Below are 459,767 nucleotides of genomic sequence, written 5' to 3' on the forward strand. Positions count from 1 at the left end.
GCGCTGCCGGTGCTGGGCGGCCGGCGCCGCTCCCTCGCCGACCGGGTCGCCGGGACCTCGGTGGCGTCCGTGGAGCTCAGCAGCTTCGCCGCCACACGTCGAGTGAGTACCTCTTGAGCAGCGAACTCAGCTTCAGGCGGCGGGAGTCGGCGCAGAAGCGGGAGACGGGCAGCTCGTACTCGACGTGGAAGACGGCCTTGCCCGCCTCGACGAACGGGGTGAGTTCCTCGCACTCCCCGTACTGGGCGCACTGTTCGTTGACCGCGAAGTCGAAGTCGCCGACCAGTTCCGGGATCTGGTCCAGGTCGTTCTTCAGGCCGACGGCCATGCCGCGCTCGTGCGCGAGCCGGGCGATCAGCCGGTTGTAGCGGAGCTGGTCGGCGGCGGTCAGCGGGAAGCCGGTGCGGTTGCGGTAGCCGTCCATGTTGTCCGGCTCCACCGCGTCGAAGCCCTTGTCCCGGCACATGTCGAGGCGTTCGGCCATCAGCGGCTCCAGGACGTCGGTGCGGCGGATGTCCAGCCAGCGCTCGCCCTCCCAGCCGTTGCCCCGGCCGATGACGGACCTCGGGAAGTCGTCCGCGTCGGGGCGGAAGTCCTCCCAGGCCCCGGTGGACAGGTAGCAGACGACCTTGCGGCCGTCACGGTGCAGCGCGTCGACGGTCTCCTTCGAGTGGTGGAAGCCGTCGATGTCGTACACGGGGACGTCGACGGAGGTGTCCAGGCGGCCGGTGAGCTGCCACTGCCAGTCAAGACCCGGCCGGGGCCGCCACCACTCCCCCGACGGCTGCGCCTCCGCACCGCCGGAACGTCCGGAACACCCCGTCAGCACCAGGGCCAGCAGGGCCATCACCACACACGTTCTTCTCACCGGACGCTCCCCCACCTCACGGCCGCCGCACCCCGCGGCACGCCAACACCTCCATGATCGCGCGGGTGTCCCCGGCGCGTCACGGGGCACCCGCCGCGCCAGGGCATGCGTGCACCGCCCATGAGTGCGGGCGCACACGCGCGTAGGCTCGGGGCCGGAGTGTTCGCCGCACCGGGGGAGGCCCCGACGGGATCGCACCCGGACGTCACGATTAGGGTCGGCTGCCGGGCCCGGTCGACCCACACCCTTCGGCCACTGAAACTTCACATCGGAAGCGAGAATTCACCACCGTGACTGCTCTGACTCTCAGCACCGCCGCGGTCGCCGGCCTGCGCGCCGACGCGATCGTGATCGGTGTCGCCAAGGGCTCCGCGTCCAAGCCCGGAGGACCCGTCGTCGCACCGGGCGCCGAGGCCGTGGACCAGGCGTACGACGGCAACCTGGCCGGTGTCCTGGAGACCCTCGGCGCGTCCGGTGCCGAGGGCGAGGTGACCAAGCTCCCCGCGCCGGCCGGCTTCAAGGCCCCGCTCGTCGTGGCGGTGGGCCTCGGCGCCCAGCCCCAGGAGGACTCCGGTTACGACGCCGAGGCGCTGCGCAAGGCGGCCGGCGCCGCCGCCCGCGCCCTCGCCGGCACGAAGAAGGCCGCGTTCGCGCTGCCCCTGGCGGACGCCGCCGACGCCGGCGCGGTCGCCGAGGGCGTGCTGCTCGGCGCGTACTCCTTCGACGCCTACAAGGACCAGGGCGACGCGAAGAACGGCAAGAACGGCAAGGCCCCGCTCGCCGAGGCCGCGCTGCTCGGCGGCAAGCCCCGCGACAAGGCGTACAAGGCGGCCGTCGAGCGCGCCGTCGCCGTGTCCGAGGAGCTCAACCGGGCCCGCGACCTGATCAACACCCCGCCGAACGACCTCAACCCCGAGGCGTTCGCGGCGGTCGCGCAGGCGGCGGCGAAGGAGCACGGCATCAAGGTGCAGGTGCTCGACGAGAAGGCCCTCGTCAAGGGCGGCTACGGCGGCATCCTCGGCGTCGGCGCCGGCTCCGCGTCCGGTCCGCGCCTGGTGAAGCTGTCGTACACCTCGTCCAAGGCGAAGAAGCACCTCGCGCTGGTCGGCAAGGGCATCACCTACGACTCGGGCGGCATCTCGCTGAAGCCGGCCGGTCACAACGAGACGATGAAGTGCGACATGAGCGGCGCCGCCGCCGTGTTCGCCGCGGTCGTCGCCGCCGCGCGTCTCGGCCTGGAGGTCAACGTCACCGGCTGGCTGGCGCTGGCCGAGAACATGCCCTCCGGCTCGGCGACCCGCCCGGGCGACGTGCTGCGCATGTACAGCGGCAAGACCGTCGAGGTGCTCAACACCGACGCCGAGGGCCGTCTGGTCCTGGCGGACGCGCTGTGGGCGGCCTCGGAGGAGAAGCCGGACGCCATCGTCGACGTCGCGACCCTCACCGGCGCGATGATGCTGGCGCTGGGCAGCCGCACCTTCGGCATCATGGCCAACGACGACGGCTTCCGCGCCGCCGTGCACGAGGCCGCCGAGGAGGCGGGCGAGCCGGCCTGGCCGATGCCGCTGCCGGACCACCTGCGCAAGGGCATGGAGTCCTCGACCGCCGACATCGCCAACATGGGCGAGCGGATGGGCGGCGGCCTGGTCGCGGGACTGTTCCTGCGCGAGTTCGTCGGCGAGGGCATCACCTGGGCACACCTCGACATCGCGGGCCCCGCCTTCAACGAGGGCGGCCCCTTCGGCTACACCCCCAAGGGCGGCACCGGTTCCGCGGTGCGCACCCTGGTCCGGCTCGCGGAGCGGGCCGCCGCGGGCGAGCTGGGCTGACACGTCCTCGGGTGACGGGCCTCGTACGCGGGTGCGACGGGGCCCCGTCACCGGGGAGTGGGACGTCTCACACCACGGCCCGGCGTCTCGTACGGCCCCGACAAGTGCGAGGATAGGGCTCGGCAGGACAGGGCCCCACTCAAGGGCCGAGAACATAGAGCGGCCGGACACCAGCCGCCGACCGGTCACTGGAGACCGGCGTGGCGCACATGCATGGAGGACGTGACGTGGCGAACGACGCCAGCACCGTTTTCGACCTAGTGATCCTCGGCGGTGGCAGCGGTGGGTACGCCGCGGCCCTGCGCGGGGCACAGCTGGGCCTGGACGTCGCCCTGATCGAGAAGGGCAAGGTCGGCGGTACCTGCCTGCACAACGGATGCATCCCCACCAAGGCCCTGCTGCACGCGGGTGAGATCGCCGACCAGGCCCGCGAGAGCGAGCAGTTCGGTGTGAAGGCCACCTTCGAGGGCATCGACATCGCGGCCGTCCACAAGTACAAGGACGACGTGATCGCCGGCCTGTACAAGGGTCTTCAGGGGCTGATCGCCTCCCGCAAGATCACCTACATCGAGGGTGAGGGCCGGCTGTCCTCCCCCACCTCCGTCGACGTGAACGGCCAGCGTGTCCAGGGCCGCCACGTCCTGCTGGCGACCGGCTCCGTGCCGAAGTCGCTGCCGGGCCTGGAGATCGACGGCGACCGGATCATCTCCTCCGACCACGCCCTGGTCCTGGACCGCGTGCCCAAGTCCGCGATCGTCCTGGGCGGCGGCGTCATCGGGGTCGAGTTCGCGTCCGCGTGGAAGTCGTTCGGCACCGACGTCACGGTCATCGAGGGCATGAAGCACCTCGTCCCGGTCGAGGACGAGAACAGCTCCAAGCTGCTCGAGCGCGCGTTCCGCAAGCGCGGCATCAAGTTCAACCTGGGCACGTTCTTCGAGAAGGCCGAGTACACCCAGGACGGCGTCAAGGTCACCCTGGCGGACGGCAAGACGTTCGAGGCCGAGGTCCTGCTCGTCGCCGTCGGCCGCGGCCCGGTCTCGCAGGGCCTGGGCTACGAGGAGGCCGGGGTCGCCATGGACCGCGGCTACGTCCTGGTCGACGAGTACATGCGCACCAACGTGCCCACCATCTCCGCCGTCGGCGACCTCGTCCCGACGCTCCAGCTCGCGCACGTCGGCTTCGCCGAGGGCATCCTGGTGGCGGAGCGCCTGGCCGGTCTCAAGACCGTCCCGATCGACTACGACGGCGTGCCGCGGGTGACGTACTGCCACCCCGAGGTCGCCTCCGTCGGCATCACCGAGGCCAAGGCCAAGGAGATCTACGGCGCGGACAAGGTCGTCGCTCTGAAGTACAACCTCGCGGGCAACGGCAAGAGCAAGATCCTGAAGACCGCGGGCGAGATCAAGCTCGTCCAGGTCAAGGACGGTGCGGTGGTCGGCGTCCACATGGTCGGCGACCGTATGGGCGAGCAGGTCGGCGAGGCGCAGCTGATCTACAACTGGGAGGCCCTGCCGGCCGAGGTGGCCCAGCTGGTCCACGCCCACCCGACGCAGAACGAGGCGCTCGGCGAGGCCCACCTGGCCCTGGCCGGCAAGCCCCTCCACTCCCACGACTGAGCCATCGGTCACCGGGCGCGACGACACAGACTTCCGCACTTTTAAAGGAGCAACCGAAACCATGGCGGTTTCCGTAACCCTTCCGGCGCTCGGCGAGAGCGTCACCGAGGGCACTGTCACCCGCTGGCTGAAGGCCGAGGGCGAGCGCGTCGAGGCCGACGAGCCGCTGCTCGAGGTGTCGACCGACAAGGTCGACACCGAGATCCCGGCCCCCGCCTCCGGCGTGCTGTCCTCCATCAAGGTCGCCGAGGACGAGACGGTCGAGGTCGGCGCCGAGCTGGCCCTGATCGACGACGGCAGCGGCGCCCCCGCGGCCACCGAGGCCCCGGCCGCCGAGCAGGCGGCCCCGCCGGCCCCCCGGAGCCGCAGGCCAGCCGTCCACCGAGCAGGCCGCCGGCCCCCGCCCCCACCGCCGAGGCGCGGCGCGGCGGCGGTTCCGCGCAGGGCACCGACGTGGTCCTGCCGGCGCTCGGCGAGTCCGTCACGAGGGCACCGTCACCCGTGGCTGAAGTCGGTGGCCACACCGTCGAGGCCGACGAGCCGCTGCTCGGAGGTGTCCACCGACAAGGTCGACACCGAGATCCCCGCCCCGCGTCCGGCACCCTGCTGGAGATCGGGTCGGCGAGGACGAGACCGCCGAGGTCGGCGCGAAGCTCGCCGTCATCGGGAGGCCGGCGCCGCTCCGGCCGCCGCCCCGCCCAGGAAGCCCGCGGCCCGGCGCAGCCGAGCCGCCCCGGCCCGGAGCCCGCCCGGCCCGGGCCCGCCCCGGCCCCGGCCGCTCGGCTCCGGCTCCGCAGCAGGCCGCCCCGGCGCCCGCTCCCGCCCCGGCTCCGGCCGCTCCGGCTCCGCAGGCTCCCGCGGCTCCGGCCCCGGCCGCCGCGCAGGCCACGGACGACGGCGCCTACGTGACCCCGCTGGTGCGCAAGCTCGCCGCCGAGAACGGCGTCGACCTGTCCACCGTCAAGGGCACCGGCGTCGGCGGCCGTATCCGCAAGCAGGACGTCATCGCCGCCGCCGAGGCCGCGAAGGCCGCCGCCGCTGCCCCGGCCCCGGCCGCCGCTCCGACGGCCGCCAAGAAGGCCCCGGTGCTCGAGGCGTCCCCGCTGCGCGGCCAGACCGTGAAGATGCCGCGGATCCGCAAGGTCATCGGCGACAACATGGTCAAGGCCCTGCACGAGCAGGCCCAGCTGTCCTCGGTCGTCGAGGTCGACGTCACCCGTCTGATGAAGCTGCGCGCCCGCGCGAAGGACGCGTTCGCGGCCCGTGAGGGCGTCAAGCTCTCCCCGATGCCGTTCTTCGTCAAGGCCGCCGCCCAGGCGCTGAAGGCCCACCCGGTCATCAACGCCAAGATCAACGAGGCCGAGGGGACCATCACCTACTTCGACACCGAGAACATCGGTATCGCGGTGGACTCCGAGAAGGGCCTGATGACCCCGGTCATCAAGAACGCCGGCGGTCTGAACCTCGCCGGTATCGCCAAGGCCACGGCGGAGCTGGCGGGCAAGGTCCGCGGCAACAAGATCACCCCGGACGAGCTGTCCGGCGCGACCTTCACCATCTCCAACACGGGTTCGCGCGGTGCGCTCTTCGACACGATCATCGTGCCGCCGGGCCAGGTCGCGATCCTCGGCATCGGCGCCACGGTCAAGCGCCCGGCCGTCGTGGAGACCGAGGACGGTCCCGTCATCGGCATCCGCGACATGACGTACCTGACCCTCTCCTACGACCACCGTCTGGTGGACGGCGCCGACGCCGCCCGTTACCTGACGGCGGTCAAGGCGATCCTGGAGGCGGGCGAGTTCGAGGTCGAGCTCGGTCTGTGAACCGCACGGTGACCCCGGGCCGCTGATCCGGTCCCTCGGTGCCCCCGTCCGGAAGCCGTCACGGCTTCCGGACGGGGGCACCGTCACATGGGGCGTGTAAGTCTCGTCTCACCTGGGCGAAAGCGCCCCCGCGCGCCCCACCCCGGCGGTCTCCCGGCCGTATTGTCTATTCGTCAAAGCCCCCCGGGGGCCCGCGGGCCCCGCTAAGGAGCCCGTCATGACCGCGCCCGTCGTCCACTCGCTGCGCGAGCAGATCCGCGAGCACATCCTGGAAGGGATCATCAGCGGGCGCTGGAAGCCGGGCGAGCGGATCGTGGAGCGGCGCATCGCGACCGAGCTGGAGGTCAGCCAGACGCCCGTGCGGGAGGCGCTGCGCGAGCTGGAGTCGCTGCGGCTGATCGAGTCGGCGCCGAACAAGGGCGTGCGGGTGCGGAACCTGACGGCGGCCGACCTGGAGGAGAGCTACCCGGTCCGGGCCGGTCTGGAGGCGATCGCGGCGGAGCTGGCGGCGGCGCGGCTGGCGGAGGACTGCTCGGCGCTGGAGCCGCATGTCGCGGCGCTGTACGAGGCGGACCGCGTCGCGGACGGGACGGCGCAGGTGCGGCACACGGTGGGGTTCCACCGGGAGCTGGTGCGGGCGGCGGGGAATTCCGTGCTGCTGCACACGTGGGAGGGGCTGGGGATCGAGGTGTTCACGGCGCTGTCGATACGGTGGCTGGGGACCGTGCAGCAGTCCTACGCGGAGGAGCACGAGGAACTGGTCGCGGCCTTCCGCCGCCGGGATCCGCGGATCGCGGAGCTGGTGAAGTCGCATGTGCTGGGGTGTGCGCCGCGGGCCTAGGGAGTCTCGCCCCCGCCGCCCCTTCCCGTCCCCACCCTGGGGGCTCCGCCCCCAGACCCCCTTTTCGCGCAGTTCCCCGCGCCCCTGAAGGGCGCGGGGAACTGCGCGACCAGCCCCACCGGACCGCGGGTGCACGTCCGCGCGGCACCGCCCTCACCTGCGCAAACGCCCCCAAAACCCGTCACCGCGTGCCACCACCGAAGGCACCCCGTGCCGACTTTCTCCGGATCAAGCGATTTTGCCCCTCAACCCTTTGATCGATCATCGATCACGGAGTTATTGTCACCTGCGGACTTCCACCGAAGTCCGCAGCCCTGTCCTGCCAAAGACAAAGGGCACCCCCGAACCCTTCTGAGGGCACCCCCTTCGACTGAGGAAGGCGGCGACATGACCGACCCCAACGCCATCCAGCCGAGCGAGCTGGACCAGCTCCCGGACCGCGACCCGGAGGAGACCGCCGAGTGGCAGGCCTCCCTGGACGCCGTGACCGCGGCGGCCGGGCCGCACCGTGCCGCGTACCTGATGCGGCGCACGCTGGAGCGTGCCGAGGGCGCCGGCGTCGCGCTGCCCAAGCTGCTCGAGACCGACTACGTCAACACCATCCCCACCGCGGCCGAGCCCGCCGTGGACGGCGACGAGGCGCTGGAGCAGCGCATCACCGCCTGGAACCGGTGGAACGCGGCGGCGATGGTGACCCGCGGCAGCAAGTACGGCGTGGGCGGCCACATCGCCACCTTCGCCTCGGCCGCGTGGCTCTACGAGACCGGCTTCAACCACTTCTTCCGCGGCAAGGAGGGGGACGGCTCCGGCGACCAGCTCTACATCCAGGGCCACGCCTCCCCCGGCATCTACGCCCGCGCGTTCCTCGACGGCCGGATCGGCGAGGAGCAGCTGGACAACTTCCGCCGTGAGGCGGGCGGCAACGGCCTGCCGTCCTACCCGCACCCGCGGCGCCTGCCCTGGCTGTGGGAGTTCCCCACCGTGTCGATGGGCCTCGGCCCGATCTCCGCGATCTACCAGGCGCGCTTCAACCGCTATCTGACCAGCCGCGGCATCAAGGACGTCTCCGACTCCCACGTGTGGGCGTTCCTCGGCGACGGCGAGATGGACGAGCCCGAGTCGACGACCGCGCTCACCCTCGCCGCCCGCGAGCAGCTGGACAACCTGACCTTCGTCGTCAACTGCAACCTGCAGCGCCTCGACGGCCCGGTCCGCGCCAACTTCAAGATCGTGCAGGAGCTGGAGGCCCAGTTCCGCGGCGCCGGCTGGAACGTCATCAAGACCCTGTGGGGCACCGCCTGGGACGAGCTGTTCCAGCTGGACACCACGGGCGCCCTGGTCCGCCGGCTGCGCGAGGTGCCGGACGCGCAGGTGCAGACGTACCAGACGCGTGACGCCGCCTACATCCGCGAGGACTTCTTCGGCAAGGACCCGGCGCTCGCCGAGATGGCGAAGCTGCTGAGCGACGACAAGATCCTCGAGTGCTTCCACCTCTCGCGCGGCGGCCACGAGTCCCGCAAGGTCTACGCCGCGTACAAGGCCGCGCTCTCCCACAAGGGCGCGCCGACCGTGATCCTGGCGCAGACCGTCAAGGGCCACACCCTCGGTGAGGGCTTCGCGTCGAAGAACGCCAACCACCAGATGAAGAAGCTGACGGTGGACGAGTTCAAGGCGATGCGCGACCGCCTGGAGCTGCCGATCGCGGACTCGCAGTTCGTCGACGGCGTGGTGCCCTACGCGCACCCGGGCGCCGACTCCCCCGAGGTCCGCTACCTCCAGGAGCGCCGCGCCGCCCTCGGCGGTCCCGCCCCGGCCCGCCGCGTGCACCCGGTCGCGCCGCTGCCGCAGCCGGCCGAGAAGGCCTTCACCGCCTTCGACAAGGGCTCAGGCTCGCAGAACGTGGCCACCACGATGGCGTTCGTCCGCCTGGTCAAGGACCTGGTCCGCGACAAGGAGACGGGCAGGCGCTGGGTGCCGATCGTCCCCGACGAGGCGCGCACCTTCGGCATGGAGAGCCTCTTCCCGTCCCTCGGCATCTACTCGCCGATGGGCCAGACGTACGAGCCGGTCGACCGCGACCAGCTGATGTACTACAAGGAAGCCAAGAACGGCCAGATCTTCAACGAGGGGATCACCGAGGCCGGCGCCATGGCCGAGTTCATCGCCGCGTCGACGTCGTACTCGACGCACGGCGAGACGATGATCCCGTTCTACATCTACTACTCGATGTTCGGCTGGCAGCGCACCGGCGACCAGATGTGGCAGCTCGGCGACCAGCTGGGCCGCGGCTTCCTGGTCGGCGCCACCGCGGGCCGCACCACGCTGACCGGTGAGGGCCTCCAGCACGCCGACGGCCACTCCCCCGTCATCGCGGCGACCAACCCGGCCGCCCTGACGTACGACCCGGCGTTCGCGTACGAGGTCGCGGTCATCGTCAAGGAGGGTCTGCGCCGGATGTTCGGCGAGGCCAAGCCGGACGAGGACCAGAACGTCTTCTACTACCTGACGGTCTACAACGAGCCGCTGCCGCAGCCCGCGAAGCCGCAGGCGGCCGGTGTCGACGAGGGCATCGTCAAGGGCCTGTACCGCTTCAACACGGCGGAGTCCGCGGGTCTGTCCCCCGCCGCCAACGCCCCGCGCATCCAGCTGCTGGGCTCCGGCACGGCGATCCACTGGGCTCTGAAGGCGCAGCGGCTGCTCGCCGAGGAGTGGGGCGTGTCCGCCGACGTGTGGTCCGCCACCTCGTGGACCGAGCTGCGGCGCGACGCGATGGAGGCCGACGAGGCCCTGCTGCGCGGCGAGGAGCGGACGCCGTACGTCCGGCAGGCGCTCCAGGGCGCCGAGGGCCCGGTGCTGGCGGTCTCGGACTACATGCGCCAGGTCCCGGACCAGATCGCGCAGTGGGTCGAGCAGGACTACACCTCGCTGGGCGCCGACGGCTTCGGTCTGTCGGACACCCGTGAGGCGGCCCGCCGCCACTTCGGCGTGGACGCCGAGTCCATCGTCGTCGCCGCCCTGGCCCAGCTCGCCCGCCGCGGCGAGGTGAAGGCCACCGCGGTGAAGGAAGCCCGGGAGAAGTACGGGCTGTAGGACGGAAGTTCGTGAGGAGGCCCCCGTCGTCACGCGTGAGCGCGTGGCGGCGGGGGCCTCTCGCGTGACGGGCATGATGGGCGCATGCGTGCTGCCCGGTTGATCAAGATGGTGCTGCTGCTGCAGTCCCGGCCCTCCATGACCGCCGCCGAGCTGGCCCGGGAGCTGGAGGTGTCGGAGCGTACGGTCACCCGTGACGCGCAGGCGCTGTCCGAGGCGGGCGTGCCGGTGTACGCGGACCGGGGGCGCATCGGCGGCTACCGGCTGGTCGGCGGGTACCGGACACGGCTGACGGGGCTGGCCCGAGGCGAGGCGGAGGCGCTGTTCCTGTCGGGGGTGCCGGGCGCGCTGCGCGAGATGGGTCTGGAGGACGCGGCCTCGGCGGCCCGGCTGAAGGTGTCGGCGGCGCTGCTGCCGTCGCTGCGGGACGCCTCGCGGACGGCGGCGCAGCGGTTCCACCTGGACGCGCCGAACTGGTTCCGGGAGCCCGAGACGCCGGCGCTGCTGCCGGCCGTGGCGGACGCGGTGTGGGACGACCGGCGGATCACCGCCCGCTACCGGCGCGGGTCCGGGGAGCGGCGGCACGAGGTGGAGCGGGAGCTGGAGCCGTACGGGCTCGTGCTGAAGGCGGGCGTCTGGTACCTGTGCGCGCGGGTCGCGGGGCGGGACTCCTTCCGGGTGTACCGGATCGACCGGTTCACGGCGGTGGAGCGGGGCGAGGAGCGGTTCGAGCGGACGGAGGACTTCGATCTGCCGGCGTTCTGGGAGGAGCGGGCGGAGCAGTTCGCGCGGTCGATCCTGCGGGCGGAGGTGGTGGTGCGGCTGTCTGCGGAGGGGGTGCGGCGACTGCCGTACGCGGTGGACTCCGGCGTGGCGCGGGAGGTGCTGGAAGGGGTGGCTGCGCCCGGGGACGGGGAGTGGGTGACGGTGACGCTGCCCGTCGAGTCCGAGGAGGTGGCGCGGACGCAGTTGGCTTCTCTGGGGGCGGAGGCGGAGGTTGTGGAGCCGGACTCGTTGCGGGAGTTCTTCGCCTCCGAGGCGGAGAGGGTGGTGCGGTTGTACCGGGGGTGAGAGCAGGGTTTTTCGCCCCCTCCGCCCCTTCCCTTCCCGGCCCTGGGGGCTTCGCCCCCAGACCCCCTTTTGCGCAGTTCCCCGCGCCCCTGAGGGGGCGCGGGTTGATGCTTGTCGTGTGATGGACGAGACGGAGTTCTGGGCGTTGGTGGACGGGGCTCGGGAGGATGCCGAGGGGGATCCCGAGGAGCAGGCCGATCTGCTCGTGGAGCGGCTGGTGCGGCTGGACCCCGAGGCCGTGCTGGACTTCGCCCGTCACTTCGAGGCGCGCTACCAGCGTGCGTACCGCTGGGACCTGTGGGGCGCCGCGTGGGTGCTGCTGGACGGGTGCAGCGACGACGCCTTCGACTTCTTCCGGTGCTGGCTCATCGGCCAGGGCCGTGAGGTGTTCGAGGGCGCGCTGCACGACCCGGACGCGCTCGCCGACCTGCTCGACGACTTCGACGAGGAGATCGACGGCGACGGGGAGGACCTGGGCTATGCGGCCGACGAGGCGTACGAGCAGCTCACCGGTCTGGTGATGCCCGACCTCGGCCTCCCTCCGGCCCCCGCGGAGCCGGAGGGCACGCCGATCGACTTCGAGAACGAGGCACTGCTCGCCGCGCGCTACCCACGGCTGTGGGAGAGGTTCCGCGGGGACTGAGCCGCGGGGCGCGGGCGCCGGGCGCCGGTCACAGGCGCCGGTGCGGGCTCTGCGCGTGGCGCAGGGGGGCCGCGTTGGCCTGCATGAGGGCGGAGGCCGTGGAGGCGGCGGGGCCGAGGACGACGGCCGCCGCGGCGACCAGGGCGGTCCAGGGGCGGCGCAGGGCGTCCGCCCAGGTGGTACTTCGGTCAGGGGTGTCGCTCATGGGCTCAGCTCTTCGTTCCGTGCGCGTCGTCTTCCACGGTGACGCGCTGTGTGTCGGTGCCGGTGTCCCGGCCGGGGCCGGTTCCGGCGTCGCGGCCCTGGAGGCGGGCCGCGAGGTCCCTGATCTCCGGGAGCCGCGCGTGCAGGGCGGCGCCCGGGCAGTCGGTCATGTAGCCGTCGCTGTGGCCCGCGACGGCGGGCAGGACGGCGATGGTGCCGGCGGCGTAGCGGCTGCCGCCGTTGCTGGAGACCAGCCGCACGTCGGAGCGCGGGTCGGTGCCGGAGGGACCGAGCTTCCAGGCGGTCACGGCGGCGATCGAGTGCAGCATCGCGTCGGGCACCTCGACGCCCTCGGTGAAGGTGCCGAGGGCGGCGATACCCGCGGTGCGGTGGTTGAAGCCCTGGGTGTGGGCGCCGGTGACGGGCCGGTCGGCGCCGCCGGCGCGGCCCTCGTAGACGGTGCCGCAGCGGTCGACGACGAAGTTGTAGCCGAGGTCGTCCCAGTCGCGGCCCTGGGTCTGCCCCTCGTACAGCGCCCGGAGGATGCCGGGGGCGTCGGCGCAGTCGTACCCGTTGGGCGAGTCGGTGTGGTGGATGAACACGGCGACGACCTGGTCGTCGTAGCGCGGCGGGGGCTGGTCGCGGGCCGCGTCGCCGATCCATGCCGCGCGCGGCACGATGTCCGGCCGGGGGGCGTGGAAGGCGGGCGCGGGGCGGGCGGCGGCCTGGGCGTCGGAGGCCTCGGCGGCCCGTTCGACGCCGTAGGCGCACAGCACCAGCGCGACGACGGCGGCGGCGCCCGGCACGAAGCCGAGGGGCACGGTGACCGTCCTCGGCAGCCGCGTGGAGCCGCGCCGGCCGGGTATCCGGGCCGGGCGGGGCTTCCGCGCGCCGCGCGGTCTCCTGGGGACACGCATGGTCCCACTGTGGGACGGGCCGCGGCGGCGCGCGACGTCTGCTCCGCCAGTCGGTGGACGGCCGGCGGAACCATCGTGCCGGTGCGTGACGTTTTCCCCAGTGCACGCGCGCCCTCGTGGGCGGTTGTCCCGTGTCCGGCGGGCGCGTGGCTGATCACGTGGCCCCCGGGCCCCGTACTGAGGGTCGTGGTCCCGAGAGAAAGGCGGCGTGCGTGGATCTGCTCGACATCCTGCTGATGCTGGTCGTCCTGGCCTATGCGGCGTCCGGTTACCGGCGCGGACTGGTCGCCGGCTGTGTGTCCCTGGCCGGGTTCGTGGGCGGCGCGGTCGTCGGCGTGTGGATCCTGCCGTGGGTGATGGACCTGGTGACGCCGGGGACCACGCGGGCGACGGTGACGGCGGTGTTCACGGTGCTGCTGCCGGCCGTGGTGGGGCACGAGCTGGCGGGGCGGCTGGGGCTGCGGCTGCGCCGGGAGCTGGACCGTGGCCCGCTGCGGGTGGCGGACGGGGTCGGCGGGGCCGCGGCGAACGCGGTGGCGGTGCTGATCGTGGCGTGGGTGGCGGCGAGCGTGCTGGGCGCGTCCTCGTCGCCGCTGGTGACGTCGGCGATCCGGGACTCGCGGCTGCTGGGCGCGGTGCAGGACGCCATGCCGGACACCACGCCGGCCTGGTTCTCGCGGGCGACGTCGGCGCTGACCGAGGCTGGTTTCCCGCAGGTGTTCAACCCGTTCGAGAACGAGTCGACCGCGGAGGTGGCCGCGCCGACCGGGGACAGCGTGACGCCGGCCGCCACGCGCGCGGCGCAGCGCAGCACGGTGAAGGTCGAGGGCGTGGCCGGCACGCAGGGGCGTGAGGGCAGCGGGTTCGTGTACGCGCGGGAGCACGTGATGACCAACGCGCACGTGGTGGCGGGCATCGACGAGCCGACCGTGCGGGTGGGCGGCGTCGGGCGGACGTACGAGGCACGGGTGGTGCTGTTCGACGCGCAGACCGACGTGGCCGTGCTGTACGTGCCGGACCTGGTGGCGCCGGTGCTGGCCTTCGACGACGACGCGGAACGGGGCGCGGCGGCGGTGGTGGCGGGCTATCCGCAGGACGGCGACCTGAACCTGCAGGCGGCGACGGTCGCGGGGCGGGTGCAGGCGCGCGGGCAGAACATCTACAACGACGCGCCGGTCACCCGGGAGATCTACTCGATCCGCTCCACGGTCCGCCCGGGCAACTCGGGCGGACCGCTGCTGACCACCGACGGGCGGGTGTTCGGCGTGGTGTTCGCGCGCTCCACGTCGGACGCGGAGACGGGGTACGTGCTGACGGCGGACGAGGTGGCCGACGAGGCCGCGCGGGCGGCGACGGCCACCGCGCCGGTGGACACGGGGCAGCCGGTGCTCTCGTAGGGCGGACCGAGGGTGCTCTCGTAGGGCGGTCCGAGAGTGCTCTCGTAGGGCGGTCCGAGGGTGCTCTCGTGGGGCGGGCCGAGGGTGCTCTCGTAGGGCGGGCCCGCGTCAGACGAGGTTCTGTCCCATCAGGACGTCGTCGACGTAGCGCCCGCCGACGTGGAACTCGCCGGGCAGCACGCCCTCCACCACGAAACCCTCGGACTCGTAGAGCGTGCGGGCGGCGGTGTTGGGGCCGAGGACGCGCAGGGTGATGCGGCGGGCTCCACGGCGGCGGGCCTCCTCGACGGCGGCCCGCACCAGGGCGCGGCCGGTGCCCTTGCCGCGGGCCTCCTCGGCGACGGCGAGGCCGCGGATCTGCCGGACGTGCGCGTTGGTCGGCATCGGGGTGGGGTGGCCGAGGCGGACGTAGCCCACGACCCGTCCGTCGTGCTCGGCGACGAGGTGGGCGTCCGGGCCGCACGTCGGGTGGAAGAAGGGCTCGTCGGGTGCGGGCGGCTCGGGCCGGACCTCGTGCAGCGGCGACCAGGTGTCGCGGTCCAGGCGGGCCAGTGCGGGCTCGTCGTCGGTGCGGGCGGGACGTATGAGGGGCTGCGGCATGCGCGTCACTCTAGGACTCCGCCTGCCGTGCTCACCGTGATTTCTTCCACGGCCGGGGCAGGATGGACGCCATGGAACATGCGCGGATCGCGGTGGCCGGGGCGTCCGGACTGATCGGCTCCGCCCTGGTGCGGTCGCTCACGGCGGACGGGCACACGGTGCTGCGGCTGGTGCGCCGGGAGCCCCGGTCGGCGGACGAGATCCGCTGGGACCCCGACCGCGGGACGGTGGACGCGGCGGGGCTCGCCGGGTGCGACGCGGTGGTGAACCTGGCGGGCGCCGGGGTGGGCGACCGGCGCTGGACGGACGCGTACAAGGAGCTGATCCGCACCAGCCGGGTGCGGGGCACGACCGCGCTCGCCGAGGCGGTCGCCGCTCTGCCCGAGGACGACCGGCCGAGGGTGTTCCTCAACGGCAGCGCGATCGGCTACTACGGCGAGACCGGCGACCGCGCGGTGGACGAGAGCGCGCCTCCGGGCGAGGGGTTCCTGCCGGGGGTCTGCGTGAAGTGGGAGGCCGCGGCGGCTCCGGCCCGGGAGGCGGGCGTGCGGACGGTGTTCGCGCGGACGGGGCTCGTGGTGGCGCCCGGGGGCGGGGCGTGGGGGCGGCTGTTCCCGCTGTTCCGGGCCGGTCTGGGCGGGCGGCTCGGGAACGGGCGGCAGTACTGGTCGTACATCGCGCTGCACGACGAGGTGGCGGCGCTGCGGCATCTCCTGGACACCGAGGGGCTGTCGGGACCGTTCAACCTGACGGCGCCCGAACCGCTGACGAACCGTGAGATCACCGCGGCGATGGCACACGTGCTGCGTCGTCCCGCCGTGTTCGCGGTGCCGGCGCCGGTGCTGCGGGCGGTGCTCGGGGAGATGGCGGGGGACGTGCTGGGCAGCGCGCGGGTGCTGCCGACGCGGCTGCTGGAGTCGGGCTTCCGGTTCGCCTTCCCCCGGATCGAGGGGGCGATCAGGGCGGCGCTGCAGGGGGCGGCGAACCACGAGTCGGGCGACCTCCTCTGATCCCTCTGCGACCGCGTCGTGCCCGCCGGGGGCGCGTATGCGACCGTCGTGCGCCCGTGCACTGTGCGTGCGCGCCTGACCCGGCACCGGAGTGCGGACCTAACCTCGAGCCGAACTCGGGTATCCCTGGGGCCTGTTGAGGGCATGACGTCTCCAGCGCCCGCGCAACCTCGAGGAGGGGCACGTGCCAGAGCCCACGTACCAGGCGGACGTCGTCGTCGTGGGAGCCGGGGTGGCCGGACTCTCCGCGGCACGTCGGCTGACCAGCGCAGGAGTCTCCACCGTGGTCCTGGAGGCCGCCCATGAGGTGGGGGGCCGCACGGCGACCGAGAAGGTCGACGGCTTCCGCCTCGACAGAGTCGGCCGGCTGCTGTCCACGGCCAGCGCCGAACTGCACGTCACCCCAGGGCTGGAGGACCTGGTGCTGCGGCCCTTCGCGCCCGGCGTCCTGCTGCACAGCGACGGACGGCATCATCGCGCCGGCGTGCAGCCGGGCACCCGGCGCGCACGTGGCGCACGGAGCGCGAGGGGCGCACTTCACGCGGTGCGCGCCCTGGCGGGCGCTCCCCTGCCGGGGCCGCGCAGGCCGGCGCGGTGCCCGGACGGCAGGTGTCCGTGCCCCGTCACCGGGCCGGCGCTCCGCTGGGCACGGCGCTGGACCAGGCGCGGCTGGGCGCCGCGCTGAACCGGCTGGCGGGCACGTCGGTGGAGCGGCTGCTGGCCCGGCCGGAGACGACCGCCGCCGAGGCGCTGCACGGCCGGGGGCTGCCCGCCCGCACGGTCGACGGCTTCCTGCGCCCGCTGCTCGCCGCCCTGTTGTGCGACCCGGAGCTCACCACGTCCAGCAGGCCGGCGGACCTCGCGCTGCGGGACTTCGCGAGCGGGCGGCTGTGTCTGCCGGAGGGCGGGGCGGAGGCGCTGCCGCAGCTGCTGGCGCGGTCGCTGCCGCCGGGCACGGTGCACACCGGTGTGCGGGTCACCTCGGTCTCGACGACCTCGGTGACCACCGCGGAGCACGGGGAGTTCCGGTGCGTGGCCGTGCTGGTCGCGACCGGCGCGCGGGACGCGGCCCAGCTGCTGCCGGGGCTGCGGGTGCCGGACTTCCACCCGGTGACGGTGGTGCACCACACCACCGACGAACCTCCGGGCACGGACGCCTCGCTGCTGCTGGACGCGGACCGGGGCGGGCCTGTGGCGCACACGGCGGTCGTCAGCGCGGTCGACCCGTCCCGCGCCCCGGCCGGCCGCACCCTGGTGACCTCCACGGTGCTCGGCCCGGCCACGGCGGACACCGACACGGCCGTGCGGACGCACCTTGCGAGGCTGTACGGGGTGCCGACGACGCGCTGGGAGACGCTGGCGGTACGGCACACCCCGGACGCGGTCCCGGCGATGCGCCCGCCGCACGATCTGCACCGTCCGGTGCGGCTCCTGGCCGGCCTGTACGTCTGCGGCGACCACCGCGACAGCGGGGCGGTGGCAGGCGCCCTCCGCTCCGCGGACCGCGCGGCGACGGCGCTGCTGACCGACCTGGGTGTGGCCCGCCCGATGCACACGGCGGACCCGCTCCCCGCGGCTCGAGCAGCCTGACCTCCCTCAGACCGGCACCCGCCGACGGTGAACACACCCTCGGCGGGTGCCTTCCAACGCCCCCGCCGGGTGCGGGCCGTCCGTGGCTTCTCGCGCGGTTCCCCGCGCCCCTTTCGGGGCGCCGCCGGCTGCGGGCAGTCGTGCCTCCCCCAGCGCCTCAAGGGCCTGGGAGGTACCCCCAGGGCGGCACCGGCGGGCGCAGGCGGCACCCCGCCAACGCCGGCTGCGGGACGTCCGTGGCTGGTCGCGGTTCCCCGCGGCCCCTGAGGGGCGCTACCGGCGCAACACCCCCCTCACGCGAACGTAGTCGCCACCTTGTCCCGGTACGTTCGCACAGGCCCCGCGTCCCGGTACGGCTCCAACCGCCGCTCGAAGTCCCGTACGTACTCCACCGCCCGCACCGACCGCATCTCCGCCGCCTGCGCGGCAGCCTCCGCCGCCAGCTGGCACGCCTGGTCCAGCTCCCCCAGCCCCAGCCGCGCCGTCGCGAGAACGACCCGGCAGAACAGCCGGCTCCGCGCATACCCCGGCGCCCGCAACTGCAGCGACCGCTCCGCGTGCTGAGCCGCCGCCCGGAACTGCTGGAGATCCCGGTGGCAGTGCCCGAACTCGTCGGCCAGCTGCGCCTCGTCGAAGAACCGTGCCCAGTGCGGCACCTCGTCCCCCGGCCGCGCCGCGTCCAGCGCTCGCTCCGCCCGCACCAGCGCGGCCGTGCAGGCCCGCACCTCCCCCAGCACTCCGTGCCCGCGCGCCTCGGCGGCGTGCAGCAGCGCCTGGACGGCGGGCGGCGCGGAGCTGCCCACGCCCTGCTGGGCGACCCGGGCGAGCTGCACGGCCTCCCGCCCGTGGCCGAGGTAGACGGCCTGGCGGCTCATCGTCACCAGCACGTACGCCCCGTACGCCCGGTCCCCCGCCGCCTGCGCCAGCCGCAGCGCCTGCACGAAGTACCGCTGGGCGAGCCCGTGCGCGGCGATGTCGTACGAGGTCCAGCCGGCCAGCCGGGTCAGGTCGGCCGCGGCGGCGAAGAGCCGGCGGCCCGTCTGCTCGCCGTAGGTGCCGCGCAGCATCGGCTCCAGCTCGTGCTCCAGGTAGCGCACGAGGGCCTGGCGGGCGTGCCCGCCGCCGTACGCGTCGTCGAGGGTGCGGAACAGCTCGCCGACGGAGCGCAGCGCGGCGATGTCACCGCCGGTGACGCGGTGGCCGGGCGCGCGGTCGGCCGCCCCGCGCCGGCGGGCGGCGAGCTCGGCGGGCGTCACGGGCCGCACCGGGGGCCGGCCCTGCGCGGGCACCCGCACCGGCTCGGCGCGGGCGACCTTCTCGTCGGGCCGGCCGATCAGCCAGTCCCGGCTGGGCACCACGAGCCCCGCCGAGGTGAACGCGATCTTCCGCAGCTCGGCGTGGCTGCCGGAGTCCTTGCGCCACAGCCCGCCGACGATGTCGACGGCCTCCTCGGGGGTGGCCGCGAACTCCAGGCCGGCGTAGACCGGCGCGCAGGCGTCCAGGCCGAGGTCCTGGGCGGTGAGCCGGCGGCCGAGGCGCCGGGTGAAGACCTCGGCGATCAGCGCCGGGGTCGTCCCGCGCGGCTGCTGTCCGCGCAGCCAGCGGGTGACGGAGGTCTTGTCGTATCTCAGGTCGAGCCCGTGTTCGAGACCGAGCTGGTCCACGCGACGGGCGAGTCCCGCGTTGGAGAACCCCGCTTCTGCGATGAGCGCGGCGAGCTGTCGGTTGGGGGTGCGCTGCGCGGGTCGTTCCGTCATCTGCGGTGCGGTCTCCTGCCTTCCGGCTGCTGTCTGTCCGGATTGCCTGTGAGCAGCCCTTATGGCCTCGTGGTCGGCGCGAATGTAGCGGAGAGTGAGCGCCCGATCGCAGAGATTAACGGGCATTCATCCGATCGTGTGAGGATTGGTCCGAAGCTGACGACTGAGGGCGGGCAGCCCTGGTGACTGCCGACAGCGGGCGGTCCGTCGAACGGTCGTACAGTGGCGTGGGCGTGTTTCGCGCCTGACGACCTTCGAGGGAGGCGTTTGCCGTGGGTGAGTTGCGGTTCGTCCGGATGGGCTTCGGCGACGAGGCGGTCGACTACCAGGTGGCCTGGGACGAGCAGCGCCGCGTGCACGCAGCGCGGTTCGCCGACGAGGTGCCCGACACCGTGATCCTGCTGGAGCACCCGCCCGTCTACACCGCCGGGCGGCGCACCGAGGAGAGCGAGCGGCCCCTCGACGGCACGCCCGTCATCGACGTGGACCGCGGCGGCAAGATCACCTGGCACGGACCGGGCCAGCTGGTCGGCTACCCGATCCAGAAGCTGCCCCGCCCGGTTGACGTGGTGGCCCACGTACGGCGCCTGGAGGAGGCCCTGATCCGCACCTGCGCGGAGTTCGGCCTGGAGACCACCCGGGTCGAGGGCCGCAGCGGGGTCTGGGTCCTCGGCGACCCGGTCGAGCAGCGCCCCTCCCTCGGCGGCCTCTCCCTGGACTTCGACCCCCGGCTGCACGACGAGGAGTTCGACCCCCGGCTCAACGGCCCGGAGTACGCGCCCTCCAACGCCGGCCAGCGCCGCGAGGACCGCAAGATCGCCGCGATCGGCATCCGGGTCGCCAAGGGCGTCACCATGCACGGCTTCGCGCTGAACGTGAACCCCGACAACAAGTGGTTCGACAAGATCATCCCGTGCGGCATCCGGGACGCGGGCGTCGCCTCCCTGGCGAACGAGCTGGGCCGCGACGTCACGATCGAGGAGGTGCTGCCCGTCGTGGAGCGCCACCTGAAGGACGTCCTGGAGAACGCCGACCTGAAGCCCCGCGTGGTCGAGAAGACCCCGGCGGCCGTCACCACGTCCGGCGTCTGAGGGCCGTCCGGGCTTTCACATCCACGGGCGTACGCTTGACGACGCCGAAGAATCAATCGCTAGGAGCCGGTCGTGTCCGCAGTCGCACCCGACGGACGCAAGATGCTGCGCCTGGAGGTCCGCAACAGCCAGACCCCCATCGAGCGCAAGCCCGAGTGGATCAAGACCCGGGCGAAAATGGGCCCCGAGTACTCGAAGATGCAGAACCTGGTCAAGAGCGAGGGTCTGCACACCGTCTGCCAGGAAGCCGGCTGCCCCAACATCTACGAGTGCTGGGAGGACCGCGAGGCGACCTTCCTCATCGGCGGCGACCAGTGCACCCGGCGCTGCGACTTCTGCCAGATCGACACCGGCAAGCCCGAGGCCCTGGACCGGGACGAGCCGCGCCGCGTCGGCGAGTCGGTCGTCACGATGGACCTGAACTACGCCACGATCACCGGCGTCGCCCGCGACGACCTGGAGGACGGCGGCGCCTGGCTCTACGCGGAGACCGTGCGCCAGATCCACGCGCAGACGGCCGACCGCGCCGAGGGGCGCACCAAGGTCGAGCTGCTGGCCCCCGACTTCAACGCCGTCCCCGAGCAGCTCGCGGAGGTCTTCTCCTCCCGCCCCGAGGTGTTCGCGCACAACGTGGAGACGGTCCCCCGCATCTTCAAGCGGATCCGCCCCGGCTTCCGCTACGAGCGCTCGCTGAAGGTCATCACCGAGGCCCGCGACTTCGGCCTGGTCACCAAGTCCAACCTGATCCTCGGCATGGGCGAGACCCGCGAGGAGGTCAGCGAGGCGCTGAAGCAGTTGCACGACGCGGGCTGCGAGCTGGTCACCATCACCCAGTACCTGCGCCCCTCCGTGCGTCACCACCCCGTGGAGCGCTGGGTGAAGCCGCAGGAGTTCGTGGAGCTGAAGGAGGAGGCCGAGCAGATCGGCTTCTCCGGGGTGATGTCCGGACCGCTGGTCCGCTCCTCGTACCGCGCCGGACGGCTCTACCAGATGGCGATCGAGAAGCGCGGCGCGTTCGTCGCCTCCCAGGCGGTCTGAGCGCAGACCACCGCGCACGGCGCGGGGCCTGCCCCGCTTCCCCGCCGCCATGCTGTGAATTCACGCACAAGGCCCTACCTGCGGGTAGTGGCCGAGAGAACGCGGTCCCGGCCGTCCTCCCAGTTGAGGGCACAGGCCGGGGCCGCGTCGGCGTCCCGGGCCCGACGCGAAGGCTTCATGCCTGTTTGACCGGTCGGTCACGCCCTGGTAACACCAGGCAGTGACCCTGGTATCACCGCACGCCACCATTGCCCGCCCGGCATCGAGGGAGACCGTCACCATGCAGGCCGCGCCCGTCCGCGCCACCGCCATCCCGTCCCTCACCACCGCTCTGCGCGCCGTCGAGTCCCTGCTGATGAGCAGTGGCCAGCGCACCGCACGCCGCAACGCCTGGACGTCCGTGCTGGAGGACCGCCGCCGCGCCAAGGACCGGGTCGAGGCCCAGCGCGTCCTCGACCAGAGCCTCGTCACCCGCCCCTGAGGCAGTGCCGGCCCCGGCCGCTGCGGACCGACCCCGGCACTGCCGTCGAACGCGGTCCGGGGGACACGTAGACTTCATGCCATGGCGAGGAAGGAAACCGCAGCGGACGCTGCGAACCCCGGGCGACTGAAGCAGATCGCCCTGACCTACAAGATGACCCGCAAGGCCGACAAGAAGATCGGTCTTGTACTCGCGGCTGTCGGAATCGTCACCTTCGGTGTCTTCCTCGCGATCGGTTTCTTGATCGGGCACCCCATCTATCTCGGCCTTCTGGGCTTCCTGCTCGCCTTCCTCGCGACGGCGATCGTGTTCGGCCGCCGTGCCGAACGGGCTGCCTTCGGACAGATGGAGGGGCAGCCGGGCGCGGCCGCGGCCGTGCTCGACAACATCGGCCGGGGCTGGACGACGACCCCGGCGGTCGCGATGAACCGCAACCAGGACGTGGTGCACCGCGCGGTCGGCAAGGCCGGCATCGTGCTGGTCGCCGAGGGCAACCCGAACCGGGTGAAGAGCCTGCTGGCCGCGGAGAAGAAGCGGATGAACCGCATCGTCGCGGACGTGCCCGTGCACGACCTGATCGTGGGCACCGGCGAGGGCCAGGTGGAGCTGAAGAAGCTCCGCACCACCATGCTGAAGCTGCCGCGGGTCCTCACCGGCCCGCAGGTCACCGCGACCAACGACCGGCTGCGCGCGCTGGGCGACCTGATGAGCAACATGCCGCTGCCCAAGGGGCCGATGCCGAAGGGCATGAAGCTGCCGAAGGGCGGCGGTCAGCGGGGCCGCTGAGCCTCGCGGGACACGACGCATGAGGAAGGGCGCCGGGAATCTGGGATTCCCGGCGCCCTTCCTCATGACGTGTGCGCGTCCGTCTCAGACGCGGACCTCGACCGTGCGGGCCAGCCGGTCGTGCAGGCCGCGGCCGTCGCGGTCCCAGACGAGCGCGGGGATCGCGAGGCACAGCAGCACCGAGCGGAGCAGACCGCGCAGCGGCTGCACCGTGCCGGTGTCGAGCGCGACCACGCGCAGCCCGAAGAGCCGCTTGCCGGGCGTGAAGCCGAGGGTGCCGACGGTGAGCACGCTCAGCACCAGGAACACCAGCAGCGCCCAGTTGCCGGTGCGGGCGTCGTAGCCGTCGGTGAACAGACCGTATGCGATCAGGAGGCACAGGCCCCAGTCCACGGCGAGGGCGCCGATCCTGCGGCCGGGGCGTGCGATCGAGCCCGGTCCCTGTTCCGGCAGTCCCAGCTGCTCACCCCGGTAACCGAAGTCGGCACCGGCCTCCTCCATGGCCGCGCGCGGGCCGGACAGCCATGATCCGATTGCTTGCCTGTTGTCCACCCGTCCACGGTACTGCGGCCGGATATGACCGGGAGACGGCGGGGTGTGCCGGAGCTACCGTGGAAGACGCGCTGGTTAACTTGTGCGAAACAAACGGGTCACGCCCGAGAAATGACCCGTCCCTAGGGTCGAGTGCAGCGTGTGCCCCCCGCACTGGCCGCACGAACGATCTACCACCCCGGCGGGACGGTCGGGAGTAGGAGGAGCTGGATGTTCCAGAACGCCGACGAGGCCAAGAAGTACATCGCGGACGAGGACGTCAAGTTCATCGACGTCCGCTTCTGCGACCTGCCGGGAGTGATGCAGCACTTCACGATCCCGGCGTCGGCCTTCGACCCGGCCGAGGAGCTGGCCTTCGACGGCTCCTCGATCCGCGGCTTCCAGGCCATCCACGAGTCCGACATGGCGCTGCTGCCCGACCTGTCCACCGCGCGGGTCGACCCGTTCCGCCGTGACAAGACGGTCAACATCAACTTCTTCATCCACGACCCGATCACGGGCGAGCAGTACTCCCGTGACCCGCGCAACGTGGCGAAGAAGGCCGAGGCGTACCTGGCCTCCACGGGCATCGCCGACACCGCGTTCTTCGGCCCCGAGGCCGAGTTCTACGTGTTCGACAGCGTGCGCTTCAAGACCTCGGAGAACGAGTCCTTCTACCACATCGACTCCGAGGCGGGCGCCTGGAACACCGGTGCGCTGGAGGACAACCGCGGTTACAAGGTCCGCTACAAGGGCGGTTATTTCCCGGTCCCGCCGGTCGACCACTTCGCCGACCTGCGCGCCGAGATCTCCCTGGAGCTCGAGCGGGCCGGCCTGCAGGTCGAGCGCCAGCACCACGAGGTGGGCACCGCCGGCCAGGCCGAGATCAACTACAAGTTCAACACGCTGCTCGCGGCCGCCGACGACCTGCAGCTCTTCAAGTACATCGTGAAGAACGTCGCCTGGCGCAACGGCAAGACGGCGACCTTCATGCCGAAGCCGATCTTCGGTGACAACGGCTCCGGCATGCACGTCCACCAGTCGCTGTGGGCCGGCGGCGAGCCGCTCTTCTACGACGAGCAGGGCTACGCCGGCCTGTCGGACACGGCCCGCTACTACATCGGCGGCATCCTCAAGCACGCGCCGTCGCTGCTGGCCTTCACCAACCCGACGGTGAACTCGTACCACCGTCTGGTGCCGGGCTTCGAGGCGCCGATCAACCTGGTGTACTCGCAGCGCAACCGCTCCGCGGCCATGCGTATCCCGATCACCGGCTCGAACCCGAAGGCCAAGCGCGTCGAGTTCCGCGCGCCCGACTCCTCCGGCAACCCGTACCTGGCCTTCTCGGCGCTGCTGCTGGCCGGCCTGGACGGCATCAAGAACAAGATCGAGCCGGCCGAGCCGATCGACAAGGACCTCTACGAGCTGGCTCCCGAGGAGCACGCGAACGTGGCCCAGGTCCCGACCTCCCTCGGCGCGGTGCTGGACCGCCTCGAGGCCGACCACGAGTTCCTCCTCCAGGGCGACGTCTTCACGCCGGACCTGATCGAGACGTGGATCGACTACAAGCGCCAGAACGAGATCGCCCCGCTCCAGCTGCGTCCGCACCCGCACGAGTTCGAGCTGTACTTCGACGTGTGACAGCGCCCCAGTCCGGAGCGGGCAACCGCTCCGGACTGGGCCGTCTGTGGGCCGTCGGCCTGCCCTCCACCGAGTCGGGGGCAGGCCGACGGCCCACTTGTGCTGCGGGATGCTCAGATGCTCCTTGCAAGCGTCCCACCTGCTGGTGGGCTACGGCTGGGACCGTCACATCTCAAGTTCGTGCCGGTCCACGCACACCAGGTTCTGGCCGCGGAGTTCCCACTTGATGCACGCACTGGCCCGGATGACCTGGGGCCCGGTCTCCCGGTCGTGGAACTCGGTGATGATCCGTCCGTCCTCGATCCTCGACACGGCGTGCCGCTGGGCATAGTCGATGCCCAGTTGCTTCTCAAGGGCGAGGCTCGCCAGGGCGTACTTCTCGGCGGCCTCGGGATGTTTCCTGAACACCTCGGTGATGTCGCGGAAGAACGCGGTGTCCGTCGAAGTGCCGTACTCGGTGGCAGTCACGGCCATCTCCTACATGGCTGTCGGTGACATCCCCTGTCTCCAGGCTGCTACCGGCCACACCTGTACGCCAGTCGGGGAGGCGAACCACTGCCGACGCCGCCGCCTCGGACGTGTGGTCGTCGGGACGATCCCCACAGCGGGCAAGACAATGATGGCCGTACACCGCCCCCGTCCCTGGTTCGTCCAGGGGCGGAGGCGGGTGTGTTGGCCGGAACGCTTCCTTCCGAGTGCGGGGGGAGGGATCCTGGGAGTGACACGGTTGTTCGAGAGAAGGTCACGGGGATGTCCGAGCGGGACGACGAGGGGCGCGAGTTCGATCTGAAGTGGGCGGAGGGGGCGGCGCACAAGGAGCCCTCGGCCCGTGCGCGGATGCTCGCCGCCCGCTGGAAGGAGAACCCTCCCGGACCGGTGCCGTTCCGTGCCGAGCCCGAGCACCGGGGGTCGGCGGGTCATCACCGCCCGTGGGTGTCGACGGTCCTGGTGCTCGGCTGTGTCGTCGCGGTAATCCTTCTGCTCGGGTACGCCGACTTCGGCCCCTACTGACCCGGGTCAGTCGCCCCGGGCGACGGCGACCGTCGGCGGGGTGCGGGAGGCGCGCAGGGCGGGGACCGTGCCCGCCGCCGCGGTTACCAGGACGAGGGCGGCGACGACCGCCGCGAGCTGCCCCGCCGGCACCGTGAACGGGGCACTCACCTCGGCGGCCCGCACCGTCAGGTACGAGTACGGCAGCCCCAGTGCCAGACCGAGGATCCCGCCGAGCACGCCGTAGAGGGCGCACTCCAGGGTGACCATGCGGTGCACGGCCGCCCCGCCGAGGCCCAGGGCGCGCAGCAGTCCGAACTCGCGCCGGCGCTCGACCACGGTGAGGCTCGCCGTCGTGGCGACGCCCGCGACCGCGACCAGGACGGTCAGGCAGAGGAGCAGCACCACGGTGGTGGCCATGGTGCGCAGGTCGTCGTCCGCCCCGGTGCGGGTGGCCGCGTCCTCGGCGACGACCCGGCCGTCCCCGCGTTCCGGTCCGGTGAGGATCTGGGTGACGGCCCGGTGGGCGCGGGCGCGGCCCTCGGCGCCGTCCGTCGCGGCGTCGGCGGTGATCAGGGTGGGCGCGGGGCCCGCCCCCAGGCGTGTGAGGTCGGCCGGGGTCACGAAGAAGTTCACGCCGTGGGGTCCGGCGCCGGGCAGCGTGGCCGCCACGGTGAGCCGTACGGGACGGTCCCCGGACGTCAGCGTCACGCGGTCGCCCGCCTCCACGCCCAGGCGGTGCGCGTGCTCGGCGTCCACGACGACCCGCGCGGGGCCGAGTTCGCCGAGGGCGCCGGTGCGGGCGGTCAGGCCGGTCCCGGAGCGGACGGTGGTGAGGTCCAGGTCGGACACCGTCGCGCTGCGGCCGTCCTCGGTCACCTCCGCCGTACGGAACGCGGTCACGTCGGCCAGTTCGGGGCGGGCGGCCAGGTCGGCGGCGATCGTACGGTCCAGCGTGCCGCCCTCCCCCGCGTACAGGCGGAAGTCCGCGGGCGCCTCCAGCGTCCGCTTGTACCGCTCGTACGAGTCCAGGCTCGCGAGGCAGGTCAGGGTCGAGCCGACCAGGCAGACACCGAGCGCCACCACGACCGAGACGGAAGCGGCCCGGCCCGGCGCTCCCCCGACACCCGCGACGGCCAGCCGCCCGGCCGCGCCCGTACGGCGCAGCGGCACCGCGAGGGCGGACAGCACCGGCCGCACCAGCAGGGGGCCGAGGGCGATCAGGGCGAGGAAGGCGAGTCCGCCGGAGACCACCACGAGGGTCAGCACCGCGAACCGGTCGTACGCCGTGTCACCCGGCTCGGGCAGTCCCGCGTACTGCTGCCGGGCGAGGAGCACGGCGCCCGCCGCGCACAGCACGCCCAGCACGGTCCGCCCGGTGCCGCTGACCGTGCTCTTCTCCGACGTGGCGGTGCGCAGGGCCTGCAGCGGGGAGACGCGGGAGGCGGTGAGGGACGGGGCGAGGACCGCCAGGACGGCGAGGAGTCCGGTGCCGAGCACGGTGAGGGCGGCCTGCGGCAGCGGGAACCCGGCGGGGGCGGACAGGCCGTGCCCGAGCCGTCCGGCGACGGGCGGGACGAGCCGGGCGCAACTCCAGGCCGCCAGTACACCGGCCGCGCCGGCCAGCAGACCGACCACCGCGCCCTCGGCGACGAGGGCCGCCGCGAGCCGCCTGGACGTGGCGCCGACGGCGCGCAGCAGCGCCAACTGCCGTACGCGGCGGGCGAAGACGATGCGGAAGGTGGAGGTGGCGACGAGCACGGCCGCGCCGACCGCGACGGCGAGGAAGACGCCGGCCAGTTCCAGGGTGTCGCTCGCGTCGGCGACGGCCGCGCGGGCCTCCTCGTCGCGCACCTCGTCCCCGGACCGTACGACCGCGCCGGGCACCGCCCGCCGGATCCGCTCCGCCGCCCCGGTGGCCGCGGCGGGGGTCTCCGTGCGGACGTCGACGCGGGAGTAGCCGGGCAGTCCGAGCAGCCGCAGCAGGCCGGGACCGGGCGCGTACCCGGTGGGTTCCCCGGTGCCGGTGGCGGCGGGGCGGACGACGCCGGTGATCTCGACCGGGACGCGCCGGGTGCTCTCGCCGTCCGGCGTGGGGAGCAGCAGGGTGAGCGACGAGCCGGGGCCGAGTCCGTACGCCTCGGCGGCGCGGGTGTCGACAGCCAGCTGGCGCGGGCCGGAGGGGTACGCGCCCTCGACCGTCCGTACCCGGGCGAGAGGGCCGGTGCCGGGGTCCGCGGCGAGGGCGAGGTAGCGGTCGGCGGCGCTCCCGCCGACCGGGGCGCCGCCGTCGACCCGGCCGACGGCCTCGGCGACCCCGGGCGCCGACCGGATCGCGTCCGGACCGGCCCCGCCGATGTCCGCCGCGTCCTTCCCCGTGACGACCAGCGTCACCGCGTCGGGGGTGCCGCGGAACCGGTCGACGACGGTCGCGGCGACGATCTGCTGGGCCATGACGGCCCCGAACACCACGAACGCGGCGATCAGCAGCGACACCCCGGTGGCCGCGAACCGGCCCGGCCTACGCAGGAGTTCGGCCACCTGGGAGCCCAGGACGGTCGCACGCCAGGGGCCCCTCATCGCCGCCTCCGGAGGGTGTCGTCGGGGGTGGTGTGCTCGTCGCCCACCACGCGTCCGTCGGCGAGGGTCAGCACGCGGTCCGCGTACCGGGTGGCGGCCGGGTCGTGGGTGACCGTCACGACGGTCTGGCCGAGTTCGTCGACGGCCCGGCGCAGCATGGTGAGCACCTCGGCGCCCGCCTTGGAGTCGAGGTTGCCGGTGGGTTCGTCGGCGAACACCACGGCGGGGCGGGCGACCAGCGCGCGGGCGACGGCGACCCGCTGCTGCTGACCGCCGGACAGTTCGGCGGGACGGTGGGACAGCCGGTGGGCGATGCCGAGGACCTCGCACAGATGGTCCACCCGCTCGCGGTCGGGGCGGCGGCCGGACATGGTGACGGGCAGCACGATGTTCTCGTAGGCGGTCAGCTGCGGCAGCAGGTTGAACGACTGGAAGACGAACCCGATGCGCTTGCGGCGCACCCGGGTCAGCTGCCGGTCGGTCAGCCCGGTGAGCTCCGTGCCGTCGAGGACGACGCTGCCGGAGGTGACGGTGTCGAGTCCGGCGACGCAGTGCATCAGGGTCGACTTGCCGGACCCGGAGGGCCCGACGACGGCGGTGAACCGGGCGCGGCGGACGGCGACGGACACCCCGTCGAGGGCGCGGACCTCGTCGGTGCCCTGGCGGTAGGTCTTCACCAGGGCGGTGGTGGTGACGACGTCGTCGGGTGCGGAGCCGCGCGCGGCGGTGTGGGCGGTCATGGCGGCGTGTTCCCCCGTGCCGGTCAGGAGCCGAGCGGGGGCAGGGCGAGGGTGACGCCGGAGTCCACGCAGTGGCCCTGCGCGTCCTCCTGGAGGTTCTTCACGTCCTTCGCGGACGGCGCCCCGCCGGGGTTCTTCGCGGTCTCCAGCGCCCAGCCCTCGTAGCGGGAGATCTTCGCCCCGAGGTAGCCGTCCTCCATCGTGGCGCGGCGCTCGTCGCCGGTCTCCTTCCACCACTGCTCCGCCTCCGGCGCCGGCCCGGCGGCGATCCGCGCGCCCTCGGTGACGATGCGCTGCGCCAGCCGGCAGTCCTCGGCGGACGCCTGGCTGAGCTCCTGGCGGTCCTGCCACCAGTACGCGCCCCCGGCGGCCAGGGCGGCGACGGCCGCTCCGGCGACGGCGCCGAGGATCAGCCGGTTGCGTGTGCGGTTCGGCTTCGTCGTGGGCGTGCTCGTGATGGTGGCCATAGGGTCCCTCCCAGGTCTTCTCGGCCGCGTTCTGCGGCACTGAGAAGTCTGGGATTCCGGGGCCTTCGGCGGATCGGCCACGGATCCGAGATCGAGGGGGCTCATCCGGTACGCCGGGCGGGGCGGGCTCTGCGCCTGAGGGGGCAGAGGCCCGAGGGCGGGTCTGCCCCGTCAGGGGGAGGAGGGGCGCACCAGCCCTGACTCGTAGGCGAAGACGACGGCCTGGGCGCGGTCCCGCAGATGCAGCTTGGCCATGAGGTTGCCCAGGTGCGTCTTCACCGTGGCCTCCGCGACGTAGAGTTCGGCGGCGATCTCGGCGTTGGACAGGCCGCGGGCGACCAGGCCGAGCACGTCCCGTTCGCGGCCGGTGAGCAGATCGAGGCGCTCCGACTGGCCGTTGGCCGGGGCGAGCCGGTCCGAGACGCGGTCGAGGAGCAGCCGGGTGATGCGCGGGGCGACCACGGACTCGCCGGCGGCCAGGACGCGGATGGCGTGGACGACCTGGTCGGCGGGGGCGTTCTTCAGCAGGAAGCCGCCGGCCCCGGCGCGCAGGGCGGCGAAGGCGTCCTCGTCGTCGTCGAAGGTGGTGAGGACCAGCACGCCGGGCGGGTTCTCGCGGCGCATCAGCCGCTCGGTGGCCTGGATGCCGTCCATGACCGGCATGCGGACGTCCATGATGACGACGTCCGCGTCCACCGTGTCGAGCAGGTCGAGGGCCTGCTGTCCGTTCTCCGCCTCGCCGACGACCTCGATGTCGTCCTGTCCGGCCAGCACCATGGAGAAGCCCGCCCGGATGAGCGGCTGGTCGTCCACCACGGCCACCCGGATCGGCCTGTCGTTCCCCGTCATCGCTCCGTCCCCACCGGACCCTTCACCGCGTTCTTCGTCCGTACGGGCATCGACGCCCGTACGTGCCAGCCGCTGTCGAGCCGGGGGCCGGCCTCGAAGGCGCCCCCGACGAGTTCCACCCGCTCGCGCATGCCCACCAGGCCGTTGCCCCCGGACTCCCCGACGGGGGCGCGGCCCGCGAGGGCGCCGGCGCCGTCGTCGGTCACGTCGATCAGCAGGGTGCCGTCCTCCTCGCGGACGCGGATGCCGACGCGCGCCCCGGAACCGGCGTGCCGGAGGGTGTTGGTGAGGCACTCCTGGACGATACGGAACGCCGTCATCTCCTCCGCCGGCGACAGCCGTCCCTCGCCCACGTCGACGGAGAGGTCCACGGTGAGCCCGGCGGTCCGCGCGCGGTCCGCGACGACGTCGATCTCGTCGAGGGTGACCAGCCGCCGCTCCTCCCCCGCGCCCGGGGTCTCGGGCCGGCCCTCGCGCAGCACGCGCACGATGCGGTGCATGTCGTCGATGGCGTCCCGTCCGGTCGCGGCGATGGTCTTCAGCGCGGACTCCGCCAGGTCGGGCGACGTGCGCAGCACGGCCCCGGCGCCGTCGGCCTGGAGGATCATCACGGCCAGGCTGTGCGCCACCACGTCGTGCAACTCGCGTGCGATCTCGGCGCGTTCGCGGGCTGCGGCGAGCCGGGCGCGCTGCTCCTGCTCCCGCTCGGCGTGCCGGGCGCGGGCGGCCTGGCTCTCGGCGTAGAGGCGGCGGGTGTGCAGGCCGAAGGCGGTGAGCCAGACCGTCAGCGCCAGACCCCAGAAGATCAGCAGGGACTGGCCGTCGCCGAATCCGTCGAGCCCGAGGAACGGCACGCCGAGCGAGGCCACCGCGGTCGCCAGCAGCACCGCGCCGCCCGCCGCGTACGGCATCCGTGGGGTCCGGGAGTGGTGGACGACCGACATCATGGCGAACAGCACGGCCATGTCGTACGCGGCCGGCGCGTACGCCGGCGGAGGGCTGAGGTTCGGGTCGTGCAGCAGGAACTGCACCAGGGCCAGCGCCATGACGACCGCCATCACCGTGCCGGGACGCGTCCTGCGGGCCAGCAGCGCCAGGGCCATCAGGGCGCCCAGCAGCAGGTCGTAGTCGCCGGCGTAGCCGTACGCCGCGAACAGGACCGCCAGGGCGAGCGCGACGTCGACCGCGCGGCCGAGGACGCGTGCGTACCGGCCGGACGGGGTGATCCACGGAACCGGGACCGTGCTCTCCTCGGTCAACCGTCCTGCCTCTCTGCTCCACCGGGCACGGCGGGCAAGTGCCGTGCGGGCGGCACGACTTCACCGTGGCGCCACTCCGCCGCCCATACTGCCTCAGCCCGCGCCCGGGCCGGACACGACGGTGCCGGGCGCCCCCGCCTCAAGGGGTGCCCGGCACCGGGATGTGCACTCAGCGGCTGTAACGCATCAGCGCCCGCACCATGTGGCACGTGGTGTCCGACGGCGGGTGCACGCCGATCAGCTCGGCGGCGCCGCGGATCGTGTCGTTGCGCGCCTGGCCCGGGTGGTACACGCCCGAGTCGAGCAGGGCGATGGCGAGGCGCATCGCCTTCAGGCGGCGGTTGTGGGTGATGTACCACTCGCGCGGGCGGCCCGGCGGCAGCGGACTCTTCTCCACCGGGGCGCAGGGCAGTTCGAGCAGGACGGGTCGCTTCGCGGTGGACTGGACGGGCAGGGGCTTCGGCTTGAGTGCGGCAGCGGGCACGGGCATCCTCCTGTCGCGGTCGGGGCCGTCGTCCGGGGTCCACGGCGACCTCGGCGATTCCCTCGAACACTGCTTCCATTCTACGGGCCGCCACTGACAATCGGCAGACCTGCTTCGGCCATCAAATGCGCAGGTGAGCTTGGGTTCTGAGGGGGAGGTACGGGTGGTGCGGGAGGGACACGCGGACGGCCCCGCAATTCGAACAAGCAGGGGTGCGGCGTACCGTGTGCCCCATGGAGATCTGGATCAACCCCGCCTGTTCCAAGTGCCGCAGGGCGATCAGCGTGCTGGACGCCGAAGGGGCGGACTACACCGTCCGCCGCTACCTGGAGGACGTGCCGACCGAGGACGAGATCCGCCAGGTGCTGGAGCGGCTCGGTCTGGAGCCGTGGGACATCACCCGGACGCAGGAGGCGGCGGCCAAGGAGCTGGGGCTCAAGGAGTGGCCGCGGGACGCCGGGGCGCGGGACCGCTGGATCGCGGCGCTGGCCGCGCACCCGAAGCTGATCCAGCGGCCCATCATCACGGCGGACGACGGCTCGGCGGTGGTGGCCCGTACGGAGGACGCGGTACGGGACGCACTGTCCCGCTGACGCCCTCCGTTTCGCCGGCACCCGCTGTCCCGCCGAGACCCCTGCTCAACACCCCTGTGACGCAGGCCACTTGCGCGACTTGGCCGGCCGTTGAGCGAGGGCGTTCGGTATCTCGTACATAGCGGCGTACGCTCCCCCGATCCATTGGAGGCGCGCATGTCGCGCAGGAGAAGTCTCGGCCCGAAGAAGAAGCTCGCTCTGCTGCTGAGCGCGGCCACGGTCGCGGGCGGCGGCGCCTTCGTCATGGCGACCACGTCCAACGCCAGCCCGCCGGCCGCCACCACCAAGTCGGCGGCGAACTCGACGGTCTGCCAGGGGCTGGCCACCGCGCTCGGCAACAACGAGCGGTTCATCGCGGGCCAGCGGGCCAACCCGGACGCCCAGTCCGAGGCGCGGATCGCCAACCGCGAGGCCGTCATCGCGCAGATCAAGGTGCAGCAGGAGGCGTCCGGGTGCACGGTGGGGGAGTCGGCTCAGGGCTCCCAGCCGGCGCAGCCGGAACAGCCCGCCCCGTCGCAGCCCGCCGCGGGCGGCCAGGAAGGACAAGCCGGGCAGGACGAGCAGGCGGGCCAGGGCGGGCAGGCGGGCGGCGGCGCCGCGGCCGGTGAGCAGGTGTGCAACGGCTCGACCGTCACCCTGTCCGGCGAGGCCGGCGCCCCGGCCGCGTCCAGCAACCAGTTCCCGGCCGGCACCAAGCTGAAGGTCACCAACCTGGACAACAACAAGTCCACGACGGTGGAGGTCACCTCGGTGTCCGGCAGCTGTGTGCTGCTGAACAACGCCGCCTTCGAGCAGGTCCGCGAGCCGGGCAAGTTCCTGATCCGCCGGGCCGTGATCGAGAAGGTGGGGTGACGTCCGGACGCGCGTGAGGTGCCGGGGGCCCGCCGCTCAGGAAGGGAGCGGCGGGCCTTCACACGCCTTCACACGCCGTCACACCTTCACGTCCCATCGCATACACCCGGCCCCCCTCCCCCGCGCCCTCACGGAGTGGCGCCGGGCACACGGGCGTCCGGTAACACGGGGTTCACACCTGGGCAATGGACGGGAAATCGCCTGTTGACAAGCTGCGGGGCATCGACGGCGGCGCCCCAGTGCCGCAGCGCCGCAGGCATCCGCACCAAGCGCCCAGACCCACCCCGAAGGATGTGGACCGTGAGCTTCAAGGCCGAGTACATCTGGATCGACGGCACCGAGCCGACCGCCAAGCTGCGTTCCAAGACGAAGATCCTGGGCGACGACGCGAAGGGCGCCGAGCTGCCGATCTGGGGCTTCGACGGGTCCTCCACCAACCAGGCCAAGGGTCACGCCTCCGACTGCGTGCTCAAGCCGGTCTTCGTCTGTCCGGACCCGATCCGCGGCGGTGACGACGTCCTGGTGCTGTGCGAGGTCCTGAACACGGACATGACGCCGCACGAGTCCAACACCCGCGCCGCCCTGGCCGAGGTCGCCGAGAAGTTCGCCGCGCAGGAGCCGGTCTTCGGCATCGAGCAGGAGTACACCTTCTTCAAGGACGCCTACCCGCTGGGCTTCCCCAAGGGCGGCTTCCCGGCCCCGCAGGGCGGCTACTACTGCGGCGTCGGCTCCGACGAGATCTTCGGCCGTGACGTCGTCGAGGCGCACCTGGAGAACTGCCTGAAGGCGGGCCTGGGCATCTCCGGCATCAACGCCGAGGTCATGCCCGGCCAGTGGGAGTTCCAGGTCGGCCCGCTGTCCCCGCTGGAGGTCTCCGACCAGCTGTGGGTGGCCCGCTGGCTGCTCTACCGCACCGCCGAGGACTTCGGCGTCGCCGCCACCCTCGACCCCAAGCCGGTCAAGGGCGACTGGAACGGCGCCGGCGCGCACACCAACTTCTCCACCAAGGCGATGCGCGAGTCCTACGACGCGATCATCACCGCGTGCGAGTCCCTCGGTGAGGGCTCCAAGCCGCTGGACCACGTCAAGAACTACGGCGCCGGCATCGACGACCGCCTCACCGGCCTGCACGAGACCGCCCCGTGGAACGAGTACTCCTACGGCGTCTCCGACCGCGGCGCCTCGGTCCGCATCCCGTGGCAGGTCGAGAAGGACGGCAAGGGCTACATCGAGGACCGCCGCCCCAACGCCAACGTCGACCCGTACGTGGTGACCCGTCTGCTGGTCGACACCTGCTGCACCGCGCTGGAGAAGGCCGGCCAGGTCTGATCCGCACCGCACGACTCCCGAGGGGCGCCCGCCGGACGGTGGGCGCCCCTCGCGCCGTCTGCTTCAATGGACCCATGGCCGGCTTCCGCACCCACCACGCGACGGGTCGACGTGACCTGGAGCCGTTCTGGCCTTCCCGTCAGCACCACGACTTCGACCGGGAGTGTTGTCGCGCGACGAACGCGCCGGCCCTGTAACGCCCGGAGAATCTCCCGGCCTTCGGCCGCCGCGCACCGTGTACGTCCCTCGACGAACCCTTCGCGCGAAAGAGCTGACGTCCCATGGCGACCACCCCTTCCCTCTCCTTTCCCGTTCCCTCCGCCGGTGCCCAGCTGCGTGCCGTCGACCGGGACGACGTGGCGGCCGTCGCACAACTCCTCCCGCCCGGCGCGACCTTGCTGCCCGCCCCGCCGGACGCCGTGCCCGTGCTGCCCGGCCGCCCGCCGATGGTGGGCTACCTGGTGCTGGTCCCCGCCGACCGGCAGCCGCCCTTCCCGCAGGCCGCGCCCGCGCCGGCCGGCGCGGCCGAGGATGCCGGCACGCTGATCCGCGTCGACCCGGTGCGTCGCACCGCCGAGGCCGACAGCCGCCAGCTGGACCTGACGTACCTGGAGTTCGAGCTGCTCGCGCATCTCGTGGCGCACCCGGACCGGGTCCACACCCGGGACCGTCTGGTGTCCACGGTGTGGGGCTACGGCCACGTCGGCGACGGCCGCACCGTCGACGTCCACATCGCCCGGCTGCGCCGCAAGCTCGGCCCGGAGTTCCGCGACGCCATCCGCACCGTGCGCCGCGTCGGCTACAAGTACGTGCCGCCCGTGCGGCGCTGAACGCGGCCCGGTCTGCCGACAGCAGAGCGCCCTTCCCCCGTGCCGCCCGGCGCGGCAGAGTCCCCGTATGAGACTTCTGGTGCTGGGTGGTACGGAGTTCGCGGGCCGGGCGGTCGTCGAGGCGGCCCTCGCGCGGGGCTGGGAGGTGACCGTCTTCCACCGGGGACGGCACGCGGCGCCGGACGGCGTGCGCCGGCTGCTGGGCGACCGCACCGCGGTGGACGGGCTCGCGGCGCTCGACGACGACCCGGGCGCCTGGGACGTCGTCGTCGACACCTGGTCGTCCGCCCCGCGCGCGGTGCGGGACACGGCGCGGCTGCTGCGGGACCGCGCCGGGCGGTACGTGTACGTGTCGACCCGCTCGGTGTACGCGTGGGCGCCGCCCGCCGGGTACGGCGAGGACGCGCCCGTGGTGGAGGGCGCCTCCCCCGACGCGGGGCCGACGGACTACGCGCGAGACAAGCGGGGCGGGGAGCTGGCCGTGGAGGAGGCGTTCGGCGCGGACCGTTCGCTGCTGGTGCGGTCCGGGCTGCTGCTCGGGCCGTACGAGAACGTGGGCCGGCTGCCCTGGTGGCTGAACCGCACGGCGCGCGGCGGCCCGGTGCTCGCCCCCGGCCCGCGGGACCTGCCCCTGCAGTACGTCGACGTCCGCGACCAGGCGGAGTGGATCCTCGACGCGGCCGAGCAGGGTCTCGGCGGGCCGTACAACCTCACCTCGCCGTCGGGCCACGCCACCATGGGCGAGCTCCTCGAGGCCTGCGTGCGGGTGACCGGGGGTCCGGCCGAGCTGCGGTGGACGGCGCCCGAGGTGATCCTCGACACCGGGGTGGAGCCGTGGACCGAACTCCCGGTGTGGGTGCCGCCGCACACCGACCTGCACGACACCCTGCACACGGCGGACGTCTCCCGGGCGGTCGCCACCGGGCTGCGCTGCCGTCCGGTCGCGGAGACCGTCGCCGACACCTGGGCGTGGCTGCGGGAGATCGGCGGCACGGCCCCGCAGCGCCCGGACCGCACGTCCAAGGGGCTGGACCCGGAGACCGAGGCGAAGGTGCTGGCCGCGGCCCAGGGGGTGTAGGTGGCCCCACCCCCGGGCCGGGGGCCGGGCCCAGTGTGCGGGCGGCCGGTGACGGCGAGACTGGGCCCATGACGACCGGGACGGACGGACACGGCGGGGCGGGCGCGGCGCGGGGCTTCCCGCTCGCGGCGGTACGAGGCCTCGCGCTGGCGCTGGTGTCGCTGCCGGGCGCGGTGGTGTGCTTCGTGACGGCCGTGGTGTCGATCGGCCTGATCCCCGTCGGCGTCGGCGTCGTCACCACCCCGTACGTGCTGAGGGGCGTGCGGGCGTTCGCGGATCTGCGGAGGGTGCTGGCGGCCGAGTGGGCCGGGGTACGCATCCCGCGCGCGTACAGGCCGCTGCCGAAGGACGCGAACCCGTGGGGGCGGACGTTCGGGATGCTGGGCGATCCGGCGACCTGGCGGGACCTGCTGTGGCTGCTCGTCGACATGACGGCCGGGTTCGTCACCGCGGTGCTGACGGCCGCCCTGCTCGCCTACCCGCTGGAGGGGCTCGCGGTGGCGGCCGGGCTGTGGCGGGTGCTGCCGGACCCGTGGTGGTACGGCTTCGTGCCGGTGTCCGGGCAGCTGACCGCGCTGGCCGCCGGAGCACTCGCCCTCGCGCTGCTCGTGGCCGGCCACTTCACCGCCGTACGGGTGCTGCGCGCGCACTTCCTGCTCGCCCGGGCCGTGCTGGCGCCGGGCGGGAGCGAGCTGGCCGAACGGGTGCGGGTGCTGACCGAGACCCGGCGGGACGCGGTGGACGCGTCCGCCGCCGAACTGCGCCGCATCGAACGGGACCTGCACGACGGGGCGCAGGCGCGTCTGGTCGCCGTCGGCATGGACCTGGGGACGGTCGAGGCGCTCATCGAGCGGGACCCGGAGCGGGCGCGGGAGCTGCTGGCGCGGGCCCGGCGGTCCTCCGCGGAGGCGCTGACCGAGCTGCGGGAGCTGGTGCGGGGCATCCATCCGCCGGTGCTGGCCGAGCGGGGGCTCGGGGACGCGGTGCGGGCGCTGGCGCTGCGGCTGCCGGTGGCCACGGAGGTGAACGTGTCGCTGCCCGGGCGGGCCGACGCGCCCGTGGAGTCGGCCGCGTACTTCGCCGTGAGCGAGGTGCTCGCCAACGCGGTGAAACACTCCGGCGCGGACCGGATCTGGGTGGACGCGCACCACGCGGAGGGCCGGCTGCGGGTCACCGTCACGGACAACGGGCGGGGCGGCGCGGTGGTCGGGGCCGGTTCGGGTCTGGCCGGTGTGGAGCGCAGGCTCGGTACATTCGACGGGGTCCTGGCCGTCAGCAGTCCCACGGGCGGCCCCACCCTGGTCACCGTGGAGATCCCGTGCGCGTTGTCCTAGCCGAAGACCTCTTCCTGCTGCGCGACGGACTCGTCCGGCTGCTCGAGGCGCACGGCTTCGAGATCGCGGCGGCGGTGGCGTCCGGGCCGGAGCTGAGCCGGGCGCTGGCCGAGGAGGAGCCGGACGTGGCGGTGGTCGACGTGCGGCTGCCGCCGACGCAGACCGACGAAGGGCTGCAGTGCGCGCTGGAGGCCCGGCGCCGGCGGCCCGGGCTGCCGGTGCTGGTCCTGTCCCAGCACGTGGAGCAGCTGTACGCGCGGGAGCTGCTGGCGGACGGGGCCGGCGGGGTGGGCTATCTGCTGAAGGACCGGGTGTTCGACGCGGAGCAGTTCACGGACGCGGTGCGGCGGGTGGCGGCGGGCGGCACGGCGATGGACCCGCAGGTGATCCAGCAGCTGCTGGCGCGGCGGTCGGCCGAGGACCGGCCGCTGGAGCGGCTCACGCCCCGGGAGCGGGAGGTGCTGGAGCTGATGGCGCAGGGGCGGACGAACGCGGCCATCGCGAGCCGGCTGGTGGTGACGGAACGGGCCGTCGCCAAGCACACCGCGAACATCTTCGCGAAACTGGGCCTGGAGGTGTCGGACGACGACAACCGCCGCGTGCTGGCGGTTCTCGCGTATCTCGACCACGGCCGGTGAAACCGGACGCCGGGATGCACGCCGGGTGGGGGATCGACAACTCCCGGTATCTGCAAGTCTGTTGAAACCTGCGGAACGGCACTGCCTTCGTACCGATTCCTGTGACGGGTGAACACCCGTGGGGCGGAGCGCGTACTCATGGGCGCCGCTTCCCCTCACGGGCGCCTCGATGCCCCGCAAGGGATGCCCCGCAAGGAAGTCAGAGGAGTTCCATGGGACGCAACACGAGAAAACGCCGTACACCGCTGGCCACCAAGGTGATAGCCGGGGCGGCGGCCCTGGCGATCGGTGGGGGCGGTCTGGTCTGGGCCAACTTCTACGCCTCGGCGCACGAGAAGAACGGCGGGCACAACACCACCAGGTCGGGGCAGGTCCGGGTCGCCACGATCAACTGTCCTGACGTCGGCCAGAAGCTGAACAGGGTGCCCCGCAAGGCCCGCTGGGGCGTCGCGCGGGAACTGGCGAACCTCGACCGCCAGATCACCGAGGCGTACGCGCGCCTCGCCGAGACGCGCCAGGCGCAGGAGGGCGACGCGAACTACGTCGACAACGCCATCCTCGGCCCGCTGAAGGACAAGCGCGCGGCCACCCTGGACCGCATCAACGTCAGCATCAAGCGGGCCGGCGGCCAGGGGCGTGACTTCGGCCGGTTCGCCCGCTGCCAGGGCGTGCCCGCGGAGCAGCCGCCCGGCAACGGTGACGGCGGTCAGGGCGACGGCCAGGACGGCGGCGGTCAGGACGGCGGCGGCCAGAACGACGGCGGCGGTCAGGACGGCGGCCAGGGCAACGGGCAGCCGCCCGCCGACAACGGCAACGGCGCCGCGGGCCCGTTCGCCGAGGACTTCGTCGACATCAACGACGTCCAGCCGAACAGCCGCGACCTGCAGAACGGCCTCGCCGCGAACGGAGACACCGGCTCCACCGGATCGTTCACCACCAAGTGCGGTGTGAACGAGAACAACCTGTTCAACAGCGACAACATCATCGTCGCCCCCGGTGTCGACAACGGCGCCCACCACACGCACGACTACGTGGGCAACCAGAGCAACACGGCCTTCGCCAGCGACGACGACCTGAACAACGCCGACACGACCTGCCAGAACCAGGGCGACAAGTCCACCTACTACTGGCCCGTGCTCCGGCTCCAGGACGGCACGCAGGAGTTCGACGCCAACGACCTGGGCGGCGGCGCCGAGGGCAACGTCGGCAAGATCCTCAAGGCGCAGCAGGCGGAGATCAAGTTCGTCGGCAACCGGACGAGCGAGGTCGTCGCGATGCCGAAGTTCCTGCGCATCATCACCGGTGACGCCAAGGCGTTCACCAACGGCCTGGCCAACGCCAACACGTCGTTCAGCTGCACCGGGTTCGAGGACCGCCAGGTCACGGACAAGTACGTGATCTGCCCCGAGGGCAGCCAGGTGGTGCGCACGTCCAACTTCCAGAGCTGCTGGGACGGACAGAACATCGACAGCGCCAACCACCGCGACCACGTGGCCTTCGTCCAGCAGGACGGCAGCTGCCCGGAGGGCTTCCAGGCCATCCCGCAGCTCCAGGTCCGCCTGGTCTACGACGTTCCCGCGCCGACCGTCGAGAACGGTCAGGTGAAGAACCCGTACGCCGTGGACGGTTTCCCGGAGCAGCTGCACAAGCCGATCACGGACCACAACGACTTCATCAACGTCATGGACGAGGACCTGATGAACCAGGTGGTGCAGTGCGTCAACAGCGGCCAGGACTGCGAGTGACGGCGGTCGACGCCGGTTGAGAACGGTCCACGCCCACGGGAAGGGGCCGGAGGCGGGAACCCCCGCCTCCGGCCCCTTCCGTGTGCGGTGCGGCCGGAGGTCAGCCGGAGTGGCCGTGACCGCCGCCGTCGTGGGAGGCCCCGCCGTGCTGGGTGCCCTCCTCCAGGTCCCCGCCGAGGGTGCCGCGCAGTTCCTGGACCGTCTCGGCCCCGCCTACGGCCACCCACTTGCGGCCCACCAGGTAGTGGCCGCCGTAGTCCTTGGCCGTGTCGAGCCACTCGGCCTGGCCCCGGTCGGTGGAGAAGGTGGCGAGGACGAACTTCTCGCCGCCTTTCTTGCACAGCGCCTGCCGGATGGTGTCGGCGTCGGTCTGCATGTCGGGGTCGCACTTCACCTCGGCCGCCAGCTTCTCCAGGCTGCCGGTGGCGGTGGGCGGCACCTCGTGCCCCCCGTGCCCCTCGTGGCCGCCGGACCCGCAGCCCGCGAGCGCCAGGGCCGCCACCGCGCAGGTCAGCGCGAGCTTCGGTCGGGTCACCCTCATGTGTTCCTCCGGTTCTGACGGCGACATCGTGGGGCGGCGACATGCCGCGCGGAGCCCCGGCGCGGGGCCCTCGCCCTTCGATACGGCTGCGGCGCGCCCGGCGCTCAATCGCCGCACAGCGTCCGCGCTCCCGGTGGCCGGAAGGGCGCGGGTGCCAGGTGACCAACGGCGGATTCGCTCGTTCTGCTGGACGTGCAGTCACAGGATGCCGCCGCCCAGTCCCCCGCGCCCTCCTCCACGGCCGGTCCGGCCGTGGACGTCGAACAGGCCGAGGCCGCGCTCGTCGAGCACTATCCGCGGCTCGTGCGGCTCGCCTATGTGGTGCTGCCGTCCCGTATGAGCCGCACCCGGCGGGTGCTCACCGCGCACGCGCTGGTCCAGCGGGCACTGCCCCGGGGCCGGGCCGACGCGCCGCTGATCCCCGCGCAGAGCGCCGGCCGGGACGGCGACCCCGGGTACGCGCTGGTGCGGCTGCACGTGGTGCGGTCGGCGCTGGAGGCGGGTCTGCCGCTGCGCCGCCGGGGCCTGCCGAAGCGGGCCCAGCTGCCGCCGCTGCTGCCGCAGGTGTGGGGCCTGCAGGTGTTCCCACGGCCGGGCGGCGCCGAGGAACTGGCGCTGGACCAGCGGCTGTCGGCGCTGTCCGGTCCCGCGCGTGCCGCGCACGCGCTGCGCGGTCTTGAGCTGCTGCCGGACGCCGACGTGCGCCGGGTGCTGGACGACGCGGGCGTCGCCGACCCGGACGCCGCGCTGGCGGAGGCCGACTCCGTCCCGGATCCGTACCGGCTGCTGGAGTCGCCCGAGTTCGACCCCTGTGCGCTGCAGGCCCGGCCGACGGACCTGCTGCGCCGCCGCCGGCATCTGAAGGCCACGCTGGTCGGGGCGGCGGCGCTGGCGGTGTGCGGGGCGCTGCTGTCGCTGCCCGGGGACGGCTGGGGCGCCGACGGCCCGGCCGCTCCCCCGTACGCGCGCAATGCGGCCGCGCAGGCCGCGCTGGACCCGGCGAAGCTGACGCGGGCGCCGGCGTCGGCGTGGCAGACGTCGGCTCGTACGGACTTCTCGGTGTGGCCGGCGCGGGGGACGCTCACCGGCGACCGGGCGCTGCTGCGCCGCGCGCTCGCCGTGTGGGCGCGGCCGGGTGAGGGCGTCACGGCGTCGGCGACCCCGGGCACCCCCTCGGGCGGGCCCGCCGGACCGCCCCAGCTGCTGTACGCGGGCACGGTGGACGCCGCACGCGTGGTGATCCTGTACGACGGCTGGCGTCTCGCCCGGTACGCCGAGCCGGAGCAGGGGGAACGGGGCGCGGTCCTGGACCTGGCGCGGGTCGACGGCGCCGGGCGGGCCGGTGCGAGCGCGGTGGTGCTGAGCCGCTCGGACGGCAACGTCCGCTTCTTGCTGGCCCCGTGGGTGCGCGAGGCGGGCGAGCGGGATCTGCGCGATCCGGACGAGGGTGCGAAGGAGCTGCCCCTGCAGGACGGGGTGACCGGGCCGTTCCTCTCCGGGCAGGGGCGGGAGCCGTGCACGGCGTGGAACGCGCTGGAGCTGACCGACGGCACGGACACCCGGCTCTTCACCGACCTGGGCGAGCTGGTCCCGGCGCGGCTGACCACCGGCCGTCCGGGCGAGGTGAAGGACGTGTCCGGTGCGAAGGCACGGCACCTCTGGGAGCCGTACGCCTGCTCGCTCGCGGTGATGCGGTCGGCGGGCGTGCGCAGCGTGAACGCCTGGGCGTACGCGGAGCAGCCGCTGCCCGGCACCGACGAAGAGGCCGAGTGGCTGTGCACGCGCGGGGAGACCTGGCGGGGCACCGGGGCGCGGGTGCTGGCGCAGTTCCGTTCGCCGGGCGCGCGGTACGGGGCGGTGGCGGCGCGCGCGGAGAACGTGCCCGCCTGCGGGAAACGGCAACCGGACGTGCTGGCGGGCGTGTTGTGGAAGTCCGCCGACGGCACCTGGCACCTGCTCGCGGCCGGCAGCGACGGGGTGACGTCCGTGGAGGCGACCGGCGACGTCGAGGGCAAGGCGAAGGACCGGATGCTGTCGGTACGCGCGGAAAAGGGTGCGCGGGCCGACCTCAAGGGCACACTTGAGGACGGGGGGTCGGTCGGCGGGCTGCGGTGATCCGGGGGAACACCGGTGCCGGCTCCGGCCCGTGGGAGGCCGGAATCGATCGGTAAGGTGTTCGTATGAGTACCGGGGTACGCCGGAGGATGGGAGTCGAGGAGCGCCGGCAGCAGTTGATCGGCGTGGCTCTCGAACTGTTCAGCAAGCATTCCCCGGACGAGGTCTCGATCGACGAGATAGCGTCCCGCGCGGGCATCTCGCGCCCGCTCGTCTACCACTACTTCCCCGGCAAACTGAGCCTGTACGAGGCCGCGTTGAGGCGGGCGGCGGAGGACCTGTCGTCCCGGTTCGCCGAGCCGCACGAGGGCCCGCTGGGGTCGCGGCTGCGGCGGGTGATGGCGCGCTTCTTCGACTTCGTGGAGGAACACGGCCCCGGCTTCTCCGCCCTGATGCGCGGCGGCCCCGCCGTGGGCTCCTCCACCACCAACGCGCTGGTGGACTCGGTGCGTCAGGCCGCGTACGAGCAGATGCTGGCGCACATGGGCGTGGTGGGCCCGGCGCCCGTCCGGCTCGAACTGGTGGTGCGCTCGTGGATCTCGCTGGTGGAGTCGACGGCGCTGATCTGGCTGGACGGGCGGCGGGTGCCGCGCGAGGAGCTGGAGACCAAGCTGGTCCAGGACTTCGCGGCCCTGGCCGCGGTCGCCGCGGCACGCGACGAGGAACTCGCCACGCTGCTGCGCGGCCTGCTGAAACAGGAACCGGGCGACGGCCCGTTCACCGACCTCGCCGCGCGGATGATCTCGCTGGCGCAGGAGTGAGCGCGGTGACCACGTGGGGCCTGGTCGTGGAGACGACCGTGGGCACCGGGGAGCGCAAGCACACGGAGGCCACGGTGGTGGCGCACGTGGAGGGGAGCCGGGAGGAGGCGCTCGCGGAGCTGGAGCGGCGGGCGCGGGCGTACGTGCCCGCCCACCCCTTCAACCACGACCGGCGCCGCCTGCTCAGGGACAACGACGGCTTCCTGCTCGTCGTCGACGGGGCGTGGCGCTCGTTCCTCACCCGGTTCACGGTGGCGGAGCTGCTGGAGGACTCGGCCGCGCCGTGCGAGCCGGAGCCCGTCGTCGAGGAGTCGGCGCCCGCCCCGGAGCCGGCCGAGGAGGGGCCGCCCCCGCCACCTCGCCCGACCCCGGAGCAGCTGGCTCAGCGGGACGAGGACGGCGTGCCGGTGGTGCCGGCGTGGCTGGGCCGCCCCGACCTGTCCTGAGGGGCTACTCCCCCTCGAACTTCCGGTAGGACGGGTCGAGGTCGCGGATCTCGGCCGAGGCGTGCAGCAGCTGGCCGTCGGCCGGCTTCACGTACTGCCGCAGCAGGTCGAGGACCGTCTCCGTGAGGCGTGACTTGGTTTCGTCGGTGCGGCCGGGCAGCAGGGCGATGTGGACGTGGACCAGGGCGTGGCCCTCGGTGTCGGGGCCGACCACCGGGTCCTCGGTGCGCCGGAAGCGGGTCTTGCAGGCGGGCGGTTTCGCCGCCGCGATCTCCACCACGGCGGAGTGCAGGTCCCGCGCGAAGGCGGGCCGGTCGAAACCGTCCGCGAGGTTGTCCGAGTAGTCGACGGTGATCTGCGGCATGGGCCCTCCTGGTCCAGGTCAGGAGGGCCCACACTAGCCGCGGCCACGGTCGGCCGGTCATCCGGTCAGCCGGCGGTGAACACCGCCACCGTGCGGGCCGGCACGGTGAACGTGCCGGTCGCCTTCGCGTAGGACGAGGTCTTCACGACCGGGTCCCCGCCCGCCGCCTGCACCGGGTGCAGCCGGTGGTCCGTCCCGGCGAGCGCGGAGACGCGCTGCTGCTGCCGCTCGGGCGTGGCGTTGAAGACCACGACCAGGTCGCCCAGCTTCATGGTGATGACGCCGGGCGTCTCGTCCTTCCCGGACAGCGGGAACGACAGCCGGGACTGCACCTGCTCGGCCGTGCCGAGGGAGAACGCCTTCTCCGTCGTACGGATCTTCAGCAGGTCCCGGTAGGCGGCCGAGGCGCCCTCGATCTGCGGGCAGCCCACCGTGACGGAGCCGAGCAGCGGCTTGGCGTACGGCCACTTGTCCTTGTTGTCGGCGGCCGGCGGCAGACCCCGGCCCATGCCGTTGCCGTCCGCGCAGTTCCAGTGGATGGCGTTGAACCAGTCGCCGCTGTCGAAGGAGTTGCGGTCCAGGGACTTGGAGCGCAGCAGGTCGGTGCCCGCCTGGGAGAGCGCCGGGCCCTGGGAGAGGGCGGCGGTCGCCATGGCGAGGACCTGCATGCGCGCGCGGTCCGCGGCCGGGGTGTCCTTCGGCAGCTTGAAGGCGAGCGCGTCGAACAGCGACTCGTTGTCGTGCGCGTCCGCGTAGGCGAGGGCGTCGCCGGGGGCGGCCGCGTATCCGGCCGGGGCGCCGTTGTAGTCGACCTGGGAGCCCTTGACCTGCTTGCCGCTGGTGTCGGTGAACGTGTAGTCGGCGAGGTTGCCGCTCAGGCCCACCTTGATGAGGTCCTGGTAGTGCAGCAGCCGTGCCTTCTGCTCGGCCGGGGTGCCGTTGGCGGCCGAGGAGTTGGGGTCGGTGTAGAGGCCGGAGGCGAAGCCCTGCACGCCGGGGTCCTCGTCGAAGGGGCCGCCGCCGCGCACGGCGTCACGGGCCCGGTCGGAGAAGGTGGCGATGCCGGTGCCGGCCATGTTCTTCTGCGTGGCCTGCACGAAGCGGGCGTCGTCGGCGATCTCGCCGAAGTTCCAGCCCTCGCCGTACAGGATGATCTTCTTGCCGTCGACGCCGTCCTTCTTCGGCGTGAGGGCGTCGAGGGCCTTGCGGACGGCGAGGATGTTCTCCTTCGGGTGGTGGCCCATGAGGTCGAAGCGGAACCCGTCGACCTTGTACTCCTTGGCCCAGGTGACGACCGAGTCGACGACCAGCTTGCCCATCATGGCGTTCTCGGGCGCCGTGTTGGAGCAGCAGGTGCTGTTGGCGACGGAGCCGTCGGCGAGCAGCCGCTGGTAGTAGCCGGGGACGATCCGGTCGAGGACGGAGGTCTTCGCCTGGCCGTGGGCGGCGGTGTGGTTGTAGACCACGTCCATCACCACGCGCAGGCCGTCCTCGTTGAGCGCCTTGACCATCTTCCGGAACTCGACCGTGCGGGCCGTGCCGTCCGGGTCGGTGGCGTAGGAGCCCTCGGGGACCGTGTAGTGGTACGGGTCGTAGCCCCAGTTGTAGGCGTCCTTGGCCGCCACCTTGGCGACGCACTCCTGCTGCTTGTCGGAGCCGGCCGGGTAGGAGGCGAGGTCGCAGTCGACGGTCGCCTGCTCGGACTTCTTCTCCGGGATGGTGGCGATGTCGAACGCGGGCAGCAGGTGCACGTACGAGGTGCCGGCCTGCGCCAGCTTCCGCAGGTGCCTGCTGCCGTCGCTGTCCTTGTCGGTGAACGCCAGGTAGGTGCCCGGGTGCTCGGCCGTGCGGTCCTCGACGGAGAAGTCGCGGATGTGCAGCTCCTGGATCTGCGCGTCCTTCAGCGGCACCGCCTTGGGCTTGGTGTAGCTGTCCCAGCCGCGCGGCCGGAGGGACCGGTCGGCCAGGTCGACGACGAGGCTGCGCTCGGAGTCGGTGGTCAGGGCGGTCGCGTACGGGTCGGTGACCTTGTTGGTGACGACCTCGCCGGCGGCGGGCGCCCACACGGTCACCGCGTACCGGTACTCCTTGCCCTTCCAGGAGGCGGGGCCGGTGACGGACCAGACGCCGGTGGCGTCGTCGCGGCGCATGGCGACCGTACGGCCGCCGATCTCCAGGGCGGCCTTCCGGGCGGTCGGCGCCCACACGGACAGGGTGGGCCGGTTGTTGTGGAACACCGGGCCGAGCCGCGCCTTCGTGGCGCCGGAGGCGTACAGGTCGTCGAGGACGCCGGCGATCTGCACGCCGGTGGCGGCGAGCACCGCGCCGTTGGCCGCGCGCTGGGTGGCGACGACCTGGCCGCGCAGGGCCTCACGCACCTGGTCACGGTCACGCGGGTCGACGGTCCAGGCGGTGCCCTTGGCGAGGTGGGGGAACTGCGCCTTCTGCGCGTCGGTGAGCGCCGACTTCGTCAGGCGGATCCAGCGGGCGTCGCCGGTGTCCAGCTTCCCGTCCTTCACCGCGACCGAGCCGGTGCGGGAGGCGAGGAGCTGGGTGGAGGCGGCCGCGGCGGAGCCGTCCCAGACGAGGGTGGAGCGGTCGATCCAGACCGCCTTGGAGGTGGTCAGGTCGAGGGCGGCCGCGGACCCGGCGGGCTGCGGCAGCAGGTACTTCTCCTGCCCGCTCACCAGCCACACCTCGTGACCGTTGGCCTTGAGGTCAAGCGACTGGTCGGTCGGGAGGTCCTTCTCGTCGCCCTTGTGGAGGATGTAGCTGAGGCTGGTCGCACCCTCGGCGAGCGGCACCTCGAACACAGCGCCATACGCGTCAGTCTTCACCGGCTCCAGCGGCTTCGACCAGTCGGTGGGGTTCGCGGCGCCGGTCCAGGTGTGCAGGCCCCAGCCGTCGTACTTCCCTCCCCCAGAGCCGAAAGCCTGGGAGGTACCCCCAGCGCGGTGGTAGTGCAGGACGGCCTTGGTGGTGTCCTGCGCCGGGTACTCGGGCCGCTCGGTGGTGACGGTCTCGTCGCCCTGCTTGATCCAGATCTCGCCGGTGCGGGTGACGTCGATGGTGCGGTCGGTCGCGACGTCCTTGTTGCCGTCCTTGTCGACGACGAGGAAGCCGACGTCGGAGGCGCCCGGCTTCAGCTTGACCCAGGCGAAGGCGCCGTAGGCGTCACGGCCGGTGAAGGCGTGGCCCGTCGGCCACTCGGTGGCCTCGCCGTCCGCCAGGTCGCCCCAGGCGTACAGGCTCCAGTCCGCGTAGTCGCCGTCGGGGCGCTGGTAGTGGACGATCGCGTAGTCACGGGAGGCGGCGGCGGGCTCCTCCTCGGCGGGCGGGGTGCCGGTCGTGGAGGCGGCCAGGGCGCTCGCGGTGCGGCCGGCCGAGTCGATCACGACGGCCTTGTAGCGCAGGGCGGTGCCGGCGGGCACGTCCTCGCCGATGGTGTGGGTGACCTTGTAGGGGGCGTGGTCGGCGGAGCCGAGCGTCCGCCAGGTGCCGTTGCCGGTCTGGGCGGCGAAGACGACCCGGTTGAGCCGGCCGCCCTGGACGTCGGCGGTGACCTCGACGGTGCCGGTGGCGCCCGCCTCGGGGGCCCTCAGGGTGAGCGTGGGCTTCGCCTCGGGCTCGGCGAGCGGGGCGGCGGCCTTCAGGACGATCGCGGAGCGGGCCGGGACGGAGACGGTGATCTTCTTGTCGGCGTCGCTGCGCACGGTCGCGTCGGTGCCGTGGATGCCCTTGAAGGTCATCCCCGCGGAGCCGGTCGCGAAGGTGGCCCGCTTGGTCTCCGGGGCGTTGTTGAAGGCGACGACGTACTCGGTGGTGTCCTTGCCGGTCGCGGTGCGCGAGAAGGCGTAGACGCCGGGGCCGTCGTCGGCGTACCGCTCCTGCTGGACGCCGTCGGTCAGCGCCGGGTGGGCCTTGCGGAGCTCGGCGAGGGCGCTGATCTGCCGGTAGAGCGGGGAGCGGGTGTCGTAGGTGTCCTCGGCGTGGGTGCGGTCGGTGCCGATCAGGTCGTCGTCGAGGTAGTCGGCGGTTCGGGACGCGAAGAGGGTCTGGCGGGAATCCTTGTCGCCGCCGGCGCCGGTGAAGCCCTGCTCGTCGCCGTAGTAGACGACCGGGTTGCCGCGGCTGAGGAACATCAGCTCGTTGGCGAGCATGTCCCGCCGCAGCAGCTCCGCGTCGGACGCCTCGGGGTTGTCCTGCTTCAGGAACGTCCCGATGCGGCCCATGTCGTGGTTGCCGAGGAAGGTGACCTGCTCGTACGCGTTGGCCTTGTCGGTCGTGTACTTGAAGTCGTCGCCGAAGACCGAGGCGAGCTTTTTCGCGCTGCCGCTCTGGGAGGCGTAGGCGCGGGCCGCCTCCTGGAAGGGGAAGTCGAGGGTGGCGTCGAGCCGGCCCTGCGTGACGTAGGGCGCGGTGACGTTCGTGTCGGAGGAGAACACCTCGCCGAACATGAAGAAGTCGTCCCGGCCGTGCTTCGCCGCGTAGGCGTCGAGCGCGGTGGCCCACTGGGTCCAGAACTCCATGTTGACGTGCTTCACGGTGTCGATCCGGAAGCCGTCGATGTCGAAGTCCCGCACCCACCGCTGGTAGATCTTCTCCATGCCGTCGACGACCTCGGGACGCTCGGTCCACAGGTCGTCGAGGCCGGAGAAGTCGCCGTACTCGGCCGACTCGCCGGCGAAGGTGGAGTCGCCGCGGTTGTGGTACATCGACGTGTCGTTGAGCCAGGACGGCACCTTGAGGCGCTTCTTCGCCGCGGGCACCACGGGGGTGCGCGGGAAGGTTCCGGCGTCCACGCGCGGGAACGCCTTCTTCCCGTCGGCGTAGTCGGAGTCGTCGAAGGGCACGCCGTCCTGCGTCAGGTACGGGAAGGCGCCCTTGGAGAGGTAGTCGTAGGACTTCTCCTCGTAGTCGACGACGTCGGCGGTGTGGTTGGTGATGACGTCGAAGAAGACCTTCATGCCCTTGGCGTGGGCCTTGTCGACGAGGGTCTCGAGGTCCTGGTTGGTGCCGAAGTGCGGGTCGACCTGGGTGAAGTCGGTGATCCAGTACCCGTGGTAGCCGGCCGAGGCGTCCTTGCCGGTGCCCTGCACGGGCTGGTTCTTGAAGATCGGCGCCAGCCAGATCGCGGTGGTGCCGAGCCCCTTGATGTAGTCGAGCTTCTGGGTGAGGCCCTTGAGGTCGCCGCCCTGGTAGAAGCCCTTGTCGGTGGGGTCGTACCCGTGGGTGAGGCGCGAACCGGTCAGTCCGCCGCGGTCGTTCTTGGCGTCCCCGTTGGCGAAACGGTCCGGCAGGACGAAGTAGAACTGCTCCCGCGTCAGGTCGTGGCGCGCCGGGGAGGAGGCGAGCTTCGCGTCCGAGGGGGGCGCGGGCGGGGTGGCGGCTCGGGCGGCGACCGGCTGCACGAGTGCCGCGGCGAGCGCGGCCACCGTGACGGCGGCGACGCGGCGGCCCCGCGCGGTGCGGCGCCCCGGGGGCGCGGGCCATCTGGGTATCAAGGCGTGAACTCCTTGTGCTTACGGCTCATTGGGTCCGACCCCACGCCCCGGCGGACTGTTTCGGCCACATCACCGGAGCGTCGGCGTGACCGTACCGTCGTTGAAAGCCTTACAGCAATAGTCGTGAAAGCGTCGGCAAGAACTTCCAGCGGGAGTTTTCCGGCAGGGGCGGACGAGTCAGGCGGGCAAGGAGGGGAAAAGCGGCGCGCCGCCGGCCTCCTGTCGCGGAGACCGGCGGCGCGGGGTGCACGCGGGGCGGACCGCCCGTCAGGCGGCCGCGGTGGCGCAGATGTAGTCGTACGGACGGCCGATCGCGATCGTCAGCTTCAGCGGGTCCGTGGTGCCCGAGGGGCACTCGGCCTCCGTCTTGGTCAGGCCGAGGAGCTTGTAGTCGGCGGACCCGGCCTGGGCGCAGGCGATCTCCTGGGCGCTCGAGTCGATGCAGTCGCCCTTCACCAGCTGGCCGCCGCCGGCGCCCGCGTCACCGGGGTGGTCGGCGGACAGGTTGCGTCCGCAGACGGTGCTGTTCGGGATGCCGCCGTCGGAGGAGCCGAAGGTGAGGGACACCTGGATGATGATGTCGGTGCCGGCCGGGCACTGGATGGAGTCCGGCAGGATGGCCGCGTCCATGATCTCCAGTGCCTTGAAGGTGGCGCCGGGGTCGTCGCAGTCGAACGCCTGGTAACTGTCGCCGGATCCCTCGGGGTCCGGGCCGCCGCAGTCGCCGGTCTTCCACTCGCCGGACTTCTCGTCCGGCGCCGTGGAGGACGACGAGGACGACGGCAGCGGCGAGGAGGCGGACGAGGAGTCGTCGTCCCTGGAGACGTTGTAGCCGACGATCGCGCCGATCAGGATCAGCGGGACCAGCAGCGCCTTCAGGCGCGCCGCACCGCGCCCGGGCGGGCGTCCGGCGGTGTTGTTGTTGTAAGCCATGCGGATGGCTCCCCCTGCGGCGCGGAAGACGGACGCGTGGAAGGGATCGCGCCGCCTCTCCTCACCCGGCAGGGGCCGGTGCGGACCCCGTGATCACGCTAACGTCCGGCGGCCGCGGAACCGGCCGCCGGACGTCACAGTTGTGCTTCAGCAGGAGCTCTTGCCCGCGTACACGGCGAGGGCGGTGTTGCTGCCGAGGGTCGCGGTGAGCTGACCCGAACTGTTCACCGTCACTGCCTTGTTGCTCTGCACGTCGCAGTACGTGCCCGCCGGGAGGGAGGTCTGGTAGGTGCGGGTCAGGGAGCCGGACTCGTGGTTGACGGCCACGAAGCCCTTGCTGCCCCGGCCGAAGGCGATGGCGTCGCCGCCGTTGTCCCACCAGTTGGTGACGGCCTGGCCGCGGGTGGCGTTGCGGAAGCCGACCATCGACTTGATCTCCGGCCAGTTGTGCTGGCACTTCCAGCCGCTCTGCCAGCAGGCGTCCACGCGGCCGCCGTTGGGCGGTCCGGCGTCGTTGTTGGAGAACTCGTAGCCGGAGTTGATGTCCGGGGCGCCGTAGGGCCAGGCCAGCATGAAGACGTTGGCCAGGGTGTAGGTGGCGTTGTCCTTGTAGCTGAGCGTGGAGCCGTTGCGCTCGGTGTCGTGGTTGTCGACGAAGACGCCGGCGGAGCCGCTGTTCAGATAGCCCCAGCCCTCGCCGTAGTTCTTCAGGTAGGCGAGGTTCTCGTTGTTGAAGACCCGCTTGAGGTCGTAGGCGTAGCGGAACTCCTGGACGTCGCCGGTGCCGGTGTACTCGGTGGGCTGGACGGCCTCGCCGGCGCCGTAGATGACCTCCTGCTTCCAGTACGCGGAGGGGTTGTTCAGGCGGGACTTGATGTTGGCGAGGTCGGCGGCGGCGATGTGCTTGGCCGCGTCGATGCGGAAGCCGTCCACGCCGAGGGAGAGCAGGTCGTTCATGTACCCGGCGATGGCCCCGCGGACGTAGTCCTCACCGGTGTCGAGGTCGGCCAGGCCGACCAGTTCGCAGTTCTGGACGTTCCAGCGGTCGCCGTAGTTGGTGATCTCCGACGTGCAGTTGTCGAAATCGTAGGAGGAGTACAGGCCCGGGTAGTTGTACTTCGTGTACGACGAGCCGCCGGTGCCCGTGCCGCTGCCGGCGGACATGTGGTTGATCACGGTGTCGACGACGACCTTCACGCCGGCCGCGTGACACGTGTCCACCATGTTCTTGAAGGCGGAGCGGTCGCCGAGCCGTCCGGCGATCTTGTAACTGACGGGCTGGTACGAGGTCCACCACTGCGAGCCCTGTATGTGCTCGGCGGGCGGGGAGACCTGCACGTAGCCGTAGCCCGCGGGGCCGAGGGTGGTGGTGCACTCGCGGGCGACCGAGGCGAAGTTCCACTCGAAGAGGACGGCCGTGACGTCCTTCGAGCCGGGCGGGGAGGCCTCTGCCACTGTCGGGGTCATGACAGCCGAGGCGGCCACGAGGGCGGCCATCCCGGCGAGGGTTCTGCGTGCCATGTGAGGTCCTTCTTCATCGAAGGGTGTGGGGAGTACCGGCACAGGTTGGTTGAATCCTCTTGCAGAAAGGTTCAGCAACCTTGCGGCAACGCAGATGTTAGAGGCCCGCAACCCGAAAGGGCAGCGGGCCGTACCAACTTGAAGGAAAAAAGTTGCGAGGCGTACGACCGTCAGGCCGTCGTCCACCACACGGTGGTGTCGGCCGCGACCACGGCCTCGCCGCCCGTCTCCTCCACCTCGCCGCTGGTGATCAGCACCCGGCCGTAGGCGGGTACCGTCACCGGGGCGCCCGTGGTGTTGGCGACGCACACGAAGTCGCCGCGGCGGAAGGCCAGCACGCCCTCGGGCGCGGTCAGCCACTCGACCGCGTCGCCCGCGCCCAGGTCCGCCTGCTCACGGCGCACGGCGAGCGCCGAGCGGTACAGCTCCAGCGTGGAGCCGGGCACGCCGGTCTGCGCCTCGACGCTCAGCTCGCCCCAGCCCTCGGGCTGCGGCAGCCAGCTGCCGCCGTCGCCGAAGCCGTAGCTGGAGCCCTCACGGGTCCACGGGATCGGCACGCGGCAGCCGTCGCGGAAGCCGTCCTGGCCCGCGCCGCGGAAGTACGCCGGGTCCTGGCGCACCTCGTCCGGCAGGTCCACGACGTCCGGAAGGCCCAGCTCCTCGCCCTGGTAGACGTAGGCCGAGCCGGGCAGCGCCAGCATCAGCAGGGTCGCCGCGCGGGCCCGGCGCAGGCCCAGCTCACGGTCGCCGGCCTCGCGGATCTGGGTGCCGAGGCCCGCGGGGTTGGCGAAGCGGGTGGCGTGCCGGGTGACGTCGTGGTTGGACAGCACCCAGGTGGCCGGGGCGCCCACCGGGCGCATCGAGTCCAGGGTGCGGTCGACGACCTCGCGCAGCTCGGCCGCGTCCCAGTGCGACGCCAGGTACTGGAAGTTGAACGCCTGGTGCAGCTCGTCCGGGCGGACGTAGTTGGCGGTCCGCTCGACGGTGGGGGTCCATGCCTCCGCCACGAAAATACGCTCGCCGGAGTACTCGTCGAGGATCAGACGCCACTGCCGGTAGATGTCGTGCACGCCGTCCTGGTCGAAGAACGGGGTGACATCGTTGCCCAGCAGCCGCATCTCGTCGTGCGAGCCCAGGTCCGGCAGGCCCTCGGCCTTCACCATGCCGTGGGCCACGTCGATGCGGAAGCCGTCCACGCCCATGTCCAGCCAGAACCGCAGGATGGAGCGGAACTCGTCGCCGACCGCCGGGTGCTCCCAGTTGAAGTCGGGCTGCTCGGGCGCGAAGAGGTGCAGGTACCACTCGCCGGGGGTGCCGTCGGGCTCGGTGACCCGGGTCCACGCCGGGCCGCCGAAGATCGACTCCCAGTCGTTGGGCGGCAGTTCGCCGTTCTCGCCCTTGCCGGGCCGGAAGTGGTAGCGCTCGCGCAGCGGCGAGCCGGGGCCCTCGGCGAGGGCGCGCTTGAACCACTCGTGCTGGTCGGACGAGTGGTTGGGCACCAGGTCGACGATGATCCGCAGACCCAGCGCGTGCGCGTCACGGATCAGCGCGTCCGCGTCGAGCAGGGTGCCGAACATCGGGTCGACGGCGCGGTAGTCGGCGACGTCGTACCCGGCGTCGGCCTGCGGGGAGGCGTAGAAGGGGCTCAGCCACACGGCGTCCACCCCGAGGTCACGCAGGTACGGCAGCCGGGAGCGGATGCCTTCCAGGTCGCCCATGCCGTCGCCGTTGCTGTCGGCGAAACTGCGCGGGTACACCTGGTAGATCACCGCGTCCCGCCACCAGTCACGGCGCCGCGCGACGGTGGCGACGGCCGAGTCGGTCGTGGGGGTCGGGGCCGGGGCGGCGGAGTGCTGCTGACTCATGACGTCCTTGATACGGGGTTCGGGCAGGGAAGCTAAGTGGAGGCGGCCGCGATGACAGCGGGGTCGGATGGCCAACGCGGCCGCCTCGGACCCAGGGGAAGGGCAACGCCCTTCAGGGGCGCGGGACTGTGCTGATGTGCGGCTCCGCCGCGTGGGCGCGACCAGCCGCGACGAACCCGCAGCCGGCCGACGGCAGTCACCCCGAACGGCGTTATCCCTTGGTGCCACCGGCCGTAAGGCCGGCAACGAGGTTCTTCTGCACGAGATAGAAGAACGCGGACACAGGTATCGCGATCAGCACAGCCGTCGCGGCCATCAGATTCCGCTGAGCGTCGTGCTCACTCACGAAACTCTGCAGACCGACCGCCAGCGTGTACTTCTTGTCGTCCAGCATGAACGTCGTGGCGAACGCGACCTCGCCGAACGCGGTGATGAAGCTGTAGAACGCGGCGACCGCGAGTCCCGGCTTGGCGAGCGGCAGGATCAGCCGTGCGAACGTGCCGATCGGGGTCAGTCCGTCGACGCGTCCCGCCTCGTCGATCTCGAACGGGATGGTGTCGAAATAGCCCTTCATCAGCCAGGCGCAGTACGGCACCGCCGTGGTGCAGTACACGAGGATCAGGCCGAGGTAGCTGTCGATGAGCTGGAGGTCCGACAGGATCTGGTACATCGGGACCATCAGCACGGCCACCGGGAACATCTGGGTGACCAGCAGCACCCACATGAACTTCTTGTAGCCCGGGAAGCGCATGCGGGAGACCGCGTAGCCGGTGGTGGCCGCCACCAGGACGCCGATGACCGTGGTGCCGAGCGACACGATCAGCGAGCTCTTCAGCCAGTCGAAGAAGTTCGTGTTCTGCAGCACGAACGAGTAGTTGTCCAGTGTCATTTTGCCCCAGATCCCGCCGGGACGCAGATAGTCGTCCTTGTCGGGGCCGAGGGACAGGAACACCAGCCAGGCGACCGGGAACAGCGCGATCAGGCTGGCCACGATGAGGATGCCGTGAGAGGTGAGGCGGCCCAGGGGGCTGACCTCACCGCGCCGGCGGCCCTTGCGGGGCGCGGCGGTCCGCTCGCCGGCGGGCCGGCCGGCCTCGGCGGCGGTGGGGAGGGTCGAGGTGCTCATGAAGACTCCCGCCTCAGATCGCGAGCTGCTGGTCGTTGCGGTTCAGCCAGCGGCGGTAGAAGGACGTGAAGACGATCAGGACGGCCAGCAGCAGCATGCCGTAGGCCGCGGACTCGGCGAACTCGCGCGGCTGCTGTCCGAAGCCGAGCTGGTAGGCCCAGGTCACGAGGATCTGCGCGTCCGGCGCGGTGTTGCCGAACAGCAGGAAGATGATCGCGAACTGGTTGAACGTCCAGATGATGCCGAGCAGGACCACGGTGGAGCTGACCGAGCGCAGGCCGGGCAGAGTGACATGGCGGAACCGCTGCCAGGCGCTGGCGCCGTCCATCTCGGCGGCCTCGTAGAGGCTGCTGTCGATGGACTGCAGTCCGCCGAGCAGCGACACCATCATGAACGGCACACCGCACCAGGTGTTGACCATGATGGCGGCGAACCGCTGCCAGAAGGAGTCCTCCAGCCAGGCCGGGGAGGGCAGGCCGAGGAAGTCGAGGGCGGAGTTGATGATGCCGGCGTCGGCGAGCATGAAGCGCCAGCCGAAGACGGTGACGAAGGTCGGCACGGCCCACGGCAGGATGAGGATCAGCCGGTAGAAGGTGCGGCCGCGCAGCTTCTGGTTGAGCAGCAGCGCGAGGCCCAGGCCGATGCCGTAGTGCAGGGCGACGCAGGCGGCCGTCCACACGATCGTCCAGATGAAGTGCGACCAGAACCGGTCGTAGGAGGTCTCGCCCCACAGGATCTCGGCGTAGTTGTCGATGCCGACGAACTTGTAGGTGGCCTCGATCTCGTTGACGCCGATGGTGCGCGCCGAGTTCAGGCTGTCCGCGTCGGTGAGCGTGAGGTAGAAGCCGTAGACCAGGGGGTACAGCACGATGACGCCGAGCACCAGGACGACCGGCGCGATCATGGCGTAGGCGTACCAGTGCTTCTGGTAGGAGCGCTTCAGGCGCTGCCCCGGCCCGGGGCGGGGCGCGCGGTCACCGCGGCGCTTGCCGGTCGCGCGGTCGATGGCGACTGTCATGGTTCGGCACCTTCTGGATGATCAAGGAGTACGGCACACAGGCCGGCGGCCGCCGGACCCTCCCCTCCGGGAAGCGGGTCCGGCGGCCACGCGGGCATTACTTGGAGAAGTCCGGCACCAGCTTGGTGAACGCGGCCTCCGCGTCGCTCAGGCCCTTGTCCAGGGACTCCTTGCCGCCGGCGATCTGCGGCAGCTCGTCGTCCATCGGGCCCCACAGGGAGCTGTACTCGGGCAGCGCCGGGCGCGGCTGGGCGGCCGAGAGGACCGTCTGGTAGCCGGCGATGCCCGGGTCGGCCTTGACCTGCGCGGTGTAGGCGTCGTCACGCGTCGGGAGCGTGGAGTTCTTCAGCGCGATGGTCTCCTGCGCCTTCGCCGAGGTCATGAACTTCACGAACTTCAGCGCGGCCTCCTGCTTCTCCTTGCTGGAGCCGGCGTAGACGGAGAGGTTGTGACCGCCGGTGGGGGCGCCCGCCTTGCCCGCGGAGCCGGCCGGGACGGTGGCGATGCCGAGGTTGTTCTTGTCCTTGAACGCGGAGCCCTTGTAGAAGTTGGTGATCTCCCACGGGCCCTGGATGATCGAGGCGACCTTGCCGTTGACGAACGCGTCCTGGATGTGGGCGTAGGCGTCGGCGGTCACGTCGGCCTTGTGCAGGCCCTTGCCCTGGAAGAGGCTCAGCCAGGTGCCGTAGCCCTTCTTGGCCTCGGCGGACTTGATCGTGATCTTCTTGGCCTCGGCGTCGACCATGTCGGTGCCCTCGCCGTAGAGGAACGGCTGGGCGTAGTAGCCGGCCGTGGAGCCCCAGTAGCCGTCGACGCCGGTCTTCGCCTTGATCGTGGCGGCGGCCTTCTTCAGGTCGTCCCAGGTCTTGGGGGCCTCGACGCCGGCCTTCGCGAAGAGCGCCTTGTTGTAGACGAACGCGAGGGTGTCCGTGGTGAAGGGGACGCCGTAGGTCTTGCCCTCGTACTTCGCCTGCTCGAGCAGGTTGGGCTTGAACTTGTCCTGCTCGGCGAGGGCCTCGGTGCCGTCGAGGGGCAGGAAGAAGCCCTTCTTGGCGAACGCGGGGGTCCAGCCGACCTCGGAGCGCAGCACGTCGGGGGCGCCCTTGGAGCCGGCGGCGGTGTCGAACTTGTTCTGCGCCTGGTCGAACGGGACGTTGACGAAGTTGACCTTGATGTTCTTGTTGGCGGCCTCGAACTCCTTGACCAGGGCCTGGTAGGTCGGCGCCTCGTTGGTCGCGTTGGAGGTGTCCCACCAGGTGATGGTGACCGGGCCGCCGGCCTTGCCTTCGCTGTCGCTGTCGCCGCCGCAGGCCGTCGCCGCGAGGGCGAGGGACGCCACCAGCGCGGTGGCCGCTATGCCACGCCGCATGAGGTTCTCCTTGAGGGTTAAGCCCGTGAGGCGGGAACGGCCCCGTCTGCCGTCCCGCGAGGTGCCGACTGCGCCGTTGCGGCGGCCGGGCGACGTGAACGTAACAGCGCCGGAACGTTTCCGAAAGACCTTGCAGAAAAGTTTTGCAAGAGCCCGCGAGAGTTATGCCGCCGTGACCCGTTCTCGACCGTCGCGCAACCCTGGTTTCCGCCCGTACGCCGGGGGTTCGGACTGTTGTGCAAGACTCTGCAAGCACTTGCCATCCGTTGCCGCCGGGGGAATCATCCCTTGCGGAGCGGACGCCGACCACGACTTGAGGGATCGCGATGAGCCAGCAGCCCACCACGGGCCGTCCCACGGCGCGCACCAGGCGTCCGGTCGGTGTGCAAGGCGACAACCGGCAGATACAGTCCGGTCCTGTGACCACACGGCTTGCTGATATCGCTGCTCAGGCGGGGGTGAGCGAGGCGACCGTCAGCCGGGTCCTGAACGGGAAGCCGGGCGTCGCCGCCACCACCCGCCAGTCCGTCCTCGCCGCCCTGGACGTGCTGGGTTACGAGCGCCCGGTGCGGCTGAGGCAGCGCAGCGAGGGTCTCGTCGGGCTCATCACGCCCGAGCTGGAGAACCCGATCTTCCCGGCGCTTGCCCAGGTGATCGGGCAGGCGCTGACGCGGCAGGGCTACACCCCCGTGCTCGCCACCCAGACCCCCGGCGGCTCCACCGAGGACGAGCTGACCGAGATGCTCGTGGACCGCGGCGTCGCCGGCATCATCTACGTCTCCGGACTGCACGCCGACACCACCGCCGACATGCAGCGCTACGAGCGGCTGCGGGCGCAGGGCGTGCCGTTCGTGCTCGTGGACGGTTTCTCGCCGAAGGTGCAGGCGCCGTTCATCTCCCCCGACGACCGGGCCGCGATGGCGCTGGCCGTCACCCACCTCGCGTCCCTCGGGCACAACCGGATCGGCCTGGCGCTCGGTCCCAAGCGGTTCGTGCCGGTGCAGCGCAAGATAGAGGGCTTCGTCCGGGCTGTGCAGGAGCAGTTGGGGCTGAGCGCGGAGACGGTGGAGACGGAGCTGATCCAGCACTCGCTGTACACGCTGGAGGGCGGCCAGGCCGCGGCCAGCGCGCTGATGGACCGGGGCTGCACGGCCGTGGTGTGCGCGAGCGACATGATGGCGCTGGGTGCGATCCGCGCGGCCCGGCAGCGGGGTCTCGAGGTGCCGGACGACATCTCGGTGGTCGGCTTCGACGACTCGCCGCTGATCGCCTTCACCGACCCGCCGCTGACCACGGTCCGCAAGCCCGTCCCGGCGATGGGCCAGGCCGCGGTGCGCACGCTGCTGGAGGAGATCGGCGGAACGCCCGCCCCGCACAGCGAGTTCGTGTTCATGCCCGAGTTGGTGGTACGCGGTTCGACGGCGTCGGCGCCCGGGGACCGCAATCGTCCGTGAGACGGAGAGCGCGCGCCGTTGCGCCCTGCCCGGGGAGGAGACGCAGGGCCTGTTCCCGGGGCAGAACATGCGGGTGGGACCCGCCCGGGGGATGATCTGACCGAGAGGTCTTTTCTGGCAGACTCTGTGCCCATGGGTGACTCGACCGTGACCACGCTGGAAGGCCGCGAGCCGGCCTCGGCGAGCCCCGTCGAGGAGGCGGCGGCCATGGGTCGCCTGCGCCGTCTTCGCGCCCCCCGCCGGCCCCGGCTGTGGTTCGAGATCCTGCTGATCGCGGTGAGTTACGCGACGTACTCGCTCGTGCGCAACGCGGTGCCCGAACAGCGGGCGGAGGCGCTGCGCAACGCCGACCTGATCTGGCGCTTCGAGGGCCAACTCGGCGCGGCCTTCGAGGAGTCCGTGAACCACGCGGTGAACTCGGTGACTTGGCTCGTCGTCGGGATGAACTACTACTACGCCACCCTGCACTTCGTGGTCACGCTGGGTGTGCTGGTGTGGCTGTACCGCAGACACCCCGGCCGGTACGCGGCGACCCGCCTGGTCCTGTTCGTCACCACGGGTTTCGCCCTGGCCGGCTTCTACCTCTTCCCGCTCGCCCCGCCGCGGCTGATGAACGGCCAGGACTTCGTCGACACGGTCGTGGTCCACCAGACGTGGGGCTCGATGGCGTCCGGCGACCTGAAGACCGTCTCCAACCAGTACGCGGCGATGCCGTCCATGCACATCGGCTGGTCGCTGTGGTGCGGCCTCACGCTCTTCGCGCTGTCCAGGGTGCCGTGGGCGCGGGTGCTGGGGCTGCTGTACCCGGTGGCCACGCTGGTGGTCATCGTCGCCACCGCCAACCACTTCTGGCTGGACGCGGTCGGCGGCGTCCTGTGCCTCGCCGTCGGCTACGGCGTCGCCCACGCCTGGTACGGCCGCCGCCCCTCCGCCCTCCCCCGGGAGGTCCCGGTCACGCCCCCGGGACGACGGAAGCGGGCCGCCCCGGAAGGCGTGCCCCTGCAGAAGCAGGTCTGACACCGAAGTGTCCGTGCGGCGGCTACTGCCCGCCGTAGAACAGCTCCTCCACCACGCCCCGCGCCCTGCGGGCCGTGCGGCGGTAGTCGTCGAGCATCTCGCCGGCGTGACCGGGGCCGTAGCCCAGGTAGCGGCCGACGGCGGCCAGTTCGCGCGGCACCGTGGGGAAGGTGTCCCCCGCCCGGCCGCGGACCAGCATCACCGCGTTGCGGACGCGGGTGGCCAGCACCCACGCCTCGTCGAGGATCTCCGCGTCCTCCTCCGGCACCAGCCCCGCCTCACGCGCGGCGGCCAGCGCCTCACGGGTGCGGGTCGTCCGCAGCCCCGGCACCTCCGCGGCGTGCCGCAGCTGCAGAAGCTGCACGGTCCACTCCACGTCGGACAGCCCGCCCGGGCCCAGCTTGGCGTGCAGCTTGGGGTCGGCGCCGCGCGGCAGCCGCTCGGACTCCATGCGGGCCTTGAGCCGGCGGATCTCCCGGACCGCGTCCTCGTCCAGCCCTCCGGACGGGTACCGCAGCGGGTCTATCAGCTCCACGAAGCGGCGGCCCAGCTCCTCGTCCCCGGCCACGGGCTCGGCGCGCAGCAGGGCGTGCCGCTCCCACACCAGCGCCCAGCGCCGGTAGTACGCCTCGTACGAGCCGAGGGTGCGCACCAGCGGGCCCGACTTGCCCTCCGGACGCAGGTCGGCGTCGATCAGCAGCGGCGGGTCGGCGCTGGGCACCTGGAGCAGCCTGCGCATCTCGGCGACCACCTTGTTCGCGGCCTCGGACGCCTCCCGCTCGCTCACGCCCTCGCGCGGCTCGTGCACGAACAGGACGTCCGCGTCGGAGCCGTAGCCCAGCTCGTGCCCGCCGAAGCGGCCCATGCCGATGACGGCGAACCGGGTGGGGAGGGTGTCCCCCCAGCCCTCGCGGACCACCGCGCGGAGCGTGCCGGCGAGGGTGGCGGCGGTCAGGTCGGACACCGCGCCCCCGACCAGGTCCACCAGGGCGCCCTGGTCGGCCTCGGCGGGCTGCGACTCGGTGCCGTAGGAGCCGACGATGTCGGCGGCGGCCGTGCGGAACAGCTCGCGGCGGCGCACCCCTCGGGCGGCGGTGACACCCTGGACGGCGTTGTCGGCGCGGCGGACGGCGGCGAGGATCTCCTGCTCCAGGGACGCGCGGGAGCGCGGGGTGAGGCCGCCGCCGTCCCCGTCGCCGAGCAGGGCGACCGCCTCGGGGGCGCGCATCAGCAGGTCGGGGGCGAGCCGCCCGGCGGACAGGACGCGGGCGAGGTTCTCCGCGGCGGCGCCCTCGTCGCGCAGCAGCCGCAGGTACCAGGGCGTCTTGCCGAGGGCGTCGGACACCTTGCGGAAGTTCAGCAGACCGGCGTCCGGGTCGGCGGAGTCCGCGAACCAGCCGAGCAGCACCGGCAGCAGGGTGCGCTGGATGGCGGCCTTGCGGGTGACGCCGGAGGCGAGGGCCTCCAGGTGGCGCAGCGCGGCGGCGGGGTCGGCGTAGCCGAGGGCGACCAGGCGTTCGCGGGCGGCCTCCGCGCTGAGCCGGGCCTCGCCGGGGGCGAGCGCGGCGACGGCGTCGAGCAGCGGCCGGTAGAACAGCTTCTCGTGCAGCCGCCGCACCACGCTGGTATGACGCCGCCACTCGCGGGTCAGTTCGGCGACCGGGTCGGTGCGCAGGCCCAGCGAGCGGCCGAGGCGCCGCAGGTCGGCCTCGTGCTCGGGGACCAGATGGGTGCGGCGCAGCCGGTGCAGCTGGATGCGGTGCTCCAGGGTGCGCAGGAAGCGGTACGCCTCGTCGAGCTGGGCGGCGTCAGCACGGCCGACGTACCCGCCGGCGGCGAGCGCCTTGAGCGCGTCGAGGGTCGTGCCGCTGCGCAGGGAGGCGTCGGCGCGGCCGTGCACCAGCTGGAGCAGCTGCACGGCGAACTCGACGTCCCTGAGGCCGCCGGGGCCGAGCTTGAGCTGGCGGTCGACCTCGGCGGCGGGGATGTTCGCCACGACCCGGCGGCGCATCTCCTGCACGTCGGCGACGAAGTTCTCCCGCTCGGCCGCCTTCCACACCAGCGGCCGCAGCGCACCTGTGTACTCCTCGCCGAGCGCTAGGTCCCCGGCGACCGGGCGGGCCTTGAGCAGCGCCTGGAACTCCCAGGTCTTGGCCCACCGCTGGTAGTAGGCGAGGTGGGAGGCGAGGGTGCGGACCAGCGGGCCGTTGCGGCCCTCGGGGCGGAGGTTGGCGTCCACGGGCCAGATGGAGCCCTCGACGGTGGTCTCCGAGCAGATCCGCATCATGTGCGAGGCGAGCCGGGTCGCGGCGCGCAGCGCCTGGCCCTCGTCGGCGTCGCCGGCCGCCTCGCCGACGAAGATGACGTCGACGTCGGAGACGTAGTTCAGCTCGTGGCCGCCGCACTTGCCCATCGCGATCACCGCGAGCCGGCACAGGGCGGCGTCCTCGGGCGCGTCCGCCTCGGCGAGGGCGAGGGCCCTGCGCAGGGTGGCGGTGGCGAGGTCGGCGAGCTCGGCGGCGGTCTCGGAGACGTCGACGGTGCCGCAGACGTCGCGGGCGGCGATGGACAGCAGGCAGCGGCGGTAGGAGACGCGCAGGGCGACCGGGTCGGCGGCGTCGGCGAGGCCGCGTTCGAACTCCTCCACGCCGGGGTGCAGGTCGCGCGGCTCGTAGGTGACGAGGGCCTGCCAGTCGTGGGGGTGGCGGGCCAGGTGCTCGGCGAGCGCCTCGGACGCCCCGAGCACCCCGAGGAGGCGGTCGCGCAGCGGCTTGGCCGCTATCACCGTGTCCAGCAGTTCCTGCCGGTCGGTGGCGCCGTCCTGCGCCTCCAGCATCCGCACCAGGCCGTGCAGGGCGAGGTCCGGGTCGGCGGTGCCGCCGAGGGCGTCGAGGAGGACGGGGTCGTTGCGGACGGTCGCCAGCTCGGGGCTGTCGAGGAGGCGTTCGGCGGCGGACGGATCGGTGAAGCCGTGCCGCAGCAGCCGCGTGAAGGTACTGCTCCTGCGCCCCGGCGCCGACGTCATCCCCGGCCTCCCTCGTGCCTCGGTTCAGGGTCGTACGGCCCTGAGCCTAGCCGGAGGACGCGATCACGGCCCCGGGGCGGCCCGCGGTGAATTCCCGGGCCGGGCGGGGTCTGATGAGGAGACCGCGATTCCCGCGGCCGCGTCCCTCCGACCGTCGAGGAGTTCCCATGTCCGACGTTCCCGACACTCCCGCCGCGCCCGAAGGCCGTGTCGACCCCCGCTACAGCGACCCTCAGGCCGGTGCGCCGCCCTGGCGGGAGGTGGAGCGGCTGATCGCGGAGGCGGAGCTGTTCTGGATCTCCACGGTCCGCCCCGACGGCCGCCCGCACGTCACCCCGCTCCCGGCGGTCTGGTCGTCCGGCGCCCTGCACTTCTGCACCGGGCCGGAGGAACGCAAGGCCCGCAACCTCGCCGAGAACCCGCACGTCGTGCTGACCACCGGCGTCAACTCCTGGGCGGAGGGCTACGACGTGACCGTGGAGGGCCGCGCGGAACGCGTCACGGACGACGCGCGTCTGCGCGGTCTGGCCGCGCTGTGGGAGGAGAAGTACGGCGACTTCTGGCGCTTCGAGGTACGGGAGGGCCATTTCCACCACGGGCCGGGCCGGGCCGTGGTGTTCTCGGTGGCGCCGCACACCGTTTTCGGTTTCGGTAAGGGAGAGCCGTTCAGCCAGACCCGGTGGCGGTTCGCCTGACGCGGTACCCGACGAACCCGACGAAGGAGCCGGAGGCTCTCATGGACATGACCCTCGAAGTGATCCCCCTGCCGGTCAGCGACATCGACCGGGCGCGGGACTTCTACCGGGACAAGGTCGGCTTCCACGTCGACATCGACCAGGAGGTCATGCCGGGCATGCGCATCGTCCAGCTGACCCCGCCCGGCTCCGGCTGCTCGATCGCCCTCGGTGAGAGCATCTGGGAGATGACCCCGGGCCCCACCCCGGCCCCCGGCGCCTACCAGGGCCTCCAGCTCTGCGTCGCCGACATCGGCAAGGCCCACGCGGAGTTCGTCGCCCGCGGCCTGGACATCTCCGAGCCGGTCCGCTATGCCGACTCCGACGGCGCCACGTTCATGCACTTCACCGACCCGGACGGCAACGGGTGGGCGGTCCAGGAGTACCGGCGGCGGGCGACGGAGCCGCTGCACAAGGTCCTGGCGGAGCAGGCCGAGTCCTAGACGCGGCGCGTCGGAAGGTCAGAGGTCGTCGGGCAGGACCAGTACCGGCGTTTCGCCCGCCAGCACATGGCATGTGTGCTGGGCGTCCCCTGTTCACCTGCGTCTTCGCAGGTCAACGCCGATCCATGGGTCCGCGCGAATCCGCTGACGTCCGGCTCTGGCGGGTCCGGTTGCGGTCAGTGTTGCCGTCAGACGGCATCTACTGCCGGGAGAGTCCAGCCGGATCGATTGCGATCGGATACGGGGCGTCCAGGTGGGTGGTCGCGCCCGCGAGTGCCGTGGTCCGCTCTACGTAGCGACCGCCCTGCAGTTCATGGATGACGAGCATGGGGGCGGGGTCGAACTCCAGGCGCCAGAAGTGCGGGACGGCGGCCTCGGCGTACAGCATGGGCTTGACCTTGCGGTCCATGGTGCTGTTGCCGGGGGAGACGAGTTCGACGACAAGCTGGACCGCGTCGATGTCGACGGTGACAGGGTCGTCGGCGGTCGCGCCGGCGTCGGCCACGACCAGGTCGGGCACGACGAGCCCGGACGGCAGGACGACGTTGACGCCTTCCAGGATCTCCACCGGCGCGCCGACGGCTCGGGCAGCCGCGTCCAGGGCGACGTGGAGGCGGAACGAGGCCCGCTGGTGGCGGACGCCGGGGGCGGGGGACATGACGAGGGACTCCCCCAGCAGTTCGTAGCGGGTGGTGCGGTCTTCGGGCAGGGCCAGGACGTCGGCGACGGTCCACGGCCCGGTGTGGTCCATGGCAACGCTCATTCCCTTTCACCTCCTCGTCCGACCGGCAGTCTCGGTGTGACCTGGACACGCGGTACACGGCCAGCATACGGGCGCTCCCACCTGCTGACATGAGGTTTCGCCGCCGTGAGCGAGACCTCGAACGAGTGTGCCGCTCAGGCGCCCACCCCAGGGGCGTCGGCATGGCTCGTCCATGTCTGGTCCGGTCCCGCCGAGTGCTGGTGGTGAGCAGGACGCCCCGGCACTGCCGTGGTTCCGGAGCAGCTACAGCAGCAGCGGGGACGGAAACGACTGCGTGGAGGTCGCGATAGCCCCCGGTTCCGTCCACGTCCGTGACTCCAAGGCACCCGACGGCCCCCGCCTCACCGTCAGGTCCGCCGCGTGGCGCCGCTTCGTGTCGCACAGCTCGCACAGCGCCCGGAGGCCAGGACCGCAGGGCCGACGCCACCCACTCCTCGCCGACAGGTGAGAGGGACACCGCTCGCCCCCTCGCCCCGAAAATTCACTCACCCCAGATTCAACCGTGGAAACTCTTGAGGATTGCCGTATGCGAGAACACGCTGCAGCCCTGCCCGGAACCCCCCTCGAGTTCGAGGCCTTCCGTCACCTTGGACCGCTCGCCGTCAGCGTCCCAGGCGGAGAGCGGATCGCGTCACTCGTTGGCATGCAGCGAGCGCCGTTCTCGCCCCTGGCCCTCGCCGGCCCGCCTACCGTCGGGCACGTCGCGATACGACGCGTACGGCAAAGGGGTGCGGATGTCGGTGGACGGTGAGGCGGTGCGCCTCGCGGACGAGGTTCAGGCGGACGAACCTGGCTGGGAGGTCGACCCGGACGACGAATGGGGGGTGGCCGTCGTCGCCACGGTGGGGCGGCAGTTGAAGCTGCGCCGGGAGGCCGCGGGGATGCGCGCCCCCGATTTCGCGGCGGCGGTGAAGTACGGGGAGGACCTCGTCTACAAGGTCGAGAGCGGGAAGCGGATTCCCCGGCCCGAGTACCTGGAGAAGGCGGACGAGGTCCTGGGGGCGGGCGGGCTGATCGCCGCGATGAAGGAGGACGTGGCGAAGGTCCGGTATCCCAAGAAGGTGCGGGATCTGGCCAAGCTCGAAGGCCAAGCCGTGGAGCTTCTTTCGTACGGCAGCCACAACCTGCACGGGCTCCTGCAGACCGAGGAGTACGCCCGGGCGCTGCTGAGTACCCGGCGGCCGGCCCTGTCGGAGGACGAGCTGGAGAGGGCGGTCGCCGCTCGGGTGGCCCGAAGCAGCATCTTCGCGCGGCGCCCCGCGCCGGAGTTGAGCTTCGTACAGGAAGAGGTGACCCTCAGACGCCCCGTCGGAGGCAGGGAGGTCTTGCGCACGCAGCTCGAACACCTCCTGGAGCTGGCCCGGTTGCGGCACGTCGAGATCCAGGTGATGCCGACATCCCATGGGGATCACCCCGGAACCGGAGGGCGAATCCAAGTACTCAAGTTCCACGACGGCACAGCGGTGGGCCGGGCGGACGACGAGTTCGGGAGCCGCCCTGTCACTGATCCTCGTCACCTGCGCATCCTTGAGCTGCGCTATGGCATCATCCGAGCCGAAGCGCTGAGCGCGCGGGAGTCACTGGCCTTCATCGAACAAGTTCTGGGGGATACATGAACCGCACGGGCTCAGGCGGAGTCGACGATCTGACGTGGTTCAAGAGCAGCTACAGCGACAGCAGCAACCCCAACGACTGCGTGGAGGTCGCCATAGCCCCCGATGCCGTCCACGTCCGTGACTCCAAAGCACCCGACGGCCCACGCCTCACCGTCACGTCCGCCGCGTGGCGCCGCTTCGTGTCGCACAGCTCGCACAGCGCCCGCTGAGGCCGGGGGCCGCCGCGAGGACGGCCCCCGCATTGTTCAGCTCGCGTACGTCTCGAACTCCGCGATGCGCGGGGTGCCCGAGGCGTTGGTGATCTCGAGGGTGATCTTCTTCAGGGAGGCCGGGGAGAAGCCGACCGTGCCCGCTCCGCTGCCGGAGGCCAGGACCGCACCCGTGTCGTGGTTCAGGAGGCGGTAGGCGCCGATGGTGCCGGAGCCGGAGGCCAGGCGGATGTTGACCTTGGACACGGTGGTGGCGGAGCCCCACTTCACCGAGACCGAGCCGGTCGTGCCGGACGGCGACCAGTAGGTGCTCGTGTTGCCGTCCACGACGTTGCCGTAGCTGGTGCCGGACGCCTTGGAGGAGCCGTCCGCGCCCGCGCCGAGGCTCAGGTTGGTGCCGGCGGGCGGGTCGGTGGGACCGGGGTCGGTCGGCTCACCCGGGTCCGTCGGCCCGGGGTCGGTCGGGTCCGGGCTCTGCGGGGTGCAGCTGCCGTCCGACACCTTCAGGCCCTTGCCCGCGCCCGCCGTCTGCGCCACCACGCTCGGCACGCAGTTCGCCCCGTCCAGGGTGAAGCCGTACGGGATGCTCACGGACGTGTTCGACGTGGGGTTCGGGCCCGCCGGGTTGTGGTCGTCGTCGCGCGAGCCCCAGGTGACGTTGTCGAAGATGTTGCCGCTGACCTGCCAGTAGCCGGCCTCGCTGGTGTAGAAGGTGCCGAGGACGTCCTTGGAGTCCTCGAAGTAGTTGTTGTCCACCTTCGCGCGGGCGCCGGCGCGGGAGTTGATGCCGGACTCGTTCAGCTGCCTGTAGTGGTTGTTGTACATGTGCGCGATGCCGCCGCGCAGCAGGGGCGTACGGGAGTCGATGTTCTCGTACAGGTTGTGATGGAACGTCACGTACCCGTTGGAGCGGTCGCTCTCGCTGGAGCCGATGAGGCCGCCGCGCCCGGAGTTGCGCAGGATGCTGTACGACAGCGTCACGTACTGGGTGTTGTCCTTCATGTCGAACAGGCCGTCGTAGCCCTCGGACTCACCGCCGGACGCCTCCAGCGTGACATGGTCCACCCAGACGTTCCTGACATCGCTTTCCATGCCGATGGCGTCGCCGCCGTTCGACGTGGGCGAGCCGGACTTCTTGACGTTCTTGACCGTCACGTTCTGGATGACGATGTTGCTCGCCTCGCGGATGTGGATGCCCAGCTGGTCGAAGACCGCGCCGTTGCCGACGCCGACGATGGTGACGTTGCTGATCTGCTTGAGCTCGATCACCCCGGCCGCGGTGTTGCAGCTGCTGCCGGACACCTTGGCGGTGTTGCCGTGGTTGATCGTGCCCTCGACCTGGATGGTGATCGGGGTCGAGCTGCTGGCCCGGCTGCAAAGAGCCTGGTGGATCGCGGTGCCGGTGGTGGCGCGGACCGTCTGCCCGCCCGCCCCGCCGGTGGTCCCGCCGTTCTGGGTCGCGTAGCCGGTGACGCCTCCGGCGGCGGCGGACGCGGAGGTCGTGGACAGCGCCACGCCGGTGGCGGCCGTCAGGGCCCCGGCGGCCAGTAACGCGGAGAGCCGTACGGCGATTGCTCGTCTCATGGTCGTTTCGCCTTTCGTCGTTCACTGTCATGAAACCTGTCAGGGGCATGTCAGGGTGGCCGATGAGGGTGGGCGGGGGTGAGCCTGACCCATCGACCGAGAAAGCGCTTTCTGTCCGTGTGGACGCGACCGTAAGGGAGCGGCCGCGGACTGGCAAGGTTCCGCGCGCGAGCGGAGCGGGGGCTTCCGAATGACCTCCCGGCGGACTGCCCCAGTAGGACGGAATCCGACCTACATCACTCCTAGCGTGTCTCTCGTCGCGCCGGACGCGTACGGCACGCAGCGCACGAGATCACCGAACTGACCGACGAAGGCGGAGACCATGACCGTGAACCAGCTGACCACCGACCAGTCCGCCGAGGCCCCCGCCGTTACGGACGAGCGCGCCGACCTGCTGGTGGTGCTCGCCCGGCACCGGGAGTTCCTGCGGCTCACCACCCGCGACCTGACCGACGAGCAGGCGGGCCTGCGGACGACGGTGAGCGAGCTGTGCCTGGGCGGCCTGATCAAGCACGTCGCCGCGGCCGAGCGGAGCTGGGTGGACTTCATCCTGGAGGGACCGTCGTCCAGGCCCGACTTCCACGACATGACGCCGGAGGACTGGGCGCGCCGGGCCGACGAGTTCAAGATGCTGCCCGGCGAGACGCTGGCCGGCGTCCTGGACGCGTACGCGGAGGTGGCCCGCCGCACGGAGGAGGTCGTCGCGGGCCTCCCCGACCTGAACACGTCGTGGCCGCTGCCGAAGGCACCGTGGTTCGAGGGCCAGCCGGAGTGGAGCGTGCGCCGGGTGCTGCTGCACATCCTCGCGGAGACGGCGCAGCACGCGGGTCACGCGGACATCATCCGTGAGGCGCTGGACGGGGCGAAGACGATGGGGTGACGACCCGGGTCGCCGGACACGGCGGACGGGGCCGGCGGTCGTCGACCGCCGGCCCCGTCCGCCGTGTCAGTGGAATTCAGGCTCAGCGCCTACAGCACCGGCAGGTTCTTCCTCAGCTCGAACGCCGTGACCTCCGAGCGGTACTCCTCCCACTCCTGCTTCTTGTTCCGCAGGAAGAAGTCGAAGACGTGCTCGCCGAGGGTCTCGGCGGCCAGGTCGCTGCGTTCCATCAGGGCGAGCGCCTCGCCCAGGTTCTGCGGGAGGGGCTCGATGCCCAGCGCGCGGCGTTCCGCGTCGGAGAGGGCCCAGACGTCGTCCTCGGCGCCCGGCGGGAGCTCGTAGCCCTCCTCGATGCCCTTGAGGCCGGCCGCGAGGAGCAGGGCGTAGGCCAGGTACGGGTTGGCGCCGGAGTCGAGGGAGCGGACCTCCACGCGCGCCGAGCCGGTCTTGCCGGGCTTGTACATGGGCACGCGGACCAGGGCCGAGCGGTTGTTGTGGCCCCAGCAGATGTACGAGGGGGCCTCGCCGCCCGCGCCGGCCGGGCGCTCGGTGCCGCCCCAGATGCGCTTGTAGGAGTTGACCCACTGGTTGGTGACCGCGGAGATCTCCGCAGCGTGCCGCAGCAGGCCCGCGATGAAGGAGCGGCCCACCTTGGAGAGCTGGTACTCCGCGCCGGACTCGTAGAAGGCGTTGCGGTCGCCCTCGAAGAGGGAGAGGTGGGTGTGCATGCCCGAGCCGGGATACTCGGAGAACGGCTTCGGCATGAACGTCGCCTGCACGCCCTGCTCCAGCGCCACCTGCTTCATGACCAGGCGGAACGTCATGATGTTGTCCGCCGTGGACAGCGCGTCCGCGTAGCGCAGGTCGATCTCCTGCTGGCCGGGGGCGCCCTCGTGGTGGGAGAACTCCACCGAGATGCCCATCGACTCCAGCATCGTAATCGCCTGGCGGCGGAAGTCCATGCCGACGTTCTGCGGGGTGTGGTCGAAGTAGCCGGAGTTGTCCGCCGGGGTCGGGCGGCTGCCGTCGACCGGCTTGTCCTTCAGCAGGAAGAACTCGATCTCCGGGTGGGTGTAGAAGGTGAAGCCCAGGTCAGAGGTGCGGGCGAGGGCGCGCTTGAGGACGTAGCGCGGGTCCGCGAAGGACGGGGAGCCGTCCGGCATGAGGATGTCGCAGAACATCCGGGCCGTGCCGGGCGCCTCGGCGCGCCAGGGCAGGATCTGGAAGGTCGACGGGTCCGGCTTGGCGATCATGTCGGACTCGTGCACGCGGGCGAAGCCCTCGATGGCGGAGCCGTCGAAGCCGATGCCCTCGTCGAAGGCCTGCTCGAGCTCGGCCGGGGCGACGGCCACGGACTTGAGGAAGCCCAGGACGTCGGTGAACCACAGGCGTACGAACCGGATGTCGCGCTCCTCCAACGTCCGGAGCACGAACTCCTGCTGCTTGTCCATCTTCCGCTTCCCCATTCCTGCCGGTCAGGCCGCCCGTTCCTCCCGGTCACCAGGAGGCGGTCCGGCACTCGTGCATCCCACCACACCAGCGTTTCATACGCGTTGCCGGGCCCGGTCGGGCGACCGGCCGCGGCCTGAACCGCCGGGGCCGTCGGAGGCACGGCTCCTCCGCTCATCTTGCCCGGTCACAGCCGTCGCCACGACAGCGGGAGGAGCGGTACGGGACCCCCGCTTAAATTGGAGTTTTGGATGCAAGTTTTAATGAGGGCGCAGGCATCCGAGCCACGAGGAGACCCGATGCTGTCCGAGCAGTCCGCCGCCACCGTCCGCGCCACCCTGCCCGCCGTGGGCGCCGCCCTCGGCGAGATCACCGAGCGCTTCTACGCCGGGATGTTCGCCGCCCGTCCCGAGCTGCTGCGCGACCTGTTCAACCGCGGCAACCAGGCCGCCGGCACCCAGCGCCAGGCCCTCGCGGGGTCCATCGCGGCGTTCGCCGCCCACCTGCTGGACCACCCCGACGACCGGCCCGACGCGATGCTGTCGCGCATCGCCCACAAGCACGCCTCCCTGGGCGTGACCCCCGACCAGTACGCGATCGTCCACGAGCACCTGTTCGCCGCGATCGCCGAGGTGCTGGGCGACGCGGCCACGCCCGAGGTCGCCGCCGCCTGGGACGAGGTCTACTGGCTGATGGCGAACGCCCTGACCGCCGTCGAGAAGCGGCTGTACGAGGAGCGCGGCGGGGCCGCCTGGCGGCCCTGGGAGGTCGTCGAGCGGATCGCCGAGACCGCCGACGTGGTGACCTTCCGGCTGCGTCCGGCCGACGGCGGCCCGGTGCGCGACTTCCGCCCGGGCCAGTACGTGTCCGTGCGGGTGCCGCTCGCGGACGGCGCCCGTCAGATACGGCAGTACAGCCTCTCCGGCGCGCCCGGCGCCGGCCTGCGGCAGTTCAGCGTGAAGCGGGTGCACGACGGCACGGCGCCCGACGGCGAGGTGTCCTCCCACCTCCACGCGCGCGTCCGCGTCGGCGACGTCCTGGAGCTGTCGGAGGCGTACGGGGACCTGGTGCTGGACGCCGACGACGACACCCCGCTGCTGCTGGCGTCCGCCGGGATCGGCGTGACCCCGCTCGTCGCGATGCTCGCGCACCTCGCCGGCTCGGGGCACCGCGCCCCGGTCACCGTCGTGCACGGCGACCGCTCCCCCGCCGACCACGCCCTGCGCACGGACCACGAGGCCTACGCGGCGAAGCTGCCCGACGCCACCGTGCGGTTCTGGTACGAGCAGGACGCCCCCGCGGGCGCGGGCACCGGGTACGTCGACCTCACGGACGTGCCGGTCGCGCCCGGCACGCGCGCGTACCTGTGCGGTCCGCTGCCGTTCATGCGCACGGTCCGCCGGCAGCTGATCGCCAAGGGCGTGGCCCCGGCGGACGTGCACTACGAGGTGTTCGGGCCCGACCTGTGGCTCGCGCGGTGAGGGTGGGAACCGCTAGCGGACGCCGGGGATGCCCAGCAGCAGCGGTCCTGTCGGGTCCGCGGTGAGGTCCGTGACCGTCAGCGGGTCCAGCGAGGCGTAGAAGGCCTCCTGGGCCCGCCGCAGCGCGCCGCGCAGCCGGCAGTCGGAGCGCAGGGGGCAGGGCGCGGTACTCGCGGCGCCGTCGCAGTCGACGACGTCCCCCTCCCCCTCGAAGGCGCGGACCAGGCCGCCGACGGAGGCCGCGCGGCCCTTCTCGGTGAGGGACAGTCCGCCGCCCCGGCCGCGCCTGGCGGTGAGCAGTCCCATGTGCTGGAGCTCGGCGACGACCTTCGCGGCGTGGGTGTACGGCACGTCCATGGCCGCCGCGACGTCCCGCGTCGTGGGACTGGTGTCGCCGGCCACGGCGAGGCGCATGAGGACCCGCAGGGCGAGGTCGGTGGAGCGCAGCAGCCGCATACCGGCAGCGTAGTAATCGGAATCCTGGGCTCAAAATTTACGGCCGGACCTTCACCGGATCCGCCCGGGGCCGTCCGTCGCCGCCGCCCCCTACGACTCTCCCGTCTCCCCCATTACGATCAGCTGACCCGATCACCCCTCCGGCCCCACCTCCTCCGACCCGAAGGACACCTACATGGGCTCCGCCAACAAGAGCAGCGCGTCACGCACGGCGCGCATAGAGGAGATGCGGCGCGCCGAGCAGGCCCGCGAGCGCCGCAACCGGATCCTCGTCGTCGCCGCCTCCGTGCTGGTCGTCGCCGGCCTGGTCGCCGGCGGGGTGGTGCTGGTCAGGGCGCAGTCGGACGACGGCACAAGCAGCAGCGCGGCGGACGACGCGAAGAGCGCAGGGAAGTTCGTCACCGGCGCGGACGGCGTGCGCACCTGGAAGGGCGAGCTGGGCCGCGAACACGTCACCAGGTCCGTCGACTACCCGGTGACGCCTCCCGTGGGCGGCGACCACAACCCCGTGTGGATGAACTGCGACGGGGACGTCTACGAGGACGAGGTGAATGCGACCAACGCGGTCCACTCGCTCGAGCACGGCGCGGTGTGGGTGACGTACAACGGCGACGCGCCGAAGGCCGACGTGGAGGCGCTGGCGGCGAAGGTGAAGAAGACGCCGTACACGCTGATGAGCCCGGTCGACGGGCAGAAGGACCCGATGGTGCTGACCGCGTGGGGCCACCAGCGCACGGTGAAGGGGGCCGCCGACCCGGCCGTGGACGCGTTCCTGGAGAAGTTCGTGCAGGGGCAGCAGACGCCCGAGCCGGGCGCGGCCTGCACGGGCGGGCTGGCGAAGTGAGGCGGCCCGCCCTGGCCGCCGGCGCGGTGGCGGCGGTGCTCGTCGTCGGCGCGGCGGCCGGGTGGGCGGTCACCTCGGCGGCCGACGGGGAGGAGCCCGTGCTGCCCGTCCCGGCGGCGGACTCCGCGGACGCCGGGTTCGCCCGGGACATGGCGGTGCACCACCAGCAGGCCGTGGAGATGTCGTACGTCGTGCGCGACCGCACCGACGACGAGGAGGTGCGGCGGCTCGCCTACGACATCGCGCAGACGCAGGCCAACCAGCGGGGCATGCTGCTGGGCTGGCTCGACCTGTGGGAGCTGCCGAAGGTGTCCGCCGACCCGCCCATGACCTGGATGGGAATGCGCGCCATGACCGCCGGCGAGGACGGCGCGCTGATGCCGGGCATGGCGACGGACGCGGAGATGGAGCGGCTGGGCCGGCTGAACGGCAGGCAGGCCGAGGTGTTCTACCTCCAGCTGATGACGGCCCATCACCGGGGCGGTGTGCACATGGCCGAGGGCTGTGTGCGCGCCTGCGAGGTGGAGGCGGGCAAGCGGCTGGCGCAGGGGATGGTCGAGGGCCAGGAGTCGGAGATCCGGCTGATGGCGGGGATGCTGAGGGCGCGGGGAGCGGCCGCGCGGCCGTGACGGCGCGGCAGGCCCGCAGTGCCGCAACCCCACATCGCGTCGCTCTGACGATTACACTGGCCGGGTGCCTCAACTACGACTCGCCCTGAACCAGATCGACTCGACCGTCGGCGATCTCGCCGGCAACGCGGAAACGATTGTCCGCCGGACCCGTGAGTCCGCCGGGCAGGGGGCGCATCTCGTGGCGTTCCCGGAGATGGCGCTGACCGGGTATCCCGTCGAGGACCTCGCCCTGCGGTCGTCCTTCGTGGAGGCCTCCCGGGCGTCCCTGCGCGCGCTGGCCGCGCGCCTCGCCGACGAGGGCCTCGGCGACCTGCCGGTGGTCGTCGGCTACCTGGACCGCAGCGCCGCCGCCCAGCCGAAGTACGGCCAGCCCGCGGGCGCCCCGCGCAACGCGGCCGCCGTGCTGCACCGGGGCGAGGTGGCGCTGAGCTTCGCCAAGCACCACCTGCCGAACTACGGCGTCTTCGACGAGTTCCGCTACTTCGTGCCCGGCGACACCCTGCCCGTGGTGCGGGTGCACGGCGTGGACGTCGCCCTCGCCATCTGCGAGGACCTGTGGCAGGACGGCGGCCGGGTGCCGGCGGCGCGTTCGGCGCGGGCCGGGCTGCTGCTGTCGGTGAACGCCTCGCCGTACGAGCGGGACAAGGACGACACGCGGCTGGAGCTGGTGCGCAAGCGGGCGCAGGAGGCCGGCTGCACCACCGCGTACCTGGCGATGATGGGCGGCCAGGACGACCTGGTCTTCGACGGCGACTCGATCGTCGTCGGCGCGGACGGCGAGGTGATCGCGCGCGCCCCGCAGTTCTCCGAGACGTGTCTGCTGGTCGACCTGGACCTGCCGGCCGCGGCGGCCGACGCGCCCGACGGCGTGGTGGACGACGGACTGCGCATCGAGCGGGTCGTGCTGTCGGAGGACCCGCTCCCCGCGTACGAGCCGGAGCACACCGGCGGGTACGCGGAGCGTCTCGACGACGACGCGGAGGTGTACTCGGCGCTGGTCGTGGGCCTGCGGGCGTATGTGCAGAAGAACGGCTTCCGTTCGGTGCTGATCGGGCTGTCCGGCGGTATCGACTCGGCGCTGGTCGCCGCGATCGCCTGCGACGCGGTCGGCCCGGAGAACGTGTACGGCGTCTCCATGCCGTCGAAGTACTCCTCCGACCACTCGAAGGGTGACGCGGCGGAGCTGGCGCGGCGCACCGGGCTGAACTTCCGCACGGTCTCGATCGAGCCGATGTTCGACGCGTACATGGGGTCGCTGGAGCTGACCGGCCTGGCGGAGGAGAACCTCCAGTCGCGGCTGCGCGGCACGATGCTGATGGCCCTCTCCAACCAGGAGGGTCACATCGTCCTCGCCCCGGGCAACAAGTCCGAGCTGGCGGTGGGCTACTCGACGCTGTACGGCGACTCGGTCGGCGCGTACGGGCCCATCAAGGACGTGTACAAGACGCTGGTGTTCCGGCTGGCGCGGTGGCGCAACCGCGCGGCCGAGGAGCGGGGCGAGACGCCGCCGATCCCGGAGAACTCCATCTCCAAGCCGCCGAGCGCGGAGCTGCGCCCCGGCCAGGTGGACACGGACTCGCTGCCGGACTACCCGGTGCTGGACGCGATCCTGGCGCTGTACGTGGACCAGGACAAGGGCGCGGACGACATCGTCGAGGCCGGCCACGACCGCGAGCTGGTCGAGAAGACGCTGCGGATGGTGGACCGGGCGGAGTACAAGCGGCGCCAGTACCCGCCGGGCACCAAGATCTCCCCGAAGGGCTTCGGCAAGGACCGCCGGCTGCCCATCACCAACGGCTGGCGCGAGGGTCTGCCGCCCGAGGTGTGAGGTCCGGGTACGACGACGGCGGGCGGGGTGCGGTGTTCCGCGCCCCGCCCGCCGTCGTGCGTCCGGGCCGTTGCAGCTATTCCGCGGTGTCGGCGACCCGTACCCGTGCCGCTATCGGCAGGTGGTCGCTCGCCGTCTGCGGGAGCGTCCAGGAGCTCTCCGGCTCGGCGCCCCTGACGAGGATCTGGTCGATGCGCGCCATCGGGAACGACGCCGGCCAGCTGAAGCCGAAGCCGCTGCCCACCGCGCCCTGCGTGGAGCGCATCTGGGAGGTGACCGCCTTCAGGGAGCGGTCGTTCATCGTGCCGTTGAGGTCGCCGAGCAGCACCACGTTGTCCAGCGGCTCCTCCGCGATGGCCTCGCCCAGCGCGTCGGCGCTCTTGTCGCGCTGACGGGCCGTGAACCCGGCCTCCAGCTTCACCCGCACCGACGGCAGGTGCGCGACGTACACCGCGACCCGGCCGGCCGGCGCGTCCACGGTGGCGCGCATCGCCCGCTGCCAGCCCAGCCGGATGTCCACCGACCTGACGTCGCTGAGCGGGTACTTGGACCACAGGCCGACCGTGCCGACCACCGCGTGGTAGTCGTACGTGTCGGACAGCGCGGCCCGGTAGGCGGGCACCTCGGAGGCCTTCAGCTCCTCCAGCGCCAGCACGTCCGCTCCCGCGGCGGCCACCTCACGGGCGGTGCCGGACGGGTCCGGGTTCTCGGCGTTGACGTTGTGCGTGGCCACCGTCAGATCGCCGCCGGAGACGTTCTTGTCGCTGAGCAGACCGCCGAACAGGTTGAGCCACACGACCACCGGGAGCACCGTCGCGATCAGCGCGGTCGCCGAGCGGCGGACGAGCGCCAGCACCAGCAGCACCGGTACGAACAGGCCCAGCCACGGCAGGAACGTCTCCAGCAGGCTGCCCAGGTTGCCGACGGCGTTGGGGACGTGCGCGTGGGCCAGCATCACCAGCGCCAGCAGGAGCGCGCAGACGGCAACCGCCCAGCCCCTGCGCCAGATTCCGCGGTCCCCGCGCAGGGCGCCCAGCCGCCGGAGCAGGCGCCGCAACCGGGAGGCCGGGGTCCGGGGGCCCTGGCGCCCGTCGTCCGTCTCCGTCATGTACGCCTGCTGCGCCATACCGCCGCCTCACAACCTGCCGTGCACACCGTCGCCCCCCGTCGTCCGTAAGACCCTAGGGGATGTCCGGTTCCTTTCCCGCCGCCGCCCGGGCGGCCGTACGGAAGCGAGGACGTGCGGGGCCGCGCGGGCAGTTCCTGATGTGCGTGACGGGGGTGGCGTCTGTGACGAAACCCGCACATCGCGGCCACGTCATGCGGGGCGCAGCCCCTGGAGCAGGGTGTCGACGACACGCTCGGCGAGGTCGGCGGGCAGCTCCGCGTCGGGCCGCAGCACGGTGCGGACCAGGACCGGGCCCACCACCATGTCGTTGAGGAGTTCCAGGTCGACGTCGGCGCGCAGTTCGCCGTTGTCACGGCCCCGGCGCAGCACCTCCAGGCCGACGCGGCGGCGCGGCTGGATGACGGTGTCGTGGTAGGCGGCCCACAGGTGAGGGCTGGACTTCATCTGGGCGCGGACGTTGTGCAGGATCGCGGAGGTGCGGCCGGCCAGTCCGCGCAGCCGCAGCGACTCCAGCAGGACCACCAGGTCGTCGCGCATGGAGGTGCCGGGCAGGTCGGGGTCGGGGGGCTCCGCGGCGCGCATGACGTCGACGAAGAGCTGCTCCTTGCCGGTCCAGCGCCGGTAGATGGCGGCCTTGCCGACGCCTGCGGTGCGGGCGATGCGCTCGATGGAGAGTTCCGCGAGCGGGACGCCGTCCTCCAGGAGCTTCATCACCCCCTCGATGATGGCGCGTTCGACCGCCTCGCTGCGGGGGCGTCCCCGTGCGGGGCCGTCCTGTCGGGGGCCGCTGCCGGCCAGGCTCACGTCGTCGGTCCTTTCGGTGGTCCGGGGACGACGATTCTCCCCGGTGGGCGCGGGGGCGCCGCCCGGGTTCAGCCGTCGGCGGACTCCGCGGCGGACACCAGCTTCCCGTCCGCCTCCGCGCCGCCGGGGCCCGGGGTGCGCCCGGGCAGGAACACGGCGACGACGACCGCGCCCAGCACGGCCACCCCGGCGCCCCACAGCGCCGTGACGTGCATGGCGTGCAGGAAGGCGTCGTCGGCCGCGGCGGCCAGGGCGTCGGCGCGCGGGCCGAGCCGCTCCGCGACGGCCAGGGTGGCCTCGATGGACTCGCCGGCCGCGTGCCGGGCGCCGGGCGGCAGCACGGCCAGCTCGTCGCGGACCGAGCCGCGGTAGGCGGTGGAGAGCACCGAGCCGAGGACGGCGATGCCGAGGGCGCCGCCGACCTGCCTGAAGGTGTTGCTGAGCGCGGACGCGGAGCCGGCCTTCTCGCGGGGCAGCGCCTGCATGATGACCACGCTGACCGGGGTCATCACGTGCGCCATGCCCGCGCCCATCAGGAAGAAGATCACTTCCAGGATCCAGATGGGGGTGTCCTTGTCCAGCGCGGCGAACGCGGCCAGCATCCCGGCGAGGACCAGCAGTCCCGCGGTGGTGGTGGCCTTGTTGCCGAAGCGGTCCACCAGCAGCCGGGCGCGCGGGGCGAACACCATCTGGGCGGCGGCGAGCGGAATCATCAGCAGACCGGTCTCCAGCGGCGAGTAGCCGCGCACGCTCTGGGTGTAGAAGACCGCGAAGAAGGTCACGCCCATCAGGGCGAAGAAGACCAGGGCGATGGCGGCGATCGCCGCGGAGAACACCTTGTTGCGGAAGTAGTCCATGTCGATGGACGGGTGGTCGCTGCGCTTCTCGGCGATCACGAACACGGTGAGGACGGCGAGACCGGCGCCGATGGCGCCCAGCACCACGGGGTCGCCGAAGTCGGCGAGCTGGCCGCCCTTGATGATGCCGTAGACCAGCAGCACCAGGCCCGCCACGGACAGCACCACGCCCAGCGGGTCGATCCGGCCGGGGTCCGGGTCCCGGGAGTCCGGCACCAGCCACAGCATCAGGCCGATGCCGAGGACCACGATGGGCACGTTGACCAGGAAGACCGAGCCCCACCAGAAGTGCTCCAGGAGCAGTCCGCCGGTGATCGGGCCGATGGCGATGGCGAGGCCCACGCCGCCCGCCCAGATGCCGATGGCCTTGGGCTGCTCGTCCCGCTCGAAGACGTTCATCAGCACGGCCAGGGTGGCCGGCATGACGAACGCGGCGCCCAGGCCCATCACCGCGCGAAAGCCGATCAGCTCGGCCGGGGTGCCGGAGAACGCGGCGAGCGCCGAGCCGATGCCGAACACCGCCATGCCGCCGAGCAGCACCTTCTTGCGGCCCAGCCGGTCACCGAGGAGCCCGGCGGAGAACAGCAGGCCCGCGAAGACGAGGGTGTAGGCGTTGATCGCCCACTCCAGCTCGCTCTGTGTGGCGCCGAGGCCGGTGGGCGCGGGCGTGGAGATCGTCTTGATGGCGACGTTCAGGATCGAGTTGTCCAGGACGACGATCAGCAGGCTCAGCATCAGCACGCCGAGGATCGCCCAGCGGCGGCGGTGGACGGCCTCCGGGACCCGGCGGGCGGGGGCGGCGGGAGAAGTCATGCGGACCAGCCTAAGGACTTCCGATACGGAACCGTCTCGTATCGGAAAGGCTTTGCCGTAAACATGCCCCGACATTGCACCGCGCTGGGCCATCCGGAGCAGCGCGGCACGGCGGGGCGGAGCTCACAGGGGTGCCTCTGGCCCTCGTCCGGCGGAGGTGCCACCATGGACGTGGTCCGGGGACGCCGTCAGGGCGCCTCGAGATGACGTGTTGGGAGACGGATCCATGACGCAGCTTTCGGCTGCCCAGACCGGGACGCCCGGTTCCTCCTCCGGCGGCAAGACGCTGTACGGGGGCAAGGGCTCGCGCCGCATCACTGTCCGGGACATCGCCCTCGCCAAGGAGCGCGGCGAGAAGTGGCCCATGCTCACCGCGTACGACGCGATGACCGCGTCCGTGTTCGACGAGGCCGGCATCCCGGTGATGCTGGTCGGCGACTCCGCGGGCAACTGCCACCTCGGGTACGACACCACCGTGCCCGTCACCCTCGACGAGATGACCATGCTGGCCGCCGCCGTCGTCCGGGGCACCTCGCGCGCCCTGATCGTCGGGGACCTGCCGTTCGGCTCCTACCAGGAGGGTCCGGTGCAGGCGCTGCGCTCGGCGACCCGGCTGGTGAAGGAGGCCGGGGTCGGCGCCGTGAAGCTGGAGGGCGGGGAGCGCTCGCACCGGCAGATCGAGCTGCTGGTGGAGTCCGGCATCCCCGTGATGGCCCACATCGGGCTGACCCCGCAGTCGGTGAACGCCATGGGCTACCGGGTGCAGGGACGCGGTGAGGAGGCCGCCCAGCAGCTGCTGCGGGACGCGAAGGCCGTGCAGGACGCGGGCGCGTTCGCGGTGGTCCTGGAGCTGGTGCCGGCCGAGCTGGCCGCCGAGGTGACCCGCACGCTGCACATCCCGACGGTCGGGATCGGCGCGGGCCCCGAGACCGACGCCCAGGTGCTGGTGTGGACCGACATGCTCGGGCTGACCGGCGGCCGGGTGCCGAAGTTCGTCAAGCAGTACGCGGACCTGCGGGGCGTGATGGCCGGGGCGGCGAAGGCGTTCGCCGAGGACGTGGTCGCCGGGTCCTTCCCGGCCGAGGAGCACTCCGTGCACTGACCCGCGCCCGGGTGGGGCGAGCCACCGCGCACGCCCCTGTGAGCCACTGTCGCACCACCACGACGGCCCGCCGATCTTCCCCCGTCGGCGGGCCGTCGCCCTTTTCGCCGGCACCTCTCCGACACCCCGCCGACACGGTGCGCGGACGCCTGTCGGCGGGTGTCGGCGGTCTGTCGGGGCTTTGTCGGCGGGCGCTGCGATCGTCGGGGACATGACGCGATACGACGAACGAACGGGGGGCGCGGGAAGCGCCGTGACCGTCCGGGGGCTGGTCAAGCACTACGGGGAGACCAAGGCCCTCGACGGGGTCGATCTGGACGTGGCCGAGGGCACCGTGATGGGGGTGCTCGGGCCGAACGGGGCCGGCAAGACCACGCTGGTCCGCATTCTGTCCACACTGCTCGCCCCGACCTCGGGGCACGCCACCGTCGCCGGGTACGACGTGGTCCGCCGGCCCCGGCAGCTGCGCCGGGTGATCGGGCTGACCGGGCAGTACGCCTCGGTGGACGAGAAGCTCCCGGGCTGGGAGAACCTCTACATGATCGGGCGGCTGCTGGACCTGCCGCGCAAGGAGGCGCGGCGCCGCGCCGACGAGCTGCTGGAGCGGTTCTCGCTCACGGACGCGGCCAAGCGGCCCGCGAGCACCTACTCCGGCGGTATGCGGCGCCGGCTCGACCTGGCGGCCTCCATGATCGGCCGGCCCGAGGTCCTCTTCCTCGACGAGCCGACCACCGGGCTCGACCCGCGCACCCGCAACGAGGTGTGGGACGAGGTCACGAGGATGGTCGGCGAGGGCGTGACCGTCCTGCTGACCACCCAGTACATGGAGGAGGCCGAGCGGCTCGCCTCCGAGCTGACCGTGGTGGACCGCGGCAAGGTCATCGCGACCGGCGGCATCGAGCAGCTGAAGGCGAAGGTCGGCGGGCGGACGCTCCGGGTGCGCCCGGCCGACCCGGGGCAGCTGCGGCCGCTGGCCGCCGCACTCGACGGCCTCGGCGTCACCGGGCTGGCGACCACCACCGTCGACGCCGAGGGCGGCGCGGTGCTCGTGCCGGTCCTGAGCGACGAGCAGCTGACCGCCGTGGTCGGCGCGGTCACCGCGCGCGGGATCACCCTCAACGCCCTCACCACCGAACTGCCCAGCCTGGACGAGGTGTTCCTGTCCCTCACCGGCCACCGTGCCGGTGTTCCGGAGGACGCCCCGTCCGCCGGCACCCGTGACGACCGTGAGGAGGTCGCCGTATGAGCGCCGCCACCACCACCGCGGACGACGCCCGTATCCCGCTGCGCGGCCACCTGCGCCACACCGGGGCCCTGGTCCGCCGCAACCTGCTGTGGATCAAGCAGGACCCTGAGTCGATGTTCGACGCGCTGCTGATGCCCGTCGTCTTCACCCTGCTGTTCGTGTACGTCTTCGGCGGCTCGATCGGGCAGGCGCTGGGCGGCGGCCAGGACGGCTACGTCCAGTACGTCATCCCCGGCATGATCGCGATGATGAGCATGACGCTCTCGCAGGGCGTCGGCACCGGCTTCAGCCAGGACTTCAACTCCGGTGTCATGGACCGCTTCCGGTCCCTGCCGATCGGGCGCGGCTCGGTGCTCTTCGCGAAGATCGGCGTGGAGCTGGTGCGGATGCTGTTCGCCACCACCGTGCTGATGGTCGTCGCCGTGCTGGTCGGCTTCGAGATCCACCACTGGGCCGGGCTGTTCGCGGCCGTCGGCCTGTCCGCGGTGTTCGCCTCGTCGATCATGTGGGTGTTCCTCACCCTGGGCGTGGTGCTGAAGAACGCCCAGTCGGTGCAGGCGATGGGCTTCCTGGTGCTGTTCCCGCTGCAGTTCGGCTCGTCGATCTTCGCACCGACGAACTCGATGCCGGGCTGGCTGCAGGCCTTCACCGACTACAACCCGCTCTCCACGCTCGCCGACGCGGCGCGCGGGCTGATGCTGGGCGGCCCGGTCGCCCACGACCTGTGGGTGACGCTGGCCTGGTCGGTGGGGATCACCGCGCTGGCCGCTCCGTACGCCATCCACAAGTTCCGCACCAAGAGCTGACGTTCACCTCTCGCGCAGCATCAGGGCGGTGGCCTCCTCGACGCCGAGGCCGCCGCCCTCGGCGTACGCGGCCTCGAAGGCCGCCTCGTCCAGCACCCGGCGGATCCGCTCCTCGGCACGGGCGCGGGTCGTGCGTTCCATGAGGTTCGCGCGGTGTCCCTCGGGCAGCCAGGAGTCGGCGGCGCCCAGGCAGCGGGCCGCGTCCCGGGCGTGCCGGCCGCCGTCCAGTCCGGCGAGGGCCGCGGCGGCCAGGACGACGTACGAGGCGCGCAGGTGCGGGGCCATGGCGAGGACAAGCGAGTCGCCCGCCTGCCGGATCGCCTCCCGGACGGTGTCGAGTCCCCGCGCGTCGTCGCCGTCGGCCACCTCGATCCAGGCCTCGGCGCCGAGGATGAACACGTCGAAGACCACGTAGTGGGCGAGGCGGAACTCCTCGCGCAGCGCCCGCAGATGCTCACGGGCCTCCGAGGTACGCCCGCTCACGCACAGCCAGCCGATGAGGAACAGCCGGGCGGCGGGCAGCGCCTCGACCTGCCGGCCGCGGGTGGAGTCGATGACCTCGCGCAGCAGCCGCTCGCCCTGCTCGGTGTCGCCCGCCTCGATCAGCGCGTCGCCGAGCCGGGCGGTGAGCACGGCCGTGTGGGAGCGGGCGCCGAGGCGTTCGGCGTGCTCGATGGCCGCCCGGTAGTCGGCGGCGGCCTCCCGGTAGGCGCCCGCGCGTTCCTGGGCCTCGCCGCGCGCGGAGAGCGCCTCGGCGATGCCCCAGGTGTCGCCGAGGCGCCGGTGGATCTCCAGGGCCTCGTCGGCGTCGCGGCGGGCGTCGCCGGCCCAGTCGCTCCGGTTGGCGAGGAAGTTGGCGCGCAGCTGGAGGTTGCAGGCCAGCTCCCACTCGAAGCCGGGGTTCTCCCGGCAGGTGCGGATCGCCGCGTCCACCACGTCGCGCAGCCGCTCCATGTCTCCGGTGAGCATCACGGCGAACGTCCACAGCAGCCCCGGCGGACGGCAGACCTGCGGCAGTCCCGGCTCGTACGTCGCGGACACCAGGCGCAGCCGGTGCTGGGCCCGCGGGGTCTGCCAGTCGTCCAGCTCGGTGTCCATCTGGGCGAGATGGGCCAGGTGCGCCCCGCGGCGGGCCTCGGCGAGGACCTCACCCGTCATCGGGGGCGGTCGGTCGGTGCAGCGCTGCCACAGCGGTGCGGCCGGACGCACGGGTTCGGTGAACGGGTCGGGGGCGAGCGCCATGACCTCCCTGCACCAGGTGCGGGCCTCGATACGCAGGTCGCGCATCTGCCAGTACCAGACCAGGGACAGGACGATGCAGAGCGCCTCCTGCTCGTCGCGCCGGGCGACGGCGTGCCGCAGGGCGGTGCGCACGTTCTCGTACTCGCGCTCCAGCCGGGCGACGGCCTCCACCTGGCGCGGGCCGCGCAGCAACGGCTCGGTGGTGCGGGCGAGTTCACGGTAGTACGTCAGATGGGCGCGTTCGGCGTCGTCGCGTGCGCCGGTCTCGTCGAGGCGTTCGCCCGCGTACTCGGCGACGGTCTCCAGCAGCCGGTAGCGCATGCCGCCGTCGCCCGACGGGGCGGCCACCACCAGGGACTTGTCGACGAGGGAGCCCAGCGCGTCCAGGGCGGCGGGGCCGCACACGGCCTCGGCGGCGGTGAGGTCGCAGCCGCCGGCGAAGACGGACAGGCGGCCCAGCACGTCGCGTTCGCCGGCGTCGAGCAGTTCCCAGGACCAGTCGACGACGGCCCGCAGGGTCTGCTGGCGGGGCAGGACGGTGCGGCTGCCGGAGGTGAGAAGGCGGAAGCGGTCGTCGAGCCGGTCGGCGATCTGGCGCGGGGTGAGCATCCGCAGCCGGGCGGCGGCGAGTTCGATGGCGAGGGGCAGGCCGTCGAGGCGGCGGCAGATCTCGGCGCACGCCTCCGGGTCGTCGTCGGTGCGGAAGCCGGGGCGGGCGGCGGCCCCGCGCTCGGCGAGCAGGCGCAGCGCGACCGGTTCGGGCAGCGGCTCCACGGGGCGCAGCGACTCGCCGCGCACGCCCAGGGGTTCACGGCTGGTGGCGAGGACGGTGAGGCCGGGACAGCGTTCGAGAAGGGTCTCCACCAGGCGGGCGGCGGCCTCGACGACGTGCTCGCAGTTGTCGAGGATCAGCAGCATCCGGCGGGGCCCGCAGTGCTCGGCGAGCCGGTCCACGGGGGCGCTGTGCCGGTCGGTCACGGCCCGCATGCCCTCCGCGCCGGCGCCGTACAGCACGGTCTGGCGGGCGCCGACGGCGGTGAGGACCGCCGCCGGCACGGCGTCGGGGTCGTCCACGGGCGCGAGTTCGGCGAGCCACACGCCGTCCGGGTGCGCGGCCCGTACGGTCTCGGCGGCCTCCTGCGACAGCCGGGTCTTGCCCGCCCCGCCCGGGCCGAGGAGCGTCACCAGGCGGGCGGCTGACAGGTCGGCGCGGATCGCCTCGATGTCCGCCTCGCGGCCGACGAAGGAGGTCAGGCGGGCACGGAGGTTGCCGGGGGCGGCGGCGCGCGCGGGCGGTTCAGGCTTCTGCGGCGTCTCGGCGTGGAGCAACTCGGCGTGCAGGGCGCGCAGTTCCGCGCCGGGGTCGGAGCCGAGGCGGTCGGCGAGCAGCCGGCGCACCTCCTCGTAGGCGGCGAGCGCCTCGGCGGTGCGGCCGGTGTCGCGCAGGGCGCGCAGCCGCAGCGCCTGGAGCGGCTCGTCCAGGGGGTGGCTGTCGCAGAGGGCGGTCAGCTCGGGGAGGGACTGCTCGGCCTCCCCGAGGGCCAGGGCGGCGGTGTGGCGGGCGCGCAGCACGTCCAGGTGGCGGGTCTCCACGCGGGCCGCCTCGGCGGTGCGGTCGGGCAGCCCGGGCAGCGCGGTGCCGCCGCGCCACAGGGCGAGGGCGTCGTCGAGCACGGCGGCGCCTTGGCGGGGTCGCCGTCGGCCACGGCGCGCAGGCCTCGCCGCCAGCCGCTCGAAGCGGTGCAGGTCGACGTCGTCGGGGGCGGCGGTGAGGCGGTAGCGCCGTCGGCGGAGGCGACCGCGTCCGCGCCCAGCGCCCGGCGCAGCCGTCCCACCAGGGCCTGCACCGCGCCGGTGGCGTCGGCGGGCGGGTCGCCGTCCCAGACCTCGTCGACCAGCAGGCCGACCGGCACGGTGCGGCCGGCCCGCAGGGCGAGCACGGTCAGCAGGGCGCGCAGCCGTGCGCCGCCCACGGGGACGACGGCGCCGTCGGGGCGGACTGCCTGGGTGGTGCCGAGGATGCGGTAGCGCACGGGGTCCATTCTCTCCGGTGCCGGCCGCGGGGGGACGCGCGGGCCGGGGACAGGGGCGCCCTCACCTTGCACGGAACCGGGCGGCCGTGCGAAGCGTTTTCCGGGCGTGGCGGGTCCCGGGTACGGTCGGGCAGGCCCGCGCGCCCTTCTTCTCTCCGCAGGGAGTCCCATGAGCACCGCCGTCACCCGTCCCGGCGACCGGAGGGTCAGTCCCGTCTTCCTGGGCATCCTGGCCGTCTCGGCCGTCACCGGCTGGGCCACCTGGACGGGGTTCGCCGCCGTGCCGGGGCTCGCGGTGTTCCTGTTCGTGACGTCCGCGTGGGTCGTCTCCCTGTGCCTGCACGAATACGCGCACGCGCGGACCGCCCTGCACGGCGGGGACATCTCGGTCGGCGCGAAGGGGTATCTCACGCTGAACCCGATGAAGTACACGCACGCGCTGCTGAGCATCGTGCTGCCCGTGGTCTTCGTGATCATGGGCGGGATCGGGCTGCCGGGCGGGGCGGTGTTCATCGAGCGCGGGCGGATCCGGGGGCGGTGGCGGCACAGCCTGATCTCCGCGGCGGGGCCGCTGACGAACGTGCTGTTCGCGGTGGTGTGCACGGCGCCGTTCTGGCTGGGCGCCCTGGACGGCGTGCCGCCGGCGTTCCGGTACGCGCTGGCGTTCCTCGCGCTGCTGCAGGTGACGGCGGCGATCCTGAACTTCCTGCCGGTGCCGGGGCTGGACGGCTACGGGGTGATCGAGCCGTGGCTCTCGCACGGGGTGCGGCGCCAGGTCGAGCCGTTCGCCCCGTTCGGGCTGCTGTTCGTGTTCGCGCTGCTGTGGGTGCCGTCCGTCAACGGCGTCTTCTTCGACATGGTCAACGGGTTGCTGCGCGCCTTGTGCATCGAGGAGCTGGACACGGACTGCGGCTTCAATCTGTTCCGCTTCTGGCAGGGCGCGGACGGTTTCTGCGGGGTCTGAGGGGCGGCACCCCTCTGACTCCCTGTGGGGCGGCCCCCCTCCCTGCGGGTGATCGCGCCGGGGGCAGCCCCACCGCCCCCGCTACGGGCAGCCGCACCCGGGGCAGACCCCACCCCGCCCCGCCCCCGCCGCTGCGGGCAGTCGTGCCGCTGGGGCGGCACGGGTGGGCGCAGCGGCACCCACCACCCGGGGCAAGGTGACCGACCGTGCGCGAGTGCAGCCGGCGGTGCCGTACAGGTGCCCCGGGCCCGACTCCCTGCCGGGTGGGGACGCCAGGCCCGCCCGCGAGGCAAGGCGTCCCGCCGGGACGCGGAGGGGTGTCGGCCCGCCGGGTCAGTTGGCCGCCGGGGTGTCCTCCCGGGACGCCCGGTCCCGGCGGAGGTAGTACCACGTCATGTTCGACGACAGGCCCGCCAGGAGGATCCACACGACGCCGATCAGCACGCTGCCCTGCACGAAGGACACGACGGCCGCCGCGACGGCGAGGAGGCACACGGCGAGGGCGTAGACGGCGAGGCGGGGCATGGTGGGAGGCTCCTGTCGGGGGACACTGCTTCCGCTCCAGTGTCCCCCATCGCCTCATACGTCCGTGACGCGGAGCCCCGCGTGCGCCTTGTAGCGGCGGTTGACGGAGATCAGGTTGGCGACCAGCGACTCCACCTGATGGGCGTTGCGCAGCCGCCCGGCGAAGATGCCCCGCATGCCGGGGATGCGCCCGGCCAGCGCCTGCACGATCTCCACGTCGGCGCGGACCTCGCCCAGCACCATGACGTCGGTGTCGATCTCGTCGATCTCCGGGTCCTGCAGCAGCACCGCCGACAGGTGGTGGAAGGCCGCCGTGACCCGTGAGTCCGGCAACAGCGCGGCGGCCTGCTGCGCGGCGCTGCCCTCCTCCGGCTTCAGCGCGTACGCGCCCTGCTTGTCGAAGCCGAGCGGGTTGACGCAGTCGACGACGAGCTTGCCGGCCAGCTCCTCGCGGAGGGATTCGAGGGTCTTGCCGTGCCCGTCCCAGGGGACGGCGACGATGACGACGTCGCTGCGCCGCGCGGTCTCGGCGTTGTCGGCGCCCTCGATGCCGTGCCCGAGCTCCTCGGCCGCGGCCTGGGCCCGCTCGGCCGCGCGGGAGCCGATGATCACCTTCTGGCCGGCCTTGGCGAGCCGGTAGGCGAGGCCCTTGCCCTGCGGTCCGGTGCCGCCGAGCACGCCGACGACGAGGCCGGAGACGTCGGGCAGGTCCCAGGGGTCCTTGGCGGGGGCCTTCTTCGGGGGCTGCTGTGCGCTGTCGGTAGAGGTCATGGCCCGACTCTACGGCCGTGGACACCCCCGCACCGGCCGGGCGTGAGGCCCGTCACGCGACGCCCCGCCGGTGTCGCGCCCGTGTCCCCGGGTCGGGCGAACCCTTCCCGAACACCGGGACGCGGACGTGCCGTTGGGGGCAGGATGCGGCGGCATGGATGCCGTACGGGTGGCGCTGCTGAGGGAAGTGCTCGCGGGGACGGAGTGGCTGGGGGCGACCCGGCACTTCGCGGGGACGCTGCGCGGGTCGGTGGTGTCGCACGGCGGCGGGCTGCTGCTGGTGGGCACGCCGGAGTACGAGCCGTGGCACCTGGCGGCGCACCTGGTGGACGAGGCGGCGTGGTCGGGCACCCCGGAGCTGGCGCCGACGCTGGTGCGGCACGACGCGCGTGCCACGGACCCGGCACACCTGGCGGTGGGCCTGGGGAGGCTGGAGGCGGCGCGGCGGGGCGAGACGCTGCTGGTGGTGGCGCCCGGCGAGCCGCCCGCGGCGCTGCTGGAGCGGGTGTCGGACGCCCGCCGCGCCGGGGCGACGCTGCTGTCGCTGGGTCCGGAGGCGGGCGAGCTGCCGGCGCTGGCGCACGAGGTGCTGCCCGTCCCGGACGGCTCCGAGCTGGACCTGGACACCGTGCAGCACCTGGTGAGCGCGGCGGCCGGGGAGAACGCGCTGCCCGCCCGCCGGGGCCGCCGCCGCTTCCGGGACCGGCTGTCCCGGCTGGCCGACCTGCTCACCGCCCCGCCGCCGACCCGCTGGTGAGGCGGGCGCTCAGTCCTCGTCGCCGCCCTTCGGCGCGTCGTGCCACGCGGGGTCGTTCTCCCACTGGAGGTTGCGCTCGCGGGCCTTCTCCATCGCGTGTTCCGCCTCGGCGCGGGTCGCGTACGGGCCGAAGCGGTCCTTGGCCGGGCACTCGGGCCCTTCCTCGACCTTCTTGTGCTCCAGGCAGTAGTACCACTCGCCGGGTTTGCCGGCCGTGCGCTTCTTGAACAGGGGCATGACGGCTCCTCTCGCCACGGAAGATGGTCCCCCATCGCCGCTGAATTAGACTCACGGCATGTCTGGCCAGTCACTCCTCGTACCGGGGAAGCTCTCCCCCACCCGCTCCGTGCCCGGGAACATCCGCCGTCCCGAGTACGTCGGCAAGCCCGCGCCCACCCCGTACACCGGGCCGGAGGTGCAGACGCCCGAGACGATCGAGGCGATGCGGCGCGCCGGCCGGATCGCGGCCCGCGCGATGGAGGAGGCCGCGAAGCTCATCGCGCCCGGCGTGACGACGGACGAGCTGGACAAGGTGGCGCACGAATACATGTGCGACCACGGCGCCTACCCGTCGACGCTCGGCTACCGCGGTTTCCCCAAGTCGCTGTGCACGTCGGTCAACGAGGTCATCTGCCACGGCATCCCGGACTCGACGGTGCTGCGCGACGGCGACATCGTCAACCTGGACGTGACCGCGTACATCGGCGGGGTGCACGGCGACAACAACGCCACGTACCTGGTCGGTGACGTGGACGAGGAGAGCCGCCTGCTGGTGGAGCGCACCCGCGAGGCGCTGAACCGGGCGATCAAGGCGGTGAAGCCGGGCCGCCAGATCAACATCATCGGCCGGGTGATCGAGTCGTACGCCAAGCGGTTCGGCTACGGGGTGGTGCGCGACTTCACCGGTCACGGCATCAACTCGTCGTTCCACTCGGGCCTGATCATCCCGCACTACGACAGCCCGCACGCGACGACCGTGATGCAGCCGGGGATGACCTTCACCATCGAGCCGATGCTGACGCTGGGCACCCACGAGTACGACATGTGGGACGACGGCTGGACGGTCGTGACGAAGGACCGCAAGCGCACGGCGCAGTTCGAGCACACGCTGGTGGTCACGGACACCGGGGCGGACATCCTGACCCTGCCGTGACGCCCGGCGCGTCCGCACCGACACCTTCGAGGGCCCGCCTCCTCCGGGAGCGCGGGCCCTCCGCTTTTCTCGTTCCTCACGCCGTTTGCCCAGGCTGTTTGCCTGGCACACGGACGGGGGAAGTTCCCGACACATCGTCGGCAAGGCATTGACTTAGGCAAGCCTAACCATAAAAGATCGGCAGATGGACTCCTTCTCGACCCTGATCCGCACCGCCTCCCACGAGCAGCACATGGAGGCGGAGACCTCGACCTTCATGACCGATCTGCTGGGCGGACGGCTGGGCGTGGACGCCTACGCGCGCTACACCGAGCAGTTGTGGTTCATGTACGAGGCGCTGGAGTCCGGCGCGCAGGGCCTGGCGTCGGACCGGGTGGCGGGCCCGTTCGTCCGCCCGGAGCTGTTCCGGCTCGCCGCCCTGGAGCGGGACCTGGAGCATCTGCGCGGCCCGGACTGGCGCGCGACCCTGACCGCCCTGCCCGCGACACGCGTCTACGCCGACCGGGTGGCCACGGTGGCCCGCGAGTGGCCGGCGGGGTACATCGCGCACCACTACACCCGTTACCTGGGCGATCTCTCGGGCGGTCAGATCATCCGCGACAAGGCGGAGCGCACCTGGGGATTCGCGAGGAAGGGCGACGGAGTCCGCTTCTACGTCTTCGAGGGGATCTCCAACCCGGCCGCGTTCAAGCGGGAGTACCGGGCGCTGCTGGACGCGGTGGCGGTGGACGACCTGGAGAAGCAGCGGATCGTGGCCGAGTGCAAGCGGGCGTTCTCGCTGAACTCGGACGTGTTCCGCGCGCTGGGCGAGGAGTTCCCGCTGTCGGCGTGAGCCGGCCTTCCGCACGCACGGGCGGCACCCGGACGGTGCCGCCCGTTCGCCGTGCCGGTCAGCGCTCCAGGCAGACCCGGCCGCCGACCTCGGTCCAGCCCTCCGGCTGGGGTGCGGTGAGGATCTGCGAGCCGGTGCCCTGGGTGATGTTCAGGGCGCGGCCCAGCCGGTCGGTGAGCAGCAGGGCCGCGGCGCCCGTGGCCTCGTCCTCGTCGATGCCCCCGGCGCAGGCGCCGGCTCCACCGGAGCGGCTGTCGCCGCGCCCATCCGTGCGGCCGGGAAAGGCGCGGGCGCGGATCCGCCCGGCGGGCTCGTCCAGCCAGGCCCAGGCGTAGATCCACTCGCCCTTCGGAGGCACGGGCAGCTCGTCCACCTCGGCGGCGGTGGCGTACTGCCGCAGAGTGCGCGGCGGCACCCACTCCGCGCGCGCCTCGATCCAGCAGAACTCCCCGTCCTGCCGGGCGCCCACGACCCCTGCGGGCGTGACGAGTTCGGGCACGTCGAGCAGCCAGGCGGCGCCGACGCAGGGGTGGCCCGCGAAGGGCAGACGGGTGGTGGGGGTGTAGATGTCGATCACCCCGCGCTCGGGGTCGTCGACGAACACGGTCTCGCTGAAGCCGAGTTCGGCGGCGAACTCCTGGCGCTCGTCCGGTCCCGGCAGGACCGAGCCGTCCCGGACGACGCCCAGCTCGTTGCCGTATCCGCCGCGTGGGCCGCAGAAGACACGCAGCACGTCGTAAGCAGTCACGGGGGCATTCAAGCACCGTTCGCGGCCACCGGAAGCCCGCGGTCCGGTCGCCCGTCCGTCTCGGGGTCGTATCCCGGGGAAGTCCCCTACAGAACACGCGAGTTGATAAGGGGAGCGCCAGGGGCGGGCCTCGTCACCGCGTACGATCCGGCCGCCTCGCTCGATCACCAGGATGGTTCCCGTCCGCAGCACCCACCGCCGCGATCGGAGCCCTTCCATGACCTCAGGCACCACCGCCCGTGCCCGCGCCACGGCCGTGTCCGCCCTGCTGGCCTCCTCCCTGCTGCTCGTCCCCCTCGCCGGGACGGCCGCCGCCCAGCCCGCGCGGGTCTCCCCCGCCGTCTTTGCGCCTCGGGCCGACGGCTTCGACGCGACCGCGCTGGAGCGGGCGCTCGCCGAAGTCCCCGACGGGGACGTCTCCGCGGCGCTGATCCGGGTCGGCGGGAAGGGCAGCTGGACGGGGAACGCCGGCATCCGGGACGTGCGCACGGGCGCGCCCGCACTGCAGAACGCCCGCTTCCGGGCCGGGTCCACGACCAAGGTGGTGACCGCGGCGGTCGTGCTCCAGCTCGTCGCGGAGAAGCGCGTCGACCTGGACGCGCCCGTCAGCCGCTATCTCCCGGACCTGCTCCCGCCGTCCTTCACCGAGCCCCCGACCGTCCGCCACCTGCTCACCTACACCAGCGGGCTACGGCCCGGCGCGAGCCTCGGCTCGACGACCGAGGAGATGTACGCGCACCGCTTCGAGACGCTCACCCCCGAGGAGGTGGTGGCCGCGTCCGTCGCGCAGGGCCCGGCGCACACCCCGGGCGAGCGGCAGGTGTACGGGAACATCCACTACACGGTGCTCGGCATGCTGATCGAGGCGGTGACCGGCGACAGCTACGAACACCAGGCCGCCGTACGGGTCTTCCGCCCCCTCGGCATGCGGCACACCGGCTTCCCCGGCGGCCCCGACCCCCGTATCCACGGCCCGCACAACCGCGCGTACGCCGACATCGACGGCCGGACCACCGACGTCACCGAGTGGAACATGTCCGACCGCTGGGCCGCGGGGGACATGATCTCCACCACCGCCGACCTGGAGCGCCTGGTGTTCGGCCTGTTCGGCGGGAAGGTCGTGCCCCGACCGCTGCTGGACCGCATGCTCACCGTGCCGGACGTCGACGGCGCCACCTACGGGATGGCGCTCCAGCGGTTCGTGATCGACGGCCGGGAGGTCTGGGGCAAGACCGGCTCCCGGCCCGGCTACCACACGGTGCTGGGCGCCACCCGGGACCTGTCCCGCACGGTCGTCTACTCGGTGAACGCCAAGAGCGCCCGCGACGACGCCTTCCCGCTGGTGCAGCGTTTCGCCCTGCCGGCCTTCGCGAGCCGGCCGTAACCCCGCACACCGGGCCGAGTACGCGGAGAGGGCGCCCCCCGGGGGTGAGGGGCGCCCTTCCGTCGCGTGGCGACGCGTCAGGTGGGGGACGGTGTGCGTCCCCGAGGCTCACTCGGCCATCGGGCGCCTCCGGCGCAGGGCGAGGACGACGCCCGCTCCTGCGGCCACGGCCGCGCCGGCCGCCGCGCCGAGGGCGCCGACCGGGACGTCGGAGCCGGTGCTGGCGAGGCTGCCGGCCAGGTCGCCGCCGACGGTCGAGCCGACACCGCCGGTGGTGGAGCCGGAGGCGTCCGAGCCGCCGTCCGTGTCGGTGCCGCTGCCGCCGGCGCCGTTGTCGCCGCCGTCCGAGCCGCCCGTGCCGACGGGGAGTTCCGCACCTTCGGTGAGGGCCACGGCCAGACTCACCGGGTCGAGTTCGGCGCCGGCGGCGTAGAACCCGCCGAAGGCCTCCGCGCCGGCCTCGGTGAGGGTGGCGGTCACGCCGTCGAGCGTGATGACGTCGTCCTGCGCGGTGAGCGCGGCCGACGGGGCGGACAGATCGGCGAGGACCACGTCCTGGGTGGTCGTGCCGAGGTCGTCGACGTCGGCGGACAGGGTGCCCCTGCCTTGGGTGAGGTTCACCCGCAGGTCGCTGAAGGTGAGGTCGAGGCTGTAGGCGCCGTCGTGCTCGTGGCCCTTGAAGGTGACCGCGCCCTTGAAGGCGGCCTTCAGCGTGCCGGCCTCGGTGTCGTAGGCGCCGGTGGCGTCGGAGAAGGTGAACGCGCCGTTGCCGGAGGCCTGGGTGGCACCGTCCGAGGCGGTGATCGTGCCCTTGGCGACGGGACCGGTGACGTAGCTGCGGAAGGACTGCTTCACGCCCCAGTCGAGGATGCCGCCGGCTATCTCGCCCTGGGTGGCGGGCGCGGTGGACTGCGAGGCGGTGGCGCTCGGGGCGGTCGTCGGGGCCAGCGTGGTGGGCGAGGTGCTCGGGGTGACCGTAACGGTGGGCTCGGGCTCGGCGGTCGGGGTCGCGGGCGGGGTGGTGGCGGGCCCGGTGGTGGACGGCTCGGGCTCCGGTTCCGGGTCGGTCTTCTTCACCACGGTCAGCGGGTCGCCCGCCGCGCCCGCGTACTTGTCGCTGCCGAAGACCTCTCCGGCCTCCTCGGTGAGGGTCGTGGCCATGTCCGTCATCGCGCGGGTGACCGTGACGGTGGCGAGCGGGACGTCGTCCTCGGTGGTGCCGTTCCGCCGGACGTCGGCGGTGATCTCGCCCTTGCCGCTGTCGAACTTCAGGTCGGACAGCGTGAGTTCGAACCGGTGTGCCGTCGACTTGATGTTCAGCTCGCCCTGGAAGCCGAGCGACATCACGTGCGTCGTGGAGTCGTAGGCGCCCGTGCCGCCGGTGAAGGTGAACGCGCCGTTGTTCTCGGCCTGGCTCGCGCCCGCGGCGGGCGTGAAGGCGCCCTGCGCGTAGGTGGCGACGTAGGTACGGTACGACTCCTTGATGCCCCAGGTGAGTTCGTAGCCGGAGAGGGGGACCTCGGCGGCGGAGGCGGAGGGGGCGGCGGCGGCGCCGAGCGCGGCGGCCGTGGCGACCGCGGCGGCGAGGGCGAGGGAGCGGCGTCGTCTTGCGGACATGGGGGGGTGTCTCCTCGGAGGTGGAAGGGATCAGTGGTTCTGCGGGGTGTCCGCGGCGTCCTGGCCTGCGCGGCGCCTGCGGACGAGGAGTGCGGCGGCGCCGGCGAGCACCAGCAGGGATCCGGCCGCGAGGGAGAGAGGAAGTGCGGGGGACGCGCCGTCGTCGTCCGCCCCGGTGGCCTGCGCGACCGGCTCCGGCGAGGCGGCCGAGGGGGACGGGGACGCCGTCGGGGTGGCGGTGGGTTCGCTGCCCAGGTCGGGCAGGGCGGGGAGTCCGGCGGTGCCGGTGAGGGCGACGGCCAGGGTGACCGGGTCCATCGCGGTGCCCGCCGGGTACATCCCGCCGAAGGCCTCGGCGCCCCGGGCGGTGAGTTTCGCGGGGGCCTCGGTGACGGTGACGAGGCCGTTCCTCGCCTTGAGGTGCTTCGCGGTGAAGGTGACCAGCGGGACCTTGCGGCCGGTGTGGTCCGGTGACGCGACGTCGGCGTAGAGGGTGCCCTTGCCGTCGTCGACGGTGACGCGGACGCCGGTGAGCCGCAGGTCGAGGCCGTGGTCGCCGGTGAAGCGGACGGCTCCGCGGAAGGCGGCGGTGAGGTCGCCGTCCTCGAACGTGCCCTGCCCGCCCGGGAAGCGGAAGAGGGCGCCGCCGTCGAGGGCGCCGGAGGTCAGGGTCCAGCCGCCGCGGGCGATGTCGCCGGTGACGTACTCGCGGAAGGTGCGGCGCACACCCCAGTCGACGGCTCCGTCGACGAGCGAAGTGCTCTTCGCGGTCTTCTCCGCCTTCTCCGTCTTCGTGGGCTGCGGGCTCTTCGTGACGGGGCTCGTGGTCGCCGTGCTCCGCGCCTGCTGGACGTCGGCGGAGAGGCTGACCGGGTCCAGGGCGGTGCCGGCCGTGTAGTAGCCGGCGAAGGAGGCGGCGCCCTGGGCGGTGAGGGTGGCGGGCAGGTTGTTCAGGACCACGGAGGTGCCGCCGCCGCGCATGTCGATGCCGCCGAGGGAGAGGGAGGCGAAGGGCACCTGACGGGACGTCGTGACCGCCCCGGTGTCCTTCGCCTTGCTGGTGACGTCCACGTAGAGGGTGCCGGAGCCGCCGGATATCGACACGGTGGGATGGGCGAGGGTCATGTCGAGCTGGTAGGCGCCGCTGTCGGTGCGGTGCCCCACGAAGTGCACCCCGCCAAAGAAGGCGGCGCGGAAGGCGCCCGTGTCGCTGTCGTACGTCCCGGTCGCCGAATGGAAGCGGAAGCCGCTGCCGCCGACCGTGGCCGCACCGCCGGTGAGGGCGTAACTCCCGTTCGCGACGGGGCCGGTGATGTAGCGCTGGAATGACGTCTTGACGCCCCAGTCGAGCCTGCCGCCCTGGACCGTACGGCCCTCGGCGTGCGCCGTCGTGGCCGGGACGAACGCACCCAGGACGGCCGCGCAGAGCACGGCGGCCAAGGCGCGAAGACGCGTGGGCATGGGAAGTCCTCCGGGGGCGGGGCCGTAGCGAACGAAGGTAAGGCTAACCTAAGCTGCACCTCGGTCAACATCCACCCACAGCCGGAAGGAACGGACGGAACCGTGCGACGCTTGCGCACAAACCTGGCGGGAGCACTGCTGTCCGTGCTCGCCCTCGCCCTCACCACGACCGCGTGCTCGGGCTCCTCCGACGCGGCCTCCTCCACCCCCGCGGCCGCCTCCGCCGCGACGGCCGACCGCGTCGAGCCCCTCGACGACACCCCGGAGCCGAAGCTCCCGGTGAGCGTCCGTTCCGCCGACGGCCGGGAGGTGACGGTCCAGCGGGCGGAGCGGGTCGTCCCGCTGTCCGGCAGCCTCAGCGAGATCGTGTTCACCCTCGGCCTCGGGGAACGGGTCGTCGCCCGCGACGTGACCGCCACCTTCGAGCAGGCGGCCGGCCTTCCGGTCGTCACCCGGGGCCACGACGTCTCCGCCGAGAGCGTGCTGTCCCTGCGCCCCGACCTGGTGATCGCCGAGTCCGGCACCGGCCCCGCCGAGGCCGTGGACCAGATCCGTGCGGCCGGTGTGCCCGTCCTCGTCGTCGAGGCCGCCACCGGGCTCGACGACGTCGGCCCGCGCATCCAGGCCGTCGCCGAGGCACTCGGCGTGCGGTCGGCGGGCGAGGAGCTGACCCGGCGTACGGAGGAACGCGTCGCCGCCGTCGCGGAGTCGGCGCCGGCGGAGGAGGACAAGCCGCGGGTCGCCTTCCTGTACCTGCGCGGCTCCGCCTCCGTGTACCTCATCGGCGGCAAGGGCTCCGGCGCCACCTCGCTGATCGAGGCGGCCGGGGCGGTGGACGCGGGCGCCGAGTCGGGCCTGGAGAAGGACTTCACCGCCATCACCAGCGAGGCGCTGGCCGAGGCGGCGCCGGACGCGCTGCTCGTGATGTCGAAAGGGCTGGAGTCGGTCGGCGGTGTCGACGGGCTGGTGAAGATCCCCGGCATCGCGCAGACCCCGGCCGGGATGGACCGGCGGATCGTCTCCGTCGAGGACGGTGTGCTGCTCAACTACGGCCCGCGCACCGCCCAGGTGCTCGCGTCCGTCGTGGAGCAGCTGTACGGCGAGGGCGGTGCGCGGTGAGCGTGCTGACCAAGACGCCTTCCCATACGTCCCCACAGCGGGAGACCGCCCCGCCCGCCCGGCGGCGCGGTGTTCCGTGGCTGCTGACGGCCGGGCTGGTCGCCGCGCTCGTCGTGCTGGTGCCCGTGGCCGCCCACACCGGCGCCTATCCCGTGCCCGTCGGGGACGTGATCGCCTCCGTGCAGCACCGGTTGGGCCTCGGCGGCACGGAACTGGACCGGGTCGCCGAATCCGTGCTGTGGAACGTGCGTTTCCCGCGGATCGTGCTCGCCCTGCTGGTCGGGGCGTCGCTGGGGTGCGCGGGCGCGCTGATGCAGGGCGTGTTCGGCAACCCGCTCGCCGAGCCCGGCGTCATCGGTGTCTCCTCCGGCGCGGCGGTCGGCGCGGTGGGGGCCATCGCGCTGGGGCTGAACTTCGCGGGCAACTGGACGGTCTCGCTGCTCGCGTTCGCCGCCGGACTCGTCACCGTGCTGCTCGTGTACGCGATGTCCCGCTCGGGCGGGCGCACCGAGGTGGTGACGCTGATCCTCACCGGTATCGCGGTGAACGCCTTCGCGGGCGCGCTCATCGGGCTGTTCCTGTTCTTCGCGGACGCCGCCGCCGTCAACCAGATCACCTTCTGGCAGCTCGGCTCGCTGTCCCAGGCGACCTGGCCGAAGGTGCTGGCGGTGCTGCCGTGCGCGGTGCTGGGGCTGGGCGTCGCGCCGCTGTACGCGCCTCGGCTGGATCTGCTGGCGCTGGGCGAGCGGCCCGCCCGTCACCTGGGGGTGGACGTGGAGCGGCTGCGGATCGTGCTGGTGCTGGTGATCGCGCTGCTGACCGCGGCGGCGGTGAGCGTGTCCGGCATCATCGGCTTCGTCGGTCTGGTCGTCCCGCACCTGCTGCGGATGGCCGCCGGGCCGGGGCACCGGTTCCTGCTGCCGGGCAGTGCGTTGCTGGGTGCGCTGGTGCTGCTGGCGGCGGACCTGGCGGCCCGTACGGTCGCCTCGCCGGCGGAGCTGCCGTTGGGGGTGCTGACTGCGCTGCTGGGCAGCCCCTTCTTCTTCTGGCTGCTTCGGAGGACGAGGCGTCGGCATGGGGGGTGGGCGTAGAGGTCGTGTGTCGTCCGCGGCGCCGGGCGCGCAGTTCCCCGCACCCCTGGGGCGTGCGTCTGCCTCGCCGGTCGCCCAACGTCCCCCCGGCCCGTGTCCTGTGCCGAGTTCGTCCGCGGCGCCGTGGGGTCCCCGCGCCCCTGCGGGTGTCCGTTCCCTCTCCTCCTGTTCCGGAAGGCCCGTCCATGCGACTGCTTCGCCCCCGTCCCGCTCCCCCACCTCCCGCCTCCCCCGGCGACACCCTCGCCGCGGCCGAGGGTCTTCACGTCCGGCTCGGTGCGCGGGACGTTCTCCAGGGCGTGGACGTCGCCGTCCGGGCGGGTGAAGTGCTCGCGCTGGTCGGGCCCAACGGGGCCGGGAAGTCCACCCTGCTCGGCGCCCTGGCCGCCGACATCGCGCCCGCGGCCGGTGTCGTACGGATCCACGGGCGTCCCGCGTCGGACTGGTCCGCCCCCGAACTTGCTCTGCGTCGTGCGGTGTTGCCGCAGTCGTCCGCGCTGAGCTTTCCCTTCTCGGTGGAGGAGGTCGTACGGATGGGACGGGCGCCCTGGGCCGCGCTCGGCCCGGAGGACGACGAGGCCGCCGTCGCCGAGGCGATGCGGCGGACCGAGGTGACCGCGTTCGCGGCGCGCCCGTACTCCGCGCTGAGCGGCGGCGAACGCGCCCGGGTGGCGCTGGCCCGGGTGCTCGCCCAGCGCGCGCCGCTGCTGATGCTCGACGAGCCGACGGCCGCGCTCGACCTGCGCCACCAGGAGCTGGTGCTGGGGCTGTGCCGGGAGCGGGCACGGGCCGGCGACGCGGTGGTGGTGGTCCTCCACGACCTCGGCCTCGCCGCGGCCTACGCCCACCGGGTGGCGGTCCTGCGCGCCGGCCGGGTCGCGGCGGACGGCCCCCCGGAGGAGATCTTCACGGAGTCCCTCCTGTCGGAGGTCTACGACCTGCCCGTGGAAGTGCGTCCGCATCCGGGGGCGGGTGCGATTCTCGTCACTCCCCGCCGGAGTCTTTGACTCTCCTGTGGACTGCCCATGACCGTGCCTTGACCGGATCAAGACACTGCCTTTGAGTCACGGCGAGTACCTTAGGTAAGCCTCACTTTACTTGAGAGTAATCGTTCCGTCACTCACAGGAGCACTCATGCGCCCCGCCAGACTCTCCGCCGTCGCCGCCGTCGTCGCGGCGGCCGCCCTCACCGCCGTGACGGGATGCACCGAGAAGGGCGACGACGGCGAAGGGGTCGTCCAGGTCACCGCGACCGACGACACGTGCGAGGTCTCCGCGAAGGAGTTCCCGGCCGGGCACGTCGAGCTCGCGATCGAGAACAAGGGCTCCAAGGTCACCGAGGTCTACCTCCTCTTCCCCGACGACCGGGTCGTCACCGAGCGGGAGAACATAGGCCCCGGCACCACGCAGCGCGTCACCGCCGAGGTGAAGCCCGGCGACTACCGGATCGCCTGCAAGCCCGGCATGAAGGGCGCCGGCATCCGCCAGGACGTGAAGGCCACCGGCAAGGGCGCCGCCGAGCGCGACCCGCGCCTGGACAAGGCCGTCGCCGCCTACCGCACGTACGTGCAGGCGCAGGCCGACGAGACCCTGCCGCTCGCCGAGACCTTCGCCAAGGCCGTCAAGGCCGGCGACCTGGAGGCCGCGAAGAAGGCGTACGCGCCCTCCCGCGTCGGCTGGGAGCGCACCGAGCCGGTCGCCGAGTCCTTCGGCGACATCGACCCGAAGGTCGACGTCCGCGAGGACGGCCTGGAGGACGGCCAGAAGTGGACCGGCTGGCACCGGCTGGAGAAGTCCCTCTGGCACGACAAGAAGATCACCGACGAGGACAAGAAGCTCGCCGACCAGCTCGTCACCGACCTGAAGGACTGGCAGAACCGGGTCGGCACGGCGGACATCACCCCGACCTCCATGGCCAACGGCGCCAAGGAGCTCCTCGACGAGGTCGCCACCGGCAAGGTCACCGGCGAGGAGGAGCGCTACTCGCACACCGACCTGGTCGACTTCAAGGCCAACGTCGAGGGCGCCGAGAAGTCCTATGCGCTGCTGAAGCCGGTGGCCCAGGAGAACGACGCGGCCCTGGTCACCGAACTGGACAAGGAGTTCGCGGCCCTGGACGCGCTCCTCGACAAGTACCGCGCGGACAAGGACTCCTACGTGTTCACCTCCTACGACACGGTGGGCGCCGCCGGCCGCAAGGAGCTGTCGGACGCGGTCAACGCGCTCGCCGAGCCGCTCTCCAAGCTCGCCGCCGCCGTCGTGACCAAGTAGGGGCACCTCATGACCTCCGCATCCCCCTCCCGCCGCGCCCTGCTCGGCTGGGGCGGCGCCGGGCTCGCTCTCGGCGCCGCCGCGGCCGGCGGTGCCGTCGCCGTGGCCCGCACCGGCGAGGACACCCCCGCCGCGGGCGGCGCCGTACCCTTCCACGGCGTCCACCAGGCGGGCATCGCGACCCCCGTGCAGGACCGGCTGCACTTCGCCTCGTTCGACGTGCGGACCGAGGACCGGGCCGAGTTCGTGCGGATGCTGAAGGACTGGACGGCCGCCGCCCGCCGGATGACCGCCGGGAAGGCGGTCGGCGAGGGCGGGTTCGGCGGGCTGCCCGAGGCGCCGCCGGACGACACCGGCGAGGCGCTGGGCCTGAAGCCCTCGCGGCTGACGCTGACGATCGGCTTCGGCCCGTCCCTGTTCGAGAAGTTCGGCCTGGCCGACGCCCGCCCGGAGGCCCTGGTCGACCTGCCGAAGTTCGCGGGCGACAACCTCGACCGCGATCGCAGCGGCGGCGACCTGTGCGTCCAGGCGTGCGCGGACGACCCTCAGGTCGCGGTGCACGCCATCCGCAACCTGGCCCGCATCGGCTTCGGCAAGGTCGTCATCCGCTGGTCGCAGCTCGGCTTCGGCAAGACCTCCTCCACCACCCCGGAGGAACAGACTCCGCGCAACCTCTTGGGGTTCAAGGACGGCACCCGCAACATCGCGGGCACCGAGACGGACCGGCTGGAGAAGTTCGTCTGGGTCGGCGAGAAGGACGGCCCCGACTGGATGGCCGGCGGTTCCTACCTGGTGGCCCGCCGCATCCGCATGCACATCGAGACCTGGGACCGCACCTCGCTGCAGGAGCAGGAGGACGTCTTCGGCCGCGACAAGGGCGAGGGCGCCCCGGTCGGCAAGGCCAAGGAGCGCGACGAGCCGTTCCTGAAGGCGATGAAGCCCGACGCGCACGTCCGGCTCGCGCACCCCGACTCCAACGGCGGCGCGACGATCCTGCGCCGCGGCTACTCCTTCACCGACGGCACCGACGGCCTGGGCCGCCTGGACGCGGGCCTGTTCTTCCTCGCGTACCAGCGGGACGTGCGCCGGGGCTTCATCCCCATCCAGCGCAACCTCGCCACGGACGCGCTCAACGAGTACATCCAGCACGTGGGTTCGGCGGTCTTCGCCATCCCGCCCGGCGTCCGCGACGAGGACGACTGGTGGGGCCGGACGCTGTTCGAGGGAAAGGCGTAGAACCGTGTTCGCGAACTATCTGATCGGCCTGCGCGAGGGCCTGGAGGCCAGCCTCGTCGTCTGCATCCTCGTCGCCTACCTGGTGAAGACCGGCCGCAGGGACGCGCTGAAGCCGGTGTGGACCGGCATCGCCATCGCGGTGGCGCTCGCCCTGGGCTTCGGCTGCGCCCTCGAATTCGGCTCCCAGGAGCTGACGTTCGAGGCACAGGAGGCGCTCGGCGGCACCCTGTCGATCCTGGCGGTCGGCCTGGTGACGTGGATGGTGTTCTGGATGCGCCGCACCGCCCGGCATCTCAAGGCCGAGCTGCACGGCAAGCTGGACGCCGCCCTGGAGATCGGCACCGCCGCGCTGGTCGCCACGGCGTTCCTGGCGGTCGGCCGGGAGGGCCTGGAGACCGCGCTGTTCGTGTGGACGTCGGTGCGCGCGGCCGGGGAGGGCTCCTCGGACCCGGTGACCGGGGCGCTGCTCGGCCTGGCCACCGCGGTGCTGATGGGCTGGCTGTTCTACCGGGGCGCGCTGCGGATCAACCTGGCGAGGTTCTTCACCTGGACCGGCGGGATGCTGGTCGTGGTCGCGGCGGGCGTGCTGGCGTACGGCTTCCACGATCTGCAGGAGGCCGACTGGCTGCCGGGGCTGACGGACAGGGCCTTCGACGTCAGCGGGACGATCCCGCCGGACAGCTGGTACGGCACGCTGCTGAAGGGCGTGTTCAACTTCCAGCCCGATCCGACCCTTCTCCAGGTCACGGTGTGGCTGCTGTACCTGGTCCCGACGCTCGCGCTGTTCCTCGCCCCGGTAGGGTTCGCCTCCGGGAAGGGGAAGGTGAAGCAACCGGATGAGCAGGGATCTCGGTCTTCGTAGGCTCCACGGACTCCGCGTGACCCGCGGGCCTCGCCGTACCGCGCTGGTCGCGGCCTCCGTGACCGCGCTGTCGCTGACGGCCAGCGGCTGCGTGGTGGTGCACGGCGAGCGCGAGGTGCTCCCGGCGGCCACCCGCGCCGAAGCCGCCGAGGCGCTGAAGGAGTTCACGGCCGCGTACAACGCCGCCGACAAGGCGTACGACTCCTCCCTGGACGCCGACCGCACCACCGGCGCGCTCGCCGACATCGACGGGGCGCGGCTCAAGGCGGGCAAGGTCAACCACCCGGACGGCAACCCGAGCCACGCGCCGCTGGAGCTGACGGACGCGAAGTTCACCATCCCCGCCAAGGCGGGCTGGCCGCGCTGGTTCCTCGCCGAAACGGCCGCCAACAAGGGCGGTGACGTCCGCTGGCTGCTGGTGTTCACCCGCGACGCGCTGGACGACCCGTGGGAGGTGGCGTACCTGACGCTGGTCTCCCCGGACGACGTACCGGAGTTCAAGAAGGACAAGGACGGCTGGGCGGAGGCCGTGCCCGCGAACTCCGCCGATGTCGCGGTCGCGCCGGGCGAGTTGAGCCAGAAGTACACCGCGTACCTGAAGGACGGCGGGGACGGTTTCGCGGAGGGCCCGCACACCAGCGGGTGGCGGGACACCCGGAAGCAGAAGTCGGTGCGGCCGGGGCTGGCGACGCAGTACATCGACGAGCCGCTGGTGAACGGCGACTACGCGCCGCTGGCGCTGCGCACGGCGGACGGCGGGGCGCTGGTGTTCTTCACGACGCGGCACTTCGAGAAGCAGACGGCGGCGGCCGGTGCGTCGGTGCCGACGCCGAACGAGGACGTGCTGGCGCTGACCAGCGGGGAGATAGGTCAGTCGCTGACGATGCAGTTCGTGTCGAACGAGGTGGCGCTGGACCCGGCGGACGGTCCGGTGGACGTGCTGGGGCGGATCCAGGGGCTGACGTCCGCGAAGGGCGAGTAGGAGCCGCGGTCCGCGTCGGTCAGTGGCGGAGGGGCCAGGCGGCGCCGGTGGGGTCGGGGCGGCCGTCCGCGTACCGGGCGCAGGCGTCCGTGAGGTACTCCAGCAGGCTCAGCGGGTCGGGCAGCGCGTGCTCGGGGCCGCGTACCCAGCGGACCGACGGGTCGTCGTCGCCGGGGAGGCGGGCCGGGGGGACGAGGACGTAGGAGCCCCGGCAGTGCCAGCGCAGGCCCGGGTGCTCGTCCATGGTCTCCGGATGGCAGTCCAGCTCGCAGGGCCACCACTCGTCCTCGTCCTCGGGGGTGCCCCGGGTGAGGGTGAAGAACAGCATGCGGCCGTCGTCGCTCTCGGCGACCGGGCCGACCTCGACCCCGTCGCTCCGCAGGCGCTCCAGGGCCTCGCGGCCCGCGTCGAGGGGGACGTCGAGGACGTCGTGCACCATGCCGGTGGCGGTGATGAAGTTGGCCTGCGGCTGGTGGCGGGCCCAGCGCTCGATCTGCGCGCGGTCGGTGGTCGACTGGGTCTGCCAGGCGAAGGAGACCGGGTGCCGGGCGGGGGTGGGACAGCCGACGCGGTCGCAGGAACAGCGGTAGCCGGCGGGGTGCGCGGCGGGCGCGAGCGGCAGTCCCGCTTCGGCGGCGGCGAGCAGCAGGGCCTCACGGCCGTCGTCACCGGCGGCCTGCTTCGGGCGGCGTCCGCGCAGCCACTGGGAGAGTTTGCCCTGCCGGCCGCTCCGGCCGCCGAAGTCCGCGCTCATCTATCCCCTCGCCTCGCCATCGTGCGCTCCAGCATGCCCTATGGTCCCACGATCGTGCGCATCGGGGGCCCGGAGCACGTAATCACCGCAGGTGGGACGAGGGTGACGGCACCGGGCGCAAGCTGACCGGTGGGGCGAAGAGGACATCCTCCGGGCGGCTGCGGACCGGGTGTCGGTGCACGGTTCGCCCTGGTGGGCCCGCCTACCGTGGCGCCATGGTCACGTGGATCGCGTCGTCGGCGCCGGCCGCCCTGGTGTCCGTGGTGTCCCTGGCCGCGCTGACGCTCACCGGGCACGGCGGCTCGCACCCGCTGGAGTGGGGCGACGGGCCGCTGACGGTGGACTCGCTGCCCCGGGTGACGTACGTGGCGCACCGCGGCGGGGCGCGCGAGGTGCCGGAGAACAGCATGTCGGGGCTGATGGCGGCGTACCGGCGCGGTACGGCGCAGGTGCTGGACTTCGACACCCGGGTGCTGCGGGACGGCACTCCGGTGGTCTTCCACGACGCGACCCTGAACCGTACGACCTTCCTGGGCGGGCTCGTGCGGAAGCTGGACGCGGAGGAGTGGAAGGGGGTGCGGCTGCGTCCGCGGGACCGGCTGCCGGGGAGCTGGCGGTCGGAGCGGCCGCCGACGGTCGGGGAGGTGCTGGACCGGCTGGGCGGGCGGATCCTGCTGATGCTGGAGCTGAAGGACCCGGCCGGTCTGGAGCGGGTGGCGGGGATGATCCGGGCGCGGGGGCTGGCCCGGTCGGTGTTCGTCAACACCAACGACCCCTGGGTGGCGGAGCGGGTGCACCGGCTGGGGCTGCTGACCCAGCTGTGGCGCTCGGACGAGCAGATGCGGACCGACCGGCCTGAGCGGTGGCGTTCCTTCGTCGACCTGCTGGACGTCGACATCCGCGCGCGGGACGCGGATGTGAAGCGGGCGGTGCGGTCGGGGATCCCGCGGGTGTGGGCGCACACCGTCGTCACCCCGGCCCAGCGCGACCGCGCCCTGGCGCTCGGCTGCGACGGCGTCCTCACCGACGCGCCGGGGCGGCTGGCGCGGTACCGGACGCGGGTGCCGGGGCCGGTCAGCTCGGTGACGGGGCGGTGAGGGCGGGTCTCAGCGGGGGGCGAGGCCGTGCAGGGCGTAGTCGACGAGGGTGTCGGTGTACTCGTAGGTGATCGGGCCGGTGTGCTGCAGCCAGCGCTGGGCGAGCGGGGAGACGAAGAGTTCCAGGGCGATGCGCGGGTCGATGCCGGGGCGGACCTCGCCGGCCTCCTGCGCGGCGCGCAGCCGGTCGACGTAGAGCTGGAGCTGCGGCTCGAGGAGCTGGGCGACGAAGCGGCGGCCGAGCTCCTCGTTGACGAGGCCCTCGGCGGCCAGGGCGCGGGAGGGCGCCTCGAAGGCGGGGTCGCTCAGCTCGTCGACCGTGGCGCGCAGGACGTACTTGAGGTCGGCGGCGAGGTCCCCGGTGTCCGGGATGCTGTACGGCACCTGTCCGGCGGCCTCGGCGGCCTGGTTGCTCAGGTCCAGGAACGCCTCGAGCAGCACGTCCGCCTTCGACGGCCACCAGCGGTAGATCGTCTGCTTGCCTACGCCGGCGCGGGAGGCGATCCCCTCGATGGTCGTCTTCGGATACCCCACCTCGGCGACGAGGGCGAGGGCGGCGTCGTAGATGGCGCGACGGGACCGCGCGCTGCGGCGCGAGGTGTCGGGGGCGGACGACTGGTTCTGGGCCATGGCCCGAATGTACCAGGCTGACAAGACGGTGCGTCTCGCCGGACGCGGGCTGATGCTCAGGCGGTCAGTCCTGCGCGGACGGCGGCGGCCAGGGGTCGCCCCAGTCCGTGTCGCGGGCGGCGCGGTAGAGGGCGCCGTGGCGCTTGGTGACCGTGGTGCGGTCCAGGGCGGGGTCCTTCTCGCAGAGGTCGAGGAGGACCTGGCCCTTGCGGATCTGGGGCTTGCGGACGACGCGGGCGGGTGCCGGGGCGACCGGCAGCCGGGTCGCGGCGACGTAGCTGAACTTCTCGTCCTCGTAGGGGAGGGTGCCGCCCTTGATCTGGCGGTGCAGCGAGGAGCGGCTGACCCGCGCGGAGAAGTGGCACCAGTCGGTGCCGGGCACGATCGGGCAGGCCGCGCTGTGCGGGCAGGGCGCGGCCACGTGGAAGCCGGCGGCGATCAGCCGGTCACGGGCCTCGATCATGCGGGCGTAGCCGTCGGGGGTTCCGGGCTCCACGATCACCACGGCCTGCGCGGCCCCGGCGGCCGCGTCGACGAGGGCGGCGCGGTCGGGGGCGGTGAGCTCGTTGAGCACGTACGAGACGGTGACGAGGCCGGCCGGCTCCAGGGTGAGCGCGGACCCGATCCGGGCGCGCTCCCAGCGGGCGCCGCGCAGAGCGGGGTGACCGGCGGCCAGCTCCCGGCCGAGGTCGAGCGCGGGCGCGGCCCAGTCCAGCACGGTCACCGGACGCTCCCCGTCCCAGGTCGCGCTCACGGCCCACGCCGCCGCGCCGGTCCCGCCGCCCACGTCGAGATGACTCCCGGGCGCCCACCCGGGCACGGCCTCGGCGAAGGCCCGCAGCGCGGAGTGCACCGCCTCGAAGGTGGCGGGCATCCGGTACGCGGCATACGCGGCCACGTCGGCGCGGTCGCGCAGGATGGGGGTGTCGGTGGGGGTGGCGCCCCGGTAGTGCGCGATCAGCCGCTCGACAGCCGAGGCGGCCTGCCGCGAGGGCACCCCGTCCAGCAGCCCGTCGAGGGCGGCACGCAGGGAGTCGGCGGCGGGGAGGGGGGCGGGGGCGTTCACCCGGAGATTCTACGAGGACCGGCGAGGGCGGAACGCCCGGCTCCGCCCCGGCGCCCCGCCCCCACGCGGGCGCCGGGCGTCCTCATTCCGCCGTGGTCCGTTCCAGGGCGAGGAGCAGGTGTCCCAGGTCGTGCGGCATCACGGCGATCTCGACGGCGCCCACGGAGGAGTCGCACACGACGATCGTGCACCGGTGGTTCACCCTCAGCCCGTCGCGCCACGAGGGCCCACGCGTGCCGGCCTCCCGCAACGCGGTCGGCGCGGGCGGCTTCGCGCCGGCCCGCGTGCGCGGCTTCCAGGCGACCGTGGACGGTCCCACCGCCATCCGCCCCCGCAGCCACCGCCCCTCCCGGGCGGGGTACCGCAGCATGCACGGCACCTTGATCGTCTCGCCCCGTGCGGCCCGCTCGTCGCGGCGCCCTACCGTCCGGCGCAGCAGCCATGCCGTCAGCGCGCCGGCCGCGACGGCGCACACGCTTGTGATCACCGCGGCATTCAAGCAGTCCGCGGCGGTGGCGCCCAGCCGTTGGCCCGAGCGGGCTGTCTCAATGGCGAGCGTTTCATCTCCCCCGCACCGCCCGCGCCACCCGCGTGGCCGCCTCCGCGCGTGGAGTGCTGTCCGGTGGGGTGGGGCGGTGGGGGTGGACCGTGTTGGCGAGGAGGACGGTGAAGGTGTCCGTGGCTCTGTCGAGGACCACGGACGTGCCGGTGAAGCCGGTATGGCCTGCCGCGCCATGGCCCGCCAAGGCGCCCATGAAGTAGGGCTGGTCGACGGCGAAGCCCAGGCCCGGGGGGCGGAGCATCAGGTCGACGTGGTCCGGGCCGAGGACGCGGGCCGGGCCGTAGGAGCCGCCCGCCAGCAGGGTGCGGCAGAAGACCGCCAGGTCGCCCGCCGTGGAGAAGAGGCCGGCGTGGCCGGCGATCCCGCCCAGCGCCCAGGCGTTCTCGTCGTGCACCTCGCCCCGCAGCATGCCCCGGTCCGCCTTGGCCCACGGCCGCCGCTGGTCCTCGGTGGCCGCCGCCGTCGGGCACGGCCCGAACCCGGTCGCGTCCATGCCGAGCGGCCGGGTGATGCCGTCGCGCACCAGGACGTCGAGGCGGCGGCCGGTGAGCCGTTCCAGGACGTGCTGGAGCAGCAGCATGTTGAGGTCGGAGTAGCGGTACGTGCCGGGCGCGGCGACCGGGCGTTCCGCACGCAGCATCGCCAGGCGTTCCGCGTCGTCGGCGCAGTCGTACAGGGGCAGTTCGGGGCGCAGCCCGGAGGTGTGGGTGAGCAGGTGGCGCACGGTGATGCCGTGCCGTACAACCGCCGTGAAGTCCGGCAGGTACGTGCCGACGCGCGCGTCCAGGCCCAGCGTGCCCCGCTCGATCTGCTGCACGGCGGCCACCGCCGTGAACAGCTTGGTGACGGAGGCCAGGTCGAACGGGGTGTCCACGGTCATCGGCACCCGCTGCTCCGGCGGCAGTTCGACGGGCGCGTCCTCCTGCTCGTCCCAGCCCGCGTACCGCACCGCCCAGCCCGCCGCCTCCTCGACGGCGATCACCGGACCGCGCCCGACGACCACCACCGCGCCCGCCGCCCAGGGCCGTGGCCCCTCGGTGCGGGCGCGGACCTCCTCGGCCAGGCGCCGCAGTTCACCGGCGTCCAGCCCGGCGCGTTCCGGCGTGCCCCGGCGCAGTCGCGGGGTGCTCAGACGCCCCCGCCCTTCGTGCTCGTCCCGCTCTTCCACGGGCGGCACATTCCCAGGAAGCAGGCCGTCGCCACCAGGGCGGAGGCCAGCTGGACGACGGCCATCGGGACGGCGGTGTCCTCGCCGGCGATGCCGACCAGCGGGGTGACGACGGCGGCCACGAGGAAGGACGTGGTGCCGAGCAGGGCGGACGCGGAGCCCGCGGAGTGCTTGGTGCGCAGCAGGGCGAGCGTCTGGGTGTTGGGCAGGGTGATGCCCATCGCGGACATCAGCACGAACAGCGCGACGGCCACCGGCAGCAGCCCCGTCTCGCCGAACACGCCCACCGACAGCAGCAGCAGCGTCGCCGCCGCGACGAGCACGACGGCCAGTCCCGCGCCGAGCACGCGGTCCAGCCGGACCCGTCCGACCAGGATCTTGCCGTTGACCTGCCCCGCCACCATCAGCCCGACGGAGTTGAGCCCGAACAGGAGGCTGAACGTCTGCGGGGAGGCGCCGTAGATCTCCTGGATGACGAACGGGGACGCCGACACATAGGCGAAGAGGGAGGCGAAGGCGAAGCCGCCGGCGAGGGTGTAGCCGGTGAAGGCCCGGTCGGCGAGCAGCCGGCGCATCGAGCCGAGGGTCTCGCCCACTCCCCCGTCGTGCCGGTCGGCCGGCGCCAGCGTCTCCGGCAGCTTCACCCACACCACGGCGGCCAGCAGCACCCCGATGACGGCCAGGACGACGAACACGCCCCGCCAGTCCGTCACCCGCAGGATCTGCCCGCCGACGACCGGTGCGAGGATCGGCGCGAGCCCGGAGATCAGCATGAGGGTGGAGAAGAAGCGGGCCATGGCCACGCCGTCGTACAGGTCGCGGGCGACCGCGCGGGCGATGACGATGGCGGCCGCGCCCGCGAGGCCCTGGGCCAGCCGGAAGGCGACGAGGAGCTCCACGGTGGGGGCGACCGCGCACAGCACGGTGGCGACGACGTACACCGCGAGGCCGGCCAGGAGCGGCCGGCGGCGGCCCCAGCGGTCGCTCATCGGGCCGACGAGCAGCTGCCCGAACGCCATGCCGGCCAGGCAGGCGGTGAGGGTGAGCTGGACGGTCGCGGCGGGCGCGTGCAGGGACCGGGTGACCTCGGGGAGCGCCGGGAGGTACATGTCCATCGCCAGCGGCGGCGTCGCGGTCAGCCCGCCGAGGAGCAGCGTGACCAGCAGACTCGTCCGCCGGCCGGGGACCGCGGCTCGAGGGGTCGCGCCTCGGACGTCCGGGCCCCGCCCCCCTTGTGCCGTACGGTCCGGTGTCGTCCGCGGCTGCCCGCCGCGTCCCGTGTCCGGGGTCCCCTCCGGTGCCCCCGTGCCGGCCGGTCCGGCCGGCGGCTTCGATATGGACGCCCCACCCTCGGGCATGTGCCCCTCCCTTTTCATGCCATCGGCTCCCTATGCTCTCAGCTCGTACGGAGTGCTCGGCGTCGACGGCGATGTCATGGGAGCGCTTCCATCGACCCTCGCCGACCATACGGCGAACGAACGATCAGGGTGGGACGGATGACAGAGCAGAAGGTGCGCTGGGGGATCCTGGCGACCGGCGGCATGGCCGCGACGTTCACGGCGGACCTGGTGGACATGCCCGACGCCGAGGTCGTCGCCGTGGCGTCCCGCTCGGTGGAGTCGGCCAAGACCTTCGCCGACCGGTTCGGCATACCGCGCGCCTACGGCGACTGGGAGGCGCTCGCGGCGGACGACGGCCTCGACGTCGTGTACGTCGCGACCCCGCACTCGGCGCACCGCGCGGCCGCCGGGATGATGCTGGAGGCCGGGCAGCACGTGCTGTGCGAGAAGCCGTTCACGCTGAACGTGCGCGAGGCGGCCGAACTGGTCACGCTGGCGCGGGACGGCGGGCGCTTCCTGATGGAGGCCATGTGGATGTACTGCCACCCCATGGTGCGCCGCCTCAAGGCGCTGGTCGCCGACGGCGCGATCGGCGAAGTACGGCACGTCCAGGCGGACTTCGGGCTCTCGGGCCCGTTCCCGGCCACGCACCGGCTGCGCGACCCCGCGCTCGGCGGCGGCGCGCTGCTGGACCTCGGGGTGTACCCGGTGTCGTTCGCGCACCTGCTGCTCGGCGAGCCGTCGGACGTCGTGGCGCGCGCGACGCTGTCCGAGGAGGGCGTGGACCTGCAGACGGGGGCGCTGCTCTCCTGGGAGAACGGCGCCCTCGCCTCGGTGCACTGCTCCATCGTGGGCGGCACGGCCACCTCCGCTTCGGTCACCGGGTCGGAGGGCCGGATCGACATCCCGGACGGCTTCTTCTTCCCGGAGCGGTTCGTGCTGCACCGGGACGGGCGGGACGCCGAGGAGTTCGCCGCCGACCCGGCCCATGGCCCGCGGGCGAGCCTCAGGCACGAGGCGGCGGAGGTGATGCGGGCGCTGCGGGCCGGGGAGACGGAGTCGCCGGTGGTCCCGCTGGACGGCACCCTCGCCGTGATGCGGACGCTCGACGCGATCCGGGACCGCGTCGGCGTCCGCTACCCGGGTGAGGAGGCGGGCGGCCCGGCGGTCACGCCGGCTTGAGCCCCGGGTCCCCCGCCTCGGTGACGAAGGAGGCGGCGGTGGTGAGCGGCGCGCCCTGCGTGGTGACGTGGGAGACCGTCTTGAAGTCGGCGCGCGCCCGCTCCCGGCCGAGGGTGACGGTGGTGTAGCCGCGCAGGCCGCTGTAGAACCGCAGGTGCGGGTTGGCGGAGGTGAGGTTGTCGTAGTTGGCCGGCTTCTCCGAGCCGTTGCCGCCGCTGGTGACGGACGTGGTGACAATCTCGGTGCCGACGGTTTTCGAGCCGGGGTCGGCGAAGTCCCGCTTGATGTCGAAGCCGTGGTGGACGTGCACGTCGCCGGTGAGGACCATCAGGTTCTCGACGCCGGCGGCCCGCGCGCCGGCCAGGACGCGCTCGCGGGAGGCCGGGTAGCCGTCCCAGGAGTCCATGGAGACCTTGGCGGGCGGGGTGGGGGTGTCGAGCCGCTGGGAGAAGGTGACCTGCTGCGGCACGACGTTCCACACGGCGTCGGAGCGGCGCCAGCCGTCGAGCAGCCAGCGCTCCTGGGCGGCGCCGGTGAGGGTGCGCGAGGGGTCCTCGGAGTCCGGTCCCGGGTACTGCCAGCCGTCGCCGTAGGCCTGGTCGGAGCGGTACTGGCGGGTGTCGAGCACGTCGAACTGGGCGAGCCGGCCCCAGTGCAGCCGGCGGTACAGCTTCAGGTCGGGGCCCTCGGGGAGCTGGGGCCGGCGCAGCGGCATGTTCTCCCAGTAGGCGCGGTAGGCGGCGGCCCGGCGCAGCAGGAACTCCTCCGGCGGGACGCTGTTCTCGGGGGTGTCGTCGGCGTAGTTGTTCTCGGTCTCGTGGTCGTCCCAGGTGACGACGAAGGGGTGCGCGGCGTGCGCGGCCCTGAGGTCGGGGTCGGACTTGTAGAGGGCGTACCGCAGCCGGTAGTCCTCCAGCGTGACGGTCTCGTGGTTGAACAGCCCCGACGGCAGGGTGCCCGCGGGGTAGGCGCGGGCGCCGGCGGCGTCGTTGACGGCGTACTCGTAGAGGTAGTCGCCGAGGTGGAGGACGACGTCGAGGTCCTCGTCGGCGAGGTGCCGGTACGCGGTGTAGTAGCCCTGGTCGTAGCGCTGGCAGGAGACGACGCCGAAGGTGAGGTCGGCGGCACGGCTGCGGGCGGCGGGGGCGGTGCGGGTGCGGCCGGCGGGGCTGACGAAGCGGCCGGCGCGGAAGCGGTAGTGGTGGACGCGGCCGGGGGCGAGCCCGCCCACCTCGACGTGCACGGTGTGGTGGAACTCCGGGTGGGCGGCGGCCTTCCCGCGTCTGACGACGCTGCGGAAGCGGGCGTCGAGGGCGACCTCCCACTCGACGGTGACGCGGCGGGCGGGCAGCCCGCCGTCGGCCTGGTACGGGACGGGCGCGAGCCGGGTCCACAGCAGCACCGAGTCGGGGTGCGGGTCGCCGGAGGCGACGCCGAGGGTGAAGGGGTCGGCGGGGAGCCGGGCGGTGTCCAGTTCGGCGGCGGCCGCGGTGCCGGCGCCGGGCAGGCCGACGGCGAAGGCGAGCGCGGCGGCGGCGCCGGTGGCGGTCAGGAAGCGGCGGCGGCCGATGTGGCGGGCGGCGGCGCGGAGTTCGGGGTGGTGGGACGGGCGGGGGTGGCGTGTTGTGAGGTCCTGCGTCATGGGTCCTCCCCTGGCGAGCCTGTGGGTCCGGGAGGAATTGCAGTGGCCGGGGACGACATCGCGTTGACGCGTACACGGCATCCGGGTGACGGTCGTATGAGGTCCGCATGGCGAGCCCTCCCGTACGCTGCGGGCCCATGAACGCCAAGGAAACGGACGGACGGGACGGGCGGGCCGGGGTCGCGGTGGTCACCGGGGCGGGCTCCGGCATCGGACGCGCGGTGACCCGTGAACTGCTGCGCGGGGGCTGGTCGGTGGTGCTGGCGGGCCGCAGCGCCCAGACGCTGGAGGAGACGGCGGAGGCGGCCGGCGGGGAGACCTTGATCGCGCCGACGGACGTGTCACAACCGGCGGACGTGGAGGCGCTGTTCGCGGCGGCCGTCGGGCGCTTCGGGCGGGTGGACCTGCTGTTCAACAACGCGGGTACGTCGGGCCCGGGCGGGGTGCCGGTGGAGGAACTGCCGTACGAGGTGTGGCGGCACGTGGTGGACACCAACCTCAACGGGGCGTTCCTGTGCGCGCAGGCGGCGTACCGGCAGATGAAGGGGCAGACCCCGCAGGGCGGCCGGATCATCAACAACGGCTCGGTGTCGGCGCACGTGCCGCGCCCGCGGTCGGTCGCCTACACGGCCACGAAGCACGCGCTGACCGGCCTGACCAAGTCGCTGGCGCTGGACGGGCGTCCGTACCGGATCGCGGTGGGCCAGATCGACATCGGCAACGCGGCGACGGAGATGACGGAGCGCATGCAGAAGGGGGTGCTGCAGGCGAACGGGGAGATCGCGCCGGAGCCGGTGATGGACGTCGCGGACGTGGCGCGCACGGTGCGGCACATGGCGGAGCTGCCGCTGGAGGCGAACGTGCAGTTCGCGACGGTGCTGGCGACGGGGATGCCGTACGTGGGGCGGGGCTGAGGCGATCCGCGCCGCGGGGCCGGGTGATCCACACAACCGGAATTAACACATCCGCACCATTGCGGCCGGTGGAGAATCTATGCTCAACTTCTCTGCACCAAAGCTTCACAGTTGAGGCAGCGGCCTTCCGTCGAGCCACATCCAGGGGGGAGGCGGCAGCCGTTCCACACCGCCGGCTGGGGGTGGGCCCGCGCGGGACCGCGGGTGCACACCGGCGGGTGGAACGGCTGCCGCACGTCTTACGCGGCCCCTGCCGCTTGCCGCTGCCGTTGGAGGATGTACTCGACCCCACCGTCCGGCGCTCGCTCAAGCCCCCTCAGCGCAACGGCGGTTTGCGCCGCGGCGACCGGCCGCCACGGCCCGTCGGCTGCGCGCAGAGCGTGAACTGACCCTCTCGGAGGTCGTCGCCCCGCCCCACACGTCAGTCAGCTTGTCCGCGTGCAGAAACCTCGCAAGCTGCCGCACCCGCTCCGGGTCCCAGGGCGTCGAGTCCTTGTCCAGGTCGAGAACATGCCAATCACTCGGCCGCTGAACCCGCCATCCCGCGACCCCCGTCACGCGCACATCGCCAACACCCCTACGCACACGCGAACTTACCGGGAACCCTCGTTCGACAGTTAGGTGCTCCTCGGACGTGGCGGAGCCCGGGAGTCGTATCCAGCTCCCGGGCCCCTGGGGATGCCACCCAATTGCGCACGCCGGCGGCTCAGGAGGACGGATCAGTCGTCAGGCCGTCGTGTTCTTCCTTTGAACTACCGCGCCGTGAAGAGAGGCGCAGGCGAGAGTCGAACTCGCATCCGACGGCGTTCGTCCGTCCCCGTTCGGTCCGGCGATCGGCGGCGATGCTGAGACTGGAGCGAGAGTCTGAGATTGACCGCGGCCGTCTCTGCGACGGACCGCTCTTCAGGCTGAACTTCAGTGTCAGCTTGCGCTCCTGGCACGGACCGGTCCTCACCCGTCCCGCGCCCGTGGCGCACCCCCGCGCTCGCACGCGGGGGCGATCGTGGTGGCCACCTGTGGCCGCGCCGCGCGTCAGCCGAACAGGTAGCCGAACACCGCGTCGCCGACCCGCTGGTCGGTGACCTCGGTGCCGTTGGCCTCCTCTCGGGCGAACTTCACGGCCTGCTGGAGCTTCTCCACCCGCTCCAGCAGCTCGTTCACCCGCCGCGCCGGAAGGGCGCCGGAGAACTTCACGGTGGTCCAGTAACCGATCGGCACGTCCTCGTAGTACACCTCAACCTGCGCCGGGTGCTTCTCCGTGGCCTCCGCCTTGACGTGGTTGCGCGGCACCTTCTTGGTGCGGATCGTGCGCACCGGGTCCGTCTTCCACCAGTCCGTGGACGGGTCGAGGGACCAGGACTCCGCGGCGTCGAGCGTCGGCAGCTTCTTGACGAAGCCGTGCAGTTCGGCGAGCTGCTTCTCGAGGAAGAGCAGGTAGCTGACGGGGACGTCGGCGACCAGCGTCCGCCCGTCGACCGTGACGTCCGCGCGGGCCAGGCAGTTGGCCCAGTCCTTCGTCGCGGTGACGTCGAACAGCCGCGTCAGCGAGGCGGACACCTCGCGCAGCACGTCCTCGGCCTGCGCCTGCACCCGTGTGGACTCGGGCGGCAGCTGCTCGCCCTCCTCGTCCTTCGGCTGGTACGTGCGCGAGATGCCGGCCAGCAGCGCCGGCTTCTGCACCTTGGCGTGCGCGGCGTTGATGTCCTGGAGCGACTTGCTCTTGACACCCTTCTCGACCGCGATGATCTGGTTCAGCTTGGTCACGGGCTCCCCCTTCGAACAGCGGGAACCTACCGCGGGACCCGGGGGCACGTCGCCGCATTTTCCTCGTACGACTCCCGGGCGGGTGACGTCGGACCTGAGGCCGCGGCGGACCCGGGGGCGGGCTCGGCGGGCGCGAACGTCGTCGTCAGGTACCTAGTTCGCGGGACGGCACGTCAGGGAACCTGACGGTGGACGTCCCGGCGATTGTCGAGAACCAGGACCCACACGATCAGCCGACCGTCCTCCACGGTGTACACGACGCGGTAGTCACCGACCCTGAGCCGCCACCGGGCGCTGTGGCCCTGTATGGCCCTGATGTCGAAGGCCGCTGTGTCGCCGGCGTCCATCGCCTTCTGCAACTCGGTGAGCCGATACAGGATCCGCAGGGCGTCCGGGCGCGGGATCTTGAGCATGTCCCGCTGCGCATGCGGCGTGAAGCGCGTGACGTATCCCATGCGGTCAGTCCCGGTCGGTGCGGAGCATGGCGGCCATCTCCTCGAGCGAGACCGCCCCCTCCATGCCTTCGGACTCGGCTGCGTCGGCCAGCCGGTTGAGCCAGGATTCCTCGGCGTCCTCGGCGAGCCGGCGCAGCCGCTGGTACTCCTCGATGTCGATCACGACGGCCTCCTGCTTTCCGCGCCGGGTGATGATCGTCGGGGTCTCCTCCCGCCGGGCACGGTCGATGACGTCGGCGAGGTGGCCTCGGACCTCGGCCATGGATTCGATCACCGGTTCACTCATGCCACGAATGCAGCAGATGTACATCTGATTGGGTCGCGGTCTCGTACTCCGCCCAGACCGTCTTGCCCGGGCCGTCCGGCCGTGGGTGCCAGTCCCAGCGGGCGGCGAGCGCGGCGACCAGGAGGAGGCCCCGGCCGATTTCGTCGACGGCGGGGACCTCCGGCCGGGATACGCATGGCCGCGGCGGGACCTGCTCCCCCCGGGAGTCGGTGACCTCGACGCGAACGGCGACGGAACGGGGCCCGATGGGCAGGAGCGCGAGACGGAGGTGGAAGTCCCGGCCCGGGACGTTGCCGTGCAGCACGGCGTTCGCCGTCAGCTCGGCGACGATCAGCACGATCGCGTCGTGGTCGTCGGTGCCGTACGGAAGGCCCCAGGCGTCCAGGCGGACGGCGGTGAGGTGGCGGGCGAGACGGGCTCCGCGCGGGGTGGAGGTGAAGCGCATCGCGAAGGTGCGGGACACCGGAATGAGGCCCGGTGATGCGGTGCCCAAGTGAGCGGCGGGGGTGGCGAGTCGGCCGGGGCCGGTGGGACCGGCGGGGTTGTTCGTCATGCCGTCCACGGTCACGCCGGTCGCCCAGCGTGACCAGGGGTGACGCACTGACGCGGGCCGCTGTACGCGACGTGTCGGTGAGCGTACGAGGCGTGCGGCGTGACGGCGTCCCCGGCGGGCGCGTTGAGCCCGAGGAGGCGGTGGTCGATGTCGAAGCGTACGGGCGCGGACGCCCTGGCGGGCGGCGAGGACGGCGGAACGGTCGTGAGTGTCGGGGACGGATGGGAGATCGACGACGGCGAGGGCGGCGCGCGTCGGCCCGAGGACGGGGCGGGGAAGGGCGTGGTTGCCGCGTTCGGGCAGACCCTGAAGACGCTGCAGCTGCGGGGAGGGCTGGACCGGGCGGAGTTCGGGAGCCGGATCGGGTACTCGGCGGCCACGGTCGCGTCGTTCGAACAGGGGCGGAGGATTCCGTCACCCCGGACCATCGAACGGGCGGACGAGGTGCTGGGTGCGGACGGGCTGCTGTGCGTGTGGAAGGAGGAGGTGGAGCGGGCTCAGTACCCGGTGTTCTTCCAGGGGATGGCGACGCTGGAGAAGGAGGCCGTTGAACTCGTCTCCTACAGCATGCCCGTCCTCAACGGACTGCTCCAGACCGAGGAGTACATGAGAGGACTGCTCGGTATGAGGCGTCCTCCTCTGGACGAAGAGACCACAGAACAGCGCGTGGCGGCACGATTGGCCCGACAGGACATCTTCGACCGCCGGCCGGCACCCTTCCTCAGCTTCGTGCTCGACGAGTCGCTTCTACGACGCCCCTACGGAGGTATGGCCGCGTTGCGGGGACAACTGGAGCACCTGCTGCTGATCGGACAGAAGCGCAACGTCGAGATCCAGGTCATGCCGCTCGACCGCGAGGACAACGCGGGCGTGAACGGTCCGTTCACGGTCGTCACGCGCAAGGACGGCAAGAAGTTCGTGTATGCCGAGGCGCGAGGCATCGGATCCTTGGAGACCGACCCGGAACAAGGGGTTCTGGCCGCGGCGCTCTATGGGATCATCCGATCACAGGCTCTCAGTCCGCGAGAGTCAACGGAGTTCATCGAAAGGTTGCTGGGATCGCCATGAAGAGCGCTGAGTCCTCGACCGTCGCCTCCGGCCTCGCCTGGTTCAAGAGCAGCTACAGCGGTACCGAGGGCGGCGAATGCGTAGAGGTCGCGAACGGTACAGCAGGTGTGCACATCCGCGACTCCAAGGCCGCCTCCGGGCCCGTCCTCACGGTCTCGCGTGACGCGTGGGCGGGGTTCGTCGGGCTGGCCTCCTCGGAGCGGTGCGTCTGACACTCGTACGGTAAGGAGAGCCCTGCCGGTCCTTTTCGGACGGCAGGGCTCTCGTGTGCGGGGGCGCCGTGGCGGGAGGCCGCCGCGAGGGCGCCGCAGGGGCGATTTTCGGCCTGTTCATCGTTCAAGCGAATCTGGTCATCAGGCGGTCTGTCGCGGCTGACAGATGATCAATAACCTTGTGCAGTACATGAATCACGATCGCAGGGAGCCCCATGTCCACCGCCCAGCAGGTGCCCGACATCCTCTCGCCCGAGTTCGCCGCCGACCCCTATCCTGCCTACCGCGTGATGCGGGAGACCGCGCCCCTCATCTGGCACGAGGCGACCAAGAGTTACATCGTCTCGCGCTACGAGGACGTCGAGCGCGTCTTCAAGGACAAGGCCGGCGAGTTCACCACCGACAACTACGCCTGGCAGCTCGAGCCGGTGCACGGCAGGACGATCCTCCAGCTCAGCGGGCGCGAGCACGCCGTCCGCCGCGCCCTGGTCGCGCCGGCCTTCCGCGGCAGCGACCTGGAGCAGAAGTTCCTGCCGGTCATCGAGCGCAACTCCCGTGAACTGATCGACGCCTTCCGCCACAAGGGCTCGGCCGACCTGGTCGACGACTACGCGACCCGTTTCCCGGTCAACGTCATCGCCGACATGCTGGGCCTCGACAAGGCCGACCACCCCCGCTTCCACCGCTGGTACACCGCCGTCATCGCCTTCCTCGGCAACCTGGCCGGCGACCCCGAGGTGACGGCGGCCGGCGAGCGGACCCGCGCGGAGTTCGCCGAGTACATGCTGCCGATCATCCGCGAGCGCCGCGAGAACCCGGGCGACGACCTGCTGTCCGTGCTGTGCAGCGCCGAGGTCGACGGCGTGCGGATGAGCGACGAGGACATCAAGGCGTTCTGCAGCCTGCTGCTGGCCGCCGGCGGCGAGACCACCGACAAGGCCATCGCCGGCATCTTCGCAAACCTGCTCGCGCACCCCGACCAGCTCGAAGCCGTCCGCGCCGACCGCTCGCTGATACCGCGCGCCTTCGCCGAGACCCTGCGCTACACCCCGCCGGTCCACATGATCATGCGGCAGTCCTCGACGGAGGTCACCCTCAGCAGCGGCACCATCCCCGCCGGCGCGACCGTCACCTGCCTGATCGGCGCCGCCAACCGCGACGAGCGCCGTTACGCGAACCCCGACCAGTTCGACATCTTCCGCGAGGACCTGGCCACCACCAAGGCCTTCTCCGCCGCCGCCGACCACCTGGCCTTCGCGCTCGGCCGGCACTTCTGCGTCGGCGCGCTGCTGGCCAAGGCCGAGGTGGAGACCGGCATCAGCCAGCTCCTCGACGCCATGCCGGACGTCCGCCTCGCCGACGGGTTCCAGCCGGCCGAGCAGGGTGTGTTCACCCGCGGCGTGCAGAGCCTCCCGGTCCGGTTCACGCCGGTCCAGGGCTGATCCCGGTCAGCGGTACGCGACCCCTGTCACACGCGCCGCCCCCGCCCGGCCGGGTTCCGCACCGGCCGGTCCACCGCGGGGGCAGCGCCCGTCGCCGTACCGACCGCGGCCTGCCGCGAACCGCCTCTGCCAACTGCCGACTGCCGCCCGGTGAGGGCTACTGCACCACCGGCGTGAACTGCACCGGCAGTTCCATCAGGCCCCGCATCCAGATCGACGGACGCCAGACCAGCTCCTCCGGCTCCACGGACAGCACCAGGTCCGGCAGCCGCTCCAGCAGCGTCTCCACCGCCGTACGGGCCATCACGTCCGCGAGCAGCGGGGCCGGGTACGGGCAGCGGTGCTCGCCGTTGCTGAAGGACAGGTGCGCCGCGTTCTCCGCGCCGACGTGCCCCTCGGGCCAGATCTGCGGGTCGGTGTTGGCCGCGGCCAGGCCCAGGACCAGGCAGTCGCCCGCCCTTATCTGCCGGCCGCCGAGCTGCACGTCCCGTACCGCCCAGCGCCCGATGAAGTTCTGCGTCGGCGTGTCCAGCCACAGCACCTCGTTGAGCGCCTCGCCGACGCTGAGCCGGCCGCCCGAGACGTTCACGGCGAAGCGTTCGTCGGTGAGCAGCAGACGCAGCGCGTTGCAGACCCAGTTGGACGTCGGCTGCTCGCCCGCCGAGATCACGGAGATGAGGTCCTGGACGATCTCCTCGTCCGAGAGCCCCGCCGGGTGCATCACCATGCGCGAGGTGACGTCCGGGCCGGGCACCATGCGCTTCTCCTTGACCAGCTGACGCAGCCGCTCGCCCACCCGGTTGTACCCGGCGACCGGGTCCTCGCCCTCCGCCGCGTCCAGGGAGATGCGCAGGTCGTCGACGAGCTGGCGGGTGTCCTCACCGGTCGCCGGCATCCCGCACATCTGCACGACGGCGCGCATCAGCAGGGGGTGCACGTAGTCGGACATCAGCTCGACCTGGCCGCTGCCGGCGAACCCGCGGATGAGGTCGTCGGCGATCAGGCCGCACTCGTTGGCCAGCTCGAACTGGTCGACGCCCTCCAGCGCGTCGGTGATCACACCGGCCCGCCGCCGGTGCTCCTCGCCCTCGGCGAACAGCACCGACGGCTGGTAGCCCACGTACGGCAGCAGCGGCCAGTCCGGCGGGATGTTCTCCCACTGGTTCCAGCGCCGGGAGTCCCGCGCGAACAGCTCGTCGTGGTTGGTGACATAGGTGAGCTCGGTGTAGCCGAGCACCAGCCAGGCCGGGATGCCGCCGTCGAGCAGCACCGGCGCCACGGGGCCGTGCTCGCGGCGCATCGTGCGGTACAGCTCGGACGGCGTCTGCTGGAAGTCCAGCCCGGTGAGGCCCACCGCCCCGGCGTGCGCGGGGCACCCCGGGGGCGGTGGGTTTCCGGCCTGCTGCGCGAAGGGATCGGCCTGATCGGTCACAGTGTCGCCTCCTTGGCGGTGGCCAGGTCGTGGAGGTGGTTCACGAGGGTGATCAGCACGTCCTTGCCGGAGGCCCGGACCCGGGCGTCGCAGTCGACCATCGGCACGTGCTCGGGAAGGGCGAGCGCCTGGCGTATCTCGTCCAGGGAGTGCCGGACGCCGTCGTCGTCGAACCGGTTGACGGCGACGACGAACGGCGTCCGGTGGTGCTCCAGCCGGTCGATGGCGTACCAGGAGTCGTCCATCCGGCGCGTGTCGACGAGGACGACGGCGCCGAGGGTGCCGGAGAACAGCCGGTCCCACAGGAACCAGAACCGCTCCTGCCCGGGCGCGCCGAACAGGTACAGCACCATGCGGTCGTTGAGGCTGATCCGCCCGAAGTCGAAGGCGACCGTGGTGGTGGTCTTCGCCGACACCCCCTCGGTCTCGTCGACGCCCACGCCGGCCTGCGTCATCACCTCCTCGGTGTTCAGCGGCCGGATCTCGCTCACCGAGCGGACCAGGGTCGTCTTGCCCACGCCGAACCCGCCCACGACGACGATCTTCAGCCCCGTCTCCGCGGTGTCGCGGAGCGGTGTGCGGTGGGTGGGCAGCTCAGAGGTTGCGGAGTCCATGGAGCACCTCTTGGAGTAGGGCGGAATCGGGCAGGGAGGCGACGGACGCCGCCGCGCGCGGGTGGCGCGCGGTGATGCGCCCGGTGTCCAGCAGGTCACCGAGCAGGATGCGTACGACCGTGACCGGCAGCCCGAGTTCCGCGGCGATCTCGACCACGGCGACGGGGTGTTCGCACAGCTCGAGGATCCGGGCGTGCTCCGACTGCATCCCCGGCGTCGGCGCGCTCTCGCTGACGATCAGGGTGACCAGGTCGAAGGACTCGTCGGCGCGGCTGCGCCCGCCGGTGACGGTGTAGAGCCGGTCCGGGTCACCCGTGTCGACGGGTTTGCGGGGGGTCACGAGGTGCCGCTCCCCGCGGCCTCGGTTCGCGGTTCGGCGCGCAGGTGGTCGCCGATCTGCTCGACCAGCTCCATCATCTGGTGCCCGACCACGCCGGGGTCGGCGTCCTCCCCGGCGACGACGGCGAGGTGCGCGCCCTGGCCGGCCTCCACGATGAACAGCAGACCGCCGTGGAACTCGGTCATCGACTGCCGTACGCCGCCGGTGCCGTCGCCGAACTCCATGGAGGCGCCCTGGGCGAGGGCCTGGATGCCGGAGCAGATGGCCGAGAGCTGGTCGGCGAGGTCGAGGGTCAGGTGCTCGCTCCAGCAGAGCTTGAGGCCGTCCCGGGACAGGACCAGGGCGTGGCGTGCGCCGGGAGTCCGCTCCAGAAGACCCTGCAGGAGCCAGTTGAGGCTGTTGTCGGTGGTCGTGGTCTGCATGGTGGGTGTTGGGACGGTGGTGTCCGGCCTGGCCGGTCACCGGCCCGTTCCTCCTATCTCACGTGCTCGAGCGGGAAGGGGCGCCGTCGCCCCGGGCGCCGTACGGGGCCGGGCCTCGGCGCCGTACGGGAGGGGTGGGACTAGGGAGCCGCGGGGGGCAGGGAGTCGGCGCCGGTTCCCGCGGAGGTGCCGTCGCCCGGCGCGTCGGCGGCGCCGGTGGCGGCGTTGTCCGAGGCGCCGGTGGTGCCGTTGCCGGACTGGCGGGCGCCTCGGTGGAAGGCGCCGAACCGTGAGCCGGCGTCGCGCGCCCCGCGCCGGCCGGACCCGGTGTCTCCGGAGCGGGCGGCGGCGGACTGGCGCTGTTCGCGCTCGCGTTCCGCCTCGGCCATGGTGCGGCCGGGAGCGCGGACCGGGAGGCCGTTCGGGGTGGTGCTGTCCGGCTTACGGTGCCGTGACTGGCCGGGCACCGTGGGCAGGGCGGACAGCCGCTCGGTGATGGAGCCCGTGCGCTCCGTCCACGGGGCCGGGGACTCCGGGGTGTCGGACGGCCAGGCCGCCGCGGGGCGGGCGTCGGCAGCGTTGTCACGGTCGCCGCGGGAGCCGTTCGCGCCGGGGAGGGGCAGGGCGTCGACGTCGTGGGAGCCCCGGACGGGCAGCGCGTCGGCGTCGCTCCGGGTGCGGGCGGAGGAGCCGCCGGAGGGCAGGGCGTCCGCGTCCCGGGCGGGGAGCGCGGGCGCGCGGGACGCCGACGGGGACTCCATGGGCACGCCCCGGGCCGCGGCGCCGCGCCCGGCCAGGGACTCGCCCCGCCCGGACGTCTCGTGCGGGGCGGGCTCGCGGTGCTGGGCGAGCAGGTGGAGGGGCAGCAGGACGACCACGCCGGTGCCGCCGCGGGAGGACGGACGGTAGTTGACGCCGATGTCGTACTTCGAGGCGAGCCGGCCGACGACGGCCAGGCCGAGGCGGGTGCCCTGGAGGGAGGCGAGGTCGGTGACGCGGCCGGTGACGGCCTCCTCGGCGCGCCGCATGGCCGCGTCGGCCATCTTCAGGCCGCTGTCCTCGATGGTGACGACGATGCCGGCGCTGCGGTCCTCGACGTAGACGTGCACCTCGTCGATGGGCGGGGAGAAGTTCGCCGCGTTGTCCATCAGTTCGGCGAGGAGGTGCATGACGCCTTCGGCGGCGAACCCGGCCACCGCGGTACGGGTGGAGCAGTGCAGGCGCACCCGCTGGTAGGCGGCGATACGGCCGGCGGCGCCGCGGAGGATGCTCTCCATCTTGATCGGCTTGTTCCAGGCGCGGCTGGATCGGCCGCCCATGAGCAGCGCCAGCCGGTCGGTCATCAGGCCGAGCTGGGAGGTGCTGTGGTCGAGCTTGAGCAGGTCGCCGAAGACCTCCTCGCCGTGCCGCTCCTGCATCTCGCGCAGGTCGGCGAGCATCTGGACGGCCTTGGCCTGGACGCGGCTCAGCGCCTTGGCGGAGGCGGCCTGGGCGGCGGCGGCGCGCCGCTCGCTGCGGGCGAGTTCACGGATGAACGATTCGGCCGAACCGCGCAGGGCGGGGTGGTGCGGCAGCTCGGTCTCGGCGAGCACGGTGTCGGCGGAGCGGCCCTCGCGGAGCCGGCTGATCGCGGCCGGCATCGTCTCCCGTACGAACCGGTCGTGTTCGGTCGCGGCCTGCTCGAGTTCGTCCCGGATCGCGCGGTACTCGTCCTCGAGGGTCATCACGCGCCGCACGTCCTCCTCGACGGTGACGGCGAAGGCGTGGGTGACGCGGGAGAGCTGCGGGTCGGAGGGCGGGGGCACGGCGGCCAGCACGTCGGCGGCGCTCGTGCCCTCGCGGAGCCGTTCGGCCACGGCGGGCAGGGTGGCGCCGGCGAGGTGGGAGATCTCGGCGGAGCGGCGGGCGGATTCGGCGCGCAGGCGGCTTGTCTCGGACTCGCGCTCGGCGGCGGTGGAGCGGGCCTTGCGGACGAGGCGGTGGTCGACGAGGACGGTGACGGCCACGCACGCCCATCCGGCCAGTACCACGGCCAGGGTCCACGAGGTGGCGCCGGACGGCGCCAGGGCGAGCGCCGCGCCACCGGCGGCGGCGGTCACCACCAGCACGGCCGCCCGTGCGGCGAACGAGGTGCGCGGCGCCCCCGCCGGTGGGTGCTGGCTGGGAGAAGCAGGCACTGGCATGGAGCGGTCCCTCGGTCGGTGAGAGCAGGGGAAGGGGGCGGCCGTACGACGACGGCCGCGGGCCGGGGACGGGATCTGCCGACAGAAGGCGATCTTCCGACCACGTACGGCTCATGCTAATCACCCCGCTGCGCGCGGAAGCCCCGCTTACTGAACAGCTCGTCAGTGAAATGAGTTCGTCGTGAACCCATCGCTCGCACGTTCCGCTGTGGTAGTCGCGACGAGCCCGGACGAGCCGGGCCGGAGTGCGACAACGCGCCCTCCGTTCCATCTGACGGGCCGTCACATCTGCTTCACAGCACCCCTGTCGGCGCCCCCCTCACTCACGCGAGGGGTAGATTTTCGGCCAACTGCGTTTATGCCAGAGGCGCTTCACACCTCACTACGGTAACGAGGAGGACATGAAGGTGAAGGATTCCCGCCACTCGTGAAGAACCGGTGACGACGGGTCGCGCCGGTTCGCGTGAGCGGGGGCACACGGGGCGTCGGCGCAGGAGAAGGAGGTCTCTCCCGGTGGGCGTCGGGAGTGCTCCCGGAGCTCCCGGGGAGGAGGGGGGCGGCAGACGAGTCGGGCTGTACGCCGGGTTCTGTTCCGGCGGGTCCTCGCGGTCCCGCCGGCGACGGCCATCCATCTAGGGCCGGTGTTGCCACCGGCCTCGTGCGGTCTACCCGCGGACTCGGGCGGGCAGCCCTCGAACGTCCGCGCAGAGCGCTTTTCACGGCGCTCCTCTTGACCTTGCTCCGGGTGGGGTTTACCTAGCCGCCTGAGTCACCCCAGGCGCTGGTGGTCTCTTACACCACCGTTTCACCCTTACCCGGCGCCGAAGCGCCGGGCGGTCTGTTTTCTGTGGCACTGTCCCGCGGGTCACCCCGGGTGGCCGTTAGCCACCACCCTGCCCTGTGGAGCCCGGACGTTCCTCGGGGAGCCCCTCAAGGGGACTCCACGCGGCCGTCCGCCCGGCTCGTCTGCCGTACCGACCATGGTACCCGCCGGCCGGCCGGTTTCCGTTCCCGCGCGTTGGCCAGCACCGATCCGGTGAGGATCAGGAGGAAGGCGGCCACCACCGTCGCGGTCAGGGCCTCGTCCAGGAAGAACGCGCCGGCCGCCACCGCGATCGCCGGATTGACGTACGTGATCACCGAAGCCCGGATCGGGCCCGCCTCCTTGATCAGCTCCAGGAAGGCGGCGAACGCCACCGCCGTGCAGACGACACCGAGGGCGGCCAGCGCGGCCAGGGTCTCCGGGGTGGGGAGGGCCGCGGGACGCGAGGCGATCGCGGCGGGGGCGTAGACCAGGGCGGCCAGGGCCAGGCACGGCGTGATCAGGTGCAGCGTGGGGACGTCCTTGAGGTGGCGGTCGGCGATCAGCGGGGCCGTCGCGTAGCCGACGACCGTGACCAGGACCTCCGCGAGGGAGAGGGCGTCGCCGCCGGTCAGATGGGGCAGCGTGAGGACGGCCACACCGCCGAGACCGAGGGCGAGGCCCGCGATCCTGCGGGGGCCGAGGGACTCCGCCCGCCCGAAGGCGCGGGACAGCAGGACGCCGACGATCGGGACGCCCGCGATCAGCAGGCCGGCGGTGGAGCTGGAGAGGTGGCGTTCGGCGTCGGTCAGCGTGTACCAGGGGCCGACGATCTCGATGACCGCGAACGCCAGCATCGGTTTCCAGTGCGCCCGCAGGTTCCGGGCGAGGCCCGCCTGGCGCAGGGCGAAGGGGAGCAGGAGCAGCGCGCCGACGGCGCAGCGGGCGAAGACCACGCCCGACGGGGACACCTCGTCCACCGCCACTTTGATCATCAGGTAGGGGATGCCCCAGACCACTCCCATCAGGGAGAACAGGAACCAGCCGCGTGCAGTCATACGAGGAGTGTCCGCCCGCTCAGCGCCCCGCGTCTTGAACGCTGTTGCGGTACGCCGCCGGGGTCACGCCGAGCACGCGGCGGAACCACCGGGTGAGGTGCGCCTGGTCGGCGAAGCCGACGAGGGCGGCCGCCTCGGCCGGCCGCACCCCGGAGTCCAGCAGGGCGCGCGCCCGGGCCACCCGGTACTGGGCGAGCCACGCGTACGGCGGGACGCCCATCGTCGTACGGAACGCGCGCAGCAGCTGGTACCGGGAGAGGCCGAGGTCGGCGGCGAGGTCTGCCAGGGACGGCGGGGCGAGGAGCTCGTCGGCGAGCCGGTCGCGGACGGTGAGCGCGACGGAGCGGGCGCCGGGGAGGGCGCCGTCGTCGGCGCGGGACGTGGAGTGGCGGCGGGCCAGCGCGGCGAGCAGCCAGGGCAGGCGCGACTCGGCCTCCAGCGGGTCGGGGTGGGCGCTGAGGTCGGTGTGCGTACGGCACAGGGCGGCGGCCAGCTCCGGGTCGTGCAGGACGGGGTCGGGGAAGTACGGCAGCGCGGCGCCGAGGGTGCCGTCGCCGAGCAGGGCGGGGGCGGCGTAGAGGGCGCGGTAGGCGTACCCCTCGGAGGCGGCGGGGCCGCCGGTGTGCATCTCGCCGGGCTCGAGGACGACGATCGAGCCGGGCCCCGACACGATGCGTCCGCCGCGGTACGCGATCACCTCGAGGCCGCCGACGGTGACCCCGACCGTGTACTCGTCGTGCGCGTGCGGCGCGTACTCGTGCCGGGCGAACCGCGCGGTGAGCAGATCCAGCGCCGGCCCGCACCGCCCCAGCCGCGCCCTGGTCCACCTGGCCTGTTCCCGCCCGTCCCCCATGCCGCCACACCCCCGCCTTTCAGGGGATCAGAGGAAGTCGGCGGTGTCCAGGTCGAAGGCGAAGGGTTCGGGGAGAGTGAGGGGCTTGCCCAGGGGGCGGGTGCGGTGCTCCCGGTACTCGTCGCCCTCCGGGTCGCCGAACAGCGTGATCGAGGAGGTCTCGCGGTCGACGAGGAGGTACAGGGGGATGCCGCCCCGCGCGTAGCACCGGCGCTTGGTCTCGCGGTCCGCCTGCGGCGTGGTGGAGGTCACCTCCACCACCATCGCCACGCCGTCGCAGGGCATCCACGAGTCGGCGCCACGGTAGAGACGCAACTCGGTGGGCGCGAAAGTGCCGTCCGGGATGACGTGGTTCTTCGGGCAGGCGCCGCTGCTCTTCAGCTTCAGTCCCTTGTTGCCGCTGAACTGCATGTCGGTACGGGACTGTCTGATCACCTGCGTGACGATCAGCCCGATGTAGTCCTCGTGGTCCCCGTCCGGCGGCGGCGTCACGACGATCTCACCCTCGATCAACTCCGCCCGGAAGCCCTCCGGGGTGTCCAGGGCGAGGAACCCCTCCAGCAGGACGTCCGCCTGCGAGATCGGTTCGTGGGCCATTGCCGTCACGTCGCGCCCCTCCTTCGGTCGCTCGCCGGACTGGACCATCGGGTGATCACCTGACCGTGGAATCGGGAACCGTTCCCTCGATCGTGGCACACGATCACGGCCCCCGTCGGGCGCCACAGCGTTCCCTTGACCCTGCCGCGACGTCAACGTTTCTACTGAGGGCATGCGGATCGGAGAGCTGGCCGCGGTGGTCGGGGTGACCACGCGGGCCGTGCGGCACTATCACCATCTCGGGCTGTTGCCGGAGCCGGAGCGGCTCGGGAACGGGTACCGGGACTACACCCTGCGGCACGCCGTCGTGCTGGCGCGGATCCGGCGGCTGACCGAGCTGGGGCTCGGGCTCGCCGAGGTGCGGGACGTACTCGCGGACGACGCGGGCAAGGATCTCGCCGAGGTGCTGGCGGAACTGGACGAGGACCTGGCCCGGCAGGAGGAGGCGATCCGGGAGCGGCGGGCGCGGCTGCGGACGCTGCTGGAGTCGGAGGGCGGGACGGCCGCCGAGGGGCCGGTCTCGCCGGAGCTGGCCGCGCTGTTCCGGGACACCGCCCACCTGACCGACTCCCCCATGGCCGCGAAGGACCGCGAGATCCTCGCCTTGTTCGAGACCTCCGCGCCGCCGGAGGAGCGGAAGCGGCTGATGGGGTTGATGAGCGGGGTCGTCGACGCGCCGGGCGGGGCGGAGCGGGCCATGGCCGTGTACCGGCTGCTCGACGAACTCGAAGGCGCCGGTACCGACGATCCGCGGGTCGACGAGGCCGCCCGTGCGCTCGCGGAGTGCGTACCGGCCGAGTTGCTGCCCGAGGACGCCGTCCTCGACGAGAGCAACAGCTTCCTGGCCGCCCTGTACGCGGACTTCGCCCCCGCCCAGGCGGAGGCCTTCCGGCGGGCGCTGCGGATCGTCGCGGAGGGGCGGGCATGAGCCGGCGGACGGAGGGAGAGGGCGCGGTGGGGGCGGCGGTGCGCGTGGGGTGGGCGCTGGTGCGGCACGAGGCGCGGCTGATGGCGAGCCTCGCGCTGTGGCTGGCGCGGCGGACGCACGGGACGGGCGGAGGCAGGGCGTTCGGGTACGCGCGCGGGGAGGCGGCCATGATGTTCGGCTTCGCGTTCGTGTGCGTCGTGGAGACGGTCGCGATGTCCGCGCTGCTGGCCGGCTGGCCGACGGTGCACGCGGTCGTGCTGTTCCTGGACGTCTACACCGTCGTCCTCGTCGTCGCCCTGTACGCCGCCTCCGTCGTACGCCCGCACGTCGTCACCCCCGACGGGCTGCGGGTGCGGCGGGCCGTCCACGTGGATCTGCGGATACCGCGGGAGCGGATCGCGTCCGTCCGGCGTGAGCTGCGGATGACGCACACCGAGGCGGACGGCGAGCTGAACCTCGCCGTCGGTTCGCGGACGACCGTGACGGTGGAGCTCGCCGAGCCGGTCGGGCACCGGTCGTTCTTCGGACGCGAACGGCACGTGCGCGTGGTCCGGTTCCACGCCGACGACGCCGACGGGCTGGTACGGGCGCTCACCTCCGCCCCTCAGGGGCCCGCGGGTCACGCCGTACCCTGACAGGCGAGCTCGAACGAAGGAGTACCTGTGCTTGTCCTGCTGCCGCCGTCCGAAGGCAAGGCCGCTTCCGGCCGCGGTGCCCCGCTGCGGACGGAGTCCCTGTCGCTGCCGGGACTGAACGCCGCGCGGGAGGAGGTCCTCACCGAGCTGGTCGACCTCTGCGGCGGTGACGAGGACAAGGCGCGAGACGTGCTCGGGCTGAGCGAGGGCCTGCGGGGCGAGATCGCGAAGAACCGTGAGCTGCGCACCGCCGGGGCCCGTCCGGCCGGGGAGATCTACACCGGCGTGCTGTACGACGCCCTCGACCTGGCCTCGCTCGACGCGGCGGCGAAGCGGCGGGCGGCGAAATCGCTGCTGGTGTTCTCCGGGCTGTGGGGCGCGGTCCGGGTGACCGACCCTATTCCCTCGTACCGCTGCTCGATGGGGGTCAAGCTGCCCGGTCTGGGCGCGCTGGGCGCGTACTGGCGGGCGCCGATGGCGGACGTGCTGCCGGAGGCGGCGGGGTCGGGGCTGGTCCTCGACCTGCGCTCGGCGGCGTACGCGACGGCGTGGAAGCCGAAGGGCGAGGTGGCCGGGCGGACGGCGACGGTCCGTGTGCTGCACGCGCCGACCCGGAAGGTGGTCAGCCACTTCAACAAGGCGACCAAGGGCCGGATCGTACGGAGCCTGCTGACGGCCGGCGCCGCGCCGAAGGACCCGGCGGAGCTGGTGGAGGCGCTGCGGGACCTCGGGTACGTGGTGGAGGCGGCGGCGCCGGCCCGCGCGGGGGCGGCCTGGGCGCTGGACGTACTCGTGGACGAGGTGCACTGACCTCGCGTTGCACTGTCTGCAACGACCTTTGCGCAGGATGCGCGTCGACGGCAGGATGAGCGCCATGAACGCTCCTCTGCCGTCGTCCGGCGTGCCCGCTGCCCCCTTCTCGGTGCTCGAACTCGCTCCCGTGGTGCCCGTGGTCGTGGTCGAGGACGCCGCCGACGCCGTGCCGCTGGCGCGGGCGCTGGTGGCGGGCGGGCTGCCCGCGATCGAGGTGACGCTGCGGACCCCGGCCGCAGCGGACGCGATCCGGGCGATCGCCGCGGAGGTGCCGGGCGCCGTGGTCGGCGCGGGGACGGTCCTGACGCCGGAGCAGGTGACCAACGCGGTGGCGGCCGGGGCGCGGTTCCTGGTCAGTCCGGGGTGCACGGACGCGCTGCTGACGGCGGCGCGGGCGGCCGGGGTGCCGTTCCTGCCGGGGGTGTCCACGGCGTCGGAGGTGATGGCGCTGCTGGAGCGCGGGGTGCGGGAGATGAAGTTCTTCCCGGCGCGGGCGGCCGGCGGCACGGCGTATCTGAAGTCCCTGGCGGGACCGCTTCCGCAGGCCCGCTTCTGCCCCACCGGGGGGATCGGCCCGGAGACCGCCCCGGAGTATCTGGCACTGCCCAACGTGGGCTGTGTCGGCGGGAGTTGGATGCTGCCGGAGGACGCGGTGGCCGCCCGCGACTGGGACCGCGTGGAGCGCCTGGCGCGGGAGGCGGCGGCGCTGTAGTCCCGTCCGGGGCCTTGCGTCGGATCACCCCGGCATCGCGGGCCCGGCGCGTACTCGCCCACTGCCCTGCACGGTGTGGGCGGCGCAGGAGCGGCGTACCGTCGCTGTCGCTGTCGCTGTGCCCGCGAGGAACCCGCTCGGGTCGGCCGGAGACGGACCGCGTCACGTCCCGCAGCCGGCGGGTCGCGGACGACAGGCGGCCCTACCGCAGGTGCGACGTGTCGTTGAACAGCCGCACGCTCGCGTTGCCGTCGGCGTAGTACGCCACGGCGGACAGCGAGGCGGCGGAGAGTTCCATGCGGAACAGCGCCTCGGGCGGGGCGCCCAGGGCGAGCCGGATCAGGGTCTTGACCGGGGTCACGTGCGTGACCAGCAGGACCGTGCGGCCCCGGTACTCCGCGACCAGCTTGTCGCGGGCCTCCGCGACCCGGGCCGCGGTCGCCGCGAAGCTCTCGCCGCCCCCGGTGGGTTCGGCGTCCGGCGACGCCAGCCAGGCGTCCAGGTCCTCGGGGTACCGCTCGCGCACCTCGCCGAAGGTGAGGCCTTCCCAGGCGCCGAAGTCGGTCTCCCGCAGCCCGTCCTCGACGGCCACGTCGAGCCCGAGCCGGGCGGCGACGATGCGCGCGGTCTCGCGGGTGCGGGCGAGGGGTGAGGCGACGACCGCCTGCACGGTGCCGCGCCGGGCGAGCGCGGCGGCCACCTTCTCGGCCTGCTCGCGCCCGATGTCGGAGAGGGAGGGATCGCTGCCCCCGCTGCCGGAGAACCGCTTCTGCGGGGTGAGCGGCGTCTCGCCGTGCCGCAGCAGCACGAAGGTGGCCGGCGCGCCCATGTCGGCGGGCCCCCACCCGGAGGAAGGGGTGGCCATGGCCTGTGCGGCCCGCCGGTCGGCGTCGGCAGACGCTTCCTCACCGGCTCCGGTGCCGTCGTCCCGCGTGGGGGCACCCCTGGTCGCGGCTTCGTCCTCCGCCACGGCGCCCCCGGCGGACGCCGGCGCCTCCCGCACCCGCGCCGTCCCGGCCGCCGCGTCCCCGGGCGGACCCTCAGGCACCGGTACGACCGGGGCAGCCGGCGGGGTGTCCAGGTCGGCAAGGCTGTCCGCAGGCGACCAGGCCTCCCCCCGGGCGCCCGCGTCCATCGCCTCGTTCGCCAAGCGGTCGGCGTGGGCGTTGCGTTCGCGCGGGATCCACTCGTAGGTGACCCGGTCCGGCGGGAAGACCGTCGCGGCTTCCGCCGCCAGCGGCTTCATCGCCGGGTGCTTGATCTTCCAGCGGCCCGACATCTGCTCGATGACGAGCTTGGAGTCCATGCGGACGTGGACCCGGGCGTCCGGGTCCAGTTCGCGGGCGGCGCGCAGGCCGGCCAGCAGGCCCCGGTACTCGGCGACGTTGTTGGTGGTGACGCCGATGTACTCGGCGGCCTCCGCCAGGGTCTCCCCCGTCGCCGCGTCGCTCACCACGGCCCCGTACCCGGCGGGTCCGGGATTGCCCCGTGACCCGCCGTCCGCCTCGACGACGAACTCCCGCATCGGACTCGATCCCCTGCCGTAGGTCCTACAGTCCCGACTCCGCCGTACGGACCAGGATGCGGCGGCAGTTCTCGCAGCGCACCACGGTGTCCGGGGCGGCGGCGCGGACCTCGTTCAGCTCGGTGATGGCGAGCTCCTGACGGCAGCCCTGGCAGGTGCGGGCGTACAGCTTGGCCGCGCCGATGCCGCCCTGCTGCTCGCGCAGCTTGTCGTACAGGCTGAGCAGCGCGGCCGGCACGGAGGCGGCGACGACCTCGCGCTCCTTCGTCACCGACGCGGTCTCGCCGTCGATCTGCTCCAGCGCCGCGTCCCGGCGGGCGGTCGCGTCGTCGATCCGGCCCTGGACGGAAGCGACGCGCTCGGTCAGTTCGGCGACCCGCTCCTGGGCGGACTCGCGGCGCTCCATGACCTCGAGGACGACGTCCTCCAGGTCGCCCTGGCGCTTGGCGAGGGAGGCGAGCTCGCGCTGGAGGTTCTCCAGGTCCTTGGGCGAGGAGACGGCGCCGGAGTCGAGGCGCTTCTGGTCGCGGGCGGCGCGCTGGCGCACCTGGTCGACGTCCTGCTCGGCCTTGGTCTGCTCGCGCGCGCAGTCGCTCTCCTCGGTCTGCGCGGCGACGAGCAGGTCGCGCAGCTGGGCGAGATCCCGGTTCAGGGACTCGATCTCGGCGTGCTCCGGGAGCGACTTCCGCTTGTGCGCGAGCTGCTGGAGGCGGACGTCGAGGTCCTGGACGTCGAGAAGTCGGATCTGGTCGGCGGGCTCGGCGTTCAGTTGGGGGCTCCAGATGATTCGGTGGTGGCTCGGGACGACGCCGCGTGGGCGGTCCAGGGGTCGGTGACCGTGCGCGAGACATGGACCCTGAGGTCCCAGCCATGACGGTCGGAGATCTCGTCGAGCTGGGCGGCGGCCAGCTCGCACCAGGGCCACTCGGTGGCCCAGTGCGCCGCGTCGAGCAGCGCGAGAGGACTGTGGGCGCGGGCTTCCGACGCCGGGTGGTGGCGCAGGTCCGCGGTGAGGAAGGCGTCCACGCCGGCCGCCCGGACGTGGTCGAAGAGGCTGTCGCCGGAGCCGCCGCTGACGGCGACCGTCCGCACCGGCGCCTCGGGGTCGCCGGCGACACGGATGCCCTGCGCGGTGGCCGGAAGCCGCTCGGCGGCGCGGGCCGCGAACTCACGCACGGTGAGCGGCGCGTCCAACTCGCACACGCGGCCCAGTCCCCGCCGCCCCTCGGGGTCGGAGGGGTCCGGTACCAGCGGCCGTACGACCCTGAGGCCGAGCGCGCCGGCGAGGGCGTCGGAGACTCCCGGGTCGGCGGTGTCGGCGTTGGTGTGGGCGACGTGCAGGGCGATGTCGTTCTTGATGAGTGTGTGCACCACGCGGCCCTTGAAGGTGGAGGCCGCGACGGTGGTCGTGCCGCGCAGGTAGAGCGGGTGGTGCGTGACCAGCAGACCGGCGCCGAGCTTCACGGCCTCGTCGACGATCTCCTGGACCGGGTCGACGGCGAACAGGACGCGCGTGACCTCCTGGTCCGGGTCGCCCACGACGGTGCCGACCGCGTCCCAGGACTCGGCCCGCTCGGCGGGCCACAGGTTGTCCAGCGCGGCGATGACTTCTGACAGACGGGGCACGCCGCCAAGGCTACCTGCCCCTTTCGCACGGCAGTACCGGATACGGGTACCGCCGCGACGCCCGCCGGGGAGAGCGCCGCACCCGCGGAGCACAGTCCCCGCCCTTCCTCAGCAGAATCGTTCCTGGAGCACCCTTACGTGTGAAGCGTGCCCCTCCGCTCCGCCGCCTCCGTCCGCGAAAACTACCGTTCGTCACCGGAGGTGACCGAAAGATGACGGTCTGCGCCATCGAACCTGCGGCGGCACACGAGAACGGAGCGGGACGGGCGGGCTGCACCATCACCGCGGACGGCTGCTACGCCGCCCGCCTGGCCCTCGCCGGCGACTCCCCGTTCCCGGAGCGCTGGACCCTGGACGGCCCCGAGCCGTACGCGGTGCCGCTCCCCGGCAACCAGCCCGAGGAGCCCGGCACCGAGGTGCAGCCCCTCGCCGACGGCCGGGTCCTCATCCACCGGCTGGTGGACGGGCGGCACGCCTTCTCCCTGCTGTACCCGACCGGCCCGGGCACCGGCGAGCTGCCGCTCGGCACGGTCGACCGCCCCGGCGACGGAACCCGGCTGCGGCTGCTGCCCCCGGCCCCGGACGGCCGCCGCGCGTACGCCCTCGCCGCGGGCCGGCACGGCGCGACGGTGTGGCTGGTGGCGGGCGGCGCGTCCGGGCCCGAGCGGGTCGCGGAGATCCCCGGCGGCTGCTCGGGCGGGGCGTGGCTGGACCGCGAGGGGCGGATGCTCGCCCTGGACCGGGAGTCGGGCGGACGCACCAAGTCGGTGGTGGTGGACCTCGGACGCGGCGGCGAGGTGTCGCCACTGCTGCAGATCGCCCCCGGCAGCGACGACCGGGTGCTGCTCGCCGACCCGGACAGCGGCCTGCTGCTGATCCGCTCGGACGCGCCCTCCCCGGGGGAGCCGCGGCTGGGCTGGGGCGTGCTGGGCAGCACGCTGCCCGTGCGGTTCCCCGAGTGCCTGCGGCTGCCGGACCGCACGGTGACGCCGTTCGCGGTGCAGCCGGGGCAGATGCTGACCCCGGAGGGGTGCGCGGTGGCGCTGCACGTGGAAGGGGCGGACGGCGCCGGCTGGATCGGGCTGTGGCGTCCCGCCGAGCGGCGCGTCCACCACGTCCCGGCCCCGGCGGGCTGGCTGACCGGCACGGGACTGTGGACGGCGGACGGGGTGCTGCGGCTTCCGTACTCCACCGGCGCGGTGCCGTGCGGGGTGGCGGCGCTGACGATGCCGGACGAGGAACGGCGGCAGGAGGACGGCTCCCGGGACGCCGCCGCGGCGGCCGCGGAACCGCCGTCCCCGCACGACGAGCCCGGCAAGCAATACGACAGTCAACTACCCACCAGTAAAACGGAGATGACGGTTCATCATCTGAACTCCCTGGCAGACGTGCCGCGTCCCGTGCCGCTTCAGCAAGCGCCCCTCGGACGGCTTGTAACGAACTAGTGGCGGTTGGCGTGGCCGCCTGGATCCGGGGTGCGGTGGGCCGGTTAGACTCGCCCGGCTGTAGGAAAGATCATGTTTACGGGGTGAATTCCTTCCGATGAGCGACGTCATCACGCACGAGCCGCGGCCCGTCGAGCACGAGCAGGCCGCCGCGGGTCACGGCAGGCACCGGGGACCGGTCTCCACGCAGGAGACGGAGACGTCCCCGCGCGGCCGGCACCGCAAGCCGGCCCAGGAGAACGACCGCGGGGAGTAGACCGCCGCCGGCCCCGGCCGGCCGGTCCCGCCCTCCGCGGGTGGACGGAACGCACGGCCCCGACCGTCGTACGACGGTCGGGGCCGTCGCCGTCTCCCCCCCCCGTCCTCAGCCGGCGGTGAACTCCCCCGTCGGTCCTCCCCCGTCGGTGAACTCCCCGGTCGGTCCTCACCCGTCGGTGAACTCCACCGTCGCGCCCGCCAGTACGGGCGCGTCCCCGCGTTCCACCGCGCCCACGGCCACCCGCACGGCGCCGTCCCCGCGCCACATCCGGATCCGCAGCGTCTCCCCCGGGTACGTCACTCCGGCGAACCGCGCGGTCCAGGAGCGGACGCGGGTGACGTCGCCGTCGAGGAGCGTGTCGACGACCGCCTTGAGGGTCATGCCGTAGGTGCACAGTCCGTGCAGCAGGGGGCGGTCGAAACCGGCGCGGCGCGCGAACTCCGGGTCGGCGTGAAGGGGGTTGAGGTCGCCGGTGAGGCGGTAGAGCAGCGCCTGGTCCTCCCGTACGGGACGCTCGACCGTGAGGTCGGGGGCGCCCCGCTCCTCCGGCGCGCCCGCCGAGGGCCCGCGCTCGCCGCCCCAGCCTCCCTCGCCGCGTACGTACACCTGCGCCTCGGCCGTCCACAGCGGGCCGTCCGCGTCGACGGCGTCGCTGCGCAGGACCAGCACCGCCGCCTTGCCCTTGTCGTGCACGGCGGTGATGCGGTCGGTGCGGGTGGCGGCGGCCCGCACGGGCAGGGGGCGGTGCACGCGGAGCGACTGGCCGCCGTGCAGCACGCGCGCGAGGTCCACGTCGACGCCGGGCATGGACAGGGCCGCGATCACCCCGGGCGGCCCGCCGCCCGCGACGGTGGCGAAGCTCGGCAGGACGTGGAGGCGGGACTCGAGGGTGTAGCGCAGTTCGCGGGGGTCCGTGGCGGGGACGCCGGCGCCGATGCCGAGGTGGTAGAGCTGGACGTCCTCGGGGGTCCAGGAGATCTCGGTGGTGCGGGGCGCGGCGGCGAGCGCGCGGGCGGTGTCGACGGGCATGTCGCTCCTGATCGCGGGGGTGGTCCGGACCCTGTATAGCCCGGCGCGCGGCGTCGGGTCAGCTGCCGGACCCGGGACATCCGTACCGGTGCGGAGCGTACGGACGGCTCTGTCGGCGGGTGCCGGGCCGGGCCTACCGTCGACAGGGACGCACCCGGCCGGGTGCGGCACACCGGACGGACGACGGCAGCCGGGCCTGTGACGGTCGCCGGCCGTACCGACGACACGGGGGCATCGACATGACGACCACCTGCGAGACGTCCACGGAGACCCGCCGCGGGCGCGGACCGGGCCTCGGCCATCCGCGGCTGCTGCCCTGGCTGCTGCTCGCGATGGGCGCGTTCTCCAACCTCTTCCAGGGGACCACGCCGAACCCGTGGGTCGGGGGCGCGGGACTGCTGGCGTTCAACTCCGTGTACGTCTTCCTGGCGTTCACCACGCACCCGTGCGGCGGCCGGGACGCGGTGACCCGGCGGGTGGCGCTCGGTCTGCTGGCCGCGGTGACCTGCGCGCTCGCCGTCGCCTACGGCGGGGACTGGCTGCTGTACTTCCCGCTGCTGGGGCTGGCGACGGGCGTGGTGCTGCGCGGGCGGCCGCTGCTGGCCGTGGGCGCCGTGGTGACGGCGGTCGGGGGCGGGGTGGCCTGGTACCACGACGGCTGGGCCGGCCTCGACATCCTCTACGCGACCGCCGTCTCCGCGCTGGTGACGGCGACGATCGTGCGACTGGCGGACACCGTGCGGGAGTTGCGGGAGGCGCGGCGGGAGCTGGCGCGGCGGGCGGTGGAGGAGGAGCGGCTGCGTTTCTCGCGCGACCTGCACGATCTGCTGGGGCACACCATGTCGGTGATCGTGGTCAAGTCGGAGGCGGCCAGGCGGCTGGTGCCGCTCGACACCGAGGCCGCGCTGGCGCAGGTCACGGACATCGAGGCGGTCGGCCGGCAGGCGCTCACGGAGATCCGGGAGGCCGTGACGGGCTACCGGGAGGGCAGCCTGGACACCGAACTGGACCGCGCCCGCTCGGCCCTCGCCGCGGCCGGCGTCGTCCCCGTGGTGCGCCGCTCGGGCCCGGCCCCGGGGCCGCGTACGGAGGTGCTGCTGGGCTGGGTGGTCCGTGAGGCGGTCACCAACGTCGTACGGCACAGCGGGGCGCGGCGCTGCGAGATCGTGATCGAGGCGGACGGGGAGCGGGCCCGGCTGACCGTCACGGACGACGGTGACGGCACCCGGGCGGACGGGGGCGCGGACGGCACGGGCCTGCGCGGGCTGGCCGAGCGGCTCGCGGCGGCGGACGGGACGCTGGGGACGGGCCGGGGTGACGGCGGGGGGTTCGAGGTCGTGGCGGAGCTGCCGGTGCGGGAGCCGGCGGCGGCAGCGGTCTGAGCGGGCGTGCGGGTCGTCACCGCGCGGGTGCGTACGCTGCCGACGTGAACGAGAAACCGGTCCGTGTGCTGCTCGCGGAGGACCAGGGGATGATGCGCGGCGCACTCGCGCTGCTGCTCGGGATGGAACCCGACATCGAGGTCGTGGCGCAGGTCGGCACCGGGGACGCGATCGTGGACGCGGTCCTCACGCACCGTCCGGACGTGGCCCTCCTCGACATCGAACTGCCGGGCCTGAGCGGTCTGGACGCGGCGGCGGAGCTGCGCGAGCGGGCGCCGGGGTGCCGGGTGCTGATCCTGACGACGTTCGGCCGGCCCGGCTATCTGCGGCGGGCGATGGACGCGGGAGCGGCGGGCTTCCTCGTCAAGGACGGCCCGGTGGAGGAACTGGCCACGGCGGTGCGCCGGGTGCTCGCCGGGGAGACGGTGGTCGACCCGGGCCTGGCCGCGGCGGCGCTCAGCGCGGGCCCGAGCCCGCTGACGGCCCGCGAACGGGACGTGCTGCGGGAGTCGGCGGGCGGCGCGACGGTCGCCGACATCGCCGCCCGCTCCACCTCTCCGAGTCGACGGTCCGCAATCACCTGTCGTCGCGATCGGCAAGACGTCCACCGCAACCGCACGGAGGCCCTGCACGAGGCGCGGCAGCGGGGATGGCTGTGACGCGGGGGCGGCGCCGCCTGGCGGCGCCCACCCGGCGCACGGCCCGGTCTGCCGCGCGACGCCCACGGGGCGATGGCGGCGCGCGGCCGGCCCGCCGGTCGGTCCCGCCGTGCGGCCGAGCAACCGCCCTCGCTGCCCCCGTCACCACGCCGCCGACAGCCGTGCGAGCCGGCCCGGGGCAGAGCCCGCCGAACCGGTGCGGCGCGGCGCGCGCCGCCGGGGTGGCGGCAAGGCGCCGGACGGCCCGCCCACCGGCCCGGCGTCACAACCCGCCCGGCTTCGGCACGACGCCCGCGAGGGCGCGTCGGCCGAGCGCGGCGCGCACGGCACGGTGGCGTGGGAACGCCGGCGTGGTCACAAGCGGCGCGACGCCGAGGGCTGGGCACGGCTCCGCCGCGTCGGCGGCCGCGCACCGCCCCCGGTCCGAACCGCGGGTTCACCCCGTCTGCACCGCCCGTCCCGAACCGCGGTTTCACCCCCGTCTGCACCGCCCGTCCCGAACCGCGGGTTCACCCCGTCTGCCCCGCCCTGCCGTGTCCGCGGCAGCCACGCCCACATGAGCAGCGCTCCCGCCGCCAGGACGACGGCCCCGTGGTGAAGACCAGGGCGTAGCCCTCGGTCAGCGCCTGGGTTGTCCACCCCGTTCGTGCGGGCGCCGCGATCGTGGCCATGACGGCCAGGCCGAGGGAGCGCCCATCGTGCGGGAGTGTTGACCAGGCCGGCGACCAGGCCGGCCTCCTCGGGGCCGCGCCCGACGTGGCGAGGGAGGCCAGCGGGTGCCGGCGGAGGCCCGCGCCGAGCATCATCAGGACGCCCGGGATCATGATCGCGGTGAGGTAGCCGCCGTCCGCGGTCATCGTGGACTGCCAGGCGAAGCCGCCGTCGCGACGAGCGTGCCGAGCACGGCCACCGCGCGCGGTTCCGTCGCCGCATCAGCCGGGGGCGACCTTGGAGCCGACGATCACGGCGACCGAGCTGGGCACCAGGGCGAGTCCGGCGTGCAGCGGGGGTAGCCGAGGACGTTCTGCGCGTACAGGGTCATGAAGAACCACATGCAGAACATCGCGGAGCCGCTGAGGAACATGGCGACGTTGGCGGAGGCCACCGACGGATCCTCAGCAGGCCGAGCGGCATCAGGGCCTTGGCGCGGGCCTCGGCGAGCAGGAACAGGCGACGAGGGCGAGCCCGCGCACAGCGGCACCACGGTGGACGCGCCGTCCAGCGGCGCCTCCGTCTGGGAGACCCCGTACGCCAGGGTCGCGAGGCCCGCCGTGACGAGGAGCGCGCGGGCAGGTCGAGCGGCGGCCCGTCCCCGGCGCGGCTCTCGGTGATCCAGCGGGCGCCGCGGCCAGCACGACCGCGCCGACCGGCACGTTGATCAGCAGCACCCAGCGCCAGGACAGCGCCTCGACGAGCAGCCCGCCGACCCGCCCGCCGCGCCGCCGCCCGCGCCGACGGCGGTCCAGGTGGCGATGGCGCGGGCGCGCGCCGCGCCCTCGGGGACCGCCGAGGTGACGAGGGTGAGCGTGGAGGGCGCGAGGACGGCCGCCCCGAGCCCCTGCACGGCCCGCGCGACCAGCAGGTGCCAGCCCTCCTGGGCGAGCCCGCCGGCCAGCGAGGCCAGGGTGAACAGCCCGAGCCCGACGAGGAACATGCGCTTGCGCCCGTAGAGGTCGCCGGCCCGGCCGCCGAGCAGCATGAAGCCCGCGAACGCGATGGAGTACGCGTTGACCACCCACTGCAGGCCCTGCTCGTCCAGCCCGAGGCCGCCGCGTACGGACGGCAGCGCCACGTTGACCACGGAGATGTCGAGGACGACGAGAAACTGGCCGGCGCAGGCGAGCGCCACCACCAGCCAGACGGGCGGTGCGGTGCGGACGGGGGCGCGGGTGGTGTCGGGGGCTTCGAGCATGAAGGTCATGCTCTCAACCGCCGTGCGCGGGCCGCATCGGCATTTCGTCCGATCTTCGTCTCCTCCCTCGGACCGGCCCCCGGACGAGGGGCACCCGCTTCGCGGCCGGACGGCCGGTCTGCGGAGGCCCAAGGAAAGGTCAAGAAATCGTTAGAGGTCCAAAACAACGGAATAGTTGCCTCGGCGCACGGGGTTCAGGGTCCACGTACCTTGCCGTTCGGCCCCCTGGAGGACCCTTCATGACACAGACGACGCCCGTCCGTCCCTCCGGCAGAGCGGGCGCGGCGGTGGTCCCCGTCCTCGCCTTCGCGGGCATCGTCGTCGCGGTGATGCAGACCCTGCTGGTCCCGGTGATCAAGGACCTGCCGCAACTGCTGGACACCGCGCCCGCCGACGCCACCTGGGTCCTGACCTCGACCCTGCTGTCGGGCGCCGTGGCCACCCCGATCATGGGACGGCTCGGCGACCTCTTCGGCAAGCGGCGGATGCTGGTCGTCAGCCTCGCCGTGATGGTGGTGGGCGCGCTGGTCAGCGCGGCCACCAGCGATCTGCTGGTGATGATCGCCGGCCGTACGCTCCAGGGCTTCGCGATGGGCGCGATACCGCTGGGCATCGGCCTGATGCGGGACATGCTGCCGCGCGAGCGCCTGGGCTCCGCGATGGCGCTGATGAGTTCGTCCATCGGCGTCGGCGGCGGTCTGGCGCTGCCCGCCGCCGCGCTGGTCGCCCAGCACACCGACTGGCACGCCCTCTACCTGGGCGCGGCCGGACTCGGCCTGATCGCCATCGCCCTCACCCTGGCCGTCGTGCCCGAGTCGCCGCTGCGCGCCAAGGGCTCCTTCGACCTGCCCGGCGCGCTGGGGCTGACCGCCGGGCTGCTGCTGTTCCTGCTGCCCGTCTCCAAGGGCAGCGACTGGGGCTGGACGTCCGGCACCACGCTGGGCCTGTTCGGCGCGGCGGCCGTGGTGCTGCTGCTGTGGGGTCTGATGGAGCTGCGGGTGAGCGCCCCGCTGGTGGACCTGCGCACCACGGCCCGCCGTGAGGTGCTGCTCACCAACCTCGCCTCGATCATGGTCGGCGTCTCCTTCTTCGTCGTCTCCCTGGTCCTCCCCCAGCTGCTCCAGCTGCCCACCGCGTCGGACGGGCTCGGGCAGTCGATGGTCGTCGCGGGTCTGTGCGTGGCCCCGCTGGGCCTGACGATGATGTTCACGGCGCCGGTGTACGCGCGGCTGTCCTCCCGGTACGGCCCGAAGACCACGCTGATCATCGGCCTGCTGGTGATCGCGGCCGGGTACGGCGGCGGGCTCGGGCTGATGAGCGCCGCCTGGCAGACCGTGGTCACCTCGGTGGTGCTCGGCGCGGGCATCGGACTCGCGTACTCCTCGCTGCCCGCGCTGATCGTCGGCGCGGTCCCGGCCTCGGAGACCGGCGCGGCGAACGGCCTCAACACGCTGATGCGCTCCATCGGCACGTCGGTGTCCAGCGCCGTGATCGGCATGGTGCTGGCGAACACCGCGAACGTGGTGGGCGGGGCCGCGGTGCCGACGCTGCACGGGTTCCGCGTGTCGTTCGGGATCGCCACGGCGGCGGTGGTCGTCGGCCTGGTGCTGGCCCTGTTCCTGCCCGGCCGGCGTCCGTCGGTCCGTCCGCAGCTGCGGGCGAGCAGCGAGGAGGAGGCGAACCTGGAGCGTGCGCGGGAGGCGCTGCGCGGCTTCCGGGGCCGGGTGCTGGACGCGTCCGGCGCGCCGGTGGCCCGCGCCCGGGTCACCCTCATCGACCGGCACGGCCGCCGCGCGGGCGCCACGGTCTCCGCGGCCGACGGCACCTACGCCGTCGCGGTCCCGGCCCACGGCCCGTACGTCCTGGCCGCCCGCGCCCCGGGCCACGGCCCCCTCGCCGCCCCGGCGACCCACTCGGGCGGCACGTACAGCGTCGACGTGGATCTGTCCCTGCCGTCGGAGACGGTCACGGCGTGACGGACCGGGGGTGCCGCCCGTGACGCACCACGGGCGGCACCCTCCTGCAGCTCCCGGCACCCCCCTGCGCCGCCCCCGCCGCGACTACGGCAGCATGGCCCCCGTGGAGACATCTGTGACCTGCGGAGAGGCGGCCCCCATGGTGAAGGCGCCGGAGCCCGCGATGCTGGACGCGTTCGAGGCGGCGAAGGGGTTCATGCCGCTCGACGAAGGGCTCGCCCTGTACGCCGCCGCCGTCGAGGCCGGACGGCTGGGGCTGCCGCTGCTGGAGATCGGGACGTACTGCGGCCGCTCCACGATCCTGCTCGCGGACGCGGCCCGCGCGGCCGGGGTGACCGCGCTCACCGTGGACCACCACCGGGGCAGCGAGGAGCAGCAGCCGGGCTGGGAGTACCACGACCCGGAGACGGTCGACCCGGAGCTGGGGGTGATGGACACCCTGCCCACCTTCCGGCGGACCCTGCACCGGGCCGGTCTGGAGGAGCACGTGGTGGCGCTGGTGGGCCGGTCCCCGCAGATCGCCGCCCTGTGGGCGCGCCCGCTGGGCCTGGTGTTCGTCGACGGCGGCCACACCGACGAGCACGCGGGCGCCGACTACGAGGGCTGGGCCCCGCACGTCGCCGAGGGCGGGCTGCTCGTCATCCACGACGTCTTCCCCGACCCGGTGGACGAGTTCACCGGACAGGCCCCGTACCGGGTGCACCAGCGCGCACTGGCGTCCGGGGAGTTCACGGAGGTCTCCGCCACGGGGTCGCTGCGCGTCCTGCGCCGTACGGGTGCGGCCGCCGCGCACCGTTAGGGTGGCTGCGTGGTGTACACAGGTCCCGACTTCGATCCGCCCCCGCAGCGGCGCTCCCGCCGTGGTCCGCTGACCGTGGCGCTCGCCGCGCTCGTCTGCGGCGGGCTGCTCGGCTGGGGCGTGTACGCGGCCACGGGCTCCACGGACGACAAGGGCGCGGAGGCCGGGGGTTCCCCGTCGGCCGCGCCCCGCACGCCGTCGCCCGCCGCCTCCTCCCCCACCGGCGGGAGCGCCTCCCCGTCCGCGGGGGACGAGGAGTCGTCCCCCGCCCCGCGGACGCCCTCCGCGTCCGCGCCCGCCGCGGCCGGCCCGCTCAAGGGCAAGGTCGTCGTCATCGACCCGGGGCACAACCCGACGAACGTCAAGCACACGGCGGAGATCAACCGTCAGGTGGACGTCGGCACGCACCGCAAGGAGTGCGACACCACCGGCACCTCCACCAACGACGGTTACGCGGAGGCCGAGTTCACCCTGGACGTCGCCCACCGGATGCGCGCGATCCTGCGGAAGCAGGGCGCGACGGTGAAGCTGACGCAGGACCGCGACCGCCCGTTCGGGCCGTGCGTGGACGAGCGGGCCCGGATCGGCAACGCGGCGAAGGCCGACGCGGTCGTCTCGATCCACGCCGACGGCTCCGGCGCCGGCAACCGCGGCTTCCATGTGATCCTGCCCGGTCCGGTGAACGCCGGAGAGGCGGACACCCGCGCCGTCGTGGAGCCTTCGCGCGAGCTCGGGGAGCGCATCGCGGGCAACTTCGTGCGTGTGACCGGCACCGCGCCGTCCAACTACATCGGCGACGGCACCGGACTCGTCACGCGGAAGGACCTGGGCGGTCTCAATCTGTCAACGGTTCCGAAGGTGTTCATCGAGTGCGGGAACATGCGCGATAGCAAGGACGCGGCGCTGCTGACCAGCGGCGCCTGGCGGCAGAAAGCGGCGCAAGGGATTTCCGAGGGAATCGTGAGCTTCCTGCGCGGGTAGGGATCAGCCCACTGATCCGGGCGGACAGCCCGATCCGGCGGACGATAGTGTCGTCCGTACGATCAGGGGCCACCCCCGCGCTTCGCACCGGACCCTACGGGGGCCATCCGGTGACAGCGACGCCTCTTCCGACGACGAGACGACCTACGAAGGACCTGAAGTGAATATCCGCTCCCTCACTCGAGGCGACGGCGTGGTGATCGGAGCAGCCGTACTGCTGTTCATCGCGTCGTTCCTCGATCTGTACTCGGTCGAAGGCGCCCCGGACAGCGTGGACTTCCCCAGCCTGTGGGCGAGCGGTCCGGTGCTCCTGAGCGTGGTGCTGGCGGGCCTCATCGCCGCGGCCCTGATCGTCGTCGCCCGGGGTCTGCCGCAGGCGCCGAAGGTCGCGGGTCTGGACCTGGCTCCGTTCGGTGTGGCCCTCGCGGTGTTCGCCGCCTGGAGCGCGCTGGGCAACGTCTTCGACCCGGCCGGCGGCATCGACAACTTCGAGGGCGGCGGCGACGGCCCCGACGCGGGCCTCGGCCTGATCCTCGCGCTCGTCGCCACGCTGGTCATGGCGGCCGCCGCCGTGGCCACGCCGCTGGTGCCGGCGCTCAAGGGCGCGCTGCTCCCGGCCGCCCGTCCCGCCGCCCCGCAGCAGCCGTACGGCGCGCAGCCGCCCGGCGGTTACGGCTACCCGGGCGCCCAGCCGGCGTCCTTCGGCGGCGGCCAGCCGGGCCAGCCGTACGGCGGTCAGCCGCAGCAGGGCCAGCCGGCCGCGCCGCCCGCCGCGGACTTCTCGCCGTTCTGGTTCGCCGTGCCGGTGCCGCGTCCGCTGTTCCCCGAGGACGGCTCGCCCACCCCGATCGCCGAACTCGCCCCGGGCACCTGGTACCTGGCGGTGGAGCAGCGCGGCCAGGCGCTGGTCGCGCAGACGCAGGACGGCCGTCGCGGCGTCCTTCAGGACACGTCGGGCATCCAGCGCGGCTGAGCCCCCGCCCCGTCGTCGACGGCCTCTCGCCCTGCCGGGCGGGGGGCCGTTCGCGTGCGGCCGGCGAACGGGGCCGGTTTCAAGCGGGCGTTCGGGGCCAGACGGAGTTCATGTCCCCTCGATATCGCTCTGGTTCCACCTCCGCGGGGACGGTCATCGCGGTGATCGCGGACGTCATGGCCGTCATCCTCGGACTGTGGATTCTGATGTACCTGCTGGACGCCAACCGCGCCAACGACCTGGTGCGGTTCGTCCATGACGCGGCCGACTGGCTGGCAGCCTGGTCGCGTGACCTGTTCACGTTCGACGAGGAGTGGGCGCGGGTCGTCTTCGGCTACGGACTCGCCGCCGTGGTCTACCTGTTCGTCGGCCACGCGATCGCCGGCCGGCTGCGCCGCCACTGACGCGTACGAGCCCTGCGGTTCAGGCGTCCGGGCAGCAGTCCGGGTCCATGCCCTTCGGCAGCTGTTCCCCGCCGAAGACCGCGCAGGTCGGCTCGTGTCCGCCGAGGGCGGCGACGGCCAGCAGCAGCGAACCGGCCGTCCAGGTGGTCAGCTCGCGCGGCCATATGGCGTCGTCCTCGAAGACGTAACCCGTCCAGTACAGGCCGCTCTCCGGATCGCGCAGGTGCTGGATCGACTGGAGCACCTCCAGCGCGCGGTCGGACTCGCCCGTCGCCCAGAGCGCCAGGGCGAGTTCTGCCGACTCGCCGCCCGTCACCCACGGGTTGGGCACCACGCAGCGCACCCCGAGGCCGGGCACGACGAACCGCTCCCAGCCCTCGTCGATGCGCTCCCGCGCCTCGGCGCCGGTCAGCGCGCCGCCGAGCACCGGGTAGTACCAGTCCATCGAGTAGCGGTCCTTGTCCAGGAACCGCTCCGGGTGGCGCCGGATGGCGTGCCGCAGCGCGCCGACGGCCAGCTCCCAGTCGGGCTGGGGCTCCTCGCGCTGCTCGGCGATCGCCAGGGCGCAGCGCAGGGCGTGGTGCACGGAGGAGGAGCCGGTGAGCAGCGCGTCCGAGGCGGGTGTGCCGTCGTCGTCGCGCCGCCAGCCGATCTGCCCGCCGGGCTGCTGGAGCCGCAGCACGAACTCCACGGCCGCGGACACGGTGGGCCACATGCGGTCCAGGAAGGTGTCGTCGCCGGTGGCGAGGTAGTGGTGCCACACGCCGACCGCGATGTAGGCGACGAAGTTGGTCTCCCGGCCCCGGTCGGTGACGTCGTCCGGGTCGCCGTCGGCGTAGGCCGCGTACCAGGAGCCGTCGTCCAGCTGGTGCCGGGCCAGCCACAGGTAGGCCCGTTCGGCCGCTTCGTGCTCGTCCGCCGTGTCCAGCGCCATCGCGGCCTCGACGTGGTCCCACGGGTCGAGGTGGTGACCGCGGAACCACGGGATCGCGCCGTCCTCCCGCTGCACCGCGAGGATGCCGGCGACGGTCTGCGCCGCCTCCTCGGGCGTCAGCACGCCCGTGAGGACGAGGTGTTCGGAGCTGGGCGTGCGGGGGTCGCCGGCCGACCGGGAGGTCGTCACGTGGCGTCCGCCTCGGCGCGCGGCAGGTGCGGCTTGGTCGCGTAGGCGACGAAGCTCTTGCCGATCACCGGGTTGAGCGCCCGCTCGGCGACCCGGGTGGCCAGCGGCTTCTTCATGATGTCCCAGACGAGCAGCTTGTGGTATGCGCGCACCGGCAGCGCCTTGTCGTTGTCGACGCCGAACGCGCACTTCAGCCACCAGTACGGCGAGTGCAGGGCGTGGGCGTGGTGGGTGCCGTAGGGGCGCAGGCCGGCCTCGCGGATCTTGGCGAGGAGTTCGTCCGCCTTGTAGATGCGGATGTGGCCGCCCTCGACCTCGTGGTAGGCGTCGGACAGGGTCCAGCAGACCTTCTCCGGGCCGTAGCGCGGGACGGTGATCGCGATGCGGCCGCCCGGCTTGAGCACGCGCACCATCTCGGCGAGCACGCCCTTGTCGTCGGGGATGTGCTCCATCACCTCGGAGATGATGACGACGTCGAAGGACTCGTCGGGGAAGGGCAGGGCGAGGGCGTCGCCCTCCATGGCGGTGGCGGTGGCCCCCGCGGGCGCCTCACCGGCCTCCTTCATCGCCGCGAACCACTTGGCGACCTCGCGGATCTCCTCGCCGTTCTGGTCCAGCGCGACGACCCGCGCGCCGCGCCGGTAGCACTCGAAGGCGTGCCGTCCGGCGCCGCAGCCGAGGTCCAGGACGCGGTCGCCCGGGGCGAGCGGGAACCGGGAGAAGTCGACGGTCAGCACGTGGCCCTGCTTTCACGGTCGGAGGTGTCGGCCGCGGTCACGGGTACGCCGCCCGTGTCCGCGAGAGCGTCGGGGACGAGGTCGAGGTCCACGGGCGCGGGGGCCTGCGGGACGGGGGCCTTCGGGGCGGGGGCCTTCGGGGCGGGGGCCTTCGCTCGCACGGGGGCGCCCCGGCGGGCGCGGGCGGTCTCGATGGCCTCGCGGTAGCGGGCCACGGTGCCCTCGGCGGCGCGCGCCCAGGTGAAGTTGGCCAGCACACGGTCGCGTCCGGCGGCGCCGAGACGGGCGCGCAGTTCGACGTCGCCGAGGAGGCGGGTGAGCGCGGCGGCCAGGGCGCCGGCGTCGCCGGGCGGCACGGCCAGGCAGGTCTCCCCGTCGCGTCCGGCGACCTCGGGGATGGCGCCGCCGGTGGTGGCGACGAGCGGGGTGCCGGTGGCCATGGCCTCGGCGGCCGGGAGGGAGAAGCCCTCGTAGAGCGACGGCACGCAGGCGACCTGCGCGGAGCGCACCAGGTCGACGAGCTCCGCGTCGGAGATGCCCTTGACGAACTCGACGGCGCCTTCGAGGCCGTAGCGCTCGATCGCCTGGGCGACGGGGCCCTCGGCGGGGCGCTTGCCGACCACGACGAGGTGGGCGTCGGGCTGTTCGGCGCGCACCTTGGCGAGCGCCTCGGCGAGGAAGACGAGGCCCTTCAGCGGCACGTCGGCGCTGGAGGTGGTGACGATCCGGCCGGGGACGACCGCGACGGACGGGTCCGGGGAGAACAGGTCGGTGTCGGCGCCGATATGGACGACGTGGATGCGGTCGGGCCGTACGGCGAGGTCCTCGACGATCTCCGCGCGGGAGGAGCCGGAGACGGTGAGCACGGACGGCAGCCGGCGCGCGACGCGCTTCTGCATGCGGGTGAACGCGTACCAACGGCGCACCGACGCGCGGCGCTTCCAGTCCTCGGCGGCGTCCAGTTCGAGGCGGCGGTCCACCGTGATGGGGTGGTGGATGGTCGTCACCAGGGGGGCGCCGAGGTCGCCGAGCAGGCCGTAGCCGAGGGTCTGGTTGTCGTGGACGACGTCGAAGTCGCCGCGGCGGGCGCGCAGATGGCGGCGGGCGCGCAGCGAGAACGTCAGCGGCTCGGGGAAGCCGCCGGTCCACATGGTGCCGACCTCGAGGGCGTCGATCCAGTCGCGGTACTCGTCGCGTTTCGGGGTGCGGAAGGGGTCCGGCTGCCGGTAGAGGTCGAGGCTGGGCAGCTCGGTCAGGCTCAGCCCGTCGTACCCCTCGTCGAGCACCGGGTAGGGCTGGGCGCCGATGACCTCGACGCGGTGCCCCAGCCGGGCCAGTTCGCGGGAGAGGTGGCGCACGTAGACGCCCTGGCCGCCGCAGAACGGGTTTCCCTTGTACGTGAGGAGCGCGATGCGGAGCGGTCGCGAGCCGTCGGATGCGGGGCCTGCCGAGGGCCCGGCCTGACTGGCCTCAGCGGTCACTCTGGGACCCCCTTCTCCCTGCACTGTCCCGCGACAGTACGACGGGACACCGATCTAGAACAAGTTTCAGAGTTGATCGTTCGGAGGAACTGAATCTACCGGCAGGTAAGAACGTCGGCAGCGGTGGATCAGGTGATTCACGCCACGGCCGGCGCCGTGCCATGCTGTCCGATCATCGATCCTCACCGACTGTCACGGACGGGACCCATGCCCGCGGATGCCCACAGGACCAAGGCGGCGCCGGACGCCGGGCGCGCCGGGCCGGCCTCCCCGCTCACTCAGCGGCAGGAGGCGCGGCGGCGGCGCATCCTCGAGGCGTGCGCGCGGCTGGCCTCGCGGGGCGGTTTCGACGCGGTGCAGATGCGTGAGGTCGCGGAGTCCTCGCAGGTGGCGCTGGGCACGCTGTACCGGTACTTCCCGTCGAAGATCCATCTGCTGGTCGCGACGATGCAGGACCAGCTGGAGCATCTGCACGCGACGCTGCGGAAGAAGCCGCCGGCCGGCGAGACGGCGGCGGAGCGGGTCGCCGGGACGCTGATGCGGGCGTTCCGCGCGCTGCAGCGTGACCCGCTGCTGGCGGACGCGATGGTGCGGGCGCTGACGTTCGCGGACCGCAGCGTGAGCGCGGAGGTGGAGCAGGTCTTCCGGCGGACGACGGCGATCATCCTGGACGCGACGGACCTGGCCGACCCGACGCCCGAGCAGCTGTCGGCGGTGCGGGTGATCGGGCACACCTGGCACTCGACGCTGATCACCTGGCTGTCGGGGCGGGCCTCCATCGAGCAGGTGGGCGTGGACATCGAAACGGTGTGCCGGCTGATCGACCTGACGGCTCCGCCGCGTCCCGAGCACCCCTGACGACATTTTCGAAAGCGCTTCGTCCACGGTCGCCCAACCCTCCCACCGGCCACTCTTCGGTCAAGCCGGCATGGGGGGTGCGCAGATCGGCGCCTGCACGGCTTCCTGATCCCCCTTCCCCTCCCCCCGGCCCGCGCCCGTCCCCGGGTGCGGGCCGACCCACGGGCGCCGTGACCCCCGTCACCTCACGCCTGTGTGCCTCTCCTCGCGCACACGGCCGCCCCGGACGCCCGTTCTACGGGCGGGTAGAGTGGCCGCGTCGTATCACAGCCGTACGGGGGGAAGCCGGTGCGAATCCGGCGCTGACCCGCAACCGTGAGCCGTCGTGGAGACGGTGAGCCGGAATGCCCCGCGCGGATCGTGACCGGCTCACGTGCCCGGCATCCGCCGGCGCACGGGCACCGTCGAGGTATACGGAGCCGAGCCGCCGGGGTGTCCCGCGCTGCCCGGCCCTCTTCAGGGAGAGGCACCCGCCCGTCATGAACGTCCGCCGCAGCGCAGCGGTGCTCGCCGCCGTCGCCGTCCTCGGCGCCGCCGCACCGGCCGCAGCCGACTCGTCCCCGTCGCCTTCCCCGCAGCCGCTGCCGTCCGCGCTGTACGGGGACACCGACCCGCAGTACGACGGGGTGTGGCGCCAGTCGCTCGCCCTGCTCGCCCAGCACGCCGCCGGCGCCGAGCCGCCGAAGGCCGCCGTCGGCTGGCTGACCGGCCAGCAGTGCGCCGACGGCTCCTTCGCGCCGTTCCGCGCCGACCCGTCCGCCGCGTGCGACGCGAAGACGATGGTCGACACCAACCAGACCGCCGCCGCCGTGCAGGCGCTCGCCGCGCTCGGCGGCCACGACGCCGTCACGGACAAGGCCGTCGGCTGGCTGAAGTCCGTGCAGAACGAGGACGGCGGCTGGGGCTACACCGCGGGCTCCCCCAGCGACACCAACTCCACCTCCGTCGTCGTCGGCGCGCTCGCCGCCGCGGGCGAGAAGCCGGGCGAGGTGAAGAAGGGCGGCAAGTCCCCCTACGACGCGCTGCTCGGCCTCGAACTGCCCTGCACCGGCAAGGGCGCGGGCGCGTTCGCGTACCAGCCGGAGAAGGACGGCTCGCTGACCGCCAACGCCGACGCGACGGCGGCGGGCGTGCTCGCAGCGCTCGGCAAGGGCCTGCTGGCCGAACCCGGCAAGGGCGACGGATCCGCCGCCAAGTGCGTGAAGGCGGCCACCCCGGAGCAGGCCGCCGCGAACGGCGCCGCCCACCTGGCCGGCGAACTCGCCGCCCAGGGCTACCTCCTCGCCGCGACGCCGGGCGCCGAGGACCAGCCCGACGTAGGCAACACCGCCGACGCGGTGGTCGCGCTCGCCGCGCGGGGCGACACGGCGCAGGCGGAGAAGTCGTACGCCTGGCTGGAGAAGAACGCCGCCGGCTGGGCCGCGCAGAGCGGGCCCGCCGCCTACGCCCAGCTGATCCTCGCCGCCCACGCGACCGGCGCGGACCCGCGCGACTTCGGCGGCACGGACCTGGTGAAGCAGCTCCAGGCCGCCGGCCCCGCCGCCCCGGAGAAGACCGCGAAGGCCACGGAGAAGGCCGAGGACGAGAAGGACTCGGACTCCCCGTTCGGCGTGTGGTGGTTCGTCGGCGTCTGCCTGGTCGCCGGCATCGGCATCGGCTTCCTGATCAGCAACCGCACCAAGAGGCAGCAGCCGTGATCCGCCGCTTCACCGTGCTGTTCCTGGCCGCGCTCCTGCCCCTCCTGGCGGGCGCCGGCCAGGCCCAGGCCGCCGGGTACCGCTACTGGTCCTTCTGGGACCGGGACGGCTCGGCGTGGACGTACGCCACCGTGGGCCCGTCGCTGGCGCGCCCCGCCGACGGCGACGTGCAGGGCTTCCGCTTCTCGGTCAGCGAGGACTCCGGCGACGCGGCCAAGCCGCGCGGCACCGCGGACTTCGACACGATATGCGCGAAGACCCCCGCGAAGGACGGCACCAAGCGGGTCGCGCTGGTCATCGACTTCGGCACGCCCGCCGACGCCCCGTCCGGGGAGCAGCCGCCGGCCGACCGCACGGCCTGCGCGCAGGTGGCCGGGGACGCCACGACGGCGGAGGCGCTGGCCTCGGTCGCGAAGCCGCTGCGCTACGACAGCAACGCCCTGCTGTGCGCGATCGCCGGCTACCCCACGAAGGGCTGCGGCGAGCAGATCTCCGTGGAGGGGAAGGACTCCGCCTCCACCGGGGCCGCCGACGAGGCGTCCGCGCAGGACGACGGCGGCTTGGGGCCGTCGGTGGGGCTGATCGCGGGCGCGGCGGCGGTGTTCGTGCTGGGCGCGGCGGCCGTGTGGCAGGTCCGTCGCCGTGCGTGAGGCACACGGCTCCGGGCGTCCGGGCCTCGCCCGGCCGCGCCCGGAGCGGGGGACGCCGCCCGCCGGCGTCCCCGCCCCGCGCTCCCGCCGCGCCCAGCTGCACCCCGGCGCGTGGTGGCTGTGGGCGCTCGCCCTGGGCACCGCGGCCACCCGCACCACCAACCCGCTGCTGCTCGCCCTGCTGATCACCGTCTCCGGATATGTCGTGGCCGTCCGCCGCCCGCACACTCCGTGGGCCCGCTCCTACGGCGCCTTCGTGAAGCTCGCCGCCGCCGTGCTGCTGCTGCGGCTGGCGTTCGCGGTCGTCCTCGGCTCGCCGATCCCCGGCACCCACACCCTGTTCACGCTGCCCGAGGTGCCGCTGCCCGACTGGGCGCAGGGCATCCGCCTGGGCGGCCGGGTCACCGCGGAGGGCCTCACCTTCGCCCTGTACGACGCTTTGCGGCTGGCCGCGCTGCTGATCTGCGTGGGCGCCGCGAACGCCCTGGCCAGCCCGTCCCGGCTGCTGAAGTCGCTGCCCGGCGCCCTGTACGAGCTGGGCGTGGCCGTGGTGGTGGCGCTGACCTTCGCGCCGAACCTGATCGCCGACGTACGGCGGCTGCGTGCCGCGCGCCGGCTGCGGGGGCGTCCCGACAAGGGCGTGCGCGGTCTGGTGCAGGTGGGGCTTCCGGTCCTGGAGGGCGCCCTGGAGCGCTCGGTGTCCCTGGCCGCCGCGATGGACGCGCGCGGCTACGGCCGTACCGCCGAGGTGCCGGACGCCGTGCGGCGCACCACCGCCGCCCTCACGCTCGGCGGTCTGCTGGGCGTGTGCGCGGGGACGTACGGGCTGCTCACCGCGGCGGGCGGCGGTTACGGGCTGCCCGTGCTGCTGGCCGGTCTGGCGTCGGCGCTGGCGGGCCTGTGGCTCGGCGGGCGGCGCACCCTGCGCACCCGTTACCGCCCCGACCCGTGGGACGTGCGCGCCTGGCTGGTCTCCGCGTCCGGCGCGGCCGTGGCGGCCCTCCTGGTCCTGGCCGGCTCGCTGGACCCCGGGGCGCTGAACCCCGGTGTGGTCCCGCTGGAGCCGCCCGCCCTGCCCCTGTGGCCTGCGGCGGCCGTGCTGCTCGGTCTGCTGCCCGCCTTCGTCACCCCCGCCCCCGAGGCGGCCCGCGACCCCCGCAAGGAGCCGACGACGTGATCCGCTTCGAGAACGTGTCGGTGACCTACGACGGCGCGGCGCGGCCCGCCGTGCGGGACGTCGACCTGGAGGTCCCCGAGGGCGAACTGGTGCTGCTGGTGGGCCCGTCCGGCGTCGGCAAGTCGACGGTGCTGGGCGCGGTCAGCGGCCTGGTGCCGCATTTCACCGGCGGCACGCTGCACGGGCGCGTGACGGTCGCGGGCCGCGACACCCGCACCCACAAGCCGCGTGAACTCGCCGACGTGGTGGGCACGGTGGGCCAGGACCCGCTCTCCCACTTCGTGACGGACACGGTGGAGGACGAACTCGCCTACGGCATGGAGTCGCTGGGCCTGCCGCCGGACGTGATGCGCCGCCGGGTCGAGGAGACCCTGGACCTGCTGGGCCTGGCCGATCTGCGGGACCGGCACATCTCCACGCTGTCCGGCGGCCAGCAGCAGCGGGTGGCCATCGGCTCGGTCCTCACCCCGCACCCGAAGGTGCTGGTCCTGGACGAGCCGACGTCCGCCCTGGACCCCGCGGCCGCCGAGGAGGTCCTCGCCGTGCTGCAGCGCCTGGTGCACGACCTGGGCACCACGGTCCTGATGGCCGAGCACCGCCTGGAACGGGTCGTGCAGTACGCCGACCAGGTCGTGCTGCTGCCGGGCCCCGGCGAGCGGCCCCGGATGGGCGCCCCGGCGGAGGTCATGGCGGAGTCCCCGGTCTGCCCGCCGGTGGTCGAGCTGGGCCGCCTGGCCGGCTGGTCCCCGCTGCCGCTGACGGTCCGCGACGCCCGCCGCAGGGCGGCCCCGCTGCGGGAACGCCTGGAGGGGAGGCAGCCCGGGCAGGACACCGCGGCCCCCCGCACGGCTCCCCCGGCGAAGCGTCTCTTCGGACGCGCGAGGAAGCAGGACGACGGCACTCCCGAGCCGGTGGCCGAGGTGCGGTCCCTCGCCGTGCGCCGTGACCGGGTGCGGGCGCTGACCCGGGTGGACCTCACGGTGTCGCCCGGCGAGACGGTCGCGCTCATGGGCCGCAACGGCGCCGGCAAGTCCACGCTGCTCGGCGCGCTGGTCGGGCTGGTCGCCCCGTCGTCCGGGTCGGTCCGCACCGGCGGCGCGGTCCCGCACCGCAGCCGCCCCCGGGATCTGGTCCGCAAGGCCGGCCTGGTCCCGCAGGAGCCCCGCGACCTGCTGTACGCGGACACGGTCGCGGCGGAGTGCGCCGCCGCCGACAAGGACGCCGAGGCGGAGCCCGGCACGTGCCGCGCGCTGCTCGGTGAACTGCTGCCGTCGATCGCGGACGACGCCCACCCCCGCGACCTGTCCGAGGGCCAGCGGCTCACACTCGCCCTCGCGGTGGTCCTCACCGCGCGGCCTCCCCTGCTGCTGCTCGACGAGCCGACCCGCGGTCTGGACTACGCGGCGAAGGGCCGGCTGACGGCGATCCTGCGCCGGCTGGCCGCCGAGGGCCACGCCATCGTCATGGCCACGCACGACGTGGAACTGGCGGCGGAACTGGCGCACCGGGTGGTGCTGCTCGCCGAGGGCGAGGTGATCGCGGACGGTCCCTCGGCGGAGGTGGTCGTGGCGTCCCCGGCGTTCGCCCCGCAGGTGGCGAAGATCCTGGCGCCGCAGCCCTGGCTCACGGTCGCCCAGGTGAAGGAGGCGCTGGAGTCATGAGCGCCCCGGCCACCCCCGCACGGCCCGTGGACCGCCAGGCCCGCGCCCTGCGCCTCGGTCCCCGCACCTGGCTGGCGCTGGCCCTGGTGAGCGCGGTGGGCGTGGCCGGCTTCGGCTGGCCGTTCCTCGCCCCGCCCGAGTCGGCGGTGAACGCCCACCAGGGCGACGCGCCGTGGCTGTTCGCCGGGCTGCTCGTGCTGCTGGTGGCCGTGGTGGCGGCGGCCCTGTCGGAGTCCGACCTGGGCGCGAAGGCGGTGGCGATGCTCGGCGTCCTCGCGGCGGCGGGCGCGGCCCTGCGCCCCGTCGGCGCGGGCACGGCGGGGCTCGAGCCCATGTTCTTCCTGATGGTGCTCAGCGGCCGGGTCCTCGGCCCGGGCTTCGGCTTCGCCCTGGGCTCGGTCACGATGTTCGCCTCCGCCCTGCTCACCGGCGGGGTGGGGCCCTGGCTGCCGTTCCAGATGCTGGCGATGGGCTGGTTCACCATGGGTGCCGGCTTCCTGCCCGGCCCGGACCGGCTGCGGGGCCGCCCGGAGGTGTGGATGCTCGCCGTCTACGGCTTCCTGGCCGCCTTCGCCTACGGCACGGTGATGAACCTGGCGGGCTGGACCTTCATGAGCTCGCTCGCCTCGGACATCGCCTTCGACGGCGACGACCCGGTGACCGTCAACCTGGCCCGCTTCGTCGCGTACTGCCTGGCCACCTCGCTCGGCTGGGACCTGGGGCGGGCCGTGATCACGGTGGTGCTGACGCTGACGGCCGGCGCGACGGTGCTGCGGGCGCTGCGCCGTGCCACACGCAGGGCCGCCTTCGAGGCGCCGGTCACATTCGACGACGCCCCTCGGTAGGGGCGCGTGCGCGCCCTGTAGGTGCGCTGGTGAAGCACCCCACATGACCGGCGTCACATACGAAGAAGGGCCGTAGACGAGCCGTGCGACCACTTACGGGCATCGCACCTCAAAACGGACACCACGGACAACAGGGAACGAACACCTCCGACCATCGGTAGTAAAAGGGACCTTTGCGGGCGATCCGGGGATTTGCTTCTGTGGAGCAGTCGCCAGGCGCCGACGCACCCCACGGGTCGCGGCGCCGACATATGCCCCCGCCGGACGGCGGGGCCGCGACTCCCCTGCTTCCGACCGAAAGGCCGCCTGTGTCCGCCGCTTCCCTCCTCCGCTCCGTCGCCACTCCGAAGAAGGCCGTTGTCGGCGCCGCCCTGACCGCCGCCACGTGCGGCACGCTGATCGCCGCCGCCCCCGCGCAGGCCGCGACCACGGCAGCCCCCACCTCCGCCGCCTCGGCCCAGGCGACCGCGAAGAAGATGATCGGCAACTCGGCCGAGTTCCAGTGCTTCTCGAAGATCGTGTCGCACGAGAGCGGCTGGAACCCGCAGGCCACCAACGCCTCCAGCGGCGCCTACGGCCTGGTCCAGGCGCTCCCGGCCTCGAAGATGGCCTCGGCCGGCTCGGACTGGAAGACCAACCCGGCCACCCAGATCAAGTGGGGCTTGGACTACATGAAGGACCGCTACGGCAGCGCCTGTGACGCCTGGTCCTTCTGGCAGGCCAACAACTGGTACTGACGAGCGAGCGTCACCCCTGATACCGAAGGCGGCGGCCCCCTGATCCCCGGGGCCGCCGCCTTCGCCTGTCTCAGCCCAGGACCAACGGCAGCCGCGCGGCGAGACCGCCCAGCGCGGCGGCCTCGCCGGCGGTGGGCGTACGGCGGCCCGTGCCGGTCAACAGCGCGTCCGTGTCGGACAGTTCCGCCGGGAACGGGGTGCCCGCGATCCGCTCCAGCGCGGTGCGTGCCACCGCCAGCGTCTGCGCCGGGGGCCGCGGGGCGGACGGCAGACGGGCGACGAGGTCCAGGTGGTGCAGCGTCCACTCCAGCACGTACGCACTGAGGTAGTCGCCGGCGGTCAGCACCTTGTCCTTGGTGCTCACCAGCGCGGCGGGGTCGGCCAGTCCGGCCGCCCGCCCGGCCGCGGAGCCCACGTCGTCCAGATGGAACTTCAGCAGCGCGGGATCTCCGTACGCGGCGGCCAGACGCGGGATCAGCGCGTCCAGCGGGTCGTCGCCGGTGGGCGGCTCCACCAGGTCCCAGTACGTCGTCGCGTCCGCCGTCGGCCCGGTGCCGGCCGGGGTGACGAGCGTGATGAGCACGTCCTGCGCGTCGATGACGAGATGGCAGACGAGGTCCCGCACCAGCCAGCCCCGGCAGCCGGACGGCTGGTCGAAGTCCTCGTCGGCGACCCCCGCGACGGCAGCGAGCAGGGCGCTCCAGCTGCGGGAGAAGTCACCGGTCACCGTGTCGTCGTGCGCCATGCTCCGGAGGGTAGGCGCTTCAGACCTCCCCCACCGCCTGCAGCCACGCCTTGAAGTCCACGATCAGCTCGGGCGGGTTGGCGGCCTCGGTGGCGTGCGCCTCCCAGCCGGGGCGGGCCATGTCGAAGACGACGACCGGCAGCGGGCGGCCCAGGACACGCTCGATCACCCCGTCGGCGTGCAGATGGCGGGCCAGGTCGATCACGGCGTCGCAGAGAGGAAGGTCTCCGGTCGGTCGGTCATCGCAGGAGCATCCCATCCGTCAACGACAGTGGACGGCAACCCCCCTTGAGGAGTGAACGCGGGGACCGAGTATGACGTCCTCATGATCGTGCCCTCTGCCGACCTCGCTCTGCTCCGGCGGCCGGACCCGGCCATGGAGCGGAGCCAGCCCTTCCGTTCCTTCTGCCGGCGTTGTCGTACACCGCTCCTGGCCACCCTGGCCGTGCTGCCGCTGTACGCGCTGTGGTGGGCGGTGCTGGCGACCGGCGGCGGTGATCTCGCCGCCCAGGACGCGTGGGCGGGGTTCGCGGGGCAGCACGGCTCTTCGGCGTACAACCTGTTCTGGTACGGCGGCATGCACACCGCCAACTACAGCCTCATATCACCGTACTTGATGGCGGCCGTCGGGGTGCGGGCGCTCACCGTGGCCTCGGGGCTGGCCGCCACCTGGATCGCGGCGGTGCTGGTGGAGCGGGTGGAGCCGCGGCGGCCGCTCGCGCCCGCGCTGCTCGCCGCGCTCGGCCTGTGGGGCAACGTGGCCTCGGGGCGCACCACGTTCGCCCTCGGGGTCGCCTTCGGACTCGCCGCGTGCCTGTACCTCACCGGCCACGCGGGCCGGCGGAAACGTCTTCTCCTCACCGGCGCCTACGCCGCGCTCGCCACCATGGCGTCCCCGGTCGCGGGGCTGTTCCTCGCCGTCGTCGGGGCGGGCCTCGTCCTGGTGCGGCGGCCGGGACCCGCCGTCGCCCTGTTGCTGCCGCCCGCGCTGGTGGTGGGCGCGACCAGCCTGCTCTTCCCGTTCCAGGGCGAGCAGTTGATGCCCGCGGGCCGCATAGGGATACCCGCCTCCCTCGGCCTCGCGGTCGCGGTGCTGTCGCCTCCGTCCTGGCGGGCGGCACGGTGGAGCGGCGCGGTCTACGCGGCCGGGACCGTGCTGGTGTATCTGATCCCCTCCCCCGTCGGCACGAACCTGGAGCGGTTCGCCGAGTACGCCGCGCCGGTCGCGCTGATGGTGGCCCTGCTCGCGCAGCCGCGGCTGCGGCCGGTGCGCCGCGCCCTGCTGGTGGCGGCGCTGGTGTTCTCCTCCGGGTGGACCGTCAAGAAGACCGTCGACGACCTGAAGGTGTCCACGGACGTCCCCGCCTGGGCGGCGCAGACCGACGGCGTCGTGCGGGCGTTGGAGTCGCTGGGCGCCGACCGGACGCGGGTCGAGGCGGTGCCCGCGCGCAACCACCGGGAGGCGGTGGCGCTCGCCCCGCACGTGCATCTCGCGCGGGGCTGGAACCGGCAGCTCGACATGGAGCGGGCCCGGCTGTTCTACGACGGCTCGTTCTCCGCCGCCGCCTACCGGGCGTGGCTGGACCGGTGGGCGGTCGGGTTCGTGGTGCTGCACGACGGCAGGCCCGACGGGTACGCCGAGGAGGAGGCGCGGCTGGTGCGGGAGCGGCGGCCCGACTGGCTGGTGCCGGTCTGGCGCGACGCGCACTGGGAGGTGTTCCGGGTCGAGGGTGCGGTGCCGCTGGTGTCCGCGCCGGGGTCGGTGGTGCGGACCTCCGGCGCGGAACTGGTGCTGCGGGTGGCGCGGCCGGGCGCGGTGACCGTGCGGATCGCGTACTCGCCGTGGCTGCGGGTGGACGGCGGCGGATGCCTGTCCCGGGCGGGCGAGTTCACCCGGCTCACCGTGTCCGCGGCGGGCGAGTACCGGATCAGCTCGGAGTACGGTCCCTCTCCGGCACCGGCGGCCCGCTGCTGACCTCCTTCGTCGCGGTCTCCTCGGCCACCGCCGTGACCGTGCGGGCCCGGGGCCCCTGGAACAGGTAGGTCAGGCCGAAGCCGCCGACGACGACGACCGCGCCGCCGGCCGCGTCCAGGATCCAGTGGTTGCCGGTCGCGACGATCGCGGCGGCGGTGAACAGCGGGTGCAGCAGGCCGAGGGCCTTCATCCACACCTTGGGCGCGATGACCGCGATCACCAGGCCGCACCACAGCGACCAGCCGAAGTGCAGCGAGGGCATCGCCGCGTACTGGTTGGTGAGCGCGGTGAGCGTGCCGTAGTCGGGCTTGGAGAAGTCCTGCACGCCGTGGACCGTGTCGATGATGCCGAGGCCCGGCATCAGGCGCGGCGGGGCCAGCGGGTAGAGCCAGAAGCCGGCCAGGGCGAGCAGGGTGGCGAAGCCGAGGGCGGAGCGCGCCCAGCGGTAGTGGACGGGGCGGCGCCAGTAGAGCAGGCCGAGCACCGTCAGCGGCACCACGAAGTGGAACGACGTGTAGTAGAAGTCGAAGAACTGCCGAAGCCAGCCGATCTTCACCACGGCGTGGTTGACCGCGTGCTCGATGTCCAGGTGGAGCACGCGCTCCAGGTCGAGGATCTGCTGTCCGTGCTCCTCGGCGCGGGCGCGGCCCGCCTCGTTGCTGCCGCCGGTCGCGGCGAGGCGCACCCTGGCGTACCCGGCGTAGGTGACGCGGATGAGCAGCAGCTCCAGCAGCAGGTTCGGCCGGATCAGCACCCTCCGCAGGAACGGCAGCAGCGGCACGAATCCGAACCGGGCCGGCACGGGCGGGGCGTACTGCGTGGGCACCGGGTCGCGGAAGTACGGGGACGTGCGGCTGAGGAACGGCACGGCGGTGGCGGCGGCCAGCGCGGCGAGCAGCACCACGTTGTCCCGCAGCGGGTGCAGGAACGCCATGTTCGGCAGCATCATCTTGGCCGGCAGCGTCATCACCAGGACGACGGCGACGGGCCACACGAGCCGGTCGCGGGCGCGCGTGCCGACCCGGCCGACGACGGTGAGCAGCACCCACAGCAGCTGGTGCTGCCACGCCGTCGGGGACACCGCTATGGCGGCGCACCCGGTGACGCCGACGGCGAGGAGCAGCTGGCCGTCGCGGGCGTAGTGGACGGCGCGCCGCAGACCGAGCGTGACGACGACGGCGCCGAGCAGCAGGAACAGGCCGATCTCCAGCGGGCCCTCGAGGCCGAGGCGGAGCAGCGCGCCGTGCAGGGACTGGTTGGCGAGGGCGTCGGCGGGGCCGCCGAGCCCGGCCCCCGACAGGTGGTGTCCCCAGTAGGCGGCGGAGTCCTGCGGCATGGCGGCCCAGGCGAGCGCGGTGGCCGAGGCGAAGGTGACGGCGGTCACGGTGGCGGCCTGGCGGCGGCCGGTGAGCCACAGCAGCGGCGCGAAGAGCAGCAGGGTCGGCTGGAGGGCCGCCGCGACGCCGACGAGGACGCCGCCGGCCCGCTGGCCGTGGGCGACGAAGCAGCCGAGCAGGACGAGCAGCACCGGGATGATGCTGGTCTGGCCGAGCCACAGGGTGTTGCGCACCGGCAGGGACACCATGAACAGGCTGACCGCGACCGGCGCGGCGAGCAGCGCGGTGCGCCGCCCGACCGGCTGCGGGAGCGCGCGGGCGGCGATCAGCGCGAGCGCCACCACCAGCAGCAGGGTGCCGAAGGTCCAGCCCCAGCCGAGGGTCTCCTCGGCCGATCTGGTCAGGGGCTTGAGGACCAGCCCGCCGAACGGTGTGCCGGTGAACTCGGTGGAGTCGTAGAGGGAGCCGCTGACGTGCAGCACGCCCTCGGGGCCTACCCAGGTCTCCAGGTCGGTCAGGCGTTCACCGCTCGGGGTGGTGAGGACGAGGGCGACCTGGCGCACCGCGAGGACGGCGGCGAGCAGCCACAGTCCCAGGCGCGCCGCCCGCATCCGTGCCCCGGCGCCGCCCACGGCCGTCGCGCCGAACGCCTCGGCCGTCCGCCCACTGTGTTCCGCATTCGCCACGCCTCGTCGGCCTCCCGCCCCGTTGTCGCCCCGCGCGTCCCGTGCGGGGGTCGTGCCGTGCGCGGCCCGCAGGGCGCGCACCCCTCGACAAGGACGCCGGACACCGCCGCTTCACCTGACGGCCCTCTCTCTTTTGTCCGGATGACGATAGTCCGCGCGGGATGCGGTTGCCTCGGGGCGACGCGAGAAGCATCACAACCGGCCACCCCCGGCGGAGATCGTCCGGACCGCGGAGTGCCTGCTTACGGCGCATTTCCGTGCAGTATGCCTCTACTCTCGTACCGTACGTAACGGGGGAAACGCCGCCTATCGTCGCTGGCTTGGCCCGCCCGACAGTGCCGCCGCGCGGACCCGTCCCTGTTCCCGACGAAAGGCAGGCGAGCGAAGTCTTGTCGACTGCTCAGGTCGCCCATCACTCCGTCGCCCCCGGTCCCGCAGGCTCCCCCAGGACCGGTGCGGCACAGGCATCCGATCCCTCCCTCGGCCCCCCGACGGTCACCGACCCGGCGCTGGTCAAGCGCGCCGTGAAGGCGGCCGCGCTCGGCAACGCCATGGAATGGTTCGACTTCGGCGTCTACAGCTACATCGCCGTCACCCTGGGCAAGGTCTTCTTCCCCTCGGGCAACGCCACCGCGCAGCTGCTGTCCACGTTCGGCGCGTTCGCCGCGGCCTTCCTGGTCCGCCCGCTCGGCGGCATGGTCTTCGGTCCGCTCGGCGACCGCGTGGGCCGGCAGAAGGTCCTCGCCGTCACGATGATCATGATGGCGGCGGGCACCTTCGCCATCGGGCTGATCCCCTCCTACGCCGCGATCGGCGTGGCCGCCCCGATCCTGCTGCTGGCGGCCCGCCTGGTGCAGGGCTTCTCCACCGGCGGCGAGTACGCCGGCGCCTCCACCTTCATCGCCGAGTACGCCCCCGACAAGCGGCGCGGCTTCCTCGGCAGCTGGCTGGAGTTCGGCACGCTCGCCGGGTACATCGGCGGCGCGGGTCTGGTGACCCTGATGACGGCGCTGCTGTCCACGGACGACCTGCTCTCCTGGGGCTGGCGCGTCCCGTTCCTGATCGCGGGCCCGATGGGCATCATCGGCCTCTATCTGCGGATGCGGCTGGAGGAGACCCCCGCCTTCGCCGCCGAGGTCGCCAAGGCCGAGACCGAGCGGCCCAAGGTGCCGCTGCGCGAGATGGTCGCCGGCCAGTGGCGCGCGCTGCTGCTGTGCGTCGGCCTGGTGCTGGTCTTCAACGTCACCGACTACATGCTGCTGTCGTACATGCCGAGCTACCTCACCAGCGAGCTGGGCTACGACGCCACGCACGGCCTGGTCGTCGTCCTCGGCGTGATGGTGCTGATGATGATCGTGCAGCCGTTCGCCGGGGCGCTGACCGACAAGGTGGGCCGCCGCCCGGTGATGGCGGCCGGCTGCGCGGGCTTCCTCGCGCTGTCCGTGCCCGCGCTGCTGCTGATCCGCGACGGCGGGCTGCTCGCGGTCGCCGCCGGCATGGGCGCGCTCGGCCTGCTGCTGGTCTGCTTCACCGCCGCGATGCCGTCCGCGCTGCCCGCGCTGTTCCCCACCCGGGTCCGCTACGGCTCGCTGTCGATCGGCTTCAACGTCTCGGTGTCCCTGTTCGGCGGCACCACCCCGCTGGTGGTCACCGCGCTGATCGGCGCGACCGGCGACGTGATGATGCCCGCCTACTACATGATGGCGGCCGCCGTGATCGGCGGGTTCGCGGTGTGGCGCATGGCCGAGTCGGCCGGCCGCCCGCTGCCCGGCTCGCCGGCGTCGCTGGAGCCCGGGACACACCTGGAAAAGGTCCAGAAGGTCTGACAGCCCAGGGCCGCGCCCCGTATCTTCGACAGCCGATCCGGCCGGGCAGGTCCGGCCGGCCCGACGGAAGGCACCCTGCATGAGCGAGGCGCGGCTCTGGAACGCGGTGGACGACTACTTCACCGATCAGCTGCTCGGCGGGGACCCGGACGACGCCCTGGAGGCGGCGCTGCGCGAGAGCGACGCCGCCGGCCTCCCGCCCATCGCCGTCTCTCCCCTCCAGGGCAAGCTGCTCCAGCTCCTCGCCCGGCTCCAGGGCGCGCGGCGCGTCCTGGAGATCGGCACGCTCGGCGGCTACAGCACCATCTGGCTGGGCCGCGCGCTGCCCGCCGACGGGCGCCTGGTCACCCTGGAGTACGACCCCCGGCACGCCGAGGTCGCCGTCCGCAACATCGCCCGCGCCGGTCTCGCCGAGCAGGTAGAGGTGCGGGTCGGCCCGGCGCTGGAGTCGCTGCCGAAGCTCGCGGACGAGCAGCCGCCGCCGTTCGACCTGGTGTTCATCGACGCCGACAAGGCGAACAACCCGCACTACGTCGAGTGGGCGCTGCGCCTCACGGCCGCGGGCAGCCTGATCGTCCTCGACAACGTGGTGCGCGGCGGCCGCGTCGCCGACCCGGACAACAGCGACGCGGACGTGCTGGGCACCCGCGCCGCCCTGGAGATGTTCGGCACCCACCCGCGGCTCGACGCCACGGCGGTCCAGACGGTCGGCGTCAAGGACCACGACGGGTTCGCGCTGGCACGCGTGGTGTCCTGAGCGGACGCGCCGCAGAGCCCGGCGGGCTCAGATCTCGTGGTAGAAGCCCACGTTGACGCTGCGCGGGGCGGTGCGGTCCAGGATCACGACCTCACCGCTGCCGCCCCGGGGCAGCGGCACGGTCCCGCCGTACGCGACGGGCTGGACGTGGTCCCCGACGGTCAGCCGCACCTCCGACGACGGCTCGGGCAGCGAGCCGCGCAGCCAGGTCAGCTGCCAGCTGCCGTCCTGCGCGCACTGGAACTCCAGGTGCACCCGCGACACGAACAGCCAGTCGTCCGGCGTCGCCAGGCGGCACAGGGACGTGTCCCGCCCCACCCGCAGCACGGTGCCCGGCTCGCTGGGCGCGTCGGCCATCAGCATCCCGGCCGTGGCGCCCGATTCCGCCGCCGACACCGCGGCCATGGTGAGTTCGAGCACGAGCGCTCCTCCTGAGAGGTCCTGGGGGCCGGGACGGCCGGATCGGCCGCCCGCCGCCAGATGATAAAACGCCCGGCCGTACCGCGTCCGGCACAATGGGGTCATGACCGAGCGGAAGCCACCGGGAGTCTCCTTCGAGAGCTGGGTCGACAAACAGATCCGCGACGCCCGGGCGCGCGGGGAGTTCGAACGGCTCGAAGGCGCCGGCCGTCCGCTGCCGCCCGAGATCGAGAGCACCTACGACGAACTGTGGTGGGTCAAGCGGAAGATGGCCCGCGAGGGCATGTCGGTGCTGCCGCCGACGCTGGCCCTGCGCAAGGAGGCCGAGGACGCGCTGGAGGCGGCCCTCGCGGCCCCCTCGGAGCGGATCGTGCGGAAGATCCTCGCGGACATCAACGCGAAGATCAGCGACATGATGTTCAAGCCGCCGCCCGGCCCCCCGCTGGGCAAGAAGCCGTACGACGTCGAGGACGTCGTACGCCGGTGGCGGGAGCGCCGGGCGGCGTCGGAAGGGCAGGGCGGCTCAGACGTGTAGCAGGCGCTCCGCCAGCTCGCGGTAGTCCCGCAGCGCGAGCCGCAGTTGCTCGGTGTCGGCGGCCGTGGCGGCATCGCCCTTCTCCGGGTCGCCGGACGCGGGCGTCTTCCAGTGCTGCGTGAGGGTGCGGCGGCGCTCGGTGAGGGCGTCGGTGAGCCGCTCGGTGATCTCGTGCAGCACGAGGTCGGCCTCCTCGACGGCGTCCCGCGGCCGGTCCACGAACCCGGCGACGGCCTGCCGCAGCTGCGCGGAGAGACGGTCACAGGTGTCGTCGGCGAGGAGCCGGGAGTCGGGGCCGTGGTGGCCTGCGTGGTCGCCGGTGCCGGCGCGGGTGCCCTCCGGACGGGGCGCGCGCGTTCCGGTGCCGTCCGGGCCCGGGGTGTGGGTGCCGGTGCCGTCCGGGCCCGGGGTGTGGGTGCCGGTACCGTCCGGGCCCGGGGTGTGGGTGCCGGTGCCGTCCGGGCCCGGCGTGTGCGTGCCCGTGCCGTCCGGGCCGGGTACGGAGGGGCGGTCGGTCGTGCCGGGGGTGCCGGACGTGACGGCGGTGGTGCGGTCGGTGGTCTGCGGGTGGGCCGCGACCAGGGGGCTCTCGGTGCCGGCGGTACCGGTCCCGGAGCCGCGCGCCGCGTCCGTCTCGCCGAAGCCGGCCGTGGAGTCCGCGCCCCCGCGGGTCGGGGACGGTTCCGTCCTGCGGCCCGCCTCCGTCTTGTGGTCGAGCGTGGCCGCCTCGTGGCCGGGGTCCGCGGAGGCGGGGCCGGGCGCCGGGGCGTCCTGGCCGTTGGGGATCCAGGTGTCCTGGGTGGTGCGACGGGGTGCCTCGGGCATGACGATCAGCTCTCCTTCGCCTGACGGCGGTGCAGCAGCGACGGGGTGCGGTGACCGTCGCGACGGGCGGCGGGGGCGGCCGTGCGTTCGTCGGCGGCACGGTGTCCGCCGTCGTGGCGCGACGGCCGGACCAGTTCCTCGAACAGCGCCCGCGCCTCGACCATCGCCTCGCGCATGTCCTCCGTGCCGGCGGCACCGTCGTGCGCGCCGTCCGGGTGGGCCCGCGCGACGCGGTGGACGCGGCGGTAGCCCTCGACATGGTGGGCGTGGTGCACGGACAGCGCCGCGACCTGCTCCTCGTACTGCTCGCCGGCGGGGAAGCCCCGCGTGCCGGCGAGTTCGGCGATCAGGCGGTCCGCCTCGGCGACCGCCTCACGCGGCGCGTCGACGAACCGCTCCTGGGCGGCCGTCCAGCGCGCCTCGTAGCGCTCGCGCTCGGCCGGCTCCAGCGGGCGTACCCGCAGGGAGCCGTGGCGCTCCACGCGCTCGGACAGCTCCCGCTCGGCGGCCTTGGTGTCCCCGTCGTGCCGGGTGACGGCACGCTCGTACTCGGGACCGAAGCGCCGCTTGAGGCTCGCGCCGTGTCGCGGGCCGCGTGCGCGCAGGGTCAGGACGGCCGCGACGGCGACAACGACCGCGACAATCACGATCAACGCAATGATCAGGCCAGTGGACATGAATGCCTTCCGGGGGTTCTCGTCCCAACCGGCACTCCTCGCGAGCCGGTTCGCACCAACGGGTTGCCCGTTGCACCGCGCACAAACTGCACGGCACAGACGCCCGGCCGGACGCGCGCGCCGTCCTGCGCCCAATTCGCTTGCGTCCAGGGCCGGTCGGGGGCGCAGAATGCGGCCATGACCTGGACCGTCGCCCCGGAACCCCCCGACTCGCCCGTCGCCCTCGCGCTCTGGCGGGCGTACTACACGGAGGTCAGCGACCGCTGGTACCTGCTGCACGAGGGGCGCCGGACCGACCCTGACGAGCTGGAGCGGGAGATCGCCGCGCGGCCGGGCGCCGACCGCGCCCCGCCGCGCGGGCTGCTGCTGGTCGCGCGGTACGGGGGCGCGCCGGCGGGCAGCGCCGGGATCCGCCTGTCACCGGACGGCACGGCCGCCGAGCTGACGCGGGTGTTCCTGTACGAGGCGATGCGCGGCCGGGGCGGGGCGGCGCTGCTGGTGCGGGCCGCGGAGGAGGCGGCGCGGGAGCGCGGCGCGCGGCGGATGATCCTGGACACCCGCACCGACCTGGTCGAGGCGCGCGCCCTGTACGCCCGCCTCGGGTACGCCGAGACAGCGCCGCACAACGACGACCCGTACGCGGAGCACTGGTTCGCCAAGCCGCTCGCCCCCGCCTGAGGCCGGGTCGTGCCCGTGCGTCGGCTCGCTGCGGCGGCCGCCGGTCTCAGCGCGCCGGGGCGGCCGCGTGGGCGCCCTGGGGGCGTTCGTCGCGGGAGCCGCACAGCTCGTCGTTGAGTTCGTGCACGAGCTGCACCAGGTCGGTCGGGCGGTCCGGCCCCCACCAGTCGCCCAGCAGCTCGGCCAGGGACTCCTCGCGCGCCCGTGCCAGCCGTTCGGCGACCTCGCGGCCCTCGTCGGTGAGCACCATGTCGACGCCCCGGCGCACGGCGAGGTGCCGGCTCTCGACCTGCCGGGTGGCCTCCAGGACGACGTCCAGCGGGACGGGGTTGCGCTCGGCGAGCCGGGCGGGTTCCACCGAGCCGTGGCGGCGGATCCGCAGCAGCAGCCAGCTGGACGCGGGCAGCAGGTCGTAGCCCGCGCGGTCGGTGATCTTCCGGTAGATCTCCCGGCGCCCCTCGCGGGTGCCGAGCACCGACAGGGCGCGGCACACCTCGTCGTGCGAGGAGCGCTCCACCGGGTTGGGGGCGAGCGTCTCGGAGGCGTCGGGCGCGGTGACGGAGGCGCGCAGCGGGTCCTCCCTGAGGAACCAGGCCAGCACGAAGCCCAGCAGCGCCACCGGCACGGCGTACAGGAAGACGTCGGTGATGGCGGTCGAGTAGGCGTCGAGCGCGGCGGGACGCAGGGGAGGCGGCAGGGCGCCGATGCCGCGCGGGTCGGCCTCCAGCGTCCCGGGCGAGACACCGGGCGGCAGGTCCACGCCGCGGAAGGCGGCGCTGAGCTGGTCGCCGAGCCGGCCGGCGAAGATCGCGCCGAACACGGCGACGCCGAACGAGGCGCCGATGGAGCGGAAGAAGGTCGCCCCGGAGGTGGCGACGCCGAGGTCCTCGTAGGGGACGGCGTTCTGCACGATCAGCACCAGGACCTGCATGACCAGGCCGAGCCCCAGCCCGAAGACGAAGAAGAAGGCGCTCATCACCGCGTCGGAGCTCTGCCTGTCGAGCTGGTGCAGCAGCAGCAGTCCGACGGCGGTGACGGCGGTGCCCGCGATCGGGAACACCTTCCAGCGGCCGGTGCGGCTGACGATCTGCCCGGAGCCGGTGGACGCCAGCAGCATGCCGGCCACCATCGGCAGCATGTGCACGCCGGACAGGGTCGGGCTGATCCCGTGCACCACCTGCAGGAAGGTCGGCAGATAGGTCAGCGCGCCGAACATCGCGAAGCCGACGATGAAGCTGATCACGGCGGACAGGGTAAAGGTCCGCACGCGGAACAGCTTCAGCGGCAGCACCGGTTCGGCGGCCCGGCGCTCCACCGCGACGAACGCGACGATCAGCACGGCGCCCAGCACCGCGAGGCCGATGATCTGCCACGAGGCCCAGGGCCAGGTGTTGCCGCCGAGGGAGGCGACCAGCACCAGGCAGGTGGCGACGGAGGCGATGAGCAGGGTGCCCAGGTAGTCGATGACGTGCTTGGTCGACCGGCGGGGGATGTGCAGCACGGTGGCGATGACGAGGAGAGCGACGATCCCCACGGGCACGTTGACGTAGAACACCCAGCGCCAGCTGAGGTGTTGGGTGAAGAGCCCGCCGAGCAGCGGCCCGAGCACGCTCGTCGCGCCGAACACCGCCCCGAACAGGCCTTGGTAGCGGCCGCGTTCACGGGGCGGCACCAGGTCGCCGACGATCGCCATCGACAGCACGATCAGTCCGCCGCCGCCGAGTCCCTGGAGGGCGCGGAAGCCGATCAGCTGGGGCATGTCCTGAGCGGCCCCGCACAGGGCGGAGCCGACGAGGAAGATGACGATGGCGGTCTGGAAGAGGCGTTTGCGCCCGTACTGGTCGCCGAGCTTGCCCCACAGCGGGGTCGCGGCCGTGGACGCCAGCAGATACGCGGTGACCACCCAGGACAGGTGCTCCAGGCCGCCCAGGTCGCTGACGATGGTCGGCAGGGCGGTGGAGACGATGGTCTGGTCGAGCGCGGCCAGCAGCAGGCCGAGCAGCAGCGCGCCGATCGACAGCCACACGCCGCCCGACACCTGGTCCGCGCCGGAACCGCCGGCGGCCGCCGTACCGTCCGGGGGCGCGGGCCGCGTACGTCCCGTTTCCGGCGCCGAACGGTGCGCGTCCCCGGCCATGCGGACCTCCAGAGGTTCTCGTATCACCCTCCATCGTGATCGGTGTGCCCCGTTATGGCCTGTCGAGTCCGGGCGGAACTTCGCGTTCCGGGGGCGCGCGGACGGGACTGTGAAGAAGATCTGCATAATCTCTGGAGTTCGCGAGGGGAGGGACGACACGTGGACCAGCCGAACGGGCACCCGTGCCCGGAATGCGGTGCGCCCAGGCACGCCGACCACACACCGACGTGCGCCTGCGCCCGCCGCGCCGCCGACGCCCTCCGCGACACCCGCACCGCCGAGGCGGCGGCCGCGGAGGACTTCGATCCCCTGCGGATACGTCCGTACGTCGACCTGCCCGGCAGCAGCCCGGACGCCACTACTCCGGACGGGTCGCCCCGGGCAACGAAGGGGACACCCTCGGCGTCCGGGACGCCTCGGGCGACGGCACAGGGGGGCGCGGCGGCGGACGCGGCCGCGGGCCCGGGGCCGCACCCCGCCGCAGGCCCTGGGGCGCACCCCGAAGCCGCGCACCCCTCCGCGCACGGCGGACCCACCGACTCCGGCGCGGGGACGCCTCGGGCGACAGCTCAAGGCGGTGCGCCGACGGACGCGGCCGCGGCCCCCGGGGCACACCCCGAAGCCGCGCACCCCTCCGCGCACGGCGGACCCACCACCTCCAACGCGACGCCCGCCCACACGACGCGACCGACGCAAGGCCCGGCGGCCCACAAGGGGACGCCCGCGCCCGAGGATTGGCGGACGACGGCGGCTCAGGTCGGGAACGAGGGGCCGGGGGCATCCGACGCCACGATGACCTTGAAGGCCCTCGGCCCGGACGCCGCGACGCCGGGCACGGCGGCACGCGACTCGGCGGCAGCCGCGGGCGCCGGGGCGGCAGCCCACGCGCGGCCGCGCACACCCGCACCCCTGGCGGCACCGGGAACCGCGCCTCCGCGCCCGGCGGACAGCAAGCCCGGCGGCAACCGCAGGTGCCGCGCACCGAGGCGGCACCCCGCGCAGGCGCACACCCGCACCCTGGCGGCACCGGAACCGCGCCTCCGCGCCCGGCGAGCAGCGGACCCCGGCGGACGCCGTCGGCTCGACGGCGGCCCGGGCGGAGCCACCGCCAGGCCGCAGGCCGAGCCGGAACCGCCGCGCCCGACGCCACCATGACCCTGCGCGCCGTCCGCCCCGACGGCGCGGCGGACCCGCATCCGACGACGACCGGACGTCCGTCCTCCCCACCCCCCTCGCCCCCGGCACCGCACAGCCCAACGCCGACGATCTCGGCCTCTTCGACGACGCCACGCGCCCCCTCCGCGCGGTGTCCGCAGGGGCGCCCGCCCCGCGCCCCGGGACCGACGCACACCGGGACCGCGGCAACCGGCGCAGGCGCGGCGCGCTCATCGCCGCGTCCGGTGCCGTCGTGGCCGTACTGGGCGCGGCGGGCTGGGCGAGCGGGCTGTTCTCGTACGAGACGCCGTCGCGGGACACGGCCGCGCCGGACGACGTCAGGGCGAGCGTGCCGGACGCGTCGTCCCGGGCGCCCTCGGCGGAGCCGTCCTCCGAGGCCCCGTCAGTCTCCGCCGGCGCGTCCGCGTCGGAGTCACCGACCGCGAGCGGGTCCGGGTCGCCGTCACCCTCGGCGTCGGCCTCCGCGCCGAGTGCGTCCGCGACCGCGTCCACGGCCGTCGAGCCCTCGGCGACCCCGTCGCCCGACGGGGCGGCGTCGTCCGCACCCGCCGTGGCGCCGGAACCGTCCGAGCCGGCCGACACGGCGCCCGTGCTGCGGCGCGGCGACCGGGGCCCGGAGGTCGTCGAACTCCAGCAGCGCCTGCGCCAGGTGTGGCTGTACCAGGGCGACGCGGACGGCCGGTACAGCCACCGGGTGGAGGAGGCCGTGCGCCGCTACCAGTGGCAGTGGGGCATCAACGAGGAACTGGGCGTCTACGGCCCCCGGACCCGCGCCCGCCTGGAGTCGGAGACCCGCACGCCCTGACGGACGAGGGCGCCCGGACGTGCCTGGGCGCCCGAAGCGCCGTCAGGCGGAGACGTGCAGCAGGATCGTCCCGTCGGGCGCCCGCTCCACCCGTACCTGCGTGAGGTCGCGGACGACGACGTCCGGCTGGTGGAAGCCCGCGCGCGGGCCGATGCCGACCACCCGCATCCCGGCGGCGCGCCCCGCGGTGATCCCCGCGCCGGAGTCCTCGAAGACGACGCAGTCGGCCGGGTCGACGCCCAGTTCCGCCGCGCCCTTCAAAAAGCCCTCCGGGTCGGGCTTGCTCGCGCCGACCGACTCCGCGGTGATCCGCACCGCGGGCTGTTCGAGCCCGGCGGCGGCCATCCGCGCCGTGGACAGGGCGACGTCCGCCGAGGTGACGAGCGCGTGCGGCAGCCCCTCGAGTGAGGCGAGGAACTCCCGGGCGCCCGGTATCGCGACGACGCCCTCGGTGTCCGCGGTCTCCTCCGCGAGCAGCCGGGCGTTCTCGGCGTAGTTCTGCTCCATGGGCCGGTCCGGCAGCAGCAGGGCCATGGAGGCGTAGCCCTGCCGGCCGTGCACCACCTTCATGACCTCGTCGCCGTCCAGCCCGTGGCGTTCGGCCCAGCGGCGCCAGATGCGCTCGACCGAGGCGTCGGAGTTGACGAGGGTGCCGTCCATGTCGAGCAGGAGGGCGCGGGCGGGGAGTACGGCGGTGGTGGTGGCCGTCATCGGCTGCTCCAAGGCGGGGGTGCGGGACCGTGGAGGCGGATCCCGGGCGGGACAGAGCGGCCCCGCCCGCCGGTCAGGGGAGACGGGCGGGAGCCACTTTGTTCAACCACGGTACAAAACGAACCCGGCATCCCGCCACCGCCTCCACGGGGTGTTCACCGGCGGGACCGGCGCACGTCACCCGGCGACCGCCTCCCACAGGCTCCACACGCCCAGGCCCAGCATGAGCAGCGCGGCGATCCGCGTGATCAGCTTCAGCGGCACCCGCTTCATCAGCGCCTTGCCGCCGACGATGCCGAGACCGGCCACCGCCCACAGCGCCAGCACCGCGCCCAGGCCGACGGAGAGCGGGTCGTCGTAGCGGGCGGCGAGGTTGGCCGTCATGATCTGCGTCAGGTCGCCGAACTCGGCGACCAGGATGAGCATGAACCCGGCCCCGGCGACCTTCCAGAAGGACTGGTCCTCCGGCTTGCGGATCTCCTCCTCGTCCTCGTCCTTCTTGAGCAGCAGCATCGCCGCGCCCGCGAGGAAGAGGACGCCCGTGAGGGCGTGCACGAGCTGCTGCGGCAGCAGGGTCAGCACACTGCCCGCCGCCACGGCCAGCGCGACGTGCACCGCGAAGGCGGCGGCGACGCCGGCGAAGACGTACGAGGCGCGGTAGCGGGTGCCGAGGACGAGACCGGCGAGCGCGGTCTTGTCGGGCAGTTCGGCCAGGAAGACGACGCCGAAGACGACGGCCGTCACGGTCAGGCTGATCAACGGTTCCTCAATCGGTCGGGCTGCCCCGCCGAGAGTGATGGGCTTTCGCGCAAGACGCCTCGGCACGGCAGCACACTCGGCGCCCGCACCGTGCGGCGCGGGCGTGCACTGCTTGCCGAAGGTCTCGCCGGCAGGACCCCTCACGGGTCTGCCTCCGGGCGCCGGCTCAGGCGGGCTGAGCAGTATGTCGACGGTCCGGCACAGGGCTACTCCCCTTCTGCGCCGTCCATCGTACGGGAGGTCCCGCCGAACCCCGGAAACGGCCGGCGAGCCTGACCGCCCGCACCGTCGTGCGCGGAAACTTCACACCTGAACCATAGACGTGTCATGGGCGCGTCATTAACTTCTTACCGGACCCTCGCCTCCCGGCAACACGGCGTCGCGAGCATTCCCCTGCACGCACGCCAACGCCCGCACCCCACAAGGGAGTTCGCATGTCGAAGTTCTACGCGCGTCGACGGCTCAGCATAGCCGCGGCACTCACCGGACTCATAGCCTCCGCCGGGCTGTTCAACGCCCCGGCCGCCTCCGCCGCCCTCCCCACCCCGGTGAGCGCCGCCACAGCGCGCAGCTACCTCGCCAGCCTCCCGGTGCGCACCGAGAGCCGCACCGGCTACAGCCGCGACAAGTTCCCGCACTGGATCACCATCAGCGGCAGCTGCAACACCCGCGAGACGATCCTCAAGCGCGACGGCACCAACGTCGTCACCGACTCCGCCTGCGCCGCCACCAGCGGCAGCTGGTACTCCCCGTACGACGGCGCCACCTGGTCCGCCGCCTCCGACGTGGACATCGACCACATGGTGCCGCTCGCCGAGGCCTGGGACTCCGGCGCGAGCTCCTGGACCACCGCCCAGCGCCAGGCCTTCGCCAACGACCTGACCCGGCCGCAGCTCCTCGCCGTCACCGACAACGTCAACCAGTCCAAGGGCGACCAGGACCCCGCCACCTGGATGCCGTCCCGCACGGCCTACCGCTGCACCTACGTCCGCGCCTGGGTGCAGGTGAAGTACTACTACGACCTGGCGGTCGACTCGGCCGAGAAGTCCGCGCTGCAGGGGTACCTCAACAACTGCTGACGCGGCACGGCCCGAACCGCCGGGTGCGCCGATCTCCCCGGCGGCCTCCGTCGCTGCGTACCGTACGGGGCGACGGAGGAAGGGGTCACCATGGCCGGACTGCGGCTCGGACCGCTGCTGAGGTACGTCGACGGGTCGTCCGCGACCGTCTGGGCGGAGACGGACGGCCCGGGCACCGTGGAGGTGCGCTGCCCGGACGGCGCCGGGGGCGCCTCCGGCACCTTCCAGGTGTGCGGCCACCACTACGCGCTGGTCCGGGTCACCGGCCTCACCCCGGGCACGGCCACCCCGTACGAGGTCCATGTGGACGGCGAACGCGTATGGCCGCTCGCCCGGGAGCCGTTCCCGTCGTTCCCGCCCTCGGTGATCCGCACCCCGGCCGGGGACGACCGGGCGCGCATCTCCTTCGGCTCCTGCCGCTGGGCCTCCCCGCCCGCCGGCGAGCCCGACCCGGTGGGCCCGGACGCCCTGGACGCCCTCGCCAAGCGCATCGCCGCCGCCCCCGAGGGCGAGCGCCCCGACGTCCTGCTGCTCCTCGGCGACCAGGTGTACGCGGACGAGACCTCCGATCCCACGAAGGAGTGGCTGGCCGCCCGCCGCGACCTGAGCGAGCCGCCGGGCAGCCAGGTGGCGGACTACGAGGAGTACACCCACCTCTATTACGAGTCCTGGCTCGACCCGCAGGTCCGCTGGCTGCTGTCCACCGTTCCCACCTGCATGATCTTCGACGACCACGACGTCATCGACGACTGGAACACCTCCGCCTCCTGGGTCGAGGACATGCGCGCCACCTCCTGGTGGCACGAGCGGGTGGTCAGCGGGCTGATGTCGTACTGGGTGTACCAGCACCTGGGCAACCTCTCCCCCGCCGACGTCGAGGCCGACCCCCTCTACGCGGCCGTACGCGAGACCCCCGACGGCACCGGCGCGCTGCGGGACTTCGCCGCCCGGGCCGAGTCCGACGCGACGGCCGTGCGCTGGAGCTACCGGCGCGACTTCGGCCGGGTGCGGCTGGTCATGGTGGACAGCCGCGCGGCCCGGGTGCTGGAGGAGGGGCGGCGCTCGATGCTCGACCGGGACGAGGCCGACTGGCTGCGCGCCCAGGTGTCCGAGGACCGCGGCTCCTACGACCATCTGCTCGTCGGCACGTCCCTGCCCTGGCTGCTCCCCCATCTCATTCACGACGTCGAGGAGTGGGACTCCGTGCTGTGCCGGGGCGACAAGGGCCCTCGCTGGGCGCGGCTCGGCGAGAAGCTGCGGCGCGCGGCGGACCTGGAGCACTGGTCGGCGTTCCCGGACTCGTTCGCCGAGCTGGCGGAGCTGCTCGCCGACGCGGGCAGCGGCCCGGACGCGCCCGCCACGGTGTGCGTGCTGTCCGGGGACGTCCATCACGCCTACGTCGCCGAGCCGAGCTGGCCGGGACGGGCACAACCCGAGGCTCGGGTGGTGCAGTTGACCTGCTCCCCGGTGCACAACTCCATCCCGGCGTCGATGCGGGCGGGCTTCCGGTTCGGCTGGAGCGCGGCCGCCCGCTCGCTGGGCCGGGTGTTCCGGCGTCACGGCGGTCTCGGCCGGCCGCCGGTCAGCTGGCGGAGGACGGGCGGGCCGTGGTTCGGCAACCAGCTCATGACGCTGGCCACCCGCGGCCGTTCGGCGGTGCTGCGGCTGGAGCACGCCCAGGAGGAGCGGGGCGGGGTACGGCTGCGGCGGGTGATGGAGCGGCAGCTGAGCCGCTGAGGCTCGCGGGCGCCTGTGAGTCCGCTGTGCGGCAGGGGGCGGTTCCGGTCATCCGGGTGATCAAGAGGCCGTTCCGGGGTGCGCGATGACGTGCGGCTCGAGCACTCAGGCGCCCTCGGTACGGGGCCAAAAGGGACCCGAGCCATGGCCAAATGTTGAACTTGCAAGCAAGTTTTAGGCAGACCTAACGTGGTTCTCCGACTCGGTTCCGCCCCCCTGGACCGGCCTCATCCGGGGGCCGGCCCGACCGAAGGAGACCCCCCCATGAACGGACGCCTCACCAGCGCCCAGCCCTATGCCCTGGGCCTGTTCCGCATGGTCGTCGGCCTGCTCTTCGCCTGTCACGGCGCCGTGTCCCTGCTCGGCCTCCTCGGCGGCACGGACGGCAACGGCTCCACCGTCGAGACCGGCGCCTGGCCGGGCTGGTACGCCGCGGTCATCGAACTCGTCGGCGGCTCGCTCGTCCTGCTCGGCCTCGGCACCCGCGCCGCCGCGTTCATATCCTCCGGCGCGATGGCGTACGCGTACTTCAAGGTGCACCAGCCCGAGGCCCTGTGGCCCATCGAGAACCACGGCGAGAACGCGGCCATGTACTGCTGGGCCATGTTCCTGCTGGTCTTCACCGGCTCCGGGGCCTTCGGACTCGACCGCCTGCTCGCCCGTCGCGCCTCCACGCGGGACGGACGGCACGCGGAACGCACGCCCGTGACCGCCTGACCGCACAGCCCCACCGCACACACCCCGCACCACCGCCGACGCCTCCCCACGGCACCTGCCTCCCCGACGGCACCGAGTCGCACCGGGCGCCCCCCGCTTGCATGCGGGGGGCGCCTTCGTCCTCGGCGGCGCACGAACCCCCCGTGACCCTTCTGTCACTTACCGGGCGTACGCTCTATGGCTGTCATCGGCCTCTCCTGCCACTTCTGCCGCCTCCACCGCGACAGCGCGGCAGGCACGGGCCCACGGGGGCGTACGGGGAGTGCGAGTGGAGAGTGTCGGGTCGCTGGTCGGCAGCCCGTGGATCTACGCGGTGGTGGCCCTGTCGGTCCTGCTCGACGTGTTCCTCCCGGTGCTGCCCAGCGGGGTGCTGGTGATCACCGCGGCCACCGCGGCCGCCGCGAGCACCGCCGCCTACGTGCCCGACATCCTGGTGCTGACGCTCTGCGCCGCGACCGCCTCCGTCCTCGGCGACCTGGTCGCCTACCGTCTCGCCTGGCGTGGCGGCGCCCGTCTGGACCGGGCCCTCGCCCGCTCCCGCCGGCTGCGGGCCGCGCAGGAACGTCTCGGCGCGGCGCTGGCCCGGGGCGGCGGCGGCCTCGGCGGCCTCGTCGTCCTCGCCCGGTTCGCGCCGGCGGGCCGCTCGGTGGTCTCCCTCGGCGCCGGGGCCGCCCGCCACCGCGCCCGCGACTTCCTCCCCTGGTCCGCCCTGGCGGGCTTCACCTGGGCCGGCTACAGCGTGGCCCTCGGCTACTTCGGCGGCCAGTGGCTCGGCGCGACGTGGCTGGCGGCGGCGGTCTCGGTGGGAGCGCTGCTCGCGGCGGGCGCGGGGGCGGGGTACCTGATGCGCAAGCCGGAGGCTTCCGAGGCGCGGTAGGGGCCGCGAGAGGGCGTGCCGAGGACTGAGGGCGTCGTTCAGCTCGCCCGCTGTCGCGCCGGGGCGCCCCGGACCTCCAGGTTCTCCAGGAGGTCCGCCGTGGCCGCGGCGATCGCGTCGACCGCGTGGTCGAACACCTCGCGGTTGTGGGCGGCAGGCGCCCGGAAGCCGGACACCTTCCGTACGTACTGAAGGGCGGCGGCCCGGATGTCGTCCTCCGTGGCCTCCTCGGGGAGCGCGGGCGGTCGCAGGGTCTTGATACTCCGGCACATGACCCCAGTCTCGCGCCTCGGGCCACCTGGGGCCACGAACGAGTGAATACCGCCCCGGAGACCCTGGAACACCTCGCCACCCAAATTCGAACAGGCGTATCATTGGGCCGTGGCTGCGACCTATGACTTTCCGAGTGACCTCCTTGCCGGTCAGGAGGAACTGCATCAGGTCCGGGCCGAGCTGTCGGCCCTGCTGAAGCGGCTCCCCTGGTCGGTCGAACCCCTCGACGGGTTCAGCGACGACAACGGCTGGCGCAAGGTCGAGCGCCCCGCCTCGCCCGGCTGGACCGAGGACGAGCAGGCCGAGGTGGAAAAGCTCCGGCGCCGCGAGCACGAGCTCGCGGTGTTCGTCAGCACCCACCGCTACTGGTCCGAACTCACCGGCTCCGACCGCGTGCACGCGCGCTCCGCGCTGAAGCACGCCCACGAGACCGCGGACGAGGAGCAGTCGCCGTAGCACCCGACGGCACAGGGCCCCCGGAGCATGCTCCGGGGGCCCTGTCGTGTGTGGGCGCGGACGGTTTCGAACCGCCGACATCCTGCTTGTAAGGCAGGCGCTCTACCCCTGAGCTACGCACCCGTGACCCGCGCTCGCGCCCGGGTCGAGTGGACAGACTACATGGCCGGGGTCACGGTCCCGCAAACCCCCGTACGCCCCGGCACGGGGGATATCCCCACCTCTGATCCGCCGGTCGGCCGGATCCCCTCCGGACCCCCTCCTCCGTACGGTCGAAGACGTCCGACGCCGCCGCACCGAGCGGCCGTCCGCCCGTCAGCCGTACGTCCAGGGGGAGCCCGTCATGACCGTCACCGCCCGCACCACCGGACCCGCCCGCACCTCCCGTCCCGTACGGGCGCGCGCCCTCGCCCTCGCCGGTGCCGCCGTGGTGCTCGGCGCGGCGCTGAGCGCGTGCGGGGCCTCGGCGGCCGACGACGACGAGCCCGAGCACCGCGCCTTCGACCTGCCCGGCGCGAGCCTCACCGTAGACTCCGACGACTCCGCCCTGGAGATCGTCGCCTCCGACGAGCAGCCGGAGGGCGAGATCGCGGTCACCCGCTGGTTCCAGGGCAGCGTCGCCATCGGCTCGGACCCGAAGGTCACCTGGTCCATGGACGGCGACCGGCTGGTGCTGCGCGAACACTGCTCGGGAATCGTCGCCGACTGCTCCGCCAAGCATCGCATCGTGGTGCCGCGCGGCATCGCCGTCACCGTGGAGAACGTCGACGGCAGCGTCCGGGCCGAGGGCTTCCGTGACGCGCTGACCGTCCGCACCAAGGACGGCTCGGTGCGCATCACGGACACCAGCGGCCCGCTGGAACTGCGCAGCGGCGACGGCTCGGTGCGCGCCGAGGTCTCCTCCCGCACCGTGCGCGCCCACAGCGGCGACGGCTCCGTGCACCTCGTGCTCACCGCCGTGCCGGACCTGGTGGAGTCCCGCAGCGGCGACGGTTCGACCACCATCGACCTGCCCCGCGGCGCCTACCGGGTGGACACCTCCACCGGCGACGGATCCGAGGACGTGACCGTCCCGCGCGACGACTCCAGCTCCCATGTGGTGACCGCCCGCACCGGCGACGGCAAACTCACCGTCCGCACGGCGAACTGACGGGCCCGTGTGTTCGTCCTGTACCGGTGGGAGAATGACATCGGGCCGGGCGAACGACAGTACGGGAGAGGGATGTGACGGCGACACCAGCACAGCCGTACTCGCCGTCGGAGCCGCGGGTGCCTCGCCCGCGCCGCACCCTGTCCCCCGTACCGGCGGGACGGCGCGCCCGCCGTGCTCCCGGGCCGCTGTGTGACGCGCTCGCCCTGGCGGCCCTGCCGCTGGTCGCGGCGCTGGTGCTGCCGGCCGCGTTCGCCGGGGGCGGCACCCGGCGCTGGTTCGGCGGGCGCGCGGAGAACCAGCGCGCCGAGGCGCAGGCCGCCAAGGACGCCGCGGCCGCCGCCTTCTACGAACTCGACACCGCCCAGCGCGACCTGCGGATCTCCATCGAGACGATCACCGCCGTCGACGACTCCCCCGCGGCCCGCCGCGCCGTGAACGACTTCGCGGAGCTGGGCCGCCGCATCGACGAGGCCAGCCACCGCTACATCAGCGCCGTCGACGCCCACGACCTCGACCGCGACGACCTGGACGCCTCGACGGCCTCCCGGGCCCGCGCCGACCTGACCGCCGCCAAGGACGAACTGGGGCGGGTCAAGCAGGACCTGGACCGGTTCGCCGACGGCCTCGGCCCGCTGCTCGACAAGGCCGAGACCCAGCTGGCCCGGCTCGCGCCCGCCGTCGAACGCGCCCGGCAGGCGCTGCTCGCCGCCTCCCAGGCCCTCGACTCCGCCCGCGGCTCCGGGCTGAAGGCCGACGACCTCGCCGCCCGGCTGGCCGCCCTCTCCCCCGAGCTGACCAAGCTGAACCAGGGCGCCGGGCAGCACGGCGTGCCCGCCACCCTGGACCGGGCCTCCCGCGTCACCCGCGAGGCCGAGGCGATCCGCGTGGAGGCCGAGCGGCTGCCGGAGCGGGCCGCCGAGATCGACCACCGGCTGGTCTCCCTGCGCACCCGGGCCCAGGCCCTCACCACCCGCTCCGAGCAGGTCGAACCCATCCTGAGCGAACTGCGCCGGCGCTTCACGGCCGCCTGCTGGCAGGACCTCCAGGGCGTGCCCGAACTCGCCGAGCGCAACGTCCGGCAGGCGGAGGACCGCCTCGCCGAGGCCCGGGCGGCCCGCGACGAACAGCGCTGGGCCGACGCCACCTCCCTGCTCTCCACCGCGCGCGCCCTGCTGAACACCACCGACGAGGCCGTCTCCGCCGCCGGCGACCGCCTGCGCCGGCTGAACGCCGTGCAGAAGGACCCGGAGCAGGAGATCGAACGCACCCGGTTCGCCATCCGGGACGCCCAGCGGCTCGCCATGTCCGGCCGCAACACCCCCGACCCGCGCCACGCCCGCCCCCTCGACGACTCCGTGGCCCGGCTGGAACGCGCGATCGCCGGCCTGCAGGGCCGCCACCCCGACTACTGGCACTTCCTCACCGAGACGGAGGCGGTCCGGGAGACCGTGAGCCGCGTGGTGACGCAGATCCGCGAGGAGCGCGGCGCCGGCGCCAACTGACCCGGCCCCTCCCGCCGGTCCGGTTAACCTGTGCCCATGCCTCGCTACGAATACCGCTGCCGCACCTGCGGCGACACGTTCGAACTGAGCCGTCCGATGGCGGAGTCCTCCGCCCCCGCGGCCTGCCCGGCGGGTCACGACGACACGGTCAAGCTCCTCTCCACGGTCGCGGTCGGCGGCACCGCCTCCGCGACGGCCCCGGCGCCCCGCGCGGGCGGCGGCGGAGGCGGCGGTTGCTGCGGCGGGGGCTGCTGCGGCTGACACGGCGCGGCGCCGCCCGGCTCGGCGGGTCGGCGAGCTTGTCGGAGATCGCACTGTCGTCCCCCTGCCGTCTCGGCCGGCACCAGCACTTCCGCGCACCGCACCACACCGCACCGCACCGCGCGCCACGCCATGAGCCCCATGATCAGGCGACTGGCCAGGCCGGTCGGGGGCACACGCTGCGAGGAGCCGCACGGCCCCTGAGGAGAACCGCAGGGGATCGCACGAAGAGCCGCACCCTGTCGTGCGGCCTTCCTCAGCGGCGCTTCAGCTCCTTTTTCCTAGCGTGGACGACATGACAGCCATCGCAGCGCAGACGATCCTGGCGGCCACGGGGGCGGACGCCGGACCTCAGTGGGTCAGCGACCTCATGGACGCCCTCGGCGCGCCCGGGGCCGGTCTCGCCATCGCGCTGGAGAACCTCTTCCCGCCCATACCGAGCGAGGTGATCCTGCCGCTGGCGGGCTTCGCCGCGAGCAACGGGCGGATGGGGCTGATCGCCGTGCTGCTGTGGGCCACCGCCGGATCGGTGATCGGCGCGCTCGCCCTGTACGGGGTGGGGGCGCTGCTGGGCCGGGAGCGGACGCTGGGCCTGGCGAGGCGCATTCCGCTGGTGAAGGTCGCGGACGTGGAGAAGACGGAGGCGTGGTTCCTGCGGCACGGGTCGAAGGCGGTGTTCTTCGGGCGGATGATTCCGCTGTTCCGCAGCCTCGTGTCCGTACCGGCCGGGGTCGAGCGGATGCCGCTTCCGCTGTTCCTGGGGCTGACCACGCTGGGCAGCGCGATATGGAACACGGCGTTCGTGCTCGCGGGCTACGCGCTCGGGGACAACTGGACGCAGGTGACGTCCATCGTGTCGGCCTACTCGAAGGCGGTGCTCGCGGCTGCCGCCCTGGCCCTTGCGGCCTTCGTCGTCATACGCCTGTTCCGGTCGGGCGGCGGCAGACGTCGGGCCGGAAAGGGGGCGGCGGACAGCGGCTCTCATGACGCAGGCGCACGTGCCGGTGCCGACGCCCATGCCGGCGAGGCCGGGACGGCCGGTGCCCCGTCCGGCCAGGGCGGCCCGGCGCGGCACTCGGCCACCGAGACCCTGAGCCCGCGCCGCCCCGACTGATCCCGCTGCCGGTCCCCGGCGGGGACCGGCCTCAGCGGATCGCCGGTCAGCGGGAGCGGACCGTGCGCAGGAACTCGCGGAGGACGCGTTCGCCCGCCAGGACGCCCCGCTCGGGCAGGGCACGGACCCCGGGGGCCGTCCAGGAGGCTTCGGCGAGTTCCCCGTGGCCCGGGCGCCAGCCCAGGTCGGCGGCGAGGAGCAGGTCCGCGTCGAGCAGGGAGTCGCCGGCGGCGAGGGTCAGGTCGGCGCCGGAGCGCCGGGCCACCTCCCGCATGGCCGCGCTCTTGGTGAGCGGCTTGGGGACGGCGTAGATCTTGCGGCCCTGGAGGGACACCGTCCAGCCGCGGTTCTCCGCCCACTCCCCCAGTTCCTTCACCCACTCCTCGCGCAGCAGCTCGCGCTCCACGACGAGGTAGGCGAAGAGGTCCTCGGCGGTGCGGTGCTTGCGCACCCACACCGGGTCGGCGGTGCGCAGCAGGTGGTCCTGGATCTCGGAGAGCGGGGCGCACTCGTCGGCCAGCCGGGCCTGGACCCGCGCGTGCCAGTCCCGGTCGGAGACTCCGTCGACGAGCAGATGGCCGCCGTTGGCGCAGATCGCGTAGGTCGGAGGAGGACCGGGGAGGTTGATGCGCTGGTACTGCTTGCGGGTCCGGGTGGTGGTGGGGACGAAGAGGGCCTCGTCGCCCAGCTCGGTGAGGAGCTGGGCCGCGGTCTCCGTCAGGTAGGACAGGGGCCGGCTCTCGTGGACCTCCACGCACAGCAGCCTGGGCGCCCGCGCGTCGGGCATGGTCAGGGCGAGCGCGGCGGCCGAGTAGATGAGGGTGCGGTCGAGGTCGCTGGCGACGATGACGGGCATCAGCGGGTCACCGCCGTGCCGTCGGCGCCGGTGGCGCCCCGGGTGTAGCGGGGGTGGATCAGACCGACGCAGGTGTAGGGCAGGTCGGCGACCTCCTCCACGGGGACGCCCCGCTGCTCGGCGAGGAGCCGGACGTGGTCGAGGTCGCTGCCGGCCCCGGCGCGGGCCAGCACCTTCCAGGGCACGCGGCGCAGCAGCACGCGGGTGGTCTCGCCGACGCCGGGCTTGACGAGGTTGACGTCGTGGATGCCGTACTCCTCGCTGATGCGCTCCACGGCGGCCCAGCCCTCCCAGGTGGGCGTACGGTCGGCGGCGAGGAGGTCCTTGGCCTCGGCGCAGGCGGCCTCGGTGACCTCCTCGAAGCGGGCGGAGACGGCGTCCAGGAAGGCCACGGACAGGTCGGCGTCCGCGAGTTCGCGGTAGTACTTGGCGCCGTGGTAGTCGTCGGGGCCGACCAGGTCGGCGCGGAGCACGGTGCGTGAAATGAGGCCGGAGACCGTGGAGTTGAGGCAGGCGGAGGGGATCAGATAGTCCTCGCGGGTGCCGTAGGTGCGGACGCAGGAGCCGGGGTCGGCGAGGACGGCGATCTCCGGGTCGAAGCCGGAGACTCCGTGGGTCTTCTCGAACTCCTCGACAGCCTGGGCGAGTTCGCGGGTGATGGCGCCCTTGCCGGTCCAGCCGTCGACGAACACCACGTCGCGCGGGTCGTGGTGGGCGGCCAGCCGGCGCAGGGCGTTGGCGTCGATGCCGCGGCCGCGGACGATGGAGACGGCGTAGTGCGGCAGGTCGAGGCCGTGGCGGTGCTGCGCCCAGCGGCGCATCAGGATGCCGACGGGGGTGCCCGCGCGGGCCAGCGACACCAGCACCGGGCGGGGCGACCGTTCGGCGAGGACGGTCTCGGTGACCACGCCGACGGCGTGCGCCAGCCGGGCGGCCGAGGCGTCCAGGGCGTTGTGGAAGAGCTGCTGGTACTGCTCGCTGGGCTGGTACTCCACGGGCAGCGACTCGGCGTAGTGGGCGCCGCCGCTCTGGATGGCTTCCTCGCGCTCCTCGGTGGGCGCCTCCAGCGTCACGTCCGAGAGGTCCTGGAGCAGCCAGCCGACCTCCTCGGGCGCGTACGAGGAGAAGGCGGGGCCGCGAAGGGGCTCGGGCAGCATGGTGGCGGGCCTTTCGGGGGCGTCCTGGGCGGCGCCGGCGGGTACGGCCGGCACGTACGACGGTACGACCGCCAGGAGGACGTGCGGGGTGTGTTCGGCGAGCCGGGCGAGCAGGCCGTCGGGGGCGTGCAGCGCGGGGGTGTCGGCGACGGAGTCGACGACGGCGACCACGGCGTCGAAGCCGGCGCCGGCGACGTTGTAGGCGTAGCGCTCGCCGGGGCCGTCGGCGGGGTCGTCGTGGGCCGGGAAGGCGAGGCGGGTGCGGATGGCGTAGCCGGGGTCGTCGACCGCGAGGACGGGTGAGCGGGTGGTGGTGCTGTAGCGCACCTCGGCGTCGGTGGTGCGTTCCAGTTCCGCGGCCAGCCGCAGGGGGGCGTACATGAGTTCCTCGAAGCCGAGGACCAGGACGCGGTGCGCGGTGTCGGGAAGGGCGGTGGCTATTCGGTCCGCCATGGCGGGGAGGGCGTTCTCGAGTGCGGTGCGGTGGGCCGGGGTGAAGCCGTGTCGGCCTCCGTCGGGGAGGTTCGCCGGCCAGCGCAGGTTCACCCGGGTGATGCGGTCCGAGGGCGCCGCAGCCGCCCCCTCACCACCGGTGGCACCCTCGAACTCCGCCACCAGCGCCTGCCCCTTCTCCAGGACGCCGTCGGGCAACCGCACCGTCCCCGACGCGACCGTCACCAGGTCGATCCGCGCCCCGATCTCCCAGGCGAACTCCTCGAGCCGCCCGGCGTCGGCCGCCGACCGCATGTCGACCAGGGCGACGACGACGTACCGCTCCCGCGGATACCGCGCATGAAGATCGCGCACGGTGTTCAGCACCGTGTTCCCCGTCGAGAACTCGTCGTCGACCAGCACCAGCGGCCCGTCCCCGGCCAGCAGGGACGGGTCCTCCGGCAGCAGCAGGTGGGAGGTGGCGTGCGAGTGGGACTCCTCGAAACCGCCGGCGGTGGCGACACCGGCGACCGGCCGGCGGGTGGAGTGCAGGTAGGGCGCGGCGCCCAGGCCGTCGGCGACGGAGTGGCCGAGGCCGGTCGCGGTCTCGGCGTACCCGAGCACGACGGCCCGGGCGGCCTCCGCGTCGCCCAGCAGTTCCCGGACGCGGCGGCCGAGTCCGACGCCGTGCCCGTACACCACGGACGGCGCCTGGGGCACGTGCTTGCCGAGGACGTTCGACACGAGCAGGTGGGCGCGCTTGGGGTTGCGCCGCAGCGCCAGCCCCAGCATCCCGCGCAGCCGTTCGCCGCCGGCCAGCTCGACGCCGAGCCGCTCGGCGACCCAGGTGCCGGACCAGGTGTTCACTCTTCTCTCCCTCTCGCTCACTCGGCCAGGCCGGCCGCGAGCAGTTCGACGAAGCCGACGTCCTCGTTGGCGACGCCGAAGACCTCGGCGCGCAGCAGGGTCCGCTCCGCCCAGGCGCGGTGCGGCTTCACCTCGTTCATCTTGTTCGTGTACGCGGACCGCAGTACACCCCCGCCGTCGCGTTCCGGCCGCAGGATGTCCTGGGCGTCGCTGAACTCCTCGTGGGTGACCACGGACAGCGCGTGGACGGGCAGGACGTGGGAGGGGTGGATGCAGGTCTTGCCGAGGAGGCCGTTGGCGCGGTCCAGGGAGATCTCGCGGAGCAGGCCGTCCATGGCGTGCTCGATGAGCTTCTGGCGCAGCGCGGTGGCCTCCACCTCCAGGAAGGGGCTCTGCCGCAGCTGCGGCTTGAACATGCGCTCCTGGACGCGGAAGTACTCCCAGACGGGCCCGGTCACGGTGAACCCGGTGCCGTCGGCGCGGCCGAGCATGTTCACCACGTCGGAGATGACGGAGGCGACGACCTGGATGTCGTACGCGGTCATGTCGGGGCCGCGGCGCAGCCCGTAGGAGGAGCAGAAGTCGGTGACGCCCAGGCGCAGGGCGAGCACGCGGTCGCGGTACTTGTCGACGGCGCGGAAGATGCCCTCGAGGGTCTCGACACGGCTCTCGCGGTAGAGCAGCTCGGGCGACTCCAGCACCGGCATGGCGAAAAGCCGGTGGCCGGAGGCGGACTCGGCGGCGGTGAGCGCCTCGAGGAACGGCAGGCCCCGCTCGGCGGTGAACTTGGGCAGCACGAATCCGGACAGCACCGCGGCGGCGGGGCCGAGGCGGCGGACCAGGTCGCCGATCTGCTCCGGCACGCGGACCCGGACGAACAGCAGCGGCAGGTCCGCCCCGGGCCGTCCGGCGAGTTCGGTGAGCTGGCGGACCAGGTTCTCCTCGCCGGCGACGACCTCGGCGTCGCTGATGGAGTCCTCGAGGCACAGCACCATGGAGACCACGCCGCGGGCGCCCTGCTTGAGGACGTCGTCGGCGAGCCGGGGCCGTGTGGCGGGGCTGTAGAGCGTGGCGCCGAGCGCCGCGGACAGCACCCGGGCCGGGGAGCCGGCGGTGAACTCGCAGGGCTCCCGGTAGAAAAGACGTTCCCGCACCTCAGGGGCGATGTGCCCGAAATGACGCATTGAACTCCCCCGTGGCAACAGTGGACTCTGTGACGGCCGGAAGGTGGCCGGTAATAGTACGTAGAAGTCCGTGTCGGCGGTTCCCGCCGGGCATGAACTTCAGGTAACCCCGCGATGACGGAGCCAACCCCCCGCATTGTCGTGACCAGGACCGAGAAGGCAGGATGACGGCATGACGCACGCGATGCTGAAGGGGTCGAACGTTCCTCTCGAGGCCACCACGGTACGCGCCGTGCTGCGCTGGTCGCCCGGGCAGGGGGTGCCGGACGTGGACGCCTCCGCGCTGCTCCTCGGTCTCGACGGCCGTGTGCGCTCCGACGAGGACTTCGTCTTCTACAACCAGCCCCGGCACCCGTCCGGGAAGGTGTGGCGGCTCGGCAAGAAACGCGTCGCCGAGGGCCTGACCGACACGATCCAGACGGATCTCGCCGGTGTCGAGACCGGTGTCGGCCGGATTCTGCTCGTCGCGTCGGCGGACGGGGTGACCTTCGACCGCGTACAGGCGCTGCGCATCCTGCTGTACGACGCGCAGAACCCGGACGGGGAGGCGCTGGCGTACTTCGACGTGAAGCCGGAGACGGGCCAGGAGACCGCGCTGATCTGCGGCGAGCTGTACCGGCGCGGGGAGGGCTGGAAGTTCCGGGCGCTCGGCGAGGGCTACTCGAACGGTCTGAAGGGCCTGGCGACCGACTTCGGCATCTCGGTGGACGAGTCGGAGGCCTCCGAGAAGCCGGACGCGTCCGCCTCCGCCCCGGGGACGCCCGAGCCGCCCGCGCAGACGCCCCCGCAGCAGCCCGACCCCGCCTCGCCCGACGCGGTGACGCAGGCGCACGCCCCGGCGGCGCCCCCGGCGCCGGAGGTGTCCGTCCCGCTGCCGCCCGAGCAGCCGCCCTCGGCGTGCCCGCGCAGCCGGCGTACGGCTACCCGCCGCAGCAGCCCGCGGCGGCCGCGCAGCCCGCCTACGGCTACCCGCACCCGACGAGCGCGCCCGCGTACGGCTACCCGGCGCCCGCGCCCGCCACGGCGGCGGCCCAGGCGCCGCAGGACCGGTACGGCTTCCCGCCGCCGGCCACGGGTGCGCCCGACCCGGACTTCCGGCTGCCGCCGCAGGGGCCGCAGTTCATCGGGCGCTAGGACTCGGGGGACGCCCGGACGTCCGCGAGGGACGGGCCCGCCAAGGATCGGCGGTCACGAACCGCCCGTCTCAGTCCAGGTCGGGCAGGCGGCCCGACTCCAGGGCCTGGATGGCCCGGGACGCGTTGAACGGCAGGATCGTCACCGCCACGTGCGGCAGTCGCTCCAAGGCCCTCGCCATCTTCTCGCCGGTGCCGCGGTGGAGGAGCTTGCCGAGGGCGTGACTGTACATACGGCGGGGCACGAGCACGGTCAGGAAGGTCTCCGCGTCCTCGGTGGCCCGGACGGCCAGTTCCTGCATGGCGTGGCGCAGCCTCCGGTCGGGGCACGCCACGAGTTCCAGGGCGACGGAGGTCGCGGACGTCGACGCCCAGCGTGCGGACAGCCGCTGCGCGTGGGTCTCGTCGATGACGAAGTGCACCGCCCGGACGGTGTCGAGCCGCAGCTCGTGGGCGTACCGAAGCGCCTTCAGCGTGGCCAGGTCCAAGGTCTCGACCAGGACGAACACCAGGTGACGGCGGGTGCGCGGCCGGTCCGCGCCCGCGGGAAGCCGTTCCAGCGCGGCCGTCTCCCGTCGGTACTCGCGGTTGATTCCGATCAGTGCCCAGACCCCGAGCGGGAAGACGACGACGACCAGCCAGGCGCCCTCGGTGAACTTGGTGACGGCGAAGATCAGCACGACGGTGGCGGAGACGACCGCCGCGAGCGCGGAGACCGTGCTCTTCAGCCGGCGTCGTGGCTCCCGCCTGCGCAGATGGTGGACCGTGAGGCCGGCTCCGGTCATGGTGAAGGCGGTGAACACGCCGATCGCGTAGAGGGCGACCAGCCTGTCCACATTGGCCTCCGCGACGAGGAGGAGGGCCAGTGAGAGGGCGGCGAGCGTGATGATCCCGTTGGAGAAGGCCAGCCGGTGCCCGCGCCGTGTGAGCACCCGCGGCAGGAAACGGTCCTGCGCGACGAAGCTGGCCAGGAACGGGAACCCGGTGAAGGACGTGTTGGCGCCGGTGTAGAGGATCAGCGCCGTCGTCAGCTGGACGAAGACCAGCCCGGCCGTTCCGAGCGTTCCGTTCCCGAAGGCGAAGTGCGCCTCCTGCGCGATGACGGTCGGGGTCCCGTCGCTGTAAGGAACGGCGTGGGTCACGTGGGCGAGCACGGAGACGCCCCCGACCAGCATGGCGAGCACACAGCTCATGGCGACCAGGGTCCTCCGGGCGTTGCGCCCCTGTGGTTCCCGGAACACCGAGACGCCGTTCGAGATCGCTTCGAGCCCGGTGAGGGACGAGCCGCCGTTGGCGAAGGAGCGCAGCACGATGAAGAGCGACGCGCCCTGGAGCAGGCCGTCGCCCGGAGACCCCACCGGCACCACCCCGGGAGCGTTCAGGTCGGCGTGCGGCAGGTCGCCCGCCACTGCGCGTACCGCCGCGACGAGGAAGACCAGGCCCATGGCGGTGATGAACAGATAGGCGGGCAGTGCGAACATCCGGCCGGCCTCACGGACGCCGCGCACATTGCCGTACGCCAGCAGGACGATCACCGCCGCGGAGACGGGCACCTGCAGATGGTCCAGGCCCGTCCAGCCGCCGCCGGCCAGGTGGGCGAGCGAGATCAGAGCGTTGGTGCCGGCCGACACCTGGACGGCGACGGTGACGATGTAGTCCACCAGCAGGGCGACGGCGGCCACCTGGGCCACGTCCGGCCCCAGATTGTCCCGGGCCACCACGTAGGAGCCGCCGGCCCGGGTGTAGATCGTGACGACGTCGCTGTAGCAGAGCGTCAGGAGCAGCAGGACGAGCAGGATCGCGCCGGTCACGGGGAGGACCAGGGTGAAGGCGGCCGCTCCGACCACGGGCACCAGGACCCGGAGCATCTCCTCGGAGCCGTAGGCCGACGAACTGATGCAGTCGGAGGCGAGCACTCCGAGTGCCGTCCGGTTGCCGAGTTTCTCCTCACGGACGCGTTCGGTGGTGAGCGGCCTGCCGAGCAGCCGCGTCTTGGCGTCGTACATCAGCCGGTCGAACGTCATGCGCCCATCGAAGCGGGCACCGGCCGCGGAACCGGGCAGACACCACGGCCGGTCACCCCCGGACGGTCACCTGTACGCTCCGGCGCCCGAGCGGCTCAGCGGTCGGCCTTCGTCTTGAAGCCCCGGCCCCACTGCAGCCCCCAGCCGTACAGCCGGTCCAGCTCGGCCTGGAAGCCGTAGACGAACCGCACCTCGCGGCGCACGAGGATCTCGTTCTTCACGTTCTCGATCAGCACCACCGCGCAGGAGCGGGCCTGGGGCTGGCGTTCGTCGAGGGAGATCTCGATGCGCGGGCCGTTGCTCGGGTAGAGCGTGACGACGGCCTTGGTGCGGTCGAAGGCGGGCGTCTGGTCGTAGATGTAGGCGAAGACCAGCAGGCGTCTGATGTTCTCCCGCTGGTCGAGGTTGACGTAGATCGTCTCGCCGGAGGCGGAGCCGAACCGGTCGTCGCCGCTGAGCTTCACGTACGGCGGGCCGTTGACGTCGCCGAGGTAGCCGCCGAGGGGCTGCACGACGCCCTTGGTGCCGTCCTGCAGCTCGTACAGGCAGCCCAGGTCGAGGTCGACGTTGACCATGGACTGGCTGTGTCCGACGACCTCCGGCGGCCTGAGCGCCTTGAACGGGTGGCGCAGCAGGGACTCCCGCTGCGGGCCGCCCAGGTCGGAGGTGCGCATCTGCCAGCTCAGGTTGATCCGCAGATGGCCCGTGGCCGCGCCCTGCTTGGTCAGCGACACCTGGGCGTGCCGCCTGGTCAGCTCGATGGCGTTGGTGGCCGCGTTGCCGGAGTCGAAGTCGTTGTTCCGGCCGCGCCACAGTCCGTCCAGTAAACCCATTCCCGCCCCAAGTCCACTCGTCGAACCCCCGCCGGTGGCCGCGGGGCGCCCGGTGCGCCGCACGGCCGACGGGGCGGCCTGCGAGGACTGCTCCTCGTGGCCGCCCCGTCGAGAGCGTTCCTCACCCGGAGGGCTGTCACACCCCGGACGAGACCTCGGTCTTCTCGCCCGCCTGTGCCTCGGCCTCCGCGATGCGCTTGTTGCGGCGCACGGAGGACCAGAAGGAGGCGCCGATCAGGACGACGCCGACGAGACCGGTGATGATCTCGTTGATCTGGTACTGGATGGTGACGAGCAGGATCAGCGCCAGGGCGCCGATCGCGTAGTGCGCGCCGTGCTCCAGGTAGACGTAGTCGTCCAGGGTGCCCTGACGGACCAGGTAGACCGTGAGCGACCGGACGTACATGGCGCCGATGCCCAGGCCGAGCGCCATGAGGACGATGTCGTTGGTGATGGCGAAGGCGCCGATGACGCCGTCGAAGGAGAAGGACGCGTCCAGGACCTCGAGGTAGAGGAACATGAAGAACGCGGCCTTGCCGGCCAGGGCGACGGCCGACCTGGGCTTGCCCTCGCGGGCGGCCTTCTCCTCCTCCTCGTGTTCCTGCTCCTCCTCCTCTTCGAGCTTGTCCTCGAAGTAGCCGGAGAGCCCGCCCACGATCATGTAGGTGATCAGACCCGCGATACCGGCCAGCAGGACGGTCTCCGCCTTGTCCACGTGCGTCCCGCCGTGCTGGTGGGCGTGGGTGGCGAAGGTCATGGCGGAGATCAGCAGGACGATCAGCGCGATGCAGACCGACAGCATGTCGACCTTGCCGAGCTTGGCCAGCGGCCGCTCGAGCCAGGCCAGCCACTTGATGTCCCGGTCCTCGAAGATGAAGTCCAGGAAGATCATGAGCAGGAACATGCCGCCGAAGGCCGCGATGGCCGGGTGGGCGTCGGTGACGAGCTCCTGGTAACGGTCCTTGTCGCTGAGCGCGAGGTCGACCGCCTCGATCGGACCGAGCTGTGCGCTGATCGCGACGATGACGACGGGGAAGACCAGCCGCATGCCGAAGACGGCGATCAGGATGCCGACGGTGAGGAAGATCTTCTGCCAGAAGGCATTCATCTTCTTCAGGATTCCGGCGTTGACCACCGCGTTGTCGAAGGACAGCGAGATCTCGAGGATCGAGAGGATCGCCACGATTCCGAAGGCGGTCCACCCCCCGAAGAGGATCGCTGCGACCAGGCCGAGCGCGGTGACCGCGAACGACCAGCCGAAGGTTTTCAGAACCACTGGCTACCCCATGTGTGTGTACGGGTCTCCCCCGCCGCGTGGCGGCTTTACGAAACGTTGACCCCGAAGTCTAGAGCGATGCCCCGCAGACCCGACGCGTACCCCTGCCCTACTGCACGGAACTTCCACTCGCCCTGGTAGCGGTAGAGCTCGCCGAAGATCATCGCCGTCTCCGTGGAGGCGTCCTCGCTGAGGTCGTAGCGGGCGAGCTCCTGGCCGTCGGCCTGGTTCACCACGCGGATGAAGGCGTTGCTGACCTGGCCGAAGGTCTGGCCGCGCTCGTCCGCCATGTGGATGGATACCGGGAAGACGATCTTGTCGCACTGCGGCGGCACCTTGGAGAGGTCCACCAGCAGGGACTCGTCGTCGCCGTCGCCCTCACCGGTGAGGTTGTCGCCGGTGTGCTCCACGGAGCCGTCGGGGCTCTTGAGCTGGTTGTAGAAGACGAACCACTCGTCCCCCATGACCCGGCCGCCGCTGCACAGCAGCGCACTGGCGTCGAGGTCGAAGTCGGCGCCCGTGGTGGAGCGCGCGTCCCAGCCGAGCCCGACCATCACCTGTGTGAGGTTGGGTGCGGCCTTGGACAGGGAGACGTTTCCCCCTTTGGCGAGCGTGACGCCCATGATGCTGGTCCCCCTCCGGGTGGTGTTTCCAGATGGTCCTGCACTCCCCCGCGAGGGGGCGTCCCCGGGCGCCGCACGCGGCAGGCGCGCGGCGCCCGGGCGGTGGCCGTACGGGACGGCCGCCCGGGTCCGTACCCGGGACGAGCCCGGCTCAGACGTTCACGCCGAAGTCCTGCGCGATGCCGCGCAGGCCCGAGGCGTAGCCCTGGCCGATGGCGCGGAACTTCCACTCCGCGCCGTGGCGGTACAGCTCGCCGAAGACCATGGCGGTCTCGGTCGAGGCGTCCTCCGACAGGTCGTAACGGGCGATCTCGGCGCCGCCGGCCTGGTTGACGACGCGGATGAACGCGTTGCGCACCTGGCCGAAGGACTGCTGGCGGTTCTCGGCGTCGTAGATGGAGACCGGGAAGACGATCTTCTCCACGTCGGCCGGGACGGCGGCCAGGTTGACCTTGATCTGCTCGTCGTCGCCCTCGCCCTCACCGGTGAGGTTGTCGCCGGTGTGCTCGACGGAGCCGTCGGGGCTCTTGAGGTTGTTGAAGAAGACGAAGTGCTGGTCGCTGGCGACCTTGCCCGAGCTGTTCAGCAGGAGGGCGCTGGCGTCCAGGTCGAAGTCGGTGCCGGTCGTGGTGCGCACGTCCCACCCCAGTCCGACGATGACCGCGGTCAGTCCCGGCGCCTCCTTGCTCAGCGATACGTTGCCGCCCTTGCTGAGGCTGACTCCCACGAGTCCTCCCTTGGTGTCCCGGGGGCGGGATGCCCCGTTGTGCATGGATGTCGGATCAACGAGTCGATCCTAGTGACGGGTTCCCCGGACCCGCAGGCCCTGGGGACGGACGCTCACAGAGTGTCGAGCGCCGCGAGGTACTCGCCGGGGTCACGGGCGTCCGCCAGTGCGCTGCTCACGGTGGCGCGCACGACGCCCTGCCGGTCGATGACGAAGGTGCCCCGCACGGCGCAGCCCTTGTCCTCGTCGAAGACGCCGTAGGCGCGCGAGACGTCGCCGTGCGGCCAGAAGTCGCTGAGCAGCGGGAAGGGAAGATCCTCCTGCTCGCCGAAGACGCGCAGGGTGTGGATGGAGTCGTTGGAGACGGCGAGCACCTCGGCGTCGCGCTCGGAGAACTGCTCCAGCCGGTCGCGGATCTCGCCCAGCTCGCCGGTGCAGACACCGGTGAAGGCGAACGGGTAGAAGAGCAGCACGACGTTCTTCCGCCCGCGGAAGTCGGACAGGCGCACCGGGGCGCCGTGGTTGTCCTTGAGTTCGAAGTCGGGGGCCTGCGCTCCGACCGGGATCGTCATCGTCGTCCTCGTCCCTCCGGGGTGGTGCCGTACGGCCACCCTACGCAGGCAGGACGAGGGTCCCGCGAACGGGCCGACGCGTGCGGCGCACGCCGCCGCCGGCCCGTCCGGGGGTGTGTCACCGCTTCGACTTGGCGGCCTTCGGGGTCGCCAGCCGGCTGCCGCTCCAGTCCTTGCCCACGCTGACGCTCTTGGACGCCGTCAGGCCGGCCGTGGTGGCGGCCTCCGAGATCTCGCTCGGCTCGACGTAACCGTCCCGGCCGGTCTTCGGCGTGAGCAGCAGGATCGCGCCGCCCTCTTCGATGTACGTGGTGGCATCCACCAGCGCATCCGTCAGGTCGCCGTCGTCGTCACGGAACCACAGCACAACGGCGTCGGCCACGTCGTCGTAGTCCTCGTCGACAAGGTCGCTCTCGATGACGCCCTCGATGGCCTCGCGGAGCTCCTGGTCGACGTCGTCGTCGTAGCCGATCTCCTGGACCACCTGCCCGGGCTGGAACCCCAGCCTGGCGGCAGGGTTCGTCCGCTCCTCCGCGTGGTCCGCGGTCGCGCTCACGGGTTGCCTCCTGATCATGTCTTGGGAAATATCTCAGCCACGCGCGTGCGCGAAGCATTGGCCGTAGTCCACACGGGCGGGACGGATCGCGCAAGTACCCGGCCGTGCGGACCGCCGAAACGGTGACGATCCTGGCCGGGTCACCGCAACTCCAGGCACCCCGTCTCCGTCAGCAGTGATGGACACCACACCTTTGTGCCCCGTTTGGGCGTTTGGGAACCGCTTGTGGGTACGAGACTCGCATGTACTCGCCCCTTGCGTCACCGTACCGGCCGCGCCGAGGGATTACCTCTCGGTAGAGATGACGTCCGCGGTCGCGGGGTGGAGCATGGGAGCGGCGCACACCGGGCCGTGGCGCGCGAGACGACGGCCCGTCCACGGCCCTCCGACAGGTAAGGAACAGCGTGGCTTCCGCATCCGATCGCAGCCCGATCATCATTGGCGGCCTTCCGAGTCAGGTTCCTGACTTCGACCCCGAGGAAACCCAGGAGTGGCTCGACTCCCTCGACGCCGCGGTCGACGAGCGCGGCCGGGAGCGGGCCCGTTATCTGATGCTGCGGCTGATCGAGCGGGCCCGCGCCCGGCGCGTGGCCGTGCCCGAGATGCGCAGCACGGACTACGTCAACACGATCCCCACCCGGGCGGAGCCGTTCTTCCCGGGCAACGAGGAGATCGAGCGCAAGATCCTGAACGCGACCCGCTGGAACGCCGCCGTGATGGTCTCGCGCGCCCAGCGCCCGGGCATCGGGGTGGGCGGCCACATCGCGACGTTCGCGTCCTCCGCCTCGCTGTACGACGTGGGCTTCAACCACTTCTTCCGCGGCAAGGACGAGGGCGACGGCGGCGACCAGGTCTTCTTCCAGGGGCACGCCTCCCCGGGCATCTACGCCCGCGCGTACCTGCTGGACCGGCTGAGCGAGCAGCACCTGGACGGGTTCCGCCAGGAGAAGTCGAAGGCGCCGTACGCGCTGTCGTCGTACCCGCATCCGCGGTCCATGCCGGACTTCTGGGAGTTCCCGACGGTGTCGATGGGCCTCGGCCCGATCGGCGCGATCTACCAGGCGCGGATGAACCGCTACATGCACGCGCGGGGCATCGCGGACACCTCGAAGTCGCACGTGTGGGCGTTCCTGGGCGACGGCGAGATGGACGAGCCGGAGTCGCTGGGCCAGCTGAGCATCGCGGCGCGCGAGGGCCTGGACAACCTGACCTTCGTCGTCAACTGCAACCTGCAGCGGCTGGACGGCCCGGTGCGCGGCAACGGCAAGATCATCCAGGAGCTGGAGTCGATCTTCCGGGGCGCCGACTGGAACGTGATCAAGCTGATCTGGGACCGCAGCTGGGACCCGCTGCTGGCCCAGGACCGCGACGGCGTGCTGGTGAACAAGATGAACACCACGCCGGACGGCCAGTTCCAGACGTACGCCACGGAGTCCGGGGCGTACATCCGCAAGCACTTCTTCGGCGACGACCACCGGCTGCGCGCGATGGTCGAGAACATGACCGACGACCAGATCCTGCACCTGGGGCGCGGCGGTCACGACCACCGCAAGATCTTCGCGGCGTACAAGGCGGCGGTGGAGCACAAGGGCCAGCCGACGGTCATCCTGGCGAAGACGGTCAAGGGCTGGACGCTGGGCCCGAACTTCGAGGGCCGCAACGCCACGCACCAGATGAAGAAGCTGACGGTCGACGACCTGAAGCACTTCCGGGACCGGCTGCACCTGCCGATCCCGGACAAGGACCTGGAGTCGGGTCTGCCGCCCTACTACCACCCGGGGCCGGACTCGGAGGAGATGCAGTACATGCACGACCGCCGCCGGTCCCTCGGCGGGTACGTGCCGACCCGGGTGGTGCGCGGCAAGCCGCTGGCGCTGCCCGAGGACAAGACGTACGCGAGTGTGAAGAAGGGCTCGGGCCAGCAGTCCATCGCGACGACCATGGCCTTCGTACGGCTCCTCAAAGACCTCATGCGGGACAAGGAGATCGGCCGCCGGTTCGTGCTGATCGCGCCGGACGAGTACCGCACGTTCGGCATGGACTCGTTCTTCCCGAGCGCGAAGATCTACAACCCGCTCGGCCAGCAGTACGAGGCGGTGGACCGGGATCTGCTGCTCGCCTACAAGGAGTCGCCGCAGGGCCAGATGCTGCACGACGGCATCTCCGAGGCGGGCTGCACGGCCTCGCTGATCGCGGCGGGCTCGGCGTACGCCACGCACGGCGAGCCGCTCATCCCGGTGTACGTCTTCTACTCGATGTTCGGTTTCCAGCGCACGGGCGACCAGTTCTGGCAGATGGCCGACCAGCTGGCGCGCGGTTTCGTGCTCGGCGCGACCGCCGGCCGCACCACGCTGACCGGTGAGGGTCTCCAGCACGCCGACGGACACTCGCAGCTGCTCGCCTCGACCAACCCGGCGTGCGTCGCGTACGACCCGGCGTTCGGCTTCGAGATCGCGCACATCGTGAAGGACGGGCTGCGCCGGATGTACGGCTCGTCGGAGGAACACCCGCACGGCGAGGACGTCTTCTACTACCTGACCGTCTACAACGAGCCCATCCAGCACCCGGCCGAGCCGGAGAACGTGGACGTCGAGGGCATCCTCAAGGGCCTGTACCGCTTCAGCGAGGGCACCTCGGGCTCCCTCCCGGCGCAGATCCTGGCGTCCGGGGTGGCGCTGCCGTGGGCGATCGAGGCGCAGAAGATCCTCGCCGAGGAGTGGAACGTCAAGGCGGACGTCTGGTCGGCGACCTCCTGGAACGAGCTGCGGCGCGAGGCGGTGGCGTGCGAGGAGCACAACCTGCTGCACCCGGAGGAGGAGCAGCGGACCCCGTACGTGACGCGCAAGCTGGCGTCGGCACAGGGGCCGGTGGTGGCGGTGTCCGACTGGATGCGGTCGGTGCCGGACCAGATCGCGCGCTGGGTGCCGGGGACGTACCAGTCGCTGGGCGCGGACGGGTTCGGTTTCGCGGACACCCGCGGGGCGGCGCGGCGCTTCTTCCACATCGACGCGCAGTCGGTGGTGCTGGCGGTGCTGACGGAGCTGGCGCGTGAGGGGCACCTGGACCGCTCGGTGCTGAAGCAGGCCATCGACCGCTACCAGCTGCTGGACGTGTCGGCGGCGGACCCGGGCGCGGCGGGCGGCGACGCGTAGCGCCTCCGGCGGGGCGCGGGGGATGCCACCTGGGGTGGTGGGGCGGCCGCGGGTGCGTTCGGGCCGTTCGCGCAGTTCCCCGCGCCCCTGGGGGCTGTTCCACCGCCGCCCCCTGAGGCGCGGGGAACATCGTCGCCTGCCCCGTGGGGCGGAGCCGCGACAGTGAGGGGGGGCCTCCGGCTGACCAGCCGGAGGCCCCCCTCGATGCCGCTGTCGACCGGGTCAGAACATGCCGGTCCCCATGGCGCCCGCACCGGCCAGCCAGATGACGGCCAGGAGCGTGTCGATGGCGCCGAGGACCAGGGCGATCAGGGCCGGCACCGAGCGGGACCCCGCCCAGCTGCGGCCCATGGCCAGCCAGCCGCACACCATCGCCACCGGGCCGAGCACGATGCCCAGGACGAAGAAACCGGCGACGGCGCAGATGGCTCCGACGATCCCCAGCGTCGCGCGATCCGGCCCGGACCGTGACCACGTCCGGCCACGTGTGCGGGGGTGCCTGCGCGTTCCTTGACCGAAGCTCGCCATCATCAACTCCCTGAAGGGTTGGTTGACATGGCGGGTACCCCCGCTTGCGTCCTGAATTCCCCCGGCGTGTACGGGGGATGACCGTCGCCGGCGCGCCGCACCCCTCCGGCGGCGCGCCGGCGACGGCCCTCACGGGGCGTCAGATGTGGCCGACGCCCGCTCCCGCCTCCGCGTTCTCGCCGCGCTTGGTGAGCAGCGCGACCAGGACCGCGACGGCGGCGACCCCGGCGGCGACCAGCGACGCCAGGCTCATGCCGGAGATGAAGGTGTCGTGGGCGACGTCGGTGATCTTCGCGGCGATCGCCTCGGGGGTGCCCTTCGGCACCGGCGGCACACCGACCTGGACCGCCTCGGAGGCCTGGCCGGCCTGCTCCGGGGTCAGCGGCGGAAGGCCCGCCTTCTCCCAGTTGCCCGGCAGGTCGCCGTCCACCTTGGAGGCCATCACGGCGCCGAGCACGGCCGTGCCGAGGCTGCCGCCGACCTGCATCGCGGACTGCTGGAGGCCGCCGGCCACACCGGACAGCTCCAGCGGCGCGTTGCCCACGATGACCTCGGTGGCGCCGACCATGACGGGGGCGAGACCGAGGCCGAGCAGCGCGAACCAGATGGACATGGTGAGGCTGCCGGTGCTCTTCTCCAGCGTGGAGATGCCGTACATGGCGAGCGCGGTGCAGGCCATGCCGCCCGCGAGCGGGATGCGCGGGCCGACCTTGGTGATCATCACGCCCGCGAGCGGGGAGCCGACGATCATCATGCCGGTGAGGGGCAGCAGGTGCAGACCGGCGTCGACCGGGCTGAGGCCGTGCACGTTCTGCAGGTAGAAGGTGACGAAGAACAGGCCGCCCATGAAGGCGATGGCCATCAGGACCATCAGCACCACACCCGCGGACAGCGGGACGGAGCGGAAGAGGGCCAGCGGGATCAGAGGCTCCCTCACCTTCGTCTCCCAGAAGGCGAAGACGGCGAAGCCGACCACCGAGGCGGCGATGAACGCCCAGGTCCTGCCGTCGCCCCAGCCCCACTCGGGCGCCTTGATCAGCGCCCACACCAGGCAGAACATCGCGCCGGACAACAGGGCGATGCCGGGGATGTCGAAGGAGCGCGGCGCGTTCTCCGCGCGGTGGTCGAGCAGGATCCACACGCCGAGCGCGACGGCGAGGACGCCGACCGGCACGTTGATGAAGAACACCGACTGCCAGCTGACGTGCTCGACGAGGACGCCGCCGAGGATCGGGCCGCCGGCGGTGGAGGCGCCGATGACCATGCCCCAGATGCCGATGGCCATGTTGAGCTTCTCGGCGGGGAACGTGGCCCGCAGCAGGCCGAGCGCGGCCGGCATCAGCAGCGCGCCGAACAGGCCCTGGAGCACACGGAAGACGATGACCAGGGTGATGCTGTCGGACAGGCCGATGGCCCCGGACGCGGCGGCGAAGCCGACCACGCCGATGAGGAAGGTCTGCCGGTGGCCGAAGCGGTCACCGAGCTTGCCCGCGGTGATCAGGGAGACCGCGAGGGCGAGGAAGTACGCGTTGGTGATCCACTGGACGTCGGCGAGCGTGGCGCCCAGGTCGCTGGCGATGGCCGGGTTGGCGATGGCCACGATGGTGCCGTCCAGGGCCACCATCATGACGCCCACGGCGACGGTGAACAGCGTGAACCAGGGGTGTCCGCGCAGCCCCTTGCCGGGCGTCGCCTCCGACGGGCCGGCCGAAGGGCCGTCCCCCTGCCCCGCCTTGTCGAGGGTGGTCTGACTAGTCATACGTTCGAGGCTAGTGTCAGTTACTGACACTTGACAATTCATTTCACCAGTCAGTAACTGACAGGACATGCGCCCCTCGCCCGGTCCGGGCGAACGGTTCAAGGAGGAGCCATGGACACGGTCGGGACCGTCGCGGGCTCCCCGCCACGGCCGGGGCTGCGCGAGCGCAAGAAGCAGCGCACCCGGGACGCACTGGTCCGGGCCGCCCTGGAGCTCATCGCCACGCGCGGCTACGACGGCACGACGGTCGACGACATCGCCGCGGCCGTGGACGTCTCCCAGCGCACCTTCTTCCGCTACTTCGCCAGCAAGGAGGAGGTGGCGCTGTTCGTGCCGCGCCTGGCGGAGCAGCGGATCGCCGAGGCCGTACGGGCCCGCCCGCGCGACGAGGCGCCGCTGGAGGCGCTGCGCCGGGCCGTGCTGGACAGCTGGGACGCCATCGACGAGGCCGTGGGACAGCTCGTCCCGCTGGAACTGCACCTGCGCGTCTACCGGGTCATCGAGTCCACCCCGGCGCTGCTCGCCGCGCATCTGCGCCGGGCGGCGGAGCTGGAGGAGGAGCTGGCGGGCATCGTCGCCGAGCGCGAGGGGCTGGACGTCGACACCGACCCACGGCCGCGCATCCTGGTGGCCGCGTTCGGCGGGGTGATCCGGGTGGCCGAGCGCCGGTGGACCGAGGGGGGCGACCTGAGCACGGAGGCGCTCCGCGAGCTGATGCGGACGTGCCTGGACCATGTCGGACCGGCCCTCGCCACGAACTGGCGTACGACTGCGTCCCTGAATCGGCACAACGAAACGTGATCCCGGTCACTGGATTCCCGCGAGACACTCTCGTTCTCCTAGTGTGTCCTCCCAGTGACTTCCTTCGACACCTCCCCCCAGCTGAACGTGTGGCGGGCGCTGCTGGCGCTCGCCGTGGTCTTCGTGATGCTGGCGACCACCGGCTGGACGGCACTGCGTCACCAGCGCCACCCCGCTCCCCTGCAGGCGTCGCTCTCCGCGTGGGAGGACGGACGGGTGGCCGGGAAGCCGCTGCCCGACCCGCAGTCGGCGCCGACGCGCCTCGCCCGGTTCTTCGCCTCCCTCTCCGACGCGCAGCGGCTCCGGCTCGCCGAGCGCTACCCGCTGGCCGTCGGCAACATGAACGGCGCGCCGGTCGAACTGCGCTACCGGGCCAACCGCATCGCACTGGCCGAGGCCCGCGAGACCGAGCTGGGCCGGGTGCACGACACCCGGCTCACGCCCGAGGGGCAGGAGCAGGCCGCCCGCAGGATGGACCGCATCGATGCGCTCATGCGTCCGGGCCGGCACATCCTCGCCTTCAACCCGGCGGGCGCCGGGCGGGTCGCCGAGGTCTTCGGTGACCTGCGCCACGCCGAGCGGGTGTCGGTGGTCGTCCCCGGCGTCGACACCGACCTGCTGACCTTCCAGCGTTCCGAGCGCCGGCACTCCGCTCCCGTGGGCATGGCCAAGTCGCTGTACAAGGCCGAGCGGCAGGCCGGTCCCTCGACCCGCACGGCCGTCATCGCCTGGGCCGACTACACCGCGCCCAGCGGTCTCGGCATGGACGCGGCCACGGCGATGCGCGCGGAGGACGGCGCGGACCGGCTCAACGCGATGGTGCGGGGACTGCCCGGGCTCACTCCGGTCTCGCTGTTCTGCCACAGCTACGGCTCGGTGGTCTGCGGAGTGGCGGCGCGGGACCTGCCGGAGCGGGTGTCCGACATCGCCGTGGCCGGCAGCCCGGGGATGCGGGTGGAGCACGCGTCCCAGCTGCGCACCACCGCGCGGGTGTGGGCGATGCGGGACGCCGACGACTGGATCCAGGACGTGCCCCACCTGGAGCTCGGCGGACTGGGCCACGGGGCCGACCCGGTGGCGGACGGGTTCGGCGCACGCGTGCTGTCGGCCCGGGACGCCAGGGGGCACGCCGGGTACTTCGTGCCCGGCACGGACAGCCTGCGGAACTTCGCGACGATCGGGGTTGGCGCATACACGGCGGTGTCGTGTGCGCACCGGAACGACGCCTGCCTGGCGGGTTTGTCCGGTACGACCCCTACCGGACGCGCGTAGAAGCGGAGATACTGCGGTATGCGTGGGGAGGGGACGGAGAAGCTCGTGCCGCATACGATGAGCCGCATGGGTGACGTACTGGCCGGATTTCATGCCGCCTGGGAGTTCGAGTCCGACTCCGTGCTCATCCGTTACGTACGAGGGATTCGGACACCCAAGCTGTTCCAGGCGCTCGGGGAACGGCGCGTGCCTCTGGAGGCGATCGAGGGCGTGACCCTCTCGCCCGGCAAGCGCGGGACCGTCGTACTGCGTCTGGAGCCCCGGCCGGGAGCCGACCCGCTGATGGAGGCGGCCGCCGGGCAGTTGAAGGAGAGCAGCGACCCCTACCGGCTGGTGCTGCCCGCCGAGCGGGAGACGCTCGCCGAGTACTACGCCGACGAACTGCGCGCCCAGCTCACCGAGTCGGGCCCCGCCGAACGCCACCTGGTGGCCGCGCCCGAGGCGCCGCTGCAGTTCAAGGCGTACGACGGCAAGGCGACGTTCGACGGCACGTCGGTGGCGTTCCGCTGGTTCTGGACCGGGGCGTCCTCGGCGAAGTGGAAGGCCGGCGACCAGCGTTTCCCCGTCTCCGAGCTGAGCGGGGTGGAGTGGCGTTCGCCCGAGGTGTTCGAGGGTCATCTGCGGCTGCTGCGCCGGGACACGGCGGTGCCGGCCCCGGCGCAGGCCGACCAGGACCCCGCCGCGGTGGTGTTCGGGCTCGGGTACGGGCCCGTGCACGAGTCGCTGCCGTTCGCGGCGGCGGTGCTGGCCGCGGTGCGGAGCTGCTCGGCGGTGCCGGCCATATCCTCGCCCGCCGCGGGCGCGGGGGGTGTGTCGTCCGCTCGGCGCGATCCCGCGGACATCGCCGAGCGGATCCGGCATCTCGGGGAGTTGCATCAGGCGGGGCTGGTGACGGACGAGGAGTTTTCCTCCAAGAAGGCGGAGTTGCTCGCGGAGCTGTGAGTCGTCCGCCGGGTGCGGGTGCGTGGGGCTTGGCGCGCGGTTCCCCGCGCCCCTTCGGGGGCGCCCCTCGTGAGGCGCCTTCTACTCCCTGCCCGCTGAGGTGAACGACATGTCCGCGTAGCGGGTGCCTGTGACCTTTTCCGCGATCGGGTTCAGGGCTGCCAGGTCCGCTTCCGTCAGGGTGATGCTCGTGGCCGCCGTGTTCTCGTCGACGCGGGACGGGCTGCGGGTGCCGGGGATGGGGACGACCGGGAGGCCGTGGACGTTCGCCTGCTGATGGACCCAGGCCAGGGCGATCTGCGCGGGGGTCGCTCCGTGGGACTCGGCGACCGCGCGGACCGGCTCCAGGAGGGCCGCGTTGGCCGCCGCGTTCTCGCCCGTGAAACGGGGCATCGTGCGGCGGAAGTCGTCCTGCGTGAGGTCCTTCGTGGCGTCCTGGAAGGCGCCGGTGAGGAAGCCGCGGCCGAGCGGCGAGTACGGGACGAGGGTGACGCCCAGTTCGCGCGCGGCCGGCACCACGGCGGCCTCGATGTCCCGGCTGAACAGCGACCACTCCGACTGCACGGCGGCGATCGGGTGCACGGCGTGCGCGGCGCGCAGCTCACCGGCCGTCACCTCGCTCAGGCCCAACTGCTTCACCTTGCCCTCGCGGACCAGCTCGGCCATGACGCCGACGGTCTCCTCGATCGGCACGTTCACGTCGCGCCGGTGCATGTAGTAGAGGTCGATGACGTCGACGTCCAGGCGGCGCAGGCTCGCCTCGACGGCCTGGCGGATGTACGGCGGGTCGTTGCGGATGATGCGGCGGTTCGGGTCGTCCGGCGGGATCGACAGGGCGAACTTGGTGGCGATCAGCACCTCGTCGCGGTGCGCCGCGAGGAACGGGGCGAGGAAGCGCTCGTTGTCGCCCGCGCCGTACGCGTCGGCGGTGTCGTAGAGGGTGACGCCCCGCTCCAGGGCGCGTTCCAGGGTCGCCCGGGAGGCGTCCGCGTCGGCGGGGCCGTAGGCGAAGCTCATGCCCATGCAGCCGAGGCCCTGCACTCCCACCTCGGGACCGCCGGCACCCAGCGTCGTCGTGGGGATCGTGTGCTCGGTCATCATGCCCTTTCCGAGGCCAGGGCGCGCCCGGCGTCCGCGTAGAAGCTGATCTTGCGGTCCAGGACGGCGAGGGTGCCCTGGAGTTCGGCGATCCGGGACAGCACGTCCTCGCGGGTCGCCTTGAGCAGGTCGAACCGCTCGGCGTACGTGTGGTCGCCGGCCCGGACCAGTTCGGCGTAGCGCACCATGTCGGCGACCGGCATGCCGGTCAGGCGGAGCTTGCCGACCAGGGCGAGCCAGTCGAGGTCGCGGTTGGTGTAGCGGCGCTGCCCGGTGTGGGAGCGGTCGATGTGCGGCATGAGGCCGATCCGCTCGTACCAGCGCAGGGTGTGCGCGGTCAGCCCGGTGAGGGCGGCCACCTCGCTGATCGTGTACTTGTCCTTGCCGTCCGGCCGCCGGTCGCCTTGCGGGGGTCCGGCGCAGGTGTCGGTCCTGGTGTCCGTGGTCTCCGTCACCGTCATGCGTCCACGCTAGATCCTTGGAGTGCGCTCCAGGCAAGCGGCGCCGGTGAGAAACGGGCGGACGTGTCGGGACGCTCCGACTACCGTGCGGGCATGAGCCTTGTACGCCGGGCGACGCCCGAGGACGCGCAGGAAGTGCTGCGTCTGCGCCAGGTGATGATCGACTCGATGGCCCGCTCCGACCCGTCCACCGCGTGGCACGCGGCGTCCCTGCCGGTGCTGCGCGAGCGGCTCGCCAAGGACGACTCCTTCGCCGCGTTCGTCGTGGACCACCCGGAGCGGCCCGGCGCCCTCGCGGCGCTGGTGGCCGGGACGCTGGACTACCGGATCGGCGGGGCGCGGAACCCGCGCGGGACCGACGGCCACGTCTTCAGCGTCGCCACCGACCCGGACGCCCGCCGCCGTGGCTACGCGCGCGCCTGCGTGGAGGCGCTGCTGGAGTGGTTCCGCGAGCGGGGCGCCGGGCGGGTGCGGCTGACCGCGAGCGCGGAGGCGGAGCCGCTGTACCGGTCGCTGGGGTTCACGCCCAAGCCGGACCCTTTGCTGGAGCTCATGCTGTGAGCGCTTAGGCTCGTCGGCATGTCGCTGAAGAGCCTCGCGTCGATCGAGAACTGGCCGGTTCCCACCGCTGCGGCGGGGGTGGTACGGGCCGACGGCGCCGTCCTGGGCACGCACGGACCGTCCGGGCACCGCTTCCCGCTGGCCTCGGTCACCAAGCCGCTGGCCGCGTACGCGGTGCTCGTGGCGTACGAGGAGGGCGCGGTCGAGCTGGACGAGCCGGCGGGCCCCGAGGGCTCGACGGTGCGGCATCTGCTCGCGCACACCTCGGGTCTGGCGTTCGACGAGCGCCGGGTGACCTCCGCGCCCGGCGAGCGGCGGCTGTACTCCAACGCCGGGTTCGAGCAGCTCGGCGACCATGTGGAGAAGGCGACGGAGATCCCGTTCGCCGAGTATCTGCGGCAGGCGGTGCTCGAGCCGCTGGGGATGACGTCCACCTCGCTGGAGGGCTCCCCCGCCAAGGACGGCGTGTCCACGGTGGAGGACCTGCTGCGGTTCGCCGCCGAGGTGCAGGCGCCGCGGCTGCTGGACCCGCGGACGGTGGCCGCCGCGATGACCGTGCAGTACCCGGGCACGAAGGGCGTGCTGCCGGGCTACGGCCACCAGAACCCCAACGACTGGGGGCTCGGCTTCGAGATCCGGGACGCCAAGGCGCCGCACTGGACGGGCGCCTCGTCCTCGCCGCGCACCTTCGGGCACTTCGGCCAGTCGGGCACGTTCCTGTGGATCGACCCGGACGCGGGCGCGGCCTGCGTGGCGCTCACCGACCGGGCGTTCGGACCCTGGGCCGTCGAGGCGTGGCCGCCGTTCACCGACGCGGTGCTGGCGGAACTGCGCGGCTGATCGCCGCCGTTCGCCGCCGGCGGTCCCGCCCCGCCCCTCCCGTCTCGGTATACGGAACGCCTCACCGTCGCCCGTCCCACGCCGTGACTGTGATGGTGATCATGTTTACGCAGCGTATGTGTGCCAGTTGATGACCTTGTGTCACCACGGCTTTGTGGCACCGACGTTAACGAGCGGCTGAACCCCTTGTGCAATCCGCGTAGACAGATCAATCTTTCGCCTGGCGACAGGACATGCGGAGCGCGGCCACAGCGTCCGTGTTTGGCATGTTCCTGACATTCGTGTGTCCCGGTGATCCGGTACGGACGTACGCCGTGCGGCGCCTCACCCCCAAGAGGCGTCACCCCCACACTCCCCACCTGTCGAGGAGAAACCTCAGATGGCAGTGAAGCGAAACGCCAAGCACAGATCGATCGTCGGCGTCGGCGCGGTCGCCGCGGCGGCTCTCACGGGCGGTCTGTTCACCGCCCCCGCCGCGTACTCCGCGGAATCCCCCAAGGGGACGATCGCCTACGCGGACGCGCCGAACGCGGTCGAGGGCAGCTACATCGTCACCCTGAAGTCCGGCACCAAGGCCACCACCGCCCAGGGCAAGGGCGTGGCCAAGAAGCACGGCGCGGACGTCGAGCACATCTTCCGCGAGGCCGTCAACGGCTACACCGTGGAGGCCACCGAGGCGGAGGCCGCCGAGCTGGCCGCCGACCCCTCGGTCGCGCTCGTCGAGCAGAACCGCACCTTCACCATCCAGGCCACGCAGACCAACCCGCCGTCCTGGGGCCTGGACCGCATCGACCAGACCGCGCTGCCGCTGAGCGGGTCGTACACCTACGACGACACCGCCGGCCAGGGCGTCACCGCGTACATCATCGACACCGGTGTGCGCATCTCCCACAGCGACTTCGGCGGCCGCGCCCGCAACGGCTACGACGCGGTCGACGGCGACAACGTCGCCCAGGACGGCAACGGCCACGGCACCCACGTCGCCGGCACCGTCGCGGGCACCTCGTACGGCGTCGCCAAGAAGGCGAGCATCGTCGGCGTGCGCGTGCTGGACAACAACGGCTCCGGCACCACCGCCGGCGTGATCGAGGGCGTCGACTGGGTCGCCGCCAACGCGGTCCTCCCGGCCGTCGCCAACATGTCGCTCGGCGGCGGCGCCAGCACCACGCTGGACAACGCGGTGCGCAACGCCATCGCGGCCGGCGTCACCTTCGCCGTGGCCGCGGGCAACGAGTCGACGACCGCGACCGGTTCGCCGGCCCGGGTGGCCGAGGCGATCACCGTCGGCGCGACCACGTCGACCGACGCCCGCGCCAGCTACTCGAACTACGGCTCGAACCTGGACATCTTCGCGCCGGGCTCGTCCATCACGTCGGCCTGGAACACCAGCGACAGCGCCACCAACACCATCTCCGGCACCTCGATGGCCACCCCGCACGTCGCCGGCGCCGCCGCGCTGTACCTCGCGGACCACCCGTCGGCCACCCCGTCGCAGGTCGCCTCCGCGCTGATAGCCAACTCGGTCTCCGGCGCCGTCACCAGCCCCGGCACCGGCTCCCCGAACCGTCTGCTCCACGTCGGCGGCAACGGCGGCACCACCCCGCCCGCCGGCAAGACGTTCACCAGCTCGACGCGGTACACGATCAGCGACTACACGACGGTCGAGTCCCCCATCACCGTCACCGGCGTCTCGGGCAACGCCCCGTCGGCCCTCCAGGTCCCGGTGAACATCGTCCACACCTACATCGGTGACCTGACGGTCTCCCTGGTGGCCCCCGACGGCTCGGTCTACACCCTGAAGTCCTCCGGCACCGGCGGCTCCACGGACAACATCAACACCACGTACACCGTGAACGCCTCCTCGGAGACGGCCAACGGCACGTGGAAGCTCCGCGTCACCGACAGCTACGGCGGCGACACGGGCTACATCAGCAGCTGGGGCCTGACCTTCTGAGGCGCCCCTGAGCTCCGCCGAACCTCCTCCGCCCCGGCACGGATCCACCGCGCCGGGGCGGAGCGCCGCACCGACCCGGCGGGCCGCCTCCAGGACGCGGCCCGCCACAAGCTCAACGACCCGGACCTGCGCCCGAGGGAAGCGGCGTGGCTGCGCCGGGTCGTCGACGGTCAGGGCTGGTTCCGGCCGAGATGCCGGCGGAAGAAGCTCACGGTGCTGTCCAGTTCGAAGGCCGGGAGCTCGCCGTGTCTGCCGGGGTTGGCGTGGAGGGTCTTCTCCGGTGAGGCCAGGGCGTCGTACAGGGCCAGGCTCTGTTCCCTGGGCACCCGTTCGTCGTCCCACTGGACCAGGAACCGCACCGGGACGGTGATCCGGGCGGCGGCCTCCGCCGTGGCCTGCGCGCCGCCCAGGCCCAACACCGCCGCGCCCACACGGGGTTCGGCGGCGACGAACGGAACGCCGAGACCACAGCCCAGCGAGACGCCCCAGTAGCCCACCGGACCGGCGCCCACGTGGCCGAGCTCCTGCACCGCGTCCAGCACCGCCCGCCACTCCGGCACGGTCCGGCGGGCCACCAGTGCCTGGAACCCGGCGATCAGCGGCGCCAGTTCCTCGCCCGCCTCCACGCGGGCCTGGTTCTCGGCGGCGAGGCGGTCGTACTCCTCGACCTTCGGCCGGTCGCCGTGGGCGGGGACGTCCACGCACACGGCGGCGTGGCCGCACTCGGTCACCAGGCGGTGGGCGAGCGTCGAGACCTCGGGGTCCTTCTTGTGCCGGCCGCCGCCGTGGCCCAGGAGGACGAGGGGACGGGGCGTGGTGCCGGCGTCGGCCGGTGTCCACAGGACGCCGGGGATCTCGCCGAGGGTGAAGAGCTGTTCGCGGACGCCGTCGGACGACGTGTCGGAGAGGAAACGCATGGGGATGCGGCCTTTCGCAGAGCCTCTGCGGGCGCTCCCTAGGCCATGCGAGGGAGGGAGGCCCGACCTGTCGAAGCGTTGATCGGTCTCACCTCCTCGGATCGCAGTGCTGCACGGCGGCTGGAACGTACCACGGTGCGCGGCTCAGAACCCCGACATCTCCCACATGAGGACCTCCGCCTCCTCCTCCGCCACCGCCTCCGCGTCCTTCTCGTCCGTGAGGCGGGCCGCGTCGCCGGGCTTCAGTCGCTCGCCGTCGAGGCGGATCGTGCCGCGGGTGACATGGACGTAGACGTAGGGCGCCGCGGGGACCGCCGTGCGTCCGCCGGGGGACAGGCGGCGGACGTGGAGCATCGCGCCGGCCTCCGGGAGGGCGTAGGGGGTGGAGTCGGCTATGCCGCGGACGACCTCGTAGCGGGGTTCGCCGCCCGGCTTGAGGGGGGCCAGCCACATCTGGAGGAAGGTCAGCGGGACGCGGGCCGCGTTGCGCTCGACGTGGCGGACGCCCGACGCCGCGCTGAGGCGCTGGACGTCGCCGGGGCGGATCACCGTCTCGTTGCCCTTCGAGTCGCGGTGGGTCAGCTCACCGGAGATCACCCACGTGACGATCTCGGTGTGGCTGTGCGGGTGCTCGTCGAAGCCTGCGCCCGGGCCCAGACGCTCCTCGTTGCAGGCGATCACCGCGCCGAAGCGCAGGTTGTCCGGGTCGTAGTGGGGGCCGAAGGACAGGGCGTGCCACGACTCGATGCCCGCCGCCGGGTCTCCGCCCCTGTAGCGCTCGCTCGCTCGCCTGACGTCCATCACGCCCTCCACGGTAGGCCCTCAGGGAGGGGGCGGGGACGGCGCACGGCGGGGGCACCGGAGCCCGGACACGGGGCACAGGACCGGGGACGGGCGCGACCCGGGGCACGGCCCGCCGCCCGGATAAGGCAGTCTTGTCCCGTGCCCGAACCCGAAACCAGTACCCCCGGACCCGCCGCACGCCCCGCCCATCCGCACTCCGCGACGCTGAAGCGGCTGGAGCAGTCGTCCGGCTCGCTCGCCGCCCAGGCCATCGCGCGGATGGACGAGACGCTGCCCTGGTACCGGGCCATGCCGCCGGAGAACCGTTCCTGGATCGGCCTGGTCGCCCAGGCGGGCATCGCCGCCTTCACCGAGTGGTTCCGGCACCCCGACACCCCGCAGGCGATCTCCACCGACGTCTTCGGCACCGCGCCGCGCGAGCTGACCCGGGCCATCACGCTGCGGCAGACCGTGGAGATGGTGCGGACCACGATCGAGGTGATGGAGACCGCCATCGACGAGGTGGCGGCCCCCGGCGACGAGAGCGTGCTGCGCGAGGCGCTCCTCGTCTACGCGCGGGAGATCGCCTTCGCCACCGCCCAGGTGTACGCCCAGGCCGCCGAGGCACGCGGCGCCTGGGACGCGCGCCTGGAGTCGCTGGTGGTGAACGCCGTGCTCAGCGGCGAGGCCGACGAGGGCGCCGTCTCACGGGCCGCCGCGCTCGGCTGGAACTCCCCCGAGCATGTGTGCGTGGTGCTGGGCACCGCCCCCGACGGGGACTCCGAGCTGACCGTGGAGGCGATCCGGCGGGCCGCCCGGCACGCCAAGCTCCAGGTGCTCACCGGCGTCCTCGGCGACCGTCTCGTCGTCATCGCGGGCGGCAGCGACAACCCGCTGGCCGTCGCGAAGTCCCTGATCGGCCCGTACGCGGCCGGCCCCGTCGTCGCCGGACCCGTGGTGCCGGACCTGCTGGCCGCGACCCGGTCCGCGCAGGCCGCCGCCGCGGGACTCAAGGCGTGTTCCGCCTGGCAGGACGCCCCGCGCCCGGTGCTGGCGGACGATCTGCTGCCGGAGCGCGCGATCGCCGGCGACCCCTCGGCGCGCGAGCAGTTGGTGGAGGAGATCTACAGACCGCTCGAGGAGGCCGGCGCGGCGCTGCTCGAGACGCTCAGCGTGTATCTCGAGCAGGCGAGCAGCCTCGAAGGCGCGGCGCGGATGTTGTTCGTTCACCCCAACACCGTTCGTTACCGGCTTCGACGTGTGACAGACGTCACCGGCTGGTCACCCTCCGATGTACGCTCTGCGTTCACCCTGCGGATCGCGCTGATCCTGGGGCGTCTGGCCGATGGTGATCTCCAGACCTAGTCTTTTGTCGGGGGTCGACAAAACCCCCTCCGGTTCTTCGTCCTTGTCCCCACGGGCGGCCGCGCCCGTACGCAAGAGAGAGTGTGAGAGTGCTCGTACTCGTCGCTCCCGGCCAGGGCTCCCAGACGCCCGGCTTCCTGACCGAATGGCTCGAACTCCCCGGTGCCGCCGACCGCGTCGCCGCGTGGTCGGACGCCATCGGACTCGACCTCGCCCACTACGGCACCAAGGCCGACGCGGAGGAGATCCGCGACACGGCCGTCGCGCAGCCGCTGCTGGTCGCGGCCGGGCTGCTGTCCGCCTCGGCACTGGGTGACATCAACCCCGGCGCGGTCGCCGGCCACAGCGTCGGCGAGATCACCGCCGCCGCCCTCTCCGGCGTCCTCGACGACGCCGCCGCCCTCTCCCTGGTCCGCAAGCGGGGTCTGGCCATGGCCGACGCCGCCGCGATCACCGAGACCGGCATGGCGGCGCTGCTCGGCGGCGACCCGGAGGTGACCGTCCCGCACCTGGAGAAGCTGGGCCTCACCCCGGCGAACATCAACGGCGGCGGCCAGATCGTCGCCGCCGGCACCATGGAGCAGCTCGCCGCGCTGGAGGCCGACAAGCCCGAGGGCGTCCGCCGGGTCGTCCCGCTCAAGGTCGCCGGCGCCTTCCACACCCACCACATGGGCCCCGCGGTCGACACGCTGGCGGAGGCCGCCAAGGCCCTCGCCCCGGCCGACCCGAAGGTCGCCTACGTGTCCAACAAGGACGGCAAGGCGGTCGCGTCCGGCGCCGAGGTGCTGGAGCGCCTGGTGGGCCAGGTCGCCAACCCGGTCCGCTGGGACCTGTGCATGGAGACCTTCAAGGAGCTCGGCGTCACGGCCCTCCTGGAGCTGTGCCCCGGTGGCACCCTGACCGGCCTGGCCAAGCGTGCCCTCCCCGGCGTCAAGACGCTGGCCCTGAAGACCCCCGCCGACCTCGACGCGGCCCGCGAGCTCGTCGCCGAGCACACCGCCTGACGCCCTTAAGGAGCCGACCCGCATGGCGAAGATCAAGCCCAGCAAGGGCGCCCCGTACGCGCGCATCCTCGGCGTGGGCGGCTACCGTCCCACCCGGGTCGTGCCGAACGAGGTGATCCTCGAGACGATCGACTCGTCCGACGAGTGGATCCGCTCGCGCTCCGGGATCGAGACCCGGCACTGGGCCTCCCCGGAGGAGACCGTCGCCGCGATGTCGGTCGAGGCGTCCGGCAAGGCGATCGCTGACGCCGGCATCGACGCCTCGCAGATCGGCGCCGTCGTCGTGTCGACCGTGTCGCACTTCGCGCAGACCCCGGCCATCGCGACCGAGATCGCCGACAAGCTCGGCACGGCCAAGGCCGCCGCCTTCGACATCTCCGCCGGCTGCGCGGGCTTCGGCTACGGCCTGACCCTCGCCAAGGGCATGATCGTCGAGGGATCCGCCGAGTACGTCCTGGTCATCGGCGTGGAGCGGCTGAGCGACCTCACCGACCTGGAGGACCGCGCGACGGCCTTCCTGTTCGGCGACGGCGCGGGCGCCGTGGTCGTCGGCCCCTCGCAGGAGCCGGCCATCGGCCCGACCGTGTGGGGCTCCGAGGGCGACAAGGCCGAAACGATCAAGCAGACCTACTCGTGGGACCGTTTCGGCGGCGACCTCGCGGAACTTCCCCGCGACGGCAAGGGCGACCTGAAGCTCCCCGCGATCACCCAGGAAGGCCAGGCGGTGTTCCGCTGGGCCGTGTTCGAGATGGCGAAGGTCGCCCAGCAGGCGCTGGACGCGGCCGGGATCAGCGCGGACGACCTGGACGTCTTCATCCCGCACCAGGCCAACGTGCGGATCATCGACTCGATGGTGAAGACCCTCAAACTGCCGGAGCACGTCACGGTCGCCCGTGACATCCGCACCACCGGCAACACCTCGGCCGCCTCGATCCCGCTCGCGATGGAGCGGCTCCTGGCGACCGGCGAGGCGAAGAGCGGCGACACCGCGCTCGTCATCGGCTTCGGGGCGGGTCTCGTGTACGCCGCGACTGTCGTTACCCTCCCCTAGGCACTCCGTGCCGGATCATGCATTCGGTACAGGAGGAAACACCGCCACACCCTCTGGAATCACAACGAAGGAGCGCCACCATGGCCGCCACTCAGGAAGAGATCGTCGCCGGTCTCGCGGAGATCGTGAACGAGATCGCCGGCATCCCGGTTGAGGACGTCCAGCTGGACAAGTCCTTCACCGACGACCTGGACGTCGACTCGCTGTCCATGGTCGAGGTCGTCGTCGCCGCCGAAGAGCGCTTCGACGTCAAGATCCCGGACGACGACGTCAAGAACCTCAAGACCGTCGGCGACGCGACCGACTACATCCTCAAGCACCAGGCCTGAGCACGCGCGGGGCGTGAGCCCCGCCAGGGCCGGGAGCATCCCGGCCCCGCCACCCGGCGGTGGCGCCGTACGCATCCTCGTCAATCGTTGGAGAAAGAATTCCGATGAGCTCGACCAATCGCACCGTGGTCGTCACCGGTATCGGCGCAACCACACCGCTGGGTGGCGACGCGGCCTCTACTTGGGAGGGCCTCGTCGCCGGACGTTCCGGCGTGAAGCCCCTGGAGCAGGAGTGGGCCGCCGACCAGGCGGTCCGTATCGCGGCCTCGGCGGCCGTGGAGCCCACCGAGGTCATCCCCCGGCCGCAGGCCCGCCGCCTGGACCGCTCGGCGCAGTTCGCGCTGATCGCGGCCAAGGAGGCGTGGGCCGACGCCGGGTTCGAGGCCAAGGCCGGCGAGGACCCGAACGTCGACCCCGACCGTCTTGGCGCCGTCATCGCCTCCGGCATCGGCGGCGTGACGACCCTGCTGGACCAGTACGACGTGCTGAAGGAGAAGGGCGTCCGCCGCGTCTCCCCGCACACCGTCCCCATGCTGATGCCGAACGGCCCGTCCGCGAACGTCGGACTGGCCGTGGGCGCCCGCGCGGGCGTGCACACCCCGGTGTCCGCGTGCGCCTCGGGCGCGGAGGCCATCGGCTACGCCATCGAGATGATCCGCACCGGGCGCGCCGACGTGGTCGTCGCAGGCGGTACGGAGGCGGCGATCCACCCGCTGCCGATCGCCGCGTTCGGCAACATGATGGCGATGTCCAAGAACAACGACGACCCGCAGGGCGCCTCGCGCCCCTACGACGTCGCCCGGGACGGCTTCGTCATGGGCGAGGGCGCGGGCGTGATCGTCCTGGAGTCCGCCGAGCACGCCGCCGCGCGCGGCGCCCGCGTCTACGCGGAGGCGGTCGGCCAGGGCATCTCGGCCGACTCGCACGACATCGTGCAGCCGGAGCCGGAGGGGCGGGGCATCTCGCACGCCCTGCAGAACCTGATGGACCGCACGGACCTGGACCCGGCGGAGATCGTGCACGTCAACGCGCACGCGACGTCGACGCCCGCCGGTGACATCGCCGAACTCAAGGCGCTGCGGAAGGTGTTCGGGGACGACGCGGACCACATGGCGGTGTCCGCGACGAAGTCGATGACCGGTCATCTGCTGGGCGGCGCGGGCGGCGTGGAGTCGGTCGCCACCGTGCTGGCGCTGTACCACCGGGTGGCTCCGCCGACGATCAACGTGGAGAACCTGGACCCCGAGGCCGAGGCGAACGCGGACGTCGTCCGTGGTGAGGCGCGGAAGCTGCCCGTGGACGGGCGGATCGCCGCGTTGAACGACTCGTTCGGGTTCGGGGGGCACAACGTGGTGCTGGCGTTCCGGACTGTCTGATCCGCCCTCGGGCGGTTCTTGGAAGGGGTTCACCTCTGGGAGGTGGGCCCCTTTCCCGTCGTGGGGGCTTGTCGCGCAGTTCCCCGCGCCCCTGAGAGGTGCGTGCCCGGCTGCGGGTTCGTGGGAGTTGAGCGCGCTGTTCCCCGCCCCCCTTTGGGCGCGTCCCTGCGAGGCGTCCCTAGACGACCTGGTGGAGCCAGCGGACCGGGGCGCCCTCTCCGGCGTAGCGGAAGGGTTCCAGCTCGTCGTCCCAGGGCTTGCCGAGGAGCTTGGCGATCTCCGACTCCAGGTCGGTGTCCTCCGTGCGGGAGCGGACCAGCGCGGCGCGCAGGCGGTCCTCCGGGATGAGGATGTCGCCGTGGATGCCGGTGACGGCGTGGAAGATGCCGAGGTCGGGGGTGCAGCTGTAGCGCTCGCCCTCGGCGGTGGGGCACGGCTCGGAGGTGACCTCGAAGCGCAGCATCTGCCAGCCGCGCAGCGCGGAGGCGAGCTTGGAGGCGGTGCCGGCCTGGCCCTGCCAGGAGAACTCGGAGCGCCAGGTGCCGGGGGCGGCCGGCTGGCGGATCCAGTCCAGGCTGACACGCGTGCCGAGCACCCCGGCGACGGCCCACTCGACGTGCGGGCACAGCGCGCGCGGCGCGGAGTGCACGTACAGAACTCCACGAGTCGTCACCGGAACCTCCGGGCTGAGCGGGTCGTCTTCGATCGGGCGGTGCGGTCACGGCCCGGCGGGCCGCGTTGAGGGCGAGGCTACCGTGCGACGGGGCAAGGAGTGTGACGTACCGTCCGTCCCGGTGACGGGAAAGTCGTGCCTTTCACCCGGCAGGACGTCTGTGCGGGCGCCGGAGTTCATTCCGGACGGGCCCCTCGGAGAAGCGGGAACTCCCGTGCGTTGTTATGGGTTGGGGGACGGCACGGACGGGACGGGACGCTCGGGGAGGCGGCGGATGGCACAGGCGACGCGGAGGCGGGGACGCCGTGCGCGGGCCGTGCTCGCCGCGGTGGCGGCCCTCGCGTTCGGCGTGGCGGGCTGCGACGCGGGCGGCGGGGAGAAGCCCGGTGCGGCCGTCTCGACGTCGCCTTCTCCCAGGCCGACGCCGCTGTGGGACACCCGCCCGGACTCGGTGGCCGCGGTGGGCGACTCCATCACCCGGGGGTTCGACGCGTGCGCGGTGCTGACGGACTGTCCGGAGGTGTCGTGGGCGACGGGTGACAGCGAGCAGGTCGGCAGTCTGGCGGTACGGCTGCTGGGGCGGGCCGGGGCGGCCGGGCGGAGCTGGAACTACGCGGCGACCGGCGCCCGGATGGAGGACCTGCCGGGGCAGATGGCGCGCGCGGTGAAGCGGAAGCCGGAGCTGGTGGCGGTGATGGTGGGGGCGAACGACGCCTGCCGGGAGAGCGTGGCCGCGATGACGCCGGTGGAGGAGTTCCGCGCCGACTTCGAGGCGGCGATGCGCACTCTGCGCGAGACGCTGCCGAAGACACAGGTGTACGTGGCGAGCGTGCCGGACCTGAAGCGGCTGTGGTCGCAGGGGCGGACCAGCGCGCTGGGCAAGCAGATCTGGAAGCTGGGGATCTGCCCGTCGATGCTGGGCGACGCGGACGCGACGGACACGGCGGCGACCGAGCGGCGGGCGGCGGTCCAGCAGCGGGTGGAGGACTACAACGAGGTACTGGGCGAGGTGTGCGCGAAGGACCGCCGCTGCCGCACCGACGGCGGCGAGGTGTACGCGTACCGGTTCGGCACCGCGCAGCTGAGCCGCTGGGACTGGTTCCACCCGAGCGTGGAGGGGCAGGCCGAGCTGGCCGAGATCGCGTACCGGGCGGTCACGGCGCCGGGGCCGTGACCTATTGTTTCGCACATGAACGAACTCATCGGCACACTTTCCGACGGCACGCCGGTGCACCGCTGGACCCTGGAGCGGGCGGGCGTACGGGTACGGATCCTGTCGTACGGCGGGATCGTGCAGGACGTCGAGGTGCCGGACCGGGACGGGCGGGCCGGGAACGTGGTGCTGGGGTTCGACGGCCTGGACGGCTATCTCGCGCACCCGGAGCCCTTCCTGGGCGCCCTGATCGGCCGGTACGCCAACCGGATCGGGGGCGCCCGCTTCACCCTGGACGGTGTGGAACACGTCCTCACGGCGAGCGAGGGGCCGCATTCGCTGCACGGCGGTGAGCGGGGCTTCGACAAGCGCGTCTGGGACGTCACCGAGGTGGCGGACGGCCTGCGGCTGTCGCTGGTCGCCGAGGACGGCGAGGAGGGCTTCCCGGGCCGGCTGGAGGTCACGGTGACCTACACGCTGGACGAGCGGGGCGCGCTGCACATCGCGTACGAGGCGGTGACGGACGCCGCGACGCATGTGAACCTGACGAACCACACGTACTGGAACCTGGCCGGTTCGGGCCCCGCGGGCGGGCACGAGCTGCGGGTGGCCGCGTCCCGGTGGACGACGTCCGATGCGGATCTGATCCCGGACGGCGGGCTCGCGGACGTCTCCGGCACCCGCTACGACTTCCGTGAGGCGCGCAAGGCGGGCGGCGGCTACGACGACAACTTCGTGCTGGACAAGGGGGTGACGGCGACGCCCGAGGAGGTGGCGGAGCTGTACGACCCCGCGTCGGGCCGGGTGCTGACGGTGGCCACCACGGAGCCGGGCATCCAGGTGTACACGGCGGACCACATCGGGGAGCCGTTCGAGCCGGGCGCGGGCATCGCGCTGGAGACGCAGCACTTCCCGGACTCGCCGAACCGTCCGGAGTTCCCGAGCACGGTGCTGCGGCCGGGCGAGGTGTTCCGGTCGGAGACGGTGTACGGCTTCTCGGTGCGGTAGCGGGTTCTCGGCGGCAGCGGGCGGGACCGGGGCCCCGGACTCCACGGCCCCGGACACACATGAGCCCCGGTCCGGGGTCAGGGTCCCGGGCCGGGGCTGTACATGGGGTACCCCGCCGGACCCCGACGTTAACCGCTCACCTGCCCGGGCGGCCGGGGATCCGGGTCACGGGAGGAATCCCGTACGAACCCTTCACATTCGGCCACGGGGTGGTCCCGCGCCGGTCGGACGGTGTCCTTCGCACCGTGGTGTGATCCACCCCGGTCACGCGATACTGCGGGCTTCCGGCATCCATCCGTACCCCACGACGACGGAAGGCCCCTCTGTGATCTCACCCCGTGTGCGCATCGGTGTGCTCGGTCTGGCCCTGCTGACCGCCCTGTCCTCCCCCGCCACCGCCACCGCCGCGGAACCGGCGGCCCCCGGTTCCGCGGCCCCGCCCACCGTCGAGGAGCTGCGCCTCGACAAGGCCGCGCCGCAGGAGATACTCCGGCGCTCCGGCTTCGACACGGCCGCGCCCGCCTTCGCCCGCGCCCTGGACCGCGCCCGCTCCTACGCGGAGGCGAAGCGGGTCGTGGAGCGGGAGGGTTCCGCGCTGTGGCGCAGAGCCGTGGACCGTGTGCAGGGCCGGGGCCCGGCGGGCGGCGACCTGAGCCGGGACGACGACCGGCCGCTGTACTGGGCGCGGCTCGGCATGACGCGTGAACTGCGCGGCTGGGAGCCCCGGTTCGGGCTCGACACGGAACGGCGGGCGCGGCTGATCGACGCGCTGGAGCAGACCTCGCGCGGGCAGACCACGATCCGGTATCCGCACGGCAAGGGCCTGAAGCGGGTGCTGGTGACCGGCTTCGACCCGTTCACGCTGGACCGGGACATCCGCATCTCCAACCCGTCGGGCGCGGTCGCGCTGGCCCTGGACGGCACGGTGATCGAGACGGCGAGCGGCCCGGCGCGGGTCGAGACGGCCGTGTTCCCGGTGCGCTGGCGGGACTTCACCGACGGCGCGGTGGAGCGGGCGCTGCGGCCGCACCTGCCCGAGGTCGACCTGTTCACCACGGTGAGCCAGGGCCGGGTGGGCCGTATCGACGTCGAGCGCACCAACGGCGCGTGGCGGGGCGGCTTCGGGGACAACGAGAACACCGGACGGCCGGAGATCGCCCCGGTGTCCGACCCGGCCTCGCAGCCGCAGTGGACGTCGACGACGCTGCCGTACGCGGCGGTCACGGCGGCGGACACCGGGCGGTTCCCGGTGTACGACAACACGAGCGTGACGGAGATCCCGGCGGGCGGCACGGAGCCCGTCGTACGGCCGGAGGGGCCGACGCCGGGCTCGACGGCGCGTGCCGGGGGCGGCGGCGACTACCTGTCCAACGAGATCGCCTACCGGGCGACGCTGCTGCGGGACCGGCTGGGGCTGCACGACACGCTGCCGGGCGGGCATGTGCACACGCCGGTGCTGGAGTTCGGGGCGGGCAACACGACGGAGGTGACCGACCCGCAGTTCGTGCGGAATCGGCTGGACATCGTCGCGCAGATGCGGGCGATCGTGGGTGTGGCGGTGGGGGCGGGCGACTGACGTCGGCCGGCTTTTTCGGGGGCTTCGCCCCCGGACCCCCTTCGCGCAGTTTCCCGCGCCCCTAAAGGGCGTTTGCGTCCTGCTGGTCCTTGGCGGCGCCGTCCTGCGTCTCCTCGCCCATCAGGTCGCGGGCCATGAGGGTGGCGCCCGCCACCGCGCCGGGCATCAGGAAGACCGCGACGAACGGCACGAGGAACGCCAGCGCGAGGGGGGTGCCGAAGCCCCAGACGAGGGTCTTGCGGGAGCGGAGCAGCGTCAGCCGCTCCCGCACCTCGACGCCGCGCCGCTGGAGGGCGACGGCGGTCAGCTCCTCGGTGAGGAAGAAGCCGGTGACGAAGAAGCCGATCACCGGCACCACGGTCTGTCCGGCGACCGGGATGAACCCGAGCGCGAACAGCAGCACCGCCCACACGGTGGCCCGCGCGAGGATGCGCAGGCTGTCGCGGGCGGAGATCCACAGCTCCCGCCACAGCGGCAGGTCCGACTCGGGCGCGGTGCCGTCGGGCGAGACGTCCCGGTCGACCCTCTCGGAGAGGCTCTCGTAGAAGGGCTGCCCGACGAGCAGGGTCGTCGCGGTGAAGGTGAGCACGCACAGCAGCAGCGCGAGCGCGAACAGCACGGCGGTGAGAAAGCCGCGGAAGAGGCCCGCCCAGGGGTCGGCCCAGTCGTCGGCGAACGGCGTCGCCCAGCCGATCAGGTCGGAGCCCCACAGGGCGAGGGCGACCAGGGCGGCCGCGTACAGCACCAGGGTGATCAGGCCGGGCAGCAGTCCGAAGCCGTACTGTCTGCCGTGCCGGCCGACCCACCGCTGGCCCTTCAGCAAGTACCGGAAACCCACCCCGAGATCGCGCATGGGAGGACTGTAGCGGGACTCCCGGCGGGGGCACGGGCGAGGGCCGCACCCCACGTCCAAGGGTGCGGCCCTCGGGTACGCAACGACACGGACGGGCGGGCGTCACGGCTCGAGCGGCCCCGTGTCCGCCGGGTCCGTGACAGCCGCCGCGTCGGTGCGTCGGCCGTCGTCAGAGCTTGACGATCATCTTTCCGGTGTTGTCGCCGCGCAGGACGCCGAGGAAGGCGTCCAGGTTGTTCTCGATGCCCTCGACGACGGTCTCGCGGTACTTCAGCTCGCCGGAGCGGATCCAGGCGCCGACCTCCTCCACGAACTGCGGCTGCAGGTCGTAGTGGTCGCCGACGAGGAAGCCCTCGATGCGGCCGCGGGTCTGGATGAGGCGGGCGAGGTTCTTCGGGCCGGGCGCGGGCTCGGTGTTGTTGTAGACGGAGATCGCGCCGCAGATGGCGATGCGGCCGTGCAGGTTGAGGGAGCCGATGGCCGCCTCCAGGTGGTCGCCGCCCACGTTGTCGAAGTACACGTCGACGCCGTCGGGGGCGGCGGCGCGCAGCTGCTCGCCGACGGGGCCGTTCTTGTAGTTGAACGCGGCGTCGAAGCCGTACTCCTCGGTGAGGAGCTTGACCTTCTCGTCGGAGCCGGCGGAGCCGATCACCCGGGAGGCGCCCTTGAGCCTGGCGATCTGGCCGACCTGGCTGCCGACGGCGCCGGCCGCGCCGGACACGAAGACGGAGTCGCCCTCCTTGAAGGCGGCGGTGCGCAGCAGGCCCGCGTAGGCGGTGAGGCCGGGCATGCCGAGGACGCCCAGGTACGCCGACAGGGGCGCGGCCTGCGGGTCCACCTTGACAGCGGTCTTCGCGTCCACGACGGCGTACTCACGCCAGCCGTGGAAGTGCAGCACGTGGTCGCCGACGGAGATCCCCTCGGCGTTGGACGCGACGACCTCGCCGACGGCGCCGCCCTGCATGGCCTTGCCCAGCTCGTACGGGGCGACGTAGGACTTGGCGGCGCTCATGCGGCCGCGCATGTACGGGTCGACGGAGAGGTACTCGTTGCGCACCAGCACCTGACCCTCGCCCGGGGTGCGGACCTCCGCCTCGACCAGCGCGAAGTTCTCCGGCTCGGGCCAGCCGACGGGGCGGCTCACCAGGTGCCACTCGCGGGCGGTGGCGGGGGGCGTGGGGGTGTCGGTCATGTGGAGCACCTTTCCTCAAATACTTCAGCACCTGAAACAACCATGCGGCTGAATATTTCAGGATGTCAAGCACACGGGTACCCTGGTGGGCATGGCCACACCCCGTTCCGCGCCCAGCCGACCCGACGATCTCACCCTGGAGGTCGTCGAGCTGATCGGCGCGGTCGTGGCGCGCTACCACGAGGAGTACGAGGAGGCCGCCGCCGAGCACGCGCTGACCGGCGCGCAGGCGCGGCTGCTGAGCCTGCTCAGCCTGGAGCCGCTGCCGATGCGGAGGCTGGCGCAGCGGCTGAAGTGCGAGCCGTCGAACGTCACGGGCATCGTGGACCGGCTGGAGGCCCGCGGCCTGGTGGAGCGCCGCCCGGACCCGGCGGACCGGCGCGTGAAGCTGGCGGCGGCGACGGACCAGGGGCGACGGGTGGCGCGCGGCCTCCAGGAGTCCCTGCGGTTCGCCCGCGAGCCGCTGGCAGGACTGTCCGACCCGGAGCGGGTCGCTCTGCGGGACGCGTTGCGGAGGATGCTGGGGGTGGAGGGCGGCTAGGTCCCGTCCCGTGCTCCTCTGCGGCGCTGTCGGTGCCGCGTACCAGCGATCCCGGTCACGGCCGTCGCGGGGACGGCTGACCGGATTTCAGGAGCTGCTGACGCCATGGGGCGCCTGCGGGTGGGTCGTGGTTAGTCGCGCAGTTCCCCGCGCCCCTGTCGGGCGCTGCCGTTCGTTGTCCGGTGCGGGTGGGTGGGGGTTGCTCGCGCAGTTCCCCGCGCCCCTTAAGGGGCGCTGCCGTTCCTTGTCCGGTGCGGGTGCGTGGGGGTTGCTCGCGCAGTTCCCCGCGCCCCTTAAGGGGCGCTGACCGTTCCTTGTCCGGTGCGGGTGCGTGGGGGTTGCTCGCGCCGTTCCTCGCGCCCCTGGCGGGGCGCGTTCGCCGCGGCGTCCTCAGGGGCGCGGGGAACTGCGCGAGCGGCCACCGGCGGCCCGCAGGCGCCGAGACCTGACCTGCCGCCCCGTACCGGGCGCGCCGCTTCCGGCGAGCGGGCGTGGCCCAGAACTCACGTGCACCACCACAAGAACCGCTTGCACGTCTTCGTCGGTTCCGGCTCCGGCTCCGGGTCCTCCGTCGTCGGGTCCGGGTCCGGGGCGTCCGTCTCCGGGGGGTTCTCCGGAGGCTGTTCCTGGGTCGGGTCGCCGGCCGTGGGGGCGTCGGCGGGGGCCGACGACGACGTCGCCGACGCCGACTCCTCGTCCGCCTTCTCCGACTCCTCGTCCTCCGGGGAGGACGCGGAGGCCGAGACGGAGCCCGACGCGCCGGGGCGGGGAGACTCCCCCGGCTTCCCCGGCCCGCCCGGGTTCGACGCGCTTCCGCTCGCCGACTCGCCGGGCTCGACCGCGTCCGAGCCCCCGTCGACCGACTCGTCGCCCGCGACGGCGGGACGCGTATCGGAGCCGGGCGCGTCCAGGCCCAGTTCCGCGAGGCTCAGTCCGCCGGTCGCGAGGACGAAACCGGCGACGATCAGCAGGGTGCGGTTGCGCCGGCGACGGTGGGCGGCCGCCTTGCGGTCCCGGCGGCTCTGTCCGGCGCCGGCGTCCTCGTCACTCTCCGCGCGCCTGCCCCGGCGCCGGTCCGCGCGCCGGCCGCGGGGCGGGGCGTCCGCCGGCTCCTCGTCGGGGTCGGGGTCCTCGTCGGCCCCCCGGTGGGCACCGGTGTCGTACCCGTCACCCCCGTCCGCCCCCACGGGCGCGCTCCCCTCGGGCGCGGCGGCCTGCTGGGCGCGCAGCGTCTCGACGGGCGTGCCGCAACCAGGGCAGGCCAGGGCGCCGTTGAGGTGCCGTCGGCACGGGTGGCAAAAGTCCATGACGCGGGAAGGTTAGGTTCCGGTCCGGTGCGGTTCCTAGACCTTCCTGTGAAGGTTTGGTGCGAACCCTCACGCAATGGTTTCGAAACCGGAGAAACCCTTATGTGCGCGACCCATTGACACCCCCGCCGCGCCCTCCTTACTGTCTCGCCAGCATTTCGAACGTGTGACGAAATATCGAACGTGTCGAACCGCCGCATCCGATGCCAGTCCACCACCGCAGCGAGGGGTCAACTGCCGTGCGCATCACCGGAATCAGCACACACGTGGTCGGGACGCCGTGGCGCAACCTGACGTACGTCCAGGTGCACACCGACGAGGGGATCACCGGGGTCGGGGAGACCAGGATGCTCGGCCACACCGACGCCCTCCTGGGCTACCTGAAGGAGGCCGAGGCCAACCACATTCTCGGCTCCGACCCGTTCGCCGTCGAGGACCTGGTCCGCAGGATGAAGTACGGCGACTACGGCCGCGCGGGCGAGATCGTGATGTCCGGCATCGCGGTCGTGGAGATGGCCTGCTGGGACATCAAGGGCAAGGCCCTCGGGGTTCCGGTGTGGCAGCTGCTCGGCGGCAAGGTCACCGACAAGGTGAAGGCGTACGCCAACGGCTGGTACACCACCGAGCGCACCCCGGAGGCGTACCACAAGGCGGCGCAGGCGGTGATGGAGCGCGGATACCGGGCGCTGAAGATCGACCCGTTCGGCACGGGTCACTTCGAACTCGACCACAAGGAGACCCTGTACGCCGTCTCCCTGATCGAGGCGGTGCGGGACGCGATCGGTCCCGAGGCGGAGCTGATGCTGGAGATGCACGGCCGCTTCTCCCCCGCGACCGCCGTCCGTCTCGCGCACGAGCTGGCGCCGTTCCGGCCGGCGTGGCTGGAGGAGCCGGTGCCGCCGGAGAATCTGAAGGCGCTGGAGAAGGTCGCCGCGAAGGTGGACGTTCCGGTGGCGACCGGTGAGCGCATCCACGACCGCATCGAGTTCCGCGAGCTGTTCGAGAGCCAGGCGGCCGACATCATCCAGCCCGACGTCGGCCACATCGGCGGCATCTGGGAGACCCGCAAGCTCGCGGCGACCGCCGAGACCCACTACACGCTGGTCGCCCCGCACAACGTCGGCGGCCCGGTGCTCACCGCCGCGTCCCTCCAGGTCGGCTTCACCACCCCGAACTTCAAGGTCCTGGAGCACTTCAACGACTTCGCGGACGCGGAGATCAAGAAGGTGGTCAAGGGCGCGCCCGTGGTGGACCCGGAGGACGGCTGCTTCCACCTCTCCCACGCGCCCGGTCTCGGCGTCGAGCTGGACGTGGACGCGGCCGCCGAATTCCCGCAGCAGCAGGCCCGGTTCGACCTGTGGGCCGAGGGCTGGGAGCAGCGCAAGCCGAAGGGGACGGGACAGTGAGCAGCGCCGTCGTCGTCGAGGCGCCCGGCGTCCACCGTCTGGATCCGCACGAGCCTCACGAGCCCGGCCCCGGGGAGGCGCTGGTGCGCGTCCACGCGGCCGGCATCTGCGGCAGCGACCGCGAGGTCTACCAGGGCAACAGGCCCGAGGGATACGTCCGTTACCCGCTCATCCCGGGCCACGAGTGGTCCGGCACCGTCGCCGCCGTGGGGGACGGGGCGCCCGCGGGCCTGGTCGGGCGCAAGGTGGTCGGCGAGGGCTTCCGCAACTGCCAGGTGTGCGACCGCTGTCACGCGGGCGAGACCACGCTGTGCACGGCGGGCTACGAGGAGACCGGCTTCACCCGGCCCGGCGCGATGGCGCCCACGCTGACCCTGCCCGCCCGGCTGCTGCACCCCCTGCCGGACGACGCCGACCTCACCGCCGCCGCCCTGCTGGAGCCGGCCGCGTGCATCGCCGCCGCCGCGCTGAAGGCGCGCGCGGTGCCCGGCGAGCGGGTCGCGGTGGTCGGGACCGGCACGCTGGGGATGTTCGCGGTGCAGTTCCTGAAGGCCGCCTCGCCCGCCGAGCTGCTGGTGGTGGGCACCCGGGACGACCGGGAGGCGCTGTCGCGGCGGTTCGGGGCCACGGACTTCCGTACCAAGGACCGGCCGCTCCCGGACGACGTGGACGTGGTGATCGAGACGGCGGGGTCCGCCGACGCGGCCCGTACCGCGGCCGGACTGCTCCGGCGCGGCGGCCGCCTGGTGCTCACCGGCATCCCGGCGCCGGGCGCGGACGGGCTGGACCCGACCGACCTGGTGGTGCGGCAGCTGGAGGTGCACACCGTGTTCGGCGCACCGCCGGACGCCTGGGCGCACACGGTGCGGATGTTCGGCGCCGGGCTGCTCGACCCGCTGCCGCTGGTCACCCATGAACTGCCGCTCGCCGCGTTCCCGGACGCCATCGAGCTGGTGGGGTCCGGCGACCCCAAGGTGGGCAAGGTCCTGCTGCGTCCCTGACCCGCCGCGTCCCCGAGTCCGCGCCGGTACGAGGACGAGCCGACGGCCCTCGTACCGGCGCGCCCCACCTGAACAGCGCACCCCCTGAACGGCCACCCCCGCTGAACGGCACCCCCGCTCCGACAACCCGTACCGCCCCGGACCCGGCCGGCCCCTGCCGCGGACCGCGAACCTCGTCCGATATATCGAACACCGAAGGACACCCCGTGACCGACGCTTCCGCCACGGCGCCCCGCAGGCCCGGTGAGCAGGCGCTCACCGCGCTCGGACTGGGCGCGCCCGCCCTCGACCCCGCCGACGCCTCGCCGCACTCCTTCCCCGGCGGCGGCCGCTGGCGCACCGAGGTCCCCTCGTGCGAGGGGCCCGAGGCGCTGGCCGTGGTGCTGAAGGAGGCCTCCCGCCTCGACGTGCCGGTGCACCGGATCAGCCAGGGCAGCGGCGTGTGGATGCTGACCGACGCCGAGATCACCGAGATGGTCGAGGCGACCGCCGAACGGGACATCGAGCTGTGCCTGTTCACCGGCCCGCGCGGCACCTGGGACATCGGCGGCTCCACCCGTACCGACTCGCACGGCGCGGGCCTGCGCGCCCGGGGTCACGACGCGGTGGCCGGCTGCGTCGAGGACGCGGTGCGCGCCACCGAACTGGGCGTGAAGTGCCTGCTGGTGGCAGACGAGGGCGTGCTGTGGACGCTGCACCGGGCGCGGGCGGCGGGCATCCTCCCGGCGGACACCACGCTGAAGGTGTCGGCGCTCGTGGGGCCGGTCAACCCGGCCTCGTTCGCGGTGCACGAGCAGCTCGGCGCGGACTCCATCAACGTGCCCAGCGATCTGACGCTCGCCCATCTCACGGAGATCCGGCGGGTGTCGGCCGCCCCGATGGACATGTACATCGAGGCCCCCGACGACCTGGGCGGTTATGTGCGGATGTACGAGGTGGCCGAGCTGATCCGGCGCGGCGCCCCGGTGTACCTGAAGTTCGGTCTGGCCAAGGCTCCCGGCATCTACCCGTACGGCCACCACCTGCGGGAGGTCGCGCTGTCCACGGCGAAGGAGCGCGTGCGGCGCGGCCGGCTGGCGCTGGACCTGCTGGCGCGGCACGGCGCAGACGGCGGTATGGCGCCGCTCGGTTCACGTCTGCCGGGCGACCTGCGCAGGTTCGACATCCCGTCATAACGTTCCGGAAACTCAGCTTCACACAACTGGACACAGCCGCGCACAATCCCACACACCCGCTGCCGGGCCCCGGGAGCGACGTCCCCCCGGCCGCACAGCCCGTCACCACTTCGCACACGGCACCACCGACTCGCCCGAGTCGTCCGCCCGCTCAACTCGCCCGACGATCAAGGAAGATCATCATGCGTAACCGCAGAGCCGCATTCGCCGCCACGGCCACCGCCGTCGCCCTCGCCCTCTCCCTGACCGCCTGCGGCCAGAACAGCGAGGGCGGCAGCGAGGAGAAGAAGGGAGGCCCCGAGGGGGCCACCATCGGCATCGCGATGCCGACCAAGTCCTCCGAGCGCTGGATCGCCGACGGCGACAATGTCGTCAAGAACCTGAAGGCCAAGGGCTACAAGACCAAGCTGGTGTTCGGCGAGGACGAGCCGGACCAGCAGGTCTCCCAGATCGAGAACATGATCACCCAGGGCGTGGACGCCCTGATCGTGGCGGCCATCGACAACAAGTCGCTGAACAACGTGCTCCAGCAGGCCGCCGACGCCGACATCCCGGTGATCTCCTACGACCGTCTGATCCTCGGCACCGAGAACGTCGACTACTACGCCTCCTTCGACAACGAGAAGGTCGGCGAGCTGCAGGGCACCTACATCGCCGAGCAGCTCGGCCTCGCGGACGGCAGTGAGAAGGGGCCGTTCAACATCGAGCTGTTCGCCGGCTCCAACGACGACAACAACACCCGCTACTTCTTCCAGGGCGCGATGAACGTGCTGCAGCCCTACATCGACAAGAAGCAGCTCGTCGTGCGGTCCGGCCAGACGGAGCTGACCCAGGTCACCACGCTGCGCTGGGACGGCGCCACCGCGCAGCGCCGCATGGACGACATCCTCACCAAGTCGTACAAGAGCGAGACCGTCGACGCGGTGCTGTCGCCCTACGACGGCATCTCCATCGGCATCCTGTCCGCGCTGAAGTCGGACGGCTACGGCACCAAGAGCAAGCCGCTGCCCGTCATCACCGGCCAGGACGCCGAGGTCGCCTCGGTGAAGTCGATCATCGCGGGCGAGCAGTCGATGACCGTCTACAAGGACCTCAGGAAGCTGGCGAAGGTGGCCTCCGACATGGTGGACGCCCTGCTCAACGACAAGAAGCCCGAGGTCAACGACACCAAGACGTACGACAACGGCTCGAAGGTGGTGCCGGCGTACCTGCTGGAGCCGGTCGCCGTGAACAAGGACAACTACAAGAAGGCCCTCGTCGACTCCGGCTACTACAAGGAAAGCGACCTCAAGTAACCGCCGGACCACACGGATTGGAAGGCACGACCATGGCGGGACCCGTCCTGGAAATGCGCTCGATCGTCAAGACCTTTCCCGGCGTCAAGGCGCTGTCGGACGTCAACCTGACCGTCCGTCAGGGCGAGGTCCACGCTGTCTGCGGGGAGAACGGCGCCGGCAAGTCGACCCTGATGAAGGTGCTGTCCGGCGTCCATCCGCACGGCACCTACGAGGGCGAGATCCTCTTCGAGGGGGAGGTCTGCCGCTTCAAGGACATCCGGGCGAGCGAGCAGCGCGGCATCGTCATCATCCACCAGGAGCTGGCGCTGGTGCCGTTCCTGTCCCTCGCGGAGAACATCTTCCTCGGCAACGAGCACGCGCGGCGCGGCTTCATCGACTGGAACGAGACCCTGCGGCACGCCACCGAGGTGCTGCGCCGGGTGGGGCTCGACGACCACCCGGAGACCCGGGTCGCCGACATCGGCGTCGGCAAGCAGCAGCTGGTGGAGATCGCCAAGGCGCTGTCGAAGAAGGTGAAGCTGCTGATCCTCGACGAGCCGACCGCGGCGCTGAACGACGAGGACAGCGGCAAGCTCCTGGACCTGATCCTGGAGCTGAAGAAGCAGGGCATCACCTCGATCGTCATCTCGCACAAGCTCAACGAGATCCGCCGGGTCGCCGACAAGGTGACCATCCTGCGCGACGGGCGGACCATCGAGACGCTCGACGTGAAGGCGCCGGAGACCACCGAGGACCGGATCATCAGCGGCATGGTCGGCCGGGACCTGGAGCACCGCTTCCCGGAGCGCACCCCGCACGAGCCGGAGGAGGGCACCGCGCCCGCCCTGGAGATCCGCGGCTGGACCGTGCACCACCCCATCGACCAGTACCGCAAGGTGGTCGACGACGTGTCGCTGCACGTGCGGCGCGGGGAGATCGTCGGCATCGCCGGGCTGATGGGAGCCGGCCGCACGGAGCTGGCGATGAGCGTCTTCGGCCGCTCCTACGGCCGGTACACGGGCGGCACGGTCCTCAAGGACGGCGCGGAGATCCGTACGAAGTCGGTCGCCGAGGCGGTGCGGCACGGCATCGCGTACGTCACCGAGGACCGCAAGCACTACGGGCTCAACCTCATCGACACCATCAACCGGAACATCTCGCTGAGCGCGCTCGGCAAGGTGGCGCGGGCCGGTGTGGTCGACGAGCACGAGGAGCGGAGGGTCGCCGAGTCGTTCCGCACCTCGATGAACATCAAGGCGCCGACCGTGTTCGAGCCGGTGGGCAAGCTGTCGGGCGGCAACCAGCAGAAGGTCGTCCTCAGCAAGTGGATCTTCACGGGCCCGGACGTGCTGATCCTGGACGAGCCCACCCGCGGCATCGACGTGGGCGCCAAGTACGAGATCTACACGGTCATCGACCGGCTGGCCGCCGAGGGCAAGGCGGTGGTCTTCATCTCCTCCGAGCTGCCGGAGCTGCTCGGCATGTGCGACCGCATCTACACCATGGCCGCCGGACGGCTGACCGGGGAGTTCTCGCGGTCCGAGGCCTCGCAGGAATCGCTGATGCGCCAGATGACGAAGGACAAAGAGGTAACCCGATGAGCACGGATGTGACCGCCAAGACGCCGGCCCCGGCGCCGTCCGGGAAGGGAGGCGGGGCCACGGACGGCGGGCTGTGGGGGCTGGTCGTGCAGGGCATGCGCCGCAACATGCGGCAGTACGGCATGCTGATCGCCCTGGGCCTGATCGTGGCGCTGTTCGCGGTGTGGACCGACGGCGACCTGCTGCTGCCGCGCAACGTCTCCAACCTGGTGCTGCAGAACAGCCACATCCTGATCCTCGCGATCGGCATGATGCTGGTCATCATCGCCGGCCACATCGACCTGTCGGTGGGGTCGCTGACCGCGTTCGTCGGCTCGCTGGCCGCCGTGCTCATGGTCAAGAACGACATGCCCTGGCCGCTGGCCGTGGTGCTGTGCCTGGCGATCGGCGCGGTCGCCGGCGCCGTGCAGGGGTTCTTCATCGCGTACGGCGGCATACCGTCGTTCATCGTGACCCTGGCGGGCATGCTGATCTTCCGCGGGCTCACGGAGATCTTCCTGGAGGGGCAGACCCTCGGCCCGTTCCCCAAGGGGGAGCAGAAGATCGGCAACGGCTTCCTGCCGGAGGTCGGCCCGGACACCAACTACCACAACCTCACGCTGCTGCTGGGCCTCGTGCTGGTCGCCGCCGTGCTGCTCCAGGAGGTGCGGGACCGCAAGCGGCAGAAGTCGTTCTCGCTGGACGTGCTGCCGCGCAACCTGTTCCTGCTGAAGCTGGTCGCGGTGACCGCGGCCATCCTCACGGTCACCCTGCTGCTCGCCAGCTACAAGGGCACCCCGGTCGTGCTGCTGATCCTGGGCGTGCTGGTGGTCGGCTACAGCTACGTGATGCGCAACACCGTCTTCGGCCGCCACATCTACGCCATCGGCGGCAACCTGCCGGCGGCCAAGCTGTCCGGTGTGAAGGACAAGAAGGTCACCTTCTCCGTCTTCCTCAACATGGGCATGCTCGCGGCCCTGGCCGGTCTGGTGGTCGCCGCCCGGCTGAACGCGGCCTCGCCGAAGGCGGGCCTCAACTTCGAACTCGAGGCGATCGCCTCGGCGTTCATCGGCGGGGCGTCCATGAGCGGCGGTGTCGGCACCGTCCTCGGCGCCATCATCGGCGGCCTGGTCCTCGGCGTGCTGAACAACGGCATGAACCTCCTCAGCGTCGGCACCGACTGGCAGCAGGTCATCAAGGGCCTCGCCCTGCTGGCCGCGGTCGGCTTCGACGTGTGGAACAAGCGCAAGGTCGGTTCGTAAGTCAGCCCGGGCCCCGCCGCGCGGCGGGGCCCCTTCCCCTCAGGGAGCCGCACTGATGGAACTGAACAGACGCACGGTCATCGCGGGAGCCGCCGCGGCGGGAGTGGCCGCCACCGCCTTCGGCGGCACGGCGCACGCATCGTCCAAGGGCCGGGGCAGGCCGGTGCGGGAGCCGTTCGGCCGGCTCGCCGACGGCACCCGGGTGGACCGCTGGTCGCTGGAGAACGGCGGCACCCGGATGGAGGTCCTCTCCTACGGCGGCATCGTCCACTCCCTCGAGGTCCCCGACCGGCGCGGCCGGTACGCCAACGTCTCCCTCGGTCTGCGCACCCTGGAAGAGTACGTCGCCTCCAGCCCGTACTTCGGGGCGCTGATCGGCCGGTACGGCAACCGCATCGACAAGGGGACCTTCACGCTCGACGGCACCCGGTACCAGCTCTCCGTCAACGACGGCGAGAACAGCCTGCACGGCGGCGCGCAGGGTTTCGACAAGCGCGTCTGGGACGTCGAGCCCTTCACCCGCGGCTCCGACGTCGGCCTGCACCTGTACTACACGGCCGTCGACGGGGAGATGGGCTACCCGGGCACCCTGCGCACCAAGGTGACGTACACGCTCACCCGGGACGGCGACTGGCGTGTCGACTACGAGGCCGTCACCGACCGGCCCACGGTCGTCAACCTCACCAGCCACGTCTACTGGAACCTGGCCGGCGAGGGCAGCGGCAGCGTCCTGGACCACGAGCTGTCGGTCCCCGCCTCCCGCTACACCCCCGTCAACGCGGGTCTGATCCCCACCGGTGAGCTGGCGAAGGTCGCCGGCACCCCGTTCGACTTCCGGCGGGCCAAGACGATCGGCCGGGACATCCGCACCGCCCACCAGCAGCTCCTGTACGGGCAGGGCTTCGACCACAACTGGGTGCTGGACAAGGGCATCACGGCCCGGCCCGAGCACGCGGCGACCCTGCGCGACCCGGCCTCGGGCCGCTCCCTGCGCATCGCGACGAACGAGCCGGGCCTGCAGTTCTACTCCGGCAACTTCCTCGACGGCACCCTCACCGGCACCGGCGGCCGCATCTACCGGCAGGGCGACGGGCTGTGCCTGGAGACCCAGCACTTCCCCGACTCGCCGAACCAGCCGTCGTTCCCCTCGACCGTGCTGCGGCCGGGCGAGACGTACCGGACGACGACCGTGCACAGCTTCGGGACGTGAGCCGCGCGCCCGTGTGAGCGGTCCGGTACGGGTCGCGGCGTGTGAGCGGTTTCGGTGTGAGCACGATCACGAAGCGTCCTCACATTTTCCTCACACGTGCTGAACGGCGCCCCGTTCCGCTCCGTACTCCTGGGTGGCCCGTGCTCCCCCGCGCGGGCCACCCAGGCATGACGGGCCCGCACGTCCCCGGCGGGTCCGCCGCACTCGGAGGTTCCCTTGGCCGACAACGTCACCTCGTTGTTCCGCAGCACCGCGGCGCACAGCCCGTCGATGGCGGCGCTGACGAGGGAGAGCGACGGGGCCGGCCCGGTGGACTTCTGCATTCCGTGCAACCCGTACTTCCCCACCCCCGCGATGTTCGACGAGATGGCGTCCCGGCTGCGCGACATCATCACGTACTACCCGAGCAGCGCGGACACCATCACCGCCGAGCTGTGCAGCCTGCTCCGACTGCCGCCGCAGTGCGTGGCGATGGGCAACGGCTCGACGGAACTCATCACCTGGATCGACCATCTGCTGGTGCGCGAGTCGCTCGCCGTGCCCGTGCCGACGTTCGGCCGGTGGACCGACCAGCCGATGGAGACCGGCAAGCGGGTCGACATGTTCCCGCTCCAGGAGTCCAGCGGCTTCGCCCTGGACCTCGCGCAGTACGCCGAGTTCATCCGCGCCCGCGGCACCAGGGTCGCCGTCGTCTGCAACCCGAACAACCCCGACGGCGGCTTCCTGCACAGGCACGCGGTCGTGCAGTTCATGGACGCCATGGCCGACCTGGACCTGGTGGTGATCGACGAGTCGTTCCTGGAGTTCGCCGACGCCGAGAACGAGCCGAGCGTGGTGCAGGAGGCGATGCTGCGCCCCAACGTCATCGTGCTGCGCAGCCTCGGCAAGAACTTCGGCCTGCACGGCATCCGCTTCGGCTATATGGTCGCCAACCCGGCGCTCGCCGGGCGGGTGCGCTCCATGCTGCCCAAGTGGAACCTCAACTCCTTCGCCGAGCACGTGGTGTTCATGCTGAAGGAGCACGGCGCCGAGTACGCGCAGAGCCTGCACCAGGTGCGCCGCGACCGGATGGACATGTCCGGCCAGCTCTCCTCGCTGCCCGGCCTCACGGTCTATCCGTCGCAGGGCAACTTCCTCTTCGTGCGCCTGCCCGTCGGCGCCGAGGGGACCGTGGTGCGCGACCGGCTGCTCACCGAGCACCGGATCCTGGTGCGTGAGTGCGGCAACAAGATCGGCTCCTCCAGCCGCTTCCTGCGTCTCGTGGTGCGCCCCCAGGTCGACGTCCGTCGCCTGGTGACCGGCCTGGAACAGGTGCTCTACGGGACGTCCAGGAGGGGAGCCGCCGTGCCCGAGCAGGCCACAGGGACCGCCTACAGCTCGGGCACGGCGGCGGTGGACCGTCTGGTGAGCCAGACCAACGGGGCCGGGACGCGCGGCCTCGCACAGGCCTCCGGCGCCGGCATGCCGCTCCCCGCCGCGCCCGCCCGCCGCCGCGGTGGCCCGGCGGCGGATGCCGTGCGGCCGCGGCGGGGCTGCCGCAGCCGGAGCCCGGCCGTGCCGCAGGAGGCCGCCGCGGCGCAGCCGTGCCGCAGCCGTTCCCGTGCCCAGCCCAGCCGGTTCCCTGCCCCAGCCGCAGCACCAGCAGTTCCCGCAGCCGGCGGCCTACCGGAGCGCCTCGCAGCCCCTCGCCCGGGGCCGCGTTCGCGGCGCCGCACCCGCACCGACGCCCGTGCCCGGCGATGCAGGTCCGCCGCCACCGGCCGACCCCGCCCGGCGTCCCGGCGCGCGGCGGGCTGACGGCCGCCCAGGTGCGGGGCACGGACGGGCTGTCCATGGCCCCGGCGACGGGCTGGCCGGGGGCGCAGAGCTGGCCCGACGCGGCGGGGATGGGACAGGCGGCGGGCTGAGACACCCGGCCGGGCACCCGCGTCGGCTTCCCTCACTGCCCTGCCGGGGTCTCGGTCGGGGTCGGGCAGGGGTCGCCGGTGCCGGACGGTGAGGCCGTCGGCCCCGGTTCGGGAGCGGTCGGCTCCGGGGAACAGGGGGCCGAGGGGGTCGGGTCCGGTGAGGGCTCGGCGCTCCCGGTCGGGGACTCGTCGGGCGGTTCCGTGGGCTCCTGGCTCGTCGGGGGGTCCGTCGGCGAGGGGGCCGGGGACGTGCTGGGCCCGGGGGACGGCGACGTGGGGTCCGGGCTGCCCGGGACGGACGGGGAAGGACGCGGGGACGGCCCCGTGCCACCGGAGGGGCTGGGCTGGGGCCCGACGACCACGCCTCCGCCACCGCCGCCCCCGCCGCCTCCGTCGACCGGTTCGGTCGCCGGGGTGTCGCCGCCCGCGCCGGGGCTGCGGGGGACGACGCCCTTCCCGTCGGGCACAGCGTGCACCCCGCGGCTGTAGAACGCCAGCCAGTACCGGACCAGGCGCAGGTAGGAGCGGGAGTGGTTGTAGCTCAGGACCGCCCGGTCCAGGTCCGCCGGGCGGCGCAGGTCCCGGTCGCCGAAGCACAGGTAGTGGCCGGCCGCCAGCGCCGCGTCGAAGATGTTGTTCGGGTCGGCGCGGCCGTCGCCGTTGCCGTCCGTGCCCCAGCGGGCCCAGGTGGACGGCAGGAACTGCATCGGGCCCACCGCACGGTCGTAGACGGTGTCGCCGTCGTGGGCGCCCCCGTCCGTGTCCCGGATCAGCGCGAAACCCCGTCCGTCGAGGGGCGGTCCGGTGATGCGGCCGAGCGTCGTGCCGTTCGCGTCGACCGCGCCGCCGCGCGCCTGCCCGGACTCGACCTTGCCGATGGCGGCCAGCAGCTCCCACGGCAGCCGACAGCCGGGGTCCGTCCTGGCGACCGAGGACTCGGCGGCACGGTAGGCGCGCAGTACGGTGGCCGGAATGCCCGACTCGGCGCGGACCTGCCGGTGCAGCACGGGCGAGGCGGGCGCGGGCTTCGCGGTGCGCAGGGGCGGAAGCTCGGTGTGGTACGAGCCGTCACCCGGCGGGGCGAGCTCCGCGTACGGATCGCCCACGGGCGCCGGCCTTCCGCCGTCGCCCGCCGGTTCGGCCCGGGCCTTCATGCCGTCCCGGACGAGGCCGGGCCCCTGCGAAGCGGTCAGGGCCGCCATGGCCGCCACGGCGAGCGCACTCGCACGCAGTCCCCTGCGGGCCCGGCCGGAGTACCGGCGACGGGGTCGTCGTACGGACATGGGCGTCACTCCTGTCGGATCCGGATGCGGTGCGGGGCCCCTGCCGGGGCGGGCGTGCGGGGTGGTGCAGTGCCCCTTCGGGGGCGGCATGCGGGGTGGTGCAGTGACCCTGCCAGGGCCGACGAGCGGGTGCCGGGTCGTGCAGTGCCCCTGCCGGGGCGGGCGCGCGGGGTGGTGCAGTGACCCTGCGGGGGCCGACGAGCAGGTGCCGGGTGGTGCTACGCCCCTGCCGGGGCTGACACGCGGGGTGCCAGGCGGTGCAGCGCTCCTGCCGGGGCAGGCATGCGGGGTGGTGCAGTGACCCTGCCAGGGCCGACGAGCAGGTGCCGGGTGGTGCTACGCCCCTGCCGGGGCGGGCCTGCGGGGCGCCAGGCGGTGCGGGCGCCCTGCGGGGCCGGCACGTCGGGTGCCGGGTGGTGCGGGCGCCGGGGGCGCGTGGTGCGGTCGAGCGCATGGCCCACACGTGCCGAGTCCCCGATGGTGCGGCAGGGCGGGCGGTGCGGGTGCCGGTCACACCGGGGAGGTGCGGCGCCCGAGGTGCGTGGCGGCGGGAGCGGTCCGGTGCCGGTGAAGCGCCTGGGGTGGCGTCGTCCGCCGCGCCCTGCCGCCGCGCCCTGCGGCTACGTGCGGTCGAAGGTGTCCAGGGCCGTGATGAGCCAGCGGCCGTCGCGGTGGACCGTGTCCACCGCGAGCATCGCCGCCGCGTACACGCCGTCGTCCTGTTTCGCGTCCGCCTTCCCTCCGGCGGTGGCCACGCTGCTCTGGTCGGCGTAGAGGAGGACCCGCGCCCGGTCGCCGTCGATCCGTTCGACCGCGGTCTCGGTGACCGCCGTGGTGATCACCGCCTTCCGCGCGTCGGCCCGCTCACGGACGTCGGCGAACAGGTCCCGGTGCTGGGCGACGGCCTTCCCGGTCAGGAGATCCTTCGCGGCCCGGTCGAAGGCCGCGGGATCGGCGTGGTCGTAGGAGAACAGCCGGTCGACGGCCGCGGCCACCTGCCCCTTGACCTCGCTGGTACGGGCTACGTCGGTCAACGCGGTGTTGCTCAGGGCGGGTTCGGCGCGCAGCGACTCGGCCTCCGCGTGGGCCCAGCCCGCGAAGCCGCCGAGGAGCACGGTCAGCGCGCAGAGCGCCGCCAGGCCCCAGGGGCGGCGCGGGCGGGACCGGGCGGGACCGCCCGGTCCCTCCGCGGCCGCTTCGGTCCTACGGGGCGGCCCCGCCGCACGGCGCGGGCCGAGCCGGACCTCCACGACCTGCGGACGAGCGGCGCGGGCCTGGCGGAGTCGCTGGCGGTTGATGTGGTGACGGGTCGTCGACATGGTGGGATGTCCTCCTCGCTGCGGCCGGCCGGTGCGGTACGGGCCGGTCAGCCGGCCGGTGCGCCGCCGACGGGCGCCTGGCCGAGAGCGCTCAGCTTCCAGCGGCCGTCGGTCCGGGTGAGTTCGCCGAGCATGCGGCTGTCCTTGTCGGTCCGGGTCCCGTCGGCCGCCCGGACGGTGACGCGCAGGGCGACCAGCACGCGGGCGCGCCCGGCCCGGTCGTCGAGTTCGGTGACCGCTCCCGACAGCACCCGGGCCGTGCTGACCGTCTCCGCCTCCTTCACCTGATCCGCGAAGTCATCGCGTCCCGAGGCGAGTTGCTCGTGCAGCTCGCCCGTCGTCGAGGCCTCCCAGAGATCGAGCCCCCGGTCCAGGTCGCGGTGGTCGAGGGTGTTGAGGTTCTGCACGGCCTGCTCCCCCGCCGCGAGCGCCCGGTCCCGCTGCACGGCGTAGGCGGCCCGGTCGTCGTGGGCCGCGTCGTACCAGTCCTGGCCCGCCCACGCGGCGAAACCGCCGGCGACGAGGGCGAGCACGAGGGCCGGCGCGTACGGCGTCCGGAGGCGGCGCGGCACGCGGCGCCGGGCCGGTCGTTCCATGAGGTGCTCCTGTCTCCCGCGCATGTCAGCGGGCCTTCATGTCGACGATCCGCCACCGGTCGTCCTCGAGCCGTGCCGTGACCGTGAGCTGCGCCGCCGCGGTGGTCGCCGCGTCCTCGCCGCGGCGGGAGGTCTGGTCGAGGAAGACCAGCAGGCGGGCCCGGTCGCCGTCGAGTTCCACCACGCCGGTGCGGACGGCGCGGGTGCTCAGGGTGACGCGCTGCGCGGTGAGGTCCTGGCGGACGCGGTCGAAGAGGGCGGTGTACTGGCGGGCGGCCTTCCCGTCGAGGGCGGTGTGTGCGGAGCGCTCGGCGGCGGCGGTGCCGTCGGGCGTGTAGGAGAAGATCCGGGCGAGGGCGCTGCCGACGTCCCCGGCGACCCGGCTGGTGGCCTCGGTGTCGGTGAGCGCCCGGTTGCGGGCGGACTCGTCCGACCGCAGCTCGTGGGCCTCGTGGAGGAAGCCGCAGCCGCCGAGGACCAGGACCGCGGCGGCCCCCGCCGCGACGGCCCGCCGCGGCCGCGAGCCCCGCGAGCGGGCGTCCCGGGGAGGGGAGTCACCTGTGCGGTGGCCGGGATCGCCCTCGGGAGCGTCCCCGGACGCCTCCCCACCGGACCCGCCGTCAGGGGCGTCCCAGGAGCGCGGCTCAGCGCAAGTGGCCTGCGAGGTCCCGTGCCCCGGCACGTCGCCACGGCGCCGTCCCGGCCCCCTCGTCCCCATGTCCCCGGCGGCGGTGTCCCGTCCCGTACCGGGCTCGTGCGTACCTGGCTCCCGCCTGCGGGACAGCCACATCCGTGTCATCGGTCCCCCTCCTCCCTCTCCCCCTGGACCGGGACGGCGCTGAGCGCCTTCACCTTCCAGACGTCCTCACCGGTTCGGGCCAGGACCGCCTCCACGCGCTTGCGGTCGACGGCCGGCTTCCCCGCCCCGGCGGGGGTGGTCTCGACGCGGACGGTGGCGATGAGCTTCGCCGTGCCGGAGCGGGTGTCGAGCGCCGTGACGGCGGCCTCGGTGACGGTGCCGCGCGCCGAGGCGCCCGCCCCGGCCGCGGTGGCGCCGAGCTCCTCGCGCAGCGGCCCGGTGGAGACGCCGCGCCAGTCCCGGACGCTGCCCTCCGCACGCTGCCGTGTGGTGGCGTCGATCGTGGTGAGCACGGCGAGGGCCCGGCGCCCGTCGGCGAGTGCCGCGTCCCGTTCCCTCCCGTACGCGAGATCGTCGTCGGCGCGTGCCTGGGCGTACGTCCAGGCGCTTGTGCCGCAGAAGCCGAGGGCCAGGACGAGTCCCGTCCCGGCGAGGATCCGGGCCCGCCTCATCGGGTGCCTCCCGGTGCGGGCGCGAGGACGTGCGCCAGGTCGCGCGGCGCCTCGCCGTTCTGTCCGGGCAGGGCGAGCGCGCCGGGCGGCGCCGCGCTGTCGGGCTGCCGCGCCGTGCGGTCGCCGCCGCTGCCGGAGGGCAGGGAGCCGGGGCGGGCCGGTTCGGGCACCGCGCCGCCCTTGGGGGCGTTGGCCGCGCCACGCACGTTCTTGCCCGTGGACGGCGGGGCGGTGCAGCCCGCACCGGTGTTCAGGGGCGGGGCGGTGCCGAGGTCGAGGCCGTTGCGGTAGCGGGTGGCGCCGTACCCCGCGGTGCAGGGCAGGGGGTCGAAGAAGGTGACGGCCATGCCGAGGTTCAGCTTCCCTCCGTCGACGGCGGTGGAGCCGGCGGAGACGGCCGCCGGGTAGGTGACGAGCAGTTCCTCGATGCCCCGCTGCCGGGTGACGGCCACCTCGGCGGTGGTGAGCAGGTTGGCGAGCACGACGCCGAGGCTCGGGTCGAGGTCCCGCAGCACGCCGCTGATCTGGCCGGCGGCCTCGGGGGTGACCGCGAGGAGACGGCGCAGGTCGGCGTCGGACCCCTTGAGGGCGCGGGCCAGTTCCTCCGCGCCCCGGGCGAATCCGCGGATCGCCGCGCCCTCCTGGGCCTGGGTGCGCAGCACGGTCTCGCCGTCGTCGATGAGCAGGACGGTGGACGGCAGGGCGCGGTCGGCGGCCTCGACGAAGTCGCTGCCGCTGTCGAGCAGCACCTGGAGGTCGTCGCCGTGTCCTTCGAAGGCCTCCCCCAACTCGTCGACGACCGTGCGCAGATCGTCCTGCGGCACCGACCGCACCAGGCCGTCCACACTGGCGAGGACGTCGGTGACGGGGGCCGGCACCTGGGTGTCCCGCTGGTCGATGCGGGCGCCGTCCGTCAGGTAGGGGGAGCCCTCGCTCTCGGGCCGCAGGTCGATGTACTGCTCGCCCACGGCGGAGAGCGCGGCGACCACGGCCTTGGTGTCGGCGGGGATGCGGGGCGCCGACTTCTTGATCCGCAGCTCGGCGACGACCCCGTCGTCGGTGAGGCGGAGGGGGCCGACACGGCCCACCGAGACGCCTCGGTAGGTGACGTCGGCATGGGTGAACAGGCCGCCTGTGCGGGGAAGTTGCACGTCCACGGTGTAGTGGTCGGCGACGCCGATGTACCGCCCGAGGTCGGCGTAGCGGATGCCGAGGTAGGACAGGGCGAGCACGGCGACGAGGAGGAAGGCGAGGTTTTTCAGCCGTACGGCGAGGGTGATCACGAGCCGTCACCCGCCTCCGGGGACGCCGGTGCGGTGGTCGCGGTCGCGGAGGGCAGCGGGAGCGGGTCGTCGATCGGGGGGATCACCTGGGTGCCGGGGAGGGCGACGACGCTCAGGTAGGCGTTGAGGTAGTCGCCCTTCACGCCGTTCAGCACCTCGTCGGTGAACGGGTAGGTCACCAGCACCTGGAGCGCGTCGGGCAGGTCCGCGCCGGCGTCGGCGAGCTCCTTCAGCGTGGGCGCCAGGGCCCTGAGGTCGGCGATCATGTCGTCCTTGCTCGCGTCGACGGTGGACACGGCGACGCCGGAGAGCGCGTCGAGGGAGCGCAGCATGGTGAGCAGGGAGCCGCGCTGTCGCTCCAGCGTCTTCAGTCCGGGTGAGAGGCCGGTGAGGACGGTTCCGACGTCGTCCTTGCGGTGGGCGAGGGTGGAGGAGAGCCGGTTGACGGCGTCGAGCGCGTCGGTGATGTCCTTGCGGTGGTCGTCGAGGTCGGTGACCAGGGTGTTGACGCGCCGGAGCATGGAGCGGACCTCGGGTTCCCGGCCGCCGAGCGCCGCGTTGAGTTCCCGGGTGATGGTGCGGAGCTGGTTGACGCCGCCGCCGTTGAGCAGCAGGGACAGCGCGCCGAACACCTCCTCCACCTCGGTGCTGCGGCTGGTGCGGGACAGCGGGATGACGTTCCCGTCGGAGAGCCGGCCGGTGCCGCCGCCGGCCGGGGCGGCGAGCTGCACGTACTTCTCGCCCAGGAGGCTGGACTGTCCCAGGCGCGCGGTGGCGTCGGCGGGCAGCCGCACGTCGCCGTTGATCTGCATGGTGACGCGGGCCGTCCAGTCGTCGCCGAGTTCGATGCGGCTGATCCGGCCGACGGCGACGTCGTTGACGCGTACCGCGGAGTGCGGGACGAGGCTGAGGACGTCGTCGAGTTCGGCGGTGACGGTGTAGGGGCGGTCGCCGAGGTCGGCGCCGCCGGGCAGCGGCAGGTCCTCCACGCCCTGGAAGCCTTGGGGCAGGACGGTGACACCGCCGACCGCGAGGGTGAAGCCGAGACCGAGGGCGATCAGCCCGCCCACGGTCAGGCCCGCCACCCGGCCGGTGGTGAGCGCGCCGCGTCCGAGCGCCGAGGCGGCCCGTTCGCGGGTGGGTGTGCCGCTTCTCATCTGTCCCCCTTCCGCTCGGTCGCGGGGGCGTCGCCGCTGACGGCCGCGCCGGTGGCGGGCAGCGGCAGCAGGGGGCCGCCCATGCTGATCTCGTTGAGGTTCGTGCGGCCGTCGAGGGTGCGGGTGTCGGGGTTGTAGGCGTTCACGACGTTGCCTGCGACGAGCGGCGCCACGTCCAGCGCCTCGGCCAGCGAGACCCGTTGCTCGACGAGGGTGCGGGTGATGGGCACGAGCCGGTCGACGTTCTTCTTCAGCTCGCCGCGGTTGTCCTCGATGAAGGTCTTGACCTGGCCGAGCGCCTTGCCGAGTTCCTCGAGCGCGCCGGTGAGGTCGTCCTTGTTGTCGGCGAAGAAGCCGACGACCTCGTCGAGGCGTTCCTGCGCGGTGCGCACGTCGGTGTCCTTGTCCTTGAGCATGGTGGTGAACGTTTGGAGGCTGCGGAGCGTGCGGAACAGGTCGCCGCTGCTGCCGTCCAGGGTCTTGGCCGCCTTGCCGAACTCCTCGACGCTGTCGCCGATGGCCTTGCCGTTGCCGTCGAGGTTGGCGGCGCCGGTCCGCAGCAGTCCGGACAGGGCGCCCTCGGCGTTGGCGCCGTCCGGGCCGAGCGCGTCGGCGAGATCGGTGATCGAGTCGTAGATCTGGTCGATCTCGACGGGTACGCGGTTGCGGGAGGCGGGCAGCACGGCGCCGTCGGCGAGGGCGGGGCCGGTGCTGTGGGCGGGGGTGAGCTGCACGTAGCGGTCGGCGACGACGCTGGGGGCGACGACGACGGCCCGGGCGTTCTCGGGGACCTTGATCCCGTCGTCGAGGCGCAGGTCCACGCGGACGGTGGTGCCTTGTGGCCGCACCGACTCCACCTCGCCGACCCGCACGCCGAGGATGCGCAGGTCGGATCCGGCGTGGACGCCGACGACGCGGTCGAAGTAGGCGGTGATGCGCAGGCCGTCGGGGGCGAGGGCCGAGGCGGCGGTGAGGCCGCCGGCGGCCAGCACGACCAGGGCGAGCAGTCCGCCGAGGATCTTTCCGCGTCGGCTCATCGCTCACCGCTCCCCTGGGCCTCGGCCGGCTGTTTCGGCGGCAGGCATCCGCTCTCGGGCCGGGACGTCTCCGGCAGGTAGTCGCGGGGCACGACGCCGCACAGGTAGCTGTCGAACCAGCGCCCGTTGCCCAGGGTGTTGCCGACCAGCCGGTAGTAGGGGCCGATCAGGGCGAGTGTCCTGCCGAGCTGGTCGTTGTTCTTCTCCAGGACGCCGGTCACCCGGCCGAGTGCCTTGAGGGTGGGGCCGAGCTGTTTCTCGTTGTCCTTGACCAGGCCGCGCAGTTCGGAGCCGAGGTCGCGGCTGCCCTTGAGCAGGGCGCTGATGGCGGCCCGCCGTTTCCTCAGTTCGCCGAGCAGGGAGCCGCCGTCCTCGATGAGGGTCTCGAAGCTGGACTTCTTGTTCTCCAGCGTCTTGCTGAAGCGGGCGCTGCCCTGGAGGAGCCGGGAGAGTTCCGCGTCCCGCCTGGAGACGGAGCGGGACAGGTCGGACAGGCCGGTGGCGGCCTTGCTGACGTGGGGTGGTGAGTCCTTGAAGGTGTCGGAGACGGCCTCGAAGCTCTCCGCGAGCCGGCGGGTGTCGATGGCGTCGACGGTGCCGCTGAGGTCCTGGAAGGCCTGGGTGACGTCGTAGGGGGACGTGGTGCGGGTGGACGGGATGCGGCTGCCGGGGTCCTGCGGCCGGGAGCCGAGCGGGTCGACGGCCAGGTACTTGTCGCCGAGGACGGTCTTGACGGCGATGGCGGCGGTGCTGCGGTCGCCGATCCAGGCGTCCTCCACCTCGAAGGACACCTTCACCTTGGCCCCGTCCAGCGCGACGCCGGTGACCCGGCCGACCTTCACGCCGGCGATGCGCACCTCGTCGCCCTCGTCGAGGCCCGCCGCCTCGGTGAAGTCGGCGCTGTAGCCGGTGCCGCCGGTGAACGGGAGCCGGTCCGCGCCGTAGGCGAGGCCGCCGAGCAGGGTGAGGGCGAGCAGTCCTGCGATGCCGACGGCGACGGGGTTGCGGTCCTTGACCGGTTTCATGCGCGGGCGTCTCATCCGCGGCACCTCGATTCGGTGACGGCGATGCCGGTCGGGGGTTCGGAACCGTCGGAGGTGGTCACGCCGCTCACCCGTGCCTCGCAGAGGTAGAGGTTGAACCACGATCCGTAGGAGGACAGCCGGGCCAGGGCGGTCATCTTGGCGGGGGTGCGCTCGAGGAAGTTCTCGATCTGCGGGGTGTGGTCGCCGAGGTTGCGCGAGAGGCGGCCCAGTTCGCGGATGTCCCGCTTCAGGGGCGCGCGCCCGTCGTCGAGGAGGTCGGCGGTCACGGTGGTCAGGTCGCCCATGGCCGCGACGGCCCGGCCGAGGGGCTTGCGGTCCTCGTCGAAGCCGGAGACGAGTGCGCGCAGGGTGACGACGAGGTCGTCGAAGCTGTCCTCGCGGTCGTTGAGGGTGTCCAGGACGGTGGTGAGGTTCTTCACGACCGCGCCGATCACCTCGTCCTTGGCGGCGACGGTGGTGCTGAGCGAGCCGATGCGGCGGATCAGGCTGTCGACGGTGGCGCCCTCGCCCTGGAGGACCTGCACGATCGATCCGGCGAGTTCGTTGACGTCCTTCGGGGAGAGCCCTTCGAACAGCGGCTTGAAGCCGTTGAAGAGGAGGGTCAGGTCGAGCGCGGGGGTGGTGCGGTCCAGCGGCACCGTGGCGCCCTCCTCCAAGGTGCCGCCGAGGTCGCCGCTGCCGCGTCCGAGGGACACGTAGCGCTGGCCGACCATGTTGAGGTACTTCACCGCCGCGGTGGTGGAGCGGGGCAGCCGGCGGTCCTCGCGGACGGTGAACGTGACCTGCGCGAGGCGCCGTTGGACGACGCGCACGTCGGTCACCTCACCGACCGTGACGCCGGAGACGCGCACGCTGTCCCCTTCCCTGAGCCCGGTGACGTCGGTGAAGAGGGCCTGGTAGACCCGGCCGCCGCCGCCCGCGCCGGAGCCGGCGACGCCGAGCCCGAGCACGGTGGTGGCGACGGCGGTGACCACCACGAAGACGAGGGACTTCAGCAGGGGGCCGGTCAGCGAGCGGCGCCGGGTGTGCCCGAGGTCGGCGCTGGTCATCCGAGTGTCACCTCCGTACCGCGGTAGACGGGGCCGACGAGGAGGGTGCTCCAGTCGGGCAGGTCGCCGGGGGCCGCGCCGGCTGCGGGCGCGAGCAGTTCGTTCACGAGGTCGTTCTCCGCCGGGGAGTTGACGGGCCCGAGGTCCTCGGCGGTCGCGGCGGTCGCGGCCTGCGCCGTGGGCCGGGGCAGCGCCCCGACGTAGGGCACGGAGGGGCAGCGCGGGCCGCCGCCCGCGTCGTACACCGGGGTGTCGCGGCCGAGGCGGTAGGCGCCGCGCGCGGCGACGGAGGTGACGTCGACGTGGACGCCGGGCCGGCCGGTGCCCTTGCCGAGCGCCCGGTCCATGGCCGGGACGAACTCGGCGAGGGTGCGCAGGGTGCACGGGAAGGAGGAGGAGTACTCCGCGAGCAGTTCGAGGGTGGGCCGGCCGGCGGCGGAGAGGCGGATGAGGTTGCGCCGGTTCTCGCGCAGGAAGGCCGTCATGTCCTCGGCCGTCCGGGTGGTGGCGCCGAGGGCGGAGGCGAGTTCGGCCTCCTTCTCGGCGAGGGTGCCGCTGGTGGTGGTGAAGTCGGTGAGCGCCGTGAGGATGTCGGGCGCGGCGTCCGCGTAGACATGACTGACCTTCACGAGTTCCCTGAGGTCGCGGTTGAGGGCGGGCAGGTGCGGGTTGAACTCGGCCAGGTGCCGCTCCAGCCGGCCGAGCGTCCGGCCGAGCTGGTCGCCGCGTCCTTCCAGGGCCTGGGAGACGGCGGAGAGGGTCGCGGCGAGCTTCTGCGGCTGGACGGCGGTGAGCATCGGCAGGACGTCGTCGAGCACCTGCTGGAGTTCGACGGCGTTGGCGGAGCGGTCCTGGGGGATGACGGCTCCGGCGGCCAGCGGCTCGGGCGAGGGGTTCTCGGGCGGCACCAGGGCCACGAACCGCTCGCCGAACAGCGTGGTCGGCAGCATCTGGGCGCGGACGTCGGAGGGGACGGCGTCCAGCGTGCCGGGCTTCATGGCGAGGGTGAGGCGGGCGCCGTCGCCGGTGGCGTCGACGGCGCGGACCTCGCCGACGACGACGCCGCGCAGCTTCACCTCGGCGCCCGGGTGCATCTGGTTGCCGACGCTGCCGGTCTCGACGACCACCGGGTCGGACGAGGTGAACTTCTTGTCGTAGACGGCGACGGCCAGCCAGATCAGCAGGGCGGGCACCAGTACGAACACCACTCCGGCGAGCCGGCGGCGCAGCGTGTGTCCTCGGGCTTCCCGGGATCCGCTCATCTCACCCCGCCACCTTCACGGTCGTGGTCGCGCCCCACAGGGCGAGCGACAGGAAGAAGTCGGTGACGCTGATCAGGACGATGGCGTTGCGCACGGACCGTCCGACGGCGACGCCGACGCCGGCGGGGCCGCCCGAGGCGCGGAAGCCGTAGTAGCAGTGGGCGAGGATCACCATCACGCTGAAGATCAGCACTTTCAGCACGGAGAGCAGCACGTCCGTCGGGGAGAGGAAGAGGTTGAAGTAGTGGTCGTACGTGCCGCGTGACTGGCCGTTGAACAGCACGGTCACGGTGCGGGAGGCGACGTAGGAGGAGAGCAGCCCGATCGCGTAGAGCGGGACGATGGCGACGACGCCGGCGATGATGCGGGTGGTGACCAGGTACGGCATGGAGCGGATGCCCATGCCCTCCAGGGCGTCGACCTCCTCGTTGATGCGCATGGCGCCGAGCTGGGCGGTGAAGCCCGCGCCGACGGTCGCGGAGAGGGCGAGGCCGGCCACCAGGGGGGCGATCTCCCGGGTGTTGAAGTAGGCGGAGACGAAGCCGGTGAAGGCGGCCGTGCCGATCTGGTCGAGGGCCGCGTGCCCCTGGAGTCCGACGACGGTGCCGGTGAAGAGCGTCATGGCGATCATCACGCCGACGGTGCCGCCGACGACGCCGAGGCCGCCGGAGCCGAAGGCCACCTCGGCCAGCAGGCGCTGCACCTCCTTGAGGTAGCGGCGCAGCGTCCGCGGGATCCACAACAGGGCCCGCAGGTAGAACAGCAGGTGGTCGCCGGAGCGGTCGAGCAGGGCGAGCGGGGAGGCCATCGGACCTCAGCCTCCCTTCGGCGGGACGATCTGGAGGTAGACGGCCGTCATCACCATGTTGACGAAGAAGAGCAGGAGGAAGGTGATGACGACGGACTGGTTGACGGCGTCGCCGACGCCCTTGGGGCCGCCGCGCGGGTTGAGGCCCCGGTAGGCGGCGACGATGCCGGCGATGAACCCGAAGACCAGCGCCTTGAGTTCGCTGACGTACAGGTCGGGGAGCTGGGCGAGGGCGGAGAAGCTGGAGAGGTAGGCGCCGGGGGTGCCGCCCTGCATGACGACGTTGAAGAAGTAGCCGCCGAGGATGCCGACGACGGAGACCAGGCCGTTGAGCAGGACCGCGACGCCCATGGCGGCCAGGACCCGGGGCACGACCAGCCGCTGCACCGGGGAGACGCCCATGACCTCCATGGCGTCGAGTTCCTCGCGGATGGTGCGGGAGCCGAGGTCGGCGCAGATGGCCGAGCCGCCGGCGCCGGCGATGAGGAGGGCGACGATGAGCGGGCCGGCCTGCTGGACGACGGCGAGGACGCTGGCGCCGCCGGTGAAGGACTGGGCGCCCAGCTGCTGGGTGAGGGAGCCGACCTGGAGGGCGATGACGGCGCCGAAGGGGATCGAGACGAGGGCGGCGGGCAGGATCGTCACGCTGGCGACGAACCAGAACTGCTCGGTGAACTCGCGGAACTGGAAGGGTCTTCGGAAGACGGCGCGGCTGACCTCGGCGGCGAGCGCGAAGAGCCGGCCGGTCTCGCGCAGCGCGCCGGTGATCATGCGCCGCTCCCGGCGACGGGCGCCGTCACGGTGGCCGTCGCCGCGTCCCGCTCGTAGGTCTCCCGGATGGCGGAGCGCGCGGCCGGCGGCAAGGTGTCGATCATGCCCATGACACGCGCACGGCGGCGTGCGACGGCACGGCGCGGCGGAAGGCCGGGCGACGGCTCGAGCTGCGGCACGATCACCCGGGGCGCGGCGGGCGTCGCCCGGTCCGCCTCGGCGGCGAGGGTGGCCGCGTCCTTCTCCTCGGACATCCCGATGGGGCCCTCGCGCCGGCCGCCGAGGAACTGGGAGACGACCGGCTCGTCGCTGGTGAGCAGCACCTCGCGCGGGCCGAAGGTGACCAGCTCGCGCCGGAAGAGCATCCCCATGTTGTCGGGCACGGTGGCGGCGATGTCGAGGTTGTGGGTGACGATCAGCATCGTCGCGTCGATCTGCGCGTTCAGGTCGATCAGCAGCTGCGAGAGGTAGGCGGTGCGGACCGGGTCGAGCCCGGAGTCCGGCTCGTCGCACAGGATGATCTGCGGGTCGAGGACGAGCGCGCGGGCCAGCCCGGCCCGCTTGCGCATGCCTCCGCTGATCTCTCCCGGGAGCTTGCCCTCGGCGCCCAGCAGTCCGACGACCTCGATCCGCTCCATGACGATGCGGCGGATCTCGGACTCCTTCTTGCGGGTGTGCTCCCGCAGCGGGAAGGCGATGTTGTCGAAAAGGGACAGGGACCCGAAAAGGGCTCCGTCCTGGAACATGAGACCGAACATTTTACGGGTCTCGTAGATGTCTTTCTCGGGACTGTTCACCATGTCCACCCCATTGATGAGGACACGGCCCTTCTCGGGTTTGAGGAGCCCGATGAGCGACTTCAGGAAAACGGTTTTCCCGGTGCCGGAAGGCCCCAGCATCACACTGACTTCGCCGGCCGGAAGGGTGAGTGACACGTCCCGCCAGATGTTCTGTTTGCCGAAGGACTTGGTCAGCCCTTCGACGACTACTTCGATTCCCATATCACCTCCAGCGGACGTCCGTCGAATATGCGCTGCGGGCGCACGTTAAGTCGGTGCGGAGCCCGTCGACAACAGGCGGGGCACCCGATGCGCATCGACTCCCGGGAACTTGTCACAGCACTGACAACACCGCGGCCCGGCACCTGTCTCCAGGGAGACAGTCAGGGCCTCACCGCCCCGGGGGGTGTGGAGGCGCGCGAGACCCTGCCGACAGACACCCGAGCCCGGGGGGGGAGGGCCGGAAGCGTCCGTCGCGGCTCCGGCCGGCAGGGGCCGCCGACCTGGAGCCGAGCACCGCACCGGCACGTTACGGCCGAGTAACCTCGGCAGGCAACACCGTGATCCGACTTTCCCGGGATACCCGCTCCGGCCATCCGGAATATGTCAGCGAGAGCACAACGAACCAACTGAATATTGTCATCCGGTGAGCATGGAACGCGACACAGAAGATCTCCGGGTAATGACGGGCAACTGCCGCGCACGCCTTCCTTCATTGACATCACCTGAGCAAGGTGCACCGCGGACCACTCACCACGGAAACATCTTGTTCCACTTTTGAAAGAATCATGGACCGCCGCATTGTTCAGCTAAGTTTACCGCCAGTAACGTCATGGCTCACGGACAGGCCACGTCCGGCCGCGGGCCGTATACGCGCTCCGTCATCCCACGTCGGCCACGGCCCGTCTCCGCCGGTCAACCCTCAAGGAGATTCCCGAGCCATGCAGAAGACCTTCAGAAAGACCGCTGTCGTGGCGGGTGCGGCTGCTGCCGCCTTAGGCCTCACCCTCTCCCCCGCCTCGGCGGCGCCGTCCACGACGTGGACCGTCACCCCGAGCGGCAGCTACACGGCGACGAACGCCGGCAACATCGTGCTGACCGCCACCATCCCGATGACGTGCACCACCTCGGGCGCCTCGGGCACCATGGCGAGCGCCACCGGCAACCCCGCCCAGGTCGCCGCCATCAACGCCATCAACTTCGGCACCGCCTCCACCCCGTGCACCAGCGTCCTGGGCACCGTCACCACCGTGGCGGTCACCCCCTGGACCGTCGTCGCGCAGGACTACACCGCCGGCGTCACCAAGGGCTACATCGGCAACGTCACGGCCAACGTGACCGCCGGCGTCTGCAAGTTCACGGTGACGGGCAAGGCCTCGGCCACCTACACCAACTCCACCGGTGTCCTGGCCGTCAACAGCGTCGCCGGGGAACTGAGCGTCACCAACCCGGTCAACTGCGGCACGGTGATCACCACTGCCACCAAGCCGCTCTTCAAGGGCAACTACGCCATCAAGGCGTCGAACGGCGCCATCCCGACCATCATCGGCACCAACCCGTAGGACACCCGCCCGCGAACGCCCGGCCGGCACACGCGGCCGGGCGTTCGCGGGCCGCCCCGCCGGCGCCGGCCCTCGCACGTCGCAGCCGGACACCCCCGGACAACCTGAGCGGAGCAGCTTTGACAGGCAACCGTAGCGCCGCGTCGCGGCCCTCCCGTGTCCGCGCCAGAAGCGCGGCGATCGCGGCGTTCGTCGTCCTGGCCGCCATGGTCCCGGCCGCGGCCTCCGCCGCGGGCCCGCAGAAGATCGACGCCGAACTGCCCTACGTCTGCGCCTTCCCCTCGGGAGAGCGGGCGTCGACGGTGCGGATCTCGGCCGAGTTCCCGGACCGGGCGGAACGGGGTGAGGCGATCGCACCCACCGGCGTCACCACCACCCTGGAGCTGCCTGCCGAGGCGGTCGCGGACCTCACCGCGCCCCAGGCTGCCACCGTGCGGGCCGCGACCCGTCTCACCGTGGGCGTCGCCCAGGAGGAGGCCACGGCCGAGGCGGTCTGGCACGGCATCGCGCAGCCGGTCGCCCTTCCCGCGTCCGGGCCTCTGACGCTGACCGCGACGGGTGAGGTCCCGACGGTGACCGGACGGGGTGACGGCGCACTGCGGTTCACCGCCGGGGACCTCGCCGTCGATCTCACGCCCGGGGCGGCGGACGGGACCGACGTCGGCGCCCCGTCGCTGACCGTCTCGTGCTCGCCCGCGCAGACGCCGGAGGGCGGACTGCTGGCCACCGTGCCGGTCGGCGCGGACGCCGCGGAGCCGAGCGGCTCGCCGTCTCCGCCCGGCACCTCCCCCGGGGCACCGGAGCCGGCCCCCGGAACACCGCGGGACCGGCAGGGCGACCGGGCGCCGGCGACGGCGGAGAACCCGGCCGGCTCCGCGGCGGGCCGGAACGCGCCGCCCTGCGCGTACACCGAGGAGAACCCGTTCGGGCCTGGGTCGATGAACGCGTACATCACCGGCTACAACAACGTGAGGAAGCAGAAGGGCGCTTCGCTCCTGCCGGTGTCCTGCGTGCTGCTCGAGACGAAGGAGATGCTCGCCGAACCGGACGAGAACGGCAATTACGTCGTGACGATCAAGGCCGCGGGCGAGCTGCACCACGAGGGGCGCAAGCAGTCGCCGCCCTTCCGGAGCACTTTCCTCACCTTCGGTTTCGTCCCGACCACGGCCACCATGGTGCTGGAACAGACCGGCCCGATGACCGTCGACTTCGCCACCACCTATGTGGGGGCGGACATCGTGGCGGAGACCTTCATCCGCGTCCCGCTGCGGCTGCGGGTGACCGACCTCGAGGTCAACGGCGTTTCCCTGGACGTCGGTTCGGGCTGCCGGACGGAGCAACCGCTGCGCTCCACCGACCCGGACCCCGCGAACCACCCCGGCGACCATCTGGTCCTGTACGGAAAGGGCGAGCAGAAGTACGGCGAGGACGCCACCGGCTACATGCTCCTCACGGGCGGCCCGCTGGCCGGTGAGGCGACCATACCCGCCTTCACCGGCTGCGGCAGCGGCCGCGAGAACCTCGACCGGCTCCTCACCGCCTCCGTCTCCGGACCCGGCAATCACATCAAGCAGATACAGGGTCAGACGTGCACGCCGAGCGTTCCGGTGTTCGGCGACGAGAACTCCGCCGCCCAGTGCACGGAGGACCTCCAGCCCTACGTGATCCCCGCCGCCGAGCGCTGAGCCGCCCCCTCTCTCCCGTTTCCCTCCCCTCACCACGGAAGGCCACCCCCATGTCACCCCTGTCCTCCCGCACCCGCCTCGCCACCGTCTCCGCGCTGACCGCGCTCGGGGCGTTCGCCTCCCTGGGCACCGCGACCGCCGCCGAGCCCGCGCTGAACGGCGAGTGGGCTCCCTTCACCCGCTGCCCGGTGGACGCGCCGGCGATGCTGGCCGCCGACGGCCTCGCACGGACCCCGCAGTGCGTGGTCTCCACCTCCACCAGCGGCACCATCAAGCTGGGCAACACGACCGTGGTCACGGGCAAGACGAACCTGCAGATCGGCATCGTGCAGAACGCGGACGGCACCAGCAGCGTGGTGGCCCCGCCCGGCGGCGCGCTGATCGCCGAACCCGCCACCGTGCCCGGCGGACTGTTCGGTCTGATGTGCCCGAGCGCCATACCCGTCATCACGGGCATCTGCGAGTCGCTGGAGAACTCCAGCCTCAACAAGATCACCGCGACCATGGAGTCGGTCGGCGCGCCCTACGACTTCAACCAGACCGCGGGCATCCTGACGGACATGCCGATCGTCGCCCTGCCGGTCCGTATCCACCTGGAGAACCCGCTCCTCGGCAGCAAGTGCTACATCGGCACTGCCGCGAACCCGATCGTGCTGCGCCCGGAGAACCGCGACTACCCGGCGTTCGACATGTCCTTCTTCCAGGGGAACGGCACCGTCGACCCGGCCGGCGAGATGAGCCGGATCAACCTCACCGGCTCCACCCAGAACGACAGCACCTTCGCGGTTCCCGGCGCCACCGGCTGCGGGCTGAACGTCGGTCTGATCAATTTGGCGGTGAACGCCAAGACCGGACTGCCCTCCGCCTCCGGGAAGAACAGCGTCACCCTCGACAACACGCAGACGTACCTCACCGGCCTCAACGCGCCCGGCACGGCCGCTCCGCGGGCCGGCGAGGTCCTGGCGCAGCACTGGCACTCCGCCACCAGGTGAGGCTTCTGTGAAGCGTTCCTGCTCAAGAGGTGTACAAGACATGTAAGTTGACTTACCGTCAGCTTTTCAGACCGGTGCACGTGGCGGCCCGGCCGGGCGTCGTCCCTCGGGACATGACCCGGCCGGGCCGCCTTGCCGGACAGGCCGGAGAGCAAGGGATCAGTCATGCCCTCAATCACACGTCCTTCGGTGCTCGGCGAGCCGCTCGACCCCCTGCCACGGCAGTTCGCCGCCTTCATGCGGCCCATGCTGCCGGGACTGCTGAACGAGATACGGACCGAGGTCACCCGCGCCTACCCGGTGTACGGCCGGCTGCTCAACGGGCCCGACGGGCACGCCATCCGCCAGGGTGTCGAGCAGGCGCTCACCGCGTTCGTGGACCGGGTGGCCGACCCCGGCACCAGCTCGGAGCTGCGGGACGACCTGCTGCGCCGGTTCGGCCGCGTCGAGGCCTACGAGGGCCGTGACCTGGAGGTGCTCCAGGGCGCCTACCGGCTGGGCGCGCGCATCGCGCTGCGCCGGGCCAAGACGCTGGGACGGCAGCACAGCCTCTCGCCCGCCCTGGTCCTCGCCTTCGCCGACGCCCTGTTCGCGTACGTCGAGGAGCTGGAGGCCGTCACCCGGGAGGGGTACACGGAGGTGCGGGAGAGGGCCGCGTCCGAGGTGTCCGCGTTACGAAGACAGCTGTTACACCTCCTCCTGGCCTCCTCCCCGCTCCCCAGGACCACGGTGTCCGAGCTGTGCGCGTCCGCCGCCTGGGAACTGCCGCGGACGTGTTTTCTCGTCGCCCTGCGCCCTGCCGTCCCCGAACACATCCAGGCGGGGCTCGACAGCGACGTCCTCGCCGACTTCGACATCCCGCAGCCGCATCTGCTCGTCCCCGGCGAACTCGGCGCCGAGCGGCTCGAGATGCTCCGCACGGCCCTGTCCGGCACCCGTGCCGCGGTGGGCCTGACCGTGCCGGTGGCCCAGGCCGCGGACTCCCTCCGCTGGGCACGCCGCGTACTGCAGCTCGTCGACGACGGTGTCGTGCCGGACGCCCCGCTGGTCCGTTGCGAGGACCATCTGACGACGCTGTGGCTGCTGTCCGACCCCGCCCTGGTCGACCATCTCGCCGCCCGCGAGCTGGCGCCGCTCGACGGGCTGACCGCCAAGCGGCGCGACCGGCTCATCGAGACCCTGCGGGTGCACGTCTCGACCCGCGCCCCCGCCGAGCAGGTCGGCGAGATGCTGGGGGTGCACGCCCAGACCGTCCGCTACCGGCTGCGGACGCTGGACGCCCATCTGGGCGACCGGCTCGCCGACCCCGACCGCCGGTTCGCCCTCGAAGTGGCCCTGCGCTCGCGCCATCTGCGGGGCCGGGACGGTGCGCGAGGCAAGGGGGACCTGCCCCGCCCCGGTCAGTAGGCGACCGGCCGCCCGCCGCTCCGGTCCGGCACGCCGACGCCCGGCCCGGGTGGGCCGTCGTCGTCGCCGTCGCAGCACCGGCCGACGATCGGGTCCCCGTCGACGTCCTCCATGACCGACCGGTCGCCGGGGCCGATGACGCTGCCGTGCGGCTCCGGCACGGGCGTGCCGCCGTGGTGCGTCATCGCCACGCCGTCGCGGGCCGCGACAGGGGCGGGTGACGCTCCGGAGGAGTTCGAGGAGCGCACGACGCCCCGGTCGTGCCGGCCGCCGGGCTGCCCGGTGCGGGCGCCGCCGGCCCGGCCGGGGACGGGGCACACCGGGGAGGCGGACGGCACGGGGGCGGGCGGACGCCCGCCCCCGCCGTCACGTCACTTCTCCGGGCACTCCTTCCAGGCCAGGTGGTACACCGTGCTGATGTCCCCGTCGGTGGAGTCCATCGTCATGAAGCTGACCTTGGACGGGTCGCTCCCGGCGGTGACTCTCAGCTCCGTGTTGATGTTGAAGTTGCGCTGGACGCCGCAGGGCGCGTAGACGAGCTGCGCCCAGTCGGTCTCGTCGGTGGCCTGCCAGTTGTCGTCGTACGGGCCCCCGAAGGGGTGCGTGCGGTACTCGGTGTTGGGCGACCCCTGGAAGTAGTACGAGGCCCGCTGGGTGCCCCGGGCGCCGGGCTGGAGCGAGGCGAAGCCGCGGTAGTCCGCGCTGGCGATGGCGTAGGTGAAGCCCTGCGGGACGTGGACGAGCAGGCTGAGCTGGCAGTTCTTGCGGGCGGCCGTGGGCTCGGAGTTCCCGCCGGCCTGGGCGAGGTAGTCGCTGTAGGTCACGGTGAACGCGGTGTTGTCGGCCGAGACGGCGACGGCCGCGGTCCCGGCGGGACATCCCGACCCGTTCACCGTGGCGACCTTGATGACGATCTTGTCCGGCGGCGGGTCCTCGAACGACGACCCCGGGTTGTGCGCGGGCAGCGCGGCGCCGAGCAGCGTGGCCGCCGCGACGCCGAGGAGCAGGCCTCCAGCCATGGTTCTCCATCCTTGGGGTGGGGGGTTGGTGCGGTGCGTTGGTTGAAGCGTCATGCACATGCCAAAAACGCGGGCGCATGCGCCCCCGGCTTCGTGAAGGAGGCATGAAGGTGCGGTGAAGGCCGGGAGCGCTCGCATCGTATGGAGCGCCGTGACGGCCGGACAGGGCGAACTCCGGCCATTCACTCCCGGTCCGTATACCGCCGGTGAACGCCCCGGGACACCGCCGGAGGACGCCACGGGCGCGCCGGGACTCCCGTGGGGAAGAGGGCCGTTCCGCTTCGGGGACAATGACGCACCAGCACCGCTAGTGGAACGGACCAGGAGGCGCTCCCTTGGAGCTCAGCAGGCGCACCTTCACCGCCCTGGCCGGCACGGCCGCGCTCGGCCTCGCGCTGGCCGGCAGCGGCGGGGCGGCGACCGGCCCGCAGGGGCCGCGCGTCGTGCCGACCGGACCGCCGCCCCCGCTGCCGGAGGCCGACGGCCGGCGCCATCGCGTCACGTACGACCGGCACTCCCTGCTGGTCGACGGCAGGCGGCTGGTGCTGTGGTCCGCCGAGGTCCACCCGTTCCGGCTGCCCAGCCCGTCGCTGTGGCGGGACGTGCTGCAGAAGCTGCGCGCGCACGGCTTCACCGCGGTCGACGTGCCCGTGCCGTGGAACGTCCACTCCCCCGCGCCCGGCGTCCACGACTTCACCGGGGTGCGGGACCTGAACCGCTTTCTCACGGTCGCCGCCGAGGAACGGCTGTACGTGGTGCTGCGGCCCGGCCCCTGCCTGGGCGCGGACCTGGACGCCGGGGGCCTGCCCGGCTGGCTGACGGCCGCCCCGGGCTCCGCCCGCACCGACGACCCCGAGTACCTGCGGCACGCCGAGGCGTGGCTCGCCGCCGTCGACGCCATCGCCGTACGGCATCTGTACACCGCGGGCGGCGGCACGGTGCTGCTGTACCGGCTCGAGGACGGGCGTCCGGTGCCGGCCGGGGACCCGGCGGCGCGCGCCCACCGGGCCCGGCTGCAGGCGAAGGCGCTCGCCGACCGCATCGACGTGCCCCTGCTCGACGGGGAGCGGTGGACCGGCGGCGACGGGCCGCCCACGGCCGGTCTCACCGCCGTGGCGGGCGGGGCGGCCGACGCCTGGGGCGGTCCGCTGTCCGGCGGCGAGGGCTATGCGCGGGTGCGGGAGACCCACGACGCCACGCACGAGCGGCGGCGCCATCTCGCCGCCCTCGCCGACGGGGTCACCGTGCACCACACCGGCATGGGGTTCGGCGGGACGTCGTGGGGCTGGCTGCCGGGACCGGGCGTCTACACCTCGTACGACTACGGGGCGGTCCTCGACGAGGGACGGCAGCCCGCGCCGAACATGGCCGCCGCCCAGCAGCTCGGCCATCTCGTGCGCACCGTGCCCGACCTGGCCCGGCTGGAGCCGGACGGGGACGGGGAGGAACGCGCCGCGGACGGCCGGCTGACGGTGCGCCGGCTGGCCAACCCCGACACCGGCGCGCGGTTCTTCGTGGTGCGCAACGACACCGACGAGGAGGTGCGCGCCCTGCTGCCGGACACCGGTATCGAGGTGCCGGTCACCGTGGCCGCGGGCGACACCAAGCTGGTCGCCTCGGGTCTGCGTCTGGGCCACCGCACGCTGGCGTTCACCACCGCCCAGCCGATGCTCTGCGTCTCCACCGGGCGGCAGGACGTGGCGGTGTTCGTCGGCCGCAACGGGGAGACCGCCCATGTGGCCCTGGACTGCGAGAAGCAGCCCGGCGCCGACCGCGCCGACACCGAACCCGCCTGGGCCTACGACCACGACCGGGGCCGGCTGAACGTCGTCTCCCCGCTCGGCGTGGGCGGCCTGAGCCGGGTGCTGGTCAAGGACGGCGACTCCGAGACACCCCTCGTGCTGCTGTTCGCCGACGACGAGACCGCGCTGCGCCTGTGGACGTACGAGACCCCGGCCGGGCCGCTCGTCGTCTACGGCCCCGCGCTGCTGCGCTCGGCCGAACTGCGCGGCTCCACGCTCCATCTGACGGGTGATGTCACCGTCGAGACCGGTGTGGAGGTGTGGGGGCCGCGGGGCGTCGCAGAGGTCACCTGGAACGGCGCGCACGTGCCCACCTATGTCGGGCGCGCCCGCAGCCGTGTGATGGAGGGGCTGATGCCCGCCGTGCGCGCGGTGGCGCTGCCCGCGCTGGACGGCTGGCGGTGCCGCACGGAGAACCCGGAGTCCGACCCGGACTTCGACGACTCGGCCTGGACGGTCGCCGACCGCACCACCTCGCACAGCACCACGCCGGTGCCCGAGGGCGGGCCCGTGCTGTTCGCGGACGACTACGGCTGCCACCACGGCGACGTCTGGTACCGGGGACGGCTGAAGGACCTGAGCGGCATCCGGTCGGTGGCGCTGTCCTACAGCACCGGCACCCAGGGGCTGCTGATGGCGTGGCTGGACGGCCGGCCGCTCGGCGCCCACCGCATGCCGGCGCCCGACGAGGACACCGCCGCGCGCGGCACCTGGACGGCCACGGCCCGGTTCGACGTCCCCGGGGCGGTGCGGAGCCCCGGCGAGCATGTGCTGTCGGTGCTGGTGCGGCCCATGCAGCACGCCGGCACGGAGCCCGGGGAGGACGCCCACAAGGCCGCGCGCGGGCTGGTCGCCGTGGAGTTCGCGGGCGGCGACCGCAGCGTGGAGTGGCGGGTGCGGGGCGCCACCGACCCGGAGCGGGTGACCGGCCCGTTCAACAACGGCGGCCTGTACGGGGAACGGCGCGGCTGGCATCTGCCGGACCACGACGACCGCGGCTGGCGGGTGGTGGAGTTCCCGCGCGCGCGGCGGCGGCAGGGCGTCACCTGGTACCGCACCCAGTTCCGGCTGGGCTTCGAACCCGAGCTGGACGCGTCCGTCGGGCTCACCCTGGAGGACGACCCGGAGCGCGCCTACCGGGTGCAGATCTTCCTCAACGGCTGGAACCTGGGCCAGTACGTCAACGACGTGGGCCCGCAGCACACCTTCGCCCTGCCGAACGGCATCCTGCGCACCCGCGGCGCCAACACCCTGGCGCTCGCGGTGCTGTCCGACGGGACCACCCCGGCCGGGCCGGGGAAGGTCACGCTGACGCTGCTGGGCGCGGCGCGCGGCGGCGTCCCGGTCGAGCCGGTGGACCCACCGGGCAGGTGAGCCCGCCGGCGCGCCGGAGACCGGGCGCCGGGTCACGCCGCGCGCGCGTCACGCCAGCCGGATCACGTTCCAGGACAGCGGCTCCAGCACGGCCGTGAGGCGGCCGCCGTCCAGGGTGGTGCCCTCGCCCGCGTGCGGCACCACCCGCTCGGGTTCGGCGAGGGTGTTGCGGGCGTCGGGGTCGGCGTCCGCGAGCACGCTGTGCCCGGTGACGGACGTCAGGCCGAGCCCGTTCAGCGCGACGTCCAGCGGCAGCGGCTCGGTGCGGGAGCGGTTGACGGCGAACACGGTGACCGTGCCGTCCTCGCCCCGCACCGCGGTCGCGTGCAGCAGGTCCGCCTCCCCGTACTTCTCCGTCGCGTACGTCGGGGAGTCCACGCGCACGTCGAGGACCTCGCCGCGGCCGTACTTCGAGGCCTGGGCGAACGGGAAGAACGTCGTCTGCCGCCAGGCCGGGCCGCCCGGTTCGGTCATGATCGGGGCGATGACGTTGACCAGCTGGGCCAGGCAGGCGACGGCGACCCGGTCCGCGTGCCGCAGCAGCGCGATCAGCAGCGAGCCGAAGACGACCGCGTCCAGGACGCTGTAGCTGTCCTCCAGCAATCGCGGCGCCTCGGGCCAGTCGAGGGCGCTCACCTGCTCGTCGGTGCGGGACATGTACCAGACGTTCCACTCGTCGAACGAGAGGTTGATCTTCTTCCGGGACTTCAGCCGGGCCCCGACGTGGTCGCAGGTGGCGACCACGTCCTCGATGAAGCTCTCCATGTCGACTGCGGAGGCGAGGAAGGAGTCCACGTCGCCGTCGAGCGGCTCGTAGTAGGCGTGCAGGGAGATGTAGTCGACCAGGTCGTACGTCTCCTGCAGGACGGTGGCCTCCCACTCGGCGAAGGTCGGCATGGAGCGGCCCGAGGAGCCGCAGGCCACCAGCTGCACGCCGGGGTCGAGCTGGCGCATGGCGCGGGCGGTCTCGGCGGCGGTCCTGCCGTACTCGGCGGCGGTCTTGTGGCCCGTCTGCCAGGGGCCGTCCATCTCGTTGCCCAGGCACCACAGCCGGATGCCGAACGGGTCCTTGTCGCCGTGCTCGGCGCGCAGGTCGGACAGGGCGGTGCCGCCGGGGTGGTTGGCGTACTCCTGGAGCTGGAGCGCCTCGGCGACGCCCCGGGTGCCGAGGTTGAGGGCCATCATCGGCTCGGCCTGCGGCCCGATCTTCCGCAGGAAGGAGATGTACTCGGACAGGCCGAAGCGGTTGGTCTCGGTGGACCGCCAGGCCAGGTCCAGGCGGCGCGGGCGCTCCTCGACGGGCCCGACGGAGTCCTCCCAGCGGTAGCCGGAGACGAAGTTGCCGCCGGGGTAGCGGACGGCGGTGACCCCGAGTTCGCGGACCAGGTCCAGGACGTCGCCGCGGATGCCGTCGGCGTCGGCGGTGGGGTGGCCCGGTTCGAAGACGCCGGTGTAGACGCACCGGCCGAGGTGCTCGACGAAGGAGCCGAACAGCCGGGGGTCGACCGTGCCGACGGTGAAGGCGGGGTCCAGGGTGAAGCGGGCGGTGCGCATCGTGTCCTTTCGACGGGTCGGGTCCTGCTGAGGGAGCGTCACTGGCCGGCGAGTTGGGTGTGGGCGACGCCCGCCACGATCTGGCGCTGCCTCTGCCCATCATGTGCACGAACCCTGCATGTTCGATATCTCGGATGACGCCCGTAACTTCGAACGGACCGTACGGTCGGCGACCCCGCGCGTCAATGCCCCGGCATGAACTCGCCCGGCCTTCAGCCGTGGACGGCGGGCGGGCGCGGACGGCCGGAACAGGGCGCATCCGTCACCGGGATGGCATGACGCGGACACGTCTATCCGCGTAGGCTCGAACAGGCTTCAACCGGCCGCAGAGGGAAGCGAGGGGTCGCGATGGGGTTCGCGGACGCGGCCATGGGCCCGGCCACGTTCCTCGGCGAGTTCTACCCGTCCTTCTGGTGGATCCCGGCCGGCGTCCTGGCCGCCGCCCTGGCCATCAAGGTGCCCACGATCATCCGGCTGTGGAGCGACCCGCTGCTGCGCGCCGTCGGCGGGCTGCTGCTGCTCGCCTGCGCGGTGTTCGTGTTCGTCGCCCCCTCCACCATCGGCTGGGTCAACCAGGTCACCGGCGTGCCCAACATCTCCGCGCCCTGGGTGTACTCCCTGCTCACCGCGTTCTGCGGGTCCTGCCTGGTGCTGATCATCGCCTGGCGCGACGGCCTGTCCGAGCGGACCGCCGCGACCCGCCGCGCCACCCGCCTGGTGGTCACCGCGTACGGGGGCGTGATCGTGGCGCTGTGGGTGCTGTTCGCCCTCGCGGACGTGCCCGTGGAGCGCACCCGGGACCTGGACACCTACTACGCCACCACGCCGTTCATGCGCGAGGAGATCCTGCTCTACCTCCTCGCGCACACCACCGCCGCGCTCATCACCTCGAAGCTGATCTGGAACTGGATCCGCACCGACGGACTCGACGCGCTGCTGCGCTGGGGACTGAAGTTCCTCGGCCTCGGCTACGCCCTCAACCTCGGCTTCGACGCGGCCAAGCTCACCGCCGTGGGCGCCCGCTGGACCGGCAACGACCTGGACTGGCTGAACCTGCACGTGGCCCCGGCGCTCGCCTGTCTGTCCGCCGTGTCCATCGCCGTCGGCTTCATCCTCCCGCACGCCGGCCAGTACCTGCACGACCGCTGGCGGATCCGGCTCGCCCACCAGCGGCTGCGCCCGCTGTACCTGCTGATGCGGCAGGTGCACGGCTCCGGGCTGCCCGTCGCCTGGCGTGCCAGCGCCGAACTGCGGCTCACCCGGCGGGAGACGTTCATCCGCGACGTGCTGCTGCCGCTCGCCCGCCGCACCGACGAACGGCTGCGCGAGCGTTCCTACGCCGCCGCCCTGGACCTGGGCTGCCCGCCGGAGCGGGCGCGCGCCGTGGCGGCGGCCGTGGTGATCCTGGACGCCGTCGAGGCGCCGCCCGGTGCGGAGAGCGACCACGGCGCCGACACCACGGAACTGCTCCGCGAGATCGGGGCCGTCTCCCGCACCCTGCGCCACCCGGAGCTGATCCGGGAGGTCCGCGCCCGCGCCGCGGCGCCCGGCGACACCGTGGCGGTCACCGAGTGATCCGGCGGGCCACGGAACTGGCCGAAACGGCATGCGACTTGGCATATTGCACAGGTGACCGAGCGACGCCCAGGGGAACAGGGAGACAGCGGTGCGTACCAGGAAGGAGATGCGTCGCCTCGCTGACGCCCTCATCGACCCCATCCGGGTGCGGGTCCCCGCGGACCCCGAGGTCCTGTTCGAGGCGCTGGTCGCGTCGGTGAGCGCCTGGCGGGGGCGCGAGGTGCACGTGCACCGGGCCGCCTTTCCCCCGCACACCGCGAGCGGTCTGTGGCTGGAGCGCGACACCCACGACGACGTCGTGGTGGACGAACGGGCCGCCGTGTGGCACCAGATCGTCATCCTCTGCCACGAGGTGTGGCACATGAACCGCCGCCCCGCCGACGAGCCCGCGCCCGCGGGGCAGCCGCGTCCGGTCGCCGCGCGCACCGACTTCAGCCTCGCCGAGGAGCAGGAGGCGGACCGCTTCGGGATGCTGATGGGCCGCCGGCTGCGGTCCTGGCTGGACACCTCGGCCGGCACCGCGCACGCCGCCGAGCCGGGCGACCCGCAGGACCTGGCCGGCCGGATCGGCGCCGCGCTCAACTACCGCGGGACCAAGAGATGACGGGCGGCCTGCTCAACTACGTGAGCTGCGGGGTGCTGTGGCTCGGGCTGCTGATCAAGGCGCCCGACCTGCTGCGGCACCGGCGCGACCCGTATCTGCGGGCCATCTGCGCGGTGCTCGGCCTGGCCGGGCTGTGCTTCTTCCTGGGCGCGCCGCCGACCGTCGGCGCCGTCAACCGGATCGGCGGGGTGCCCAACCTCGCCGCGCCTCTCACCTATGCGGCGATCACCGGGTACTGCGCCGCCTCGCAGGTGCTCGTCGTGCACTGGCGGGGCGGGCCCCGGGTGCGGCGCACCGCCCGCCGCTGGATCGTCGCGTACGCCGTCGTCGTGGCCGGCGTCGCCGCCACGTTCGCCCTCGGTGAGGCGCCCGTGGAGCGCCGTACGGATCTGGACACCTACTACGCGACGACCCCGTACATCGCACAGATGATCGTGCTGTACCTGCTGGCGCACCTCACCGCGGCCACGGTCACCGCGGTGTCCTCGCTGCGCTGGGCGCGCCGGGTGCGCGGCGGGCTGCGGGCCGGGCTGCTGCTGCTCGGCGCGGGCGCGGCCTGCGGCGCCGGGTACAGCTCGACCAAGCTGGTCGCGGTGGCCGCCCGCTGGACCGGGCGGGACTGGACCACGCTCGTCACCACCGTCTCCCCGGCCGCCGCCGGACTCGGGGCGCTGCTCACGGTCGTCGGAGTGCTGGTGCCGCTGACCCTGCCGCGGGCGGCCGAGGCGCGGCGGGCCCGGCGGACGTACGCCCGGCTGGAGCCGCTGGAGCGGACGCTGGACGACCTGCTGACCCGCAGGACGCTGCGGCTGCCCCGGCCCCGCTTCGCCTCCGCGGCGACCCGGCTGATGTGGCGTCAGACCAGCATCCTCAACGCGCTCGGCCATCTGGACGCCTATCTCGACCGGGAGCTGTTCGACCGCACCCGGGCCGGCACGCTGGCCTCCACGGGCGACCCGGCGCGCGCCGAGGCCGCCGCCTGGGCCGCCGTGATCACCGCGGCGGTACGCCGGGAGGCCGACCCGGGGCTGCGCGTGCCGCCGTCCCGCTCCGGCGCGCGCCCGCTCGCGCCGGTGCCGGAGCCGGAGTCGCTGGTCCGCATCGCCGACGCGCTCGCCGTTCCCGCGCCCGCGCTCCCGGTGCCCGTCGTGCCCACCGGCACCCCGACGGCGGGCACCGCGTGAGCCGGGGCACAGGGGTGAGGAGGCGGCCCGCATGAGTCTCGTCGTGTATCTGGCGGCCTTCGTGTTCGGGATGACGTCGGTGCTGCTGGTGCGCCGTCCGCGCCGCGCGCTGCGCAACCCGCTGGCCGTCTCCACCTGCGTGTCGATCCTGCTCGGCGCGCTGGTCTTCGTGTGCGCGGCCCCGGCCACCCTGGCCCGGGTCAACGCCCTCACCGGCGTCCCCAACTTCGGCGCCCCGCTGACCTACGGCATGATCTGCGCGTACAGCTGCGCGGTGCTGGTGCTGCTGATCAACTGGCGGGGCGGTCCGCGCCCGCTGGTACGCCGCCTGGTGCTGCGCTGCGTGGCCGTCTACGGGGTACTGGTGGCCGCCGTGGTGGTGCTGTTCGCACTGGCGGACGCGCGCACCGAGCGCCTCACCGACCTGGACACCTACTACGCGGGCACCCCCTTCATGCGGGAGATGATCCTGCTCTACCTGCTGGGGCACGCCGCCTCGATGCTGGTGATGTGCGCGGTCTGCGTGAAGTGGGCGCGGGAGGTGTCGGGGCCGCTGCGCACCGGGCTGCGGCTGATCATGGCGGGCGCGCTGATCGACGCGGTGGGCTTCGTGGCGGCCAAGTGCGTCGCCGTGGCGGCCCGTTGGGCCGGTCACGACCTGGACTTCCTGTCCACCACGGTGGCCCCGCCGCTGGCGTCGCTGGCCGCGCTGCTGTGCTCCGCCGGGTATCTGCTGCCGTCCGCGGTCGCCCAGTGGCGGGCGTGGGCCGACCACCGGCGGCTCGCGCCGCTGTGGGACCTGGTGCGGTCGGTGTCCACCGCTCCCAAGCCGCCGACCGGCTGGTGGCAGCTGCCACAGGCACGGCTGCAGTGGCGCGAGGTGTCCATCCACGACGCGCTGCTGGTCCTCGCCCCCTACTTCGACCACCGCGTCCGGCAACGGGTCCGCGACTCCGCCCTGCGCGCGGGACACCCCCCGCACCAGGCGCGGCTCGCGGCGGAGGCGGCGATGCTCACCGACGCGGCGCGCCGGGCCGCCGCCCGCGAGGAGCCGCCCGAGAGCGCGGGCAGCTACCGGCTGCACGCCACCGAGGTGTCCGGCACCGGCGGGCTCGTGGAGCTGGCCCAGGCGCTGCACCGGCCGCCCTCCCGCACGTCCGCGCATGACGGCGCGGCACCGTCCTCCCTTTCCGGATCCCTGAGCGAACCCGAGGAGCCCCATGTCGCGTAGAGCTGTCGTCATCGGTGCCGGACTGTCCGGCATGCTGGCCGCGGCCGTCCTGTCCGCAGCGGGGGCGGACGAGGTGGTCGTGGTGGACCGGGACGAGCTGCCCGACGGTCCGGCGCACCGCCGGGGGCTGCCCCAGGGGCGGCACGCGCATCTGCTGATGGAGGGCGGACTCCGGGCGATGGAGGAGCTGCTGGAGGGCGCGGAGCTGCGCAAACGCCTGCTGGCGGCCGGGGCGCACGAGATACCCCTGAACTCGGGCATGCTGGCGCTCACCCCCGAGGGCTGGCTGCGGCGCTGGCGGCGCACCGGCCCGTCCATGCTGACCTGCACGCGGGCGCTGCTGGACTGGGTGGTGCGGGAGGCGGTGCTGGAGCGGGCGCCGGTCACGGTCCGCAAGGGGGCCGTGGTGGGGCTGACCGGCTCGGCGGAGCAGGTGCGCGGGGTGCGGCTGGCGGAGCCGGGCGGGGACGTCGACCTGGACGCGGACCTGGTCGTCGACGCGAGCGGCCGCGGCACCCGGGTGGTGAGCTGGCTGGACGGGCTCGGGGTGAGCGGGGTGCGGGAACGGGCCGTGGACTCGGGTCTGGTGAACGCCACCCGGCTCTACCGGGTGCCGGAGGGCGCGGAGGACTTCCCGCTGACGATCGTGCAGCCCAACCCGTATCTGGGCCGCCCGGCGCGCAGCGCGATGATCATGCCGGTGGAGGGCGGGCGCTGGCTGGTGAGCTGCGGCGGGTCGCGCGGCGGGGAGCCGCCGTCCGACCCGGAGGGGTTGCTGCGGTACACGCTGGCGCTGCCCGACCCGATCGTGGGGCGGCTGATCTCGGGCGCGGAACCGCTGGGCGACGTACATCTGAGCCGCTCGACCAGCAACGTGCGGCGCTATCTGGAGAAGCTGCCGCGGTGGCCGGAGCGGTTCGTGGTGCTGGGCGACGCGCTGGCCACGTTCAACCCGGCGTACGGGCACGGGATGTCGGTGGCCGCGTTCGGGGCGCGGGTGCTGAGCCGGGAGCTGACCCGGGGCGGCATGACGGCGCCCGGTCTGGCGCGGCGGGTGGTGCGGGGCGCGGCGCGGGCGGCGGAGCCGGCCTGGACCATGGCCGTCAGCCAGGACGTGCTCTACCCGGACGTGCGCGGCGGCGGCCGCCCGTCCCCGGCGGACCGGCTGGTGACGGCGTACACCCGCCGCATGATGCGCGCGGCGACCGGCTCGTTCACGGCGGCGTCGGTGATCTGGGACCTGACGAGTCTGCTCACACCCCCGACCCGCATGTTCCGCCCGACCGCTGCTCTGGCCGCCCTTGCGGGGTCCCCGCTGCCGCCGCTGACCGAAGCGCCGATGACGACGCCGGAGCGGGAACTGGTACGGAGGCTGGACCGCACGGGGTTGTGAGGGCGCGGGAGTTGAACCCCCGCGCCGTCCCGTCCGCTTGAGCCGGCCTCAGCCCGCGAAGGCGGGCTGGGCGACGCCCTTGCCCGCTCCCGGGACCACCAGCAGGGAACCGGCGAGCGGGTGCGGGGCGATGAGGCCCACGCGGGCCGTGGTGATGTAGAGGTCGGTCAGGCCGGGGCCGCCGAAGGCGCAGCACGTGACGCGCGGGACGGGCAGTTCGATCACCCGGTCCAGTTCGCCGGACGGCGTGTAGCGGCGCACCGCTCCCCCGTCCCACAGGGCCACCCACACACAGCCGTCGGCGTCGACGGTGAGGCCGTCGGGGAAGCCTGCGCCCTCCTCGATCTCCGCGAGGGGGCGCCGGCTGGAAATCGTGCCGTCCTCGCGGTGGTCGAACACGTCGACGCGGCGGGTGGGCGTGTCGATGTAGTACATCAGCCGGCCGTCGGGGCTCCAGCCGGTGCCGTTGCTCACCGTCACGTCGTCCAGGAGGACGGTGACCGCGCCGTCGCCCGTCACCCGGGACAGCGTGCCGCCGCCGGGCGCCTCGTCGTAGCGCATGGTGCCCGCGAGGAGGCTGCCGTCGGGGGCGACGGCCGCGTCGTTGCCGCGGCGGCCCGGGACCGGCTCGCGGTGCAGCCAGCGGAAGGTGTCGTCGGGATCGAGCAGGCCGACCCCGTCCCGCAGGTTCAGCACCAGACCCCCGCCCACGCGCGGCTTGGCGGCGCCCACGTGCTGCTCGGTACGGCGCACGGTGCGGCGGCCGGTGGCCGGATCGTAGGTGTGCACGCGGGAGTTGAGGATGTCGATCCACAGCAGCCGCCCGGTGGCCGGGTCCCAGGTGGCTCCCTCGCCCAGTTCCGCCTCCGCGCGGACCGCGACGTCGAACGCGAGTGTCATGCCATGCTCCTGTGGCCCAGGCGCTCGGAGAGGTCGGCGGCGCCCTTCACGGCGAGCTGCTCCAGCTCGGCCAGGCGCTCGTCGCTCCAGCGGATCATCGGTACGGAAATGGACAGCGCGGCGACGACCTGCCCCGTGCGGTCGCGCACCGGGGCGGCGACGCAGGACACGTCCGGGTTGGACTCGCGGCTCTCCACCGCGACCCCCCGCGTGCGGATCTCGGCGAGGGTCTCGCGCAGGACGGCCGGGTCGGTGATGCTGTTCGGGGTCATCGCGGTCAGCTCCGCGCCGTCGGGGAAACGCGCGGCCAGTTCCTGCTCGGGAAGGGAGGCCAGCAGCATCTTGCCGACGGAGGTGCAGTGCGCGGGGAGGCGGCGGCCGGCCGCCGACACCATCCGCACCGCGTGGGTGGAGTCCACCTTGGCGATGTAGATGACGTCGGTGTCCTCCAGGATCGCCACGTGCACGGTCTCGTCGCAGGTCTCGGCGACGGACCGGGCGACCTGCTGGCCCTCGGCGGCCAGGTCCAGGTGCTCGGCGTACCGGGCGCCCAGCTGGTACGGCCGGACACCCAGCCGGTAGCGGCCGGGCTGGCCGGCGACCGGGACGATGTACTTGCGGGCGGCGAGCGTGGTGACCAGCTCATGGACGGTGGTGCGCGGCAGCTGCAGCCTGCGCACGATGTCGGGGGCGGACAGCGTGCCGTCCCCGTCCAGGAAGAGCTCGAGTATGTCGAGAGCCCGGGTCACGGCTGGCACAAGTCGTCCCACGACCGGCCCCTCCTAGCGTTCGATATACCAACAAACGATCGGCATGACGAACACAGGCTAGCCACACCCCGACCCACGGGGCAACGCCCCAAAAGGGGCGTGGGTGACTGCGCGACCAGCCACGACGGAACGGCCGCCGCCGGGAGGGCCTCCGGTGGGCGACGATGGTCCCGTGCCCACCGGACGACGCCCCTCCGAACCGTTCACCCCGTTCCACTTCCAGCTGGTGCTGCTGCGCCGCATGGCCGACCACAACCCCGGCCTGGTGGAGGACGCCCGGCGCGCGCTGGGCGCCTCCCTCGCCGACATGCGGGAGGCCAACCGGCGCTGGCAGGCGATGGTCCGCTCACCGCGCTCCCGCCCCGCGCTGTCGCGCTACCGGTCGGTGCTGGGCGAGCCGGAGTCGCGGACCCCGCGCCGGGTCGGCGACCTGGACTGCGAGGCGTGGCAGTGGCCGCTGCCGCTCTGGCCGGACCTGCGCTTCGAGGTGCTGACCCCGGCGGGCGGGGGCGCGGTGTGGAACGAGTGGCTGGTCCGCGCGCCCGGCGCGCCCGCGCCCGAGCTGCGCACGCTGGAGGACCTCACGCCCTGGTCGTGCACGGTGGACGAGGCGGCTCGCGCCTTCGCCCCGGCCCGCCCGCTGGAGGGCTCGGCGCCCACCCGGTGGGGGCTCGCGTTCACCGCCCCGGACGCGGAGGGCCGTCCTCACGAGGTGGTGGCGGAGTTCACCTGGGGGCTGCTCCAGCGCACGGCCGTCAGCCCGCCGCCTGGATGATCCGCTCCACGACCACGGGCAGCGACTCGGGGTGCAGCCACAGGAACAGGTTCGGCTCGACCAGCTCCAGCTCCATCATGCGGGGCCGCCCGTCGTCGCCGGTCACCAGGTCCGCCCGCGCGTACAGCAGCTCGGGTGCGCCGGGCACGGCGGCCAACGCGGCCTCGGCGACGGAGAGTTCGTCCGCCGTGGGGCTCCAGCCGGTCAGCCCGGGGTGGGCGGTCTTGCGCTGGTCGTAGGGGGTGCCGGGTGCGAGCACCGGCCCCTTCCTGCTGGCGTGCAGCAGCTTCCCGCCGAAGAACTGCAGCGCCCGCTCCCCGCCGCTGTCGATCGCCCGCACGTACGGCTGCACCATCGCCGTGAACCCCTCGTCGTGCAGGCGCCGCACATGCCGTACGGCGGTGTCGTGCTCGTCGGGGGTGTAGCGGGCCGCGAACCGGGCGCCGGCGCCGGAGGCGGGCTTGACCACGAACTCGTGGCCGTCCGGGAGTTCCACGGCGTCCCCGGGTTCCAGGTACCGCGTCTCCACGACGGGCACCCCGGCCGCGGCGAGGTCCGCGAGGTAGCGCTTGTCGGTGTTCCAGCGCACCACGTCCGCCGGATTCGCCAGCCGGGTCAGCGCCCCGCACCGCTCGGCCCACGCGGTGAACTCGGCCGCCCGCCAGCTGTAGTCCCAGGTGGAGCGGATCACGGCGAGGTCGAACCGGGCCCAGTCGACGCGGGAGTCGTCCCACACCTCGGCGGACGCCTCCGCCCCGGCCTCGTTCAACGCCCGCACCAGCACCGGGAGATCCCGGTCCTCGGCCACGTCGGGCCCGTCCGCACAGGTCACCAGCGCGACACGCACCACGCCACCTCACCCCTCCCACGACCGTTCCGGCTCCGCGAGGAGGCTAACAACCGTGGACAGGCGCCCACGCCTACCGGTCGTCCTCCGGGTCCCAGTCCAGCAGCCGCACCTTGGCGACCGTGCGGACGTGGCGGCGCATCGCGGCCGCGGCCTGGCGGGGGCGGCCCTCGGCGATCGCGTCCAGGATCGCCTGGTGCTGCGCGAGGGAGCGGTTCGGACGGCCGGGCTGGCGCAGCGACTCGGTGCGGCTCTCCGCGATCTGCTCCGCGATGGAGCGCATGAACTCCGCGAGCAGGGCGCTGTGCGCGGCCGCCGTCACCGCCGCGTGGAACCGGCGGTCGCCCTCCACGCCCGCGCCGCCCGCCTCGATCTCCTCGGCCATGTGCGCGAGCGCGGACCGCAACGCGGCCAGGTCGTCGTCCGTGCGGCGCTCGGCCGCCAGTTCGGCGAGCTTGGTCTCCAGGGCCTCCCGCGCCTCCAGCACGTCGGGCAGCCGCCGGCGCCGCTCCACCATCCGTTCGACCGGCTCGACGTCGAGGCTGTCGCGGACCAGGTAGGTGCCGCCGCCGTGCCGGGCCTCCACCAGCCCCTGCACCTCCAGCACGACGATCGCCTGCTTCACGGAGGCGCGGCTCACGCCGAGCCGCTGGGCCAGGTCCCGCTCGGGCGGCAGACGGTCCCCGGCGCGCAGGCCGCCCTCGGCGACATACTGGCGCAGCCGGTCCAGCACCTGTTCGTACAGGCGCTGTTTCGCCATCGGGCGCAAGGCGTCGGTCACGGCGGTCCCCCTCTCGCCGGGAGATTAGCACCGGGTCCTCACAAGTGGCCGAGTGGCTGAGCCAATTCGTGCGCGACCCCTTGACGCGTCCCCGCGCGGGCCGCACGCTGTGCCACCGAACGGATCACGCCATTCCAGCGCCGCAAGTGGTTCAGCCACTCAGCCACTCGGGAGCCCGTATGTCCCCCGAACTCCTCTCCATCCTCGTCCTCGCGGTGGTGTTCGTCATCGCCACCACCCGCTCCGTGAACATGGGGGCGCTCGCCTTCGCCGCCGCCTTCGGGGTCGGCACGCTCGTCGCCGACCTCGACGCGGACGGCGTCTTCGCCGGCTTCCCCGGCGACCTGTTCGTCGTCCTCGTCGGCGTCACCTACCTGTTCGCCCTGGCCCGCGCCAACGGCACCACCGACTGGCTGGTGCACGCGGCCGTGCGGATGGTGCGGGGGCGGGTGGCGCTGATCCCGTGGGTGATGTTCGCCCTGACCGGCGCGCTCACCGCGATCGGCGCGGTCAGCCCGGCCGCGGTCGCGATCGTCGCGCCGATCGCCCTGAGCTTCGCCGCCCGGTACGGCATCAGCCCCCTGCTCATGGGCGCGATGGTGGTGCACGGGGCGCAGGCCGGCGGTTTCTCGCCCATCAGCATCTACGGCTCGATCGTCAACGGCATCGTCGAGCGCGAGAAGCTGCCCGGCAGCGAGATCACCCTGTTCCTCGCCTCCCTGCTGGCGAACCTGGTCATCGCGGCGGTGGTGTTCGCCGTGTGCGGCGGGCCGAAGCTGTGGCGGCAGGGGGCGGTCACGGAGACGGCCGCCCCGCCGGCGAAGGGGGAGGACGAGCCGGGCGGCACCGCGGGCAGCGGGGGTGGCAGCGGCGGCGGAGGCACCCGTACCGCCCCCGCCTCCACGCTCACCCGCACCGACGCCCCGGCCGCCGCCGTCCCGCTCACCGCCCCGGTGATCGCCACCCTCGTCTGCCTGGCCGCGCTCGTCGTCGCCGTCCTCGGCTTCGACCTGGACGCGGGCCTCACCGCCATCACCCTCGCGGTCGTGCTGAGCACCGTCTGGCCGGACGACAGCCGTCGCGCGGTCACCGAGATCGCCTGGCCGACGGTCCTGCTGATCACCGGTGTCCTCACCTACGTCGGCGTCCTGGACGAGATGGGCACCATCACCTGGGCCGGCGAGGGCGTCGGCGGCATCGGCGTCCCGCTGCTCGCGGCGGTGCTGCTCTGCTACATCGGCGCCATCGTGTCCGCGTTCGCCTCCTCCGTCGGCATCATGGGCGCGCTGATCCCGCTCGCGGTGCCGTTCCTGGCGCAGGGCGAGATCGGCGCCGTGGGCATGGTGGCCGCGCTCGCCGTGTCCGCGACCGTGGTGGACGTCAGCCCCTTCTCGACCAACGGCGCCCTGGTCCTCGCCGCCGCCCCCGACGTCGACCGCGAACGCTTCTTCCGGCAGCTCATGGCCTACGGCGGGATCGTCGTCGCGGCGGTCCCGGCGGTGGTGTGGCTGGTGATGGTGGTACCCGGCTGGGGGTAGGACACCCTGGACCCGGCGGACCTCGACGCACCCCGGCCGCCCGAGCGGTGGTCACCGACGACAGCGACCCAAGGAGTACGACGCGTGTCCTCTCTCTTCCCGGCCCTCACCGACGGCCCGGCCGGCGGAGCCGCCGGCCGTCCCGCCCTGCGCTTCGGCGAGCGCTCACTGACGTACGGGGAACTCGCCGCCGCGGCCGGCGCGGTGGCCGGGGACCTCAAGGGGGTGCGCACGGCCGCCGTGTGGGCCACGCCGACCCTGGAGACCGCCGTCGCCGTCACCGCCGCGCTGCTCGCCGGGGTGGTCGTGGTGCCGCTCAACCCGAAGTCGGGCGAGCGGGAGCTGGGCCACATCCTCGGCGACAGCGCGCCGGACGTGCTCCTCGCCGCGCCCGGTGTCGCGCTGCCCGACGCGCCGGCCGCCCTGCCCCGCGTCGACGTGGACCCGGCCCGCGGCGCCGGCCCGGGCCCGGTGCCCGACGACCGGGAGCGCGGCCCCAAGGACCCGGCCCTGATCGTCTACACGTCCGGCACCACGGGCCCGCCCAAGGGCGCGGTGATCCCCCGGCGTTCGATCGCCTCGACGCTGGACGCGCTCGCCGACGCCTGGCGGTGGACCGACGCGGACGTGCTGGTGCACGGCCTGCCGCTGTTCCATGTGCACGGCCTGGTCCTCGGCACGCTGGGCCCGCTGCGGCGCGGCGGATCGGTGCGCCACCTGGGCCGGTTCACCACCGAGGGCGTGGCCCGCGAGCTGAACTCCGGCGCGACCATGCTGTTCGGCGTGCCGACGATGTACCACCGCATCGCGGAGGCGCTGCCCTCCGAACCGGACCTCGTCCGGGCCCTGTCCGGCGCACGGCTGCTGGTGTCGGGCTCGGCCGCGCTGCCGGTCCACGACCACGAGCGGATCACGGCGGCGACCGGCGCCCGGGTCGTCGAGCGGTACGGCATGACGGAGACGCTGATGAACACCAGCGTCCGGGTCGACGGCGAGACCCGCCCCGGCTCGGTAGGGGTGCCGCTGCCCGGGGTGGAGCTGCGGCTGGTCGAGGAGGACGGCACCCCGGTGACGTCGTACGACGGCGAGACCGTGGGCGAGATCCAGGTGCGCGGGCCGAACCTGTTCACCGAGTACCTCAACCGCCCCGACGCCACCGCGGAGGCGTTCACCGCGGACGGCTGGTTCCGCACCGGCGACATGGCGGTCCGCGACCCGAGTGGCGACGTCCGGATCGTCGGCCGCAAGGCCACCGACCTGATCAAGAGCGGCGGGTACAAGATCGGCGCGGGCGAGATCGAGAACGCGCTGCTGGAGCACCCGGGGGTGAGGGAGGCGGCGGTCACCGGGGAGCCGGACGCCGATCTGGGCGAGCGGATCGTGGCGTGGGTGGTGCCGGCCGACCCGCAGTCCCCGCCCGGCCTGGAGGAGCTGGCGGACCATGTGGCCGCGCGCCTCGCCCCGCACAAGCGGCCCCGGGTCGTCCGCCACCTCGACGTGCTGCCCCGCAACGACATGGGCAAGATCATGAAGCGGGCGCTGGCCCATGGCTGACCGACCGTCGGCCCGCGAGGCCCTCGCCCTGGTCACGGACACGTTCGAGGAACTTCCGTACCCGGTACGGAAGTCGGCGCCGGACGGCCCGCTCGGCTGGCCAGGCTACGACGGGTCCCGCGCCCGCGCCGCCGCGCGCACCGGCGAGGACGAGTCGGTGGTCTGCGGGGTCGCGGACGTCGAGGGCACCCGGGCCGCGCTGATCGCCTTCGAGTTCGGCTACCTCGGCGGCTCCCTCGGCGAGGGCACGGGCGACCGCCTGGAAGCGGCGTACGCGCACGCCGTGGCCCACCGGCTGCCGCTGGTGTCCCTGGTCGCCACCGGGGGCAGCCGGATGCAGGAGGGCATGCTCGCCCTGACGCAGCTTCAGCGGGTGGCGCGGGCGTCGGCGCGGGCCCGCGAGGCACGGCTCCCCCAGATAGCCGTCCTGCGGGACCCGACAACCGGGGGCGGCTGGGCCACCCTGGGCGCCGGCGCGGACGTCGTGCTGGCCCTCCCCGGTGCGCAGGTCGGTTTCGCGGGTTCCCGGGTCCGCCCGCCGGACGCGGACCCGACGGCGTACACGGCGGAGGCGCAGGTCGCGGCGGGCGCGGTGGACGCGCTGGTCCCGCCGGAGGAGCTGCGCACCGTCCTCGGACGCTGGCTGCGCCTGCTGACCCGCCCCTCCTCCGACCCGGCCCCGCCGCCGCACGCTCTCGGCGCATCGGACCTCCCTTCCACCGGCTGGGAGGCGGTGCGCCGCGCCCGCGCCCCGCACCGCCCGCGCGCCACCGCCTACCTGGACGCGTACTTCACGTCCCGCGTCCAGCTCTCCGGCGACCGCAGCGGGGGCGCCGACCCGGACGGCATGCTCTGCGGCTTCGGCGACCACGAGGGCCGTACGGTCGCCTACGCGGCCCAGACCGGCACGGCCACCCGCCCCGCCGGCTACCGCACGGCCGCCCGCCTGGTCCGCCTCGCCGACCGCCTCGGCATCCCGGTCCTGACCCTGGTGGACACCCCGGGCGCGGCCAACGACGCGGAGGCGGAACGCCAGGGTGCCGGCGCGGCCATCGCCGACCTCTTCGCCGCCGTCGCCGCCGCCCGCACCCCGCTGACCACCCTGGTCATCGGCGAGGGCGGCTCGGGCGGCGCCCTCGCCCTGGCCGCACCGGGCAACACCTGGGCCACACCGGACAGCTACTTCTCGGTGATCGCCCCGGAACTGGCAGCGGCGATCCTCAAACGCCCGGCGTCGGAGGCGGAGTCCACGGCGGACGCCCTGCGCATCAGGCCGCAGGACCTGGTGGAGCTGGGGGTGGTGCGGGGGATCGTGGGGCCGGAGGCCGTTTAGGGGGCGCGCTTCTGCCGCAAAGTCAGCAACCGACCTGCAAGACCATCAGCCCGGTCCTCTCGCGCTCCGCGAACAGTGCCCTGAAGCGCTGTCAGTCCGCTCCCACCGACCTGACGCGATGTGAACCACCCCCCACCCCCCATTCAGCGGCCCCCCTCCCGGCCCCCCACAAAAGGCGCCGTCCCCGTCCTGCGCGCACGATGCGAAGAGGCCCGCCACCCGGCGGGCGCAGGCCGCGCACTCGGGAGGAACTGCCGTGACCGCCAGTCTGGAGCAGCTGCGCCGCTGCCACTTCGCCGTCGACCTGGGCGCGGCCCGCACCCGGGTGTACGTCAAGGGCGCCGGCCTCGTCGTCGACCAGCCGTCCGTCGCCGCCGTGAACACCCGTACCGGAGCGCTGATCGCGGTCGGGGAGTTCGCGGAGAAGATGACCGGGCGCACCCCCGACTACATCCGCGTCGTCCGGCCGGTGACCGGCGGCACCGTCGTCGACATCGACATGGCGCAGCGGATGCTGCGTCAGCTCATCGGCGACCGCACCCGCCGCGCCCTGCGCCGCAGGCCCCGGCTGCGGGCGGCCGCCTGCACCCCGCACGACGCCGACCCGCTGGCCCAGCGTGCCGCGATCGAGACGCTGGTCGGGCTCGGGGCCCGCCGGGTGGAGCTGGTGGACACGCTGATCGCGGCGGCCGTCGGCTGCGGGCTGCCGGTGGAGCGGCCGGAAGCCACCATGATCATGGTGTGCGGGGCCGCGGCCACCCAGGTGGCCGTGCTGTCGCTCGGGTCGATCGTGCGGGCCGAGCGCATCCCGGTGGGCGGCGAGGCGGTGGACGCGGCGATCGTGCAGCACCTGCGCCACCAGCACCAGCTGATGCTGCCGAGCCAGTCCGTACGTCCTCTTCAGCTGGCGCTGGAGGGGAACGGGCTGACGCCGGAGGGGCCGGAGGTCACGGAGATCCACGGCCGGGACGTCGCCACGGGGCTCGCCCGGTCGGTGAAGGTGGACACGGCGGCGGTGCGGCGGGCCATCCAGACGCCGCTCACCGCCGTCCTCGACGGCATCGGCAAGGTGCTGCGGGACTGCCCGCCCGACCTGGTCGCCGACCTGGCCGACCGCGGCATCATGATGGTCGGCGGCAGCGCCCTGCTGCCGGGCCTGGACCAGATGCTGCGTCAGGCCACCGGCATGCCGGTGCACATCGCGGAGCAGCCGGAGCTGTGCGCCGTGGAGGGGCTGGGCGCCATGCTGGAGGGCCGTATCACCCCTCTGGTGCTGGACCCGCTCAGCGCCTGAGCCCCACCTCGACCCGCCGTCCCTCCCTCCCCCGGGCCTGTCCGCATCCGTGCGGGCGGGCCCGCGCGCGTTCCCGGCCGTTCCCGGCCGTTCCAGCGGAGCGGTGTGTACCGCGGCCCAGGGTGGGCAGGCGCATCCGCAGCGCAGCAGTACCGTGCGCAGCCTCTCGTGCGGGTGCCGGCGGCGGCCGGGGCCGCCGGGACGGCCCGGCCGGCCACCCACGAGCACCGACAGGGCGGTGACATGACTTCCGCGGCTTCGTTCCCCCCGGGACGGCAGGACACCTTGGTCATCGGCGGTCGCATGGACGCGGACCGGGCGCTGCTCACCCCCCGCGGGGAGCTGGTCCGTGGCTGTGCGCAGTTGCTGGCCGGGAAGCTCGCGGAGCTGCCCGCCGGGACGGCGCGGGTCGACCTGGACATGAGCGGTGTGCACTTCATGGACACCGCGGGTCTGGAGTTCCTGGAGGTGCTGCGCGAGCACGCGCGCCGGCGGTCCATGCCGGTCACCACCTGCCGCTGGAGCGGCCAGCCGCGCCGCATCCTGGAGCTGGCCGGGCTGGACACCACGGACCCGCTGCGCTCCCCCGCGCCGCGCCCCTCGCCGGCCGGGTCGGCGGTGGCGCTGGAGCGCGAGGAGCGGCTGCATCTGCTCCAGGAGGAGGTCGAGCAGCTGCGGCAGGCCATCGCGTCCCGCCCGGTCATCGACCAGGCGCGCGGCATCCTGATGGCGACGTACGGCTGCTCCTCGGACGAGGCGTGGCACATCCTGCGGGAGGCGTCGCAGCTGTCCAACACCAAGCTGCGCACCGTGGCCGAGTCGCTGACGGCGTGCGCGGAGGCGGAGGGCACTCCCCCGCCGCCGGAGGTGCGCACGGCGCTGGCCCGCGCCCTCGCCCGGCGCGCCGCGCGGTGACATCGCCGCGCGCGGGGTACTCGTAGTCGCCGTAAGCGGCGGGCCCCGCGACAGGAGGCGGCACGATGAGCGAGCACACTCCGTCCCAGGCCGAGGGCGACCGGGACGACAGCGAATGGACCACCCCCGACGTGATGCACACCACGCCGTCGCAGGCGGAAGGGGAACGTGACCCGTCGGACGCGCCGACGCCGTCCGACGACAACGCCGTACAGGGGACGCACGGGGGCGGATGATCCCGTACGGGAGGCGGTTCCGCGGAACCGTGAGTGGTGGTGGGGCGGGTGGGACTCGAACCCACGGCCGACGGATTATGAGTCCGCTGCTCTAACCGGCTGAGCTACCGCCCCATAGCGGCGTGTCGCGTACATGTGTGCGCGCCGTCTGCCGCAGCATAGCCGCTCATACGATCTCCTGCTTCGGATGGTCGGCTGCGTACGGCCCTGTTGACCATGAAGACAGCGCCGCGCCGCGCGCGGTTCCACCGGACATGAAAAAGGACCCCGAAGGGGTCCTCGTTCAGCATGCTCCCCCGACTGGACTCGAACCAGTAACCTGCCGGTTAACAGCCGGCTGCTCTGCCAATTGAGCTACGGAGGACCGAGCTCCCCCGACTGGACTCGAACCAGTAACCTGCCGGTTAACAGCCGGCTGCTCTGCCAATTGAGCTACGGAGGAATGCCTCGTTCTGCATCGAACGCATCCGCCTGGGTATTCGCCAGAGGGCGCGCGCTCGCTGCGACACATACATTAGCGCAAGCAGGGGGGTGCTCCGCCAATCGGTACTCCCCGGCCCGTCGCCGCGCCGGAGACCCACGCAGACTGGAACAACGGGAAGGGTGGCCGCCATGCGATACCGGCTCACGTTCGTCGCCGGAGCCGTCCTGGGTTACGTGCTGGGCACGAAAGCCGGGCGGGAGCGCTACGAGCAGATGAAGAGGACCGCGCTGCAGCTGGCACAGAACCCCGCGGTGCGCAACACCGCGGAGACCGCGGCCCAGCAGAGCCGTGAGTTCGCGGACAAGGCCTACAACGTGGTGAGCGACAAGGTCGGCGACCGTATGCCCGACTCGGTCGCGCAGCGGGTCCACGCCCTGCGGGAGCGCACCGCCTACGGTCCTGCCGAGGACGGCTGGGGCACGAGCAACACCTGACGGACGCCGCACCTCTCCCCATGCGGCAAAATCGCCGTATGGGGATAGTCGCCGGGCTGGACAGTGCGCCCGATTTCACTCGCATCGTCGTCTGTGACACGGACACAGGGGCCGTGCTCAGGCAGGGGTACGCCCCGCACCCGGTGCAGGGTCCCGACGCCGGCCGCTCCCCGGACGTCGACCCGCAGGCCTGGCTGCTGTCCCTGGGCGAGGCCGCGAGCGGCGGGCTGCTGGAGGGCGTGCAGGCGATCGGGGTGTCCGCGCAGGCGGGCGCGCTGGTCCCGCTGGACGCGCAGGGCAACACCGTCCGCCCGGCGATGACGGGGGGCGACAAGCGCGCGCAGGTCGCGGCGGCCGATCTGGTCGACGCGCTCGGCGGGCGCGAGGCGTGGGCGCAGGCCGTGGGCTGTGTGCCGGGCGCCGCGCAGCCGGTGACGAAGCTGCGCTGGATGGCGCGTACGGAACCGGAGAACGCGGCCCGCACCGCCGTGCTGCTGCAGGCGCACGACTGGCTGGTGTGGCAGTTGCTGGGCCGGCCGGTGCGCCGGACCACCGACCGGGGCGGCGCCTCGGGCACCGGCTATTGGGCGGCGGCGACCGGCGCTTACCGGCCGGACCTGGTGGAGCTGGCGCTCGGGCACCAGGCGATGCTGCCCGAGGTGATCGGCCCGGCGGACGCGGCGGGCACCACCCCCGAGGGGCTGATGATCTCCGCCGGCACGGCGGACACCATGGCGGCGGCGTTCGGGCTCGGCATCGGGCTCGGCGACGCGGTGGTGTCGCTGGGCGCGTCCGGCTCGGTGATGGCCGTGCACCCCGAGCCGCTCGTCGACGGGGGCGGCATGATCACGTCGCTGGCCGACGCGACCGGCATGCATCTGCCCGTGGTCACCACGCTGAACGCGGTGCGGGCGCTGCGCGGCACCGCGGAGCTGCTGGGGCTGCCGGACCTGGAGAGCCTGTCCGACCTGGCGATGAAGTCCACGCCGGGCGCGCACGGGCTGGTGCTGCTGCCGTACCTGGAGGGTGAGCGCACCCCGAACCTGCCGCACACCGCCGGGACCCTCGCGGGGCTGCGGCGGGAGTCAATGAAGCCGGAGCACCTGGCGCGGGCGGCGTTCGAGGGGATGCTGTGCGGGCTCGCGGACGCGCTGGACGTGCTGCGCGGGCGGGGCGTGGAGGTGCGGCGGGTGTTCCTGCTGGGTCCCGCGGCCGAACTGCCCGCCGTGCAGGCGGCGGCGCCCGCGCTGTTCGGGGCGCAGGTGGTCGTGCCGCAGCCCGCGGACTACGCGGCGACGGGCGCGGCCCGGCAGGCGGCCTGGGCGCTCGGCGTCTCGCAGGGCGCCCTCGATCCGCGGACCCCGCCGGTGTGGCCGGGGCCGGTGGCGCAGGTGCTGGACCCGGGCGAGGAGCTGGCGGTGGGTCAGGCGGTGCGCCAGCAGTACGTGGCGGTGCGGGAGCAGACGCATCCGGGGGCGTTCCAGCAGTAGCCGCGCGGGCGGCGCGCCGAGGCCCGTAAATGGGTTGAGGTAACGCGGGTGGAGTGTTCGACGATAGGGGCCACGGGCAACCGATCGGCCCCTTCGTCCACTCCGAGAGATGCAGCGTGCTCATACGACTTCTACGTGACCGCCTACGGCCCTACAGACAGTCCCTCGTTCTTCTGGTGGTCCTGCAGTTCCTGCAGACCTGCGCCACGCTCTACCTGCCCACGCTGAACGCGGACATCATCGACAACGGTGTCGTCCAAGGTGACACGGGTTACATCCTTGGCTACGGCGGCTTGATGATCGGCATCTCGCTGGTGCAGGTCGTCTGCAACGTCGGCGCCGTGTACTACGGGGCCCGGACCGCTTCGGCCCTGGGGCGGGACCTGCGCGCCGCGGTGTTCGACCGGGTGCAGTCCTTCTCCGCCCGTGAGGTGGGTCACTTCGGGGCCCCGTCGCTGATCACGCGGACGACGAACGACGTCCAGCAGATCCAGATGCTCACCCTGATGGCGTTCACCCTGATGGTGTCGGCGCCGATCATGTGCGTGGGCGGTGTGGTGCTGGCGCTCGGTCTCGACGTGCCGCTGTCCGGGGTGCTGGTCGCGGTGGTGCCGGTGCTGGGTATCTGCGTGACGCTGATCGTGCGCCGGCTGCGGCCGCTGTTCCGCACCATGCAGCAGCGGCTCGACACGGTGAACCGGGTGCTGCGCGAGCAGATCACCGGCAACCGGGTCATCCGCGCGTTCGTGCGGGACACCTACGAGCAGCGGCGGTTCCACGGGTCCAACACCGAGCTGACCGATGTGGCGCTGCGCACCGGCAATCTGCTCGCGCTGATGTTCCCGGTGGTCATGACGGTGGTGAACCTGTCGTCGATCGCGGTGGTGTGGTTCGGCGCGCACCGCATCGACAGCGGCGGGATGCAGATCGGCGACCTGACGGCGTTCCTCGCCTATCTGATGCAGATCGTCATGTCCGTGATGATGGCCACCTTCATGTTCATGATGGTGCCGCGCGCCGAGGTGTGCGCCGAGCGTGTCCAGGAGGTGCTGGACACCTCCTCGAGCGTGGTGCCGCCGGCCGCGCCGGTCACCGAGCTGCGCCGGCACGGGCATCTGGAGATCCGGGGCGCGGGCTTCCGCTACCCGGGCGCCGAGGAGCCGGTGCTGCGGGCGGTGGACCTGGTGGCGCGGCCCGGTGAGGTCACCGCCGTGATCGGCTCGACCGGCAGCGGCAAGTCCACGCTGCTCGGGCTGGTGCCGCGGCTGTTCGACGCGACCGAGGGCGAGGTCCTGGTCGACGGGGTACCGGTGGCGGACGTCGACCCGGTGCTGCTCGCCCGGACCGTCGGACTGGTGCCGCAGAAGCCGTACCTGTTCGCGGGCACGGTGGCGACCAATCTGCGCTACGGCAATCCGGACGCCACGGACGAGGAGCTGTGGCACGCGCTGGAGGTCGCACAGGGCAAGGAGTTCGTGGAGCGCCTTGAGGGCGGGCTCGACGCGCCGATCGCGCAGGGCGGGACGAACGTCTCCGGCGGTCAGCGCCAGCGCCTCGCGATCGCCCGGACGCTGGTGCAGCGCCCGGAGATCTACCTCTTCGACGACTCCTTCTCCGCGCTCGACTACGCCACCGACGCGGCCCTGCGCGCGGCGCTCGCGCGGGAGACGGCCGAGGCGACGGTGGTGATCGTCGCCCAGCGGGTGGCGACCATCCGCGACGCCGACCGGATCGTGGTGCTGGACGAGGGCCGGGTCGTCGGCACCGGACGGCACCACGAGCTGATGGCGGACAACGAGACCTACCGGGAGATCGTGCTCTCCCAGCTGACGGAAGCGGAGGCGGCCTGATGGCGGGGCCAGGGGGCCGGATGACGGCGGGGGTCGCACCCGGCCAGCGGTCGATCGACTTCAAGGGCTCGAGCAAGCGGCTGCTCGGCCGCTTCCGACCGGAACGCCTCACCATGTACGGGCTGCTGGCCTGTCTCGTGCTGAGCGTGGGGCTCAGCGTGGTCGGGCCGAAGATCCTGGGCCGGGCCACCGACCTGGTGTTCGCGGGCATCGTCGGCCGTGACATGCCGGAGGGCGCCACCAAGGAGCAGGTGCTGGAGTCGATGCGGGAGCGCGGCGACGACCAGGTCGCCGACATGCTCCGCTCCACGGACTTCACACCGGGTCAGGGCATCGACTTCACCGCCGTGGGGCACGTGCTGCTGCTGGCGCTGGCGGTGTTCGGCGCGGCGGGCCTGCTGATGGCGGTGGCGACGCGGCTGGTGAACCGGGCCGTGAACCGCACCATGTTCCGGATGCGCGAGGACGTGCAGACGAAGCTGTCGCGGCTGCCGCTGTCGTACTTCGACAAGCGGCAGCGCGGTGAGGTGCTCAGCCGGGCCACCAACGACATCGACAACATCGGGCAGACGCTCCAGCAGTCGATGGGGCAGCTGATCAACTCGCTGCTCACCGTCATCGGCGTGCTGGCGATGATGTTCTACGTCTCCTGGATCCTGGCGCTCGTCGCGCTGGTGACGGTGCCGCTGTCGTTCGTGGTCGCCACCCGGGTCGGCAAGCGGTCGCAGCCGCACTTCGTGCAGCAGTGGCGCTCCACGGGCACGCTCAACGCGCACGTCGAGGAGATGTACACCGGGCACGCCCTGGTGAAGGTGTTCGGGCGGCAGGAGGAGTCGGCGCGGAAGTTCGCCGAGGAGAACGAGGCGCTGTACGAGGCGGGGTTCCGGGCGCAGTTCAACAGCGGTGTGATGCAGCCGCTGATGATGTTCGTGTCGAATCTCAACTACGTGCTGGTCGCGGTCGTCGGCGGGCTGCGGGTGGCGTCCGGGTCGCTGTCCATCGGGGACGTGCAGGCGTTCATCCAGTACTCGCGGCAGTTCTCGATGCCGCTGACGCAGATCGCGTCGATGGCGAACCTGGTGCAGTCGGGCGTGGCCTCGGCCGAGCGGGTCTTCGAGGTGCTGGACGCGGCGGAGCAGGAGGCCGACCCGTCGCCCGCCGAACGTCCGAAGGAGCTGCGCGGGCGGGTGGAGCTGGAGCATGTGTCGTTCCGCTACGACCCGGAGAAGCCGCTGATCGAGGATCTGTCGCTGACGGTCGAACCGGGCCGCACGGTCGCCATCGTCGGCCCGACCGGCGCCGGCAAGACCACGCTGGTGAACCTGCTGATGCGGTTCTACGAGGTGTCCGGCGGGCGGATCACCCTGGACGGGGTGGACATCGCGCGGATGACGCGGGACGAACTGCGCGCCGGGATCGGCATGGTGCTGCAGGACACCTGGCTGTTCGGCGGCACCATCGCGGAGAACATCGCGTACGGCGCCTCGCGCGAGGTCACCCGGGAGGAGATCGAGGAGGCGGCCAGGGCCGCGCACGCCGACCGGTTCATCCGCACCCTGCCCGACGGGTACGACACCGTCATCGACGACGAGGGCAGCGGGGTCAGCGCGGGCGAGAAGCAGCTGATCACCATCGCGCGGGCGTTCCTGTCGGACCCGGTGATCCTGGTGCTGGACGAGGCGACGAGCTCCGTGGACACGCGGACGGAGGTGCTGATCCAGAAGGCGATGGCCCGGCTGGCGCACGGCCGTACGTCGTTCGTCATCGCGCACCGGCTGTCGACGATCCGGGACGCGGACACCATCCTCGTGATGGAGAACGGCGCGATCGTCGAACAGGGCGCGCACGACAAGCTGCTGGCGGCGGACGGGGCGTACGCCCGTCTGTACAAGGCGCAGTTCGCGCAGGCGGTGGCGGAGGTGGACTGAGGTGGGGGTGCCGGAGGGGCGGCCGCCGGCCCCTCCGGCACCCCGCCGGACAGGCCCTAGTCGAGATAGCCCCGCAGTTGGTCGGCGTAGGCGTGGTCGCGGAGCTTGTTGAGGGTCTTGGACTCGATCTGCCGTATCCGCTCACGGGTCACGCCGAAGAGGCGGCCGATCTCCTCCAGGGTGCGGGGGCGGCCGTCGACCAGGCCGTAGCGCAGCTGCACCACCTTGCGTTCGCGCTCCCCCAGCGTGGACAGCACCGCGTCCAGGTGCTGGCGCAGCAGCAGGAACGCCGCCGACTCCACGGGGCTGGCGGCGTCCCCGTCCTCGATGAGGTCGCCGAGCGCGACGTCGTCCTCCTCGCCCACGGGTGCGTGCAGCGACACCGGCTCCTGGGCCAGCCGCAGCACTTCGCCCACCCGCTCGGGCGGCAGGTCCAGATGGGCGGCGACCTCCTGCGGCGTCGGCTCGTAGCCGCGCTCCTGGAGCATCCGCCGCTGCACGCGCACCACCCGGTTGATCAGCTCCACGACATGGACGGGCACGCGGATGGTGCGGGCCTGGTCGGCGAGGGCGCGGGACATGGCCTGCCGGATCCACCAGGTCGCGTACGTGGAGAACTTGAAGCCGCGCGCGTAGTCGAACTTCTCGACGGCGCGGATCAGGCCGAGGTTGCCCTCCTGCACCAGGTCGAGCATGGTCAGCCCGCGGCCCACATACCGCTTGGCCACGGACACCACGAGCCGCAGGTTCGCCTCGATCAGCCGGCGCTTGGCCATACGGCCCATGACGACGAGCCGGTCCAGGTCGTGCGCGAGCCGGCTGTCCAGGTCGGGGGTGCGGCGCAGCTTCTCCTCGGCGAACAGCCCGGCCTCGACCCGGCGGGCGAGCTCCACCTCCTCGGCGGCGGTGAGCAGCGGGATGCGGCCGATCTCCCGCAGGTACTGGCGGAACAGGTCGGAGGAGGGACCGCCGGTCTCGGGCCGCACCCTCGGGTCGACGGGCGGCTCGGACGGCTCCACGACGTCCGGCGGCCCGGCCTCGACGGGGTCCTCGGTTCCGGTCCCGGGACGCTGCCCGCCGCGGCTCTGCGCGGGCATCGCCACCAGCAGATCCGCGTCCGGCGCTGCGCCGACGACGTCGCTGTCGGTCTGGGTGAGGGTCTGGGTCTGCACGGGGGCGACCTCCAGGATGATCGCTGCCTGGGGGTGGGGCAGCGGTACTTCAGGGGCGGAGTCGACGGCCTTGCCGCTGTCCGTCCCGTACGCGATGAGCGGAACCGCGGGGGTGTGCGACCCGTCACCGACGGGCCGGCCGCGCTCCGAGGACTCAGGCACCGCCCCCCAGTGTGGGGTACGACACATCGTCCCCACGAGGGGCGTGCGATGACTTTTTGCATCCGTCCGGTCACCGCGCGGTCATCCGCAGGGGCCAACGTCCCTCGGAGCGGGAGGTGTGCGCAGGAGACGGCCTGTCTAGAGCGCTGCCGCGCCGTGTTCGCGGAGGGCCTGGTCGTACTGCTGGAGGACCCAGAGTTCGTTCTGGACGGCGGCCAGTTCGCTCGGGTCGCCGTGGTTGCCGAGGCGGGTGAGGCGGCTGGTGATGTCGCGGATGCGGCGTTCGACGGCGCGGCGGCGGACCGTGACGAGCTGGGCGCCCGCGTAGGTCTCGTCGGCGTCCTTGACGCCCCGGTGCAGCATGATCGCCTCCACCGCCAGCTCCGTGACCATGGCGCGGACGGTGTCGTCGGGGGCGGCGTCGCGGACGCGGATCAGGTACTCCTGCGGGTCCTGGACGCCGTACTCGGCGCCGCCCGCGTCCAGGATCGCCTGGCGTACGGCCGCGTAGGGCGGGGCGGTGAACTCGTCGACGCCGTACGCGTCGAAGGCGGGCGAGACCAGCTCCGGGCGCTGGAGGGCCAGCTTGAGCAGCTCGCGCTCGGTGGCGAAGACCGGGTTGCGGAGGTTCAGGGCGGGGCCGCGCGGGGCGGCCGGGGCCGCCGCGTACTGCTGGGCGCCGCCGCCTCCGGGACGGCCGCGCTCCGGGGCCGGGCCCTTGCCGCCGCGGTCGCGGGCCCAGCGGGCGAGCTGCGCGACCCGCTTGACCACGAACTGCGTGTCGAGGATGCCGAGCATCCCGGCGAGCTGGACGGCGACCTCGTGCTGCGCGCCGCTGTTCTTGATCCGGGCGACGACCGGCGCGGCCTCGTCCAGGGCGGCGGCGCGCCCCGCCGGGGTGTCCAGGTCGTAGCGGCTGACGATCTGGCGGAGCGCGAACTCGAACAGCGGGGTGCGCGGCTCGACCAGGTCGGCGACCGCCTCGTCGCCCTTCGCGAGCCGCAGGTCACAGGGGTCCATGCCGTCGGGCGCGATGGCGATGTAGGTCTCGGCGGCGAACTTCTGGTCGTCCTCGAAGGCGCGCAGGGCCGCCTTCTGCCCGGCCGCGTCGCCGTCGAAGGTGAAGATCACCCGCGCCGAGCCGTTGTCCATCAGCAGACGCCGCAGGATCTTGATGTGGTCGGTGCCGAACGCGGTGCCACAGGTGGCGATGGCGGTCGTCACGCCCGCCAGGTGGCAGGCCATGACGTCGGTGTAGCCCTCGACGACGACCGCGCGGGAGGACTTCGCGATGTCCTTCTTCGCCAGGTCGATGCCGTAGAGGACCTGCGACTTCTTGTAGATCGCCGTGTCGGGCGTGTTGAGGTACTTCGGGCCGTTGTCCGCCTCGTACAGCTTGCGGGCGCCGAAGCCGACGACGTCCCCGCCGATGTCGCGGATGGGCCACATCAGCCGGCCCCGGAACCGGTCGATCGGTCCGCGGCGGCCCTCCTGGGCGAGCCCGGAGAGCACCAGCTCCTTGTCGCTGAACCCCTTGCCGCGCAGGAAGCGCGTGAGGTGGTCCCAGCCCTGGGGGCTGTAGCCGACGCCGAAGTGCACGGCGGCGGCCTGGTCGAAGCCGCGCTCGGCGAGGAAGACCCGGCCGGTCTCCGCCTCGGGGCCGGTCGCGAGCTGCTCCGCGTACCACTCGGCGGCCAGCTTGTGCGCCTCGACCAGCCGGATGCGCTCACCGCGCTGGTGGGACGGGTTGTACCCGCCCTCCTCGTAACGGAGGGTGATGCCGGCCTGTCCGGCCAGCCGCTCGACCGCCTCCGAGAAGGTGAGGTGGTCGATCTTCATCACGAACGTGATGGTGTCGCCGCCCTCCTGGCAGCCGAAGCAGTGGAAGAGTCCCTTGCTCGGGCTGACCTGGAAGGACGGCGACTTCTCGTCGTGGAACGGACAGAGGCCCTTGAGGTTGCCGCCGCCCGCGTTCCGCAGCTGGAGGTACTCGGACACCACGGCGTCGATCGGGACCGCGTCCCGAACCGCCTTCACGTCCTCGTCGTTGATCCGTCCTGCCACGCGTCGATTCTACGGGTGCGCCATGACATCCCCGGGGCGTGCGTGACCTCACACCTCCGTCGCCCAGACGTGCTCGTACCAGTCGCTTCCGCCGTCGGCCGACTTGTGGCGCGGGTCCTGCTCCCACTCGCTCCTGGTGACCTCGAAGTTCGCGCCCGGCATGAGCAGGACCTCCGCCTCGGTGCCCTGGTACTCGTGGAAGTCGTCGATGTCACGGCCGTACTTCCCGGTGAGGTTCAGCTCCAGGAGGATGCGGTGCGTCACGGTGCCGGAGACCCGCTGGCCGCGCATGAAGTCCATGGCCACGTCCTGTCTCCTGCTGGTGCTGTCGAAGGAGCTGGTGAAGACGGAGCCCGGCCGGTAGTTCAGCGCGGCCTGCTTGCCGATCTGGAAGACCGAGCTCTCCCCGCCGAGGTTCCAGTCGCCGCGGAAGACGGTGCCGGTGACGGGAGGCAGCCGGTTCAACGCCTCCATCGTCATGTCGGCGTGCATCTTGAGTTCCTCGAAGAGCACGGGGGCGAGGACCTCGATCCGCGCGTCGATGACGTCCGTCGCCGTCTTCCTGGCCACCGGGTCCGTGCCCCGGGCCTGCGGGAGCAGCCGCCGGATCACCGGGTCCTCGTTCAGGGTGGCCACCTTCTCCGTGCCGGGGGTCCGGGCGGCCCACCGGAGGTGTTCCTTGATCTGCCGCAGGGAGGCCGCCTCGGCGGCGGCCGTGGCCACGCCGGCGGTTCCGTGCGGGGCGTACCCCTCCGGCAGCAGCCGGCTGCGCACCACCGAGTTGATCATCGCGTGCCCGCCGCCGGTGTACGTCCGCAGCGCGGTCGCGTGGGCGGGCTTGAAGGTCCTCGCGACGGCCGCGTGTGCCGGGGCGCCCGCCACGTACGCGTCGTACTGGTCCCGCGCTTCGGCAGCAGCCGTCTGTCCGGGTTCCATGAACCCGCTCGTCGCGGGATCCTCCGTCCGCGGCTTGTTCGCCTCGGCGAGGTACATCAGCTCGTGCGGGAACTGTCCGTCGACGCAGACGTGCTGCCGCAGCTCCTCCTCCGTGAAGGGCGCGATGTTCTGGTACATCAGCGCCGCCCCCTTGCCCGCCCGGGCCGCGGACTCGCCCGGTCCCTTGACCCCGGCCGCCCAGGAGCCGCGCAGGATCTCGTAGAGCGAGTGGTCCCAGGACGGCAGCATCCAGCCCATCACGGCCATCCGGAAGTCGAAGACGTCCGCCCCGGGCACGTTGATCCACTGGAAGGTCTTGAGCATCCGCGTGGTGGTCCCGGACATGCCGGCGACGGTCGGGATGCCGCGCGCGGCGTTCTGCCGCGGCCAGGACTCGTTCTGCCGGATCTCCCAGTAGGCGGCGCCCTCGTCCCAGGGCAGCTTGTCGTCAGGGCCGGGCTTGCCGGCGAAGGCCAGTTCGCGCGCGCTGAGCGGGGCGCCGCGGTCCGCGTAGTCGCGGGGGGTCTTGCGGTGGGCCTCCTTGTCCGCCTCGCTCCGGGGCGTGCGCGGCCCCTGGCTGTTGATCATTTCTCGGGTGTCGCCGGCGAAGCTCTCCGGGTTCGACTGCCACAGCAGGTTGCCCAGCGCGTAGGGGTCCTTCTCGTAGTTGTAGCCCTTGCCCACGAGGTTGGCCGCGGCCCACATGGGCAGCCTGGACCAGCTGTTGAGGAACGCGGAGTGCTTCTTCAGCTCCTCCTCGTTCATGCCGAGGGTCGAGGCGAGCTGCGGCTTGGGCCCGAGGACGCCTTCGAGGACGCGCTTGAGGGAGAGTTCCGTGCCCTTGTTGTAGTAGGCGGCGTTGTAGAGGGCCGTGACCAGTTCGCGGACGTTGCCGTCCCGGGAGAAGAACTCCTTGATCTGTTCGGTGGCCATGCCCTCGCCGACCTGGCCGGCGCTCGTTCTGTCGTTCTTGAAGAACGCCTTGTTGGCGAGCGCCGGGTCCTTGTGCTCCGTGCGGGCGTAGGCGATGAGCAGCTGCTTGAGCCGGTTCACGGCCGCGCGCGCCGCGGCGAGCGCCTTCGGGTGTCCGAAGCAGTAGGCGCCGAGCCGCTTCTCGAACTCCTCGGCCGCCTGCTGCCAGCCGGTCCTCGCGTAGTACTGGGCGTGGTCGAAGGGCGCCTCGCCGCCGCCGAGGCGCTGCACGGCGATCCCCCCGCCGCCGCGGGCGGGAGCGGCGGCCGTCCGCTGCACGGGCGGGGCCCCGGTGGGCACGGGCCCGGCCAGGGCGCGGCGGGCGTTCTCCTCCGCCGCGCGTTCGAAGCGGTCGGAGGGGTCCGAGACGCTGAGCCCCGCGCCGTTGTCGGTGCCCTCGACCGGCCCCTGACGCTGCTGGACGACGTGCGTCAGCTCGTGGGCCAGGGTGTGCCGGTCCGCACCGCCGGCGCCGATGACGACATGGTTGCCGGAGGTGTAGGCGCGGGCCCCGATCTCGGCCGCCGAGCGCTGGGCGGCGGGTCCGGTGTGCAGCCGTACGTCGGAGAAGTCGGCGCCCAGCCGCGCCTCCATCTCCGCGCGGACCGCTCCGTCCAGCGGCTGTCCGGCGGTCCCCAGCACGTCCGGCACGGAGGAACGCTGCACCGGCGCGGCCTCGTCGTGGCCGCAGGAGGGCCCGTGGGCGTGGCGCTGCACGGAGGCCTGGTCGCCGTGGCCGCCGGAAGGGCGGTGCGGGTGGGGTCCTGCGGCCCGCTGCCGTTCCAGCGCCCGGACGACGGCGGCGTTGCCCGCGGCGCGTTGCAGGGCCGGCAGCCCCGTCGCGGCCCGTCGCGGCCGCAGGGCCGCCGGATCCCGCCGGCCCTGCGGTGCCGGTCGGGCGCGCGACAGCGGGCGCGGTGCGGGCGGGACGAGCGGCGGTGTCCTGCTGCTCCTGTCGACGCATGCTCCGATCATCGGCCGCCCCGCCCCGCCGGCTCCAGGCCGTTCCGGCCCGATTCGCCTGCCCGAAAGGGAAAGCGGGCTGCACCAGCCGCCGGCGAACCCACCGGTCGTGGTGTCCTCCTAGGCGACCAGGCTCTCCAACGGGACATGCGGATCCGCCAACGCCTCCGTGTCCACCGCCCGCCGGGCCCGGATCAGCGCCTGGATCGGGTCCGTGACGTCCCACACATTCACGTTCATCCCCGCCAGAACACGCCCCTCCCGCACCCAGAACGCGATGAACTCCCGCTTCCCCGCATCGCCCCGGACGACCACCTGGTCGTAGGACCCGGGCGGCGCCCACCCCGAGTACTCCATGCCCAGGTCGTACTGGTCGGTGAAGAAGTACGGGACCCGGTCGTAGATCTCGTCCCGCCCCAGCATGGACCGCGCCGCCGCCGGTCCCCCGTTCAGCGCGTTCGCCCAGTGCTCCACCCGCAGCCGCGTCCCGAACAGCCCGTGCGGGAAGGACGCGACGTCCCCCGCCGCGTAGATGTCCGGGTCGGACGTCCGCAGCCGCTCGTCGACGAGGACGCCCCCGCCGGAGGCGGGGTCGGCCAGCTCCAGGCCCGCCGCCTCCGCGAGGGCGGTCCGCGGGGCCGCGCCGATCGCTGCGAGCACGGCGTGCGCCGGGTGCTCCTCGCCGTCGTCGGTGCGGGCGGCGAGGACCATGCCGTCCTGGCCGGTGATCTCGGTGAGCGAGGCGCCGAAGTGGAACCGCACGCCGTGCTCGCTGTGCAGCTCGGCGAAGAGCGCCCCGAGTTCGGGGCCGAGCACCGAGTGCAGCGGGGTCGGCCCCCGGTGGACGACGGTGACCTCGGCGCCGTAGTGCCGGGCGGCCGCCGCGGTCTCCAGGCCGATCCAGCCCGCGCCGGCGATCACCAGGTGACCGTTGTCCCGGCCGAGGGAGGCGAGGACGCCCTTGAGGCGCTCGGAGTGGGCGAGGCGGCGCAGGTGGTGGACGCCGACGAGGTCGGTGCCGGGGATGTCGAGGCGGCGGGGCTCCGCGCCGGTGGCGAGCAGCAGCTTGTCGTAGCGGACGGTGGTGCCGTCCTCGCCGAAGCGGACGGTCTTCGCGGCGCGGTCGAGCGAGGCTGCGGTCGCGCCGAGGTGCAGTTCGACGTCGTGCTGCGCGTACCAGGCGGGCTCGTGCACGAAGACGCTGTCGCGCTCCGCCGAGCCGAGGAGGTAGCCCTTGGAGAGCGGCGGGCGCTCGTAGGGGTGGTCGCGTTCGTCGCAGATCAGTATCACGCGGCCGGTGAAGCCCTCCGCTCTCAGCGTCTCGGCCGCCTTGGCGCCGGCCAGGCCGCCTCCCACGATGACGAAAGTCTGATCCGCGTCGACCACGTGAATGCCTCCTTCGAGCGTTGCCACCAGCGAGCCTCCCGCACGCGGAAGGCTGCGGGAAGGGGGAGTGACCCGATCAGGCCACCTCTCTCACGTCTGCCTCACGTACCGGCCGTAAGCCGGGCGTGCAGCGAGCGGGCCGAGGCGTCCGTCAGGGAGGCGATCTGGTCCACGACCACCCGCTTGCGGGCGCGGTCGTCCGGCGCCCGGTCGAACAGCGCGCGGAACTGCGGGTCCAGCCCCTCCGGCGCGCGGGCGGTCAGCGCCTGAGCCAGCTCCAGCACGACGACGCGCTGGTCGGCGCGGAGCCGTTCCTGCTCGGCGCGCTGCATGACGTACCGGTCGGCGACGGCCTTGAGGACCGCGCACTCCATACGGGTGGAGCGGGGGACGACCAGCTCGGCCGCGTACCGGGTGAGGCGGCCGCCGCCCCAGGCCTGCCGGGTGGCGCCCTCGGCGGCCAGGCAGAAGCGGCCGATGAGCTGGCTGGTGGCGTCCTTGAGGCGGGCCTGGGCGACGGCGGTGCCGTCGTAGCCGTGCGGCCACCACTCCTGGGCGAGCAGCCGGTCGAGGGCCTCGGCCAGTTCGGCGGGGTCGGTGTCCGCCGGGACGTACCGGCCGACGGCGACCGCGAAGACGGCGTCGCGCTCCGGGTCGGCGTGCAGGCAGTTGGGGTCGATGTGGCCCGCGTGCAGGCCGTCCTCCACGTCGTGGACCGAGTACGCCACGTCGTCCGCCCAGTCCATGACCTGCGCCTCGAAGCAGGTGCGGGTGCCGGGGGCCTCCTTGCGGAGCCACTCGAACACCGGGCGGTCGTCGTCGTAGACGCCGAACTTCACGGAGGCCGGGTCGGTGGGGTGGGCGCCGCGCGGCCAGGGGTACTTGGTGGCCGCGTCGAGGGTGGCCCGGGTGAGGTTGAGGCCGACGGAGCCGTCGGGGGTGAACCGCTTGGGCTCGATGCGGGTGAGCAGCCGCAGCGACTGGGCGTTGCCCTCGAAGCCGCCGCAGTCGCGGGCGAACTCGTTCAGCGCCTGTTCGCCGTTGTGCCCGAACGGCGGGTGGCCGAGGTCGTGGGAGAGGCAGGCGGCCTCCACCAGGTCGGGGTCGCAGCCGAGGGCGGCGCCCAGCTCCCGGCCGACCTGGGCGCACTCCAGGGAGTGGGTGAGGCGGGTGCGGGGGCTGGCGTCCCACACCTGGCTCTGCTCGCCGGGGGTGACGACCTGCGTCTTGCCGGCGAGGCGGCGCAGCGCGGCGGAGTGCAGCACGCGGGCCCGGTCGCGCTGGAAGGCGGTGCGGCCGGGGCGCTTGTCGGGCTCGGCGGCCCAGCGCTCGACGGCCGACGGGTCGTACCCGGCGGGCGGGAGGTGGTGCGCGGACGGGTCGGTCGTGCCGGACGTGATGCCTTCCATGACCCGACAGTAGCCCCGGCCGGCGACATCCCGGACACCGGTGGCCGTGTCAGGCGGTCGCGAGGGCGGCCGGCCCGGTGACCGGGGCGGCGGTCCGCAGTGCCTGGTCGTAGCGGTGGAGGAGCAGGCGGGCCATCGCGGGGTGGGTGCCCAGCGGGTCGGCGACGGTGCCGGGGGCCGCGTCCGCGCACTCGGCGGCGAACCGGCCGGGCGCGGTGAAGCAGGAGGCGACGGCGACCCGGGCACGGCCGCGGGCGGCGAGGGCGCGGACCGCCTCGGGGACGGTGGGCGCGGCGACCCGGGCGTGGAGGTCGAGCTACGACGGGCACGCCGATGCGGGCGGCGAGCAGGCGGCGATGCGCTCGGTGTCGGCGCGGGACGCGGGCGCGCGGGACCCGGCGGCGGCCAGCACCACGGCGCTGCGGCGGCGCTCCTCGGCGTCCTGGGGCGGCTGCCAGCCGGCCTCGGTGAGCCGGGCGTGCAGGGCGTCGACGAGCAGGGGGTGGGCGCCGAGGGGGTCGGCGACGCGGGTCGGCAGGGGCGCCGCGGCGGCGGCGTCGGGGATGTCCCGGGTGACGTGGTGGCCGCGGCCGAACAGCAGCGGCACCAGTACGGCGGAGCCGGCGCCGGACGCGGCCAGCTCGTCGAGGGTGCCGGGGAGCAGCGGGGCGTTCAGCTCGATGTGGCCCAGGTGCACGGGCAGACCGGGCCGCAGCACGCGGACCCGCTCCAGCAGCCGCAGCGCGGTGGCCAGGGCGCGCGGGTCGCGGCTGCCGTGGGCCGCCACGACGAGGGCGGGGGGCGGGGCGGCCGGGCGGGACCGGGCGCCGGGGTGCATCGGGTACGCCGTCATGCAGCGAGCGTGACCGGACGAGGTTGCCCCGCCGTTGCGCCGGGGTCACGGGTGTTTGCGGGGTGTTCACGCGGGGGCGAGGGGCGGTGTGAGGCGACGGCCGCCGGTGACACCGGTCACAGAAGGCGAACCGGAGGTGCCTGCCGCACGTCTACCGAGTCATGGACCGACCCGGGGGAGGCCGTCCCATGCGCCGTATCACCGTCCGCCGTCCGCGGCTGCCCCGCACCCGTGCGGGACAGCGGCGGCTGGTGCAGGCCCTGGCGGCGGTGTGCGTGCTGGCGCTGCTGCCGGCGACCTGGCTGCGGCTGAGCACCGGCGACCGGCTGCGCACCGTCGCCGACGTGCCGCGCACCGAGGTGGCCGTGGTGTTCGGCGCGGGCCTGTGGGACGGGGAGCCGTCGCCGTACCTGGCGCACCGGCTGGACGCGGCGGCGGAGCTGTACCGCGCGGGGCGGATCCAGGTGGTGCTGGTCACCGGCGACAACAGCCGGAAGGACTACGACGAGCCGGACGCGATGCGCGCCTACCTGACCCGCCACGGGGTGCCGGCCACGCGGATCGTGAGCGACTACGCGGGCTTCGACACGTGGGACTCCTGCGTGCGCGCCCGGAAGATCTTCGGGGTGGACCGGGCGGTCCTGATCAGCCAGGGCTTCCACATCCGCCGCGCGGTGGCCCTGTGCGAGGCGGCCGGCGTCACGTCGTACGGCGTCGGCGTGGACGACCGCCACGACGTCACCTGGTACTACGGCGGCGCCCGCGAGGTCCTGGCGGCGGGCAAGGCGGCCCTGGACGCGGTGTTCCGGCCGGACCCCCACTTCCTGGGGCCCCAGGAGCCGGGGGTGCGGAGGGCGCTGGCGGACGCCGCGCGTTCCGGCACGCCGGACTGACAGCTCCCGCGCGCATACCGGAGTATGCTTTTACCCATGGCGGATACGACGCGCATCACGGTGACCCTCCCGACGGAGCAGGTCGCCGAGCTGAAGAAGCTCACCGACAACGTCTCCGGCTATGTCGCCGAAGCCGTGGCTCGTCAGCTGCGGTACCAGTTGCTCGGGGCGGATCTCCTGCGTCATCAGGAGGAGTACGGCGCCTTCACCGAGGAGGAACTGGCAGAGGCCCGCTCCCGGATCTTCGACGACACCGAGGCCGGCGGCTCGGCGAGCGCGGCGTGAGCGGGCACGTCGAGACGGTCGTCCTGGACGCCGAAGGGCTCTCCGCCTGGATCGCGCAGGACCGCAAGATCGCCGCGATGTTCCAGGTGTTCCACTCGGCGGGAGCCGACTTCGTCGTAGGAGCCAACACCATCGTCGAGGTGAGTCACGCACGGGTGAACACCGCCCGGATGCGGTGGGCGCTGTCCCGCGTCAGGGTCGAGCCGGTGACCGAGCAGGCAGCGAGAGCGGCTGCGGAGCTGCTCAAAGCGGCCGGCCTGCACGGGCACAAGTACGCGATCGACGCGACGGTGGCCGAGATGGCGCTGCGCCAGCCGGGCCCCGTGGTCATACTGACCTCCGACATCGACGACATGGCGCGGCTGTGCAGGGACCGTGTCCGGCTCGTCGGCATCTGAGGCAGGCGCGGCGGTGCCTCACCGGGGTCGTCCGGCGGCAGAGAGGGCACCGTGTCCGGGGTGTAACAGCGGTCGGCGTGGTGCGTAACACCGGCAGCGCAGCCTGGCCGTATGCGAAACACCCTGACGTCCACGCACTGCCCCTACTGCGCGCTGCAGTGCGGCATGAACCTGACGCCGGCCGCCGACGGGCGGAGCGTCGAGGTGAGCGAGCGCGCGGACTTCCCGGTGAACCGGGGGGCGCTGTGCGGGAAGGGGCGGACCTCGCCGGCCGTGCTGTCGTCGGCCGTGCGGCTGACCTCGCCGTTGGTCAGGTCGGCGGCGGGCACGCTGGAGCCGGCGTCCTGGGAGGAGGCGCTGGACCGGATCGCCGAGGGGATCGGCGGCGCCCGCGCGGAGCACGGCGCCGACGCGGTCGGGGTGTTCGGCGGAGGCGGGCTGACGAACGAGAAGGCGTACTCGCTGGGGAAGTTCGCCCGGGTGGTGCTGGGGACCTCGCAGATCGACTACAACGGCCGCTTCTGCATGTCGTCGGCCGCCGCCGCGGGAGGCAGGGCGTTCGGCCTCGACCGCGGGCTGCCGTTCCCGCTGGAGGACATCCCGAGGACCGGCTGTGTGATCCTCGTAGGCTCCAACCCGGCCGAGACCATGCCGCCGGCGCTGCGCTACTTCACCGAGCTGAAGGAGAACGGCGGCACCCTGATCGTCGTCGACCCGCGCCGCACCCGCACCGCCGAGCAGGCCGACCTGCACCTGGCGCCGCGCCCCGGCACCGACCTCGCGCTGGCCCTGGGCCTGCTGCACCTGGTCGTCGCCGAGGGGCGCACCGACGAGGAGTACATCCGGGAGCGCACGACCGGCTGGGAGGACACCCGGGCCGCGGCGATGGCGCACTGGCCGGAGTACGTGGAGCGCATCACCGGCGTCTCCGTGCCGCGACTGCGCGAGGCTGCACGGCTGTTCTGCGAGCCGGAGAACGCGATGGTGCTCACGGCGCGCGGCCCGGAGCAGCAGGCCAAGGGCACCGACACGGTGAGCGCCTGGATCAACCTGGCCCTGGCGACGGGCCGGCCCGGCCGCCCGCTGTCCGGGTACGGCTGTCTGACCGGCCAGGGCAACGGTCAGGGCGGGCGCGAACACGGCCAGAAGGCCGATCAGTTGCCGGGCTACCGCAAGCTGACCGACCCGGCCGCGCGGGCGCACGTCGCGCAGGTGTGGGGCGTCGGCCCGGACAGCCTGCCGGGACCGGGCCGCAGCGCCTACGAGCTGCTGGACGCGCTGGGCAGGGACATCCGCGCGCTGCTGCTGATGGGCTCCAACCCGGTGGTGTCGGCGCCGCGCGCCGCGCACGTCGAGGAGCGCATCCGCTCGCTGGACTTCCTCGCGGTGTGCGACGTGGTGCTGTCGGAGACGGCCGAACTCGCCGACGTGGTCCTGCCGGTGACGCAGTGGGCGGAGGAGACGGGCACCACCACCAACCTGGAGGGCAGGGTGCTGCTGCGCCGCCGGGCGATCCCCCCTCCGCCGGGCGTGCGCAGCGACCTGGAGGTGCTGCACGGGCTGGCGGCGCGGCTGGGCGGCGAGGGCAGCCCCGAAAAGCGCTTCCCGACCGACCCCGAGGAGGTCTTCGAGGAGCTGCGCCGGGCGAGCGAGGGCGGCCCTGCGGACTACTCGGGGATCACGTACCGGCGGCTCGTCGAGGAGAACGGGGTGTTCTGGCCCTGCCCCGACCAACGGGAGACTGCCGAGGAGACCGTCCACCCCGGCACCCCCCGCCTCTTCCTCGACCGGTTCGCCACCGAGGACGGCCGGGCGCGGTTCGTGCCGGTGTCGCACCGGGCGGTCGCGGAGGAGCCCGACGAGGAGTACCCGGTGCTGCTCACCACCGGGCGGGTCGTGGCGCAGTACCAGTCCGGCGCGCAGACGCGGCGCGTGGAGGAGCTGAACTCCGCCGCGCCCGGCCCGTTCGTGGAGCTGCACCCGCGGCTCGCGCAGCGGATCGGCGCCGCCGAGGGCGAGCCGGTGGCCGTCGTGTCGCGACGCGGAAGGGCGGTGGCCCCGGCCCGGATCACCACGTCGATCCGGGCGGACACGGTGTTCATGCCGTTCCACTGGGCCGGTGAGGGCCGCGCCAACACCCTCACCAACCCCGCCCTGGACCCGACGTCCCGGATGCCGGAGTTCAAGGCGTGCGCGGTACGCCTGGAGGCGGTTCGCCCCTGAGCGCACCGCCTCCGGAACAGGGGGCGGGTCAGCCCACGCCCACCGCGCTCCAGGCGGCCGCGACCGCCTTGTACTCGGCACCGCCCTCGCCGTAGAGGTCCGCCGCCGCCTTCAGGGTGGCGGTGCGGGCGCCGGCGTAGTCGGTCGACGAGGTCATGTGGACCGTCAGCGCGCGGTACCAGATCTTGCCGAGCTTGGCGCGGCCGATGCCGGTGACCGTGGAGCCGTCGCAGGTCGGGGAGTTGTGGGCGACGCCGCCCACGGTCTTCGCGCCGCTGCCCTCGGCGAGCAGGTAGGCGAAGTGGTTGGCGACGCCGGAGGAGTAGTGGACGTCGAGGTCCTTGACCGAGGCGTCCCAGCAGTCCGCCGACTTGCCGTCCTTGGAGGGACGGTCCATGTAGCGCAGGGCGTCCTTCCCGAAGCCGTCGCGGACGATCTCCTCGCCGATCAGCCAGTCGCCCGGGTCCTGCGCGTTGGCCGCGTGGAACTCCACCAGCGTGCCGAAGATGTCGGAGGTGGCCTCGTTCAGTCCGCCGGACTCGCCGGAGTAGGTCAGCCCGGCCGTCTTCGAGGTGACGCCGTGGGTCATCTCGTGCCCGGCGACGTCCAGGGAGACCAGCGGACCCATCTGGGTGCCGTCGCCGTCGCCGTAGGTCATGCAGAAGCAGCGGTCGTCCCAGAAGGCGTTGTTGTAGGCGTTGCCGTAGTGGACGCGGTTGTACGAGCCCTTGCCGTCGCCGGCTATGCCCCGGCGGCCGTGCGTGTCCTCGTAGTAGTCCCAGGTGACGTCGGTGCCGTACTGGGCGTCCACGGCGACCGTGGCGCGGTCGGCGGTGGTGCCGGTGCCCCAGTGGTTGTCGGCGTCGGTGACGACGGGGGCGGGGGCGCGGATCACGCAGACGACGAGGACGCACAGGTCGGTGCCGTTGGCCGCGTCGCCGGTGTAGGTGCCGCCGCGGGTGGGGTCCTTCAGCTCGTAGCCGGACGCGGTCTGCGTGGTCTCCAGCGGGACCGTGCCGCCGTACAGGGACTTGCCGTCGCCGGTGGCGCTCTCCAGGCGGTCCCAGGCGTCGATGCGGGCGCCGGTGTGCGCGTCGGTGAGGACGGTGCGGGCGACCGGGTTGCCGGCCGAGTCCTGGGCGGCGGCGTCGGTGCGCCAGGCGAGGCGGGGGGCGCCGTGCAGGGCGTCGACCACCAGCTGGGGACGGGCGGTGAGCCGGTTCAGGGTCTCGCCGAGGTGCGCGGCGCGCAGCAGGTTCGCGGCGAGGTCGGCGGCGCGGGGCGCGGCGAGGCGCGGGGAGACGGTGGGCAGGTCGATCGCGGCGCGGGTGGCGCGGGTGACGTCGCGGTAGGAGCCGTCGGGGGCGAGGTGCAGCACGAAGTCGCCGCCCAGCACGGGGAGTCCGCGGTAGGTGCGGTCGTAGCGGACATGGCGGCTGCCGTCCGCGTCGACGACGACGTCGCGGACCTTCGTCCTCTGGGCGGCGGTGAGGCCGAGGGCGTCGGCCTGCTCGGCCAGGACGGAGGCGGCGGCGTCGATCGCGGCGGCGCGGGTGGGGCGGTCGGCCGCGCCGGCGGTGGCGGGGGTGAGGGCGGCGGCCAGCAGGGCGGCGCCGGTGACGGCGGCTCCCGCGGCGGCGAGACGGGAACGTCGGGCATGCCGTATCGGGCTCAAGCGGTCTCCTGGAACGGGCGCCCCGGCACGGGTGGGGAGCGGGGCGGCGCGGGTGGTGCCCGCGATTCAAGTGGCGCCCCGACTGTCATGTCCATAGCGCGAATGTGGGGGTGTGTGAGGGGAGAGAATCGTTCCCGCAAGGCTCCGGTGGCACTTCCGTGCAGAGGGGCTCCGCCGACCGTCCGCGCAGGTGAAGCGAGTGAACCTCCCCTTCTTCGTCTACGGCACCCTCCGCCCCGGCGAGATCAACCACGACCGCTTCCTGCGCGGCCGCACGGCGCGTGAGGAATCGGCCCTGCTGCGGGGCGCGGTGCTGTACGAGGGGCCCGGCTACCCGTACGCCGTCGAGGCCCCGGAGGGCGAGGTGCGGGGCGAGCTGGTCACCGCTCGGCCGGAGGCGTACGCGGAGCTGCTGGCGCTGCTGGACCGCCTGGAGGAGTACGTGCCGGGCGACCCCCGGAACCTGTACGACCGGGTGGAGCGGCCGGTGGTGCGGGAGGCCGACGGCACGGCGGTCCGCGCGTGGGTGTACGTCGCCGCCCCGGCGGTCACGGCGCGGCTGCGGGCGCGGGGGACGCGGGTGGAGGGCGGGGACTGGCGGGGAGTGCGGTGAGGCGGCGCGCGGTGCCCCGCCCCCCGGGAGCCGGCACCCCTGTGGGCCCTCGCCCGGTCAGCCCTTCGCCGCCCCGCCCGGCCCAATCCGCCCGCACACCACCCCTGCGCCCGCCGTCGCGCTCCTGACCTGCGGAAAGGAACCCCCGCTCGGAAGCACCCCGGCTCCCCTGACACCCGTTCAGCCGCCGCCCTGACGCCCCCTCAGGGAGCGGTGCGGGCGCGGGGGCACTTACCTCGGAGGAGCAGGGACGCGGTCGACGGCGGCACATGGGGGTGCCGCGGGCCGGGTCGCCTCCGTGAGCTCGAGGGAGCATCGATGCGACGTACCGCCCGGCTGCTGACCGGCACGACCGGCGCCGCACTCGCCGTGGCCACCGCGGGGCTTCTCGCCTCCCCCGCGTACGCCGGGGAGGCCCCCGGCCCGTCGACCTCCGGTCTGCGGATGTACCCGTCGTCCGTCGCCCCGGGCGCGCAGGTCTCGGCGAACACCGCGGCGTGCGGCGAGGAGGGCACGGCGGCGGGCGACGCCTCCGCCGTGGGCGCGGGCCGGTTCACGCTGACGCCGAGCACGCACGAGGGGGAGGCGATCGGGCAGTTCCAGGTGCCGCCGGGCGCGCAGCCGGGGACGTACGAGATCGTCGTCGCGTGCGCCGGGAGCGGGCGCCGGGTGGCCGGGGACCTCGTGGTGACGCTGACGCCCGACGCGGAACTGGTGGTTCCGCGAGGAAGCGTGAAGACGGGGGTCGGTGGCGCGCTGGGCACCGACCCCGTGCAGACCGCGGCAGGCGTGACGGCCCTCGCCGTCGCCGCCGCGGGCGGTACCTGGCTCCTGCATCGCCGGGCGAGAGGCGACGGGATCTGACGGGCATCCTCCGCTGCCCGTCCCGCTGGTACCGCAATCCCCTCCCCCTCCGGGTCCGACGCCCCTCGCGGCCCGGAGGGGGGCACGGGGCCCACCCGAGGTGAGGTCAGCCCATGCGCCGCAGGATCCGCCGGACCGGGAGTCCGGGCAACGCAGCGATAGCCGCCGTCACGGTGTGCGCCCTGTGCGCGGGGGCCGTGCTGCTGCGGGACGGCAGGGGCGACGCCCCGCCGCAGCCGTCCGCCGCGCAGGCGCACTCCGAGCTCGACGCGCACGGCCCGGCGCGGTGCGGCGCCCGCGCTGCCGCCGTCGCCGCCCGACCGGGTGCGGATCCCCGCGATCGGCGTGGACGCGCCGCTGACCGGACTGGGGCTGACCCCGGCCGGCTCCCTGGACGTGCCGCCGGCCGACCGTCCGGACCTGGCCGGCTGGTACGAGGCGGGCACCACCCCCGGCGAGCGGGGCACCGCGATCGTCGCGGGCCACGTCGACAACGCCGACGGCCCGGCCGTCTTCTACTCCCTCGGCGCCCTGCGCAAGGGGAGCACGATCGAGACCGACCGGCGCGACGGCACGGTCGCCGTGTTCACGGTGGACGCCGTCGAGGCGTACGACGCCCGCGACTTCCCCGACGAGAAGGTCTACGGCGCGGCGTCCCGCCCGGAACTCCGGGTGATCACCTGCGGCGGTGGCTACTCCCCCACGACGGGCTACCAGGGCAACGTGGTGGTGTACGCCCACCTGACGGGCACCCGCTGACCCCTCCGGGAGTCATTGCCGACGGGCGCCCGGGCACCCCGGTACGCCCGAGCCCACCGCCCCGACGGCTCAGGCGCTTTCGGAGTCTGACGCCCCGACGGCGCCACGCCCTGGTGGCACGCTCCGGACACCCCCGGAGTCCGGTGGTCCGTGACCCCGGCCCCTCCGGCAGCTCGGGCACCCCGCGGGCCTGGAGCCGCGGCGTTTCCGGCGCCTGGGCGGCGCGCCGTTCCCGCAGGCTCAGGTCCACCGGCCCGGCGACTCGGCCCCCGCCCTGCCCGACCGCTCCGGCCTCCGCGCGCCGGCCGGGCCGGGACCCACCGGCGACGGGCTTCGCCGACGGTCCCGTTTTCCGGCCCGGCGTCCCTGCCCTCGCGTCTCAGCCCGACGCCTGGGCCGGGCAGGACTCGGTCGCCGGGACCACCAGGAGGACCACCGGATACGACGTGATCTGCTGGTTCGCGCCCGGCCTGCTGTCGCAGATGCGCCAGGCCTGCGGGTCCACCACCTCGCGGTCCTTGCCCGTGGCGTCCTCGAAGCGGACCTGGGTGCCGTCCATCTGCTCCTGGGCGCGGAGCGCGTTGCCGCCGGTGACGTCGGGCATCACGGCGGTGACGGGAGGGGCGGCGGTGTCCGTCGCGGGCGGGGAGATCGCCGCCTTCGCATCGGGCTCGGGCGTTGTGCCGCAGGCGGTGGCGGCCGCGCAGACGGCTGCGGCGGCGAGAGCGGCTCTCAACGGTGCGGCGACCGTGGGTCTGGCGATGGCCGTGCCTCTCGTGAGGTGATCATGGGTCCGGCCCAGTATCCCCACCGGACACCCCCGTGCCCAGGCCTACGCCAGCCACTGCTCGTACGCCATGTTCGCCACCAGCGCGAACACCACCGTCAGCAGGACCACGCGGACGAAGCCGCTGCCGCGCTTCAGGGCGGTGCGGGCGCCCAGGGTGCCGCCCGCGAGGTTGAAGACCGCCATCAGCGCCGCCAGTTGCCACAGCACCGCGCCCTGCCAGGCGAAGGTGACCAGCGCGCCCGCGTTGGTGCAGCAGTTGACGATCTTCGCGGTGGCGGAGGCGGTGACCAGGTCGAGGTGGAGCAGGGCGGTGAGCGCCAGGACGAGGAACGTGCCGGTGCCGGGGCCGATCAGGCCGTCGTAGAAGCCGATGCCCAGGCCGGCCAGGCCGATCGCGGCGAGGATCTGCCGGCGGGTCGCCGGGCCGGGCGCGGGCGCGGTGCCGAAGGCGGGCTTCAGGATGACGAAGGCGGCCACCGCGAGCAGCACCACCATGATCACCGGCTTGAGCACCTCCGTGCTCATCCCGGCCGCGAGGAACGCCCCGCCCGACGACCCGGCGAGGGCGGCGAGCCCGATCCGCACCGCCGTCCGCACGTCCACCGGCGCCTTGCGGACATACGTCACGGCCGCGCCGGTGGTGCCTACGATCGCGACCGCCTTGTTGGTGCCGAGCGCGTGCGCGGCGGGGGTGCCGGCGGGCAGGCCGAGCAGCAGGGCGGGCAGGAGCAGCAGCCCTCCGCCGCCGACCACGGCGTCGATCCAGCCGGCGGCGAGCGCGGCCACGCAGAGCAGGACGACCGTGGTCAGCGATATGTCGGGCATGGCCGCGACCCTATGAAGCGGATAGATGCTGCGTCCATCAAGATGAGCGTTTGTTGAGGTTGGCCTCCTCACACCCGCCCCCTCGACGGCCTCCGGAAGCCTCACATCCCGCGCCCAGGACCGCTGAGGGCAGCGTTCCGCGCGGGAAACAGAAGGGATGCCACCGGGTAACACCCGCCCCGCACGCTCAGGACATGACCTCGAACGAGCGTGTGGTGGTGATCGGCTCCGGCCTCGCGGGCGTACGTCTCGCCCGGCGGCTCGGCGAGCTGGGCACGCCCGTGACGCTGATCGGCGAGGAGGAGCATCCGCCGTACAACCGGGTGCTGCTCGCCGAGGTGCTCGCCGGGCGCTACCGGCCCGAGGTGATCGCCCTGCCCGCCCCCGCGGAGCTGATCCGCGCCCGGGTCACCGGAATCGACCGGGACCGGCGGACCGTCGTCCGCGCGGACGGCACGGAGATCCCCTACGGGCGGCTGGTGCTGGCCACCGGCTCCAACCCCGTCCTGCCGCCGCTGCGCGGCCTGTTCACCGAGGACCACGAGCTGCCGCGGGGCGTGCACGCGTTCCGCACCCTGGACGACTGCCTGGGCCTGTCGGCGGAGGTGCGGCCGGGCGTGCGGGCCGTGGTGATCGGCGGCGGGCTGCTCGGCGTGTCCGCGGCCCGCGCGCTGGCCGTGCGCGGCGCGCAGGTGGTCCTCGCCCAGCAGTCCGAGCGGCTGATGGAGCGCCAGCTCGACCCGGCCGCCTCCGGGCTGGTGAAGCGCCATCTGACCGAGCTCGGCGTGGAGGTGCACACCGAGTGCCGTGTCCGTGACGTGCGCTGTGTCGGAGGCGCGGTCCGCTCGGTGGAGATGGCCGACGGCTACGCCCTGGACGCGGACCTGGTGGTGCTGGCCTGCGGGGTGCACCCGAGGGTGTCCCTCGCGCAGGCCGCCGGCCTGGACGTGGCCAAGGGCGTCGTCGTCGACGACGAGCTGCGCACCTCCGACCCGTACGTCCACGCGATCGGCGACTGCGTCCAGCACGCCGGCACCGTGTACGGGCTGGCCGCGCCGGCCCTGGAACAGGCCGACGCGCTCGCCGCCCTGCTCGCCGGGGACACCACCGCCCGCTACACGGGCACCCGCTCGCTCACCCGGCTCACCCTGACCGGCCCGGACAGCCCCTTCGACCTGGCCGCGTTCGGCGAGACCGAGGTGCTGCCGGGCGACGACGTGGTGCAGCTCGCCGACGCCACCCGCGGCACGTACCGCAAGGTCGTGGTCCGCGACGACCGCCTGGTCGGCGGGGTGCTGGTCGGCGAACTCGGCACCGTCGGCGCCCTTGCGCGCGCCTGGGAGGGAGCAGAGCCGCTCCCGTCCGACGGCGGGCCCCTGCTCCACCTGCTCACCAACGACGGAGGCTCCTGATGCCCACGGACACCTCGACCATCGTGCTCGTCGGCCACGGCATGGTCGGCCAGCGCTTCCTGGAGGCGCTCGCCGAGCGCGGCCTGACCGCCACGCACCGCGTGGTCGTGCTGTGCGAGGAGCCGCGTCCGGCCTACGACCGCGTGCAGCTCACCTCGTACTTCTCGGGGCGGACGCCCGAGGACCTGTCGCTGACGGACCTCACGTTCATCGAGGACCACGGCATCGAGCTGCACGTCGGTGATCCGGCCGAGCACGTGGACCGCGCGGCGCGCACGGTGACCGCCCGCTCGGGCCTGGTCGTCGGGTACGACGTCCTCGTGCTGGCGACCGGCTCGTACCCGTTCGTGCCGCCGGTGCCGAACAAGGACGCCGAGGGCTGTTTCGTCTACCGCACCATCGAGGACCTGCTCGCCATCGAGGAGTACGCGAGGAGCAGGGCGAAGACGGGCGCGGTGGTCGGCGGCGGTCTGCTCGGCCTGGAGGCGGCCGGTGCGCTGAAGGGCCTCGGACTCACGTCGCACATCGTGGAGTTCGCGCCGCGGCTGATGCCGGTGCAGGTCGACGAGGGCGGCGGCGCGGCGCTGCTGCGCACCATCGAGGACATGGGGCTGAGCGTCCACACGGGCGTCGGCACCCAGGAGATCGTGGTCGACGACTCCGGCGCGGTCACCGGCATGAAGCTGTCCGACGGCTCCGAACTCGCAGCCGACATGGTGGTGTTCTCCGCCGGTGTCCGCCCCCGCGACCAGCTCGCCCGCGACTGCGGCCTGGCGGTCGGCGAGCGCGGCGGCATCTCCGTCGACGAGCAGTGCCGCACGGTCACCGACCCGCACGTGTTCGCGATCGGCGAGTGCGCGCTGGCCTCCGACGGCCGCGTGTACGGCCTGGTCGCGCCCGGTTACGAGCAGGCGGAGACGGCCGCGGCGGCCATCGCCGAGGACGAGGCCTCCTTCACCGGCGCGGACCTGTCGACCAAGCTGAAGCTGCTCGGCGTGGACGTGGCGTCCTTCGGCGACGCGCACGGCACCGCCGAGGACTGCCTGGACGTCGTCTACTCCGACTCCCGCGCGGGCCTCTACAAGAAGCTGGTGATCGGCAAGGACGGCACGCTGCTCGGCGGCATCCTGGTCGGCGACGCGGAGGCGTACGGCACGCTGCGGGCGTTCACCGGCTCGGTGCCGCCGGTCGCGCCGGAGTCACTGGTGCTGCCCGCCGGCGCCGGGGCCCCGGCCGCGCTCGGCCCGTCCGCGCTGCCCGACGACGCGGTCGTCTGCTCCTGTCACAACGTCACCAAGGGCACCATCCGCGGCGCGGTCACCGACCACCGGTGCACCACCGTGCCCGAGGTGAAGAAGTGCACCAAGGCCGGTACGGGCTGCGGCAGTTGCGTCAAGGTGCTCGGCCAGCTCCTGGACGCCGAGCTGGAGGCGAAAGGCGTCGAGGTCGACAAGGGCCTGTGCGCGTGCTTCTCCCAGACCCGCGAGGAGCTGTACGAGATCGTCCTCGCCCTGCGCATCGCCTCCCACCGGGAGCTGCTGAACCGCCACGGCCGGGAGGAGGCGCGCGGCGGCGACGGCTGCGAGGTGTGCAAGCCGACGGTCGGCTCGATCATCGCGTCCCTGGCGCCCGTGATCGGCGCCAGCACCTATGTGCTCGACGGCGAGCAGGCGGCCCTCCAGGACACCAACGACCACTTCCTGGCCAACCTCCAGAGGAACGGCTCGTACTCGGTGGTGCCGCGCATCCCGGGCGGGGAGATCGCGCCCGAGAAGCTGATCGTGATCGGTGAGATCGCCCGTGACTTCGGCCTCTACACGAAGATCACCGGCGGCCAGCGGATCGACATGTTCGGCGCCCGGGTCGAGCAGTTGCCGCTGATCTGGGCCCGGCTGGTGGACGCCGGCTTCGAGTCGGGCCACGCCTACGGCAAGTCGCTGCGCACGGTGAAGTCCTGCGTGGGGCAGACCTGGTGCCGGTACGGCGTGCAGGACTCGGTGCGGATGGCGATCGACCTGGAGCTGCGCTACCGGGGGCTCAGGTCGCCGCACAAGCTCAAGTCCGCGGTGTCCGGCTGCCAGCGCGAGTGCGCGGAGGCCCGGTCGAAGGACTTCGGCGTCATCGCCACCGCGGGCGGCTGGAACCTCTACGTCGGCGGCAACGGCGGCGCCACCCCGCGCCACGCCGACCTGCTGGCGCAGGACCTCTCGGACGCCGAGCTGATCCGTCTGATCGACCGGTTCCTGATGTTCTACATCCGCACCGCCGACCGGCTGGAGCGCACCTCCACCTGGCTGGAGCGCATCCCCGGCGGCCTGGACCACGTACGGGACGTGGTGGTGCACGACTCGCTCGGCATCTGCGACGAGCTGGAGGCCCTGATGGCCGCCCATGTCGCGCACTACCGCGACGAGTGGGCCGAGACCGTCGACGACCCGGAGAAGCTGGCCCGGTTCGTGTCGTTCGTCAACGCCCCGGACACCCCCGACCCGGTGGTCGCCTTCGTCCCCGAACGCGACCAGATCAAGCCCGACCTGCCCCTGCTGAGCATCGGCCTGCGTCCCGCCGACGACGTCCTGGAAGGAAGCGCACAGCGATGACCCTGGCACTCGAGACGACCACCGGCCTGACCGTCCGACTCCGTCTGGCGGACGACTGGTTCGAGGTCTGCGGCCTCGACCGGCTGGTCCCGGGACGGGGCGTGGCCGCCCTGCTGCCCGACGGCCGGCAGGCCGCCGTCTTCACCGACCGTGCGGGCCGCCTGTACGCGATCGACAACCGTGACCCGTTCACGGGCGCGGCGGTCCTCTCCCGCGGCCTCACCGGCAGCCACCAGGGCCGCCCGTTCGTCGCCTCCCCGCTCCTGAAGCAGCGCTTCGACCTGGAGACGGGCTACTGCCTCGACGACGACACGGTCCGCGTGGCGACGTACGAGGTCGAGGCGGCCTGAGCGGAGCCGCCGCCGAGCGCACGGGACCGTGCGGCACCCCGTCTGGGTGCCGCACGGTTCTGTGCCGTGGTGGGCCCGCCGGCGCTGTGCACCGCCGTAGCGGAGAGCTACCCTCCGGTCACGTCACGTTCGCATCACAGGACGTTCATATCCCCGACACGTCCCGCGCGCCCCAGTAGCTTCGTCAGCCTCGCTCCGAGCACACGCTTTCGACCGACCTGGGGGGCTCCTCACCATGATCCCGTTCCGTACCTCAGCCGCCGCACTGCTCGCCGCCGTCGCCCTGGCCGCCCTACCGGCCACCGCCGTGGCGCACAACGGCAGCCACCCGTTCGAGAACTGCACCGAGGCGTACGACAACGGGTACAGCAACATTCCCAAGGGCGACAAGCACTACGGCGAGCACCTCGACCGGGACAAGGACGGCATCGGCTGCGACCAGCCGCCGTCGGACTTCGTGCCGCACGACGAGAGCGACGACGGCGCGGGCGCCGGGGCCGGCGGCGCCAAGGAGGAGAAGGGCGGCGGCACCGACCTCGCGGAGACGGGCGGCAGCGACACCACGCCGTACATCGCGGCGGCGGGCGGGGCCGTCGTCCTGCTCGGCGGCGGCCTGATGATCGCCGCCCGCAAGCGCCGCGAGAACCGCTGACCCGTTCCCGGGAGGGGGGCCGGATGTCCGGCCCCCTCTTTTTCACTTCGGCCGCCGCGACGGTCCGCCCTCTTCACACCCCGCCGAGCCCGCACGCCCCCTCTGACCTGGCCAGAGGCAGGAAGACCTCCCTCCGCTCGTGGCATTACGCCACTGTTCCGTCACATCACGTTCACATCACAGGTCGCTCGTGACCCTCCGCAGCGCAGCCGCACCGGCAGTAACTTCGTCACGCCACAGCCCGGTCAACGGCACCCGCACTCGGACATGGGGGCATTCGCCATGCACCTGACACGAAACACCCTCACGGCCCTCGCCGCCCTCACCCTGGCCGTCCTCCCCGCCACCGCGTCGGCCCACGACGGGGACCACCCGTTCAAGACCTGCGCGGAGGCGTACGACAACGGCTGGGCGAGGATCTCCAGCGGGGACGACCACTACGGTCCCGCGCTGGACCCCGACGGCGACGGCGTCGCCTGCGACGAGCCGCCCGCCGGTTTCATCCCGCGCGACGACACCGCGATCGACGACGGGAACGCGACTCCCGTGGCCGGCGCCACCCAGGCCGCCACGAGCGACGACTCCGGGCCGGACGACGGCCTCACCACCTACGTGACCATAGGCGTGGCCGCCGTGGTCCTCGCCGGAGGCACCGTGCTCCTCGCCTCCCGCCTGCGCCGCGACACCTGACCCGCCACCGGGCGCGTCGTGCGCGGACGACGGAAGGGGCGGCACCCCCGCACGGGTGCCGCCCCTCCTTCGTGATCCGGAACCGTCGCCGATCGGTGAGGGTGGTCGGGTGACAGACGACGGCTCCGGGGTCCTGCGCGCCCCGAGGGGCTAGCGGTGGTCGCTGCCCGCCGAGGTGACCGCCGCGCGGCCGGCCTCCAGACGGGCCACCGGGATGCGGAACGGGGAGCAGGAGACGTAGTCCAGTCCGACCTCGTGGAAGAAGTGGACCGACTCCGGGTCTCCGCCGTGCTCGCCGCAGACGCCGAGCTTCAGGTCCGGGCGGGTCTCCCGGCCGGCCTTGGCCGCGGACCTCACCAGGGAGCCCACGCCGTCCTTGTCGATCGTCTCGAACGGCGACACCCCGAAGATGCCCTTCTCCAGGTAGGCGGTGAAGAAGCTGGCCTCCACGTCGTCCCGGGAGAAGCCCCACACCGTCTGGGTGAGGTCGTTGGTGCCGAAGGAGAAGAACTCGGCGGCCTCCGCGATCTGCCCGGCGGTCAGCGCGGCGCGCGGCAGCTCGATCATCGTGCCGATGGCCAGCTTGAGGCGGGTGCCGGTGGCCTCCTCGACCTCCGCGACGACCTTGTCGGCCTCGTCACGGACGATCTCCAGCTCCTGCACCGTGCCGACCAGCGGGATCATGATCTCCGCGCGCGGGTCACCCTTGGCGTTCTTGCGCTCGGCGGCCGCCTCCGCGATGGCGCGGACCTGCATCGTGAACAGGCCGGGGATGACGAGGCCGAGGCGCACACCGCGCAGGCCCAGCATCGGGTTCTGCTCGTGCAGCCGGTGCACGGCCTGGAGCAGCCGCAGCTCGTTCTCGTGCGGCTCCTGCCGGGACTCGGCGAGGGCGACGCGGACGGACAGCTCGGTGATGTCGGGCAGGAACTCGTGCAGCGGCGGGTCGAGCAGGCGGATGGTGACGGGCAGGCCGTCCATCGCCTCGAACAGCTCGACGAAGTCCTTCTTCTGGAGCGGCAGCAGCGCCTTCAGCGACTCCTCGCGCTCCTCCTCCGTGTCGGCCAGGATCAGCCGCTCCACCAGCTCGCGCCGGTCGCCGAGGAACATGTGCTCGGTGCGGCACAGGCCGATGCCCTGGGCGCCGAAGCGGCGGGCGCGCAGGGCGTCCTCGGCGTTGTCGGCGTTGGCGCGCACCCGCAGCCGGCGCTTGCGGTCGGCGAAGGCCATCATCCGGTGCACGGCCTCGACCAGCTCGTCGGCGTCGTCGGCGCCCGGGTGCATCCGGCCCTCGAAGTACTCCACGACCGGCGACGGCACGACCGGGACCTCGCCCAGGTAGACCTTGCCGCTGGAGCCGTCGATGGAGATGACGTCGCCCTCCTCGACGACGTGCCCGCCGGGCACCGTCATCCGGCGGCGCTTGGTGTCGACCTCCAGCTCCTCGGCGCCGCAGACACAGGTCTTGCCCATGCCGCGGGCGACGACGGCCGCGTGGGAGGTCTTGCCGCCGCGGGAGGTGAGGATGCCCTCGGCGGCGATCATGCCGTCCAGGTCGTCGGGGTTGGTCTCGCGGCGGATCAGGATGACCTTCTCGCCGGAGCGGGACCACTTGACGGCGGTGTAGGAGTCGAAGACCGCCTTGCCGACCGCGGCGCCCGGGGAGGCGGCGATACCGCGTCCGACCTGCTCGACCTTGGCGCTCTCGTCGAAGCGCGGGAACATCAGCTGGGCGAGCTGGGCGCCGTTGACGCGGGTGAGGGCCTCGGCCTCGTCGATCAGGCCCTGGTCCACCAGCTGCGTGGCGATGCGGAAGGCCGCGCCCGCGGTGCGCTTGCCCACGCGGGTCTGGAGCATCCACAGCCGGCCGCGCTCGATGGTGAACTCGATGTCGCAGAGGTCCTTGTAGTGGTTCTCCAGGGTCTCCATGATCTGCATGAGCTGGTCGTACGACTTCTTGTCGATCTGCTCCAGCTCCGCGAGCGGGACCGTGTTGCGGATGCCCGCGACGACGTCCTCGCCCTGCGCGTTCTGCAGGTAGTCGCCGTAGACGCCCTGGTGTCCTGAGGCGGGGTCGCGGGTGAAGGCGACGCCGGTGCCGGAGTCGGGGCCGAGGTTGCCGAAGACCATGGAACAGACGTTGACGGCCGTGCCCAGGTCGTGCGGGATGCGCTCCTGGCGGCGGTAGAGCTTGGCGCGCTCGCCGTTCCAGGAGTCGAAGACCGCCTTGATGGCGAGGTCCATCTGCTCGCGCGGGTCCTGCGGGAAGTCCCGGCCGCACTCGGTCTTGACGATCTTCTTGAACTTGGTGACGAGCTTCTTGAGGTCGGCGGCCTCCAGCTCGGTGTCGACCGTGACCTTCTTGGCCGCCTTGGCCGCCTCGAGCGCGTCCTCGAACAGCTCGCCGTCCACGCCGAGGACGGTCTTGCCGAACATCTGGATGAGACGCCGGTAGGAGTCCCACGCGAACCGGTCGTCGCCGGCCTGCTTGGCCAGGCCCTGCACGGACTTGTCGGACAGACCGATGTTGAGGACGGTGTCCATCATGCCCGGCATGGAGAACTTGGCGCCGGAGCGGACCGAGACGAGGAGCGGGTCGTCGGCCTGTCCGAGCTTCTTGCCCATCCGCTGCTCGAGCGCCTCGAGGTGCGCACTCACCTCGTCACGCAGTGCCGCGGGCTCCTCGCCGCTGTCCAGGTAGACCTTGCAGGCCTCCGTGGTGATGGTGAAGCCGGGTGGCACGGGGAGACCGAGGTTGGTCATCTCGGCGAGGTTGGCCCCCTTGCCGCCGAGGAGGTCCTTGAGGTCCTTGTTGCCCTCGGTGAAGTCGTAGACGAACTTCACGCTCTCAACACTCGTGCCCGACTGAGCTACGTGGGGATCTTTGTTTTCCGACACGGGTCTCGACTCCTCGAGGACGCGGTGGCTGCCCTGACGGCGAGGAATGTACCCAGATCAAAGGCGTCTGGGTACGTCCACTTGCGCGTCGTACGCCTGTCACCGGCCGGACGCCAGCGGATCGAAAGTCAAAGCTTGGCAAGCCGCAATGGCTCGATGTTTTCACTTCTTGAACGCAAGACGCCTCCCAGAACCGGTCGAGCTGCTCATGTGAGCGCCTTGAACCACGTTTGTTTTCGCCCGATGAACGATCACCGAGTGGCACTGAGTGCCAACCTTTGAGAAATGCAGCCTCTCAAGATCCGCTCATCTGAGCGCTACCCCTATCAGGGGTGGCGAGAATCACGCTGCCACACGGAGCCCGGTTCCACCATGCGGACCGGTGCGGTGAACGCTGCGGCCCGGCCGCCCGTACGGACTGGAGGCGGATCCGGACCCCCACGCCGGATCCGCCTCCCGCCTCACCGGTTTCGGTACGGAAGGAACCTCCGGGTTGCCCGTCTTCACCCGCGTCCTCACGCGCCTGCGCGCCCTCCGTGTTCCCATGCGCCCACGGGACACACGCGTCCTCGCGCGCCTGCGCCACGCACGCGACGCCCACCCGTCCGCCGACCGCGCCCTGCGGCTCACGGGGCACGCCCTGGCCGCCGTGCTGGTACTCGGCGCCCTGCTGATGCCGAACACCGCGCCGGGCCTGCGCCCCGACCGCTTCACCCGCATCCCCGCCGAGGCGATCGTGGGAGCGGTCCTGGTGATCGCCCTGCCACGCCGGCCCCGGGTGGTCTTCGCCGCCCTCTACGGGACGGGCCTCGGCGTGCTCACCGTGCTGAACCTGCTGGACATCGGCTTCAGCGAGTACCTGGGCCGCGGTTTCAACCTGGTCCTCGACTGGGGCCTGCTGGACGACGCCCTGTCCTACGTGCGGGACTCCATGGGCGGCTTCGTCGCGAACGCCGCCGCCGTCGGTGCGGTGCTGCTCGCCCTGCTCGTGGTGGTCCTCATGGCGCTGGCCACGGTGCGGCTCGGCAACCTGATCGCCCGGCACCGCGCCCGGGCCGGCCAGGGCGCGACGGCCGCCGCCGTCGTGTGGATCACCTGCGCCTCGCTCGGCCTGCAGATCTCGGGGCTGCCGGTCGCCTCCGACCGGGCGGCGGACACCCTGCGCGGACAGACCCAGCGGGTGGTGGACACCCTGCGCGACGAGGCCGCCTTCGCCAAGGAGGCCCGGAACGACACCTTCGGCGCCACCCCGCCGGGACAGCTCCTGCCGGACCTGCGCGGCAAGGACGTCGTCATCGCGTTCATCGAGAGCTACGGCCGGGTGGCCATGGACGACCCGCTGATCGAGCCCGGCGTCACCAGCACCCTCGACACCCGGGGCGCCGCGCTCGCCGCGGCCGGCTACCAGGCGCGCAGCGGCTGGCTCACCTCGTCGACGTACGGCGGGAGCAGCTGGCTCGGGCACTCCACGTCCCTGTCCGGGCTGTGGATCGACAACCAGCAGCGGTACCGCACGGCCACCCACAGCGACCACCTCACCCTCACCGCCGCCTTCCGGAAGTCCGGCGCGTGGGACACCGTCGGCATCATGCCGGGCGTGCAGAAGACCTGGCCGGAGGCGGAGTGGTACGGCCTGGACACGGTGTACGACTCCTCCGAACTGGGCTACAAGGGGCCGAAGTTCAGCTGGTCGACCATGCCGGACCAGTACGCCCTGGAGGCGTTCGAGCGTCTGGAGCACGGCAAGAAGCGGCACCGGCCGCTGATGTCGGAGGTCATCCTCACCTCCAGCCACCAGCCGTGGGCGCCGGTGCCGAAGATGATCGACTGGGAGGACCTGGGCGACGGCTCGGTCTTCCACTCGATCGAGGCGGAGGGCCGGGAGGCGTCCGAGGTGATGGCCGACTCCACCGAGTCCCGCAAGGAGTACGGCAAGTCCGTGTCGTACTCGGTGACCGCCCTCACCGAGTGGCTGGAGCGCTACGGCACCGACGACACCGTGCTGGTGTTCCTCGGCGACCACCAGCCGATCGCCCGGGTCACCGGGCCCACCAGGAACCGGGACGTGCCGGTGACGGTCGTCGCCAAGGACCCGGAGGTGCTGAAGAAGATCGACGGCTGGCGGTGGACGCCGGGGCTGCGGCCCGCCGACGACGCGCCCGTGTGGAAGATGGACACCTTCCGCGACCGCTTCCTGACCGCCTACGGGTCCGTGCCCCGGCCGACGAAGCGCTGATCAGCCGCCGGAGGTGTCCAGCTCGGCGTCCTCGCCGACGCCCGCGCAGTCGTAGGGGTCCTTCAGCCAGCCGTCCGGCAGCACCACGCGGTTGTTGCCGGACGTACGGCCGCGGGGGCCGTCGGCGCCGGACGGCCAGGGCTGGTCCAGGTCCAGCTCGTCCAGCCCGGCCCGCAGTTCCTCCAGGGTGGAGGTGACGGCGAGCCGCCGGCGCATCTCGGAGCCGACCGCGAAGCCCTTCAGGTACCAGGCGACGTGCTTGCGGAAGTCGATCACACCGCGCGACTCGTCGCCGATCCACTCACCGAGCAGGGTGGCGTGCCGCACCATCGCGTCGGCGACCTCGCGCAGGGTGGGCCGGACGTAGTCGTCGGGGCGTCCCTCGAAGGCGGCGACCAGGTCGGCGAAGAGCCATGGCCGGCCGAGGCAGCCGCGGCCCACGACCACGCCGTCGCAGCCGGTCTCGCGGACCATGCGCAGGGCGTCGCCGGCGGACCAGATGTCGCCGTTGCCGAGCACCGGGATCTCGGGGACGTGCTCCTTGAGGCGGGCGATCGCCTCCCAGTCGGCGGTGCCGCCGTAGTGCTGGGCGGCGGTGCGGCCGTGCAGCGCGATGGCGGTGACGCCCTCCTCGACGGCGATGCGGCCGGCGTCGAGGTAGGTGATGTGGTCGTCGTCGATGCCCTTGCGCATCTTCATCGTGACCGGCAGGTCGCCGGCGCCGGCGACCGCCTCGCGCAGGATGGCGCGCAGCAGGTTCCGCTTGAAGGGGAGCGCGGAGCCGCCGCCCTTGCGGGTCACCTTGGGCACCGGGCAGCCGAAGTTGAGGTCGATGTGGTCGGCGAGGTCCTCCTCCGCGATCATGCGGACGGCCTTGCCGACGGTCGCCGGGTCGACGCCGTAGAGCTGGATGGAGCGCGGCTGCTCGGAGGCGTCGAACCGGATGAGCTGCATGGTCTTCTCGTTGCGCTCGACCAGCGCCCGGGTGGTGATCATCTCGCTGACGAACAGGCCCTTGCCGCCGCTGAACTCCCGGCACAGGGTGCGGAAGGGCGCGTTGGTGATCCCGGCCATGGGGGCGAGCACGACGGGCGGTTGCACGGCGTGCGGGCCGATGGACAGGGTCGTGTTCACGGTCGGCGAGGCAGTGGGCATTCCCCCATTGTCCAGCATCCGGCGGGGCGGTCGGCACAATGACCGTGTATTGGTCATTAGTTAGCCGCACTATTGATGCGGGCGTACGATGGCGCACATGCCCGAGCTCAGCCATGGCCGCCGCATGCTGGTGCTCGCGATCTGCTGCATGAGTCTGCTGATCGTGAGCCTGGACAACACGGTTCTCAACGTCGCCCTGCCGTCCCTCCAGCGGGAGCTGGACGCGAGCACCTCGGGACTGCAGTGGACCATCGACGCGTACACGCTCGTCCTGGCCTCGCTGCTGATGCTGGCCGGCTCGACCGCCGACCGGATCGGCCGCCGACGGGTCTTCATGTCCGGCCTGGTGGTCTTCACCCTGGGCTCGCTGCTGTGCTCGCTCGCGCCGGACCTGAACTGGCTCGTGGTCTTCCGCATGGTGCAGGCGGTGGGCGGCTCCATGCTGAACCCGGTCGCCATGTCGATCATCACCAACACCTTCACCGACCCGCGTGAGCGGGCCCGCGCGATCGGGGTGTGGGGTGCGGTGGTCGGCCTGTCCATGGCCGCGGGGCCGCTGGTCGGCGGGCTGCTGGTGGACTCGGTCGGCTGGCGCTCCATCTTCTGGGTCAACCTGCCGGTGGGGATCGCCGCGCTGCTGCTGACATGGCGGTTCGTGCCGGAGTCCCGCGCGCCGCGTGCGCGCCGCCCTGACCCGGTGGGCCAGGTCCTGGTCATCGCGCTGTTCGGCTCGCTCACCTACGCGATCATCGAGGCGCCGCACGGGGGCTGGGGCTCGACGGCCCCGTTCGCGGCGCTGGCTCTGACCGCCCTCCTGGCGCTCCTCTTCTACGAGCCGCGCCGCACGGAGCCGCTGATCGACCTGCGCTTCTTCCGTTCGGCGCCGTTCAGCGGGGCGACGGTGATCGCGATGAGCGCCTTCGCGGCGCTGGGCGGGTTCCTGTTCCTGTCGACGCTGTACCTGCAGAACGTGCGGGGGCTGAGCGCGATGGAGGCGGGGCTGTGGATGCTGCCGATGGCGGTGCCCACGTTCCTGTGCGCGCCGCTGTCCGGACGCCTGGTCGGGAGCCGGGGGCCGAGGCTGCCGCTGGTGATCGCGGGCGGGGCGATGACGGTGAGCGGGCTGCTGTTCGCGCTCTTCGAGGCGGAGACGTCGAACGCGAGCCTGCTCGCGGGCTACGTCCTCTTCGGCATCGGCATCGGTTTCGTCAACGCGCCGATCACCAACACGGCGGTCTCGGGCATGCCCCGGGACCAGGCCGGGGTCGCCTCGGCGGTCGCCTCCACCAGCCGCCAGCTGGGGCAGACGCTGGGGGTGGCGGTGCTGGGCGCGGTGCTGGCGGCGGGCGTGGGGGCGTCGTCGTACGCGGAGAGGTTCGTGACGGCGTCGCGGCCGGGGTGGTGGATCCTGGCGGCGTGCGGGGCGGTGGTTCTGACGCTGGGCGTCGTGACGACGGGCGCGTGGGCGCGGGCGACGGCGGAGGGGGCTGCGAGGCGCCTTCGCGGGGAGGACCAGCGGCCTCGCCGCACGGAGGTGGAGGCGTGAGGGCGCCCGCCGCTGCGGGCAGTCGTGCCGCAGGGCGGCACGGGTGGGCGCAGCGGCACCTCTGCAGCGCCGGGTGCGGGCAGTCCGTGGCTGATCGCGCAGTTCCCCGCGCCCCTTCAGGGCGGCTCCGTTGCCGGCGCCTCGCCGCAGAGGCAGCGGCACCTCTGCAGCGCCGGGTGCGGGCAGTCCGTGGCTGAGCGCGCAGTTCCCCGCGCCCCTGAAGGGGGTCACCCTCACGCCTGCTGAATCCGCGCCGGAGGCGGCAGTTCGGCGTACCCCCACCTGTTGATGTTGCTTTTGCTGCACACTCCTTCACGGCGACACCCGCCCGCCGACCGCCGGAGGCACCATGCCCCAGATCGACTCGAGCAAGGTAAGCCGCTGGGACCTGCACGGACGTGAGCACACCGTGCGCGTCCACCGCACCGGGGTGCAGCGGACGATCAGATGTGAGACCTGCGGCTGGCGGAGAGCCGCCCAGTTCCTGCCATGGCTGAAGGCACAGGAGCACCTGGAGCAGGCCCACCAGGCGACGGTGGACCCCACCGCGGCCTGACAGCGGTCAGGCCCGCAGCCCCCGCAGCAGCAGCTCCACCACCGCCGCGAAGTCGGCGTCCGCGCCAGGACCGACCCACTCCCCCGCGTACGCGGGATCGTGGAACCGCCCCGTCGCCTGGAACACCGCCCGCGCGCTGACCGCGGGGTCGTCGCTGTGGAAGACCCCCGCGGCCACCCCGTCGGCGACGATCCGCGTCAACTGCTCCGTCAGCTCGTCGATGTGCTCGGCGACCGCCCCCACCTGCTCACCGGCCAGCACGCTGTACGTGGCGAACAGCTCAGGATCGTCGCCCGCCTTGCGCCGCTTCGCCGTGAAGAGCGCGGCGAGCCAGTCCCGCAGCCGCGTCCCGGGGTCGCGGGAGGCGTCACCGGCTATCCCGTCCAGCGCCTCGGACGTCCGGTCCAGCCACCGCTTGGTGACGGCCTCACGCAGCGCCGCCTTGGTCCGGAAGTGCCGGTAGACGCTGCCGTGACTGACGCCGAGGGCGCGGGCCACGTCCACCACGGTGGCCTTCGCCGGGCCGTGCCGGCGCAGCACCTCCTCGGTCGCCTCCAGGATGCGCTCGGCGGTCAGGGTCTCGGTCGCTGCCATGTCTAGACCGTACCCGGCTCCGGGATCACTCCTGGGTGCCGAGGTGGGCCATCATCGGCTCCGGGTAGCGGGCGCCCGCCGCGGCCCCGGGCGGCACCGCCCGCTCGATCGCCGCGAGGTCGTCCGCGTCCAGCGTGACGTCCAGCGCGCCCAGCGACTCCGTCAGCCGCTCCCGCGTACGGGCGCCGACCAGCGGCACGATGTCCTCGCCGCGCGACAGCACCCACGCGACGGCGATCTGCGCGACCGTGACGCCCTTGCGGGCGGCGATCTCGCGCAGCGCGTCGACGAGGCCGAGGTTGTGGCGGAGGTTGTCGCCCTGGAAGCGGGGCGAGTGGGCGCGGAAGTCGTTCGCGGACAGCTCCCGGTCGGCGGTGAAGTGGCCGGAGATCAGCCCGCGCGCGAGCACTCCGTACGCCGTGATCGAGATGCCCAGTTCACGGGTGGTGGGCAGGATCTGGTCCTCGATGGCGCGGGAGATCAGCGAGTACTCGATCTGGAGGTCGGAGATCGGCGCGACGGCGGCGGCCCGCCGGATCGTGTCGGCGCCGACCTCGCTGAGGCCGATGTGCCGTACATGGCCCTTCTCGACGAGCTCCGCGATGGCCCCGACGGTCTCCTCGACCGGCACGTCGGGGTCGGCGCGGGAGATGCGGTAGACGTCGATGTGGTCGACGCCCAGCCGCTGGAGGGAGTACGCGGCGAAGTTCCGCACGGCGGCCGGGCGGCCGTCGATCGGGCCCCAGCCGCCGTCCGGGTCGCGCAGGGAGCCGAACTTGACGCTGGTGAGAGCCTGTTCGCGCAGCCCGGCGGGGGCGGTGCGCAGCGCCTCGCCGATCAGCATCTCGTTGTGGCCCATGCCGTAGAAGTCGCCGGTGTCGAGGAGCGTGACGCCGGCGTCGAGGGCGGCGTGGATCGTGGCGATCGCCTCGGTCCGGTCGGCCGTGCCGTACAGCGCGGACATGCCCATGCAGCCGAGCCCCAGGGCGGACACCTGGGGGCCGGTCTTTCCGAGAGGTCGTGTGTGCATCGTCATGCGTCCACCCTGACATGACGAATGACAGATTTCAATATCTGTCATTCGTTTATCTGTCAGCCGCTCCCGAAGGCGGCTCCGGAAACGCCGAACGCCGGGCCCCGGAGTGATCCGGGACCCGGCGTTCGTGCCGGTCAGACGTCGGACGTATCGGTCGGACGCCGGAGGGGCGAGGTCAGCAGCCGGCCAGGCGGGCCGCCAGGTAGCCCTCGATCTGGTCGAGGGAGACCCGCTCCTGCTTCATGGTGTCGCGCTCACGCACGGTCACCGCGTTGTCGTCCAGGGTGTCGAAGTCGACGGTCACGCAGAACGGCGTGCCGATCTCGTCCTGGCGGCGGTAGCGGCGGCCGATCGCGCCGGCGTCGTCGAACTCGATGTTCCAGTGCTGCCGCAGCGCCTGGGCGAGACCCTTGGCCTTCGGAGACAGCTCCGGGTTGCGGGACAGCGGCAGCACCGCGACCTTCACCGGCGCGAGGCGGGGGTCGAGCCGCAGCACGGTCCGCTTCTCCATCTTGCCCTTGGCGTTGGGCGCCTCGTCCTCGACGTACGCGTCGAGCATGAAGGCGAGCATCGCCCGGCCGACACCGGCTGCGGGCTCGATGACGTACGGCGTCCAGCGCTCGCCGGCCTCCTGGTCGAAGTAGGAGAGGTCCTGGCCGGAGGCCTTGGAGTGCGCGGTGAGGTCGTAGTCGGTGCGGTTGGCGACACCCTCGAGCTCGCCCCACTCGCTGCCGCCGAACTGGAAGCGGTACTCGATGTCAGCGGTGCGCTTGGAGTAGTGGGAGAGCTTCTCCTTCGGGTGCTCGTACCACCGCATGTTCTCCTCGCGCAGGCCGAGACCGGTGTACCAGTTCCAGCGCTGCTCCATCCAGTACTCCTGCCACTTCTCGTCCTCGCCCGGCTTGACGAAGAACTCCATCTCCATCTGCTCGAACTCGCGGGTCCGGAAGATGAAGTTGCCGGGCGTGATCTCGTTGCGGAAGGACTTGCCCATCTGGGCGATGCCGAACGGCGGCTTGCGGCGCGAAGTGGTCTGCACCTGGCCGAAGTTGGTGAAGATACCCTGGGCGGTCTCGGGGCGCAGGTAGGCGACGGAGCCGGAGTCCTGCGTCGGGCCGAGGTGGGTGGAGAGCAGACCCGAGAACTGCTTGGGCTCGGTGAAGGTGCCCTTGTTGCCGCAGTTGGGGCAGTTGAGGTCGGCGAGGCCGTTCTCCGGGGCGTGCCCCTTCTTCTCCTCGTACGCCTCCTCCAGGTGGTCCGCGCGGAACCGCTTGTGACAGGAGGTGCACTCGGTGAGCGGGTCGGTGAACGTCGCGACGTGACCGGAGGCGACCCACACCTCGGGGGCCAGGATGACGGACGAGTCGATGCCGACCACGTCCTCGCGCGACGTCACCATGTAGCGCCACCACTGGCGCTTCAGGTTCTCCTTGAGCTCGACACCCAGCGGCCCGTAGTCCCAGGCGGCACGCTGGCCGCCGTAGATCTCACTGCAGGGGAATACGAAGCCACGGCGCTTGCTCAGGCTGACGATGGTGTCGATCTTGTCGGCGGCCACGGTGCTCTCTTCATTACGACGACGGGCGACGAAGCGGAGATGCTTCCAGCGAATGCCTCAGGTTACCGGCGGGGACGGCCCCTCGACCAAATCGGTCCCCCCAAGCGGACCCCCGGGAGGCCGGCGGGACCCGCGACGGGGATCACCAGAGGCTTTGTTGACAACGGTTTCCATCTTCGTTGAAAATGACTGTCATGAACGTACGACGACGTCACATATCCGCGGTCGCGCTCACCGCGGTCGCCGCCCTCGGGTTCGGCACCCTCACCGCCTGCTCGTCCGACAGCGCCGCCGCGGGCGACACCGGCACGTTCGACGTCGTCGCGTCGTTCTATCCGATGGCCTTCCTCGCCGAGCGGATCGGCGGTGAACACGTCCACGTCACCAGTCTCACCCAGCCCGGCCAGGAGCCGCACGACCTGGAGATCAGCGCCCGGCAGACCGCGCAGCTCGAGGAGTCCGACGCGGCCCTCTACCTCAAGGGTCTCCAGCCCTCCGTCGACGAGGCGATCGGCCAGTCCCCCATCGCCACGAAGATCGACGCGTCCGCGCTGACCACGCTGGAGGAACACGGCACCGAGGCCGGCCACGGCGAGGAGCACGGGGACGAACACGGCGACGAGCACGGCCACGACCACGAGCACGAGGGCGGCGACCCCCACATCTGGCTCGACCCGGTGAGGTACGCCGAGGTCGCCGAGGGCGTCGGCAAGGCCTTCCAGAAGGCCGACCCGGACCACGCCGCCGACTACCGCGCCAACACCGCGACCCTGGTCAAGGACCTCAAGGCGCTCGACGCGAAGTTCCGCACCGGCCTCGCGGACCGCAAGACCGACGTCTTCGTCACCACCCACGCCGCCTTCGGCTACCTCGCCGAGCGCTACGGGCTGACCGAGGAGGCCATCAGCGGCCTCGACCCCGACACCGAGCCCAGCGGGGCACGCGTGAAGGACCTCCAGAAGATCGCGAAGGAGGACGGCGTCACCACCGTCTTCTACGAGACCCTGGTGAGCGACAAGACCGCCAAGACCCTCGCCGGTGACACCGGGCTGCGGACCGACGTCCTCGACCCGGTCGAGGGCATCACCGACCACTCCCGCGGCGAGGACTACTTCCAGGTCATGGAGGCCAACCTCACGGCCCTGCGCACCGCGCTGGGCGCCCGGTGAACCCCGACGACGCGACACCGGAGGACGGCGTGACCAACGAGCCCGTCATCACCCTGCGGGGGGTGCGCGCCGAGCTGGGCTCGCGCCCCGTGCTCCGCGGCATCGACCTCACCGTGCGCCGCGGCGAGGTCGTCGCCCTGCTCGGCGCCAACGGCTCGGGCAAGTCGACGGCCGTGCGCAGCGTGATCGGCCAGGTGCCGGTCACCGCCGGGGAGATCGAGCTGTTCGGCACCGAGCGGCGCCGGTTCCGCGACTGGGCGCGGGTGGGCTACGTCCCGCAGCGCACCACGGCCGCCGGCGGGGTGCCCGCCACGGTCACCGAGGTCGTCTCCTCCGGGCGGCTCGCCCGCACCCGCTTCGGCCTGTTCCGCAAGGCCGACCGGGAGGCCGTCCGCCGGTCCCTGGAGCTGGTCGGCATGGCGGACCGCGCCAAGGACTCCGTCGACGCCCTGTCCGGCGGCCAGCACCAGCGGGTGCTGATCGCCCGCGCGCTCGCCTCCGAACCGGACCTGCTGATCATGGACGAGCCGATGGCGGGCGTGGACCTGGCCAGCCAGGAGGTCCTCGCCGACACCCTGCGCACGCAGGTCGACCAAGGCGCCACGGTCCTGCTCGTCCTGCACGAACTCGGGCCGCTGGAGCCCCTGATCGACCGGGCGGTCGTCCTCCGCGACGGCTGCGTGCTGCACGACGGCCCGCCGCCCAAGGCGGTCGGCCAGCACGCCCTGCCCGGCCACGACCACGTACACCCGCACGCACCGGCGGACGCCGGACCGATCCGCACGGGACTGCTGAGCTGATGGAGATCCTCGACTACGCCTTCATGCAGCGGGCGCTGCTCGCCGCCGTCCTGGTCGGGATCACCGCCCCCGCCGTCGGCGTCTACCTCGTCCAGCGCCGCCAGGCGCTCATGGGCGACGGCATCGGCCACGTCGCGATGACCGGCGTGGGCCTCGGCTTCCTGCTGTCCTGGTCCCCGGTGTGGATGGCCGCCGTGGTCTCCGTCGTCGGCGCCGTCTTCATGGAACTGGTCCGCTGGTACGCCCGCACCCGCGGCGACATCGCCCTCGCGATGCTGTTCTACGGCGGCATGGCCGGCGGCGTCATGTTCATCAACCTCGCGCCCGGCGGCTCCACGTCGAACCTGTCGTCGTTCCTGTTCGGCTCGCTCTCCACGGTGTCGCCGTCCGACGTGACCGCGATCTGCGTGCTGGCCGCGTTCGTGGTGCTGGTCACCGTGGGTCTGCGGCGGCAGCTGTTCGCGGTCAGCCAGGACGAGGAGTTCGCGCGGGTCACGGGCCTGCCGGTGCGGTTCCTGAATCTGCTCACGGCGGTCACGGCCGCGGTCACGGTGTCCGTGGCGATGCGCGTGGTGGGCCTGCTGCTGGTGAGCGCGCTGATGGTGGTGCCGGTCGCGGCGGCCCAGCAACTCACCCGGAGCTTCGCCGCCACGTTCGCGATCGCCGTCGCGATCGGCGTCAGCGTGGCCGTCGGCGGCACCGTCACCTCGTACTACCAGGACGTGCCGCCCGGCGCGACGATCGTGCTGCTGACCATCGGCGCCTTCATCCTGCTGACCGTGCTGGCCGCCCCGCTGGCCCGCCGCCGCGCCCGGGCGCTGGCCGCCGCACGTCCCGGACCCGACCCCGCGGAGTGCTCGATTCCGGCCAGTCGCGCGGCGGACGGCAAGGTCGGCGCCTGACTGGCCGGTACCCGGACTGGCACAATGGCCCGGGCAGCAGCAGACGTGAGGAGGCATTCCGGTGACGACCGCAGGACCGCCCGTGAAGGGCCGCGCCACCCGGCAGCGTGCCGCCGTGGCGGCTTGCCTTCAGGAGGTCGACGAGTTCCGCAGCGCGCAGGAACTGCACGACATGCTCAAGCACAAGGGCGACTCGGTCGGGCTCACCACGGTCTACCGCACGCTGCAGTCCCTCGCCGACGCCGGTGAGGTCGACGTCCTGCGCACCGCCGACGGCGAGTCCGTCTACCGCCGCTGCTCCACCGGCGACCATCACCACCACCTGGTGTGCCGCAGCTGCGGCAAGGCCGTCGAGGTCGAGGGCCCGGCCGTGGAGAAGTGGGCGGAGGCCATCGCCGCGGAGCACGGTTACGTGAACGTGGCCCACACGGTGGAGATCTTCGGCACGTGCGCGGACTGCGCGGGGTGCACGAACCAGTAGGAGGCACGCGGGGCGCCCGCCTGTACGAGCCGAGGCGCCCTCAGCCCCTCCCGCCCATGTCCTCCCGCCGCAGCAGCACGACATGGCACGCGGCGGCGGACAGGAGCACCACCGCGCCGATCGCCGTCAGCGCGCGTCCCGGGCCCACAGGCACCAGCAGCCAGGTGCCCAGCACGCCTCCGCCGAAGATGCCCGGCACCGTCGCCGCCCACCGGGAGCGGGCCGGCCGGCGGTGCGGCGCCGGTCACCGTGAGGGGGCGGTGCAGCAGGTCGTCGACCGACTCCGCGAGGGCGGTCCGGCTCAGCAGGGCCGGCGCGCCGGGCACATGCATGCGCGGCGCGGTGGACGCCCGTAGCCCCACCGCCAGGGCCACCCCGCCGACCACCCCGTAGTCGGTGTGGTCGACGACCTTCGCGAGGCCGTGCCGGCCGAGTGCCACCGAGCCCGCGGCGATCAGCAGCCCCTCCCCGGCCGGCCCCGCCACGAACCAGGGGCGGCCCCGCGCGTCGAGCGCGGTGAGCGTCAGGCCGCCGGCCGCGGCGCCCGTCGCGAACGCCGCGGCAGCCCGCGCCACCGGCGCGTCCCCCGCGCCCGCCGGCGCGAACGACGGGAACTGCACGTTGCCCGTCACCAGCGCGCGGAACACCTTGCCCGGCATCAGGAAGCTCACCGCGTCCACGGCGCCCGCGATCACCGTGAGGACGGTCATGGCGGCGGTGCGCCGCACCTCGGACGGGGGCACGTCGTCGGACATGGGGCCGGCATGGCCAGGGCGGCCGCGCGCGCCCGGCAGCAGCCGTGCGACACGCGGCCGGACACCACGCCCGGCGCAGGCCGGGTCAGGACTGGCGGCCCTCCATGGCCAGCAGCTCCTCGTTGGGGATGGCCCCGCCGAACCGGCGGTCGCGCGAGGCGAACTCCAGGCACGCCCGCCACAGGTCGCGCCGGTCGAAGTCCGGCCACAGCACGTCCTGGAAGACCATCTCGGCGTAGGCGCTCTGCCACAGCAGATAGTTCGAGGTGCGCTGCTCGCCGCTGGGCCGCAGGAACAGGTCCACGTCCGGCATGTCCGGGTAGTACAGGTACTTCCGCAGCGTCTTCTCGTCGACCTTCGACGGGTCGAGGCGGCCCGCCTTCACGTCCTCGGCGAGCGCCTTCGCGGCGTCGGCGATCTCCGCGCGGCCGCCGTAGTTCATGCAGAAGTACAGGGTGAGCCGGTCGTTGTCCTTGGTCTGCTCCTGGGCGACCTGAAGCTCCTTGGCGACGGACTTCCACAGCTTGGGCATACGGCCCACCCAGCGGACCCGGATGCCCAGCTCGTCGAGCTGGTCGCGGGTCTTGCGGATGAAGTCCCGGTTGAAGTTCATCAGGAAGCGCACCTCGTCGGGCGACCGCTTCCAGTTCTCGGTGGAGAAGGCGTAGAGCGAGATGGCGCCCACGCCCATCTCGATGCCGCCCTGCAGCACGTCCAGCACGCGCTCGGCGCCGACCTTGTGCCCCTCGGTGCGGGGCAGACCCCGCTCCTTCGCCCAGCGCCCGTTGCCGTCCATGACGATCGCCACATGGTTGGGGATCAGCTCCCCGGGAAGCTTCGGGGGCCGCGCGCCGGAGGGGTGCGGTTCCGGGGTCCTGTACTCCCGGCGCTGCCGCCCCAGGAATCCGCGTACGGCCATGTGTCTCTCGTCTCCTCGTGCTGGTCCTCGTGCTGAGGGGGGCTTACTGCTTCTCGACGTACCGGAGCGAGCGCAGCCCGCGCTCCAGATGCCAGTGGAGGTAGGCGGACACGAGCCCGCTCCCCTCCCGGACGTACCGTGCCTCGCAGGCGTCCGCGGTGGCCCAGTCTCCCGTGAGCAGTGCGCCCAGGAGTTCGAGGGCCTGCGGCGAGGGTACGACGCTCCCGGGGACGCGGCAGTCGGCGCACACGGTTCCGCCCGACGCGACCGAGAAGAAGCGGTTCGGTCCTGGCATGCCGCATTTCGCGCAGTCCGTGAAGCTGGGCGCGTAGCCGTTGACCGCGAGGGAGCGCAGCAGGAACGCGTCGAGCACCAGGTGCGGGGCGTGCTCGCCCCGGGCGAGGGTGCGCAGTCCGCCGACGAGCAGCAGATACTGCTGGACGGCCGGCTCGCCCTCGTGGTCGGTGAACCGCTCGGCGGTCTCCAGCATGGCCGTGCCGGCGGTGTAGCGCGCGTAGTCGGTGACGATGCCGCCGCCGTACGGTGCGATCGTCTCGCTCTGCGTGCACAGCGGCAGGCCGCGTCCGACGAGCTCGCTGCCCTTGGCGAAGAACTGCACGTCCACGTGCGAGAAGGGCTCCAGGCGCGCGCCGAACTTCGACTTGGTCCGGCGCACGCCCCTCGCCACGGCGCGCACCCGCCCGTGACCGCGGGTGAGCAGGGTGATGATCCGGTCCGCCTCACCCAGCTTCTGGGTGCGCAGCACGATGCCGTCGTCGCGGAACAGACTCATGGCAGCCATTGTCCCGCACGTTCACGGCACCTCGCCGCGACTCCTGGCGTCGGCGTACGCGGTGGCCGCGCGCAGCCGTTCCTCGGGGGTCGCGTGCCGTACGGCCCGGGGGTCGGCGTCCCACTCCCGTCCGCCGCCGTACGGCCGCAGCTGCACGTAGGGGCCCTCGTGCCCCATGACGATGCCGAGCCGCTCGGCGCGGGTGTCCACGACGTACGCACCGACGGGCGGCTTCACCGCTCCACCGCCGCCCGGAACGCCTCCCGCATTTCTTTCACCACGTCCTCCGCTTCCCCTGCGCATCCCGCCGACTGGTGTTCCGAGACCGTGATTCCCGCCCCTGACGAATTCACGCTTCATGTCACACATGTGACGTCAGGTGTCTGGACTTACGGAGTTTCCGCAGGTGCGGTGCGGGGCGGTGGACCGGTTTTCCGGTGTGCCGGAATGCGGGCGACAAGCGGAGGAACGTACGGACGGGGCGCTTTTCGCCGAAGAAAATACGGGAAAAGCCGACCCCGTTCTGCGCTTTTCCGAATTCGCGCCGGAACGACGTCAGAACGAGGCGGAGGCGGGTGTCCGGGGCGTGGCGACGAGCCGCAGCCCGACGTCCACGAGCGTCCAGCCGAGACGCGTGCGCAGTCCGCGCGGAGGCGCCGCCGCGACGGCGAGACGGTACGCGTCCGCCTCGGCGCGGAGGTCCGCGGCACGGACCCGGTGCAGGTCCGGGAAGCTCGTCGGATGCATGGGGCTGCCTCTCATGCCGTACGGGTGGGGAAGAGGTGGGTGTGCACGCGGACCTGCTCGGCGTCCGGCGTCCCGTCGGCGGGGGCGCGGTCGCGGTAGCTGTCGACCAGGGCGTGCATCCTCTGGACGAGCTCCGCCGCCTGGTCGGGGGTGAGGCGCAGCGTCAGGTCGCTCATGTCCGCGGCCCGGCGCCAGGCCTCGGGCCACTCGGCGGACGTGCCGAGCCAGGTGGCGACCTCCCGCGTGTGGGTGTTCGCCACCTCGTGCAGGAACAGGTCGGCGGCCCCGCGGACCTCCGGGTCGCCGTCCCGGAGCAGGGTCTCGTCGAAGCTCACGCCCTCGTGGGCGGCCTTCCACCACCGCTCACGCCCCTTGCCGCGCTCCGGCGCGTCCTCCACGAAGCCATGGGCGGCGAGCTGCCGCAGGTGGTAACTGGTGGCGCCGCTGGACTCGCCGAGCTTCTCGGCCAGTTGGGACGCGGTGGCGGGGCCGCCGCGCCGCAGGGCGCTCAGCAGCCGCATCCGCAGGGGGTGCGCCAGACCGCGCAGGGAGCGCGCGTCGAGCTGGTGCAGCCGGGGGTGCTCGGACTCGTTCGGTTCCTGCGGTGTCTCGGGCTTGTCCATGCGTCCGAGGATAGACATGCAAAGAACCCGTTGCAAGGGTTCCTTTGCAAACCTCTCTTTGCATCGCGTTCTTTGCATCGCGTTCTTTGCAGCGGGTTCTTTGCATGCGGACCATATGCCGATGACGCCGAAGGCGTGACGTTTCCGCAGGGGTGCAACCGGGACGTGCGGCCCCGCTCTCCTCTCCTGCGAACCGACACTCCTTCGGTGAGGAGAGCGACATGACCGCCCCCGCTTTCGAGTACGGACCGAATCCTTCCGCCGCCGGGCAGCCGGGCGCCGACTACCTGCTGGCCCCGCCGGACCCGGCCACCCGTGTCGGCGCCCTCATCGACCCGCGTGACCGGCGCCGCCTCGACCTGCACGCCGCCCTGACCGCCGCGGGCATCCCGCCGCGGCCCGAGGACCGCGAGGCCATCGAGCACCTGAGCGCGCTGTCCGCCGGGATCAACAGCACCATCCAGCGCTGGCTCCAGCACACCTTGTAGGGGCTCAGCCGGCGCCCGGGGCGACCAGGCCCGACTCGTAGGCCACGACCACCAGTTGGGCCCGGTCGCGGGCGCCGAGCTTGCCCATCGTGCGGCTCACATGGGTCTTCGCGGTGAGCGGGCTCAGCCCCAGCGTCTCGGCGATCTCCGTGTTGTTGAGGCCGCGCGCGACCAGCGTCAGCACCTCCGCTCCCGGTCGGAGAGGCAGTCGGGGCCCGCCGTGACCGGCGCCGCCCTGCGTCGAGTCGGCGCCGGCGGGCAGGTAGTCGACCGCCCGGTTCTGCTGCGCGCCGCTGAACTTCCCGGCGAGCGGCCCGAGCAGCACCAGCGCCGCCACCCACAGTCCCACCACCGCCCAGGGCACGGCCCGCCGCCCCCCGTGCGCCTGTCCTGACTGCTCCCATGAGCCTCGGCTCCCCTCCGGTCCGGTCCACTGGATCTGCTGTCCAGCCTTCCGGCGGCGGGGAGCCGGGACGTCCGGCCTGGGACCGAAACGGCGGGTACTGCGGCGGGCGGCCGGGACGGGGCCGTTACTCCCCCGGGAGTAGCGGCCGGGCCCGGCGGGAGGTCAGCCCCGGTCGACCATCCAGGTGCCGTCCTCCTCGTCGTCGACCCGGATCTCCAGCTCCCGCAGGCTCATGCCGGCCTCCCACAGCTCACGGAAGCGCTTCATCCGGTCGTGCACGTGGTCCTGACGGGCGATCAGCCGGGTCCGGATGTTGACGTCGCGGAGGTCCTGGTCGATCTCGAAGGACACGGCCTCGTCGTAGACGATGAAGTCGTTGGTGGTGCCGCGCAGCAGATGCGGCGGCAGCTCCGGCAGGACGGCCACGCGCACCTCGATGTGCAGCACCTCCTGCTCCTCGCACAGCCGCAGCAGCCGGTCGTCCAGCTCCCGGGCGCTCTCCAGCAGGAACAGCCGGCGCACCGGGACGCCCTGCTCGATCGCCTCCGCCTGGGCGTGCAGATAGCGGCTGGCGGGCTCGCTGTTCCAGAACGTCCGGTCGACGGAGGTGCTGGTGGCGCAGATCGACTTCTCCGCGGCCCGGGTGAGGGTGAGCATCCAGTCGTGGTTCTCGCCCGGGCACTCCGCGGTGAGGGTGGTGAGGTCGCTGAGGTGTCCGATCACCCGCTGCATCTCCAGCCGGACGAAGGTGGAGAGGATCGGCAGGCCGGGCGAGAGGACCTCGGCGAAGTTGGCGGCCAGGTCGGACACGGACTCGATGCGCACCAGCGGCGGCGCCGGCGGTGCGGGCTCGGCCGGGCGGGGCGGCGGCACCAGGCGCGTCTCGACGAGCTGCTTCATGTCCTCGGTGTGCCGGGTCAGCCCGTGCTGGAGTTCGTCGTAGCGCCGTAAGCCGCCGCGGACGGTGGCGGCGGTCTCGGCCAGCAGGCTCTCCGCGCGCCGGGCCCGCTCCTCGGCCGCCCGGTCCGGGACCAGCACGAGGTGCTGGACTGCGACGGCGGCGACGGCGACCAGGGCGGCGGCGCCGAGCTGCCGTGCCGCGCCGTCCTCCGGGCTGAGCAGCGCGGCGAGGCCCCAGGTGAGCAGTCCGGCGACCAGGCCCACCAGCAGCCTGCGCCGCCACGGGACGGGGTCGGGACGCTCGGCCTGACCGTCGGACCGGGTGGCGTCCGGGGCGCCGGGCGTCCTGGGCGTCCGGTCCTCGGGGTGTTCGGGTGTGCCCACCGCGCCCGGCGGGCCGGCCGTGTCGTCGGGCTGGGGTGTCTGTGCCGTGCTCATCTCGCTTCTCCCCCCGTTGGGAAACACGTCGGTTCGGGATGCGGACTGTGCGTGGGGGTCCGGACGAGGCCGCTCACGGCTGGTGGGCGTCTCGCGGGCAGGGGTTCGGGGCCGGGTCGCGTTCAGGGCGCGGGCTCCACCTCCCGGTGCACGGGCGGGATCGCGTGCAGGGTGAGCTGGTCCCGGACGCGCTGGACCAGGGCGAGCCACTGCCGGGTGAACCCGGGCCGCTCCTCCAGCGCCTCCCACAGCGGGGCCAGCCGCCCGGACACACGGGCCCGCGGCATCCACAGGTGCAGCAGATGGTCGACGGCAGGCCGCAACGCCCTTACCGTTGGCGGGAGTTCGCCGTCCCCGGCGGTACGGGGCCAGGTGCCGGGCGCGGCGGGGCCGAGGCGGATGCCGTCGAGGACGCGGACCAGGGTGGTCAGCAGCCAGTCGTGCAGGGCCAGGTCCTCGCAGAGCCCGGCCAGGTCGGCGGCGGGGATGTCCTCCGGGACGCGCAGCCGTACGGTGCGCAGCTCGTCCTCGGCGAGGGTGAACCGCTCCAGGGCCGGCGCCTCGCCCGCCGGCGCGGTCAGCGCCACCCAGCGCAGCCGGGTCTGCCGGGACCTGAGCGGCGGCCGCTGGTCGAGCAGCGGGTGCCGCAGCAGCCGGGTGAGCAGTCCCCCGGCGATCAGCCCCAGGTCCAGGTCGCCGTGGCGCCCGCCGTCGAGCAGACCGGCGGCGACGGCGTCGTACGGCAGCTTCCCGAGCGGCTCGACCACCGCGGGCCGCACCAGGTAGTCGCCCCAGGGGCGGCGGCGGTCGGGCCCGGAGGCGGGGAGGGTGAAGTACGCCGAGGTCTGCAGGACGCGCCCCTCGGTGAGCGCGGCGCGCGCGGCGACCGTGCCGACGGCGCGGACCCGGGCGCCGCCGGCGCTGGGCAGCGGGCAGTCGACGCCGGTGAGGGTGTCCGGGGAGCGCCCGTAGAGGTTGGGGCGCTCGGACACCAGGACCCGCTCGTCGGCGCGCAGCCGCAGCAACTGGGCGGCGGCGCGGCTGTCGAGGGCCTGCCCGGCGGGCAGCAGGCAGGTGCGGACCTCGCCGGAGGCCAGCACGGTGCGCGGCGCGGCGGTGGCGGGCGGTGCACCGGGGGCCGGCATCTCAGGTCTCCTCGCAGTAGACGTAGGAGACGCGGTCGGCGACCGGGCCGGGGACGGGCACGCCTTCGCCCGCGGACCGCTCGGCGGCCTGGCGCAGGGCGTCCCGGTCCACGTCGGTCTGGTCGAGGATCACCCGCACGGCGTGCTCGACGGGCAGGAAGCGGCCGGGCAGCACCGAGCAGGTGCGGTAGGCGGCGAACGGGTCCGCCCGCTCGCCGAGCCGCACCAGCGGCGGCAGGTCGTCCCACTCGTCGGGGAACGCGCCGGTGTGCGGCTGCGGTTCGAAGACGGCCTCGCCCTGGTGGCGCAGCAGTCCGAGGCGGGCGAGCTGCCACACGGCGGCCAGGAAGGGGCAGGACCACAGGCGTTCCCCGTCGGGCGTCTCGTTCCACAGCTCGACGTCGAGGAAGACGGAGTGGCGGCGGGCGGCCGTCTCGCGGGGCGGCTCCCAGGCGGCGACCTTCCGCATGGCCTGCGGGGCGCGGGCGGTGGGGCTGCGCACACCGTTGGCGAGCCAGCCGGTCTGGGCGGCGGGCGGGCGGTTGCCGTAGCTGCCGGGCGGCGGCTCCTCGACGATCCGCGCGGCCACGGCCTCGGCGACGGGCACCTTCCCGCTGACGGCGCACGCGGACTCGCGGGCGAGGTAGTCCACGGCCAGCCCGGCGCGCTCGGCCTCCTCCAGCAGCATGGGGACGACCTCGGCGGGGCTCGCGAACCGGGTGAAGTAGTCGTCGATCAGGAAGCAGGTGCTGATCCGGGCGCGCCGCCCGCCGGCCCGGTCGGCGGCGACGGCGCGGGCGGCCTCGGCCCAGGGACGGACCCGCGCGAAGTGCCGGCGCAGATGCTCGGGCCCCGCCTCGAAGTCCTCCATGTAGAGGTGCCCCAGCTCCAGGGAGAGGTGGGAGAGGGGGACCGCCTGGGTGCGGGGTTCGGCGGTGGTCTCACGGAACACCGCTTCGGTCATAACAGCCCCCAGTACGCGTCGTCGGTGAGGCGCCGGGCGATCTCCTCGAGCGCCTCCAGCGTCTCCTTGTTGGCGATCTGGGTGGCGAGGACGTCCTCCTCGGTGATCAGCTGTTCCCGCCACTGCAGGATCGGCTCCAGCGGCACGGTGCCGAGCACCACGCTGTCGCCGATGTGCTGGTCGGAGGCGAGCCGGCGCAGCGCCCGGTTGCAGGACTGCATCCAGGCGGCCTGGGCGGGCGAGCCCTGCGCCCACATGGCCGACTCCGGGTCGGGCACGGCGGCCCGTACGAAGCGGATGTTGCCCTGGAGGGTGTGCTCGTCGTGCCCGCGGTCGACGCCGCCGCGGAGGATGCCGTTCTCCTTGTGGACCAGGCCGGCGGCGGCGATGACGTGCTGTCGGGTCCAGCGGTGGAACACCAGCCAGCGGTAGGAGACATGACGCATCTGCGGGTGCGCGGTGGCCGCGAGGACGAGGTCGACGGCGTAACTGCGGCCGGCGCTGAGGTCGACCATGACGAGGTCGAACTCGCTGTTGAGGCGCAGCAGCAGGTCGACGCAGCGCTCCAGCGCCTCCTCGCCGGTGGCGAACTCGCCGCCGCCCGCGTCGCCGGGGTAGAGGACGAGCCGCCCGGACTGGTTCTGCCGGGCGCGCAGCACCGGGTGCTCGGTGTGCCGCCAGATGTCGATGCTGGCCGGTTCGGTGACCTCGCCCTCCAGGTAGGAGTGCAGGCCGCGTTCCTCGGTGCCGCGCAGGGCGCTGGGCACGTCGAAGACGGCGGCGGCGGTGGGCGAGCCGAAGTCGAAGTCGACGTAGGCGACGTGGTCGCCGGTGAGGGCGCGCTGGTAGGCCAGGTTGGCGCTGGTGACCGAGCGGCCCGTGCCTCCCTTGTCGGAGGCCGCGAAGACGAGCACGGCTCAGCCCTCCTGCGCGGCGGCGTCCCGGGCCTGGGCCAGGGTGTCGAGTTCCCGCAGGACGGGCAGGGCGAGCGCGAAGGCGGTGGCGGGCCGCTCGTCGACGAGGCCGCGGGCGTGGTCGAGACGGTTCTCTATGCTCCGCATCGCCCGGGCGCGGCTGCCGTCGTCGCCGGTGGACGCCTCCAGTTGCTCCCTGCCGAACAGGTGTGTGGCCTCGCTGAGCAGGTCCCGGGCCAGGTCGGCCAGGTCGGGGCTGCGGATGGGCTCCTGCTCGTACAGGTTGCGGGCGGCGACCAGGCACTCGGTGACGCGCTCGGTGACGCTCCAGGACAGGCGGCGGTTGACGTCCTTGGCGTCCGGGAAGACGGCGCGCACGTCGTCCCAGAGGCCGGCGCCGTGGCCGTCCTCGATCCTGCGGCTCCACAGGTGCTCGAAGGTCTGCTCGGCGAGGCGCAGCAGCCGGTCCTGCGCCTCGATGTTCCGGGACAGCTCGGCGAGCTGCACGGTCCGCTTGAGCAGTTGGGCGGAGAAGTCGGTCATGCGCCACTGGAGCCGTGACCCCGAGCGCTCGGACCCGGCGAGCGGCATCAGCACACCCGGGTCGTGCAGCCGGACGACCGGGTCGTTCCTGGTCATGCGGCTGGTGACACGGCCTCTGTCGGCGAGCCGCTCCATGATGGAGACGGTGCGGGTGAGGTCGTCGTCGGTGGCCCTGCGGCGCACCAGGTCGTGGACGAGGATGGCCGCGACGGTGAGGGAGAAGTACTCGGACTCCAGGCGCAGTCCGGTGGTCTGCCAGGGCAGGTCCTCCAGGGGCCAGCGCTCGGTGCCGAAGCGGGCGACGGCCGACCAGTACTGCTGGCTCAGCTCCCAGCGCAGCCGCAGCGCCTCGGCGAGTTTCTGCTGGTCGGCGTCCAGCAGTCCGAGGGTGAGGGTGCGCTCGGAGAAGAGGTCCTGGATGCCGTCGAGGGCGACGACGGTGAAGTACACGTAGGGCAGCCGGTCGGCGATGCCGTCGGGCTGGCCGGGCACCGGGGTGTCGAGGTCGGTGACCTTGGGGGCGTCCTTGACGACGCCCCAGGCCCAGCCGCACTCGAAGAGCTGGCTCTCGTCTCGGATGGACTCGTCGACCTCGATGCCGCGGCTGAGGCTTTCGATGATGGTGGCGCGCAGCGGCCGGAAGCGGCGCGCGAACTGCTGGAGGACGGCCCGGTCGGAGTGCCGGTTCTGGCCGATGACCTGGATGAGCCGCCGGCCCTGCTCGGACTCGGCGTCGAAGACGTTGACCGCGAAGGAGCGCAGCAGGCTGACCATGGCGGCGGTGAGGCGGAGGCTGGTGGCCTCGCGGAGTTCGCCGAGCGCCCGGCGCACGTCGGGGCGGGTGGTGCTGCTCTCGTAGACCTTGAGGAAGCCGAGGGTCGCCAGGCAGAGCGTGACGGACATCGAGTAGGAGTCGACGACGCCTAACTTGCCCTGTTCATAGCTCAGTTCGAGGTCGGGGTCGACGGTCTTGAAGTACGGTCCGCCGGCGAAGGTGGGGGCGTCGTCGGGGCCGGTGTGGGTGCGCATGAACTGGGTCAGCGCGGCGATCACGTTGGGCGGGATCTCCAGCCTGCTGCCGACGCGCTCCAGCGCCTGGAGCACGTCCCGTTCGGTGGTGTCGGGCTGGTCCAGGCGGAACGCGGGGATCTCGGTGGCGGGGTACAGCAGGCAGAGCAGCCGCTCGGCGTCCGCGACACTGCTGAGCCCGTCGGTGTCCCCCCACACGAGCTTGCCGTCGTCGAACGAGTGGCGGGCCGCGGCCCGCCAGATGTCCAGCAGATGCTGGCGTGGCTTGATCTGCATCCCCCTACCCCTCGTACAGATCGTGTGCAGACATGGTCCCCGTTCCTACGTGTCCGCAATCGCCGAATTTCGCCGTCCGAGGGCGAGAATGATGCCCTCGTGCCCCTCGCGCACCATGTGGTGCAGATCGTGGATCTCCAGGTCGTCGGCCCAGTCGGCGAGGCTCTCGCGGACCCGCTCCTCGTTGACCCGGTAGGCCGGATAGCGGTGGTCGCCCACCTGGTAGCCGACGGATTCCTTCATGAAGGCGGTGGCGAACGGGGCGCCCTCGTTCAGCGCGCCCATGAAGCAGGTGACGCCGCGGCGGAACTCCTCGGGGCACTCGGACATGGAGTCGGCGACGAAGAACATGGTGCCGATGTCCCAGCGGCGCTGGCCGTCGAGGTCGAGGAGGTTGGCGCGCTCGACGCGGACGATCTCCCCGAACCGGCCGCGGGGTTCGACGGCGGCGTAGGCGGGGTGCTCGCGCAACTGGTCCCAGAAGGGGTCCCAGACGGTGTCGAACCCGGCGGGTGACGCCTGCTTCTCCAGGTACTCCACGTTCGGCTGCGCGTACTCCAGGAGCAGGACCTTCTCGCACCAGGGCAGCATGGACAGCGCCGGGTAGAGGTTGGCCCCGGCGCCCACGTCGACGCCGCGGGCGGTGCGCGGGGCCCCGTCCGTGAAGGACTTGCCGAAGTAGTCGCGCATCAGCCGCACGATCAGCAGATCGACCTCGAGGGGGCTGCGGTAGTTCGCGTCGACGTACGCCTCAGGATCGAACTTCGCCCACGGGGCGTCGGCGTTACGGTCCATCATCACCCTGCCGCGTTCCATTCAGTGTCGGACAAGACCGAGTGCCCTGTCTGCGCCGTTCCGCTGAACGTCGGCAGGTGAAGCAGCATCTCCGGTTCTCGCACGGTAGGCCGAAGTGGCACGCGGAGACAGCCAGGAACACGCCGTTCCTCGTCGACGGGCGCACGGAAGGCGCACGCCGGTGGTCCGTGCACCCCTGAACTCGCCCTTGCACGCGGTGAGTTGACGGCTCACTCTAACCAGAGACGCCACCGGCCGCCACCGGAAGCAGCAATCCCTTCCGGGTGAACGCCGGTGTCTTGGCGTTGACGCATCCGCATGTCCCGACTGGGGGGTGGCATGACCGCCGAACCGCTGGAGCGCACCCTGGACCGGCACGGTCGGCTCGCGGGACCCGAGGGGTTCCCGGAGCCGGGACGCCTGGTGCTGAGGGGAGCCCTCGAGTCCGATCTGCCCGAGCTGCGCCGGCTCGACGAGGAGGTGTTCCAGGAGGTCGCCTACCCCGCCTTCCTGCTCCGCCAGCTGTACGACGTCTACGCCCAGCACTTCCTGGTGCTGGACGACGGCGCGGGCGGGCTGCGCGGCTACGTCCTGGCCGCGACCACCGCGTTCGGCCGGGACAGCTGGATCCTCGGTCTGTGCGTGACCGAGGGGGACCGCCGGCACGGGCTGGGCCGGGAGCTGATGACGGAGATCCTCGCGCGGCTCCGACAGGACGGCATCGACACGGTGCGCCTGACCGTGGAGCCCGCCAACCGGGCGGCGATCCTCCTCTACCGTTCCCTGGGCTTCACCCCGGAGGAGCCGGACGGGGGCCTGCGCCGGGACTACTTCGGGCCGGGCGAGCACCGGCAGGTTCTGCGACTGGAGCTGTGTTAGACGGGCGGACGCGTCAGGACGGCGACCGCGCGACACGGACCGGGCCCGGACGCGTCGCCGGAGACCGGTCTGTTCAGGACGGCGTCCGCCGGAGACCGGCCTGGTTCAGGACGGTGTCCGCGCCGCCGCCAGCAGGCGGCCGACGTCGTCCGAGCAGATCGTGAGGGCCGCGCCCACCGTGGCGAGGGCGTCCCGTTCCGCGGGGGTGTACGGGCCGTCGGCCAGGGCGATCCGCGCGCCCTGGAGCAGGATCGACTCGCGGCCGGGTCCGGCCAGGTGCGGGGCCAGCGGGTCCAGCGCCTCGTGCAGTTCGATGGAGAGACCCGCCACGCAGGGCTCACCGGTGAACCGGCCGGTGTCCTCCTCCAGCGCCTCGACCAGCGCGGCCAGCTGCTCCTCCGTGCAGTCCTCGAAGCCGGCCGCGCGCACCCCGGCGGCGGCGGTCTCCAGGGCGGCGCGGGAGCAGGTGCCGCCCGCGGCGAGCACGGCGAGGGCGACGGTGTGGACGGCGTCCCGCAGCATCGCGGAGAAGCGGGTGGTGGTGGGGTGGTCCAGCACGTCGGTGCCGAAGTGGCCCCGGCAGGCGGCGCACTCCACGGTCGGCGCGCACACCCCGCGCGGCAGCACGGGCACGCCCAGCACGGTGAACCGGCGGCGTCCGGTGAGCCGCTGGTAGTTGCGGTCGCCGCCGCAGTTCGGGCAGAAGAACTCCCCGTCGCCGACGGCGGTCCAGGCGGTGCGGGTGCCGACCAGGCGGCGCGCACGTCCGGCGGCAGCGGTACGGCCGTCGGGTCCCTGTTCTGGCAGCACGTCGCACCTCCATCAACGCCACACAGCTCCGTCGCCGCGCTTGCGTGATGTTAGCCACATCCGGGAGGCGGAGTCAGTACCCGGGACGAGACCTTTCCGTGACCATCACAGGTGTTGGCCGGTAACCGACGCCGGGGCCCCGCCCGCCGTGACGGCGGACGGGGCCCCGGATTCGCTCGAGCAGGCTGCTCAGCGGGTTGCGCGGTTGACGGCGGAGACGACCGCCTTCAGCGAGGCGCGGGTGGTGTTCGCGTCGATCCCGATGCCCCACAGCACCTTGTCGCCGATGGCGCACTCGATGTACGAGGCGGCCTGCGCGGAGGCGCCCTCGCTCATGGTGTGCTCCTGGTAGTCCAGCAGGCGTACGTCGATACCGATGCCCTGGAGGGCGTCGAAGAAGGCCGAGATCGGACCGTTGCCCGTGCCGACCAGGGTGGTCTCCCGGCCGTCGACCGTGGCCTGGACGGTGAGGGTGTCCACGCCGTCGTGGTCGGTGGTGCTCTGGCCGCCGGCGACCTGGATGCGGCCCCAGGGGTTGTCCGGGTTGGGCAGGTACTCGTCCTGGAAGACCGCCCAGATGTCGGCCGGGGTGATCTCGCCGCCCTCGGCGTCCGTCTTGGCCTGGATGATCTTCGAGAACTCGATCTGCATCCGGCGCGGCAGTTCCAGCTTGTGGTCGTTCTTCAGGACGTACGCCACACCGCCCTTGCCGGACTGCGAGTTGACCCGGATGACCGCCTCGTAGGAGCGGCCGACGTCCTTGGGGTCGATCGGCAGGTACGGCACGGCCCACTCGAGGTCGTCGACGGTGACGCCCTTGGCCTCGGCCTCGGCCTCCATGGCGTCGAAGCCCTTCTTGATGGCGTCCTGGTGGGAGCCGGAGAAGGACGTGTAGACCAGGTCGCCCACGTACGGGTGGCGCGGGTGGACCTCCATCTGGTTGCAGTACTCCCACGTACGGCGGATCTCGTCGATGTCGGAGAAGTCGATCTGCGGGTCGACGCCCTGCGAAAACAGATTCATGCCCAGGGTGACCAGGTCGACGTTGCCGGTGCGCTCGCCCTGGCCGAACAGGCAGCCCTCGACGCGGTCGGCGCCGGCCATGACCGCCAGCTCCGCCGCCGCGACGGCCGTGCCGCGGTCGTTGTGCGGGTGGGCGGACAGGCAGACGTACTCACGCCGGGAGAGGTTGCGGTGCATCCACTCGAAGCGGTCGGCGTGCGTGGACGGCGTGGAACGCTCCACGGTGGCGGGCAGATTGAGGATGATCTCGCGGCCCGGTCCGGGCTGGTAGACGTCCATCACCGCCTCGCAGACCTCCAGCGCGAAGTCCAGCTCGGTGTCGGTGAAGATCTCGGGGCTGTACTGGTAGCCGAACTCGGTTTCGGGGCCCAGCAGCTTCTCCGCGTACTCCATGACCAGGCGGGTGCCGTCGACGGCGATCTGCTTGATGTCGTCCTTGGAGCCGCGGAAGACCACGCGGCGGAAGACGGGCGCGGTGGCGTTGTACAGGTGGACGGTGGCCCGCTTGGCGCCCTGCAGGGACTCCACGGTGCGCTCGATCAGGTCCTCGCGGGCCTGGGTCAGCACGGAGATGGTGACGTCGTCGGGGATGGCGTCCGGGTCCTCGATGATGGAGCGGACGAAGTCGTAGTCGGTCTGGCCGGAGGCGGGGAAGCCGACCTCGATCTCCTTGTAGCCCATCCGTACCAGCAGGTCGAACATGGCGCGCTTGCGCACGGGCGACATGGGGTCGATCAGGGCCTGGTTGCCGTCACGCAGGTCGGTGGAGAGCCAGCGGGGCGCGGTGGTGATCCGCTTGTCGGGCCAGGTGCGGTCGGGGATGTCGACCTGCTCGTACCGGCCGTACTTGTGGATCGGCATGCTGCTGGGCTGCTGGCGGTTCGCCATGATGCGGGGGCTCCTCGGTGGTCCGCGGGGTGTCCTGGGGGACGGCCGACGGCGCAGCGCCAAACTCCGCGGGGAGGGGGTCGGCCTCTAGCGCAGACCCTCACCGCGGCAGCTAAGGAGAAGCAGCCCGAAGTGCATGATGCTCCGCAGCTTATCCGAGTCGCCCACCGTGCGGGGTTGCGTATCAGTATGCGGGATCGGCGGGATGAACGGGACAAAGAGTGCCGTATACCACTTCCGTAGCGGGCGGCGGGCGGTTATCGCGGGGAAATTCATCCGTCATGGTCGCGGTTAGTGACAGGTCGATCACCGAGTGCAATGGTTCCGGCATGACGACGAACGGGGGCCACCGGCCCGTCTTCTGCACCATCGTCCCGCCGCACGTCCTCGACCGGCTCTCCCAGGCCGGGGACCCGCTGGTCCACGGGCCCGCGCGCCGCACCCTGCGCCGCGACGCCTACGAGCGCACGCAGCGCCGGCTGACCACGGTGGTCGGCGCGCCCGCCCTCACCACGCGCGCCGCGGCGGCCGAGCCGGGCACGCCGCAGCGCACCGTGTACGACGCGGGGCACGGCACCGACCTGCCCGGCGAGAAGGCGCGCGGCGAGGGCGAGGAGCCCGGCCAGAACGCCACCGTCAACCGCGCGTACGCGGGGCTCGGCGCCACCTTCGAGCTGTTCCTGAAGGAGTTCGGCCGGGACTCGATCGACGGGAGCGGGCTGCCGCTGGACGCCACCGTCCACTACGACCGGGACTACAACAACGCGTTCTGGAACGGCGAGCAGATGGTGTTCGGCGACGGGGACGGGGAGATCTTCCTCGACTTCACCGTCGCGGTCGACGTCATCGGCCACGAACTCGCCCACGGCGTCACGCAGTACACCGCGAACCTCGACTACTTCGGCCAGTCGGGCGCGCTCAACGAGTCGGTGTCGGACGTCTTCGGCGCGCTCATCAAGCAGTACACGCTGGGCCAGACCGCCGAGGAGGCCGACTGGCTGATCGGCGCGGGCCTGCTCGCCCCGCGCGTCACGGGCGTGGCCCTGCGCTCGATGAAGGAGCCGGGCACGGCGTACGACGACGACGTGCTCGGCAAGGACCCGCAGCCGGCGACGATGGACGACTACGTCCGCACCGGCCGGGACAACGGCGGCGTCCACATCAACTCCGGCATCCCCAACCACGCGTTCTACCTGGCGGCGACCACCCTCGGCGGCCACGCATGGGAGCGCGCCGGGCAGATCTGGTACGACGTGCTGACGGGCGGGGAGCTGGACCAGGACGCGCAGTTCACGGACTTCGCGACGCTCACCCTGAAGGCGGCGCGCGCCCGGTACGGGGAGGGCGCGGAGCTGAACGCGGTCACCAAGGCGTGGGAGCGGGTGGGGGTGCGCACGCTGTAGTTCCGTACTAGACACGGACCATGCGTATTCAGGTACGGCGCACGGGCGGCTTCGCGGGGATCGAGCGGCAGGCCGAGGTGGACACCTCGGGCCGGGCCGACGCGTCCGAGTGGCACGCCCTGGCCGAGCGGGCCCTGGCGGCCGGGCGGACCACTCCCCCGGCCGGGGTCCCGGACGGCTTCAGCTACACGATCACGGTGGACGGCAGGACGGTCCACTGCGCGGACCCGGGGCTTACGGAGGAGCAGCGGGCGCTGATCCGGCGGGTGCTGAAGGAGGGCGCGTAACCGGCTTGTTGCGTAAGGGCGTTGACGTGGCTCGGGCGGGGTGCGGATGATCCGGGCCATGGTGACGACTGACCCGATCCCCCGCTTCCCGGCCGGCTTCCTATGGGGTGTGTCGACCTCGGCGCACCAGATCGAGGGGGCCGTCGACGAGCGTGAACCGTCGGTGTGGGACGTGTTCACGGCGGAGCCGGGGACGGTGCGGGACGGCTCGACGGCGGCGGTGGCCTGCGACCACGTTCACCGCCATCGCGAGGACGTGGGGCTACTCGCGGGCCTCGGCGTGGACGCGTACCGCTTCTCGGTGTCGTGGCCGCGGGTGCGGCGCGCGGGCGGGCTGGACTTCTACGACCGGCTGGTCGACGACCTGCTGGCGGCGGAGGTGCGGCCGGTGCCGACGCTGTTCCACTGGGACCTGCCGGCGGACCTGGACTGGCTGGAGCGGGACACGGCGGAGCGGTTCGCGGAGCATGTGGCGCGGGTCGCCGCGCGCCTCGGCGACCGGGTGACGAAGTGGATCACCCTCAACGAGCCCGCCGAGCACACGCTGCTGGGCCATGCGCTGGGCGTGCACGCGCCGGGCCGTTCGCTGCTGTTCGACGCGCTGCCGGTGGCGCACCACCAGCTGCTGGCGCACGGCCTGGCGGTACGGGCGCTGCGCGCGGCGGGGGCGTCCGACATCGGCATCGCGAACTCCCACGGACCGACGTGGCCGGCCTCGGACGACGAGGCGGACGTGGCGGCGGCGGACTTCTACGACACGCTGCTGAACCGCCTGTTCGCCGACCCGCTGCTGCTCGGCCGCTACCCGGAGGGCATCGGCGAGCTGATGCCGGGGGACGTGGAGGCGGACCTGAAGGTCATCGCGGAGCCGATCGACTGGTACGGGATCAACTACTACGCGCCGACGCGGGTGGGGGCGCCGCAGGGCGCGGAGATCGAGTTCGGGGGCGTCCGGATGCCGGCGGAACTCCCCTTCTCCGTGAGGGAGATCGAGGGCCATCCGGTGACGGACTTCGGCTGGCCCGTAGTCCCGGAAGCACTCACGGAACTGCTCGCGCTGTTCCGTGAACGCTACGGGGACCGCCTCCCCCCGCTGATCATCACGGAGAACGGCTGCGCGTACGACGGCGTGCACGACACGGACCGCGTCACGTACCTGGACGGCCACGTCCGCGCGCTGCACCGGGCGGTGGAGGCGGGGGTGGACGTCCGCGGCTACTTCGTGTGGTCGCTGCTGGACAACTTCGAATGGGCGGAGGGGTACGGCCGCCGCTTCGGCCTGGTCCACGTGGACTTCGACACGCAGCGGCGGACGCCGAAGGCGTCGTACGACTGGTACCGCGCGCTGCTGCGGGAGCAGCACGGGTGCCGGCGGGGCGCTTAGAAGCCGAGGCGGCGCAGCTGCTTCGGGTCCCGCTGCCAGTCCTTGGCGACCTTGACATGGAGATCAAGGAAGACGGGCGTGCCGAGGAGGGCCTCGATCTGCTTGCGCGACTTGATGCCGACGTCCTTCAGGCGCTTGCCCTTGGGGCCGATGACGATGCCCTTCTGGCTGGAGCGCTCGATGTAGAGGTTGGCGTGGATGTCGAGCAGCGGCTTGTCGGCGGGGCGGTTCTCGCGGGGCAGCATCTCCTCGACGACCACGGCGATGGAGTGCGGCAGCTCGTCGCGCACGCCCTCCAGGGCGGCCTCGCGGATCAGCTCGGCGACCATGACCTGCTCGGGCTCGTCGGTGAGGTCGCCCTCGGGGTAGAGCGCGGGGCCCTCCGGCATGAGCGGGATCAGCAGGTCGGCGAGCAGGTCGACCTGCTGGCCGGCGGTGGCCGACACGGGGACGATCTCCTGCCAGGAGATGCCCAGCTCCTTGCCGAGCTGGTCGACGGCGATGAGCTGCTCGGCGAGCGCCTTGCTGTCGACGAGGTCGGTCTTGGTGACGACGGCGATCTTGGGGGTCTTCTTGATCCCGGCGAGCTCCTTGGCGATGAAGCGGTCGCCGGGGCCGATCTTCTGGTCGGCGGGCAGACAGAACCCGATCACGTCGACCTCGGCCCAGGTGGTCCGCACGACGTCGTTCAGCCGCTCCCCCAGCAGGGTGCGCGGCTTGTGCAGCCCGGGGGTGTCGACCAGCACGAGCTGCGCGTCCGGCCGGTGCACGATGCCGCGCACGGTGTGCCGGGTGGTCTGCGGCCGGTTGGAGGTGATCGCCACCTTCTGCCCGACCAGAGCGTTCGTGAGGGTGGACTTGCCCGCGTTGGGCCGGCCCACGAAGCAGGCGAAACCGGCCCGGTGAACGGCGTCGGCCGGCTGCTCGGATGACTGGGTACGAACACTCATGCCGCCCATTCTCCCTGATCGCCGGCGCGGCTCGGACCAAGGCGGGCCCGGGTCGCCCACGAGGGGAGACCCGGGCCCGCCGGGAACGTCGCCGCAGCCGTCAGCCGAAGGCCTTGATCTGGTTCCAGTCCACGTTCAGGACCACCTTCACCGCGGCTCCGGTACTGGTGCGGGACGGGTTGTAGATCCGGGTCGCGCCGTCGGAGCGCAGGCGGGCCCAGATGTCCGGGATGCCGTCGCCGCTGACGTCAGGGATGCCCAGGGCGGTCGCCACGTTCGCCTCCGACCAGTTGGTGCCGTAGCCCACGTCACCGTTGAGCGAGTCGGCGGCGTGCTTCAGTGAGACCAGGTCGACGCTGCCGCTGACGGGACCGGGCCGCCCGTGCCGGACGTACATGTTGCCGTTGTCCAGGTTGCGCCAGAGCAGGTCGGGCGTCTTGTCGCCGTTGATGTCGGCGACGTTGACGATCTCGCGCCGGGCCCAGGCACTGGAGGTCATCAGCGTGGCCTCCCGGAAGGTGCCTCCGGTGTAGCCGGACAGCGTCCAGAACTCCATGCCGGCCCGCAGCACCAGATCGGGATGACCGTCGCCGGTGATGTCGCCGACCGCCCTGATCTGCGTCCACGTCGAAGGGGCGGGGGCATTCGACGGCAGCCGGATTGCGAGGCGCCGTCCGACGTCGAAGCTGCCGTACCCGTCGCCGGGGTACAGCCATGCCTTGCCGTCCGGGGTGACCGCGAACAGGTCGGTGGTGCCGTCACCCGGGAAGGCGTCCGCCCAGTGGGTGATCAGTGCCGCCTTTCCTGTGGACGGGTCGAACCAGTGGTTCGTCGGATGCAGCTTCGTCTCCCCGGTCCTGCTGTCCTTGGTGTACGCGGCGCCGAGGCAGCCGTACAGCTCGCCGCCCGCGCTGCCGACGCAGTTCATCAGCTTGCCGGCCGCGTCCACGATCAGCAGGTCGGGGATGCCGTCACCGCCGGTGTCCCAGGGCACGTCGGCCGCTTCCCTGGGCGGGACGTAGAAGGCGTAGTCGGTGCGCACGCTCTGGTTGCCCGTGGCGTCGTAGGCGTGGACCAACAGCCAGTTGGGTCCCGCGTGGGCGGGCGCCAGAGTGATGGTCGCGCGGCCGCTGGAGGCCGGCGCCTCGAACCACTGCAGGCCCTCGATGGCGTAGCGGAACCTCGTCGCACCCGACGAGACGAGGGTCACCTTCCCACTCGTACCGAAGGGCGCCTTCGCCCAGGTCAGCCCGTCGGACGTGGCCTCGGGGAAGTCTTCGCTCTCGATCTCGGGCTGTGGCGGGGCAGTGGCGTCGATGGTGATCCTGCAGGGCTCGCTGCCCGGCGGGTAGTAGGAGGACGCCGCGTTATCGGTGTCCACCGCACGCACGTCCCACGAGTAGGTCGTCTTGTCTGCCAGCGGGAAAGTGACGGGGATCTGCACCGTGGCGGTGCCACTGGAGTTCGGCTTGGCGATCTTGGCGGCCGGGATCGTCCCGCCCACCTTCCAGAAGCGGAACTGCAGCTCACGCAGGTTGCCGTCGGCGTCCTTCGCGTTCGCCGACAGAGTGATGTTCGTCTTGCCGATGGTCACGCCCGAACCCGGACCGGGCTTGCAGGCGCCACCGGGCGTGGACTTGCCGCCGGTCGGCTCCCCTGGCTTGCGGTTGTGGGTCACGCTCAGCGTGGCGGAGTTCGCCCTGAACTTACGCCATGTGTGGGTGTCGGTCTCGGTGGTGGCGCGCATGCCGAAGGTGATGGTGGACCAGCCGGCGTTGGCGCCCTTCTGGGCGGCCGACGTCACGTCGAAGGGCTCGTAGTCATCGGGGCAGGTGCTGTTGTAACCGTGCACAAAGGAGTGCACGTCGACCTTGCTGCTCCAGGACGGCTGCTTGTTCCACGTCGTGCCCGAGGAGATCGCCCCGGTCAGCCAGAACTGGAACTCCCGCTTGTTGCAGGACCAGGAGTGGTTGTTGAGCACCTTGAAGATCGCCTCGGAGACCGTCGTGCCCTTGATGGTGCTGTCGAACTTCATGCGCCAGAAGGAACGAGCGGTGCCGTTCGTGTCGTCCTCGTGGCCGACGCGGGCGTCGGAGGTGCCGGAGCTGAAGTTGGTGCCGTTCCAGAAACTGGTGTTCGGGTACGGCTTGTATGCCACCGTCCAGGCCTGCCACGGCGGGTTGATGGTGGGGTCCACGAACACCGGGAAGCGGGTGTTCGTATCTGTCAGCAAACCGGTCCTTCCCAGTCCCAGGTCGATACGGGCCTTTCCGGTCCCGTCGCCCAGAAGCTGCATCGGCATGGGTTCCTGACGCGCGCCGGGCTCGATACCGCTGAGGCCGGACAGGTTCAACACGTCGGCGGGCGTGGCGACGGAGGTACGCGGAGCCACACCGGGATCGGCCTCGGGGTCGCGGCCGGAGGAGTCCCAGCCGAAAGGCGTGGGGACCGAGCCGACCTCGCGGCCCGCCACGTCGAGGATCGAGACGTGGCTGGAGCCGTCGCTGTAGTGGAACGTGGCCGTCTCCGACCGCAGGCCGTACGACACCTTGGCCAGCGCCTCGCTCCGTGCGGCCTCCCGTGTCTTGACGATCAGCAATTGGGCGAACCCGCCCTCCTCCCGGACGACCAGCAGCAGGTCGACGCCCGGCAGCACCTCCGGATACAGCGCCCGGGGTCCGTCGAGCACCGGCTCGGGCAGAAGGCCCGGCCATGTGTAGGAAACGGTGTGCCCGTTCAGGTCCGTTTCGGCCAGCACCGTCTCCCCGGGGCCGTCGGCCAGCGGGAGGCGGGTGAAGGAGCGGTCGGCCCGCTGCTTCGCGCCGGGGGTGCCGCTGGAGAAGCGGACGGGCACCGCAGGGTTGACCGGGCGGATGCCCAGGCCGTCACCGGTGCGCCGGAGCCGGTTGTCAACCGGAGCCCACTCCCCTTCGGCATTCTTCGCCCGTTTAGGGAACGCGGTCATGTCGGTGCGCAGCTTGCCGTCCGGCAGGGCCCAGGTCTGGGACGTGGCAGTGGTCGCCGTGTCGACGAGGACCGGCTTGCGGCTGCTGCGCGCCTCGGCCGAAGCCGCGGCCTCGTCGCGGGGACCGGTGACGGCCGGCTTCGCGTCCGTCGCCCGGTCCGCGCGGGGCGCCGGCGTGTCGTCGGGGAGCCACCACGGGAGCAGGGCAGCGGTCAGGGCGGCCAGGACGAGGCCGAGGGTGATGCTCAGCCGGGTGCGCGTGCGCACAAACGGGCTGAGGAGGCGAGGCGGCGCGGACACGGCGGCGGTCACTCCCGTGTGGACCAGACGGACAGGGCAGCACGGACAGCCCCGGGACGCAGGTCACGGGGCACGGGCGCGCAAACGATCACACGATGTGTACAGAACGTCTACCCGTGAAGAAGTTATGGCTTTGTGATGACCTTTCTGTGACTGTACGAGATCGATTGACGCCAGGTCAGATGTGCGGCTTTTGATCACCACTTGTGCGCCGATGCATGGGGGTCCCTAGGGGTTCGCCCAGAGCTCGCATTTAGGGCGGGTCTGACACCACTTCAACCGTGATTCAGATCACGGCAATTGGCTCGGTGCAACGGGGCCACTGTTGATGCGTGAGGGGCCCATGACGGAGGGTGCGGACACATTCGTATCGCCTGGGTGGGAGTCGACGCGCATGCGTGCTCAAGGTCCCCTGTCCTGGCCGTGGCGCAGACGCCCGGCCTCGACGGAGTCACAGCGACGGCGTCGCCGGCAAGGCCGGGCGGCGACCGTCCTCTTGTTGTCCTCGGCGTTGATGGTCACCAGCCTCAACGCGGAGGCATGGGCCGTCCCCGGCCCCGGCATGAGCCGCGGATCGGTCGACCTCCCCGAGCTGCCCGAGATCACCCCGGTCGACGGTGACGAAGAGGCCGAGAAGAACCTCACCACCGCTCCCGAGGTCCCCGTCGACCCGTACGAGCCGACCGCGGTCACCCCTTGGCAGGAGGACACCGGCACGGCGACCCTGACCGGTGACGCCGAGCCGGGCAGCACCGTCCCTGTCACCAACGGCCTGCCCGTGGCGCTCGGAGTGCCCGAGGGCACCGACCCCGCCGCGATCGCCGGTGAGTGGACGGTCGACCTGGCGGGACCGTCCGTGTCCCAGGAAGCCGGCGTCGCGGGCCTCATCATGGAGGTCACCCCGCCGGCCACGGCCGACCCGGAGGCGCAGGTCGCGATCGCGGTTGACACCACCTCCTTCCGGGACCTCTACGGCCCCCAGGCGGCCGACCGCTTCGGCCTCGTGCTCCTGCCCGACTGCGTCCTCACCCCGGACGAGGGCGAGTGCGCGGACGACAGCGGGACGCAGACCATGTCGGCGCAGGCCGACGCGGCGGGCCCCGAGCAGCTGCGCAGCACGGTGGAGAAGGTTCCGGCGAAGGAGGCGCCCACCGACGCCGAGGCGCCCAAGAACGCCACCACCCACACGATCGTGACCGGCTCCGTCCCGGTCGCCGAACTGCTCGACGGCACGGCCGGCAGTCCCGCGACCGCGTCCGGCGCCTCGGCCCGTACCGCCTCCGCCCGCACCGACGTCGTGCAGGCGGCCGACTCCGCCGGCTCCCGGGTCATCGGCGCCATGGACACCGGCGCCTCGGCCGCCGGTGACTTCACGGCGACCCCGCTGCTGTCCGCGGGTTCCTGGTCGGCGGGCGCCTCCTCGGGCGCCTTCACCTACGCGTACCAGGTACCGGTCCCGGAGACCGCGGGCGGCCCCATGCCGCGGATCGCCCTCAGTTACTCCTCGCAGACCGTCGACGGACGCACCTCCGCCACCAACAACCAGGCGTCCTGGATCGGCGACGGCTGGGACTACAACCCGGGCTCCATCACCCGCACCTACGCCAACTGCCGCCAGGACTCCAAGAAGGCCGGGTCGAACAACGCCACTCATCGCACGGCGGACTTGTGCTGGGGTTCCGAGAACGCCACTCTCTCGCTCGGCGGCATGACCACCGAGCTGGTATGGGACAAGGACCAGGGCACATGGTTCACCGCCAACGGTGACGGCTCCAAGATCGAGCGCATCGAGGACCCCACCACCCAGAACCGCGCCAGGAACGGCGAGTACTGGGTCGTCACCACCCGCGACGGCACCCGCTACCACTTCGGACTGAACAAGCTGCCGGGTCACACGCAGGGCAAGCCGGTCACCGACTCGGTGCTGACCGTCCCGGTGTACGGCAACCACCCGGGTGAGGACTGCTACAAGGCCGGTGACTGGGCCGGTTCCTGGTGCACGCAGGCATGGCGATGGAATCTCGACTACGTCGAGGACGTCCACGGCAACGCCATGTCCCTGTGGTGGAAGAGCGACCAGAACTACTACGCCCGCAACTTCAACTTCAAGTCCCCCGTCGTCTACGACCGCGACGGCTACCTGACCCGCATCGACTACGGCCAGCGCAAGGACAGCATCTTCTCCGCGCCCGCCCCGGCGCGCGTCAACTTCAAGGTCGAGGACCGCTGCTTCGCCGAGGGCTCGCTGACGTGCTCCGAGGAGAACTTCACCGACAAGGACCCGGGCAAGTACCGCATCTGGTACGACACCCCGGCCGACCTGCGGTGCGAGGCCGGAAAGAAGTGCTGGAACGCCGGAGCCACGTTCTGGTCCCGCAAGCTCCTCACCGAGATCCAGACCTCCGCCCAGCGGCGCACCGACACCGACGCCCGCCAGGTGGTGGACCGGTACACGCTGAAGCAGAGCTTCCCCGTCCTGCGCACCGGCCCCAACACCGCCCTGTGGCTGGAGTCGATCCAGCGCACCGGGTACGCCCGCAACGGTTCCACCGACGAGAGCGTCACCCTGAACGCGGTGCGCTTCGAGCCGAACATGGACGACATGCCCAACCGGGTCATGCGTCCCGACGACCCTCGTCCCGGCTTCTCCCGTCTGCGCGTCGCGCGCGTCATCAACGAGTACGGCGGCGAGACCGTCGTCACCTACAAGGCCCCCACGGGCGACTGCGCCACCGGCACCGGACTCCCCGGCAAGAAGGACACTGCCGCGCTGAAGGCCAACACACGGCTGTGCTACCCGCAGTTCTGGCACCCCGACCCCGAGGTCGAGGACATCGACTGGTTCCACAAGTACGTCGTGGAGTCCATCGAGGAACTGCCCAACGTCGACGGCGCCTTCTCCACCCGAACCGCCTACACGTACAAGAACGCCGGATGGAAGCTCGCCGAGGCGGAGTTCACCAAGAAGTCCACCCGCACCTGGTCACAGTTCGCGGGCTTCGAGCAGACCACCGTCATCACCGGCACGGACGAGCCGGCCGTCGGCAGCAAGCGCTCCAAGGCCGTCACCCGCTACTTCCGGGGCATGGGCGACGACGTCCCCGTGAAGGACATCACCGGCACGGAGATCGCCAAGGACCGTGAGCCCTTCGCCGGCCGCATCGCCGAGGAACTGACGTACACGAGCGCCGCGGACGCCGACACCGACTGGCTGTCCCGCAGCGTCACCGTGCCCGCCGCCACCGAGCTCGGCCGCCGCGACCGCGGCGACGGGCTGAGCCCCCTGATCGCCTGGCGGGTCACCGAGCCCGAGGAGATCGCGTACACCAAGTCCTCCGGCACCGGCGACGACACCCGCACACAGCGCGTCGTCCGGACGAGGACCACGTTCGAGGCGACCCACGGTCTGCCCACCCTCGTGGAGTCGCTGGGCGACACCGGCCGGTCGGGCGACGAGTCCTGCACCAAGCTGGATTACCTGCACCATCCCGGCAAGAACCTCATCGGCCTGACCAAGCAGGCCTTGGTCTCGCCCACCACCTGCGCGGACGCCGACTTCGGCGACCTGTCCACGCTGAGCGGCGGCACCCGCACCGCGTACGACCACACGTCCTACGGGGCCGCGCTCGGCGACTCGACCCGCGGTCTGGCCACCAAGACCTGGTCGCTCAACGGCGACGGCACCGGCTTCCAGCTCGACGGCGGTTCGAAGTTCGACGCGGTCGGCCGCGTGGTCGAGCAGACCGACGCCGACGGCAACTCGGGCACCATCGAGTACTTCCCGTCCACCGGCCAGGTGTTCAGGGTCACCGAGACCAACGCCAAGGGCCACCAGCAGACACAGGAACTGGAGCCCGGCCGCGCGACGGCGCTGAAGACGACGGACGCCAACGGGCATGTCAGCCAGGCGGCGTACGACCCGCTGGGCCGTCTCGTCGAGGCGTGGGGCCCCGGCCGTACGCCGTCCACCTCCGCTGTCCCGGACTTCCGGGCCGTCTACACGATCCCCGCGTACGACCCGGACGAGACAGACCGCAAGCCCCCGTACGTCACCACCTACACCCGCTCCAAGGACGACCGCGTCGAGACGTCCGTGGTCCTCTACGACGGACTCGGCCGTGAGCGGCAGACGCAGGAGGAGGCCGACGGCGGCGGACACCTGATCACCGACACGCTCTACAACAGCTCGGGCGAGGTCTGGCAGACCAACAACGCCTACCTCACCCACGAGGCCAAGACCGGTGAGCTGTTCACCCCGCTCGCCGACACGACGGTCCCCAACATCACCCGGTACAGCTACGACGGCCTGGGCCGCGTGGTGCAGGAGATGCCGTACCTGAAGGTCGAGGACCCGGAGACCGGCGAGTCCAGCTCCGAGCCGGTCCCCGCGCGTGCCGTCCGCTACGAGTACGGCGCCGACTGGTCGAAGGTGAACCAGCCCTCAGGCGCCTCCTCGTACCGCGTCTACACCGACGCACTCGGCCGCACCTCCCGGGTCGACACCTTCAACGCCGAAGCGCCCGGCGGCTTCACGTCGATGCGCTACACCTACGACGGACACGGCCAGCTGGTGAAGGCGGTCAACTCCGCCGACACCGCCCACCCGTGGACGTGGACGTACGACCACCGCGGCCGGCAGGTGACCGCCACTGACCCGGACGCGGGCACCACACGGACCACGTACGACCACCACGACCGGGTTCTGACCACCAGGAACGCCCGCGGCATCACGTTGTGGAACGGCTACGACGTGCTGTCCCGGCCGGTCGAGCAGCGCCTCGACGGCCCTGAGGGCAAACTGCTGGCCACCTTCGGCTACGACACGTCCCCGGGCGGCACGGGCATGCCCGCCACCGCCACCCGCTACACGGACGGCGCCGCCTACACGCAGACCGTCGACGGCTACACGAACGACTACCAGCCGACCTCCACCACGCTGTCCCTCCCTCAGTCGCTGGCCGACACGTGGGGTTTCAAGGCCTCCTACAAGTACGCCTACACGTACGACGACACCGGCGCCCTCAAGGAGGCATCGCTCCCGGCGGTCGGCCGGTTCGACGCCGAGAAGCTCGTCGTCCGCTACAACCAGGACGGCAAGCCCCTGTCGGTCTCCGGAAAGGACTGGTACGGCGCCGATACGGTCTACGACGCCTACGGCCAGGTGCTGCGCTCCGCGCTGGGCGCCCACCCGTACCGGGTCTGGACGACGGCTTCGTTCGACGAGGGCAGCGGCGAGCTGAAGAGCCACGCCGTCTACCGCGAGCAGGCCGGTGACAAGACGCTCGTCGGCGGCCACCTCGTGTCCGAGCGGTCGTACACCTACGACCCGGCAGGCAACGTCACCTCCATCCGGGAGCACTCGGACGGCATCGCCGAGCGGCAGTGCTTCACCTACGACCCGCTGGGCCAGCTCAAAACGGCCTGGACCGCCAAGGAGCAGACCTCCTGCGCGGGCCCGAAGAACGGTGACGGCACGCTGAACGTGGCGGCCGGCAAGGACAACTCCGGCTACTGGCAGGAGTACGAGTACGACCTGCTCGGCAACCGCACCAAGCTGACCGAGAAGGACCTGGCCGGCACCACCGCCAAGGACGCCACGACCACGTACTCCTACGGCAGGGCCGACGGCACCCAGCCGCACACGCTGACCAAGGTGTCGAAGACCTACACCACGCCGGAGGGCGCCCAGGTCAAGGCCGAGGCCGAGCGGCTGTACGAGCTGACCGGCGAGACCAGGTCCGTCACCTCCGTCCAGAACGGCGACAAGCAGGAGCTGACCTGGACCTACGACGGCAAGATCGACCGCATCAAGGGCCAGGGTACGGGCGGGAAGACCCCGTACGTCGGACTCGCCGACAAGTGCCTGGACCTGAAGAGCGGCCACGCCGTCGCGGGGCAGCCGATCCAGCTGTACAGCTGCAACACCTCCGTGGCGCAGAGCTGGCGGTTCGCCGTCGCTCCGGGAGCGGCGCAGACCGACCCCGACCGAGGGACGCTGACCGTCTACGACAACTGGTGCGTTCAGCCCGCCTCGAACACGGCCGGCGCGGCGGTCCAGCTGCAGAAGTGCGACGGCTCGTCGGCGCAGGAGCTGAAGCGGAACGCCTCCGCCCAGCTCATCCACGTCGCGTCCGGCCTGTGCCTGGCAGTCCAGGGCGGCAGCTCCGCCAGCGGCACCCCGGTGGTCCTCGCCACCTGTGACGCGAGCAAGCCCGAGCAGCAGTGGTCGCCGCAGAACGACACCCGCTACATCTACGGTCCTGACGGCGCGCAGTTGCTGACCATCAAGGGCAAGCAGGCCACGCTGCACCTGGGCGAGGCCGAGGTCACCGTCCAGCGTGGCGGTGTCCTGGTCAACACCCAGCGGACCTACTCCGCACCGGGCGGCGCGGTCATGCGGTACGCCTACGGCAACGGCTCCGACCAGCTGGTCGCCCTCGCCGGTGATCATCAGGGCAGTACGCATGCGGAGGTCGTGCTCGGCGGCAGCATGTCGGTGCGTATCCGCAAGCAGGACCCGTTCGGCAACCAGCGCGGTACCGACACGGTCGGCGCCAACATGCAGGCGCACACCGGGTTCCTGGGCGCCACCCGTGACGACTCCTCCGGCTATCAGCCGCTGGGGGCGCGTCTGTACGACCCGGTGGTCGGACGCTTCCTGTCGGCCGACCCGGTGCTCGACCTGAATGACCTGCTCCAGTCCAACGGCTACGCCTACGCGCACAACAACCCGGTGACGATGTCCGACCCGACGGGTCTGGCCATCTCCCTGACCGCCTCGGAGCGGGCCGCTGCCCTGGCGGGAGCGGGCCTGTCCGCGGCCCAGGTCGCCCAGGCGCAATCCACCATGGGCAAGTCGCTGTCCTCGGTCATCCTGGGCGCGGCGTGGTCCACGCTGAAGGACTTCATCGGCATCAACGACGCGATGGCCTGCTTCGGCGGTGACATGTGGTCGTGCGCCGGGATGGTCCTGGGTGCGATCCCGTGGTTCAAGGCGGGCAAGATCCCCGGCGTTTTGAAGGCCATCGACCGCACGATCGACGCGATCCAGGCCTTCCGTAAGGCGAAGAAGGCGGCCGAGGCGGTGCTGAGGGCCGCGAAGGCGGCCGAGGCGGCGGCGCTGAAGGCCAAGAAGGCCGCGATCGAGAAGGCGAAGAAGGAGGCTGCGCAACGCGCCAAGAAGAAGGCGGCGGAGCAGGCGAAACGAACCTCCGACAAGGCGGTCGCGCAGACCAAGAAGACCGGTAACCCCGTCCAGAAACAGGCCCAGGCCAAGGCAGCCCCGAAGGCGTCCTCGGTGAGCAAGGGCTCCGGAAGCGGCTCGAAGAGCGGCGGCTCCAAGCCGGGCGGCGACTCAGGCGGCTCCTCCCGCAGCAAGGGCGGAAGCAGCGAAAGCGGCGACTCCGGCAAAGCCGACGGAGGCGACGGAGAATCCTGCCCCGTCGGAAACAGCTTCGTCCCCGGCACCAAGGTCCTGATGGCCGACGGGTCCACCAAGCCGATCGAGGAGATCGAAGTCGGCGACAAGGTCGTCGCCACCGACCCCGAAACCGGCGAGACCCGCATCGAGACGGTCACCGCCGAGATCAAGGGCGAAGGCCTCAAGCACCTGGTCAAGGTCGTCATCGACACCGACGGCGACAAGGGCGAGCACACGGCCGAGGTCACCGCGACCGACGGCCACCCCTTCTGGGTCCCCGAACTCGGCCAATGGCTCGACGCCACCGACCTCCAGCCCGGCCAGTGGCTCCAAACCAGCGCCGGCACGCACGTCCAGATCACCGCGATCGAACACTGGACGACAACAGGCACCACCGTCCACAACCTCACCGTCGGCGACACCCACACGTACTATGTGCTGGCGGGGGCCACGCCGGTCCTCGTACACAACTGCAATCCACTCGACGGCATTGCGGACGAGTTGGCAGGCAGCAAGGTTACGACTGGTCAGGTCGTAGATGATGCTGGAAATAAAGTCGGAGCTCCCGTATCAAGCGGTGAGAATGGTTCATTCACGCAAGTAAGGGACGCGCTCAAAAAATCTGGCGTGCCTCACGACGCTGCAGGTGGGTTCGCGGCTGCATCTCATGTAGAAACCAAGATCGCTTTGGCCATGAGAAGCAATGGCGTTCAGAGGGCGACAGTCGTAATCAACAATTCTGACGGCGTTTGTTCTGGTCCCTATTCATGCATGACTGGGGTGTCTGCGATTCTACCAAGAGGGTCTAGCCTGACATCCGTTTGGCGCACTGAAGAGGGCTGGCACGGGGTAACTATGCTGGGCGGCGGTTAATCTCAAGAGGTGTAATATCTGGCCGGCCCTGCCCTGGGGTAGAATCCTCCGGGGTGGGGCCGGTCTAATTTCAGTATTCCGCATCGCCTCACCTGCGAACGTTGGAGGATATTAATGATTCTGACTGTTTTCACTGGCGGTACGACATATCATGCAGCATCGGGAGCTATTCTTAGGCGCTTGATTAGCGAGTTGGTGACCGGCGGGCCCGACCAAGGGTCAGACGTGGCTGGACAGCCGAAGGGTGGAATTTTTGCAACGTTTGTGCTCTTGGCGCCACATAGGGATCCGATGAAATCAGATCGGTACTTTGACAGCTATCTTCAAGTCTCGACAAATCCGCTTACAGGGTATGGCGCATTGAGGTGGCAAGTTCCCGAGGATTCCGTAGTTCGAGTGGATCGGGAGATTGCGAGGAGTGTATGGACCTCTAGGAATCCGGAACCGCCGGTGTTGAATCAAAACGTTGTTGCTGATTTGGGCGATTGGAGGCTGTTCGAGCCCCGCAATACGCTGCCGGTAGCTGATATTCGTGCGGCCGTCGAGGAATTTTGCGAACTAAGAAGCGGTCAGAGGCCAACGGCGATTTGCTGGGATCGTGGTGACTTTGGCACGTACCACTCTCTGAATGGGCAGGCGGATGTGACACCTTCCTTTTGTCAGGATCCGTGGTGCAGAGACTCGGGTACACGGCACCCATTGCACTGATTAAGGTTCTCGGTGGCGCTTCGTGTAAGTTGGAATCTCACCTTTCGGTGAGACGGTATTTATTACTCGAACATGGAGGTTATGCGCGAATATCGCGTTGATGTCGCTGTTTGTTGAACTTCAATTTGCTTGTCGATGTGTGCAAGCGAATTTGACGCCCCGTCAGGCGGTGTCTGGCGAGGCGTCTGTGTGGGGTGACGGCAGTAGTTGACGGCAACGTCAGCGGACGAGGGCGGCGCAGGGTGGCGGTTCGTCGCCGTCGGAGCGTGCCGTCTTGGTGTTCTCCGGGCTGTCGAGTGCGGTGCTGAGGGTGTCGATGGCGTCGCGCTGGAGGCGGAGTCGGACGTGGGCGTAGACCGTGGCAGTGACGCCGATGTGGGCGTGTCCGAGGAGTTCCTTGATCACGACGAGTTCGACGCCCTGTTCCAGGAGCAGGGTGGCGGTGGAGTGGCGGAGGTCGTGGAAGCGGATGCGGCGGAGGCCGGCCTTTCGGAGGAGCGCGATGAAGGTGCGGGTGAGGTTTGTCGGGTCGATCGGTCGACCCTGCGCTGTGGTGAACACGTGCCCGCTGTGCTGCCACGACGTGTCTGCGGTCGCACGTTCGTGCCGCTGCTGTTCGTGGTGGTGCTTCAGGGACTGGACGCAGCGGGTGGGGAGGGCGATGCGGCGTTCGGAGGCCCGGGTTTTGGTGGGTAGCGTGGTGAGCCCGCCTGTGCTGGTGCGCTGAAGGGTGCGGCGGATTGCGGCGGTGCCCGCGTCGAGGTCGAGGTCTTCCCAGCGCAGGCCGAGGAGTTCGCCCTTGCGGAGCCCAGTGTGGAGGGCGAGTTCGAACAGCGCGTGCAGCCGGTGGTCCTGGGCGGCGGCGAGGAACTGCCGGGCTTCGTCGGCGGTGAGGGGTTCGAAGCGTCGGGGGCGTGGGGTGCCGGTGCGGACGTTGCGGGCTACGTTGCGCGGGATCTCTTCCTCGCGGACGGCGTGCTCCAGGGCGGACTTGAGTACGGAGTGGATGTAGGTGAGCGTCAGCGGGGAGAGCAGTTTGGAGCAGCACCGGCCGATGGCGCAGCAACGGGGCTGGTCGCGCCGGGCGTCGATGCCGCGGGTGCAGCACTGGCAGGTGGTGCGGAGCTGGTTGAGCCAGGTGCGGACGTCCTTGGCGGTGAGCTTGGCGAGCTTCTTCTTGCCCAGGCCGGGGATGAGGTATCGGCTGACGCAGGTGGTGTAGCGGGTGTGGGTGGTTTCGCGGAGGTGGTGGAGGGCGACGTTCTCCAGCCAGTACGTCAGGTACGCGGCCACGCTGCCCGCCGCGGAGGGGACGGGGACGCCGCGGTTGCTGGCGGCGATCTTCTCGGTGAGCTTGGCCAGGGCGTCACCGACCTGATGGCCCAGGCCCGGGAACGGATCGACATCCTCGTCTACGCGGCCGTCTTCCTCCACGAGGCGTACCCGCGGCTGAACGAACTCCTCACCGAACGCGCCGCCGAAGGCTGCACCGTCCGCATCGCGATCGGGGACGCCGACAGCGACACCGTCCAAGCCCGCGGCCAGGAGGAGCGGTTCGGCCACGGCATCGAATCACGCTGCCGCCTCGCGCTCATGCACTACAGACCCCTCGCCAGCACCCCGGGCATCGAAGTCCGCACCCACGAAACCACGCTCTACAACTCCCTCTACCGCGCTGACGACCAGCAACTCGTCAACGCCCATGTCTGGGGCGCCAACGCGTACGCCGCCCCCTTGTGGCATCTTCGCCGACACGAGGCAGGCGGCATGTTCGACACCTATGCCGAGAGCTTCGACGCCGTGTGGACGACAGCAACCCCCGTACGAGAGGAAGGCTGACCGTGGCCCGTACCGAGTACTACGGCGACCCGAACGCGCCCAAGCCGAACAGCATGGTCGTCGCCGCCTCCGCCGTCGTCACCGACGATCACGGGCGCATCCTCCTCCAGCGCCGCCGCGACAACGACCTATGGGCCCTGCCCGGAGGCGGAATGGACCTCACCGACTCCCTGCCAGGCACGGCCGTCCGCGAGGTCAAGGAAGAGACCGGCCTGGACGTCGAGATCACCGGCCTGGTCGGCACCTACACCGACCCGAAACACATCATCGCCTACACCGACGGCGAGGTCCGCCGCCAGTTCAACGTCTGCTTCACCGCCCGCATCACCGGCGGCCAGCTGGCAATCTCCGACGAGTCCACCGAGCTCCGGTTCGTGCCGCCGGAAGAGATCGAGCAGCTACCGATGCACCACACCCAACAGCTCAGGCTCCAGCACTTCCTGGAACAGCGCGAGAAGCCGTACCTGGGCTGAACTGGCTGACGGCAGTAGCTGACGGCAACAACCCCGCACAACCACGGACACTCACGCACGTCACCGGACCAGCAAATCGCGCTTGACCTGCATAAAGGCAGGTACAGGCGTCCGCGTAGCACACGTACTACGTACAGGCGGGACCCACGCCGGTCCTGGTGCACAATACGGGCTGCCCGACGTCTTATGCATTGTCACTGAAGACTGGGGGTCCGAAGGGTAGCGGCGCGAACCAGGCCTACCAGATTAGGCAGGTTGGCTCGACTGAATACCATGCCACGGGTGGCGGAACGCAAGTTTGGGCTGACGGTCTCGATATAAACACTTCCGAACTTTTGGATGCCAAGTACGTCGGCAAACCGGGGCGGAGCCCTTATGTGCCGGGCGGGAAGGTCCCAGAATTTATCCAAGCGCAGGTCGACGAAAAGATGAGCGATGAATTCGCACGGTATGCGGCGGTGATCAATGATCCTCGTAATCCATTGAAGGGATTGCGCGTCATCACCAACGAGCCGGGGGCTGTGCCATACTTCAGAGGCCTGATGCAACAGCATGGAATACCAGGCTCTGTCGTCTTGAGTCCATAGGAAGGAGCAGGTCAGTGACGTACCTAGCCGTCTTCGAGGATAAGAGCCGTGGGGTTCGTCGCGCAGATCTGATCGCGGCATTGGAACGCGACTGGCCGACTTCTGTGATCCTTGAGCGCCAAGGATCACAGAAGTCTAGGGACGTGGTTTGGTCCTACACGAACGATAGCCAGGAGCTTGAAGGATACTCCCATGTGGACGGAACTTGCATTTACCTCGATTCCCCCCTTGCTTTGGCCGCTAGATTTGCACTCTGGTACCGAGGCTTGGTGCCCGCCGAAATTGACCTGGTGTTCTGTGATGACGGATACAGTTTCGACGGGAGCATTGAGGCGGGCATGAGCGTTGATGACGTGATCGCCATCGCCGCTGATTCCTGATATCCCCCCTTGCGTCGTTGTGAGAACGCAGGTTCGCTCTTCTGTCCAGAACTCAGAGGCCCCACCGGATCGCTTTCCGGTGGGGCCTTTGTGATGTCTGGACGGCAGTAACTGACGGCAACGTCATCGGACAGGTGATGCTCAGGGCGGCAATCCGTCACCGTCGTCGGGCCGGGCGACGGCCTAGACCGGGTTGCGTCGATCGGTGCTGAGAGGATCGCTGGCGTCGTGGTAAGGGCGACGCCGTACACGACACGGCGGTTGGTAACGCCGATGTGGAGATCTCCGCAGCGCTCTTTGATGACAACAAGTTGGAGGTCTCGTTCGAGAAGGAGAGTGGTGGCCGAATGTCTTAGGCCATGGAAGGAGACGCGGTGGAGCCTGGTGCCTCGACCACGGTAGGCAGTTCGGCCGGACGCAGCGCAGTGCCGGGGCGGGGACCGCCTCCGAAGTCGGGGAAGCTGTGTTGGTGCCCCGTCAAGATGTGCGGTGATGCGACGGTGGGTCAGGAGGGCGGGGTGACGTGGGCCAACCCCAGGAGCGGGAGCGGAACGTCGGTGGCCAGGCAAGCCCGGCCGTAGTTCCCAGTCAGTAGTGGCCCAACCAGCAAGACACCCGGCATCAGAAAGCGGCCTCTGGCCCATCCTCGGTTGCTCCTACACTTCACCCCGCCACCGCTCCGTCCTCGACAATTGGCGACTTCCTTCGATGATGCAGGCCAGGCGCCTGTACGGCGCCCGGCCCTGGTCGGCCAACTGGAAATCAGTCGAACACGAACGGCCCCGGTGCCTGCGGCCCCGTCGCCGTGCAGGTGATCGTGATGAAGCCGAAGGCCGTCACCTTGAGGGTGCCGCCGTAGGCCTCCAGGCTGTCGCCGGAGGCGACCGTGCCGAAGAGGGGGCCCACCTCGAGGGCGTCGCCCGTGGACATCGCCGGGTTCTTGGTGCCCTTGAAGGTGACCGTGCCGCCGTCCTCCTTCACCATCGTCAGCTCCGAGACCAGGGAGTCCTGGCCGAGGGAGACCGGCGCGGTGACCGACGAGGTGTGCAGCGTGATCGTCGCGGACGTGCCGCTCTGGGTGGCGGTGAGGGTGGCGTCACCGCCGCCGTAGCTGCCGCAGTCGGCGTTGACGGTCGCCGTTCCGGGGTCGACGGCGGCGGCGGTGGGGGCGAACGCCAGGCCGCAGACGGCCAGTGCGCCCGCGGCCAGGGACAGACCTGTTCCGAATCGCTTGCCTCTCATGGGATTCCGGCTCCCTTTCGTGTGGGGGGCAATTGGGGGTCCGGACCCGCTGCGTGTCCATTGATGCGCGGGAGGCGCCGCACGACAAGGTGGAGATCTGGCCTAATTACCGGAGGTAACAGCGGTGGGGTGCGAGCGGGCTCCTCAGCCCGCCGTGACCGTCTCCCGCACCGTGCCGTCCGGCCCGGCCACCAGCACCGGCGTCTCCGCCCCGCCCAGGTCCCGCACAGCCGCGCGGTCCTCGTCGGAGGCCGACTCCGCCTCCGTCACGACCGCCGCCGCCTCCAGCGACGTCGCGCCGGACGCCACCGCCATCGCCACCGCCGTGCGCAGCGCGCTGAGCTTCAGCGAGTCCAGGGCGACGGTGCCGGCGGCGTACGTCCGGCCGGTCTCGTCGCGTACGGCCGCGCCCTCGGGCACGCCGTTGCGGGCCCGGACGGAGCGGGCCAGGGTGACGATCTTGCGGTCCTCGGGATCGAGGTCGGGAGTCTCGGTCATGATCCGAGCATAAGGGGGCGCTACGGGCGGTCGAGGCGCAGGCGGGCAGCTCGCGGGATGCCTGCCACGACCAGGTCGTAGGAGTCCTCCACCAGCTCCCTGACCAGGCGGTCCGGGAGAGCGCCGGCGGGTCCGCCGGACACCGTCACCGTGTTCCAGTGGCGTTTGTTCATGTGCCAGCCCGGGACGACGAGGTCCGGGTGTGCGGCGCGCAGGCGGATCGCGTCGTCCGGGTCGCACTTGAGGTTGGCCTTGAGCGGGCGCGCGCCCAGGTCCGTCAGGGCGAACATCGCCCCAGCGCCTTGAAGACCGAGGTGTCCGGGTTGAAGGGGAACTCCTCCACCGCCGCGTTGAACGACAGGCAGAGGGCGCGCAGCCGCTCCGGGGTCATTACTCCGGCTCCTCCTCGCCGGCCAGGGGCTTCGCCGGGCCCACCGGCTCCACCAGCACCGTCACGATCTTGTTCCGGCGTCCGGCCGCCGCCTCCGCCGTCAGGCGCAGCTCGCGGCCGTCCGGCAGTTCGACGACCGAGGACGCGCCCGCGATCGGCACGCGGCCCAGCCGCTTGGCGAGCAGTCCGCCGACGGTCTCCACGTCCTCGTCGTCGAACTCCTCGAGCCCGTACAGCTCGCCCAGGTCCGTGATGTCGAGGCGGGCGGTGACGCGGTGGCGGCCGTCGCCGAGGTCCTCGACCGGAGGGAGTTCGCGGTCGTACTCGTCGGTGATCTCGCCGACGATCTCCTCGAGGATGTCCTCGATGGTGACGATGCCGGCGGTGCCGCCGTACTCGTCGACGGCGACGGCGACGTGGTTGCGTTTCTTCTGCATCTCGCGCAGCAGGTCGCCGGCGTTCTTGGTGTCGGGCACGAAGAACACGGGCCGCATCGCCGTCGACACCAGGTCGTTCTCCGCGTCGCGGCTGATGTGCGTCTTGCGGGCCAGGTCCTTCAGATAGACGATCCCGACGATGTCGTCCTCGCTCTCCCCGGTCACCGGGATACGGGAGAACCCGGAGCGCAGGGCGAGCGTGAGGGCCTGCCGGATGGTCTTGTACCGCTCGATGACCACCAGGTCGGTGCGCGGCACCATGACCTCCCGCACCAGGGTGTCGCCCAGCTCGAAGACGGAGTGCACCATGCGGCGCTCCTCGTCCTCGATCAGCGACTCCGCCTCCGCGAGGTCCACGAGCGCGCGCAGCTCCGCCTCGGAGGCGAACGGGCCGTGCCGGAAGCCCTTGCCGGGGGTGAGGGCGTTGCCGATGAGGATCAGCAGCGAGGGGATCGGGCCCATGACCCGCGCCAGCGGCACCAGCACGTACGCGGCGATGGTGGCCGTGTTCAGCGGGTGCTGGCGGCCGATGGTGCGCGGGGAGACGCCGACGGCGACGTACGACACGAGGACCATGATGGCGATGGCGATCAGCAGCGCCTCGGCCGTGCCGTCGAACTCGCGCAGGCTGCCGTAGGTGATCAGCGAGGCGGCGGACATCTCGCAGATGATGCGGACCAGCAGCGCCACGTTGAGGTAGCGGGTGGGGTCGGCGGCGATCCGGGCGAGCTTGGCGCTGCCCCGGCGGCCCGACCGTACGGCCTCCTCGGCGCGGAAGCTGGAGACGCGCGCGATGCCGGCCTCCGCGCAGGCGGCGAGCCAGGCGACGACGACGAGCGCGAGCGCCCCCAGGACGAGGGCGGCGCTCATGACACGGTCGGGGCCGGGGACGGGCCGGTGAGGCCCCTCTCCGCGCGCCAGCCGTCCACGATGGCGGCCTGGAGGCCGAACATCTCGGCCTTCTCGTCCGGCTCCTCGTGGTCGTAGCCGAGCAGGTGCAGCACACCGTGGACGGTGAGCAGCTGCAGCTCCTCGTCCATGGTGTGCTTCGTGGGCGCCTCGGCGCCCTGCCGGGCGGCGACCTCGGGGCAGAGCACGATGTCGCCGAGGAGCCCCTGCGGGGGCTCCTCGTCGTCCTTGGACGGGGGCCGCAGCTCGTCCATGGGGAAGGACATGACGTCCGTGGGCCCGGGCAGGTCCATCCACTGGATGTGCAGCTGCTCCATGGCGCCCGCGTCCACCACGATCACCGAGAGCTCGGAGAGCGGGTGGATGCGCATCCGGGCCAGTGCGTAGCGGGCGATGTCGAGGATCGCCTGCTCGTCGACCTCGGTGCCGGACTCGTTGTTGACGTCGATCGACATCTGGTGCTCGGTCTACTTCCCCTTGTGGCCGGACCGGTTCCGGCCGCCCTTGTGGGTGCCGTTCTCGGTGCCGTGCCGGCTGTCGTACTTCTCGTACGCGTCGACGATACGGCCCACCAGCTTGTGCCGGACGACGTCGTGGGACGACAGCCGGGAGAAGTGGACGTCGTCCACGCCCTCCAGGATGTCCTGGACCTGGCGCAGGCCGGACTTGGTGCCGTCGGGCAGGTCGACCTGCGTCACGTCACCCGTGATCACGATCTTCGAGTCGAAGCCGAGGCGGGTGAGGAACATCTTCATCTGCTCGGGGCTCGTGTTCTGGGCCTCGTCCAGGATGATGAAGGCGTCGTTGAGCGTGCGGCCGCGCATGTACGCCAGCGGCGCGACCTCGATGGTGCCCGCGGCCATCAGCCGGGGGATCGAGTCGGGGTCGAGCATGTCGTGCAGCGCGTCGTACAGCGGGCGCAGGTACGGGTCGATCTTCTCGTAGAGCGTGCCCGGCAGGAAGCCCAGCCGCTCGCCCGCCTCGACCGCCGGCCGGGTCAGGATGATGCGGTTGACCTGCTTGGACTGCAGGGCCTGCACCGCCTTGGCCATCGCCAGGTAGGTCTTGCCGGTGCCGGCGGGGCCGATGCCGAAGACGATCGTGTGCTTGTCGATCGCGTCCACGTAGCGCTTCTGGTTGAGCGTCTTGGGGCGGATCGTGCGGCCGCGCGAGGACAGGATGTTCTGCGTGAGCACCTGGGCCGGGGTCTCCTGGCCGTCGCTCTCCCCGCTTTCGCTCGCCTTGAGCATGGCGATCGAGCGTTCCACTGCGTCCTCCGTCATCGGCTGCCCGGTGCGGAGCACCAGCATCATCTCGTCGAACACGCGCGAGATCAGGGCCACGTCCGTGGCGTCGCCGACCGCGCTGATCTCATTGCCCCGGACGTGGATGTCGGCCCCCGGGAAGGCCTTCTCGATCACACGCAGGAGGGAGTCGCCGGACCCCAGCACGGTCACCATGGGGTGCTGGGCGGGGACGGTGAACTGCACTCTCGCCTGCCCCTGCGCGGGGGTGTGAGCTGTGGGTGTCTGAGTCATGGGCCGGCTCTGAGGCCTGCGGTTCCTCCTCGTCACGGCCGCGCAGCTGAGGGCGGCCTCGCGACTCCCAGGGTACGACGGCGGGGTGACAAGCCCGTAGGCCTTTTATCCGAACGCTGCGACTTCCGCACCGGGCGGCACATTCCCCACGCTCCCCGCTCGTCACGGCTCACGCCGGCCTGCGGAACCCGATCGTCGGGACGGCCCGCCGCAGCGGCCAGGGCCGTACCGCCTCCTCCGGGACGAGCCCGGCCAGGAAGCCGTACCGGCGCAGCGCGGAGGGTTCCTGGCCCTCGACGGACTGCACCCGGCGCCACCAGGCGGCGATCTCCGCCCAGCCCGGCGCGGACAGCGAGCCGCCGAACTCCTGCACGGACAGCGCGGCCGTGAGCCCGGCGAAGGCGAGCCGGTCGGCCAGCGGCCAGCCCGCGAGGGAGCCGGTGACGAACCCGGCGACGAACACGTCCCCCGCCCCGGTCGGGTCCAGCGCCTCCACCTCGATCGCCGGGACGGACGCGGTCTCCCCGGTCCGCCGATCCACCGCGTACGCGCCGTCCGCGCCCAGCGTGACGACGACGACCGGGACGTGCTCGGCGAGGGCGTGGGCGGCGGCGCGCGGGGTGTCCGTGCCGGTGTAGCGCATGGCCTCCGCCGCGTTCGGCAGGAACGCCTCGCAGTACCGCAGGTCGTGCAGGCCCGCCAGGTCCCAGGCCCCGGTGTCGTCCCAGCCGACGTCGCCGAAGATCCGGGTGCCCGTGCGGGCGGCCTGGGCGATCCAGGGGGCGCTGCGGCCGGGGGTGAGGGAGGCGACGGCGGCGCGGGCGCGCGGGGGGCAGTCGGGGGCGGGCTCCTCGGGGGGCGGCTCGTGGCCGTGGGAGACCATCGTGCGCTCGCCCTCGTACGCCATGGAGACGGTGACCGGGGAGTGCCAGCCGGGGACCGTGCGGGACGGGGAGAGGTCGATGCCCTCGCCCTGCTCCAGCGCGTCCCAGCAGTACTCGCCGTAGTGGTCGTCGCCGAAGGCCGCCGCGAGGGACGTGCGCAGGCCGAGGCGGGCCAGGGCGGTGGCCATGTTGGCCACGCCGCCCGGGCTCGACCCCATGCCGCGCGCCCAGGTCTCGGTGCCGCGCACGGGGGCGCAGTCGAGCCCGGTGAAGACGATGTCGAGGAAGACGGTCCCGGTCAGGTAGACGTCCCAGGCCGGGTCCTCGGGGCCGCGCAGGGCGGCCAGCGGGTCGATCCGGTCCGTGCCGGGCGGTCCCGCGACGGGTTCCTTCCCGGCTCTCTTGCCGTTCCTCTTCCCGGTGGACGCCATCACTGCGCTCCCTGACATGGTGCGGTTCCAGCCAGTGTGCACCACACCGCCGACAGGGAGCGGCCGTCACGCCACGCGGTCCCCCGGAGCGGTCACCAGCGGGGCACCGTGGGCTGCACCCAGTCCGGGTCGGCGATCCGCATGGCGGCCGCGTCGTCGCGATCGCGCAGCGCGCCGTCGTCGTCCAGCCACCGCCGGTGCAGGAACGCCAGCCGGTCGCGGTCGAGTTCCACGCCGAGGCCCGGCGCGTCGGGCACCCGTACGGCGCCGCCCTCGAAGGCGGTCCGCTCGGTGAGGACGTCCTCGGACTGCCAGGGGTAGTGGGAGTCGCAGGCGTGGTGCAGGTTGGGCACGGTGGACGCGACGTGCGTCATCGCGGCGAGGCTGATGCCGAGGTGGGTGTTGGAGTGCATGGAGACGCCGACGCCGAAGGTGCGGCAGATCGCCGCGAGGTGCTGGGTGTTGCGCAGCCCGCCCCAGTAGTGGTGGTCGGAGAGCACCACCTGCACGGCGTCCTGGGTGAACGCCTCCTTGATCTCGGCGAAGGTCGTCACGCACATGTTCGTCGCGAGCGGCACGTGGGTGCCGGCCGCCACCTCCGCCATGGCCGGCGTGCCGAGGGCGGGGTCCTCCAGGTACTCCAGGACGTCCCCGAGTTCCTTCGCGACCTTCAGCGAGGTCTCCACGGACCAGGCGCCGTTGGGGTCGAGGCGCAGCGGGTGGCCGGGGAAGGCGGCGGCGAGGGCGCGGACGGCGGCGATCTCCTCCTCGGGCGGGAAGACGCCGCCCTTGAGCTTGAACGACGTGAAGCCGTAGCGCTCCTTGAAGCGGCGGGCCTGCTCGACGACGCCCGCCGGGTCGACGGCCGCGCCCCAGTCGTCCTTCTCCGCCGTGACGCCCTCGGGATGCTCGGCCCACTTGTAGAACAGGTAGGCGCTGTACTCGACGGTGTCGCGCACCTTGCCGCCGAGGAGGGCGTGCACGGGCAGGCCGAGGCTCTTGCCGAGGGCGTCGAGGCAGGCGACCTCCAGGGCGGAGAGCACGGACAGCCGCAGCTTGTCGGCGGTCTGCACACCGCGCAGTCCGCCGACGTCGACCTGTCCGGAGACGCGGGCGGCGTCGACGGCGACCTGGTCGGCCTCGGCGAACAGCCGGTTCAGGTCGTCGACGCGGTGTCCGACGAGCCGGTCGGCGAGCGGGCGGGCCAGCTCCAGGTACTTGGTGTCGCCGTACGTCTCGCCGAGCCCGGTGATCCCGCCGGCGGTCACCACCTCCACGATCAGCCGGGGGGTGTACGGCTGGTGCACGCCCTGGGTGTTGAGCAGGGGCGGGTCGGCGACCAGGACCGGGGTGAGGCGGACCTCGGTCACGGTCAGGTCGCGGGAGGTGGATGCGGTCACAGGGCGGCTCCTACGAGGTCGAGTCCGGCGTCGAGCAGGGTCCTGAGGTCGGCGAGGTCACGGGCGGACGGGTCGGTGAGCGGGGCGCGCACGGGCCCGACGGGACGGCCGCGCAGCCGGGCGGCCGCCTTCACCAGCGACACCGCGTATCCCGGGGTGCGGTCGCGCAGTTCGACGAACGGCACGTAGAAGCCGCGCAGCAGCCGGTCGAGGGTGTCCGCGTCGCCGTCGCGGAGGGCGGTGAAGAAGGCGCCGGCGATTTCCGGCGCGAAGGCGTGCACGGCGGAGGAGTAGGCGGGGACGCCGACGGTGGCGTAGGCCCGGGCCTGGATCTCGGCGGTGGCGGCGCCGTTGAAGAACAGGAAGTCGTCGGGGGCGGCGAGGGTGAGGCGCTGGAGGCGGTCGAGGTCGCTGTGGCCGTCCTTGAGCCCGATGACGTTCGGCAGGGCGGCGATGCGGCGCAGCGAGTCGGCGGTGTAGGCGACCTGGCCGCGCTGGTACGTGACGAGCGGCAGCGGGGTGCGGGCGGCGAGCGCCTCGAGCTGGGCGACGAGGCCGTCCTGCGGGGCGGTGACCAGGTAGTGCGGCAGGACGAGGAGGGCGTCGGCGCCGGCGTCCTGAGCGATGCGCGCGAACCGGGCGGCCTGGGCCCAGCCGTAGCCGACGCCGGCGACGACGGGGACCCGTCCCGCGCTCTCCTCGACGGTGATCGCGACGACCTGGCGGTACTCGTCCTCGTCCAAGGAGAAGAACTCGCCGGTGCCGCAGGCGGGGAAGACGGCGCCGGGTCCGGTGGCGATCCGTTCCGCCGCGTAGGCGCGGTAGCCGTCGGGGTCGAGAGTGCCGTCGTCGTGGAACGACGTGAGCGGGAAGGAGAGGACGCCGTGCGCCATGCCGTCCTTGAGACGTCTCGCCACGGCGGCGCTGCCGTCTCCTTCGGTGCCGGGACTCACCCTCGCCTATCTCCCTATGTAGACGGCATCCATGTATGAGAACGAGGCTAGAGGGGTGCACGAGGGGCGTCAATGGGTTCGACGGGCGGGCGGGCACCGCGGATGAGGCGGAAAAAGCGCGCTGCTACCCACGCATCGAAACCCCCAAACGGAAGAGTGACTTAGATCACAGCACTCTCGCTCCCGTTGCCCTGCCCCCGCTTGATACAAATTGCCCGCGCGTTCTCGTCCACCGACGGTCGTCGCCCCCCACCACGTGTTTCTCGCACCGTCCCTTTCGCACGCCCTGGGAACGCCCGTGTACGCCCCTCGCACCACCCCCTGGCCCCTCGTCGCCCTTTTCACGGCCGGGTACCTCGCCCCGTATCTGCTGCCGACCACGGTCGGACGGCTGGAACGCGGCCTGGAGCTGACACCCACCCAGGCGGGCGGCGTCGGCAGTCTGCTGCTGCTCAGCTCGGCAACGGCCGGGTTCCTGCTGGCCTCCCGCGTCGAGCGGACCGGCGCGCGGACCCTGGCCCGGCTGGGTCTCCTCCTCGCCGCCGTCGGCTACGGCGGGGCCGCCCTCACCACCTCCGTCCCGGCCGTCGTCGCCGGCGCCGTCGTCGGCGGGTTCGGGTCGGGCACGGCCACCACGGTCGCGGCGACCCGGATCGCCGCGGAGAAGGACCCCCACCGGGCGTCCACCCTCGGCCTGCTGAGCGTGTCCGCGCTGGCCGGCGTGGTCTATCTGACGGTGCCGCACCTGCCCGGGCACGGGCTGACTCTCGCCGCCATCGCCCTCACCGCGCTGGCGGTGTGGCCGCTGACGGCGGGGCTGCCGGGGGGTACGGCGGGACGTCCTGACGCGGTCGAGGCAGTGGAGGCCGAGGGCTTCGGCTCCGGGCGGCTGCCGTACCGGCGTTCGGGCATGGTGCTCGCCGGGGCGATGCTGCTGTGGTCGCTCGCGCAGAACGCCCTGTGGGGAGTCAGCGGGCGCATCGGCGTCGGCCAGGCGCATCTGTCCGAACCGACCGTGGGTGTCGTCTTCGCGGTCGCGCTGGGCGCGGGACTGCTGGGCGTGCTGGGCGCGGGGGCGCTGGGCTCGCGGCTGGGGCGGGCGGTGCCCGTCGGGGGCGGGACGGTGCTCATCGCGGGCTGTATCGCGCTGAGCGCTTCCGCGACCGGGCTGGGGAGTTTCGCCTTCGGGGAGATCGCCTGGAACACGTTCTATCCGGTGGTGCTGTCGTACCTGATCGGGCTGGCCGCCTCGTTGGATGCGCGGGGGCGGTGGGCCGTGCTGGTGGGGTCGGCGTCGTCGCTGGGGACCGCGGCGGGGCCGCTGACCGGAAGCGTGCTGTCGGCGCAGGCCGGGTTCCCGGTGATGGGGGCGGTGCTGGCGGCGGGGTTGCTGCTGGTCGCGGTGCCGATGACCGGGGTGGCGTTGCACGCGGGCGGGCGGGCGTTGCTGCCGGGGGCCGTGCGGAGGCGGGGCGGACACCCGGCGGCTGTCGTCGCGGCGACCACGGGGACTCCGTCCGGGGTGGTGCCGGAGGTGGGGGCGCCGGAGCAGCCGGTCGTGGAGATCACGCTGGACGCGGCCGCTGTGCCGGCGAGGGGGGCGTACGACACGGCGGCGGCTACGAGGGCGCCGGGGGGCATCTGAGGTACGTGAGGTCAGCCGCGGTCGGCTGGAGGGTGCCGCTGCGCCCACCCGTGCCGCCCCAGCGGCACGAATGCCCGCAGCCGCGACGCTCCTCGGGGGCGCGGGGAACTGCGCGACCGGCCACCGACCACAGGCACCCGGCATCACAAGGTGTCGCAGCCCCCGCGAGGGACACAGCCGGCGGCGGAGGCGCCCCGCAGGGGCGCGGGGAACTGCGCGACCAGCCACCGACCACCCGCACCCGCACCCGCATCGAAGGTGTCGCAGCCCCCTCGAAAAATACGACCGGCGGCAAAGGCGCCCCTCGGAGGCGCGGCGAACTGCGCGACCGGCCACCGACTGCCCGCAGCTACGCGCGCCGCTTCGGGAGCGGGACCCGGTCCAAATCCCTCGCCACCGTCAGGTCCGCCTCAAAGCCCGCCGCCCGCGCCTCGCGCTCAAAGGCGGACGCGTCCGTGTACCGCTGACTGAAGTGGGTCAGCACCAAGTGACGGACCCCCGCCTCGCGGGCGACCCCCGCCGCCTGCCCCGCCGTCAGGTGGCCGAACTCCACCGCCAGAGCCTCGTCCTCCTCGAGGAACGTCGACTCGATCACCAGCATGTCGGCGCCCTCGGCCAGCTCGTACACCCCGTCGCACAGCCGCGTGTCCATCACGAACGCGAACCGCTGCCCGCGCCGGACCTCGCTGACGTCCTCCAGGGCGACCCCGTTCAGCGAGCCCTCGCGCTGGAGGCGGCCGACGTCCGGGCCCGAGATGCCATGCGCGGCGAGCCGGTCGGGCAGCATGCGGCGCCCGTCGGGTTCGACCAGCCGGTAGCCGTACGCCTCCACGGGGTGGGAGAGCCGGCGTGCCTCCAGCGTGTAGCCGGAGGCGCGGACGAGGGGGCCGTCGGTGTGGACGGGGGCCTCGAGGAGGGCGACGGTCTCGCGGTAGGCGGTCGCATGCCGGAGCCGGTCGAAGAACCGCTGCCCGGAGCGCGGGTAGTGCGCGCTGACCGGGTGCGGCACCTTGTCGAGGTTGATCCGCTGGATCACCCCGGCGAGCCCCAGCGAATGGTCGCCGTGGAAATGGGTGACGCAGATCCGGTTGATGTCGTGCGCGGCGACCCCGGCGCGCAGCATCTGCCGCTGGGTGCCCTCACCGGGGTCGAAGAGGAAGCCCTCGCCGTCCCAGCGCAGCAGGTAGCCGTTGTGGTTGCGGTGCCGGGTCGGGACCTGGCTGGCGGTGCCGAGCACCACCAGTTCACGGACGGACAACGCGGCCTAGCCGGGGGGCCACTCGAGACCGCGTCCGCCCAGGACATGGGCGTGCGCGTGCCACACGGTCTGGCCGGCGCCGCTGCCCGTGTTGAACACGATGCGGTAGCTCTCCAGCTTCTCCTGGTCCGCGACGGCCTGCGTCTCGCGCAGCACGTCCGCGGCGAGCTCGGGCGCCGCGGCGGCGAGCGCCGCGGCGTCCCGGTGATGCGCCTTCGGGATCACCAGGACATGGGTGGGCGCCTGGGGGTTGATGTCACGGAACGCGACGGTCGTGTCCGTCTCCCGCACGATCGTCGCCGGGATGGTGCCCGCGACGATCTTGCAGAACAGACAGTCGTCCTGGGGTTCCCCTGCCATACGCCCTCCTCGGCCCGGCGATCTCCACTACCCAGGCATGCTACCGATCCCGCCGCGGGCCGTCGTCCTCCCCCAGTGCCTTCAGGGCCCCGGAGACACCCCCACCGCGCGCGGTCACGGCAGCCGCGGCGGCGTCTTCGCCGGGGCCGACTCCAGCGCCTCCAGCGCCAGCCGCACCGCCTCGTCGAGCTGGACGTCGCGGCCGGCCGCGTAGTCCTGGGGGCGCTGGACGACCTCGACGTCCGGGTCGACGCCGTGGTTCTCGACGTCCCAGCCGTAGCCTTCCAGCCAGAAGGCGTACTTGGGCTGGGTGACGAGCGTGCCGTCGACCAGCCGGTAGCGGCTGTCGATGCCGATGACCCCGCCCCAGGTGCGGGTGCCGACGACGGGGCCGATGCCGAGCGCCTTGATCGCCGCGTTGACGATGTCGCCGTCGGAGCCGGAGAACTCGTTGGCGACGGCGACGACGGGTCCCCGGGGCGCGTCGCGCGGGTAGCTCTCGGCGCGCATGCCGCGCGGCAGGTCCCAGCCGACGATCCGCCGGGCCAGCTTCTCCACCACGAGCTGCGAGGTGTGCCCGCCGCGGTTCTCCCGCACGTCCACGACCAGACCCTCGCGCAGCACCTCCACCCGCAGGTCGCGGTGGATCTGCGCCCAGCCGGGCGCCTGCATGTCGGGGACGTGGATGTAGCCGAGCCGGCCGCCGGACTTCTCCAGGACGTACGCCCGCCGGTCGGCGACCCAGGCGTGGTAACGCAGCGGCTCCTCGTCGGCGAGCGGGACGACGACGGCGTGCCGCGGCTCACCCCCGCCGGCCGGCGACACGGTCAGCTCGACGGGCTTGCCGGCCGTCCCCACCAGCAGCGGCGCGGGGCCGGTGACGGGGTCGACGGGCTGTCCCGCGACGGCGACGATCGCGTCGCCGGGGCGGATCGCGACGCCGGGCGCGGCGAGCGGGGAGCGGGCCTCCGGGTCGGAGGTCTCGGCGGGCAGGATGCGGTCCACGCGCCAGCTGCCGTCCTCGTGCCGGGAGATGTCCGCGCCGAGGAGTCCCTGTCGGGGGCCGCCGCCGTAGCCGCCGCGGGGGGTGACGTAGGCGTGCGAGGTGCCGAGTTCGCCGTGCACCTCCCACAGCAGGTCCACCAGGTCGTCGTGGGTGGCGAGCCGGTCCAGGACGGGCCGGTAGCGGCCCAGCACCCCGTCCCAGTCGACACCGCTCATGTCGGGACGCCAGAAGTTGTCCCGCATGATGCGGCCGTTCTCGTCGAACATCTGCCGCCACTCGGCGGACGGGTCGACGAACTGCCGCACCCGCGCCAGGTCGACGGTGATGTTGCTGTCGCTGTCGTCGTCGGAGGAGGCGCGCCGGTCGCTGGGCACGACCTTGAGCCGCCCGTCGGTCCACAGCAGGACCCGCTTGCCGTCGCCGCTGACCTCGAAGTGGTCGGCGTCCACGGCGAGGTGCTCGATGCGCTGCTGGGCGAGGTCGTAGCGCTCCAGGTCGGTCTTGGGGTCCGGGTCGTCGGGCGTGGCCCGGGACGCGCCGAGCACGCCGCGCACCGGGTGGCGCAGCCACAGCACGCCGTCCTTGGCGGCGCGCAGGTTGCTGTAGCGGGCGGCCTCGACCGGGAACGGCACGATGCGGTCGGCGAGCCCGTCGAGGTCGATACGGGTGGTGGGGGTGCCCTCGCTGTCGGGGGTCTCGTCCCGGTCGGGGGTCTCGAAGGGCCGCCCGTGCCGCTGCGGCCCGAACGGCGACGGCGTGGCCGCCGCCAGCGTGATCAGGTAGGGCCGTACGCCCTCGACGAAGGCCAGGTCGAAGACGTGCTCGTCGTAGACCGGGTCGAAGGAGCGGGTGGACAGGAACGCGAGGTGCTTGCCGTCGAGGGTGAAGGCGGGCGCGTAGTCCTGGAAGCGCAGCGGGGTCGCCTCGGTGACCGACAGGTCGGTGGTGTGGGCGAGCTTGATCTGGCTGAGCGGGCGCGGGCCGGGGTGGGACCAGGCGAGCCAGCTGGAGTCGGGTGAGAAGACCAGCCCGGAGACGTCGCCGTCCTCGCTGCGGTCGACCTCGCGGACCTCGCCGGTCTCCCGCTCGACGAGCAGGAGGCGGCCGTCGTGCGAGGCGATCGCGGCGCGGCTGCCGTCGGGCGCCATCGCCAGCTCCACGACCCGGCCGAGCTGTCCGGCGGCCAGGCGGCGCGGGGTGGCGCCGGGCGCCGGTCCGGTGGCGGGGGCGAACTCCAGGGCGTCGTCGCCCTCGGCGTCCGTCACCCACACCACCCATTCCTCGCCGTCCGCGCGGAAGGTGCGCGGGCGCCGGGCGCGGACGCCCGGGGTGGCGGCGAGGGCGCGGGCGGGGCCGGAGCGGTGGGTGACCCAGTGGATGGTGCCGCGTACGCAGACGGCGCTGCCGCGCGCGGTGTGGTCGGGGGACGCGGAGCCGAACCAGCGGGCCGCGTTCACCGGGAACGGCTGCAGGTCGACGCGCTGGCCGCCGAGCCGTACGTCGAGCCGGCGCGGCTCGGCGGTGTCGAGGTCGTCGAGGATCCACAGCTCGCCCGCGCTGGACCAGACGACACGGGTGCCGTCGGTGGCCGCGTGGCGGGCGTAGAAGTGGTCCAACGGCGTGTGCCGGCGCAGGTCGGAGCCGTCGGCGAGGGAGGAGTACAGCGCGCCCGTGCCCTCGTGGTCGGAGAGGAACGCGATCCTGTCACTCACCCACAGCGGGTACTCGATGTTCCCGTCGAGGTCCTCGTGCAGCCGGACGAACTCCCCGTCGCCCTCCCGGTCGATCCACAGCTTGCCCGCGGTGCCGCCCCGGTACCGCTTCCAGGCGGCGGCCTCGCGGCCCATCGTCGCGGACAGCAGCACCGTGTGCGGCCCCGCGGCGACGTCACCGACCGGCCCGTACGGCAGGGTCTCGGCGGGTCCGCCGTCGAGCGGCACGGCGCGCGCCCAGGTGCGGCGCAGACTGGCCTGGCCGTGCGTGGTCAGCGCGAGGACCCTGCCGTCCGCGGTCCAGCCGCGGACCTGGGTCCTCATGCTGCCCCAGTGGGTGAGCCGGCGGGCGGGTCCGCCGTCGACGGGGGCGACGTGCACCTCGGGGGCGCCGTCGCGGGTGGAGGTCCAGGCGACGGTGGCGCCGTCCGGGGAGATCCGTGGGTGGTTCACCGGCACGTTGTCCGCGCTGACCCGCCAGGCGCGGCCGCCGTCGAGCGGGGCGAGCCACACGTCGTCCTCGGCGGTGAAGGCGACCAACTCGCCGTGCAGGTGCGGGAAACGGAGGTATGCGCTGGATGCGACCGATGCAGGCTGTGTCACCCGATCACCCTATGGGCGCGCGTGCGGTCCGGCCAGGGGTTCCGATCACTTGCCCTCGACGGGGCGACAGTTCGGGTACTGGTCGCACCACACGGTCGTGGTGACGGTCACCGTGACGGTGGGCCGCGGTCCCCGCTGCGTCGGTTCGCCCACGCGGGGCGGGCTCTTGGAGTCGCAGTCGCCCAGTCCCTCGACGCGGAACACCTGCCGGCCGTCCACCTTCGCGGTGATGTCCCCGCGGACGCAGGCGTTGTTGACGGCGTGGGTGACCCGTCCGGTGACGGTGATCTCCTTGCCGCCCTCGGTCTCGCCCTCGCAGTCGACGGAGGCGGCGGTCGCCTCCGACGCCGGCGACGCCGACCGGTCCCGGTCCCCGAAGGACGCGGTGCAGGTGAGCCAGCGGACCTTGTCCTTCTGCCGGTTGAGTTCCTTGGTCACGGTCCCGTCGGTGGTGATCGCCACGGCGGCGGAACTGAGGCTGCCGCCCTCGCAGGCGGTCGCGCCGGCGGCCGCGGCCACGGCGAACACGACGGCAAGTACGAGCCGCCGCGCCCGTGTTCCCCGCGGGAACCTTGTCATCGCCCCCATGAAGGGCAGCGTGCCATCGCCGCTCGCGCGGCGGTAGGGCGCATTGGGCCACGCGCTCCCCAAAAGCCCCTCCGGCGTTCGGGGAGCGGGGTCCGGGGCGAGCCCCGTGGCCTCAGGACCAGCGCCCGGTCCGCCCCAACAGCAGCGCCGCAGCAGCCGTACCCGCCGTGGACGTCCGCAGCACGCTCTTCCCGAGGCGGTACGCCCGGGCCCCCACGCTCTCGAAGAGCGCCAGCTCCTCGGGGGACACCCCGCCTTCGGGCCCGACGACCAGCACGATGTCCCCGGTGCTGGGCAAGGGAGCCGAAGCCAGCGGCTCGGTCCCGCTTTCGTGCAGCACCGCCGCGAACTCCGCTTCGGCGAGAACCGAGGCAACCCCCTTGCTCGTCGCCGCGTCCGCGACCTCCGGGAACCGCACCCGGCGCGACTGCTTGCCCGCCTCCCGGGCGGTGGCCCGCCACTTGGCGAGGGACTTGGCGCCCCGCTCCCCCTTCCACTGCGTGATGCACCGCGACGCCGCCCACGGCACGATCGCGTCGACGCCGACCTCGGTCATGGTCTCCACGGCCAGCTCGCCCCGGTCGCCCTTGGGCAGCGCCTGCACGACGGTCAGCAGGGGCGTCTCCGCCGGCTCCTCGACGACCTCGCCGAGCCGGACGATCAGCCGGTCCTTGCCCTCGGCGCCCTCCACCTCGCCGGCGGCCGAGCGGCCGGCGCCGTCGGTGAGGACGACCTCCTCGCCGGCCCGCAGCCGCTTCACGGCGACGGCGTGCCGGCCCTCGGGTCCGCCGAGGACGTAGCGGCCGGTACCGCCGGTGTCGAAGTCGTCGACGACGAAGACGGGCGCGGTCATCGGGCACCTCCCGCCGACAACGCCGTCCGGGCGGAGGCCAGTTCGGCGACCAGGACCTCCACCAGCTGCCCGGCGGGCAGTTCACGGGCCATCCGGTGGCCCTGCCCCGCCCACAGCGCCAGTCCCTGCGCGTCCCCCGCCTTGGCGGCGGCCTTCCGCAGCGGCGCGGTGAGGTGGTGGACCTCCGGGTAGGCGGCGGGCGCGTACGGGCCGTGCTCGCGGACGAAGCGGTTGACCAGGGCGCGCGCCGGGCGGCCGCTGAAGGCGCGGGTCAGCTCGGTGCGGGCGAAGAGGGGGTTCGTGAGGGCCTGCTTGTGCAGGGCGTGCGCGCCGGACTCGTGGGCGGCGACGAAGGCCGTGCCCAGCTGGGCCGCGCTCGCGCCGGCCGCGAGGACGGCGGCGATCTGAGCGCCGCGCATGATGCCCCCGGCGGCGACGATCGGGATGCCGACGGACTCGCGGACCTGGGCGACCAGGGACAGCAGTCCGATGCCCCCGCCGTCCGTCTCGGGGAGGTCCCGGTGGGTGCCCTGGTGGCCTCCGGCCTCGACGCCCTGGGCGATCACCACGTCGGCGCCGGCCCGTTCCACGGCGCGGGCCTCCTCGGCGGTCGTCGCGGTGACGAAGGTGAGGGTGCCGACGCGGTGCAGCGAGTCGATCACCTCACGGGCCGGGACGCCGAAGTGGAACGACACGACCGGCACGGGGTTGTCGAGCAGCACGGCGAGCTTGGCGTCGTAGCCGTCGTCGCGGCCGCTCTCGGGGTCGCCCAGCTCGGTCTCGTACCAGGAGGCCTCGCCGGCCAGCTGGTGGGCGTAGACGTCGACGGCGGCGGGGTCGGCCGTCTCGGGCTGGGGCAGGAAGAGGTTGACGCCGAAGGGGCGGGAGGTGAGTCCCCGCAGCTGCTTGATCTCCTGGTACATCCCGTCCGCGGTCTTGTACCCGGCGGCCAGGAAACCGAGCCCGCCCGCGTCGGACACGGCGGCGGCGAGCTGCGGCACCGACACGCCGCCCGCCATGGGCGCCTGCACGATCGGGTGCGGGAAGAGATCGGTCAGTACGGAGGACATGACCGCATGTTGTCACGTCCCCCGACCAACTCCGAACCGGCCCTTCCCCTTGGCATAAGCCACTTTTCGCCGGGCCGCCTGCCACACCGACGGCCACCGGCGAGAGGCGGGGTCAGCGCCCGTCGAACGGCCGCTCAGCGCCCGTTGAACGCGTCCTTCAGCCGTGAGAACAGCCCCTGCTGCCCCGGCTGGAACTGCCCCGTGGGCCGTTCCTCGCCGCGCAGCTTGGCCAGCTCGCGGAGCAGCCGCTCCTGCTCCGGGTCCAGCTTGGTCGGGGTCTGCACCTCGACGTGCACGATGAGGTCGCCCCGGCCGCCGCCGCGCAGGTGCGTGACGCCGCGGCCGTGCAGCGGGATCGACTGGCCGGACTGGGTGCCGGGCCGGATGTCGACCTCCTCCATGCCGTCCAGCGTCTCCAGCGGCACCTTGGTGCCGAGCGCCGCCGCGGTCATCGGGATGGTGACCGTGCAGTGCAGGTCGTCCCCGCGCCGCTGGAACGTCGGGTGGGGCAGCTCGTGGATCTCCACGTACAGGTCGCCGGCGGGACCGCCGCCGGGGCCGACCTCGCCCTCGCCCGCCAGCTGGATCCGCGTGCCGTTGTCGACGCCGGCCGGGATCTTGACCGTGAGCGTGCGGCGGGAGCGGACCCGGCCGTCGCCCGCGCACTCCGGGCAGGGCGTGGGCACGACCGTGCCGAAGCCCTGGCACTGCGGGCAGGGGCGCGAGGTCATGACCTGGCCCAGGAAGGACCGGGTGACCTGCGAGACCTCACCGCGGCCGCGGCACATGTCGCAGGTCTGGGCGGACGTGCCCGGGGCCGCGCCCTCGCCGTTGCAGGTGTTGCAGACGACGGCCGTGTCGACCTGGATGTCCTTGGTCGTGCCGAAGGCGGCCTCGTCCAGCTCCACCTCGATCCGGATCATCGCGTCCTGGCCGCGGCGGGTGCGCGAGCGCGGTCCGCGCTGCGACGCCGTGCCGAAGAACGCGTCCATGATGTCGGAGAAGTTGCCGAAGCCCCCGGCCCCGAAGCCGCCCGCGCCGCCGGCGCCGCCGGACTGCGAGAGCGGGTCGCCGCCGAGGTCGTAGACCTGCTTCTTCTGCGGGTCCGACAGCACCTCGTAGGCGGCGTTGATCTCCTTGAACCGCTCCTGGGTCTTCGGATCCGGATTGACGTCCGGATGCAGCTCGCGGGCGAGCCGCCGGAAGGCCTTCTTGATCTCTTCCTGCGACGCGTCGCGGCGTACGCCGAGTACGGCGTAGTAGTCCGTGGCCACCTATGACTCCGCCAGGATCTGTCCGACGTACCGTGCCACTGCGCGTACCGCTCCCATCGTTCCGGGGTAGTCCATGCGGGTCGGTCCGACCACGCCGAGCTTGGCGACAGCCTCGCCGCCCGAACCGTAGCCGACCGACACGACGGACGTGGAGTTGAGTCCTTCGTGGGCGTTCTCGTGACCGATTCGTACGGTCACACCCGGATCCTTCGCCTCGCCGAGCAGCTTGAGGAGCACGACCTGCTCCTCGAGCGCCTCCAGGACGGGCCGGATCGTGAGGGGGAAGTCGTGGCCGAAGCGGGTGAGGTTGGCGGTACCGCCGATCATCAGCCGCTCCTCGTTCTCCTCGACGAGCGTCTCCAGGAGAGTGGAGAGCACCGTGGAGACCGTACCGCGGTCGTCGGCCTCGAACGCCTCCGGGAGGTCCTCCACCAGACTCGGCACATCGGTGAACCGGCGGCCCGCGACCCGGCTGTTGAGCCGCGCCCGCAGGTCGGCCAGGGACGCCTCGCCGAACGGCGCCGGGCAGTCGACCATGCGCTGCTCGACCCGGCCGGTGTCGGTGATCAGCACCAGCATCAGCCGCGCCGGGGCGAGGGACAGCAGCTCCACGTGCCGCACCGTCGAACGGGTCAGCGAGGGGTACTGCACCACGGCGACCTGCCGGGTGAGCTGCGCGAGCAGCCGCACCGTGCGGGCCACGACGTCGTCGAGGTCGACGGCGCCCTCGAGGAAGTTCTGGATGGCCCGCCGCTCGGGCGGGCTCATCGGCTTGACGCCGGCCAGCTTGTCGACGAACAGCCGGTAGCCCTTGTCGGTGGGGATGCGCCCGGCGCTGGTGTGCGGCTGGGCGATGAAACCCTCCTCCTCCAGGGCCGCCATGTCGTTGCGCACGGTGGCCGGGGAGACGCCGAGGTTGTGCCGCTCGGTGAGGGCCTTCGACCCGACGGGCTCCTCGGTGCCCACATAGTCCTGGACGATCGCGCGCAACACCTGGAGCCTGCGTTCACTGAGCATCGCGCACACCTCCAGCTGGCTTCCGCCCGGTAACGACTCTGGCACTCTTCGCACGCGAGTGCCAGACTTCCCCGGCCCAGTGTACGGCCGGGGGGCACGGCGTCGGCAAGGCCGGTCCGTGCCGCGGTGCCGGGTGGCGTCGTCCCCGCTAGCGTCCCGGTCATGACCGTGACTTGGGAAGAGTCGGGATGGGAGCAACTGGCGCCGGGGGTCGGGCGGCGCCGGCTGCCGGGGTGGGACTGCACCGCGGGGCTCGTGGTGGGCGCGGACGCCGTCCTGGCCGTCGACGCGGGCTCCTCCCTCGCCGAGGGCGCGCGGTTGCGGAGCGAGGCGCGGGAGCTGACCGGCCGCCGTGTGACGCATCTCGCGCTCACCCATCCCCACTTCGACCATGTCCTCGGTGCCCCCGCGTTCGCGGACGCGGAGGTGTACGGAGCGGTCGGCCTGGACGTGGCGCTCGCCGGACGCGGACGGGACGAGCTACGGGCGGACGCGGTGCGCTGGGGGCTGGACCCGGCGGAGGCCGACGAGGCGGTGGCGGCGCTGGTCCCGCCCCGGCACGCGGTGTCCGGCGAGTGGACGCTGGACCTCGGCGGAGGCCGGCAGGCGCTGCTGGCGGACATCGGCCCCGGCCACACGGCGTACGACCTGGTGGTGCTGGTGGCCGGCGACCCGGAGGTGGTCTTCTGCGGCGACCTGGTGGAGGAGTCGGACGAGCCGCAGGCGGGCCCGGACGCCGTCCCGTCCCGCTGGCCGGACGCCCTGGACCGGCTGCTGCGGCTGGGCGGCGAGGACGCGGTGTACGTCCCCGGCCATGGCGCGGTGGTCGACGCGGCGTTCGTACGGGCCCAACGGGACACGCTGGCGGCCCGGTTCGGCGTGTCGGAGTGATCATCGTGCCGGTGTTGCTCGTATCGTCGGCAGAATGCGCCAGTACTCCGCCGATCTGACCCCTCCGTGGAAGAAGCCGCAGTCCGTCCCCGAGGTGCCGGCCGAGCCGGGCCTCGTGGTGGAGGAGCCCGGCACCGGGTTCTGCGGCGCGGTGATCCGCTGCGAGGCGGGCACGGTGACCCTGGAGGACCGCTTCGGCAAGCACCGGGTGTTCCCGCTGGAGCCGCGGGGGTTCCTGCTGGAGGGCCGCGTGGTGACGCTGGTCCGCCCCGCGTCCGGCCCCTCGCGTCCCACCCGCACGGCGTCCGGCTCGGTCGCCGTCCCCGGCGCGCGGGCGCGGGTCGCCCGCGCCGGGCGCATCTACGTCGAGGGCCGGCACGACGCCGAGCTGGTCGAGAAGGTGTGGGGCGACGACCTGCGGATCGAGGGGGTGGTCGTGGAGTACCTGGAGGGTGTGGACGACCTCCCGTCGATCGTCGAGTCCTTCGCGCCCGGGCCCGACGCGCGGCTGGGGGTGCTGGTGGACCACCTGGTGCCCGGCACGAAGGAGTGGCGGATCGCGCAGGCGGTGACGAGCGAGCACGCGCTGGTGGTGGGGCATCCGTACATCGACATCTGGGAGGCCGTGAAGCCGGCGTCGGTGGGGATCGAGGCGTGGCCTCGGGTGCCGCGGGGGGTGGACTGGAAGACGGGGGTGTGCGGGGCGCTGGGGTGGCGGGTCTCGAACACGGGCGAGGCGTGGAAACGGATCCTGGACTCCGTCCACTCGTACAAGGATCTCGAGCCCCAGCTCCTCGGCCGGGTGGAGGAACTGATCGACTTCGTGACGGCCCCGTCGTAAGAACCGGTTTCCTCGCCCCCGCCGCCCTTTCCCTTCCCGACCCTGGGGGCTGCGCCCCCAGACCCCCCTTGTCGGCCCTGACGGGCCTCGTCCTCAAACGCCGGACAGGCTGACATCATCCCCTCCGGCGTTTGAGGAGCGGGGTCCGGGGCGGAGCCCCGGGTCGGGACGGGAAAGGGCGGCGGGGGCGAGAACCCTTTGGTCAGTCGACCAGGTCGCGGACCACCGCGTCCGCCAGCAGCCGCCCCCGCAGGGTGAGGGCCGCGCGGCCCTCCGCGAAGGGCTCGGGACGGAGCAGGCCGTCAGACAGCGCGCGCCGCGCAGCGGCGAGGCCCTCCTCCCGGAGGAGATCCAACGGGACCCCGTCCCGGAGCCGCAGCTCCAGAAGGATCCGCTCGACCCGCCGGTCCTCCGAGGACAACACCTCCCGCCCCGCCCCCGGCGACCGCCCCTCCGCCAGCGCCGACGCATACGCCCCCGGGTGCTTGACGTTCCACCACCGCACCCCACCGACGTGCGAGTGGGCTCCGGGCCCGGCCCCCCACCAGTCCGCGCCCCGCCAGTACAGCTCGTTGTGCAGGCAACGCCCCGCCTCCGACGTCGCCCAGTTCGACACCTCGTACCAGGAGAACCCCGCCCCCGACAGCATCTCCTCGGCGATCAGGTACCGGTCCGCGTGGACGTCGTCGTCCGTCATCGGCACCTCTCCCCGCCGGATCCGCCGGGCCAGCTGCGTGCCCTCCTCGACGATCAGCGCGTACGCGCTGACATGGTCGGGGCCGGCCCCGATCGCCGCGTCCAGCGAGGCGCGCCAGTCGTCGTCCGACTCCCCCGGCGTGCCGTAGATCAGATCCAGGTTGACGTGGTCGAACCCGGCCGCCCGCGCCTCGGCGACGCACGCCTCGGGCCGGCCGGGGGTGTGCGTGCGGTCGAGAATCCTCAGCACGTGCTGCCGGGCACTCTGCATGCCGAAGGAGATCCGGTTGAAGCCGCCGGCCCGCAGCTCGGCGAGGTAGGCGGGGTCGACGGACTCCGGGTTGGCCTCCGTGGTCACCTCGGCGTCCGGCGCCAGACCGAACTCCTCACGGATCGCGCCCAGCATCCGCACCAGGTCGCCCGCGGCGAGCAGCGTGGGTGTGCCTCCGCCGACGAACACCGTGCGCACCGGCCGCGGGTCGTCGCCGAGCACCTTGCGGGCCAGCCGGATCTCGTCGACGAGGGTCTCGGCGTAGTTGTCGCGGGAGGCGAGCACGCCGCCGGTGCCGCGCAGCTCGGTCGCGGTGTAGGTGTTGAAGTCGCAGTAGCCGCAGCGGGTCGCGCAGTACGGGACGTGCAGGTAGAACCCGAGGGGGCGGTCGGCCGCCCCGGCGAGCGCGGACGCGGGCAGCGCGCCGTCGGCGGGGACGGGCTCGCCGTCGGGGAGTGCGGAAGGCATGTGCTCCATTGTCCCGCACCGCGCGCGATCCCCTTCCGCTCCGTGTACGCCCTTACTCGGCCTGCAGCACCAGCAGGGCCATGTCGTCCGCCGGGGGCCTCGCCCCGAACTCGTGCACGAGCCGGGTGATCCGGTCCGCTATCGCCCCGGCCTCCATCCCGGCGCAGCCCGCCAGCGCCCGGGCCAGCCCGTCCCCGTCGTCGAACTGGCGGGATCCGGAGCGCCGCTCGGTGACCCCGTCGGTGACGCAGAGCAGGGTGTCGCCGGAGTACGTCTCGAAGGTCTCGCTGGTGTACCCGGCGTCCTCGACGACCCCCAGCAGCGTCTGCGGCTGCGCGACGGCCCGTACGGCGCCCTCGGGGTCGAGGAGGAGGGGCAGGGGGTGGCCGGCGGAGGCGAGGGTGCAGCGGACGCCGCCCTCGAAGGGCACCAGCTCGCCGTAGAGGAGGGACAGGAAACGGGTCTGGGGGCCGTCGCCGGGGGCGGTGGGGCGTGCCCCGGCCGCCACCAGCGCGCGGGCCGCCGCGTCCGCCGCCTCCGTGGCGTCGTCGAGGAGGAGCTGGTTCAGCCGGTCGAGGACGTCGGCGACGCGGTAGCCCTCGCGGGCGAGCAGCCGCAGCCAGGGGCGGACCAGGCCGATGACGACGGCCGCCTCGGGGCCCTTGCCCTGGACGTCGCCGACGGCGAAGCACCAGCGTCCGTGACCGGCCGGGAAGAGGTCGTAGAAGTCGCCGCTGGGGCCGCCCTTGTCGCACGGTTCGTGGACGAGGGCGCTGCGCACGCCGGGGATCTCGGCGACGGCGCCGGGCAGCAGGCCACGCTGGAGCACGGCGCTGATGGTGGCCTGGCGGGCGTACTGCCGGGCCGCCCCGATGGCGAGCGCGACCCGCCGCCCCAGGTCCTCCACGAGCCCGGTGATCTCGTCGGGAAAGCGGTCGATGCCGCCGCGCCCGATCACCAGGGTGCCGAGCGGGCGTCCCCCGGCGACGAGCCGGTAGGCGAGCGCGGCCCCGGGCGGCTCGAGGGCGGGCCCTTCGGCGTCACCGGACGGCGGCCCGTCGAGGTACCCGGACGCGGCGGACGCCGGCCCGTCGACGTCCCCGCCCTCCACCACACCGGCCCCCGGCCACGGATACCGCACCGGCCCCGTGCCCAGCGGGTCGTCGGACTGGGGCGGCGGTGTGCGTTCGAGGGCCCGGCTCAGCTCCTCCACCAGATGCTCGCCGGCGTGCCAGACGCGGGCGAGGCGGCCACCCGCGCCGGGCCGGCCGCCGTGCGCGGTGGCCTCGTCCTCCAGCCACACCGCGCACCAGTCGGCGAGCCGGGGCACGATCAGCTGGCCGGTGAGGGAGGCGACCAGGTCCTCGTCCAGCTGCCCGGCGAGCAGGTCGGACGCCTCGGCGAGGAAGGACAGCGCGCCCCGGCCCAGCCAGGCGGCGTCGCGTCCGGGGCGGCGGGCCAGCCAGTCGTCGCCGTAGGAGGCGGCCCGCCAGGCGTCCCGGGAGCCTTCACGCGGGCCGTCGCGGGGTCCGGTGTGCCCGCGCGCGGCGAGGGGATCGAGCGGGTCGCCGGAGAGCACGGCGGCGGCTCGCAGGTCACGCGCGGGGGCGCGCTCCCCGGCGTACGCGGCGGGCGGGTCGGCGGGCGCCTCCTCTCGTGTCGGCAGCCGCGCCCACACGGTCTTGCTGCCGGCGCGGTAGGTGACGCCCCAGGACTCGGCGAGCGCGGCGACCAGGCGCAGGCCGCGCCCGTACTCGGGGATGTCGTGCGCCGGCGCCTCCTCGGCGTCGTCGCGCGGCGCGCGGGAGGGGTGCCGGTCGGCGACCTCGACGACGAGCGCTCCGGTGCCCTCCTCCAGCCTGCAGGTCAGGTGGACGTCCGTGCCGGCGTGCACGACCGCGTTGGTGACCAGCTCGCTGGCGACCAGGGCGGCGTCGTCGCCGACGCGGCCGGTGAGGAGGTCGGCGCCGACCGCCGTGGACTGCGCCCACTCCGTGAGCGCCTTGCGCAGCAGCGCGCGTGCGGAGCCCGGCGCGAGGGGGCTTCCGGACAGCGTCGCCTCCACCCGCGTGCACCCCCGCACGTCGGAGGCGCACGAGGTGGTCTCCCGTTGGGTCGGAATGGCCCGCATGGGCAGCTCCCCGGGCAGTTCGTACGAAGAGAACTCGATCGCTTGCCGACAGGGTGACAGAACGGACCCGCCCATAAGCGCGGAGTCACGAAAGTGGACCGCCTGCCGGGGGAACAGTGCTACCCGTTCGGTCAACAGCGGCACCGCGACCGCTCGTTTCCGGTCATCGCGGAACGAGAAGTGCCGGGCCCGCGCCACCCGGCGCGGGCCCGGACGACAGGGCCTCAGGAGAAGTCGAGGACCAGACGCCCGCGCAGACCGCCAGCCGCCAGCAGGCGGTGCGCCTCGGCCGCGTCGGAGGCGGGCAGCACCTTGGCGACGCGCAGGGACAGCACGCCCTGCTCGGCCTGGAGCCGCAGGGCGTCCAGCAGGGCCGTGTCGCCGCGGACGCCCGCCACGAAGACCGGGGCCACCGTGACGCCGCCTTCGGCGGGGCCCTGCCAGCCGCGCAGGGCGACGAGGGTGCCGCCGTCCGCGACCGCGGGGACGGCCTCCTCGCGCTGGTCGGAGCCGTCCACCAGCCCGGCCACGCCGTCGGGCACGAGCTCGCGGACGCGCGTGGCGACGTCCTTGCCCCGGTCGACGACGTGGTCGGCACCGAAGCCGCGCACCAGGTCGCGGTCGTGCGGGGCGGCGTCGGCGACGACGGTCAGGCCGTCGGCCTTGGCGAGTTCGATCGCGTAACCGCCGACGGCGCCCGCCGCGCCGGTCACGGCGACGGTGGCGCCCCGCGGCAGCGCGAGGGTGTCGAGGGCCAGCCGGGCGGTGGCGGCGTTCATCAGGAGGGTGGACGCCTCGGCGTGGTCCGTCCCGGCGGGTGCGGGGACGACGGACTCCGCGGGCACGACGATCTGTTCGGCGTAGGCGCCGCCCTGCGGGCGGGTGGGCATCACGAGCGCGACGACCCGTTGTCCCACGCTCAGCCGGCCGTCGGCGCCGGGGCCGAGCTGGTCGATCACGCCGGCCGCGTCCATGCCGGGCAGGTACGGGCCCGGGACGTCCGTCATGCGGGTGGCGTAGGCGCCGGCGCGGAACAGGGCGTCGGTGGGGTTCACGGCCGCGGCGTGCACCCGGATGCGGACCTCGCCGGGTCCGGCCTCGGGGGTGGGGAGCTCCAGCTCCCGCAGAACGTCGGGACCGCCGAACGTCGTTGATCCGATTGCCTTCATGGCGAGAGGCAACCGCGCCGGCCCGCGATCGATTCCCAAAACCGGCGGCAAAAAGCGGAAGGACCGCGTCGGCCGGGAAGGCGTGCGCCCTCCCGGCCGACGGTCCGTCACTTCTCGATCGTGCCCTCGTACATCTCCTCGATGAGGTGCTTGTACTCGCGCTCCACCACCGGGCGCTTGAGCTTCAGGCTCGGGGTGATCTCGCCGTGCTCCACGTCCAGGTCGCGCGGCAGCAGGCGGAACTTCTTGATGGTCTGCCAGCGCTGCAGACCCTCGTTGAGCTGCTTGACGTACCCGTCGACCATCTCGACCGTGGCCGGGGCGGCGACGATGTCCGCGTAGGACTTGCCCTCCATGCCGTTCTCGGCCGCCCAGGCGGTGATGGACGGCTCGTCGAGGGCGATGAGGGCGGTGCAGTAGTTCCGGTCGGCGCCGTGCACCAGGATGTTGGAGACGTACGGGCAGACCGCCTTGAACTGGCCCTCGACCTCGGCCGGCGCGATGTACTTGCCGCCGGACGTCTTGATCAGGTCCTTCTTGCGGTCGGTGATGCGCAGATAGCCGTCGGCGGACAGCTCGCCGATGTCGCCGGTGTGGAACCAGCCGTCCTCCTCCAGGACCTCGGCGGTCTTGTCGGGGAGGTTGTGGTAGCCCTGCATGATGCCGGGGCCGCGCAGCAGGATCTCGCCGTCGTCGGCGATACGGACCTCGGTGCCGGGCAGCGGCTTGCCGACGGTGCCGGTGCGGTAGGCCTCGCCGGGGTTCACGAAGGACGCCGCGGAGGACTCGGTGAGGCCGTAGCCCTCCAGGATGTGGATGCCGGCGCCGGAGAAGAAGTAGCCGATCTCCGGCGCGAGGGCTGCGGAGCCGGAGACGCAGGCGCGCAGCCGGCCGCCGAACGCCTCGCGGATCTTGGCGTAGACGAGCTTGTCGGCGAGGGCGTGCTTGGCGCGCAGTCCGGCCGGGGCGGTCGCGGCGCCGGTGCGGCGGAAGTTGTCCTGGGTGACCTTGGCGTACTCACGGGCGACGCCCGCGGCCCACTGGAAGATCTTGTACTTCGCGCCCCCGCCGGCTTTCGCCTTGGCGGCGACGCCGTTGTAGACCTTCTCGAAGATCCGGGGGACGGCGGCCATGTAGGTCGGCTGGACCACCGGCAGATTCTCGATGATCTTGTCGACGCGGCCGTCGACCGCGGTGACGTGGCCGACCTCGATCTGGCCGGAGGTGAGCACCTTGCCGAAGACGTGCGCCAGCGGCAGCCACAGGTACTGCACGTCGTCACCGGTGACCAGGCCGGTCGCGGCGATCGCCTTGGCCATGTACGACCAGTTGTCGTGCGGCAGACGCACGCCCTTGGGGCGGCCGGTGGTGCCGGAGGTGTAGATGAGGGTGGCGAGCTGGTCCTTGGTGAGGGCCGCGACCCGCTCCTTGATCAGCTCGGGCTCCTTCTGGAGGCGGGCGGCGCCGCGCTTCTCCAGCTCGGCCAGGGTGATCACGAAGTCGTCGGTGTCGACGCCCTCGGGGTCGACCACCACCACGTGGGTCAGCTCGGCCAGCTCGCCGCGCTTCTCGACGGCCTTGACGGCCTGCTCGGCGTTCTCCGCGACCAGGACCCGGCTCTGCGAGTCGGAGAGGATGTACGCGGACTCCTCGGCGTTGGTCTGCGGGTAGATCGTGGTGGTGGCGGCGCCGGCGCAGAGGATGCCGAGGTCGGTGAGGATCCACTCGACGCGGGTGGAGGAGGCGAGGGCGACCCGCTGCTCCGGCTGCACACCCAGTTCGATCAGGCCGGCCGCGATCGCGTGGACGCGCTCTGCGGCCTCGGCCCAGGTCAGCGACTTCCAGTCGTCCGGCCCCTCGCCGGAGGCTGGTGGGACCGGATAGCGGTAGGCCTCGGCGTCCGGTGTGGCCGCCACACGCTCCAGGAAGAGGGTCGCCACGCTCGGCGGACGGTTCTCGATCAGTGTCTGTGTGTCGCTCACGACATCCTCCGGGGCCCGCGACGGTGCGGCTGGCTCAGTGCGGCTGGGGTTTCCTCGCAACGTTGTTTAACTCGCGAGTAACTATCGAGCACGGACAGAGTAAAGGCCGACCGGCCACTGCGTAAGGGGCCACGGCCTGTAACTTCACACAGACAGTCACGTGAGGGACGCGGGAGGCCCGCCGCACCGACGTGCGACGGGCCCCGATTCGCCCGGTTTGCGGAGTGACCGCCGGTAACCCGCGGCTACTTCTTGGCCTTGCCCGATCCCGCGTTCTCGTCGCTGGAGAGGACGGCGATGAATGCCTCCTGCGGAACCTCCACGGAACCCACCATCTTCATCCGCTTCTTGCCTTCCTTCTGCTTCTCCAGCAGCTTCCGCTTACGGGAGATGTCACCGCCGTAGCACTTGGCGAGGACGTCCTTGCGGATGGCGCGGATGGTCTCGCGGGCGATCACCCGGGAGCCGATGGCCGCCTGCACGGGCACCTCGAACGCCTGCCGCGGGATCAGCTCCTTCAGCTTGGCGACGAGCCGCACGCCGTACGCGTACGCCTGGTCCTTGTGGGTGATCGCGGAGAACGCGTCCACCTTGTCGCCGTGCAGCAGGATGTCCACCTTGACCAGGCTGGACGTCTGCTCGCCCGTGGGCTCGTAGTCGAGGGAGGCGTAGCCGCGGGTCTTGGACTTCAGCTGGTCGAAGAAGTCGAAGACGATCTCGGCGAGCGGCAGGGTGTAGCGGATCTCCACCCGGTCCTCGGAGAGGTAGTCCATGCCGAGCAGGACGCCGCGCCGGGCCTGGCACAGCTCCATGATCGAGCCGATGAACTCGCTGGGCGCGAGGATCGTGGCCCGCACGACGGGCTCGTAGACTTCGCTGATCTTGCCCTCGGGGAACTCGCTCGGGTTGGTGACGGTGTGCTCGCTGCCGTCCTCCATGACCACGCGGTAGACCACGTTGGGCGCGGTGGCGATCAGGTCGAGGCCGAACTCGCGCTCCAGCCGCTCGCGGATCACGTCCAGGTGCAGCAGGCCGAGGAAGCCGACGCGGAAGCCGAAGCCGAGCGCGGCGGAGGTCTCCGGCTCGTACACCAGGGCGGCGTCGTTGAGCTGGAGCTTGTCGAGGGCCTCGCGCAGCTCCGGGTAGTCCGAGCCGTCCAGCGGGTAGAGCCCGGAGAACACCATCGGCTTGGGGTCCTTGTAGCCGCCGAGGGGCTCGGTGGCGCCCTTGGACTGGCTGGTGACGGTGTCACCGACCTTCGACTGGCGGACGTCCTTCACACCGGTGATCAGATAGCCCACCTCGCCGACGCCGAGACCGTCGGCCGGCAGCATCTCGGGCGAGTTGGTGCCGATCTCCAGCAGCTCGTGGGTGGCGCCGGTGGACATCATCTTGATGCGCTCGCGCTTGTTGAGCTGACCGTCGATGACACGGACGTAGGTGACGACGCCGCGGTAGGAGTCGTAGACCGAGTCGAAGATCATCGCGCGGGCGGGGGCGTCCGCGACGCCCACCGGGGCGGGCACGTCGGCGACCACGCGGTCCAGCAGCGCCTCGACGCCGAGACCGGTCTTCGCGGAAACCTTCAGCACGTCGTCCGGGTCGCAGCCGACCAGGTTCGCCAGCTCCTCGGCGAACTTCTCCGGCTGCGCGGCCGGCAGGTCGATCTTGTTCAGCACCGGGATGATCGTGAGGTCGTTCTCCATCGCCAGGTACAGGTTGGCGAGGGTCTGCGCCTCGATGCCCTGGGCGGCGTCGACCAGGAGGATGGTCCCCTCGCACGCGGCGAGCGACCGGGAGACCTCGTACGTGAAGTCGACGTGCCCCGGGGTGTCGATCATGTTGAGGATGTGCGTCTTGCTCTTGTCGTGGGTCGGGGCCCACGGCAGACGCACCGCCTGGGACTTGATCGTGATGCCGCGCTCGCGCTCGATGTCCATGCGGTCGAGGTACTGAGCGCGCATCTGCCGCTGCTCGACCACACCGGTCAGCTGGAGCATCCGGTCGGCGAGCGTGGACTTGCCGTGGTCGATGTGCGCGATGATGCAGAAATTGCGGATCAGCGCCGGGTCGGTACGGCTCGGCTCGGGCACATGGCTAGGGATCGCGGGCACGCAGGGTCCTGATTCTTGAGGCGTCCGCATACGTGTGCTTGTCCGTCTGCGGTCTCGGGTCGGATCGATACGTAGCTTCCATGGTCCCACGGGTGGCGACCTGGGACGGGTTTGGGCCACGGAATGGCCCGCTGGTAGTGTGGGGGGCTGTGTCTCATGCCCTCTCAGCGCGAGGCACACCCCAAGAAATCACCCGGTGCGAAGCCGTGCGTCAGCGTACGGCCCGTGCCAGAACCTGTAGAGGCTCATTCGTGGCGAACATCAAGTCCCAGATCAAGCGGAACAAGACCAACGAGAAGGCCCGGCTGCGCAACAAGGCCGTCAAGTCCTCTCTGAAGACCGCGATCCGCAAGGCCCGCGAGGCCGCCGCCGCGGGTGACGCCGAGAAGGCCACCGAGTACCAGCGCGCCGCTGCGCGCCAGCTCGACAAGGCCGTCTCGAAGGGCGTCATCCACAAGAACCAGGCCGCCAACAAGAAGTCGGCGCTGGCTCGCAAGGTCGCGTCCGTCAAGGGCTGAACCACCCTGATCTGACCGTCGGCGGGACCCGGGCGGGCCCTCTCTCATCCGCCCCCGGCCGACACCCCCGAGCCCGTACGCGGCCTGCGTTCGCCACGCGGGTACGGGCTCGAAAGCTTCATCCGGAGGCCCCGTCCCCCGCCCTTCCCCAGGGCGGGAGGCGGGGCCTTCGGCATGCACGCCTACGGGGACTACGCCCGGCCGCGGGAGCGGGCCGCGCGGGCGATGGTGACGACCGCCTTCTCCAGGGCGTACTCCGGGTCGTCCCCGCCGCCCTTCACCCCCGCGTCCGCCTCGGCGACCGCGCGCAGCGCCACGGCGACGCCGTCCGGCGTCCAGCCGCGCATCTGCTGGCGCACGCGGTCGATCTTCCACGGGGGCATGCCCAGCTCGCGCGCCAGGTCGGCGGGGCGGCCGCCGCGCGCCGAGGACAGCTTGCCGATGGCGCGGACGCCCTGCGCGAGCGCGCTGGTGATCAGCACGGGGGCCACGCCCGTCGACAGCGACCAGCGCAGCGCCTCCAGGGCCTCCGCCGTGCGACCCTCGACCGCGCGGTCGGCGACCGTGAAGCTCGACGCCTCGGCCCGCCCGGTGTAGTAGCGGCCGACGACCGCCTCGTCGATGGTGCCCTCGACGTCCGCGACCAGCTGCGTCACCGCGGAGGCCAGCTCGCGCAGGTCGCTGCCGATGGCGTCGACGAGCGCCTGGCACGCCTCGGGCGTCGCCGAACGCCCCGCCGTCCGGAACTCGCCGCGCACGAACGCCAGCCGGTCCGCCGGCTTGGTCATCTTCGGGCAGGCCACCTCGCGCGCGCCCGCCTTGCGCGCCGCGTCCAGCAGCCCCTTGCCCTTCGCGCCGCCCGCGTGCAGCAGCACGAGGGTGATCTCCTCGGCGGGCGAGGACAGGTACGTCTTGACGTCCTTGACGGTGTCGGCCGACAGGTCCTGCGCGTTGCGCACGACGACGACCTTGCGCTCGGCGAACAGCGAGGGGCTGACCAGCTCGGCGAGGGTGCCCGGCTGGAGCTGGTCCGGGGTCAGGTCGCGTACGTCCGTGTCGGCGTCGGAGGCCTTCGCGGCCGCCACCACCTCCCGCACGGCGCGGTCGAGCAGCAGCTCCTCCTGGCCCACGGCGAGCGTCACGGGGGCGAGAGGGTCGTCGGATGCGTTCTTCCTGGCCATCGCCGACAAGCATCCCACGGGCCACCGACAACCCCGCCCGGCCGTTCACGCGGCAGCCGCGCCTACGGCTCCTCGCGCCAGCCGTCCCACCCGGCGACGAACTCGTTCAGCTCGCCGGGGTCCAGCCGGCCCGCCTCGTCCCGCAGCAGGACGAGCCACTGCGCGTCCTCCGCGTCGTCCTCCCCCGCGAGGGCGTCCCGCACGAGCCGCGGCTCCTCGTCCACGCCGAAGCGCTCCTCCAGCGCCTCGGCCACCTCCTCGGCCGCGTCCCGGTCGGGCAGCACCAGCACATGTCGCACATCACTCACACGGCTCATTGTCCGGTACGGGATCAGCCGTCCGTCCCGCCGCCCCGCACCGCGGGCACCGCGTCGAGCGTGATCCCGAACTCACCCCGGTAGACGCTGAGCACCTCCGCGTCCGACCCGGCATCCCGCTCCTGCCGTGTGCCGTCCGGGGCCGTGAGCGTCAGCCGGCGGCCGCCGAGCGTGATCCGGCCGCCGTCGTCGGTGACCCTGGAGCACACCAGCGACCGGGTGAAGTGGGAGTGCGGCGAGGTGCGGTGCCACCAGGCTCCCGCCGTGAAGTCGGCGAGCGCCCTGGGCCGTGTCTCCAGCCGGTACACCGGCCGCCCGTCGCGCAGCACGTCCAGGTCCGCCGCGCCCGCCGCATCGTGACCGCCGCGTACCCCGGCCGCGTCCGGTTCCGCCTCCGCGATCCGGAAGACGCCCGCCGGGTCCCGCTGCTCCTCCCGCTCCCCGAAGGCGAGCGGCAGATGGAAGTGCGCGCCGAAGCCGACGTCCGCCAGCCAGTCGCCGCCGTCCTCCGTCCGCACCCGCAGCGCGAGATGGTCGTACGGGACGCCCAGCCGTCCGCCGTCCCCGTACACCCGTGCGGCGAGCAGGGTGACGTCGTAGCCGAGCGCGGTCAGCAACGCCCCGAAGGCGCCGTTGAGTTCGTAGCAGAACCCGCCGCGCCCGGCCTTCACCACCTTGTCCAGCAGCCGCTTCTCGTCCAGCACGATCTCCTCGCCGAGATGCACGGACAGGTTCTCGAACGGCACGGTCCGCAGATGGCGCAGATGCAGCTCGCGCAGCGCGTCCGGTGTGGGCCGGGCGGGCCGCTCCATCCCCAGGCGGCGCAGATAGGCGTCGGTCGTCGCGGTGTCGGTCCCGTCGGTCATGGTCTCAGTGTCGCGCCACCTCCAGCTCCCCGTCCCCGCCCGTCCCGGGAACGACCGCCAACGCCCCGTCCCGGTCGGTCCGCAGCACCGCCGCTCCCCCGGCCCGCAGCGCGTCCACCGTCGCCGGGGCGGGGTGGCCGTACGTGTTGTCCTCGCCGGTGCTGATCAACGCCAGGCGCGGCGCGGCGAGGCGCACGAGACCCGGGTCCTGGTACGCCGAGCCGTGGTGGGCGACCTTGAGGACGTCGACGCCGGCCAGCTGCCGCGCCGCGGGTGAACGGGCCAGGGCGCGCTGGGCCGGAGGTTCCAGGTCGCCGAGCAGGAGCAGGCGCAGTCCGCCGGTGCGGACCAGCATGGCCACGCTGGCGTCGTTCGGCCCCTCCACCACCGGGTGGCTTCCGGGCGGCGGCCACAGCACCTCCCACGACAGGTCACCCGCCCGGCGTCGCTCCCCCGCGACGACGCGTACGACCGGGACGCCCGCGGCGGCCGCGGCTCTTCGGACGGCCGCCGCCTGGTCGGACGGCTCCTCCAGGCCCGTGGTCCCGATGCCGCCCACCTCGCGCCCGCGCAGCACCCCGCTCAGCCCGGCCACGTGGTCGGCGTGGAAGTGGGTGAGGACGACGAGCGGGACACGGGTGACCCCGAGGGAACGCAGGCAGCGGTCGACCGACTCCGGGTCCGGTCCGGCGTCCACGACCACCCCGGCGCCCTCCCCCGCCGCCAGCACCAGCGCGTCGCCCTGCCCCACGTCGCACATCACCATCCGCCAGCCCGGCGGCGGCCAGCCCGTGATCGTGCGCACCAGCGGCCGGGGCTGCACCACCACCAGCGTCAGCAGCAGTGCGCACGCGGCGCACCACCAGGGGTGCCGCAGCAGCCGGCGCCCCACGAGCAGCACGGCCACGGTGACCGCGCCGAGCGCCGCCGCGCCCGTCCAACTGCCCGGCCAGTCCACACCTGCGCCCGGCATCGCCGCCCCGGTCCGGGCGACCCGCGCGATCCACCCGGCGGGCCAGCCCGCGCACCACGCCACCGCCTCGGCCAACGGCATCGCGACCGGCGCGACGGCCAGCGCGAGGAAGCCGAGCACGGTCGCGGGGGCGAGCGCGGCCTCGGCGAGCAGGTTGCAGGGGATCGCCACCAGGCTCACCCGGGCCGACAGCACGGCGACCACCGGAGCACAGAGTGCCTGCGCGGCACCGGCGGCGGCCAGCGCCTCCGCGATCCGGGGCGGCACCCGGTGACGGCACAACGCCTCGCTCCAGCGCGGGGCGAGGGTGAGCAGCGCGCCGGTCGCCAGCACGGAGAGGAGAAAGCCGTAACTGCGGGCCAGCCACGGGTCGTACAGCACGAGAAGCAGGACGGCCGTGGCCAGGGCCGGGACGAGGGATCTGCGGCGGCCGGTGGCGAGCGCGAGCAGCGCCACGGAACCGCAGGCGGCGGCGCGCAGCACGCTCGGGTCGGGCCGGCACACGATGACGAACGCCAGGGACAGCACCCCGCCCAGCACCGCCGTGGTCCGCAGCGAGATGCCGAGGCGGGGCGCGAGCCCGCGCCGCTCGGCCCGCTGCGCCAGCCCCGGCGGGCCGAGGAGCAGGGCGAGCAGGATGGTGAAGTTCGCCCCGGACACGGCGAGGGTGTGGGTGAGGTCGGTCTCCCGGAACGCCTGGTCCAGCTCCGGCGTCACCCGCGCGGTGTCCCCGACGACCAGCCCCGGGAGCAGCGCCCGCGCGTCCTGGGGCAGGTCCTCGGTCGCCTCGCGCAGTCCGGCGCGCAGCCGTCCCGCCAGCCGCTGAGAAGCCGACGGTCCGCCCACGGCCCGGGGACCGTCGCGGCCGTCCACCCGAAGCACCGCCGCGAACCGGTCGCCACCCTCCCGCGCGGGCGCGAGCCCCGCCTCGACCCTGAGCCGGGTGGAGGGGAGCAGGGTCAGCCAGGGTGAGTCGTGGTGCTCGGCGGCGGTGGTGGCGGTTCCGTCTTCGTCGCCGGGGTCGACGATCAGCAGGACGGGTGCCCGCGTGGCACGGGTCGTCGTTCCGGCCCTCTCCACGCGCCGCACCTCGGCCTCGACCAGCACGGACACCGGAGCCATCCGGTTGCCGCTGACCCGGGGCCGGGTGAGCCGTGGGTCGGCGGTGACCTCCACCTCCGCGACCACACGGGCGTACTCCCGGGCCAGCTCGGGGACCGGACCGCGCCGGACGTCCGCGCCGTGCAGGCCCGCCGAACCGGCGGCTGCCGCGATGCACAGCAGGGTGGCGGCGACGGCGTGCGCGGTCACGGGCGCCCGCACCGTGAGGCGCCGGCGCGCCAGGAGCAGCGCGGCGGCGGCCGGCACCGAGACGACCACGGTCGTCACGGCCCAGCCCGGCGGGGTGTGAAGCATCACCGCTGCCGTGGCCCAGGCGGCGAGGGCGGGCGGCACCAGCCGGAGGTCGGCCGGCCCCTCCTGCCGGGGACGGGAGGCGCCCGGCTGGTCAGCGGAGGCTTTGGGGTCGACGCGGGTGAGGGTGCTCATGGCCGTACGAGGTCCCGTAGGTCGGCGAAGCGGCGGTCGCCGATGCCGTTGACCTCCCGCAGCTCCTCCACCGAGCGGAAACCGCCGTTGCGGGTGCGGTAGTCGACGATGTGCTGGGCGAGGACCGGGCCGACACCGGGAAGGGTGTCGAGCTGGTCGACGGTGGCGGTGTTGAGGGAGACGGGTGCCGTGGGGCCCGCCGCCGCTCCCGTGCCCGCCGGGGCCGCGGGGGCCGCCGCTGCGGCCGACGCCGGTCCGCCCACCACCAACTGCTCGCCGTCCACGAGGAACCGGGCGCGGTTGAGCCCGCCCGTCTTCGTGCCGGGCCGCACCCCGCCGGCCGCCTTCAGCGCGTCCTCGACCCGTGAGCCCGCGGGCAGCCGGTGGACGCCTGGGTCCCGTACCTTGCCGCTGACGTCGACCACGATCTCGGAAGCCGTCGTGCCGCCCGCCTGCCCCGTCGTGCCGCCCGCCTGCCCGAAGGGATCCGGCGCGCCCGAGGGATCTCCTCCGCCACCGTCCATGCCCTTGCCCTGCGCGGCCGGCGCCGCCCGCACCACCTCCGGCGCCCTCACCGGCTGGGTGCGCCCGGTCCAGAAGTGCTGCACGGCGAACACCAGGGCGAGCGCGAGGAGCGCGGAGAGCGCCACGACACTGCGCCGCTCCAGCCCGCACCGGGCCTGCACCCACAGCGGCAGCCGCTCCCGGAGCGCGGGGCCGAGAAGCCGCCCGGACGGAGACTCCGGCGGCGGCCCCGGTTCGGGCATCCCGTCGGGCGTCTCCCGGTCCGCGGGATCCGGCAGGCGCACGGGGTAGGTCGCCGGCTCCTCGCCCTCCGGCCCGACGCCGAGGAACCGCCCCGGACGGGCCGCCGCGTCCGCGCCCCCGCCCGACCCGGCGACCACCGAAGGCGCTCCCGCGCGGTCGGGCAGCCGCCTCAACTCCAGCGTCTGGTCCACGGCAGAGGCGCCCGACCGAGGCCTCGTCAGCAGCGCATGCCCCGCGCCCCCCTGACGATCCACCACCACGACCCGGCGACGCGGTCGCGAGGGCGGCGCCCCACCCTTCACTCCCGCTAATGCGCGACCCGCTCCCAGCTCCGGCCGCGCCCAGCTGGGTGCCCTCCGCGCTCCCCGCGCCGGACGACCGCCGCGCACCACCGCATCCCCGGGCTCCCCACCGAACAGCGTCTCGGCCCGCCGCCGGATCTCCTCCCCCGGATCCTGACGGTCCCCGTCCCGCCCCCACGCGCGCGCCCGGCTCGGGCGCCCCCGGCGATGACGGTGACGGTTGTGGGACGTGCGGCCGTCGGACAGGGGCCCACGCCCCGGACCACTCGTCGGAACAGCGGTACGTGTCTGTGATCGAAGTGCCATGCGACGAGGGTCGGGCACAACCGCACCCTCGCGATGATCATGGTCAAAACCCGTGGACGAGCATCCACTTGTGGAAAACCCCGTCACCCGATCGAGGGGACGCGCCCCACCCCGGGGCCCCGATCCACCCCGAGCCCCCGCCCCTCACCGAGCCGAAACCACAACCCCCAACAACCCCGGTCCCGTGTGCGCCCCGATCACCGCCCCCACCTCGCTGACATGCAGCTCGGACAGTCCCGGCAGCCGGGTGCGGAGCCGGTCGGCCAGGGCCGAGGCGCGCTCCGGAGCGGCGAGATGGTGGACGGCGACGTCCACCTCCGCGCCTCCCGCGCGGTCCGCCGCGATCTCCTCCAGGCGGGCGATCGCCTTGGACGCCGTCCGCACCTTCTCCAGCGGTTCGATGCGCCCGCCGGCCAGCTGCAGCAGCGGCTTCACGGCGAGGGCGGAGCCCAGCAGGGCCTGCGCCGCGCCGATCCGGCCGCCCCGGCGCAGATAGTCGAGTGTGTCGACGTAGAAGTAGGCCGAGGTGCCCGCCGCCCGCTTCTCCGCCGCGGTGACCGCCTCGTCCACCGTGCCGCCCGCCTCCGCCGTCTGAGCGGCCGCCAGCGCGCAGAAGCCGAGGGCCATCGCGATCATGCCGGTGTCGACCACGCGGACGGGCACCGGCGCCTCACGGGCTGCCAGGACCGCCGCGTCGTGGGTGCCGGACAGCTCGGCGGAGAGGTGGAGGGAGACGATGCCGGTCGCGCCGGACTCGGCGGCCCTGCGGTAGGTCTCCGCGAAGAGCTCGGGGCTCGGGCGGGACGTCGTGACGGGACGCCGCTTCTGCAAAGCCTGGGCGAGGGAGCGGGTGGAGATCTCGGTGCCCTCCTCGAGGGCGCGGTCCCCCAGCACCACGGTCAGAGGTACCGCCGTGATGCCGTGCCGCTCCATCGTCCGGGCCGGAAGGTAGGCCGTTGAATCGGTGACGATCGCGACATGGCGGGACATGAGCTGGAGGTTACCTGCCGAGGTGGCCGTGCGGCAGCCCGGGCCCGTGGGGGCGTCGTCCGCCGCGGGACGATCAGTGCGCTCAGGGGGTGGTCACGTGGTGGATTCGGGGCGCGGCTTCTTCTGCCAGGGGTAGGTGGGGCGCGGGGCGGCCGGGGCGATGGCGGGCCGCTCCTGGTCGTCACCCTGCCGCGGCTCCGCCTCCCGCCGGGCGGTGTCCGGCCAGGTCTGGCCGGGTCCGGCGGCATCGGCGGCCGGGGCCTCGGGCCAGCGCGGGGGTGCGGGCGTGGACGGCTGGTCCGTGGTGGTCCAGTGCCGCAGGGCGCCGGCCTCCATGTCGATCTGCGCGCTCAGCGAGTCGAGGTCGTCGTCCGCGAAGCGGCGGGCGCGGTCGCGGGTGGCCCAGCGCAGGGAGTCGGCGGAGCTGGTGATGCGTTCGGTGCGCTCGCGCAGGCCGGGCAGGCGCGCCGAGAGCGTGGCGCGGTCCGGCTCGCCCTCCAGGCGACGCAGTTCGGCGTCGAGTTCGTGGCCGTGCGCACTGAGACGCTGGAAGAGGGACAGTGACTCCTTCACCGAGCCGTCCTCGACGGCGACCGCCTCCAGGGCGTCCTGGGTGGCGCGCATCGAGGTGCGCAGCTTCAGCCGGAGCTGGGCGATCTCGCCGGCCGGGCCGGTCTGCGCGAACGCCTTGGCGCGCAGGGTGTGCTCCTCGACCGTGCGGCGGGCCTGGTGGATATGGCGGTCAGCGCTGCGCTTCGCGGCCCCGACGACCTTCACCGTGGCGTACACGCCCAGGGCCACGAAGAGCACGAAAAGCAGCGCGATCACTGCGAACACCGCTTCCACGAGGCTCCTCCTCCGGGCACGTCCAGCCTGTCCCGGCACATGTCGTGCCGCTCTTCCACGGTAAACGCAACGGGCAGGCCCGGAGTTCCGGCGGAACCCCGAACCTGCCCGCAGACGACCCGGCCGCTACCCGTAAGGGTCAGGCCGGGCCATGACCGGACCGGTGACGGCCGGACCGGCAAGCGTCAGGCCGGAACGATGTTCACCAGCTTCGGCGCCCGCACGATCACCTTGCGGATGCCTGCGCCGTCCAGCGCCGCGACCACCCGCTCGTCGGCCAGCGCGGTCTTCTCCAGCTCGTCCTCGGAGATGCCCGGGGACACCTCCAGCCGCGCCTTCACCTTGCCCTTGATCTGCACCACGCAGGTGACGGTCTCGTCCACCACGTACGCCGGGTCGGCGACCGGGAAGTCCTGGTGGACGACGGAGTCGGTGTGGCCCAGCTTGCGCCACAGCTCCTCGGCGATGTGCGGGGCCAGCGGCGCGACCAGCAGCACCAGCGGCTCCGCGACCGACCGGGGCAGCGGGCCGCCCCGCTTGGTGAGGTGGTTGTTCAGCTCGGTGACCTTGGCGATGGCGGTGTTGAAGCGCATGCCCTCCAGGTCGCCGCGCACGCCGTCGATCGCCTTGTGCAGGGCGCGCAGGGTGTCCTCGTCGACGTCGTCGGTGTCGACGACGGTCACCTCGCCGGTCGCCTCGTCGACGATGTTGCGCCACAGCCGCTGCAGCAGGCGGAACTGGCCGACGACCGCGCGGGTGTCCCAGGGACGGGAGACGTCCAGCGGGCCCATGGCCATCTCGTACAGGCGCAGCGTGTCGGCGCCGTACTCGGCGCAGATCTCGTCCGGGGTGACCGCGTTCTTCAGGGACTTGCCCATCTTGCCCAGCAGGCGGGTGACGCGCTCGCCCTGGTACCAGTAGCCGCCGTCGCGCTCCTCCACCTCGGCGGCCGGCACGGCGATGCCCCGGCTGTCGCGGTAGACGTAGGCCTGGATCATGCCCTGGTTGAACAGCTTGTGGAACGGCTCCGCGGAGGAGATGTGCCCCAGGTCGTGCAGCACCTTGGACCAGAAGCGGGCGTACAGCAGGTGCAGCACGGCGTGCTCGGCGCCGCCGACGTACAGGTCGACGCCGCCGTGCGGCATGCCCTCGCGCGGGCCCATCCAGTACCGCTCGATCTCCGGGTCGACCAGCTTCTCGGAGTTGTGCGGGTCCAGGTAGCGCAGCTCGTACCAGCAGGAACCGGCCCAGTTGGGCATGGTGTTGGTCTCGCGGCGGTACTTCTTGGGGCCGTCGCCCAGGTCCAGGGTGACGTTGACCCAGTCCTCGTTGCGGGACAGGGGCGTCTCGGGCTGGGTGTCGGCGTCGTCCGGGTCGAAGGTGCGCGGGCTGTAGTCGTCGACCTCGGGCAGTTCCAGCGGCAGCATCGACTCCGGCAGCGCGTGGGCGACGCCGTCCTCGTCGTAGACGATCGGGAAGGGCTCGCCCCAGTAGCGCTGACGGCTGAACAGCCAGTCGCGCAGGCGGAAGTTGACGGTGCCCTCGCCGTGGCCCTCGCGCTCCAGCCACTCGGTGATGCGGGCCTTGGCCTCGGTGACGTTCAGCCCGTCCAGGGAGATGTGCTCGCCGGAGGAGTTGACGATCTTCGCGTCGTGCGAGACGAAGGCGTCGTCCCATGTGGCGGGGTCGGTGCCGCGGCCGTCGGTCGGCTCGACCACGCACACGATCGGCAGTTCGAAGGCGCGGGCGAACGCGAAGTCGCGGGTGTCGTGGCCGGGGACGGCCATGATCGCGCCGGTGCCGTAGCCCATCAGGACGTAGTCGGCGATGAAGACGGGCACCTTCTGCCCGTTGACCGGGTTGGTCGCGTAGGCGCCGGTGAAGACGCCGGTCTTGTCCTTGGCCTCGGCCTGCCGCTCGACGTCGGACTTCGAGGCGGCCTGGGCGCGGTAGGCGGCGACGGCCTCGGCGGGCGTGGCGTGGCCGCCGGTCCACACCTCGTGGGTGCCCTCGGGCCAGGCGTCCGGGGTGAACTTCTCGACCAGCGGGTGCTCGGGCGCCAGCACCATGTAGGTGGCGCCGAACAGGGTGTCGGGGCGGGTCGTGAAGACGGTGATCTTCTCGCCGTCGATGGGGAAGTCGACGCGGGCGCCCTCGGAGCGGCCGATCCAGTTGCGCTGCTGCAGCTTGATCGCCTCGGGCCAGTCCAGGGCGTCCAGGTCGTCCAGCAGGCGGTCGGCGTAGGCCGTGATGCGCATGTTCCACTGGCGCAGCTTCGCCTTGAAGACGGGGAAGTTGCCGCGCTCGGAGCGGCCGTCGGCGGTGACCTCCTCGTTGGCCAGCACGGTGCCCAGGCCGGGGCACCAGTTGACGGGCGCGTCGGAGGCGTAGGCCAGGCGGTACTCGCTCAGCAGGTCGGCGCGCTCGACGGAGCTCAGCTCGCTCCAGGAGCGGCCGCCGGGCACGGGGCGCTCACCGGACTCGAACTGGGCGACCAGCTCGGAGATCGGGCGGGCCTTCTGCGCGTCCTGGTCGTACCAGGAGTTGAAGATCTGCAGGAAGATCCACTGGGTCCACTTGTAGTAGTCCGGGTCGATCGTGGCGAACGACCGGCGCTTGTCGTGGCCCAGGCCCAGCCGGCGCAGCTGGACCTGCATGTTCTTGATGTTGGCCTCGGTGGACACGCGGGGGTGCGTGCCGGTCTGCACGGCGTACTGCTCGGCGGGCAGGCCGAAGGCGTCGAAGCCCAGGGTGTGCAGGACGTTGTGCCCGGTCATGCGCTGGAAGCGGGCGTAGACGTCGGTGGCGATGTAGCCCAGGGGGTGTCCGACGTGCAGGCCCGCGCCCGAGGGGTACGGGAACATGTCCATGATGAACTTCTTGGGCCGCGCGACCACCTCCGGGTCGCCGGCCAGGTCGCCCTTGGGGTTGGGCGCCGCGTAGGTGCCCTCGGCGTCCCAGAAGTCCTGCCAGCGTGCCTCGATCTCGGCGGCCAGGGCGGCCGTGTAGCGGTGCGGCGCGGCCTCCGCGGCTGCGGGGTTCGTCTCGCTCATGATCCTCAAAGCTCCATCGATCGACTCTGCCTGCTGCTGCGACTTCCTGGAAATGAAAAAACCCCTCGCACAGGAGGGGACGCCGCGCCGATTCCGACCTGCCGGAACATCGGCGGTCGGGACTGATCAGCGCGGCTCGCTAAGCAGAAGGCGTACGGCACGCATGCGGCCAGGGTACCGCAGGGGCAGATCTCGCCGCGACGCCCTTCCACGGCACACTGAACAAAGGTCAAAGGTTACTTCGCGTAACAACCCCTAAGCGGACAACACTACGGCCTCATTGTCTTTTGATAACAGCGCAATAACTCAAACCTGGTACTGACGGGTACGACGAGGCTTAGAGTTCGGCAGCGGGACCGCTTTACCGAACCGTTCGGAGTTGCCCCCATGAACCCTCGTCCACTCGGCAGCCCACCCCCCTCCCGGGGCAGGTCGGCTGCGACTCCGTCGTACCCGCTGTGCGTCCGGACGTCCGGAGGTGCGTCGTGAGGCCGGACGACAGCACGGCGGACGACTGGTTCGTCGACTTCCTCAACTTCGGCGTCGGCGTCCTGTCGCTCGTCTGCCTCAGCTGCTCCGTGATCTGGGGACTCGTGGCGCAGGACCGGATCCTGCTCGGTCCCCGGCAGCGGATCCTCGCGCAGGCGGTGCACCGCACCACGGCCGTCGCGTCCGTCGTCTTCCTGCTGATCCACATCGTGATCAAGCTGGCGCTGGCCCACACCTCGTGGATCGCGGCCGTGATCCCCTTCGGGCTCGTCCTCACCGACGACGAGGCCGTCATGGGCCGGAGCTTCCTGATCGGCCTCGGCACCCTGGCCGGCATGCTGATGATCTTCGTGGCGATCACGGGCATCCTGCGCAACCGCTTCGCCTCCCCGGCGGAGGTCGCCGCCCGCTGGCGCGCGGTGCACATGCTGGCCTATCCGGCCTGGTGCGCGGCGCTGGTCCACGGCCTCTACGCGGGTCGAGCGGCCAAGCCGATCTTCATGATCCTGTACGGCCTGTCGCTGTTCGGCGTGTTCGCGGCCCTGGTGCTGCGGGCCTCCCCGCGCCAGGTCAAGCGCAAGGTCGCCGACAAGATCACCTCGATGCTGGGCCTCGACCAGCAGCCCGGCAGCCGGCTGGACGAGGCCAGAGCGCGCAACGCCGAGTCCGCTCTGCCCGGTTACGGCGGCGTAGGCGCCCGCGACGAGCAGCGGCCGCGCGCCGAGCGCGCGTCGTACGACGCCCCCGGCCCGGCCCCGGAACCTGCGAACGGCTTCGCGGCCGCCTACCGCGCGGTGTCCCCCCGGCAGTCCGCCGCGCAGAACCCGCTCACGGACGCCACCGCCCGCATGGAGATGCCGGACCTCCAGGCCACGGAGGCGATACCCCGGGTGGACTCGCCCTCCAGCACCTCGGGCAGCTGGCCGGTCCCGTCCCCGCCGCCGGTCGGCGAGGCCCCTCCGTCGGCCTACGACCCGCTCAACGACACCGGATACACCATCCCGACCTACAACAATTCGGTCGCCTCCGGCTACGGGTCGAGTGATGTGTACGACACCGCTGAGACGAACACCCTCTACGGCACGTACAACCCGGGTGACACGTACAACAGCGGTCCCGCCAATGCACCAACCCCCGGTGTGTCCTCGTCGGCCTACGACTTCGACGCACCGGGGTCGGGCGAACCTTGGAACACGCCTTCCGGAGGCTTCAATTGAACGAGGCCCTGCCCGACGTCCCCGAAGTCCGCGTCGTAGGACTTCCCCAGCTCACGTCGGGTTTCGACCTTGTCGACCGGCTCGATCTGCAGATGCACCTCAAGGTGCACGGCCCGCTCGAGCCCCTGGGCGGTGAGCAGCTCGCGCAGCTCGCCGAGCGCATCAACCTCAGGGGCCGCGGCGGCGCGGGCTTCCCCTTCCACAAGAAGCTGCGCTCGGTCGCCGAATCGGCGATCAAGCGCGGCGTCCGGCCTGTCGTCGTCGTCAACGGCAGCGAGGACGAACCGGCGTGCCGCAAGGACACGGTGCTCATCAACCGGGCGCCGCACCTCATCCTGGACGGCGCGCTGCTGTGCGCCGAGGCCATGGGCGCCCGCACGCTCGTGGTGGGGGTCACCCGTGAGTCCACGCAGCGCTCGATGGAACAGGCGCTCGCCGAGCGCGGCCTGAGCAACGGCCGCCGCTCGGCGCTGCGCGCCCGGGTGCAGCGCAACCCGGTGCGCATGGTGACGGGGGCCGCCGCCTCCCTGATCCGCTCCATCGACGGCGGCCCGGCCATCCCGCCGGGACGCAAGACCAGCGCCTCCAAGAGCGGTGTGGGCGGCGCGCCCACGCTGCTGTCCAACGCCGAGACGTTCGCCCAGCTCGCCATCGCCGCCCGCATCGGCCCGGAGCGCTACGGCAACACCGGCCTGTACGACGAGCCGGGCACCGTGATGCTCACGGTGTCCGGGGCGGTGGCCCGCCCGATGGTGGTCGAGGTGCCCACCGGCGTGCCGCTGCGCTACGTGCTCCAGCTGGCCGGCGCCCCACCGGTCCCGCAGGGGGTGCTGACGGGCGGCTACCACGGCAAGTGGATCGACGCGGCGACCGTGAACGAGGCGATCGTCTCCCGGAACTCGCTGGACGCGGTGGGCGGTTCGCTGGGCGCGGGGGCGATCCTGCCGATCAGTCAGGACACCTGCCCGCTGGGCGAGTCGCTGATGGTGGCCAAGTGGCTGGCGCAGGAGAGCGCCAACCAGTGCGGCCCCTGCTACCTGGGGCTCCCGGCCGCCGCACGCGGCCTGGAGGACATCCTGGGCGGCGGCGGCGCGGCCGCGCTGGAGGCGGTCCGGCAGGTCGCGAAGAACGTGAAACGGCGCGGGGCCTGTTCGCACCCGGACGGTTCGGCGATGTTCCTGGAATCGACGCTGAAGGCGTTCACGGAGGACATCGCGCTGCACGCCCTCGGCAACGGCTGCGGCCGCCCCGTGGCCGGCGTGCTGCCGCTGTTCGAGGGCGGAGCGGCCCCGACGGGCATCCCGGGCGGTGAGGACGAGGACAAGAACGGCCCGAGCCGTCAGAAGATCTTCGTCGACTGGACGCTGTGCCGGGGCCACGGGCTGTGCGCGGACCTCCTTCCGGAGGTGTTCCAGCTCGGCGCGGACGGCTTCCCGACGGTGGCTCAGGCGCAGGTGCCGCGGTACGCGGAGGCGAAGGCGCTGCGCGCGGTGCGCCGCTGCCCGGCACTGGCCCTGCGCATCGAGGAATCGGCGCCCCAGCCGAAGGCGCCGTCCCGGAACCTTCCGGTGCTCTCCCAGAGCCGCGGCAGGCGCGCTCTGGGACGCTGAAGCGCCGACAGGGGGACACACCACGCAGCCGGCCCTCTCCGGCGGTCCGAGGCCGCCGGAGAGGGCGGTTCGCGTTCGGTGTGGTCCACAGCACACAACGACCGAGGGCGGACCATCCGTTCGGATGATCCGCCCTCGACTTCTGTGGAGCTAAGGAGAATTGAACTCCTGACCTCCTGCATGCCATGCAGGCGCTCTACCAACTGAGCTATAGCCCCTTGCGGTGTTCCCCCGGGTTTCCCCGGCGGCGACGCCAACTTTACACGGTCCCCCCGGCCCAACACCAAATCGGTTTCGCTTCGCCCGGTTCCGTCCGGAAGGCCCGCCCGCGCAGGGGCGCTCCCCCGCCCTCAGGCGCTCACGCCGTCACGAACGAGTAGAAGCGTTTGAGGGTGCAGTGCTCCTCGAGCAGCCGGCCGTAGATCGGCTCCCCCTCGAGTTCCCGGTACGTCTCGATGGGGTCGCCTTTTATGATCAGCGCCCGCGCGCACTCCTCGCACCAGTACTGGTAGTCGGGGTTGAGCGGCTCCATGTCGCGGACGATGGGCGTGCCGCTGCCGCACCAGTCGCACTTCCGCCTGTGTGCACCCATCGGTCAGCTCCAGCTGTGGCCGCAGGCCGTGCACACGTAGGAGATCCCGCCGTTGTCGCCGAGCACCTGGGCGACGTGTGCGGAACCGCAGGAAGGGCAGCTGAGACGCGTAGAGGTCCGTCGGGTCGACACCGCTCCGAGGAGGTGGTCGACCCCCTCGAGGATGCTCGCAGGCATCACAACTCCCTCCCGTCGGGCCGCGCCCCCTTCCGGTCGTTTGATTCTGCCACGACCGGGCCAATACGGTCAGCGACGCCGTGGTACCGGTAGGGACACGGCTGTACGCCTCGTAGAGGTATACGACGGGGAACGCCGCCACGCTCACCGGCGGACGACAAAAGATCCCGCCTCCACCGAGGGAGACGGGATCTTCACCATGTGGAGCTAAGGAGAATTGAACTCCTGACCTCCTGCATGCCATGCAGGCGCTCTACCAACTGAGCTATAGCCCCTGGCCGCCACATGAAGTGACTTCCTGGTTTCGCCCCGCTCGGCGGGGCGAACAAGAAGAACTTTAGCCTGCGACCTGCCAGAAAGTGAAATCCGGGTCCGGGACGCCGCGGGGCGGGTCGTACGGCCGCCGCCGGAGGCCCCGGCGGCGGGCACGGCCGTCCTCAGTCGTCGTCGCCGAGCACCGGCTCGGGCAGGGTGCCGGCGTTGTGCTCCATCAGCCGCCAGCCCTTGGCGCCCTCGCCGAGGACGGACCAGCAGCAGTTGCTGAGGCCTCCCAGGCTCTCCCAGCTGCGCGGGTCGAGACCCAGCAGCCGGCCGATGGTGGTGCGGATCGTCCCGCCGTGGCTGACGACCACGAGCGTGCCGTCCTCCGGGAGCTTCTCCGCGTGCCGCAGCACCACGGGGGCGGCGCGGTCGGCGACCTCGGTCTCCAGCTCCCCGCCGCCGCGGCGGACCGGCTCGCCGCGCTTCCACGCGGCGTACTCCTCGCCGTACCGGGCGATGATCTCGTCGTGCGTCAGACCCTGCCAGACGCCCGCGTAGGTCTCCCGCAGGGCCTCGTCGTGGACGACGTGCAGGCCGGTGAGCGCGGCCAGCTCCGCGGCGGTCGCGGCGGCCCGCTTCAGGTCGGAGGCGACGATCGCGTCGGGCCTCAGGCCCGCGAGCAGACGGGCGGACCGGCGGGCCTGGGCCACGCCGGTCCCGGTCAGCTCGACGTCCGTGGAGCCCTGGAAGCGGCGCTCCACGTTCCAGGAGGTCTGGCCGTGCCGCCACAGGATGATGCGGCGGCCCCGGCGCTCGGAGCCGCTCACCTCACCGGTGGTGCTCACCGCCACTCACCGCCCGGCCCGGTCGCCTCCTCGGCCTCCTGGAGCTTGGCGTGCTCGGCGGCCTTGCCGCGGGTGGCCTTGGCGTCCTCCGGGAGGTCCAGCTCGGGGCAGTCCTTCCAGAGCCGCTCCAGGGCGTAGAAGACGCGCTCCTCGCTGTGCTGGACGTGGACGACGATGTCGACGTAGTCGAGCAGCACCCAGCGGGCCTCGCGGTCGCCCTCGCGGCGGACCGGCTTGGCGCCGAGCTCCTTGCTGAGCCGCTCCTCGATCTCGTCGACGATCGACTTGACCTGGCGGTCGTTGGGCGCGGAGGCCAGCAGGAATGCGTCGGTGATGGACAGCACGTCACTGACGTCGTAGGCGACGATGTCGTGCGCGAGCTTGTCGGCGGCCGCCTGGGCGGCGGTGTTGACGAGCTCGATGGAACGGTCGGTTGCGGTCACTGCGTGGCTTTCGGTCGACGGTCGGTTGACCTCCAGGGTCTCACGGACCGCCGGGCGCACCCCACGTCATTACGCGGGGTGCGCCTCCCGTCGCCTCCGGTCGCCGCGCCCTACTCCGTGCCGGGGTCGTAGTCCTGGCCGAGGACGACCGCCACGCGCGCGTTGCCGGAGATCTTGCCCTTGGTGACGGCGTCGGCGGGCAGGCCCAGGGTCTTGGCGACCTCGGTGGCGTTCTCCTTCTCCGCGGGGTCGGCGTAGACGACCTCGGAGGTGGCCTCGGCGGAACCGGCGGTGCCGCCCTCCAGGAAGGTGAAGCCGCCGTTGAGGAGCACCACGCGGGCCTGCTCGGCGTTGTCCTTGTCGCCGGTGGCGTTGCGGACGGAGACGGTGACCGCGGCGTCCCGGTCGGGGCTCTTGGCGGTGCCGCCGAGGACGTCCTTGACCACCTTGTCGCCGGCCTCGTCGGTGAGCGTGCCGTCCTCCTCGACGGGCAGCAGCTCGGTGCGGTGGTCGCCGCCCTTGGCGAGGTCGGAGAGCCCGGCGAGGAAGGCGCCGAGGTCCGCGTCGGTGAGCGGCGGCTCGATGATCTGGCCGAGGGTCTGCACGGTGGTCGTGGCGGCGTCCGGGTCGGAGGTCATCTTGCGCAGCACCCCGTGCAGCACCTGCCCGAACCGCTTCAGCTGGGCGTCCTGGGCCTCGCCGGGGCCGCGGTGGGTGGCGTAGGCGACGGCCATCTTGCCGCTGAGGGTCTGGCCCTTGCCCTTCCTGACCAGCGGCGCCTGGCCCTTCTTCTTGGCGTCCGGGTCGGGCACGTCGGTGTCGGTGTCGACCTCGATGTTGCCGACCAGGTCGACGAGGGTGAGCAGGAACGGGGTGTCCAGGCGCCAGGTGCCCTCGATGTCGGTGCCGAGGGCGGTGTCGAGGGCGGTCCTGGTGCCCTCGGAGCCGTCGTCCTCGACGGACTTGGCGAGCGTGGTGGTGGTGCCGTCCTCGGCGGTCAGGGCGAGGGAGTTGGGCAGCAGCACGGTGGTGCCCTGCTTGGTGGTGGCGTTGTCGACGAGCAGCGCGGTGGAGGTGCCGCCGTGCTCGGTGTCGTGCAGATGGACGACGAGCACGTCCCGCTTCTGCGCGCCCGCGGCGGTGGTGGTGCCGGTGCCCTTGTCGGAGGCGGAGAGGCCGGGGAGCTTCCCGGCGTACCAGAGGTAGCCGACCCCGCCGGCGACGACCAGCGCGAACACCACGGTCAGGGCGATGATCCGGCTGCGGGCGCGGCGGCGGGCCTCCTCGCGGCGCTCGGTGCGGTTCTCGGTGAACTTGAGCCAGTCGATGACGTCCTCGGAGCCGTCGTCGGGCTCCTCGACGAAGGCGAACTGCTCGGTGCGGTACTCGGGGGCGGAACCGTCGCCGTCCCTGTCGTCGCCGGCCGGGCGGGCCTGCTGCGGGATGTGCGCGGTGCGCTCCGGGGCGGGGGGCTCCGGGGCGGGGGGCTGCTCCGGTATGTACGCGGTCTGCTCGGTGACCCGGGGCTGCTGTCCGGTGCCGTAGGGGTCGTAGGCGGGCTGCTGGTGGCCGCCCGTCGCGTAGGGGTCGTAGCCGTAGCCGCCGCCGTTCCCGTACGGGTCGTAGGCGGGCTGCTGGTGGCCGCCCGTCGCGTACGGGTCGTAGCCGTAGCCCTGCTGGCCCTGGCCGCCCTGCTGCTGACCGTAGGGGTCGTACTGCTGCTGCGTCTGCTGGTCGGCGGCCTGCCGGTAGACCGGCCGGCCGTACTCGTCGTAGCCGACGAGCTCGTACGGGCCCCCGTCCCCGTACCCCGCGTCGTATCCGTCGTTCACCGGTGCCCCTCTCGGCTCACTCGCCGCGATACAGCTGGCGCTTGGCGATGTAGCGCACGACGCCGTCCGGCACCAGGTACCAGACGGGGTCGCCCTTGGCGACTCTCGCACGGCAGTCCGTGGAGGAGATGGCGAGGGCCGGGACCTCCACGAGCGAGACCCCGCCCTCGGGCAGGCCGGCGTCGGTCAGGTGGTGGCCGGGCCGGGTCACGCCGATGAAGTGTGCCAGGGAGAACAGTTCCTCGCTGTCGCGCCAGGTCAGGATCTGGGCGAGGGCGTCGGCGCCGGTGATGAAGAACAGGTCCGTGTCCGGGTTGAGCGCGTCGAGGTCCCGCAGGGTGTCCACGGTGTAGGTGGGTCCGCCGCGGTCGATGTCGATGCGGCTGACCGAGAACTGGGGGTTCTCGGCGGTGGCGATGACCGTCATCAGGTAGCGGTCCTCGGCCGGCGAGACCGCGCGGTGGCTCTTCTGCCACGGCTGCCCGGTGGGGACGAAGACCACCTCGTCGAGGTGGAACTGCGCGGCCACCTCGCTGGCCGCCACCAGGTGCCCGTGGTGGATCGGGTCGAAAGTGCCGCCCATGACGCCCAGACGGCGCTTGCCCCGCGCGACCGGGCCGGTGCCGGGGCCGGTAGGCATGTCCTGCTCTCCCATGCGTGCAGACCCTACCGGCCCCGCCTGTGGACCCCGCCCGCCAGTGCCCTCGGGGCGGGGGCCCGGCGGCTCAGCGGTCGCGGTTGAAGCGGGTGGTGATCCACAGCAGGAGCAGCAGCACGAACAGGGCGCCGCCGCCGGTGAGGTAGGGGCTGAGGCTCTCGTGGTTGCCGCCGTGCTCTCCGCCCTCGGCGGCGAGGGTGACCATCTGGGCAGCGGTGCTGGGGAAGCTCATCTTCGGCAGGACCTATCGCGTGTGGGCGGGATAAAGACGTGCGCTCATCGTATGCGGGCGGCTTCGCGGCGATCACGCCGACTCCGCCGTTGCGGGCGCGCGGCGTCATGACGTGGGGAGGCAACCGTTGCCCGGTGCCCGGTCGTCCTTCCGCGTGGGGCCGCACAAAGCGGCCGTCCCGCTGCCCGCGCGGGGGAGTCCCGCCTAGGCTGGGTCCGCCGCGGGGGGGAGCGTGGGCCGCACCGGCGGCCGCGCAGGTCCATCAGACGCACATGGGGGATACATGTCCGACGGCCACCAGCACAACGGGCACGACAGGGTGCCCGGCAGGCAGCGCAGGCGTTTCCCCGGAATCTCCTCGCGTGCGTACGAACACCCCGCCGACCGGTCCGCGCTGGTGGCGCTGCGGAAGCTGAGCGGGTTCGACACGGTCTTCAAGGCGCTGAGCGGGCTGCTGCCCGAGCGCAGCCTGCGGCTGCTGTTCCTGTCCGACTCGGTGCGGGTCTCGGACCGGCAGTTCGCGCACCTCAACGACATGCTGCGGGACGCCTGCTACATCCTGGACCTGGAGAAGGTCCCGCCGATGTACGTCAACCAGGACCCGGTCCCCAACGCGATGTGCATCGGTCTGGACGAGCCGATCATCGTGGTGACCACGGGTCTGGTGGAGCTGCTCGACGAGGAGGAGATGCGGGCGGTCGTCGGGCACGAGGTCGGGCACGCGCTGTCCGGTCACTCGGTGTACCGGACGGTCCTGCTGTTCCTGACGTCGCTCGCGGTCCGGGTGGCCTGGATCCCGCTGGGGAACGTGGCGATCATGGCGATCGTGACCGCGCTGCGGGAGTGGTTCCGCAAGTCGGAGCTGTCCGCGGACCGGGCGGGGCTGCTGGTGGGTCAGGACGTGCGGGCGTCGATGCGCGGCCTGATGAAGATCGCGGGCGGCAACCATCTGCACGAGATGAACGTGGACGCGTTCCTGGAGCAGGCCGAGGAGTACGAGTCGGGCGGGGACCTGCGCGACTCCGTGCTGAAGATCCTGAACGTGCTGCCGCGCTCGCACCCGTTCACCACGGTGCGGGCGGCCGAGCTGAAGAAGTGGGCGGCCTCCCGGGACTTCCAGCGGATCATGGACGGCCACTACCCGCGCCGCGAGGACGACAAGGAGGCGTCGGTGCGGGACTCCTGGCGGGAGTCGGCCAGCACCTACGCCGACGAGATGCGGACCTCCAAGGACCCGCTGATGAAGCTGGTCAGCGACATCGCGGGCGGCGCCGGCGACCTGGGCGACCGCGTCCGGCGCGGTTTCGGCGGGTTCGCGTCCCCCAAGCCCGGCCCGTCCGGCCCGGACACCGGTGACGGCACGGACACCGGCACGGACGGGGCCCCGCCGCGCGACCAGGCGTGAGACGCCTCGGCCGGGTGTGGGACGGGGCGACGCGCCGTCCGGGCGCGCAGGCCCGCCGGCCTCGCCGACGCCGGGCGCCCGGCACTGCGAGCACAGCCGGTGTGCCGTCTCCTGCCGGCGCACCGCGAAGCGGACGCGGCGCCCGACCGGGCGCTCCGGCCCGCCACCGTTGGCACAAAGACGCTCCCGGCCGCTGCCTGGCGGGGGTGGCGCATGAACCGGCGGCCTGCCGAGCCTCACAGCCGGGGCTGGGCCGTCTCCGCCAGGGTGCCGCACAGGGCCGGGGTGGTGGTGTCGGGGGCGTAGGGGTCGGTGCCGGGCGGGGGCGTGTGCGGGGCGCGCTGGCCGGCGAGCAGGGGGTGCAGGCGCGCGGCCGGGTCGAGGGCGCAGGACTGAGGGCCCGCCTGGACGTGGGAGACGACCAGCTCGGCCTGGTGCAGCCGCAGGTCCTCACGGTCGAAGCGGAAGCGCAGCTCGCGGCGGACCGTGAACAGCGACGCCTCCGCGTCCCGGTCCGCGCCGGCGGGACGGAGCGCGTAGACGACGGTGTGGTCGGTGGTGACCTCCAGCGTCCCGGAGTCGGTCTCGGCGGCCTGGAGGGTGCCCCGGACCCGGATGTCCGGGTCGGCGAGCCGTACGTGGGCGGGGTCGAAGCGGACAAGCCAGCCGGTGACCGCGTGGCGTCCGTCGGCGGCGGGGCGGTCGATGCTCTCGTCGAACTGTTCCTGCTGGCCGGAGTCGAGCAGCACCCGCACGGCGCGGGTCTCGCCGCCGGTGACCACGGCCGGGTCCAGGGCGGAGCGTACGACGTAGTCCCGGGCGGTGAGCAGCGCGGACACCACCTGGTCGTCGGTGAAGTTCGCGGTGCGGCGGGTCGGCGGGAGGGGGACGCCCTCGGCGCCGGCGCGGAAGTGCGCGGCGGGGCTGTGCGCGTACAGCTGCTCCACGTCGCGGGCGCCGGGCACCGGGCTCTCGGGGGCGAGGGGCACCACGGTCATCCGTAAGGGCTCCGCGGGCCGCTCGGCGGCGGGGGTGCGGTAGGGGTGGCGTACGCCCATGTAGACGGCGGTGCCGAAGGCCACGGCGATCAGCAGGACCAGGACGAGGGCCTGCCGGGAGAGGCCGCCGCGGCGGGCCGGTGGGAGGCGGCGCACGGCGGGCGTGTGGTCGGTGATGCGCTCCTGCGCGGAGAACTCCTGGAGCCGGGCAGCCCGCACGAAGGTCTCGTCGAAGACGACGGACCGGTACTCGTCGTCGCCGCCTCGGGGGGTTCCCTCGGGTGTCCCCTCGGGCGGGTCCGAAGGCTCTCCCATACCTTCAGGGTGGGTCTGGCAGGGTGCCGGTAAACGCCCGCCGGGGACCCAAGTTGTGACAGGTTCTCACCAAGCCCCGAGGCGGTCTCAGGGGCCGCCGGTAGGAATCACGGGGACGGCCGGCCGGGAGTAGTCGGCCGAGGCGGAGGGCGAGGCGGCGGCGCCCTGGCCGACGCCGGTGGTGGCGGGCGGCGGGGCGGGCTCCTGGCGCTGCGCGGAGCCGCCCCGGTAGACCGCCGAGAAGGCGAGCGCGACCATGCCGATGCCCATCACCAGGGCGAGCATCCAGGCGACCGGCCGGTGCCAGCGCACCTGTCTGCCGTAGGGGGAGCCGTACGCGGCGTCCAGGCCGTCGGCGTCCTCGTCGTCGGGGTCCCAGCCACCGGCGCGGTAGCCGCCGTAGCCGTCGCCGGGCCGCCGGGCGCGGTGGGCCTCGGCCTCGGAGGCCTCCGCTCTGGCCTGCGCGGCGGCCAGGAGGCGCTCGACGGCGGTCGGCTCGTGCACCGCAGCCGCCTGTACGAAGGCCTCGTCGAAGACCACGGAGGCGAACTCTTCGTCCGACACCCCGCGGTCGTGGTCGTCGTCGTCGGGCTTCCAGCCGTCAGGGAACGGCGTGCCCCCCACGTCCTCCGGCACGCGTCCAGGGTAGACCTGGGGGGGGCAATTTGGGCAGACGGTACGGAAATTCGTCCGCCCACCGGACACCGCGGCTCAGCGCCGGATGTGGCCGTCGCCGGTGACGATGTACTTGGTGCTGGTCAGCTCGGGCAGGCCCATCGGGCCGCGGGCGTGCAGCTTCTGCGTGGAGATGCCGATCTCGGCGCCGAAGCCGAACTGCCCGCCGTCGGTGAACCGGGTCGAGGCGTTCACCGCGACCGTGGTGGAGTCCACCAACTGGGTGAAGCGGCGGGCGGCCTGCTGCGAGGTGGTGACGATGGCCTCGGTGTGGCCGGAGGTCCACAGCCGGATGTGCTCGACCGCCCGGTCCAGGGAGTCGACCACGGCGGCGGCGATGTCGTAGGACAGGTACTCGGTCTCCCAGTCCTCCGTGGTGGCCTCCACGACGGTGGCCCGGGAGTCCTTGGCGTACGCCATCACGCGCTCGTCGGCGTGCACGGTGACCCCGGCGTCGGCGAGGGCGTCCAGCGCGCGGGGCAGGAACTCGGCGGCGATGTCCTGGTGCACCAGCAGCGTCTCGGCCGCGTTGCACACGCCGACGCGCTGCGCCTTGGAGTTGACCAGGATGTCGACGGCCATGTCGAGGTCGGCCTGGGCGTCGACGTAGACGTGGCAGTTGCCCGTGCCGGTCTCGATGACGGGCACCGTGGACTCCTGCACGACCGTGTTGATCAGCGAGGCGCCGCCGCGCGGGATCAGCACGTCGACCAGGCCGCGGGCGCGCATCAGCTCCCGCACGCTGTCGCGGCTCTCGCCGGGCACCATCTGGACGGCGTCGGCGGGCAGGCCCGCGCCGTGCACGGCGTCGCGCAGCACGCGGACCAGCGCGGTGTTGGAGCGGTAGGCGGAGGAGGAGCCGCGCAGCAGGACCGCGTTGCCGGACTTCAGACACAGGGCGGCGGCGTCGACCGTCACGTTGGGCCGGCCCTCGTAGATGATCCCGACGACGCCGAGCGGCACGCGCACCTGACGCAGGTCGATGCCGTTGGGCAGGGTCTGGCCGCGGACGACCTCGCCGACCGGGTCGGGCAGCGCGGCGACGTCGCGCACGTCGGCGGCGATGGCGCGGACCCGCTCCGGGGTGAGCGTGAGCCGGTCGATCATGCCCTCGCTGGTGCCGGCCTCGCGCGCCTTCGCCACGTCCTGGGCGTTCGCCTCGACGATCTCGCTCGTGCGGACCTCCAGCGCGTCCGCGATGGCGAGCAGCGCGTCGTCCTTGGCGGCGCGCGGCAGCGGCGCGAGGGTGGCGGCGGCGCCCTTGGCGCGGTAGGCGGCCTGGCTGACCGGGGACATCGAGTCGAACGGCGAGAGCGTGGTCATGGAGGGAAGCGTAGTGTGCCCGCCGCGCTGCGGAGGCGTTCGTCCCACACCCCGAGACAGGGGTATTCACGGTCAAAACGGGTGTGACGGACGGGGCTCCAGGGGTTACGGGAACGGGTGCACCCCGACCGGCGTGGCCGGCACCGGTCCGTGTCCGGCGGCGACGCGGCTGCGGTAGGTGGCGCGGTCGATGACCTCCAGGCCCACGATCTCCCACGGCGGCAGTCCCGCGGACCTGCGGTGCTCGCCCCACAGGCGCAGCGCCACCGCGGCCGCGTCGTGCAGGTCGCGGGCCTCCTCCCAGTAGCGGATCTCCGCGTGGTCGTCGGCGTAGCGGCTGGTCAGCAGGAACGGATGGTCATGCGCGAGCTGTTCCAGCGCACGGCGGACCTCCGCGACCGGCGCGGGCTCGCCGGACACGCTGAGGGTGACGTGCCACAGGCGGGGCAGGTCGCGCGCCTCGCCGCCGCGGTGCCGGTCCCCGGCCGCGACGCTGGTCAGGGCGCGCTCCTCGCCCGCCGCACGGGAGCCGCGGCCACCGTGGGACACCGTCGTCCCGGGGCGCACTCGTCTCACGACGGCCTCCTTCACACACGGACCGCCCGGGCCCCGGGCGGAATTTGTCCCTGCGACAAAGTTGAGCAGGCCGTCGCGGATCTCGGGGCGATTTCGCGGAACGTCCACCACCGAGGGCCGACGTTCTGGGGCATTACGGATGCAGGACCACGAGATCGTCCCTGTGTACGACCTCACGTTCGTACCCGGGGCCGAGCTCCCGCGCGAGTTCACGGGTGGAGCGGCCCACCAGAAGGGGGATCTCCTTGGCGTCGAAGTTGACGAGCCCGCGGGCAACCGCGCGTCCCTCACGGTCCCGCAGCTCCACCGGGTCGCCCGCGTTGAAGTCGCCCTCGACGCCCGCGATGCCGGCCGGGAGCAGCGACTTGCGGCCCTGGACGACCGCGCGGACCGCGCCGTCGTCCAGGGTGAGCGAGCCCTGCGGGGTGGACGCGTGCTGGAGCCACAGCAGCCGGTCGGCGGAGCGGCGCCCGGTGGGATGGAAGTAGGTGCCGGTGTCGCCGCCGCCGAGCGCCTCGGCCGCGTGGACCGCGCTGGTCAGCACCACCTGGATGCCCGCGGCGGCGGCGATGCGGGCGGCCTCGACCTTGGTGACCATCCCGCCGGTGCCGACGCCCGCCTTGCCGGCGCTGCCGATCTCCACATGGGCGAGGTCCTGGGGGCCTTTGACCTCGGCTATCCGTGAGGTGCCGGGCCGGGACGGGTCGCCGTCGTAGACGCCGTCCACGTCGGACAGCAGCACCAGCAGGTCGGCGCGGACCAGGTGGGCGACGAGCGCGGCGAGGCGGTCGTTGTCGCCGAAGCGGATCTCGTCCGTGGCGACCGTGTCGTTCTCGTTGACGACCGGGAGGGCGCCCATCGCGAGCAGCTTGTCCAGGGTGCGGGAGGCGTTGCGGTGGTGGGCGCGGCGGCTCATGTCGTCGCTGGTCAGCAGCACCTGGCCGACGCGGACGCCGTAGCGGGCGAAGGAGGCGGTGTAGCGGGCGACGAGCAGGCCCTGGCCGACGCTGGCGGCGGCCTGCTGGCGGGCCAGGTCGCGGGGGCGGCGGCGCAGTCCCAACGGGGCGAGCCCGGCGGCGATGGCGCCGGAGGAGACGAGGACGATCTCCCGCTCTCCTCCGCTCCTGGTCTTGGCCAGGACGTCCACGAGCGCGTCCACACGGTCGGCGTCCAGTCCGCCCGCGGCGGTGGTCAGCGACGAGGAGCCGACCTTGACGACGATCCTGCGCGCCTCGCCCACGGTCTGCCGTGCCCCTGCCACCTTGCCTTCGCTCCCTCACGTCGATCGTTCGCCCGGCAGGCAATCTACGCGAAGCGCACCGAAGGACGCTCGGCGGTCCAGCCTCCGGACACCGCGCCGGACACGGCCGGCCGGCCCGCGGGGCGCCGTACTCCGTCCGTGCGACCCGAGCTCTGGACACCTGTGCGACACCGCCTGGCCTGCGGCGGCGCGACCCGCGCGTGTCGTCTGCGGGCCGACGGCCGTTAATCCTGGCGCACGTCCCTCACGACCCTGGAGTGACCGCAGTGCCCCAACCCACGTCCCGTCGGCGGTTCAGGGCGGGTCTCCGCCGCCCCCGCCTCCCGCTGCTCCGCGCGCCCGGCCGCCCCGCGCTCGCCACGCTCCTCACGGCGTCCGTCCTGGCCGGCGCCTACGCGGTGCAGGCCGTGGCGGCGCTGACCCCGCACGTGCCGCTGCTGCTGGCCGCCACCGCGCTCTCCCTGGCCGTCGAGGGCGTGCTGTACCGCTGGCAGCGAGGGGTGCCGGCGCTGTTCGCCAAGGCGCACGCGGATGTCACCGTCCGCCATGTGCTGCGCGACCTGCTGCTGGTGGTGGGCCTGCTGCGGCTCGGCGAGCAGCACCGCGAGACGCAGTACGCGTCGCTGCTCGCCGGTCTGCTGCTGTGCTACGCCCTGCACTGCGCGATCCAGGCGGTGTCCGTGCTGGTGCGCCGCACCCGCACGCTGCCGGTGGTGACCCGCAACATCGACGCCTCGGCGCTGCGTCTGTCCCCCGCCCCGCCCGCGCTGCTGCGCCGCCCCGGGCACCGGCTGCTGGTGTTCGGGCTGCCCGCGACGGCCGGTCTCACGGCGACGGCGGTGACGGACGACGCGCGGTACGCGGCGGCCGGGACCGGACTGTCGCTGGTGCTCGCGCTGGGCGGTCTGGCCGTGCTGTCGCTGCGGCTGCTGCCCGGGAGGCGTCCGGCCGGCGAGCAGGAGGTGCTCGCCTGGTTCGACGCCTGGCTGGCCGAGTACCGGCCCACCGTGGGGCTGTACTTCTCCGGCGGGCCGTCCTCCGTCTACCAGGCGGGGATGTGGCTGGAGCCGCTGGCCCGGCTGGAGGGCCGGCCGCTGATCGTGCTGCGCGAGCGGTTCATGGTGTCGCGGATCCCGGCGACCGACATCCCGATCGTGTGCCTGCCGAAGGTGCCGACGCTGATGCGGCTGGAGCACTCCACGCTCCAGGTGCTCATCCACCCGTCCAACTCCGGCAAGACCTCGCAGGTGCTGCGCATCCCCACGATCAAGCACGCCTTCGTCAACCACGGGGAGAGCGACAAGCTGTCCTCCTGCAACCCGTACGCGAAGGCGTACGACGAGGTGTGGGTCGCGGGTCCGGCGGCGCGCGAGCGGTACGCGCTGGCCGAGGTCGGGGTCGAGGACAAGGACGTGGTGGAGGTCGGCCGCCCGCAGCTGGACGCGGTCCGGCCGTACGCGGGGCCGCCGACGGGCGCGTACCTCACCGTGCTGTACGCGCCGACCTGGGAGGGCTGGGACGGCAACCCGGGCAACACCTCGCTGATCGAGGCCGGCGAGAACCTGGTGCGGGCGCTGCTCGGGGACCCGCGTGTGCGCCTGCTGTACAAGCCGCACCCGCTGACCGGCTCGGTGGACCCGCGCGCGGGCGCCGCCGACCGCCGCATCCGGGAGCTGGTCCGCGCGGCCAACCGGGTCCGCTCCGGTCCGCGCCCCTCCTCCTCGGAGGAGCTGGCGGCCCGGACCGCCGAGCTGGACCGGCTGACCGCCGCGGAGTTCCGTGAGGGCGCCGACCAGGCGGAGCGGATGCTCGTCCAGTCCGTTCCCCCGGCGGGCCGCGCGGAGGCGGTGGCGCGGGCGACGCGGGCCTGGGAGAAGGCGTACTGGGCGTCGCTGCCGGAGTGGGAGCACCAGGTCGTCGAGGACGCCCGCCCCTCGCTGTACTCCTGCTTCGACACGGCCGACCTGCTGATCAGCGACGTGTCCAGCGTGATCAGCGACTTCCTGGCGAGCGGCAAGCCGTACGCGGTGACGAACACCGGCGGTCTCACCGAGGAGACGTTCCGCGCCCGCTTCCCGACGGTGACGGCGGCGACCGTCCTCACCCCGGACGCGACGGGCGTGCCCGCCCTGCTGGAGACGGTCCGGCACCCGGAGAAGGACCACCTGGCCGAGGCGCGCGCGGAGCTGCGCCTGCACCTGCTGGGCCCGACCGAGCCCTCGTCCCAGGAACGCTTCGCCGAGGCCGTACGCGTCCTCGGTGCGAAGGCCGCGGCGCACAGGGCCCGGACGACCGGCCGGACGGCGACGGGAGTCCCGGCACCGCGCCAGGCCCGCCCCACGCCCGAGCGCATCACGCTGCCCGCGCCGGAACGGCCGGGACAGCTCGCCTGAGGCCGGTCAGTCCCTGCGCGGCGGCATGATCAGCAGGGCGTCGCCGACGGGCCGTTCGTCGGTGGAGTCGGACGGCGTGGTGAGCACCACGCCGTCGACCACCATCGTGGTCGAGCCGCCGCCGTCGAGACTGACCGCGTCGTGCAGCCCCAGCACCCTGGCGACCTCGGCGCTCTCCAGGACGCTGAGCCCGAGGGCGTCGGCGGTGCGGCCGTGGGCGGTGACCAGCACGGTGCGGCCGTCGGCGTCCACCCCGGCGAACGTGCGCGGATTCCGCTTGTGCGCCCACCCGTAGTAGAAGCTCGGGTCGTCCGGGCGCACCATGCCGTCGGTGGCGGGGGTGACGTGGATCCGGCCGCCGCGGACGAGTTCCGGGCCGCCGTTCAGGACGCCGGTCCCGGGCGCGGGCTCGGTCCGGCGTCCGCTCTCGTCCAGCAGGGCCGTCTCCAGGCGCAGGCGCTCCCCGGTCACGGCGAGGCCGGTCAGCTCGGCGACGCGGCGCCCGGTCGCGTGGACCGAGCTGCCTCCCTCCGGCAGCGGTCCGCCGCGCGGGGAGCGCAGTTCCACGACCCGGTCGTCGGCGTCCAGCACGGCCTCCAGCCCGTCGCCCTCGGGGGTGCTCTTCCCGTAGTGGGGGGTGAAGGCGACGAGTTCGTCGTCGTTGACGCAGGTCACGTCGTGCAGCGGCCGGGAGGTGGGGGTGTCGTCCGCGGAGCCGCCGCAGTTGCGTATCAGACCCGGCACCCGGTTGAGGCCCGTCAGACGCAGCGCGGTGTCCCCGCGGACGACGCGCCCCTCCCAGGTGTACCGGACGATCTCCGTCCCCCGTCCGTCGGCGTGCACCACCAGGCTGGGGCGTCCGTTCACGGGCTCGCTGAGCAGCCGCCCGTCGTAGACGCCGGTGCCGGCCGGGTCGCCCGGGGCGCCCGCGTCGGGGTCGAAGACGAAGAACCCGGCGTTCACCGCGGCGACGGCGCCGGCCTCCTCGGCCAGTTCGCTGGTCGTCTCGATGTTCTCCAGGTCGGCGCCGTACGACGCCCGGAGGCTGCCGCGGAACCGGTCCGGGTCGACGGTGAGCACGTCGAGCCGCCACGGACCCTTTGCGGTGACGTCACCGTCCCAGCCCGTGTGCACGACGGTCCCGGTGTACCCGGCGGCCTTGAGCCGGGCGCGCTCGGACTTCGCGGCGGACTGCGAGCCGAACGATCCGACGCGGACCCGCCAGCCCAGGGTGCCTCCGGCGTAGTCGGCCACCTCCGGTGTCGTCACCTGCTCGGTCCGCGCCCGGAAGCCGTCCCGACGCAGGTCGCCGGCCCATTCCTCGGCGCTCGGCCTGTCCTTGAGAACGGTCGGCGGAGCATCCGGGTCCGGTGAGGTGTCACCGCCCGGGACGGCGACCTCGACCGTCCAGCGCAGGGCGGGATCCTTGGCGCCCCGGACGATGCGGGTGAGGCTGACGCCCGGCTGCACGGTCCGCGTGGTGCGGGTCTCCTTCAGGCCGGAGGGGCCCAGCGGCAGGGCGTTCTGCCCCTGGTTCGCGGCCGAGGACGTCTGGAGCGACGGCACGTTCACCATGACGACGACGCCTACGGCCAGGGCGAGCCCGGCACCGCACAGTCTCTTGATCATTGACACCAACTGGCAGGAGGAACGGACGGGACCCGTGTCCCCGCGGCGGCAGGGGGGCGGGGTGACAACGGTGGGGGGCGGCCGCCACCGGAAGGATCCGGGCAGCACTCATCCGCATGACGGGAGCGTGAAGGTTCCGCGACGGAAACAAGATCATATGAGTGGCTCGTGCAGGCCCCGGCTGGGGGGTCTGCCCTCGGACGGGGACCTCACCGAACGCGACGGCGGGCCGCCGCGCGTGGGGACGCGCAAAGGCCCGCCGAGGGGTCCGGGTGCGGTGCCGTCAGGCGCGCTCGAAGGAGCTCGGGTACGGGAAGTACCACTCCAGGAAGTCGTGGACGTAGGAGCGCACGTAGTCGCGGCGCTCGGGGGCCGTGTCCACGTCGTTGAGGCAGAAGAAGTCGTAGCCGCGGCGCGCCCTCAGGGACTCGACGCGCTCCTCCAGGTGGGGCTTGCCGACGTCGACGTAGCGGTACTTGAACTTCGCCGGGACGGCGCGGCCGGTGAGCAGCGCCAGGTGGTGGTGGAAGGAGGTGGCCGGCGCCACGTCCTCGACCGACCGGAACCGGGACCGCATGGTCCGCTCGATCGCCTCCGGGTAGTCCCGCTCCATGTCGTTCAGCACGTCCCGGCGCTGGGGGTGCGGGGTGTGCAGGAACTTGTGGGTGATGGACACCCCGTAGGTCTCCTCCAGCAGCCTGCGCACGTTCCGCCCGGCCGAGTTGGGGGCGGAGGCCTGCGGGTGCGGGGCGCCGACGCCGATCTGGTACGTCGAGAAGGGCAGCCGGGCCACGCCGTTCGCGTGGAAGAAGTGCTGGGGTGTGACGCTGCGGCCGACGAACACGTCGTCGTTGAAGTACAGGTAGTGGTCCGACAGTCCCGGGATGTGGTGCAGGCGCGTCTCGATGGCGTGCGAGTTGAAGACCGGCAGGACGCCCTCGGGGAAGATGTCCTTGTGGTCGACCACGGTCACGCCCGGCGCGTCCGGGTCGAGCCACTCGGGGGTCTGGCCGTCGGTGACGATGTACACGTGCCGGACGAAGCCGGCGTACGTCTGGAGGGACCGCAGCGAGTACTTGAGCTCGTCATGGCTGGTGTAGCGGGACTCGCCGACCTCGCGGGCCGCGATGCCGGCGTCGCCGTCGCCCCGGTACTTCTGGCGCTTGGCGCGCAGTTCGGGGTCCTGGCCGTCGACCCAGGTGTAGACGACGTCGATGGGGAACGTCACGTCCTCCACCGTGGTCACGGTGAACGGCGCGAAGGTGGGGTGGTCCCGCCCGGCGACGGTGATCTTCGCGGGCGTCTGCTCGGAGGTCGGCACCACGTCGGCGATGCGGTTGCGGCGCGGCGCCACGAGGGAGTCGGCCAGGACGTCCGCGGAGGCCTGCGGCGAGACACGCGCCAGCTCCGCCTGCGCGTCGGGGCCGGCCAGCACCTCGGCGCCGTCCTGCCAGAACTCCACGTCGCAGCCCAGCTGCGGACCGCCCAGCACCTGTCCTGCGGGGCCCAGACGCACCACGCCGAAACGCAGCACGGGGGCCTTGGACAGCGACGTGGGCCAGGCCTCGTCCGCGAAGAGCGAGAAGTCCGACACACCGCCGGAGCGGGGACGCGCCGCGAACACGACCGTCCCCGCGTACAGCTCGCGCATCGACTTCAGGAAGGCCTCGCGGTCGGACTCGCGCACACCGAGCGCCCACGCGGTCCGGGACACACCGGGCACCACGAAGTACGAGACGCCCGCGCGCTCCAGGGCGTCGGCGACCAGGGCCAGGTTGTCCGCGGCGGCGCCGGCCGCCGTGAACCCGTCGGCCACCCGGCCCCACAGCCGCTGACCGTCGAACGTCGCCTGACGCACACCCGCGTCGGACCCCAGCAGCTGCTGCCGCCGGCGTGCGAGGCGCACCGCCGAGGCCCGGTCGCGCACCATGCGGCCGGCGCCGAGCCCACGGCGTGCCAGCCGGCGGATCCGCCGGGAGGCCGGTGCCATCAACGCTTCCCGGAGGAGGTGCTTTCAGGAGCCTTCTCGAAGGAGCTCGGGAAGGGGAAGTACTCCTCCAGGAAGGAGAACATGCGGGCGGTGACCTCTTCGCGCTGCTCCGGCGGCACGTCGACGTCGTTCAGGCAGAAGAAGTCGTAGTTGCGCTTGGCCCGGATGCCCTCGAGACGGCGGTCCGCGTCGTCCCGGCTGATGTTGACGTACCGGAAGCGGAACTTGCCGGGGACGCCCTTGCCGGTGATGTACGCGTGGTTGTAGTGCATCGACGCGGTCATCGCGATGTCGTCGGGCGACCGGAAGCGCGAGCGCATGGTCTGGCCGACCTCCTCGGGGAACATCTCCTCGAGCTCCTGCAGCACCGACCGCACCTGCGGCAGCGGGGTGTGCATGAAGTTGTGCGTGATGAACCGGTCGTGGGCCTTCAGCAGCAGCTGGCGCACGTTCTTGCCGGCCGAGTTGGTCGCGGTCTCGCCCCCGTGCGGCTGGCCGACGCCGACCTTGAGCGGCGAGAACGGGATGCGGGCGATGCCGTTCGCGTAGAAGAAGTGCTGCGGGGTGACGCTGCGGCCGACGAACACGTCGTCGTTGAAGTACAGGTAGTGGTCCGACAGTCCCGGGATGTGGTGCAGACGCGTCTCGATGGCGTGCGAGTTGAAGACCGGCAGGACGCCCTCGGGGAAGATGTCCTTGTGGTCCACGACCGTGATGCCGGGCGCGTCGGCGTCCAGCCACTCCGGCTTCTGGCCGTCGGTGACGATGTAGATGTGCCGCACGAAGTCGGCGTACATCTCCAGCGACCGCAGCGAGTACTTCAGCTCGTCGTGGCTGGTGTACCGGGACTCGTTGGTCTCCTTGTCGAGGATCGCCGGGACGCCCTCGCTCTTGTACTTCTGCCGCTTGGCGCGCAGCTCGGGGTCCTCGCCGTCGACCCAGGTGTAGACGACGTCGATGGGGAACGTCACGTCCTCCACCGTGGTCACGGTGAACGGCGCGAACGTCGGGTAGTCGCGGCCCTGCACCGTGATCTTCGCGGACTTCTGCTCGCTGGTCGGCATGACGTCCGATATCCGGTTGCGCCGGGGCGCGACCAGGGAGTCGGCCAGCACGTCCGCGGAGGCCTGCGGCGACACGCGCGCCAGCTCCGCCTCCGCCTCGGGGCCGGCCAGCACCTCGGCGCCGTCCTGCCAGAACTCCACGTCGCAGCCGAGCAGCGGACCGCCCAGGACCTGTCCTGCCGGGCCCAGACGCACCACGCCGAAGCGCATCACGGGGGCCGTCGAGAGCGACTTGGGCCACACCTCGTCGGCGTACAGCGAGAAGTCGGACACACCGCCCGGACGGGGGCGCGCCGCGAACACGACCGTGCCCGCGTACAGCTCGCGCATCGACTTCAGGAAGGCCTCGCGGTCGGACTCGCGCACACCGAGCGCCCACGCGGTCCGGGACACGCCCGGCACCACGAAGTAGGAGATCTCCGCGCGTTCCAGCGCGTCGGCGACCAGGGCCAGGTTGTCCGCGGCGGAGCCGGCCGCCGTGAACCCGTCGACCACCCGGCCCCACAGGGGCTCGCCGTCGAACGAGACCTGACGCACACCCGCGTCGGAGCGCAGCAGGCCCTGCCGCTGCCGCGTGACCCGCAACAACCACGCCCGGCGCTTCTGCGCCTGCATCGCGCTCTTGGTGCGCGACTTCAGACTGCTTCCGATGCGGGTACGCACACTCACTTCAATCCCAAACCTTTCGGCGAGTCCCGACGTGGCCTACATGATGGGGGTGTCAAGGCGACCAGCGGCAACGAGCGCTGTACCCCCATACGGCGCCACACGCGGAGCGCTCGAGGCTCTGCCAGGGTCAAGCCGCAGGGGGGAAGTTTACAGCAACGGTGTCACATTCCTGTTCGATGACATGGGCCGCCACGACGGGCGGAGTTCACACCTTCGTTGCTTGCGTTTGCGACCGTCAATTCCGGCACTTACATCTCCCGTAAGGGTATTCTTCGGACTTATCCACCCCTCTCAAGATTCCGACCGTTCCCGGTGGCCCGGCGATCATATTCGTGACGTAGCACACACTCGCGTTTGAGCGCAGAGTGTTCGGGCGAGCATGCAGACTTACGGTCATGCGTGTACCTTCACTCCCCGAAGTCCGCCGCCTCACGGAGAAAGAGCGAGACGCCTGGTGGACCGTTCTCCTGGTCGATCCCGTCGCCACCCCTCTTGTCCGCTGGACCGCCATGTGGACACGGGTGACCCCGAACCAGATCACCTGGGCCGCTCTGGTGCTCGGACTCGGGGCGGCTGCCTGCTTCGCACAGGGTGACTGGCAGTGGCTGGTGGCCGGAGCCGTCGTCTACCACGTCAGCTTCATCCTGGACTGTATGGACGGGAAGCTCGCCCGTCTGACGGGGAAGGGCTCGGCGTTCGGCGCCTGGCTGGACTACATCTTCGACCGCGTCCGCGTGCTGGCGTGCGCCGTCGCCCTGATGGGCGGGCAGTACCGGCAGTCGGAGGACGTCACCTACATATGGCTCGCCGTGGCCGTGGTGTTCCTCGACATGCTCCGCTACATGGACGCGCTGGAGATATGGAAGGTCCGCCTGAACATGCGGCGGCGCCAGCGTGAGCGCGCCGAGGAACTGGGCCTGATCGACCCGTCCCAGAACAACGGCTCGGACGACGACGCCGACGACACCCCGGTGAAGGCCGCCAGGGTCCCCGCCCAGCCGACGGCCGGCGACGCCTCCGCGGCCTCCGCCACGGCGTCTGCCGCCCCCGCGCATGTCGTGCCCCCGGCCAAGACGTTCATCACGCGCCTGCCCGGGTACGTGCGGCTGCGCGACTTCCTCGTCAGCCACCGGATCCGCATCCATCTGTTCAGCGGCATCGAGTTCCAGATGACGATCTTCATCGTCGCGCCGCTGCTCAACCAGATCTTCTGGCCGACGGTCGCCGCGGGCGTCCTGCTCCTCGCCTTCGAGGTGCTCGTCGTCTACCGCCTCCTCCTGGCCACGCGCGCCTTCCAGCGCACGATGGCCCGGTACGACCGTCTGGAGGCCGAGATGAAGTCCGAGACGTCCAGCCCGTCGGAGCAGGCCACGCTGGTCTGAGAGGGAGAAGGCCGCCCGGCGGAAGGACGAACACAGACGACCCCGGCAGAGAGTGCGCAGATCCGATGACCGAGACCCTCCCGGCGCTGTCACCGAACTACGCGGCACAGCGGAGGCACGTCTTCACCGAGGCCACCGAGGTGCACGGGAAGTGGCCCGTCGAATTCCAGTTCCGCCCGGCCCGCGGGGACCACCGCAATCTCCTCGTGGTCTTCTCGTCGGTGGGGAGCAGGTACGGATTCGGCGACGCACTGGACAGTGTCCAGTGCCACATTCTGCGGATCCGCGACCATTTCGACGGCGGGGCCTCGTACTACGTCGCCCGGGACATGGACTTCTCGGTGTCGGAGTCCGTCCAGTCGCTCATCAGGAGTTTCATGGAGCGGCTGGGCGTGTCCCGGGACGGGGTGACCCTGCTGGGCGCGTCGAAGGGCGGAAGCGCCGCCCTGTACTACGGCATCAAGTACGACTACCGGAACATCGTCGCGTCGACTCCCCAGTACTTCCTGGGCAGCTACTCGCACGGTCACGGGCAGCTCGGCGACGCCGTTCTCGGTGAGGGCCAGCCGGCCGGGAATGTGGCGATCATGGATTCCGTGATGAGGGATCTCCTCGAGAAGGACACGGAATTCGCCCGGAACATCTACGTGATCTCTTCTCCGGGTGATTACCAGTACGAGCAGGAAGTGAAGCACTACCTGCCCGCGCTGCGGTCCTACGAGAACTTCAACTTCCTTTTCGTGGACTCCCCCACGGTGCGGCGCCACGACGAGGTGGTCCGCCAGGCCATGTCCTCGATCCTGAGCATCGTGTACGCGCTCACCGAGGGCGTGGCCCCGCGCTGGGGCGACGTCCGGATCGGTCCGGGCCCCGAGGACGAGGACAAGGCGGCCGACCACCTCGACCGGCTGCGGAAGTCCGACACCGCGCTCGCGGTCCTCACCCGCGCCGCCGCCGACGGCGGCGGGCTCCGGCTGAGCGGGCACGCCTTCCTCCCCGGCGTCTCCCGCGAGGGCGTCAAGGACGAGGAGAAGCGGCTCGTCCTGGAGCGGCACGGCCGGAGCTGGACGTTCCCGCTGACGTCCACCAAGGAGCCGCGGCTGTACCGGGAGTACTTCGACGAGTACGTCTGCGCGTACGAGCAGGGCGGGTTCGCCACCCCGGACGGCCTGGACCTCACCGCGCTGCCCCGGGGCACGTACGAGGCGTCCGTGATCGTGTCGAGCCCCGACGAGGGCATGGAGCGGCGCACGCGCCTCATCGCCTCACGGCCGCTCGACGCGCGCCAGGCCCTCGGCGACAGCGAACTGCTGGTCCGGGGCGGCGGGAACGGCGTGAAGATAACCAAGCGGCACATCCTCGGCGAGGACACCGGCGGTGTGCGCTTCTCGCTGGAGAAGTCCTGGAGGCGGGAGCGCACGGCGCACGCCGAGGGCGTCTTCTTCCTCCCCGGCAGGAACGCCGACAAGAAGGGCCACGCCCATTACTACCTGGTCCTCCAGGGCAGACGCGGCTGTTTCTCCTTCCCCCTCGAGGCGAGGAAGAACGCGGCCGTGGTGCGCGCGCACCGGGGCCGCGGGGACATCGGCGCCTATCCCTTCGGGTACTTCACCACGCCCGGGGACGAGGGTGTCGACGTGTCCGCGCTCCCGGCCGGCCGGTACCGGATATACGTGACGATGAGCACGGGCGGCGCCCTGTTCACCAAGAAGGCCGGGCGCGTCGCCCTCGGCAGAGTGCGCTGACCCGGCGGAGGCCCCGGCTCACACCACTGCCCACGGGCGTTCGTGAGTCACTTGTTACGACAATGCGACAGAAGATGCGACGGGTCCCGCCCTGTGCGGAGATACGCTCGAGCGTCTGACTCCGCGTCGATCACCGGCGTCAGCAGGTCCCGGCGGCGCCTCGCCCCGGTCCGTGTCGCAGACTTCTCACGTCTCGCAGACGCTCCCCGAACAAGGAGAATCCCCGAATTGTCCGCCCGCGATCTCGCGTCCCCACCGCGGCCGTCAGCAGATGGTGCCCCGCCCGTCCCCCACACACGGGGCGACTCCCCCGCACCGCCCTCCGGCAGTAGGCCCGCCCCGGCGGGCGGCGGCGCCGGACTGAGGCTGGACATCCAGGGACTGCGCGCCGTCGCGGTCACGCTCGTGGTGGTCGCCCACGCGGGTGTGTCGTCCCTGGCCGGCGGCTTCGTCGGCGTGGACGTCTTCTTCGTCATCTCCGGCTTCCTCATCACCTCGCTGATGCTCCGCGAGTGGAAGCGCGAGGGCCGGATCTCGCTGGGCCGCTTCTACGCCCGCCGGGCCATGCGCCTGCTGCCCGCCTCCACGCTGGTCGTCATGGCGACGCTGGCCGGGTCGTGGCTGTTCCTGGGGCCGCTGCGGTTCGCGGACTACGCCAAGGACGCCATCGCCTCCGCCTGGTACGTCGTCAACTTCCGGCTGGCCGACACGGGCACCGACTACTTCAACACGGACGTGCCGCCGTCGCCGTTCCAGCACTTCTGGTCGCTGGCGGTGGAGGAGCAGTTCTACCTGATCTGGCCCGTCCTGCTGATCGTCGCGCTGAAGATCTTCCGGCGCCGCGCCCTGCTGGTGATTCCGCTGCTGGCCCTGGCCGCCGCGTCCTTCGCCGTGAACCTGAACCTCACCGAGACGTCCCCGTCCTGGGCCTACTTCGGCTCGCAGGGCCGTATCTGGGAGCTCGGGGTCGGCGCCCTGCTGGCGCTGGTGGCGCACCGGCTGGACGACATCCCGCGCCCGGTCGCCGCGGCCCTCAGCTGGGCCGGCCTGGCCGCCATCGCGTACGCGGCGGTGGCCTTCGACGACCACACCGTCTTCCCCGGCACCAACGCCGTGGTCCCCGTCCTCGGCGCGGCCGCCGTGCTGGCGGGCGGCGCGGCGGGCGGCCGGTACGGCGCGGGCCTGGTGCTGTCGCTGCGTCCCGCCGTGTGGGTCGGCGGCGTCTCGTACGCCTGGTACCTGTGGCACTGGCCGCTCATCGTCATCGTGCCCGCGGCCGCCGGGTTCGGCGAGCACGAGGGCCCGCTGCGGCTGATCGCCGCCCTGGGCGGTCTGGTGCTGGCCTGGCTGACGCTGAAGCTGGTCGAGGACCCGATGCGGTTCCACCGGGCGTTCAAGGCGCACGCGGCCCGTGGTCTGTCGCTGGGTCTGGGGCTGTCGGCGGTCGCGGCGGTGGCCGCGCTGGTCGCCGCCCAGTTCCCGCCGAGCCTGTCGTCGGGCGGCGCGCAGCAGAACACCAAGGAGGCGATCGCCCAGGCTCCCGACCCGCAGGCGGCGCTGACCCGGCTGCTGCAGAACCCGGCGGACAAGATGCCGTCGAACCTGTCGCCGAACGTGCACGACGTGGCGTACAAGCGGACGGCCGTCTACAACGACGACTGCGCGCTGACCATGTCGGACGAGAAGCAGACGCAGCCGTGTCTCTACGGCGACAAGAACGGCGACCGCAGCGTGGTGCTGTTCGGCGACTCGCACGTCGCCCAGTGGTTCCCGGCGTTCGACGCGATCGCCCGCGAGCACGGCTGGAAGCTGTACTCGTTCACCAAGAACGCCTGCAAGGTCTCCCAGATCACCATCGCCTACAACAACGGCCCGTACTCGTCCTGCGACGACTGGCGTGAGGTGACCATCGACAAGATCCGCGCGATGGAGCCGGACCTGGTCGTCACCTCCAGCTCCAACTCCGCGAAGCTGTGGGGCGAGGGCGACACCGCCACCGAGTGGGGCAAGGGCCAGGCCGAGACGTACCGGATCCTCCAGCGGGGCCGCACCCGCGTGCTCACGCTGCTGGACAACCCCTGGCCGAAGAACAACTCGGTGGACTGCGCGGTCGCCAACCCGGACAACCTGTCCGAGTGCGCCAACAAGCTGTCCGAGGCCGACAAGCAGCCCTCGGTGACCAAGGCGATCCGCAAGGCGGCGGCCGCCGAGGACGTGGCGCTCATCGACCCCGCCCCCTGGATCTGCGCCCCGTCCGGCAACTGCCCGGTCGTGGTGGGCAACACGCTGGTGTACCGGGACTACGGTCACCTGGCGGACGCCTACGTCGAGGCCCTCACCCCGCTGGTGGAGGAGCGGCTGCTGGGGCTCTACGGGGCGGACCTGAGCCGGACGCCCGGCGACTGAGCCGCCGTACGCACGAGAAGGGCCCGTTCCGGTCGGAACGGGCCCTTCTGTGTGTGCGGTGCTCGCGGTGCGGACTAGAACGGTTCGAACCCGTCGAACTCCCGCTCCGCCTCGTCGCGCTGCGCGTCGCGGTCGCGGCGGCGCTGGGCGGCCGGGCGGGGCGCCTCGAAGCGGTGGTCCTCGCCGCGGCGGCCGAGCATCTCCGCGCCGGCGCTGACGGACGGCTCCCAGTCGAAGACCACGGCGTTGTCCTCGGGGCCGATGGCGACGGCGTCGCCGCCGCGGGCGCCCGCCTTCATCAGCTGCTCCTCGACGCCGAGGCGGTTGAGCCGGTCGGCGAGGTAGCCGACGGCCTCGTCGTTGTTGAAGTCGGTCTGGCGCACCCAGCGTTCGGGCTTCTCGCCGCGCACGCGGAACACCAGCTCGCCGCCGGCCTCCTCGCGGGTGACGGTGAAGCCGGTGTCGTCGACCGCCTTGGGACGGATGACGATACGGGTCGCCTCCTCCTTCGGCCTGGCCTCGCGCGCCTTGGCCACCAGGTCGGCGAGCGCGAAGGACAGCTCGCGCAGACCGGTGTGGGCCACGGCGGACACCTCGAAGACGCGGTAGCCGCGCTGCTCCAGGTCGGGGCGGACCATGTCGGCGAGGTCCTTGCCGTCGGGCACGTCGATCTTGTTGAGGACGACGAGCCGCGGCCGGTTGTCCAGGCCGCCGTACTGGCGCAGCTCCTCCTCGATGACGTCGAGGTCGGAAACGGGGTCGCGGTCGGACTCCAGGGTGGCGGTGTCCAGCACGTGCACCAGAACGCTGCAGCGCTCGACGTGGCGCAGGAACTCCAGGCCGAGGCCCTTGCCCTGGCTGGCGCCGGGGATCAGGCCGGGGACGTCGGCGATGGTGTAGACGGTCGAACCGGCGGTCACCACACCGAGGTTGGGCACCAGGGTGGTGAACGGGTAGTCGGCGATCTTCGGCTTGGCGGCGCTGAGCACGGAGATCAGGGACGACTTGCCGGCGCTGGGGTAGCCCACGAGGGCCACGTCGGCGACGGTCTTCAGCTCCAGGACGATGTCGCGCAGGTCGCCCGGCTCGCCGAGCAGCGCGAAGCCGGGGGCCTTGCGGCGTGCCGAGGCGAGGGCCGCGTTGCCGAGCCCGCCGCGGCCGCCCTGGGCGGCGACGTAGGAGGTGCCGTGGCCGACGAGGTCGGCGAGGACGTTGCCCGCCTTGTCGAGCACCACGGTGCCGTCCGGCACGGGCAGGATCAGGTCCTGGCCGTCCTTGCCGGAGCGGTTGCCGCCCTCGCCGGGCTTGCCGCCCGTGGCCTTGCGGTGCGGCGAGTGGTGGTAGTCGAGCAGGGTGGTCACGGACTGGTCGACGGTGAGGATGACATCGCCGCCGCGTCCGCCGTTGCCCCCGTCGGGGCCGCCGAGCGGCTTGAACTTCTCGCGATGGACGGAGGCACAGCCGTGACCTCCGTTACCCGCGGCGACATGCAGCTCGACGCGGTCCACGAAGGTGGTCATGGAATGTGCCTCCAGTTACTACGGGGTTGTCTCTTGGGTAACACGCGAAAGGCGGACCCGCTTCCCGTGGGGGAAGTGAGGTCCGCCTCGCGAAAGTGTCCGATCAGGCGACCGGAACGATGTTCACGACCTTGCGGCCACGAGCGGTGCCGAACTGCACCGAACCGGCCTGCAGCGCGAACAGCGTGTCGTCGCCGCCACGGCCGACGCCGGCGCCCGGGTGGAAGTGGGTGCCGCGCTGGCGGACCAGGATCTCGCCCGCGTTCACGACCTGACCGCCGAAGCGCTTCACGCCGAGGCGCTGAGCGTTGGAGTCACGACCGTTGCGGGTGGACGATGCGCCCTTCTTGTGTGCCATCTCTCCTCAGTCCCTTACTTCGCAGCCGCGGGGATCTCAGTGACCTTGATCGCCGTGTACTGCTGGCGGTGGCCCTGACGACGGCGGTAGCCGGTCTTGTTCTTGTAGCGCAGAATGTCGATCTTCTGGCCCTTGTGGTGGTCCACGACCTCGGCCTGGACCTTGATCCCGGCCAGCACCCACGGGTCGCTGGTCACGGAGTCGCCGTCGACGACGAGCAGGGTCGAGAGCTCGACCGTGTCGCCGACCTTGGCGGTGGAAATCTTGTCAACCTCGACGATGTCGCCGACAGCAACCTTGTGCTGGCGACCACCGCTGCGCACGATGGCGTACACGCGGATCTCACTCTCACTCGAAGAACGGCACCCCCGCAGGCCAGTCGCCCACGCACATACGCGGGCGACCTCTCCCGGTCGCGGCCCGCGTCCGGGAGGAAGAGGTTTACGGGGATGTGGCGGTCCCGATGGACACGCCGACGGTCAAGGTTACGGGGCCGGGGCCACGGGGGTCAAACCGGACCCCCGCGCGCCCGCGCCGCTCAGTGACCGGCGACGATCTCCCGTGCGCGGGCGAGGTCGTCGTGGTTGTCGATCTCGACCCACCGGACGTCGCCGATCGGCGCCACATCGATCCGGAAGCCCCGGTTCACCAGCTCCTGGTAACCGTCCTCGTAGTACAGCTGCGGGTCCCGCTCGAACGTCGCCTTCAGCGCGTCCGCCAACTGCTCCGCGGCGCCGCCCTCGATCAGCGTCACGCCGATGTACTCGCCGGTCGCCTCCGCCGGGTCCATCAGCTTGGTGATCCGCCGCATCCCCTTCTCCGGGTCCACGACGACCTTCATCTCCTCGTCGGCGAGCTGCTTCGCCGTGTCCAGCGCCAGGATGATCTGCCTGCCGTCACCGCGCGCGTCCAGCAGCGTCCGCTCCACCGACACCGGGTGCACCGTGTCCCCGTTGGCGAGGATCACACCGTCCTTCAGGACGTCCCGCGCGCACCACAGCGAGTAGGCGTTGTTCCACTCCTCCGCCTTGTCGTTGTCGATGAGCGTCAGCTTCAGCCCGTACTTCGCCTCCAGCGCCGCCTGCCGCTCGTACACGGCCTCCTTGCGGTAGCCGACCACGACACCGACCTCGGTCAGCCCGATCTCCGCGAAGTTGCCGAGCGTCAGGTCCAGGACGGTCGCGGCGTCCTGGTCGCCCTCCGCGCCCACCGGCACCAGGGCCTTGGGAAGCGTGTCGGTGTAGGGGCGCAGACGCCGGCCGGCGCCGGCCGCGAGCACGAGGCCTATCATCGCGGGTCGTTCTCCTTCGGGGACGTGAAAAGCGTGTGGTCCTGCCCCCGCAGGGGACAGGACCACACAGCGTAGACGCTGGTCAGCTCTCGTCGGCCGCGGCCGTGACGGAGGAGGGCGCCTGCTGCTCGGCAGCGGCGGTCTTCTTCGCCGTGGCCTTCTTCGCCGTCGACTTCTTGGCGGTGGTCTTCTTCGCCGCCGTCGTCGTCTTCTTGGCCGCCGTCTTCTTGGCCGTCGTCGTCTTCTTGGTGGCGGCCTTCTTCGCCGTGGCCTTCTTGGCCGTCTTGCGGGCGGCCTTCTTGGCCGGAGTGGCCTCCTCGGCACCCTCAGCACCCTCGACGGGCTCGGCGGCCGCGACGGCCTCCGGCGCGGCGGCGGGCTCCTCGGCGGGCTTCTGCTCGTCCGCGGGGGCGGACGGCAGGACCACGACGGCCGTGTCCTCGGACGCGGTCGAGGTGCTCGGCTTGCGCACCGCGCGACGCCGCGGACGGGCCGGGGCGGACGCCTCGGGCGCGGCCTCAGGGGCGGCGGCCTCGGCCGGGGTCTCCTCGGCCTTCGGCGTCTCCTCCGCCTTCGCGGGCTCGGCCTTCGCCGGCTCGGCGACGGTCACCACCGCGGCCTCGGCACCCGCCGGGGAACCGGCCGGCGCGGTCACCTTGCGGGTGGCCCGGCGGCGCGTACGGCCCTTGGGGGCGGCCTCCTCGGCCTGCGGCACCACGGCGTCCTCGGCCGGCGCCGCTCGGCCAGCGCCTCGGCGGCCGACTCGGCTGCACGGACGCCGCGTCTCCTCGGCGGCGGTCACGTCTGCGCCGTGGGGACGGCCGCGTCTCCTCGGCGGCGGGCGTCTCCTCGGCGCGCTCCTCGGCCTGCTTGCGGCGCCCCTGGCGGTCTCACGCTGCGGGAGCCGCGGGCGCGGACGGCGACGGCTCGCCGGCGGCGCGTACGTACGGGCCCGGACGCTGGGCCCGGCTCGGCGCGCTGCTGTAAGCTCCTCGTCCGGCGTGAACTCGGGCCCGGCAGCGCGGGCTCGGCGGCCTCGGCGGCGACCTCGGCCGGCGTCTCCGCCTCGGCCTCGGCCTCCTGCTCGGCCGTCTCCACGGCGGCCTCGTGCTCGTGCGGCTGGTCCGCCGCACCGGCCCGGGCGCGCTTGCGGCGCTTGCCGCCGCCGGAGGTGGACGGCTGGTCGAGGTGGACGATGACACCGCGGCCGTTGCAGTGGACGCAGGTCTCGGAGAACGACTCCAGCAGGCCCTGGCCGACCCGCTTGCGGGTCATCTGGACCAGGCCCAGCGAGGTCACCTCGGCGACCTGGTGCTTGGTCCGGTCCCGGCCCAGGCACTCCAGCAGACGGCGCAGCACCAGGTCCCGGTTGGACTCCAGCACCATGTCGATGAAGTCGATGACGATGATGCCGCCGAGGTCGCGCAGCCGGAGCTGGCGCACGATCTCCTCGGCCGCCTCCAGGTTGTTCCTGGTGACGGTCTCCTCGAGGTTGCCGCCCTGGCCGGTGAACTTGCCGGTGTTGACGTCGATGACGACCATCGCCTCGGTCCGGTCGATCACCAGCGAACCGCCGCTGGGCAGCCAGACCTTGCGGTCCAGCGCCTTGGCGAGCTGCTCGTCGATCCGGTACGTGGCGAAGACGTCGACCTCGCTGGTCCACCGCTGCAGGCGGTCGGCCAGGTCGGGCGCGACGTGGGAGACGTAGCCGTGGATGGTCTCCCAGGCCTCGTCACCGCTGACGATGACCTTGGAGAAGTCCTCGTTGAAGATGTCCCGGACGACGCGGACGGTCATGTCCGGCTCGCCGTACAGCAGCGTCGGGGCGGTGCCGCCGTTCTTGGACTTCTTCTTGATCTCCTCCCACTGCCCCTGGAGCCGCTCGACGTCACGGCGCAGCTCGTCCTCGCTCGCGCCCTCGGCGGCGGTGCGCACGATGACGCCCGCGTCCTCGGGGACGATCTTCTTGAGGATGGTCTTCAGCCGGGCCCGCTCGGTGTCGGGCAGCTTGCGGCTGATGCCGGTCATCGAGCCCTCGGGCACGTACACGAGGTAGCGGCCGGGGAGGGAGACCTGGCTGGTGAGGCGGGCGCCCTTGTGGCCGATCGGGTCCTTGGTGACCTGGACCAGCACCGGCTGCCCGGACTTCAGCGCGGACTCGATGCGGCGCGGACCGCCGGACATGCCGAGCGCGTCGAAGTTGACCTCGCCGGCGTAGAGCACGGCGTTGCGGCCCTTGCCGATGTCGACGAAGGCGGCCTCCATCGACGGCAGCACGTTCTGCACCTTGCCCAGGTACACGTTGCCGACGTACGAGGTGGCCTGCTCCTTGTTGACGTAGTGCTCGACGAGCACGCCGTCCTCGAGGACGCCGATCTGCGTGCGGTCGCCGTGCTGGCGGACCACCATGACGCGCTCGACGGCCTCGCGGCGGGCCAGGAACTCGGCCTCGGTGATGATCGGCACGCGACGGCGGCCCTGCTCGCGGCCCTCGCGGCGGCGCTGCTTCTTGGCCTCCAGGCGGGTGGAGCCCTTGATGGACTGCACCTCGTCGGACGGCTCGGCACCCTTTTCCCGCAGGGGACGGGGCTCGCGGACCTTGACGACGGTGCGCTCGGGGTCGTCGGCGGACGGCTCGGGCTCGCCGCCGCTGTCCCCGGCGCGGCGACGACGGCGACGGCGGCGACGGCTGCTGCTGGAACCGCCGTCCTCGCGCTCCTCGCGCTCGCGCTCCTCGGCGTCCTCGTCGCTCTGCCCGTCGGTGTCCTCGGCGTCCTGCGCGGACTGCTCGGACCCGGCGCGCTCGGCGCCGTCGGTGTCGCCGTCCTGCTGGTCGCCGCTGTCGGCGTCGGCGGACTCGCCACGGCGGCGGCGACGGCCGCCACGGCGACGGCGGCGGCGCGAACCGGACGACTCGTGGTCGTCGTGGTCGTCGCCCTCGTCACCGTCGGTCTGGTCCTCGGCCTGGTCGGCGGCGTCCTCGGTCTCGGCCTCGGGGGTCTCCTCGGCCGCGGCCGGCGCGATGGCCTCGGGCTCGTCGGACGCGCCCCTGCGGCGGCGGCGACGGCGGGAGGCGGCGGGCTGCTCCTCGGGAAGCTCCTCCGTCTCCTCCTCCGGCTCCACGGCCTCGGCGAGTCCGGCGGCGGCCTCGGCGGCGGCGCGCTCCGGGGTCTGGAAGCGGGGCTCGGTGAACACCGGCGGCTGGAACACGGCGACGGCGGGACGCGCGGGACGGCGCGGGGCGCCCTCCTTGTCCTCCGTCTCCGCACCGCGCGCGGGGCGCGCGGGCTCGGCGAACCCGGCGGCGGCCTTGCGGACGACGCGCCGGCGGCGGCGCGCCGCCCTCCTCGGCGGGCCTGCGCGGCGGCGCCTCGGCCGGGGTGCCGGCCTGCTTCTCGTCCTGCTTGTCGTTCTCCGTCACCGGGCCTCCTCGGCGGTCGGGGCGGCCTGCTCGGTCTCGTCGTCGCGTCGCCCTGTGCGTCGGCGGCGGGAGCACCGCGGGCGCGGACGCGCGCCGAGAGGCACGGCGCGGGTGCGGCGCGGGGCGGCGTCGTCCTCGGTGACTCGGCGGCGGGCTCGGGGGCCGTCTCGGCAGCCGTCTCACCGCGCGGCCGGGCGGCTCTTCCGCTTCGGCCCGTCGGCGTCTCGGCGGCCGGGGCGGTCACGGTGCGCGTGGCGCGGCGCCGGGTGCGGCGCGGAGCGGCGTCCTCCGTCGGGCGGCGGCCGCTCGGCCGGAGTCTCAGGGGTTTCGGGGGCCGCGGCGGTCTCGTCGGCGGCCGGGTCTCGGCAACAGCGCCGGGGCGTCACGGTGCGCGTGGCGCGGCGGCGGGTACGGCGCGGAGCGGCGTCCTCCGTGGTGTCGGCGGCCGGTTCGGCGCGGGGGCGGCGGCCTCGGACGCGGCTGCGCCGCGGGACGACGTCTCGGCGGCCTCCGCGCGGCCGGCGCTCCGCGGCCGGCCGCGCGGCGGACCACACGGCGACGCCGGGGCGCGGGGGCCCCGGTCTCCTGCTGGATGTCGGTCCCGCTCTCGGCGGCCTGAGGCGTCTCCACCGGCTCGGCGGCCGGTATGGCCGGCGTGACCGTTTCCGCCGTGCTGTTCTCTGCGGCGGCGGGCGGGCCCGCCGGGCGGGACGCGGCCCTGCGGCGCCGGCGGGGCGGCAGGGTGTCGCTGGGGGTGTTCGGTTCGGAGCCCTCGGTGGGCTCGGTCGGTTCGAGCATGCGGGCGTTTCTCCCGTCAGGCTCCCGGGCGCCGCGCCTGGTCCGGCGATGCCGGTGACGTCCGCGGCCCGCGCGGTGCGCGGTGGCCGCCGTCCGGGGCGCGGGCGCCGCTCGGAAGCTCTCTGTGTCCTGTCTCGCCGGTTCCGTACGCCGAATGCGTACGGCCTGGCGAAAGTCTTCTGGTCGGTGCGCTGCCCGACCCAGGTGGCTCCCGAGTTCGAGGGCGGCGCTTACGACATCCGTCCCTACGCGGGACCTTCCTTACGCCGGCGCCGTCGCGGCGGCAGTGGCGGCGGCCGTGTGCGGCTCGGTCGCTGCTGCCTCGCGGTCGGGCGCGAGCGGGTCGGTCACCGTGCCGGTCTCTTCATCGAACAGCCCCTGCGCCAGCCTGGTCACCGCTACGGGGACCGGCGGCGCCAGGTCGGCCACGGCGCGGAGACCGGACAGGACGTCGTCGGGTCGTACGGCAGGCGTCACGTGCCGAACAACCAGCCGCAGTATCGCACAGGGCCGGTCGGTCGGCCTATCAGCAGGCGCGGAGTCCGTCGCGACGGCCTCCTCGACGGTTTCGAGGGAGGCGACGGCGGACCGGGCGTCGAAGGTACGGATGCCGTTCTTCATGCGGCGCTGGACCTCGACGGTCTCGGCCGACTCGAAGGCGTCCACCGCGCGGCGGGCGTCCTCGGGAGCGACACCGTCCAGCCGCAGCTCCCACACCGACGCCGTGAGCCGGTCGGCGAGCCCTGAAGTGCGGGCCTCGACGGCCTCGACGACGTCCAGCCCGGCGGGCATCGACTCGTCGAGCAGGACCCTCAGACGCTCGGGGTCCCGCGGCTCGGTGAGCGCGATCTCCAGGTACTCGGCCTCGCTGCCGGTGCCGGTGGGTGCGGCATTGGCGTACGACACCTTCGGGTGCGGCGTGAAACCGGCCGAGTACGCCATGGGCACCTGGGCTCGGCGCAGCGCGCGCTCGAAGGCACGCTGGAAGTCACGGTGGCTGGTGAACCGGAGGCGGCCGCGCTTGGTGTAGCGCAGTCGGATGCGCTGCACCGCGGGTGCGGGCGGCGGGCCTTCGGGCTGTCGCTTGCCCAGTGGATCTTCTCCTTGTCGCAAGGGGGCGCGGGGAGCGCCTTCCCTTCCAGGGTACGGCCGTGCGCGACGGCCCCGGAGGGCCCGGTCGGGCACCGGGACCGTGTCCTTACAAGGGTACGTGCCCGTCGGGACGGCGGTTTCCCGGCGTCACCGGCCGGCGGGACGCTCTCCCCGCGCGCCGGTGCCTGCACCGGTACCCCGGGTGACGCCGGGCATGCCGTCCCCGTGCGGCACGGGCCTGGTCTCGGGGCGGACATGACGACGACGGTGGCGAAGAGGAGGAAGCCGGGGGCCGAGCAGCACGGGTGACAGGACGGGCGGCCCGGCCGGGACGGAACGCCCGGTCAGCGCTTGGTCAGGAGGATCCGGTCATCCTGACCGTCTGATTTCTTGGATTCACCGAGAAGCGCCCGCCGGACGTCCTGACGGACCTGGCGGACGGTCACGCGGACGGAGCGCAGGATGTCTCGTGTGACGCGTCCCACACTCCGGGCCGCCTCCGCGACGGGCCTCAGTACCCAGTCACGGACGACATGACCGACCGGCGTGAGCACGGTCCGGTACACCCAGCGGGCCGGCTCCACGACCGTCCACCGGAAGAAGGCGGCGAGGGCCCGGCCCACGGCGAGCGAGACGTACCCGGCGATGCGCCAGGCGTGCCCGAGCGCGGCCCCGACCTCCCGCGCGACGACGGCCAGCACCCGGCCGACCGGCGCCAGCACCCAGCGCCACACGGCGTACGCGGGCCACCACACCAGGACGCGGAACGTCCAGTACAGGGCCGTGGCGACCCCCGCGACCAGCAGCGAGACCAACGCGAACAGCCCCCGGCCGCACCACGCCAGCGCATACCCGACCGGAGTGAGCACCCACCGGTACAGCCACACCGACGGCACGACGAGAAGCCGGTGCCCCAGCCAGGCCAGGGCGTGCCCGAGGGGCGTGAGCACCGTCCGGTACAGCCACCCGGCCGGGACGACGACCAGCACCGTGCCCAGCCACCGCAGCGCCCTCCCCAGCGGCACGAGCACCCAGCGCCAGAGCGCGACGAACGGCCACACGAACACCGCGCGCCCCACCCATGCCAACGCACGCCCCAACGGACGGAACACCGTGTCGCCGAGGAACCGCCCCACGACCACCAGGGCGTCCCACACCATCCGCACCGGCACCACCAGCACGAGCACGACGATCCGCACCGGCATGCGCAACGCGACGACGAGGCACCCCTCGCCGGACGGCTGCTCCCGCGACTTCTCCAGATCCATACCGACAAGGACGCCGAGAACGCCCCCGCGGATGCGAACGCCCGGTTCCGGTTTCTTCATATGCTGAAAGGCCCATAGAAAAAAGGAAATTCGGAGCCTTCGACAAACCCATTGTCGCTATGGCCGTTCACTCATTCGCCGCGCATCCAAGTGAAAGTGCCGCCGTTAGTCGCTGTATGAAGGCAAGCAGGTCAGGTCCGCTCCAACTGCACTTCACACAACCGCTGTTGAGTGCTCCCGCCGGCCCGATGAATCAATCCTGACATGAATGATGAACGCTACGACCCGCTCTGGTACAACGCCGAGGCATCGGACCCGTTCACCGAAATGGGAACCGGCCGGCACCGGGCCGGAGCCGTCTACGCGGAGCCCGTCGAGCCCGCCGTGCCACCCTGGGACCAGCCCGCCGTGCCACCCTGGGACCCGGCCGAGGAACTGGCCTACCTCCTCCAGGAGGCCCGCTCCGACGAGTACGCCGCCCCCACGGTGCCGCCACCGCGCGAGGAGACCTCGGTCACCGCTCCCCCGGCCGGCAGCCCCATGGGCAACCTGCAGGAGATCACGGCCGAACTGCCGCCCCTGCGCTCCGCGCCCCGCGCCCACCGAAAGCCACCGCGGCCCCGCCCCGACGCCGTGCGCGTCGCCAGCTACGCCATCGCCGCGATGGCCGCGGTCACCGTGTCGATGGTGAGCGTCTTCAGCGGCGTCGTCACCTACGAACCGCTGCTCCTCGTCACCACGGCGCACAGCAGCGGCGACTCCTCGTCCTGGTGGCCGATCCTGGTGTACGGCCCCTGGCTGGCCGGCTCCCTCTCCATCCTCCGCGCGGCCCTCCACCAACGACGCGCCCTGCACTCCTGGTTCGTCGTCCTGCTCTTCTCCTCCGTCGCGGTCCTGCTGTGCGTGGCCCAGGCGCCCCGCACCGTCACCGACACGGCGGCCGCGGCCCTCCCGGGCGTCGCCGCCCTGGCCTGCTTCCAGCAACTGGTCCGCCAGATCACCCTCACCCGCCCGCCCCGCCGCACGGTCAGCCCCCGCCACCGCGTCCGCCATTACGACGGCCGACAGGTCCCGTGACGCGCATCCCGCCTGCACACCCGAGCGCGCGTACCCATACGAAACGGAGCAGCAGCCCCTACAGCAGGGGCCGCTGCTCCGTTTCCATGCTCACGCCCGGTCGTCCGGGCCGGGTTCAGTGCGCGTGACCGCTCGGCACGGGGCCCGCGTTCTTGACCGTCAGGGGCAGCAGCTTCTTGCCCAATCTGGATGCTCGTGTCCATCTGCTGACATATGGAAAATGCTTAAACCAGCTCTACGCTGCCTGCATGAGTAAACGAGGACAGCGCCGGCTCGCGGCTGAGCGAGCGGCCTACAACGTAGAAGCCGAGTGGACCGCAGCCGATCTCGCGCTCCTGGAGGAGCTGAAGCAGACTGAGGCGCTGCTCCCCGAGGACGCTCCGCGGGCGCTCCTGTCGATCCGCTTATCCGTACTGACGGACGAGACGACATCACCGGTACGTCAGGAACTCGATCTCCGCATCCTGGCGAGGGAGCGAGGTTGCCGAGTCGTCGGCGTCGCTTCGGACCTGAACGTGTCGGCGACGAAGGTCCCGCCGTGGAAGCGGAAGGAACTCGGGGACTGGCTGAACAACCGCTCCCCCGAGTTCGACGAGATCCTGTTCTGGAAGCTCGATCGCTTCGTGCGCCGTCTCTCCGACCTCTCCACGATGATCGAGTGGAGCCTGAAGCGCGGGAAGAACCTGGTATCGAAGAACGACAGCCTCGACCTCACGACGACCGCCGGGAAGATCATGGTCACGATCATCGGTGGTATCGCCGAGATCGAGGCCGCCAACACCTCCACCCGGGTCACGAGCCTGTGGGACTACGCGAAGTCCCAGGAGGAATGGCTCATCGGGAAACCGGCGTACGGCTACGTCACCGACGAGGACGACACGGGGAGGGTCGTTCTCGTCATCGATCCTGAGGCACACAAGGCACTGCACTGGGCACGCCGCATGGCACTTCGCGGACGCTCCGCCCGTTTCATGGTGCGCTGCCTGAAGCGGGCAGGACTCATGGGCCAAGGGCTCACCGTGGTGACGCTCCTTCGCCGGCTCCGTAACCCCGCGCTCCTCGGCTACCGCGTGGAGGAGGACAAGAACGGCGGACAGCGCCGTTCGAAGCCGGTCCTCGGCAAGGACGGCAAGCCGATCAGGGTCGCTCCCCCGATCTTCACCGAGGAGGAGTTCGAGACCCTCGGCGCAGCGCTCGACAAGCGGATGAAGAAGCAGCCGCCGCGCCGCCCCGGCGGAGCCACGCAGTTCCTCGGCGTCCTCCTGTGCGCCGAGTGCAAGACCAACATGACCGTGCAGGTCACGAGGAACGGGTTCGGTACCTACCCCTACCTTCGGTGCCGCAACTGCAAGAGCGGCGGACACGGGGCACCCAACCCGGAGCGGGTCTACGAGCGCCTGGTGGAGGACGTCCTCAAGGTTCTCGGAGACTTCCCCGTACAGGTTCGCCAGTACGCCGAGGGCGCCGAGGCGCGGCGGGAGATCAAGCGTCTTCAGGAGTCCATCGCGCTGTACATGAAGGAGCTGGAACCCGGAGGCCGGTACACGAAGACGAGGTTCACCAAGGAGCAGGCGGAGACGACGCTGGACAAGCTCATCGAGCAGCTGGAAGCGATCGATCCCGAGACGGCGAAGGACCGATGGGTCAACGTCCACGGCGGGAAGACGTTCCGTGAGCACTGGCAAGAGGGCGGCATGGAAGCCATGTCCGCAGACCTGTACCGCGTCGGCATTCGCTGCGAGGTCACGCGGACGAAGGTGCCGGGAGTCCGGGCCCCGAAGGTGCACCTTCGCCTGCTCATCCCGAAGGACGTACGCGAACGACTTGTGATCCGCGAAGACGACTTCGCGCAAGCCTTCTGATCACACACCGCGCAGAATGAAGCCGCCTGGTTCCGCCCTCGCTGAGGGCACACCGATTACTGCAACCGCGAGGCTAGCGCCATTAGCGGGGCGCGCGACTTCTCGACTGTGGGCGTCGAGAGGGTCAGCTGACTGCCACACTAGGGATAAAGGCCACGAGGCCGGACAGGAAGCTGCCGATCGCGGCTAGCGTGACCAGGGTGGCCTTGCCGTCTGAGAACAGGCCGGAGCAGAACTCCCGTACCTGGCGCCGAAGGATGAGCATCTTGAGCTTCTGCCAGCGGTGCTGGCGGATGTGGCAGCCCATGAGGAGGCCGGTCGCGTTGTTCCGGCAGCCGTCCGTACGGCCCCGGACAGGGGCAGCACACGTCACGGGCGCCTGGAAGAAGCACCAGACGAGGACGAGCGCCGACAGGGTCGCGACGATCGCCGGCCCTGCGGCCTTGTTGATCCATGCGGCGATCAGCAGCGCGGCAGCGATCACGCCCCACCACTGTCCCAAGCCACCGAGCCGACTGCTTCTTGCCCTTGCCCCCGAGGTCGCCATGTCGCTCATGGTGGCGCGGGTCGGGCTGCAGCGTGCCATTTCCTGCCGCCTTGACCGAAAAGGCTCTCAGCGTGGCTGACGCCTGGCTACCAACACGCATGGCCTCTGGAGGCAGCGCAGAGACCTGGTGAGGGCGCAGAAGGCCGCTCAGTGCCCTCACATGGGCTCACACCCACTCCACCTCGGAGTGAACGCCGGAGGAGCTAGCCGGCCCCGGCAGCGGCGTCAGCGGGAGCGCTGGCGCCGACCGCTCCCGCCCCCGCTGCATGCCGAGCGCACTCAGCAACGCCGCCACCTCATCCTCTGTGACCTCCGCCGCAGCGTCGGCAAGACGCCGCAGCGGGTCGTCACTCACGTCAGCGACCGTTTCAGCTGGTCGGAGCCGACTTCTTGACCGTCAGCGGCAGCAGCTTCTTGCCGCTCTCGCTCAGTTGTGGCCATGTATCGAACTGCGGGCAGACGCCGCAGTCGAAGCACGGGGTCCAGCGGCAGTCCTCGACCTCGGTCTCGTCGAGGGCGTCCTGCCAGTCCTCCCAGAGCCAGTCCTTGTCCAGGCCCGAGTCGAGGTGGTCCCAGGGCAGGACCTCCTCGTAGGTGCGCTCGCGGGTGGTGTACCAGTCGACGTCCACGCCGAACGGGGCCAGCGCCTTCTCCGCGCACCGCATCCAGCGGTCGTAGGAGAAGTGCTCGCGCCAGCCGTCGAAGCGGCCGCCGTCGTCGTAGACCGCGCGGATCACGGCGCCGATGCGGCGGTCGCCGCGGGAGAGCAGGCCCTCGACGATGCCGGGCTTGCCGTCGTGGTAGCGGAAGCCGATGGAGCGGCCGTACTTCTTGTCGCCGCGGATCTTGTCGCGGAGCTTGGCCAGGCGCTCGTCGGTCTCCTCGGCGGACAGCTGCGGCGCCCACTGGAACGGCGTGTGCGGCTTGGGCACGAAACCGCCGATGGACACCGTGCAGCGGATGTCGTTGGAGCCGGAGACCTCGCGGCCCTTCTGGATGACGCGCGTGGCCATGTCGGCGATCTGCAGCACGTCGTCGTCGGTCTCGGTGGGCAGACCGCACATGAAGTACAGCTTCACCTGGCGCCAGCCGTTGCCGTAGGCCGTGGCGACGGTGCGGATCAGGTCCTCCTCCGAGACCATCTTGTTGATGACCTTGCGGATGCGCTCGGACCCGCCCTCGGGCGCGAAGGTGAGACCGGACCGGCGGCCGTTGCGGGTCAGTTCGTTCGCCAGGTCGATGTTGAAGGCGTCGACGCGGGTCGAGGGGAGGGACAGGCCGATCTTGTCTTCCTCGTAGCGGTCGGCGAGTCCCTTGGCGATGTCGCCGATCTCGCTGTGGTCCGCGGAGGACAGGGAGAGGAGGCCGACCTCCTCGAAGCCCGTCGCCTTCAGGCCCTTGTCGACCATCTCGCCGATGCCGGTGATGGAGCGCTCGCGCACCGGGCGGGTGATCATGCCGGCCTGGCAGAAGCGGCAGCCGCGGGTGCAGCCGCGGAAGATCTCGACCGACATGCGCTCGTGGACCGTCTCCGCGAGCGGGACGAGGGGCGCCTTGGGGTAGGGCCATTCGTCGAGGTCCATGACGGTGTGCTTGGACACACGCCACGGCACGCCGGAGCGGTTCGGCACGACACGGGCGATGCGGCCGTCGGGGAGGTACTCGACGTCGTAGAAGCCGGGGACGTAGACCCCGCCGGTCTTGGCCAGGCGCAGGAGGAGTTCCTCGCGGCCGCCGGGACGGCCCTGCTCCTTCCATTCGCGGATCAGCCGCGTGACCTCGAGGACGGCCTGCTCGCCGTCGCCGAGGATCGCGCAGTCGAGGAAGTCGGCGATCGGCTCCGGGTTGAACGCCGCGTGGCCGCCGGCCATGACGATCGGGTCGTCGTCGGTGCGGTCCCTGGCCTCCAGCGGAATGCCGGCCAGGTCGAGTGCGGCGAGCATGTTGGTGTAGCCCAGCTCGGTGGAGAAGCTCAGGCCGAACACGTCGAAGGCGCGCACCGGACGGTGGCTGTCGACGGTGAACTGCGGCACACGGTGCTCGCGCATCAGCGCCTCGAGGTCCGGCCAGACGCTGTAGGTGCGCTCGGCCAGGACGCCGTCCTGTTCGTTGAGGACCTCGTAGAGGATCATGACGCCCTGGTTGGGGAGTCCGACCTCGTACGCGTCCGGGTACATGAGTGCCCAGCGGACGTCGCAGGAGTCCCAGTCCTTGACCGTGGAGTTGAGCTCTCCGCCGACGTACTGGATCGGCTTCTGCACATGCGGGAGCAGAGCTTCGAGCTGCGGGAACACAGACTCGGCGGCTTCGGCAGGCATCTCGCGAACCTTCGTGTGGTGACTGCGGTCCCCCCGGGCCGATGCCTCAGGGGCGGGTGACCATCCAGCCTAACCCGCCCGGAGGGGTCTCCCGTACGGCGCTCAGAGCGGGAACTCCCGGCTGACCGAGCTCCACGCCTCGGGAAGCGCCTCCTCGGCGACCCGCGCGCGGTGCGCCTCCCCCGCGTACAGCACCCCGTACGTGAAGTCGCTCTCCCCCGCCGCGTGGGCCACGGCGGCCAGCTCGCGCAGGGTGCGGCGGGCCATGACGCTGTCCTGGTGGTCGCCGAGCAGGCCCTGCAGCGCCTTCATGTCCCGGACCGCCTCCTCGGCCCGCCCGCCCAGCGCGGGGACGGCGGCCTCGGCGGCGTACCGGGTGCGCTTGGTCTTCTTGCGCGCCTCGTGCAGCGCCATGTCGCGCTCCTGGCCGGGCGGCAGCTCCAGCGCGTGCTCCACGAGCCCGGCCAGCTTGCCGAAGTCCTTGTGTACGGCCTTGGCGAGGACCTTGCCCGGGCGGGCGGCGGCCTTCTTGCGCAGGGGCGGGTCCGCGAGCAGCGCGTCCAGGGTGTCGAGGAGGGAGAGGTACCGGCGCGAGTCGAGGATGGCGACGACCTCGTGGTGGGCGCCCTGGTGGCGGGCCTCGGACCAGGCGGCGAGGCGCTCGGCGACCGGGCCGGTGACCTGGTCGGGGGTGAGTTTGCCGAGGGCCTGGGTGAGGCGTTCGGCGAGGACCTCCTGGTCGCGGTCCTTGCCCAGCTCGGCGGCCAGCCACTTCAGGTCGGCGGCGACCGGGTCGGTGGCCGCGCGGTCGAGGACGGCGCGGAAGCTGCGGAAGGTGCTGCGCAGCCGGCGGGTGGCGACGCGCATGCGGTGCACGGCGTCGGGGACGTCCTGCCGCACGGCGGGGTCCAGCTCGACGAGGGCGTCGCGCTGGGCGCGGACGTAGGCGAGGACGTGGTCGCCGGCGGTGGCGGGGGTGCCGTCAGGGCGGGGGCGGTGCTTGTGCCGGGGGGCGGCCTCGGGGGCGGTGGCGGGGGGTGTGCCGGCGGCTTCCCGGCGTGCGGAGGGTCCGGCGGCCGGTGCGGTCTCGGCGAGGGCGCGGGCCAGCTTCGAGGACGACGACGAGGGCCGTACGCCCGCCTTCCTCAGCCGCTTCTCCACCTTGTCGAGGAAGGCGGGGTCGCCGTCGTCGGCCAGTTCCACCTCGATCTCGGTCCAGCGCGTCTCGCCGCCCTCGCCGGTGAGCCGTTCGGCGTGCACGGTGTCCACGCCGACCTCGGCGAGGAGCCGGTCCTGGTCGTCGAGGAGGTGGCGGACGTCGCGGTCGGAGCGGAGGCGGACCACGGGCCGCAGTTCCCGGTCGCGGACGCGGGAGCGGACCAGGGCGGCGAGTTCCTTCGGGAGGGTGTCGGAGAGCGGGGCGCGGATCTCGTCGCGCACGCCGGGGGCGACGGGGAACTTGAGGTGCCAGCCGGCGTCGGCGCCTCCGGTGCGGCGGCGCAGGGTGACGGAGGATGCTGCGAGGCGCTGGTCGGCGGTGTCGTAGTAGGTGGCGTCGAGGTGGGTGACGCCCCGGGCCCGCACGGAGGCGACGCCGGGGACGCGGGTCAGGTCGGGCAGAGCGGTGTCGTCGGACTCGTACTTCCGCTCGATTTCGCGCTTGGTGTCCGCCATGCACCGAATCTAGTCGTCCGGGGTGCGGAGCGGCAGTGGGCCGCTCCGCACCGGTGACGCGGGGCCGTCCTGGGGTCAGGCGGACATGGGCCGTTGCATGCGGATCGACTGGAGCAGTCCGACCGCCAGCCAGGTCGCGAACATCGAGGAGCCGCCGTAGGACACGAACGGCAGGGGCAGGCCGGTGACCGGCATGATGCCGAGGGTCATGCCGATGTTCTCGAAGGTCTGGAAGGCGAACCAGGCGACGATGCCCGCCGCGACGATCGTGCCGTAGAGGTCGGTGGTGTCGCGGGCGATGCGGCAGGCGCGCCAGAGGATGATGCCGAGCAGGCCGATGATCAGCGCGCCGCCCACGAAGCCGAGTTCCTCGCCGGCGACGGTGAAGACGAAGTCGGTCTGCTGCTCGGGGACGAACTGGCCGGTGGTCTGCGAGCCCTGGAAGAGGCCGGAGCCGGTCAGTCCGCCGGAGCCGATGGCGATGCGGGCCTGGTTGGTGTTGTAGCCGACGCCGGCCGGGTCGAGCTCCGGGTTGGCGAACGCGGCGAACCGGTTGATCTGGTACTCGTCGAGGATGCCGAGCTGCCAGACGGCGACCGCGCCGGCCGTGCCCGCGCCGATCAGGCCGAAGATCCAGCGGTTGGAGGCCCCGGAGGCGAGCAGCACGCCGAGCACGATGACGACCATCACCATGACCGACCCGAGGTCGGGCATGAGCATCACGATCAGCATCGGGACGACGGCGAGGCCGAGCGCCTGGAGCACCGTGCGGTGGTCGGGGTAGGGCTTGTCGCCCGCGTCGACCCGCGCCGCCAGCAGCATCGCCATGCCCAGGATGATCGTGATCTTCACGAACTCCGAGGGCTGGAGGGAGAAGCCGCCGGGCAGCTGGATCCAGGAGTGGGCGCCGTTGATCGTGGAGCCCAGCGGGGTGAGCACCAGCAGGATCAGGAAGACCGAGGCGCCGTACAGCAGGGGGACCGCCGTGCGCAGCCCGCGGTGGCCGAGCCAGAGGGCGCCGATCATCAGGGCGACGCCGATGCCGGTGTTCAGCCAGTGCCGGACCAGGAAGTAGTACGGGTCGCCCTGGTTCAGCTCGGTGCGGTTGCGGGTGGCCGAGTAGACCAGCAGCGAGCCCAGCAGGGACAGGGCGAGGGCCGCGAGCAGTATCGGCCAGTCCATCCGGCGGGCCAGGCCGTCGCGGGCGAACACCCGTGTCCAGCCGGCCCGCTCGGGTCCGTACCCGGAGACCTGGAAGCTGTTGACGCCGCCGGTCATGACGCCGTCCTCTCCGGGCGTGCCGCGCGCGGCCGCGGGGTGCGGCCCGCGGGGCCGCCCCGGCCGGGGCGTGGCCGCGCCGCGCGCGCCTGCGCGGGTGTCGCGGTTGGTGTTCTCCGGCGACGGGGTCGTGCCCGCCTGCTGCGGGTCGGCCGGGTCGTCGCCCTGCGGGGTGGTGGCCTCGCCGTCCGGGGAGGGCGTGGGGCGCAGTTCCTTGGCGAAGTCCTTGACGATCTTCGGCGAGGTGATGGTGCCGTCCGTGCGGACCTTGGGGAGGGTCTTCTGCGGCGTGGGCAGCAGCGCCTTCTTGTTGTCGATCCCGCCGTCCTCGGACACGCCGTAGAGGGCGTTGTAGATGTTGCGCACGGCGGGGCCCGAGGCGCCGGAACCGGTACCGCCCTGGGAGATCGTCATGACGATCGCGTAGTCCTTGGTGTAGGTGGCGAACCACGAGGTGGTCTGCTTGCCGTACACCTCGGCCGTACCGGTCTTGGCGTGCATCGGGATCTTGTCCTGTGGCCAGCCCCCGAACCGCCACGCGGCCGTACCGCGGGTGGCGACTCCCTCGAGGGCTTCGTCTATCTGCTTGAGCGTCTTCTTCGACGTGGGCAGCTTGCCGTGGGACTTGGGCTGGATTTCCGTGACGGTCTTGCCGTCGGGGCTGACGACGGCCTTGCCGACGGTCGGGTCGTACAGCGTGCCGCCGTTGGAGATGGCCGCGTAGATGGTGGCCATCTGGATCGGGGTGACGAGCGTGTCGCCCTGGCCGATGGAGTAGTTCACGGAGTCACCGGCGCGCAGCCGGTTGCCTTCGAGGCAGTTCTCGTAGGCGATCTTCTCGGCGTAGCTGCCGTCCTTCTTGCCGTACTTGCACCAGGCGTCCTTGTTGGCCTTCCAGTAGTCGGCCTTCCACTGGCGGTCGGGGACGCGGCCGGTGACCTCGTTGGGCAGGTCGATGCCGGTCTCCGCGCCGAGGCCGAACTGGTGGGCGACCTTGTAGAACCAGTCGTGGGCGTTCTTCTTCGGCTTGTTGCCGCCGTCGCGCTTCCACTCCTCGTGGGAGAGGGCGTAGAAGACGGTGTCGCAGGAGACCTCGAGGGCCCGGCCGAGGCTGATGGGACCGTGGTTCTGCGACTCGAAGTTCTTGAAGACCTGGCCGCCGATGGAGTAGGAGCTGGAGCAGTTGTAGGGGCCCTCGAAGGAGTAGCCGGCCTTGATGGCGGCGGCCGTCGGGATCACCTTGAAGATGGAGCCGGGCGCCGACAGGCCCTGGATGGCGCGGTTCAGCAGCGGGTAGTTGGACTTCTTGCCGGTGAGCTCGGCGTAGTCCTTGGCGGAGATGCCGCCGACCCAGGCGTTGGGGTCGTAGGTCGGGTTGGAGGCCATGGCGACGACGCGGCCGGTCTTGGCCTCCATGACGACGACGGCGCCGGAGTCGGCCTCGTAGTTCCGTCCGGTGTTGTGGTCGTTCTGCTTGCGGGCCTCCTTCATCGCCTCGTTCAGTTCGTACTCGGCGATGCGCTGCACGCGGGAGTCGATGCTGGTGACGAGGTTGGCGCCGGGCTCGGCCGGGTCGGACTGGGCCTGGCCGAGGACGCGGCCGAGTTTGTCGACCTCGTAGCGGGTGACGCCGGCCTTGCCGCGCAGCTGCTGGTCGTACTGGCGCTCCAGGCCGGAGCGGCCGACCATGTCGGAGCGCAGGTAGGGCGAGTCGGTGTCCTGGGCCTGCTGGATCTCCTCGTCGGTGACCGGCGAGAGGTAGCCGAGGACCTGCGCGGTGTTGGCCTTGCCGGGGCTCGGGTAGCGGCGCAGCGCCTGGGGCTCGGCGGTGATGCCGGGGAAGTCCTCGGCGCGCTCGCGGATCTGCAGGGCCTGCCGGGGGGTGGCCTCGTCGGTGATGGGGATCGGCTGGTACGGCGAGCCGTTCCAGCAGGGCTGGGGGGTCTCGGCGTCGCACAGCCGGACCTTCATCATGACGTCCTCGGGCTTCATGCCGAGGACGCCGGCCAGCTTGGTGAGGACGGCCTTGCCGTCGTCCTTCATCTTCAGCAGGTCCGTGCGGGAGGCGGAGACGACCAGCCGGGTCTCGTTGTCCGCGAGGGGCACGCCGCGGGCGTCCAGGATGGAGCCGCGCACGGCGGGCTGGACGACCTGCTGGACGTGGTTGCCTGTGGCCTCCTTGGCGTACTGGTCGCCCTCGCGGATCTGGAGGTACCACAGCCGCCCGCCGAGGGTGCCGAGCAGGGAGATGACGAGGACCTGGATGACGACGAGCCGGATCTGGACCCGCGGGCTGCGGCCGGTCTCGGGGATGTTGGTCACGCGGCTTCCTCCCCTCTCAGAGCGCGTGCGGGTTATGGCTGACGAGTGGTGAACGACCGGCCGGTGGACGGGCGTTCCAGCCGCGTTCACTCGTACCGGTGAAGTTTCGGGAGGTCACAGGCGCTTGACCCCCTTGATGCGTCCGGCGCGGGCGGAGCGGGCGCGGGCCGCCTTGACCCGCAGGCCGTTGCGCTGGCCGCCGATGCGCAGGCCGGTTCCGCCGGAGAGCCAGCCCGTGGAGATGTCGCCGGCCTTGGCGGAGGTGGTCTCGGCGAGCGGGTCGTTCTCGGCGCGCCGCGCGAGGGCCATCACGCCCGGCACCACGAAGGGGGCGAGCAGCAGGTCGTAGAGGGCGGCGGTGAACAGCAGGCCGCTGAGGCCGACATGACGGGCCGCGGTGTCCCCGACGAGGGCGCCGACGCCGGCGTAGAGCAGGGTGGAGCCGACGGCCGCGGCGACCACCACGAGCATCGGTCCGGCCGCCGTCTTCACCTGCCCGCTCTCGGGTTTGACGAGCCCGGCGAGGTAGCCGATGACGCACAGCACGAGGGCGTAGCGCCCGGCGGCGTGGTCGGCGGGCGGGGCGAGGTCGGCGAGGAGGCCGGCGGCGAAGCCGACGAAAGCGCCGCCGACGTGGCCGTAGACCAGGGCGAGTCCGAGGACGACGAGCAGCAGCAGGTCGGGGACGGCGCCGGGGAGGTGGAGGCGGGCGAGGACGCTCACCTGGATCACGAGGGCGACGGCGATCAGCGAGCTGGAGAGCAGGATCCGGTTGACGCGCATGGGGTGACAGCTCCTACTGCTCAGGCTGGTCGGTACCGTCGGCGGGCGCCGAGGGCGTGACGGTCACGGTCACGGTCGGCGTCGGGGTCGGCTTGGGCTTCGCGGGCAGCACCGTGTCGCGCGGGTCCTTCTTCGGCGCCTGGACGACGACGCCGACCACGTCCAGCTTGCTGAAGTTGACGAACGGCGTGACGTACAGGGTGCGGGTCAGGTCGCCGCCGGAGGGGTCGACGCGGGAGACGACGCCGACGGGGACGCCGGGCACGAACGGCTTGTCGGCCTGCGAGCCGAAGGTGACCAGCCGGTCGCCCTTCTTAATTTCGGCCTTGCCGTTGAGCAGTTCGACGCGCAGCGGGCGGTCGCCCTGGCCGGAGGCGAAGCCGAGTTCGTCGCCGGCCTCCATGCGGGTGCCGACGGTGAAGTCGGGGTCGCTGGCGAGCAGGACGGTGGCGGTGCCGGGCCCGACGGTGGTGACGCGGCCGACCAGGCCGTCGCCGTTGAGGACGGTCATGTCGCGCTCGATGCCGTCCTCGGCGCCGGCGTCGATGGTGATGGTCCAGGAGAAGCCCTGGGCCGCTCCTATGGCGATGACCTGGGCGCCCTTGATGCCGTACTGGCCCTTGCCGGCGACGCCGAGCAGCTTGTCGAGTTGCTTCAGGCGGCTGCGGTTGCGGTCGTCGCTGCCGAGTTCGGCCTTGAGCGCCGCGTTCTCCTGCTCGAGCTGGGCGAGCCGGTCGTGGCGGTCGCCGGACTCGCGGACGGCGGTGACGGCGTTGCCGATCGGGTCGACCGCGCTGGACACGCCGTTCTCGATCGGGCCGAAGACCGACGCCGCCGCCTGGCGGGCACCGTCGACCGGCGAATCCTCTCCGCCGCGGATGTCCACCGTGATCAGCGCGAACGCGATGGCGATCAGCAGCACCAGGAGCAGCCGGCTCTCTTTCGTGTCCCTCACGTGCGGCGGCCGTGCCTTCCTCATCGAGAACGGGTATGCGGTGGGGTTCTGTTCAGGTTTCAGATCGCGTGAGGGGTCTTCGGGGCGTCAGGGCCCGGCGTGCCCCTCGACACCAGCGCTCCGCCGCACGGGAGGGAACGTCCCGTACGGCGGAGGCGTGGCGGTGTGTCATCGGCGGGGCGCGGCGTCCAGGACCTGCTGCAGCGCCTCGAACTCCTCGACGCACTTGCCGGAGCCGAGCGCCACGCTGTCCAGCGGGTCCTCGGCGATGTGGATCGGCATGCCGGTCTCCCGGCGCAGCCGCTCGTCGAGGCCGCGCAGCAGGGCGCCGCCGCCGGTCAGCACGATGCCGCGGTCCATGATGTCGCCGGACAGCTCGGGCGGACACTTGTCGAGGGTCGTCTTGACCGCGTCCACGATGGCGTTGACCGGTTCCTCGATCGCCTTGCGCACTTCGGCGGCGGAGATCACCACGGTCTTCGGCAGCCCGGAGACGAGGTCCCGGCCGCGGATTTCGGTGTGCTCGTCGGAGTCGAGGTCGTACGCCGAACCGATCGTGATCTTGATCTGTTCCGCCGTCCGCTCACCCAGCAGGAGCGAGTACTCCTTCTTGATGTGCTGGATGATGGCGTTGTCCAGCTCGTCGCCCGCGACGCGGATGGACTGGGCGGTGACGATGCCGCCGAGGGAGATGACCGCGACCTCCGTGGTGCCGCCGCCGATGTCCACCACCATGTTGCCGGTGGCCTCATGGACCGGCAGACCGGAGCCGATGGCGGCCGCCATGGGCTCCTCGATGATGTGCACCTGGCGGGCGCCGGCCTGGGACGACGCCTCGATGACGGCGCGGCGCTCGACGCCCGTGATGCCGGAGGGCACGCAGACGACGACCCGCGGGCGAGCCAGATACCGCCGCTTGTGGATCTTCAGGATGAAGTAGCGGAGCATCCGCTCGGTGATCTCGAAGTCGGCGATGACGCCGTCCTTCAGCGGGCGCACGGCGACGATGTTGCCCGGCGTGCGTCCGATCATCTTCTTCGCTTCGGCACCGACCGCGAGGATGCCACCGGTGTTGGTGTTGATCGCGACGACGGACGGCTCGTTGAGTACGATTCCGCGACCCCTGACGTACACCAGCGTGTTGGCGGTCCCGAGGTCGACAGCCATGTCACGGCCGATGAACGACATTGAGTTCCCCATCAGGATTCGTCTGGCCTTCCCACGAGCTTTTGAGGGCTTTTCAGGTCGGCGAGGTGGGTGCGGTGACGCGATGGCGTCCATGGTAGACGTGCCTTCGCGCACACTGTGCGAGGGTCTTCGCCATTGTCATCAGATGGCGGGTCGCCCTGCCTTTGGAGACGGGCCAACGGGGGCATCCGTTCCCCCGAACGCCGTGCATATGCCAAAAAAGGCCCGAGGGCAAAGCTCTCAGACCATGCGTGGTGCGACAAATACCCGGGGTGCGTCCGCGACGTGATCGTTATGCGCGGATTTCGTCGCGACGACACGCCCGCGCGTGCCGACGCCCGGGCGTGTCCGCACGGCCGCACCGGGTCACCGTGAAAAGGGAAAGCGCGCCGGTCACAGCCGCGACCGGCGCGCACCGGGAAGCGCTCAGGCGCGGCCCGGGAAGAAGATCTTGATCTCGCGCGCGGAGGACTCCTCCGAGTCGGACGCGTGGATCAGGTTCTCCCGCACGATCACGCCGTAGTCGCCGCGGATCGAGCCCGGGGCGGCGGCGATCGGGTCGGTCGGGCCGGCCAGCTGGCGCAGGCCCTCGATGACCCGCTCGCCCTCGACGATCATCGCGACGACCGGGCCGGACGCCATGAACTCCACCAGCGGCTCGTAGAAGGGCTTGCCCTTGTGCTCGCCGTAGTGCTGCTCCAGCGTGTCCTGGTCCAGCGTGCGCAGCTCCAGCGCGGTGATCCTCCAGCCGGCCTTGCGCTCGATGCGGCTGATGATCTCGCCGGTCAGGCCACGACGGACGGCGTCGGGCTTGAGGAGGACGAGGGTGCGCTGGCTCACTGCGGGCTCCTTGTGGGTCAAATGGTGCGGGGCACCGAGATTACCGGGCGTGTCGGACGGCTCGTCACGCAGCGTCGGGCTGTTCCGCCTGTGCCGCGAAACGGGCCTTCGCCTCGTCCACCTTTCGCCCGAAGTGCACCGACGCCCACCACAGCAGCGCGAACACGGCGCCCATGAAGAACATCATGGGGACGAACACGCCGGAGGCGATGAGCGCGATCTGCAGCGCCCACCCGAGGGCGACCCCGCCCGGCCGGCCGACCATCCCGCACAGCGCCACGGACAGGAACATCGCGACGCCGCAGACCGTCCACACCGTGCCGGTCGACAGGTCGGGCTGCTTCATGGCGACGAGACCGGCGAACCCGATGACGAAGAACTCGCCGATCAGCGTCGAGGAACAGAGCGTACGCACGGGATGTCAGCCCTTCCCCAGGAGCAGCCGGGCCTCGCCGACCGTGATGACGGAACCGGTGACGAGCACACCGCCCCCGGCGAACTCGCCCTCCTCCTCCGCGAGCGTGATCGCGGCCTCCAGGGCGTCCGGCAGCCGCGGCTCGACCTGCACGCGCTCCTCCCCGAACACCTCCACGGCGATCGCGGCGAGCTGGTCCGCGTCCATCGCGCGGTGGCTGGAGTTCTGGGTGACGACGACCTCGGCGAAGACCGGCTCGAACGCCTCCAGCAGTTCGCGCACGTTCTTGTCGCCGCTCGCGCCGACCACGCCGATCAGGCGGCTGAACTGGAAGGCCTCGCCGATCGTGGCGGCAGCGGCCCGCGCGCCCGCCGGGTTGTGCGCGGCGTCCAGCACGACGGTCGGGGAACGGCGCACGACCTCCATACGGCCCGGCGAGGCCACGGAGGCGAACGCCCGCCGCACGGTGTCGATGTCGAGCGGCTGCACCCGCTGGGCGCCGACGCCGAAGAACGCCTCGACGGCGGCGAGGGCGACCGCCGCGTTGTGCGCCTGGTGGGCGCCGTGCAGCGGCAGGAACACCTCGGTGTACTCGCCGCCCAGCCCGCGCAGCGTCATCAGCTGGCCGCCGACGGCGACCTGCCGGTCCAGGACGCCGAACTCCAGGCCCTCGCGGGCCACGGTGGCGTCCAGCTCGACGGCCTTCTTCAGCAGCACCTGCGCCGCGTCCACCGGCTGCTGCGCCATGACGACGGTGGCCTGCGGCTTGATGACGCCGGACTTCTCACCGGCGATCTCCGCGGGCGAGCCGCCGAGCCGGTCGGTGTGGTCCAGGTCGATCGGGGTCACCACGGCGACGCCGGCGTCGATGACGTTCGTCGCGTCCCAGGTGCCGCCCATGCCGACCTCGACGACGGCCACGTCCACGGGCGCGTCGGCGAAGGCGGCGTACGCCATGCCGGTCAGCACCTCGAAGAAGGACAGCCGGTACTCCTGGGAGGCGTCGACCATCTCCACGTACGGCTTGACGTCGCGGTACGTCTCGATGAACCGCTCGGCGGAGACGGGCGCGCCGTCGAGGCTGATCCGCTCGGTGACGGACTGGACGTGCGGGGAGGTGTAACGGCCGGTGCGCAGGTCGAAGGCGCCGAGCAGCGCCTCGATCATGCGGGCGGTGGAGGTCTTGCCGTTGGTGCCGGTGATGTGGATCGACGGGTACGAGCGCTGCGGCTCGCCCAGGACGTCCATCAGGGCGGAGATCCGGTCCACCGAGGGCTCGAGCTTGGTCTCGCCCCAGCGGGTGGCGAGCTCCGCCTCCACCTCGCGCAGGGCCTTGTCGACCTCGGGGTCGGCGGGGCGCGCCGGGACGTCCGCCTGCGGCGGGCCGCCCTGGGTGCGCAGCGTACGGCTGCCGGCCTCGATCACCGCGAGGTCGGGGTCGCGGCGGGTCTCCTCCTCCACGAGCTCCGCGAACTCGTCAAAGGTGTCGTCCGGGTCGGGACCTGCTGAATCTGGGCGCTCGCTCACGTTCCCCAGTCTACGGAGCCGCGCGGGTGGTCCCCCGCACACCCCGGCGCGGCGTCAGCCGAGCCACTTCCTCCAGGCAGGACGCCCCCACAGCACGCTCACGGCGAAGGACGCAGCGGCCGCCGCCACCGCGGTCACGGCCAGCGCGGCCGGCGCCCAGGGCCCGTCCGGCAGCCGCCCGGCGACCGGCCCCACCAGCAGCCGCACCCACAGCAGATGCACCAGGTACGTCCCGAACGACGCGTCCGACAGCCGCGCCACCAGCGGCCGCACCCGCTCCGGCACCCGCACCCCGGCCACCGTGCCGAGCACCGCGAACGTCACGGCGGCCACGGCCACGCCCCCGTACGCCGCGGGGTGGCGCACCGTGAGCTGGTACACGGCGAGGGCGGCGAACGCGACGGCCGCGCCCGCGGCCCACAGCGCGCGGGGGCCGAGGCGCGGGGCGGCGAGCAGGGCCGCGCCGGCCACCGCGTAGACGAGGGTGGACAGCGGCAGCGACCATCCCCAGTCGGGCGGGGCCCAGCCGGTGACCTCGCGCACGTCCCCGGCGAGCGCGGGGGCGACGGCGAGGGCGACGAGCAGCGCCAGGGCCTTGAGGGGCAGGGCGCGCCGCCGCACCACCAGCACCAGGACGCCGAGCAGCAGGAGCAGGGGGACGTAGGCGTACAGGTACCAGAGGTGGAAGGCCGCCTCGACGGAGCCGAAGAGGGCGCTCGCCGCCTCCGTGCCGACGCCGCTCTCACCGGCGAGGTACGCGCACAGCAGGTACAGGGCGGTCCACACGGCCATCGGGCGCAGGATCCGGCCGAGCCGGGACAGCAGCCGGGACTCGTCGCCCACGGGAGCGCCGGACAGCGCGGCCCAGCCGGCCATGGCGAAGAACACCGGCACCGCGAACCGTCCGGCCGTGTCGCCGAGGATGCCGGTGGTGCGGTGGCCCGCGTCGATGAACTCTGCGGAGGCGTGCACCAGGACGACGGCGGCGGTGCACAGCACGCGCAGCAGGTCGATGTCGTACCGCCGCTCCCGGCCGGGGGTGCGGTCTGGGGCTTCCGGCGCCGCGGCGGGGGACGCGGGAGAGGACATCGGCGGGGTGCTCCTGGCGGCGGGGTTCTGCGGTGGGCGGGTCCGCAGGTTCCCTCTCCCGGGTTACGGGGTCCCCACCACCACGTGAACGGCCCCCGGCCGGTGCGTACCGGTCGGGGGCCGTGTCGGCCGTGGGCCTGAGGTCAGGCCTGGGGCAGCCGCTCGAGCTGGGTGCGGATGCGGACGATGTCCTCCTCCGCCTTGGCGAGCCGCGTGCGGATCTTGTCGACCACGTGGTCCGGGGCCTTCGCCAGGAACGCCTCGTTGCCGAGCTTCGCCGTCGCCTGGGCCTGCTCCTTCTCGGCGGCGGCGAGGTCCTTGGCGAGCCGCTTGCGCTCGGCGGCGACGTCGATCACGCCGGACAGGTCCAGCGCGACCTCGACACCGGCGACGGGCAGGGTCGCGGTCGCGGTGAAGGAGTCGCCCTCCGGCTGGAGGCGCAGCAGCTGGCGGATGGCCGGCTCGTGCGCGGCGAGGGCGGTGCCCTCCAGCGTGAGCCGGGCCGGGACCCGCTGGCCGGGCTGGAGGCCCTGGTCGGCGCGGAACCGGCGGACCTCGGTGATCAGCGACTGGAGCGTCCCGATCTCCCGCTCGGCGGCCTCGTCGCGGAAGCCGCTGTCGGCCGGCCAGTCGGCGATGACGACGGACTCGCCGCCGGTCAGCGTCGTCCACAGCGTCTCGGTGACGAACGGGACGACCGGGTGCAGCAGCCGCAGCGTGACGTCGAGGACCTCGCCGAGGACGCGCTTGCTGACCTCGGCCGGCTCGCCGCCCGCCTGGAACGTCGTCTTGGACAGCTCGACGTACCAGTCGAAGACCTCGTCCCAGGCGAAGTGGAACAGCGCGTCCGACAGCTTCGCGAACTGGTAGTCGTCGTAGAACGCGTCGACCTCGGCGACCACCGAGTTCAGCCGGGACAGGATCCAGCGGTCGGTCGGCGACATCGTCGACGCGTCCGGCAGCGGGCCCTCGACCGTGGCGCCGTTCATCAGCGCGAAGCGCGTGGCGTTCCAGATCTTGTTGGCGAAGTTCCGGGAGCCCTGGACCCAGTCCTCGCCGATCGGGACGTCGACGCCCGGGTTGGCGCCGCGCGCCAGGGTGAAGCGGAGCGCGTCGGAGCCGTACTTGTCCATCCAGTCCAGCGGGTTGACCACGTTCCCGAAGGACTTGGACATCTTCTTGCCGTTCTGGTCACGGACCATGCCGTGCAGGGCGATGGTGTGGAACGGCGGGGTGCCGTCCATGGCGTAGAGGCCGAACATCATCATCCGCGCGACCCAGAAGAAGAGGATGTCGTAGCCGGTGACCAGGACGGAGTTCGGGTAGAACTTCGCGAGCGACTCGGTCTGCTCGGGCCAGCCCAGAGTGGAGAAGGGCCACAGTCCGGAGGAGAACCAGGTGTCGAGGACGTCGGAGTCCTGGCGCCAGCCCTCGCCGCTCGGCGGCTCCTCGTCGGGGCCGACGCAGACGACCTCGCCGTTCGGCCCGTACCAGACGGGGATGCGGTGGCCCCACCAGAGCTGGCGCGAGATGCACCAGTCGTGGAGGTTGTCGACCCAGTCGAAGTACCGCTTCTCCATCTCCTGCGGGTGGATCTTGACCTTGCCGTCGCGGACCGCGTCACCGGCGGCCTTGGCGAGCGGGCCGACCTTGACCCACCACTGCATGGACAGGCGCGGCTCGATGGTGGTCTTGCAGCGCGAGCAGTGGCCGACGGAGTGGACGTAGGGGCGCTTCTCGGCGACGATCCGGCCCTCGGCGCGCAGCGCGGCGACGATGGCGGAGCGGGCCTCGAGGCGGTCCAGGCCCTGGAAGGGGCCGTGCGCGGTGATGACGGCGTGCTCGTCCATCACGGCGATGGCGGGCAGGTCGTGGCGCTGGCCGATCTCGAAGTCGTTCGGGTCGTGCGCGGGCGTCACCTTGACGGCGCCGGTGCCGAACTCGGGGTCGACGTGCTCGTCCGCGACGACCGGGATGGAGCGGTCGGTCAGCGGCAGCTTGATGAGCTTGCCGACGAGGTGCTTGTAGCGCTCGTCCTCGGGGTGGACCGCGACGGCGGTGTCGCCGAGCATCGTCTCCGCGCGGGTCGTGGCGACGACGATGGTGTCGTCCCCCTCGCCGTACTTCATGGAGACGAGCTCGCCGTCGTCGTCCTGGTACTCGACCTCGATGTCGGAGATCGCGGTCAGACAGCGCGGGCACCAGTTGATGATGCGCTCGGCGCGGTAGATCAGCTCGTCGTCGTAGAGCCGCTTGAAGATCGTCTGGACGGCCTTGGACAGGCCCTCGTCCATGGTGAAGCGCTCACGCGACCAGGCGACGCCGTCTCCGAGGCGGCGCATCTGACCGCTGATCTGGCCGCCGGACTCGGCCTTCCACTTCCAGACGCGCTCGACGAACGCCTCGCGGCCCAGGTCGTGGCGGGACTTGCCCTCCTTGGCGAGCTCCCGCTCGACGACGTTCTGCGTGGCGATGCCGGCGTGGTCCATGCCGGGCTGCCAGAGCGTCTCGTAGCCCTGCATGCGCTTGCGGCGGGTGAGCGCGTCGATCAGCGTGTGCTCGAAGGCGTGGCCCAGGTGCAGGCTGCCGGTGACGTTCGGCGGAGGGATGACGATCGTGTACGGAGGCTTGTCGCTCTTCTCGTCCGCCTCGAAGTAACCCCGCTCCACCCAGCGCTCGTACAGCGGCCCCTCTACGTCGGCCGGCGCGTACTGGGTCGGCAGTTCGGTCGTGGGCGCTGGTGGCTGCTGCTGAGCGTTGTCGGTCACGCGCTCAGTTTAGAGCCGTCACGGCGGTGTCCCGAAACGCGTTTCGTTTGTAACGGTGCGACCCCCGCCGGTCTGGAGTCGTTGTCTCTGAGCCAGGATGTCAGCAGAAGTTGAGCGTCTCGAGGGGAACCGAGTCATGAGTCACCACCAGCCGGGGCCGTACGGCGGGCAGCCGCAGCAGCCCGGCCCTTACGGACAGCAGGGACCGTACGGCGGACAGCCGCAGACCCCGCAGCCCGGCTACGGCTACCCCCAGACGCCCCCGCCCGCGCAGCCCGGCTACGGCTACCCGCAGCAGCACCCGGGTGTGCCGCCGCAGCAGCCCCCCTACGGCCAGCCGCAGTACGGACAGCAGCCTCCGTACGGACAGCCCCAGTACGGCATGCCTCCCCAGCCCCCGGCCTCCGGCGGTGGCGGCGGCAAGGTGGCCGCGATCGTCGTCGGCGCCCTCGCGGTCGTCACGGCCATCGGTGTCGGCGCCTACTTCCTCGTGGGCGGCGGCGACGGCGGCGGCACGGCGGCCGGGCTGACGGACGACGGCCCGCACAAGCTGACCGTCCCGAAGACCGTGCTCGACGAGTACCAGCGGTTCGGCGACGGCTCCGAGGAGAGCGACTCCGACACCGCGAAGGACATGGAGAAGAGCGGGGTCAAGAACGGCACCGCGATCCTCGGCCAGTGGTCCACCGCCGACTTCGGGAACTACGACCCGGCCGACCCCAGCACCGCGGGCGACTTCCCCGACCAGTCGGAGCTGCTGACCGCCAAGGGCATCACCATGGTGGGCGGTTACGGCGAGATCGCCGACCCTCAAAAGACGCTGGACAAGTTCTTCGCCAACATCCAGGACTCGGTGGAGAAGAACTCCGAGCAGAACACCGGGGGCATGGAGAACGCGGAGCTCGTCGGCGAGCCCGAAGAGGTGGAGATCGCCGGTACGGTGGCCAAGTGCCAGTCGACGAAGAGCACCAACGCGCTCACCAAGAAGGAGTCGACGGACTGGTTCTGCGCCTGGGCCGACCACAGCACGGTCGCCATGGTCTCGCCCGGCGACAACGCCGGCACGGGGGTGGGCAAGGACACGGCGGTCGACCTCACCACCAAGCTCCGCGAGCAGATCCGCGTCAAGGTCTGACGGCACCGCAGCAGCGAACACGAGGGGGAACCCAGTCATGAGCTTCAACCAGCCGGGCCCGTACGGCGGGCAGCCACAGCAGCCCGGGCCGTACGGCCAGCAGCCGGGGCCGTACGGCCAGCAGCCGCAGACCCCGCCCCAGCCGCAGCCC

386 protein-coding genes, 7 tRNA genes, 1 other RNA gene, 15 pseudogenes and 1 riboswitch (2 of these 410 cut by a window edge) are annotated in these 459,767 nt (G+C 72.5%); of the genes and pseudogenes, 187 read left to right on the plus strand and 222 right to left on the minus strand.

The genetic code is table 11. The annotated features are described in order from the left end of the window. On the plus strand, window positions 1-117 hold the final stretch of the coding sequence (locus AY578_RS08920) for an RDD family protein (protein WP_210634329.1). It extends 489 nt beyond the left edge of the window; 117 of the gene's 606 nt are visible here — the last part of the coding sequence; its start codon lies beyond the left edge, outside the window; it ends in the stop codon at window positions 115-117. On the opposite strand, the gene AY578_RS08925 is transcribed toward AY578_RS08920, so the two are convergent. Next, window positions 77-847 (minus strand): endo alpha-1,4 polygalactosaminidase, encoded by a 771-nt coding sequence (locus AY578_RS08925; RefSeq protein ID WP_019522035.1) that lies wholly within the window; start codon window positions 845-847, stop codon window positions 77-79. The two genes, AY578_RS08920 and AY578_RS08925, sit on opposite strands and share 41 nt — an antisense overlap. A 311-nt stretch (window positions 848-1,158) precedes the next feature. On the opposite strand from AY578_RS08925, the gene AY578_RS08930 reads away from it, so the two are divergent. The 7 genes and pseudogenes from AY578_RS08930 (at window position 1,159) to AY578_RS08960 (ending at window position 11,781) form a co-directional block, all read left to right on the plus strand. Continuing rightward, a complete protein-coding gene (locus AY578_RS08930; protein WP_258902236.1) occupies window positions 1,159-2,697 on the plus strand; it encodes a leucyl aminopeptidase in 1,539 nt (512 codons plus the stop codon). A gap of 227 nt (window positions 2,698-2,924) precedes the next feature. Continuing rightward, window positions 2,925-4,313, plus strand: a complete 1,389-nt coding sequence (gene lpdA, locus AY578_RS08935; RefSeq protein WP_019522037.1) for a dihydrolipoyl dehydrogenase — start codon at window positions 2,925-2,927, stop codon at window positions 4,311-4,313. Between the two features lie 61 nt (window positions 4,314-4,374). Beyond that, window positions 4,375-6,136, plus strand: a pseudogene (sucB, locus tag AY578_RS08940) (2-oxoglutarate dehydrogenase, E2 component, dihydrolipoamide succinyltransferase). 217 nt (window positions 6,137-6,353) lie between these two features. After that, window positions 6,354-6,977, plus strand: coding sequence for a GntR family transcriptional regulator (locus AY578_RS08945; protein WP_019522039.1), 624 nt, complete (start codon window positions 6,354-6,356; stop codon window positions 6,975-6,977). Between the two features lie 387 nt (window positions 6,978-7,364). After that, on the plus strand, window positions 7,365-10,067 hold the full coding sequence (gene aceE, locus AY578_RS08950) for a pyruvate dehydrogenase (acetyl-transferring), homodimeric type (RefSeq protein ID WP_019522040.1): 2,703 nt from the start codon (window positions 7,365-7,367) through the stop codon (window positions 10,065-10,067). Window positions 10,068-10,151: 84 nt separating this feature from the next. Continuing rightward, window positions 10,152-11,138 carry a helix-turn-helix transcriptional regulator gene (locus AY578_RS08955; RefSeq protein WP_028959825.1) on the plus strand — a complete coding sequence of 329 codons (987 nt, stop codon included), beginning with the start codon at window positions 10,152-10,154 and terminating at the stop codon, window positions 11,136-11,138. Between the two features lie 121 nt (window positions 11,139-11,259). Then, window positions 11,260-11,781: a DUF4240 domain-containing protein gene (locus AY578_RS08960; RefSeq protein WP_019522042.1), complete on the plus strand. Its 522-nt coding sequence runs from the start codon at window positions 11,260-11,262 to the stop codon at window positions 11,779-11,781. A gap of 28 nt (window positions 11,782-11,809) precedes the next feature. Here the strand turns inward: AY578_RS08960 and AY578_RS08965 are convergent, their stop codons facing one another. Continuing rightward, the gene (locus AY578_RS08965) at window positions 11,810-11,986 is read right to left on the minus strand and encodes a hypothetical protein (RefSeq protein WP_019522043.1); all 177 of its coding nucleotides are present in this window, start codon (window positions 11,984-11,986) and stop codon (window positions 11,810-11,812) included. A gap of 4 nt (window positions 11,987-11,990) precedes the next feature. After that, window positions 11,991-12,902, minus strand: coding sequence for a peptidoglycan recognition protein family protein (locus AY578_RS08970; RefSeq protein WP_078504467.1), 912 nt, complete (start codon window positions 12,900-12,902; stop codon window positions 11,991-11,993). A 212-nt stretch (window positions 12,903-13,114) separates the two neighbouring features. Here AY578_RS08970 and AY578_RS08975 point away from each other — a divergent pair, with 212 nt between their 5' ends. Then, a complete protein-coding gene (locus AY578_RS08975; protein WP_019522045.1) occupies window positions 13,115-14,299 on the plus strand; it encodes a MarP family serine protease in 1,185 nt (394 codons plus the stop codon). A gap of 108 nt (window positions 14,300-14,407) precedes the next feature. On the opposite strand, the gene AY578_RS08980 is transcribed toward AY578_RS08975, so the two are convergent. Beyond that, window positions 14,408-14,899, minus strand: coding sequence for a GNAT family N-acetyltransferase (locus AY578_RS08980; protein WP_028959823.1), 492 nt, complete (start codon window positions 14,897-14,899; stop codon window positions 14,408-14,410). A gap of 71 nt (window positions 14,900-14,970) precedes the next feature. On the opposite strand from AY578_RS08980, the gene AY578_RS08985 reads away from it, so the two are divergent. Both AY578_RS08985 and AY578_RS08990 read left to right on the plus strand, forming a co-directional pair. Then, entirely contained in the window at window positions 14,971-15,909 is a 939-nt protein-coding gene (locus AY578_RS08985) for a TIGR01777 family oxidoreductase (protein ID WP_028959822.1), read from the plus strand. A 184-nt stretch (window positions 15,910-16,093) separates the two neighbouring features. Then, window positions 16,094-17,499 (plus strand): annotated as a pseudogene (locus AY578_RS08990) (NAD(P)/FAD-dependent oxidoreductase). A 293-nt stretch (window positions 17,500-17,792) separates the two neighbouring features. Here AY578_RS08990 and AY578_RS08995 read toward each other — a convergent pair. Beyond that, on the minus strand, window positions 17,793-19,256 hold the full coding sequence (locus tag AY578_RS08995) for an NsdA family TPR-like regulatory protein (protein ID WP_028959820.1): 1,464 nt from the start codon (window positions 19,254-19,256) through the stop codon (window positions 17,793-17,795). Between the two features lie 272 nt (window positions 19,257-19,528). Between AY578_RS08995 and lipB the strand changes: the two genes are divergently transcribed. From lipB to AY578_RS09015, 4 genes are all read left to right on the plus strand, one after another. Beyond that, complete coding sequence (gene lipB / locus AY578_RS09000; protein WP_019522050.1) at window positions 19,529-20,347, plus strand: lipoyl(octanoyl) transferase LipB; 819 nt, start codon at window positions 19,529-19,531, stop codon at window positions 20,345-20,347. Window positions 20,348-20,419: 72 nt separating this feature from the next. Then, the gene (gene lipA, locus AY578_RS09005) at window positions 20,420-21,385 is read left to right on the plus strand and encodes a lipoyl synthase (protein ID WP_019522051.1); all 966 of its coding nucleotides are present in this window, start codon (window positions 20,420-20,422) and stop codon (window positions 21,383-21,385) included. A gap of 280 nt (window positions 21,386-21,665) precedes the next feature. After that, window positions 21,666-21,866 (plus strand): SCO2195 family GlnR-regulated protein, encoded by a 201-nt coding sequence (locus AY578_RS09010; RefSeq protein WP_019522052.1) that lies wholly within the window; start codon window positions 21,666-21,668, stop codon window positions 21,864-21,866. A gap of 81 nt (window positions 21,867-21,947) precedes the next feature. Then, window positions 21,948-22,652 carry a DUF4191 domain-containing protein gene (locus AY578_RS09015; RefSeq protein ID WP_019522053.1) on the plus strand — a complete coding sequence of 235 codons (705 nt, stop codon included), beginning with the start codon at window positions 21,948-21,950 and terminating at the stop codon, window positions 22,650-22,652. An 84-nt stretch (window positions 22,653-22,736) separates the two neighbouring features. Here AY578_RS09015 and AY578_RS09020 read toward each other — a convergent pair whose 3' ends face one another. Further along, on the minus strand, window positions 22,737-23,204 hold the full coding sequence (locus tag AY578_RS09020; protein ID WP_026243396.1) for an RDD family protein: 468 nt from the start codon (window positions 23,202-23,204) through the stop codon (window positions 22,737-22,739). Window positions 23,205-23,414: 210 nt separating this feature from the next. On the opposite strand from AY578_RS09020, the gene glnA (AY578_RS09025) reads away from it, so the two are divergent. Next, the gene (gene glnA / locus AY578_RS09025) at window positions 23,415-24,824 is read left to right on the plus strand and encodes a type I glutamate--ammonia ligase (protein WP_019522055.1); all 1,410 of its coding nucleotides are present in this window, start codon (window positions 23,415-23,417) and stop codon (window positions 24,822-24,824) included. Window positions 24,825-24,989: 165 nt separating this feature from the next. Here the strand turns inward: glnA (AY578_RS09025) and AY578_RS09030 are convergent, their stop codons facing one another. Further along, on the minus strand, window positions 24,990-25,298 hold the full coding sequence (locus AY578_RS09030) for a hypothetical protein (RefSeq protein ID WP_019522056.1): 309 nt from the start codon (window positions 25,296-25,298) through the stop codon (window positions 24,990-24,992). Window positions 25,299-25,574: 276 nt separating this feature from the next. On the opposite strand from AY578_RS09030, the gene AY578_RS09035 reads away from it, so the two are divergent. Further along, window positions 25,575-25,835: an SCO2583/SCO2584 N-terminal domain-containing protein gene (locus AY578_RS09035; RefSeq protein ID WP_028959817.1), complete on the plus strand. Its 261-nt coding sequence runs from the start codon at window positions 25,575-25,577 to the stop codon at window positions 25,833-25,835. Window positions 25,836-25,841: 6 nt separating this feature from the next. Here AY578_RS09035 and AY578_RS09040 read toward each other — a convergent pair whose 3' ends face one another. From AY578_RS09040 to AY578_RS09065, 6 genes are all read right to left on the minus strand, one after another. After that, complete coding sequence (locus AY578_RS09040) at window positions 25,842-28,394, minus strand: FtsX-like permease family protein (RefSeq protein ID WP_136237801.1); 2,553 nt, start codon at window positions 28,392-28,394, stop codon at window positions 25,842-25,844. Then, on the minus strand, window positions 28,391-29,071 hold the full coding sequence (locus AY578_RS09045; RefSeq protein ID WP_370879016.1) for an ABC transporter ATP-binding protein: 681 nt from the start codon (window positions 29,069-29,071) through the stop codon (window positions 28,391-28,393). The genes AY578_RS09040 and AY578_RS09045 overlap by 4 nt, the downstream gene beginning before the upstream one ends. A gap of 86 nt (window positions 29,072-29,157) precedes the next feature. Next, window positions 29,158-29,601 (minus strand): hypothetical protein, encoded by a 444-nt coding sequence (locus AY578_RS09050; RefSeq protein WP_136237803.1) that lies wholly within the window; start codon window positions 29,599-29,601, stop codon window positions 29,158-29,160. Window positions 29,602-29,772: 171 nt separating this feature from the next. Continuing rightward, window positions 29,773-30,450, minus strand: coding sequence for a response regulator (locus tag AY578_RS09055; RefSeq protein ID WP_019522061.1), 678 nt, complete (start codon window positions 30,448-30,450; stop codon window positions 29,773-29,775). Continuing rightward, complete coding sequence (locus AY578_RS09060; RefSeq protein WP_136237804.1) at window positions 30,447-31,709, minus strand: sensor histidine kinase; 1,263 nt, start codon at window positions 31,707-31,709, stop codon at window positions 30,447-30,449. The genes AY578_RS09055 and AY578_RS09060 overlap by 4 nt, the downstream gene beginning before the upstream one ends. Window positions 31,710-31,878: 169 nt before the next feature. Next, on the minus strand, window positions 31,879-32,193 hold the full coding sequence (locus AY578_RS09065) for a hypothetical protein (protein ID WP_136237805.1): 315 nt from the start codon (window positions 32,191-32,193) through the stop codon (window positions 31,879-31,881). Window positions 32,194-32,426: 233 nt separating this feature from the next. Between AY578_RS09065 and AY578_RS09070 the strand changes: the two genes are divergently transcribed. The 8 genes from AY578_RS09070 (at window position 32,427) to AY578_RS09105 (ending at window position 40,592) form a co-directional block, all read left to right on the plus strand. After that, complete coding sequence (locus AY578_RS09070; RefSeq protein ID WP_136237806.1) at window positions 32,427-32,786, plus strand: arsenate reductase family protein; 360 nt, start codon at window positions 32,427-32,429, stop codon at window positions 32,784-32,786. A gap of 156 nt (window positions 32,787-32,942) precedes the next feature. Further along, window positions 32,943-33,638: an SCO2207 family protein gene (locus AY578_RS09075; RefSeq protein WP_028959812.1), complete on the plus strand. Its 696-nt coding sequence runs from the start codon at window positions 32,943-32,945 to the stop codon at window positions 33,636-33,638. Window positions 33,639-33,938: 300 nt separating this feature from the next. Next, entirely contained in the window at window positions 33,939-34,967 is a 1,029-nt protein-coding gene (glnII, locus tag AY578_RS09080) for a glutamine synthetase (protein ID WP_019522066.1), read from the plus strand. Between the two features lie 281 nt (window positions 34,968-35,248). Beyond that, a complete protein-coding gene (locus AY578_RS09085) occupies window positions 35,249-35,797 on the plus strand; it encodes a winged helix-turn-helix domain-containing protein (protein WP_136237807.1) in 549 nt (182 codons plus the stop codon). 67 nt (window positions 35,798-35,864) lie between these two features. Next, window positions 35,865-36,875 (plus strand): NAD-dependent epimerase/dehydratase family protein, encoded by a 1,011-nt coding sequence (locus AY578_RS09090; RefSeq protein WP_136237808.1) that lies wholly within the window; start codon window positions 35,865-35,867, stop codon window positions 36,873-36,875. A gap of 68 nt (window positions 36,876-36,943) precedes the next feature. Continuing rightward, window positions 36,944-38,209 (plus strand): sensor histidine kinase, encoded by a 1,266-nt coding sequence (locus tag AY578_RS09095; protein WP_019522069.1) that lies wholly within the window; start codon window positions 36,944-36,946, stop codon window positions 38,207-38,209. After that, entirely contained in the window at window positions 38,194-38,847 is a 654-nt protein-coding gene (locus AY578_RS09100; protein WP_019522070.1) for a LuxR C-terminal-related transcriptional regulator, read from the plus strand. Before AY578_RS09095 ends, AY578_RS09100 begins: the two co-directional genes overlap by 16 nt. Window positions 38,848-39,059: 212 nt before the next feature. Beyond that, window positions 39,060-40,592: a DUF1996 domain-containing protein gene (locus AY578_RS09105; RefSeq protein ID WP_136237809.1), complete on the plus strand. Its 1,533-nt coding sequence runs from the start codon at window positions 39,060-39,062 to the stop codon at window positions 40,590-40,592. A gap of 100 nt (window positions 40,593-40,692) precedes the next feature. On the opposite strand, the gene AY578_RS09110 is transcribed toward AY578_RS09105, so the two are convergent. Then, window positions 40,693-41,133: a hypothetical protein gene (locus tag AY578_RS09110; protein WP_136237810.1), complete on the minus strand. Its 441-nt coding sequence runs from the start codon at window positions 41,131-41,133 to the stop codon at window positions 40,693-40,695. A 192-nt stretch (window positions 41,134-41,325) separates the two neighbouring features. Between AY578_RS09110 and AY578_RS09115 the strand changes: the two genes are divergently transcribed. The 3 genes from AY578_RS09115 (at window position 41,326) to AY578_RS09125 (ending at window position 44,455) form a co-directional block, all read left to right on the plus strand. After that, a complete protein-coding gene (locus tag AY578_RS09115; protein WP_258902237.1) occupies window positions 41,326-43,248 on the plus strand; it encodes a hypothetical protein in 1,923 nt (640 codons plus the stop codon). A 65-nt stretch (window positions 43,249-43,313) separates the two neighbouring features. Then, window positions 43,314-44,009 (plus strand): TetR/AcrR family transcriptional regulator, encoded by a 696-nt coding sequence (locus tag AY578_RS09120; RefSeq protein ID WP_078504468.1) that lies wholly within the window; start codon window positions 43,314-43,316, stop codon window positions 44,007-44,009. Beyond that, entirely contained in the window at window positions 44,006-44,455 is a 450-nt protein-coding gene (locus tag AY578_RS09125; protein ID WP_037778126.1) for a hypothetical protein, read from the plus strand. Before AY578_RS09120 ends, AY578_RS09125 begins: the two co-directional genes overlap by 4 nt. 4 nt (window positions 44,456-44,459) lie before the next feature. Here the strand turns inward: AY578_RS09125 and AY578_RS09130 are convergent, their stop codons facing one another. From AY578_RS09130 to AY578_RS09165, 8 genes are all read right to left on the minus strand, one after another. Beyond that, on the minus strand, window positions 44,460-44,819 hold the full coding sequence (locus AY578_RS09130) for a 5-carboxymethyl-2-hydroxymuconate Delta-isomerase (RefSeq protein ID WP_019522076.1): 360 nt from the start codon (window positions 44,817-44,819) through the stop codon (window positions 44,460-44,462). A gap of 65 nt (window positions 44,820-44,884) precedes the next feature. After that, window positions 44,885-50,323 carry a pullulanase-type alpha-1,6-glucosidase gene (gene pulA, locus AY578_RS09135; RefSeq protein ID WP_258902238.1) on the minus strand — a complete coding sequence of 1,813 codons (5,439 nt, stop codon included), beginning with the start codon at window positions 50,321-50,323 and terminating at the stop codon, window positions 44,885-44,887. Between the two features lie 267 nt (window positions 50,324-50,590). After that, on the minus strand, window positions 50,591-51,256 hold the full coding sequence (locus AY578_RS09140) for a hypothetical protein (RefSeq protein WP_258902239.1): 666 nt from the start codon (window positions 51,254-51,256) through the stop codon (window positions 50,591-50,593). Between the two features lie 147 nt (window positions 51,257-51,403). Then, on the minus strand, window positions 51,404-52,777 hold the full coding sequence (locus AY578_RS09145; RefSeq protein ID WP_136237814.1) for an alpha-amylase: 1,374 nt from the start codon (window positions 52,775-52,777) through the stop codon (window positions 51,404-51,406). A 170-nt stretch (window positions 52,778-52,947) separates the two neighbouring features. Then, entirely contained in the window at window positions 52,948-54,642 is a 1,695-nt protein-coding gene (locus AY578_RS09150) for a glycoside hydrolase family 13 protein (RefSeq protein ID WP_019527390.1), read from the minus strand. Between the two features lie 211 nt (window positions 54,643-54,853). Continuing rightward, window positions 54,854-55,768, minus strand: a complete 915-nt coding sequence (locus AY578_RS09155; RefSeq protein ID WP_019527391.1) for a sugar ABC transporter permease — start codon at window positions 55,766-55,768, stop codon at window positions 54,854-54,856. Between the two features lie 13 nt (window positions 55,769-55,781). Then, window positions 55,782-56,786 carry a carbohydrate ABC transporter permease gene (locus tag AY578_RS09160; protein WP_019527392.1) on the minus strand — a complete coding sequence of 335 codons (1,005 nt, stop codon included), beginning with the start codon at window positions 56,784-56,786 and terminating at the stop codon, window positions 55,782-55,784. Between the two features lie 97 nt (window positions 56,787-56,883). Then, window positions 56,884-58,155, minus strand: a complete 1,272-nt coding sequence (locus AY578_RS09165; protein ID WP_019527393.1) for an extracellular solute-binding protein — start codon at window positions 58,153-58,155, stop codon at window positions 56,884-56,886. Between the two features lie 419 nt (window positions 58,156-58,574). On the opposite strand from AY578_RS09165, the gene AY578_RS09170 reads away from it, so the two are divergent. Next, window positions 58,575-59,609, plus strand: coding sequence for a LacI family DNA-binding transcriptional regulator (locus AY578_RS09170; RefSeq protein ID WP_258902240.1), 1,035 nt, complete (start codon window positions 58,575-58,577; stop codon window positions 59,607-59,609). A 132-nt stretch (window positions 59,610-59,741) separates the two neighbouring features. Next, a complete protein-coding gene (locus tag AY578_RS09175) occupies window positions 59,742-60,626 on the plus strand; it encodes a phosphatase PAP2 family protein (RefSeq protein WP_258902241.1) in 885 nt (294 codons plus the stop codon). A gap of 22 nt (window positions 60,627-60,648) precedes the next feature. Here AY578_RS09175 and AY578_RS09180 read toward each other — a convergent pair whose 3' ends face one another. Beyond that, window positions 60,649-63,651 carry a bifunctional [glutamine synthetase] adenylyltransferase/[glutamine synthetase]-adenylyl-L-tyrosine phosphorylase gene (locus AY578_RS09180; protein ID WP_258902242.1) on the minus strand — a complete coding sequence of 1,001 codons (3,003 nt, stop codon included), beginning with the start codon at window positions 63,649-63,651 and terminating at the stop codon, window positions 60,649-60,651. Window positions 63,652-63,818: 167 nt separating this feature from the next. Here AY578_RS09180 and AY578_RS09185 point away from each other — a divergent pair, with 167 nt between their 5' ends. Both AY578_RS09185 and AY578_RS09190 read left to right on the plus strand, forming a co-directional pair. Beyond that, complete coding sequence (locus AY578_RS09185; RefSeq protein WP_136237816.1) at window positions 63,819-64,346, plus strand: pyridoxamine 5'-phosphate oxidase family protein; 528 nt, start codon at window positions 63,819-63,821, stop codon at window positions 64,344-64,346. A 41-nt stretch (window positions 64,347-64,387) separates the two neighbouring features. Then, window positions 64,388-64,828, plus strand: coding sequence for a VOC family protein (locus tag AY578_RS09190; protein ID WP_019527398.1), 441 nt, complete (start codon window positions 64,388-64,390; stop codon window positions 64,826-64,828). A 199-nt stretch (window positions 64,829-65,027) separates the two neighbouring features. Here AY578_RS09190 and AY578_RS09195 read toward each other — a convergent pair whose 3' ends face one another. Further along, entirely contained in the window at window positions 65,028-65,591 is a 564-nt protein-coding gene (locus AY578_RS09195; protein WP_026244208.1) for a Uma2 family endonuclease, read from the minus strand. A gap of 172 nt (window positions 65,592-65,763) precedes the next feature. On the opposite strand from AY578_RS09195, the gene AY578_RS09200 reads away from it, so the two are divergent. From AY578_RS09200 to AY578_RS09210, 3 genes are all read left to right on the plus strand, one after another. Beyond that, window positions 65,764-66,039, plus strand: a complete 276-nt coding sequence (locus AY578_RS09200; RefSeq protein ID WP_258902243.1) for a DUF397 domain-containing protein — start codon at window positions 65,764-65,766, stop codon at window positions 66,037-66,039. Window positions 66,040-66,325: 286 nt separating this feature from the next. Beyond that, entirely contained in the window at window positions 66,326-67,207 is an 882-nt protein-coding gene (locus tag AY578_RS09205) for a helix-turn-helix domain-containing protein (protein WP_161232109.1), read from the plus strand. After that, the gene (locus tag AY578_RS09210; RefSeq protein ID WP_161232110.1) at window positions 67,204-67,416 is read left to right on the plus strand and encodes a DUF397 domain-containing protein; all 213 of its coding nucleotides are present in this window, start codon (window positions 67,204-67,206) and stop codon (window positions 67,414-67,416) included. The genes AY578_RS09205 and AY578_RS09210 overlap by 4 nt, the downstream gene beginning before the upstream one ends. Before the next feature lie 36 nt (window positions 67,417-67,452). Here the strand turns inward: AY578_RS09210 and AY578_RS09215 are convergent, their stop codons facing one another. Further along, the gene (locus AY578_RS09215; protein ID WP_161107877.1) at window positions 67,453-69,000 is read right to left on the minus strand and encodes a pectate lyase family protein; all 1,548 of its coding nucleotides are present in this window, start codon (window positions 68,998-69,000) and stop codon (window positions 67,453-67,455) included. A gap of 322 nt (window positions 69,001-69,322) precedes the next feature. On the opposite strand from AY578_RS09215, the gene AY578_RS09220 reads away from it, so the two are divergent. After that, the gene (locus AY578_RS09220) at window positions 69,323-69,880 is read left to right on the plus strand and encodes a DinB family protein (RefSeq protein WP_019522400.1); all 558 of its coding nucleotides are present in this window, start codon (window positions 69,323-69,325) and stop codon (window positions 69,878-69,880) included. An 89-nt stretch (window positions 69,881-69,969) separates the two neighbouring features. On the opposite strand, the gene glnA (AY578_RS09225) is transcribed toward AY578_RS09220, so the two are convergent. After that, a complete protein-coding gene (gene glnA, locus AY578_RS09225) occupies window positions 69,970-71,331 on the minus strand; it encodes a gamma-glutamylpolyamine synthetase GlnA2 (RefSeq protein ID WP_026243443.1) in 1,362 nt (453 codons plus the stop codon). 297 nt (window positions 71,332-71,628) lie between these two features. Between glnA (AY578_RS09225) and AY578_RS09230 the strand changes: the two genes are divergently transcribed. Beyond that, window positions 71,629-72,810, plus strand: coding sequence for a globin domain-containing protein (locus AY578_RS09230; protein ID WP_258902244.1), 1,182 nt, complete (start codon window positions 71,629-71,631; stop codon window positions 72,808-72,810). A gap of 12 nt (window positions 72,811-72,822) precedes the next feature. Here the strand turns inward: AY578_RS09230 and AY578_RS09235 are convergent, their stop codons facing one another. Further along, entirely contained in the window at window positions 72,823-73,266 is a 444-nt protein-coding gene (locus AY578_RS09235) for an RrF2 family transcriptional regulator (RefSeq protein WP_019522403.1), read from the minus strand. A gap of 175 nt (window positions 73,267-73,441) precedes the next feature. On the opposite strand from AY578_RS09235, the gene AY578_RS09240 reads away from it, so the two are divergent. The 3 genes from AY578_RS09240 to AY578_RS09250 all read left to right on the plus strand — a co-directional run bounded on the left by AY578_RS09240 (window position 73,442) and on the right by AY578_RS09250 (window position 76,570). Next, window positions 73,442-74,110: a thioredoxin-like domain-containing protein gene (locus AY578_RS09240; RefSeq protein ID WP_258902245.1), complete on the plus strand. Its 669-nt coding sequence runs from the start codon at window positions 73,442-73,444 to the stop codon at window positions 74,108-74,110. Next, window positions 74,107-74,739 carry a DUF305 domain-containing protein gene (locus AY578_RS09245; RefSeq protein WP_215048664.1) on the plus strand — a complete coding sequence of 211 codons (633 nt, stop codon included), beginning with the start codon at window positions 74,107-74,109 and terminating at the stop codon, window positions 74,737-74,739. Before AY578_RS09240 ends, AY578_RS09245 begins: the two co-directional genes overlap by 4 nt. A gap of 64 nt (window positions 74,740-74,803) precedes the next feature. Then, entirely contained in the window at window positions 74,804-76,570 is a 1,767-nt protein-coding gene (locus AY578_RS09250) for an NAD+ synthase (protein WP_137209776.1), read from the plus strand. Window positions 76,571-76,646: 76 nt separating this feature from the next. Here the strand turns inward: AY578_RS09250 and AY578_RS09255 are convergent, their stop codons facing one another. The 3 genes from AY578_RS09255 to AY578_RS09265 form a co-directional block, all read right to left on the minus strand. Continuing rightward, on the minus strand, window positions 76,647-77,696 hold the full coding sequence (locus tag AY578_RS09255) for an endonuclease/exonuclease/phosphatase family protein (RefSeq protein ID WP_019522408.1): 1,050 nt from the start codon (window positions 77,694-77,696) through the stop codon (window positions 76,647-76,649). 192 nt (window positions 77,697-77,888) lie between these two features. After that, window positions 77,889-78,503, minus strand: a complete 615-nt coding sequence (locus AY578_RS09260; RefSeq protein WP_019522409.1) for a TetR/AcrR family transcriptional regulator — start codon at window positions 78,501-78,503, stop codon at window positions 77,889-77,891. A 68-nt stretch (window positions 78,504-78,571) separates the two neighbouring features. Beyond that, on the minus strand, window positions 78,572-80,173 hold the full coding sequence (locus AY578_RS09265; protein ID WP_019522410.1) for an MFS transporter: 1,602 nt from the start codon (window positions 80,171-80,173) through the stop codon (window positions 78,572-78,574). Between the two features lie 226 nt (window positions 80,174-80,399). Between AY578_RS09265 and panB the strand changes: the two genes are divergently transcribed. The 3 genes from panB (at window position 80,400) to AY578_RS09280 (ending at window position 83,327) form a co-directional block, all read left to right on the plus strand. Beyond that, window positions 80,400-81,275: a 3-methyl-2-oxobutanoate hydroxymethyltransferase gene (gene panB / locus AY578_RS09270; protein ID WP_019522411.1), complete on the plus strand. Its 876-nt coding sequence runs from the start codon at window positions 80,400-80,402 to the stop codon at window positions 81,273-81,275. 211 nt (window positions 81,276-81,486) lie between these two features. Next, entirely contained in the window at window positions 81,487-82,521 is a 1,035-nt protein-coding gene (locus tag AY578_RS09275) for an efflux ABC transporter ATPase subunit, DrrA-related (RefSeq protein ID WP_215048665.1), read from the plus strand. Next, window positions 82,518-83,327 carry an ABC transporter permease gene (locus AY578_RS09280; RefSeq protein ID WP_137209778.1) on the plus strand — a complete coding sequence of 270 codons (810 nt, stop codon included), beginning with the start codon at window positions 82,518-82,520 and terminating at the stop codon, window positions 83,325-83,327. The genes AY578_RS09275 and AY578_RS09280 overlap by 4 nt, the downstream gene beginning before the upstream one ends. Before the next feature lie 3 nt (window positions 83,328-83,330). Here AY578_RS09280 and AY578_RS09285 read toward each other — a convergent pair whose 3' ends face one another. Continuing rightward, on the minus strand, window positions 83,331-86,453 hold the full coding sequence (locus AY578_RS09285; RefSeq protein ID WP_337663106.1) for an ATP-binding protein: 3,123 nt from the start codon (window positions 86,451-86,453) through the stop codon (window positions 83,331-83,333). Further along, window positions 86,432-86,830, minus strand: a pseudogene (locus AY578_RS33820) (AfsR/SARP family transcriptional regulator); the annotation flags it as partial. The gene AY578_RS09285 and the pseudogene AY578_RS33820, both read right to left, overlap by 22 nt. On the opposite strand from AY578_RS33820, the gene AY578_RS09295 reads away from it, so the two are divergent. Beyond that, window positions 86,772-87,566: a site-2 protease family protein gene (locus tag AY578_RS09295; protein ID WP_258902246.1), complete on the plus strand. Its 795-nt coding sequence runs from the start codon at window positions 86,772-86,774 to the stop codon at window positions 87,564-87,566. The pseudogene AY578_RS33820 and the gene AY578_RS09295 overlap by 59 nt on opposite strands. A gap of 333 nt (window positions 87,567-87,899) precedes the next feature. Here the strand turns inward: AY578_RS09295 and AY578_RS09300 are convergent, their stop codons facing one another. After that, on the minus strand, window positions 87,900-88,091 hold the full coding sequence (locus AY578_RS09300) for a hypothetical protein (protein WP_028959796.1): 192 nt from the start codon (window positions 88,089-88,091) through the stop codon (window positions 87,900-87,902). Window positions 88,092-88,145: 54 nt separating this feature from the next. Then, window positions 88,146-88,862, minus strand: a complete 717-nt coding sequence (npdG, locus tag AY578_RS09305; RefSeq protein ID WP_019522417.1) for an NADPH-dependent F420 reductase — start codon at window positions 88,860-88,862, stop codon at window positions 88,146-88,148. A gap of 154 nt (window positions 88,863-89,016) precedes the next feature. On the opposite strand from npdG, the gene AY578_RS09310 reads away from it, so the two are divergent. Beyond that, entirely contained in the window at window positions 89,017-89,619 is a 603-nt protein-coding gene (locus AY578_RS09310) for a hypothetical protein (RefSeq protein ID WP_019522418.1), read from the plus strand. Between the two features lie 9 nt (window positions 89,620-89,628). On the opposite strand, the gene AY578_RS09315 is transcribed toward AY578_RS09310, so the two are convergent. Continuing rightward, window positions 89,629-89,856 (minus strand): hypothetical protein, encoded by a 228-nt coding sequence (locus AY578_RS09315; RefSeq protein ID WP_019522419.1) that lies wholly within the window; start codon window positions 89,854-89,856, stop codon window positions 89,629-89,631. A 58-nt stretch (window positions 89,857-89,914) separates the two neighbouring features. Here AY578_RS09315 and map point away from each other — a divergent pair, with 58 nt between their 5' ends. Both map and AY578_RS09325 read left to right on the plus strand, forming a co-directional pair. Continuing rightward, complete coding sequence (gene map / locus AY578_RS09320) at window positions 89,915-90,772, plus strand: type I methionyl aminopeptidase (protein ID WP_026243445.1); 858 nt, start codon at window positions 89,915-89,917, stop codon at window positions 90,770-90,772. Window positions 90,773-90,956: 184 nt separating this feature from the next. Then, window positions 90,957-91,604 (plus strand): biliverdin-producing heme oxygenase, encoded by a 648-nt coding sequence (locus AY578_RS09325; RefSeq protein WP_258902247.1) that lies wholly within the window; start codon window positions 90,957-90,959, stop codon window positions 91,602-91,604. 58 nt (window positions 91,605-91,662) lie between these two features. Here the strand turns inward: AY578_RS09325 and AY578_RS09330 are convergent, their stop codons facing one another. Continuing rightward, window positions 91,663-92,352: a PhzF family phenazine biosynthesis protein gene (locus tag AY578_RS09330; RefSeq protein ID WP_258902248.1), complete on the minus strand. Its 690-nt coding sequence runs from the start codon at window positions 92,350-92,352 to the stop codon at window positions 91,663-91,665. Between the two features lie 217 nt (window positions 92,353-92,569). Between AY578_RS09330 and AY578_RS09335 the strand changes: the two genes are divergently transcribed. Then, window positions 92,570-93,736, plus strand: a complete 1,167-nt coding sequence (locus tag AY578_RS09335) for a serine hydrolase domain-containing protein (protein WP_258902249.1) — start codon at window positions 92,570-92,572, stop codon at window positions 93,734-93,736. 108 nt (window positions 93,737-93,844) lie between these two features. On the opposite strand, the gene AY578_RS09340 is transcribed toward AY578_RS09335, so the two are convergent. Beyond that, window positions 93,845-95,353, minus strand: a complete 1,509-nt coding sequence (locus AY578_RS09340; protein WP_258902250.1) for an HtaA domain-containing protein — start codon at window positions 95,351-95,353, stop codon at window positions 93,845-93,847. 30 nt (window positions 95,354-95,383) lie between these two features. Next, entirely contained in the window at window positions 95,384-96,814 is a 1,431-nt protein-coding gene (locus AY578_RS09345) for an HtaA domain-containing protein (RefSeq protein WP_258902251.1), read from the minus strand. A gap of 102 nt (window positions 96,815-96,916) precedes the next feature. On the opposite strand from AY578_RS09345, the gene AY578_RS09350 reads away from it, so the two are divergent. The 7 genes from AY578_RS09350 (at window position 96,917) to AY578_RS09380 (ending at window position 104,375) form a co-directional block, all read left to right on the plus strand. Continuing rightward, window positions 96,917-97,933 carry a heme/hemin ABC transporter substrate-binding protein gene (locus AY578_RS09350; protein WP_258902252.1) on the plus strand — a complete coding sequence of 339 codons (1,017 nt, stop codon included), beginning with the start codon at window positions 96,917-96,919 and terminating at the stop codon, window positions 97,931-97,933. 2 nt (window positions 97,934-97,935) lie between these two features. Beyond that, a complete protein-coding gene (locus AY578_RS09355) occupies window positions 97,936-99,024 on the plus strand; it encodes a FecCD family ABC transporter permease (RefSeq protein WP_370879017.1) in 1,089 nt (362 codons plus the stop codon). 185 nt (window positions 99,025-99,209) lie between these two features. Continuing rightward, window positions 99,210-100,031 (plus strand): heme ABC transporter ATP-binding protein, encoded by an 822-nt coding sequence (locus AY578_RS09360; RefSeq protein WP_210634274.1) that lies wholly within the window; start codon window positions 99,210-99,212, stop codon window positions 100,029-100,031. Between the two features lie 127 nt (window positions 100,032-100,158). Next, entirely contained in the window at window positions 100,159-101,295 is a 1,137-nt protein-coding gene (gene efeO, locus AY578_RS09365) for an iron uptake system protein EfeO (protein ID WP_136237830.1), read from the plus strand. Between the two features lie 9 nt (window positions 101,296-101,304). Continuing rightward, window positions 101,305-102,531 carry an iron uptake transporter deferrochelatase/peroxidase subunit gene (gene efeB, locus AY578_RS09370; protein WP_258902253.1) on the plus strand — a complete coding sequence of 409 codons (1,227 nt, stop codon included), beginning with the start codon at window positions 101,305-101,307 and terminating at the stop codon, window positions 102,529-102,531. Window positions 102,532-102,535: 4 nt separating this feature from the next. Then, on the plus strand, window positions 102,536-103,393 hold the full coding sequence (efeU, locus tag AY578_RS09375) for an iron uptake transporter permease EfeU (RefSeq protein ID WP_258902254.1): 858 nt from the start codon (window positions 102,536-102,538) through the stop codon (window positions 103,391-103,393). Beyond that, entirely contained in the window at window positions 103,368-104,375 is a 1,008-nt protein-coding gene (locus AY578_RS09380; RefSeq protein WP_370879012.1) for an SCO2278 family lipoprotein, read from the plus strand. The genes efeU and AY578_RS09380 overlap by 26 nt, the downstream gene beginning before the upstream one ends. A 19-nt stretch (window positions 104,376-104,394) precedes the next feature. On the opposite strand, the gene AY578_RS09385 is transcribed toward AY578_RS09380, so the two are convergent. Beyond that, entirely contained in the window at window positions 104,395-105,129 is a 735-nt protein-coding gene (locus AY578_RS09385; protein ID WP_258902255.1) for a bifunctional DNA primase/polymerase, read from the minus strand. A gap of 215 nt (window positions 105,130-105,344) precedes the next feature. Between AY578_RS09385 and AY578_RS09390 the strand changes: the two genes are divergently transcribed. Beyond that, the gene (locus AY578_RS09390) at window positions 105,345-106,226 is read left to right on the plus strand and encodes a glycerophosphodiester phosphodiesterase (protein WP_258902256.1); all 882 of its coding nucleotides are present in this window, start codon (window positions 105,345-105,347) and stop codon (window positions 106,224-106,226) included. A gap of 9 nt (window positions 106,227-106,235) precedes the next feature. Here AY578_RS09390 and AY578_RS09395 read toward each other — a convergent pair whose 3' ends face one another. The 5 genes from AY578_RS09395 to AY578_RS09415 all read right to left on the minus strand — a co-directional run bounded on the left by AY578_RS09395 (window position 106,236) and on the right by AY578_RS09415 (window position 111,010). Next, window positions 106,236-106,856: a TetR/AcrR family transcriptional regulator gene (locus tag AY578_RS09395; RefSeq protein WP_137209789.1), complete on the minus strand. Its 621-nt coding sequence runs from the start codon at window positions 106,854-106,856 to the stop codon at window positions 106,236-106,238. 64 nt (window positions 106,857-106,920) lie between these two features. Continuing rightward, complete coding sequence (locus tag AY578_RS09400; RefSeq protein WP_258902257.1) at window positions 106,921-107,922, minus strand: small ribosomal subunit Rsm22 family protein; 1,002 nt, start codon at window positions 107,920-107,922, stop codon at window positions 106,921-106,923. A gap of 82 nt (window positions 107,923-108,004) precedes the next feature. Then, complete coding sequence (locus tag AY578_RS09405; protein WP_258902258.1) at window positions 108,005-108,409, minus strand: hypothetical protein; 405 nt, start codon at window positions 108,407-108,409, stop codon at window positions 108,005-108,007. Window positions 108,410-108,482: 73 nt separating this feature from the next. Continuing rightward, window positions 108,483-109,652: a serine hydrolase domain-containing protein gene (locus AY578_RS09410; RefSeq protein ID WP_019522433.1), complete on the minus strand. Its 1,170-nt coding sequence runs from the start codon at window positions 109,650-109,652 to the stop codon at window positions 108,483-108,485. After that, entirely contained in the window at window positions 109,613-111,010 is a 1,398-nt protein-coding gene (locus AY578_RS09415) for a multidrug effflux MFS transporter (RefSeq protein WP_258902259.1), read from the minus strand. Before AY578_RS09415 ends, AY578_RS09410 begins: the two co-directional genes overlap by 40 nt. Window positions 111,011-111,148: 138 nt before the next feature. On the opposite strand from AY578_RS09415, the gene AY578_RS09420 reads away from it, so the two are divergent. Continuing rightward, complete coding sequence (locus tag AY578_RS09420; RefSeq protein WP_215188672.1) at window positions 111,149-112,174, plus strand: Gfo/Idh/MocA family protein; 1,026 nt, start codon at window positions 111,149-111,151, stop codon at window positions 112,172-112,174. Here the strand turns inward: AY578_RS09420 and AY578_RS09425 are convergent. Then, window positions 112,161-113,816 (minus strand): alkaline phosphatase D family protein, encoded by a 1,656-nt coding sequence (locus AY578_RS09425; protein ID WP_258902260.1) that lies wholly within the window; start codon window positions 113,814-113,816, stop codon window positions 112,161-112,163. The genes AY578_RS09420 and AY578_RS09425 overlap by 14 nt on opposite strands. A gap of 137 nt (window positions 113,817-113,953) precedes the next feature. Between AY578_RS09425 and AY578_RS09430 the strand changes: the two genes are divergently transcribed. After that, on the plus strand, window positions 113,954-114,730 hold the full coding sequence (locus AY578_RS09430) for an SDR family oxidoreductase (RefSeq protein WP_258902261.1): 777 nt from the start codon (window positions 113,954-113,956) through the stop codon (window positions 114,728-114,730). Between the two features lie 770 nt (window positions 114,731-115,500). Here the strand turns inward: AY578_RS09430 and AY578_RS09435 are convergent. The 5 genes from AY578_RS09435 to AY578_RS09455 form a co-directional block, all read right to left on the minus strand. Continuing rightward, window positions 115,501-115,623, minus strand: a tRNA-OTHER gene (locus AY578_RS09435). Window positions 115,624-115,762: 139 nt separating this feature from the next. Further along, entirely contained in the window at window positions 115,763-116,494 is a 732-nt protein-coding gene (locus tag AY578_RS09440) for a DUF7873 family protein (protein WP_019522438.1), read from the minus strand. A 173-nt stretch (window positions 116,495-116,667) separates the two neighbouring features. Beyond that, a complete protein-coding gene (locus AY578_RS09445) occupies window positions 116,668-116,949 on the minus strand; it encodes a type II toxin-antitoxin system RelE family toxin (RefSeq protein WP_019522439.1) in 282 nt (93 codons plus the stop codon). A 4-nt stretch (window positions 116,950-116,953) separates the two neighbouring features. Continuing rightward, window positions 116,954-117,235: a type II toxin-antitoxin system prevent-host-death family antitoxin gene (locus AY578_RS09450; RefSeq protein WP_202503120.1), complete on the minus strand. Its 282-nt coding sequence runs from the start codon at window positions 117,233-117,235 to the stop codon at window positions 116,954-116,956. Continuing rightward, window positions 117,228-117,788, minus strand: coding sequence for an ATP-binding protein (locus AY578_RS09455; protein ID WP_078504487.1), 561 nt, complete (start codon window positions 117,786-117,788; stop codon window positions 117,228-117,230). The genes AY578_RS09450 and AY578_RS09455 overlap by 8 nt, the downstream gene beginning before the upstream one ends. A gap of 147 nt (window positions 117,789-117,935) precedes the next feature. Here AY578_RS09455 and AY578_RS09460 point away from each other — a divergent pair, with 147 nt between their 5' ends. The 3 genes from AY578_RS09460 to AY578_RS09470 all read left to right on the plus strand — a co-directional run bounded on the left by AY578_RS09460 (window position 117,936) and on the right by AY578_RS09470 (window position 120,510). Beyond that, on the plus strand, window positions 117,936-118,856 hold the full coding sequence (locus tag AY578_RS09460) for a helix-turn-helix domain-containing protein (RefSeq protein ID WP_136237839.1): 921 nt from the start codon (window positions 117,936-117,938) through the stop codon (window positions 118,854-118,856). Continuing rightward, window positions 118,853-119,068, plus strand: a complete 216-nt coding sequence (locus AY578_RS09465; RefSeq protein WP_019522443.1) for a DUF397 domain-containing protein — start codon at window positions 118,853-118,855, stop codon at window positions 119,066-119,068. Before AY578_RS09460 ends, AY578_RS09465 begins: the two co-directional genes overlap by 4 nt. Window positions 119,069-119,283: 215 nt before the next feature. Further along, window positions 119,284-120,510, plus strand: coding sequence for a cytochrome P450 (locus AY578_RS09470; RefSeq protein WP_019522444.1), 1,227 nt, complete (start codon window positions 119,284-119,286; stop codon window positions 120,508-120,510). A gap of 157 nt (window positions 120,511-120,667) precedes the next feature. Here AY578_RS09470 and AY578_RS09475 read toward each other — a convergent pair whose 3' ends face one another. The 9 genes and pseudogenes from AY578_RS09475 to AY578_RS09515 all read right to left on the minus strand — a co-directional run bounded on the left by AY578_RS09475 (window position 120,668) and on the right by AY578_RS09515 (window position 128,811). Beyond that, the gene (locus tag AY578_RS09475) at window positions 120,668-121,942 is read right to left on the minus strand and encodes a cytochrome P450 (protein ID WP_136237840.1); all 1,275 of its coding nucleotides are present in this window, start codon (window positions 121,940-121,942) and stop codon (window positions 120,668-120,670) included. Beyond that, on the minus strand, window positions 121,939-122,556 hold the full coding sequence (locus tag AY578_RS09480; protein WP_019522446.1) for a GTP-binding protein: 618 nt from the start codon (window positions 122,554-122,556) through the stop codon (window positions 121,939-121,941). The genes AY578_RS09475 and AY578_RS09480 overlap by 4 nt, the downstream gene beginning before the upstream one ends. Continuing rightward, complete coding sequence (locus AY578_RS09485) at window positions 122,537-122,896, minus strand: DUF742 domain-containing protein (protein WP_019522447.1); 360 nt, start codon at window positions 122,894-122,896, stop codon at window positions 122,537-122,539. Before AY578_RS09485 ends, AY578_RS09480 begins: the two co-directional genes overlap by 20 nt. Beyond that, window positions 122,893-123,318, minus strand: a complete 426-nt coding sequence (locus AY578_RS09490; protein ID WP_019522448.1) for a roadblock/LC7 domain-containing protein — start codon at window positions 123,316-123,318, stop codon at window positions 122,893-122,895. The genes AY578_RS09485 and AY578_RS09490 overlap by 4 nt, the downstream gene beginning before the upstream one ends. A gap of 140 nt (window positions 123,319-123,458) precedes the next feature. Beyond that, window positions 123,459-125,501 (minus strand): ATP-binding protein, encoded by a 2,043-nt coding sequence (locus tag AY578_RS09495; RefSeq protein WP_168713385.1) that lies wholly within the window; start codon window positions 125,499-125,501, stop codon window positions 123,459-123,461. 560 nt (window positions 125,502-126,061) lie between these two features. Then, window positions 126,062-126,466: RNase P RNA component class A (rnpB, locus tag AY578_RS09500), an RNA gene on the minus strand. 112 nt (window positions 126,467-126,578) lie between these two features. Beyond that, window positions 126,579-127,361, minus strand: a pseudogene (locus AY578_RS34040) (DMT family transporter); the annotation flags it as partial. A gap of 19 nt (window positions 127,362-127,380) precedes the next feature. Next, window positions 127,381-128,214, minus strand: a complete 834-nt coding sequence (locus AY578_RS09510) for an AraC family transcriptional regulator (protein WP_258902262.1) — start codon at window positions 128,212-128,214, stop codon at window positions 127,381-127,383. Between the two features lie 27 nt (window positions 128,215-128,241). Further along, window positions 128,242-128,811 carry a Uma2 family endonuclease gene (locus AY578_RS09515; RefSeq protein ID WP_258907296.1) on the minus strand — a complete coding sequence of 190 codons (570 nt, stop codon included), beginning with the start codon at window positions 128,809-128,811 and terminating at the stop codon, window positions 128,242-128,244. A 172-nt stretch (window positions 128,812-128,983) separates the two neighbouring features. Here AY578_RS09515 and AY578_RS09520 point away from each other — a divergent pair, with 172 nt between their 5' ends. From AY578_RS09520 to eda, 4 genes are all read left to right on the plus strand, one after another. Beyond that, window positions 128,984-129,739, plus strand: a complete 756-nt coding sequence (locus AY578_RS09520) for a MerR family transcriptional regulator (RefSeq protein WP_258902263.1) — start codon at window positions 128,984-128,986, stop codon at window positions 129,737-129,739. Continuing rightward, the gene (locus tag AY578_RS09525; protein WP_258902264.1) at window positions 129,736-130,374 is read left to right on the plus strand and encodes a hypothetical protein; all 639 of its coding nucleotides are present in this window, start codon (window positions 129,736-129,738) and stop codon (window positions 130,372-130,374) included. Before AY578_RS09520 ends, AY578_RS09525 begins: the two co-directional genes overlap by 4 nt. Before the next feature lie 27 nt (window positions 130,375-130,401). Continuing rightward, window positions 130,402-131,184, plus strand: a complete 783-nt coding sequence (gene yaaA, locus AY578_RS09530) for a peroxide stress protein YaaA (protein WP_215188694.1) — start codon at window positions 130,402-130,404, stop codon at window positions 131,182-131,184. Window positions 131,185-131,248: 64 nt separating this feature from the next. Next, window positions 131,249-131,899 (plus strand): bifunctional 4-hydroxy-2-oxoglutarate aldolase/2-dehydro-3-deoxy-phosphogluconate aldolase, encoded by a 651-nt coding sequence (gene eda, locus AY578_RS09535; protein ID WP_020699996.1) that lies wholly within the window; start codon window positions 131,249-131,251, stop codon window positions 131,897-131,899. Between the two features lie 202 nt (window positions 131,900-132,101). Here eda and AY578_RS09540 read toward each other — a convergent pair whose 3' ends face one another. The 3 genes from AY578_RS09540 to AY578_RS09550 are packed head-to-tail and all read right to left on the minus strand — an operon-like array spanning window position 132,102 to window position 135,050. Further along, complete coding sequence (locus AY578_RS09540; protein ID WP_136237844.1) at window positions 132,102-133,424, minus strand: bifunctional RNase H/acid phosphatase; 1,323 nt, start codon at window positions 133,422-133,424, stop codon at window positions 132,102-132,104. 25 nt (window positions 133,425-133,449) lie between these two features. Next, entirely contained in the window at window positions 133,450-134,193 is a 744-nt protein-coding gene (locus tag AY578_RS09545; RefSeq protein ID WP_078504488.1) for a zinc ribbon domain-containing protein, read from the minus strand. Beyond that, window positions 134,190-135,050 carry a Nif3-like dinuclear metal center hexameric protein gene (locus tag AY578_RS09550; RefSeq protein WP_028959772.1) on the minus strand — a complete coding sequence of 287 codons (861 nt, stop codon included), beginning with the start codon at window positions 135,048-135,050 and terminating at the stop codon, window positions 134,190-134,192. The genes AY578_RS09545 and AY578_RS09550 overlap by 4 nt, the downstream gene beginning before the upstream one ends. A 212-nt stretch (window positions 135,051-135,262) precedes the next feature. Between AY578_RS09550 and AY578_RS09555 the strand changes: the two genes are divergently transcribed. Together AY578_RS09555 and AY578_RS09560 are read left to right on the plus strand one after the other, a co-directional pair. After that, complete coding sequence (locus AY578_RS09555; protein ID WP_258902265.1) at window positions 135,263-136,495, plus strand: hypothetical protein; 1,233 nt, start codon at window positions 135,263-135,265, stop codon at window positions 136,493-136,495. Between the two features lie 97 nt (window positions 136,496-136,592). Continuing rightward, the gene (locus tag AY578_RS09560) at window positions 136,593-136,751 is read left to right on the plus strand and encodes a hypothetical protein (protein WP_019522460.1); all 159 of its coding nucleotides are present in this window, start codon (window positions 136,593-136,595) and stop codon (window positions 136,749-136,751) included. 168 nt (window positions 136,752-136,919) lie between these two features. On the opposite strand, the gene AY578_RS09565 is transcribed toward AY578_RS09560, so the two are convergent. Next, window positions 136,920-137,783, minus strand: coding sequence for a MaoC/PaaZ C-terminal domain-containing protein (locus tag AY578_RS09565; protein ID WP_019522461.1), 864 nt, complete (start codon window positions 137,781-137,783; stop codon window positions 136,920-136,922). Window positions 137,784-138,022: 239 nt separating this feature from the next. On the opposite strand from AY578_RS09565, the gene AY578_RS09570 reads away from it, so the two are divergent. Then, on the plus strand, window positions 138,023-139,165 hold the full coding sequence (locus tag AY578_RS09570; RefSeq protein WP_019522462.1) for a sensor histidine kinase: 1,143 nt from the start codon (window positions 138,023-138,025) through the stop codon (window positions 139,163-139,165). Window positions 139,166-139,209: 44 nt separating this feature from the next. Continuing rightward, a pseudogene (locus AY578_RS33825) lies at window positions 139,210-139,824 on the plus strand (response regulator). Between the two features lie 531 nt (window positions 139,825-140,355). On the opposite strand, the pseudogene AY578_RS09580 reads toward AY578_RS33825, so the two are convergent. After that, a pseudogene (locus tag AY578_RS09580) lies at window positions 140,356-141,745 on the minus strand (MFS transporter); the annotation flags it as partial. A gap of 230 nt (window positions 141,746-141,975) precedes the next feature. Between AY578_RS09580 and AY578_RS09585 the strand changes: the two are divergent. From AY578_RS09585 to AY578_RS09605, 5 genes are all read left to right on the plus strand, one after another. After that, window positions 141,976-143,712 (plus strand): MFS transporter, encoded by a 1,737-nt coding sequence (locus tag AY578_RS09585; protein WP_136239396.1) that lies wholly within the window; start codon window positions 141,976-141,978, stop codon window positions 143,710-143,712. Window positions 143,713-143,851: 139 nt separating this feature from the next. Then, window positions 143,852-144,511 (plus strand): class I SAM-dependent methyltransferase, encoded by a 660-nt coding sequence (locus tag AY578_RS09590; RefSeq protein WP_258907299.1) that lies wholly within the window; start codon window positions 143,852-143,854, stop codon window positions 144,509-144,511. A gap of 9 nt (window positions 144,512-144,520) precedes the next feature. Next, the gene (locus AY578_RS09595) at window positions 144,521-145,492 is read left to right on the plus strand and encodes an N-acetylmuramoyl-L-alanine amidase (RefSeq protein ID WP_136239395.1); all 972 of its coding nucleotides are present in this window, start codon (window positions 144,521-144,523) and stop codon (window positions 145,490-145,492) included. A gap of 160 nt (window positions 145,493-145,652) precedes the next feature. Next, on the plus strand, window positions 145,653-146,465 hold the full coding sequence (locus tag AY578_RS09600) for a DUF5336 domain-containing protein (protein ID WP_026243453.1): 813 nt from the start codon (window positions 145,653-145,655) through the stop codon (window positions 146,463-146,465). A gap of 110 nt (window positions 146,466-146,575) precedes the next feature. After that, window positions 146,576-146,869 carry a hypothetical protein gene (locus AY578_RS09605; RefSeq protein WP_052183280.1) on the plus strand — a complete coding sequence of 98 codons (294 nt, stop codon included), beginning with the start codon at window positions 146,576-146,578 and terminating at the stop codon, window positions 146,867-146,869. Window positions 146,870-146,888: 19 nt separating this feature from the next. Here AY578_RS09605 and AY578_RS09610 read toward each other — a convergent pair whose 3' ends face one another. From AY578_RS09610 to AY578_RS09620, 3 genes are read right to left on the minus strand one after another with little or no spacing between them, the layout of a single operon-like run. Beyond that, window positions 146,889-147,992 (minus strand): prenyltransferase/squalene oxidase repeat-containing protein, encoded by a 1,104-nt coding sequence (locus AY578_RS09610; RefSeq protein WP_136239394.1) that lies wholly within the window; start codon window positions 147,990-147,992, stop codon window positions 146,889-146,891. Then, window positions 147,989-148,729, minus strand: coding sequence for a class I SAM-dependent methyltransferase (locus AY578_RS09615; RefSeq protein WP_019522471.1), 741 nt, complete (start codon window positions 148,727-148,729; stop codon window positions 147,989-147,991). Before AY578_RS09615 ends, AY578_RS09610 begins: the two co-directional genes overlap by 4 nt. Next, window positions 148,723-150,210, minus strand: a complete 1,488-nt coding sequence (locus AY578_RS09620; protein WP_258902266.1) for a glycosyltransferase family 4 protein — start codon at window positions 150,208-150,210, stop codon at window positions 148,723-148,725. The genes AY578_RS09615 and AY578_RS09620 overlap by 7 nt, the downstream gene beginning before the upstream one ends. A 207-nt stretch (window positions 150,211-150,417) precedes the next feature. On the opposite strand from AY578_RS09620, the gene AY578_RS09625 reads away from it, so the two are divergent. From AY578_RS09625 to AY578_RS09655, 7 genes are all read left to right on the plus strand, one after another. After that, a complete protein-coding gene (locus AY578_RS09625; protein WP_019522473.1) occupies window positions 150,418-151,068 on the plus strand; it encodes a TetR family transcriptional regulator in 651 nt (216 codons plus the stop codon). A 278-nt stretch (window positions 151,069-151,346) separates the two neighbouring features. Further along, window positions 151,347-151,418: riboswitch (cobalamin riboswitch) on the plus strand. Window positions 151,419-151,547: 129 nt separating this feature from the next. Beyond that, the gene (locus AY578_RS09630; RefSeq protein ID WP_136239393.1) at window positions 151,548-152,765 is read left to right on the plus strand and encodes an SCO2321 family membrane protein; all 1,218 of its coding nucleotides are present in this window, start codon (window positions 151,548-151,550) and stop codon (window positions 152,763-152,765) included. Then, window positions 152,762-153,415: an SCO2322 family protein gene (locus AY578_RS09635; protein WP_161232542.1), complete on the plus strand. Its 654-nt coding sequence runs from the start codon at window positions 152,762-152,764 to the stop codon at window positions 153,413-153,415. The genes AY578_RS09630 and AY578_RS09635 overlap by 4 nt, the downstream gene beginning before the upstream one ends. Then, a complete protein-coding gene (locus AY578_RS09640; RefSeq protein WP_019522476.1) occupies window positions 153,408-154,592 on the plus strand; it encodes an energy-coupling factor transporter transmembrane component T in 1,185 nt (394 codons plus the stop codon). Before AY578_RS09635 ends, AY578_RS09640 begins: the two co-directional genes overlap by 8 nt. Then, window positions 154,589-156,253, plus strand: a complete 1,665-nt coding sequence (locus AY578_RS09645; RefSeq protein ID WP_019522477.1) for an ABC transporter ATP-binding protein — start codon at window positions 154,589-154,591, stop codon at window positions 156,251-156,253. Before AY578_RS09640 ends, AY578_RS09645 begins: the two co-directional genes overlap by 4 nt. After that, window positions 156,250-157,098: an ECF transporter S component gene (locus tag AY578_RS09650; protein ID WP_019522478.1), complete on the plus strand. Its 849-nt coding sequence runs from the start codon at window positions 156,250-156,252 to the stop codon at window positions 157,096-157,098. The genes AY578_RS09645 and AY578_RS09650 overlap by 4 nt, the downstream gene beginning before the upstream one ends. A 308-nt stretch (window positions 157,099-157,406) precedes the next feature. Then, complete coding sequence (locus AY578_RS09655; RefSeq protein ID WP_019522479.1) at window positions 157,407-157,835, plus strand: aggregation-promoting factor C-terminal-like domain-containing protein; 429 nt, start codon at window positions 157,407-157,409, stop codon at window positions 157,833-157,835. A gap of 70 nt (window positions 157,836-157,905) precedes the next feature. Here AY578_RS09655 and AY578_RS09660 read toward each other — a convergent pair whose 3' ends face one another. Beyond that, the gene (locus AY578_RS09660; protein WP_136239391.1) at window positions 157,906-158,580 is read right to left on the minus strand and encodes a maleylpyruvate isomerase N-terminal domain-containing protein; all 675 of its coding nucleotides are present in this window, start codon (window positions 158,578-158,580) and stop codon (window positions 157,906-157,908) included. A 19-nt stretch (window positions 158,581-158,599) separates the two neighbouring features. Continuing rightward, the gene (locus AY578_RS09665; RefSeq protein ID WP_258902267.1) at window positions 158,600-158,785 is read right to left on the minus strand and encodes a hypothetical protein; all 186 of its coding nucleotides are present in this window, start codon (window positions 158,783-158,785) and stop codon (window positions 158,600-158,602) included. A 120-nt stretch (window positions 158,786-158,905) separates the two neighbouring features. Here AY578_RS09665 and AY578_RS09670 point away from each other — a divergent pair, with 120 nt between their 5' ends. Continuing rightward, window positions 158,906-160,555, plus strand: a complete 1,650-nt coding sequence (locus AY578_RS09670; protein ID WP_370879013.1) for a DUF8823 domain-containing protein — start codon at window positions 158,906-158,908, stop codon at window positions 160,553-160,555. Here the strand turns inward: AY578_RS09670 and AY578_RS09675 are convergent. Continuing rightward, entirely contained in the window at window positions 160,509-162,578 is a 2,070-nt protein-coding gene (locus tag AY578_RS09675; protein ID WP_136239388.1) for a bifunctional glycosyltransferase 87/phosphatase PAP2 family protein, read from the minus strand. The genes AY578_RS09670 and AY578_RS09675 overlap by 47 nt on opposite strands. Window positions 162,579-162,967: 389 nt before the next feature. Between AY578_RS09675 and AY578_RS09680 the strand changes: the two genes are divergently transcribed. Both AY578_RS09680 and AY578_RS09685 read left to right on the plus strand, forming a co-directional pair. Next, complete coding sequence (locus tag AY578_RS09680) at window positions 162,968-164,404, plus strand: MFS transporter (RefSeq protein ID WP_337590539.1); 1,437 nt, start codon at window positions 162,968-162,970, stop codon at window positions 164,402-164,404. Between the two features lie 79 nt (window positions 164,405-164,483). Continuing rightward, window positions 164,484-165,161, plus strand: coding sequence for an O-methyltransferase (locus tag AY578_RS09685; RefSeq protein ID WP_136239387.1), 678 nt, complete (start codon window positions 164,484-164,486; stop codon window positions 165,159-165,161). Between the two features lie 27 nt (window positions 165,162-165,188). Here AY578_RS09685 and AY578_RS09690 read toward each other — a convergent pair whose 3' ends face one another. After that, window positions 165,189-165,581 carry an FHA domain-containing protein gene (locus tag AY578_RS09690; protein ID WP_019522486.1) on the minus strand — a complete coding sequence of 131 codons (393 nt, stop codon included), beginning with the start codon at window positions 165,579-165,581 and terminating at the stop codon, window positions 165,189-165,191. Window positions 165,582-165,684: 103 nt separating this feature from the next. Between AY578_RS09690 and AY578_RS09695 the strand changes: the two genes are divergently transcribed. Further along, entirely contained in the window at window positions 165,685-166,116 is a 432-nt protein-coding gene (locus tag AY578_RS09695; protein ID WP_019522487.1) for a DnaJ family domain-containing protein, read from the plus strand. Here the strand turns inward: AY578_RS09695 and AY578_RS09700 are convergent. Further along, entirely contained in the window at window positions 166,105-166,941 is an 837-nt protein-coding gene (locus AY578_RS09700; protein WP_019522488.1) for a hypothetical protein, read from the minus strand. The genes AY578_RS09695 and AY578_RS09700 overlap by 12 nt on opposite strands. A 5-nt stretch (window positions 166,942-166,946) precedes the next feature. Then, complete coding sequence (locus tag AY578_RS09705) at window positions 166,947-167,618, minus strand: hypothetical protein (protein ID WP_019522489.1); 672 nt, start codon at window positions 167,616-167,618, stop codon at window positions 166,947-166,949. 177 nt (window positions 167,619-167,795) lie between these two features. On the opposite strand from AY578_RS09705, the gene AY578_RS09710 reads away from it, so the two are divergent. Then, window positions 167,796-168,296: a GNAT family N-acetyltransferase gene (locus tag AY578_RS09710; RefSeq protein WP_258902268.1), complete on the plus strand. Its 501-nt coding sequence runs from the start codon at window positions 167,796-167,798 to the stop codon at window positions 168,294-168,296. Between the two features lie 46 nt (window positions 168,297-168,342). Here the strand turns inward: AY578_RS09710 and AY578_RS09715 are convergent, their stop codons facing one another. Then, the gene (locus AY578_RS09715) at window positions 168,343-170,433 is read right to left on the minus strand and encodes an MFS transporter (RefSeq protein WP_037953408.1); all 2,091 of its coding nucleotides are present in this window, start codon (window positions 170,431-170,433) and stop codon (window positions 168,343-168,345) included. 1,408 nt (window positions 170,434-171,841) lie between these two features. On the opposite strand from AY578_RS09715, the gene AY578_RS09720 reads away from it, so the two are divergent. Then, the gene (locus AY578_RS09720; protein WP_258902269.1) at window positions 171,842-172,414 is read left to right on the plus strand and encodes a peptidoglycan-binding domain-containing protein; all 573 of its coding nucleotides are present in this window, start codon (window positions 171,842-171,844) and stop codon (window positions 172,412-172,414) included. 42 nt (window positions 172,415-172,456) lie between these two features. Here AY578_RS09720 and AY578_RS09725 read toward each other — a convergent pair whose 3' ends face one another. Both AY578_RS09725 and AY578_RS09730 read right to left on the minus strand, forming a co-directional pair. After that, entirely contained in the window at window positions 172,457-173,125 is a 669-nt protein-coding gene (locus AY578_RS09725; RefSeq protein ID WP_019522493.1) for an HAD family hydrolase, read from the minus strand. A 177-nt stretch (window positions 173,126-173,302) separates the two neighbouring features. After that, complete coding sequence (locus AY578_RS09730) at window positions 173,303-173,884, minus strand: TMEM165/GDT1 family protein (RefSeq protein WP_019522494.1); 582 nt, start codon at window positions 173,882-173,884, stop codon at window positions 173,303-173,305. A gap of 434 nt (window positions 173,885-174,318) precedes the next feature. Between AY578_RS09730 and AY578_RS09735 the strand changes: the two genes are divergently transcribed. The 4 genes from AY578_RS09735 to AY578_RS09750 all read left to right on the plus strand — a co-directional run bounded on the left by AY578_RS09735 (window position 174,319) and on the right by AY578_RS09750 (window position 178,294). Further along, a complete protein-coding gene (locus tag AY578_RS09735; RefSeq protein ID WP_019522495.1) occupies window positions 174,319-174,963 on the plus strand; it encodes an HNH endonuclease family protein in 645 nt (214 codons plus the stop codon). 90 nt (window positions 174,964-175,053) lie between these two features. Next, a complete protein-coding gene (locus AY578_RS09740) occupies window positions 175,054-176,700 on the plus strand; it encodes an alkaline phosphatase D family protein (protein WP_258902270.1) in 1,647 nt (548 codons plus the stop codon). Between the two features lie 264 nt (window positions 176,701-176,964). Continuing rightward, entirely contained in the window at window positions 176,965-177,417 is a 453-nt protein-coding gene (locus tag AY578_RS09745) for a DoxX family protein (RefSeq protein WP_019522497.1), read from the plus strand. Window positions 177,418-177,685: 268 nt separating this feature from the next. Continuing rightward, window positions 177,686-178,294 (plus strand): DedA family protein, encoded by a 609-nt coding sequence (locus AY578_RS09750; protein WP_258902271.1) that lies wholly within the window; start codon window positions 177,686-177,688, stop codon window positions 178,292-178,294. Between the two features lie 38 nt (window positions 178,295-178,332). On the opposite strand, the gene AY578_RS09755 is transcribed toward AY578_RS09750, so the two are convergent. Next, on the minus strand, window positions 178,333-178,566 hold the full coding sequence (locus AY578_RS09755) for a DUF2277 domain-containing protein (protein ID WP_019522499.1): 234 nt from the start codon (window positions 178,564-178,566) through the stop codon (window positions 178,333-178,335). 109 nt (window positions 178,567-178,675) lie between these two features. Between AY578_RS09755 and AY578_RS09760 the strand changes: the two genes are divergently transcribed. Then, a complete protein-coding gene (locus AY578_RS09760) occupies window positions 178,676-179,023 on the plus strand; it encodes a DUF8825 domain-containing protein (RefSeq protein ID WP_019522500.1) in 348 nt (115 codons plus the stop codon). 51 nt (window positions 179,024-179,074) lie between these two features. On the opposite strand, the gene AY578_RS09765 is transcribed toward AY578_RS09760, so the two are convergent. Next, a tRNA-Val gene (locus tag AY578_RS09765) sits at window positions 179,075-179,146 on the minus strand. 220 nt (window positions 179,147-179,366) lie between these two features. Here AY578_RS09765 and AY578_RS09770 point away from each other — a divergent pair. The 4 genes from AY578_RS09770 (at window position 179,367) to AY578_RS09785 (ending at window position 183,053) form a co-directional block, all read left to right on the plus strand. After that, the gene (locus AY578_RS09770; protein ID WP_019522501.1) at window positions 179,367-180,173 is read left to right on the plus strand and encodes a DUF4097 family beta strand repeat-containing protein; all 807 of its coding nucleotides are present in this window, start codon (window positions 179,367-179,369) and stop codon (window positions 180,171-180,173) included. A 74-nt stretch (window positions 180,174-180,247) separates the two neighbouring features. Continuing rightward, window positions 180,248-181,678 carry a hypothetical protein gene (locus AY578_RS09775; RefSeq protein WP_078504486.1) on the plus strand — a complete coding sequence of 477 codons (1,431 nt, stop codon included), beginning with the start codon at window positions 180,248-180,250 and terminating at the stop codon, window positions 181,676-181,678. Window positions 181,679-181,714: 36 nt separating this feature from the next. After that, window positions 181,715-181,939, plus strand: a complete 225-nt coding sequence (locus AY578_RS09780; RefSeq protein WP_028959746.1) for an FmdB family zinc ribbon protein — start codon at window positions 181,715-181,717, stop codon at window positions 181,937-181,939. A 295-nt stretch (window positions 181,940-182,234) separates the two neighbouring features. Further along, complete coding sequence (locus AY578_RS09785; protein ID WP_215047993.1) at window positions 182,235-183,053, plus strand: DedA family protein; 819 nt, start codon at window positions 182,235-182,237, stop codon at window positions 183,051-183,053. A gap of 46 nt (window positions 183,054-183,099) precedes the next feature. Here AY578_RS09785 and AY578_RS09790 read toward each other — a convergent pair whose 3' ends face one another. Genes AY578_RS09790 through AY578_RS09800 form a run of 3 tightly spaced genes read right to left on the minus strand, consistent with a single transcriptional unit; the run spans window position 183,100 to window position 187,549 of the window. Beyond that, window positions 183,100-183,909, minus strand: coding sequence for an HAD family hydrolase (locus tag AY578_RS09790; RefSeq protein WP_019522505.1), 810 nt, complete (start codon window positions 183,907-183,909; stop codon window positions 183,100-183,102). After that, on the minus strand, window positions 183,909-186,365 hold the full coding sequence (locus AY578_RS09795; protein WP_258902272.1) for a phosphoribosyltransferase: 2,457 nt from the start codon (window positions 186,363-186,365) through the stop codon (window positions 183,909-183,911). Before AY578_RS09795 ends, AY578_RS09790 begins: the two co-directional genes overlap by 1 nt. Before the next feature lie 17 nt (window positions 186,366-186,382). Next, a complete protein-coding gene (locus tag AY578_RS09800; protein ID WP_215047995.1) occupies window positions 186,383-187,549 on the minus strand; it encodes an HpcH/HpaI aldolase/citrate lyase family protein in 1,167 nt (388 codons plus the stop codon). Between the two features lie 172 nt (window positions 187,550-187,721). Here AY578_RS09800 and AY578_RS09805 point away from each other — a divergent pair. Next, window positions 187,722-188,683, plus strand: a pseudogene (locus tag AY578_RS09805) (TerD family protein). 70 nt (window positions 188,684-188,753) lie between these two features. On the opposite strand, the gene AY578_RS09810 reads toward AY578_RS09805, so the two are convergent. From AY578_RS09810 to AY578_RS09840, 7 genes are all read right to left on the minus strand, one after another. Continuing rightward, entirely contained in the window at window positions 188,754-190,706 is a 1,953-nt protein-coding gene (locus AY578_RS09810) for an APC family permease (protein WP_215047996.1), read from the minus strand. A gap of 95 nt (window positions 190,707-190,801) precedes the next feature. After that, window positions 190,802-191,539, minus strand: a complete 738-nt coding sequence (locus tag AY578_RS09815) for a TerD family protein (protein WP_028959743.1) — start codon at window positions 191,537-191,539, stop codon at window positions 190,802-190,804. A 136-nt stretch (window positions 191,540-191,675) separates the two neighbouring features. Then, window positions 191,676-192,815 carry a DUF475 domain-containing protein gene (locus AY578_RS09820; protein WP_019522511.1) on the minus strand — a complete coding sequence of 380 codons (1,140 nt, stop codon included), beginning with the start codon at window positions 192,813-192,815 and terminating at the stop codon, window positions 191,676-191,678. A 47-nt stretch (window positions 192,816-192,862) separates the two neighbouring features. Further along, the gene (locus AY578_RS09825) at window positions 192,863-193,438 is read right to left on the minus strand and encodes a TerD family protein (RefSeq protein WP_019522512.1); all 576 of its coding nucleotides are present in this window, start codon (window positions 193,436-193,438) and stop codon (window positions 192,863-192,865) included. Window positions 193,439-193,589: 151 nt separating this feature from the next. Beyond that, on the minus strand, window positions 193,590-194,165 hold the full coding sequence (locus tag AY578_RS09830) for a calcium homeostasis/redox stress adaptation protein (RefSeq protein ID WP_019522513.1): 576 nt from the start codon (window positions 194,163-194,165) through the stop codon (window positions 193,590-193,592). Window positions 194,166-194,278: 113 nt separating this feature from the next. Further along, on the minus strand, window positions 194,279-194,737 hold the full coding sequence (locus AY578_RS09835) for a peroxiredoxin (RefSeq protein ID WP_137210407.1): 459 nt from the start codon (window positions 194,735-194,737) through the stop codon (window positions 194,279-194,281). Window positions 194,738-194,855: 118 nt separating this feature from the next. Continuing rightward, entirely contained in the window at window positions 194,856-195,293 is a 438-nt protein-coding gene (locus AY578_RS09840) for a DUF3052 domain-containing protein (protein ID WP_019522515.1), read from the minus strand. A 404-nt stretch (window positions 195,294-195,697) separates the two neighbouring features. Here AY578_RS09840 and aceE (AY578_RS09845) point away from each other — a divergent pair, with 404 nt between their 5' ends. Beyond that, window positions 195,698-198,445, plus strand: a complete 2,748-nt coding sequence (aceE, locus tag AY578_RS09845) for a pyruvate dehydrogenase (acetyl-transferring), homodimeric type (protein ID WP_258902273.1) — start codon at window positions 195,698-195,700, stop codon at window positions 198,443-198,445. Window positions 198,446-198,667: 222 nt separating this feature from the next. Here aceE (AY578_RS09845) and AY578_RS09850 read toward each other — a convergent pair whose 3' ends face one another. Further along, a complete protein-coding gene (locus AY578_RS09850) occupies window positions 198,668-198,976 on the minus strand; it encodes a hypothetical protein (RefSeq protein ID WP_028959742.1) in 309 nt (102 codons plus the stop codon). 136 nt (window positions 198,977-199,112) lie between these two features. After that, a complete protein-coding gene (locus tag AY578_RS09855) occupies window positions 199,113-200,732 on the minus strand; it encodes an MFS transporter (RefSeq protein ID WP_136239375.1) in 1,620 nt (539 codons plus the stop codon). Window positions 200,733-200,843: 111 nt separating this feature from the next. Here AY578_RS09855 and AY578_RS09860 point away from each other — a divergent pair, with 111 nt between their 5' ends. The 3 genes from AY578_RS09860 to AY578_RS09870 all read left to right on the plus strand — a co-directional run bounded on the left by AY578_RS09860 (window position 200,844) and on the right by AY578_RS09870 (window position 203,747). Continuing rightward, window positions 200,844-201,533, plus strand: coding sequence for a TetR family transcriptional regulator (locus AY578_RS09860; RefSeq protein ID WP_019522519.1), 690 nt, complete (start codon window positions 200,844-200,846; stop codon window positions 201,531-201,533). Between the two features lie 54 nt (window positions 201,534-201,587). Next, window positions 201,588-202,805 carry an alpha/beta hydrolase gene (locus tag AY578_RS09865; RefSeq protein WP_019522520.1) on the plus strand — a complete coding sequence of 406 codons (1,218 nt, stop codon included), beginning with the start codon at window positions 201,588-201,590 and terminating at the stop codon, window positions 202,803-202,805. Between the two features lie 66 nt (window positions 202,806-202,871). Then, window positions 202,872-203,747, plus strand: a complete 876-nt coding sequence (locus tag AY578_RS09870; protein WP_136239373.1) for a DUF4429 domain-containing protein — start codon at window positions 202,872-202,874, stop codon at window positions 203,745-203,747. An 81-nt stretch (window positions 203,748-203,828) separates the two neighbouring features. Here AY578_RS09870 and AY578_RS09875 read toward each other — a convergent pair whose 3' ends face one another. Beyond that, window positions 203,829-204,845, minus strand: coding sequence for an aldo/keto reductase (locus AY578_RS09875; RefSeq protein ID WP_136239372.1), 1,017 nt, complete (start codon window positions 204,843-204,845; stop codon window positions 203,829-203,831). Next, complete coding sequence (locus tag AY578_RS09880) at window positions 204,845-205,306, minus strand: MerR family transcriptional regulator (RefSeq protein ID WP_019522523.1); 462 nt, start codon at window positions 205,304-205,306, stop codon at window positions 204,845-204,847. The genes AY578_RS09875 and AY578_RS09880 overlap by 1 nt, the downstream gene beginning before the upstream one ends. A gap of 93 nt (window positions 205,307-205,399) precedes the next feature. On the opposite strand from AY578_RS09880, the gene AY578_RS09885 reads away from it, so the two are divergent. The 3 genes from AY578_RS09885 (at window position 205,400) to AY578_RS09895 (ending at window position 208,661) form a co-directional block, all read left to right on the plus strand. After that, a complete protein-coding gene (locus AY578_RS09885) occupies window positions 205,400-205,867 on the plus strand; it encodes a GNAT family N-acetyltransferase (RefSeq protein ID WP_136239371.1) in 468 nt (155 codons plus the stop codon). Between the two features lie 18 nt (window positions 205,868-205,885). After that, window positions 205,886-206,707 (plus strand): serine hydrolase domain-containing protein, encoded by an 822-nt coding sequence (locus AY578_RS09890; RefSeq protein WP_258902274.1) that lies wholly within the window; start codon window positions 205,886-205,888, stop codon window positions 206,705-206,707. 379 nt (window positions 206,708-207,086) lie between these two features. Beyond that, entirely contained in the window at window positions 207,087-208,661 is a 1,575-nt protein-coding gene (locus tag AY578_RS09895; RefSeq protein WP_136239369.1) for a S8 family serine peptidase, read from the plus strand. 170 nt (window positions 208,662-208,831) lie between these two features. On the opposite strand, the gene AY578_RS09900 is transcribed toward AY578_RS09895, so the two are convergent. Together AY578_RS09900 and AY578_RS09905 are read right to left on the minus strand one after the other, a co-directional pair. Beyond that, window positions 208,832-209,578, minus strand: a complete 747-nt coding sequence (locus AY578_RS09900) for a dienelactone hydrolase family protein (protein ID WP_136239368.1) — start codon at window positions 209,576-209,578, stop codon at window positions 208,832-208,834. 144 nt (window positions 209,579-209,722) lie between these two features. Beyond that, window positions 209,723-210,379 carry a pirin family protein gene (locus AY578_RS09905; RefSeq protein ID WP_086020104.1) on the minus strand — a complete coding sequence of 219 codons (657 nt, stop codon included), beginning with the start codon at window positions 210,377-210,379 and terminating at the stop codon, window positions 209,723-209,725. Window positions 210,380-210,520: 141 nt separating this feature from the next. Here AY578_RS09905 and fasR point away from each other — a divergent pair, with 141 nt between their 5' ends. The 5 genes from fasR (at window position 210,521) to AY578_RS09930 (ending at window position 215,486) form a co-directional block, all read left to right on the plus strand. After that, window positions 210,521-211,726, plus strand: a complete 1,206-nt coding sequence (gene fasR, locus AY578_RS09910; protein WP_019522532.1) for a fatty acid biosynthesis transcriptional regulator FasR — start codon at window positions 210,521-210,523, stop codon at window positions 211,724-211,726. A gap of 89 nt (window positions 211,727-211,815) precedes the next feature. Then, window positions 211,816-212,730, plus strand: coding sequence for an ACP S-malonyltransferase (locus AY578_RS09915; RefSeq protein WP_136239366.1), 915 nt, complete (start codon window positions 211,816-211,818; stop codon window positions 212,728-212,730). A 22-nt stretch (window positions 212,731-212,752) separates the two neighbouring features. Beyond that, window positions 212,753-213,781, plus strand: coding sequence for a ketoacyl-ACP synthase III (locus AY578_RS09920; protein ID WP_136239365.1), 1,029 nt, complete (start codon window positions 212,753-212,755; stop codon window positions 213,779-213,781). Window positions 213,782-213,861: 80 nt separating this feature from the next. Then, window positions 213,862-214,110, plus strand: a complete 249-nt coding sequence (locus AY578_RS09925) for an acyl carrier protein (protein ID WP_004931691.1) — start codon at window positions 213,862-213,864, stop codon at window positions 214,108-214,110. A gap of 104 nt (window positions 214,111-214,214) precedes the next feature. After that, window positions 214,215-215,486 carry a beta-ketoacyl-[acyl-carrier-protein] synthase family protein gene (locus AY578_RS09930; protein ID WP_026243460.1) on the plus strand — a complete coding sequence of 424 codons (1,272 nt, stop codon included), beginning with the start codon at window positions 214,215-214,217 and terminating at the stop codon, window positions 215,484-215,486. 178 nt (window positions 215,487-215,664) lie between these two features. Here the strand turns inward: AY578_RS09930 and AY578_RS09935 are convergent, their stop codons facing one another. After that, on the minus strand, window positions 215,665-216,159 hold the full coding sequence (locus AY578_RS09935) for a DUF3145 domain-containing protein (RefSeq protein ID WP_006134787.1): 495 nt from the start codon (window positions 216,157-216,159) through the stop codon (window positions 215,665-215,667). 274 nt (window positions 216,160-216,433) lie between these two features. Between AY578_RS09935 and AY578_RS09940 the strand changes: the two genes are divergently transcribed. From AY578_RS09940 to AY578_RS09950, 3 genes are all read left to right on the plus strand, one after another. Further along, the gene (locus tag AY578_RS09940) at window positions 216,434-217,333 is read left to right on the plus strand and encodes an SGNH/GDSL hydrolase family protein (protein WP_210634200.1); all 900 of its coding nucleotides are present in this window, start codon (window positions 216,434-216,436) and stop codon (window positions 217,331-217,333) included. 15 nt (window positions 217,334-217,348) lie between these two features. Next, on the plus strand, window positions 217,349-218,320 hold the full coding sequence (locus tag AY578_RS09945) for an aldose epimerase family protein (protein ID WP_028959734.1): 972 nt from the start codon (window positions 217,349-217,351) through the stop codon (window positions 218,318-218,320). A gap of 325 nt (window positions 218,321-218,645) precedes the next feature. Further along, entirely contained in the window at window positions 218,646-219,896 is a 1,251-nt protein-coding gene (locus AY578_RS09950; RefSeq protein ID WP_136239362.1) for a pyroglutamyl-peptidase I, read from the plus strand. 61 nt (window positions 219,897-219,957) lie between these two features. Here AY578_RS09950 and AY578_RS09955 read toward each other — a convergent pair whose 3' ends face one another. Both AY578_RS09955 and AY578_RS09960 read right to left on the minus strand, forming a co-directional pair. Further along, the gene (locus AY578_RS09955; protein WP_028959732.1) at window positions 219,958-220,749 is read right to left on the minus strand and encodes an EI24 domain-containing protein; all 792 of its coding nucleotides are present in this window, start codon (window positions 220,747-220,749) and stop codon (window positions 219,958-219,960) included. A gap of 169 nt (window positions 220,750-220,918) precedes the next feature. After that, on the minus strand, window positions 220,919-221,941 hold the full coding sequence (locus AY578_RS09960; protein ID WP_019522541.1) for an NADP-dependent oxidoreductase: 1,023 nt from the start codon (window positions 221,939-221,941) through the stop codon (window positions 220,919-220,921). 91 nt (window positions 221,942-222,032) lie between these two features. Between AY578_RS09960 and AY578_RS09965 the strand changes: the two genes are divergently transcribed. After that, window positions 222,033-222,482 (plus strand): MarR family winged helix-turn-helix transcriptional regulator, encoded by a 450-nt coding sequence (locus AY578_RS09965; RefSeq protein ID WP_028959731.1) that lies wholly within the window; start codon window positions 222,033-222,035, stop codon window positions 222,480-222,482. Window positions 222,483-222,985: 503 nt separating this feature from the next. Here AY578_RS09965 and AY578_RS09970 read toward each other — a convergent pair. After that, complete coding sequence (locus AY578_RS09970; RefSeq protein ID WP_258902275.1) at window positions 222,986-223,789, minus strand: SCO2400 family protein; 804 nt, start codon at window positions 223,787-223,789, stop codon at window positions 222,986-222,988. A 239-nt stretch (window positions 223,790-224,028) separates the two neighbouring features. Between AY578_RS09970 and AY578_RS09975 the strand changes: the two genes are divergently transcribed. The 8 genes and pseudogenes from AY578_RS09975 to AY578_RS10010 all read left to right on the plus strand — a co-directional run bounded on the left by AY578_RS09975 (window position 224,029) and on the right by AY578_RS10010 (window position 234,607). Next, window positions 224,029-225,195 (plus strand): mandelate racemase/muconate lactonizing enzyme family protein, encoded by a 1,167-nt coding sequence (locus tag AY578_RS09975; protein WP_161107832.1) that lies wholly within the window; start codon window positions 224,029-224,031, stop codon window positions 225,193-225,195. Beyond that, window positions 225,192-226,196 (plus strand): zinc-dependent alcohol dehydrogenase, encoded by a 1,005-nt coding sequence (locus AY578_RS09980; RefSeq protein WP_215049006.1) that lies wholly within the window; start codon window positions 225,192-225,194, stop codon window positions 226,194-226,196. The genes AY578_RS09975 and AY578_RS09980 overlap by 4 nt, the downstream gene beginning before the upstream one ends. A gap of 206 nt (window positions 226,197-226,402) precedes the next feature. Then, window positions 226,403-227,371, plus strand: coding sequence for a glycosyltransferase family protein (locus tag AY578_RS09985; RefSeq protein WP_019522546.1), 969 nt, complete (start codon window positions 226,403-226,405; stop codon window positions 227,369-227,371). Window positions 227,372-227,553: 182 nt separating this feature from the next. Beyond that, window positions 227,554-228,666 carry a multiple monosaccharide ABC transporter substrate-binding protein gene (chvE, locus tag AY578_RS09990; protein ID WP_019522547.1) on the plus strand — a complete coding sequence of 371 codons (1,113 nt, stop codon included), beginning with the start codon at window positions 227,554-227,556 and terminating at the stop codon, window positions 228,664-228,666. 32 nt (window positions 228,667-228,698) lie between these two features. Continuing rightward, window positions 228,699-230,249, plus strand: coding sequence for a multiple monosaccharide ABC transporter ATP-binding protein (mmsA, locus tag AY578_RS09995; protein WP_136239356.1), 1,551 nt, complete (start codon window positions 228,699-228,701; stop codon window positions 230,247-230,249). After that, on the plus strand, window positions 230,246-231,490 hold the full coding sequence (mmsB, locus tag AY578_RS10000; protein WP_019522549.1) for a multiple monosaccharide ABC transporter permease: 1,245 nt from the start codon (window positions 230,246-230,248) through the stop codon (window positions 231,488-231,490). Before mmsA ends, mmsB begins: the two co-directional genes overlap by 4 nt. Before the next feature lie 55 nt (window positions 231,491-231,545). Then, window positions 231,546-232,700: an aldose epimerase family protein gene (locus AY578_RS10005; protein ID WP_136239355.1), complete on the plus strand. Its 1,155-nt coding sequence runs from the start codon at window positions 231,546-231,548 to the stop codon at window positions 232,698-232,700. Between the two features lie 216 nt (window positions 232,701-232,916). Then, window positions 232,917-234,607, plus strand: a pseudogene (locus AY578_RS10010) (pyridoxal phosphate-dependent aminotransferase). Window positions 234,608-234,639: 32 nt separating this feature from the next. Here the strand turns inward: AY578_RS10010 and AY578_RS10015 are convergent. From AY578_RS10015 to AY578_RS10080, 14 genes are all read right to left on the minus strand, one after another. Further along, a complete protein-coding gene (locus tag AY578_RS10015) occupies window positions 234,640-235,890 on the minus strand; it encodes a lytic transglycosylase domain-containing protein (RefSeq protein WP_258902277.1) in 1,251 nt (416 codons plus the stop codon). A gap of 620 nt (window positions 235,891-236,510) precedes the next feature. Next, complete coding sequence (locus AY578_RS10020) at window positions 236,511-237,209, minus strand: anti-sigma factor (protein WP_136239712.1); 699 nt, start codon at window positions 237,207-237,209, stop codon at window positions 236,511-236,513. Between the two features lie 47 nt (window positions 237,210-237,256). Continuing rightward, the gene (locus AY578_RS10025) at window positions 237,257-237,805 is read right to left on the minus strand and encodes an Rv1363c family protein (protein ID WP_136239713.1); all 549 of its coding nucleotides are present in this window, start codon (window positions 237,803-237,805) and stop codon (window positions 237,257-237,259) included. Window positions 237,806-237,830: 25 nt separating this feature from the next. Beyond that, window positions 237,831-238,604, minus strand: coding sequence for a nuclear transport factor 2 family protein (locus tag AY578_RS10030; RefSeq protein ID WP_202503455.1), 774 nt, complete (start codon window positions 238,602-238,604; stop codon window positions 237,831-237,833). Then, a complete protein-coding gene (locus AY578_RS10035) occupies window positions 238,601-239,116 on the minus strand; it encodes a hypothetical protein (RefSeq protein ID WP_028959722.1) in 516 nt (171 codons plus the stop codon). Before AY578_RS10035 ends, AY578_RS10030 begins: the two co-directional genes overlap by 4 nt. After that, a complete protein-coding gene (locus AY578_RS10040) occupies window positions 239,113-240,399 on the minus strand; it encodes an MCE family protein (RefSeq protein ID WP_161107824.1) in 1,287 nt (428 codons plus the stop codon). Before AY578_RS10040 ends, AY578_RS10035 begins: the two co-directional genes overlap by 4 nt. Next, the gene (locus AY578_RS10045) at window positions 240,396-241,556 is read right to left on the minus strand and encodes an MCE family protein (RefSeq protein ID WP_202504016.1); all 1,161 of its coding nucleotides are present in this window, start codon (window positions 241,554-241,556) and stop codon (window positions 240,396-240,398) included. Before AY578_RS10045 ends, AY578_RS10040 begins: the two co-directional genes overlap by 4 nt. Further along, window positions 241,553-242,593 carry an MCE family protein gene (locus tag AY578_RS10050; RefSeq protein ID WP_161232994.1) on the minus strand — a complete coding sequence of 347 codons (1,041 nt, stop codon included), beginning with the start codon at window positions 242,591-242,593 and terminating at the stop codon, window positions 241,553-241,555. The genes AY578_RS10045 and AY578_RS10050 overlap by 4 nt, the downstream gene beginning before the upstream one ends. Continuing rightward, the gene (locus AY578_RS10055; RefSeq protein WP_370879015.1) at window positions 242,590-243,618 is read right to left on the minus strand and encodes an MCE family protein; all 1,029 of its coding nucleotides are present in this window, start codon (window positions 243,616-243,618) and stop codon (window positions 242,590-242,592) included. The genes AY578_RS10050 and AY578_RS10055 overlap by 4 nt, the downstream gene beginning before the upstream one ends. A gap of 11 nt (window positions 243,619-243,629) precedes the next feature. Further along, entirely contained in the window at window positions 243,630-244,688 is a 1,059-nt protein-coding gene (locus AY578_RS10060) for an MCE family protein (protein WP_136239715.1), read from the minus strand. Further along, the gene (locus tag AY578_RS10065; protein WP_136239716.1) at window positions 244,685-245,950 is read right to left on the minus strand and encodes an MCE family protein; all 1,266 of its coding nucleotides are present in this window, start codon (window positions 245,948-245,950) and stop codon (window positions 244,685-244,687) included. The genes AY578_RS10060 and AY578_RS10065 overlap by 4 nt, the downstream gene beginning before the upstream one ends. A gap of 1 nt (window position 245,951) precedes the next feature. Further along, window positions 245,952-246,758 (minus strand): MlaE family ABC transporter permease, encoded by an 807-nt coding sequence (locus AY578_RS10070; RefSeq protein ID WP_019526192.1) that lies wholly within the window; start codon window positions 246,756-246,758, stop codon window positions 245,952-245,954. 6 nt (window positions 246,759-246,764) lie between these two features. Beyond that, the gene (locus tag AY578_RS10075) at window positions 246,765-247,529 is read right to left on the minus strand and encodes an MlaE family ABC transporter permease (protein ID WP_258902278.1); all 765 of its coding nucleotides are present in this window, start codon (window positions 247,527-247,529) and stop codon (window positions 246,765-246,767) included. Beyond that, window positions 247,526-248,530: an ABC transporter ATP-binding protein gene (locus AY578_RS10080; RefSeq protein ID WP_136239717.1), complete on the minus strand. Its 1,005-nt coding sequence runs from the start codon at window positions 248,528-248,530 to the stop codon at window positions 247,526-247,528. The genes AY578_RS10075 and AY578_RS10080 overlap by 4 nt, the downstream gene beginning before the upstream one ends. 719 nt (window positions 248,531-249,249) lie before the next feature. Between AY578_RS10080 and AY578_RS10085 the strand changes: the two genes are divergently transcribed. From AY578_RS10085 to AY578_RS10100, 4 genes are all read left to right on the plus strand, one after another. Continuing rightward, window positions 249,250-249,870 (plus strand): hypothetical protein, encoded by a 621-nt coding sequence (locus AY578_RS10085; protein ID WP_019526195.1) that lies wholly within the window; start codon window positions 249,250-249,252, stop codon window positions 249,868-249,870. A gap of 119 nt (window positions 249,871-249,989) precedes the next feature. Next, complete coding sequence (locus tag AY578_RS10090) at window positions 249,990-251,555, plus strand: DUF6801 domain-containing protein (protein ID WP_136239718.1); 1,566 nt, start codon at window positions 249,990-249,992, stop codon at window positions 251,553-251,555. 50 nt (window positions 251,556-251,605) lie between these two features. Next, window positions 251,606-252,547, plus strand: coding sequence for a hypothetical protein (locus AY578_RS10095; protein WP_028959714.1), 942 nt, complete (start codon window positions 251,606-251,608; stop codon window positions 252,545-252,547). Between the two features lie 165 nt (window positions 252,548-252,712). Further along, window positions 252,713-253,954 (plus strand): PucR family transcriptional regulator, encoded by a 1,242-nt coding sequence (locus tag AY578_RS10100; protein WP_161232991.1) that lies wholly within the window; start codon window positions 252,713-252,715, stop codon window positions 253,952-253,954. Here the strand turns inward: AY578_RS10100 and AY578_RS10105 are convergent. Continuing rightward, window positions 253,948-254,292: a hypothetical protein gene (locus tag AY578_RS10105; RefSeq protein WP_215048452.1), complete on the minus strand. Its 345-nt coding sequence runs from the start codon at window positions 254,290-254,292 to the stop codon at window positions 253,948-253,950. The two genes, AY578_RS10100 and AY578_RS10105, sit on opposite strands and share 7 nt — an antisense overlap. A gap of 33 nt (window positions 254,293-254,325) precedes the next feature. Then, on the minus strand, window positions 254,326-254,973 hold the full coding sequence (locus tag AY578_RS10110; RefSeq protein WP_019526199.1) for a DUF4360 domain-containing protein: 648 nt from the start codon (window positions 254,971-254,973) through the stop codon (window positions 254,326-254,328). A 335-nt stretch (window positions 254,974-255,308) separates the two neighbouring features. Here AY578_RS10110 and AY578_RS10115 point away from each other — a divergent pair, with 335 nt between their 5' ends. Next, window positions 255,309-258,149, plus strand: coding sequence for a beta-galactosidase (locus AY578_RS10115; RefSeq protein WP_028959712.1), 2,841 nt, complete (start codon window positions 255,309-255,311; stop codon window positions 258,147-258,149). Window positions 258,150-258,197: 48 nt separating this feature from the next. Here the strand turns inward: AY578_RS10115 and arfA are convergent, their stop codons facing one another. Beyond that, the gene (gene arfA / locus AY578_RS10120) at window positions 258,198-259,703 is read right to left on the minus strand and encodes an arabinosylfuranosidase ArfA (RefSeq protein ID WP_019526201.1); all 1,506 of its coding nucleotides are present in this window, start codon (window positions 259,701-259,703) and stop codon (window positions 258,198-258,200) included. A 348-nt stretch (window positions 259,704-260,051) separates the two neighbouring features. Between arfA and AY578_RS10125 the strand changes: the two genes are divergently transcribed. From AY578_RS10125 to AY578_RS10145, 5 genes are all read left to right on the plus strand, one after another. Then, a complete protein-coding gene (locus AY578_RS10125) occupies window positions 260,052-261,278 on the plus strand; it encodes a DUF6545 domain-containing protein (protein ID WP_136239721.1) in 1,227 nt (408 codons plus the stop codon). 91 nt (window positions 261,279-261,369) lie between these two features. Next, on the plus strand, window positions 261,370-261,885 hold the full coding sequence (locus tag AY578_RS10130) for a toxin (protein ID WP_137210590.1): 516 nt from the start codon (window positions 261,370-261,372) through the stop codon (window positions 261,883-261,885). Next, window positions 261,882-263,069 (plus strand): MAB_1171c family putative transporter, encoded by a 1,188-nt coding sequence (locus tag AY578_RS10135; RefSeq protein ID WP_161232528.1) that lies wholly within the window; start codon window positions 261,882-261,884, stop codon window positions 263,067-263,069. Before AY578_RS10130 ends, AY578_RS10135 begins: the two co-directional genes overlap by 4 nt. A 31-nt stretch (window positions 263,070-263,100) precedes the next feature. Then, the gene (locus AY578_RS10140) at window positions 263,101-264,300 is read left to right on the plus strand and encodes an MAB_1171c family putative transporter (protein ID WP_019526205.1); all 1,200 of its coding nucleotides are present in this window, start codon (window positions 263,101-263,103) and stop codon (window positions 264,298-264,300) included. Further along, window positions 264,290-265,693 (plus strand): FAD-dependent monooxygenase, encoded by a 1,404-nt coding sequence (locus AY578_RS10145; RefSeq protein WP_086020203.1) that lies wholly within the window; start codon window positions 264,290-264,292, stop codon window positions 265,691-265,693. The genes AY578_RS10140 and AY578_RS10145 overlap by 11 nt, the downstream gene beginning before the upstream one ends. Window positions 265,694-265,741: 48 nt before the next feature. On the opposite strand, the gene AY578_RS10150 is transcribed toward AY578_RS10145, so the two are convergent. Together AY578_RS10150 and AY578_RS10155 are read right to left on the minus strand one after the other, a co-directional pair. Then, complete coding sequence (locus tag AY578_RS10150; protein ID WP_019526207.1) at window positions 265,742-266,593, minus strand: SMP-30/gluconolactonase/LRE family protein; 852 nt, start codon at window positions 266,591-266,593, stop codon at window positions 265,742-265,744. Next, window positions 266,590-267,363, minus strand: a complete 774-nt coding sequence (locus tag AY578_RS10155; protein WP_026244024.1) for an IclR family transcriptional regulator — start codon at window positions 267,361-267,363, stop codon at window positions 266,590-266,592. The genes AY578_RS10150 and AY578_RS10155 overlap by 4 nt, the downstream gene beginning before the upstream one ends. A gap of 172 nt (window positions 267,364-267,535) precedes the next feature. On the opposite strand from AY578_RS10155, the gene AY578_RS10160 reads away from it, so the two are divergent. Beyond that, the gene (locus AY578_RS10160; RefSeq protein ID WP_037779049.1) at window positions 267,536-268,138 is read left to right on the plus strand and encodes a hypothetical protein; all 603 of its coding nucleotides are present in this window, start codon (window positions 267,536-267,538) and stop codon (window positions 268,136-268,138) included. On the opposite strand, the gene AY578_RS10165 is transcribed toward AY578_RS10160, so the two are convergent. Continuing rightward, window positions 268,119-268,988 carry an ATP-grasp domain-containing protein gene (locus AY578_RS10165; protein ID WP_028959710.1) on the minus strand — a complete coding sequence of 290 codons (870 nt, stop codon included), beginning with the start codon at window positions 268,986-268,988 and terminating at the stop codon, window positions 268,119-268,121. The two genes, AY578_RS10160 and AY578_RS10165, sit on opposite strands and share 20 nt — an antisense overlap. Window positions 268,989-269,058: 70 nt before the next feature. Then, window positions 269,059-269,766: a FadR/GntR family transcriptional regulator gene (locus AY578_RS10170; RefSeq protein ID WP_028959709.1), complete on the minus strand. Its 708-nt coding sequence runs from the start codon at window positions 269,764-269,766 to the stop codon at window positions 269,059-269,061. Window positions 269,767-269,945: 179 nt separating this feature from the next. Between AY578_RS10170 and AY578_RS10175 the strand changes: the two genes are divergently transcribed. The 6 genes from AY578_RS10175 to AY578_RS10200 all read left to right on the plus strand — a co-directional run bounded on the left by AY578_RS10175 (window position 269,946) and on the right by AY578_RS10200 (window position 276,636). Then, window positions 269,946-271,304: an SLC13 family permease gene (locus AY578_RS10175; protein ID WP_028959708.1), complete on the plus strand. Its 1,359-nt coding sequence runs from the start codon at window positions 269,946-269,948 to the stop codon at window positions 271,302-271,304. 84 nt (window positions 271,305-271,388) lie between these two features. After that, window positions 271,389-272,858: an acyl-CoA synthetase gene (locus tag AY578_RS10180; protein ID WP_258902279.1), complete on the plus strand. Its 1,470-nt coding sequence runs from the start codon at window positions 271,389-271,391 to the stop codon at window positions 272,856-272,858. Beyond that, window positions 272,851-274,191, plus strand: coding sequence for a carboxyl transferase domain-containing protein (locus AY578_RS10185; protein WP_161107812.1), 1,341 nt, complete (start codon window positions 272,851-272,853; stop codon window positions 274,189-274,191). Before AY578_RS10180 ends, AY578_RS10185 begins: the two co-directional genes overlap by 8 nt. A 256-nt stretch (window positions 274,192-274,447) precedes the next feature. Beyond that, the gene (locus tag AY578_RS10190) at window positions 274,448-275,485 is read left to right on the plus strand and encodes a rod shape-determining protein (RefSeq protein WP_136239726.1); all 1,038 of its coding nucleotides are present in this window, start codon (window positions 274,448-274,450) and stop codon (window positions 275,483-275,485) included. Window positions 275,486-275,728: 243 nt separating this feature from the next. Beyond that, window positions 275,729-276,400 carry an ANTAR domain-containing response regulator gene (locus AY578_RS10195; protein WP_026244025.1) on the plus strand — a complete coding sequence of 224 codons (672 nt, stop codon included), beginning with the start codon at window positions 275,729-275,731 and terminating at the stop codon, window positions 276,398-276,400. A 65-nt stretch (window positions 276,401-276,465) separates the two neighbouring features. Further along, on the plus strand, window positions 276,466-276,636 hold the full coding sequence (locus AY578_RS10200; RefSeq protein ID WP_019526220.1) for a hypothetical protein: 171 nt from the start codon (window positions 276,466-276,468) through the stop codon (window positions 276,634-276,636). A 37-nt stretch (window positions 276,637-276,673) separates the two neighbouring features. Here AY578_RS10200 and AY578_RS10205 read toward each other — a convergent pair. The 3 genes from AY578_RS10205 to AY578_RS10215 form a co-directional block, all read right to left on the minus strand. Next, a tRNA-Ile gene (locus AY578_RS10205) sits at window positions 276,674-276,750 on the minus strand. Between the two features lie 177 nt (window positions 276,751-276,927). Continuing rightward, window positions 276,928-277,000 (minus strand) — tRNA-Asn (locus tag AY578_RS10210). Between the two features lie 5 nt (window positions 277,001-277,005). Next, window positions 277,006-277,078, minus strand: a tRNA-Asn gene (locus AY578_RS10215). A 170-nt stretch (window positions 277,079-277,248) separates the two neighbouring features. Here AY578_RS10215 and AY578_RS10220 point away from each other — a divergent pair. The 4 genes from AY578_RS10220 (at window position 277,249) to AY578_RS10235 (ending at window position 282,822) form a co-directional block, all read left to right on the plus strand. After that, window positions 277,249-277,554, plus strand: a complete 306-nt coding sequence (locus tag AY578_RS10220) for a YtxH domain-containing protein (RefSeq protein ID WP_215048827.1) — start codon at window positions 277,249-277,251, stop codon at window positions 277,552-277,554. Window positions 277,555-277,592: 38 nt separating this feature from the next. Beyond that, window positions 277,593-279,044, plus strand: coding sequence for a xylulokinase (locus AY578_RS10225; protein ID WP_019523215.1), 1,452 nt, complete (start codon window positions 277,593-277,595; stop codon window positions 279,042-279,044). Between the two features lie 116 nt (window positions 279,045-279,160). Beyond that, entirely contained in the window at window positions 279,161-280,894 is a 1,734-nt protein-coding gene (locus AY578_RS10230; RefSeq protein ID WP_026243580.1) for an ABC transporter ATP-binding protein, read from the plus strand. Continuing rightward, window positions 280,894-282,822, plus strand: coding sequence for an ABC transporter ATP-binding protein (locus tag AY578_RS10235; RefSeq protein ID WP_026243579.1), 1,929 nt, complete (start codon window positions 280,894-280,896; stop codon window positions 282,820-282,822). The genes AY578_RS10230 and AY578_RS10235 overlap by 1 nt, the downstream gene beginning before the upstream one ends. Window positions 282,823-282,878: 56 nt before the next feature. Here AY578_RS10235 and AY578_RS10240 read toward each other — a convergent pair whose 3' ends face one another. The 6 genes and pseudogenes from AY578_RS10240 to AY578_RS10265 all read right to left on the minus strand — a co-directional run bounded on the left by AY578_RS10240 (window position 282,879) and on the right by AY578_RS10265 (window position 292,739). Next, window positions 282,879-284,156 (minus strand): RNA polymerase sigma factor, encoded by a 1,278-nt coding sequence (locus tag AY578_RS10240; RefSeq protein ID WP_136239072.1) that lies wholly within the window; start codon window positions 284,154-284,156, stop codon window positions 282,879-282,881. A gap of 138 nt (window positions 284,157-284,294) precedes the next feature. Then, complete coding sequence (gene dnaG, locus AY578_RS10245; protein ID WP_136239071.1) at window positions 284,295-286,220, minus strand: DNA primase; 1,926 nt, start codon at window positions 286,218-286,220, stop codon at window positions 284,295-284,297. Between the two features lie 48 nt (window positions 286,221-286,268). Continuing rightward, on the minus strand, window positions 286,269-289,103 hold the full coding sequence (locus AY578_RS10250) for an eCIS core domain-containing protein (protein ID WP_258902281.1): 2,835 nt from the start codon (window positions 289,101-289,103) through the stop codon (window positions 286,269-286,271). A 108-nt stretch (window positions 289,104-289,211) separates the two neighbouring features. Further along, window positions 289,212-290,477, minus strand: coding sequence for an NAD(P)/FAD-dependent oxidoreductase (locus AY578_RS10255; protein WP_019523210.1), 1,266 nt, complete (start codon window positions 290,475-290,477; stop codon window positions 289,212-289,214). A gap of 101 nt (window positions 290,478-290,578) precedes the next feature. Beyond that, on the minus strand, window positions 290,579-291,886 hold the full coding sequence (locus tag AY578_RS10260; protein WP_019523209.1) for a deoxyguanosinetriphosphate triphosphohydrolase: 1,308 nt from the start codon (window positions 291,884-291,886) through the stop codon (window positions 290,579-290,581). Window positions 291,887-291,935: 49 nt separating this feature from the next. Then, window positions 291,936-292,739 (minus strand): annotated as a pseudogene (locus AY578_RS10265) (sirohydrochlorin chelatase). A 188-nt stretch (window positions 292,740-292,927) separates the two neighbouring features. Here AY578_RS10265 and AY578_RS10270 point away from each other — a divergent pair. The 4 genes from AY578_RS10270 (at window position 292,928) to AY578_RS10285 (ending at window position 296,538) form a co-directional block, all read left to right on the plus strand. Next, the gene (locus AY578_RS10270; protein ID WP_019523207.1) at window positions 292,928-293,632 is read left to right on the plus strand and encodes a SanA/YdcF family protein; all 705 of its coding nucleotides are present in this window, start codon (window positions 292,928-292,930) and stop codon (window positions 293,630-293,632) included. Window positions 293,633-293,668: 36 nt separating this feature from the next. Then, window positions 293,669-293,917: a hypothetical protein gene (locus tag AY578_RS10275; protein WP_019523206.1), complete on the plus strand. Its 249-nt coding sequence runs from the start codon at window positions 293,669-293,671 to the stop codon at window positions 293,915-293,917. After that, window positions 293,914-294,315 (plus strand): hypothetical protein, encoded by a 402-nt coding sequence (locus AY578_RS10280; RefSeq protein WP_028961267.1) that lies wholly within the window; start codon window positions 293,914-293,916, stop codon window positions 294,313-294,315. The genes AY578_RS10275 and AY578_RS10280 overlap by 4 nt, the downstream gene beginning before the upstream one ends. Before the next feature lie 111 nt (window positions 294,316-294,426). After that, window positions 294,427-296,538, plus strand: coding sequence for a molybdopterin oxidoreductase family protein (locus AY578_RS10285; protein WP_136239068.1), 2,112 nt, complete (start codon window positions 294,427-294,429; stop codon window positions 296,536-296,538). A 28-nt stretch (window positions 296,539-296,566) separates the two neighbouring features. On the opposite strand, the gene AY578_RS10290 is transcribed toward AY578_RS10285, so the two are convergent. Beyond that, entirely contained in the window at window positions 296,567-298,213 is a 1,647-nt protein-coding gene (locus tag AY578_RS10290) for a M4 family metallopeptidase (protein ID WP_161107805.1), read from the minus strand. Between the two features lie 199 nt (window positions 298,214-298,412). Between AY578_RS10290 and AY578_RS10295 the strand changes: the two genes are divergently transcribed. From AY578_RS10295 to AY578_RS10305, 3 genes and pseudogenes are all read left to right on the plus strand, one after another. Beyond that, a complete protein-coding gene (locus AY578_RS10295) occupies window positions 298,413-298,826 on the plus strand; it encodes a gamma-glutamylcyclotransferase family protein (RefSeq protein ID WP_258907305.1) in 414 nt (137 codons plus the stop codon). Between the two features lie 318 nt (window positions 298,827-299,144). Beyond that, window positions 299,145-299,690: a hypothetical protein gene (locus AY578_RS10300; RefSeq protein ID WP_019523200.1), complete on the plus strand. Its 546-nt coding sequence runs from the start codon at window positions 299,145-299,147 to the stop codon at window positions 299,688-299,690. Between the two features lie 113 nt (window positions 299,691-299,803). Continuing rightward, a pseudogene (locus AY578_RS10305) lies at window positions 299,804-300,449 on the plus strand (class F sortase). A 379-nt stretch (window positions 300,450-300,828) separates the two neighbouring features. Here AY578_RS10305 and AY578_RS10310 read toward each other — a convergent pair. Both AY578_RS10310 and AY578_RS10315 read right to left on the minus strand, forming a co-directional pair. Further along, entirely contained in the window at window positions 300,829-301,185 is a 357-nt protein-coding gene (locus AY578_RS10310; RefSeq protein ID WP_258902282.1) for a hypothetical protein, read from the minus strand. Window positions 301,186-301,281: 96 nt separating this feature from the next. Continuing rightward, window positions 301,282-302,064, minus strand: coding sequence for a sulfite exporter TauE/SafE family protein (locus AY578_RS10315; RefSeq protein ID WP_136239065.1), 783 nt, complete (start codon window positions 302,062-302,064; stop codon window positions 301,282-301,284). A gap of 194 nt (window positions 302,065-302,258) precedes the next feature. Here AY578_RS10315 and AY578_RS10320 point away from each other — a divergent pair, with 194 nt between their 5' ends. The 5 genes from AY578_RS10320 (at window position 302,259) to AY578_RS10340 (ending at window position 307,768) form a co-directional block, all read left to right on the plus strand. Next, window positions 302,259-303,476, plus strand: a complete 1,218-nt coding sequence (locus AY578_RS10320; RefSeq protein ID WP_215188566.1) for an NAD(P)/FAD-dependent oxidoreductase — start codon at window positions 302,259-302,261, stop codon at window positions 303,474-303,476. Beyond that, window positions 303,476-306,076 carry a nitrite reductase large subunit NirB gene (gene nirB / locus AY578_RS10325; RefSeq protein ID WP_215047978.1) on the plus strand — a complete coding sequence of 867 codons (2,601 nt, stop codon included), beginning with the start codon at window positions 303,476-303,478 and terminating at the stop codon, window positions 306,074-306,076. Before AY578_RS10320 ends, nirB begins: the two co-directional genes overlap by 1 nt. After that, window positions 306,073-306,426 (plus strand): nitrite reductase small subunit NirD, encoded by a 354-nt coding sequence (gene nirD / locus AY578_RS10330; protein WP_136239063.1) that lies wholly within the window; start codon window positions 306,073-306,075, stop codon window positions 306,424-306,426. The genes nirB and nirD overlap by 4 nt, the downstream gene beginning before the upstream one ends. A gap of 235 nt (window positions 306,427-306,661) precedes the next feature. Then, window positions 306,662-307,078: an excalibur calcium-binding domain-containing protein gene (locus tag AY578_RS10335; RefSeq protein ID WP_258902283.1), complete on the plus strand. Its 417-nt coding sequence runs from the start codon at window positions 306,662-306,664 to the stop codon at window positions 307,076-307,078. 282 nt (window positions 307,079-307,360) lie between these two features. Beyond that, a complete protein-coding gene (locus AY578_RS10340; protein ID WP_028961259.1) occupies window positions 307,361-307,768 on the plus strand; it encodes an excalibur calcium-binding domain-containing protein in 408 nt (135 codons plus the stop codon). Between the two features lie 150 nt (window positions 307,769-307,918). Here the strand turns inward: AY578_RS10340 and ppdK are convergent, their stop codons facing one another. Beyond that, window positions 307,919-310,666 carry a pyruvate, phosphate dikinase gene (ppdK, locus tag AY578_RS10345; protein WP_026243576.1) on the minus strand — a complete coding sequence of 916 codons (2,748 nt, stop codon included), beginning with the start codon at window positions 310,664-310,666 and terminating at the stop codon, window positions 307,919-307,921. A 544-nt stretch (window positions 310,667-311,210) separates the two neighbouring features. On the opposite strand from ppdK, the gene AY578_RS10350 reads away from it, so the two are divergent. Further along, entirely contained in the window at window positions 311,211-312,902 is a 1,692-nt protein-coding gene (locus AY578_RS10350; RefSeq protein WP_251143245.1) for an alkaline phosphatase family protein, read from the plus strand. Here AY578_RS10350 and dusB read toward each other — a convergent pair whose 3' ends face one another. Next, window positions 312,903-314,057 (minus strand): tRNA dihydrouridine synthase DusB, encoded by a 1,155-nt coding sequence (gene dusB, locus AY578_RS10355; protein ID WP_019523188.1) that lies wholly within the window; start codon window positions 314,055-314,057, stop codon window positions 312,903-312,905. It abuts the gene before it with no gap. 97 nt (window positions 314,058-314,154) lie between these two features. Between dusB and AY578_RS10360 the strand changes: the two genes are divergently transcribed. Then, a complete protein-coding gene (locus AY578_RS10360; RefSeq protein WP_028961255.1) occupies window positions 314,155-315,603 on the plus strand; it encodes an MFS transporter in 1,449 nt (482 codons plus the stop codon). 349 nt (window positions 315,604-315,952) lie between these two features. Continuing rightward, a complete protein-coding gene (locus AY578_RS10365; protein WP_019523186.1) occupies window positions 315,953-316,159 on the plus strand; it encodes a hypothetical protein in 207 nt (68 codons plus the stop codon). 6 nt (window positions 316,160-316,165) lie between these two features. Here AY578_RS10365 and AY578_RS10370 read toward each other — a convergent pair whose 3' ends face one another. From AY578_RS10370 to AY578_RS10380, 3 genes are all read right to left on the minus strand, one after another. Then, the gene (locus AY578_RS10370) at window positions 316,166-316,753 is read right to left on the minus strand and encodes a TetR/AcrR family transcriptional regulator (protein WP_019523185.1); all 588 of its coding nucleotides are present in this window, start codon (window positions 316,751-316,753) and stop codon (window positions 316,166-316,168) included. A 25-nt stretch (window positions 316,754-316,778) separates the two neighbouring features. Continuing rightward, the gene (locus tag AY578_RS10375; RefSeq protein ID WP_019523184.1) at window positions 316,779-317,789 is read right to left on the minus strand and encodes an aldo/keto reductase; all 1,011 of its coding nucleotides are present in this window, start codon (window positions 317,787-317,789) and stop codon (window positions 316,779-316,781) included. Between the two features lie 175 nt (window positions 317,790-317,964). Then, on the minus strand, window positions 317,965-319,347 hold the full coding sequence (locus tag AY578_RS10380; RefSeq protein ID WP_019523183.1) for a glycine--tRNA ligase: 1,383 nt from the start codon (window positions 319,345-319,347) through the stop codon (window positions 317,965-317,967). Window positions 319,348-319,541: 194 nt separating this feature from the next. Here AY578_RS10380 and AY578_RS10385 point away from each other — a divergent pair, with 194 nt between their 5' ends. The 4 genes from AY578_RS10385 to AY578_RS10400 all read left to right on the plus strand — a co-directional run bounded on the left by AY578_RS10385 (window position 319,542) and on the right by AY578_RS10400 (window position 322,699). Beyond that, window positions 319,542-320,516 carry a metal ABC transporter substrate-binding protein gene (locus AY578_RS10385; RefSeq protein WP_028961158.1) on the plus strand — a complete coding sequence of 325 codons (975 nt, stop codon included), beginning with the start codon at window positions 319,542-319,544 and terminating at the stop codon, window positions 320,514-320,516. 29 nt (window positions 320,517-320,545) lie between these two features. Continuing rightward, window positions 320,546-321,316, plus strand: coding sequence for a metal ABC transporter ATP-binding protein (locus tag AY578_RS10390; RefSeq protein ID WP_136239056.1), 771 nt, complete (start codon window positions 320,546-320,548; stop codon window positions 321,314-321,316). Further along, window positions 321,316-322,218 (plus strand): metal ABC transporter permease, encoded by a 903-nt coding sequence (locus AY578_RS10395; RefSeq protein ID WP_028961159.1) that lies wholly within the window; start codon window positions 321,316-321,318, stop codon window positions 322,216-322,218. The genes AY578_RS10390 and AY578_RS10395 overlap by 1 nt, the downstream gene beginning before the upstream one ends. Before the next feature lie 61 nt (window positions 322,219-322,279). Then, complete coding sequence (locus tag AY578_RS10400; protein ID WP_026243574.1) at window positions 322,280-322,699, plus strand: Fur family transcriptional regulator; 420 nt, start codon at window positions 322,280-322,282, stop codon at window positions 322,697-322,699. Here AY578_RS10400 and AY578_RS10405 read toward each other — a convergent pair. The 6 genes from AY578_RS10405 to AY578_RS10430 all read right to left on the minus strand — a co-directional run bounded on the left by AY578_RS10405 (window position 322,627) and on the right by AY578_RS10430 (window position 326,536). Further along, window positions 322,627-323,454 (minus strand): DUF1275 family protein, encoded by an 828-nt coding sequence (locus tag AY578_RS10405; protein WP_136239055.1) that lies wholly within the window; start codon window positions 323,452-323,454, stop codon window positions 322,627-322,629. The two genes, AY578_RS10400 and AY578_RS10405, sit on opposite strands and share 73 nt — an antisense overlap. 85 nt (window positions 323,455-323,539) lie before the next feature. Continuing rightward, on the minus strand, window positions 323,540-324,373 hold the full coding sequence (locus tag AY578_RS10410; protein WP_028961160.1) for an isoprenyl transferase: 834 nt from the start codon (window positions 324,371-324,373) through the stop codon (window positions 323,540-323,542). Between the two features lie 43 nt (window positions 324,374-324,416). Next, window positions 324,417-325,166 (minus strand): DNA repair protein RecO, encoded by a 750-nt coding sequence (recO, locus tag AY578_RS10415; RefSeq protein ID WP_019523177.1) that lies wholly within the window; start codon window positions 325,164-325,166, stop codon window positions 324,417-324,419. 21 nt (window positions 325,167-325,187) lie between these two features. Beyond that, window positions 325,188-325,403 (minus strand): hypothetical protein, encoded by a 216-nt coding sequence (locus AY578_RS10420; RefSeq protein ID WP_019523176.1) that lies wholly within the window; start codon window positions 325,401-325,403, stop codon window positions 325,188-325,190. Window positions 325,404-325,721: 318 nt separating this feature from the next. Further along, window positions 325,722-325,913 (minus strand): hypothetical protein, encoded by a 192-nt coding sequence (locus AY578_RS10425; RefSeq protein ID WP_028961161.1) that lies wholly within the window; start codon window positions 325,911-325,913, stop codon window positions 325,722-325,724. A gap of 11 nt (window positions 325,914-325,924) precedes the next feature. Then, window positions 325,925-326,536, minus strand: a complete 612-nt coding sequence (locus AY578_RS10430; protein ID WP_258902284.1) for an ArsR/SmtB family transcription factor — start codon at window positions 326,534-326,536, stop codon at window positions 325,925-325,927. A 221-nt stretch (window positions 326,537-326,757) separates the two neighbouring features. On the opposite strand from AY578_RS10430, the gene AY578_RS10435 reads away from it, so the two are divergent. Further along, a complete protein-coding gene (locus AY578_RS10435) occupies window positions 326,758-327,024 on the plus strand; it encodes a hypothetical protein (protein ID WP_019523173.1) in 267 nt (88 codons plus the stop codon). Between the two features lie 4 nt (window positions 327,025-327,028). On the opposite strand, the pseudogene AY578_RS10440 reads toward AY578_RS10435, so the two are convergent. The 7 genes and pseudogenes from AY578_RS10440 to AY578_RS10470 all read right to left on the minus strand — a co-directional run. Beyond that, window positions 327,029-327,318 (minus strand): annotated as a pseudogene (locus AY578_RS10440) (response regulator transcription factor); the annotation flags it as partial. Window positions 327,319-327,592: 274 nt separating this feature from the next. Further along, the gene (locus tag AY578_RS10445; RefSeq protein WP_019523172.1) at window positions 327,593-328,768 is read right to left on the minus strand and encodes a hypothetical protein; all 1,176 of its coding nucleotides are present in this window, start codon (window positions 328,766-328,768) and stop codon (window positions 327,593-327,595) included. A 122-nt stretch (window positions 328,769-328,890) separates the two neighbouring features. Next, entirely contained in the window at window positions 328,891-329,913 is a 1,023-nt protein-coding gene (locus AY578_RS10450) for an SCO2521 family protein (RefSeq protein ID WP_258902285.1), read from the minus strand. Between the two features lies 1 nt (window position 329,914). Further along, window positions 329,915-330,877 (minus strand): SCO2522 family protein, encoded by a 963-nt coding sequence (locus tag AY578_RS10455; protein ID WP_137209689.1) that lies wholly within the window; start codon window positions 330,875-330,877, stop codon window positions 329,915-329,917. Continuing rightward, on the minus strand, window positions 330,874-331,791 hold the full coding sequence (locus AY578_RS10460) for an SCO2523 family variant P-loop protein (RefSeq protein WP_019523169.1): 918 nt from the start codon (window positions 331,789-331,791) through the stop codon (window positions 330,874-330,876). Before AY578_RS10460 ends, AY578_RS10455 begins: the two co-directional genes overlap by 4 nt. Before the next feature lie 3 nt (window positions 331,792-331,794). Further along, window positions 331,795-333,639 carry an SCO2524 family protein gene (locus AY578_RS10465; protein WP_019523168.1) on the minus strand — a complete coding sequence of 615 codons (1,845 nt, stop codon included), beginning with the start codon at window positions 333,637-333,639 and terminating at the stop codon, window positions 331,795-331,797. A 45-nt stretch (window positions 333,640-333,684) separates the two neighbouring features. Further along, window positions 333,685-334,437 carry an SCO2525 family SAM-dependent methyltransferase gene (locus AY578_RS10470; RefSeq protein WP_019523167.1) on the minus strand — a complete coding sequence of 251 codons (753 nt, stop codon included), beginning with the start codon at window positions 334,435-334,437 and terminating at the stop codon, window positions 333,685-333,687. Window positions 334,438-334,773: 336 nt separating this feature from the next. Between AY578_RS10470 and AY578_RS10475 the strand changes: the two genes are divergently transcribed. Next, a complete protein-coding gene (locus AY578_RS10475; RefSeq protein ID WP_019523166.1) occupies window positions 334,774-335,313 on the plus strand; it encodes a GNAT family N-acetyltransferase in 540 nt (179 codons plus the stop codon). A 105-nt stretch (window positions 335,314-335,418) separates the two neighbouring features. Here AY578_RS10475 and AY578_RS10480 read toward each other — a convergent pair whose 3' ends face one another. Further along, complete coding sequence (locus AY578_RS10480; protein ID WP_258902286.1) at window positions 335,419-336,123, minus strand: TerB family tellurite resistance protein; 705 nt, start codon at window positions 336,121-336,123, stop codon at window positions 335,419-335,421. A gap of 189 nt (window positions 336,124-336,312) precedes the next feature. Beyond that, the gene (gene leuA / locus AY578_RS10485) at window positions 336,313-338,034 is read right to left on the minus strand and encodes a 2-isopropylmalate synthase (protein WP_019523164.1); all 1,722 of its coding nucleotides are present in this window, start codon (window positions 338,032-338,034) and stop codon (window positions 336,313-336,315) included. Window positions 338,035-338,363: 329 nt separating this feature from the next. Here leuA and AY578_RS10490 point away from each other — a divergent pair, with 329 nt between their 5' ends. The 3 genes from AY578_RS10490 to AY578_RS10500 are packed head-to-tail and all read left to right on the plus strand — an operon-like array spanning window position 338,364 to window position 341,108. Continuing rightward, window positions 338,364-339,437 (plus strand): M4 family metallopeptidase, encoded by a 1,074-nt coding sequence (locus AY578_RS10490; protein ID WP_258902287.1) that lies wholly within the window; start codon window positions 338,364-338,366, stop codon window positions 339,435-339,437. 20 nt (window positions 339,438-339,457) lie between these two features. After that, window positions 339,458-339,724 (plus strand): protealysin inhibitor emfourin, encoded by a 267-nt coding sequence (locus AY578_RS10495; protein ID WP_189901803.1) that lies wholly within the window; start codon window positions 339,458-339,460, stop codon window positions 339,722-339,724. 58 nt (window positions 339,725-339,782) lie between these two features. Next, a complete protein-coding gene (locus tag AY578_RS10500; RefSeq protein WP_258902288.1) occupies window positions 339,783-341,108 on the plus strand; it encodes a GH1 family beta-glucosidase in 1,326 nt (441 codons plus the stop codon). Here the strand turns inward: AY578_RS10500 and era are convergent. Further along, a complete protein-coding gene (gene era / locus AY578_RS10505) occupies window positions 341,105-342,058 on the minus strand; it encodes a GTPase Era (RefSeq protein WP_019523160.1) in 954 nt (317 codons plus the stop codon). The genes AY578_RS10500 and era overlap by 4 nt on opposite strands. A gap of 100 nt (window positions 342,059-342,158) precedes the next feature. After that, entirely contained in the window at window positions 342,159-345,290 is a 3,132-nt protein-coding gene (locus tag AY578_RS10510; RefSeq protein WP_258902289.1) for an FG-GAP-like repeat-containing protein, read from the minus strand. A gap of 547 nt (window positions 345,291-345,837) precedes the next feature. Here AY578_RS10510 and AY578_RS10515 point away from each other — a divergent pair. Both AY578_RS10515 and AY578_RS34045 read left to right on the plus strand, forming a co-directional pair. Beyond that, on the plus strand, window positions 345,838-353,616 hold the full coding sequence (locus AY578_RS10515; RefSeq protein ID WP_258907307.1) for a DddA-like double-stranded DNA deaminase toxin: 7,779 nt from the start codon (window positions 345,838-345,840) through the stop codon (window positions 353,614-353,616). 291 nt (window positions 353,617-353,907) lie between these two features. Next, window positions 353,908-354,324: an Imm1 family immunity protein gene (locus tag AY578_RS34045; RefSeq protein ID WP_370879098.1), complete on the plus strand. Its 417-nt coding sequence runs from the start codon at window positions 353,908-353,910 to the stop codon at window positions 354,322-354,324. Window positions 354,325-354,543: 219 nt separating this feature from the next. Here the strand turns inward: AY578_RS34045 and AY578_RS10520 are convergent. Beyond that, window positions 354,544-355,692, minus strand: a pseudogene (locus AY578_RS10520) (tyrosine-type recombinase/integrase); the annotation flags it as partial. Here AY578_RS10520 and AY578_RS10525 point away from each other — a divergent pair. From AY578_RS10525 to AY578_RS10535, 4 genes and pseudogenes are all read left to right on the plus strand, one after another. Continuing rightward, window positions 355,693-356,163: pseudogene (locus AY578_RS10525) on the plus strand (XRE family transcriptional regulator); the annotation flags it as partial. Between the two features lie 2 nt (window positions 356,164-356,165). Further along, window positions 356,166-356,636, plus strand: a complete 471-nt coding sequence (locus AY578_RS10530) for an NUDIX domain-containing protein (RefSeq protein ID WP_039649173.1) — start codon at window positions 356,166-356,168, stop codon at window positions 356,634-356,636. A 158-nt stretch (window positions 356,637-356,794) separates the two neighbouring features. Then, a complete protein-coding gene (locus AY578_RS34050) occupies window positions 356,795-357,223 on the plus strand; it encodes a restriction endonuclease fold toxin-2 domain-containing protein (RefSeq protein WP_347226181.1) in 429 nt (142 codons plus the stop codon). Between the two features lie 14 nt (window positions 357,224-357,237). After that, complete coding sequence (locus tag AY578_RS10535) at window positions 357,238-357,603, plus strand: hypothetical protein (RefSeq protein WP_258907590.1); 366 nt, start codon at window positions 357,238-357,240, stop codon at window positions 357,601-357,603. 263 nt (window positions 357,604-357,866) lie between these two features. Here the strand turns inward: AY578_RS10535 and AY578_RS34260 are convergent. From AY578_RS34260 to AY578_RS10585, 10 genes and pseudogenes are all read right to left on the minus strand, one after another. After that, a pseudogene (locus AY578_RS34260) lies at window positions 357,867-357,983 on the minus strand (tyrosine-type recombinase/integrase); the annotation flags it as partial. Window positions 357,984-358,365: 382 nt separating this feature from the next. Continuing rightward, window positions 358,366-358,845, minus strand: a complete 480-nt coding sequence (locus AY578_RS10545; protein WP_258902290.1) for a hypothetical protein — start codon at window positions 358,843-358,845, stop codon at window positions 358,366-358,368. Window positions 358,846-358,989: 144 nt separating this feature from the next. Then, window positions 358,990-359,343 (minus strand): cytidine deaminase-like protein, encoded by a 354-nt coding sequence (locus AY578_RS10550; RefSeq protein ID WP_128126506.1) that lies wholly within the window; start codon window positions 359,341-359,343, stop codon window positions 358,990-358,992. A gap of 20 nt (window positions 359,344-359,363) precedes the next feature. After that, window positions 359,364-359,734, minus strand: a pseudogene (locus tag AY578_RS10555) (MmcQ/YjbR family DNA-binding protein). Next, entirely contained in the window at window positions 359,734-361,041 is a 1,308-nt protein-coding gene (locus AY578_RS10560) for a hemolysin family protein (protein ID WP_161107791.1), read from the minus strand. Before AY578_RS10560 ends, AY578_RS10555 begins: the two are co-directional and overlap by 1 nt. Beyond that, window positions 361,038-361,535 (minus strand): rRNA maturation RNase YbeY, encoded by a 498-nt coding sequence (gene ybeY / locus AY578_RS10565; RefSeq protein ID WP_019523152.1) that lies wholly within the window; start codon window positions 361,533-361,535, stop codon window positions 361,038-361,040. The genes AY578_RS10560 and ybeY overlap by 4 nt, the downstream gene beginning before the upstream one ends. 12 nt (window positions 361,536-361,547) lie before the next feature. Continuing rightward, window positions 361,548-362,618, minus strand: coding sequence for a PhoH family protein (locus tag AY578_RS10570; protein WP_026243572.1), 1,071 nt, complete (start codon window positions 362,616-362,618; stop codon window positions 361,548-361,550). Between the two features lie 169 nt (window positions 362,619-362,787). Beyond that, window positions 362,788-363,933, minus strand: a complete 1,146-nt coding sequence (locus tag AY578_RS10575) for a carbohydrate kinase family protein (protein WP_019523150.1) — start codon at window positions 363,931-363,933, stop codon at window positions 362,788-362,790. A gap of 92 nt (window positions 363,934-364,025) precedes the next feature. Next, window positions 364,026-365,333: a glucarate dehydratase family protein gene (locus tag AY578_RS10580; RefSeq protein ID WP_258902291.1), complete on the minus strand. Its 1,308-nt coding sequence runs from the start codon at window positions 365,331-365,333 to the stop codon at window positions 364,026-364,028. Beyond that, window positions 365,330-366,226 carry a 5-dehydro-4-deoxyglucarate dehydratase gene (locus tag AY578_RS10585; RefSeq protein WP_052183366.1) on the minus strand — a complete coding sequence of 299 codons (897 nt, stop codon included), beginning with the start codon at window positions 366,224-366,226 and terminating at the stop codon, window positions 365,330-365,332. Before AY578_RS10585 ends, AY578_RS10580 begins: the two co-directional genes overlap by 4 nt. A gap of 358 nt (window positions 366,227-366,584) precedes the next feature. Here AY578_RS10585 and AY578_RS10590 point away from each other — a divergent pair, with 358 nt between their 5' ends. Then, complete coding sequence (locus AY578_RS10590; protein WP_258902292.1) at window positions 366,585-367,931, plus strand: MFS transporter; 1,347 nt, start codon at window positions 366,585-366,587, stop codon at window positions 367,929-367,931. A gap of 349 nt (window positions 367,932-368,280) precedes the next feature. On the opposite strand, the gene AY578_RS10595 is transcribed toward AY578_RS10590, so the two are convergent. The 8 genes from AY578_RS10595 to hrcA form a co-directional block, all read right to left on the minus strand. Beyond that, window positions 368,281-369,189, minus strand: a complete 909-nt coding sequence (locus AY578_RS10595) for a ribonuclease Z (protein WP_215188827.1) — start codon at window positions 369,187-369,189, stop codon at window positions 368,281-368,283. A 6-nt stretch (window positions 369,190-369,195) separates the two neighbouring features. After that, entirely contained in the window at window positions 369,196-369,549 is a 354-nt protein-coding gene (locus AY578_RS10600; RefSeq protein ID WP_137209702.1) for a histidine triad nucleotide-binding protein, read from the minus strand. A gap of 114 nt (window positions 369,550-369,663) precedes the next feature. Then, a complete protein-coding gene (locus tag AY578_RS10605) occupies window positions 369,664-372,870 on the minus strand; it encodes a S41 family peptidase (RefSeq protein WP_258902293.1) in 3,207 nt (1,068 codons plus the stop codon). 45 nt (window positions 372,871-372,915) lie between these two features. Next, window positions 372,916-373,458 carry a hypothetical protein gene (locus AY578_RS10610; protein WP_370879094.1) on the minus strand — a complete coding sequence of 181 codons (543 nt, stop codon included), beginning with the start codon at window positions 373,456-373,458 and terminating at the stop codon, window positions 372,916-372,918. Window positions 373,459-373,570: 112 nt separating this feature from the next. Further along, window positions 373,571-374,311, minus strand: coding sequence for a 16S rRNA (uracil(1498)-N(3))-methyltransferase (locus AY578_RS10615; RefSeq protein ID WP_215188824.1), 741 nt, complete (start codon window positions 374,309-374,311; stop codon window positions 373,571-373,573). Further along, window positions 374,308-375,381 (minus strand): nitronate monooxygenase, encoded by a 1,074-nt coding sequence (locus AY578_RS10620; protein ID WP_136239046.1) that lies wholly within the window; start codon window positions 375,379-375,381, stop codon window positions 374,308-374,310. The genes AY578_RS10615 and AY578_RS10620 overlap by 4 nt, the downstream gene beginning before the upstream one ends. Window positions 375,382-375,515: 134 nt before the next feature. Continuing rightward, window positions 375,516-376,655, minus strand: a complete 1,140-nt coding sequence (gene dnaJ / locus AY578_RS10625) for a molecular chaperone DnaJ (RefSeq protein ID WP_019523140.1) — start codon at window positions 376,653-376,655, stop codon at window positions 375,516-375,518. Further along, on the minus strand, window positions 376,656-377,672 hold the full coding sequence (gene hrcA / locus AY578_RS10630) for a heat-inducible transcriptional repressor HrcA (RefSeq protein WP_190000580.1): 1,017 nt from the start codon (window positions 377,670-377,672) through the stop codon (window positions 376,656-376,658). It abuts the gene before it with no gap. A gap of 162 nt (window positions 377,673-377,834) precedes the next feature. Between hrcA and AY578_RS10635 the strand changes: the two genes are divergently transcribed. Both AY578_RS10635 and AY578_RS10640 read left to right on the plus strand, forming a co-directional pair. Continuing rightward, complete coding sequence (locus tag AY578_RS10635; RefSeq protein WP_026243570.1) at window positions 377,835-378,563, plus strand: MBL fold metallo-hydrolase; 729 nt, start codon at window positions 377,835-377,837, stop codon at window positions 378,561-378,563. A 34-nt stretch (window positions 378,564-378,597) separates the two neighbouring features. Next, window positions 378,598-379,404, plus strand: coding sequence for a DUF3097 domain-containing protein (locus AY578_RS10640; RefSeq protein ID WP_019523137.1), 807 nt, complete (start codon window positions 378,598-378,600; stop codon window positions 379,402-379,404). A gap of 202 nt (window positions 379,405-379,606) precedes the next feature. Here AY578_RS10640 and hemW read toward each other — a convergent pair whose 3' ends face one another. The 5 genes from hemW to lepA form a co-directional block, all read right to left on the minus strand. Further along, window positions 379,607-380,839: a radical SAM family heme chaperone HemW gene (gene hemW / locus AY578_RS10645; RefSeq protein ID WP_258902294.1), complete on the minus strand. Its 1,233-nt coding sequence runs from the start codon at window positions 380,837-380,839 to the stop codon at window positions 379,607-379,609. 52 nt (window positions 380,840-380,891) lie between these two features. Then, window positions 380,892-382,970: an ATP-binding SpoIIE family protein phosphatase gene (locus AY578_RS10650; protein WP_258902295.1), complete on the minus strand. Its 2,079-nt coding sequence runs from the start codon at window positions 382,968-382,970 to the stop codon at window positions 380,892-380,894. Between the two features lie 224 nt (window positions 382,971-383,194). After that, entirely contained in the window at window positions 383,195-384,139 is a 945-nt protein-coding gene (locus AY578_RS10655; RefSeq protein ID WP_215048955.1) for an NADP-dependent oxidoreductase, read from the minus strand. A 107-nt stretch (window positions 384,140-384,246) separates the two neighbouring features. Beyond that, window positions 384,247-386,121, minus strand: coding sequence for an AMP-dependent synthetase/ligase (locus AY578_RS10660; RefSeq protein ID WP_215048956.1), 1,875 nt, complete (start codon window positions 386,119-386,121; stop codon window positions 384,247-384,249). Between the two features lie 245 nt (window positions 386,122-386,366). Continuing rightward, on the minus strand, window positions 386,367-388,235 hold the full coding sequence (lepA, locus tag AY578_RS10665; RefSeq protein ID WP_215048957.1) for a translation elongation factor 4: 1,869 nt from the start codon (window positions 388,233-388,235) through the stop codon (window positions 386,367-386,369). A gap of 251 nt (window positions 388,236-388,486) precedes the next feature. Here lepA and rpsT point away from each other — a divergent pair, with 251 nt between their 5' ends. Beyond that, a complete protein-coding gene (rpsT, locus tag AY578_RS10670) occupies window positions 388,487-388,753 on the plus strand; it encodes a 30S ribosomal protein S20 (protein WP_019523131.1) in 267 nt (88 codons plus the stop codon). 191 nt (window positions 388,754-388,944) lie between these two features. On the opposite strand, the gene holA is transcribed toward rpsT, so the two are convergent. The 8 genes from holA to leuS all read right to left on the minus strand — a co-directional run bounded on the left by holA (window position 388,945) and on the right by leuS (window position 399,903). Further along, the gene (gene holA, locus AY578_RS10675; RefSeq protein WP_020700034.1) at window positions 388,945-389,934 is read right to left on the minus strand and encodes a DNA polymerase III subunit delta; all 990 of its coding nucleotides are present in this window, start codon (window positions 389,932-389,934) and stop codon (window positions 388,945-388,947) included. Window positions 389,935-389,996: 62 nt separating this feature from the next. Next, the gene (locus AY578_RS10680) at window positions 389,997-390,242 is read right to left on the minus strand and encodes a hypothetical protein (protein ID WP_215048958.1); all 246 of its coding nucleotides are present in this window, start codon (window positions 390,240-390,242) and stop codon (window positions 389,997-389,999) included. Between the two features lie 23 nt (window positions 390,243-390,265). Continuing rightward, window positions 390,266-391,117: an arylamine N-acetyltransferase family protein gene (locus AY578_RS10685; protein WP_215048959.1), complete on the minus strand. Its 852-nt coding sequence runs from the start codon at window positions 391,115-391,117 to the stop codon at window positions 390,266-390,268. Between the two features lie 4 nt (window positions 391,118-391,121). Continuing rightward, the gene (locus AY578_RS10690) at window positions 391,122-393,638 is read right to left on the minus strand and encodes a ComEC/Rec2 family competence protein (protein WP_136239041.1); all 2,517 of its coding nucleotides are present in this window, start codon (window positions 393,636-393,638) and stop codon (window positions 391,122-391,124) included. Continuing rightward, on the minus strand, window positions 393,635-394,597 hold the full coding sequence (locus AY578_RS10695) for a ComEA family DNA-binding protein (protein ID WP_234008127.1): 963 nt from the start codon (window positions 394,595-394,597) through the stop codon (window positions 393,635-393,637). The genes AY578_RS10690 and AY578_RS10695 overlap by 4 nt, the downstream gene beginning before the upstream one ends. Before the next feature lie 561 nt (window positions 394,598-395,158). Then, on the minus strand, window positions 395,159-396,004 hold the full coding sequence (locus AY578_RS10700) for a DegV family protein (RefSeq protein WP_136239040.1): 846 nt from the start codon (window positions 396,002-396,004) through the stop codon (window positions 395,159-395,161). Between the two features lie 93 nt (window positions 396,005-396,097). Further along, the gene (locus AY578_RS10705; protein ID WP_019523125.1) at window positions 396,098-396,850 is read right to left on the minus strand and encodes a hypothetical protein; all 753 of its coding nucleotides are present in this window, start codon (window positions 396,848-396,850) and stop codon (window positions 396,098-396,100) included. A 185-nt stretch (window positions 396,851-397,035) separates the two neighbouring features. Beyond that, window positions 397,036-399,903, minus strand: coding sequence for a leucine--tRNA ligase (gene leuS / locus AY578_RS10710; RefSeq protein WP_019523124.1), 2,868 nt, complete (start codon window positions 399,901-399,903; stop codon window positions 397,036-397,038). Window positions 399,904-400,388: 485 nt separating this feature from the next. Here leuS and AY578_RS10715 point away from each other — a divergent pair, with 485 nt between their 5' ends. Both AY578_RS10715 and AY578_RS10720 read left to right on the plus strand, forming a co-directional pair. After that, window positions 400,389-401,609 carry a ferric reductase-like transmembrane domain-containing protein gene (locus tag AY578_RS10715; protein WP_258902296.1) on the plus strand — a complete coding sequence of 407 codons (1,221 nt, stop codon included), beginning with the start codon at window positions 400,389-400,391 and terminating at the stop codon, window positions 401,607-401,609. Then, window positions 401,606-403,219, plus strand: coding sequence for an NADH-quinone oxidoreductase subunit NuoF family protein (locus AY578_RS10720; RefSeq protein WP_019523122.1), 1,614 nt, complete (start codon window positions 401,606-401,608; stop codon window positions 403,217-403,219). Before AY578_RS10715 ends, AY578_RS10720 begins: the two co-directional genes overlap by 4 nt. A gap of 145 nt (window positions 403,220-403,364) precedes the next feature. Here the strand turns inward: AY578_RS10720 and AY578_RS10725 are convergent. From AY578_RS10725 to AY578_RS10765, 9 genes are all read right to left on the minus strand, one after another. Then, a tRNA-Ala gene (locus AY578_RS10725) sits at window positions 403,365-403,437 on the minus strand. Between the two features lie 140 nt (window positions 403,438-403,577). Continuing rightward, window positions 403,578-403,811 (minus strand): hypothetical protein, encoded by a 234-nt coding sequence (locus AY578_RS10730; RefSeq protein ID WP_019523121.1) that lies wholly within the window; start codon window positions 403,809-403,811, stop codon window positions 403,578-403,580. Window positions 403,812-403,814: 3 nt separating this feature from the next. Further along, on the minus strand, window positions 403,815-403,988 hold the full coding sequence (locus AY578_RS10735) for a hypothetical protein (protein ID WP_019523120.1): 174 nt from the start codon (window positions 403,986-403,988) through the stop codon (window positions 403,815-403,817). Window positions 403,989-404,190: 202 nt separating this feature from the next. After that, window positions 404,191-404,263, minus strand: a tRNA-Ala gene (locus AY578_RS10740). A 162-nt stretch (window positions 404,264-404,425) separates the two neighbouring features. Beyond that, complete coding sequence (locus tag AY578_RS10745) at window positions 404,426-405,100, minus strand: histidine phosphatase family protein (RefSeq protein ID WP_258902297.1); 675 nt, start codon at window positions 405,098-405,100, stop codon at window positions 404,426-404,428. Further along, window positions 405,091-405,537 (minus strand): ribosome silencing factor, encoded by a 447-nt coding sequence (gene rsfS, locus AY578_RS10750; protein ID WP_026243566.1) that lies wholly within the window; start codon window positions 405,535-405,537, stop codon window positions 405,091-405,093. Before rsfS ends, AY578_RS10745 begins: the two co-directional genes overlap by 10 nt. Window positions 405,538-405,647: 110 nt before the next feature. Then, window positions 405,648-407,369 carry a LytR C-terminal domain-containing protein gene (locus tag AY578_RS10755; protein ID WP_258902298.1) on the minus strand — a complete coding sequence of 574 codons (1,722 nt, stop codon included), beginning with the start codon at window positions 407,367-407,369 and terminating at the stop codon, window positions 405,648-405,650. A 16-nt stretch (window positions 407,370-407,385) separates the two neighbouring features. Then, entirely contained in the window at window positions 407,386-408,024 is a 639-nt protein-coding gene (gene nadD, locus AY578_RS10760; protein ID WP_019523116.1) for a nicotinate-nucleotide adenylyltransferase, read from the minus strand. 70 nt (window positions 408,025-408,094) lie between these two features. Beyond that, complete coding sequence (locus AY578_RS10765; protein WP_006136080.1) at window positions 408,095-408,259, minus strand: hypothetical protein; 165 nt, start codon at window positions 408,257-408,259, stop codon at window positions 408,095-408,097. A 283-nt stretch (window positions 408,260-408,542) separates the two neighbouring features. Between AY578_RS10765 and AY578_RS10770 the strand changes: the two genes are divergently transcribed. Beyond that, window positions 408,543-409,664, plus strand: coding sequence for a M48 family metallopeptidase (locus AY578_RS10770; protein ID WP_028961183.1), 1,122 nt, complete (start codon window positions 408,543-408,545; stop codon window positions 409,662-409,664). A gap of 236 nt (window positions 409,665-409,900) precedes the next feature. Here the strand turns inward: AY578_RS10770 and AY578_RS10775 are convergent, their stop codons facing one another. The 5 genes from AY578_RS10775 to proB form a co-directional block, all read right to left on the minus strand. Further along, on the minus strand, window positions 409,901-410,977 hold the full coding sequence (locus AY578_RS10775) for an SCO2583 family membrane protein (protein ID WP_019523113.1): 1,077 nt from the start codon (window positions 410,975-410,977) through the stop codon (window positions 409,901-409,903). An 87-nt stretch (window positions 410,978-411,064) separates the two neighbouring features. Beyond that, window positions 411,065-411,613 carry an SCO2584 family spore wall biosynthesis protein gene (locus AY578_RS10780; protein WP_019523112.1) on the minus strand — a complete coding sequence of 183 codons (549 nt, stop codon included), beginning with the start codon at window positions 411,611-411,613 and terminating at the stop codon, window positions 411,065-411,067. A 75-nt stretch (window positions 411,614-411,688) separates the two neighbouring features. Then, entirely contained in the window at window positions 411,689-412,975 is a 1,287-nt protein-coding gene (locus AY578_RS10785; RefSeq protein WP_026243565.1) for a glutamate-5-semialdehyde dehydrogenase, read from the minus strand. Between the two features lie 105 nt (window positions 412,976-413,080). Next, entirely contained in the window at window positions 413,081-413,551 is a 471-nt protein-coding gene (locus AY578_RS10790) for a DUF8830 family protein (RefSeq protein WP_052183367.1), read from the minus strand. A 133-nt stretch (window positions 413,552-413,684) separates the two neighbouring features. Continuing rightward, entirely contained in the window at window positions 413,685-414,791 is a 1,107-nt protein-coding gene (gene proB, locus AY578_RS10795; protein ID WP_019523109.1) for a glutamate 5-kinase, read from the minus strand. A gap of 287 nt (window positions 414,792-415,078) precedes the next feature. On the opposite strand from proB, the gene AY578_RS10800 reads away from it, so the two are divergent. Then, on the plus strand, window positions 415,079-417,205 hold the full coding sequence (locus AY578_RS10800; protein WP_420341309.1) for a hypothetical protein: 2,127 nt from the start codon (window positions 415,079-415,081) through the stop codon (window positions 417,203-417,205). A gap of 6 nt (window positions 417,206-417,211) precedes the next feature. Here AY578_RS10800 and AY578_RS10805 read toward each other — a convergent pair whose 3' ends face one another. The 3 genes from AY578_RS10805 to AY578_RS10815 form a co-directional block, all read right to left on the minus strand. After that, entirely contained in the window at window positions 417,212-418,834 is a 1,623-nt protein-coding gene (locus AY578_RS10805; protein WP_019523107.1) for a phosphodiester glycosidase family protein, read from the minus strand. 283 nt (window positions 418,835-419,117) lie between these two features. Continuing rightward, on the minus strand, window positions 419,118-420,824 hold the full coding sequence (locus AY578_RS10810) for a stealth family protein (RefSeq protein ID WP_019523106.1): 1,707 nt from the start codon (window positions 420,822-420,824) through the stop codon (window positions 419,118-419,120). Continuing rightward, window positions 420,824-422,503 carry a stealth family protein gene (locus AY578_RS10815; RefSeq protein WP_370879101.1) on the minus strand — a complete coding sequence of 560 codons (1,680 nt, stop codon included), beginning with the start codon at window positions 422,501-422,503 and terminating at the stop codon, window positions 420,824-420,826. The genes AY578_RS10810 and AY578_RS10815 overlap by 1 nt, the downstream gene beginning before the upstream one ends. Window positions 422,504-422,952: 449 nt before the next feature. Here AY578_RS10815 and AY578_RS10820 point away from each other — a divergent pair, with 449 nt between their 5' ends. From AY578_RS10820 to AY578_RS10830, 3 genes are all read left to right on the plus strand, one after another. After that, the gene (locus AY578_RS10820; RefSeq protein ID WP_136239030.1) at window positions 422,953-423,939 is read left to right on the plus strand and encodes a CDP-alcohol phosphatidyltransferase family protein; all 987 of its coding nucleotides are present in this window, start codon (window positions 422,953-422,955) and stop codon (window positions 423,937-423,939) included. A 65-nt stretch (window positions 423,940-424,004) separates the two neighbouring features. After that, window positions 424,005-425,684, plus strand: coding sequence for a hypothetical protein (locus AY578_RS10825; RefSeq protein ID WP_258902299.1), 1,680 nt, complete (start codon window positions 424,005-424,007; stop codon window positions 425,682-425,684). A 228-nt stretch (window positions 425,685-425,912) separates the two neighbouring features. Next, window positions 425,913-428,090 (plus strand): acyltransferase family protein, encoded by a 2,178-nt coding sequence (locus tag AY578_RS10830; RefSeq protein WP_161231233.1) that lies wholly within the window; start codon window positions 425,913-425,915, stop codon window positions 428,088-428,090. A gap of 74 nt (window positions 428,091-428,164) precedes the next feature. Here AY578_RS10830 and obgE read toward each other — a convergent pair whose 3' ends face one another. The 8 genes from obgE to AY578_RS10865 all read right to left on the minus strand — a co-directional run bounded on the left by obgE (window position 428,165) and on the right by AY578_RS10865 (window position 437,838). Next, a complete protein-coding gene (obgE, locus tag AY578_RS10835) occupies window positions 428,165-429,610 on the minus strand; it encodes a GTPase ObgE (protein WP_019523101.1) in 1,446 nt (481 codons plus the stop codon). Between the two features lie 103 nt (window positions 429,611-429,713). After that, entirely contained in the window at window positions 429,714-429,968 is a 255-nt protein-coding gene (gene rpmA, locus AY578_RS10840) for a 50S ribosomal protein L27 (protein ID WP_019523100.1), read from the minus strand. A gap of 14 nt (window positions 429,969-429,982) precedes the next feature. Continuing rightward, a complete protein-coding gene (rplU, locus tag AY578_RS10845; RefSeq protein WP_006132815.1) occupies window positions 429,983-430,303 on the minus strand; it encodes a 50S ribosomal protein L21 in 321 nt (106 codons plus the stop codon). Between the two features lie 203 nt (window positions 430,304-430,506). Next, window positions 430,507-431,259, minus strand: coding sequence for a phosphocholine cytidylyltransferase family protein (locus AY578_RS10850; RefSeq protein WP_215048568.1), 753 nt, complete (start codon window positions 431,257-431,259; stop codon window positions 430,507-430,509). Window positions 431,260-431,341: 82 nt separating this feature from the next. Next, window positions 431,342-431,974: a hypothetical protein gene (locus AY578_RS34055; RefSeq protein WP_420341310.1), complete on the minus strand. Its 633-nt coding sequence runs from the start codon at window positions 431,972-431,974 to the stop codon at window positions 431,342-431,344. An 83-nt stretch (window positions 431,975-432,057) separates the two neighbouring features. After that, entirely contained in the window at window positions 432,058-434,469 is a 2,412-nt protein-coding gene (locus AY578_RS34060; protein ID WP_420341311.1) for an Rne/Rng family ribonuclease, read from the minus strand. A gap of 1,270 nt (window positions 434,470-435,739) precedes the next feature. After that, window positions 435,740-436,528 (minus strand): TIGR03936 family radical SAM-associated protein, encoded by a 789-nt coding sequence (locus AY578_RS10860; RefSeq protein ID WP_258902300.1) that lies wholly within the window; start codon window positions 436,526-436,528, stop codon window positions 435,740-435,742. A gap of 386 nt (window positions 436,529-436,914) precedes the next feature. Continuing rightward, entirely contained in the window at window positions 436,915-437,838 is a 924-nt protein-coding gene (locus tag AY578_RS10865; protein WP_258902301.1) for a phosphatidylglycerol lysyltransferase domain-containing protein, read from the minus strand. Window positions 437,839-438,102: 264 nt separating this feature from the next. On the opposite strand from AY578_RS10865, the gene AY578_RS10870 reads away from it, so the two are divergent. Together AY578_RS10870 and AY578_RS10875 are read left to right on the plus strand one after the other, a co-directional pair. Continuing rightward, window positions 438,103-438,915 (plus strand): hypothetical protein, encoded by an 813-nt coding sequence (locus AY578_RS10870; protein WP_258902302.1) that lies wholly within the window; start codon window positions 438,103-438,105, stop codon window positions 438,913-438,915. Between the two features lie 248 nt (window positions 438,916-439,163). Further along, entirely contained in the window at window positions 439,164-440,777 is a 1,614-nt protein-coding gene (locus AY578_RS10875; protein ID WP_258902303.1) for a recombinase family protein, read from the plus strand. A gap of 124 nt (window positions 440,778-440,901) precedes the next feature. Here AY578_RS10875 and AY578_RS10880 read toward each other — a convergent pair whose 3' ends face one another. The 12 genes from AY578_RS10880 to AY578_RS10935 all read right to left on the minus strand — a co-directional run bounded on the left by AY578_RS10880 (window position 440,902) and on the right by AY578_RS10935 (window position 458,481). Then, a complete protein-coding gene (locus AY578_RS10880) occupies window positions 440,902-441,261 on the minus strand; it encodes a hypothetical protein (protein ID WP_234008125.1) in 360 nt (119 codons plus the stop codon). 431 nt (window positions 441,262-441,692) lie between these two features. Further along, complete coding sequence (locus AY578_RS10885) at window positions 441,693-443,642, minus strand: TIGR03960 family B12-binding radical SAM protein (protein WP_258902304.1); 1,950 nt, start codon at window positions 443,640-443,642, stop codon at window positions 441,693-441,695. Between the two features lie 102 nt (window positions 443,643-443,744). Further along, window positions 443,745-445,316, minus strand: coding sequence for a CYTH and CHAD domain-containing protein (locus tag AY578_RS10890; RefSeq protein ID WP_161107915.1), 1,572 nt, complete (start codon window positions 445,314-445,316; stop codon window positions 443,745-443,747). A 75-nt stretch (window positions 445,317-445,391) separates the two neighbouring features. Further along, on the minus strand, window positions 445,392-448,916 hold the full coding sequence (mrdA, locus tag AY578_RS10895) for a penicillin-binding protein 2 (protein WP_258902305.1): 3,525 nt from the start codon (window positions 448,914-448,916) through the stop codon (window positions 445,392-445,394). A 114-nt stretch (window positions 448,917-449,030) separates the two neighbouring features. Then, window positions 449,031-449,699 carry a rod shape-determining protein MreD gene (gene mreD / locus AY578_RS10900; RefSeq protein WP_019527668.1) on the minus strand — a complete coding sequence of 223 codons (669 nt, stop codon included), beginning with the start codon at window positions 449,697-449,699 and terminating at the stop codon, window positions 449,031-449,033. A 13-nt stretch (window positions 449,700-449,712) separates the two neighbouring features. Next, window positions 449,713-450,654, minus strand: coding sequence for a rod shape-determining protein MreC (mreC, locus tag AY578_RS10905; RefSeq protein WP_019527667.1), 942 nt, complete (start codon window positions 450,652-450,654; stop codon window positions 449,713-449,715). Window positions 450,655-450,822: 168 nt separating this feature from the next. Continuing rightward, window positions 450,823-451,842: a rod shape-determining protein gene (locus tag AY578_RS10910; RefSeq protein WP_019527666.1), complete on the minus strand. Its 1,020-nt coding sequence runs from the start codon at window positions 451,840-451,842 to the stop codon at window positions 450,823-450,825. A gap of 426 nt (window positions 451,843-452,268) precedes the next feature. Further along, window positions 452,269-452,682, minus strand: a complete 414-nt coding sequence (gene ndk / locus AY578_RS10915; RefSeq protein WP_019527665.1) for a nucleoside-diphosphate kinase — start codon at window positions 452,680-452,682, stop codon at window positions 452,269-452,271. A 64-nt stretch (window positions 452,683-452,746) separates the two neighbouring features. After that, complete coding sequence (locus tag AY578_RS10920) at window positions 452,747-453,097, minus strand: DUF4233 domain-containing protein (RefSeq protein ID WP_019527664.1); 351 nt, start codon at window positions 453,095-453,097, stop codon at window positions 452,747-452,749. Window positions 453,098-453,103: 6 nt separating this feature from the next. Beyond that, entirely contained in the window at window positions 453,104-454,624 is a 1,521-nt protein-coding gene (gene folC / locus AY578_RS10925) for a bifunctional tetrahydrofolate synthase/dihydrofolate synthase (RefSeq protein WP_026244251.1), read from the minus strand. A gap of 54 nt (window positions 454,625-454,678) precedes the next feature. Further along, window positions 454,679-455,713: an acyltransferase family protein gene (locus AY578_RS10930; RefSeq protein WP_258902307.1), complete on the minus strand. Its 1,035-nt coding sequence runs from the start codon at window positions 455,711-455,713 to the stop codon at window positions 454,679-454,681. A gap of 143 nt (window positions 455,714-455,856) precedes the next feature. Then, the gene (locus AY578_RS10935; protein ID WP_028961130.1) at window positions 455,857-458,481 is read right to left on the minus strand and encodes a valine--tRNA ligase; all 2,625 of its coding nucleotides are present in this window, start codon (window positions 458,479-458,481) and stop codon (window positions 455,857-455,859) included. A 136-nt stretch (window positions 458,482-458,617) separates the two neighbouring features. Here AY578_RS10935 and AY578_RS10940 point away from each other — a divergent pair, with 136 nt between their 5' ends. Next, window positions 458,618-459,616 carry a hypothetical protein gene (locus AY578_RS10940; RefSeq protein ID WP_215048876.1) on the plus strand — a complete coding sequence of 333 codons (999 nt, stop codon included), beginning with the start codon at window positions 458,618-458,620 and terminating at the stop codon, window positions 459,614-459,616. A 37-nt stretch (window positions 459,617-459,653) separates the two neighbouring features. After that, window positions 459,654-459,767, plus strand: partial view of a hypothetical protein gene (locus AY578_RS10945; RefSeq protein ID WP_019527659.1) — the beginning only. Its footprint extends 834 nt past the window's final position; the window shows 114 of its 948 coding nt (coding positions 1-114); the start codon lies at window positions 459,654-459,656; its stop codon lies beyond the right edge, outside the window.

Origin of the sequence: Streptomyces thermocarboxydus (genome assembly GCF_024760485.1) — a bacterium.
Taxonomy (GTDB): Bacteria; Actinomycetota; Actinomycetes; order Streptomycetales; family Streptomycetaceae; genus Streptomyces; species Streptomyces cellulosae.

Excerpts from the sequence above, each read along its gene's own strand:
- AY578_RS10150 (WP_019526207.1), bottom strand. The coding sequence starts at position 266,593 with ATGACACTCGCGTTCGACGTCGCGGTCCGCGCGGAGGCGGAACTGGGC.
- AY578_RS10050 (WP_161232994.1), bottom strand. The coding sequence starts at position 242,593 with ATGAGCCGACGCGGAAAGATCCTCGGCGGACTGCTCGCCCTGGTCGTG.
- AY578_RS10810 (WP_019523106.1), bottom strand. The coding sequence starts at position 420,824 with ATGGCACCGGCCTCCCGGCGGATCCGCCGGCTGGCACGCCGTGGGCTC.
- AY578_RS09560 (WP_019522460.1), top strand. The coding sequence starts at position 136,593 with ATGAGCGACGTCATCACGCACGAGCCGCGGCCCGTCGAGCACGAGCAG.
- arfA (WP_019526201.1), bottom strand. The coding sequence starts at position 259,703 with ATGCGCACCGCCCGCTTCACCCTGGACCCCGCCTTCACCGTCGGCACG.
- AY578_RS08970 (WP_078504467.1), bottom strand. The coding sequence starts at position 12,902 with ATGCGTGTCCCCAGGAGACCGCGCGGCGCGCGGAAGCCCCGCCCGGCC.
- ybeY (WP_019523152.1), bottom strand. The coding sequence starts at position 361,535 with ATGTCGATCGACGTCAACAACGAGTCCGGCACCGAGGTCGACGAGCAG.
- AY578_RS10260 (WP_019523209.1), bottom strand. The coding sequence starts at position 291,886 with ATGGAAGGCATCACGTCCGGCACGACCGACCCGTCCGCGCACCACCTC.
- AY578_RS09565 (WP_019522461.1), bottom strand. The coding sequence starts at position 137,783 with ATGCCCGTCGACACCGCCCGCGCGCTCGCCGCCGCGCCCCGCACCACC.
- AY578_RS09855 (WP_136239375.1), bottom strand. The coding sequence starts at position 200,732 with ATGACTAGTCAGACCACCCTCGACAAGGCGGGGCAGGGGGACGGCCCT.
- AY578_RS10360 (WP_028961255.1), top strand. The coding sequence starts at position 314,155 with ATGCCCGAGCTCAGCCATGGCCGCCGCATGCTGGTGCTCGCGATCTGC.
- AY578_RS10885 (WP_258902304.1), bottom strand. The coding sequence starts at position 443,642 with ATGCCTGCCGAAGCCGCCGAGTCTGTGTTCCCGCAGCTCGAAGCTCTG.
- AY578_RS08965 (WP_019522043.1), bottom strand. The coding sequence starts at position 11,986 with ATGAGCGACACCCCTGACCGAAGTACCACCTGGGCGGACGCCCTGCGC.
- AY578_RS10175 (WP_028959708.1), top strand. The coding sequence starts at position 269,946 with ATGTCCCCCGAACTCCTCTCCATCCTCGTCCTCGCGGTGGTGTTCGTC.
- AY578_RS10425 (WP_028961161.1), bottom strand. The coding sequence starts at position 325,913 with ATGCATCCGACGAGCTTCCCGGACCTGCACCGGGTCCGTGCCGCGGAC.
- AY578_RS09790 (WP_019522505.1), bottom strand. The coding sequence starts at position 183,909 with ATGCCCGTCATCGTCGCCAGCGACCTCGACCGCACCCTCATCTACTCG.
- AY578_RS09050 (WP_136237803.1), bottom strand. The coding sequence starts at position 29,601 with ATGGCCACCATCACGAGCACGCCCACGACGAAGCCGAACCGCACACGC.
- AY578_RS09220 (WP_019522400.1), top strand. The coding sequence starts at position 69,323 with ATGACCGTGAACCAGCTGACCACCGACCAGTCCGCCGAGGCCCCCGCC.
- AY578_RS10700 (WP_136239040.1), bottom strand. The coding sequence starts at position 396,004 with ATGTCCCGCCATGTCGCGATCGTCACCGATTCAACGGCCTACCTTCCG.
- AY578_RS09300 (WP_028959796.1), bottom strand. The coding sequence starts at position 88,091 with ATGCCCCGCCTCGCCGTCTACGCCCTCGCCGTGTGCCTCCTCGCCGTC.
- AY578_RS09035 (WP_028959817.1), top strand. The coding sequence starts at position 25,575 with ATGTCCGAGCGGGACGACGAGGGGCGCGAGTTCGATCTGAAGTGGGCG.
- AY578_RS09030 (WP_019522056.1), bottom strand. The coding sequence starts at position 25,298 with ATGGCCGTGACTGCCACCGAGTACGGCACTTCGACGGACACCGCGTTC.
- AY578_RS09105 (WP_136237809.1), top strand. The coding sequence starts at position 39,060 with ATGGGACGCAACACGAGAAAACGCCGTACACCGCTGGCCACCAAGGTG.
- AY578_RS09590 (WP_258907299.1), top strand. The coding sequence starts at position 143,852 with ATGGTGAAGGCGCCGGAGCCCGCGATGCTGGACGCGTTCGAGGCGGCG.
- AY578_RS09835 (WP_137210407.1), bottom strand. The coding sequence starts at position 194,737 with ATGACGATCCCGGTCGGAGCGCAGGCCCCCGACTTCGAACTCAAGGAC.
- AY578_RS09960 (WP_019522541.1), bottom strand. The coding sequence starts at position 221,941 with ATGACCGACACCCCCACGCCCCCCGCCACCGCCCGCGAGTGGCACCTG.
- AY578_RS09695 (WP_019522487.1), top strand. The coding sequence starts at position 165,685 with ATGACCGAGCGGAAGCCACCGGGAGTCTCCTTCGAGAGCTGGGTCGAC.
- AY578_RS10805 (WP_019523107.1), bottom strand. The coding sequence starts at position 418,834 with ATGATCAAGAGACTGTGCGGTGCCGGGCTCGCCCTGGCCGTAGGCGTC.
- AY578_RS10870 (WP_258902302.1), top strand. The coding sequence starts at position 438,103 with ATGAATGATGAACGCTACGACCCGCTCTGGTACAACGCCGAGGCATCG.
- AY578_RS09255 (WP_019522408.1), bottom strand. The coding sequence starts at position 77,696 with ATGGCGCAGCAGGCGTACATGACGGAGACGGACGACGGGCGCCAGGGC.
- AY578_RS09920 (WP_136239365.1), top strand. The coding sequence starts at position 212,753 with ATGGCGAAGATCAAGCCCAGCAAGGGCGCCCCGTACGCGCGCATCCTC.
- AY578_RS10685 (WP_215048959.1), bottom strand. The coding sequence starts at position 391,117 with ATGACCGACGGGACCGACACCGCGACGACCGACGCCTATCTGCGCCGC.
- AY578_RS09965 (WP_028959731.1), top strand. The coding sequence starts at position 222,033 with ATGGCCACACCCCGTTCCGCGCCCAGCCGACCCGACGATCTCACCCTG.
- AY578_RS09455 (WP_078504487.1), bottom strand. The coding sequence starts at position 117,788 with ATGACGAACAACCCCGCCGGTCCCACCGGCCCCGGCCGACTCGCCACC.
- AY578_RS09200 (WP_258902243.1), top strand. The coding sequence starts at position 65,764 with ATGTCTGGTCCGGTCCCGCCGAGTGCTGGTGGTGAGCAGGACGCCCCG.
- AY578_RS09150 (WP_019527390.1), bottom strand. The coding sequence starts at position 54,642 with ATGAGTCAGCAGCACTCCGCCGCCCCGGCCCCGACCCCCACGACCGAC.
- AY578_RS10275 (WP_019523206.1), top strand. The coding sequence starts at position 293,669 with ATGGCGGATACGACGCGCATCACGGTGACCCTCCCGACGGAGCAGGTC.
- AY578_RS10335 (WP_258902283.1), top strand. The coding sequence starts at position 306,662 with ATGATCCCGTTCCGTACCTCAGCCGCCGCACTGCTCGCCGCCGTCGCC.
- AY578_RS10735 (WP_019523120.1), bottom strand. The coding sequence starts at position 403,988 with ATGCCTGCGAGCATCCTCGAGGGGGTCGACCACCTCCTCGGAGCGGTG.
- AY578_RS10030 (WP_202503455.1), bottom strand. The coding sequence starts at position 238,604 with ATGACACGGATGTGGCTGTCCCGCAGGCGGGAGCCAGGTACGCACGAG.
- nirD (WP_136239063.1), top strand. The coding sequence starts at position 306,073 with ATGACCCTGGCACTCGAGACGACCACCGGCCTGACCGTCCGACTCCGT.
- AY578_RS09740 (WP_258902270.1), top strand. The coding sequence starts at position 175,054 with ATGGCCGGACTGCGGCTCGGACCGCTGCTGAGGTACGTCGACGGGTCG.
- AY578_RS09325 (WP_258902247.1), top strand. The coding sequence starts at position 90,957 with ATGGACTCCTTCTCGACCCTGATCCGCACCGCCTCCCACGAGCAGCAC.
- AY578_RS09430 (WP_258902261.1), top strand. The coding sequence starts at position 113,954 with ATGAACGCCAAGGAAACGGACGGACGGGACGGGCGGGCCGGGGTCGCG.
- AY578_RS10035 (WP_028959722.1), bottom strand. The coding sequence starts at position 239,116 with ATGAGGCGGGCCCGGATCCTCGCCGGGACGGGACTCGTCCTGGCCCTC.
- AY578_RS09555 (WP_258902265.1), top strand. The coding sequence starts at position 135,263 with ATGACGGTCTGCGCCATCGAACCTGCGGCGGCACACGAGAACGGAGCG.
- holA (WP_020700034.1), bottom strand. The coding sequence starts at position 389,934 with ATGGCCAGGAAGAACGCATCCGACGACCCTCTCGCCCCCGTGACGCTC.
- AY578_RS09085 (WP_136237807.1), top strand. The coding sequence starts at position 35,249 with ATGGCGACCACCCCTTCCCTCTCCTTTCCCGTTCCCTCCGCCGGTGCC.
- AY578_RS10815 (WP_370879101.1), bottom strand. The coding sequence starts at position 422,503 with ATGCAGGCGCAGAAGCGCCGGGCGTGGTTGTTGCGGGTCACGCGGCAG.
- AY578_RS09660 (WP_136239391.1), bottom strand. The coding sequence starts at position 158,580 with ATGGCGCACGACGACACGGTGACCGGTGACTTCTCCCGCAGCTGGAGC.
- AY578_RS09235 (WP_019522403.1), bottom strand. The coding sequence starts at position 73,266 with ATGCGGCTGCTGCGCTCCACCGACCTCGCCCTGCGGGTCCTCATGCGC.
- AY578_RS09385 (WP_258902255.1), bottom strand. The coding sequence starts at position 105,129 with ATGAGCGCGGACTTCGGCGGCCGGAGCGGCCGGCAGGGCAAACTCTCC.
- AY578_RS09685 (WP_136239387.1), top strand. The coding sequence starts at position 164,484 with ATGAGCGAGGCGCGGCTCTGGAACGCGGTGGACGACTACTTCACCGAT.
- AY578_RS09120 (WP_078504468.1), top strand. The coding sequence starts at position 43,314 with ATGAGTACCGGGGTACGCCGGAGGATGGGAGTCGAGGAGCGCCGGCAG.
- AY578_RS09525 (WP_258902264.1), top strand. The coding sequence starts at position 129,736 with ATGAGCCGGCGGACGGAGGGAGAGGGCGCGGTGGGGGCGGCGGTGCGC.
- AY578_RS10405 (WP_136239055.1), bottom strand. The coding sequence starts at position 323,454 with ATGTCCGACGACGTGCCCCCGTCCGAGGTGCGGCGCACCGCCGCCATG.
- AY578_RS09825 (WP_019522512.1), bottom strand. The coding sequence starts at position 193,438 with ATGGGCGTCACGCTCGCCAAAGGGGGAAACGTCTCCCTGTCCAAGGCC.
- AY578_RS08980 (WP_028959823.1), bottom strand. The coding sequence starts at position 14,899 with ATGCCGCAGCCCCTCATACGTCCCGCCCGCACCGACGACGAGCCCGCA.
- AY578_RS10495 (WP_189901803.1), top strand. The coding sequence starts at position 339,458 with ATGCGTATTCAGGTACGGCGCACGGGCGGCTTCGCGGGGATCGAGCGG.
- AY578_RS10070 (WP_019526192.1), bottom strand. The coding sequence starts at position 246,758 with ATGGCCTCCCCGCTCGCCCTGCTCGACCGCTCCGGCGACCACCTGCTG.
- AY578_RS10785 (WP_026243565.1), bottom strand. The coding sequence starts at position 412,975 with ATGACCACGCTCTCGCCGTTCGACTCGATGTCCCCGGTCAGCCAGGCC.
- AY578_RS08995 (WP_028959820.1), bottom strand. The coding sequence starts at position 19,256 with ATGACGGAACGACCCGCGCAGCGCACCCCCAACCGACAGCTCGCCGCG.
- AY578_RS10075 (WP_258902278.1), bottom strand. The coding sequence starts at position 247,529 with ATGATCACCGGCGCGCTGCGCGAGACCGGCCGGCTCTTCGCGCTCGCC.
- AY578_RS10055 (WP_370879015.1), bottom strand. The coding sequence starts at position 243,618 with ATGAAACCGGTCAAGGACCGCAACCCCGTCGCCGTCGGCATCGCAGGA.
- leuS (WP_019523124.1), bottom strand. The coding sequence starts at position 399,903 with ATGAGCGAGACGAACCCCGCAGCCGCGGAGGCCGCGCCGCACCGCTAC.
- AY578_RS10375 (WP_019523184.1), bottom strand. The coding sequence starts at position 317,789 with ATGACGATGCACACACGACCTCTCGGAAAGACCGGCCCCCAGGTGTCC.
- AY578_RS09190 (WP_019527398.1), top strand. The coding sequence starts at position 64,388 with ATGGACATGACCCTCGAAGTGATCCCCCTGCCGGTCAGCGACATCGAC.
- AY578_RS10140 (WP_019526205.1), top strand. The coding sequence starts at position 263,101 with ATGAGTCTCGTCGTGTATCTGGCGGCCTTCGTGTTCGGGATGACGTCG.
- AY578_RS09180 (WP_258902242.1), bottom strand. The coding sequence starts at position 63,651 with ATGACGTCGGCGCCGGGGCGCAGGAGCAGTACCTTCACGCGGCTGCTG.
- AY578_RS10285 (WP_136239068.1), top strand. The coding sequence starts at position 294,427 with ATGCGAAACACCCTGACGTCCACGCACTGCCCCTACTGCGCGCTGCAG.
- AY578_RS10500 (WP_258902288.1), top strand. The coding sequence starts at position 339,783 with ATGGTGACGACTGACCCGATCCCCCGCTTCCCGGCCGGCTTCCTATGG.
- AY578_RS10575 (WP_019523150.1), bottom strand. The coding sequence starts at position 363,933 with ATGGCGTCCACCGGGAAGAGGAACGGCAAGAGAGCCGGGAAGGAACCC.
- AY578_RS10045 (WP_202504016.1), bottom strand. The coding sequence starts at position 241,556 with ATGAGAAGCGGCACACCCACCCGCGAACGGGCCGCCTCGGCGCTCGGA.
- AY578_RS10610 (WP_370879094.1), bottom strand. The coding sequence starts at position 373,458 with ATGGGGGCGATGACAAGGTTCCCGCGGGGAACACGGGCGCGGCGGCTC.
- AY578_RS09870 (WP_136239373.1), top strand. The coding sequence starts at position 202,872 with ATGGGTGACGTACTGGCCGGATTTCATGCCGCCTGGGAGTTCGAGTCC.
- AY578_RS09140 (WP_258902239.1), bottom strand. The coding sequence starts at position 51,256 with ATGGCTTACAACAACAACACCGCCGGACGCCCGCCCGGGCGCGGTGCG.
- AY578_RS09605 (WP_052183280.1), top strand. The coding sequence starts at position 146,576 with ATGTCCCCTCGATATCGCTCTGGTTCCACCTCCGCGGGGACGGTCATC.
- AY578_RS09265 (WP_019522410.1), bottom strand. The coding sequence starts at position 80,173 with ATGACTTCTCCCGCCGCCCCCGCCCGCCGGGTCCCGGAGGCCGTCCAC.
- AY578_RS10235 (WP_026243579.1), top strand. The coding sequence starts at position 280,894 with ATGGCGGGGCCAGGGGGCCGGATGACGGCGGGGGTCGCACCCGGCCAG.
- AY578_RS09650 (WP_019522478.1), top strand. The coding sequence starts at position 156,250 with ATGAGCGCCCCGGCCACCCCCGCACGGCCCGTGGACCGCCAGGCCCGC.
- AY578_RS10550 (WP_128126506.1), bottom strand. The coding sequence starts at position 359,343 with ATGACCGAGACTCCCGACCTCGATCCCGAGGACCGCAAGATCGTCACC.
- AY578_RS10875 (WP_258902303.1), top strand. The coding sequence starts at position 439,164 with ATGAGTAAACGAGGACAGCGCCGGCTCGCGGCTGAGCGAGCGGCCTAC.
- AY578_RS09155 (WP_019527391.1), bottom strand. The coding sequence starts at position 55,768 with ATGAGCACCTCGACCCTCCCCACCGCCGCCGAGGCCGGCCGGCCCGCC.
- AY578_RS09090 (WP_136237808.1), top strand. The coding sequence starts at position 35,865 with ATGAGACTTCTGGTGCTGGGTGGTACGGAGTTCGCGGGCCGGGCGGTC.
- AY578_RS09465 (WP_019522443.1), top strand. The coding sequence starts at position 118,853 with ATGAAGAGCGCTGAGTCCTCGACCGTCGCCTCCGGCCTCGCCTGGTTC.
- AY578_RS10650 (WP_258902295.1), bottom strand. The coding sequence starts at position 382,970 with ATGCGGGCCATTCCGACCCAACGGGAGACCACCTCGTGCGCCTCCGAC.
- AY578_RS10320 (WP_215188566.1), top strand. The coding sequence starts at position 302,259 with ATGACCTCGAACGAGCGTGTGGTGGTGATCGGCTCCGGCCTCGCGGGC.
- AY578_RS09380 (WP_370879012.1), top strand. The coding sequence starts at position 103,368 with ATGAGCAGGGATCTCGGTCTTCGTAGGCTCCACGGACTCCGCGTGACC.
- recO (WP_019523177.1), bottom strand. The coding sequence starts at position 325,166 with ATGAGTCTGTTCCGCGACGACGGCATCGTGCTGCGCACCCAGAAGCTG.
- AY578_RS09735 (WP_019522495.1), top strand. The coding sequence starts at position 174,319 with ATGTCGAAGTTCTACGCGCGTCGACGGCTCAGCATAGCCGCGGCACTC.
- AY578_RS09445 (WP_019522439.1), bottom strand. The coding sequence starts at position 116,949 with ATGGGATACGTCACGCGCTTCACGCCGCATGCGCAGCGGGACATGCTC.
- AY578_RS10560 (WP_161107791.1), bottom strand. The coding sequence starts at position 361,041 with ATGAGCGCCGCCCTCGTCCTGGGGGCGCTCGCGCTCGTCGTCGTCGCC.
- AY578_RS10435 (WP_019523173.1), top strand. The coding sequence starts at position 326,758 with ATGACCGCCCCCGCTTTCGAGTACGGACCGAATCCTTCCGCCGCCGGG.
- AY578_RS09195 (WP_026244208.1), bottom strand. The coding sequence starts at position 65,591 with ATGAGCGTTGCCATGGACCACACCGGGCCGTGGACCGTCGCCGACGTC.
- AY578_RS10515 (WP_258907307.1), top strand. The coding sequence starts at position 345,838 with ATGGTCACCAGCCTCAACGCGGAGGCATGGGCCGTCCCCGGCCCCGGC.
- AY578_RS09070 (WP_136237806.1), top strand. The coding sequence starts at position 32,427 with ATGGAGATCTGGATCAACCCCGCCTGTTCCAAGTGCCGCAGGGCGATC.
- AY578_RS10085 (WP_019526195.1), top strand. The coding sequence starts at position 249,250 with ATGCAGAAGACCTTCAGAAAGACCGCTGTCGTGGCGGGTGCGGCTGCT.
- panB (WP_019522411.1), top strand. The coding sequence starts at position 80,400 with ATGACGCAGCTTTCGGCTGCCCAGACCGGGACGCCCGGTTCCTCCTCC.
- AY578_RS09425 (WP_258902260.1), bottom strand. The coding sequence starts at position 113,816 with ATGACGCAGGACCTCACAACACGCCACCCCCGCCCGTCCCACCACCCC.
- AY578_RS34045 (WP_370879098.1), top strand. The coding sequence starts at position 353,908 with ATGAAATCAGATCGGTACTTTGACAGCTATCTTCAAGTCTCGACAAAT.
- AY578_RS10890 (WP_161107915.1), bottom strand. The coding sequence starts at position 445,316 with ATGGCGGACACCAAGCGCGAAATCGAGCGGAAGTACGAGTCCGACGAC.
- AY578_RS09340 (WP_258902250.1), bottom strand. The coding sequence starts at position 95,353 with ATGTCCGCAAGACGACGCCGCTCCCTCGCCCTCGCCGCCGCGGTCGCC.
- AY578_RS10620 (WP_136239046.1), bottom strand. The coding sequence starts at position 375,381 with ATGTCCTCCGTACTGACCGATCTCTTCCCGCACCCGATCGTGCAGGCG.
- AY578_RS09900 (WP_136239368.1), bottom strand. The coding sequence starts at position 209,578 with ATGCGTTTCCTCTCCGACACGTCGTCCGACGGCGTCCGCGAACAGCTC.
- mmsA (WP_136239356.1), top strand. The coding sequence starts at position 228,699 with ATGGCGGGACCCGTCCTGGAAATGCGCTCGATCGTCAAGACCTTTCCC.
- AY578_RS10640 (WP_019523137.1), top strand. The coding sequence starts at position 378,598 with ATGCGCCAGTACTCCGCCGATCTGACCCCTCCGTGGAAGAAGCCGCAG.
- AY578_RS10765 (WP_006136080.1), bottom strand. The coding sequence starts at position 408,259 with ATGAGCTTCCCCAGCACCGCTGCCCAGATGGTCACCCTCGCCGCCGAG.
- AY578_RS09495 (WP_168713385.1), bottom strand. The coding sequence starts at position 125,501 with ATGCCAGTGCCTGCTTCTCCCAGCCAGCACCCACCGGCGGGGGCGCCG.
- efeO (WP_136237830.1), top strand. The coding sequence starts at position 100,159 with ATGCGCCCCGCCAGACTCTCCGCCGTCGCCGCCGTCGTCGCGGCGGCC.
- AY578_RS09310 (WP_019522418.1), top strand. The coding sequence starts at position 89,017 with ATGGATGCCGTACGGGTGGCGCTGCTGAGGGAAGTGCTCGCGGGGACG.
- AY578_RS09390 (WP_258902256.1), top strand. The coding sequence starts at position 105,345 with ATGGTCACGTGGATCGCGTCGTCGGCGCCGGCCGCCCTGGTGTCCGTG.
- AY578_RS09955 (WP_028959732.1), bottom strand. The coding sequence starts at position 220,749 with ATGCGCGATCTCGGGGTGGGTTTCCGGTACTTGCTGAAGGGCCAGCGG.
- AY578_RS09160 (WP_019527392.1), bottom strand. The coding sequence starts at position 56,786 with ATGACAGTCGCCATCGACCGCGCGACCGGCAAGCGCCGCGGTGACCGC.
- AY578_RS09335 (WP_258902249.1), top strand. The coding sequence starts at position 92,570 with ATGACCTCAGGCACCACCGCCCGTGCCCGCGCCACGGCCGTGTCCGCC.
- leuA (WP_019523164.1), bottom strand. The coding sequence starts at position 338,034 with ATGGCGAACCGCCAGCAGCCCAGCAGCATGCCGATCCACAAGTACGGC.
- AY578_RS09905 (WP_086020104.1), bottom strand. The coding sequence starts at position 210,379 with ATGGACGTCAGGCGAGCGAGCGAGCGCTACAGGGGCGGAGACCCGGCG.
- AY578_RS10340 (WP_028961259.1), top strand. The coding sequence starts at position 307,361 with ATGCACCTGACACGAAACACCCTCACGGCCCTCGCCGCCCTCACCCTG.
- AY578_RS10730 (WP_019523121.1), bottom strand. The coding sequence starts at position 403,811 with ATGGGTGCACACAGGCGGAAGTGCGACTGGTGCGGCAGCGGCACGCCC.
- AY578_RS10490 (WP_258902287.1), top strand. The coding sequence starts at position 338,364 with ATGACGACGAACGGGGGCCACCGGCCCGTCTTCTGCACCATCGTCCCG.
- AY578_RS09345 (WP_258902251.1), bottom strand. The coding sequence starts at position 96,814 with ATGCCCACGCGTCTTCGCGCCTTGGCCGCCGTGCTCTGCGCGGCCGTC.
- AY578_RS08925 (WP_019522035.1), bottom strand. The coding sequence starts at position 847 with ATGGCCCTGCTGGCCCTGGTGCTGACGGGGTGTTCCGGACGTTCCGGC.
- AY578_RS09885 (WP_136239371.1), top strand. The coding sequence starts at position 205,400 with ATGAGCCTTGTACGCCGGGCGACGCCCGAGGACGCGCAGGAAGTGCTG.
- AY578_RS10470 (WP_019523167.1), bottom strand. The coding sequence starts at position 334,437 with ATGATGGACCGTAACGCCGACGCCCCGTGGGCGAAGTTCGATCCTGAG.
- AY578_RS10410 (WP_028961160.1), bottom strand. The coding sequence starts at position 324,373 with ATGGCCGTACGCGGATTCCTGGGGCGGCAGCGCCGGGAGTACAGGACC.
- AY578_RS09880 (WP_019522523.1), bottom strand. The coding sequence starts at position 205,306 with ATGACGGTGACGGAGACCACGGACACCAGGACCGACACCTGCGCCGGA.
- AY578_RS09490 (WP_019522448.1), bottom strand. The coding sequence starts at position 123,318 with ATGCAGACCACGACCACCGACAACAGCCTCAACTGGCTCCTGCAGGGT.
- mmsB (WP_019522549.1), top strand. The coding sequence starts at position 230,246 with ATGAGCACGGATGTGACCGCCAAGACGCCGGCCCCGGCGCCGTCCGGG.
- AY578_RS10145 (WP_086020203.1), top strand. The coding sequence starts at position 264,290 with ATGTCGCGTAGAGCTGTCGTCATCGGTGCCGGACTGTCCGGCATGCTG.
- AY578_RS10770 (WP_028961183.1), top strand. The coding sequence starts at position 408,543 with ATGTCCGACGGCCACCAGCACAACGGGCACGACAGGGTGCCCGGCAGG.
- AY578_RS09230 (WP_258902244.1), top strand. The coding sequence starts at position 71,629 with ATGCTGTCCGAGCAGTCCGCCGCCACCGTCCGCGCCACCCTGCCCGCC.
- AY578_RS09570 (WP_019522462.1), top strand. The coding sequence starts at position 138,023 with ATGACGACCACCTGCGAGACGTCCACGGAGACCCGCCGCGGGCGCGGA.
- AY578_RS10270 (WP_019523207.1), top strand. The coding sequence starts at position 292,928 with ATGCGCCGTATCACCGTCCGCCGTCCGCGGCTGCCCCGCACCCGTGCG.
- obgE (WP_019523101.1), bottom strand. The coding sequence starts at position 429,610 with ATGACCACCTTCGTGGACCGCGTCGAGCTGCATGTCGCCGCGGGTAAC.
- AY578_RS09295 (WP_258902246.1), top strand. The coding sequence starts at position 86,772 with ATGAGCACCGCCGTCACCCGTCCCGGCGACCGGAGGGTCAGTCCCGTC.
- AY578_RS09785 (WP_215047993.1), top strand. The coding sequence starts at position 182,235 with ATGACAGCCATCGCAGCGCAGACGATCCTGGCGGCCACGGGGGCGGAC.
- eda (WP_020699996.1), top strand. The coding sequence starts at position 131,249 with ATGAACGCTCCTCTGCCGTCGTCCGGCGTGCCCGCTGCCCCCTTCTCG.
- AY578_RS09015 (WP_019522053.1), top strand. The coding sequence starts at position 21,948 with ATGGCGAGGAAGGAAACCGCAGCGGACGCTGCGAACCCCGGGCGACTG.
- AY578_RS10635 (WP_026243570.1), top strand. The coding sequence starts at position 377,835 with ATGACCGTGACTTGGGAAGAGTCGGGATGGGAGCAACTGGCGCCGGGG.
- AY578_RS10015 (WP_258902277.1), bottom strand. The coding sequence starts at position 235,890 with ATGTCCGTACGACGACCCCGTCGCCGGTACTCCGGCCGGGCCCGCAGG.
- AY578_RS09770 (WP_019522501.1), top strand. The coding sequence starts at position 179,367 with ATGACCGTCACCGCCCGCACCACCGGACCCGCCCGCACCTCCCGTCCC.
- AY578_RS10820 (WP_136239030.1), top strand. The coding sequence starts at position 422,953 with ATGCGTGTACCTTCACTCCCCGAAGTCCGCCGCCTCACGGAGAAAGAG.
- AY578_RS09815 (WP_028959743.1), bottom strand. The coding sequence starts at position 191,539 with ATGGGTTTACTGGACGGACTGTGGCGCGGCCGGAACAACGACTTCGAC.
- AY578_RS09175 (WP_258902241.1), top strand. The coding sequence starts at position 59,742 with ATGGGTGACTCGACCGTGACCACGCTGGAAGGCCGCGAGCCGGCCTCG.
- AY578_RS10930 (WP_258902307.1), bottom strand. The coding sequence starts at position 455,713 with ATGTCCTCTCCCGCGTCCCCCGCCGCGGCGCCGGAAGCCCCAGACCGC.
- dusB (WP_019523188.1), bottom strand. The coding sequence starts at position 314,057 with ATGCCCACTGCCTCGCCGACCGTGAACACGACCCTGTCCATCGGCCCG.
- AY578_RS10385 (WP_028961158.1), top strand. The coding sequence starts at position 319,542 with ATGAACGTACGACGACGTCACATATCCGCGGTCGCGCTCACCGCGGTC.
- AY578_RS09210 (WP_161232110.1), top strand. The coding sequence starts at position 67,204 with ATGAACCGCACGGGCTCAGGCGGAGTCGACGATCTGACGTGGTTCAAG.
- AY578_RS08985 (WP_028959822.1), top strand. The coding sequence starts at position 14,971 with ATGGAACATGCGCGGATCGCGGTGGCCGGGGCGTCCGGACTGATCGGC.
- AY578_RS09075 (WP_028959812.1), top strand. The coding sequence starts at position 32,943 with ATGTCGCGCAGGAGAAGTCTCGGCCCGAAGAAGAAGCTCGCTCTGCTG.
- glnA (WP_019522055.1), top strand. The coding sequence starts at position 23,415 with ATGTTCCAGAACGCCGACGAGGCCAAGAAGTACATCGCGGACGAGGAC.
- AY578_RS10865 (WP_258902301.1), bottom strand. The coding sequence starts at position 437,838 with ATGGATCTGGAGAAGTCGCGGGAGCAGCCGTCCGGCGAGGGGTGCCTC.
- AY578_RS10020 (WP_136239712.1), bottom strand. The coding sequence starts at position 237,209 with ATGTCGACGACCCGTCACCACATCAACCGCCAGCGACTCCGCCAGGCC.
- AY578_RS09130 (WP_019522076.1), bottom strand. The coding sequence starts at position 44,819 with ATGCCGCAGATCACCGTCGACTACTCGGACAACCTCGCGGACGGTTTC.
- AY578_RS09480 (WP_019522446.1), bottom strand. The coding sequence starts at position 122,556 with ATGGACTCCGCAACCTCTGAGCTGCCCACCCACCGCACACCGCTCCGC.
- AY578_RS10350 (WP_251143245.1), top strand. The coding sequence starts at position 311,211 with ATGCGCCCACGGGACACACGCGTCCTCGCGCGCCTGCGCCACGCACGC.
- AY578_RS09780 (WP_028959746.1), top strand. The coding sequence starts at position 181,715 with ATGCCTCGCTACGAATACCGCTGCCGCACCTGCGGCGACACGTTCGAA.
- AY578_RS09875 (WP_136239372.1), bottom strand. The coding sequence starts at position 204,845 with ATGACCGAGCACACGATCCCCACGACGACGCTGGGTGCCGGCGGTCCC.
- AY578_RS09520 (WP_258902263.1), top strand. The coding sequence starts at position 128,984 with ATGCGGATCGGAGAGCTGGCCGCGGTGGTCGGGGTGACCACGCGGGCC.
- AY578_RS09925 (WP_004931691.1), top strand. The coding sequence starts at position 213,862 with ATGGCCGCCACTCAGGAAGAGATCGTCGCCGGTCTCGCGGAGATCGTG.
- AY578_RS10095 (WP_028959714.1), top strand. The coding sequence starts at position 251,606 with ATGTCACCCCTGTCCTCCCGCACCCGCCTCGCCACCGTCTCCGCGCTG.
- AY578_RS09470 (WP_019522444.1), top strand. The coding sequence starts at position 119,284 with ATGTCCACCGCCCAGCAGGTGCCCGACATCCTCTCGCCCGAGTTCGCC.
- AY578_RS09670 (WP_370879013.1), top strand. The coding sequence starts at position 158,906 with ATGATCGTGCCCTCTGCCGACCTCGCTCTGCTCCGGCGGCCGGACCCG.
- nadD (WP_019523116.1), bottom strand. The coding sequence starts at position 408,024 with ATGGGAGAGCAGGACATGCCTACCGGCCCCGGCACCGGCCCGGTCGCG.
- AY578_RS10100 (WP_161232991.1), top strand. The coding sequence starts at position 252,713 with ATGCCCTCAATCACACGTCCTTCGGTGCTCGGCGAGCCGCTCGACCCC.
- AY578_RS09145 (WP_136237814.1), bottom strand. The coding sequence starts at position 52,777 with ATGGCACGCAGAACCCTCGCCGGGATGGCCGCCCTCGTGGCCGCCTCG.
- AY578_RS09945 (WP_028959734.1), top strand. The coding sequence starts at position 217,349 with ATGAACGAACTCATCGGCACACTTTCCGACGGCACGCCGGTGCACCGC.
- AY578_RS09940 (WP_210634200.1), top strand. The coding sequence starts at position 216,434 with ATGGCACAGGCGACGCGGAGGCGGGGACGCCGTGCGCGGGCCGTGCTC.
- AY578_RS10655 (WP_215048955.1), bottom strand. The coding sequence starts at position 384,139 with ATGAAGGCAATCGGATCAACGACGTTCGGCGGTCCCGACGTTCTGCGG.
- AY578_RS09450 (WP_202503120.1), bottom strand. The coding sequence starts at position 117,235 with ATGAGTGAACCGGTGATCGAATCCATGGCCGAGGTCCGAGGCCACCTC.
- AY578_RS09755 (WP_019522499.1), bottom strand. The coding sequence starts at position 178,566 with ATGTGCCGGAGTATCAAGACCCTGCGACCGCCCGCGCTCCCCGAGGAG.
- AY578_RS10570 (WP_026243572.1), bottom strand. The coding sequence starts at position 362,618 with ATGACTCAGACACCCACAGCTCACACCCCCGCGCAGGGGCAGGCGAGA.
- AY578_RS10315 (WP_136239065.1), bottom strand. The coding sequence starts at position 302,064 with ATGCCCGACATATCGCTGACCACGGTCGTCCTGCTCTGCGTGGCCGCG.
- AY578_RS09630 (WP_136239393.1), top strand. The coding sequence starts at position 151,548 with ATGAACGTCCGCCGCAGCGCAGCGGTGCTCGCCGCCGTCGCCGTCCTC.
- npdG (WP_019522417.1), bottom strand. The coding sequence starts at position 88,862 with ATGACCTCTACCGACAGCGCACAGCAGCCCCCGAAGAAGGCCCCCGCC.
- AY578_RS10300 (WP_019523200.1), top strand. The coding sequence starts at position 299,145 with ATGCGACGTACCGCCCGGCTGCTGACCGGCACGACCGGCGCCGCACTC.
- AY578_RS09205 (WP_161232109.1), top strand. The coding sequence starts at position 66,326 with ATGTCGGTGGACGGTGAGGCGGTGCGCCTCGCGGACGAGGTTCAGGCG.
- AY578_RS10690 (WP_136239041.1), bottom strand. The coding sequence starts at position 393,638 with ATGAGCACCCTCACCCGCGTCGACCCCAAAGCCTCCGCTGACCAGCCG.
- AY578_RS09215 (WP_161107877.1), bottom strand. The coding sequence starts at position 69,000 with ATGAGACGAGCAATCGCCGTACGGCTCTCCGCGTTACTGGCCGCCGGG.
- AY578_RS09395 (WP_137209789.1), bottom strand. The coding sequence starts at position 106,856 with ATGGCCCAGAACCAGTCGTCCGCCCCCGACACCTCGCGCCGCAGCGCG.
- AY578_RS10080 (WP_136239717.1), bottom strand. The coding sequence starts at position 248,530 with ATGGGAATCGAAGTAGTCGTCGAAGGGCTGACCAAGTCCTTCGGCAAA.
- AY578_RS09810 (WP_215047996.1), bottom strand. The coding sequence starts at position 190,706 with ATGACGTTCGACCGGCTGATGTACGACGCCAAGACGCGGCTGCTCGGC.
- AY578_RS09745 (WP_019522497.1), top strand. The coding sequence starts at position 176,965 with ATGAACGGACGCCTCACCAGCGCCCAGCCCTATGCCCTGGGCCTGTTC.
- AY578_RS09095 (WP_019522069.1), top strand. The coding sequence starts at position 36,944 with ATGACGACCGGGACGGACGGACACGGCGGGGCGGGCGCGGCGCGGGGC.
- AY578_RS09040 (WP_136237801.1), bottom strand. The coding sequence starts at position 28,394 with ATGAGGGGCCCCTGGCGTGCGACCGTCCTGGGCTCCCAGGTGGCCGAA.
- AY578_RS10445 (WP_019523172.1), bottom strand. The coding sequence starts at position 328,768 with ATGAGCACGGCACAGACACCCCAGCCCGACGACACGGCCGGCCCGCCG.
- AY578_RS08945 (WP_019522039.1), top strand. The coding sequence starts at position 6,354 with ATGACCGCGCCCGTCGTCCACTCGCTGCGCGAGCAGATCCGCGAGCAC.
- map (WP_026243445.1), top strand. The coding sequence starts at position 89,915 with ATGTCTGGCCAGTCACTCCTCGTACCGGGGAAGCTCTCCCCCACCCGC.
- AY578_RS10465 (WP_019523168.1), bottom strand. The coding sequence starts at position 333,639 with ATGCAGATCAAGCCACGCCAGCATCTGCTGGACATCTGGCGGGCCGCG.
- AY578_RS10585 (WP_052183366.1), bottom strand. The coding sequence starts at position 366,226 with ATGGCGCACGGCGTCCTCTCCTTCCCGCTCACGTCGTTCCACGACGAC.
- AY578_RS10430 (WP_258902284.1), bottom strand. The coding sequence starts at position 326,536 with ATGGACAAGCCCGAGACACCGCAGGAACCGAACGAGTCCGAGCACCCC.
- AY578_RS10615 (WP_215188824.1), bottom strand. The coding sequence starts at position 374,311 with ATGACCGCGCCCGTCTTCGTCGTCGACGACTTCGACACCGGCGGTACC.
- AY578_RS09540 (WP_136237844.1), bottom strand. The coding sequence starts at position 133,424 with ATGCGGGAGTTCGTCGTCGAGGCGGACGGCGGGTCACGGGGCAATCCC.
- AY578_RS09705 (WP_019522489.1), bottom strand. The coding sequence starts at position 167,618 with ATGTCCACTGGCCTGATCATTGCGTTGATCGTGATTGTCGCGGTCGTT.
- AY578_RS10135 (WP_161232528.1), top strand. The coding sequence starts at position 261,882 with ATGACGGGCGGCCTGCTCAACTACGTGAGCTGCGGGGTGCTGTGGCTC.
- AY578_RS10365 (WP_019523186.1), top strand. The coding sequence starts at position 315,953 with ATGCCCCAGATCGACTCGAGCAAGGTAAGCCGCTGGGACCTGCACGGA.
- AY578_RS10220 (WP_215048827.1), top strand. The coding sequence starts at position 277,249 with ATGCGATACCGGCTCACGTTCGTCGCCGGAGCCGTCCTGGGTTACGTG.
- AY578_RS10475 (WP_019523166.1), top strand. The coding sequence starts at position 334,774 with ATGACCGCCGAACCGCTGGAGCGCACCCTGGACCGGCACGGTCGGCTC.
- AY578_RS09800 (WP_215047995.1), bottom strand. The coding sequence starts at position 187,549 with ATGCGTCATTTCGGGCACATCGCCCCTGAGGTGCGGGAACGTCTTTTC.
- AY578_RS10825 (WP_258902299.1), top strand. The coding sequence starts at position 424,005 with ATGACCGAGACCCTCCCGGCGCTGTCACCGAACTACGCGGCACAGCGG.
- AY578_RS10450 (WP_258902285.1), bottom strand. The coding sequence starts at position 329,913 with ATGCCGGCCCCCGGTGCACCGCCCGCCACCGCCGCGCCGCGCACCGTG.
- AY578_RS09055 (WP_019522061.1), bottom strand. The coding sequence starts at position 30,450 with ATGACGGGGAACGACAGGCCGATCCGGGTGGCCGTGGTGGACGACCAG.
- nirB (WP_215047978.1), top strand. The coding sequence starts at position 303,476 with ATGCCCACGGACACCTCGACCATCGTGCTCGTCGGCCACGGCATGGTC.
- AY578_RS10910 (WP_019527666.1), bottom strand. The coding sequence starts at position 451,842 with ATGTCGTTCATCGGCCGTGACATGGCTGTCGACCTCGGGACCGCCAAC.
- AY578_RS09460 (WP_136237839.1), top strand. The coding sequence starts at position 117,936 with ATGTCGAAGCGTACGGGCGCGGACGCCCTGGCGGGCGGCGAGGACGGC.
- AY578_RS10395 (WP_028961159.1), top strand. The coding sequence starts at position 321,316 with ATGGAGATCCTCGACTACGCCTTCATGCAGCGGGCGCTGCTCGCCGCC.
- AY578_RS10600 (WP_137209702.1), bottom strand. The coding sequence starts at position 369,549 with ATGGCAGGGGAACCCCAGGACGACTGTCTGTTCTGCAAGATCGTCGCG.
- AY578_RS10005 (WP_136239355.1), top strand. The coding sequence starts at position 231,546 with ATGGAACTGAACAGACGCACGGTCATCGCGGGAGCCGCCGCGGCGGGA.
- AY578_RS08955 (WP_028959825.1), top strand. The coding sequence starts at position 10,152 with ATGCGTGCTGCCCGGTTGATCAAGATGGTGCTGCTGCTGCAGTCCCGG.
- AY578_RS10195 (WP_026244025.1), top strand. The coding sequence starts at position 275,729 with ATGACTTCCGCGGCTTCGTTCCCCCCGGGACGGCAGGACACCTTGGTC.
- AY578_RS09700 (WP_019522488.1), bottom strand. The coding sequence starts at position 166,941 with ATGCCCGAGGCACCCCGTCGCACCACCCAGGACACCTGGATCCCCAAC.
- AY578_RS09010 (WP_019522052.1), top strand. The coding sequence starts at position 21,666 with ATGCAGGCCGCGCCCGTCCGCGCCACCGCCATCCCGTCCCTCACCACC.
- AY578_RS09515 (WP_258907296.1), bottom strand. The coding sequence starts at position 128,811 with ATGGCCCACGAACCGATCTCGCAGGCGGACGTCCTGCTGGAGGGGTTC.
- era (WP_019523160.1), bottom strand. The coding sequence starts at position 342,058 with ATGAGTGTTCGTACCCAGTCATCCGAGCAGCCGGCCGACGCCGTTCAC.
- AY578_RS08960 (WP_019522042.1), top strand. The coding sequence starts at position 11,260 with ATGGACGAGACGGAGTTCTGGGCGTTGGTGGACGGGGCTCGGGAGGAT.
- AY578_RS10250 (WP_258902281.1), bottom strand. The coding sequence starts at position 289,103 with ATGATCGGAGCATGCGTCGACAGGAGCAGCAGGACACCGCCGCTCGTC.
- AY578_RS10060 (WP_136239715.1), bottom strand. The coding sequence starts at position 244,688 with ATGACCAGCGCCGACCTCGGGCACACCCGGCGCCGCTCGCTGACCGGC.
- hrcA (WP_190000580.1), bottom strand. The coding sequence starts at position 377,672 with ATGCTCAGTGAACGCAGGCTCCAGGTGTTGCGCGCGATCGTCCAGGAC.
- AY578_RS09420 (WP_215188672.1), top strand. The coding sequence starts at position 111,149 with ATGACAGAGCAGAAGGTGCGCTGGGGGATCCTGGCGACCGGCGGCATG.
- AY578_RS09895 (WP_136239369.1), top strand. The coding sequence starts at position 207,087 with ATGGCAGTGAAGCGAAACGCCAAGCACAGATCGATCGTCGGCGTCGGC.
- AY578_RS09970 (WP_258902275.1), bottom strand. The coding sequence starts at position 223,789 with ATGGACTTTTGCCACCCGTGCCGACGGCACCTCAACGGCGCCCTGGCC.
- AY578_RS10775 (WP_019523113.1), bottom strand. The coding sequence starts at position 410,977 with ATGGGAGAGCCTTCGGACCCGCCCGAGGGGACACCCGAGGGAACCCCC.
- AY578_RS09280 (WP_137209778.1), top strand. The coding sequence starts at position 82,518 with ATGAGCGCCGCCACCACCACCGCGGACGACGCCCGTATCCCGCTGCGC.
- chvE (WP_019522547.1), top strand. The coding sequence starts at position 227,554 with ATGCGTAACCGCAGAGCCGCATTCGCCGCCACGGCCACCGCCGTCGCC.
- hemW (WP_258902294.1), bottom strand. The coding sequence starts at position 380,839 with ATGCCTTCCGCACTCCCCGACGGCGAGCCCGTCCCCGCCGACGGCGCG.
- AY578_RS09360 (WP_210634274.1), top strand. The coding sequence starts at position 99,210 with ATGCGACTGCTTCGCCCCCGTCCCGCTCCCCCACCTCCCGCCTCCCCC.
- AY578_RS10185 (WP_161107812.1), top strand. The coding sequence starts at position 272,851 with ATGGCTGACCGACCGTCGGCCCGCGAGGCCCTCGCCCTGGTCACGGAC.
- AY578_RS10850 (WP_215048568.1), bottom strand. The coding sequence starts at position 431,259 with ATGATAGGCCTCGTGCTCGCGGCCGGCGCCGGCCGGCGTCTGCGCCCC.
- AY578_RS09315 (WP_019522419.1), bottom strand. The coding sequence starts at position 89,856 with ATGCCCCTGTTCAAGAAGCGCACGGCCGGCAAACCCGGCGAGTGGTAC.
- AY578_RS09240 (WP_258902245.1), top strand. The coding sequence starts at position 73,442 with ATGGGCTCCGCCAACAAGAGCAGCGCGTCACGCACGGCGCGCATAGAG.
- AY578_RS09275 (WP_215048665.1), top strand. The coding sequence starts at position 81,487 with ATGACGCGATACGACGAACGAACGGGGGGCGCGGGAAGCGCCGTGACC.
- mreD (WP_019527668.1), bottom strand. The coding sequence starts at position 449,699 with ATGCGCGTCAACCGGATCCTGCTCTCCAGCTCGCTGATCGCCGTCGCC.
- glnA (WP_026243443.1), bottom strand. The coding sequence starts at position 71,331 with ATGGACAAGCAGCAGGAGTTCGTGCTCCGGACGTTGGAGGAGCGCGAC.
- AY578_RS10225 (WP_019523215.1), top strand. The coding sequence starts at position 277,593 with ATGGGGATAGTCGCCGGGCTGGACAGTGCGCCCGATTTCACTCGCATC.
- aceE (WP_019522040.1), top strand. The coding sequence starts at position 7,365 with ATGACCGACCCCAACGCCATCCAGCCGAGCGAGCTGGACCAGCTCCCG.
- AY578_RS09585 (WP_136239396.1), top strand. The coding sequence starts at position 141,976 with ATGACACAGACGACGCCCGTCCGTCCCTCCGGCAGAGCGGGCGCGGCG.
- AY578_RS10125 (WP_136239721.1), top strand. The coding sequence starts at position 260,052 with ATGGGGTTCGCGGACGCGGCCATGGGCCCGGCCACGTTCCTCGGCGAG.
- AY578_RS09510 (WP_258902262.1), bottom strand. The coding sequence starts at position 128,214 with ATGGGGGACGGGCGGGAACAGGCCAGGTGGACCAGGGCGCGGCTGGGG.
- AY578_RS09850 (WP_028959742.1), bottom strand. The coding sequence starts at position 198,976 with ATGATGGCGAGCTTCGGTCAAGGAACGCGCAGGCACCCCCGCACACGT.
- AY578_RS10065 (WP_136239716.1), bottom strand. The coding sequence starts at position 245,950 with ATGAGCGGATCCCGGGAAGCCCGAGGACACACGCTGCGCCGCCGGCTC.
- AY578_RS10025 (WP_136239713.1), bottom strand. The coding sequence starts at position 237,805 with ATGGAACGACCGGCCCGGCGCCGCGTGCCGCGCCGCCTCCGGACGCCG.
- AY578_RS10455 (WP_137209689.1), bottom strand. The coding sequence starts at position 330,877 with ATGACCGAAGCGGTGTTCCGTGAGACCACCGCCGAACCCCGCACCCAG.
- AY578_RS09725 (WP_019522493.1), bottom strand. The coding sequence starts at position 173,125 with ATGACGGCCACCACCACCGCCGTACTCCCCGCCCGCGCCCTCCTGCTC.
- efeB (WP_258902253.1), top strand. The coding sequence starts at position 101,305 with ATGACCTCCGCATCCCCCTCCCGCCGCGCCCTGCTCGGCTGGGGCGGC.
- AY578_RS10370 (WP_019523185.1), bottom strand. The coding sequence starts at position 316,753 with ATGGCAGCGACCGAGACCCTGACCGCCGAGCGCATCCTGGAGGCGACC.
- AY578_RS09860 (WP_019522519.1), top strand. The coding sequence starts at position 200,844 with ATGGACACGGTCGGGACCGTCGCGGGCTCCCCGCCACGGCCGGGGCTG.
- AY578_RS10940 (WP_215048876.1), top strand. The coding sequence starts at position 458,618 with ATGAGTCACCACCAGCCGGGGCCGTACGGCGGGCAGCCGCAGCAGCCC.
- AY578_RS09715 (WP_037953408.1), bottom strand. The coding sequence starts at position 170,433 with ATGGCCGGGGACGCGCACCGTTCGGCGCCGGAAACGGGACGTACGCGG.
- AY578_RS10200 (WP_019526220.1), top strand. The coding sequence starts at position 276,466 with ATGAGCGAGCACACTCCGTCCCAGGCCGAGGGCGACCGGGACGACAGC.
- AY578_RS09930 (WP_026243460.1), top strand. The coding sequence starts at position 214,215 with ATGAGCTCGACCAATCGCACCGTGGTCGTCACCGGTATCGGCGCAACC.
- AY578_RS09415 (WP_258902259.1), bottom strand. The coding sequence starts at position 111,010 with ATGCCCGAGGGTGGGGCGTCCATATCGAAGCCGCCGGCCGGACCGGCC.
- AY578_RS10545 (WP_258902290.1), bottom strand. The coding sequence starts at position 358,845 with ATGAGAGGCAAGCGATTCGGAACAGGTCTGTCCCTGGCCGCGGGCGCA.
- AY578_RS09710 (WP_258902268.1), top strand. The coding sequence starts at position 167,796 with ATGACCTGGACCGTCGCCCCGGAACCCCCCGACTCGCCCGTCGCCCTC.
- AY578_RS09625 (WP_019522473.1), top strand. The coding sequence starts at position 150,418 with ATGCCCGCGGATGCCCACAGGACCAAGGCGGCGCCGGACGCCGGGCGC.
- AY578_RS09890 (WP_258902274.1), top strand. The coding sequence starts at position 205,886 with ATGTCGCTGAAGAGCCTCGCGTCGATCGAGAACTGGCCGGTTCCCACC.
- AY578_RS09110 (WP_136237810.1), bottom strand. The coding sequence starts at position 41,133 with ATGAGGGTGACCCGACCGAAGCTCGCGCTGACCTGCGCGGTGGCGGCC.
- AY578_RS09185 (WP_136237816.1), top strand. The coding sequence starts at position 63,819 with ATGTCCGACGTTCCCGACACTCCCGCCGCGCCCGAAGGCCGTGTCGAC.
- AY578_RS09165 (WP_019527393.1), bottom strand. The coding sequence starts at position 58,155 with ATGCGGCGTGGCATAGCGGCCACCGCGCTGGTGGCGTCCCTCGCCCTC.
- AY578_RS10110 (WP_019526199.1), bottom strand. The coding sequence starts at position 254,973 with ATGGCTGGAGGCCTGCTCCTCGGCGTCGCGGCGGCCACGCTGCTCGGC.
- rpmA (WP_019523100.1), bottom strand. The coding sequence starts at position 429,968 with ATGGCACACAAGAAGGGCGCATCGTCCACCCGCAACGGTCGTGACTCC.